This is a genomic window from Rhodococcus rhodochrous (assembly GCF_014854695.1).
Classification (GTDB): domain Bacteria; phylum Actinomycetota; class Actinomycetes; order Mycobacteriales; family Mycobacteriaceae; genus Rhodococcus.
Window position 1 is genome coordinate 1 of sequence record NZ_CP027558.1, and the last position, 423,264, is coordinate 423,264.

The window sequence follows — 423,264 nt, forward strand, 5'->3', positions numbered from 1 at the left end:
ACGCACAACAAGGAAGCGTTACCTCGGCATGCAGATAACCCTCAGCCGCAGACGGCAACCGCCTCACGACGCGGCGCCGACTGCCATACGTGCCCGCACCGCACATGCGTCGACTTCGGGTCACCACCCTCGCCTCGACACCTCGAGCGCCCGGCGCCCTCGACGGCACGCATACGACTCGTTGAAGCGGGCGTTTGCCGATATCCTTCGTTATGTTAACTAAACCACCCGGTATTGCATCAGATGACCGATCCGTCTGGCCCGTCTGCGGCCGAGCCGCCCGGGCGCGAATACTGTTCACCGCACGAGAGCGACTGCGGCGCAGAACTGCTCACCATCGATCGACGCCTGGCTCGAACGCGGAGCGGTGACCGATCCCCGACCCCACGGTCGCCGGACGCAAGAATGAAGACGGCTTCGCGCATCACCCTGACCTGCAGCGTTACGCATGACTCAGATTTCCCGTTGCCCGGCAGCCGCCCTCGTGGTGTCATTATCCGATCGATTCGGTCATCTGATGCATGATCCGGGGAGGATGTGTGGGGGTCGACAGCGACGGGCGAGCGCTCGGGTGGGGTCCGGTCCGGCACCTGCATCCGGACGAGGCGGTGTTCGAGGAGATGCTGACGGGATGGCGCAATCAACAGCTGGCCCGGAATCTGGCGTTTTCCACGATCGATGCCCGGGAGAAGCTGGTGCGCCGATTCGTCGCGTCGATCAACGAGTACCCGTGGAACTGGCTTGCGCAGCATGTCGACGAGTTCTTCGGTGACCTGCGCGCCGTGTCCGGGTTGAAGCAGAGTTCGCTGCGCCGGTACCAGGGTGCACTACGCGGGTTTCTGGGGTATCTCACCGATCCCGCCTACGGATGGGAGCGTGTGTGCGAGGAGCTGTTCGGCACGCATCCTTCCCAGGTGGTGCACGACTGGAACAGTGCTGTCCATGTGCAGGACGCTGAGAGGAGTCCTGGCAAGCGCGCGTTCTGCAAGCGCGAACTGCAGCAACTGTTCGATCGTGCCGACGAGGAGGTCGGGCGCATTCGTGCCCTGCGCCGGAAGGGCTGGTGGGCCGCTTACCGTGACGCGACGCTGTTCAAGACCGCCTACGCCTACGGGCTGCGCCTCAACGAGGTGCGCCGGTTGGAGACGGTCGACTTCGGGAGGAACCCGAAGGCCCGGCAGTTCGGCGGGTACGGGGTGCTGCGGGTCCGGCACGGTAAGGCGATGAGGGGCTCACCCCCGAAGCCCGGCAGTGTGCTCACCGTCTTCGATTGGGCTGTCGATGTCCTCGAGGAATGGGTCGACGAGATTCGACCGGTCTTCGACTACGACGGACTCGTGCTGTTTCCCTCGCCTCGCCGCACACCCTTGGCCCACAGCACCATCCAAGCGCGATTCCGGCGCTACTGTGATGATCTCGGTTTCGGGCCGGGTCTGGACTTTCACTCGTTGCGCCGGTCCTATGTGACACACCTGATCGAAGACGGGGTCGATCCCTTGTTCGTTCAGCAGCAGGTGCGTCACGAGCACGCGTCGACGACATCGCTCTACACGTGCGTGTCGAGCGACTACCGAACCAGGGTGCTCAGCCACGCCCTGACCACGATCTTCGACAATGCCGTCGAACCGGACCGGCGCCTGGTGCAACCGACGACACCAGGATCGAAGTAGAAGGAGAGGGCGATGAAACAGGTGGACTACCGGTGGCATGTCGCCGAGCTCATGGCGCGCCAGGGCATGCACAACACCACCGACCTGGCGCCGCGACTGCGCGAATACGGCGTCGAACTCTCCCCCTCGCAGGTGTATCGCCTGGTGACGCAGACACCGGACCGGGTCTCCCCCCGGGTGCTCGGTGCGTTGTGTGCGATCTTCGCGTGCGAACTCGAAGACCTGCTCACCTTCACCTACACACAGCAGACACCCCGGCGAGCAGCGACCGGTACCTCGGTGATCGACCTGAACACCGTGGGCCGGCCACGGCGCGCCCGGATCATCCGCGACGACGCCGACTGACACCGGCCGCCGTGACGCACACCGACGATCGCCGCGGACGACCGCGCAGCCAAGGAGCCCACCAGTGCGACCGCTGCCGGCGCTCCACCACCAAGATCGTGGCTCGCTGGCCCGAGGGCGCGATCTGCTATTCCTGTTATTCGTCGGCCACCCGCACCCACGGCACCTGCCCCGGCTGTGCGAGTCGCCGGATGCTGCCCGGACGCAATGCAGACGGCGACGCCGTCTGCGTGGACTGCGCAGGAATTCCCCTCGACCTGCACTGCCACCGCTGCGGACACGAAGAAGAACGCTACCGTGCCGGGCTCTGTGCCCGATGCGCTCTGCGGGACGACCTGCACACAGTTCTGTGCCCCAGCGACAACGCCGAGGACCCTCGCCGGCTGCTCCTCGAGGCCCTGGCCAGCGCGGCACGTCCCCAGAGCGTGCTCACCTGGATGCGGGGCACACAGGCGGCGGCGCTGCTCCACGTGATCGGTGCCGGCGAGGTGGAGCTCAGTCACAGCGACCTCGACCTGCTTCCAGCCGGACGAGCCGTCGAACATCTGCGGGCATTGGCCGTGCATCACGGCCTGCTACCCGAACGAGATCCGCACCTTGCCCGGTTCGAGCGGTGGCTCGGCACTGTCCTGGTCCGCCGCGGCGAGCAGCTCGGCCATCACCAACTGACCTCATTCGCCCGGTGGCATCATCTGCGGCGGGTCCGTCGACTTCCCGCTCATAGAACTGCCGCCGCAGTTCGCTCAGCGAAGCAGGAAATCACCGTTGCGGCAGCCTTTCTCGACTACCTGAGCAGTCAGAACGTCGATCTCGACAGCGTGAGCCAACGACACATCGACAGCTGGCTGGCTCCGGGCCCGACCACTCGTTACCACGCCCGCACCTTCGTCGTCTGGGCCGTGCGGAACCGGCATCTTCCCCGCGCGATCGAGTTCCCGCATCGCCGGGCACAAACGCAACCCACCATGGATGACCAGCGGCGTCTCGAGCTGATCCGTCGCTGTCTCCACGACGACCACATCGCCCTCAACACCCGCGTCGCGGGGATTCTTCTACTCGTCTACGCGCAACCCTTGGTCCGCATCGCCGCCCTACGATGCGACGACGTGGTCGTCGATCCCGACACCGGACTGACCCTCATCAGACTCGGTGAACCCGCCACGCCCGTACCCGAGCCGTTCGCGAGCGTGCTTCACCAGCAACGGAACAACAGGTTCAATCTCAACACCGGCACCACCGACAGTCCCTGGCTGTTTCCGAGCACCCGAGCCGGTCAGCACCTCCGCCCCGGCACCATCTTGGACAAGCTGCACGCCCTAGGAATCGACCGGAAGGCAGCACGCGTCGCCGCTCTCGAACATCTGGTCACCCGAACGCCACCAACCGTGGTGGCCACCATGCTCGGATACAGCTACCAGGTCACCGAACGATACGCCGCGAAAGCGGGCGAGAACTACGCCGGATATCCGACCCTGCTCGGCGAATAACCCATCGATCTACGAACGAAAACCGGACGTAGGAAAACTGGAGGGCACCAGTAGCAGGTTGGTTATTCGCGTGGACCGCGAATACGACCGTCTGTGTTCGCCGCGGATGAAGGCGTTCCGGCGGCCCGTCCGGTCGTGACCTGTCGGCACGAACCAGCGATCCACGGCCATTGGCCCCCGCCATTCCAGACGTGCGTTGATCGACGCGGATGCCCGGTATCTACCTCCACAGGTTCGACACCCCGCATCGATGACAAGGACCATCCCGCGTAGTGACATGCCGACAGAAAGACGCGACAACCGATCACACGCTCGTCATGGGCAACCCGGCGACGGTCGCCTCCGTGCCGTAGGCCCGCCTCCTCGACGTGGTATTGATGGATAATCGGGGTTATCCATGATTCATCGGGGCGACAGAACTGCGCGAGGATGGCAACTGCGGTGGTTGAATTCTGCACCCAGCAGAGGTGACCGTGGTGGGTCAGCGGCGATGCCGGGACCGATGTGTACGTCCCGTGGCGGCTGCCGACTCGGGCGGTGCTCTACAGTGATCGGTTCGTCGAGTCACCGCCACCGGCTTCAGTCCCGCCACCGAGGCCGAGCACACCCGGGCCGTGCAGATCCTGGCCGACCCGCCCCTGTAGCGCACCACCGCCGCAGCCTCGCCGCCAAGGACGTCACCGACTTGCGCACCCTTTTGTCGATCACCTACGAAGATCGAGATCGGTTCCCAATTGGAAGCTGCACACCGCCCGTACCGGTGCCGAAAGGACGCATCCCGGCCCCACACCGGCACCGGCACGCAGCAAGTCGCTCGTGGAACTGGCGGGCAGGAGGCCTTGCGATCCGCCCTGCGCGACGCGATGACCAGGCGCCCACCAGGCATGCGCAGCGGCGATAATACTGCGACCTCCGCCCAGCGGGCACCACTCGACCTGGGGCCGCGACGACACGTTCATCATCCGCAAGGGATCCCCGGTCTCGCGCTGTCCGCGACACCCTGTGCATGCGTGGCTCGCTATGCGTGCACGCACCGCACGTACTGCACGCACTTGTGTCGACGCGGACTCATGAAGTACTGGAGCCAGCCGCTGGTGCAGCTCATGCGGCCATACCCGGCCACACCCACTAGCCTCGGGCTTTCGTGCTGATCGAGCGGACACCCGTGTCGAATACGAAGAATGGTGCCCTGAACTGGGATAATTCGACTTGCTGAGGGTCGAGTTTCAACCAGTTCGAGGAGCACCATTCAGGTGAGCAAGTCTACGTCCCCCTACCCACGCGTGTCCGCATCGGCCACCGGGACCGGCGTCGTGTCGCAGGCCGGAACGGTCCTGCTGCTGCGCACCGCGGAGAAGACCGGCCTCGCTGCGGCGTTGACGACCGAGCTCGCACCGTATCGAAAACCGCTGGCCCGACACGATCCCGGCAAGATCGTGCTCGATCTCGCGACAGCATTGGCGATCGGTGGGGACTGCCTCGCCGACATCGCACAACTGCGGGCTCACCCGGAGTCTTCGGCGCAGTGGCCTCCGACCCGACCGTCTCCCGCCTGATCAGCGTGTTGGCCACCGACGCCGACACCGCGCTCGCCGCGATCGGACGCGCCCGCGCCACCGCCCGCTCCCACGCCTGGGCCGCCGCCGGCACGTCGGCACCGGACCACGCCATCGACGAAGCGCATCCGCTGGTCCTCGACATCGATGCGACGCTGGTCACCGCGCACTCCGAGAAGGAACAGGCCGCCCCGACGTTCAAGCGAGGCTTCGGTTTCCACCCGCTGTGCGCGTTCGTCGACCACGGCACAGGCGGCACCGGTGAACCCGTCGCGATGCTGCTGCGGCCGGGTAACTCGGGGTCGAATACCGCCGCCGATCCTCCCCAAGCACTACGTGCAGGGCGGTACCCCCATCACCGTGGTGCAGGACGCCCTCGCACAGTTGCCGGTCGACCCGGCATATCGGGTCGGGAAGAAGGTGCTGGTGCGTATCGACGGGGCCGGCGGCACCCACGGGTTGATCGAGTATCTGACCAAACGGCGGCTGTCGTATTCGGTGGGGTTCGGATTGACCGAGACGATGGTCGCCGCACTCGAACTCGTCCCGGACCAGGCATGGACCCCGGCCTACGACTCGGACGGACAGGTCCGCGACGGCGCCTGGGTGACGGAGTTGACCGGCCTGCTCGATCTGTCGTCGTGGCCGAAAGGCATGCGGGTAATCGTCAGGAAGGAGCGCCCGCATCCGGGTGCGCAGTTACGGTTCACCGACCGTGACGGCCTACGCCTGACCGCGTTCGTGACCAATACCCGCCGAGGGCAACTCCCGGATCTGGAGCTGCGACATCGGCGTCGGGCTCGGTGCGAGGACCGGATTCGGACAGCCAAAGTCACCGGGCTGCAGAATCTTCCGCTGCACGGTTTCGATCAGAAGCGGATCTGGTTGGCGCTCGTGCAACTCGCATGTGAACTGATCGCGTGGATGCAGATGCTCGCGTTGACCGATGTCGCGGCCCGGCGGTGGGAGCCGAAGCGGCTGCGGCTGCGATTGTTGTCGATCGCCGGTCGCGTCGCCCGGCATGCCCGCCGTGTTCGGCTGCGGCTGGCCGCGACAGCTCCCGATATCGATGTCCTCGTGGCCGGCCTGAACCGGCTGGAGGCACTTCCTGCGCCTGCGTGACCTGCACGTATCTGTCCGATCAAGACGAAAGGAAACCATTTTCGAGGCCGTGGACCTCGGCGTCACCCGACCGTGTCGGGCAGTCGACCGTGGATGCACACCGGATCCACGGTCTCCGTATCCAATCCGAATCCGCTCAGGCCGGCACGTGATCCGCGCGAAAGATTGAGGCTAACTGCGAAGAGCCGAAAATTGTCGATGTGATCGGCCATGGCCGCAGTCAGTTCCAGCGTGGTCGACCACTTCTTCGTGTTCAGCAATTCCGTCTGCAACCGGCCCCAGAATGCCTCCATGACCGCGTTATCGAAGCAATCACCGACGGTCCCGAAAGACTCGAGCAGTCCCCACCTCCGGAGATTCTCACCGAACCCCCACGACGTGAACGGCGGACCATGATCGGCATGCAAGATCGTTGCCTCCCAACGGGTCCGTTCCTGCGCGGCCATGTTCACCGCATTATTGACCAGTGCCGTATCGGCAGTCGTGGAAAAAGAACGACCCACGATCACCTTACTGAAACAGTCCAAAATCGCACAGCAGTAAACCTTTCCGTCCCTGGCGGGATGTTCCGTGATATCGGTGAACCACAATTCGTTCGGACGGCTTGCCGTGAAGCCGCGATTGACCCGGTCAGAGAGGGTTTCGACGCCCAGCAGGTTCGGTTTCCGCTTACCCGGACGAGGTAACCCGGCGATACCGAGTTCGGTCATGATCGCCGACACCAGCTTGTGATTGACGTTCATTTCGTATGTATCGAGGAGTTCGGCTCGGATGCGGCGCTTCCCATAGGTTCCACGCGACCGCTGGTGGATTTTTTCGATCGTGTCGGCCACGATGATGCGCCGTACTCGCTGATTGGAGACCGGTCGGCGCCGGTGTGCATAAAAGGTTGATCTACCCAAACCCGTTATGCGACATGCTGATCTGCTGGAATGCCCTCGTGTGATCAGTCCTTCGACGATCGCGATCTTCCTTTTGGGGGCATCACCGACTGTTCGTCGAACAAGGCGCACGCATCGCGGGTCAATGCGAGTTCGGCTTCGAGTGCGGCGATGCGGCTCCGGGCCGATGCGAGCTCGTCGGACTCGACGCTCGGTACACCGCCGCGCACTCCCGCATCGATCAGGGCTTGGTCTTTCCACCGGAACAATGTCGCCGGCGATATACCGGTTTCCGAAGCGATATCGGCGACTGCGTCACCGGCGCGAAGACAGTGCGAGATCTGTCGCCGGACTGAGTGTGGATACGACTTGGGCACTGTGACCTCCTGTGGATCACTCTGCCTCATCTCTCATATAGATGGTTCACTTTGAGGGGCACGGATCACCTGGACCGATCTACGGGGTCCAGCCACGCGAGCTATCGCCTACGCGACCTCACGTACCCGATCACCTCGGGACTGAGGAGCAAGCCGCTCTCCATCGCTCTGCTGGCCGCGGCCGCACGCGTGGGCACGTTGAGCTTGGCCAAAACATGCTCCACATGTGCCCTCACTGTGCGAGGGGAGATCCACAACCGGTTGGCGATGTCGTCGTTCGAGCTTCCGTCAACCAAGAGCGTGAGAATCTCCAGTTCCCGCTGAGTGAGCTCATGCGTCACAGCTCGGGGCGCGAGTACGACGATGTAGTCGCGACATCGGTAGGCCCGACAGGCGTACCACCCGCCGTCGGTCGCGGGCCACAGGAAGGCGGTGGACGACAGCTTGTCTCCTAGGTGCCGCGTCACGGCTGGGTATAGGTCGCTGCGCGGTTCGAGCATCCCGTCCTTCAGGTCGCCCTGCAGCGGAATGACCTCCCCGTCGCTGCCTAGGGCCACAGCTAGGCAGTCAGTGGTAAGTGAGGAAACCAACCTTCTAGCCGACTGCAGAGGGTCGACGACGTGGGCCAGGATCGGCACCAGGTGCTCGATGACCGTGATGGCCTCGTCGGAGGGATGAGCCTGGTCGCCGGTCGACACGTCGATGAACCCGACGTAGCGGTTGTCGGAGGTGATCAGAGCACTGAGAGCCCCTTCGAGCAATCCTGCGGGTTGCCAGTGCTCGGTGACGCAGCGCAGGCTCATCGGGTCGACCGGCAGGTCCCGCAGCCGCACCGGGGCACCGAGTCGTGGCAAGCTGTATGGCGCGATCATCTCTTGATGGAAGTCTTCGCTGTTCAAGTACTCTTCGGTCGCATGTGAATAGCCAGCGGTGATGAGCGTCGACCTCCGGTTCGCAACCGGGTCGACCACCGAGACCATGGAACCGGCAATCGGAATCACCCTCCCGAGCTGATCGAGGATCTCGGCCATCCGGTCGGGCGCGCTGGCTGCGGACGAGGCCACGGCACCGATGCGCGCGATGACACCCAAACTGACCTGCAAGTACGCGTGCGACATGGCGACCTCCTTGAATAACCCTATGCACCCGCTCTCTGTGCAGGTCAATTGGCTGATCCGCCAGTCCGCATCCAATGGGGAATCACCTCCCCCGCAAAGTCGGCGTATCGGCCAGTAGCCACCACTTGGATCCATCGTGCTGAATGGCGCTGTCGGCAAATGCAAACCAAACAAGGAGACCGTGAATGTCACTGCACCAGGTCACTATTGAATCCGGCGGTCACGCCGACTGGTCCACGCCTGTTCGAATCAACGACGAACAGCTCCAGGCTTCCTACCAAGGAGTCTTCGTGTGCCGATTCTCCTTTGAGAATGCCGGCCGACACTACCTGAAGATGCGGATCGTCGGAGTAGACGAAATGGACAACGCGGGCGAGGTCCCGTCTGGATTCGGGGCGCTGGAATTCCAGGATGCTGATGGCGACCTACTGCGCGGCCGGACGGACTGGTTCCGCAGCGACGAAGTCGACCAAGGGACCTGGACCTTCAACTCGGGCACCGGCAAGTGGGAGGGCGCCTCCGGGAAGGTGAGCATGCTGCTCAACTACATGTCCGACATCCTCGGCACAACCCTGCCTCCCTCCGGGCCGATCCGCTTCGTCGGATTCATCGAGGGGTCGGGCGAGATCGACCTTCCGCGACTCTCGTCCTGACGCCGTGGAGCAGGTCACTCAGATCGCGGGCTCGCTGTGCGTGCTGGTCCCGTTCGTTCTTGCTCAGTTCAGGCGCATGGACTCGCAATCCATCGCCTACGCGGGCCTGAACCTGATCGGGTCGACGGTCCTGAGCGTGCAAGCCGCCCAGGGCCACCAATGGGGGTTCCTACTCCTTGAGGGCGTATGGGCATGCGTCTCGCTCCTCGCTCTGCTGCGTGCGGTCACGAGACCAGTAGCCGAGGGGGCCACGATTCTCGATCGGAGATCGACATGAGAGCACCGAAGACGCAGGCACCCCCCATTCATCACATGACAATCCAAAGGAGCAAGCGATGAAGGCCGTTCGTGTCCACGCCTATGGCAAGGCGCCCAGTCTTGACGAGGTGGACGAGCCGAGGGTGACGGGACCGTTCGACGTTCTCGTCGAGATTGGTGCCGCTGGCCTATGCCGCACTGATCTGCACGTGATCGAGGGCCAGTGGGCCGACATCCAGAATCCACAACTCCCCTACGTCTTGGGACACGAGAATGCCGGCTGGGTGCGGGAGGTCGGCAGCGCGGTTCACAGTGTGGCCCCGGGCGACGCCGTCATCGTGCACCCCCTCGTGACCTGCGGACTCTGCATCCCCTGTCGCGTCGGCGACGACTCGCATTGCGAGGACGCGGTGTTTCCCGGTCTGAACGTTGATGGGGGGATGGCCGATTTCCTGCTGACGAACGCCCGGGCGATCGTGAAGCTCGAGGCCAATCTGCAGCCGGTCCAGGTCGCCGCTCTCGCCGACGCCGGGCTGACCGCCTACCACGCGGTGCGGAAGGCTCAGCCGCTCCTGACTCCCGGCACCCATGTCGTCGTCATCGGCTCCGGTGGTCTGGGGCACATCGCGATCCAGGTGCTTGCGGCCACCACGCCCGCGACGATCACGGTGGTGGACCGTTCCGAATCGGCGCTGGAACTGGCTGGCTCGATTGGGTCGCATCACACGGTCAACGCCGCCAAGGGGGCCGGGGAGCTGCTGCACGAGGTCCAGGATGTCACCGAAGGTGGAGCCCACGTTGTCTTGGACTTCGTCGGTGAGCACTCGACGCCTGAGCAGGGCATCGCCATGCTGCGCAACCGGGGTAGCTACTCCTGCGTCGGGTACGGCAGCGAGCTGCGCATCCCGACTATCGAGCTCGTGTCGCGCGAGCTCGAAGTGGTTGGAAACCTCGTCGGAACCTACAAGGACCTCGTCGAGCTGATGACCTTGACGGCACAGGGAAAGGTCACCTTGGAGACCAGCGTCTACCCGTTATCTGCGGTCAACGACGCCATCCATGATCTCGAGTCCGGGAGCCTGGTCGGTCGAGGAATTTTGGTCCCCGGCAGTTGACGCATCGCGTCTGACGGGGAAGCACCCCGTCAGGACAACACCCACACATTTATGTCCAAAACCAGAAGGAGGACCTATGGTTACCCAGCAGAACGAGATCAAGTCCAAGGCATCGCCGATGACCACGAACGTGCAGGAATTGCTTGACCTCATCGTCGAGCACGCGTCGCGACCGCTAGAAGAGGCGCAGCTTCTGCCCTCCGAGTACTACACCAGTCATGACCTCTACGACCTCGAGGTCGAGCGCATCTTCAAGAAGGACTGGCTCTATCTGTGTCGCACCGACGAGGTCGCGAACCCTGGAGACTGGTTCGCGGCGGAGATCGCGGGGGAGCCGGTCGTGCTCGTGCGCGGCAAGGACATGCAGATCCGGGCCTTCTCCCGCGTGTGTCCTCACCGTTTCATGGACCTGCTCTTCGAAGAGAGAAGCAAGGGCGCAGAAGCTGGCAACACCGAATCCTTCGTCTGCCCCTACCACTCGTGGGCCTTCGACACCGAAGGACAGCTCACCGGTGCACCATTGATGGCCGAAAGCACCCTGTTCGAGCGTGAGCGCGCTTGCGGATCTTACAACCTCGCGACCTACGCCACCGAGGTGTGGAACGGCTTCGTGTTCATGAGCTTCGACCCCAACGCCGAGCCTCTCGCTCCCCGATTCTCCGAAATGGACGAGCTGCTGGCGCCCTACCGGCTGGCCGAGTGGAAAGTGCTCGACCGACTGGACTGGCCCGAGGTCCCGACCACCTGGAAGCTGGCTATGGACAACGGGCGAGAGGCCTACCACCACCAAGGTGCCCACAAGGAGTCAATTGAGCCGCTCTGGCCGGCCCACCTCGTCGACGCGGACACTACCGAGTCAGAGTACTTCTACTACCAGCGGATGTTCGTCAGCCAGGAGGGCGCGACTGGAGAAGAGGATGGGCACTACCTCCAGCCTCTGGTGCTTCCGTCGATCGACGGGCTGTCAGCCTTCCAGCGCTCACACTCCTTGCTGGTGGGGATCTACCCCACCATGTGGTTCTCCCCGGGCCCCGACGTGCTTCTGGTTGCAAAGTGGTGGCCGACCGGGCCGGACACACACAAGTTCGACCTCGCTGTCTGCGTGCACGAGTCGAAGATGGGTCACCCCGACCTCGAGAAAATTCGGGGTGAGATGAAGGACTGGCTGCGCCAGATCCAGGAGGAGGACTCCGCGATGGTCACTGGAATCCAGGGCATGCTGAGGTCGGACCACGCCCGCAAGGGCGGTGCTCTCTCACCACTTGAGCGTCCAATCTGGACATTCCAGAAGTACATGGCGAAGCGGTTGGCAGGAATCGACGTCTGATCATGTGTGATCGGGTTGACCGTGGTTCGGAGGCACTTGCCCTTCGGGCCACGGCTAACCTGTCGCATGGCAAAAAGGAGAAGTGAACTATGCCGCTTCTAAGCCACAATCGCGAGCAGGTCGCAGCCTTCCAGGCGCAGCGGCGGGGCCGTCCCTCGTTGCACACGCTCCGCGTGAGTGATCTGGAAGTACAGGCCGACGACGCCGTCGTCGTCACGTTTGCCGTACCGGACCATCTGCGCGAAGCCTACCGGTTCAAGCATGGCCAACATGTCGCCATCGTGCATGACGACGGAGGTGAAGAGATACGACGCTCCTACTCGATATGCTCGCCGGCCGGCAGTGACGTTCTCCGGATCGCCATCCGTCGCGTAGCAGGCGGCCGATTCTCGACCTACGCCACCAGCCAGCTCCGCGTCGATGACGAACTTCGGGTGATGACGCCAACCGGTCGCTTCACAACCGCTCTAGATCCTCTCGCTGAGAAGCACTACCTAGCGGTGGCTGGTGGGAGTGGGATCACTCCGATCATCTCGATGGCGGCGACCATTCTGGGTGAAGAACCAAGGAGCCGGTTCACCCTCTTATACGCGAATCGGAGTCGGCGGTCGACTATGTTCATGGGCGAGCTTGACTCCCTGTGCGCGCGGTTCGGCCCTCGCCTTTCCGTCATCCACTATTGGGATGATGCCGTAGCAACCGCAGCCGGACCCTTGCAGCGACTGGACCGCGGGACCTTGGAGGGATGGTTGGCGGCCGACCCTCCGGGCGGACCGGTGGACCAGTGGATCATGTGCGGCCCCGCCGGCCTGATTGACTTTGTCACGGAGACACTGGTCGACTGCGGCCTCGCAGAGGAGAAAATTCTGCGCGAATACTTCATAGCCACGGAGGCCGAGGACAGCGATGCTGCCCAAGGTCGACCTTTAGTGCTTAGCAACGTGCGGGTACGTATCGACGGTGAGGAACTCAACTTCGAGTTGTCATCCCATGGAGCCACGATCCTCGCGGCAGCGTTGCCATTGCGACCTGACTTGCCGTACTCCTGCTCTGATGGCGTTTGTGCTACTTGTCGGGTAAAGGTCCTGGAGGGGTCAGTAGAAATGGACCGTTGCTCGGCTCTCGACAGGAAGGAACTCAGCTCGGGGTATGTCCTGGCGTGCCAAGCGCACCCAACGACCGACAGTGTCGTCGTCGACTTCGACGGGTGATAACTCACGTGGATCGTGAGCCCGGTCCCAGCCTCGGAATGACGTCGACCAAGGCATCCTCGTGCCACATCCAAGCTAAAGCATCCCAACACCAGGATCATGGCGTGCCAAAACCTTTCCGCCCAAGGAGTGCTCCACGATGAGTTGCAATCGCTATGCCGCCCCGCCCCCGGTGCCCAGTTTTGAGCTGGGTAGCGATGAAGCAAGGCGTGGCAGCGCCCTTAGCTCGGTGGTGCCACTTTCGAGGCAGTCGGGCAAGACGTCGTCACCCCGGGCGTTCCGCGGGTTCAACCTGTTCAGCCACACGGTTGCACGCGCGACCCTCGCACCGGCCTACGAATGCTGACGGGGAAAGTGGAGCCACAGGAAACTGCGACACGGCATGAGAGGGCCCACGACATCGCATCGCTTCGCGAAATCGAGCAGAGATTGCTCTGGCTCTCGACCGCCATCGTGCATCACGCCAATCACGTGCGTCCGAACCCCAGTGGCTTGAAGGTCGGTGGACACCAGGCGTCGTGTGCTTCGATGGTGTCGATCATGACCGCGCTGTGGTTCGAACAGCTTCAGGCAGGCGACCGCGTGTCCGTGAAGCCGCACGCGTCCCCCGTGCTGCACGCGATTAACTTCTTGCTCGGCGAACTCGATGAGCGGTACCTATCGATGCTACGCGCGTTCGGCGGCTTGCAGCCCTATCCGAGCCGGTCGAAGGACCCCGATCCGGTGGACTACTCCACCGGATCGGTGGGTATCGGAGCCACCGCACCTATCTGGGGGGCTATAGCCCGCCGCTATGTGCACACCACGACGGGGGGTGCTGGCGCCGGCCGGCAGTACTCGCTGGTCGGGGACGCCGAGCTCGATGAGGGTGCAGTGTGGGAGGCCATCCTTGATCCTGGTGTCGCCGAGCTCGGTGAGGTGGGGAGTTCCCCGTCTCGATCACACCGAGTGCTTGCGCTGGGAGTAACCCCCCCTCGACAAACCACGCCACGGTGTCCATACGGTCGCCGTACGTACCCGACCACTGGGTGAACACCTGATTTCGTTGTGCCCGTTTTTAACCTCGGGCTTTCGTGCTGATCGAGCGGACACCCGTGTCGAATACGAAGAATGGTGCCCTGAACTGGGATAATTCGACTTGCTGAGGGTCGAGTTTCAACCAGTTCGAGGAGCACCATTCAGGTGAGCAAGTCTACGTCCCCCTACCCACGCGTGTCCGCATCGGCCACCGGGACCGGCGTCGTGTCGCAGGCCGGAACGGTCCTGCTGCTGCGCACCGCGGAGAAGACCGGCCTCGCTGCGGCGTTGACGACCGAGCTCGCACCGTATCGAAAACCGCTGGCCCGACACGATCCCGGCAAGATCGTGCTCGATCTCGCGACAGCATTGGCGATCGGTGGGGACTGCCTCGCCGACATCGCACAACTGCGGGCTCACCCGGAGTCTTCGGCGCAGTGGCCTCCGACCCGACCGTCTCCCGCCTGATCAGCGTGTTGGCCACCGACGCCGACACCGCGCTCGCCGCGATCGGACGCGCCCGCGCCACCGCCCGCTCCCACGCCTGGGCCGCCGCCGGCACGTCGGCACCGGACCACGCCATCGACGAAGCGCATCCGCTGGTCCTCGACATCGATGCGACGCTGGTCACCGCGCACTCCGAGAAGGAACAGGCCGCCCCGACGTTCAAGCGAGGCTTCGGTTTCCACCCGCTGTGCGCGTTCGTCGACCACGGCACAGGCGGCACCGGTGAACCCGTCGCGATGCTGCTGCGGCCGGGTAACTCGGGGTCGAATACCGCCGCCGATCCTCCCCCAAGCACTACGTGCAGGGCGGTACCCCCATCACCGTGGTGCAGGACGCCCTCGCACAGTTGCCGGTCGACCCGGCATATCGGGTCGGGAAGAAGGTGCTGGTGCGTATCGACGGGGCCGGCGGCACCCACGGGTTGATCGAGTATCTGACCAAACGGCGGCTGTCGTATTCGGTGGGGTTCGGATTGACCGAGACGATGGTCGCCGCACTCGAACTCGTCCCGGACCAGGCATGGACCCCGGCCTACGACTCGGACGGACAGGTCCGCGACGGCGCCTGGGTGACGGAGTTGACCGGCCTGCTCGATCTGTCGTCGTGGCCGAAAGGCATGCGGGTAATCGTCAGGAAGGAGCGCCCGCATCCGGGTGCGCAGTTACGGTTCACCGACCGTGACGGCCTACGCCTGACCGCGTTCGTGACCAATACCCGCCGAGGGCAACTCCCGGATCTGGAGCTGCGACATCGGCGTCGGGCTCGGTGCGAGGACCGGATTCGGACAGCCAAAGTCACCGGGCTGCAGAATCTTCCGCTGCACGGTTTCGATCAGAAGCGGATCTGGTTGGCGCTCGTGCAACTCGCATGTGAACTGATCGCGTGGATGCAGATGCTCGCGTTGACCGATGTCGCGGCCCGGCGGTGGGAGCCGAAGCGGCTGCGGCTGCGATTGTTGTCGATCGCCGGTCGCGTCGCCCGGCATGCCCGCCGTGTTCGGCTGCGGCTGGCCGCGACAGCTCCCGATATCGATGTCCTCGTGGCCGGCCTGAACCGGCTGGAGGCACTTCCTGCGCCTGCGTGACCTGCACGTATCTGTCCGATCAAGACGAAAGGAAACCATTTTCGAGGCCGTGGACCTCGGCGTCACCCGACCGTGTCGGGCAGTCGACCGTGGATGCACACCGGATCCACGGTCTCCGTATCCAATCCGAATCCGCTCAGGCCGGCACGTGATCCGCGCGAAAGATTGAGGTTAATACGAGAAAAGTGCGTGCCCGGGATTCCACCGTCACTCGTTCAGTACGTTCAGCAGCGGACGGACCCGAAAGTCCACCATATCCCGCATCACCAAGGCGGTCGTGGTGCGTTTGACGCCCTTGATGTCAAGGATGTCCCCGGCAATGCGATACAGGTCGTCTGCGTCCTTGGCAGCAACATGCACCAGCAGATCCGCCACCCCGCTGAGACCATGCACCTCCAACACTTCCGGTATCAGGTCGAGCGCAGCGCCGACCCGGTCGAGTTTGCGTTGCCTGACGTTGGTGAGGATGTAGGCCTGCAACGGGTATCCGAGAATCGCCGGGTCGATTCGACGCTCGAACGAGCGCAGTGCGCCGGCCTCGTCGAGCTTGCCCAGTCGGGCTTGAACGGTATTGCGGGACAGACCTGTTCGTTCGGCGATAGCCATCACCGTGGCACGCGGATCATCGGCCAGTGCGGTCAGGATTCGAGCGTCGATCCGGTCGGCCCGGTGTGTGCTTGGCACAGTGCCAACCTCGCTTCCCTCCGCACCCCGGATCGAAGTGCATATTGCTCATTTTCAAAGTCTAGTATTGCGCAAACAGTCACCCCCTGGTGGACTGGATGCACACCCCGCAGATCGGGAAAGCCTCCGCAGACACAATCCGATTGGCATTCCTGTTCCTTTGGCCGCTCGGCCTCGGCGCATCCGTCGCCGGCCGAGCCGGCTCCCCAGCATCCGACGCAGTCGACCTGCCCGGTTCCGCGTGGTTGTCTTCGAAAGAGAGTTCCCCGATGTCCCAGCCTGTCTCCCTCGACTCCGCCATCTCCCACCCCGCCGGCTTCCCGGCGGTCTCGGAGGATCTCGCCGCACTCGAGTCGATCCGCCAGCGGGTGCTGTGGCTGTCGACGTCGATGATTCACCACGCCAACCGCATCCGGCCCAACCCCACCGGTCTGAAGGTCGGGGGCCATCAGGCCTCGTGCGCCTCGATGGTCTCGATCATGACGTCGCTGTGGTTCGAGCACCTGCGCCCCGGGGATCGAGTGTCGGTCAAACCCCACGCCTCCCCGGTGCTGCACTCGATCAACTACCTGCTCGGCGAACTGGATGAGAAGTATCTGACGACCCTGCGTGAATTCGGCGGCCTGCAGTCGTACCCGAGCCGCTCGAAGGACCCCGACACCGTCGACTACTCCACCGGCTCGGTCGGCATCGGCGCCACCGCCCCGATCTGGGGCGCGATGGCCCGCCGCTACGTCGACACCCACCTCGCCGACACCGGCCGCGGCCGCCAGTACTCCCTCGTCGGCGACGCCGAACTCGACGAAGGCGCCGTCTGGGAAGCCATCCTCGACCCCGGCATCGCCGACCTCGGCGAGGTGGTGTGGATCGTCGACCTCAACCGTCAGTCCCTGGACCGGGTCATCCCGAACATCGCCGCCCGGCGCCTGGAGAAGATGTTCGACGCGGCCGGCTGGCAGGTCATCACCGTCAAGTTCGGCAAGCTCCTCGAAGAACTGTTCGCCCGCCCCGGCGGTGACGCGCTGCGCACCCGCATCCTCGACATGCCCAACCCGGAATATCAGCGGCTGCTGCGCTGCACCGCCACCGAGATTCGTGACCGACTGCCCGGCACCGGTCCCGACAGCACCCGGATCACCGAACTCGTCGCCACCCTGGACGACGCGACGCTCACCGCAGCGGTCCGCAATCTCGGTGGTCACGACCTGCAAGCGCTGTCGCAGGCGTACCGGCAGATCGACGATACCCGGCCCACCGTGATCATCGCCTACACCATCAAGGGCTACGGGCTGCCCACCGAAGGTCATCCGCAGAACCACTCGGCTCTGCTGACGGTGGACGAATACTCCCAGCTCGCCGCGACCCTCGACATGGACGCCCAGAATCCGTGGGGTCGTTTCACCGCCGATACCGGCGCGGGTCGGCTGTGCCAAGCGACCGCCGACCGACTTCACCGAGAGCCGGTGCCGGCGCTGCCCGACGTGACCATTCCCACCGATATCGGCCGAACCCCGAAGGGCACCGCCACCACCCAGGCCGCACTCGGCCGGGTGCTGCTGGACCTGACCCGTGAATCCCCCGACGCCGCTCAGCGGGTGGTCACTGTCAGCCCCGACGTCAGCTCCACCACCAACCTCGGCGGTTGGGTGAACAAGGTCGGGGTGTGGTCGGCAGCCGAGCGGCACAACTGGTTCGCCGACGATCCCGAGACGATCATGCACTGGAACGAACGCCCCACCGGTCAGCACATGGAGCTGGGCATTGCCGAAACCAACCTGGTCGGGCTGATCGGGGAACTCGGCGCCACCTGGAGCCGCTGGGGCCAGCCCCTGCTGCCCATCGGCGTGCTCTACGACCCCTTCGTCGAACGGGCGCTCGAGCCGTGGTCCTACGGCATCTACGCCGGCGGCCAGTCCATCCTCGTCGGCACCCCCTCCGGGGTCACCCTCGCCGCCGAGGGCGGAGCCCATCAGTCCATCAAGACCCCCTCGATCGGACTCGAGCAGCCCGGCTGCGTCAGCTACGAACCGGCCTTCGCGATCGATGTCGAATGGACCCTGCTGGCCTCCCTCGCGAAGTTGGGCCGCCCCGACGGCACCTCGGCCTATCTGCGGCTGTCTACCCGCCCGGTCGATCAGACCCTCGCCGCGGTGCCGACCGATCCGGCCGCCCGTGAACGGCGTCGGCGCCAGGTCGTCGCCGGGGGCTATCCGATCCGGCGCCGTGACGACGCGCAGGTGACCATCGTGGCGATGGGCGCGATGATCACCGAAGCCCTCGCCGCCGCCGACCGACTCGAAGTCTCCGGGACGCGTGCCGACGTGCTGTGCATCACCAGCCCCGGCCTGCTGTTCGACGCCTGGCAGGCCCGCCAGGGCCGCACCACGGCAGACAGCTGGATCCTCGATCAGCTCTTCCCCACCGACCGCGCCACCCCCATGGTCACCGTCCTCGACGGCCACCCGCACACCCTGGCCTTCCTCGCCGGCATCAACCGGGTGCGCAGCACCCACCTCGGAGTCTCGCGCTTCGGGCAGGTCGGATCCCTTAACGACGTCTACCGCTACCACGGCATCGACACCGACAGCATCGTCACCGCCGCCCTCGACATCCTCCCCTGACCGGCCCTCCAGGAACAAGACAACCACCATGAGCACCGAACCACTCACCGGCACCATCGTGCACATGCCGGCCCTCGGCGAGAGCATCGACGAAGGCACCGTCACCCGCTGGCTCAAACAACCCGGCAATCCCGTCACCGCCGAAGAACCCCTGCTCGAGGTGGCCACCGACAAGGTTGACACCGAAATCCCCTCCCCGGTCACCGGTATCCTGCACCGCATCCTGACCGAGGAGAACGACGTCGTCGCCGTCGGCGCCGAGCTGGCCGTCATCACCGAAGCCGACACCGGTGCCGGATCGGTGAACGCGGCCCCTGTTCCAGTCCCGGTCTCGACGTGGATCTCGCAGCGCCCGCGCTCGGACGGGGTCCCGTTCGCGGCCACCGCAGGAGCCGCTCAGCACTGCCTGCCGGTCGAAGTCGGTCGAATGTGATCCCATCGCGGCCGGGCAAGGAGGCGATATCAGTCCCGGGATGCGGACTGTGCCTGGGGCCACACCCGCTTCTTCATCGCGTCGGGGACTGTCTCTAGCTCCTCTGTCAAGCGGCAAGGTCCATAAGTGATGATTGGTCCGCGACCATCGCTCGGAAGACGACATCCGACAACCGGCGTTTGAGGACGCGGAGTGCTTCCATCCCGCCATCCCCGCCTGCCTTCCGGCGAGCCAAGAGAGCGCGTGCGTCCTCATGGCAACGCGCCTGAGTGAGCGCGATCCGGTGTATCGCGGCGTTGAGTTGTCGGTTTCCCGTGCGTGAGAGTCGATGTCGAGCATGATTCGACGACCACACCGGTAGCGGTGCAGTTCCGTTGTGCCGGGCGAAGGAGTCCTTGGAACGGAACCGGTCGATACCGGCGGTCTCACCGATGATCTTCGCTGCGGTCAACGCGGCGCAACCGGGGATCGCCAATAACGACGGCGCCAGCATCGTCGTTCGGGAAGTGATCTCCGCGGCGAGCTCATCGATCTCGACGGTGAGACGACGCAGGTGTTCAACAAGACGCAGAGCCAAGTCCGCGACCAACCCGGAGAACGTCGCAACGTGCGCCCCTATCTTGTCGAAAGCGCTGGTCCGATCCAGTTTCGTGGGCGGTCGCCAGGCCGGGTCGAGTTCGTGGAGGTGCCACCGCAGTCGGGAGATGATGCGGGTGCGTTCGGCGACGAGGTCCTCCCGGTGGTCGACCAGCAATCGAATCTCGCGGTCGGCGCCGTCGAGGCGGGCTACGGGTAGATCCGGCTCGCGCAGTGCTGCGCGGGCGACTGCGAGAGCATCGATGGGATCGGATTTGCCGTAGGTGCGGGCAGCATCACGCGCATTCGCCATCAGTTTCGGCGGTACCCGGACCACTCGTTCACCGGCAGCGAGCAGATCTCGTTCGAGTCGGCGGCTCAGGTGCCGGCAGTCCTCGATCGCCCAGAGGCGGTCGTCGCCGTGTTCGGTCGCCCACTGCAGCAGGGCCAGGTGGTCTTTGCTGGTGGTGCCAACGGTTTTCGTCGATAGGTGCCGCCCCGCCTGATCGGCGGCGACGGCGGTGTGGGTGCGCTTGTGTGCGTCGATTCCGATGACCATCATGGTGGTATGTCTCCTGCCCAGGTAGCGGGTGGGTGGCAGGGGCCGGTCGATCGGCATATCCCAGTGGGGGCGACGCCACGCTCCTCTCAAGCCAGATCGGCCGGTCCGCTTTGTGTCGACCGGCCGCACTACGGACACAAGCCACGAAGGCGTAGATAACGGTGGAGCGAACCGGTCGACACCATCAAGCGTGACACTGGGAATAACGGTGGATCCGGGTTGGCCTGACACGCCGAGCAGCGAGCTTGGCGGGAAGGATCGACCATGACGGAAACACTGGAGCCCATGGCGGACGAGGTGAACCAGCTGGAGTTGGCGCAGCAGCTGCTGGCCCAGGCCAAAGAGCAGGGCATAGAGCTGATGGGCCCGAACGGACTGCTCGGGCAGTTGACGAAGAACGTGCTCGAAACCGCACTGGATGCGGAGATGACCGAGCACCTCGGCTACGAGAAGAACGACCCGGCCGGACGCGGCAGCGGCAACTCCCGCAACGGCACCAGATCGAAGACGGTGCTCACCGAGATCGGCCCGGTCGAGCTCGACGTCCCGCGGGACACCGACTCGAGCTTCGAACCGAAGATCGTGCGCAAACGCCAACGGCGGCTGACCGGCATCGACGAGATCGTGCTTTCCCTCAGCGCGAAAGGGCTGACCACCGGCGAGATCTCGGCGCACTTTCAGGATATCTACGGAGCGTCGGTGTCGAAGGACACCATCTCCCGGATCACCGACAAGGTGCTCGAGGAGATGACCGAATGGCAGAACCGGCCCCTCGATCGGGTATATCCGGTGGTGTTCATCGACGCCATCCACGTCAAGATCCGCGACGGTCAGGTCACCAACCGACCGATCTACGTCGCGATCGGGGTGAGCGTCAATGGCGAACGCGACATCTTGGGGTTGTGGGCCGGCGACGGCGGGGAGGGTGCGAAGTTCTGGCTGGCGGTGCTCACCGAGATCAAGAACCGCGGAGTCGCTGATGTGTGCATCGTCGTCTGCGACGGGCTCAAGGGTCTGCCGGATGCGATCAATACGGTGTGGGAACTGGCGGTGGTGCAGACCTGCATCATTCACCTGATCCGCAACACTTTTCGGTTCGCACCACGTCAGCATTGGGACGAGATGTCCCGCGATCTCAAGCCGATCTATACCGCGCCGTCGGAGCAGGCCGCGCTGGACCGGTTCGCCGAGTTCAGCGACAAATGGGAGAAACGCTATCCCGCGATCATCCGGCTCTGGACCAACACCTGGGCCGAGTTCGTGCCGTTCCTGCAGTTCGACAACGCCATCAGACAGGTCATCTACACGACGGATGTAATCGTCACGGATGTAATCGTCAAGGGTTCTGCAGGTTTCGGTGGGTTTCGCCTTGTTGAGGACGGTGGTGCGGGCATGTGCTCATCGAGGGTGATCGTGCCCCGAAGTCAGGGCTGGCCGGCAGGCCACCGCGGAGCGGATCGCCTTGACGCAGGGCGCGATCACCCTAGGCTCGGCGGGGCCGAACACCGAAGTCGGCGGTGCCGGTGTGCGCGGGCCGGCGGGGCTGCCACCCGGCGATGAGGGTCTCGTAGGCGCGTTCGGCGACCTCGATGACTTCCCGTTCGTGCCGACGCAACTGTTTGTTGTTGTAGTCGTATCCGGGACCACGGTGGGCGTGTGCGCGAGGTGCGCCCGCGGTCAACGCGAGCTTGCGCTGCTTGAACGCCACCAGACTGGGACGGGCAAAGGCGTAATCCTGACCGTCAACCGTCAGATGCCAGCACAACACGGCAAGCTTGCGAGCGGTGGCGACCACCGCGACCTGGAATCCCCGTCGCGCCTTGACCCGCTTGTAGAACGCCCGCAGCGGCCCTGGAGCACGAGCGGCAACCCACGCCGCCTCCACCAGCATGCCCCGAGTTTGTGCCCGCCCGGCCTTGGTGATGCGCCCGTGGCTGGCCGGCTGGTTGCCCGACTGTCGCACCCTCGGATGCAGCCCGAGATAGGCCACCAGCTTGTCGGATGAGGAGAACCTGCCGAAATCCCCGACAGCAGCGACCACCGACAGTGCCACTACGGCATCGACTCCGGGGATGGTCATCAACCGCCGCACCACCGGATCCGCTAGCGCCTCGGCCGCCAGTTCCCGGTCCGCGAGTGCGAGTTCCTCACCGAGAAAATCCAGCTGCCGCATCAGTGCCTCGATCGTATGGTGTTCATCGTTCGGGAGGTCCTGGCGTGCCAGCCAACGCCGGCCCGCGGCGCCGAACAGGTCGGCGACCGGCGGACGCGGCAGTAGGTTGCGATGCAAGATCGCGTGCACCTGATTCTTGAGCCGAGTGCGTTGACGGACCAAATGCGCCCGCCGCATCGTCTGTCGCCGCAGCCGGCGTGTCCGCTCGTCCGGCAACCACACCGCCGGCAAAAAATCCGCCGCCAGCAGTTGCGCGAGGATCCGCGCATCGACCTTGTCGGTCTTGATGTTCGCTTCGGCGATCGCCCGGGTCTTGAGCGGATTCGACACCACTACCCGTGCCACGTGCGAGGTGAGCAGCGTGGCAATGGCGTCACTGTTGCCGGTGGCCTCGAGCGCCACCTCGTCGTCGGACCGCAACCCGGTCATCCACTCGCGCAACGCGGCCGGTCGGCAGTCGACACGACCTGCATCGAACACGATTCCGTCCTCGACGATGGCGACCTGAGCGAAGTCGCGGTGCACATCGAGACCGATATACCGTCCCATCACACTCACCTCCTGCATGAGCTGAGGATTCGAGGATCGGTGGGCAATCGACACCTACGGATTCGCGCTCACGGCGCAGCCGGACAAGTCGCAAGGGCGGCCATCTACTAACACGGGCTCGCAGCCCATCGAACAAGAACGGCCTGCCCATACCGATTCCTCACAGATGCCCCTGTTCCGGACGGTCTCACCGTACGGCGGGCCACCCGGCCCGGCCAGCCGGACGAACATTGCGGGACACCCACCAAATTTCATATCAGGTACCAACGCCATCGAGAGTGTCAACGCCCGAATCCGCAGGGCCGTCAAGGCCCGCGGTCATTTCCCGACCGAGGCTGCGGCCCTGAAATGCGTGTACCTGGCCATCATGAGCCTCGATCCCAAAGGCACCGCCCGCCAACGCTGGTCCAACCGCTGGAAGGCAGCACTGAACGCCTTCGAGATCACCTTCGACGGACGCCTGTCCGCTGGACGAAAGTAGCTACAGTTCAACCAGTTATACCGTTAACTTGACAGACCCCTGCAAGGATAAAATAGCCGGCCTGCAGAGAAGCGTTGAGCCGTGCGCTGGCATCACGGAGTGCCTCGTTCGAGGCGTAGAGCTGAGCGACTTCCGGTTTGAATGGCAGCAGTGCGCTCATGTATTCGTGGAAACGAGTGTCAATGGCCAGGATTGCGACCGCAGGAGCCGACGCGGTCTTGGCCTTGTTCCCCTCGTACATGTGAGCAGTGAGTCGGGCGCGTCCGGCATCTGTTCGCACGAACACCACTCGCAGCGGTTGCGTATTCGCCCCGGTCGGTGCCCATCGCGCCAGTTCCCAGATGTCGGCGAGTTGCTGGTCGGACACCGGAATAGGAGCGAAGGTGTTCGCTGTGCGCGCAGAGAAGAACAGTGCCTCGAGCGCTTGCTCGTCGACCGCGTCCAGATGAGGACACGCGGCGTTTTCAACATCGTTGGTCACGATCGTCCTTGTTGTCGTGGTGTGGTCGGAACGTTGCGATGCCGAGGTTCGAGGTGCTGGCAGACCTCGGTCCGTGGTGACGACGTGGCCTGGATCAGCTGCGATGGTGAACGCTCACATCAAGATTGGTCGAAGACGAGTTCTGCGGGTACATCGCCGGGCGCTCGAGGACGATGTACCCGCAGAGCCATGCGGACGTGATTACCTGCCGGGGGCGAGATGCCGGTGTGAGATCTTGACTGGGAGACTGTGACGGGAGATATCCACATCCGGCAGATCGGGTGCAGATCGGCGTGGTCCGGATCAGGGAACTGCGTAACCGCCGTCGGCGATGAACTCCGATCCGGTGCTGAAGCTCGACTCGTCGGAAGCGAGGAAACGGACCAGCGCTGCAATCTCCTCGGGCTTGCCGAGGCGCGGGAACGGTTCTCATGGCCGGCCTGAACCGGCTCGCAGCGCTTCCTGCGCCTGCGTGAACAGTTCTTATCTGTCCGATCGAGACGAAAGGAAACCGGTCTCGGGGCCGTGGACCTCGGCGTCACCCGACCGTGTCGGGCGACCGAGCGTAGATGCACACCGGATCCACGGTCTCCACACCCAATCCGAAGCCGCTCAGGCCGGCACGCGGGACTCGCGAAAGATTGAGGCTAGAACTCCTTGCGTAAAGCGGATGAAAGCAGCGTCGAGTGGATAGACGGATGAATGTGACGCACCTAACTTTCATGTAATGAGTGTGGCGATGCAAAGACAGGAAAGGGGATGTGCTTCGTGACTATTGACGGCCGCCTTCTGCGGAACTCTCTCGGACACTTTGCAACCGGTGTCACCGTGGTGACTTACGAAATCGACGGTGAACAGTTGGGGCTGACTTTGAACGCCTTCACTGCCGTGTCCCTCGACCCACCGCTGATACTGGTCTCCCTAGACCGGCGCAGCAACGCCAGCAAGAACCTGGAAGGCCGGCCCTTCGTGGTCAACATCCTTTCCGGCGCTCAGCTGCAGCACGCGATGAACTTCGCGGGAAAACCCCAGCAGGACTGCATTATCGATTGGCACGACTGCACCCCCGGCCAACCGCCGAGATTGGCTGGCTGTGCCGGCTATTTCGAATGCGCACCGTGGCATTCGTACGACGGCGGCGATCACATCTTGTATCTCGGCGAGGTCAAGGACTTCGGGGTCGCCCCAGACGTTGAGCCCCTGCTGTTTTATGGCGGCAAGTTCCGCACGGTGGGGGGATACGCCGACGACGTACTTCAAGCCACCTGAATACAACACGCCTCTCCAGATCCGCCTCTACAGCAAGGAGTTTGAAGATCATGACGACGGAACAGACGGCACCGCCAACCGCCGCCAGTGCCACTACTCGACCACTCAACGGCGAGGAATACCTGGAGAGCATCCGCGACGGGCGCGAGGTGTGGATCTATGGTGAACGTGTCAAGGACGTCACGACCCATCCGGCGTTCCGCAACAGTACGCGCATGGTCGCCCGCCAATACGACGCCCTTCACGACAAGGAAAACTATCCAAGCCTTCAGGTTCCGACCGACACCGGTAGCGGCGGATACACCCACCCGTTCTTCAAGGCCCCTTATACGAGCAATGACCTGCGTGAATCCGCCGATGCCATCGCGAGTTTCGCTCGCCTGAATTACGGCTGGATGGGCCGCAGCCCCGACTATAAGGCCAGTTTCCTGGCGACACTGGGCTCGAACACTGACTTCTATGCACCGTTTGATGGCAATGCGCGTCGTTGGTACAAGGAGGCGCAGGAGAACTGCCTTTACGTTAACCACGCCATCGTGAACCCGCCGATCGACCGCAATCGTGTGGGCGAGGATGTCGAGAACCTCAATGTACATGTTGTCCGAGAGACCGACGCCGGTCTGATCGTCAGCGGCGCGAAGGTCGTGGCCACGGGGTCGGCGTTCACCCACTACAACTTCATCGGCAGCTATGGGCCGGTCAACTCCAAAAGCTACAGCGCAATCTTCATGGTCCCGATGGCAGCGAAGGGTGTGAAACTGTTCTGCCGCCCGTCATATGAGTACACTGCTGCGACGGTGGGCAGTCCGTTCGACTACCCATTGAGCTCACGCCTTGATGAGAACGATGCGATTTTCATCCTCGACGAGGTGCTCGTGCCCTGGGAGAATGTGTTTGCCTACGAGCCGGAGAAGGCCAAGAACTTCTTCGCCGGTTCCGGATTCCTTCCGCGAGCCATGATGCACGGCTGCGTCCGGCTGGCAGTGAAGTTCGACTTCCTGTGCGGCCTGCTGCTCAAGGGCCTCGATATGACCGGTACAGGAGATTTTCGTGGGGTCCAGACCCGCGTCGGGGAGCTGCTCAACTACCGTAACCTCTTCTGGACGTGCGTCGACTCGATGGTCAACAATCCCACGACCTGGAGCGACGGCACTGCGGTCCCGAACGTCGACGCATGCAATACCTATCGGATGATGTCGACCATTGCTTACCCCCGCGCGAAGGAAATTTTCCAGCAGGACCTTGGTAGCGCATTGATTTACCAGAACTCCAACGCCGTGGACTGGAAGAACGCGGAGATGCGGCCGTTCCTGGACCAGTACGTCCGCGGATCGGGTGACCGCTCGGGTGTGGACCGCATCAAGATCATGAAGTTGATCTGGGACGCAATCGGCACCGAGTTCGGTGGCCGTCATGAGCTCTATGAGCGCAACTATTCCGGGAATCACGAGGCAGTCCGCCTGGAGACCCTGTGGGGTCAGAACGCCAGCGGGCAGACGGACAAGTACCGCTCGTTTGTCGACGAGTGCCTCTCGGAATACGACCTCGACGGCTGGACCGCCCCTGACCTCATCAGCTCGGACGACGTCAACGTGATCAAGAAGCGCCTCGGACAGAACTAAGAAGCGTCGGTGCTGCACAACATAGCCGACCTGACGAAAGGACTACGATGCACTTCCTGGCCCAGATGGAAGTCACCATCCCCCACGACATTGACACGGAGAAGCTTGAAAGGCTACTGACCGCCGAGCGCGAACGCGCCCAGGAACTGCAGCGACAGGGAAAGTGGCCCCAGCTCTGGCGTGTCGCCGGCCGCTATGCCAACGTCAGCGTGCTCGACGTCGAGAGCATCGACGAACTTCATGAGCTCCTGTCATCGCTGCCGATGTTTCCGTTTCTCGACATCAAGGTGACGCCGATGACCCGGCATCCGTCGAAGGTCGACTAAAGAGCACCTGCGCTTAGCGCGTTCTCCACCAAGTCTTTGCCCGTTCCATCCACCAACTCGAAGGAAACAATCATGACTGCTACAGCCGGACAAGGGACCTTGCGCGATAACCGCGCCGCCACCGTGGTTGCCGACGTAATGCAGCGCATTCGCGACGTCATCCTGGAACATAAGCTGACATACGAGGAATACTCCGCTGCGAAGCAGTTCGTGATCGAACTTGGTGTTGCCGGCGAATGGCCGCTCTTCGCCGATGTGTTCTTCGAGCAGACAGTCGAACAGGTCGACTCGGAGTCCCGCGAGGGCAGCCCCGGCGCCATCGAGGGGCCCTACTTCATCGAAGGCGCTCCCCATCTCGAACTGCCGTACGTCATGCCGATGCGGGACGATGAACCGGGCGACGTCCTGTACTTTTCCGGCAGAGTCACCAGCCCGGACGGTGAGCCGATCGCGAACGCCCAGGTCGACCTGTGGCATAGCGATAACTTGGGAACGTATTCGAACATCCCGTACAACGACGATCGGGAGTTGCCGCCCGCGTTCAACCTCCGCGGCCGCTTCTCGACCGATGAGGAAGGACGCTACGAAGTTCGAACGATCATTCCCGTCCCCTACGAGATCCCGACCTCGGGCCCGACCGGCGCGCTCCTCACCACCGTCGGCTGGCATGCGTTCCGGCCTGCGCACCTGCACTTCATCACATCGGCTCCAGGCTATACTCCACTGACCAGCCAGCTGTACTTCGACGAGGATCCGTACATCGACTCCGATGTCGCTGGAGCTGTGAAGCCTGGTCTGATCCTGAAGCTGGACAAGCACGACTCCCCCGAGGAGCTGCAGTCGAAGAACCTCGACACCCCGTACTTCACCACTTCTTACGAGTTCGTCCTTCCGCGAAGCTGACCCACTATGCAGGCTGCCGCAACGCCGACGTTACGGCAGCCTGCCCCTGAAAGGACTCTCAATGATCCTGTCAAGCCGCCACCGCGGTGACCGGCACATTCGGTTGCCAGGTGCGGTTGTCGCGGAGCAGAGCGTAGAGAACGTCCACGCGCCGCCGAGCCAGGTAGATCGTGGCCTGGACGGGTCGCTTACCTTCGGCACGTTTGCGCTGATAGTAGGCGCGAGAGGCGGGGTCGCAGCGGACCGCGGTCAACGCCGACATGTACATCACCCGGCGCAGGCGCCTGCTGTAGCGCTGAGGGGTGTGCAGACGCCCGGTGCGTTTACCCGAATCCCTGGGTCTCGGCGCCAACCCGGTCCAGGCAGCGAGTTGGTCGGCCGAGCCGATCAGGGCGGGGTCACCTACTGCGGCAAGGAATTCGGCTCCGAGCCGGAATCCCATACCCGGCAAGCTCAGGATCACCTCGGCCAGAGGGTGCCGACGAAATCGGGCCTCGATCTCCGCGTCCACGGCGTTGATACGTGTGTCGAGATCGATCACCGCCTGCGCCAATTCGGCGACCAGTTCGGCAGCGACATCTTCCCCCGGCAACCGCACGGTCTGCGCCTTCGCAGCGGTGACCGCGGCCCGGGCGATCGATTCGGCGTGGCGCACCCCGGCCCCGGTGAGCATCGTGGCCAGCTGGGCCGCACCGACGCGGCGGATCGCTTTCGGTCGCTGGTAGCGGGCCAGCAGCACCACCCATCCCCGGTCCGAGGAGATCTGCGCGACGCGTTCGAGCCCGGGGCAGATCGCGACGAGTTGCTGACGCAGCCGGTTGATGGTCCGGGTACGGTCGGCGACCAGATCGGTGCGGTGGCCGGTGAGCATCTGCAGCTCACGGATCAACTCGTCGTCGGGACGCAGAATGGGCAGGTCCGACCGCATCCGGGACTGATCGGCGATCACCCGGGCGTCGCGGGCGTCGGTCTTGGCTTCGCCGCCGCGGTAGACCGACGATGCCTGCCACACCGAACGTCCGGACAGGTAGCGCACCGGTTTCCCGGCGTCGGCCAGCACAGTCAGCAACAAGGTGACGTAGGCGGTGGTCAGATCCACCGTCCACGACACCGTCTCGGCGAGGGCGTCGATCTCGGTGATCACCGCACGGATCGTTGCTTCGTCGTTGTCGCATCGCCGCGACAGCACCACCGCTCCGGAGGTGTCGAGTACGCATATCCAGTGGTGTTCTTTGCCGACGTCGACTCCTGCCCACAGTCGCGAACCGGTCATCGGATCTCCTCGTTTTCGCTTGTGTTCCGGCCTGGCCCCGATGGACGCCTCCGCCGGCATTTCCTTAAACAAGCGATCATGCGCAGATCTCAATCAGCGGTCCGAGGTGTCCAGACAGGTCGGGTGGCCAGTCCTTTCAAGCCCCACTCGAGAGTGGGCAAACCTTATGCAGCCTCGCCCGGCCCGCCCGGGTTACAGCTCAACGTAACTCTCACGAAGTAACTGCACCTACGAACTTAAGGACCCTTGTGAAGATCGCTTCCATAGAGGCAATACCGTTCAATATTCCGCTGGAACGACCGACTGCATTCGCCCACGCCAGTATTTCGAGTGCAGAACACGTTCTCATCCGAGTGACGACCGACGACGGCGTGGTCGGGCACGCCGAGGCCCCAGCCCGTCCCTTCACCTACGGCGAGTCTCAGGAGTCGATCGTCAAGGCGATCGACTCCTGGTTCAGTCCGGCGATGGTCGGGACCGATCCTTTCGACCGCGAAGTCGCACGTAATGACCTGAGCTGGTTGCGCCACAACCACACGGCCCGTGGCGGCGTCGACATGGCAGTCTGGGACGTGATTGGAAAATCACTGGGGCAGTCGTGTCACAAGCTTCTTGGTGGCTACACAGATTCGATGGAAGTGGTCCACATTCTGTTTGCGGCCACACCCGAGGGCATGGTGGAGGAAGCCCGCGATATGCGGGAGCGCTTCGGCTTCAACACGTTCAAGATCAAGACCGGCAAAAACGTTAAGGAGGATGCCCGGGCAATGCGCATGCTCCGGGCAGAGCTGGGCGAAGGGCCCGAGATGTATGTCGATGCAAACAAGGGATGGACAGCGGACGAGACAATCCGCCTGCTGCCGGTGATGGAAGAAGTCGGCATCACCATGCTCGAGGAGCCGACACCGGCATTTCGTCCGCTGGCCCGCCGCCGGGTTGCGAAAAAGAGCTCGATCCCCATTATGGGCGACGAGAGCGTGACGCGGCTCGGCGAGGTCGGCAGGGAAATCCTCGACAACCATTCGCAGATCATCAGCATCAAGGTGGCCCGTACCGGATTCACCGAGTCGGACCGAATCGTCGGGCTGTGTGAAGGGCTTGGCATCGGGTTGGCCTTGGGCAGCCAGATGGACGGAACGGTCGGGACTCTGAGTTCGCTGGCCTTCGCGGCGGCTTACAAGAGCACATCTGACCGGGCAGGGGAGCTGGACTACTTCATGCAGCTGACCGACGACATTGTCGCCGAGACCCCTGTCATCGAGAACGGACGCATGCATGTCTCCGGGAAACCCGGGATCGGCATCGAGATCGACGAAGACAAGCTCAACCACTACCGCATCGATAAGGACTAGGCGAACCAGATGGGAATTCAAGAGAAAACGGCCCGGCTCAACTACCGCCTCGACGGCCCCGCCGGGGCGCCGGTCATTGTGTTCGGACCCTCACTCGGCACCGATCTGGAATTGTTCGAGCCTCAGGCGACGGCACTTTCCGGCGACTTCCAGATCCTGCGGCACGATCTGCGCGGGCACGGTGAATCGGAAGTACCCGACGGCCCCTACACCATCGGCGAAATGGCCCAAGACGTCATTGGACTATTGGATGAGCTCGGGATCGATCGCTTCAGTTACGTCGGCGTCTCCATCGGCGGCGCCATCGCCCAGTGGCTCGGCATTCATCACGGCCATAGGCTCGACGCACTGGTCATCTGCGCATCCGCCGCACAGTTCTACGACCCGCCGAGCTGGCCCCAGCGTGCCGCAAAAGTGCGCAGCGAGGGGACCGAATTCCTTATCGAGTCGCGCTACGGCGCCTGGTTCACTCCTGAATGGGCAGAACGCTCTCCGGAGGGCGCAACGCGGCTCCTCAACATGCTCCGAACCACGCCGCGAGAGGGTTACGCAGGCTGCTGCGAGGCAATCGCGGCGTACGACCTGCGCGACCGCCTCGGTGAGATTGCGACTCCCACCTTGGTCATTGCCGGGGAAGAGGACCCGGCCACTCCGGTCGCCACCGTGTCCGCTGTCGCCGAGGGCATTCCCGGAGCGGAACTGCTGGTGGTCCCTGGTTCCTCGCACCTGGTCAATTTCGAGAAGCCCCATGTCGTCAGCGCAGCGATCGCCAAGCACATCGGCGCCGTCACGATCAATCGATGAGGTTGCGACGGTGACGGATCGAACCATTCCAGCGTTGCTGGACGACGCCGCGGCCCGATACGGCGACCGGACATGGCTGCGCACCGACCACACAGAGATCACCTTCCGTGGCGCTCGGGAGCAGATCCGCTCCGTGGCACAGGCGCTGACGGCCGCCGGTGTCCGGCGAGGTGATTTGGTGGTGCTGACGGCGCGCAATGAGCCGCGCTACCTACTCACCATCCTCGCCGCCACGACACTCGGCGCCACTGCTGTCCCGACCAACCCCCGAGGAACCGAAGCGGAACTGGCAGGCCTTTTGACACAGGTGCGCGGTCATGCACGCGTCATCGTGACCGATGATGGGCTGATCAGCATGGTGCGCCGTGCAAAGGCTTCTGCCGGCGCCGGCGCGGAGATTATTGACGTCGACGCCATCGTTAGCGACAGACCGAGTTTGGAGGCACAGCCGCCCAGCATCCCCGGTGGCAGTCCTGTCCGTGAGACGGACGTGGCCATCATGATTCCGACCTCGGGCACCACCGGGCGGTCCAAGCTGGTCATGCAAACGCACCGCGCATACACGATGGCGGGCGAAGGGTTTCCGTACTGGATGCAGCTCTCTACCGTCGATCGGCTGATGACCTCGCTGCCGTTGTTCCACACGAATGCACTCGCCTACTCCACGATGGGATCGTTGACCTGTGGTGCGGGCCTGATACTGCTGCCGCGCTTTTCGGCATCAGGCTTTCTGGATTCCGCGCGACGGCACGGGGCGACGTCATTCAACGCGATCGGTGCGATGTTCGAGTTCCTCATGGACCAGGCCCCTAGGCCCGACGACTCGGACTCGCCCCTGGAGAATTGCTACTGTGCCCCCGCGCCGCCGAAGCATCGCCACCTTGAAATAGAGCGACGCTTCGGTATCTCAATAGTGTGCGGCTATGGCATGTCGGAAAGCCTGTACGGCATGTCGTGGAGGCCCGGTACACGCCCGTTCGGAACGCTGGGTGAGCCACGGCAGCATCCGACGCTCGGAGAAGTGAATTCAGCCCGCGTCGTCGACTCTGCCGGCCACGCTGTGGCGAAGGGCCAAATCGGCGAATTGTTGCTGAGTAACCCCACCGTAACGCCAGGTTACTACGGGCTGCCCGACGAAACTGCCGCAGCTGTACGCGACGGCTGGCTGCACACCGGTGATCTGGTCACGGAGAACACCGACGGCACATACACGTTTGTTGCCCGCCAGAAAGAAGTGATTCGGCGGCGAGGTGAAAACCTGTCCCCCGCCGAGGTCGAGGAAGCCTTGCTCGCGCACCCGGATGTCGACGAATGCGCCGTCGTTGGAGTGAACGCCGGTCAGTCCGAAGAGGAGATCAAGGCGTACGTCCGACTCGTGGACGGTAGCGACGAATTACCGCAGGAGCTTGCCACCTGGGTTTCGCAGCGACTGGCCGCGTTCAAGGTGCCCCGCTATTGGCAGTTCGTCACCGAACTGCCCTATACCCCAACGGGCCGGGTCGCGAAGCATCAACTGCCCGTCGACGGCTACCAGTACGACCTCGCCCCAATGCGCGGAACAGGAACTTTGACATGACCGAGACATATCGGACCAGCCTGGGTACATCAAGCCTCGACAGCATCCAGCTGCTCGGAAAGGAAATGGCTACTGAACTGATGGGCGAGGTGTCCTTCGGTGACCTCGCCTTCTGGTTGGTAGCTCTTCGCCGGCCAACCAAGGGCGAAAGCCGGCTGTTCAACGCAATCCTCGTGGCCCTGGCCGATCACGGATTCACCCCCACGGTGCTCGCGGCGCGGCTCACCTTGACGAGCGCGCCCGAATCCATTCAGGGTGCCATGGCAGCAGGAATCCTCGGCGGCGGATCACGCTTTCTGGGAGTGACCGAAGACGCGGCAAAGTTCCTGGCGCAAAGCCTGTCGGACGCCGGTGAACTAGGAAGCGACTCGTCATACGAAGATCTGGCGAAGCAAATCCTGCATGACTGCCAGTCCCGCGGCCTGCTTGTGCCCGGACTCGGCCACCCAGTCCACAAGAACGGTGACCCCCGTACCCCCGTCATCTACAAGCTGGCGGCGGAAGCCGGAGTGTTCGGGCCGCACCTATCGTTACTGGCAGCCATCGAACGAGTGCAGGCCGACGTGTTCGACAAACACCTACCGGTAAACGGCGCCGGAGCGTGCGGTGCAGCACTCGCGGATTTGGGATTTCCTCCGGGAATCATCCGTGGATTCGCTCTTGTAGCCAGGTCGGCCGGCCTGCTCGGGCAGATCGCCGAGGAGATGCGCGACCCGATCGGCCTCCAGCTCTATGCAGCCGTGGACCGCAACGCACAGTATGTGGACCCGTCAGAAGTTCTGTATTCCCGCTCAACCCTTAAGGATGAATCGTGACTGCTACAGACCCGACAGACAGAATGACCGCCCAATCCCCGACCGCGGTCCCGTTCACCGGCGACGAATACCTCGAAAGCCTGAAGGACGGCCGGGAGGTGTACATCTACGGCCAGCGCGTGGAGGATGTCACCACCCACCCCGCGTTCCGCAACGGCGCGCGTTCCATAGCTCACCTGTACGACGCACTGCACGATGACCCGGACGGCATTATCACCGGCCCCACGGATACCGGTAACGGCGGCTTCACCCACAAGTTCTTCAAAGTGCCGCGCTCGGCCGAGGACCTGGTCGAGTCCCGCGACGCGATCGCTGCCTGGGCGCGTCTGTCGTACGGTTGGATGGGACGTTCACCCGACTACAAAGCATCGTTCCTCGGAACGCTCGGAGGAAACACCGAGTTCTTTGATCCCTACCAAGATAATGCGCGGCGATGGTACAAGGATTCGCAGGAACAGGTGCTGTTCCTCAACCACGCACTCGCCAACCCTCCCGTGGATCGTCATCGGCCTGCCTCCGAAGTCGAGGACATGTTCGTGCACGTGGTCAGTGAGAACGATAACGGGCTGGTGGTGTCCGGGGCTAAGTGCGTGGCAACAGGGTCCGCGCTGACCCACTACAACTTTATTGGTCACTACGGGATGCCGGTGGACAAGAAAGAGTTCGCCGTCATCTTCATGCTCCCGACCAACGCGAAGGGGGTTAAGCTGATTTCCCGGCCCTCATATGAGTACCAGGCGACAGTGACGGGCAGCCCGTTTGACTACCCGCTGTCGAGTCGGTTCGACGAGAACGACGCGATCATGGTCATGGATCGCGTGCAAATTCCCTGGGAAAATGTCTTCGCTTACGGTGATCCACAGAAGGTCAACGATTTCACGCCCATGTCAGGATGGCTGCCTCGGCTGACGTTTCACGGTCTCACCCGTTTGTGCGTCAAGCTGGACTTCATTGCCGGATGTGTGCTGAAAGCAGTGGAGATAACCGGGACCAACCAGTATCGCGGCGTCCAGGCGCATGTTGGTGAAATTCTCGCATGGCGCAATCTGTTCTGGGGTCTGACCGAGGCCATGACCCGCAATCCGGAGCCGTGGGTGGGCGACGCAGTGCTGCCGAACAATGACCAAGGCGCCGCGTATCGGGTCCTTGCGCCGCTGGCGTACCCACGCATCAAGAGCATCATCGAAAACCATGTCGCCAGCGGGCTGATCTACGTCAATTCCCATGCCGAGGACTGGAAAAGCGCCGAAATCCGGCCGCTACTTGACCGCTACCTTCGTGGCTCCAACGGCGTAGAGGCCATGGACCGAGTGAAGCTGATGAAACTCCTGTGGGATGCCATGGGAACCGAGTTTGGCGGGCGGCACGAACTCTACGAGCGGAACTATGCGGGCAACCAGGAAGACACCCGAATCCACCTGCTGAAGGGCGCGCAGGCCAAGGGAAAAACCGAGCAGTTAATGAGCTTTGTGGACGGATGCCTCGGAGAGTATGACATCAACGGATGGACCAGCGAGCACCTGATCAATCCCGGCAGCATGAGCAGTATCCCAAACCTGCTGTAGTCCTCTGCCGAACTGCACGGATCCGATAGCCCGGCCCGCGAGCGTGCCTCGGACATCGAAGCGAAAGCGGACTTGTCCGAGGCCACTCGGGGGTCTAGATGTACTCGGCCAGGACGTTGGTTGCACGGAGTAAAGGCGAAGAGCACTTGGGTTGGTGGTTACCACACAGCCAACGACTAAGAGCATGTCTCTTATGGCCTAGATCGTTTGTGCGGCATAATGCACTGCCGTGGTCGATGCGTTGTCTTACCGGCTGGTACCGGATGCGTTGTGGGAGATCGTCGAACCGTTGCTGCCCGGATTCCGGGCGCGGCCGCAGGGCGGCGGCCGGGCGGCGCTCGATGATCGGGCGGTGTTCACCGCTATCGTCTACGTGCTCACCAGCGGCTGTGCCTGGCGGCACCTGCCACCGTCATTCGGGGTCAGCGTTCCGACCGCACACCGCCGCTTCACCACCTGGGTTCGGGCCGGGGTGTTCGACGAACTCCACCGCAGGGTCCTCGATCGGCTCGGCGCCGGTGGGGACCTGGACTGGTCCGCCGCGATCCTGGACGCAGCGCACGTCCGGGCGAAAAGGGGGGATCTCTGACCGGTCCCAGCCCGGTCGATCGAGGCAAGAACGGCTCGAAGATCCATATCCTCTCCGACGCCGACGGCATTCCCCTCGTCACGGCGGTGACCTCGGCGAACACCCACGACAGTGTCATGTTGCAGCCGATGGTCACTGCGATTTCGGCGGTGCGCTCGCGTCGTGGTCCGCGCCGCCGTCGGCCCGGCCGGTTGCGGGCGGACAAGGGTTACGACTATCCCGTACACCGCCGGTGGCTGCGGGCACGGGGCATCGTTCCGCGCATCGCCCGTCGCGGTGTCGACAGCAGCGAACGCTTGGGACGGTACCGGTGGAAGATCGAACGCACCCTGGCGTGGCTGAGCGGCTATCGCCGGCTGACGATGCGTTACGAGCGTCACGGTGAGAACTTCGCTTCCTTTCTCCAACTCGCCGCTGCGCTGACCTGCTTCAAGGAACTGGCCAAATGAGACATGCCCTAAGAGGTCTTCATGGTCCACCGTAATGCCCGTCTGACCCCCGCCGGTAGGCGGATCCTTGTCCAACGCGTCTGTGAGGGCCAGCCGGTGGCGCATGTGGCCAAAGACATGGGTGTGTCACGCACCTGCGCGCAGCGCTATGCGGAGCATGCCCGCTCGATGCCCGCGGTCGCTGGACGGATGTGGACTCCCCGCCGGCAAGCTCTGCGCCCTCATCCCGTCGGCCGCGACCCGCACCTCGACCTTCCGCATGGACCCGGTTCCACGCCATGGGGAACACACTGCAAAAATCCTGACCGAACTGGAGGAGTCAGCATGACTGAAATCAGCTTCGCCCGCCAACTGGCCCGGCACGTCACCGCCGATCACAAGCTCACCGCGGAGATCACCGACTGGATGAAACTCTTGCTGTTCGACTACTACGCCGTCACGACCGGTGGCGCGGAACGCGACTCCGCCGTCGCTATCCGGTCCGCGGTCAGTACCGCGGCATCCCAGGACCGGTTCTTCAGCGCCTCCATTCACGGGACAACTCTCTGGGCCACCCTCGAGGATGCGGCCCTGGTCAACGGCGTGACGGCCCACGGCTTGGAACTCGATGACACGTTCGAGGAATCCTCGCTGCACCCCGCTGTCGTCGTCTTCCCGGCGGTTCTGGCACTGGCCGACGAACGCGGCTATAGCGCCGCGGATGTGCTTCGCGCCGCCGCGGTTGGCTACGACGTGATGTGCTCCGCCGGCGTCCTGCTCGGGGCTGCCGAGAGCTATGGTCGCGGCTTTCATCCCACCGGCGTGGCCGGGGTCCTTGGAGCAGCGGCAGCTGTGTCCTCCCTGTTTAGGCTCGACGAGGACCAGACCACTCACGCACTGAGCCTGGCGGCCAATCTGGCCGCCGGAAGCCTGGAATTCCTCTCCGACGGTTCCTGGACGAAACGTCTGAACGCCGGGCATGCCGCTTCGGGAGGCCTCCGTGCCGGCAAGCTCGCAGCCGCAGATTTCACCGCCCCGGAAACGTCCATCGAGGGCCGGGACGGCTTCCTGAACCAGTACGGCCAAGGGCTGATCGAAGGCCGCAGACTGAACCTGGTGTTCGGCAAGAGCGCCTTGGATACCAGCATCAAGTTCTACCCCTGCTGCCGATACATGCACGGCAACATCGATCTGCTGTGCGACATCCACAGCGAATACCCGAATCTGGACATCGATGAGATCGAGTCCATCGAGGTCGGCGTCATCAAAGCCGGTGCCACATTGGTTGCCGAACCGCCGGCGCGCAAACTCATTGTCAACACGCCCGTGGACGCGCAGTTCAACATGCCGTTCGGTGCCGCCGTGGCACTGGCGACCGGCCAGGCGACTGTCGGGCAGTTCGACGATGCCCCGGCCGTCGCCGCGGAACTAAAGCCCTGGCTGGAAAAGGTCCGCTGCTATACCAGTGAGCGTCTCGAGGCCACCTTTCCGGCCAGCTGGCAGGCGGAGGTCAGCGTCCGGTTCAAGGACGGCCGCGTCATCGAAAGGAACGAAGCTGCCTTCCGTGGCGCGCCGCAGGACCGTGCCACCCGGGAGCAACTGGTCGACAAGGCCGCCGTCCTGCTGACGCCGTCCGCAGCGCAGGCCCTGGACGAAACGGTCCAGGCGATTGAGCTGGATGCCCCACTGACCGGCCAGGTCGTCGTGCCGCAGAAAGACTCCATCTGACATGACTCAGCCCAGCTCCGCGGACGGTGGATGGCACCAGTTTAGCGATGAAGCGGCATCATATGCCCTCATCCAGATTCTGTGACTGGTGGGACTGTTGTTTCCTGTGAGGTTCCTGAGTGCCGATGGTTTAGGTTGCAGGGAGCGAGCGGGCGGCCCGCCGTTGACCGAAGTCCTTTCGAGAGACAGGCGTCAGATGGCCAGAATAGGTAAGTACCTGTATTTGCCGGGTTTGCAACGTGATTCACCGCTGAAGTCGGTGATCGTGGCACTGTCACGTTGTTGAACGCTGCAAACTGGGAGCTGGGAGAATGTGGCGTGACCACCCCGATGCCGTCGTACAAAGGCCACCGCTACCCGGTCGAGATCATCAACCACTGCGTGTGGTTGTACTTCCGCTTCCCGCTCAGCTTCCGTGAGGTCGAGGAGATGATGCTCGAACGCGGTGTCCTGGTCAGCTACGAGACCATCCGGCGGTGGTGCGCCAAGTTCGGGCAGGCCTACGCCAACCAGCTGCGCCGACGGCGGGCGCGGACCGGTGACAAATGGCATCTCGACGAGGTTTTCATCCGCATCAACGGCACCCAGCACTACCTGTGGCGCGCGGTCGACCAGGACGGCAACGTCCTCGACGTGCTGGTCCAGTCCCGCCGAAACACCCAGGCAGCCAAGAAATTCTTCCGCAAGCTGCTCAAGGGCCTGCGATACGTGCCGCGGGTGCTGGTCACCGACAAGCTCGCCAGCTACCAGGTGGCGCACCGCGAGATGCTGGCCTCGGTCGAGCATCGCCGATCGAAGTATGTGAACAATCGAGCCGAGAACTCGCATCAACCCACCAGGCAGCGGGAACATGCGATGAAGCGCTTCACATCGCCCGGGCACGCGCAACGATTCCTGTCCGCTTTCTCGGGCATCTCACCGCATTTCCGGCCCAACCGGCACAGACTCTCGGCGCCCGAATGGCGTACCGAGATGGCCGACCGCTTCGCGGTCTGGCAGGAAGTCACCGCGACCGATGCCGCCGCCTGAAAGTGAACGGCCCGGCGGTGCCCTGTAGCAGCCTTTCTTAAATAGGCGGCGCTGCTGGACTTTTCGAATAACGTGACAGTGCCGCCGTGATGCCTAGGTCGGTGCAGGTGTGCTTCCACAGGGCGGATCGGTAGCAGCCGCCGTTGTCGGACAGGACCCGTTCGACGGTGACGCCGCGGGCTGCGAACCAGCCCACGGCACGCTGGAGTACGCCGGCTGCGGTGACAGCGGTTTTGTCGTCGTGTATCTCGGCGTAGGCGACGCGGGAATGGTCGTCGATGACGGTGTGCACGAAGGCGTGTCCGAGTAGTTCGTTGTGGTGCTTGCTGCGGCGGGTTACCGGTGTGGCCTGGCGGTTCCTGCGGCCCTGGATGCGGCCGACGAATCGCCAGCCGCCGCCGATGGGGATGTTGCCGAGTTTCTTGACGTCGACGTGGATCATCGACCCCGGATGGGGGTGTTCGTAGCGGCGGATGGTCTCGCCGGTGCGGATGTCGATGTGCGAGAGACGGTTGAGCCGGCATCGGACCAACACCGCATGCACGGTCGACGCCGGCATATTCAGACGAGAGCCGATCGCCTGGGGTGAGAGTCGTTTGCGCCACCGCAGGTCGACGATCTTGCGTTTGGTCGGCTCCGGTGTGCGGTTCGGGATGTGGTGGGGTCGACTCGAGCGGTCGTGCATCCCGTCCGGTCCCATCTCGACATAGCGAGTGGCCCAGCGTTTCGCGGTCGGCCAGGCAACGTTGAAGTGCTCGGCGGCCCTGGCGATGGACCATCCCTCGTCGATGATGCGTCGGGCCAGCAGCAGCCGGCCCCTCGGAGTCAGAGGTGCGTTAGCGTGAACCACGAAGGTCTCCCGGTCGTTGAAGTGTGTGTCGTAGCAGCTCCACTTCACGACGGGAGACCTTCGCTGTTCAACGACCCACTACCGCATGTCGTCGCAATCGTTCAACCAACCTGCCTGGGCAGTACAACTAGCCGCTGTCAAACTGGACTTGAAAAAAGGCAGCGCATCACAGCAAAGCGAAGCCCGGCCACGAACGCGGTGCGTTCGTGGCCGGGCTGTCGTGGGTCAGATGCCTTCAGCCGCCGTTGAGGGTACGGGACGGTGTCTCGCCGTAGCGTCTGCGGTACTCCGCAGCGAATCTGCCTAGGTGCCCGAAGCCCCAGCGATGTGCCACGTCGGCCACTGTGGGCTTGTCGGCGTCATTTCGGCTCAGCTCCTCGTGGACGCGCTCGAGTCGGACGCTCCGGAGATAGGTCATCGGTGGAACTCCGAGGTGCTGTCGGAAACCGTCCTGCAGGCTGCGCACACTTGCGCCGGCCACTTCGGCCAGGTCATTGACCGTGAACGGTTTTTCAGGACTGGCATGTATCGCGTCGACGGCGCGTTTGACGATGCGAGGACGGACGGGACGACGAAGTTCCTGCAGTGATTCTTGATGGTCGTGGCCCGAGGCAAGGAGAAAGCCGGTCGTCACCGCTTGCGCGAGCGAACTCGACATCAGCGGGTCATAAAGCACTCCCGCCTCGCGGTCGAGATCGGCGGCAAGCGTGAGGATCAGCGAGAGCCAGCTTTCCGCTGGTCCTCGGGTCAGGTCCACCAGCGGATCGAACTTTACGGGAGTACGAACGGGGTGCCCGACCAAAGTCGTCAGTTCAGCTTCGAGATATTCGCGGTCGATTTTTACGCCGTACTGTGCGCAATCGGCGCTCCACCGGGAAATCTTCGTCGGTCCCACCGGGAGATAAACAGAAGCCAGCCCGGGCATGGAAACACTAACCTGTCGGCCAGCTACGGCCTCCACGCGCCCGGACAGCGGGATGCTGATATGGTAGGCATTGCTCAGCTCACCGAAGTCAAGGCTCACTTCGGCGCCGTAGGCGAGACGGCCTAAGGTGACGCCTCCGAGCTGAACAGTCTTTAGCGACATATTCAGACCCGAGTCGGTAGCCAAGGCCTCCAAATGATGGGGATAAAAATTCTCGGCCACAGCCACGCGCGCCTCGTCCAGATGCGACGCACTGTGCTGAATCACTCCACACGGGACAACTTTGCCCACGGTCTTCAAGAGTGTGTCTTGCATCACAACCATTTTCTTGATGTAGAAGCCCAAACGAGCCTACCGGGGAATCCGGGCGCGACGAGCGCCGCGCGCCTCCGGTGGGGCGAGTGATCGGGCATGGGTCACCTTGTCGGGTCGGGGAACTCGGGGGAAGTGGGAACGGGCGCCGCGAAGGGTCCGTCAGACCGTGGCGGCGGTGCGCAGTGCGGTGATCGCGTCGGGCGAATAGCCGAGTTCGGTCAGGACGGCGTCCGTGTGGGCGCCGTGCGCCGGGACGGGGTCGAAGCGCGGTTCGATCCCGCTCAGGGTGGCGGGCGGCAGCAGTGCGCGGACGACGCCGCCGGGGGTGTCGACCTGCCGCCAGCGGTCCCGGCCCGCGAGCGAGGGGTGGTCGAGGAAGTCGGACACCGAGCCGAGGCGGCCGTTGGCGATCGCCGCGGCGTCGAGCTGCGCGAGGAGTTCGGCGGTGCTCAGCAGGCGGGTCCGCTGGGCGATCACCTCGTTGCACTCCGCGCGGCGCTCGACGCGCGTCGAATTGCTGTGGAAGCGTTCATCGGTGGCCAGGTCCGGGTCGCCGAGCACCTTCGTGCAGAGTGAGACCCACTCCCGGTCGTTCTGGACCGCGAGCAGAACCTCGCCGTCGGCAGTCGGGAAGGGACCGTAGGGGACGATCGTGGCATGCGCGGCGCCGACGCGCTCGGGTTGGTTTTCGCCGTACTCCGTGTAGTAGGCGGGTGATCCCATCCACTCGCCGAGTGCCTCGAACAGGGCGACCTCGACCGCGCGGACGGTGCCGGTGGTCGCACGGGTGTACAGGGCGGACAGGATGCCGCTGTAGGCGTACATGCCCGCGGCGATGTCCGCTATCGAGACGCCGGTCTTCGACGGGCAGTCGGCCGGGCCGGTCAGCGAGATCAGGCCGGTTTCGCCCTGCACCAGCATGTCGTAGGCCTTGCGGTCCGACCAGGGGCCGGTGTTGCCGTATCCGGAGATGTCGCAGGGGATCAGCGCCGGGTGGCGTTGCCGGAGCGAGTCGGCGTCGAGATGCATGCGAGCTGCGGCGCCCGGCGCGAGGTTCTGCACGAACACGTCCGCGGTGGCCAGCAGGCGCTCGAGGATGTCGCGTCCCTCGGCGGATTTCAGGTCGAGCGTGACGGATTCCTTGGAGCGGTTGAGCCAGACGAAGTAGCTGGACTGGCCGTGGACGGTCTCGTCGTAGCGGCGGGCGAAGTCGCCGCCGTCGGGTCGTTCGATCTTGATGACGCGGGCGCCGAGGTCGGCGAGTTGCCGGGTGGCGAACGGGGCGGCCACGGCCTGCTCGATGCTCACGACGGTGATGCCCGCGAGGGGAAGGGTGTTCGAGGGAGTGGCGGCTGCGCCGGCATCAGAATGTACGGCCATATTGCGGAATTGTACGTTGCTTGTATCGACTTTCCAACAGCCCAACGCGAGTTCGGTCACCCCGGACCGTCGGACGGCGGCACGTGGCCGCGCGGCGTCACCGACGCCTGTGGCCCTGCGCGTCACCGACGCCGGAGGGTGACCCGGTAGGTGTAGTGCTCCGGCAGGAAGTAGCTGATCGCGAGTTCCGTCGGCTCCTCGCGCTCGTTCGAGTACAACCGATCGACCCGCAGCATCGGATGCCCCGGCTCGCACCCCACCGCGGCGGCGGCCGCTGCGGGCGCCGCCGCGACGGTGATGGACTGATCGGCCTGCACGATCGGGAGGTCGAGATGCGGTTCGACGAGGCCGATCATCGTGTACGTACTGGAGGCCCCCGCCGCGACCTCGGGTGCCTCCAGCACCGCCCGGCCCACGGACTCGGGCAGGTAGACCGTGGTGAACACGAACGGCACCACGTCGTACAGGCGACGGAACGACACCGTGTAGAGCAGGTCGGTGTCGAGCCGTAACCTGCTGGCCGCCTCGATGTCGACCTGACGCCGCAGCGGCGTGACGATCTCCATCATCGTGTCCGTCGACAGGTTCATCAGGTCTTCGATCGAACCGAGCTGGCGCAAATACCGTCCGGTGGACTCACGGGCGAAGGTGCCACGTCCGGGTACCCGGTACACGATGCCGTCGGCCACCAGGTCCTGGAACGCCCGTCGCACCGTCTGCCTGCTGACGCCGTGCTGTTCGGTGAGCTCGGCCTCCGTCGGCAGTCGGATACCCTCGCGGTACACACCCGCTTCGATGTCCTCCCTCAGGCGGCGCGACAACCGCGCATAGGACGGTTCCGTCACCGCTGCTCCCTTCGACGTCGTCGGACGGCGGGCGGTCCGTCCATGGCACGACCAGCCTAGCCTCGCGCTTTCGTACTGATTGAGCGGGTGGCCGTGTCGAACACGAAGAATGGTGCCCTGAACTGGGATAATTCGACTTGCGAAGGTTGAATCAGTCCGAGTCCGAAAGGCACCATTCCGGTGAGCAAGTCTACGTCCCCCTACCCACACGTGTCCGCATCGGCCACCGGAACCAGCCTCGTGTCGTATGCCGGCGCGATCCTGCTGCTGCGCACCGCGGAGAAAACCGGCCTCACCACGGCATTGACGACCGAACTCGGCCCGTTCCGCAAACCGTTGGCTCGCCACGATCCCGGCAAGATCCTCCTCGACCTCGCGGTCTCCCTCGCACTCGGCGGAGACTGCCTCGCCGACATCAACCAACTACGTGCCCAGCCCGAACTGTTCGGTGCGGTGGCGTCCGATCCGACCGTCTCCCGCCTGATCGGTGTGTTGGCCTCCGACGCCGATACCGCTCTCGCTGCCATCGGACGGGCCCGCGCCACCGCCCGCGCCCACGCCTGGACCGCCGCCGGCTCCGCAGCACCGGATCACACCATCGACGAACAAAAACCACTGGTCATCGACATCGATGCCACCCTCGTCACCGCCCACTCCGACAAAGAACACGCTGCCCCGAACTTCAAACGCGGCTACGGGTTTCATCCATTGTGCGCGTTCATCGACCACGGTGAGTACGGCACCGGTGAACCGGTGGCGGTGCTGCTGCGCCCCGGTAACGCCGGGTCGAATACCGCCACCGATCACATCACCGTCGTACAGGACGCCCTGGCGCAGTTACCGTTCGATCCGGGATATCGGGTCGGGAAGAAGGTACTGGTCCGGATCGACGGTGCCGGCGGCACCCACTCCTTGATCGAGTACCTGACCAAACGCAGGCTCTCGTATTCGGTCGGATTCGGGTTGACCGACACGATGACCGCCGCCCTCGATCTGGTCCCCGAACAGGCATGGACTCCGGCCTACGACCCGGACGGGCAGGTTCGTGACGGCGCCTGGGTCACCGAGATCACCGGACTGCTCGACCTGTCCACGTGGCCGAACGGCATGCGCGTGATCGTCAGGAAGGAACGCCCGCATCCGGGTGCGCAGTTGCGGTTCACCGACCGGGACGGCCTGCGCCTGACCGCGTTCGCAACCAACACCCGCCGTGGGCAACTCCCCGATCTGGAGCTGCGGCACCGGCGTCGGGCTCGGTGCGAGGACCGGATCCGGGCAGCGAAAGTCACCGGTCTGCAGAATCTTCCGCTGCACGGCTACGACCAGAACCGGATCTGGCTGGCGCTGGTGCAACTCGCATGCGAGCTGACCGCGTGGATGCAAATGCTCGCGTTCACCGACGTGATGACTGCACGCAGGTAGGAACCGAAACGGCTACGGCTGCGGGTGCTGTCGATCGCCGGGAAGATCGCCCGGCATGCCCGCCGTGTTCGACTGCGGCTGGCCGCGACGGCTCCGGGTGTCGATGTTCTCGTGGCCGGCTTGAACAGGCTCACCGCGCTACCTGCGCCTGCGTGACCTGCACGTATCTTCATTTATCGAGACGAAAGGGCACTCAGCTCGGGGCCGTGGACCCCGGCGTCACCCGACCGTGTCGGGTAGTCGATCGTGGCCGCACACCGGATCCGCAGGCTTCCACACCCAATCTGAACTGCTCAGGCCGGCGCGTCACCCGCACGAAAGATCGAGGCTAGTGGTGGACGAGGTCAGAGACCGCCGCGGGCCACCAGCTGGGATGCGATGACGTTGCGCTGGATCTCGTTGGTGCCCTCGCCGACGATCATCAGGGGCGCGTCCCGGAAGTACCGTTCCACGTCGTACTCCGTGGAGTAGCCGTAGCCGCCGTGGATGCGGACGGCATTGAGCGCGATGTCCATGGCGACCTCGGAGGCGTACAGCTTCGCCATCCCTGCCTCCATGTCACACCGGTCACCGGCGTCGTACTTCTCGGCCGCGAACCGGGTCAGCTGCCGCGCCGCCGTCAGCTTCGTGGCCATGTCCGCCAGGTAGTTCCCGATCGACTGGTGCTTCCAGATCGGCTGTCCGAAGCTCTCACGCTGCTGCGCGTACGCGAGGGAGTCCTCCAGCGCCGCCGCCGCGACACCGAGCGCACGGGAAGCCACCTGGATCCGGCCGGTCTCCAACCCCTTCATCATCTGCCCGAATCCTCGGCCAGCTTCGCCGCCGAGGATCGCGGTCGCGGGAATGCGGTAGTTGTCGAACGACAACTCGCAGCTCTCCACGCCCTTGTAGCCGAGCTTGGGGAGGTCTCGTGAGACGGTGAGTCCCGGTCCGTGCTCCACCAGCACCACCGAGATGCCCTTGTGTCGTGGCGTCGCCGACGGGTCCGTCTTGCACAGCAGCGCGATCAGGCCCGCCCGCCGGGCGTTGGTGATCCACGTTTTCGCTCCGTTGATCACCAGATCGTCGCCGTCGGTCTTCGCGGTGGTGGTCATGGCCTGCAGGTCGGAACCCCCGCCCGGTTCCGTGAGCGCCATCGTCGCCCGGATCTCCCCGGTTGCGAGCTTCGGCAGGTACCGCTGCTTCTGTTCCTCGGTGCCGAACAGTCCGACCAGTTTGGCGACGACGGTGTGCCCGCCCATTGCGCCGGACAGCGACATCCATCCGCGGGCGAGTTCCTCGGTCACCTGGACGTAGCAGGGCATCGAGACCGGTGTTCCACCGTATTCCTCCGGCACCGCCAGTCCGTAGATCCCGATCTGCTTCATCTGTTCGATCCACTTCTCGGGATAGTCGTTGGCGTGCTCGACTTCCTGCACCGATGGTTTGACCTCCCGATCGATGAACTCGCGCACTGTCTTGACCAGGAAGGCCTCTTCGTCGTTCAGGTGGTAACTCACGTGGGTGTCCTCACTGCAGCGGAGCTCGACGAGCCGAAAGAGAGCATTTGTACGGCCATTATCTTGATTTGTTATTTGTGCGTCAACCGACGAGAGTCGGCACTGTCACGTTGTTGAACGCTGCAAACTGGGAGCTGGGAGAATGTGGCGTGACCACCCCGATGCCGTCGTACAAAGGCCACCGCTACCCGGTCGAGATCATCAACCACTGCGTGTGGTTGTACTTCCGCTTCCCGCTCAGCTTCCGTGAGGTCGAGGAGATGATGCTCGAACGCGGTGTCCTGGTCAGCTACGAGACCATCCGGCGGTGGTGCGCCAAGTTCGGGCAGGCCTACGCCAACCAGCTGCGCCGACGGCGGGCGCGGACCGGTGACAAATGGCATCTCGACGAGGTTTTCATCCGCATCAACGGCACCCAGCACTACCTGTGGCGCGCGGTCGACCAGGACGGCAACGTCTTCGACGTGCTGGTCCAGTCCCGCCGAAACACCCAGGCAGCCAAGAAATTCTTCCGCAAGCTGCTCAAGGGCCTGCGATACGTGCCGCGGGTGCTGGTCACCGACAAGCTCGCCAGCTACCAGGTGGCGCACCGCGAGATGCTGGCCTCGGTCGAGCATCGCCGATCGAAGTATGTGAACAATCGAGCCGAGAACTCGCATCAACCCACCAGGCAGCGGGAACATGCGATGAAGCGCTTCACATCGCCCGGGCACGCGCAACGATTCCTGTCCGCTTTCTCGGGCATCTCACCGCATTTCCGGCCCAACCGGCACAGACTCTCGGCGCCCGAATGGCGTACCGAGATGGCCGACCGCTTCGCGGTCTGGCAGGAAGTCACCGCGACCGATGCCGCCGCCTGAAAGTGAACGGCCCGGCGGTGCCCTGTAGCAGCCTTTCTTAAATAGGCGGCGCTGCTGGACTTTTCGAATAACGTGACAGTGCCGCAGGAAGTGGACAAGCGCCCGACCGGGATGGGTCAGAGCGTGTAGCCGAGGAGGTGGGTGAGGGCGATGAGGACGGCGAACCAGATAAGGGTTCCGCCCAGCGCGGCGAAGTCTGTGTACATGAGTGACCCCGACCCTACACTAATTGAACAATCAACTATATTCTTGCTGCTCACGCTCCTGTCGCGAACAACAACGAAGGTGCGCCACACGATGTCAGGATCGACAACCACCCGGGCACCGATCACCCGAGAACAGTGCGGATGCGGCACTCCACCGGCCCCGGCCGACCCAGCAGGGACGACTCGGCAAACGCAATGGCCGCCGCGCGCCCATGAGCTCGCACAGCCCCGGCGGAGACATCACATGCCGCGATCACTCGGTTCGGCCGGTAGCCAGCCCCCAGACCCAGGGGTGGCAACGACAATCGTCCCCCGCTGCCTGCACGAGTGGGGACGATCCGTGCCGTGACACCGGGGCGACATCACGGCACCCGCAGACTATCGCGCGTCGCGATCGGCACCACCGCACAGGCCGGAGGCTACCCAGTGCACAACCCCATCGACGATGATGGGTGCCGTGCGCACATTGGTGACACTGCTCGCGCTGACAGCCCTGGGAACGGCGGGCCTGCTCAGCGGCACCGCGCTGGTCTCCGACCCCACCGGCACCACCCTCGGCCTCGATGTCGACATGCTCCCGAGCTGGCACAGCTGGGACTACCGACTGCCCGGGGCATTCGTCCTGCTCGCCTTGGGGATCGCTCCGCTGCTGTGTACGGCCGCGCTGCTGTTGAACGCTCCCGGCGCAGGGTTCGGCGCTCGGATGATCGGAGTCGTCACGATCGCCTGGGTGCTGTTCCAGATCGTCGTCCTCGACATCGACGCTCCCCGCGTCCAGACCGCGCTCGGCCTGGTGGGCATCGTCCTGATCCTCGGCACGACCACTGCGACACCACGTCGCCCACAGTGCTGATCACTGAAACCTGCTGGGGCGCAAACGAATCAGCATCCCCGGTTCCGCATCATCTTCTGAGTGGGATGCCGGCAGGTCACGCCAACGCCCGATCCAACCGTTGGTTGTAGCGATTCGAGTGGAGGTGGCCGGCCCCCTCATTCCGCTGGCGAGGCCACTCGACAGCCTCCACGAGAACGAAGGTGTCTACTGCTCGACGAGACCGCCGCCGACGACGTCGATTGCGAAGGAACTGTCCGCAGCTGGGCCGGTCTCCTACTGTCGAACTGCCGCGTTCGCCGGCAGCAGGAAAAGCATGATGAGCGAGCATCCCTTCATCGGATGGAAAGCTATCTACGCCGGGAGAAGCTCGACGCCGACGTCGGCGCCCTCGAGCGGCTCGAAGAAGCGATTGGGAAGGCAAGAGCGTGTTGGTCAGCCTCGACGAGACCACCCGCATCCTGGTCGAACCGTCCATCCCCATCATCATCCGCGCTGTCCGCACGACCACCATGGACCCGCTCGGGTGACACGCGTACGTCACGCGCCCAGAAGGGGACCCGAACACCCAGCGCTGCATTGCTCAGCACGATCGCGTCACGGCGTCACCGTTCAGCTACGGGCACGTCGACCGTGCGCCATATCGCCGCGGAGCTACAGCTCGACCCCGGATGGGTGGCGGCCGCACGTGGCAGGGGATGCGTATGCGGCCGCCGGTAACGCTTACCCCTATTCACCGGTGGTGACATTTCCCTTTTCGATGCCGTATCGCCAGCGAGGCACTCAATGCTTGCAGTAGTTGCGATGCATGCACTGCGTGCACGCACATCTCAGGGAGGACTCCAAGGAGGCCGGCCACGCGGTCAAGCCGGCCGGCTACCCCGCCGCCGACGGCCGTGCCTACGCCGTCCGCACCCGTATGTGGAGGTCGAGCGAGACGCAGAGTCCGCCACCTCGCACCGATGATCGTCAGCTCGCCGGTTCGACCGAACGCGGGCGTGCCCACCATGCCGCACCGCAGGTGGGCACGGCGCGAGGTTGCCCAAGGCCACGGAGAAGGTGGCCGCTGAATCCGCGTTGATGCTGCCGGCTGCGAGCACTGTGGTCATCGGAGTCCGAGGGACGCCCTGTCACAATGGATCCGACATCCCCGCCGTACCCCGTGCGGCGGGGATGCCTGCATGGAGGCGATCACCCTTAGGTGAGGCACCCCAGCGAGGATCCCCTGCCCACCCGCGAAACGGCAGTGCACGCCATGCTTGCAATGCACTCAATGCACGCAATGCGTGGGATGCATGCCAAGCGTGCATCTCCCCTCCCCTGCCGATAGGCGCTCTATCGGGTGGCTTGGGACGTGACAGCCGACCGCGGCACTCGTCGTTGCCAGCTCGGCGACGACCACCTCCGAACCGTAGACGGCCTTCTCAGCATGATCTTGATGGGTAATCGGGGTATCCATGATCCATCGCAGCGATTTCTCAAGTGTTGTGTCAGACCCCTGACTTATGTTCGTTATGACCGAATGCGGAAATGAGGGATGATGGCCGTATTGACCAGCAACTTCGACACAGCGCTGCGGCGTATCCAGCCCTCGGAGGCGGACCGCAACAATGCCCCGAAAGCACACGAGGACGTGCGAGGCGTTCTCACCAGTGCCGAGTCGCTCAAGGAGTGGGGCCTGTCACCCATTCTCATTGGATCCTACAAGCGACGGGTTGCGATCCAGCGCGTCTATGACGTCGATGTGTTCTGCAGGATGGACGACATTTCCGTAGATGTCGAGCCTTCTGAGGTCCTCGATCGCTTCTTCACTGTGCTCGATGATCGCTACGGGACCGACGGTGCCGGGAAGCGGCGGGTCAGACGGCAAGCCCGTTCCCTGCAGGTGGCTTTCCCGGAGTTCGACGGCCTCTACGTCGATGCAGTCCCCGCACGGAAGCGGGGGGATGGCACCTGGGAGATACCGGAGCGGAACGAGCAGGACTGGCAGCAAACCAACCCCGATGAACTCACCAGCCTCACCAACGCCATGAACGAGCAGCTCACCGAACTCTACGTCCCTACCGTGAAGTTGCTGCGGCAAACCCGTCGGACGATCTTGAAAAGCCGTCCCGGCGGATTATTCGTGGAGATGGCGTTCTACGATGCGTGCCTGCGGGGCGTCGTGGACTCGACCAACCAGACACTCTGTTACGTCACGGGATTGGAAGCCCTCGCCCAGTATCTCTCCGACAAGGTGAGCTGGGGCGCTGCTCTACCCGATCCGACTTTGCCCGGCCAGACTCTCACGTTTCGCGCTACGGATCTGCAGTGGGAGGAGGCGAGCGAGAAGTTCGCCGCAGCAGCGGAGAAGGCTCGGGCAGCTTACGACGGTGAGGATCGTTGTGAGGCCGCGGTGAAGTTCCGGTCGTTGCTAGGCGGTAACGATGACTACGACTACGTCTTCCCACTGCCGGCGGACTGCAATGACGACGGCTCGAAGAAGGCGACCGCATCTCTCATCGCTCCCGGCGAACGGCGCATCCCTGCGGGAGACCGTCGGTTCGGATGAGCGACTGGGATCTGGTGCGCATGAGCGTCTGCGCTGACTTCATCGATCGATTGGAGCAACGTGGGTTCAGCGGAACCTCCAAAGGTCAGGGGGCAGTCTTGCATGGTTCTGTCTCTGTGATGGACGTCCTGCACCCGGTGCGCATTGAGGTTGGTCGAAGTTTTCCCTTCTACCCTCCCCGGGTCGTTCCCGAGGGCTCGGTCCCCCGTTCCTGGCATCGTGAACGTGACGGGTCGATGTGCCTGTATGCAGAAGGGGACCGTGATGGACTGCCCTGGCTCGATGTGGATGATTTCCTGAATCTGGTGAATCGCTGGTTCGAACAGACCCTGACCGGATGGACGGAGGACAGCCCCGACCTGGACCTAGAGCGATATTTCGACTCCGTCGACGATCACCGACTCGTCGTTTACAGTGACCTTAGTCCGCTCGTAGGCAGCTACATCCGGCTGAGGGTCAGACCGCACATCGTCGAAGTGCTTGGACCAGGCAGCGTCCCATACAGGCAAAAACACAGGAACCGCCTTTTTGGGTTCGTGTTGGATCTCGGTGAACCGGCGAAGCCGCCTTCGACGTGGGAACACATCACCGAGCTCGTTGCCGAAGACGTGATCCGCGGCGTCGAACGGGCCATACGAGAGCGGCGTATTAGCATGTTGCTGCTTCGATACGCCCGGAACGGCACGCCAGCGGTGTTGGCCGTGCAAACCACCATGACGCGGACAGGGATACTGCTGCGTTCCTATCCCAGTGCCTCCACGGCCCAGGGCGCACTCCGACTTCGTGCCGGTCGCACTGCTGAAGTACTTACAGGGAAGAGTGCCTGTGTCATCGGAGCCGGAGCACTCGGTTCCTTCATCTGCGACCTGCTGGTCCGAGCAGGTGTCGGCCACCTCACCATCCGCGATGCGGATATCGTCCGACCGGGCAATCTCATTCGCCACCTCGTCGGAGGTGAGCATATCGGCCTCAACAAGGCGACTGCCGTCCGAGGAACTCTTCAGCAGCGTCCCTATTGTGGAACCACCATCTCCGCCATCCCGGAACCTTTTACCGAGCCCGATGACGTACCAGGACTGTTCGCACAGTTCGACCTCGTCATCGATGCCACCGCCGACGCGAGCGTGACCGAGATGCTTACCGCCGGTGCACGGGCGCTCACATCTCGCTTTCTATCTGCATGCCTGCAAGATGACGGCCTAGTAGTGCGGGTGGACGTAATCCCGCCCCTGCGCGGGAAAGCCTTACCCGACGTGTCCGAGCAGAGGCAGTCGGCTGCCACAGAATCTGTCTACGAGGGCGGGTGTGGCAGCCCTGTGTCCCAAACCCCAACGTTCGCCGTTACTCAGGCAGCAGCTCTCACAGTTCGTCACGCAATCGGGTTGCTGACCGGAAGCCCCGTGCATCCGGCTGGCGAAGCCCACAGCTATCACGGACATCCCGGTGACTAGTCGCCATCGGACCGTAAAACGTGCGCAGCAGGTCACCATCACACAGGCTGCGCTGGCATCAGCCGAGAAAGCTGCATGGGCCTCGCTTCCCTTCGAAACCGGCGGCATCCTTATAGGCTGGCGACACGACGCCACCGTCCATATCGTCGACATAGTCGAGGTAGCGGACGGCCGAGCCGAGTCCCACACCTACCAACGCATCCACAGCGCCGCGCAGAAACATCTCGACGCCTACCTGGCCGAGCACGATGATCCGCATCTCGGCTATATCGGCGAGTGGCACACCCATCCGCGGCCCCAACCACCGAGCTTGCTCGACCTCGCAAGCCTACGCAGCGTGGCCCAACAACTCACCTCTCCGATCGCACTGTTGGTCGTCGCCGTTGACCCCGATAGATTGGGCACCACTGCACACGTTCGTATCGGCGGACGCGCCAGATTTAGTCGGATCACAATCACCGCCGCGTCCCTCGACGTTTTGCCGTAGAACCGTACCGCTGATCATCGTGACAAGGACTGTTATGACCAACAGGTTCGACCTTCAGAAGGCTTATCTTCGCAAGCAGGAAGAGCTCCTTGCGAAACTGAATCTTCCCTCAGGATTCTTCGACCATCCGACCGCCAAAGGGGATGCCGTCGAGGCGAACTGGTGCGCAATGCTCCAGGAATTCCTACCTCGACGCTATGGTGTCGGCCCCATATTTGCTGTGGACTGCCACGGTCAGCAAAGCGAGCAGATCGACCTTGCTGTTTACGACTGTCAATATGCGCCCCTTTTTTTCTCTTCACCCACCGGCGTTCTGGTAGTGCCAGCGGAGAGCATTTATGCAGTTTTTGAGGTCAAGCCCCGAATCGACAAAGACTACGTCTACTACGCCGGAAAGAAAGCGGCGAGCGTACGTGCCCTGCACCGTACTTCTGCCGAGATCCGGCATGCCGGCGGTACCTATGCACCCCAGGACCCCGACTCGAAACCGATCCTCGGCGGGATTCTTGCTGCGACGTCGTCTTGGGTCGATCTCGAAGGCAAGGCGGCGACGAAGGCCCTCAGCAATGCCCCGGACGGGCGTCACCTCGACATCGGTATCGCTCTTGACGCTTTGGCCTTTGACCGCGATGTCACCAGCGGCGATCTCTCTTACAGTCCGGCGGACACTCAGCTGATCTGGTTCGCTCTGCATTTGTTCAAGAAGCTGCAAAGCCTCGGGACGGCACTTGCCATTGCTCTTGACGATTACGAGCGAGCTCTCTACTGACCCGGTATTCCTTCCGTCCTCCCTGGCTCACTGATCAGCACCGGATACGGGCTGCTCGACATCGGCGCCAGCGGTTCGTGGGCGGCGACGGTGAACCCCGAGGCCTTGTCGTCGGCAGTGGTCCGCATCCCGCTGTCAGGGCTGGCAGACCGTGGCCATCCGATCGAACCGCCGGGTGTCCTGCGAGCCACGATCCATACGCACGAATGGCTCATACCCGCTTCCAACTTCTCAGTTAATAGTCGGGATACCCCACTGCTAAGAAGTGCGGAGAGACTGAGCAGCGAGTAGCCACAACCTGTGTCTTGTCTGGCCTGGAAATTAGTAGATGGGGCACCGTGGAGTTCGAATCCAGCCATGCTGCAAGGTTTGAGTCAAGCATCCGGCCTAACCGGAGACATGCTTCGTACCCCTGTTGCGCACTGAGGCGACGCTGCTGGCCGCTTAACGGAAATCCGTTGATTAACGGTTCGTGATGAGCGGCCCGATTCCTCAAGTCGTTAACGGTCTTGACTACGCTATGCATCCATTCTCGGCGGTACTTTACTCCCGCAGCTTTCGCCTCGGCTCGAGCTCCTTTGAATCCGCCGCGCAAGACCATCCACAATGCGTCGTAATCAGCCTTCTCATCCCGTGGCCCGCGTCCGACTGGTCCCCCTTCATCCAGAAGATTGGTCCAGAACCCGAACATACAGTTGGCAACGAGCCGACCAGGGAGCGAGGCATCGCTCTTATCTTTTCGTTTCCCCTTAGGAATGCGGTCCCATGCTGTTGCCAGCTGTCCCATCGTCCTCTGGTCGAACGTGGGACCGCTCTCGTACCATCGAGGACCCCACTTCTTGACAAGTTGAGCATCCATTGCGTTGCGCATAGATACTTCAAGTATGGCAATGTCAGAGAGGATCGCCATGGATAGATCCCGGTTCCAAACGTAGAGCTTCCGAGCCATATGTGGATCGCCCGCTGCTGCATTCAGGTACGTCTGCATACGCCCAGGTGAGAGCGCCGAATCCAGTATCGGGTCTAATGGCAGCGTGTTCCCCACGCAGCAATACGCGCTGTGCATCGCTCTACCCTAAGGTCTTTAGCGTTGAAGATTGGACAACAGCATCCCTAGTCCCGTACTCTTGCAGATGCACTCCCCGGCACTGCGCCCCTCTTGGTCTAAACCATGATGCCGCCGGGGTTTTTTTCTGTGTTTATTGCCGGATTCTGTAGCCCCTTCAGCACCCTCATCAAGTCGTCAAGCAGCGCATCGGCGCGTTGTTCGATCTCGTCGAAGGCGTCGTCAAGGCCGCTGAGGCTCTCGTGGTTGCGTAGGCGGGCCGCGGTACCACGTTCGTAATAAGACGGGTCAAGCTCAAGTTCCGGCTCAACGCAGGCTTCGGTCTCTTCCCCCTGCGTGATGGGTAGTGTCTTCCGTATCGGGGCACGGCCGGACAGGTGCACTCGCACCAGCATCGACACCGACTGTGAGGTCATCGATTGCGCGTGCGGGAGGTGCCCCCAGCGGTCGATCGGACACAGCAACGGTTGCCGGGTGTCGACCGTCGCGTAATTCCCCAGGGGTTTCCGTCATGGAATTCCCCATGTCCGGGTGTGCTGAGTCGAGGGTAGCCGGGCCGGTGCCCGGGTTGGTTCAGTTCGCGGCCGCGGTGCGGTTTCCGGGGCGTTTGCGTGGCCGGTAGGACGGGCCGTCCATCAGGATCTGGTGGCTGGTGTTGATCAACCGATCGAGCAGGGACTCGGCCACGACCGGATTCGGGAACAGCGGATACCAGTCCTTCGGGGCCCTGTTGCTCGTCAGAACCAACGGCTTGCCGGCGATCGCCCGATCGGACACCAGATCGTAGAGATCATCGGACTGGGTGGTGGTGTGCTCGCGCATCCCGAAGTCGTCGATGATCAACACCAGCGGCCGGGTGTACTCGCGCATCCGTTGACCGATGGTGCGGTCGGCGTGTCCACCGGCCAGATCGGCGAGCATCCGGGAACACTTGACGAACCGAACGTCCCCACCGCGTCGGGCCACATGATGCCCTAGTGCTTGTGCCACATGTGTTTTGCCGACGCCGACGGGTCCGTAGAGGATCACCGACTCGCCCGCGTCGAGCCACCGCAGGGCCGCGAGGTCCCGCAGCATCGCGGCCGGGAGCTTCGGGTTGGCGGTGAAGTCGAAGTCCTCGAAGGTCGCTTGCTGCTCGAACTTGGCCCGGCGCACCCGCCGGGCCAAGGCAGCGGTTTCGCGGCGGGCGATCTCGTCCTCGCAGAGCACCTGCAGGAACTCGAGGTGCCCGAGTTGCCCGTCGCGGGTTTGCGCCAGGCGCGCGTCGAGGGTGTCGAGCATGCCGGTCAGCTTCAAGGTTTTCAACGCAGCCCGCAGGCTGGGATCATGGATGGTCATGGCAGGTGTCCTCACAGCATCTAGTGAAAGTATTTGCAGTTCAATCTTTCTGGCGAGGTGAACGGATCAGGCGGATCGTTCGGTGTCGAATGCGGCTGGCCCGCGCAACAACGCTGGTGCAGTGATCCCGGCGTCGGCCTCGGCGCGGTCGTCGTGTTCGGTGCCGGCGACGAGGATGCCCTTGACGGTGCGATAACGCGGATCACCGATCTCGAGAGCGCGGGCGCAGGCCGCATCGATGCGGGCGTCGTCATAGCCCGACCGCAGCCGGATGATGCCCTGGATCGACCGCAGTCGATGGATCGCGTTGACCTGGGACAACTCGTCGACGATCGCGACCGCGCCGGGCCCGATCTGCTCGGCCTGGACCCGGCACCACACCACCGTCTGCAACGTGAACGCGGTCTTCTCCGGCGGATAATGCTCGGGATTGGTCGCTCTCCCGGACAGGCGGCGCACATGGGTGGCCACGACCTGCTCGTCGTGGAAGATCTGCACCACATCCCCCGCGGTGCGCACCAGCAATCGTCGGCCGATCAGCTGCCACGGCGCCGAATACAACGCCTTGCCGGCCTTGACGTGACAGTCCGGGGCCAGCTTGCCGGTGGAATAGACCACCGGCTCGAACCTCCTGGGCGGCAACGGCGTCAGGGTGTGCTTTTCGACGGCATCGAACACCACCGCCGGGTGCGCACCACCGAGACCGCGATGCTGGTGCCGGCCGTAGACGTCGGTGCACCATGCCAGTGCGGCGTCCTGCATCTGCGTCAGCGAGGTGAACTCGCGGCCTCGGAAGAACGAGTCCCGGATATAGGGCATCGGGCGTTCGATGCGTGGTTTGTCCTTGGGTTTGCCGGCCCTGGCCGGATCGATGAGCACCTGATAGAAGTCGGCGAGTTCGGCATAGGCCCGGTTGATCTGCGGATCGTAGAGATCGGGACGGTCCACCCCGGTTTTGAGGTTGTCGCACACCATCCGCGCCGGGACGCCACCGAAGAACTCGAACGCGGCCACATGCGAGGCGCACCATGAGGTTTGATCCATCCGCAGCAACGGTTGGACGAACAGCATCCGTGAACACGCCAGAATCACCGCGAACGCCCATACCGCCACCCGCCGATCCGTCGCCGGATCGCGCCACATCCCCAGCTTGCCGTAGTCGACCTGACCCTCGTCGCCCGGCGGGACCGGGCCGCGAGGAAACGTGGCCTTCGACGCCGCGACACGATCGGCGAATCGTGTTGCGATATACCGCCGCACGGTCGATTCCGAAACGGGAACACCGCGATCGTCGCGCAGGCGTTGAGCGATCGTCGCCACGGTCACCGACTCGTCGAGTTGGCCCTCGATCCAGGTGTGGTGGGCGGCGATCGCCGGCCAGGTCACCGCCCGCGCCGTCGGGTCCACCACTTCCGGGAACCAGGACGTGATCAACTCGCGCCACAGGTTCTCGTCGAACTTCCCGCCGTCGCCCGGGCTCAACCCCGCCGCCAGCGCCGGCGCCAAGTACTTGCGGATGGTTTTGCGGTCGAGTCCCAGGGCTGTCGAGATCTGCACCTGGGAGCGGCCGGCATGCCAATGCCGGAACAACTCCATCAGATCGGTCATGGTCCACGTTCTCCTTGCCACCGTCGGGCCCCTTCCCAGGCCCTCGGTGGACCTTGGGAAGAAGCGAACCTGCAGCAGCACCCACACCCCGGCCGACACGCCCCAAAGGTGGGGAATTACGTGACGGCCGGGTGAGGAATTACGTGACGGGTCGACCCCTCAACCTGGGGAATTACATGACCGCTGACAGCCGGGCCTGTTCCGCGTCGAGTGGACCCGTGATGATCTCGGTGGGGTCGGTGAGGTGATGGCGCAGCAAGTGCGTGCCGGGGAACTGGTCGAGGAACGCCTGGATCTCCGCCCACCGCTGATAGATCGTGGCGGCCGGGTTGTCCCCGCTCTCGGGATCCGGTGCAAGGCGGAAGCGTTCGCCGGCCCGGGTCGTGATCACCAAAGTGTCGCCGTTGAGGCGGATATCGCGGCGGCGCAGCCGGGTGATGTCGCTGAAGTTCATGCCGGTGCCGGCGAGAACCAGCACCAGGGCGTCGCGGCGGCCGAACAGTCCGCTCGGCCACCCGGTGGTGGGTAGCTCGCCCGCCCGCCGCAGCAGAAGCCGAGACAGCCGATCGAAGCGTTCGGCGCGGGCGGTGTCGAGGTGCCGCCGCACCGTCTCGGTCCGCCCCGGCGGCGGGTAGCCGTGGCGGGTGTGGACGGCGTTGATCGCCGACAGGCGGCGCCGCTGCGTCGCGACCGCGGCGGGGTGCTCGTGCAGGAACAGCGCGAGGGTCTCCGGGGTGGCAGGGATGGGCCGGTGGTCGGCGGCGGCGCACCAGTCGGCGAACAGCGCCCAGTCGTGCCGGTAGCGGGCCGGGATGCGCAGGCCGAGGTCGGCATCGTGAACCTCGTTGCGGCGGATGCCTTCTCGTGCGGTGCTGGTCATCGCGGTCACAACCCGAGATTCGTGACAGCGTTCCCGATGAGCGGGGCGTGTTCGCGGGCGTAGGCCTCCAGCATGGCGGGGGTGCTGTGCCCGGTCTGGCGCATGATCGTGTGCGCGGACGCGCCGTTGCGGAAGGCCTGGGTGACGAACCCGGCCCGCAGCGAATGCCCACCGAGCTGTGCGACGATCTCCGGGTCGTAGCCGGCCCGGGTGGCGCGGCGACGGATGGCCTTGTGCACCGCCACCCCCGACAGGGCGGTGTCCGAGAGATTGCCGTTCTTCCGGATCGATCGCAGCCACGGTGATGACGGGACCATGCGCGGCCGCACACCGCGGCACACATGCGCTTCGAACGGCTCGGCGGTGCGGAGCAGGCGGATGACGGCGGGGCGGCCTCCAGCGTCGGAGGCGGAGACGATCTGCGCCCACCGCATCCACGCACACGGCGGGCAACTGGTGTGGTTGTGTATGAACGGCAGCACCCGCACCGTGCCTCGTCCTTCCTGATCGGTCTTCGATTTCCGGAGGCGGATGTGCAAACCGTCGAGCCGGTGCAGGGACACGTCGTTGCAGGTGAGCGCGACGAGTTCGCTGCGGCGGAACGCTCCCGCGAAGCCGAGCAGCAGGATCGCACTGTCGCGGCGTTCGAGGACCTCGTCGGCCCAGCCGGTGCTGTCCGCTCGCATCTTGTCGACGATGGTGAGGATGTCGGCGGTGAACAGCGGCGCTCGCGGACTGCGGGGCCGCTCCCCTGCCGCGGAGTAGTCGCGGCGGATCCCGGACAGGGTCGTGGTGACCAGCTCATCCGTCCCGGGGGCGGGATGGCCGGCGCGGCGATGGTGGAAGCCGATCCCGGCGACCCAGCGGGCCAGCGTGGCCGGGGAGTAGGCCCGCTCCCCGCCTCCGTCACCGTCGCGGCGGCATCGAGGAGGTAGGCGGCGACGGTGAGCGGATGCGCCGGCAACGCCGCATGCCCTTCCTGCCGGCGCCAAGCGGTGAAGCGGGCCCAATCGGCGGCGTAGTTGCGCCGCGTCGACTCGGACCGTGACCGCGAGACGGTCCCTGCCACCTTCGTGAGGGCCTCGGCTGACAGGGCCGGGACGGACGGCACGGCAGGGTCCCCGGAAGTCGGTACAGGCGGCGAAGAGTCGTCCGGGCGAAAGCCGACACGGGTCCGTGCTCGACGGCAATGAGCGGCGTATGTGTCGGCTCGAACGGCGCCCGCCCTGACGCCTCTGGTGAATCCTCAGGGTGGGCTTTTCTCGCCGTAACTCATCGGCCCATCGGTGAGTAACGCCATGACAGGAAGATCTCAGAGGCACCGGTGTTCGGGGTGGTGACGTGGACCGAGCCGCCGAAAGCCCGCGTAGTCTTCCGTTCGTAAGTCGCCGGCATCCTGCGCGAACAACCAGAAGTGAGCTTGGGATCTGTGTTCGCCCGTCCGATTCAGTGCGGTTCGGTGAAGAATTTGTCGCCGCGGTCGTCGTCGGTCCCGCGGAGGTCGGGAGGAGGTAGCAAGGTATCGGCGAAGCGGTACGAACAGCCGATGTCGTCGACCGATGCGATGCCCCAGTTGTCGCGGAACCACGCCACGCAGGTCGTGGCGATCAGGTCCAGATCGCGGCTGAAGAAATAGCCGTCGGTGCAGTCGTCGAAGTGGTTGTCGAAATACCAGCGATCGAGCACGACGCCGGCGGTCGAGTAGTCGGCGAGCAACAGGTGTCCGAGCTCGACGGTCGAGCGGCGCAACAACATCACGTCGTTGTCGAGTACCTGGATCTGCGCGCACACCACCTGCTCGTCCTCACCCCCGTCGCTGTAGTCGCGTGGTCCGAGGTCGAGAACGAAACCCACCGGCTTGTCCGTCATTGACTCGACCAGCCAGCCGGCCATTTCGGACCAGTGCTCCTCGAGGTGCTGCGGTTCCGGCCCGACGGACCAGGTGTGGCCACAGTGCCGGCACCGGTAATCCGGCAGCGCACCGTCGTCGCCAGGGGTGCATCCGGCTGCGATCGTGCCCGGAGGCGGCGGCGTGGGCGGCATCCCCCACATCAACCGAAGCGCCTGATGACGGCTGCATTCCGGACACGGTGGGCGCTGGACGAACAGGATGTCCATCACGGTCGGCCCGTACGGCTCGTGCAGCTGCGCATGGCACCGAGCGCAGACCCGCACCGCCAGACCCGGCCGCGGGAACATTCCCATATCTGCGGCATCCTCGTCGTTGCAGAGGTGCACCTCGAGAACACTCGGTGACTCGTGCCCTGAGACTGCGGCAGAAGGGCCGGTATCGCAGCACAGGCACTGCGCGGCTCCGACGATGTCCACACCCGTGTCATCGTGCTGGAGGCGGGTAGCGGCGCAGCCGGTGGTGTCACGAAGCTGCCACGGCGTCGGTTCGCTGCGTTCGGCATCGTAAGCAGCCATCCACCGTTGTGCATAGTCCGGATCGAGGGTGGCCGGTGCGGTCGGCATCGGCTCGCCCATGCGCTGTTCGATGGCGGGCACCGAGATGCCGTCCGTCTCGGCACCGGCGCTGTCTTCGGTGTCGCATCCGCGGTCGGCCGAACTCGACGTCAGAGTCTCGATGTTGAGGATCATCGGCTCGCGAGCGGGCACAACGATGATGACCGTGTCGCCGGACTCGTACTGCGCCGGCATCTCCCAGAGCGGATGGGCAGCGTCAGCGATGTGGTCGAGTGCGAAGTACGAATCGAGAGCATCTCGGCGAGGCGACAACCGGCACAGGTGGACCCGGGGTGCTCGTGTGTGTGCGTCCATACCGACGAGCATGTCACCAGTGGGCGACAGCATCACCCGAGCGAGAGAAGCGTACGAGCATGCCGGAGTGGACAATCTGGACCCTTATCGGTCTCCAAGCACTCGGGAATGCAACGGCGCGAGAACTCCATGCGCTGATCGAATACCCAGGGGTACGGATGCAGGCCTGCCCGCCCCGGTGCTCCTACATCATGCGTAAGTGCGGATACTCTCGCTGCGCTGCGCCGATGTGGGCTGCTGCCGGTCAACGCTGGGCACTGCCGAGTGCGGATGGTTGGAACGAGAAGTGACCGGCAAGATAGGGCATCTACTGGAGGGAGATGAGAGTGCAGTAGCCGCGCCCCTGTCCTACACCTCGGGGAAGGACGGGCCGTAGGTCAGCACAACGCGTAGCGACCGGGCCAGGCTTTCCCAGTGGTCGTAGTTCTTTGGGCGCTTTTCGAGAATCAGGACCGGTTTCACCTTGGCTGTGCTGGCCAGTCGATGGGTATAGTCCAGGACTTGCCCCAACCCGAGACGAATCTGCTGGTCCTGCTTGACGCCGCCCAGGCTCTTGACTTCTCCCACGTAGAGCGTCTTTTCCTTGGTCCAGCCGATGTCGAAGGCCGGTGCGCCTGGAGCCGGACGCAGGGCGAGAATGCCGTGGCTCGTCAGATGCTCTTGGAGCTTTTTCACCGTGTCTTGGTGGGCGACGGTACCGGCGTCGAGTTTGTCGAGGTCCTCCTTCAAGATCGTCGCAGGGTGGGTGGACCCGCGATGAACCACCAGCGGACCACCGAACACGCCGTTACCGGGTGCAGGCAGGACGACAGTGGTCCCCTTCGATGAGCCGAGACGTCGGCAGGGTGCCGGCTTCCTCTTGAGCAGGTTGGCGAATCCGGCGGAGTCGACCACATGCACGTGCGGGTGACGCAGAGCCCGGGCTTCTTGGACTGCGAGCAGCTTTCGGCTGTAGACCTGATCTGGGTCGGCCACGACATTCGCGTTCAGCTCGCCGTATACGAGCAGAGTCAGCGAGTGGGAGAAGTCCTGCACGACGGCGTCCGCACCGCGGCCGAGTGCCAAAGTTCTGCACTCTTTTTTGGTGTGGTGGATCCCGTTGATCCTCACCCTTCCGGTGAAGGTCACATGGTGCCCCCGCAGGGATCTGACCCAGCCGTCACAGTCATGTATCGACATCGTTCTCCTCATGGTCACATGTCCACTCCACGATGCACGATACGGCCGTTCCAGACCGACACAGAAGCGAATCAGGCTGCAGAACAGCGTGTTTCAGCGACTTGTGGTGGTCTTCCATCTCGATCTGATGCCGGTGTCGTCGACCGATCCGTTGACCACCGCAGGGATGTGCTTCCAACGCCGCCGACCATGCGCCCTCTACTTCGGACCCGACCGATGCCAGCGACTACGCGGAGTCCCTTCCCGACAGAACCACACCGGCGCATTCGACACCACCATCAACGGCCATGGGGCCCGATGGCTCCATCTGCCAGGGGCCAGCCGGATGGGACCCGGCGACTGCCTTACGGGAACGGTTGATTGCTCTCGCCCAGGACTCACCCAACCAATTCCGCGAAGGCGCACCAATCCCTAGGGGTTCAACACACCGGATCATCGGTGTCGTTGCTGCGGGTAGCGTTCAGCGACGCGAGTTGCACGGTGCCGGTATACGGTGCCGACGATCCCAGATCCGATTCACCCTCGGAATACAGGTGAACGTTGATGTAGCCGGGATCGTTCGTCCGTCGTGATACCGCATCCCGGGCATGGTCTGCGAGACGTTCCGAGTGGTAGTCGATGCTCAGGCAACTGTGGGGTCCGGTCGCGTTCGTGCCCACCACTCGGCTGTCCTCGACCGCATCCTCGGGCAGCAGTTGCCGGGCGGCATCCAGGGCCACATCCTCAGTCACCGCTGTAGCGAACACCAGATCAGCGCTCCACAACTCGTGCCCGGCCCGGCCACCCCCATCGGAATAGTCCTCGAGGCACAGCACGGTATCGGCGTCAAACTGGAAGGCGTATCCCTGACCGAAGGTGAACTCCCCCAGCCGAGAGGTGCATTTGGACAGCGGCACCGGTTCGAAGCGTCCCTGGTACCAAGACAGGGTCGAGGCGATACCGCGCATCCCGTTCTCGTCGACCGGCCCTGAGGACAGGGCTCGTTCGACAGGTGCGGGCTCTGCGGAGGCGCTCACCTGGGGGCAGAAGGCGGTGCGCAGATAGCTATACAGTCTCGACGCCGACGTTGGCGGCGCTCCCTGGTCGACGTCGTCGTCGATCACCTGTTCCCAGCTGCGGTATCCGCTGGCCACCTCCGCGCAGGTCTGTGCCATTACCACCGCGAAATCCTGCCGCTGGGCGAATGTGGTGGCTCGGCCGTCGAGTCCGTAGCCGGCGCCGTCGGCGCGGGCACCGAGTTCACACACCAGCGCATCGCTCACCCCCGCTGCCGCCAGTCGGGTCTCGACACTGCCGTCCGACGCCTCGACGGGCAGCCCCTCGTCATCGCCACACGGCTGTTTCTTCTGCGGCGTGGTTTCCGAGGTCATCGTCGCGCCGGCCGAGGCGGAGGTCTCAGGCAGCGACTGGGAACCGGTCTCGTCACTCGGGCCACAGGCCACGAGCACCGTCGTCAGTACGCCGCACGCGGCCAGTGAAGCCGAATTCTTCGTAATCACGGGTGTCCTCCGAGTTGTTGCGCTATCGAAAATTTCACCGGGTGAATCCTCCGGAAGACGTGACAATGACGTGTCCGGTCGCGTAGACAACACACGACGCCTTTGTGCATACGTATTTACACGTATTCATCGTGGTCTTGGGCGGACGAAAGCCGATATTTTACGAGGTGGTCACCGTTTTCCTGATGGCCGGGCGGTGACGACGGGCGGCCACTGATGTAAGAAGATCTGCCACGGGGTCGGTTGTGTCACCGTGGCAGATCTTCTCAGGGGCAGTGGAGTTTTCGGGAAGAACCCTCCGATCTTCCCGGTGGACTCCGGTCAGACCACGGTGTCGATCAGGTCTGCGCTGCCGGTCGACAGGGTCTGCAGGACGACGTTGAAGTTCTCGATGAAAGCACTCAGGATCTCGGTCATCGTTTTCTCCTCGTGTCGATTCGGACCCGGCCCGATCCGGTCCGGGTCGCCCTGGCGTTTCCTGGGCTGTTTATCTATTACCCGCCGCAACAGATGCATAACCTTCCCCCCATAGAAAATGGGTGATCTGTTTCACATCAGTTTCGTAGAGAGCCAGAATTGACCGAGTCAGCATGCCTTTCTTTCTCAACCGGCGACGAAGAGCAGGACGCAACCTTCTGCATCTCCAAGGACGCCTACTCCTGCCAGGATCGCTGCGGTTGTCCGAAGCTTTCGACAGCACGACCCCGGGTAGGGACTGCTCATGGCTTCGGCAGGTGTGTTGGAGTCTGAGCCGAGGACGGTACCGGCCTAGGTTCGGATCATGCGGAGAGGACACCGAGTGCAGCATCGACAATACGGGCACGGACCGGCAGGAGATGAACACCTGCCTCGCTGGTGGCCGGCCGGGGCGATGGTCGTTGCCGCGCTGGCCTTTCTCGCCCACGATCGGTTGCTCGGCTGGCACGATCACTACGGGTTGTTCGGCAATGCTGTCGATGCGGTGGTTTATCGCCATGGCGGGATGACGGTGCGGACCTCCGAGCCGCTGTACAACTTCGTGTTGTTCGATCTGCTGCCCTTCACCTACCCACCCTTCGCGGCACTGGTGTTCGTGCCGCTGTCGATGCTTACGGTTGCGGGCACGATGATCGCGGTGCACCTGACGAATTTCGTGCTGCTGTATCTGACGGTGTGGTTGAGCTGGCGTGCTCTCGGCTATCAGGACACCACGCGTCTGCGCATCGTCAGCGGCGCGCTGGCGGTGGCGTGTACCTGGCTCGAACCGGTCCGGATGAGCATCTGGCTCGGGCAGATCAACCTGCTGCTACTGGTACTGGTGCTGTGGGATCTGTCCCGGCCCGAGGCCAGCCGGTTGCGGGGCATCGGGGTGGGTGTCGCCGCCGGACTGAAACTGACCCCGGCCTTGTTCATCGTCTACCTGGCGGTGGTGCGGCAGTGGCGCGCTGCGGTCGTCGCGGCCGGTACCTTCGCCGCCACCATCGTGGTCGGCTTCGTGGTGATCTTCACCGATGCCTGGACCTACTTCACCGACGCGATCATCCGGTCGGACCGGATCGGGTTGATCTCGTCCCCGGCGAATCAGTCGATCCGCGGGATCCTCGCGCGCACCCTGCACACCGACGAGCCGTCGATGTGGCTGTGGCTGATATGCGCTGCGGTGGTTGCGGCCGCCGGACTGAGTGCAGCGGCCCTGGCGCAGCGCCACGGTGAACAGTTGCTGGCGCTGACCCTGTGTGGTCTGACCGCGCCGATGGTCTCCCCGTTCTCGTGGGGACATCATTGGGTGTGGACGGTGCCGCTGCTGGTGCTGTGCCTGGACCGAGCGCGGCGCCGACGCCGCTGGTGGGGTTATCTTCTCCCCATAGCTGCGGCGTTGCCGCTGGTGGCGTGGTACCGCTCCTATCCGGACGGAGTGGTGGCCATCGGCATCTTCATGACCCCCGCCGAACCGGTGCTGCGCACCGTCGCGCAGTGCGCCTATCCCCTCATCTTCGCTGTCGCGGTGACAGCCGTGCTTCTCGCCTACGGTCGGCGCACCCCACCGGCCGGCGCGGCGGTCTGCGACGCCGGCAGTACCGACAGGCCCGCCGCGCCGCGCAGCACACCCCCGATCCTCCCGTCATCCCCCGCACGCAGCAGTGGGCACCAGGACACCGACACCACCACGTCAGAAACCCGCCGCGACCGCGGGCACGACCCCGCCCCGCCCGTATCGTGACCGGCATGTCCGTCCTGCCTCGTCTGCTCGGCGCGATCGAACCTCGCACCGCCCGCTCGCTGCCTCAGGCGGCCACCTACGCGCTGTGGCCGCTGGCGGTGCTGATCGTGCTGCAACGACTCTGGTGGGCGCTGTCGGAGCCGTTCCCCTCCGGCCGGTTCCTGACCGTGTACGACGCCTCGTTCGCCTTTATCAACCCTCACCTCGCCGAGCACAGCGATCCGGCCGCACTCAGTCCCGGTGCCGCAATGCTCACCGCGCCCCTGGCGGTGATGACACCCGAGACGGCCTGGTGGTGGTGGCAGGGCTGTTCCGTCGCAGCACTGCTCACAGCCTGGTGCCTGGTGCTGCGGGTGCTGCACCTTCCGATGCGCTCGCCGGCGACGCCGGTGCTGCTGGGTGGAATGTTCCTGTGCGGTCCGGTGACTTCCACCCTGCTCACCGCCGATCTCGGCGCGTTCGTCCTGCTCGCCCTCACCCTCTGGCTGCTTCTGGCGGTGCGCCACCGCGAGGTGGTCGCGGCGATCACGCTCGGGGCTGTCGTGGCGTTGATGCCGGTCTTCGCGGCGTTGCTGATCGTGCCGCTGCTGCGGCGCCGCTGGGTCCAACCCCTCCTCGCCGCCGCGGTCGCCACCGCGATCGCCGTGCCGGTGTGGATTCGTACCGGCGAGTTCGGGTTCTCCGCCCTCGATTCCACCCCCGGCTCATCCCGGTCGGTGTTCGCCGTGGCCGACTATCTGCATCTGCCCACCGTGGTGGCGATCCTGCTCGCCGCGACGATCGTCGCCGGCGCGGTCGCGGCCCTGGTGCTGCTGTATCTGCGGCGCGAGGAGCAACCGTTGACGGTGTTGACGGCAAGTGGGATCGTCTTGCTCGCCAGTTGCCTGCTCACGCCGATCGCCACCGCGGCTTATTCCCTTACGTTGGTGCCGCTGGTCGCCAGCGTGGTACTGGCCGGTTCGGTGCTGCGTAGTTGGCCGGCTTGGCTGGCCGTCTATGCCTTCGGCACCGACGAGAACTGGTCCTCGGCCCACTTCTTCGCATTCGGCACCCACCTCGAGATGCTGCGCCCCACCCTCGGCTGGATGCTGCTGCTGGCCACCAGTCTCACCATGCTGGCCACCGGGCATCGCACTCCTGTCGGCCCGATCCCTGACCGGACGATGAAGACTTCCCCACTCGAGTGGGACTCCTCGGGAGGCGAACACGACTCCCCGACGACCGGATCCTCGTCGGCTCCGGAACCCGGCGCATATTGATCACCGTCGCAGCACCCGAGCCGAGATCGTTCAGCGCCCAACGATCCCCGCACGGGACTACGCTCCCTGGCCGTCATGGGCTACGTACAAGATCGTCTCGTTTGCGGAGCAGAGGGTGATCTGTCTACGTTCGGGGGCACTGCCGAGCAACGATCTTGGAGGCATGATGCGCAGACGGTGGCGAACGATGGCACGCGGCAAGCTGCAGCGAGCGCTGGCCGAAGTCGTCGATGCCTCTGCCCAACGCTCCTGTGAACTCCAGGACAGACACCACGACCGGGTGCTCGCCGAATTGACCACCACGACCGCCCAACTCGCGGCAGTCCTCGAGGAGCTCAAACACACACGATCCGAGGTGAGCGATCTCAAGGACCGTCTCGCCGACTTCGAACAACGCCAACGCCGCGATCTGACCTACGCCATGGACCGCACCGCCACCGACACCGCCGCCGCGTTCGCCGTCGCGAACATGCCGACCGCCACCATCTGCGATCACCCCCATCAGACGCTGCGTTTCGCTCTCGAACAGGTGCGTATACCCGGCCTGGCCCTTGAGTTCGGAGTCGCGTCGGGCACCACCTTGTCAATCATCGCCGAGGCGCTGGGAGACGACCATCCGATCTTCGGATTCGACGTGTTCACCGGACTTCCGGAGACCTGGCGCAGCGGCTTTCCCGCCGGCGAGTTCGCCCAACAGCACCTACCCGAGGTGCCCGGCACCGAACTGGTATCCGGACTGTTCGGCGACACCCTGCCCGAATTCCTCGAGACGCATCCCGGCGACGTCGCCTTCGCGCACCTCGATGCCGACCTGTACTCGTCGACGACGACGGTATTCGATCTGCTCGGCGCTCGACTCGTGCCGGGCACCGTGCTTGTGTTCGACGAGTTCTTCAACTACCCGGGATGGCCCGAACACGAATTCCGGGCGTGGACGGAATATGTCGAACGCACCGGCATCAACTTCGAGTACCTGGCCTACACGCGCAACAACGAGCAGGTCGTGGTGCGGCTGCGATAGAGCGCCCCCGCTCGTGGCGCTACTGCTCGTACAGGCGTGCCCAGTTCTGCCGGTCGGACAGCTGCGGCAAGGCGTCGCGGTATCTGCTCTGTACTTGAGCACCTTCTGCGCGCAGACGCCGCAGCACCGAGGTCATGCGCCGGGTCAGCTGCCGCGCGGCGTACATATCGCGCGTACGCACTCGCACCCCCGACTGGGAGGCATCGGTGACCACGGCATGGTCGAACAACGACACATGCCACCAATGCGCCTCACCCGCAGGGATGCTCACCACGCCGTGCTGAGTGCGGCCTAGCCACTGGTAGGCAGCCCGCTTGGCCCGCACCAGATCCAGGCGCTTCTTGTCGGGCCGAGGCCCCGCCTTGCGCACGACCACATCTGCCCGGCGAACCCCCGGAACAGCATGCGCCGGATGCTTGATCGTCTCGGGAAACCGCATCCGCTCCTCGCGGATCGACTTCAACGCCATTTGACCACCATCGGCAAGCACATCGGGTCCGGCCAAGAAGTCCTCGATACCCCGCAAGGTGGTGTGCGCCAAACCGTACTGCATGGACACGATGTACTCGGTGATCTCCCGGGTGAGCACCTTGCCCAACTCCGCAGTGTCGAAGTCGCTGTGCAGCGCCGCGACGATCAGCGAGTTACGGACGCTGAAATACTTCGCCCAGTCGTCGCGGTCCTTCCAATGAAAATCGGCATGCCATACCCCGGCATTGGGCAAGGTCACCGTGACGAACCCGGCAGCGCGCGCCCGGATCCCGTATTCGATGTCGTCCCACTGGAAGAACATCGGCAGCGGCAGTCCGATCCGGGTGATCACCTCGGCCGGAATCAGGCACGACCACCACGCGTTGTAGCCGGCGTCAACCCTTCTGTCCTGCTGCTTTTTGACCATGTCGGCGTCGTGCAGCGAATTCTGCGCCCACCGCCCGGCCTTGAGTTTGGTCAGATCCGCTTCCTCCGCACTGACATGCAGATTCCGCGGATTCATCAGATACAACATCTGAGCGCCCACGAGTGTCGGTTCCGAGGTGACATTGGCGAACGCGTTCATGCGCAGCACCGACTCGGGTTCGCAGAGGATATCGTCGTCCATCAAGATCACGTTTGCGTGTTCATTGATCGCCGACGCCTCGTACATACCCCGGGTGAAACCGCCGGCACCACCCAGATTCGGTTGCCGGATGTAGATCAGCTTTTCACCGAGCCGCTCGGCGACCTCGACGAACAATCTCTGCTCGGACACATGGTCGGTGCCTTGATCGACGACATAGACCGCATCGATACCAGCGACCATCACCGGGTCGGCTGCAATGGCGGCGAGGGTCTGCGCGCAGTCCGCAGCCCGATTGAACGTGCAGATCGTGATGGCCGCGGGCCGGATCGTCGACGGCGAATCGACCGTCCATTCAAGGTCTCGGATCGTCAGCGGACCGTCGACAGCAACGAACTCCACCCACAACGCCCCGCCGTCGAGGAAGCAGTCCAATGCCGCTGACAGCGACGTCACCGACGAACCTTCGATCTGCACACTGCTCACCGTGCGGGCATGACCCTCGGCATCGGAGGCTCGCAGCAGGACCGTTGCCTGCCCCACAGCCTCGAAACAGAAGCCGACGCGAACCTCCCGTACGGTGGTCCACTTCTGGTAATAGCTGGCAGCGAACCGACCGAAGTAGGTGTTGGTGTCGACCCGCGCACCCTTCTCCAGGTTCAACACGAACCGCTCACGGTGTGCCTTGCCACCGCGAATGCGGGCATACAGGTCGTCGTCGACCCGAGGAGTCGGCGCGGCGAATACTCCGCGTGCCACCACCAGGCGTGCCGACGCCTCGTGTTCTACGAGCACGGCCCGTTCCGGCTCCGCATTCCCGATCGGCGGTTTCCCCGCTGCGGACATGGTCATGACGCTCCTAGCCGTTCGACGATCACCCGCAAGCCCCTCCATGGGTGCGTGTCGTCAGGGAGAGTATCAACTGTGGACTCCGCGACGCCCGGTACAGCAAGTCCGCTCTACGCAGAATCTCCGGAAGCCGCAGTTCACACAGGGCTGATATACATCGGCACCAACACAGATCCAGTGCGCACTGCGCACGACGAAGGCATCCCTATAGCGCGGTGTCAGAAAGCCTACTTCCGCTAAACGTCAGCGCCGTGGCGGGTCAGCCACCGCAGCACCATGCGTTCGGGGTTTGACGGTGTCCTCGTGGCCGACGAGCATCCACAGATAGCCGCGGCGCACCCCGAAGCCGCCGTCACCGGGAACGGTCCGCAACGCAGTCTCCACCATGTCGAGTCCCTGCGGGTCGTCGAGCAGGACGCGAGCATCGTCGAGTGTCCGGATCCCCTGCTCGTGGAGGATCGTCGCGTACTGCAGTACGGCTTCGGCCTTGAGGATGTCCCTGCGCGGTGAGGTGCGCTGCCGGTTGTTCGTCACCGCCAGCAAGGTTTCGACGGTGTCATCCTCCACGAAGGCGACCGTGGACGATGGTTCCTCAAGGGGTATAGGCGGCGCGCACATTACTCTTTCCTGCCTACTCGGGACCTACGAGCGAGACCCTCGTACCCTCCACGCCGACACAGGTGGAAGCCGCCAGCCGATGGTCAAGTCCCGGCAGGTGGTGTGCGACCTTGTCGCGTGATTCCTCATCGTTGGTTCAGGCGGTCAACGCCGGTGTCACCTCCTCGGCAGGCTCGGTGACGGTCTCAGCAGACTGGCTGTTGCTGCGGGAACGGGCAAGGACGTCGAGCCCTAGTAGGACTTTGTTAGGTTCACCACTTCTTGTTGCGAGGCCTCGAGATTCGGTGAGGTTTCCGAGACGATGGCCGGGTGGATGCCGCAGCCCTGGCCGATATTGGTGAGCGCCTCGATGCGTTCGTCGAGCAGGTGTTCTCCTCGCTCAAACGCAAGGATCAGCGGGCGACGGCCGGGATATATACGCGGGGGTTGATGCTCGACGGGCGCCGCAAGTCGATGCAGCCGATGGCCGACCGCCTCGGAGTCGATCACCAACGCCTGCAGCAGTTCGTCACCACCTCCCCATGGGATCCGGTACCGGTCCGGAAAACACTGTCCCGCAAAGCGTGTGATCTGATCTCGCCGGATGCGTGGGTGATCGACGACACCGGATTCGCCAAGGACGGCAATGCCTCACCGTGTGTGGCCCGGCAGTATTCGGGCACCTTGGGCAAGGTCGGCAACTGCCAGGTCGCCGTCAGTGTGCACGCCGCCACCGATACCGCGTCCGCACCCTTGGATTGGCGGCTGTATCTGCCCGAGAGCTGGGACGATCAGCGGTGTGACGATCCGGAGACGGCCTCGGCGATCATCGCTCGCCGGCGACGCAACGCGATTCCCGACGAGGAGCGCTATCGCACCAAGGCAGTCATGGCCCTCGAGATGCTCGACGAGCTGATCTCGTGGGGCCGGACCCCACCGGTGATCGTCGCCGACGCCGGCTACGGCGACTCGGCCACCTTCCGGCAGGGCCTGACCGACCGCGACCTGACCTACGTCGTCGCGGTCAAGGGCGCCACCCTCGCCCACCCGGGCGATGCGGTGCCGGCCACCGCCCCGTATTCCGGCCGCGGCCGGCCACCGACCCGGCGCTACCCGGCGGCGGTGACCTGCAAAGATCTTGTCCTGGCGGCCGGCGTCGAAGCACTGACCGAGATCCCCTGGCGCCGCGGCACCAAGACCGGCCCGGCCAATCCGGCCGCGGCGATGCGCTCACGCTTCGTGGCACTGCGGATCCGCCCGGCCAACCGCACCATTCCCCGCGACGAGGGCGGCGTCCTGCCCCAGGCGTGGCTGCTCGCCGAATGGCCGGCCGGAGCGGCCGCCCCCACCGACTTCTGGTTGGCCACCCTGCCCGAGGACACCCCGCTGTCGGAGTTGGTGCGTCTGGCCAAGATCCGTTGGCGCATCGAACACGACTACCGGGAACTGAAAACCGGTCTCGGCCTCGATCATTTCGAAGGGCGTTCCTGGCTCGGCTGGCACCATCACGTCACGCTCGTCACCGCCGCGCACCTGTTCCTGACGTCCCTGCGGCTGACCGACCCAAAAGCGGTCGGGCGGGACTGACCCTCTACGGCATCGTGCGCGAACTCCAACGCGCACTGGCCTATTGGATCGGCACCTGCCCGACCTGCCACCACACCTTCCCAACCTAACAAAGTACTACTAGATAGCGACGCCCTTCGATCCACTCGTCGTGCTGCTCTGCAAGAACCGCACCGACCAGCCGGATCAATGCCGTCCGATCGGGGAAGATCCCGACCACATCGGTGCGACGCCGGATCTCCTTGTTCAGTCGTTCCTGCGGATTGTTGGACCAGATCTGCCGCCAGATCTGCTTCGGAAACGCGGTGAACGCCAGCAGGTCCGCTCGCGCTGTGTCGAGATGCTGCGCGACCTTGGGTAGTTTCGACTCAAGTGCGTCGATCACCCGGTCGTACTGCGCGTGAACCGAATCGGCGTCGGGTTGGTCGTAGACCGAATGCAGCAGGGTTTTCACCCAGGGCCACGAGGCCTTCGGTGTCACCGTCATCAAGTTGATTGCATAGTGTGGCTGTAAGGAATTAATGTGTCGATTCGGGTGTGTCGCCGTCTTGCGGTGGTATCGCGGCGAGGAGGGCGGCGGCGGTGCGGTAGCGGAGGGGTGCCGGCACCGGGGTATAACCATCCTGTTCCAGCAGTGGCCGCACGTCGAGCAGGGCATTGCCGATGGTGCGGGGGCTGACCTGGAACAGTTCGGCCAGGACGGCGCGGGTGCACAGGCGCCGCAGATGCAACACGGTGACCAGGACACGTTCGGCATCGGTGATCTTCTGAAGGAAGATTCCACCGCGACCCCCGGGCATCCGTTCCCCGCCGCGTTGAGCGAAGCGGCGGCGCTCGACCATGGCGGCTTGCCGAACGGCGAGGCGTTCGACGAGTTCACCCAGTTGCCGGCGACTCATGCCGGTCAGATAAGGGTGTGACAATGCTTCAGACAGTGCCCGATTCGACGCGGGGACGGAGGTCGGGCCGTCACGGAGAAATCCCGCGAGGTCGGCGGCGGTACTCAAGCGCAGCCCGATCATCGGGGTGACGTGATGGCCGTGTTCGTCGAGCAGCATCCGAGTTTCGGCGATGATTTCGCCGATGGAGTTCGGATTGACCCCGAGCAGTTCCGAAAGCACCCGCTGGGAACAGACCTGCCGTAGATACACGACGGTGATCAGCAGCGCTGCGGCGTCCGTCAGCAACCGTCGCTTGCCGGCGCCCGGGGCCCGGCGGCGCCGACCGCCGCGTTGGTGCCAGCGGCGTTGCTCGGCGCGGGCAGCCTGAGTCGGCGCCAGCCGTGTGGTGAATTCGTCCAGCTCCTCGCGAGTCATACCGGTCAGGCGGGGGTCGGCGAGCATCGCGATGGCCGCGGCACGCTCACCTTCTCGGTCGCGGCCGGGAGTCGCAGTGGTGTTGGCGTGGGTGGGTTCGATGGTGTAGTTCCACGTTCCGCACTGGGCATGTGGGTGGATGGGTAACGCGCGCAACTCGTCTCGACCCACCGAGATTCCGATCGGGTAGTCGCCGGTGTCCAGCTCGGCGTCCACCCGCAGGCCGGTGCGGGTGCGAGTGGACGCGATGGTCTTGACCACGATCTCGTGGCTGGTCAGCGGCCGTCCCCGCCAGTTCATGGTGATCTGGGAGAACAGCCGGTGCTCGATCTTGTTCCACTTCGAGGTGCCGGGCGGGAAATGGCAGACGGTGATCGCCAACCCGGTCTCGGCTGCCAGTACAGCCAGTTCTGCTTTCCACAACCGGTATCGGTAGCTGTTGGAGCCACCGGCGTCGGCGGTGATCAGCAACCGACTCGCACGGGGGTAGTCGGCGGCACCACGCGCCTGCCACCAGCGGCGGATCGAGGCGACCGCGAACGCGGCGGTGTCGTGGTCGACGCCGACGTTGACCCAGCCGGCGTCGGTGGTCAGGTCGTAAACCCCGTACGGGATGGCCTGTTCGACATTCGGTCCGGTGAAGAAGCTGTGATCGACCACCTGCACCGGGTCGCCGCGTGGCCGCCACTCACGGCCAGGGGCGGGCAGCTGGCCGAGTTGTTCCTTCTTCTTCGAATCGACGCTGATCACCGGCTCGCCCGCGTCTTGGTGCGCCTTGACCTGCTCGTTGATGTAGCGGAATTGCGCATCCCGGTCCGGGTGCTGCTCACCTTCCAAAGTCTTGGCGTTGGCCTGCAAACTGAATCCGTTGTCCCGCAACAATCGTCCCACCGTCGGCGCGGACACCGGATGACCCTGCCGCGTCAGCTCCTCGGCCAGATGTCGCAGGGACTTGGTCGTCCACCGCAATGGACACTCCGGATCCCCACGCTCGTCCGGTTCGACTAGTGCCAACAACGCAGGTACCAGCCGCGAATCGATCGCGTCCGCGCTCTTGCGGCCACCACCCGGACGGCGGACTCGACCCGTCGGTGCCGGTTGCTGACCAGCCTCGAGCTCGAATACGCCCTTGCGGACCGTGGTCTCGCTGACGCCGGCCGCCCGGGCCACCGCCCGCACACCGCCATGTCCCAGCGATCGGGCCTCGGTCGCCAACGCCAAACGTCGCTGCCGCTCGTTCAGATGCGGCAGCAATACCTCGAACCGCTCCCGCAACCGCGCCTCGTCCTCGCTCACGAACGCCCTACCGCACCGGCCAGATCCGGATCGCAAAACAACACTTTATTACCTTACAGCCACAGTGCGTCCTGCATCGCTGCCACGAGGCGCCCGGCAGGGTCGCGCCGATCGCGGACACCAGGCCGGTATGCGCGTCGGAGGTCACCAAGCGCACCCCGGACAGGCCTCGGGCGACCAGTCCGCGGAAAAAGGCCAGCCAGCCGGCGCCGTCCTCGGCGGAGGTGACATCGACACCGAGTACCTCGCGGTAGCCCTCGGCGTTGACCCCGACTGCGACCAGGGTGTGGACGTTGACCACCCGCCCGTTCTCCCGGACTTTGAGTACCAGCGCATCGGCCGCGACGAACGTGTAGGGACCGGCATCGAGGGGCCGGTTCCGGAACGCCTCGACCTGCTCGTCCAACTCTTTCGCCATGACGCTGACCTGCGACTTCGACAACGAGGTGATGCCGAGAGTGTCGACGAGTTTCTCCATCCGGCGGGTGGAGACCCCGAGTAGATAGCAGGTGGCCACCACGGTGGTCAGCGCCCGTTCGGCGCGTTTGCGCCGCTGCAGCAGCCAGTCCGGAAAGTACGAACCCTGCCGCAACTTGGGGATCGCGACGTCGAGGGTGCCGACCCGGGTATCGAAGTCTCGATGCCGGTAGCCGTTACGGACGTTGACGCGTTCGTCGGAACGCTGGCCGTAGTCGGCACCGCACAACACGTCGGCTTCGGCGCTCATCAGGGCGTCGATGAACATCGACAACAACTCGCGCAGCAGGTCGGGGCTGGCGCCGGTGAGTCGGTCTTCGACAAGGCGGCGCAGGTCGATATCGTGGGCAGTGGTCATCGCGTGGTCCTGTCTCGAGTGACTTTGGTCGGTCTCTTCGAGAATCACGCGATGACCGTCTTTCGTTCGGTTACGACACGCCCACAGACTCATTCAGCTGCGGCTCGTACACCATCTTCATGGACGCACCCCAGCCGATAGCGGCTCTTATGTCAGGTGGCAAGCGAGGGTCATGCGGTCCGAGGAGCGACCCACGCGACCAACTGGAATGTCAGGAGTGGTCGTCGGAGCGTAGGTCCGCCACATGAGCCGCAGCCTCCTGATACGACGTGTATCCCTTGGAACGGTCCACCAAGCGGAGATCCATCTCGCCTTGGGTGTACCGATCGGTGAAATAGACACCTCGGACCGACTGAGGGACCAATCTAGCGGTGTCGAACGAGCACGTTCCCAGGTGGCGGGGACTACGCGCCCGATGCTCGGGACGGGGATCGTTCTGATAGAGAAAGTTGAGCCGTTCCACATCATCTCCAGGCACTCGGTCCCAGAAGAACGACTTACTGTCGCTTCCGCTTTCGACGGTCATCTGGCGAACGTGGAGGGACCAATAGGATTGGTTGATCACGATGTATGCAGGAATCGGACCTCGATTGCCCCCTTCCGGGATGTGACTCTCTTCCGTCGGAGTCAAGGTCGCTTCCCACAGACCATCGATTCGCGGCCGGCGGGTCAGGCGGTTCAGCGGCGGAAGGCGCCACGCCCACAGGTCCCATACGAGCAGTGCCAACGAGGCCGCGGCAGGGAACCAACCGACAATGGGGACTGCTGCACGGATAGGTGACAGATCGGGTCACGCAGCCTGTGCGGCTGGCGTGGTCATAATGGCCTCGAACTCGACAGGCGTCAATCGGCCCAGCCGGACCTGGCGTCGACGCCGATGGTAGGTCCGCTCCATCCAGGTCACGATCGCGATGCGCAACTGCTCGCGTGTGGCCCAGCGTTGCCGGTCGAGGACATTCTTCTGCAGAAGCGCGAAGAACGATTCCATGGCGGCGTTGTCGCCGGCCGCGCCAACACGCCCCATCGAGCCAACCAGGTCGTGGCGGTCGAGGGAACGGACGAATTTCCGGCTACGAAATTGCGATCCGCGATCGGAATGCACCACACATCCCGCGACCGAGCCACGTCGGGAAACTGCCGACTCGAGCGCGGCGACAGCGAGTCGCGACTTCATCCGGTCACCGATCGAATAGCCCACGATCCGATTCGAGTAGACGTCCTTGACGGCACACATATACAGCTTCCCTTCATCGGTGCGGTGTTCGGTAATATCGGTAAGCCACAACCGATTCGGATCTTCAGCAGTGAAAACGCGGCCGACGAGGTCGTCGTGGACCGGCGGCCCGGGTTTACCGTTCTTACCCCGCTGTCGTTTGCCGAACGCACTCCACCAACCGTTATCCGAACAGATCCGCCACGCCGTCCGATCGACCATCGATTCTCCGGCGCTGCGGGCTTCGTCGGCGAGAAACCGGTACCCGAACTCCGGGTCCTCGCGGTGCGCATCGAACAACGCGTTGGCCCGGTATGCCTCGTCGAGATCGGCATCGGTGACCGGGCGGGAGAGCCACCGGTAGTACGGCTGGCGAGCGATGTTCAATACCCGGCACGTCACCGCGACGGGGATCCCGTCCGCGGCCAGCTCGCTCACGAGCGGGTAGAGCTGTAATGGCATTGGCGGGCCTGCGGCCGGCTGACAGGCTGGGCTCCAGCTCGGTCGTGTGACTCCGGGTAGAACCGACCCGCCCCGGCGGTGGTGTCTTCAAAAGGACATGTCCACGACCGAGCTGCGGCTCGGTCTGCCCGCGCAGATGACTTGATCAGAAGCGTGTCCGCCCACCGCGGCGTGACTCATTACAGATATGTCTCTACGCGACTCCCCAACCGGGCCACCGAAGTACCGCCCACGAAGGAGACCCGCCATGACCACAGTCGCCGAACGGTTCGACCACGTCGTCGGCATCGACACCCATGCCCGCAGCCACACCTACTGCCTCGTCGACACACGCACCGGCGCCGTCGTCGATACCGCGACGTTCCCGACAACGACCGCCGGAATCACGCGCGCGACGAGCTGGATCACTCGACACTCGAACCGAACGAGCCTGCTTGCCGCAGTCGAGGGCACCTCCTCCTACGGCGCCGGAATCACCGCCGCCCTGGCCGCAACCGGAATCGGCGTTGCCGAAATCCGGCCGCTGTCGAGACCCTCGCGCGCTCGTACCGGCAAATCCGACCCCATCGATGCCGAAGGCGCAGCACGAGCCGTGATCGGTGAACACCTCGATCGCCTCGCCCAGCCCCGACGCACCGGAGACCGGGCGGCACTGCGCGTCCTGCTCGCTGCACGATCTCTGATGGACCAGCAGCGCACCGCCAACAGAAATGCCCTCACCGCGCTGCTCCGCAGCACCGATCTGTCCGTCGACGCACGACGACCACTGACCGATGCTCAGATCGCGGTCATCGCCGGGTGGAGAACCGGCCGCGATGACGCACCCGTGCGTGTCTTCCGTGAGGAAGCGCGCCGGCTCGCCAGGACCGTCCTCGACCAAACCGAGCTCCTACGGATCAACCACCGTCAGCTCGCGCAGCTCACCGAAGCTCTCGCGCCCGGACTGCAGAGCATTCCCGGAGTCGGCGCGGTCACCGGCGCGATACTCGTCACCGCGTACTCCCACCACGGGCGTGTCCGCTCGGAGGCCGCATTCGCCTCCCTCGGTGGTATCGCCCCGCTGCCGGCATCCTCCGGCAACACCACCCGCTACCGTCTTTCGAGATCCGGTGACCGGCAACTCAACCGCGCGATCGATGTCGTCGTTCGCACTCGCCTGAGCTGCGATCCCGCCACCCGCGTCTATGCGGCGCGTCGCCGATCCGAAGGTCTGTCCGGACGCGAAATCCGACGTTGCCTCAAACGCTACGTCTGTCGCGCTCTCTATCGCGAACTACGCACCCGAATGGCTTGACACACAGGCATAGAAGCGTCCTTTTCCCGGAAGATTCGCCTGCGACAGGTACGCCGCGGCCCGGCGCAGCACTTCGTTCTCCTGCTCGAGCAGCCGGATGCGTTTGCGCGCTTCGCGCAGGTCGGCGTTCTCACTGGCGGTGGCCCCTGGCTTGATGCCGTCCTCGACATCGGCCTGCTTGAGCCAGTTGGTCAGGCAGGATTCGCTGATGCCGAAGTCGGCGGCGATCTGCCGCAGGTGTTGGCCGGGTTCGCGGTTTCGGGCCACGCGGACGACGTCGTCGCGGAACTCTTTGGGGTAGGGCTTGGGCACGGTGTACATCCTTCCAGCAGCGCCTCATGGCACCACAGTTCAGATGTCACCTATCCGTGCAGCAGTCCCTTTCGGGGATTTTCACTCTTCGTCGTCGGCCGCTGCGGGCCAGTCGGGCCGCGGCGTGGAGCAAGCGGTAGCGCAGCGCCTTGGGCTCGCACAACGCCAGGACTGCGGCGTCGCCGGTGCAGGCCAGCATCCGAGTCCAGGCCACGAGGTCAGCGGCGAGCATCACCGCCACCAGCCACGCCTGGTTGAGGGCGAACTCCCGGGAGGGAAGCCGGCCGAGCCCGGTGTCTTTGGCGTGTCGGATCCGGTCCTCCACTCGGGCGTGAGCCCGGTGCCTGGCCTCGAGGAATTGGAGCTGGCCGGTGGCGGTGTTGGTGACAAACGCCTGGTAGCGCCACCCGTCGATCTCCTCGAACATCGATAGCTGGGCGCCCGGGTGGGGCCGCTCGCGGCGGACGATCACCCGCATCCCCGCCGGCCACTTGGCGAGCAGCCCGGGGGCGAGGAATCCGGTCAGTTCGGCAACCTCGGCCCCCTCCCGAATGTCTCCGTCAGGGTTCAGTGCCGGCCCCCACGCTTCCTCGGGGCAGGTCGCGATGGCCCGTCGCAACGGGCCGGTGATGGAGAATCCGACCGAGTACTCCACCCGTCGACCACGGACGCGGTTCTGCTCGGTGACCCAGTTCAGCAGGTCATGGGAGGCGCCGGCGCCGTCGGAGCGGATCAGCAGCTCACGTCGATGGTTGGCGGGGACCTGGGCGATCGCCTGGCCCAGGACGTCGATGTGGTCGGCGGCGGTGTTCGACCCGGCGTTGCCCGGCCGCAGGCTCGCCGCGAGGAACTCGGTCGTGTTGTCGCACCACACGCCGATCGGGTGGTAGCCGAACGTGCGCTTGTATGTCGGCGCCGCGTGTTCCTTCTCGCTGTGGGTGACCACGATGGTGGCGTCCACATCAAGCACGATTGTGGCTCCCAGGTCCCGGCCCGCACACTTGGATGCGGGTACTCCGCCGGGCAGGTGGGACCACACATGCCGCCGCGTGCGGGCTCGCGCCACCTGGATCTTCTTGCGCTTGCCGGCGGTGACCTCGTTCAGAGTGCGCCACACCGTCGGTGCCGACGCCACCGGGCCCAGAGCGTCAGATTGGTGGCGCAGGACGCCGATGTCGGAGATGGACTCGCCGCCATCGGTGAGCATCACCGCCAGGTCGATCAAGACCCGGCCACGGTCATGGACTGGGATGAACCGTCTGCGAGTCATGGCCTTCGACAGTTCGGCGGTCAGCCCCACTCGATCCGCCAGAAGGCGTGGCGCGATGGCTCCGGCGTGGGAGATCACCCCGACACCATCAGCAGTAACGGACAGACCAGACGACCACGACGTACGCTTCACCTACCGAGTGCTTTCTGCGTGGGGACATGGAACCTTCGACAAGTCCCAGTTTCCCCTGTTCAGGAAGCACTTCGGTCTATTTTCGCCCGGCAATCCTCAGATCCCCGTGAACTACCGGGGCTAGCTAGCCGGGGCCGGGTGACGCACAGCGATCGGTCAGAGGGGCGTGGCGCCAATGCAAAGCGCATCGGCGAGCTAGAGACCGGCGGGAGTCGCCCGAGCTTCCGCCAACTCACTCTCATCACGGTCTGGGACCGGGCAGTTAGGTGGGTCTACATTCTGCTCTCCCCCCTTGGGCTGGTGTTATCGATCGGTACGTCTATCCGGTCTCTGGCGACGACGATTCCGTCCTTGATGACATAGCATTCGACTACGTGCGCTCCTTTAAAATATGGAGTGCTCCACCCGCTTCTTTGCCCTGGTCGAGCCGACAATCTGTCCACGAACCATATTTCGCCGCTCGGCCTCCGAACCTTGGTTCAGTACCTTCCACCGCACCTCGTACGGCTTGGCGACTGTGCATGAGACGACTTGGAACGTCAGGCTTCTGTCTGCCTTGAGGGGAACGCCGGTGCGGATCATCTCCCGTAGACGCGTTGGTCTCCAACCGTTTTGTGTGACCTCGCAGTCGATCGAGACAGACTCGGTGATGTCGTCGTGGTACTCCTTGTCCCTAACGGCCGCGCTGCTCCACGGGCCCTCTTGGCTTCCTCCCTAGAGTTGGTTGCCGCATCAGCCGAGAACCACCACAGCGGGAGCCACAGCGAGCCAACCCACTGCGCGTCTTGTTCGTCATGGTGAGCGGTGTACAGGGAAGAGGACGACGATGCCGCCTTACAGCCAAGGGAGTTCATCAGGTGAGCGTCCCGAAAGGCTTGCCGTTGCCCGTACAAGATCCGACACCTTCTGACGGGTGGTCCCGAGGTGTTCCCTGACAATGTCGGCAGCCAGCTCGGGTGCGCCCTCCCGGATCGCCTGTACCAGTGAGCTGTGCTGAATTCTGGAGTTATCACGGAACTCCTGGTCAACGTTGACCGCAAGGCGAACATAGGGCTCGGACTGCGCGCGAAGAGAGCGGATCATAGCTGTCAGGCGTGGCATCTGACTACCCTCATACAGCTTCATGTGGAACACCTCGTGATCGGCATACCAATCGGTGTCTGACCGGCGCTCGCGGATCTTGGCGTAGGCACTCTCCAGGTCTTCTACCAGTCGAGCGTCGGCCAACTCCGCGCATCGGGATGCCGCCAGTTGCTCAAGCGGCAGACGGATGTCGTAGATCTCGAACAATTCCTTCAATGAAGGGCGAAAGACGTACGCCGTGCGACCTTGCCGAATCAACAGGCCGCGGGCGACAAGCTCCTGGATCGCTTCGCGGACCGGGGTCCGACTGATCCCCAGTTTGGTGGCCCACTCTTCCTCGTAGACCGGGGAGCTGCCGGGAAGCTCCCCAGTCAGGATGGCCCTATAGAGACGCTCAGCGGCAAGTTCCGCGGCCGTGGCGCGGGATACGGTGCGGCGGGCCACAGCCTGCTCTCTCCTCGGTGGACGGGGGTCGTTCATGGACGGTCGGTGTTCATGTACCGCTCCTCCATGATAGTCGCAAAGTGGGCATGCATACGAACTGGCACACGTGTGCGTACATAGTTAACAGGGATGTATCCAAAAAACCCTGGAAATGTATGCACAGCTGTCGTAGTCTGTGTCCATTCGACATCCGACTCGAGCCCGAAGGAGCGCTGAGCATGCGCCGGACCGAATGGCTACTGGTTGAGAACGGGAACGTTCTCGATGCAACCGGATCTCCCGTCCAGCCTGAGACATCCGTGCTCGTCCAGGGCGACCGCATCGTCGCCGTGGGTCGTGACCTCGACGGCCGTGTTCCGCGAGACGCCTCCGTCACGCGGATCGACGCGACTGGGAAGACGGTCATGCCTGGAATGATCGACGCGCACTGCCACATGACCTACGGGGAGAGTCGGAGCGAGGAGGAGATCGACCTCTACACCAGCCCGGAGTCGCGAACCCTTAAAGCCGCCTTTCATGCCCAGAAGGTGCTCCGGGCGGGCGTCACGAGCATTTCCCAGCCCGGTGGTAGCTATTACATTGGCGTCGGCCTTCGTGATGCCATAAAGGATGGCATGATCCAAGGTCCCCGCATGACTGCCGCCGGGCGATACATCACCACCAGCAACGGCCTCACCGACTGGTATCCGGACTCCGTCGGGGTCCCGGAGGGATCGATCGGCATCCTGGCGAATACTCCGATGGAGATGATCTCCGAGATCCGCCATCAGGTGAAGAACGGCGTGGACCTGATCAAGCTCGCCGATAGCCCCTTCGGCGACTACCAGTCCTTCACCAACGACGAGATGAAAATAGTCACTGATTTGGCTCATCAACTCGGAAAGAAGGTCACCATCCACGCGCGTGGCTCGGCCGAGGTCGGTGCCGCAGTCGACGCCGGCATTGACTGGATCATGCATGGTAACCAGATGACCGACGATGTCATCGAGCGTCTGGCGGAGTCGCGCACGCCACTTGTCCCGACTCTTCTGCTCCTGGCCAACGTCGCCGACTGGGGGAGGCGAGCGGGAGCTCCGATCCCCCTCGTGGACGCAATGGCACGCGCTTTGGACAAGACCGCCCCGACCCTGCACCGAGCTCACGAAGCTGGGGTCGTCTTCGTCACTGGCACCGATAGCGGCTTTTCGGTCACCCCGTACGGCGAGTGGCACGCGAGGGAACTCGAGCTACTCATGGACTATGCCGGCCTCTCTGCAATGGAGGCAGTTCAGGCTGCGACTACCAATGCGGCGGTAACCCTTAACCTGGACGGTCAGCTCGGCACGCTCGAAGGCGGGATGATCGCCGACATCATCGTCGTGGACGGTGATCCGCTCCAGAACATTCGGGTCCTACAAGACAAGCGAAACATCCTGGCAGTCATCCAGGACGGAGCGCCGGTCTCCTTCGACGAACAGATGTTGGCACGCCGTTGGCCGCACGATCGAGGGCAGACCTATTCGACGTCCGACATCACCTACGACCTGATCTACGGCGACGGAGCCGAGGAATTGGCCGAGGCCGCGCCAGGTATGGGATGGGACCGCGACGAACAGGCCGACGTGGTCTCCACCGTCAGACGCCGCGAAGCGAACGCCGTAATGCCGGATTGACCACGAACGAGTGTCAGCCCGCCACCTCTCGAACATCCTTTCCCCCAGTCGAACATCCGTTGACCCCAGCACTTTGTCCCCACCTAGGAGGAGTCCCCATGGCCGAGCACGTGACACTCGCGGAGCAGACCACCCGACCGCAGACCGGCGACGAGTACCTTGCCAGCCTGAAGGATGGGCGCGAGGTGTGGTTCCGCGGCGAGCGCGTCGATGACGTCACGACACATCCCGCTTTCCGTAACAGCACCCGCATGATCGCCCGCCTGTACGACGGCCTGCACGACGAGAGTCGAAAGAGCAAGTTGCTCTTGCCCACCGACACCGGAAACAGCGGGACGACACACGCGTTCTTCCGGGCTCCCTACACGATCGAAGACCTTCAAGCTGGCGCTGACGCCTGCGCCGAGTGGGCTCGAATGACCTACGGTTGGATGGGCCGGACTCCCGACTACAAGGCGGGATTTATTTCCACCCTTGGATCGAACACCGAGTACTACGCTCCGTTCGAGGAGAACGCTCGGCGGTGGTACAAGGAAGGGCAAGAGAAGGCCCTCTTCTTCAATCACGCGATCGTGAACCCGCCTGTGGACCGCAACAAGGCGATGGAGCAAGTCAAGGACGTGTACATGCACGTCGAGAAGGAGACCGACGCCGGCATCGTCGTGTCGGGAGCCAAAGTCGTGGCGACAGGTTCCGTGCTATGCCAGTACAACTTCATCGGGAACTACGCCCCCACTCCAATCAAGACAAAGGAATTTTCGGCGATGTTCGCGGTTCCGATGAACACGCCGGGCGTGAAATTGATCTGTCGCCCGTCCTACGAATACAGCGCAGGAAAGACTGGCAGCCCCTTCGACAACCCGTTGTCGAGCCGTCTGGACGAGAACGACTCGATATTCATCTTTGACAACGTCTTTGTCCCGTGGGAGAACGTCTTCTGCTACGACCCCGAGAAGGCGACGGATTTCTACATGGGCTCGGGCTTCATCTGGCGAGGGATCCTCCAAGGATGCGTCCGGTTCGCGGTCAAACTCGACTTCCTCTGCGGAGTCCTGATCAAGAGCCTCGAGATGACCGGGACCAAGGACTTCCGGGGTGTGCAGACCCGTATCGGTGAGCTGATCACCTACCGCCACCTCTTCTGGTCTCTGGTCAGCGCTATGGTCAACGACGCCGAGCGCTGGTCGGACGGCACGTATGTGCCGAACGTCGAGGCGTGCACGGTCTACCGGGTCCTCGGAGCGCGGATCTATCCTAAGATCCGCGACATCTTCGAGAAGGACGTCGCCAGCGCCCTCATCTACACGAACTCCAACAGCGTCGACTGGGCCTCCGAGGATATCCGCCCCTACCTCGACAAGTACGTCCGCGGCAGCGGAGGCCGATCGGCAGAGGAGCGAGTGAAGGTGCTCAAGCTCGCCTGGGACGCGATCGGCTCGGACTTCGGCAGCCGTCACGAACTATACGAGCGCAACTACGCCGGCAACCACGAACAGGTCGCGGTCGACGCGTTCCTGGGGGCAACGTCATCGGGACGCGTCGATGAGTTGGTCGGCCTCGTGGACCAGTGCATGTCGGAATACGACACCCACGGTTGGACGGTGCCCGATCTCATAGACCCGCGGGAAGGCCAGTGATCGCCTATCCGCTGGCCGTGCCGTCCTCCACCACGCGCGTGGTGGAGGACGGCGACGGGGACCAGGCCATCGTTCTCCTCCACGGCGTCGGAGCCCGCGCCGACCGATGGCGCACCACCGTGTCCACGCTGGCACAACGGGGCTTTCACGCGTACGCGATCGACTTTCCGGGCCACGGGTTTGCGGAGAAGGGCGAGGGCCCCAACTATTCCGTTTCCGGTTACTCTCGATTCGTCATCGAGGTGATGGACGCGCTAAACCTCTCCCACGCCGGGATTGTCGGGACGTCGCTCGGTGCCCATGTTGCGGCACGGACGGCGTGTGATGCCAGCGATCGGGTCGATGCACTCGCTCTGGTGGGCCCTACCGGCCTTGCACCAACAGGCTCCGCAAACCGGGAGGCACTCGCCCACGCCATCACCGACACCGACCGCGACGGTGCCGCTCGGAAGTTGAGAGCTCTCGTCCATGACCCCGCGATCGTCACTGAGGCGTGGATCACTGAGGAGTGGCGCATCAACACCTCTCCCGGCGCCGATACCGCGCTGACGCGTCTCGCCGACTACTTCCGTCGCCACCTGGACGCCGACGCCGTAGGAGACGCGCTCAAGCAGCTGCCACAGCCCCCGCCCACCATCCTGATCTGGGGGACCGAGGACAAGCTCGTCCCGTTCGATCTGGCACCACAGTCAGTCGCACTGCTTCCCGACGGCACCGAACTATCGCCCATCGCGGACGCAGGCCACGCTCCATACCTGGAGCGACCGGACGAATTCGGGGAGCTCCTGCTCGCGTTCCTCGAACGTCATCGAACGGGCACACATTGAGCCATAGAAAAGAAAGCACCGCGACAGACCATCATGGAGGAGAAAAACACCATGACAGAGCATGACCGGCGCGAGATCCGCGTCGACAACCTAGCCGAGCCGCTCAGCCACTACACCGATGTGGTGGTGTACAACGGTTTGGCCTTCATTTCAGGTTTTCTAGGAGTTGATCGCGACGGATCACTGGTCGACGATAACGACGTTGTCGCCCAGGCCCGCCAGAGTCTTCAGAATCTCGCCCATGCATTGGATGCTGTCGATTCATCCTTCGCCGACGTGTTGAAGGTCACGGTGTACCTCACCGACGTCAACGACCTTGCGGCGATCAACCCCGTACGGCAAGAGTTCTTCGGCGATGCCCGACCCGCGAGCACCCTGGTCGAGGTCGCCGCGCTCGCCCTGCCCTATGCCCGAGTCGAGATCGAGGCCGTGGCGGCCGTGCGGACGGTCTGACATGCGGCTACTGAACGTTCGCGGTCGTCTCAGCATCGCGACATCGACAGGATTAGTAGATGTGTCCGACCACAGTTCGGGTCGATTCAGTTCCGACCCTCAAGCGATCTATGAACGGTGGCAGGAGTTCCGTGACTGGGCTTCTAGCTCGCAACTCGACAAGCGACTGGACGGTGGCGTGCTACCGGTGGAAGATCTCGCCGACCTCGAGGCGCCAGTACCGCGCCCCCGTCAAGTCTTCGCCATCGGCCTTAACTATTTCGACCATGCAGCTGAATCCGGCTTCACTGCTCCCTCAGAACCGGTGGTCTTTACCAAGTTCGTCAGCTCTTTCACTGGGGCGAACCGGACTGTGAGCCTTCCACCTGGAAAGGTTGACTGGGAAGTTGAGGTCATCGCGGTGATCGGGAGCGGTGGCAGGAACATCCCGGAAGCCCGAGCTTGGTCTCACATCGCTGGCCTCACTGTCGGTCAGGACCTCTCTGAACGCGTGACTCAAATGCAGGGCCCAGCCCCGCAATTCAGCCTCGCCAAGTCATTTCCGGGCTTCGCCCCAATGGGACCAGCGCTGGTGACCGTCGATGAGATCTCCGAGATTGATGACCTCCAAGTGACCTGTGAACTCAACGGCGAGACGGTGCAAAGCGCGCGCACCTCGGAGATGATCTTCTCGATTCCGACCTTGGTCGCACTACTTTCCCGGATCGTGACGCTACTGCCAGGTGATGTCATCTTCACAGGGACACCTCCAGGCGTCGGAATGGGTCGCAGTCCCGAACGTTATCTTTCCGACGGAGACGTCCTCGTCAGCCGCGTGGAAGGGATCGGCGAGATGCAGAACAGCCTCACGGCAAGCGGACCTAAAGAGAACCACGTTCCTCACTTGGAGTCGCAGGCGACTGCATACTGACCCCGCGGAAACTGACCTGCCTCGAATACATGCCCGGTTCAGTGTTGTGGTTCTCTACCGCTTATGTGCGACGGCGGGCTCGCCGATAGCCAGACTATCGGCGAGCCCGCCGTCGACTCATACGCCAAGGTAGCGGCACGGCACCACAGAGACGGCAGGTCACACCCTGACCTAATGGGAGCTACCGACCACGTCCCGACTGTGGAAAGGTCGGTGAAGGTAGCGGCCGACGGGACAACACTCCTCTGACCCGACACGGACTCCCATCGAGGGAACCCCGATGTCTGAAGTCAGACCGTGTACCCGCCGGTCGTGAGGGAAGTGGTGATCGCTGATGGGATGACGTACCCCGCCGCTGTGCGTGTCGGTGAGTACTCGAGCCATTAGGTCGCCGACTGCTTTCCTCCGCTGCCGACCGAAAAATATTAAATAGCAGCCTGTTCGGAGGTTCGCGCCATGTTGTTCATCGGCGATGACTGGGCAGAAGGACATCACGACATCGAGGTCGAAGACGACACCGGTCGCCGCCTGGCACGGATGCGGCTACCGGAAGGCGTCGAGGGGTTGGCCCGACTGCACGAGGTGATAGCCGAACATCTCGATACCGACCCCGACGGTATCGGGACCGATGTCCCCACCGATGGTGCGGTCGTCGTCGGGATCGAAACCGATCGTGGAGTATGGGTGTCGGCACTGCTGGCCTGCGGATACCAGGTGTATGTGATCAATCCGATGTCGGCAGCACGGTACCGAGAGCGGCACGGCACCTCGGGAGCCAAGTCCGACGCCGGCGATGCCCATGTCCTCGCCGAGATCATCCGGGTGGACCGGGACCATCACCGCCAAATCGCCGGGGACTCCACACAGGTCGAAGCCCTGAAACTGCTCACCCGCGCCCACCAAGGCCTGATCTGGGATCGGACCCGACACCTGCAGCGGATGCGGTCGGCGCTACGCGAGTACTTCCCGGCCGCATTGACCGCATTCGACAACCTCGCTGCCCCGGACACCCTGGCATTGCTGCAGAAAGCCCCCGATCCGGATCGCGCAGCACGACTGACCACCGGGCAGATCACCGCGGAACTCGCCCGGGCACACCGGCGCGGGGACCGCACCGCCAAGGCCACCCGCATCCGCGATGCGCTGCGGGCACCGGCGCTGCGGCAACCCGCTGAGATCGAAAATGCCTACGCGATCGTCGTCGTCGGACAAGCCCGCATGCTCGAGCACCTGAACGTGCAGATCGACGAGCTCGAGCAGGAGGTGAAGCACAGTTTTCGTCGGCACCCGGCCGCTGACATCGTCCGCAGCTGTCCCGGACTCGGGGACGTGCTGGGCGCCCGGGTGCTCGCAGAATTCGGCGACGATCCGCACCGATACCGTAATGCCAAGGCCCGCAAGAACTACGCCGGGACATCCCCGATAACCCGAGCATCGGGAAAGAGGAAGACGGTGTCAGCGCGTTACGCCCGCAACAAGCACCTGGCCGATGCGTGTCACCAGTGGGCGTTCTGCTCGATGAACACCTCACCGGGCGCTCGTGCCTATTACGACGCGCTGCGAGCCCGGGAGGTCGGCCATCATGCCGCGCTGCGTCAGCTCGGTAACCGGCTCGTCGGGATTCTCCACGGATGTGTGAAGACCGGCACGGTCTACGACGAGAACACCGCGTGGCCCCAAGTCACGACGCAAACCGCGGCTTGACACAGATACGCCATGGGATGTCTGAGTTCCACAAGTTGACAGCGCCACCGGTCCGCCGTCGAGCATCAGCCCTGATCACAAAGCAGAAGACGTGACGGATGGGGCACTAATTGGCCCGCAGCCGTGGAGCAATAAGACTGGCAATGCCTACCGATACGACAGTCTCCCAGCCCACTACTGTGCCGATGTTCCAGGCAGTTCGCGATTGGCTGGGGATCGCAGGTGCCCCGAGGCGGTATCCGGTGGCCCCTCGCCGCCCGGATTTCCGTTGTCACGTCCGCTGGTGCGCGCGCAGGCGCCCGGCGGTCTCGCGCTTGTGGTCGAGGTCGCCAAGCGTTGCTTCCGTGCTGACCAGCGCGAACTTGGACTGGCCCCTCAGGAATTGGTTCGCGGGGGGCCGTCGTTGAAAGCACCCGCGTACTCATCCACGCCGCCAAAGAGGGCACTAAAAGTTATGGAACTCAGGCTGAGCTATCGGCGACGATCGCCCCATCATGGGGGGCAGGCGGTAATCCCACCGGGGACATTGAAGGACGATCAATACTGAGCCATACGTGGCCACACAGAGATTATGGATCAGAGTTTAGCCTGAATCCACCGAACGATCAGCCGCGTAGCAGCGTGTCGAACTGAAGAAAGTGCCCCCTGAACTGGGAAGATTGGAGTTCTCACACAACAAATCCACCAGGTCACGAAAGGCACTTCCGGTGAAAGTGTCCCACAAGTTCATCGACGGCTCCGCCGTGTTCGACGAGGACAACCTCGTCTCGTGCGCCGGACTGGTCCCGGTCATGACACTGGCCGAACACACCCACCTGCCGGACCTGCTCACCGAGAAGGTCTCGATCACCACCACGAAGGTCACCTCCGGGGCCGCGAACCCGGCACCGAAACTGCTCACCCTGATCGCCGGGATGTGCGCCGGCGCCGACAGCATCGACGATATCGACCTGCTGCGCTCGGGCGGCATGCCACACCTGTTCGCAGGCGTCTACGCGCCCTCGACTGTGGGAACGCTGCTGCGCGAGTTCAGCTTCGGTCATGCACGTCAGCTCGAATCCGTGCTCCGCGAACACCTGATCGCACTCGCCGCCCGGGTCGAGATCCTGCCCGGTCTGGCCGAGCAGGCGTTCATCGACATCGACTCGCTGCTGCGCCCGGTCTACGGCCACGCCAAACAAGGCGCGAGCTACGGACACACGAAAATCGCCGGCAAACAGATCCTGCGCAAAGGCCTGTCCCCGCTGGCCACGACCATCAGCACCGCCGACTCCGCGCCGATCATCACCGGCATGCGACTGCGGGCCGGGAAGGCCGGCTCCGGTAACGGTGCAGGTCGGATGGTTACTCAGGCCATCGTCACCGCCCGCCAGGCCGGCGCGACCGGGACCATCGTGGTCCGTGGGGACTCTGCGTACGGCACCCGCGCGGTCATCTCCGCGTGTCTGCGCGCGAAAGTGTGTTTCTCGCTCGTCCTGGCCAAGAACACCGCCGTCCAACGCGCGATCGACTCGATTCCCGACGAGGCGTGGACCGCGGTGAAATATCCCGGTGCCGTGCGTGACCCGGACACCGGTGCCTGGATCTCCGATGCCGAGGTCGCCGAAACCACTTACACCGCTTTCGCTTCCACCAGGACTCCGGTCACCGCCCGGTTGATCGTGCGCCGCGTCAAAGACGCCCGCTTCCCCGACGCGTTGTTTCCGGTGTGGCGATATCACCCGTTTTTCACCAACACCAGCGCCCACACCGTCGATGCTGATGTCACCCATCGCCGGCACGCGATCATCGAAACCGTCTTCGCCGACCTCATCGACGGGCCCCTGGCGCACATGCCGTCGGGGAGGTTCGGGGCGAATTCGGCATGGGTGCTCTGCGCGGCGATCGCCCACAATCTGCTGCGCGCGACCGGTGTTCTTGCAGGTGGTGGGCATTCGCGCGCCCGTGGGGCGACGCTACGCCGCAAGATCGTCAACCTTCCCGCCCGATTGTGTCGACCGCAACGAAGACCGATCTTGCGACTACCCACGCACTGGCCCTGGTCGGCTGCCTGGCTTCGACTGTGGGCCAACACCATCGGCCACAGTCCGCCCTCGACCACCTGAACACTGACCGACCCGCCGAGACGGCACGACCGGAGCCGCACCGTGGAAAAGCTGGGCAGACCAGCGGTTACTTCACGCCCTGAGCCCGCACTCGTCTGGAATCCAGATCCGGATCGACCTTCAAGGACTCATCGGTGGATTCAGGTTTAGGAGCCAGCTGGCATCCGACGCAGATTCGAACGCCGGATCGGCCCGTTAGCTCTATGACATTAAGTCGGGTACGGTCGATCCAGCCTCTTCCCATGGCGGCTGCTGCATCGATCTTTCGGCGTCACCACATCGAGTATGCCAAGGCGTGTAGATCCGTCTCAGTGCCGGCCAATTGAAGCGCTGGCACGGTCCTGTGGAACTCGCGTGCACCGTACAAAAGCGTAGGTGCTGAACTCGGGAAAGAAACTCCTCGGACCTCTCCGATGAAAAGCACGTGATCAGCAACAGGGATTGTTCGTGTCACGAGACAGTCCAGATGTGCGATTGCTCCCCGAACGCATGGCGTCGCGGCCACTGGCGCAGCCAAATGAGGCTCATCAAGAAACTTCGGGCGTCCGGGCGCGGCGGCGAACTCTGCCGTAGCGACACCACCCGTGCCCATGAGGCAGAGTCCGTATTCCCCTTGCTCAGCGACTGCGTGCGTGGTCGCGCTGGCCTCTCCGAGCGAGATTAAAACGGTAGGTGGTGCTGTCGAGACTGAACAGCAGGCAGTGATGGTCATGCCCCATGGGCGGTCTTCGACCTTGGTTGTCACGACCGCAACACTGGCAGTCAGGAGACTCATGGAGCGTCGGAAGGCGTCTGCAATGGACATATCGTCGGACATATCGTCAGCGGGAGTATTCATGCGGTCTCCTAGGGAAGCCAGACTAGACCTGAGAACTGCATGCAAGTCTACGATGTTCTGCATGCTATTGCGACCCCGAATGTCTACATTCGCGTACCGGCGGCCAGGGAGGCGGTCTCGGCGATGGTGCAGTCGGTGTGGGCCGCGGCGTGGAAGCGAGCGGCCGAGCAGGCGGACGAGGCGACCGCAGTGGCGCTCGATGCCGCTCGCGCCGGCGAAGCCGACGCCCTGACGGCTGCCGAGTGTGCCATCGCCGAGAAGGACGACGCGGTCGCGGACGCTCCTCCACACACAAATGGCTCATCTTTCATTGTCGGGGAAGTCGTGCGATCGGCCGTTAATAAGGTGCTTTGTCTGCTTTTCAAAGTAGGAGTAATAGGTGTTTGAAAAGGTTTTGGTCGCTAATCGCGGGGAGATAGCGATCCGAGCGTTCCGCGCGGCGTACGAATTGGGCGCTGGCACGGTCGCGGTGTTCCCCTACGAGGACCGCAACTCGGTGCATCGATTGAAGGCGGACGAGTCGTATCAGATCGGTGGGCCCGGTCATCCGGTGCGCGCCTACTTGTCGGTGGAGGAGATCGTCGACACTGCCCGGCGGGCGGGCGCAACCGCACTCTCGTTCGGATGTGATCAGGCCGCAGCCGCGGTCCGGATCACGCTTCCGGGTCGAGCACGAAGTTGTAGGTCACCTCGGCGATGCCGTCGGCGTTGGGCTGCGGATCCAGAATGAGCTCGGGCTTGACGGCCGTGGCGACGTCGTCCTCGACCCACTCGCCGCCCTGGAAGTACAGCTGGGTGGTGATGGCGCGCTTGCCGGGAGCCTTCACCATGAGGTGCAGGTGGGCGGGACGCCAGGGGTGTCCGCCGTAGGAGCTGATGAACCAGCCGGTCGGTCCGTCGGCCGGGATCTTGTAGGGAGCCGGCTTGAGCGTGGTGATCTCGAAGTTGCCGTTCTCGTCGACCTCGACGGTGCCGCGCAGGTTCCACTCGGGGATGCCGGGGGCGAATTGCGAGTAGAAGCCCTCTTCGTCGGCGTGCCACAGCTCGACGGTGGCGCCGTGCAGGCCGTTGCCCTCGAGGTCGGTGACCTGGCCCTTGAAGACCAGCGGCGGCGCGACCTTGTCCTTCTCGCGCATCGGCATCGTGCACTTGGCCGGGAGCTTGGGGCTGTTCGGGACGTAGTAGGGGCCTTCGATGGAGCCCTTGGTGCCGGTGAAGCCCTTGCGGTTGTAGTGCACCTTCTCGATCTCGTGCTCGACGAAGACGTCCAGCCACAGCGGCCACTCGCCGTACTCACCCACGTCGATGAGCCACTGCTTGAGCACCCGGTACTCGTCGTAGGTCACCTGGTGCTTGTCGACGATGCCGGCGAGAGCGTCCAGCAGGTCCTTGTAGATCGCCGACGCGCGCTCGACCGAGGTATCGGACGTGACCCGCTCGGACTTGAACTTGTCGGTCGCAGCATTGCCGGACCCGTGGGCGGTGGGGTTCTCCATGGTGGTCATGGCTCTCCTCGTGAAGGACTGAACTGTACGAAATGAATCCATCCGAGACATGGAGGCGTAGTGCCACTATCCTGCGTTCGAACGGAGAGTGAACTACCCGTCTCTTGCCCGGGGTGAAGAGGTATCGTCCAAACCTGCTGCAGTACATCAGCATTAGTGAGTCCAGGAACACTCGACACCGATGCATAGCTGGGCTTGGCCCGAACCGTTGCGCTGCGCCGTGCAGGACCATGCATCGCTTTCGCTAGCTAAAGGGTATGGGCGTCATACCAAAAATCGTCTTCAATGACGGCGGGCAGCGGATGCCGAACGGACGGGTTGTTCAGTCCGGTGTGCCGCTGCCGTGCAATTGGGAAGTTTGTCCGCGGTAGTACACCAGGGGCCGGTTGTCGCTGAAGTCGACGTGGGTGACGCGGCCGATCATGCCGAGATGGTCGCCGGCTTCGAAAACATGGTCCTGTTCGCACAGGATCGTGGTCACTGCGTCCTTGATGGTGGGGATGCCGTGGTGGTATTCCCATTCGCCGACTTCGAATTTCGCTCCGTCGATCCGGGCAAATCCGTGGCAGATCTCGGCTTGGTCCTCGGCAAGGACGTTGATGCAGAAGCATTCGCTGCGGCGCAGTTGGGCGAATGTCGATGAGCCGGAAAAGGCGAAGAATGCCACCAGAGGCGGGTCGAGGGAAACCGAGGTCAAAGAGCCGATGGTCATCCCGACCGGTTCCCCGTCACAGAGAGCAGTCACCACTGCGACCGAGGTCGGTACACGGCCCATGGCCCGGCGAATCGTTGCCGCATCCACGTCTTGGTCCTTGTCCTGTGGAAGAGCGCGCATTGAATGTTGCACTGCGGTGGTCATAGTTGGTCTCCTGGTCTCTCGGGGACCCGGCAGGGATGACATCGGCATCTGCTCGGGTCAGAGGAGGAACTTGTCGACGGCCTCGAGGGTTTCGTCGAGCTTTTCCACCTGAGGAATGTGCCCACAGTCCTCGATGATGGTCACGGTGCTGTCGGCGATGAGTTTGTGGAACTGTTCGGCGTAGATCGCGGAGACGAGTCGGTCCTCGCGGCCCCACACGATCAAAGTTGGTGCGACGACGCGGTGCAGTCGGTGACGCAGACCCCGGTCGGGGATGGGCCAGGCAAACTTGCCGGTGCATCCGAAGGCCCACACCATGGCGGCCGCGGCAGCCTGCTGTTGTTCGATGTCATCAGATGGTGCAAGCATCGCCTGGGCTGCCGGGCTGGTGGGGTCGTGGAACAGCAAGGCCGGTAGCTGCTCGGGCGGGGTGGCGATCCAGTTCGCCGTCGGGGCAGCCTCGCTCCACAGTCCGATCGGATCGAGCAGAATCAGTTTCTCCGGCAACGCCGGGAACGCGGCAGCGAGTTCGGCCGCGAGCATGCCGCCGAAGGACTGCCCGACCACCACGGGGCGATCGAGTCCGAGCGCGCGGATCAGTTCCTCGTAAGCGAGCACCATGTCGCTGAGGGTGTCGATGGTATGGATGGCATATGGATTGCCGTCGCTGGTGCCGGGGAACTCCGGAGCGTAGACGGTGTACCGCGAGGCCAAATGGGACAGGAATGGATCCCATGCCAGGCCCGCAGCCGGGTGCAGATACAGCAACGGCGTTCCGGCGCCGGCGATCTTGACGGTGATGGTCAGTCGGCCGCCCCAGACGTCGACGGTCTGTTCGGTAATGGTCGGAGTGCTCATCGGGCGTTCGCTCCTGCCTGCGTCGCGGTGGTGTAGGAGATGGGCGTGCCGCCGAGCCGGCGCGGCCACCACTGATGCTGATGGTCGGTATCGGTCCACAAGGGACGCAGACGGGGCAGCACTTCTTCTGCGAACAGTTGGATGTTCTTCATCACCAGGTGGCGAGGGAGGGAGCCGAAGCCCAGCATGGCGTGGAGGTTGCCGATGCCGTATTCGCGGCAGAAGTCGAGCAGTTGCTCGGCGACAGTGTCGGGGCTGCCGACTACGACTACCCCCGCGTCGACCAGATCGCGGAAGGTGGCGGTGCGCATGCGGTGGTACAGACCGAAGTCGCCGGGATCCTTGATCAGAGCTTTGACGCCGTTGATGTCGATAGCTCCGGGCAGACCGAGCTTCTCGATCGGAATCGAACCCAAACCTTTCCGGAACGCGTATTCGGCGTGCGGGCCGTACTCGAGCTCGGCACGCTCGTCCGTTTCGGAGACGGCAATGGTCTGCAAGAACCCGATACGGTACGGATTACGGGCCACCCCCGCCTCGTCGGCTTGTTCCCACATCCGGTCGAAGATGCGCTTACCGGTCAGTTTGGCACCGAACCAGCTCAGATAATTGAACCCGAAGCCACGATCGAAACACATCCGCATGGTGCGGGGGTTGCCGATCCCGGTGATCCACACCGGGACGCTCTCCTGCAGCGGCCGTGGCCACATGTTCACCATCGGATACTGCGAATAGCGACCGTTCCAGGCGAACGGATCCTGCTCGCGCCAGGCCCGCAGCACCAATTCGAGGTTCTCGTCGAATCGGGGGCGGACCTCGATCGGCGGGACACCGTTGTTGATGTTGGCGTCGTAGCTCAACCCCACGGTCAGCCCGGCCACCAGGCGACCGCCGCTCATCACGTCGATCATGGCGTACTCTTCCGCGGCGCGGAGCGGCTCGCGGGCCTTGCCCAACGACCGGCCCATCGGGTACACCGCCACCTCGAGCCCTTCAGCCTCGGTCATGTAGGCCAGTGCACTCGAGATCAGATCCGGATTCGGGATCATGTCATAGCTGCTTTGACCATGCTCGGTGACCGCCACACCATCGAAACCACTACGCGCACCGTGCATCAGCTCGTCCATGAAGTCCCGAATCGACGAGTACATCCCATCCCGGGTGACAAGCGAGTACGGAATGCTGCACACCGACTCGTACTTGCTCTCGAAATCATCCGGAAGGTACCGGTACGGCGCCTGCAGGAACAGGTTGACTTTCACGTTTTCTCCTCCGCCAGAGGGACGGGCCGATAGTTGTCCGGAACCGAGAGCGTTTCCTTGCTTGTCCGCTCTGTGATCCACCTCTCACGTCGAAGGCTATGGACAGGCCATCTAGATGTCCAACACTTGTTTTATGAGCTATTGAGATCTTCTGTGTCTGAATAAAGAATTAGGTATGGAGTTGCGCCACATGAGGTACTTCAGCGCGGTCGTCGAGGAGGGTAACTTCACTCGGGCCGCCGAACGGTTGTCCATGGCTCAGTCGCCGCTGTCCCAGCAGATCCGTGCACTCGAACGCGAACTCGGCGTGCAGTTGCTCGAACGCACCACCCGCTCGATCACGATCACCGCAGCGGGCCGGGTGTTCTACGACCGGTGCGTTGCGCTGCTCGACGACGCCGAAGACGCCATGGAATCCGCACGAAAAGCCGATCGCGGGGAAGTGGGCGCACTGTCATTGGGATTCACCGGATCGGCCACCTACGATCTGATGCCCAATCTGGTGCGGGCCTACCGTGAGCGCAATCCCCTCGTCGAACTCACCCTGCGCAGCGAAATGCTCACTCCAGCTCAGGTCGATGCGCTGCTCGACGGCACCTTGTCCGTCGGCCTGCTGCGCCCTCCGGTGAAAAGTCCCGGCATCATCGTCGAGCTGCTCCGCCATGAACCACTCTTGGTCGCCTTACCGGTACAACATCCTCGTGCCATCGCCACTGCGGTCGATCTGCGCGACCTCACCGCGGAGGCCTTCATCGGCTACTGCGACCCCTCCACCATGCACGATGCCCTGATCGCCGCGTGCGAACAGGTAGGCTTCGTCCCTTCCGTTCGCCAACAGGTAGCCGAGACCTCCACCCTGGTTGCCCTCGTCGCTGCAGGCCTCGGCGTCGCACTCGTACCGGAATCGGTACGCCATCTACGCATGAACGGAGTTACCTACCGTCCATTGAGGACCCCGACGATGACCGTGCCCCTGGCGTTGGCCTACCGCGAAGACACCATCGGCCCCCTCATCCGCCGCTACCTCGACACCGCTCGCACAGTCCTGCGCAGTAAGAAGCTCCTCGATCCAATCCCTCACGTCGACACCTTCGGCCAGTACATCGACACGCTCTGAAATCGACTCGACGCTCCGGTGGTGCCTTTACGGCATTGCGACGCCCGCTCCCCCGGCCGATAGGCGCTCTTACGTCAACCGTCACCGTACGGTCGATGCAGGTGGGGTACATGATGAGTGACCTGCACGGATATCTCGCGCCGGGGCACGGCATATCCCGCAGCCGGTGACATGCCGGGATGGGTGAGGGCACCCGACGGGCAGACGGTATGTGCGCTGTCCTCACACGGGTCGAGGGCGAGCAGCCCCTGACATTTCTGAGCCGACTACCCCGAATCGGAGGTGGGCCCGACCTTCTGCCAGGGGGCGGTTGCGTCCGTTCTAGGCTCGGTACCCGTGCAGGCCTTCATCGACGAGAACACCGTCCGCGGCATCATGGTCGTCGCTGCGGTCGCGGACCCGTCGGCCCTCGAGCACGCCCGCCGCACCCTGGCGGGGTTACGGATGAAAGGCCAGGAGCGGATCCACTTCAAGTCCGAACGAGATTCTCGGCGGCGTGCGATCTGCTCGGCATTGGTCACCTTGGATGTGCAGGTACGCGTCTATCACGCTGCTGGTCTTACACCCAAGCTCGGACGTCCGCGCTGCCTCGAGACATTGGTGGGGGACCTCGCCGAGCTGCCGGTGTCTCGACTGGTCCTCGAGCAGGACGATTCGACCGTCAAGTCCGACCGGCGGGTCCTGTTCGAGGCGGCCGGCAAGCACGGGATCCGCGAGCAGCTGACCTATCACCATCTGCGGGCCAAGCAGGAACCGATGCTGTGGATTCCCGATGCGGTCGCGTGGTGCCTGGCCAAAGGCGGAGAGTGGCCCGATCGGGTCCGCCCGTTGATTACCAAGACCGTGACGGTGCAGTAGAAACGCGAAACCCGGCTCACCAACCGTCCGGAAGGCTGCCGGGTTCACTTCACCAGAGCTACTGCCCTGGGCTTCATCTACGATGCCAGAGCCCACGAACAGGCGCAACCCGGTGCGTGATGCGCAATCGCGTGTGTACCTTCCGTAACCGTGTTTGAGCGGGTAAGCACTCTGTTCGAACTCGTCCGGTACCTGGACGATCCGCAACCCTCGCGCCAGAGCGGGTCTGAGGCCGGCCGACCGGGTGGCGTCTTATAGGCCCTCCAGCACTCCCATCAGATCCTGGAGTAGTGCATCGGCGCGGGCTTCGATGTCGTCGAAGACATCGGTGAGGTCTTCGAGTGCCTCGTGATCGCGGTTGCGGGCGGCTGTGCCGCGCTCGTAGTAGTTGGGGTCGAGGGCGATGTCCGGCTCGACCCAGGCGTCGACATCCTCCTGCGGAGGAACAGGTAGCACTCTGTGTGCCGGGGCCCGTCCGGACAGGTGTGCCCGTACCAGCCTCGACACCGACTGCGCAGTCATGGGTTGGCCGTGTGGGAGGTGTCCCCAGCGGTCGATCGGACACAGCAACGGCTGGCGGGCCCGTTCGGTATCGAGCGGATCGGTGACGATCTCGACGGGGTCGGTGAGGTGGTGGCGCAGCAGGTGCGTGCCGGGATGCTGGTCGAGGAACGTCTGGATCTGCGCCCATCGCCGGTAGATCGCGACAGCGGGGTTGTCTCCGGTCTCGGGATCCGGTGGGAGGCGGAATCGTTCGCCGGTCGGGGTCGTGGCCACGAGGGTGTCGCCGTCGAGGCGGATGTCGCGGCGGCGCAGCCTGGTGATGCCGGTGAAGGTCATGCCGGTGGCGGCCAGGACCAGCAGCAGGGTGTCGCGACGGCCGAACAGTCCGCTCGGCCACCCTAAAGTGGGCAGCTCGGTGGCGCGCTGCAGCAGTAGCCGTCCGAGCCGGTCGAGGCGCGAGGCGCGAGTGGTGTCGAGGTGCCGGCGCACCGTCTCGGTGCGCCCCGGCGGCGGGTAGCCGTGCCCGGTGTGGACGGCGTTGATCGCCGACAGCCGACGTCGCTGCGTCGCGACCGCGGCCGGGTGCTCGTACAGGAACAACGCCAGCGTGTCGGGCGCGGCGGGGATGGGCTGGTGGTCGGCTGCGGTGCACCAGTCCGTGAACAGGGCCCAGTCGTGCCGGTAGCGACTCGGGATGTGTAGGCCGAGGTCGGCATCGTGAACATCGTTGCGGCGGATGGACTCTCGTTCGGTGCTGGTCATTGATCGCGCCTCACAGTCCGAGGTTGGTGACGGCGTTGCCGATGAGCGGGGCGTGTTCGCGGGCGTAGGTTTCGAGCATGGCGGGGGTGCTGTGCCCGGTCTGGCGCATGATCGCGTGCGCGGACGCGCCGTTGCGGAAGGCCTGGGTGACGAACCCGGCCCGCAGCGAATGTCCACCGAGCTGCTGGACGATCTCGGGGTCGTAGCCGGCCTGGGCGGCGCGGCGACGGATCACCTGGTGCACCGCCGCCCCCGACAGGGCGGTGTCGGAGAGGTTGCCGTTCTTCCGGATCGCCCGCAACCACGGCGACGTCGGGACCATGCGGGGACGCGACCCGCGGCACACGTGCGCTGCGAACGGTTCGGCGGTGCGCAGCAGGCGGATGACGGCGGGCCGGCCCCCGGCGTCGAAGGCGGCGACGACCTGCGCCCACCGCAGCCACGCACACGGCGGACAACTCGCATGACTGTGCGTGAACGGCAGCGCCCGGACACTCCCCCGCCCCTCCTGATCCGTCTTGGACTTGCGCAGGCGGATATGCAGGCCGTCGAGCCGGTGCAGCGAGACGTCGCTGCAAGTGAGCCCGACGAGTTCGCTGCGCCGGAACGCCCCGGCAAAGCCGAGCAGCAGAATCGCAGAGTCGCGGCGTTCGAGGACCTCCGCGGCCCAGCCGGCACAGTCCGCCCTCGCCTTCTCGACGATGGTGACGATGTCGGCGGTGAGCAGCGGCGCCCGCGGAGTGCGGGGCCGCTCCCCCGCCGCGGCGTAGTCCCGGCGGATCCCGGACAAGGTCGCGGTGACCAGCTCGTCGGCCCCGGGGGCGGGATGGCCGGCGCGGCGGTGGTGGTAGCCGATGCCGGCGACCCAGCGGGCCAACGTCGAGGGTGAGTAGGCCCGCTCTCCCGCCTCCGTGACCGTAGATGCCGCGTCGTGGAGGTAGGCGGCAACCGTCAAGGGATGCGCCGGCAACGCCACATGGCCTTCCCGCTGGCACCAGGCAGTGAACCGGGCCCAGTCGGCGGCGTAGTTACGCCGGGTCGACTCGGACCGCGACCGCGCCGCCGTCCCGGCCACCTGCGTGAGGGTCTCGACCGGCAACATCGGCACGGACGGCGTGGCGGGCTCCGCGGCGGTCGACACGGAGGCGTCGGAGGGGTCCGGATGGCGCATGAGCAGGTCGTCGGGCACGAACCGGGAGCCTACCGCCCTGTTCGGACAGGTTGCCACCGGAAAAAGCGCTCAACAGGGGTTTCGCCGTCGATGGTGCGCTAATGGCAATTAGTGGCATCAACTCCGCAAGAACTATGAGTGACCGGCAACGGAGCCCTCCGTCATGCAAGTCTGCAGCTTCTTCTTGTCGAGATGCAGCCAAGATCGACACACCGACCCCCTGCATTGGAAACGCCCTTCACGACGAACGCTCTGCCCTGCATTCGCCGAGGAAGGCCGCCTAACGCCGCTGGTCCGCGTACTGGCCGCGTTCGAGCACCCTCGAAACGAGGTAACCGATCAGGATGCCCCAGAACGCGGCGTGAATATTGAACAGGTTCAAGTCTGCGATCGTCACCACGAAGGTGACCAGCGAGCCGAAGGTGAAGGTGGTGGCGAAGGCCGTCACGAAGGCCTGTTGAAGCGCTTTGAGCATCGCGATGCCGCCCAGCGCCAGGACGAACGCCTCCGGGGTTGCCAGCATGAGTCGAACCAGGGTCGGGGCAACAAGCGCGCATACCAGCGAGAGCACGCCGTAAACGAGGGCACCGGTGTACTGCCGGTGCTTTTCACCCGAGGACGTCAGCAGCGCATTGGTCGGGCCCGTCACGCATGCCGATACTGCGCCGAACCCCGCATTGAGCACCGAGAAGATTCCGGAACTCATAGCGAAGACGTTGACCGGTGGGCGGTGGCCTGCCGCGTTGAGCACGGCGATGCCCTGACCGTTCTGAACGATCAACACGGTGATCGCTAGCGGCACTACCAGTTCCAGTTGGGCTGCCCAGGTGAATTCGGGGACCGTGAATGTCGGTGTGGCGAAGAACGACCCGCCACCGGGCTCGAGCGTGAACTGGCCGCTGGCCACGACAGCGACCACGCCGACGCCGAGGGCACCCAGGACCGGCGGGAGAAACCTGCCCAGTAACGGGACGGCAGATAGGACGAGGAAGGCGAGCACCATCGGAACGGCCACGATTGTGTTGTCCCGGGTGGCGGTGACGATGTCGGTGCCGAAACGCAGGAACACTGCGGCGACCATCGCCATCACGATCGGCATCGGGATCGCGGCCATCGCTCGGCGCACCACCCCGCTCATCCCCAATCCCAAGATCACGAGTCCTGCGGTGAAGAACGCGCCGACCACTTCGGGAAAGGACAGATGCTGCAGTGACGGTCCCAGCAGCACGGTGCCGGGAATCGACCACGCGAAACCGAGCGGCTGGCGGTACACCAGCGACATCACCACGGTCGCAAGACCGGCGGAGAGGAAAATTGCGAACACCCACGAAGCGAGCTGGGCGTCGGTCAGGCCTGCGGCTGCACCGACGGCCAACGTCACGGCAATCGGCCCGGACGCGGAGAAGACCAACCCGACCACTCCGTTGGCGGCGTACTGTGCGCCCACGTCGCGTAGGACATCGCGCACCCCTGCAGGACGGATGCCAGGACGCTCGAATAGGAAGTTGCGCGCACGGATGGTGGTCGGTGACGGATCGGTGGTGACAGACATGCTCGCTCCGGATCTGCGGATGGGTCCATCCAGTTCACCAGCGTTTCACCCGTGTGCGAGCCGCGGGCGGTGCCCAGTTGATCCTGGGTATGGCATACCCAGGATCAACTGGGCACCGTTGACGACTCTTCTTGAGCCGACATGTTGCTCAGATGGACGCATGACGCATTCCACGAACCTCGTTCCCTCGTCCGATCGCCGACGCGCTGTGGTCACCGGTGCGAGTAGCGGTATCGGTGCGGACACCGCACGGCATCTGGTCCGCTGCGGCTGGTCCGTGCTGGCGGTGGCCCGGCGCCAGGACCGCCTCGACGCTCTGGCCGCGGAGATCGGGTGCGATGTGCTGGCCGCGGACATCACCTCCGATCACGATGTGGCGCGGATCGTGGCCGCTGCCGGTCCGGTTCATGCCCTGGTCAACAATGCCGGCGGGGCGCGGGGCACGGAGTCGATCGATACTGCCGATCTGGACAAGTGGGCATGGATGTACGAGGTGAACGTGCTCGGTACGGTGCGCCTGACCAAGGCGTTGATCCCGGCGCTGCGGGAGTCCGGTCGCGGCACCATCGTCGTCGTGTCCTCCCTGGCCGCCGAGACTGCCTATGCCGGTGGCGGTGGTTACTGTGCAGCCAAGAGCGCCGAGCGGGTGGTCGCCGAGACCTTGCGGTTGGAGTTGAACGGGGAGCCGATCCGGGTCGTCGAGATCTCACCTGGCCTTGTGCATACCGAGGAGTTCTCGCTGCGTCGGCTCGGTGGTGACCAGGCCGCCGCGGACGCGGTCTATGCGGGGGTGCCTGATCCGCTGACCGGTGACGATGTCGCCGAGTGCATCGCGTGGACGCTTGAGCGGCCGCACCATGTGAACATCGACCGGCTCGTGGTCAAGCCGCTTGCGCAGGCCGCGATCCACAAATTGCACCGCACCACATGAGGTCGGGGCCGTTCGGTGCGCGCATCATGGGGGTGTGGTGAACGGAAGGGTCGCGCGATTGAATGCTGGTCTCGAACTCGGTGAATTTCTCAAGGTCAGACGTGCTCTGGTGGCGCCGCCTGAGAGTGGGACGCGTCGACGTGTCCCGGGGTTGCGGCGAGAAGAGGTCGCGGCCCTGGCCGGAGTCAGCTGTGACTACTACACCCGCCTCGAGCAGGGTCGGCACAAACGTCCCTCCGAGACGGTGTTGTACGCCCTGGCCGAAGCACTGCAATTGGACGATTTGGCCACTAGGCATCTGCTCGACCTCGCTCGTGCTATTGCGGCACCACAGCGGCGGCTCCCGACGGCCTCGGTGCAGCGGGTGCGGCCGTCGCTGCACCGGCTGCTCGATACCTTCACCGAGCATCCGGCGTTCATCCGTGGGCGGCGTACGGATGTGCTGGCGATGAACAAATTGGCCGCGCTCCTGCTCACGGATTTTCCCGCGAAACCGGCGCGTGATCGCAACTTGCTTCGGTGGGCGCTTCTCGACGAGGAAGCGCGGCAGCGTTACGTCGATTGGGAGAAGGTCGTGTCGTCGATGGTCGGGACGCTGCGTCTCGATGCCGGCCGTCACCCTGACGACCCACTGCTCGCGCAACTCGTGGGTGATCTGTCTGTGCGCAGTGAACAGTTCCGCCGGTGGTGGGCCGATCATCGGGTGGTGGAGCGGCGCGATGGCATCAAGCGGCTGGACCATCCCTTGGTCGGTCGTATCGACGTGTTCTACGAGGCACTCGAAGTGACCGGGGAAGCGGATCAGACCTTGTTCGTCTACAGCACCGATCCCGGGTCGGAATCGGAGTCCAAACTTCGGGTGCTCGCTGATCGGATCCGCTCCGCGCCAGCGGAATCGGCGTCCGGGCACTGACGGATCGTTTGACCGAAGCATGGGGAGGGCGCGATGCGAGCGCTACGCCCCCTTGTGATGACTGAAGGACGAGTCGGGCGGACGCGGCGGTAGTCGGCCGCATGTGTGCACGGACCTGTGGCTTGTTGTTCGGCCGCCGGGGCCGGAAGCGGTCGAGTAATTCGGCGACGTCGAGCAGTTCCGGTGGACTCGAGTGCTGGTGCGGCGGGACGTGCATGCTCGTCGCGGTGGCCGACACGGTGCCGGCTCCGTCGATGGTGACGCCTGGGTCGGGACTGCGGGTCGGGGTGCTCGAGATAGGCTCCCGGGTGGCTGGGTGGAGTCCGGTGAACATCCGGTTTCAGGTGCTACGCCTGCGTTCACCCGTCATCGGCGTGAGTCGGTGTCAGTGCCAGGTGACGTCGATCTTGTCGATGGCGTCGAAGTGGAAGCCGAACTGGTCGTTGTAGACGTCGAATCCCTTGTTCTCGGGGTAGTCGATGGTGGCGTGGCGTTCGAGGATGGCGACGACTCGTGCTTGGTCGTCATTGGCCAGTGCTGCCGCCAACGCTTGGGATTCTGCGGCGCTGAAGGGAATATCGGAGTTGCCGAAGTCCAGTGTGCGGGTCCGGTAGTCGTAACCTGCCTCGTCGCCGTTGCGTACGTGCACGCGGCCGGTAACGCGGATGGTGGCGATCTTCGGGGTGCCGTCGGGGTTGAGAACACCGGCCTTGTCCATGACGTCCTTGGCCTTGACGTCCTTGAGCTTCGACCGCGCGTCGTTGCGGAGCTCATTGGTCTTACCGGAGATGTATTTGCGCACCGAGGAGGGGCTGCGGCCGATCTTCCTCGCTACCTCGTTCACTCCCCCGAGGCGTGCAACGGCGGCGCGACGCTGAGCCAGCTCGGCGACCTCGCCATGAGGAATGCGTCCTTGCTGCGCCCAACGGCGCAGCGTGCGGTCCGATGGTGGGGTACGGCCGGCGTCGATGGCGGCCTGTCTGAGCCCGTCGTTGCCGATCTCGGTGCGGATCTGTTTGACCGAGACTCGCGAGGTCAACCCGGCCAGGCCCCGGCTGGTTTCTTGCGCCTTGGCGACACCTGCAGCCGCCGCAGCCGCGACAGTAACCTTCATGCCGTCGAGGCCGACAGTTTTCTGCGGCACGGCTTTCGATCGAGGTTTCGGTAGATGCAATGCCATCTACTGCTCCTCATCGTGATCGGCGCCGTGGGCAGCGGCAATCGCCAAACGCACCTCATGGGTGGTCTCGGCCTCTGCGAACGCCAACAGCATTTCGTCGGTGAGCTCGACATGCTTCTCGAGGACCATCTTGCCCAACGCATCGCTGTCGTCGGCGAGGGTCTGCCCCTCCCCCACCAGGTACACCCAGGAATCGGTCATGGTGCGGATCGGCCAGCGTCCGGTCTCGCGGGCGATGCGCATCGCGACGCGGCGGCCACGCCAGCGGCAGTGCGCCATGATCGCCGCTCGCCACAGCGGCTGATGGTGGTGTTGCATGCGGGTAGCGGTCCACATGTCGGGGTTGACCATCCGGCCGACGTAGCCCTTGTAACAGGCTCCGAGGAAGCGCTTCATCGCCGCGTCACCGCTCTCTGCTGCGACGGCGCGCGCCTCGCGCAGCACTTTGGCCCACTTGTCGAGGGCGCGGCCTTGTTCTTCGTAGACCCAGGCTTCGGTGATGTCGAGGTCATCGACGTCGAGGCCCATTCCCCCGTCGGCGATGGGAGCGCACAATCCGTCGAGGCTGATGGTGGTGATCCAGGTCTGTACGGGTTGCTCGTCGAGCATCGCCGGGTGCGGCAGCGGTAGTTTCTCCGGCAGCGCGTACTGCCCAGCGGCAGGGAGGGTCACGCGCCAGATCCCGAAGGGTGGCTTGTCGCTGGTCGCGGCGGCCGCGGCATCGACACCGAGCAGGTTGCGGACCCGGCCGTAGCCGAACGACAGCATGCCCGCCGAGGCCAGATACGCGGCGCGCTGGTCGATGGTGACCAGGGCGGTGGCGCCCTCGAGATCGTCGGCATCGGGGATGCGGGACCAACCGGCGGCCGGCTCGAAGTCCCCGCGTGGGGCGCCGTCGATCGGGGGAATCGGTCCGCCGGCGGTCACGACGATGCCTTTGCCTGTGCGGAGGCGTTCGCGGCGGATCTTGTCCAGGACCGCAGCGCCGGTGCGGGCAGGGGTCGGGCCGGGCAGGGTGTCGAGGTGTTTGATGGACCAGGCCAGGCGGCGGCCGAGTTCGCGGGCGGCGGGAAGGTCGTCGTCAGGGAGGTAGGTGCCGGCGGCGGGATTGCCGAGGATGCCCATGTCTCCGACACGGTTTCCCCAACCGAAGTCCTTGTTCCAATACGTCCACACGTAGGGCTCGAGGACGAGGTCGACCATCTGGGTGGCTTTGCCGACCTTGCGGATCAGGTGGATGACGTAGCCAGGGTCGCCGCGCAGTTCCCAGCCTGCAGCGATCAGAGGTGGCAAGGTTGCCGTGATGGTCTGGGTCAGTTCGGTCGCCGCTCGTTGACGAAGCTGTTCGAGGTCGTCGACGTCGTCTTCGCTGCCGGGGTCGATGCTCCAACCGAGCTGGGAGCAGGAATCGATCCCGACGAACCACACCTGTGCGGTGAGTCCGTGTGGAGTCAGTGCTGCCCAGTGCAGCAGCTTGTCCAGCTTCTCGATCGAGTCGACCGGGCCGGTCAGCCGAACGCCCGAGGGTGTGTACGTCGCTGCGGCGGTGACAATGATCGCGTGACCGTCCGCGTCCTCGGTGACAGGCAGGGATTCCCACGGGCGGACCTCGGTCCCCGGCTTCTCCGCCTCATCGATGTCGGCAACGTCAACGGGGTCGGGTGGGGCGGTGTCTGTATCGGCCGACTGCAGGTCGTCCTCTGCTGGTGGCGGTGGTGCCTCGGTCGCTGTGTCTTCGGCTGCGACCGAACCGTTCAGCGGCTTTTCAGGTTCAGGGTCGAGGTCGAAAAGGGCGATTTGGTCGTCGATTCCGCTCATCGGCTCACCACTGCAGTCCTTCTGCGATCCACCGAACCTGTCTCCGAGTCGCGGTTACCGGAGCTCGAGTGCATCGATGAGCTTGCGACGCTCGTCGTCGGTGAAGTGCTTCCGCACCGCCGCGGCCAGCACATCCGGATCCGCTCCCAGACGCTTGAGTGCCTGAGCCACCTTGTCCACCGGCTCGAGCTTGCTCGCAGGCTCTTTCGGCTGCGGCGCCTCAGGCTCGGCAGTCTCTGCGTCGGCTTCGGGTTCCGGATCAGGGTTCTGGGCTGCTTCCCACGCCGCGACCTGTTCCTCGAGCGGAACCCGCGCCAACGAGCGAGCCTGGCGCACAGCGAGATCACCTGCCCGCAGGGCTGCTTGCAGCTCGGGGGCAAGTTTGAGCAGGGCGCGACGCTGGGACACCCAGCCCTTGGAGCGACCGAGTTTCTTCGCTGCTGCGTCTGCGCTACCGAACTCCGAGACCATCAACTCCACAGCCTTGGCTTCTTCGAGCACGTCGAAGTCACGGCGGTCGATGTTCTCACTCGTTGCCGCCCACAGGATTTCACCCTTGTCGACGGCGATGTTGTCGCGCAGCACCACATCGAGACCGGGACGGCCGTACTTCTGGGCCGCAGCGAGCCGGCGGTTGCCGTTGACGACGATGTACCGCGCTGCACCGAGATCGTCTTCATCCTCGGGCCACAGTTTCAACCACGCTGTGCGGCTGACGACGGTGCCGGGTTGCAGCTGCCGGTCGGCGATCGTCGCCAGATCCGACAAATCCCCGAGTTCGTCACGCGGGTTGCGGGGGTTGGCGATGAGCTGATCGACCGGAACATCGGCGAGCAGTTGACCTTCGAGCGGCTCGATCGTCGTCTTCGTCTTCGTGGGTGCGGGGGTGCGCTTACGGTCGACCGGAGAGTTGTCGCCGACTGCTCCGACGAGGGAGGCGAAGTTCGCGCGCCCACCCTTGGGCGGCATCAGCGACCACCATCCGCGAGCTCGAGGCTGAGCTTGTAGAAATCCTCCCGTGCCTGCAACGAGACGCGGTTGGCTTCGTACTCGGTAACGACGCGACCTTCGGCAGCGGCGCGGGTGTGGACCTTGTAGTGCCGCACCACCGTTCGCGCCAGCGGCCAGCCGTTGGCCTGGACGAACTCGCGGGTCTGCTCGAGGTCCACCTTGCCGTCGCGGGGATCCCAATTGTTCACCACGACAATGAATTTCTTGCCGAGAGGTTCGATGACCTGCTTGATGGTGCGCGCGGTGGGATCGAAGCACAGCGGTTCGGGTTCGATCGGAACGATGACCAGATCAGCGACCTCGAGCACGGCGCGCAGGGCGTCGGCGGAACTGCCGGTGCCGAGCACATCGGTGCCGTCGTCGGCACCGGACAGGTCGATCCAGCCCGGGGTGTCGACGTAGACGTGCTTGATGCCGGGCAGCTTGTCGAGATTACGTAGCACGTCGAGGTTGTCGTGGACCTGATCGATCAGAAACGGCAGTTCCTCGACGCGTGAGGCCCACCAGACTGCGGAGCCCTGCGGGTCGACCGAGATCGCGGCGACCGGGGACTGAACATCGTCGTCGTCACCTGCGGTGAGGACATCCGCTTTGACGGCGGCGAGGTTCATGGTGAGCGTCGATTTTCCGACGCCACCTTTTTGGTTGAGCATGACATGAACAGCCACAGGTTACCTCCGTATGCTTCACCCCAGGGTGGGGCTACTTCGGACTCGCGTCGTCATCGCTTGGCGGAGATGACGATTGCGCCTGCACCACTGTAACGGTTTCGATGCAGTTTCATGAGGCGCGCAACTCGTACAATAGACCCTTACGGGTCTACCGAACAAGCTTTCGCCGTATCATCTCAGATGTGCTTCGCTACCTGACTTTGCACGAAGTTGCCGACCGTGTCGGCATTACATACAACACCGCCAAAGGCTATCTTCGGAAAGGCGTTCTGCCACAAGCAGATGCGTCGATCGGGCCCCGGTTCGGTTGGCTCCCTGAGACTGTCGACGCGTGGATGGAAACGAGGCCGGGTCGAGGTCGAAGGGTACACAAGGGCACTCCCCCGACTCGAGTCCGCCTCGGTTCGGGGCCGAAAAGACTTTGATCGCTTCGGCGTGTCACCGGCACCGTTGCGAAGGCGTCGTGCATGACGCGGAACGCGGTGCTGGTTCTACCGTTTGAGGGGTATCTCTACCCTGATTCCATTTCGTCACAGTGACGATCATTTATCACGCCGGTCGTCATGCGCGACAAAGCGTGCACGATGCTTTTCGACGCTACACGCAACACTGCCCTGGTGAAACTTGCTGAAGGCGGATAGTATCCCGGCTCTCCTTGCGCCGTCGCCGATCGGCGTATTCCGCTTCAATGGTTGCCCGATACCGTCTGCCGAATCGGCAGTTTACCGCGGTAAACTGTCGTATGTCTTGACCTCGGCGCTCCGTCCATCGACGGATGCTGTCAGGAAGAGCCTCATTCTCATGGTGCCGTTGTCTTGAGCACCCAACCGATGTGTCACCTGCGCTGCTCATTCATGCACGGGTCGACTCAGGGCTCGAACGCCGATCGCGCGGTCTCCCCTGGACTCCTCGCGATAAAGGCATAGCAGAACCTTGGGCGATGCCCTGTGGCACGGACCTAACTGCAGTGGCGTTGGTTTCTCAATCTCCCCGACCCCAAGTCCTAGCAACCCATTCCTACAAAATCGGACTGCGCGACTGCATCAGCAGAGTGTCGTTGTATGTCGTGTCTCGGTGCGACCGCCTCGTTTACCGCAGTAAACGAGGCGGTCGCAAAGGCCGCTTCTAGCTTGCGTTGCGAGCTCGTCGCGGCCCACATCAGATGCACTTCACCTCTGGACAGACGACATCCGCGAGGGGTTTACCGCGGTAAACCAGCCCAGCCTATGTCCTCCATTGACGAATGCGTGCCCGCTCGATCCGCCTTGCCAATATCCGTCCGCGAGATCATGAGGGCGTGGGTCGATCTATGCTGGTTTACCGCGGTAAACAAGTCCCTGCCCCACTCCCCCATCCGGACGGTTTCGGCGCAACCTGTTACAGCAGAATCACAGTCGACGGGAGGTGGGACAGAACGCACCGGGCGTACGTCTCGTGTTCGATTCGCATTCTCCCACCGCGCACTGATGTTGTTTACCGCGGTAAACAACGCGGACCTGTGGTCGGTCCTCCGTGTGGATCACCCCTACAGCCGAGGCTCCGATTCGTGCCGGCGAGAGTGGATCTCACTATAGATACCGAGACGCTCTATGTCAGAACCCCTATAGCCAGTGCGGTTTACCGCGGTAAACCGCACTGGCCCCGGACTATCTGATCGTGTCCTTCTCCAGCTCTAGTGCGCTAGCAGAATCCAACTCGCCTTGGCGGTTTACCGCGGTAAACCGTCAAGGCGAGTTATTTTGGCACCGGCGATCACTCGTCCCGACGGAACATCCCTCGGCACCAGTGGCCTGTACGAGATGCGATGTCTCTTAACGGTCTGGGTGCAACCGGCAAGGAAGGGGCAATGCGCTGAACAAGCCGAGATGCGAACGGTGGAGCAGTACTGTCTTCCGCGGGTCATTGGTTTACCGCGGTAAACCAGTACCGCGACAACGTTGATCAAGCTCGCATCCTGGCGCTCCCGCTCAGGAGATTCCGTTCCTGGTTTACCGCGGTAAACCAGGAACGGTTCAAGGGCGGACGTCGACTAGACACGGACTTGCTATTTACCGCGGTAAACAGCAAGCCGCAGCAGGGAAGATCGTTGACGCGAAGCGCAACCGATCGAAGGGCGCAGACGGTCGAGCAAGTGCCATGGTCGGTGAATAGCCCGCGAGAGGACTAGCTTCGTGCCCTTGGTTTACCGCGGTAAACCAAGAAAGCGGAGGCAGGGTATCCCGCCGTCGAGCAACTCAGAGGTAAGTCGGTGGTCGTCGAGCCTGTCGTTTACCGCGGTAAACCGAAGACACACCTAAGATGGTTGGGGCTCATCCGAGACGCGCCATTGAGCCACCTTGCCGCTTGACCGCGATAGCACAGCATAGGAGCCCATGGTGGGCTCGGAAGTGATAGCCATCACCGCCACGGAGAACAGGACGAGATCACCGGAGATCAGATGAGGGGGTGGAGAGGTCTGGTTTACCGCGGTAAACCACGGAGTCAACTCCTACGCGAAGACGCACCTTTGTGATAGCCCACCCTGCAGCACAGGGGGAATCTCATGGTTTACCGCGGTAAACCACGGGTGCGCACTCATCGCTGGGCCGACGCACCGCTCAAGGATGAGGTCTGGTTTCGTCCAACGTACCTGCTGAGTGGCAACACTCGAGCCTGCCGTCAGTCACCACTTTTCGGGCGTCCTAAGCGCGTTTCTCTTGCAACACGCTGCGGATCCGCGCCATCGCGGTACGCCGAACGCTTTCCGATGCAGTCTTCTGCGCTCGTTCCACCATCGCGAGTGCAGCTGCATGACGTTCGGCATCGCGACGTCGTTTCGCGGCCTCGGCACGCTCGGTGGGGGAGGGGAGTGACCAGTCGATCGCGGAGAGTCTCCATCGAAGGTATCGGACAGGATGCTTCAGCGAACCTCGCGCAGGCCACATCCAACCACGTCGCCGAGTGTCTTCAGTGAGCGCAATGGCGATATCGCGACCACTCCAACGCTCCGGATCGACGTAATGGTCCCTGAGAGCCTCGCAGACGGACCCGATGTGCTCACCGGTGTCCAGACATGGAGCATGCGCAATTAATCCCGCAGCGGCCTTCTGAAGGCTGATTGAGCGCGGCTCTCTGGGTTGTTTTTGAGGGTCATCCTGCCCGCGCGCGCTCGCGCGCGTTGTCTTGTACTTCTTAACAGAAGTACAAGTACTAAAAGATAGAGCAACAGATTGGGGGCCATGGTCCCGGCTCTGGGGATAACGCGGCCGCCGCGGTTCGTTGGTTGCCGCGGGCGTCCTGGTCCAGCGCTGCGCGGGAGGCGTCGCCTGGGGCAGGCGGTCGCGTGTGGTCCGAAGGACGACTGACCTGGGGGAGAGCAGAGCCCAGACACTGGTGGCCTTGACCTGTTTACGTCCGTGATGCGCTTCAGCTGCCCACTGTTCGAGTGTACGTAGGAAACGTCCTCGGACCATTTCGCGGGCCAGTCCGAGTTCGGCCAGGACTCGCCGAGCGCGCTTGAGGACAGTGACGGAGACCCCTGCCCGTTCTGCGAGTACCTCGCGGGACGCTGTAACGCGCCGGCCTGTCCGCAGGTCCGCGAACGATGCCATGCTCACCGCGACCGCAAAGACCCGTTCGGGGTCGGTGTGATGGTTCCGGCACAGGTTTCTGCCCTCTTCTCGGTTGAGAATTTCGCGGACCTGTCGTTGCCATTGTGCGCGTCCGGACCAAATGGGGGTTTTGGACTGCATTTGGGGCGAGACGGGAATTGACCATGTGCGGCCGCGCTGGTCGCTTTCCTCATTCATTTTCTCGACGCGTTCGATATTTGCTTTCGCTCGGAATACGGCGTCGGAATATTGGATATTGCCGAAATTGGAGAGGGAAGAAGCAACGTTTTCTGCCTCCGGGCGTGTGATCTGCTCATCGGAGGTCGTCGAAAAGGTTGTTTGCTGTTCAGGGCATGGGGTACCCTGAGACGTACCAGGCACGGTAAGTCCCTTCGGGGAATCGGGGATCTCGGCAAGGAAATCCCTGGTGAAAGCACAAAATGGAGTCGAAGCGGCAACTTCGGCCCCAAAAGGACACCTGACGGTGAGGGTGAAAACTAACGCCGTTAGGTGTTCGGAGTTCCGGTCGATCTCGGCAAAGTTCGACCGAATGACGAGCCCCCGCAAGGGGGCTTTGTCATGTGCTGTCCAAGCGTCATGTAGTTGTGTGCGATGGGTGCGGTTCGATCTCCTCCGGTCGGTTTATATTCCTGGCAGTAATTTCATCACATGATCCCTCTCATGTCGCGCACCGGCTCGAATTTTATTTTCACGGGTCGATGGTGCGCGAGAGTCGGGCAGACGCATTGACGAACCGTAATTACGAATCGTGCCCTCACGCCCCCGATTTCGCGGAGACCGGTGAAATCAGGGGAGGAGGGAGTGAAAGGTCAGTGTCTACCCGCCCCGGCGTGCCGTGAGCCATCTTGCAGCGACATCCGGCGCGGTGCGCACTCGAAGGCGGGTGCCGCGCAGGTCGTAGGCGCCGCCGGGGCGCACGTTACTGGCTGGCAGTGAGACGGTCGAATCACGCGATCGGACCGCTCTTGACATCCTCGAATCGCACAGGGGGCGGCGTGGATGAACCAGGGCGGAGCGTGTACAGGTGTGGCCGTAGACGAAGTCGGCGGCGAGCACGTAGTGAAGAGAACACGTCCCTCCGCGCGGTGGATGCCGGCAGAGACGGGCTCCTTGGGACTCTCCGAGGGAGTAGGTCTCTGCACGCCGTGCTCGGGTGAAACTGCGTCGAGGAGTCCGGGGGTAGTGCGTTGGCTTCGATGAGTCGCTGGGCGGTGGCGGATGGAGCGTGCCTGATCCGTTCGGAGTAGGGGACAGGGTCCGGTGTGACGCCTGCGCTGCGCGCACGATCGCAATGGGTGATCTCGAGTCGCCGGTGTCGCGTGGGAGAGCTGATACGGATCTCGGGGCGATTCAGGGTGCCTGGGAGTCGGGTGTACTGGTGGGTCGTGCGTCGCCGAGAGGGTCGCCCGGAGGTGCCTGATGCGTGCAGGAGAGTTGATGTTCGTCGTGCGGGAGCTTGAACTCAGGGAACCTGGCTGGATGAGCACGCGACTGGGGCGGAGTCAGCTTCGAGTGGGTCGGTGTCGACTCGAGTGGGAGAGTGGCCTGGTGCACGCAGCTGCGGATGGGTGCAGTCCGCGGTCCGCGATTGGGTCTTCGCGGTGCGGGACCCGTGCCAAGGTTGGTCTTGTTGGAATGACGAGCAGTAGAGAGTTCTTGTCGCGTAGTGATGAGGAAGGGTTCGACCAACCCGTCGCTATTGTCGGGGGCAAGGGTGCGGGTTCTATTGGGCCTTCGCTGCGGTGTCTGCGGTCCTTTGCGGAGTGTGGCGTCAGTAGTCGTGCGCGATCGTGATGCGAGATGGCTGGCTTTCGTAGGGCGCACCTACTGTTGACAGTTTCTTCACTGTGTTGGTCCAGGCATCAGGTCGCGGCCGGTGCTGAGCTAGTGCCGCACCCGTGAACCTTTGCCCGTTCTGGCCGACACGCCGACCGGTTGCGGCGTGTCGGCCACGGGATCGGTCAGCCTGGTCGAGTGGCAGAACGAGTACGCGTGCGAGAGATCGATGACGACGAAGGCAGACGGCTGGTACGGATCATCCGCCGCGGCACCGGATCGGTGGTGACCTGGCGGCGCGCCCAGATGGTCCTGCTCTCGGCCCAGGGCATGCCGGTACCGAAGATCGCCGAGGTCAGCTTCACCAGCGCCGACCGGGTCCGTGATGTCATCCACAACTTTGGGCGCCGACGGATTGGACTCGCTGTACCCGAAGTACGCCGGCGGCCGGCCGAAAAAGTTCACCCTGCCGGAGCGCCGAGAGATCAAGAAGATCGCCAAGTCCGCCCCCGCCGAGCACGATCTGCCGTTCTCGACCTGGAGTCTGACCAAACTCGCCGAGTTCCTGGTCGCCGAGGGGGTGGTCGACGACATCAGCCACGAGGGTCTGCGCGTGCTGCTCCGCGAGGAGGGTGTCTCCTTTCAAAAAGTGAAGACCTGGAAGAGATCTCGGGACCCCGATTACGCGGTGAAGAAGGCTCGGGTCGAACACCTGTATGCCATCGCCGATGGCGATGTCGTGTCCGATCCCGATGAGCCACAGGCGATCTTCTGTCTCGACGAGTTCGGTCCCTTGAATCTGCAGCCGCATCCGGGCCGGCAGTGGGCGCAGCGTGGCGGCAGGCACAAGGACCCGGACCGGGAGCCGCGGCGCCGGCGGCGGGCGACCTACACCCGTCCGAACGGGGTGCGGCATCTGTTCGCCGCGTACGACCCGGGCAAGGACAAGCTGTACGGGCACGTCAAGACGACGAAGAACCGCTCCACGTTCCTCGAGTTCTGCCTTTACCTGCGCACTCTTTACCCGGCGGAGGTTCGTATCGCGATCGTGTGCGACAACTTCTCGCCGCACCTGACCACGAGGAAGTGCCAACGGGTCGGTCTGTGGGCAGAGGCGAACAACGTCGAGATCGCGTACACCCCGACGAACAGTTCGTGGCTCAACCGGATCGAGGCGCAGTTCACCGCGCTGCGGTACTTCGCGCTCGATGGCACCGACCACGGCAGTCACCGGGAGCAAGCGTCGATGATCCGTCGCTACATCATCTGGCGCAACAAGCACGCCGAGGATCAACAGCTACGGGAGATCGTCGACAGGGCAAACGTTGCGTGATGCGGCACTAGTTGACGGGGAGTCCGGCTCGAACCGTGATCGGCTCATGAGGTCGTATTTCCGGCGATCGGGTCAAGTGAGAACGTTTGTGTTCAGAATCCCTATGCTTCGGTCGTTGAAATCCTGTCGTGGGGACGTGAAACGACGTCGAAGCTTGTTGGTTGCTACGGATTGCTCCCTCTGGCGGTGGTACGAAGGACACCGATGGGCCGCTGCGCGAACCGAATTGCGGATTCGTTTCCGTCGGCCGCGATGGTTACTGCGGTGGTGCCGCGTCGAACGGCTTCGTGGCCGATGCGATACCAGAGGGCTTACGAGACGTACCATTGTTTCGAAGTCTGGTGTCGTGCTTGCTGACTCATGGGGTTCCCCGAGCGGCGAACGTGGCTGTAGGAATTGTGAGTCGATGCGATCGCCCATATGGCATCTCGGGCGCAGGGTATGGACCTGATGGGCGCGAGTACGCGATTGGTGCGATCCGGACCGCTGCCGCTGTTTTGTGTGGTCACGGGTCTACTCAACTATTTCGCGGATCACGGTGCTCTCACGGGTCGAGGTGGCGTGTGACGGGCTGCATGAACGGATAGGCCTCGGTCGTCTGATGTCGCATGCGGTGACGAACCGCGATAGGCATGGGATTACGGACCTCTATGTGGCTTGTCGGCCATGAGTTCTGAGGCGCTGGATCGTCGCAGTCGTGCGATAATTTCTGAGTAGAGTTGTTCATGTCAATGATATGGGTTGGGACTGATGTAGGAGCAGGTGACATCTGAACTGTGGTGCCGTCAGGCACTGCTGGAAGGATGGACCCGTGCCCAAGCCCTATCCGAAAGAGTTCCGCGACGACGTCGTCCGGGTGGCCCGAAACCGCGAACCAGGCCAGCACCTGCGGCAGATCGCCGCGGACTTCGGCATCAGCGAATCCTGTCTGACCAACTGGATGCGAAAGTCCGACGTCGAAGACGGCATCACACCCGGCACCACCGCCAGCGAGAACGCCGAACTGCGCGAAGCGCGCAAACGCATCCGGCTGCTCGAGCAAGAGAACGAAGTGCTGCGCCGGGCTGCCGCGTATCTGTCGCAGGCGAATCTTCCGGGAAAAGGACGCTTCTATGCCTGTGTGTCAAGCCATTCGGGTGCGTAGTTCGCGATAGAGAGCGCGACAGACGTAGCGTTTGAGGCAACGTCGGATTTCGCGTCGGGACAGACCTTCGGCTCGGCGACGCGCCGCATAGACGCGGGTGGCGGGATCGCAGCTCAGGCGAGTGCGAACGACGACATCGATCGCGCGGTTGAGTTGCCGGTCACCGGATCTCGAAAGACGGTGGCGGGTGGTGTTGCCGGAGGATGCCGGCAGCGGGGCGATACCACCGAGGGAGGCGAATGCGGCCTCCGAGCGGACACGCCCGTGGTGGGAGTACGCGGTGACGAGTATCGCGCCGGTGACCGCGCCGACTCCGGGAATGCTCTGCAGTCCGGGCGCGAGAGCTTCGGTGAGCTGCGCGAGCTGACGGTGGTTGATCCGTAGGAGCTCGGTTTGGTCGAGGACGGTCCTGGCGAGCCGGCGCGCTTCCTCACGGAAGACACGCACGGGTGCGTCATCGCGGCCGGTTCTCCACCCGGCGATGACCGCGATCTGAGCATCGGTCAGTGGTCGTCGTGCGTCGACGGACAGATCGGTGCTGCGGAGCAGCGCGGTGAGGGCATTTCTGTTGGCGGTGCGCTGCTGGTCCATCAGAGATCGTGCAGCGAGCAGGACGCGCAGTGCCGCCCGGTCTCCGGTGCGTCGGGGCTGGGCGAGGCGATCGAGGTGTTCACCGATCACGGCTCGTGCTGCGCCTTCGGCATCGATGGGGTCGGATTTGCCGGTACGAGCGCGCGAGGGTCTCGACAGCGGCCGGATTTCGGCAACGCCGATTCCGGTTGCGGCCAGGGCGGCGGTGATTCCGGCGCCGTAGGAGGAGGTGCCCTCGACTGCGGCAAGCAGGCTCGTTCGGTTCGAGTGTCGAGTGATCCAGCTCGTCGCGCGCGTGATTCCGGCGGTCGTTGTCGGGAACGTCGCGGTATCGACGACGGCGCCGGTGCGTGTGTCGACGAGGCAGTAGGTGTGGCTGCGGGCATGGGTGTCGATGCCGACGACGTGGTCGAACCGTTCGGCGACTGTGGTCATGGCAGGTCTCCTTCGTGGGCGGTACTTCGGTGGCCCGGTTGGGGAGTCGCGTAGAGACATATCTGTAATGAGTCACGCCGCGGTGGGCGGACACGCTTCTGATCAAGTCATCTGCGCGGGCAGACCGAGCCGCAGCTCGGTCGTGGACATGTCCTTTTGAAGACACCACCGCCGGGGCGGGTCGGTTCTACCCGGAGTCACACGACCGAGCTGGAGCCCAGCCTGTCAGCCGGCCGCAGGCCCGCCAATGCCATTACAGCTCTACCCGCTCGTGAAGCAGCTCGCCGCGGACTTCGATTCCCGTCGCGGCGAAAGTGCCGGGTCCTTGAGCTTGCCCGTCAGCCCTACTACCGGTGGCTCGAGCGCCCGGTTACCGATGCCGAGCTCGAGGAGGCGCACCGGGCGAACGCACTGTTCGACGCTCACCGCGAAGACCCCGAGTTCGGCTATCGGTTCCTCGCCGACGAAGCCCGCGATGCGGGCGAGTCGATGTCGGACCGCACAGCGTGGCGGATCTGCTCGACCAACAAATGGTGGAGCGTCTTCGGGAAGAAACGCGGCTCGAAGAAAGGCCGTTCCGGGCCGCCGGTGCACGACGATCTTGTCGGCCGTATCTTCACCGCGGACGAGCCGAACCGATTGTGGCTCAGCGACATTCCCCCTAGCACTCCGTGCAGGGAGGTGCCCCCACCGAGCACCGCACCGATGAAGGCAAGCTGTATCTGTGTGCGGTCAAGGATGTCTACTCGAACCGGATCGTGGGCTACTCCATCAGTGATCGGATGAAGTCTCGCCTCGCCGTGGCCGCTCTCGAATCCGCAGTGGCCCGGCGAGGTTCGGTCGCCGGGTGTGTGGTCCACTCCGATCGTGGGTCGCAATTTCGTAGCCGGAAATTCGTCCGCGCCCTCGGTCGCCACGGCCTGGTCGGGTCGATGGGTCGGGTCGGGGCGGCCGGCGACAACGCCGCGATGGAATCGTTCTTTGTGCTGCTCCAACGCAACGTCCTCGACCGGCAGCGTTGGGGCACTCGCGAGCAGTTACGCATCGCGATCGTCACCTGGATCGAGCGGACCTACCATCGCCGGCGACGTCAGCTCAGACTCGGCCGATTGACGCCGGTTGAGTTCGAGACAATCATGACCACACCAGCCGCACAGGCTGCGTGACCGTATCTGTCACCGGATCGTGCAGCAGTCCCGTTTCGGAGTTGGTTTGGCTTTGGTGACAAGAGGCTATGGCGTGTCCCCTGTGAGTAGGTCCGGGTTGTTCTAGAGTCCTGATTGCCCTGGTAAGGGCGAAGAAGGGACGATAGGGATCATGGCGGGACGCAAACGTCACTCGGCCGAGGACATCGTGCGCAAGCTGCGCCGGGCCGACGAGTTGGCCGCGGAAGGCAAGAACGGCGAGGAGATCGCCGCCGCGCTCGAGGTGTCGGCGGCGACGCTGTACAACTGGCGTCGTCAATACGGCGGCATGGATGCCGATGCGGCGAAGGAGCTCAAGGAACTGCGGGAGCAGAACAGCCGGCTCAAGCGATTGCTCGCAGATGCCGAGTTGGAGAAGGACGCGTTGCGGGAGATCGCGAAGGGAAAATTCTAAGCCCGACCGCCAAACGCGCCGCGATCACCATGCTCACCGACACCCTACAGATGTCGGAGCGGTTCGCGTGCAAGGTCGTTGGGCTCTCCCGATCGGTTTACCGGCGGTTGCCGTTGGCGCAGACACCAGGCGACCCGGACGCCGATCTGCGCGCAGAGTTGCGCAGGTATTCCCGCAAGCATCCGCGGCACGGGTTTCGTCGGGCGTGGGCATGGCTGCGCTACGACCAGGGCATCGAGGTGAACAAGAAGAAGGTGCACCGCCTGTGGAAAGAAGAAGGATTGCAGGTCCGGCGTGCTCCACGCCGCAAACGTGCCGGCCTGTCCTCGGTTCCGGTCGTCGACGCTGATGCTCCGAATGTGGTGTGGGCATTGGACTTCCAGCTCGATTCGACCGTCGACGGCAAGACGGTGAAGATCGCGTCGATGGTCGATGAACATACCCGGATGTCGTTGTTGAACATCGTGGACCGCTCGATCACCGCCGGCCGGTTGATCGAGGGCTTGGAGAAGGCGTTCGCGATGTGGGGTGGGCCGCCGCTGGTGTTGCGCATGGACAATGGGCCTGAGTTCATCTCGGAAGCGCTGCGGGACTTCTGTGCTGGGTCGGTGGGGGTGTCCTACATTCCGCCGGGCACGCCGTGGAACAACGGGTTCATCGAGTCGTTCAACAACCGGTTGCGCGATGAGTGTCTGAACCGCAACTACTGGCCCACTCTGCTCGAGGCCCGGGTGGTGATCGAGGACTTCAAGGACGACCATAATCACCGACACCGTCATTCGGCATTGGGGTACAAGACCCCCGCCGAGTACGCTGCCGGATGCACCCACCGGCACCAACCGGTGGCGTGCGAGATCGACTGATCGACTGCACAGAGCAACCGGCTCTAGAAACGACCGGACCGACTATCGGGGACCTGCCAGCTACTTAGACTCCGGCCGGATGCATTCGAAGAGGAGATCAACCTGTGGCGCGTAGAACAATCGTTGAGACTTTCGACGACATCGATGGAACTGCGTTGGACGATGACGGAGAAACCATCAGTTTCGCTGTCGATGGGGTGGAGTACACCATCGACCTGAACAAGAAGAACGCTCGCGACTTCCGGAAGAAGATCGACTACTACGTCGAGCGTGCGACCCGCGTCGGAGGCCGCAAGAAGCGAGCCGGAACGGCTCGGTCATCCGATCCGAATTCTCCGAGCTCCAAGGAGATTCGAGAGTGGGCGGTTGAAGAAGGTTTCGAGGTTCCCGCGCGAGGACGTCTGCCTCAATCCCTCGTCGACGAATACGTCGCTGCTCACTGATAACTAGCTCTCTGCAGACGCACCGACTCACGGCTTCGCCCCGTCTTCGTCCGCCGTGGCCGGCGCACTTGCGATGGGCCAAATCTAGGGGAGGTCGAGTCAGTGCGATCGAAAATGAGGAAATAGGGCAGAATGCGTGGCCGTCTTCGGATGGCGATAAACCGGACGACCCTGCTCGAGTGCCCTGCCGTATGCGATCGGCAGGGCACTTTTGTTTCTTTGTCGCGGACAGAATGTTAGGGATAAGAAGGGCGCTATGAGGTGCTCGCGTCGAAAGTATCGACGTCCGTCGATGCTGACCTATGTCGTCGCTATCCATTCAACTGTTTCGGTAGCTACTGTCCCGGCGTCTTGGGGCACATGGCAGAGCGCAGGCCCTCTGGTGATGTGCGATACGCAACCACACCGTCGTCTCTCGCCGGGTGCGTTCTATCTCGAATACCGCTCTGATACGGGCGGTGCAGCGCTACATCGAGCCCAACCGGTGCGCTGTCGTCGAACAGGGTTTCGGTACTGACGACGTCTTCCATCACTGTCGATGGGCTCCGGTAGCGATTCGCTCACGTTGTCAAGGCCGTGTCGAAGGACGCGAATCAGACTTGCACGCCATCGATTTCGACGGACCAGCGCCGCCTCCTGCGTGCATGGACAGTAGGTACCACGAGATGGTGCTCGCAAGCGCCGGCGACCGTGAGCAGCGCGGCAGCAAGGAAGTCCCAAATGCGTACGTCGGCGGAGTTGATGAGTAGGTAGGGGAGTGGCTGGAGCACAAGGCTCGTTACTGGCGCGACGGTGAACTACCTGGGATGTGCACGCCGTCCTGTTGCTTCTTGTAGTAGCCCCCGGGGTGTCGCGAGTGAGGACCACGGACGGCGGAGAGATGGTTTGTCATCGCCACGCGCTGACGACGTCGTCTGGGGGGTCGTACGAGGGGAGTCAATTGCTCGGCGGCGGCAATCGGTCGAGAGCGGGTGTGGTGCTGCATTGACGGGTTGGTAGTGCCGCGGTCGATGATCTTGCTGAGAGGGGCGTCGATGTGGATGGCAGGCGCGTCTCTCACTGGTGCAGAGGACGAATAGCTCGAGCTCGGGGAGTTCGGAGATCTGAACCGCCCGAGGGGAGATAGGGGTACCAACGCGGCGGCAGTACGACTCCGGGGTTCTCCCCGTCATGACGGGTGGGGTGAAGACCTGAGGTGAACCCCTCGGGTTTGTACAGTGACCTCGGCCGCAACGTCCCACACGCATGTTGCGGTCTGGCTGTGGCTCCTTCGACCGAGCTGCGGTGACGAATGTTCAACTCCATCTCGGGAGTGGTCGAGTCCTGGCAGGCCGCTCACCCCTCGGAGCTGCCCGCCCTGTGCCCCGGAGTCCCTGATTCCGGGGCACGGCGACTCGGGAAGCGAACGTTGTGCATCCCAACGGACTGCTCGACCGTTTTCTCGGGCCGGCGAAAGGGATCGTTGCGGAGACAACCATCCTGGTCGGCAGCTCTATCGGGAGGGTCAATCTTCGCTGTTTCGATGACGAGAAGGTGTTGGCGGCGTCACCCCCGGTCCTGGACGTCGTGGCCGTTGGAAGGGGGCGCGCGGTGGCCGTGGCGCGTTGTTCTGGGGTTTTGTGGCTGCTGGCGTCGGTGTTACACCGACGGGAGTCGTCAGGGTGGGCGCGCTTGACCGAGTTCGCTATCATGTATTTGCGAGCGTAAATCATCGCAAATCAGGAGGTCGTGGTGAGTGAAGCAACGACGGAGAGCCGCTATTTGCGAGGCGACCTCAATTTCGAAGATGCCTTGCGTGAAGTGACCGGAGTCGACATCGGCCGTGATCAACTCGTGCAGATCCTCAAGAGCCTCCATACGGCGAATCCCGCCGGGCCCGCACTGTCCGAGCACGACGCACGCGTGCTTACCGATGCCGGATTCACCGCGAGTCCCGCCGCTGCCACGGCAGCGCGAGTTGATCGCGATGTTCGGATGGCCAACCTCGTCGCGACCTCGTTGTCCATTGCAGACGCTGCAGTCAGCCTCGGCGTCACGCCGGCTCGCATCAGGCAACGAATCGCCGACGGTACCCTGTGGGCATTCGACTCCGGTCGCAACCGCTTGTTGCCTCCGGCGCAATTCACCGACAACGGGGCCGTGCCTCACCTCGACAAAGTCATGCCCCACATTCCGAAGGACCTGCACCCGCTGACGGTTCAGACATTGCTCACGCAGCCGCAGTCGTCATTGGTCGTCGATGGCCGGCCGGTCTCGATCGTCGCGTGGTTGACCGGCAGCGCAGGCACACCCGAAGAGGTCGAGATTGTGGTCGACGTGCTTGCCGCCGCCGAGTGGGAATCAGCGTAGATGGGGGCAATGCTTCCGCCACCGCCCTCCATCGCGAAGCTTCGTGCGGCAGGTCTGCTGCCGAAGGAAATACTCGAGTGGCAGCCGAGCGCGATCGTGTGGCGCGTGCACCGTACGACGGGCTCGCACGTTCTCCCGTGGAATGCGTTGCGTGAGTTCGGGCCGATTTTGCGGTTCGATCAGCATCCGCTTCCGCGTGGGGATCATCCCGGCTACGGCGTGTGGTACGGCGCTTCGAGCCCCCGAGGTGCATTGGCGGAAGCGTTTCAATCGGCGAGGGTGATCGATCGCCATCGCGGTGAGCCTTATCTGACCGGTGTGCGCTTCACCCGCGTTCTGCGGTTGCTCGACGTGTCCGGTATCGGTGGAGGTGCATGGGCCACTCGGGTGGGGGGCAATCGCGCTCTTGATTCCGTGCCGCACCGCCTCTCGCAGCATTGGGCCCGCACTATCCATCGCGCTCACACCGATCTCGACGGGGTCATCTATCGCGGTCGGTTTGCCGGCAGCACGTCCGTTGCTGTCGTCGAACGTGCTGCTGATGCGTTTCCGCAGCGTCCTGTGCTGTCGCTTCCCTTGTCGCATCCTGGTCTGGCTGATGCCGTTGATACCGCGGCGTACGAACTCGGCTATGTCGTTGTTTGATCCGGTTGCGGGGCATGGCCATCGCTCACACACGTACTGAACGTGGGGAGGTTGACAATGGTGGGGGAGGCGTCGGCGAGGGTGGCGAACAGAGCCGCTGGTCGTTTCGAGTAGGACGGTCCGGTCGGCAGTGCTGTGCTGGCAGGCTGAGTCGATCCGGAGTGCCTGTGGGCCCAGTGGTGTCGGGGCATTCGAAAGGGTGGAACACGGGTAAGGGCAAGGGATCGGCCCGTGTGCCGTGTGACGTCGGCAGATCTGATGTCGAGTTGTATGCCGGGCGGGCTGGTCTCGGCGTCCGAAGTTGAGCGGTACGTCGCCGATCTCCGCCTTCGTGTGGAACCAGTGAGGCGTGTCCTCGAGCGTCTCTGTTGGGCTCAGGACATGACGCCTTCGACGGCGCGATTTGCTATAGGAGGTCGGTGGTGGCGGGTCGTTGATGACGTGGCGTTCGGTGCGAGCCCCCGAGGTCTGCCTACTGGTAACGGGTGGGGTTGAGGTTGCGACCTATGGTTTGTGAATCTTCACCAGGCGCCGGCCGCCGTTGCTTTGTCAGCCCTTGCGTGTGCAGTGGTTGCCGTTCTGTTCCGGGAGTCCAGTGTTGCTGTCGTGTTCGTTTGTGCGGCAGCCGTCCTGATCGTTGTCAGCGCCGCGTTCGGGATGGCCCGGTTTCCTGCTGACCGTGTGCGTCGGTGCGAGGTGTGTCGGCAGCGTCTCGCTGGTGACGAGTATGAGGGGTTGTGCTCGGTCGCCTGTGCGGCGGAATATCGCGAGGTGCTGGACCGGCAGGAGGAAGAAGACCACTGGTGGCGCGCTATCGCATAGATGGTTGGTTGTCGCTGGTGTTGGCGTGCGTCTTGTTGCGCTCGCTGGACGGGGTCTGTCGGCCCTGACGTTGTCGGGGCACCCGGTAAGAGAGTTCGCGAGATCCGGGGGGCGGTCATCGACCTGGCAAGTGGTGGTTCGAGCGGTGATGGCCGCGGTTGACGGTCGGTTCGTGTGATGATCGTTCGCGTCAGATCGCTGCTGAGCGTGATGGCCGGTTCATCACTAGACGCGTGAGGCAGTTCCGTGCTGGCTCGGGCGTGGTCGCGTTTTCGGAGGTGGCAGCCTGGGGATGGACGATCGAGGCACCGGTGCTGCTTTGTGGGTTCGAAAGAGCAGCTGTCTGCGTTGTCGATCGATGACAGTGTCTGTACGTCATGCACGCCGCGCACGTATCTGAAGATCGGCTGATTGTGCCGATCACGGGGCGAAAGTGGGCGTCGGACAGGTTTCACCGCGTTGGGGAAATCGGCCGTGTGGGTGAACGTAGGCGCACACATGTCCTTCCGGCCATCAGAGGTACTCATGCCTGCGCGACATTCGAGGTCCCGCCGCACCGCTGCGTTGATCGTCACCACGATCATCGTTGGAGGTTGCACGCTGTCCACCGTTCCCGCGGTCGCCCACGCGGAGCCAGCGGACTGCGTGTCGACGTTCAACCTGCTGATCCCTGGAACCTGGGAGACCGACGAGAACGCCGACCCTGCTGTGCCGGTGGGCATGCTCGCAGCTGTTGCGCACGCCCTGAACAATGCCCATGGCGACGCGGTCGAGGTGTACACGCTGCCCTATATGGCGCGTGCGTTCGACAACGGCCACACCTACGCGGATAGCAAGGCGGACGCGGTGTCGAGGGCCACGCGGGTGCTCGAGGATGTCGCACAGTCTTGTCCTCGTACGAAGTTCACGCTGACGGGGTATTCGCAGGGCGCCGATGCGGCAGGTGATCTCGCCTCGGATATCGGCAACGGCAGGGGACCGGTCGATGCAAGTCGTGTGCTTGCTGTCGGGTTGCTGGCCGATCCGGGAGCCGGGACACCAGGGGCCGCGACGGTGGGGCCGCGGACGTCCGGACACGGCATCGCCGATCCACGACCTCGAGGAATGGGGGCTCTGTCTGGTCGGGTGGCATCGATCTGCGATCCCGGTGATCTGTACTGCTCGATCGAGAAAGGGACGAACCCGCTGATCGGCTCGCTCGGCTCGATCCTGAGCAAGACCCCCAGCGCCGCCGGTGCCACCGCGTCCGGCGGCAATACACAGCTTGCCGGCGCACTGACCGCGGACTTCTCCGATGCGGATCTGCCGGCACTAGGCGCCGACGTCACGATCCTCGGTCAGCAGCTCACCGCACCAAATATCGATCTCGGGCAAGTCGCCGCGACTGCGCAGTCGATCGCGTCGACTCTTGCTCCGCTAGCCGACCTGCTTTCCTCAGGGGCAGTGAACCCTGCGGCGACCGATCAACTCGGTGCCGCACCGGCGGGGACCGCCGAACATCATGCCTACGACGTGCTCACCAGGGCCGGTGACTCCGATCTTGCAGGTGCCGTCGACGCTGCGGTCGAGATCGCCGACACGGCACGCATGCTCGCCGGGAACGAGTCACCATCCTTGCCGACGTCAACTCCCGAGATGCGTGCTTTTACGGAGAATGCCGACGTATTGACTGGGCAGATCGGCCCGTTGGCGTCCGCCCCTATTGATGTGCTTGCGTCGGCGAGCAGCGTGTTATCGGTGCTCAAACCGACGGTAGTGATCGATCAGGTTCTGAACGTCGTGGCCGGCGTGAGCTCGCTGGATATGCCCGGCATCTTGCACAACTTGACCGTGCTGCCGCAGAAGGTTGCCGCGCTCGACGCCCGCGGTGCCCACCAGGTGGCCGGGGAGTTGAACAATCAGTTCTCACCACTGGTGGAGATGGCGGCAGCCGTGGACTTGCGGTGGGTAGCGCAGGTGCTGGCCGTGATCCCGGATCCGTCCGGCGCGACGCAGATCGCGGCGTTGGTCGCGTCGATCCTGTCGAATGTCGACGTCATCAGGCTGGCTACGATCGTCGGTCAGATCCAGGAGATCGCATGGTCGGCGGTGGAAAAGGTGCTTCCCCCTCCCGGCATTGCGCCCGACCCGGTGGGGGCCGCTGCGGCGATGACCGGTTTGCTGCCCGTCGGATTGGACCTGGCATCGGTAGCGACCGACATGCTCTCGGGCAAACCGACCAAGACCGCTCCCGACTTGCTGGGCAGGACCACACACGCTGCGTCGCCGACGATCACGAACCAGGAGGCGAACCTGGACATGTGGCAGCTGTCGGATTCACTGGTCGAGCTCTCACAGTCCCAGAGTGTCGATGATCTGGCCTCATTGGTCAGCGAAGGACTCAGTGCAGCAAGCTTCTTCACCTCTAACGCTCACACCAACTACAACACTCTCGTGGTCGACAACGCCGGCCGCAGTGCCATCCAATGGCTGTCGGATTGGCTCAATCTCCAGATCGGACGTGCCGTATGAATCCCCGCGCCCATAATCCATCCACCCGTTGGATCTGGTGCGGTCGCTGTCGACACCGGGGTTATCTGACCCGAGGGGATGCGAAGACGGTCCGCAAACGTCACCGAGGGGAGAAGGGCATGGCGGTGTTCGCCTGCCCGCACCTCGAGGGGTTGTTCCACATCGGGCACCGTCCGGACGCCCTGAATAGTGGGGAGATCGACCGGGAGCGTCTTCGTTCGCAAGCCATGTGAGCAATGGGAAGCTGACGGCGGGACGCATCCATCTCGGTTGCTTGCAAGGGGTGCGCAGGTCATTGCCACGTCGGTGAGCCAGGTCAAACCAATGACCATCACCAAAAGTCGCACGATCGACCAGTCGTCGAACCATCGGATCGGAAACGTCCCTGCGCGGTAAATGCCGCATGATCATGGCGGTCCCTGACGAACTGGATGTCGATCGGTCCAGGCTGTCGGGTGGGCTCAACGCTTTGAAACCGTCCCTGCGCCCAGGTCCAGGTCGATTGCGTGAGGACTGCGACCAGGTCGGTGCTGACAGCACCGGGTGTGCCGGAGTTGATGGACCAGGTCGCCTTTCACCCGCTGCCTGTTGGGTGGGAGGCGACTCTTCGCGTCCTCGGTCAGGGTGATGGCCAGTGATCCCCGAGAATGACTCAGCGCATAATGTATAGCGGTGGTCTCCTGGTGTGCCAGTCCGTGGTGCGCTGAAACTCTTCACCGATGCCGAACAGTAGTGATTCGTGATGGGCCGCGGCCGTGAGTTGAGCACCGATCGGCATACCCGTATGAGGGTGAGATCCGACCGGGAGCGCGAGCGTGGGTCCGTCGTGGAGGGACCAGGGATAACTGAACTGGCCGAGTCGGCGCGAGCGTGCAATGACGTCGTCATCACCGGCGATGGGCGGTACGTCGACCGGCATCGTCGGGGTCAATACGGCGTCGACGTCTGTGAACAGCGCGCTGAGTCCGCGACGGAACTCCGCCCTGGCGGCCAGGGCTGCTGTTCTCTCGGAGTCCGAAATGGACAGACCCAGGGACACACGCGCGAGGGTATCGGGATGGAACAGATCGGGCGACGAGTGCACTCGGTCATGGTGGAGCGCAGCAAGGTCCGAGTACAGCAGGATGTATACGATGTCCTGCGCGTGAGCAGCGCCGGGAACATCGACCGGTACCACCTCGTATCCCACGCTCTGCAATTGCCGTGCCGCTGCGTCGATTGCGTCGCTGATGGCAGCGTCGACGTCGTCGGTGATGAACACCGACGGCAGCCCTATCCGTCGAGCGGGGCTAGGCGCCGGAGCCTGGTCGGTGCGCAGTACGTCGAAGAGGCGGGCAACCTCGGTTACCGATCGTGCCATCGGACCGACGGTGTCGAAGGCGTCGCTGACCGGGAAGACTCCGGTATTGCTGATTGCGCCCCAGGTTGGTCGCAGTCCTGTGATGCCGCATGCTGCTGCGGGTAGGCGGACTGATCCGCCGGTGTCAGTACCGAGGGCTGCGTCCACCAGACCTGCAGCGACTGCGGCGCCGGAGCCTCCACTCGACCCGCCCGGGACCCGGCTGGGGTCCCAGGGGTTGCGGACGGGGCCCACGGCGGAGTTCTGGGAGGTGACTCCGACCGCGAACTCGGCCATGTTCAGCTTGGCGGTGATCTGCGCGCCCGCAGCGATCAGTCTGCGGACGACCTCCGCGTGTGCAGATGCGATGCGGTCGGAGAAGAACCGGGACGCACAGGTCGTGGGTACACCGGTGACGTCGATGTTGTCCTTGACGCCGATACGCATTCCGGTCAGAGGACCATCGATGGTGGCGTCCGGAGTGTCGATCCAGGTGATGACGCTGCCCAACGTCTCGTCGAGAACGTGAGCGGTCGGGCCGCCGCTGATTGCGGCGGCCCGACGTGTGGTGCCGCTCAGGATGCGCTCCCTGCGCGCAGTGCCGCGGTGGCTTCCTCGTCTACGGTCCACGTGTCGGTGTCGACGGCGACCCCGTAGTCGCGTCGAGCGTCCTCCGCCGTGAGGTACTCGTCCCAGACGTCGCTGAGGACCTGGAAAGGATCGCGGAGGAACGGATTTCCGAAACCGCCGCCGGAGGGCAGCTTGATCTCCAAGGTTTCGCCGGCGCGGATGGTTTCCTGGGTGACCTTGGAGAAGAGCACCTCCTCGCGGTCTGTTCCGGCGTTGCGGGTGAACGCCCCTGCGACGCCGTCGTGACCGCCCAGCGCACCGGCGGGCGGGTCGGAGCGGTTGTCGGCTTCGGATCCGAGGAAGGTGTCGGTCTCCATGAGCCATTTGCGGACGCTGCCGATGCCGCCTCGCCACTGGCCCGGTGCGGGAGCTTCGTCGCGGAGTTCGTATCGGAGGGCACGCATGGCGTGGTTGAGTTCGAGTTCTTCGATGGGGTTGTTGCGGGTATTGGCCATGAGCGAGTCGACGGCGTCCATGCCGTCCTTGCCGTTGCGTCCGCCGTACGAACCTTCGTTGATTTCGATGTACACCCAATATGATTCGCCGTCTTCAGCGACGCCGGAGTAGGCGATGGCGCATAGTGCTGCCGACGATCCCGCGATCGCGTGGTCGGGGAGTACGGGTGCCAGGGCGAGGTTGATGGAGTCGAAGATTCGGTTCACCTGGGAGAACCGGGCGAAGCACGATGCCGGGAAGTCCGGGTTGAAGATCGTTCCCTCGGGTGCGTATGCCCTTACTGGGCGGAAGCAGCCGTCGTTCTGGGGGACGAATTCCTCGGTCAGGTCTTCGTCGAGCAGGATGGTGCGGATCGCGGCGACTGCGACGGGGAGGACGGATCCTTCGAAGGGCACGTTAAAGGCGGTGGGGACCTGGTCGTTGGAGCCGGTGAGGTCGATGAGGATGTCTTCTCCCTCGACTTGCACGCGCACGGCGACCTTGAGGGGAACACCGCGGTTCTTACCGTCGTCGTCCAGATAGCCGATGGGTGCTTCGTAGCTGCCGTCCGGTATTTCGCGGATTCGGCTGCGAAGCATGTTCTCCGAGTAGTCCATCCACCGTTCGCTGGCGCTCATGACGGTGTCGAGACCGTACTTCTCGAGCAGTTCGATGAATCGCTTCTCACCGATGCGTGCGCAGGCAATGAGTGCTTCGAGATCGCCTCGGTTCTGTTCGGGTGTGCGAACGTTGTCGAGGATGTGCTGGATGAGGTAGTCGTTGCGGACACCGGCGTCATAGATCTTCATCGAATCCATGAGTTTGCCTTCGGCCCAAACATCGACGACATCCATGCACAGGCCGGGGAAGTTGCCACCGACGTCGGATACGTGTCCGGTGCATCCGGCGAATCCGATGTGCTCACCTTCCCAGAAGATCGGGATGATCACGCCGTAGTCGGGGGAGTGGGCTGCACCGTGGTACGGGTGGTTGTGCAGGACGACGTCGCCCGGTCGATACGTACCTGCGAGTCTGCGGTTGACGCCACGGATGTATGCGGGGATTGAACCGCAGTGCATCGGTGTCGAATCTGATTCGCACAGTTCACGGCCGTTGATGTCGAAGATGCCGGCGCCGAGGTCTTCGGATTCGCGGATTAGGCTCGAGTAGGCCATGCGGTAGAGGACCTGCGCCATTTCCTTGGCCATCGACTGCAGTGCACCGCCGATGACACGCAGTGTGATCGGGTCGACCTCGACGTCGTTCCACGTACGGTGGGACTCGCCCGCGAGCGATACGCCGGTTTTGGGCATCAGGGTCTTGCTCATGCGGGCTTCCTCTCGATGATGATGTGGCCGACTGCGTCGACGGTGGCGTGCTGGTTCATGCCGATGATGGTCGTGGAGTCGAACTGCTCGACGATGGCGGGTCCTTCGATGGTATTGCCGGCCAGAAGAAGCGATCGATCGTAGACCGGGGTGTCGATCCACTGGGGCGCGGCCGTTTCGTCGCGCCAGAATAATGCGCGGGTCATGGTCTTGATCGCCGCGGAGCAGTCGGCGGTGCCCTTGTCGATCTCGGTGATACGGACGTGCGGTACGGCGCCGACACCCGTGACGCGGATGTTGATCAGCTGCACCGGCTTGTCGTCGAAACGCTGGGAGTAGGTTCGTCCGTGTGCCTCGTGGAAGGCCTCGGCGACGGTCTTGACCCAGACATCGTCGATGTCGCCGTCGGGAGCGGGGACGCGTAGTTCGTAGCCCTGTCCGACATAGCGGCAATCCACGCTTCGTTCGAGCGAGATGTTCTCGGTGGGAACGCCGTCGGCTTCCAGTTGGGCGATGGCTTCGCGGGCGAGTCGGTCCATCTGTGTCTGTAGCAGGTTCAGGTCTGCGTCCGCGGAGGAGGTCCAGACGGTGGTGGGAATTTCGTACCGGATGTCGGTGGTCAGCAATCCGACTGCGGAGGTGATGCCGGGGTGTCCGGGCACGATGACACGGGGAATGCCGAGTTGGTCTGCGATCTGCCATGCGAAGAGGGGGCCGGCACCGCCCTCGGCGATGAGCGAGAAGTCGCGCGGGTCGTAACCTTTGCGTACCGAGTGGAGGCTGATCGCTTCGGTCATGGAATGGGCGAGGATCTTGAAGATCCCCATCGCGGCCTCGTCCAGGGTGGTTCCGAGCTTGTCGGCGATGTGGGTCTGGATCGCGGTACGGGCCAACTCGGGTTCGACCTTCATGGTTCCGGACAGGAAGCTGTCCTCACGCAGCCAGCCCATCATGACCATAGCGTCGGTCGAGGTCGGTTCGGTGCCGCCACGGGCGTAGCAGGCGGGTCCGGGGAATGCCCCGGCGCTTCGAGGTCCGACCCGGAACATGCCGCCTTCGTCGACCATGGCGATGGAACCGCCACCGGCGCCGATCGTGTCGACCTCCGCCATCGGCACCATGGCGTGGTAGTCGCCGATGCGGGTGTCGAGGAGATGCTTCATTCGGAGGGTGCCGTTCGGCGCCACACCGATGTCGGCGGAGGTTCCGCCCACGTCAAGTGTGATGACGCTCGGGAAGCCGGAGGCCTTACCGATAGCGCATCCTCCCAGCAATCCGGCGACCACACCGCTGGTCAGCAGCGAGACCGGCTGTTCGCTGGCGCTGCGCGAGGTGACCAGACCGCCAGCGGAGGTCATAAGATGCACGTCGTCGCCGACCTGCGCCTCTGCGGCCTTCTTTGCGAGGTTGGCGATGTAGCTCGAGGTCTTCGGTCCGATGAAGGCGTTGAGTGCCGCAGTGGAGAATCGTTCGTACTCGCGGTACTGGGGAGCAACCTCACTGGAGAGCGAGATGAACACCTCGGGGTACTCCTCGAGAATGATGTCCTTGACCCGTTTTTCGTGCGTGGGGTTGCGGTACGAGTGCAAGAAGGCAACGGCGATAGCGTCGACTCCGCGTTCACGGAGCAGGCGAACCTCTTGGCGCACTGCATCTTCGTCGAGCGGTACGAGGACGTTGCCGGAAGCATCGATCCGTTCGGGCACGACCCGGCGGTTGCGACGCGGCACCAACTGCCATTTCTGCCAGGGCAGGTCCTGGTAGTTCGAGTAGTTTAGGGGACGCTTCTTGCGGGCGATGTGTAGAAGGTCGCGGAATCCCTCGGTCGTGATCATGCCGACGTTGCACCCGTTGTGTTCGAGCACGATGTTGGTGGCAACGGTGGTGCCATGGAAGAACATGTCGATGTCGGATGGGTCGATGCCGGCGCGTTCGGCGAGGACCTCGATGCCGTCCATGGTTCCGATGGAGGGGTCGTGGTTCGTCGACGGGGTCTTGTGGACCACTACGGTGCCGTCGTCGTCCCACAGCACGAGGTCGGTGAACGTGCCGCCGACGTCGACTCCAATTCTCTTCATCAATACTTCCAATCTTTCGGTGCCCGCGAGGAGCGGAGGGGACGACCGAGCCGTGCGGCGGTCCGAAGTCTGGGGTGGTGGGTCACTGGGAGGGTGATGTAGGTCATCGTGCTTGAGGGCGACCAAGAAATCAATACCTCAGATGTTTTCGGGAGAAATCTGCCCAAAATCGCGGTCCGATCGGTTCAATCCTTGGAAAAATCACCTAAAGGGCGGATGATTAGGGGGTATGGGACAGGTGCGCGGCGCCCTAACTCGGCCGCAGCGTCGGGTTAGGCTCAGGCCGTTCACCGCAGCTTTCGAGAGAGAAGAGTCGACGCTCGTGACCGAACCGACGACCGGGGACGCACCCGTCAAGAACGGACCTGCCTATGCGGTCCTCGCGGAGCACCTGCGCAACCGAATCCTGTCCGGTGAGTTGCAACCCGGTGTCCGGTTGCCCGGAGAGGCAGAGTTGACCGCTGAATTCGGTGTCGGTCGCAGCACCATCCGTGAGGCCTTGCGTTCGCTGGCGAGCCAGAACTTGATCACCACGACTCGGGGAGTCACCGGCGGTAGTTTCGTCGCCGCGCCGAGTGTCGGGCATATCAGTGCGCATCTCGAGACGGGTGTGGCATTGATGGCGGCGGCTGAGACGGTCACCGTCGCGCAGCTGATGGAAGTGCGTAACCTCATGGAGGTGCCGGCGGCCGGCATGGCGGCATTCCGTCGGACCGATGAGCACCTCGAGCAACTCGAAGCGTCGATCTTCGACCCACACAGCTTGCAGGGACCCGAGACGTTCGCGAAGAATCAGGAGTTCCATTTGGTTCTTCTTCGGGCGACGGACAATCCGTTGCTGGAGTTGATCACTGCGCCGGTGTTTCGAGTGCTGTCCAGCAGGTTCGGGCGCGAGCATGCCCCGCAGGGGTTCTGGCAGTGTGTCGATCACGATCACCGTGCGATCCTCGATGTCGTCGCTGCCGGAGACTCCATGGCTGCGATGGATCTGATGCGCAGGCATCTGGACAACTTGGGCGACTCGTATCGCCGGATGGATCGCCGCGGACAGGCTTGACTCAAAACATCTGCTTTTTAGGCGAGTAGGTATCGAAGATCCCCGGATGATTGCCTTGCTCTGCACTATTGACCCTTGAAATGTCTGATGTATTGTTCGAAGGAACGTACTCGCCGAACTGATGTGAGGAGACACGGTGGCAGTGCATCAGGCTGTTCTCGGCCGATTTTTCGAGGACTACGTTGTAGGGGACATCTACCAGCACCCCATCGGGCGCACGATCTCCGAAGCCGACAACACGTGGATCACGTTGCTGTCGATGAACACCAACCAAAACCACTTCAACGCTCATCTCGCAGCGCAGAATCCCATCACCGACGGCAAGGTCATCGTCAACTCTGGACTGACTGTTGCTGTGGTACTCGGTATTTCGGTTCTCGACATGAGTCAGAACGCCATCTCGAACCTGGCATTCACCGACATCAAGATGTCGCACCCGGTATACGTGGGCGACACCATCTACGCAGAAAGCATCTGCATAGGACTGCGCCGGTCCGAATCCCGGCCCTATGCCGGAATCGTCTCCATGATCACCCGGGGGCTGAATCAAGATGGAACCGAAGTCATCTCGTGGAAGCGGTCGGTCATGGTCGCTACCCGCGAGAGCGGGATCGGCCAGAACTACTTCCCCGAAGCCAAGGGCGGACCGCTGCAACTGCCGACACCCGCCGACCCGGAAGGGGCGCTCTCATGAAACCACTCGAAGACGTCCGCATTATCTCGCTCGAGCAGTACGGCGCAGGCCCGTTCGGCAGCGTCCACCTCGCCGACCTCGGTGCCGACGTGATCAAGATCGAAGATCCGAACGTGGGGGGCGACGTCGGACGTTACGTCCCGCCCTACAACGACGCCGAGGACTCGTTGTTCTTCGAAACCTTCAACCGCAACAAGCGCAGCCTCTCACTCGACCTGTCGTCCCCCGCCGGGCGCGCAGTGTTCGAGGACCTCGTCCGCACCAGCGACGCGGTCTACTCCAATCTCCGCGGAGATGTGCCCGCGAAAATCGGCATTACTTACGACGACCTCAAGCACCTCAATCCGGCTATCGTCTGCTGCAGCCTCACGGGCTTCGGTATGACCGGACCGCGTGCGAAAGAGCCCGGCTACGACTATATCCTGCAAGGCCTCGCAGGATGGATGAGCGTCACCGGCGACCCAGACGGACCTCCTACCAAGTCCGGGCTCTCGCTCGTGGACTATTCGGGCGGATTCGTCGCTGCGATCAGTTTGCTGTCCGGGCTACACGCCGCCAAACGGGACGGCATCGGCGGGGACTGCGACGTCTCGCTCTACGACACCGCGATGTCGCTGCTCACCTACCCGGCCACCTGGCATCTGAACGCTGGCTTCGAACCGGTACGTACCAAGAACTCGGCGCACCCCTCCCTCGTACCGTTCCAGGCCTTCGAGGCCAGCGACGGTTGGTTCGTCGTCGGTTGCGCCAAGGAGAAGTTCTGGGAACGCCTCGTCGTTGCGATCGACAGGCCCGATCTGGGCGCCGATCCACGTTTCGCGAACTTCGCACTGCGCGGTGAGCACCAGGACGAACTGCTCCCCATCCTCGAGCAGACCTTCGTCAGCCAGCCCGTGGACTACTGGCTCTCGCGCCTGGGGCCTGCCGGTGTGCCGGCGGGTCCGATCAACGACGTCGCCCAGGCCCTCACCGAACCGCACACCCTTGCACGAGGTCTCCTCGTCGAGACCGACCACCCCACCTTCGGAACGGTGCGCCAAGTTGCCTCACCGGTCCGGTTCGGCTCCGAGACGACGCAGTACCGGCGCGCGCCGCTACGCAACGAGCATTTCGACGAGATCATCCGCGACCTCGGCTACAGCGCCGAGCGTGTTGCGGAACTGGTCGGGCAAGGTGCCTTCGGCAAGCAGGCAAGCGGGGCTCGGGCGTGACGTCGTCGGTACTTGCCCAATGGGCCCACGGTCTGACTCTTGCGGACCTGTCCGACGATGTCCGGCATGCGGTCGCCCGGCATCTTCTCGACGGGGTCGGCAATGCCGTCGCCGCGCAACGGCTCGGATACGGGCGCGCGGCGTGGACGGTCGCCGATGCACTCGGCGGTCCGGCCGAAGCCAGACCGCTAACCGGGACGCGGGCGATCTCCGCTCCGGCTGCAGCTATGGCGACCGCGGTGCTGGTGCACGCCTTGGACTTCGACGACACTCATGCCGGCGCCCTGGTTCACGCCACCGCAGTCTCTCTGCCTGCGGCTTTCGCCGCCGGACAGCAGGTTCGAGCCACTGGCGCAGAAGTTCTTACCGCCGCTGCGATCGGACTGGAGACGGCGTGCCGCCTCGGGGCTGTCAGCCCGCATGGTTTTCACGGACGTGGCCTTCATGCGACAGCCGTGGTCGGCCCGTTCGCTGCAGCCCTCGTCGCCGGCAAGTTGACCGGATTGCCGGTGCCGGTCTTAGTGCACGCTCTTGGTGTCGCCGGATCATCGAGTGGAGGGTTGCTCGAGTTCCTCGACACCGATGCCGACACCAAGGCGCTCCACCCTGGTTCGGCCACGCTGGGCGGGATTCTCGCAGCCCGGCTGGCTGCTGCGGGCGCCAGCGGTCCGGAATCGGTGTTCGAGGGGCGTCGGGGTGTGTATGCGTCGATGTCGGAGCGGACCGCGGACCTCACGGTGCTGACGGACGGGTTGGGCACAGACTGGGAAGCGACCCGTATCGGCATCAAGCCCTATCCGAGTTGCCAGCTCATGCATGTCACTCTCGACGCGGTTGCAGCGGCTCTGACCGACACGGCCGTCGAGCCTGCCCAAGTGGTCGACATCGAGGTGCACGTTCATCCGGATTCGGTGCCGATCGTGTGTGGTCCGAACGCAGGTGTGGCCGCACCGCGCAGCACTTATGACGGGAAGTTCGACCTGCCGTGGAGCGTTGCTGCACTCGTGCACGACGGACATATCGACGTCGCGACCTACACCGACACTTCGATCGTCCGCGATTCGGTGCTCGCGACCGCTCGAACGGTCCGTGTCGTCGAAGCCCCGACCGAGGGGCCGGCAGCATCGGCACCCGGACATGCGATCATCACCCTCGACGACGGGCGTGTACTCGAGGGACGCGTCGAAGGTAGCCGCGGCACCGCCGCATTCCCCCTCGACGATCAGCAGTTGCTCGCCAAGTTCACCGCCAACTGCGGCGATCATCCCCGTGCCTCAGAGCTCGCCGACCGCATCTTCGGGTTGGCTGACGAGCCGAATCTGACCGCCGTACTCGATCTCGCGGCCCTCATTGCACCCGCACCCCTGCACTGAACATCCTAGGAGCCATCATGGATTTCACATTCGACGAGCAGCAACTGGCGTTCCGAAAGGCATTGCGTCACTTCGTGGACAAGGAAATCGTGCCCGTTGCCAATGAATGGGAGAAGTCGGGGCGGTATCCCACGGAGATCGTCGAACACATGAAGGCCATGGGATTGTTCGGCATCACCACCCCTGAAGAGTACGGCGGCATCGACCTCGACAAGGTGTCGTTCACACTCGTGTACGAGGAACTGGCTCGCGGCTGGATGGGCATCGCCGGAATTCTCGGCAGTCACAACCTGTCCTGCTGGATGATCAACCGTCACGGCACCGAGGAACAGAAGCAGACCCTGCTACCGAAACTGGCCACCGGAGAATGGCGGACCGGGATCGGGCTCACCGAGCCCGGCGCAGGCACAGACCTGCAGGGCATTCGAACGACTGCGCGCCGCGACGGGGACCATTACGTCGTCAACGGCGCGAAGACGTGGATCACCAACGCCCGGCACGCCAATGTCCTCCCAGTCCTGGTGAAGACCGACCCGTCTGCAGAGCCTGCGCACAAGGGCATGAGCATCCTGCTGATTGACACCACGCTTCCCGGGTTCGAGGTGCAACGTGATCTCGGCAAACTGGGGTACAAGGGCACCGAGTCCTGCGAAATCCTGCTCGACAACATTCGGGTACCTGCGGACGCATTGCTTGGCGGAACGGAGGGGCGCGGTTTGCAGCAGGCCTTGTCCGGCCTGGAAATCGGCAGGCTCAACATTGCAGGCCGTAGCGTCGGTATCGCTCAAGCAGCCTACGATGCAGCACTGTCCTACGCGCGAGAGCGCACGGCGTTCGGGCAGCCGATCGCGGACTTCCAGGCGATCCAGCTCAAGCTGGCGGACATCGCCACCCATTTGCAGGCCGCCCGGTTGATGACGTATTGGGCTGCTTCGCAGGCAGATTCGGGTAAGCGCGTGGACATGGAGGCTGGAATGGCGAAGTACTTCGCGTCCGAGACGGCCATCACCGCGAGCCTCGAAGCGATGCGTATCCACGGCGGCTACGGATACTCGACGGAATTCGTCGTCGAACGGTTGTACCGCGACGCGCCTCTCATGTCGATCGGAGAGGGCACCAACGACATCATGCGGACCGTCATCGCCAAGGCGCTGGTCTCCGGCTCCGGGGTCATCGGGTGAGCGTGGCGCTGACTTACCTGTATGTCCCGGGTGACCGCCCGGAGCGTTTCGACAAAGCACTCGCTTCGGGTGCCGATGCGGTAGTGCTGGACCTCGAGGACGCGGTCGCCGTTGATCGGAAGGAACTTGCGCGCGAAACTGTTGCGCGGTGGATCGCTGCACTCACACCCGGTTCCGTGGAGGTGTGGGTGCGGGTGAACCCGGGTGACCTGCAGGAAGCGGACATCCAGTCTGTCGCCCACCCGCGACTGACGGGAGTGTGGTTGCCGAAAGTAGGATCCGCACGCGAGGTCGAACAGGTCGACGGCCTCCTAACTGACCTCTGTCCCGGGGCGGCGGTATCCGCGCTGATCGAGACCGCTGCTGGCGTACTCGACGCCCTGGCCATCGCGCGTGCGCCCCGGATGCGGTTCCTGCAACTCGGGGAAGTCGATCTGGCCGCCGATCTCGGTGTCGAAGTCGACGGCGATGACACAGCGCTGCTGTTCGCACGTAGCCAAGTCGTCGCGGCGAGTGTGGCGGCAGGGATAAACCCGCCCCCGGCCGCTGTGTCGCGCAATTTCCGCGACAGTGACGCTCTGGAGGCGGGTACCCGTGCTCTTGCACGGCTCGGGTTCGTCGGTCAGGCGTGTATTCACCCTGCCCAGCTCGAACCGGTCCGACGAGTGTTCACACCTTCGCAGGACAAGGTACGTGCGGCACGCGCCGTGCTGGCCCGCCTAGAGGTAGCGGAGTCCGGTGTTGCCGTGGACGCGGCTGGCTTTTTGATCGATGAAGCAGTCGCTCGGCAAGCGCGTCGGGTGCTCGCGCATGTAGACCAATAGCTGGAGCCCCAATTCTCCGCGTTGGTCCACTTCACGGAAAACCCGATCGCTTCTCACAAAATGGCACTGTTGAGACGGGGGACAGAGAGGGTTTCCTGGCGTCATGAGGATCGACGAAGGTGAACTTGTTACCGGACACGTTCGTGCAGGCGCACCGGGCGGAGCGCTGTCGGTTGATGGGTTCCGGGCGGCCGCTGATCACATTGTTGCGCTAGCGGCTGCTGTTGCGTCGGAGCAGTGGAACAACTCGGCGTTGGGGGAATGGACGGTGCGGTCGCTGGTGGGACATATCGGTCGCGCGCTGACCACGGTCGTCGACTATCTTTCACGGCCCGCCATCGAGCAGACTGTGCCGTCCACCGCCGACTACTACCTCTTGGCAGCTGAACTCGTCGACTCGGACGCAGTCCGCCGACGCGGTGAGCAGGCCGGCGCCGAACTCGGCGAGGATCCCGCGGCCACGCTGGCGCAGATGCGAGACCGGGCGCTGCACGCTCTCGCCCACACCGACGATCGGATCGTGACGACGGTGGTGGGTGGCATGTTGCTGTCGCACTACCTCCCGACTCGCACGTTCGAGTTGGCAGTGCACGGTCTGGACCTGGCCCGAGCGACCGGACAGCCGGAATCGGTCCCGGTCGAGGCGCTGCGGGAGACGGTGTCGTTGGCGACCGAGCTGGCGGTGCGCCGTGGTCACGGTGAGACCGTCCTGCTCGCGTTGACCGGACGCGGAATCATTCCGAGCGACTTCAGTGTGGTGTGAACTCCGATGAGTGAGCATTTCGTGGTGACGGGTGGTAGCCGTGGGATCGGTGCCGCGATCGTTCGGGCTGCAGCTCGTGCGGGCCACGAGGTCAGTTTCACCTACCACCGGGACACCAATGCCGCAACCGGACTGGTCACCGAATGCGGCCCCCGAGTCCAGGCCATCCAATCCGACGTCGCCGACACCGACGCGGCAGGAACCGTCCTCGACACGGTGACGCGGACAAGGGGAGAGGTGACGGTTCTGGTGAACAACGCCGGGATCACCGGCCCGCTCGGCGACTTTCTCTCCGTCAGTCAAACGACGGTGCGGGAAGTCTTCGACGTCAACGTTTTCGGACTGTGGGCAATGACGGCCGCCGTGGTCCGGTACTGGCGCGCACATTCCCTGCCGGGTGTGGTGGTCAACCTCAGCAGCATCGCCGCGACTACCGGGGCGCCCGGTGAGTATGTGGGCTACGCCGCGTCCAAGGCTGCGGTCGAGGCGATCACCCGAGGCCTGGGACGCGAATTGGCGCCGGACATCCGTGTCGTCGGCATCGCGCCCGGCACCACCGACACGGACATCCACGCCGCTGCGGGCGATCCGGACCGAGCACAGAGGGTCGTCGAACGGATACCTCTCGGCCGCATCGCCACGGCGGACGAGATCGCCGCCGCGGTGCTGTTCGCGGCCGGAGAGAACGCCTCGTATCTGACCGCCACGACCATCACCGTGGCCGGTGGCCTGTGACCGGAACATGCTGATGAAGGGGAGAATAGGTCATGACCGCCGCTTTCGTCATTGCGGTCGCCTTCATGGTGATGACCCCTGGTCCGGACAGCCTGGCGATCGCTGATGCGGCCGTGCGCTCTCGGACCGACGGTGTCATGATCGCACTCGGTGCTGTTACCGGCATGCTCGTCTTCACCGTCGCCGCCTGCACCGGACTCGGTGCACTGCTCGTCGCCGCACCCGCCGCTCTCGACGCCCTACGGATCGTGGGTGGACTCTATCTGGTCTTCGTCGGACTCACGTCCCTGCGCAGCGCTGTCCGTGCTCCCGCCGATACCGAGGAAACAGCTCCGGGAAGCCCTGCGTCGCAGCGGATATTGGCACCTGCACGTCGGTTCGGACGAGACCTTCTCGTGGATATGACCAATCCGAAGACCTTGGTCGTGTTCGTCACGGTCGTACCGGCGTTCGCAGGTCCGGACGCCGATTACCCAACCCTGGTCGGACACTGCCTGTTTCTGGTGGTCTTCGCAGCAGCATGGTTCCTGACGGTGGCACTGCTCGCCGCCCGGATCGGCACGCTCGGCCCACGGTCGGAGCGTTGGACTGCCATCGTCACCGGTGGCGTCATGTGCGGTTTCGGCATCGCGATCCTGGTCCTTGATCCCTTCGTTCGCGGTTGAACCGAAGCGGCAACAATGTCGGACATGGAGGAAGAGAGCACAGTGGCGCGAGTGGAGCTGTACGAAGCGTTCGCCGTCGATGCCGGGGGAGGCAATCCGGCCGGCGTAGTCCTCGATGCACAGGGCATGTCGGAGCGCGAGATGCTCACGGTGGCCCGCGATGTCGGAGCATCGGAAACCGCTTTCGTCACCGACGGGGATGCGCCGCACACCTATCGCCTGCGTTATTTCTCCCCTGAGGTCGAAGTGCCCTTCTGCGGACACGCCACCATCGCCACCGCCATCGCCCTGGCCGAACACCGCGACGAGGACGACATCGTCATGCTGACCCGCGCAGGCCGTGTGCCGGTGCAGATCGAACGCCGTCCCGACGGTCTGCACGCGGCCTTCACATCGGTCCCACCCACGATCACCACCGTGCCGGACGACATCGTCGCGGCAGCCTTGACAGCGCTGCGATGGGCACCGGATGACCTCGATTCTCGCTTCCCCGCCGCGGTATGTGATGCGGGCTCTCGACACTTAATCCTCGGCGTCGGCACCCGCGAACGCTTGGCTCGCCTCGATTACGACTTCGACGCGCTGCGGACCGTGCTCACCGAACTCGACGCGATGACCGCCCAGCTGTTCTGGTTCGGCTCCGGGCGGGACCTTCACAGTCGCAACCCCTTTCCCGTCGGCGGGATCGTGGAGGACCCTGCGACCGGATCGGCCGCGGCCGCTCTCGGCGGATACCTCCGCCACTTGGGCGTGGCGAAGCCGGGAGACCGGTTCGTCGTGCACCAAGGAGTTGACATGGGACGGCCGAGCAAGATCGGAGTGCGGATCGGCGAGAGTGGGCAGGGCATCACCGTGTCCGGACGGGCGGTGCGCGCCGAACCTGCGCGACGGCTCGATGACGCTGGGCAGGTCCAGCCCACCTCCACTGCTCGCTATGTCGAACACCTGCGGCGCCCCGATCTGAGCGTCGGCACCTACTCGATTCCGAACGGTGGTGTAGACGGACAACAACCGCACACCGAAGACGAGATCTACATCGTCACCGCGGGGGCTGCGACCTTGTGGACGCCGCCCGGGACCGTGCCGGCACCGACTGGGGCGGTGCTGTTCGTCCCAGCAGGTCTGCCCCATCGTTTCGTCGACGTCGACGAGGACTTCGCGACACTGGTGGTCTTCGGCCCAGCGGAGGGCACCCGCGCCCGCGCATGAACCGGCAGCTCACACACTGGCCGCCAATCGCCGCGTATATGTCGCCCACGCCTCGACGAGCCGATCCACCGCAGACTCGAGCACGGCGGGGTCCGCGGCCGCCGAGATGCGGATGTACTCGCGCAGGCTCCCGTCGGTGACACACTCGCGCCCGACACACACCCTGACTCCGCCGCGCACGGCGACGTGCGCGAAGGTCGACGCATCCACGACCGGCAGGCGGATCCACAGCCCGTCCCCGGTCGTCGACGCCACGGTCCAACTCGGCATCAGCCCCGCCAGCATGCTGCGCAGAAGGACCACCCGTTCGGCGAGCGTGTCGTAGCGGGCGGTGTACCACTGCGGACTGGTTGCGTCGAGCAACCGTGCGGCGTGGACCTGTGCACTGACCGCCGGGGCCGGAATACGGGGCAATGCGCTGAGCAGGGATGCGTCCGGCGCGGGAAGCCGGATCCACCCGATGCCGCACCCGGCCCAGAACACGCGATTGAGTTCCCCGATCGCGGTGACCCGTTCGGACAGCGCCGCCAGCGGTCGCAGCCGGGGGTCGCGCGACCTGGCGAGCGGAAGAAATGACAGCTCCTCGACCACGACGGCGGTGTGATCCTCGATCGCCGCGGCGAGGCGCGGTAACCGCGACGAGGCCGTCGTCTGTCCGCTGGGTCCGGACTCGACCACATCGACGAAGGCAGTCGCAGCACGGGTGCGGCGCAGCGCGCGCCGCATCGCCGCCGGATCGATGCCCCCGGCGTCGGGATACAGGCACAGCGAGGTCGCAGTGTGTTCGGTGAAGGCTGCACGCAGCGTCGGCCATAACGGTGCGCCGAGCACGGTCGGACGTTTCGCGGCGGAGTTCGCTCGCAACACGATATCGAGTGATTCTGCTGCTGCGGTGGTCACGACGATTTGTTCCGCTTCGGTCGGCAGGCCCAGGCGTGTGAGGTGCGATGCCAGGGCGTGCCGGAGGACCGGAAGTCCCCGGGTGGGAACGCCCGCCCTGTGAGCGGCTGGGTCGAAGCTCCAGTCGATTGCAGGAAGGTGCGACGGATCCACCGGGGCTGGCCTGGACAGGTCGATGACGTCGCCGATGTCCTCGGTCGACGAATCGATATGGCGCACTACCGCGTGAGAGGAGGTCCGGCGGGGACGAACGAAGGTGCCCGAACCGTGGATGCGTTCGACGACCCCGCGTTCGACGAGTTCTTCGAAGGCGCGCACCACCGTTCCGCGACTGACGCACAGTGCGGCGGCGAGGGTGCGTTCGGCAGGGAGGCGCTGACCGTAGGTCACGGTGCGGGAATCGATGGCTCGTTCGACCGCCGTGACGATTCGTAGGTAGCGAGGAAGGTCGGTGCGTTCGTCCGTCGCGAAGACGACAGTTGTCCACCACGCAGTGTCCTGGTCCACTCGACAAAAATGGCACTGTCCGGGCTGGTGGTGCAAGCACGATGCTGGACCTGCACGACCACCGAGCGGAGGAATGGCGATGGCAGAACCGGCAGCGACACTGGCCCGACGCCTGTGGGAGGCAATCGAACCGCTGCACGCGGCACCGTACTTCTCCCCGCACCACCGCCGGATCTCCCTCGATCTCGGCATGAGCGGCTACTGGATGGGTTACTTCGCCGGCCGCGCCGCACCGCTGGGGGCGATGACCGCAGCACCGGTCGAATCGATGTTCTTCAGCTTCCCCGACCGCCGCGTCGCACGCGCCCTGCCCGAAGCCTGGGCGTGCGCGGATCCTGGCACGGTACTCGAGGCACGAATCACCACCACGCGCCTCGTCCTAACCGACTACCTCCGCGACGTACCCCGACGCGACCTCGACACACTCGCTTCGTACCTTGAAATGGCAGCGGATGGATGTCATTTCGCCGGGCGACCGCTGGCAGCCGGATGGTCGCGCGTTCCCCGTCCCGACGATATCGCCGCTCAGCTGTGGCTCGCCGCGACAGTCCTGCGTGAACATCGTGGAGACGGTCATGTCATTGCCTGTGTGCACGCGGGATTGCGGGGCATCGATGCGGTCGTCGCGCACGCCGCGACCGGCACAGTCACCCGCGAGATGATGCAACCCAACCGCGGCTGGAGCGATGAGGAATGGGAAGCCTCCGAGCGTCGCCTGCGTGCCCGCGGCCTGATCGATATCGGCGGCCGGCTCACCAAGAGCGGGGGAGCGCTGCGACGCAGCATCGAGGACCGCACCGATTTCCTCGCAGCGGATCCGGTGACCGCCCTCGGTCAGACCGGCGTCGAAACGATCATCGCGATCGCTGCGCCTATCAGTCGCCGCCTGTTCGACACCGGCGTCATCCCGCTACCCAATCCCATCGGGGTTCCCCGCCCCTGACCTGGCCATGGAGGCAGCATGAATAGTTCCCTCATCGACGTGGACACCACCGAGCTCGACGAATATGGCGTCGCCGTCGTGACCCTGAACCGTCCCGATAAGAAGAATGCCTTGTCGCACGCGATGCGACTTGACCTCGCCCACACCTTCGAGGCCCTGACCGACGCCCGCGTGGTGATCCTGACCGGCCGCGGAGACGTCTTCAGTGCAGGATTCGACCTCACCGAATTCGACCGGATCGACGAGGCCGGACTGTGGGAATCCTCCGACCGAATGAATGCCGCCATCGCCACGCACCCCGTGCCGGTGATCGCCGCACTGGACGGACCCGCCATGGCCGGGGGAACGGACCTCGCGGTACTCACCGACATCCGCCTCGGCACCGCGTGCACGAGTTTCTCCCACCCCGAACACCGCCGATTCCCCGTCGTCTACGGCCCCCTTGCCGAACGCGTCGGCCCCACCCGCGCACGCGAACTCGTCCTCACCGGTCGAACCGTCGAGGCCGACGAAGCTCTTACGATCGGGTTGCTGACCGAGATCGTCCGTGACCGCCCCGTTCTCGACCGCGCCCGCGAACTCGTCTACGACATCGCACGCACGCCCTCGCATCTCCTGCACGGCATGCGAGACAAATTCCAGCAGACCCAACGTTACGACCCGGCCTGCCACACCCTGTCCCTGTAACCACCACGCCGCCAGTGCCTCGCGACATTCGATCGAAGGAACCGTATGAGCATCCACGTGCGCCACGCAGAATCGACCGCAGTGATCACCATCGACCGCCCTCACAAACTCAACGCGCTCGACTACACCACGATCGACGAGTTGTCGGCGTGGCTGGACGATGCCACCGCTGATGATGCGATCCGCTCGATCATCCTCACCGGATCCGGTGACCGGGCTTTCAGTGCCGGCGCGGACATCTCCTGCCTGGCGCAGAGCATCGAGGCCGGCACCACCCACGCCCTGCAGGAGATCGTGACCCGCGGACAAGGGCTGACCAAACGCATCGAACAATTCCCGAAACCGATCATCGCCGCCGTCAACGGCCTCGCCTACGGCGGCGGATGCGAAATCGTCGAAGCAGCACATCTCGCCGTCGCTGCCGACCATGCCCTCTTCGCCAAACCGGAAATCACACTGGGATTCCCACCACCGTTCGGGGGATCACAACGACTGCCACGCCATATCGGCCGCAAACGGGCCCTCGAGATGATCCTCACCGGCGACGCCGTCGATGCCCACCGTGCCTACGAGATGGGTTTGATCAACCACGTCGTCCCGGCCACCGAACTGCTGTCCACCGCGTTGGAGTTGGCGGTACGCATCGAACGCCACGCACCGACCGCAGTGCATGCCTGTCTCGCCGCCGTCACCCGCGGCCTCAACGTGCCCATCGACGAAGGACTCGCTGTCGAGGCCGCATGGTTCGCAACTACCGTTCCTACCGCGGGCGTGAGGAGAGGGCTCGACGGATTCCTCGGCCGACGGACAGTAGCCCCGAAGTAAGTACGTGTTTGGGGTAGGAGACGTCGAACACTCGCACACGGGCGCATTCCGTGCGTAACGCGGGGGACTGTCGGGATAACGGTTGAACTGGCTTTGGCCGACACGCCGAGCTTGCTTGGCGAGAAGGCGCGATCATGACCGAAACACTCGATCCTATGGATCAGCCGAAGATCGATCCCCAGCAGCTGGCGCAGCAGTTGCTCGCCCAAGCCAAAGCCGACGGCGTCGAGTTGGTCGGCCCGAACGGACTACTCAACCAACTCACCGCCACGGTGCTCGAAACTGCCCTCGAAGCGGAAATGGACGAGCACCTCGGCTACGAAAAACACCAGGTAGAAGGAAGGAACACCGGCAACTCGCGTAACGGCCGGCGCAGCAAGACCGTGCTGACCGAGATCGGCCCCGTGCAGATCCAAGTCCCGCGAGACACCGATGCCTCCTTCGATCCGCAGATCGTCAAGAAACGCCAACGGCGCCTGACCGGAGTCGACGAGATCATCTTGTCGCTGTCGGCGAAAGGACTGACCACCGGTGAGATCGCTGCCCACTTCGACGACGTCTACGGCGCCACAGTGTCGAAGGAAACGATCAGCAAGATCACCGACAAGGTGCTCGCCGAGATGGCCGAATGGTCGGTCCGGCCGCTCGACTCGGTGTATCCGGTGTTGTTCATCGATGCGATCCACGTCAAGATCCGTGACGGTCAGGTCGCCAACCGACCCGTCTACGTCGCCGTGGGGGTCACCACCTCCGGTGAACGCGACATCCTCGGCTTGTGGTCCGACGACGGCGGTGAGGGCGCGAAGTTCTGGTTGGCGGTGCTTACCGAGATCAAGAACCGCGGTGTCGAGGACGTGTGCATCGCCGTCTGCGACGGACTCAAAGGCCTACCCGAGGCGATCACCACCGTGTGGCCCCAAACGGTGGTGCAGACCTGCCTGATCCATCTGCTGCGCAACACCTTCCGGTATGCGGCCCGACAATACTGGGAGGAGATGTCCCGGGATCTGCGGCCGATCTACACCGCTCCGACCGAGGCAGCGGCGAAGGAACGGTTCGGCGAGTTCGCCGGCAAGTGGGGACCGCGCTATCCGGCGATCGTCCGGATGTGGGAAAACAACTGGTCGGAGTTCGTGCCCTTCCTCGACTACGACATCGAGATTCGCCGGGTGATCTGCTCGACGAACGCGATCGAATCGCTCAACGCCCGGTACCGGAGGGCGATCCGGGCCCGTGGGCATTTCCCCAACGAACAAGCCGCGCTCAAGTGTCTGTATCTGGCCACTCGTGCGCTGGACCCGACCGGCAAGGGGCGCGCACGATGGACATCACGGTGGAAAGGAGCTTTGAACGCTTTCGCGATCACCTTCGAAGGACGCATCACCCCGAACGCCAACTAATCCCATGTGTCAGAACCGGATCCACCGATTACCTGACAGTCCCTAACGCGGCGGGCCACCTTCCCCGTGATCGGGAAGGTGGCTCCAACCGGGTGCGGGGCTTCTCCAGTCCTGATCCGTTGAGAGTTCGATGTCCTGCGTGGATCGATCATCACGAACCGAGCTGGTGAAGTGGAAGGTTCGGTATTCAGAGGCACTGATGGAGCATCGCTGCCAACTCGCGTGTTGCGGCCGCTTCGGTCTCCGCGCCCCACGCGCTCAGAGCATCGGCTGAGACCATCAGAGATGCGGACGAATCAGCGGGGATGCCGTCGCCGAGCGGTAGTCCGATTTCCTGGCGGAGTTCATGCATAAGGACAGTGCGCTTCATGAGACTTTCTTTGTTCGGTCGGTTGGAGCGGGGACGCAGTAGGTGTTCACGGCGTCGTTGTCTCGATCCACTCTTCGTAGAACGGCGGCATGGCTGAGGCCTTGTCATGGAACTCGGGTGGGCGTTTGTCGCGGAATGCCTGCACTCCCTCGGCGCCGTCGCCGATGCTGGTGTAGAACATGGCCAGCGAATCGACGCGGTGGGCATCTGCGGGGTGAGCAGCGGCCGCGTTTCGCAGCAGCATCTGGCGCATCAGGGCCACCGAGACCGATGAGCGGTCGCGGGTCCAGGCATTCGCCAACGCGCGCGCTTCGCTGAGCAACATCTCGGGTTCATGGACCGCCTGCGCCAACCCGTCGATGTATGCGACCTCGGCGTTGAGGATCTCTGCCCTATAGACCAGATCCAGCGCAGTGGGCATGCCGACCAGCCGGGGAAGGAACCATGTCGAGCACGCTTCGGGCACTATTCCGAGTTTGCCGAACACCAGGCCGAACCGCGCTCGGGTCGACATCAGCCGCGCGTCCATCGCCAGCGTCATGGTTGCACCGATTCCGACGGCCGCACCGTTGATTGCGGCGATCACCGGTTTACGACAGGCATGGATTGCGAGGGTGACACGACCGCCCGTGTCGCGGATCCGGCGCAATTCGGGGTCGTCGAGATTCTTCATGTCGGCAAGAGTGGGGCGTTTCGACTCGTCGAGTCCGAACACATTCCCTTCACTCGACAGGTCCATGCCGGCGCAGAAAGCGCGCCCTGCTCCGGTGACGATCACGGCCCGGACCGTGTCGTCGTCGTTCACCGACACGAAGGTGTGCTCGAGTTCGTCGGCCATCTCGACGGTGAACGCATTGAGACGGTCGGGACGGTTGAGGACCACGGTGAGGATGCCGTCCTCGACTTCGTGGCGAAGGGTGGTGTATTCCATGACTTCTCCCGTCTGCCTGTCAGGCAAGGTCGGCGGCAATCCTGCGGATGGCGGCTTCGGCATCGCTCACGATGTCCGAAATGATCGTCTTGCAGGGAAGCACGGCATCGATGAGACCTTGGGACTGGCCGGCCCACCACATGCCGCCTTCCATGTTCCCCTTCTCCAGCACTTCCGTTCGGCCGCGTACCCCGGAGGCGAGGTGTGCGACGTCGGAGAACGTGGCGTCAGGGCGGGCGGAGAGGGCTGCGATCGTCTCGGAGACGGAGTTGCGGGCCACACGTGCGGTATTACGGAACTCTCGGAACACGAGGATGGTCTGGCGTTCGTCGTTGGCAACGATCTGGGCCTTGACGTTCGGATGCACAGGAGCTTCGTCGCTGGCCACGAACCTGGTGCCCATGTTGATTGCGCATGCGCCGAGGGCCAGTGCTGCGGCCAATCCGTCGCCGGTGGCGAATCCGCCACTGGCGATGATCGGGATGTCGAGCACGCGCGCTGCGGCGGGGATGAGGATCAGGCCGGGGATGTCCTCGTTGCCGGGATGGCCGGCGCACTCGAACCCGTCGATACTGACGGCGTCGACACCCATGGACTGTGCTTTGATCGCATGCCGGACCGCTACCGCTTTGTGGATGACCTTGATCCCGGCGGCTTTGAACGCCGCTACATGTTCCTGGGGGTTGCTGCCGGCGGTTTCCACGATGGTGATGCCGCTGTCGATGATCGCGGCCCGGTAGTCGTCGTACGGCACGGGAGTGACGGTGGGCAGCAGGGTGAGATTGACACCGAACGGCTTATCGGTCATCTCCCGGCACCGGGCGATCTCAGCGACGAGAGCTTCGGGGGTGGGTTGCGTCAGCGCGGTGAGAAACCCCAAACCCCCGGCATTGGCCACCGCGGAGATCAGCTCCGCGGTGCCGACCCCGGTCATGCCACCGCACACCACCGGGTGCTCGATCCCGAAAGTGTCGGTGAAACGTGTGCGCAGCACGATCACGGCCTCCCTGCGTGCGGAACGTCGACTCTCGTCGAGAGGACCTTGGCTTCACGCGCAGCGCTGCGCTTGGCTTCGTCGAAATCCGGTGCGACCGAGAGGAATAGTGTGCGACCGTCATCGCCACCGAGCGCAACCGCGAACACTCCCAGCGGAGCCGTACTCACCTCGTCCAGGATGGTTCCGCCTTCGGCCAGGCGGACGGCACGTTGGTTGACGCAGTCGGCGATCCAGATGGCACCTTCAGCGTCGAGGGCCTGACCATCAGGTGCAATCGTGCACGCCGCAAGCCTCTTCTCCACGCTCGGCTCGTCGCCGAGATCGCCGAACGAGGCGAAGTCCTGACGGGGGCCGAGTGTGCCGTCCGGTTCGATATCGAATCGGGAGACGCGGTTGCCGAACAGTTCGTTGACGTACAGCGTTCTTCCGTCCGGGGAGATGCACATACCGTTCGGGAAGGACAGTCCTTCGGCAGCTACTCGGGAAGTGCCGTCGGTGTCGACGAGGACCACAACGCCGTGCTCGTGATCGGCACCTCCCATGAGGTCGAATCCGAACTCGCCGACGTATGCCTGACCGTTCGCGGCGACGACCATGTCGTTGGCGTGACCGTGGCAGTGTTCGGAGATGTCGGCGTGCTCGACGAGCGAGCCGTCGGGTTCGCGGCGCAGGACTTTGCGATCCTTCATCGAGACGACGAGCATGCGCCCGTCGGGAAGCCATCCGAGTCCGGACGGCTGGTGTTCGACGGTGCAGACCTGTTCGATGGATCCGTCGGCGTTCACGGCATTGACCGAGTGGGTGTAGAAATCCACGAACCACAGTCGGCCCTCATGCCACCGAGGTCCCTCGGTGTAGGTGAATCCTGTTGCGACTTCCGTCATTGGACGACTTGTCATGGGAGTACCTTTCTTCCGGCGCTCGTTGCCCGCTGGGCTCGGCCGGTGTCGGCCGGGCGCCTATGCGGGTGAGGTGGCTCCAGTCTCGGGATCCTCACGGCGGTCGAGGTGTCCCACAACGCAACAGTGCGGACGAGTTCATCGGGCGCTGTCGCAAATTCGGACGGTTCGGTGCCAGGGTTGGTGTGCAGGCTGGTCGTACCCTCGCTCACCTGATCCGGAGGAATGCGCCATGCTCACCACGATGATGGATCGTCCACTGCTGATCAGCTCGCTGCTGTGGCGTGCTGAGAACGTCTTCGCCGACCGGGTCGGAGTCTCGTGCGACGCAACCCGCGGAGACCGAGAGTTCACCTACCGCGATCTCGGCGCGACCGCACGCCGGTTTGCTGGTTCCTTCGAGAACTTGGGCATCGGGTTCGGAACCAGGGTTGCGACGTTGGCCTGGAACACCTTCGAGCATCTTGTCGCCTACTACGCAGTTCCTGCGTGCGGGGCAGTGCTGCACACGGTCAACCATCGGATGTCACCCGAGCACATCGCCTACACAATGGACAAGGCCGAGGACGAGGTTGTGCTGATCGACGCTGATCTGTTGCCCGTACTCCTCGAGATTCTCCCGCGCCTCCCGCGGATCCGGCATGTGGTGGTCATCGGTGATCTCGAGCAGGCCGAGTATTCGATATCTGCAGAGGTGACCTGGTGGTCGTTCGACGGATTGCTGCTCGATGCCGTGCCGATCGGGGAATTCCCGGAGTTCGACGAGACGACCGCATCGTCGATTTGTTTCACCTCGGGTACCACCGGGCTGCCCAAGGGGGTCGTGTACAGCCATCGAAGTACGGTGCTGCACGCGATGGCGATCAGTGCTTCCGGGGGCGTCGCGATCGACGGTCGGCACTCGTACCTGCTTGCCACGCAGATGTCCCACGTACACAGTTGGGGTGTTCCGTACGCGGGGGTGCTGCAGGGCGCACGTCTCGTCCTCCCCGGGCCGCACCCCTCGCCCGCGGAGCTGCTGCGCATCATCACGGATCAGACACCCGATGTCTTCGTCGGCGCCCCGGCCGTGGCGGCGCTCATGCGTGCACAGTTCGATGCCGATCCCGAGCGTTACGACCTCGGAAGTTTGCAGACCATGTGGTTGGGCGGGCAGGTGCTGCCACCAGTGCTGGTGAGGTGGTGGGCGGAGCGGGGAGTGGCGACCGTCAACGGGTGGGGGATGACCGAAACCTCCCCTATGGGAACTTTCAGCAACTCGGCCGATTGCCAAGGCAGACCCTTGCCGTTGTTCCAGGTGCGTGTCGTCGACGAAGAGGGTCGGAAGCTGCCGTGGAATGGCTTCACCACCGGCGAGCTGGAGGTTCGTTCGCCGTGGGTGACCGGGACGTACCTCGACGACGACCGCGCCGCCGAGGCGTTCGACGCCGGCTGGCTGCGCAGCGGCGACGTCGCGGTGATCCACCCGGACGGCCGGCTGGAGATCCGCGACCGGGTCAAAGACCTCATCAAGAGCGGAGGAGAATGGATCTCTTCCGTCGAGGTCGAGAACCAGCTGCTCCTGCATCCGGCGGTGGTGGAAGCCGCTGTCATCGCGGTACCGCACGAAACCTGGCAGGAGCGCCCCTTGGCGTGGGTTCGGACAACGGAGGAGGTCTCCGATGATCAGCTTCGGGCCCACTTGGCGGTCACCCTGCCGAAGTTCTGGCTCCCCGACACGTTCGTGCGGGTAGACGAGGTCCCCAAGACGTCAGTGGGCAAATTGGACAAGGTGCGCATGCGCCGGATGTGGGCCCAGAAGTCCGTGGTGTAGCGTTCTGGGACACCCATGGTCCATGTGACCTCTATTACATAATGTTCGTACTGACCGTGAGGTGTTCGAGGTGGTGATGACGTGACCGAGCGGCTTGGCATGCACGTAGACGATCGCAATTCCGATAGGTATGACTCCGACAGGTATGACAATGCTTCGCCACGAGTGCGGCCGGAGATCGAGCAGTCCTGGCGCCGCTGCCGTGCCATCGGGGCGGCTTCGGACGGTTCTCGTCTGCGCTACATCGATACCCCCACAGACTCGAAGCTTGTGCGTGCGGCGCGGCCGGTCCTGGATCGGTTGGCCGATCAACTCGCCGATGCACCGGTGACGATCCTGCTCGCCTCGCAGGATGCGACCATCGTCGACCGGCGGGCCGGGCAGCGGTCGCTGCTCGGTCGTCTCGACCGGGCCCAGGTCGCCCCGGGGTTCATCTTCGCCGAGGAATGCGCCGGAACCAACGGGATCGGCACCGCCCTCGAAGAACGCAAAGCGTTCCGGGTCCGCGGGGAAGAGCACCTGCTCGAGTCGCTGCACCCGCTGGCCTGTGTCGGCTCCCCGATCGTCGACCCGGTCTCACGCGCGGTGACCGGCATCGTCGACATCACCTGCCAGGTCGACGATGTCAACGAGCTGATGGCACCGCTGGTGCTCTCGGCGGTACGCGACATCGAAGAACGACTGTTCGCCCTGTCCGCCCGCAGCGAGCAGAACCTGCTGCGCGAATACATGCGCAGCAAACGCCGCGGCCACGCCGCGGTGGTGGCGATGAGCCGGGACACGGTGATCGCGACCCCGACGGTGTCACGGTTGATGGACTCGACCGATCAGATGATGATCTGGGACTGGATCAGCACCCATCTGGCCGCCAAGGACGAATGGGAAGGACCGCTGCGTTTCGCCGAGGGGATCGACGTGCGGGTCCATGCCCGCCGGGTCGGTGAGTCCACCGATCCGCTCAGCGCGATCATCGAACTGCGCCCGCTGGCCTCCCCGGCTCCGCCGCGTCCGCGCGCCCGCCTGGCCCCCGCCGCGCCCGCCGGTGCGGCGCCGGCGACGCGTATCGCCGGCCGCAGCCTGGCCGCGCACCGACTCCAGGACCGGGTCGACGAGATCGCCGCGACCGTCGCGCCGGTGCTGATCATCGGCGAGTCCGGTGTCGGCAAAACCCATCTGGCCCGGCAGATCCAGCACCGCTGGGGACCGAACGCCCCGGTCCCGAGCGTCGACGCGTCGACGTTGACCCCCTCGGCGGTGGCCGAGTTGCGGGCGCGTCTGTCCGGCAGTTTCGCGTGCATCCTCGAGCACCTCGACGAGGTCCCCGACGACGCTGTCGCTCCTACCCGGCGGTTGCTCGACGCCGCCGTCGAGCTCGGTGCACCGGTGATCGCCACCGCCACCTCGAGCACCCCCGACGATCTGCGCCATCAGGTGCAGACCCATGTGCGGCGCAGTGTGTGCATCCCACCGCTGCGCCAGCGCATCGAAGATCTCACCGATCTCGCGCGGGAGTTGCTCGCCGCCGAATTCCCCGACCGTCCGACCCCGCAACTGCAACCGGCCGCGCATCGGGCGTTGATCGACCATCACTGGCCCGGCAACCTGCGCGAACTCGCCTCGGTGCTCAGTACCGCGGCGGCACGGTCGATGGGATTCGACATCAAACTCGAACATCTGCCCGCCGACTACCGCACCCTCGGTGCCGGCCGCCGGTTGACCTCGCTCGAACGCACCGAACGCGAAGCGATCGTCCGCGCCCTCGACGAGTCCGACGGCAACAAATCCCTCGCCGCCCACCGACTCGGTGTGGCCCGCTCGACCCTCTACCGCAAGATCCGCGCACTGGGCCTGGAAAACGAAACGTTCGGTTCCTGACCCCTGAAACACTCTGTCGCATAACGGGACATCTCCAACGGCACGGTGAACGAGACGATGATATGGGGTAGGCAATCACTCCTTGCCTCCTCACATCGTCCGTCTGGACGGTGACGTCCACCCGATCCGAAGGATGACCCATCATGAAGCGAACGGTGTACGGCGATGATCACGAGGCTTACCGACACTCTGTCCGCGAGTTTCTCGCTCGATGGTTCGAGCCCCTGGCCGCCGACGTTCGTGCCAACAGGGCATTGCCGCGAGAGTTCTGGCTTGCCGCGGGTAAGCACGACCTGTTGGGACTCGAAGTACCCGAACGATATTCAGGTGTCGAGGCAGGGGATTATCGCTTCAATGCGGTTCTCATCGAGGAATTGGCCAGGATGAACGCCGCGTTGGCGTCGAGCGTGAGTATTCACTGTGACGTCGTGGCGCCGTATCTGGTGCACCTGACCACCGACGAACAGAAGGCCAGGTGGCTCCCAGGACTGTGTTCCGGGGACGTGCTCACTGCCATCGGAATGACCGAACCCGGTGGGGGATCGGATCTGGCCGCACTGAAGACCACCGCAGTGCGGGACGGCAACGGGTGGTTGCTCTCGGGTGCCAAGACATTCATCACCAACGGTTACTCTGCAGACCTGGTGATCATTCCTGCACGTACCTCTCCATCGAAGAAGGCCAAGGGAATTACCCTCTTCGGCGTGGACACGTCCTTGCCCGGATTCGAGCGTGGCCGCAAACTCGACAAGGTCGGACAGGACGAAGCAGACACCGCTGAACTCTTCCTCGACCGGGTGCGCGTCACCGATGACGACGTGATCGGCGAGCTCGATCGAGGATTCATCCACATGATGTCCTTCCTGCCCCAGGAACGACTCGGATGCGCCATTGCCAATCTCGCGCACGCTGCGCAGATTCTGCTCGAGACGATCGACTACTGCCGAGAACGGAAGGCATTCGGGCAGTCCATCGGAACGTTCCAACACAACAAGTTCTTGCTTGCCGAACTGGTGACACAGCTCGACGTGACACAGGCCTACGTCGACCGCTGCATCGAAGCCCACTCGGAGGGGATGTTGACACCGATCGATGCGGCCAAGGCGAAGTGGTGGACTGCGGAGATCCAGAACCGGATCCTCGATCATTGTGTGCAACTGCACGGGGGATACGGCTACATGAACGAGTACCGAGTGGCACGAGCCTGGCGGGATGCCCGGGTCACGAAGATCTGGGCGGGATCGAACGAAATCATGAAAGAACTGATCGGTCGCGATCTGGGCTTCTGATCTCGGCGTCGAGTACCGATCGTTCTGTCGTGAGTGCAGCGGGTTCGAATGTCGCACGGTAAGCGAATTAGTTTGTGCTGCTTACTAATACGTGTGTCGTATCGGATTGTCTTGACTCGATTTCGGACACTTCACATCACATGTTCGCTTCTACCGTCGTAGATGTCCGGGCGGAAACACCCGTCCCGGGAAATCTCCAGGAGGACCACATGACCGAATCCCAGGTCGCCACAGCGACCCGCAGCGGCTCGCACTCGAACAATGACGTACTCGATGTTCTGATCATCGGGGGAGGATTCTCCGGCCTGTACGCATTGGACCGACTGCGCGATCTCGGTTTCACCGTCAAAGTCTGGGACGCCGCGGGTGGATTGGGCGGAATCTGGTGGTGGAACTGCTATCCCGGAGCCCGTACCGACAGCACCGGACAGATCTACCAGTTCTCGTACAAGGACCTGTGGAAGAAGTACGACTTCACCGAACTGTATCCGGGTCACCAGGGGGTTCGTGAGTACTTCAACTATGTCGACGCACAGCTCGACCTCACCCGCGACGTCGTGTTCGACACTTTCGCCGAAGCATGCACGTGGGACGAGGAAAGCCGCCAGTGGACCGTACGGTCCGCCGACGGCAAGATCCAGAAGGCACGGCAGGTCATTGTTGCCACAGGATTCGGCGCCAAGCCGCTGTATCCGAATCTCGAAGGGCTCGATTCCTTCGCCGGTGAGTGCTACCACACTGCGCGCTGGCCTCAAGAGGGCGTGGATATGAGTGGCCGCAAAGTTGTCGTCATCGGTACCGGCGCCAGTGGTGTACAGGTCGTCCAGGAGGCAGGTCATGTCGCCGAACACGTCACCGTGTTCCAACGCACCCCGAATCTGGCACTTCCGATGCAGCAACGCAAACTCACCCCTGACGACAACGAGCACTTCCGGAAGGGACTGCCCGAGCGGTTTGCTACGCGCTACAAGGCGTTTGCCGGCTTCGACTTCGATTTCATTCCGCAGAACGCCACCGACCTGAGTAAGGAAGAGCGCGACGCGATCTACGAGAAGATGTGGGCAGAAGGTGGTTTCGAGCTGTGGCTCGGAAACTTCCAGGACATCCTTGTAGATGAGGAGGCCAACCGTACGTTCTACGACTTCTGGCGTGGCAAGGTCCTCGAGCGGGTCACCGACCCCAAGAAAGCGGCAATCGTCGCACCGGAGACGCCTCCGCACCCCTACGGCGTCAAGCGTCCCTCCCTCGAACAGGACTACTTCGATGTCATCAATCAGGACAACGTCGATGTCATCGACTCCAACGTCACGCCGATTCGACGGGTGCTGCCCCATGGTGTCGAAACCGACGACGGTGTCATCGAATGCGACCTCCTCGTACTGGCAACAGGGTTCGACAACAACCGTGGTGGGATCATGGCCATCGATATCACCGGCGTCGACGGCCTGACGATTCAGGACAAGTGGAAGTCCGGTGTCGACACGTGTCTGGGCCTGTCAACCCGCGGATTCCCGAACATGATGTTCCTGTACGGACCTCAGAGCCCGTCCGGGTTCTGCAACGGCCCGACATCTGCCGAGTACCAAGGCGAAATCGTCGTCGAATTCCTCGAGCACCTGCGCGAGAAGGGTGCGACACGGTTCGAGAACACCGAAGAGTCCGAGAAGCAGTGGCGCGCACACGTCGACGAGCTTTTCGTGAACTCGATGTTCACGAAGGCACGTTCCTGGTACTGGGGTGCAAACGTGCCCGGTAAGCCGGCACAGATGCTCAACTACTCAGGGGGAGTCCCTCAGTACTTTGCTCGTTGGGAAGAAATCAAGTCCAACGGTTACGACACCTACGAGACCGACTGACGAGACGGACACGCTTGGGCTACTGGGTCCCCCAGTAGCCCAAGCGCATCCGCTCGACGGGGTTCGCTGCTCTGATCCCGATGGGCATCGACTGCGTCGATGGGGCAGTGATGGAACTGAGAGAGCATTGTCTTCGAGCAGGTTTCGCCAGAGGCGAGGCGGGCGCGAGCATCGGTGATGCGGTCGCGATGTACGCGAGACGAATCAAACGACAGCACACGAACACGACGTGGATCGCCCAAGCGAGATCTGCGACTGTCCAGAGTTCTGGTTCGAACCGAACCGATGACGGACCTGGAAGGGTGTAGCCACGACCCTGACGTGCAAGAAGGCGCTGTGACGGAACGACGGGACCGGCCTGATGTGGAGGCAGAAATGAGCCTTCATCTGCTGTCAGAGCATCGTGGGGCACGCGTCCTCACACACACACCCGCTACGGAGCCGCTGCCCTCTTCTCGTGCCGGTGCACCGGATGATGGGCGCAGCCTTGCGGTGTTCGGCACGCACTCCGGCGAGGTCGTCAACTTCCTCCGCCGCGAAGCGGGCACCGTCGTCGCGGTATTTCCGGCCGATCCGGTCGATCGTGTCGGCCATCAAACATGGTCGCGGCAACGACCGATGCCACCGGGACTTGCGATTTCCCAGGGCCGAAGACAACCGGCCCACCCGTCGGCGGTGCCCGGCCGGCGCCGGGACATCGAGTGGGCAGTCGTATACATGATCTGCTGCTCGCCGGGTCGGTAACACCGTCAGGGCGGCGGACAGAGCAGAGCCCGCATCATCGGCTTCTATGGCAAATCGCAGCGAGGATGTCCCGTCGATATCGCGGGAAGATCGAAACACCCGTAGCCCTGGCTCACGGGATCCCGGCGCCCGACGATCCGCCACGAACACCACCGCACCCGGTCCTCCGAGCCCCGAGCCGCGAGCCGCGCTGACGTGTCGGGGGATCGAGCGAAGGTCACCGACAAGGCGGCATCGACAAATGGACGGAAGGCCCCGCTTCGACTATCGGTCGATCGCCGAAGCGGGACCCCGGCAGCCCGAACGCAGGGGGGATATCGGGATCTGCCCGTGCCCGGAGATGGAGGCACGCCGCCTCGCCGCCACTGCATGCACACCGCGGGGCGACCATGTTGCCCGTGGTGGATGCTCGTGGGACGAACCGCCGACAAGTGGGCCGCGCCAGCTGGCAACCACAATACTGTCGACGCGAAAATTATACTCAATTCCGTTATACAACACCAGTATTCGTTTATACTCTGCTGAGCTGCATCACCTCCCCTTGGGTGAGCGGCCAATCGTCGCCGATGGGAGTCCTGTCAGCGGCGGCTGACAGGACTCAGCACCGACACACCCGAGGAAAAGCGCGCACGATGCAGATCAGGACTGCCGCAGCGCGTGCCCTCACCATGCGACTCCGGATCGTCGTCCACAAGCGACCCTTACATCACGATGGCAGCCCCATGGGATCCCACCGAGCCGGGGCCGAAACCCCAACAAAGGCCGATCCCTCCGAAGCAGCGCTGGCCGATGACAGGTCGGCGGCGATCAATCCGGACGTTCAGCCAGCAGTTCGCACCCATGCCTCGAGCATGCGCCGTGCGATCGAGACCTTCCCCGGCAGCAACACGGGCGCATCGACCGAACTAGCCCAGTCGCCGGCGGCGAGGGCCTCCTTCACCTCCGCGCGGGAACACCACACAGCCTCGCAGATCTCACCATCACTGAAGATGAGCGGTTCTCGAGGATCGGCGACGGCATGGAAGCCGAGCATGAGGGAACGCGGAAACGGCCATGGTTGACTTCCGACGTAGGCCACGTCGGAGACAACGAGACCGACCTCTTCCGCAATCTCCCGCGCCACACAGCTTTCGAGCGACTCACCGGCCTCGACGAATCCCGCCAGCGTCGAGAAGTTCCGCGCCGGCCACGCCGCGTGTCGCGCCAACAGCACGCGGTCCGCCCCGTCATGTACCAGGCAAATGATCGCAGGATCGGTCCGCGGGTACTCCTCCCGACCGCACGCAGTGCACACGCGCGTCCAACCACCCGAGGTGATCGTCATCGGTGCCCCGTCCTTGGCGCAGAAGTGGGACTCGTCCTGCCACATCAGCAGGGCCTGCGCGGTGAGATACCGTTCGGCATCAACAGCATCGAGAAGTGCTCCGTGTGACCGCAGGTCACCGAACTCGATGCCCGCGCTCTCCATGGGGGCCTCCGTGAGAAACTCGTCCCGTACAGCCCACTGATGCACTGTACCAACAACTCCCAACAAGACCGCGTGTGTCGGAGGTTGGGAACAATAGTCGGCAGCCGACTCTAGGAGCAGTTGTCCATCGATGATGCGAACCTGACCGGCACCGTTCACGCGAAGCAGCCGCGCATCCGGCCATGCCCTCGCCTGCGCGGTCGCATCGTCACGTAGCGCCACAGGGCGACTCAAGACATCGCCAGGAAGGGCACCCCCGACACCGTCAGCGTTCACCACTGATCACAACCTTCCGTAACGAGCGACCATGTCGACCGGCACTTCGTTCGTGAGCGTGCGGCCGGCACTGCCGTCAGGCAAACTCGAACTGGATCGACGAGTACGATTCGGACATCACCGAAATGAATTCCTCAACGAGGCGCACATGATCGGGATGGGCCAGATATGCGCGGAAGGCGGGGACGTCTTCGAAAATCGCAGATATTGCATAGTCGCCGATCCCGGGCTTGAGGGCGAGGTCCCTTCCGTAACGAAACTCGACGACCTGGGGAATGCTCGCCGATATCGCGTCAAGAGCCTTGTGGAACGATTCGACCTGCTCGTCGGTGATGTCCTTCTTCCATATGAATGTTACGACGTGATGCAACATGATAATCCCTCTCTGGAAGCATAATTCGAGCTCGACACCCGAAGTGGGCGGCGCGTTTTTCAGAGCCGTTGATGTGTCCTCACCCTGACGTGCGGCGACCGAACAGCTCTCCCCACAGTGCGTGAGCGTACAGGGGAACCCACTTCTCGAGAGCACCTCGAGGGTGAACCCGTTCTCTGGTGGGTCCCTCGCGGTGCCGGACCCATCATCGAACGGTGATGGGGAGATTCTGGCCGTCTGTGGGTCACGTGGGTGACGGTAGAACAGTGATGGACCTTCGGTGTGTCCGATTGTGCAACACACATCTCCGAGAACCGGGACAGACAGACAGGTGTGTTGTTTTCGGACACTCGTCCGCTCGGGCCTCCTCGTAGTGTGACTCCACCGACTCGGCGATTGACCAGTCCGCCTATCACATCAAGGAGATCACCATGGCACTCGATCCTGTAGTCGAGCAGTTGATAGACACGTTGAACGAGCAGGGACTGAAGTCGTTCGAGCAGATGAGTGTCGCTGAAGTCCGTGAGGTCATCGAATCCTTCAGCGGACTGCAGGCGCCGAAGGCGGATCTTGCTCGTGTCGTCGACACGGTCTACCCCGGACCGGATGGCGACCAGGCCGTGCGTCTGTACATTCCGGAGTCCGATGCGCCCCTGCCGGTTGTGGTGTACATCCACGGCGGCGGGTGGGTTGCGGGCAGCCTCGACGTTACCGAGCAGCCTTGTCGCGCGCTGGCCGCGGACGCCCGAGTCATCGTGGCCGCCGTGAGTTACCGGCTCGCTCCCGAACACAAGTTCCCTGCCGCACCCGAAGACGCGTTCGCTGCTTTGAACTGGGTAGTCGACAACGTCGCCGACTTCGGTGGTGATGCGACGCGTGTCGCCATCATGGGCGACAGTGCCGGTGGCAATCTCGCCGCCGTCACCGCACTTCGGGCACGTGATACCGGCTCACCGGCCCTATGTGCTCAGGTGTTGGTCTATCCGGTTATCGACGGCACGGCACGCTTCCCGTCATGGGAGGAGAATGCCGAGGGATACCTGATCACCGCGGCAGCAATCGGCTGGTTCTGGGAGCAGTACCTGGCCACACTGGAAGACGCCGAGAACCCGTACGCCTCGCCGGCCAAGGCGAAGAGTTTGGCGGGGCTTCCTCCCACGCTGATGTTGGTCAACGAGTACGAGGTCACCCGCGACGAATGCCTGAACTACGGGCGGATGCTGACGGAACAGGGTGTCCCGGTCCAGGTCGAACTGTATAGCGGTCTTGTCCATGGCGTGTACTGGATGACCGGTGCAGTTCCGCGCAGCGCTGAATTGCACAGCGCGGTTGTCGAATTCCTCGGCAAACAGTTCGCTCGCTGAGTACGAGTAACCGGTGGCTGTGCCGCAGTCATGTGCTGCGAGTGCAGCCACCCGTTGCTCGCTCAGCGCGTGCCCGCCGGCGTGTTGCACTCAGGTCCTCACGGAGCACATGCCTGGTCCAGCCGCTGGCTCCTCGAAGTGGCGGGCCCGCCGTCACACAATTCTCGAGCGCTGGATGTGCACGAGACACGCACACGGTCGTCCGGTTCCTCTTCGGGCAACTCAGGGAGGTCGAGACGTCCGAACTCGGGCGGGTGAACAACATGTTCCTCGTCCTGCCCCTGGCACTGAGGTAACAGTCAGTAGACCAGTGCTCGATCGAAGAGGACTCGTCGAACTTCACGACATCGTTCCTGTTGATGCGGTTGCCTTGCCGACCGTCCACGTGTCCGCACCGCTGATCGAGGAGCTTGCTACGTGAGGCATCGTCACTCGCCGGTGAATGCGGCAGTTCGCTTCTCCATGAGGGCGTCGACTGCTCTCGTGTGATCGGTGGTCTGCTGAACCAGCGCCTGCAGAGCAGCGGACAGTTCGAGGAGACTGTCGAGGCTCTGGTGCTGCCCTTCGCGCAGGAGTTTCTTGGCCATCCGTACCGAGTGCGGAGGATTGGCGGCCACTCTGTTGGCGAGTGCGCGAGCTTCGTCGAGCAGCTGATCGGGAGGAACGACGTTCGAGACCAATCCCCACTCGAGAGCCTGTGTTGCGTCGACACGGTCGCCCGTGAGAATCATCTCGGCCGCCCGCGCCATACCGACCGCCTTCGGCAACAGCCACGCACCCCCGTCACCCGGGATGATGCCCAGCTTGACGAAGCTCTCAGCAAAGAACGCTTTCTCGCTGGCAATTCGGAGGTCGCACATGAGGGCAAGATCGCACCCGGCACCGATTGCAGGACCGTTCACCGCTGCAATCAAAGGTACGTCGCAGTTGTACATCGCTCGTGGGATCCGTTGTATCCCGGCGCGATAGCCATCGCGTTGTTCGTGAGGTTTCCCGCCGAACAGTCCCTGGCGATTCGCCATGTCCTTGACGTTGCCGCCGGCGGAGAAGGTCGATCCCGCGCCAGTGACAATGACAGCGCGTACCCCGTAATCGGCGTTGACGGCATCCACGCATGCGACCAATGCGTCGACGACATCCATCCCTGAGACTGGGTTGCGTTCAGCCGGCCGATTGATCGTCCACGTTTCGATGAATCCGTCGCGTTCTACGAGAACTGGATTTTCCATGTATGTGTCTTCCCGATCTTCACTGCAATCGATGGTTCGGATAGTGCACTGCTGACTGGCATGCGAACGGACTCGGCGGCGGTCTGGTCGAAGCAGACCGCCGCCGAGACACGTCCTCTTTCGTCGGCGCGCTGTGCTTTCAGTTGCACGCCCTACATGCGGTGTTCAGGCGAGCCCCAACTTCGGCCGTAGCCACTGGGCGATCCGGTTCAGTGCCTGATCCGCCTCGGGTGCTCGTCCCGCGTTGAAGTGGAAGACATGCTGCTGTTCGTCGACCACGTCGAGCACGGCTTCGCTCCCTGCTTTTTCGATCAACTCGACGACCCGGCGCGAGTCGTCGAGCAGAGTCTCATAGCCGCCGACCGATACATAGACGGGAGGGAAGTCTGTGTAGTCCCTGAGCAGGGGGTTAGCCCGCGGGTCCGTCGCTTCCGAGAGATCGGTCAGGAAATTCTCCCGCATCATCTCGAGGACTGCCCTCTTGGCCAGGACGTCGACTGCGTCGTTCGATTCGATCGTCAACCCCTTGATCTCCATATCGAGCCACGGCGAAAGAGCGACAACGGCGGCCGGAATGGGAAGTCCCATGCCCGCAAGTTCGAACACTGTCGAGATGGCGAGATGTGCGCCTGCCGAGTCGCCGACCGTCGCCGTATGTTCTGCCTTGTAGCCCTGCGTACGGAGCCACTTGTGCACGGCAATGCAGTCTTCGAGCTGTGCTGGATGCTTTGCCTCCGGCGCGAGCCGGTAGTCCACCACGAGTGCGTGAACTCCTGCCAGTTTGGCGAGGTGTGCTGCAAGCTTGCGATGGGAAAAGCGTGAACCTGTCACGAATCCGCCGCCGTGCGTGAAGACGATCACTCGGTCTTCGGCGGCGCCCAGCGGCTTGGCCCATGTTGCCGGCACACCGTTGGCTGTTACTTCTTCATACGTGACATCGGTGGGTTCGATGGTGGGAAGATGCCATTCTTCGAACATGTCTCGCTGACCTGCGAGATCCATACCTTCGGACCGTCGAAGCCAGGACGAGTACAGGTCGTTGAGGAACAGCGATTCTTTGCTCACGGACATGTGTTGCTCACTTTCATCACCGGTCGAGAAGGAGATTGACTGATCAGGAAGGCGTGAAGCTCGTGTATCGCGTACGCACGGTGTCATCCCACCCAGTCGGCTGATCAGAAAAGGCCGCTTGGGAAGGTCAACGATTGCCTCGGTTTGTCGAAATGTCGGTACTCATCGATCGCCACATCGGTTCGGCGTCGAGGCTTGCGCCGTCGAGGCGGTGATGTGATGGTTCCGCGATGTCGCTGATCGAACTCTTCGCATCCGTCGCTCACTATGCGAACGTACAGATGCAAGTTGTGCGGGTTGTTTGTGCCGACGCTACTGGAAGAGTGCTGATTGCAACTCAATGAAGAGATGCTGCAACTTCTTTCCATCGAGGTGGAGCAGCCGGGTCGTCCTCAGATCCCTACGAGGGGTCCGATGACGGGCTTCCACTGGTAGATGCTCTGGTCGACGACAACACCCTGCGTGACATAGGGGTCCTTGGCGAGCAGGGCCTGCAGGTCGTCTTCGCTGTCCGCCTTGAACACGAGCAGCGCGCCGGCTCCGTCGGTCCAGGCGCCCGCTTCCTGCAGCACGCCTTTGGCGGCCGCGTCCTTGACGAAGATCAGGTGGTCGGCATGAGCAGCCTCTTTGACGGATGCGTCAGTGGTGTACGACCAGATAACAGCGAACAGGGCCATGGTCACTCCTTGAGTGGGATACGGGATGTGAAACGGTGCGGATATTCAGGAGAATGCGCACTTTAGAACGCTAGAAGCAGGGATGAGGTCACCAGTGTCCTATTTTGCAACACCTGTTGGTGAACGACGGCGAATATAGAACGGAGAGAACGCGATCGGCGTTGAACGGCCGGACGACGGTGTGGCTTGCATACGGTCGGTGACCTTGCCGGCAGCTGTGTGTGGAACCAGCTCTGCTGGTAGGCATGGCCAAGATCCGCCGTGCAGGTGAGCTGTTACTCGGGCAGTGCCCCGGCGGCGCGCAGCTGCTCGATATCGTCTTCGAGAAGTCCGAGTTCTGTTAGCACAGTATCGGTATCGGCGCCACGGTCGCGCGGCCCGAACCGCACAGCACCGGGGGACCCAGCGAGTTTGACGGGTACGCCGAGACCCCGGTAGCCGTCACACTCGACCACCATCTCGCGGTGACGGACCTGCGGTAGCGAAAGGGCCTCTCCGACATTGTTCACCGACCCCGACGGTACGCCGGCTCGCCGTAGCAGGGCCGCCAAAGCTTCGCGCTGCCAAGTTTTGACGAGGCCGCCGAGGATGTCGCGCAGTTGAGCTGCGTTTGCCATCCGGTCGGAGTTGGTGACGAATCTCGGGTCGTCGGCCAGGTCTGAAGCGTCGAGCGCCACGACCAGAGCGCGGAATTGCCGGTCGTTGCCGGCACCGATGAAGAAGGGGCCATCGGCGCAGGTGAACGTTTCATAGGGACAGATCGTCGGGTGTGCCACGCCCGTCCGCTCCGGCGCGACGCCGGTGGCAAACCACTTGCCGGCGTGTGGGTGCAGGATCGACACAGCGTTGTCGAGTAGTGCCAGATCCACGAGTTGCCCGCGTCCGGTCTTTTGCCGCACGTGAAGTGCCATGAGGATGCCGTTCACAGCGTTGAGACCCGTGATGATGTCGACCAGAGGGATCCCGATCCGCATGGCATCACCGTGGGGCTCACCGTTGATGCTCATCAGCCCCGACAAGGCTTGGAGAATTGCGTCGTAGCCGGGAGCACCACCGAGCGGCCCGTCGACTCCGTACCCGGTGATTCGACAGTGCACGAGTCGCGGGAATTCGGCGGCGAGCACGTCGTCGTCGAGTCCCCACTTCGCAAGGGTGCCCGCCTTGAAGTTTTCGATGACGACATCGGCTTCGGCAAGCATCGTGCGCAGCAGTTGTTGGCCGGCCTCGGTACGCAAATCCACACTGATGTTCCGCTTGTTGCGGTTCAAGCCATCGAAGTAGGCGCTGTGGTCGTCCTTGACGAAAGGCGGGCCCCAGCTGCGTGTGTCGTCACCAGTAGGTGGCTCCACCTTGATCACGTCGGCACCGTGGTCGGCGAGCACTTGCGCGCACAGTGGGCCGGCCAGCACCCGCGAAAGATCGACGACCCGGATGTCGGTGAGTGCGCCGGTCCGTGGACGCAGAGTCTCGGATGCGGATTCTCGAGTCTCGGCCGGGAGGATGGCAGATGAGGATTCAGGCATGATTGCTCATTCTGTGCGGTTGGAAGTCGCTGGCCTCCGGAGGGAGGGACAAAGCATGAACGGAGTATTCTCAGCCATCGCTGACCTGCATCGACCGCGGGTAGTTGCCCATAGTCAGCGACGCTGAAGACGACGGGCATGCTCCGTGTAGCTACTCGGTCCTTCCATCGGGATGAAGTCTCCGGCTGGGCGCACTATCGAGTGCGATATGGAGGGTCTGCGGGCGTTGCGAATCCTAGATGTATATCGACTTGTACTCGAGGTAGAAGTCCAGGGACTCGGGTCCGAATTCGCGGCCGACTCCGCTGTTTTTCACGCCGCCGAACGGGGAGCCGGTATCGAGGGAGTAGTAGTTGACTCCCACGGTTCCGGATCGAATGCGTGACGCGATGTTCAGGCCGTGTTCGGTGTCTTCGGTGAAGACGACTCCTCCCAAACCGAATGGTGTGTCGTTCGCCATGCTGATGGCGTCCTCTTCGGTCTCATAAGGGATGACGGAGATGACAGGTCCGAAAATTTCGTCCTGTGCCAGCGGACTGCGATTATCGACACCCTCGAAGATGGTGGGAGACACGAACCAGCCGCGGGGACATTGCTGAGGGAAGTCGGTTCCGCCGCGGATCGTTCGGAATCCCTCGGACTGCCCGAGGCGGATGTAACTCCTCACCCGCTCCCGATGCTGCTCGCTTACCATGGGGCCCATGGTTACCGACTCGTCGAGTGGGTCTCCCATGACCAAGCCGTCTACGTAGGACGCAAGGACGTCGATGATCTCGCTGGACCTACCGTGGGGAACCAAGATGCGGGAGTTCGTGGTGCATGTCTGTCCCCCGTTCTTGAGCACGGCGTCTTTGAGGCTTCTGGCAAAGACGCCGAGGTCGGCATCGGGGAGCACAATGGCTGCGGATTTTCCTCCGAGCTCCAGGGAGACTCTCTTGAAACTGCGGCCGGCGACCTCGCCGATCGCTTGTCCTGCTGCAGTGGAACCGGTGAAGGCGATCTTGTCGACATCGGGATGGGCTACAAGGGCTTTGCCTGCATGAACGCCGCCGGCAACGATGTTGAGGACGCCAGGTGGTAGACCGGCTTCCTCGGCTGCCTCTGCGAGTACATAGGCATCGAGCGACGTCTCCGGTGCCGGCTTGAGAACTACAGTGCATCCTGCTGCCAGTGCGGGCCCGATCTTGGCCATGGCCAAGAGCTGTGGATAGTTCCAGGCAGTAATTGCGCCGACGACTCCTACGGGTTCTTCTCGCACGATGGTGGAGCCCATGCTGCTGGGTCGGCGGGTCTCGAATGTTCGTGTCTCGATGAGATCTGCCATGGACCGCAGGATCGCTACCGGAGCCGTTGCGCTTGTGCTCACCGACAAGGAGGAGATCATTCCGGTCTGCCGGCTGACGAGCTCTGCAGTCGATCTTCCTCGACGCTCGAGGCTGTCGGCGAAGCGCCGCATCACTGTAGCTCGCTCGTGGGGGGTGCTGCGCCCCCAGGGTCCTTTCTGGAGTGCGGCCCGTGCGGCGTGCACAGCCGCATCGATCTCCTCGGGCCCGCCCATCGCAGCAACACCCAGAGGGCGCTCGGTTGCTGCCTCGAACACCGGTGCCAGATCGGAGGTGCTCGCTTTGCGCCATTGGCCGTCGATGAAGAAACGTTCACGTTCAATGCTGTTGATGACAGGCATTATTCACTTCTTCCGAGGTTGAATCCGATTGAGCGAAACCTCACGATACCCGCAGTCCGTCGGTGTATCCTGCCGCCTTTTCCTTGTGCCAGAAATCCAGGTACATGGGCAGACCGTTCAGATACTGAAGCATCTGGGGCTTCTTGCCGGGGATGTTGCTGCCGTTGTACCAGGACTTTGCATGCTTGAACAGCGCCATGTCATCGGTACCGTTGATGTGATCGGTCCAGGTCTGGTCGGCTTCGGGAGTCGATTCGAACCGGGTAAGGCCCTCCGAACGAAGAAATTCGAGGAACTCGACCATGACCTCACCTTGAAGCTCCGCGTTCGTGGACCCGTTCGCAAAGGCGGCGGGGCTCTGCGGACCGTACACGAACATGGCGTTGGGAAAGCCGGCGGTGAATGCGCCGAGGTATGCGTCGACGCCCTGGCGCCACTTCTCGCCGAGGGTAACGCCAGCGGAGTTGCGGACCTCCATCGAAGTGAGCGCACCGGTATTATTGTTGAATCCGGTTGCAAGTACGATGATGTCGAACTCTCCGTGCTCGATACCATCGGATGTGCGAATTCCGGTTGCCGTGAACCCGGTGATCGGTGACTCCTGGATGGAGACGAGTTCGACGTTCTCCTGGTTCATCACCTCGTAGTAGTTCTGGTGCAGGGCCGGCCGCTTGGCTCCGAACGGATGAGGCGCTACGTCAGGCACCAGCAGGTCGGCCTTGACAGGGTCGAGGATCTGCGGCTTGATCTTGCTCTTCCAGAACTCGTAGACCATCGAGTTGGTTTCTTCGCTGAAGAGGTAATCGGAGAAGTTCCCGAGCCAGAATGCGAATCCGCCCTGATTCCACAGACGTTCGAACAGTGCGAGACGCTCTTCCTCGGACGTGTCGACGCCATTTCGGGGATCGAACTCGTAGTCGATCGCAGCGAACGTTTCGCGACACTTGACCGCCACATCCGGCATGGTCTCCTTCAGGACCGCCTGCCTCTCCTCGGTGAGGTATTCCTGATGCATGGGCAACGAGAGGTTCGGCGTGCGCTGGAAGACGGTGAGTTTCTCGACGACAGGGCCGGCTTCCTGAACTACTTGGACTGCGCTGGCGCCGGTGCCGATGATGGCAACTCGTTTGCCGGTCATGTCGATGTCGTCTCGCCACCGCGCGGTGTGGACGAGTTCACCTCGATAGGCGTCCATTTCAGGGATGTTCGGGATGTAGGGTTCGGTAGTCGATCCCGTTGCGAACACGACGAAGCGTGCGCGGAAGCTCTCGTCGTTCTGTGAGACGAGGGTCCACATCCGCTCGTCCTCGTCGAACGTCGCGCTGACGACCTTGGTGTTGAAGCGCGAGTCCTTGCTCAGGTCCAGTTTGGAGTCGACGTAGTTGAAGTAACTGCGCATCTCTTCGTGGTCCGGGAACATCTGTGAGAAGTTCCAGTCCTTCCAAAGGTATTCATCGGTGAACTGGTAGACGGGTGCGTGGCTGTCGACGCGTGCGCCTGGGTAGCGGTTGAGGCTCCAGGCCCCACCGAAGCCTCCACTGGCTTCGAGCAGGATTACGGAGAACCCTTTGTCCCGAAGGTGGCGCAGCTGATAGATCCCGCCGAAACCGCCGCCGACCACGATGACGTCGTAATCCTGCGTTTCCGTCGTGGCGTGCTCAGGGAGATGGGTTGATGTCATGGGCCTAGACCTTTCCGAGGCTGACGTGCGGGCAGAGTTCCGGGGCGTTGTGTCTGGCTTTGCTTTCCGAAAGTCAAACGGCCTGTCGGAGTTGCGACCTCGTTGCGTATGGGGTGTGGCATGGGTCACGGAGATGGAATGAATCGACAATAGCGACCCACCAAAAAATCCGCAACTAGAAATAAAAATACGTAAATAAGTAGATAGGCGCTCTGCGGCAAGGTTTGCGCGTCTTCTGAAGGCGAGGGGGGACCATGTCAGGACAAGGGGTGTTTGTTGTCGGCGGGGGAGTTTGACACTCGGGCGCGTGCAGGCCGAGTCGCTTGGTGTCGACGGCACATCGACGAGTGCGGGACCCTCGGTTCCGCCCGATGTCGCGGACGGGTGCTACGGCGACGACGTGGGCGAAGCGAACTCGCTGTTGTGGAGTGCTTGCGCGACGCTCCCCTGCGGCCGGCCGGAGATCAGAAGCAGATCAACGATGTGAATGGTGGCTACAGGGTGCGAGACATGTTCGGGCGCACGTTCCTCCGCTGTGATCGACGGCGTCTGCCGGACCCTGCCGACCGTTACGGTCTGCGGCGTTCGATCCGGAAGTCGCGCCGCGTGGAGGCGCACCCTCCGATATATCCGGTGGTCGAGCGGTGCACCGGGAATCGATCATCTGTTAGGTGAAGGTCGAGAGATCGAGCAGGCGGGTCCGATCGCGATGTGAGGGTCACGCTCGCTCGAGAGGCGGCGGCCTGGCCGTCGCGTGTTGCTCACGGATGCGGTCGCTTACCGCGAGTGACCGCATCAACCCTGGTCCGTTTCTGTGTCAGGCGGGGTGTGGCGTCGGTCGACACGGTCGTCGAGCCGGGTCGAGCGACTCATCGAGGAACCAGTGTCCGTGTTGCAGGCTAGCGAAAGCCCCACTTGGTGGCGTATCGCAGGCAGATCTCGACGAGTTCGTCCTGCCGTTCGACGATGGTCTCCCGTATCCCGACCACGCCGAGGGTGGCGATGGTCCGGCCGCGTTCTCGGAGGGCGACCGATACCCCGTCTGCATGTTCAACGGCCACACCGGGTGCCACGCATACGCCGGTGTTCTCGAGCTCATCGAGTGAGTGCAGGAAGCGCTCTACGAAGTCGGCATCGGAGGATGGTCGAGAGTTGAGGTACGCCCAGATGTCACGTTGATCGCGATCGGCCAGCAAGAGCCATCCTGCAGAGGTACGCAGGAGAGATCGGCGCACCCGGTTTTCTGCCAGGTATGCGTAATGCGGGTCGGAAGAGACGTGATCGACGTAGAACAGGTCGTCGCCGACAGATGTGGACAGTGTGATGGTCAACCCGGTCTCGGCATGGACCTGCTCGAGCTGATCATGGCTGATCGAGGTGACCGGAGGTCGGCCTGCGATGACGTTGAGAAGATAGGGCGCGGTGCCGAGGGTGTAGATCCGGTCGCGCTCGTCGAGGTAGCCGACGGCGACGAGACCGTTGATCAAGCCCTGGACCGAACTGACGGGCGCGGAGAGTGCCCGTGCGATAGCGGTGAGGGTGAGGCCGTTTTCGGACCGGGCTACGAGTTCGAGGATCGACGCCACCCGATCGACCATGCGGTGCCGGGGACGGCCGGGAACCTTCTCGACCGGCACGGCTCCGGGGGACCCAGGAGTGTCAGCCATTTCGTGAGCCTATCAACAGGGAGAACTCCTCCAACCGATACATAATTACGTAAGATAATGCGTTATTGCGTAGATGTCGAGGACTGGATAGTGTCCATCCGAGATGGGGCCGGCGTTCGCCCCCCGATCCGACCGGCCGCCGCTTACTCGGCGGCGAAATTCACGCGAGCATGTCGGGCCTCGCCCCAGCCGGAACTTCCTATGGAGGCACTATGAACCCCTCCGTCGCGCCGCCGACGACGGTGACCACTGATGAAATGGATGCTCTACGCGCCGAGGTACGCACCTTTCTCGAGAAGGAGACCGCGGCAGGGACACTGACACCGGGCATCGACACCTGGCTCACCCGGTGGGACGAGGACTTCACCCGCCGCCTCGCCGAGCACGGTTGGGTAGGAATGACCATCCCGACCGAGTACGGCGGGCACGGCCGGACCCATCTCGAGCGTTTCGTTGTCACCGAGGAACTGCTCGCGGTAGGCGCTCCGGTTGCAGCGCAGTGGGTGGCAGACCGCCAGATTGCACCATCGCTGCTGAGATACGGCACCGAAGAGCAGAAGCACAAGTACCTTCCCCGAATTGCTGCGGGTGAGTGCTTCTTCGGCATAGGAATGAGTGAGCCCGACTCAGGATCGGACCTGGCCAGTGTCCGGACCCGCGGCACCCGAGTGGAGGGCGGTTGGACCGTCACCGGCACCAAAGTGTGGACCTCGGGCGCCCACCACGCTGAGGCGTTCATCGTGCTGGCCCGCACGGAACCACTCGACACGGCACACCGCCACGCGGGCCTGAGCCAGTTCATCGTCGACCTCCGTTCCCGAGGCGTGACGATCCGGCCGATCATTTCCCTCTCCGGCGACCACCACTTCAACGAGGTCGTTCTGGACGAGGTATTCGTTCCCGACGCCAGGGTCTTCGGCACGTTGGGCAACGGATGGGAACAGGTCAACTCGGAGCTTTCCTTCGAACGCAGTGGACCCGAGCGTTTCCTTTCGACCTTCCGGCTCCTGGCTGCCGAGATCGGCGCGGTCCGAAAGGGACTGCTGCCCGAGCGCACCGACCTGGGACGTTCTGTGGCCCGGATGGTCGGACTGCACGCACTGAGCCAGAACATCGCCGGAGCCCTTCAACGGGGCGAGAAGGCCGACACCGCCGCCGCCCTGGTCAAACTCCTCGGTACCAGCATGGAAGGCGACCTCGTCGAGTACGTCTCTGATCGGCTGGGTGACGAGACCATGGACGGGCAAGCGGAAATCGAGGCTCTGTGCAGGGCCGGACTACACCAGCGTCCGGGGTTCACACTTCGCGGCGGTACCAACGAAATCCTGCGCGGCGTGATCGCGCGGGGGCTGGGGATGCGCTGATGACCACGACCGCGAGCACAATCGATCTTGCCGTAGACGGGGATCTCCAGGACCTCATGGACGATCTTGTCGCTGGGCACTCGGGGCCGGACATCGAGCCGGATCCGGCCGCTGTGTGGGCCACCTTGGGTGCGGTCGGACTGGCCAGGCTGACCGCACCCGAGGAGACCGGGGGCAGCGGCGCGGGTTGGGTCGAGGCCGCTGCTCTGTTACGCACGACCGCCGCTGGCGGCGTGGCCGTGCCCTTCGCCGAGACCGATCTGTTGGCAGGTCCCTTGAGGCGCGCGGCCGGCCTCGACGACTCGTCGTCGGACACAGCGACCGTCGCCGTCCTGAGGGCGGACGGCCTCGCGCAACGTGTGCCGTGGGCTGGCGCCACCGGGTCCGTTGTCTGCGTGCGTCGGGTCGATGCGGGCTACGAGATCGCGGACGTGCCCACCGATCGGCTGACCGTCGAGGCGGTCGAGGGGATCTCCGAGGTGCCCCTCGGGTCGGTCCGGGTCGACGGTGACGTCACCTGGACACCGGTGGACACCCGTGCCGTCGAGGATTACGTCCTGCGCGGCGCTCTCATCCGTGCGATCCAGTGCGTCGGCGCTATGGAGGGCATGCTGGCTTCGGCGGTTGCACACACCACCGACCGCGCTCAGTTCGGGCGCCCTCTGGCGCGGTTCCAGTCCGTGCAGAATCTCGTGGTCGACACTGCAGCCGAGTCCGTCCTTGCCCGTGCCGCCGTCGACACCGCTCTCGCAGACGCTGTTACCGACGACCTTGCCGGCGACTTCTCGGCCTTTCGTGTCGCGGTGGCCCGCAGTGTGGTCTCACCAGCGCTGGCCGTGGCGGTGCGCAACACTCACCAAGTGCACGGCGCAATCGGCACCACCCATGAGCACACCCTCCACCGGCTCACCCTGCCTGCGTTGCAGTGGCGTTCGGAATTCGGGTCCGCTGCGTTCTGGGAGCGTCAGCTCAGCCGTGCCGCCGTCGACGCCGGTATGGACGGGACCTGGCCGATGATCGTCGAGTGTACGCGGATCACGGGTACAGCTTCTGCCTATCTCGATGCTGTATCCGGACGTTCACGTCCTGACTGAGTGCATGAGTTCATGACGACGGTGACATCGTTGCGGAGCGAGCTCCCCGGCGATGGGGGCGGCTGAGCGGCAGGACCGAAAGGGTCCTGCCGCTCGAGCTCTCACCCTGACTCGTCGGACAGCGCGGGGCGCGGATCGCATCCACGCTAGTCGTAGACCTCGACGTACAGTTCGGCGATTTCGTCGACAGTGGGCACAACCGGGTTGTTGCCCGGCGAACCCGAATCGAGCGCCTGTTGCGCCATCAGTGGGATCAGATCGTTCCAGCGAGCTCGGTCGATACCGTGGTCGCGGGGAGTGGGAACAGCCAGGTCATGACATAGTTCGGCCAGGGAGTCGACGAGGGACTGCGCGGCGATACCGTCACCGGTGGCTTCGGTGGCCACACCGAGGACCCTGGCGCAGTCTGCGTATCGTGACTCGGCGCCTTTGACGGAGAATGCGGTGATCGCCGGGAGCAGCATGGCGTTGGACAGCCCGTGCGCGACATGGAAGTGCGCGCCGATGGGTCGGCTCATTCCGTGAACGAGGGCCACGCTCGCGTTCGAGAACGCCATGCCGGCCTGGGTAGCGGCGAGCATCATGGCTTCTCGTGCCTGCTTGTTCTCGCCGTCTTCATACGCGGCGCGCAGATTCTGGCCGATGGTGCGCATGGCTGCGAGTGCGAGGCCGTCGGAGACAGGGTTGGCTTTTCGGCTCACATACGCCTCGATCGCATGGGTAAGTGCATCGACTCCGGTATCGGCAGTCAGGCGAGGGGGCATGGACATTGTCAGTTCGAAGTCCACGATTGCTGCGATGGGCAGGAAGGACAGGCCTGGACAGAGCATCTTCTCGTCCGTGACGCTGTCGCTGATGATGGTGAACTGCGTAGCCTCCGAGCCGCTGCCGGCGGTGGTCGGGATCGCGACGACGGGAAGCGCTGGTCCGGTGTAGACGTGCGGGACCTTGTAGTCCCGCATCCGGCCCCCGCGGACCCCGAGGACGGCCAGCGCCTTCGCAGTATCCATCGGGCTGCCACCACCGAAGCCGATCACCGAGTCGGCGTTGTGATCGGCGAGCAGGGCGAGCCCTGTTTCGAGGGAGTCGGTGGTGGGGTCGGGAACGGTGTCGTCGAACAGGGCTGGTGTGATGCGTGCTTCGCGCAGGAGAGTCAAGATCCGTTCGGACGTGCCTGTCGAGGTGAGGAACTTGTCGGTCACCACTACCGGGCGCTGCAATCCGAGTTGACGGATCACGTCCCCGATGTCGTCGACGGTGCCCCCGCCGATTCGCAGGAACCGTGGGAAGGCGATCTGGATACTCATGGTGCCGTCCTTAGTCGTTCTGAGGGAAGCCGAGGTTGATGCCGCCGTGGTTGGGGTCGAGCCAGCGGGTGGTGACGACCTTGCCGCGGGTGAAGAAGTGCACACCTTCGGTGCCGTGGGCGTGTGTGTCACCGAAGAGGGAGTTCTTCCAGCCGCCGAAGCTGTAGTACGCGGTGGGGACGGGGATGGGGACGTTGACGCCGACCATACCGACCTCGACTTCGTTCTGGAAGCGGCGGGCTGCGCCGCCGTCGTTGGTGAAGATGGCGGTGCCGTTGCCGTAGGGGTTCGAGTTGATCAATTCGAGGGCTTCGTCATAGGTCTCGACCCGTACGACGGACAGGACGGGGCCGAAGATCTCGTCGGTGTAGACGCTCATATCGGTGGTGACGTGATCCAGAAGGGTCGGTCCGAGCCAGAATCCGTCGCTTCCGCCATCGGCCTGCACGGCCCGGCCGTCGACTACGACGGTGGCGCCGGCAGCTTCGCCGGCGTCGATATAGGAAGACACTTTGTCACGATGTGCTTTGCTCACCAATGGACCCATATCCGAGTCCTTTGTGCCGTCGCCGGTTTTCAGGCTCAGGGTGCGATCCTTGATCTTTGCAACCAGCTCATCGGCGATGTCCCCGACCGCGACCAGTGCGGAGATCGCCATGCAGCGCTCACCGGCGGAGCCGAAGCCCGCGTTCACCATCGCGTCGGCGGCCAGATCGAGGTCGGCGTCCGGCAGAACAACGGCGTGGTTCTTCGCGCCGCCGAGTGCCTGGACGCGCTTGCTGTGGGCGGTTGCGGTTTCGTAGACGTACTTCGCGATGGGGGTCGACCCGACGAAGGAGATGGCCTTGATCGCCGGATTGGTGAGTAGTTCGTCGACGGCTGTCTTGTCACCCTGCAGGACGTTGAACACGCCGGCAGGCAGACCCGCCTCGGACCACAGTTCGGCGATCCACAGCGCTGCCGTGGGAACCTTTTCCGACGGCTTGAGGACCACGGTGTTCCCGGCGGCAATCGCGATGGGGAAGAACCACATCGGAACCATGGCGGGAAAGTTGAACGGGGAGATGATGCCGACCGGCCCGATGGGCTGGCGGATCGACGCCATGTCGACCTTGGTCGACGCGTTCTCGGTCATCCCACCCTTGAGAAGGTGGGCGATGCCGCAGGCAAATTCGACGACCTCCTGGCCGCGGGAGACCTCACCGAGCGCGTCGGAGAGCACCTTGCCGTGCTCGGAGGTGATGATCGCAGCCAATTCCTGCTTGCGGGCGTTGAGCAGTTCACGGAATGCGAACAGAATCTGTGTGCGCTTGGCGATCGAGGTATCTCGCCATGCGGGGAACGCCGCCGCGGCTGCCTCGATCACCGTGCGGGCGTCGTCTGTGCTCGCAAGTGCAACTTCTGCAGTCACTGCGCCGGTGGCGGGGTTGGTGACCGGGGCCGATGTGCCGTTGGTGCCGGTGAAGGGCTTGTTGTCCAACCAGTGTGGGATGACGGTCATGGTTATGTGCTCCTGTGACTCTGTGGTTTTCTCGAGTCTGTCGGTGCATATGTGCCGCGGTCAACGAGTATCTTCGCAGTGAGAACTGCAATTTTGCAGCAGCGAGGGAGTGGGATGTTCACCGCCGATAACATGCGTTTTCTGCTGGAGTTGTCACGGACCGGGCGGATCGTGGACGCGGCCAAACGTCTGGACGTCGATCAGACCACGGTGTCGCGCAGGATCACCAGACTCGAGAAAGACATGGGAGCGCGACTGTTCGACCGGGGATCGTCGGGATGGCAACTGACCGAGGCCGGCCGGCGTCTGGTGCCGTACGCAGAAGCGGTCGAATCGACTCTGTTGGCTGCACTCGACGCGACATCGTCCGCTGGATCCGGCAGTCTTCACGGCACTGTCCGGATTCTCACCCCGGACGGTTTCGGCGCCTATGTGTTGGTTCCGGGACTGGGCATGGTGCGCGACAGACACCCTGACCTGTTCACCGAGTTGCGTACGTCGACCACACACGATCTGGTGACCGGTCGCGACTTCGACCTCGCAGTCACTCTCGAACGGCCGTCACCACGATCGGTGTCTGTCAGCAAGCTGGCCAACTACGACCTGCGTCTTTATGCATCACGTCGCTACCTCGACTCGCACAGTGCCATCGAGGCCCTCGACGACCTCGAGGACCACACGTTGGTGTGGTACGTGAACGCCATCTTGGACGTCGAGCCGTTACGTCGACTCGAGCGTCTCCTGCCCAAAGATCGCGCGCATGTCCAGACGAACAACATCACCGGCCACTATCAGGCTGTCAGGTACGGGGTGGGTATCGCGCCGCTCCCGACCTACATCGGTAATGCCGATCCCGATCTCGTGCCCGTACTCCCGGACAAGTTCGTGGCCGAGAGAACCTATTGGTTGGTTGTTCCGCGAGAACTGGCTCGCCTGGCACGGGTGCAGGCCGTCATCGAGGTTCTTCTCGACATCGTCAGCGAGAATCCGGATCTGAGGGCGCCGGGTCAGGGCGGTGATTCACGCTGATTCGCGTGTCGCTCGGATGGCTGTGGCGGTGGAAGGACGCCTCCGGCATCTTGTCTGTCTCGGGAACGGACAGACCATGACGGTGTGGGAATGCCGAGCAGCTCTTCACTTTTCAGCCTTCGGTCTTCGGACGTCCATTCGGCCGATCCTATCGACCGATAGGATAGTAAGTCAATGGTCCATAACTGTCAGTGGTCGTCACCAGATGGTGGTTTGACCTCTCATCTGAGATAAACAACCTGCATGATATGTGCTTGCGGGTGGTTCATGTCGGGTCGCAGGCGCAAATTAGGTAACCTGAGGTAACAACTTGTCGTGGTCGGTGTGTGGCTGCGAAGTGTCTCCGGAAGATTGGAGGAGGTCTGTGCTCGTTCAACCGGAGCGACGTAGCAGTCTCGCACGACCCGACGGGGGAGCGCCCTGGCTGGGGCGTAGTTGGACCGACATGCTCAACAGCGACGCGACGTGTCTACCGGAGGCGAGGTCCGGAGCTGAGCCCGTCATGAACGGAGAGACCCATGGGGGCTGAAGCCCGAGTTGCACCGACGTCACGTCGGCCGAAGGACCGCAATGTGCAGATTGCGAACAATGCACGTGAGCTGTTCGCACTCAGGGGCTTTCACGCCGTTCGCGTAGACCATATCGCCGAGGCGAGTGGAGTCACCGCGCGTGCGGTGTATCGGCACTACAAGAACAAGCAGGAACTCCTCGCCCGCATCATCGATGAGGATCAACAGCGTTGGATCGACGCTCTGGATTCGATCTCAGAGGTCGAGTCGGATGAGGAGCTGGCCCGGCATCTCGACTACCTGGCGCGTGTCGGTATCGAAAGTCGCCGGCTGTCGGTGCTGTGGCAGCGTGAAGCACGCCATCTCGACGAGGATGATTTCCGAACCGTACGAAGCAGGGCAGTGTGGATCTCGGACAACGTTGCCGGTCGACTGATCCGTCCGTGCCACCCCGGCCTCGGCGCGTTCGCAACCGATGTTCGCAGTTGGGCGGTTGTCAGCGTCTTGACCAGCCCGGCGTTCTACGACAGCGCGCTTTCGCGGTCTCGTCTCGCTACCGTGATGGCAACGGCATGCGAACGGATCATCGCTGCGCCGACAGTCGAGCCTGTGCGTCGCCGGCAGACGCCGACTGTCGAGAACGTGCCGATGGCGCGGCGCGAGCAGTTGCTTGCGGCCGCGGCGGCAGCCTTTCGTCGCAGTGGATATGCCGGCGTCAGCATCGACGATATCGGAGCGGATGTCGGGTTCGCCGGTCCGGCGATCTACCGGTATTTCAAGACCAAGTCGAGCATCCTCGTCGCATTGATGGAGCGATTCGCCGAGTGGCGAGCATTGGAGGTCGTTCGAGCGCTGCGCACCTCCATTGATCCGGCCGAAGTGTTGTCCGCGTTGATTTCCGGGTACGTGCGTCTCGGAATCGAGGCCGTGGATCTCCTCGCCGTGGCACTGACCGAAGGGCATTACCTTCCAGACGAGGATCGTGAGCGCTTCGAGCGGATCAATGACGATTTTGTCTCCGAGCTGCGCCGGTGGTACTCCTCGGTCCGGCCGGATGTCGACCCGGCGGCCGCGCAGTCGCTCGTGAGCATCGCGGTCACCGTGGTGCACGACTTGGTTCGGATTCCCCATTTCCTCCGCTCCCCGGACTTCGAATCCGAGCTCGATCGGGTAGTGCATGCCCTGTTTGCAGACTGATGTCGACCGGCGTGCTGGGACGCGTGGGTCAGGCACGCCTCTGCCTTCCGATCTGTAGGTCGGTTTTCGAACCGGACCCTTCTCCCGCTCTCGACCGGTCGGAGCACCGGAGTTGGAGACGACCGCCTGGTGGGCCGTACGTGACAGATCGGCGTCGACGTCGTCCATATTGGTGCGTTCGGACCTGAGGGCGTAGTCGACGTCGGGCGGATGCCGGCCAGGTCCCGACCGTGTCGTTCGGATCGAAGGACCTGCCGAGGTTCCGAAAACTGCTCGAGCGCAGTGTTCATCGCCGTGAGCGAGTATTCGGTGACCTCGGGCTCGAACGTCGAGCTCACACAGTGGAGCGGCGCATCCATCTACTTCAACAGTGACGGCACGGGTGCTGGGGTTGTCCGACCCCAGCACCCGTGCCGTCACATCACTGTGTTCAGGTGCGGACGAAGCCGGCGTAATCGTTTTCTGCCGACTCCTGGTTCTTCTTCAGGTACTGGGCCAGACCACCGGGGTAGGCCAGCAGTTCACGCTTCTTCCCGGGCACATTGGCATTCATGTACCAGGAGTCCGCGAGCGGGAAGATCGTGGCGGCGGTGACTTCCTCGAAGTGCTGCTGCCACTCCTTCTCGCCCTCCGGCGTCGCTTCGATCCGGGTCAGGCCCCGCTCACGCATACTGACCAGGCAGTCGATCACCCAGTCTCCTTCGAGCTCTGCACAGGTCGGTCCGTTGCAGAAGGCCGACGGGCTCTGCGGTCCGTAGACGAAGAGGATGTTCGGAAAACCCGAGGTGGCACGACCGAGGAGGGTGTGAACACCGTTCGCGTAGGTCTCGCCGAAGGTCTCACCGTTCGTGCCTACGATGTCGATGTCGCAGAGGCCACCGGTGAACGAGTCGAATCCGGTCGCCAGGACGATGACGTCGAATTCGCGCTCGACACCATCAGCGGTGACGATGCCGTTCTCGTAGATGTGATCGATGCGGTTGTCGTTGACGTCCACGAGTTCGACGTTGTCTTGGTTGAAGGCTTCGTAGTAGGTGTATTCCAGCGGGCATCGCTTGGAGCCGAAGGGATACGGAGGCTCGGTCGGAACCAACTTCTCGGCGAGGACGGGATCCTTGATCCGGCCGCGGGTCTTGTCGCGCCAGAAACGGTAGATTCGGTTACTGACCTCGACGTCGAAGAACAGATCGGCGTAACCGCCCAGCCAGATCTGTAGGCCTCCTTCGGCGTACAGCTTCTCGAGTCCTTCGGTGAACTCCTCGTCGGTCATCTCGGCTGTCGGTTTGTAGACCAGGTCGTAGGCGAGACCACCGAACGTCTGGTTGCGGAACTCGAAGAACTTCGGGTAGCTCTTGCGTAGCTCCTCGTTCGCGGCATGATCGAGCTTGGCCGAATACATCGGTAGCGTCATCGACGGCGTGCGTTGGAAGACCGTCATCGACTCCACCTGAGGGGCGATCGATTGGATGACCTGTACACCGCTGGCGCCGGTGCCGATCACCGCGACGCGCTTGCCGCGCATATCGTAGCCCGTGGGCCACTCGGCGGTGTGGAAGATGTCGCCCTCGAAGGTGTCGCGCCCCGCGATGTTCGGGATGAGCTTCTTGGAACCCGTACCGAGCATCGGAAGGAAGAACCGTGCCCGGGTCAGAAAGGTCTCACCGGTATTCTCGTTGCGGGACTCGACAACCCACTGATCGCGACTGGTGTCGAATCGGGCTGCGAGCACGCGAGTGCTGTAGTGGATCTCCGGACCGAGTTCGAGCTTGTCGACCACGAAGCGGAAGTACTCCTGCAGTTCCTCCTGACCGGGGAACATCTCCGACCAGTCCCACTCCTTCCAGATGCGCTCGTCGGAAAACTGGTACGCCGTGGCCTCGGTATCGACCCGGGCGCCGGGGTACTGATTCCAGTGCCAGACACCGCCGGCCTCGGAGCCTGCTTCGTACAGCTTCACCGTGAACCCCAACGCGCGCAGGCGTTCGAGCGCGTAGACGCCGGCGAACCCGCCGCCGACTACCAGCACGTCGAGCTCCTCGGTTACGGGACGAGTGTCCTCGAGTAGGGAGACCATTGTGTATTCCTTTCGCACCTTGGATCTGAAGCCTCGGGCTGTTCGATTCATCTGATCGATCGCAGCTCTGGACAAAGTCGATGTCGGACGCCGCAGCGGGCACCCTTCGATGTCCCGAGTTCACGAATGTCATCGAGCGCTAACGCGCACTCTCCGAATGGGACGATGGTGCCCCCGTCGTCAAAATATGTCAAGAATCACTAATTCGTGTTCGCGATGATCTGGTACCCGCGCCTTCCCGACGCGTCCATGCGACTGTAGTGAATGTAGGTGTTCTGCACGGTCGTTGGTCACGGTGGTCGGGGAGCCGCCGGCCTCGGACTCGAAGTATGGACGGTGCAGCGTTTCGCTAATGGTAACCATCGCTAACTTAATTGAGCTCATAGGCGGCTCGGGGATCTCGAGGTGGCGACCGGTGTCCACCGGGATGGCCCGAGACCCGCATACGGTGTGCCGAGTCGACCCGTAATGGTGCCGGGTGGAATGCGTCGACCGGCCCCGAACTTCTTCGCACCCGCCGCGTATCGCGGATGCGTCAAGGGTTGGTCTCCCACCGACCGGCCTCATCGAGACCTTACATAGCCTCCCAATATCGTTCGGAGCGCATGGAAGCTGATCGGTTCGCAGCGTCCGACAAGTGATTCTTGGTTCACGACGAGGCGCCCGAAATCTCGACGGGTCGAGGACGACGGTCTCGTGGGCGTGCGGAGAACCGGATCGTCCAGGCTGCCGCGTAAAGACCGCCAGCGTCGATCTCAGGACACGCCTCTCCCCGATGCTGACCGTGTGCCGTTGCGTGAGCGGTGAGCGGCCTACTTCTCGGGATCGAGGAGAGGGGTTCGAGTCGGTTTAGGAGATCTTCTTAGCATTTGATGACTTGTTGTCACCGGTGGGGGGAGTTTCTTCGCGAATCATCGTTGCTAGGGGAGAAGTCCTCGACGATTGTTGGGCGCCGCTGGGGCTTTACCGGCCGCTCGGGATGTCTGCGTCGACGTATGTGGATCCATTGCGTGGTACTAGGACAGGGGCCTGAAGTTAGTATCCCTTGACATCGTGCTGTGACGTGCATGACGCTGTGTGGGGAAGTTGTGGTGGTGAAGCGGGTCGGTCGAGCAAGGAGCGGCCGACCCGGCCGGGGGCTGCATGTATTGCCGCGCTGCCTACTGTGCCGCACTGCGGCTTCGTAGTGCGTATTGCGACTTGTCGACGAAAGGTGGTGCACGAGCGGGCATTCCGATCCGGAGCGAGATGCGCGGCTACGCAGACTGCATCTGTGCTCCGCGCGGGGTGAAAAATTAGTAGCCGTTGACAAAATGCGGATAAGGTCCCTAATGTGCTCTCATCTCACGAGACAAGCATCCGACTAGAGATTAGCAGTCATAGACTTAATGTCGGACGCTGCAGGCTTGCTCACGGTGTTCAGAACAGGATGGACCAGCATGGAAACGTTCGAGTTTATCGAGTTCGAGGAGTCCGGAGCGACTGCGACGGTCTGGCTCAACCGCCCGCCGGCCAACGCAGTCAGCCAGGACATGTACGTCGAACTGAAGCAGTTCTTCGACAATGTCGACAAGTACCTTCCCGACGCGCGTGTCGTCGTCGTCGCAGGCCGCGGCAAGCATTTCTGCGGTGGCAACGACCTGGAAGAATTCAAGACCCTGTCGCCGGAGAACTCGCCCGCACGCATGAAACAGGTACGCGAGGCCTTTTTCTCGATCCGGGACAGTGCGAAGCCGACGGTGGCAGCGGTGCAGGGTGCGGCTGTCGGTACGGGCCTGTGCATTGCAGCCTCGTGTGACCTGGTCGTAGCTGCGGAGAACGCGCGATTTTCATTGCCTGAAGTGAACGTGGGGGTTATGGGTGGCGCCAAGCATCTCTCGCGTCTCGTCCCACAAGGCATGGTCCGCTTGATGCATCTGAGCGGTGACATGGTGCCGGCCGCAGACATTTACAAGTTCGGTGGGATCGTCGAGGTCGTCTCGAACGACGAGCTGATGACTCGTGCCCAGGCTCTCGCCGATTCACTTGCCCGGCACAGCCCGGCCGCACTGCGCTTCGCGAAGCTGAGTATGAACACCATCGAGTACATGGACCTCAAGTCCGGCTACGAGTACGAGCAGTCGCTCACCGGTGAACTGTCCGGTTACGAGGACTCCAAGGAAGCAGTCAACGCCTTCCTCGAACGTCGTACTCCCCACTACACGGGCAGGTGACCTAGATGACGACGGATCTGGCCGAGTATCGGTCCGGGGTCCGCGCGTGGCTGGCCGACGCGGACATTCCCACCGTTCCCCTCGATCTCGACGAGCGATTCGATGTTCTGCGCGACTGGCAGCAAGTGCTGTTCGAAGCCGGAGGGTTGGGCATCAGCTGGAGCAAGGAGGCCGGTGGCCAAGGGCTGTCCCATCTGCACCAACTGGCGTTCGCTGAAGAATTGGCCTATGCCCGGGCGCCGATGCCTATCGGTCTGATCGGCCTCGACGTCGTCGGACCATCGATCGACGAGTTCGGCCAGCAGTGGCAGAGAGAAGAACTCCTACCGAAGCTGCTCTCCGGTGAGCACATCTGGTGCCAGGGCTTCTCCGAACCCGGGGCCGGATCGGACCTTGCCTCGCTGCGCACCCGGGCCGTGCTCGACGGTGACGAGTTCGTCATCTCCGGCCAGAAGGTATGGACCAGCTGGGCGCACAAGGCACAATGGTGTGCGCTGCTCGTTCGTACCGACCCTGCGGCACACAAGCACGCCGGAATCAGCTACCTGCTGGTGGATATGTCCACGCCGGGAATCACGCCGAAGCCACTGGAGCAGATGACGGGCGACCGCGAATTCTGTGAGGTCTTCTTCGACGAAGTGCGCGTTCCGCGGCGGAATCTTGTCGGAGAGCTCAACGGCGGTTGGGCTGTTGCGACGCACACTCTCGGCATCGAGCGCGCCGCCTACACGTTGCGCCGGCGAGTCGATTACGAGGTCGCGTTCGAAGACGCCGTCGCTGCGCTTCGAGATCATGGGCTTCCCGCGCCGGAAACCGGGCTCGGACGCCGTGTACGCATAGCGATCGGCAAGGCACACGTTGCATTGAAAGTCCTGGGCGCGCAAACGCAGAAAACGGTCGCGCGACTCGCTGCGGGAGAGGTCCCGACTCCGGAGGATTCCGTCGACAAGCTTCTGCTCAACGAGGTCGAGCAGATAATTTTCGGGGAGATCGCCGAGCTTCTCGGTCCATACCGGGCCGTCGAGGAAAGTCGGCCGTTGGGGCTGGCATCAGATCGGTGGGCACATGACCACCTCTATTCGCGGGCGACCTCCATCTATGGCGGCACCTCTCAGATTCAGCGAAATATCATCTCGGAACGACTGCTAGGACTCCCTCGTGGCTGACGACACCACTACTGCAGAACTGGCCAACAGCCTGGAAGACTTCCTCGCTCGCAGTTACGATTCCGCCACCCGACGCGCAGTGCTCTCGGAGAGGAGGGTCACCGAGCTCGGTGGTGTTCTCGGCGAGATGGGAGTGTTCGCTACCTCTGTACCCGAGGTGTTCGGCGGGCTGGGGCTTCCGATGGCGTCGCTCGGACCGTTGTTCACCCTGTACGGCAGGTATCTGGTACCGGGGCCATTGCTGGAGAACTCGCTACTTCCTGCTGTTCTGGCCGCTGATGCACCGGAGACCGCCCGCGCAGTGTTCAAGGCAGCGATGAGCGGTGACGGACAGTTGGCCCTCGTCGATCCGCACGCCACCGGAGACTGGGACGGCGGATCGATCACCGTCCGCAACGGCAGACTCTTCGGACGCTGTCACCTCGTTCGGTTCGGTGGTGATGCTACGCAGCTGGTCGTCGTTTCGGATGATCAGCAGTTATGGCTCGTCGATCCCCATGCGGGAGGCCTCGAGATGATCCAGACCGATGCCAACGCAGATCCGCTCTCGTCTTTCGCCTCGGTTGGTCTGGACGGCGTCGCAGGCACGCCGCTCGCTGATGCGTCTGCAGCGCCGAGGCTGATCGAAGAGATCCGTTCGTGGGTCAGAACGCTCGTCGCATGTGAGTTGAGTGGAATCGCCGCCCATTGCGTACGCACCACGATCGATTACGCGAAGGAGCGTGAGCAATTCGGTCGGCCGATCGGATCTTACCAGGCGATCAAGCACATCATCGCCGATATGCATGTACATGCCGCCTCGGTTCGGAATCTCTGCGATTCCGTACTCGCGGACACGGTGAACAGCGGAGCGCCGACAGCGGTCGACGCAGCTGTGCTGAAGGCGCACGCTTCCAAGGTGGCCGTCGAGGTCTGCCAGGACGCGATCCAGGTGCACGGCGGAATCGGATTCACCGCCGAGGTCGATCTGCACTGGTTCTACAAACGAGCGCTCGCCCTACGACCCTGGTACGGCGATACCCGGACATTGGAAGAGATGGTCGGTGCGGCAGCATTGGCGCAGACCACAGAACACGCAAGCACGGCGAAGGCGGTCTGATGATCCCACGAGGTGGAAATGTCGCTCCCACTCGCGACTACGTGGCGTCCGGGGATTGGGACGGCGCCTTCATCGACGACTATCTGGCGACCGCAGCCGCCGCGGTACCGGACCGGATGGCACTGGCCGAGCCGACCCGATCGTTGACCTTCGCCGAGTTCGACGCAGCAGTGAACGCGTTGGCAAGCGCCATGCAAGCGCATGGCATTGCGCCTGGCGATATCGTCTCGTGGCAGTTACCGAACTGGATCGAAGCGTGCGTGGTCCATCTGGCTGCCATACGTATCGGTGCTGTGAGCAACCCGATCATCCCGATCTACCGGCAGACCGAGACCGCGTTCATTCTGCGACAGTCTGCTTCGAAAATCGTCTTTGTCCCGTCGGTCTTCCGGAACTTCGACTATGCGGCGATGGCCTGCGAGATCGCTCGTGAACTGGACGAACCACCCACCGTCGTAGTAGTCGGTGAGGGGAGCCCAGCCAGCGGCATCCGGTACGACGCCTTCGTCGAAGGCGCGGAAAAGCCGAACCGTGTCGACCGCTCACCGGACGATGTGGTGCTACTGCTGTACACCTCGGGAACCACATCCGATCCCAAGGGCGCGATGCACAGCCACAACACTCTCAACTACGAGAACCGCAGCATCGCCGACCTTCTCGAACTGAGCGAATCCGATGTAATCTTCATGCCATCGCCGGTCGGACACATCACCGGAATCCTGTACGGGATCCAGCTACCACCGATGCTGCGCAGCGGCGTGGCACTGCTCGATGTCTGGAGTCCGCAGGCGGGCATGCGTCTGATCGACGAGCACCGCTGCACCACGACGGTCGCTGCGACTCCGTTCCTGCACGGGATCGTCCACGACCCGTCCGGCTCGTCACATGACCTCTCCTCGATGAGGAACTTCCTTTGTGGTGGCGCCGATGTTCCCCCTGACCTGGTCATCGAGGCCACCGACACCCTTGATGCTCTGGTTGCGCGTGTCTACGGATCGACGGAGTTTCCGACGGCATCGGCCGGCAAGCGCAACGATCCCTTGACCAAACGAGCAACGACAGATGGCCGAGCAATCAAGTCTGCGGAGATCCGAATCGTCGACGACGACATGCAGGACGTGACCCCAGGGGTTCCCGGTGAGATTCTGCTGCGCGGGCCGGAGATGTTCCTCGGATATCTCGACAACCGACTCAACGACAGTGCGTTCACCGCGGACGGTTGGTTCCGCAGCGGTGACCTCGGACGTCTCGACACCGAGGGCTACCTCGAGATCGTCGGCCGCAAGAAGGACATCATCATCCGCGGCGGCGAGAATCTCAGTGCCAAAGAGGTAGAGGACCACCTGTTCGCCCATCCGATGATTGCCGACGTCGCGGTCGTCGGATCGCCGGATCCCGTCCTCGGAGAACGAGTCTGCGCGATCGTTGTACCGGAGCCCGAAGTCGAGATCGAGCTCGAGCATCTCACCGGCTGGTTGATCGAACGCAACATCGCACGGCAGAAGCTCCCGGAAAGCCTGATCGTCGTCGACGAGTTGCCGCGGACGGCAAGCGGGAAGATCCAGAAGTTCAAATTGCGGGAGCTCGCGGCGGACCGCGTCAAAGGCACAGTCCACCGTTGAGTGGACCCGACACACCGGACACAAGCACCCTTCATTCCTCGAGCAATGACCATCGCCGCGAATCCCTCGCGGCGGGATGGAGAACATCATGAGAGAGCACCGCTCGGCCGTTTTCTCGACCGGTCACCAGTTCCTCGAAGGTCTTCGTTGGCACCATGGCAAGCTCTGGGCCAGTGATTTCTTCAGCAAGACGGTGAAGACGTTCAACGCCGACGGTTCGTACACCGACGTCGCCGAGGTCGAAGGCTCGCCATCGGGACTGGGCTTCCTGGATGACGGTTCGGTCCTCGTCGTGTCACAGATGGATCGAACCGTCGTGCGGATCGGACCCGACGGTACACAGTCGGTGCACGCTGACTTCAGCCAGTACGCCGGTGGCATCGGCAACGACATGATCGTCACAGGCAAAGGTGATGCGTACGTCGGAAACTTCGGTTTCGCTCTCGGGGAGGAAGACCCGAAGACAACACGCTTGGTCCATGTGTCCGCAGACGGCTCCATCAACCCCGTCGGTGGTGAAGTTCTGTTCCCGAACGGCATGGCGATCACCCCGGACAGAGTTCTTCTCACCGCCCAGACATGGCGGCACTGCATCACGGCGTTCGACATCCAGGAAGACGGAAGCCTGGCCAACGAGCGAATCTGGGCCCAGCTCGACGATTCCGTTCACCCGGATGGCATCGCACTCGACGCTGACGGCGGTGTGTGGTTCGGCAACGCGTTGACCCTCAAGTCGGACAGTGGCTTCTACCGAGTTGTCGAGGGAGGAGAGATCACCGACAGGGTTGCGATCGATGGGGCCTGGTCGGTCACCTGTGCATTCGGCGGTGACGATCTCCGCACCCTGTACATGGCGTGCAATGTGACCACGCTCGAGGAGTTTCACGACGGCAAGTCGACTTCGGTAGTCGCGACTGCGAACGTCGGTTACAAGGGCAGCCCGGCAATGTGAGTAGGACTGCCGCAGAAGTATCGGGTCCAAGGGCTGATCTCGGCCGAGTCGACCCCGGTGCTTATGCGGGATTCGGGCGCACTGCAGGTGGGATACGCGCGAGGAGGGAAACCAAGTCGGTCTGACAGGCGTACCCGAAATAGGTGTTCAGTATCGTGGAGAACCCGAGTGCATCAGGCACGTCATAGGCTGGAAGTTCGGCCTCGATCGTGGCGACACAGCGATCGTAGGTTTTCCTGATCGCCGGCGAAGAAGTGGCAACCTGAATGTGTTCACGCGCCGGTGATGTCAACAAGTCCCCATTGAAAAGGTCGATACAGATCGGCTCGGTGACTTCGGCATCAGGGTTCATAGGCACACACGTGTATATCCGACCACCCCGGGACCTCACCTCGTGCCACGCTCGGGCTTCGGCACTGTCGACCCGATCGAGCCACTCGAGGTGACGTTCGGCGAACTCGACAAACCCTGCAGCATCGAACTCCGACTCTTGCCGAATATCCGAATTCGACTCAGCTTCTCCTGGATTGATGTTCGATACAACTGTGCGCGGGTCCGCGGCGTCCGTCCTGCTCCGCTGGGACGCCGCCGTATGGACAGGTGCGGTGTCGGAACCGGACTCAGGTTGAGAACGACAAACCGAAGGCATTACCCCGAGGTGCGGACCGGACAAGGTCATCGTGCATCTACTCCTTCACTACGACCCCTGTCATATGATCGTGTGGACGACCTCCTGTCGTTACTGACTCAGCGCCATCTCCGGTGGCAGGTCCCCGATAGTCGGTCCGGTCGTTTCTAGAGCCGGTTCCTCTGTGCAGTCGATCAGTCGATCTCGCACGCCACCGGTTGGTGCCGGTGGGTGCATCCGGCAGCGTACTCGGCGGGGGTCTTGTACCCCAATGCCGAATGACGGTGTCGGTGATTATGGTCGTCCTTGAAGTCCTCGATCACCACCCGGGCCTCGAGCAGAGTGGGCCAGTAGTTGCGGTTCAGACACTCATCGCGCAACCGGTTGTTGAACGACTCGATGAACCCGTTGTTCCACGGCGTGCCCGGCGGAATGTAGGACACCCCCACCGACCCAGCACAGAAGTCCCGCAGCGCTTCCGAGATGAACTCAGGCCCATTGTCCATGCGCAACACCAGCGGCGGCCCACCCCACATCGCGAACGCCTTCTCCAAGCCCTCGATCAACCGGCCGGCGGTGATCGAGCGGTCCACGATGTTCAACAACGACATCCGGGTATGTTCATCGACCATCGACGCGATCTTCACCGTCTTGCCGTCGACGGTCGAATCGAGCTGGAAGTCCAATGCCCACACCACATTCGGAGCATCAGTGGCAGGTCCCCGATAGTCGGTCCGGTCGTTTCTAGAGCCGGTTCCTCTGTGCAGTCGATCAGTCGATCTCGCACGCCACCGGTTGGTGCCGGTGGGTGCATCCGGCAGCGTACTCGGCGGGGGTCTTGTACCCCAATGCCGAATGACGGTGTCGGTGATTATGGTCGTCCTTGAAGTCCTCGATCACCACCCGGGCCTCGAGCAGAGTGGGCCAGTAGTTGCGGTTCAGACACTCATCGCGCAACCGGTTGTTGAACGACTCGATGAACCCGTTGTTCCACGGCGTGCCCGGCGGAATGTAGGACACCCCCACCGACCCAGCACAGAAGTCCCGCAGCGCTTCCGAGATGAACTCAGGCCCATTGTCCATGCGCAACACCAGCGGCGGCCCACCCCACATCGCGAACGCCTTCTCCAAGCCCTCGATCAACCGGCCGGCGGTGATCGAGCGGTCCACGATGTTCAACAACGACATCCGGGTATGTTCATCGACCATCGACGCGATCTTCACCGTCTTGCCGTCGACGGTCGAATCGAGCTGGAAGTCCAATGCCCACACCACATTCGGAGCATCAGCGTCGACGACCGGAACCGAGGACAGGCCGGCACGTTTGCGGCGTGGAGCACGCCGGACCTGCAATCCTTCTTCTTTCCACAGGCGGTGCACCTTCTTCTTGTTCACCTCGATGCCCTGGTCGTAGCGCAGCCATGCCCACGCCCGACGAAACCCGTGCCGCGGATGCTTGCGGGAATACCTGCGCAACTCTGCGCGCAGATCGGCGTCCGGGTCGCCTGGTGTCTGCGCCAACGGCAACCGCCGGTAAACCGATCGGGAGAGCCCAACGACCTTGCACGCGAACCGCTCCGACATCTGTAGGGTGTCGGTGAGCATGGTGATCGCGGCGCGTTTGGCGGTCGGGCTTAGAATTTTCCCTTCGCGATCTCCCGCAACGCGTCCTTCTCCAACTCGGCATCTGCGAGCAATCGCTTGAGCCGGCTGTTCTGCTCCCGCAGTTCCTTGAGCTCCTTCGCCGCATCGGCATCCATGCCGCCGTATTGACGACGCCAGTTGTACAGCGTCGCCGCCGACACCTCGAGCGCGGCGGCGATCTCCTCGCCGTTCTTGCCTTCCGCGGCCAACTCGTCGGCCCGGCGCAGCTTGCGCACGATGTCCTCGGCCGAGTGACGTTTGCGTCCCGCCATGATCCCTATCGTCCCTTCTTCGCCCTTACCAGGGCAATCAGGACTCTAGAACAGCCCGGACCTACTCACAGGGGACACGCCACCGGCGACGGGCCAGCGAGCTCGGATCACTCTGTGTTCGGTCTGCTTGGAATCGGCGCGAATACGTTCTCTCACTGGAGATATGAAGCCGGATCCGGGTAAGCACATCGATACGGAGCCGACGACAGCAACGTACACCTCGATGGGTATCGGTAGGACGACTCTGACCCGCGTCAGCGATTCAGGTCGTGGATGGGCCAGTACGAACACCACAGCGCGCACTGCGGCGATCCGTCGCTACGTCGACATGCTGCGAACAGCTCGCCGGCGAAGGGGGTGTTCTATCGAGGACGGAGAACCCTGCTTCGATCATCGCCTTTGATCACCGAAGCAGGGTCCCGGCAGCCCGAGCGCAGGCAGCAGGTGGGATCTGCCCGTGCCCAGTGGCGGAGGCACGCCGCCTCGCCCATGCCGCATACGCACCATCGGCCGACACGTGGCTCTCGGTGGATGCTCATGAGACGAACCGTCAACAGGTAGTTCGCTGTTTCTGGACCGCATGACTGTCGACGGAAGATACCTGCTCAATCAATATATGTAACAGTATTGTTCACTACTGCGTGACTTTGCCACCCCATCGTTTCTGGATGCTCGTTCAGTGGCCTCGGAGCGTGGAGCACAGTTCTTACCCGAGTCTCGACCATGTGCTCGGTGGCCAAGGCTTCGCCGTGCACCATCCGCGCACATCTACTGAACACGTCCAGTTTCCGTTGGCCAGAGCCTCCCAGATCTCCCGCCCAGGTATCCCGAAGGCTTCGAGGACCCGGCGATCGCTGGGCGCGACATTCTGAAGGGCGGTGGGGGCATAGAAACCGAGTGTGAGGGCGCGGGAACAGCCGTGGCTGACTTCCGGCGTAGCGCCCACGTCAAGGATAGAGAGATCTGTTCCAAGATTGCCGTGTCACACCGGTTTCCGTTGACACGTCGGTTGTGTGAATCTACAGCCGCACCCTGCGCTGATTGTCTCTCGAACCCGTGGATCTGGTTGGACCCGATCAGGCGAGCACTCGATCGGCCGGCTGCATCTCCGTCCGCGCGTTCACTCCACCATGTATCGACGGGCGCCTCAGGACGTCACGTGACGCAATTCCTGGCCCCACATACGATCCGCGCCTTCGTCGAATGCACACACTGTGCGTCCCATCGTCTGGTCAACTGCAAAAATGCTGCATGCTGTGACCAACAGAAGCTAGGCATGCCGCTTCGTCGTCAGATTCCCACGAGGGGTCCGAGGACGGGCTTCCACTGGTAGATGGTCTGGTCGACGACAACACCCTGCGTGACATAGGGGTCCTTGGCGAGCAGGGCCTGCAGGTCGTCTTCGCTGTCCGCCTTGAACACGAGCAGCGCGCCGGCTCCGTCGGCCCAGGCGCCCGCTTCCTGTAGCACGCCTTTGGCGGCCGCGTCCTTGACGAAGACCAGGTGGTCGGCATGGGCGGCCTCTTTGACGGATGCGTCAGTGGTGTACGACCAGATAACAGCGAACAGGGCCATGGTCACTCCTCGGGGGATACGGTCATGAAACGACGCGCGTACTCCTCATGGAATACGTACTCGAGAACGGTAGGGCGTCGGATGCCGCAGCGAGTGTCCTATTTTGCAACACCGTCCGTGCACGACGACGAGGTACAAACGGCATCATTGCTGTCCCGAACAGAGATGGGGAGACGTCCGCTCGGCGTGAGGAAGAGGGTGTCCCCGCAGACTCAGCGGCGAGGATATCCCGTTATACGACAGAGTGTTTCAGGGGTCAGGAACCGAACGTTTCGTTTTCCAGGCCCAGTGCGCGGATCTTGCGGTAGAGGGTCGAGCGGGCCACACCGAGTCGGTGGGCGGCGAGGGATTTGTTGCCGTCGGACTCGTCGAGGGCGCGGACGATCGCTTCGCGTTCGGTGCGTTCGAGCGAGGTCAACCGGCGGCCGGCACCGAGGGTGCGGTAGTCGGCGGGCAGATGTTCGAGTTTGATGTCGAATCCCATCGACCGTGCCGCCGCGGTACTGAGCACCGAGGCGAGTTCGCGCAGGTTGCCGGGCCAGTGATGGTCGATCAACGCCCGATGCGCGGCCGGTTGCAGTTGCGGGGTCGGACGGTCGGGGAATTCGGCGGCGAGCAACTCCCGCGCGAGATCGGTGAGATCTTCGATGCGCTGGCGCAGCGGTGGGATGCACACACTGCGCCGCACATGGGTCTGCACCTGATGGCGCAGATCGTCGGGGGTGCTCGAGGTGGCGGTGGCGATCACCGGTGCACCGAGCTCGACGGCGGCGTCGAGCAACCGCCGGGTAGGAGCGACAGCGTCGTCGGGGACCTCGTCGAGGTGCTCGAGGATGCACGCGAAACTGCCGGACAGACGCGCCCGCAACTCGGCCACCGCCGAGGGGGTCAACGTCGACGCGTCGACGCTCGGGACCGGGGCGTTCGGTCCCCAGCGGTGCTGGATCTGCCGGGCCAGATGGGTTTTGCCGACACCGGACTCGCCGATGATCAGCACCGGCGCGACGGTCGCGGCGATCTCGTCGACCCGGTCCTGGAGTCGGTGCGCGGCCAGGCTGCGGCCGGCGATACGCGTCGCCGGCGCCGCACCGGCGGGCGCGGCGGGGGCCAGGCGGGCGCGCGGACGCGGCGGAGCCGGGGAGGCCAGCGGGCGCAGTTCGATGATCGCGCTGAGCGGATCGGTGGACTCACCGACCCGGCGGGCATGGACCCGCACGTCGATCCCCTCGGCGAAACGCAGCGGTCCTTCCCATTCGTCCTTGGCGGCCAGATGGGTGCTGATCCAGTCCCAGATCATCATCTGATCGGTCGAGTCCATCAACCGTGACACCGTCGGGGTCGCGATCACCGTGTCCCGGCTCATCGCCACCACCGCGGCGTGGCCGCGGCGTTTGCTGCGCATGTATTCGCGCAGCAGGTTCTGCTCGCTGCGGGCGGACAGGGCGAACAGTCGTTCTTCGATGTCGCGTACCGCCGAGAGCACCAGCGGTGCCATCAGCTCGTTGACATCGTCGACCTGGCAGGTGATGTCGACGATGCCGGTCACCGCGCGTGAGACCGGGTCGACGATCGGGGAGCCGACACAGGCCAGCGGGTGCAGCGACTCGAGCAGGTGCTCTTCCCCGCGGACCCGGAACGCTTTGCGTTCTTCGAGGGCGGTGCCGATCCCGTTGGTTCCGGCGCATTCCTCGGCGAAGATGAACCCCGGGGCGACCTGGGCCCGGTCGAGACGACCGAGCAGCGACCGCTGCCCGGCCCGCCGGTCGACGATGGTCGCATCCTGCGAGGCGAGCAGGATCGTCACCGGTGCATCGGCGAGTTGATCGGCCAACCGATCCAGGACCGGCCGCGCCGCACGCACAAGCTTCGGATCGGTGGGTGCGTCGTCGATATAGCGCAGTGGAGAACTGTCGGGTGTCACTCCCATTGCGAGGCAGCGGCGCCAGGACTGTTCGATCTCCGGCCGCATTTTCGGTATGAGATTCTCACAGCTATCGGAACCGTGTTCTTCTGCTTGCTCACGGAACCGGTCGGTTACCACACATCCACCTCCGAAGACCTCACGGCGAGAACGGACTCTATGCAAACGAGGTGACACCGGTTCGGAGTGTCCCAGAACGCTACACCGGGAACTTCTGGACATGTCTTCGGTGCGTGCGAACCTTGTCCAGTGTGTTCACCGGCGTCTTGAGGGCCTGTCGATCCGCACGGTGGCGGAACACGATGCTATTCATCGTGCAGCGTTCCATCTCCTCTGCAGGACCAGGGCCGTTTCGGCCGATGCCATTCCAGTCGATCGGTCCGGCGGAGTCGGCGGAAGTGAACAGTGGGGAGGTGTGCGTTGGCATTGTCGGCGAGGCCGTGCGTCTGCGCGCGTCCGTTCGCGCCGTGTTCCCCTGGAACGACGCTGGTGCGTCACGAAAGCTGTTGGTTGGCAGTGTGACCCCTACTGTCGACCATCAATGCTCCGTGAACTGTATGTGTATATCACAGGGTTCCTGCGCGTGACCACGAGTTGCGTAGCTACCAGTGGGTTTCGTGGCCGGGCAGGGTTCGGGGACAGTGGGGTCGGCTGTGTGGCATTGATCCGGGCGTTCGGAACTCGTCCGTATCTGTCCGACCGGAACCCACGGTTGTGGGAGTGTGCTCGGCGCCGGACTCAGGGGGGTGGAGTCGTTCGTCGGCGGTGTTGGCAAGAAGATCCGGTCTGTCGGGAGATGGGAAGGGGACAGGATGTCACCGGTGCTCGTGGGCGGGTGCTCCGGTGTTGCGGTATCGGAACGGATGAAAAGCCATGTAATTTGCTGTTACGGCGAGTTTTTCGCTAGTCTTTTGGTGTTGGAGCGAGTCGCCCTATCGGGGAGGACGGGGCCTTGTTTCAACATTCTGTTCTCCGTGCTTGGAACCTCGCCCCTGCTGTTCCGAGTTGCTACGCGACTATGTCCGAGTCGCTGCGCAGTACCGAGAACGAGAACCCCGTTTCGTCGCTCTGCGACGAACCGTCGCCGCCCCCTGTCGGCGACAGGTGCGGGAGCCGTCGGTGTCCGCCTCGACAATGCCAAGCGGGCACCGACGGTGCCTCCCGATACGACCTAATCGACTTCCATCAGAAGTACTAGTGCACAAACAATTTCGGAATCGCGTTCGATTCGTGGAATAAGGGAAGACGACTTCACGCGGTGGGGCGTCGAGCCCGGACACAGAATACCGGTATCCGCGGCCGCCAGGTACTCGTCACCTTCACCATGGTGAGTGGGGCGGAAGCCGGCCCGAGCAGTCGGTTCCGTGGCCTCCGGGACGACCGTCACCCCGACGCGCTGGCCCAGGGCGTGGCCCTATCTCATCTGGGGCAAGCCGTGGATGGGGTCGAAGGGTCCGATGTCGTACGTGCATTCCTGTGGTCGAGGATCCGGTACGAAGGCCCACAACAGCGCCCCGGCAGCGCCCATCGTGTGATACCTGTCGATCTGGGCACCGATGCGGGTTGCGCGTTCGGTCAGGGGCATGCAGTTTCCAGCGCGGATCCCGAACTCGGTTACAAGCACAGGTTTTTCGGTTTGTTCGAGTCGCAGTGGGAGGAATGCCGCATCGTCGTAGTCGTGGTACTGAACCACGTCCAGATGGGGCGAGGCAGCGACCAGCGTATAACCGCCGTCGGCGAGACCGCACTGCTCGCCCCCGAGAAGACCGAGCGTGAGCAGGTGTCGCCGATCGTGCGCACGAGCCACCGCCCCGGCCGCATCGACCCAGTCGCGCAGCACCTGCGGCGAGTCTTCCGGGCACCGACGTTGGTGCAGGTCGCAGTCGGGGGTGGTACAGACGCCGACCTCGGGTTCACCGAGTAGTTCCCACGCCGCGACCGAAGGCGATCCGGCCCAGCGATCGACGGCGGCGGCAACCCACTCGCTGTAGCTCAGCGGCATGTCGGTGGGCTCCTGCCATCCGCCGAGATACCACTCGCGCGTCTTGTATTGCTCGTCCTCGCAGGCGCCGTCCTGGGCGGCGAGCACCGGGATGAGTAACTGTCGGTGCTGTTCGGCGGCCGCGAACACCGCATCGATCGGTTCGAAGTTCAGCTTGCCGTTGCGCTTGTCCACGGCCAGATTCTGAAAGGCATTGAATCGGGTCACTGTCCCCGGTTGGCGAGACGAGAAGTAGGAGTCCAGATCCACCATCGCTCCGCAACCGGCGTTGACCGTCCAGTCCGTAGCCAGTTGATAGGCATTGAAGCCGGTCGGCCACCAGGGTCGGCCGTCGAGGTGCAAAGTACCGCCGGTGGTGGTCACCCGCAGCGGATGAGCATACGGGACCCACGGGGTGGAGGTCGGCGCACCTGTGTCCTCACCTGGCGATGCCGCACCGGGCCCAGGGATGGAGCACGCGGTCACGAGGGCAATGACCAGAAGCATCGCCGACATGCAGACGATTCGCATCCAGGTCATATCGGTGCCTCGCCCAGGTTTCCAGGTTTCCCGACTCGACGGGTGAGCATCGGGATATCGACAGGTGCACAGGCAGAACGCGCACGCTCGATGAGCTGCGTCGATGCGGGTGCACCGGTGACAGTTGTCGACGTGAACTGCCCAGAGGCGTCTTTCGAGAACATGGGTTTCACTTTGGGTTCCATGATTTGGATGGAGTGCAGAGGTGGCTGTGGGCCGGCAGCTCTGCAGCGGTGGGCTTCTGTGCCTGTTCGAGCGTGGCGGATCACCGGATGCGTTCCATAGCAGCCTCGACCGACGGCGACAGTGTGATCACCGACTGCAGGCGGGTCCGTTCGATCATCGCCTTCACCCGGGCGCTGGGTGCGGCGAATGTCAGGGAACGACAGTGCGTCCGTGCCGTCTTGGTGGCATGGATCATCACACCGAGGCCGGTGGAATCTACAGCGGTCACGCTCCCGAGATCGACGACAACATCGGTATTCTCGGCCAGGGCTCGGTCCAGACGCTGCCGCAGCCGAGCCGACGATGCGCCGCGCAGCACGCCGATCGGGCGCAGCATCAGGATGCTGTTCTCTACGCGTTCTTCGCAAGATTGCATGCGGAGTCCTTCGTTCGGCAATGGCGCCCTTTCTCGGGAAAGTCCGTCCAGAGCAAGGGCGTACGGTGACCTGGGTGTCCTCACTCCCCGAATGCGCGTCCGGGTCGAGGAGGGAGGTGTCCGACAGTTACCGGTTCCGCCCGACCGTACGAGTTCGCAGCGTGTGGTCTCGTACGGTCGGGCGAATGGGTTATGTCAGGGTGCCGGCGGCAGCCGGCGGGACAGGATAGTTGCCCACTGCATGTTCGTAGAGCTGGGCGACGCGCAGCACTGTCGCGTCGTCGAAATGCTTGCCGATGATCATCATTCCGGTGGGAAGCCCGTGGACCAGGTCAGCGGGGACACTGCAGGCGGGGTGACCGGTGACGTCGAATGGTGCGGTGTTGATGATCATCGACAGTGCGGTGTCCAGATAGTCGGCCAACGGAATGTCCGTGGTCGGGATCTTGGTGGCGGTGTAGGGGAGGGTGGGCATCACCAGCACGTCGTACCGCGCCAAGGCGGCGTCGTAGGCGGCGCGGACTTCGGGGACGAGTTGGCGGGCCATGGCGTAGTACTTGCCGCCGCCTACTTCCAGTGTGTAGCGCCCGGACATCCCGACGAGTTTGACTGTCTTCGACAGTTGGTGACCGTGCTCGAGTCGTTGACGAGAGAAGTGGGCGATCAGTTCGGGATCGTAGAAGCCATCAGTGTTCATGCCGTAGGCATTGCCGTCGAGCATCTGGTAGGCCGCTCCCTCGGTGGCGATCACGTTCCAGACGGCCATTGCATCGAGGTGCCAGGGGATCGAGACTTCTTCGACGGTAAGTCCGGACGAGCGCAGTACGTCGATGGCGGTGCGGACGGCATCGTCGACGGCAGCGTCGGAGACAGGGGTGTCGAAGCCTTCGGTGACCACACCCACGCGCAGACCCGATGCGGGTTCGGCCAGCGCCGCGAGGTAGTCCACCGGTTCGATCCGGTGGGTCTGTCGGGGATCTAGGCCGTCGGTGCCGGCGAGGACGGTGAGCATTGCGGCGGCGTCGCTGACCGTGCGCGTCATCGGACCGAGGTGGTCGATGGTTCGCTCGATGGGAAATGCTCCCGTATAGGGGACCAGTCCGTGGGTGGGTTTGTGTCCGACGATGCCGCAGAACGCGGCGGGGATGCGGATCGAACCGCCCTGGTCGCCGCCGACTGCCATATCCACCTGGCCGCTGGCGACCAGGGCGCCGCTGCCGCTGGACGAGCCGCCGGTGATGCGGCTTTCGTCCCAGGGGTTGCGGACCGGCTGGGGGTGGGAAGTGAAGCTGGCGCCGGAGAAGCAGAGATCTTCGCACACCGCTTTGCCGGTGATGGTTGCGCCGGCGTCGAGCAGGCGGCGTACGACGGTGGCGTCGTAGCGTGGGGTGAAGCCCTCGACGGTTCGGGAGCCGTTCATCATCGGCACGCCGGCGACTGCGACGTTGTCCTTCACGGCGACCGTTCGCCCGGCGAGGGGGCCATCGTCGGTTTCGTTAATCGAGGTGGTGACGTACCAGGCGCTCAGCGGGTTCTCGTCCGCCGAGGGTGAGGTCCATGACCGCTGAGGCGGCTCGGGCGCGGTGCGCTCGTAGAGGCGTTCGACGGTTTCTGAGGACGCGAGCGTCGCTTCGAGCGCCGGTGCGAACTCTTCGAGTTCCGGCGTCGTCAGTCCGAATCGGAAGTGGTTGTTCAGGGCCGACATTTGGTTGGAGTTGGGGGGAGTCATCGAAGACATGAGGTTCCCTTCGAATATGTGAACAGCATCATCGAGTGGGGGAGGGAGGGATCGCTCGGTGCGCTGTGTCGTAAGTGTCCGTCAGCGTTATGGGTATCTCGGTGGCTGATGTGATCGTGGGCGCCTTCAGTTCCGTTGAGGTTTCAGGTGATTGAACAGCAACGCGCCTGTCCAGGTGAGGATGAAGGCGGCTGCGACGGCGTAGCCGAGGAATTCGAAGTTTTCGGAGATGTCACCGATCGGGGACAGCGCAGCGAACATGGGCAGGTGTGCCAGTAGTGCACATACGTAGATGCCGGCTACGAAGAGGCCGATGATCACGGTGGCGCCGGTCGTCGCAATGTTGAAGTTCAGTCGACGCTGGGGGTCCTGGTACGACCACGAGTATGCGCGGGTCATGAACAAGGAGTCCGCTGTGTCGAACGTGCTCATCCCCGCGGCGAAGAGTAACGGGAGGCTGAGCACAGCGGCTATCGACAATGTGCCCCCGGTGGCTGCCGAAGCGGTGAGGGTGAGCAGGGTGACCTCGGAGGCGGTCTCGAGCCCCAGTCCCATCAACAGGCCGACGGGGTACATGTGCCAGGACGATCGAACCAGTCCGCGCCAGCGGTTGCCCCGTAGGCGGGTGAATAGCCCGCGCTCACTGAGTCTGCTCTCGAGGTCGCCGGTGATGTCCGATCCGGCGCGTACCTGTCGGGACAGGCAAAGCAGATTGCGCAGGACCACACTGTTGAGTCCTGCAACGATCAACAGGAAGGTGACGGCGACGACGGTGGCGACCAACCCGCCGATTTCCTGTACTCCTTCGAGTTCGGTCGTGGTCAGGGCGCTCGCGCCCAGTGCCACGACGAGGGCAAGGACAACGACGACGGTCGAGTGTCCCATCGCGAAGAAGAATCCGACTCCGACGGGACGGCGTCCCCGTAGCAGCATCAGGCGTGTCGTGTCGTCGATTGCCGCGATGTGGTCGGCGTCGAATGCGTGACGAACGCCGAGCACGTAGGCGAGCACACCGGATCCGGCGAGGCCCCCGGCCGCTGCCGGGTTGCCCGAGTATCCCAAGTACAGCGCCACGCCCAAGACGTGCAGGATCACGATGGCACCGACAACGGACGCCAACCGTCGGCGCTCGGTTCGAGTCCAGGCACCACCTATGTGGTGCGGTGTAATGGTGGTGCTGGTCAAACGCTTGTCCTTCAGATGATTCGCAGCGTTTTTCGGATACGCCTGAGACTGAAATGTTCGGGGTGCCGCGGGTGCGGTGCGGGGATGATCCGGCCCGATTCGAGCCGCGGTACCGGTGACGCTCCGTAGGTCGGCGGTGGAGCCGGGTCTGAAGACCGGGAAGATACTGATGTCGCGGCGTTCGGGGTTCGCACCAACAGTCGTCGTTACACGGGGCGCGCTTCCGGGAGCGACTCGACGTTGGTGAACCCGCTGGGTTCGCGGCGACGAGGTTCCGGCTACCCGTCGGAGTCAGTGGTGGGTGTGCCGATGGCGTGCACGGCGATGGGATCACGCACGGCGTGCTGGTGATGGGCGCCGGCGGGCGTTGCCAGCACCTGCTCGGTACGGTGCGCGAGTTCCTCGCCTGCGACAAATCCCTTGTCGTGCAGCAGCTCTTCGAGTGCGAGCATCCAACGCTCGTAGTAACTCCACTGCTCGGTGGTGGCGTGTTCGGCTTCCCACTGTTTGATCGACTCGATCAGGCGGGACTGGAATTCGTCCCATTCGAATCGGCCCTGGCCATGCAATGCGGTGGCAATGCTGAAGGCGCGGATCTCCCAGGCCTGATCGAAGGCGACCTCGCCGGAGCGGCGGGGGATTCGTTCGTTGAACGGCAGATTCTGTACCAGGTCGCCGAGGTTGGCTTCGAGACCCGGGTGGGGTTGTTCGTTGAGTCGGGGCATGTCAGGCCTTGCTGGGTGTGGTGGGGACGGATACGCCGATGAGCGAGTCGCGGGTGACGAGGTCGGCGAGTTGTTCTTCGGTGAAGTTCTCGGTGCCGGCTGGGCGTTGCGGCAGGACCCAGTAGCGAAGTTCGGCACTCGAGTCCCATATCCGGATCTCGACGTCAGGGTCGGGGGTATATCCGAATTCGGCCAGCACACCTCGGGGGTCGCGGACAGCGCGGGCGCGGTAGGCGGGGTACTTGTACCAGTTGGGTGGCAGGCCGAGAACCGGCCACGGATAGCACGAGCACAAGGTACATACGACCATGTTGTGGACCGTGCCGGTGTTTTCCAGCACGACCATTTCTTCGCCCTGCATGCCGCCGACGCCCATTTCACGGCAGGCGCTGGTGGCGTCGGTGAGCAGGCGCTGCTTGAACTCGGGATCGACCCAGGCGCGGGCGACGATCTTGGCGCCGAGTTGAGGACCGACCTCGTTCTCGTAGACCGAGGACATGTGGTCGATGGCGTCGGTGGAGATCAGGCCCTTGTCGACGAGGATGGCCTCCATGGCCTTCACGCGTGCGGCGATCTCCTCGTTCGATCGTGGCAACGTGCCCTGGACGGGATTGTGGGCGGTCATCGGGGTGGGCTCGTTTCTGTCTGTGGTGAAGGGACGTCTCGCTGGGTGGACCGGATGACCTGGTCAGGCCGGTAGCAGATACGGTTCGAACACGTCGATGTGATTGACGACGTTCGGGGCGGCAGGTTCACCCCACAACTCGGTCGCCGAGAACCGCACGGTGTACAGGTGTTCGGGGCTTTCGCCGGCGCCGAGTGCGTTGGTGTCCGGAAAGACATACGCGCCGTGGGTCGCCACGACTTCGCCGACACGACCGCGGACGTATCCGGCGCGGCGGGTGTGGGTGTTCGGTGAGGCGTCCGACCGCACGATGACTTTGTCGCCTACGGCGAATGCGGCCTCGGTGTCGGTCGGGCGTCGGTAATCGGCTCCGTGGGTGATCAGTTGCGAGATCGTCTCCACCAGTTGCGGATCCTGCCGCGTGGGGGTCGTGTCGTCCGGATGGTCCATGTAGTACTGGGTGCGGCGGTCGAGTTCGTCGGAATCGAAGATGCCCGCCTCGATGCCGTGGTGGATCATCGCGTGCATCCAGTGCTCGTAGTATTGCGAGGTCAGGTAGTCGTGCGGGGGGATCTGCTCCATCGCGCCCCGGAACTGGTCGAGATTGAACGCGCCGGCCAGCGCCATCGCCGGGAACATCGTCAAAACCGACCGCTCCCAATCGGAATGGAAAACAGGTTCATCGGATTCGGGCTTGATCGGACCCAGGCCGGCGCGGCCACCGAGGTCGTGGATTCCATCCATGAAATGCTCTCCTTGTGCCGTGAGTCACCAACCCTATGTGCCCTCGTCTAATGCGTCAACACGTCATGACCGGATGACATGTTACTGTTCTGTTACCGACGAACAGGGGTGATCCGCACCGTGGGCTGTCCGAACGTGGATGCGTCGGCGCGAGTGGCTCCAGGGAGCTCCAGAGAGAAAGTGAACATCCCCACCATCCGTCTGGAGGTACGATCGTGGAGACCTATCCGGTGTGTGGGTTGCCTGCAATAGAGCGCCGCACTCGCCTGTGTCGGCACGAGCGTACTGGTAGTCATTCTTTATTGCCACGTGTATCGCGCTCACGCGCTGTGGACAGTGGGGCAATGGCCCGATAATCTGAGTTCGATTGCCGCGCATTCACTCTGTGGCTCAACCGCGCTGACGGCCACAAATTCGACCACACTGCTGTTTGTTTCGGAGACTGGAAGACGTTCGTCGAGCCCCCGGAACGAATCGTGAACCGTCTGCATTCGGAGCTATCTCAAAAGATGCTGACTGTGGCCGGAAGTGTCGCAGAGAGACGTTCACAAAGGAAGGCGAAGAATGAAGTCAGAACGACCCCCGAGAGGGAAGCAGATCTCGCAGAAAGCCTCGACCTCCGCGACCGGTCCCGATCCCACAGAGGAGGATCTGGCAGCTGTCATTGTCGCCTTGACCGGGATCGACATCGCGTCGAATGGCGGTAACGCGGGACCCGAGCGTAGCCGGAAGCAATCCTGGCGACGCTGATGCACAGACGACCCCGAGTTGCGCTCGGTGGTTGCGCATCCGTCCGGCCGGGAACGAAACTGCAGACGGAGCGAGCACGCCGATATGACCAGGCATATGCCCTGGTCTTCGGTATCAGCAAGCGAGGTCTCAACTCATCCGAGGGCAGGATACAGTTCTGTGCCGGTCGCTTTCGTCAAATGGAGCTGCTGCCTGAGTCGGTCCTCGCTCAAGGTGACGGTGCCCCGCGGTAGCTGAAACTCGCCGTGACGCATTGCCGCGGCGATCCGCTCGCTATCCTCGGCTTTCCGGGCCGCTTGCCACCATATGTGAACTGCCTCGAACACAGACTCGCTCAACGTCGACAGCGGCGGTGCCCAAGGACCGAATTGCGCCCGGTACCTCTTCAGAAGCGAGGCGTTACCTTCCGTTTGTAATCCTTGGAAGTACCCCGAGACGGAGTAGAGGCCACGGGCCGCTTCGTCGCCGATGTACGTCAGCGTGGACTCCTCCAAGGCGGGCGCCAGAGTGATGCACTGATCCCGCAATCCCATTGCATAGCATTGCCGCTCGAACGCAACAGCATCAGCTCCGACGAAGGTCGACAGTACGATGTCGGCACCCGATTTCTGGATCGATTCGATGATCGGGGCGAAGTCACGAGTTCCCAGAGACGCGAACTTTTCCCCGACGACTCCGGCGCCGTACCGAGGCAACAGTTGGCGTGCCAGGCCGTGTGTCGTACGGGGCCAACAATAATCGTCGCCGGCCAGAAACCATCGTCGCACCCCCTCCATCCGCATGAGTGGTTTCACGGCTGCTGCCAACTGGTCGTCCGGCCGCTCACCGAGCTGGAGGCGGAGACGATCGCCGCGCCCTCCTTCGTTCATGACCGGCTGTACCAGCAGCACGGGTGCATCACTGAGCGCCTCGGCAACGGCGGTGTAGGTAGCCGATGTGGCGGCGACCAGAATGGTCCGGCAGCCTGCCTGGACGAGTCGTCGCGCTTCCATGACGCCGGTCTGCGGGTCTGTGGCGTCATCACCCACGATCAACTCGACTGGACTGCCGTGGATACCGCCCTCGGCATTGATTTCCTCCAGTGCCAGCATGGCGGCGTTGTCAATCGAGGTGGCGAAGAGGCTGCCGGGTCCGGATTTCGACGTCAACAATCCCAGACGGGGATGGGAAGAGGCGTTTCGAGAGGTAGGGAACCCTCGACGCCGCATCAACCATTCCAATCCGGGCTGGTCGAGTTCGGCGATGAGCCGAACCCTCGTACCACCGTTTGCGGCTTCGAAACGGAGTTTGATACGCCCTCGCCAGGGCTGGTCGTGCACGATATCGAGGTACGCATGCGGACGTGCGGCAGCAATACGGCCGAGGATTTCGACCGGTTCTGCGCCGGAACCGCTGAGGTGGACCGCCATACGCACGGCAGCGCCGGGTTCGACCCGATCGCATACCGCGCCGAAGAGCCATCCCGCCTCGTCGCCTGCTCCGAAAAGGCTGTAGGCCACCGAGGGTGGGGATGCGGTCCACTCTTCGGCGTGCAGTACGAGCTGGGTCACCGTGTTTCCTGGAAGCTATGCACGTCGCAAGGTTGTGTCGGTGGCAGCGGTGCGGTCTGCGGCCTCGACGGCATCTGACAGGGCTCCTCGGAACAATTCCTGCAACATTGCAATGACATCGCGTGCGGGACCGGCCGGGTCGATCGAGTAGAAACGGAAGCGTCCGGCCTTACGTTCGGTGACCAGGCCCGCGTGCCGCAGGATCCGGAGGTGGTTCGAGACGCCGGTGCGTCCCACGCTGTCGATCTGGTCGACCAGTTCGTTGACGCTGCACTCGTCACGCTCTGCCAGCACAGTGAGAATGGCTCGCCGTACAGGGTCGGCGAGGGCATCGAAGGCCAGCTGTGCGGACAAGATCCCGATCTCCTCGAGTCAACAGTCAATGACATATAGAAGAGTACCTCCTCGTAGCTCGTACAGGACGGGCCGACTTCGCACCGCTCCGACGACCGGACCAGCTACATCTGCAGCGGGAGAAGCCGGGTGTTAGGGTCTGTGCCGTCCCCACGGGAGCCCTATTGCAGGGGCTGAGATCGGGCTGAGGCAGCCTGCGACCGTCGAACCTGCCCGGGTAATGCCGGCGAAGGAAGTAGGAACGATTCCGATGAGTGCACCCAATTCGCATGCCCTGAGCTATGTCCACGACGAGGAACACGACCTGCGTGTACCTGTCACAGAGATCCGCTTGAACGACTCTCCCGGCGGGGTGCCGAACCCGCCGCTGCAGGTCTACCGCACTGCAGGTCCCGATAGCGATCCGCTGGTCGGGCTCCCGCCGACGCGCGCCGACTGGATCGCTGCTCGCGGCGACGTCGAGCACTACCCGGGGCGAGAACGGGATCTGCTCGACGATGGCCGCTCGGCGGTGCGGCGTGGAGAGGCGTCCCGGGAGTGGAAGGGGCCCCGACCTGTCCCGGTGCGAGCGAAGACAGGCCGGACGGTCACGCAGATGCACTATGCCCGGGCGGGGATCATCACCCAGGAAATGCGGTTCGTGGCGCTGCGGGAGAACTGCGACGTGGAACTGGTGCGCTCGGAGGTGGCGGCGGGTCGGGCGATCATCCCCGCCAACGTCAACCACCCCGAGTCCGAGCCGATGATCATCGGCAAGTCCTTCCTGGTGAAGATCAATGCCAACATCGGCAACTCAGCGGTGACCAGCTCCATCGTCGACGAAGTCGACAAGATGCGCTGGGCCACCCGTTGGGGCGCGGACACTGTGATGGACCTGTCCACCGGCGAAGATATCCACACCACCCGAGAGTGGATCATTCGCAACTCCCCGGTGCCGATCGGCACGGTGCCGATCTACCAGGCTCTGGAGAAGGTCGCCGGCCAGGCCGATGCGCTGACGTGGGAGATCTTCCGCGACACCGTGATCGAGCAGTGTGAGCAGGGTGTGGACTACATGACCATCCACGCCGGAGTGCTGCTGCGCTACGTACCGCTCACGGCCGAGCGGCTCACCGGCATCGTCTCCCGAGGTGGGTCCATCATGGCCGGTTGGTGCCTCGCCCATCACGAGGAAAATTTTCTCTACACCCACTTCGACGAACTGTGTGAGATCTTCGCCCGCTACGACGTGGCATTTTCCCTCGGGGACGGGCTGCGACCGGGGTCGATCGCCGACGCCAACGACGCCGCGCAGTACGCTGAACTGGACACCCTTGCCGAACTGACCACCCGTGCCTGGGCTCACGACGTTCAGGTGATGGTCGAAGGCCCTGGCCACATCCCGATCCATCGGGTACGGGAAAATGTGGAGCGTCAGCAGAAGTTATGTCATGGAGCGCCTTTCTACACCCTGGGGCCGCTGGTGACCGACATTACTCCGGGCTACGACCACATCACCTCCGCGATCGGGGCCACCGAGATCGCCCGCCATGGCACCGCGATGCTGTGTTACGTCACCCCGAAGGAGCATCTGGGACTGCCGAATCGGGACGACGTGAAGACCGGGGTCATCACGTACAAGATCGCCGCTCATGCTGCCGACATCGCCAAGGGCCATCCCGGTGCCGTCGAGCGTGACGACGCGTTGTCGAAGGCGCGTTTCGAGTTTCGGTGGCGGGATCAGTTCGCTCTGTCGCTGGATCCGGATACGGCCGAGCAGTTCCATGACGAGACGCTTCCGGCTGAACCGGCCAAGACGGCGCACTTCTGCTCGATGTGTGGGCCGAAGTTCTGCTCGATGCGTATCTCCCAAGACATCCGGACCAGGTTCGGTGACGCCGCCGACCAGGCCGCCGTCGCCGGGATGCAACATATGTCCGACCAGTTCAGGGCCGCCGGCAGCACGGTGTATTTGGATGCCCCTACTGTCCTGTCCTCCGAAAGTAAGCGTGTGACACAGGACAACTGAGGTCGCAGGGGCGTTGAGTCCAGGTGACGGGAGGACACGGACGCAACGCCCTCAGCGGCGTGACGCACGCCCGCACTTGCTCTGCCGGGTGGCGTTGTGTCGCGATGACGAAGGTGGTCGAGGACGGAGGCGGCATCGATGTGCGGTTTCGCGGTGCCGGCGACCGTCCGGGTTCGAGCACGAGGGGAATGAGATTCAGCGGCGGTATCCACTCGTGCTCAACGAAAGTGCCCATGTGTGAGCGGGGTCCGCTGTAGCAGTGATCGGGTGCCGGCGGGCGAGGCGGTGACGACATCGCCCACCTCGCTGCCGAATCGGGGGGTGACCTGCACTTGTGACTCGCTCAGCTTCGAGGCACCGAGGAGTAGTTGCCGGGCAGGCGGCCGTCTCGGAAGAGCGGTCGTGATCGTCGCCCCGGTCGATTCTGCTTCCGGGATCGGCGGTCGCTGCACACGCGCTGGAACGCGTCCGGACCATCCCGCATTCGCTCGGCGTCGACCTCGCGCGGCGGCGTTGTCCACCATCTCCGCGCGGAGCGGGTAGTAGTCGAGCAGCCAGGTGTATTCAGTCTTCTCGATGATGCCTTGCGGGTTCTTGACCCGGGCAGGTACACCGCACCCGAGACCCTTGCAGCGTTGACGGTGCCGATCAGAGCAGCGTGAACGCGCCGACTACTGGGCAAGAGAGGCGGATTTGGTCGCCTCCAAGCGGCCGAAGTACCGAGATCTGGAAAGCACGGCAGTGGCTGAGATGAAGCGCGGCCGATCGGCTCCCGTCTCGATGTTCTCCCCGCAGGGGCCGAGTTCGGCGATAGTGGCATGCGCTTGTGAGACTGAATCGGCCGACGGGGAGAATCTCTCGTTGATCGTGTCGACGTGACGCGCCCGAACCGACAATTTTCCGGTCATGCCGAACTTTTTGGCTGTGTCGATGTCGGCTGCGACGGTATCCCGATCATCCGCAGCGGTCGGGCCGTCGATAGGCGCTGCGATTTCCGCCGTCTTGCTGGCGATGACGAGGGTCGAGCGTGCATACGCCAGGCCTTCTGGTGTCCCATCGATGTCGAGGTCGCTGCAGAAGTCTCTGATGCCGAAGGCCAAGCGCACGACCGGTGAGCATTCAGCGATACGGTCGGCCTGACGAAGCGAGGAAGCAGTTTCGACCATAGCGACGATCGGGACATGGGGGAGTGCGGCAGACACGATGTCGATGTCTTGCGGACTCTCGGTTTTTGCAAGAACAATTCCGGTAAGGCCCGGGGAATCGCGGAGTATTTCCAGGTCGAGTGCAAGTTCACGGGTCGAAGCGTCGTTGACTCGGACCCAGCCGACTCTGTCGCGAAGCCACAGCGCCGCAACTGTCCGTGCAGATGTTTTCTTCCTGTAGGGCACTCCATCCTCGAGATCGAGGACAAGGCAGTCCGGACTGGTAGCGACCGCGGTATGCAACCGAGCGAGATCGGTAGGGGGGACGAGTAGCCATGATCGGGCAAGGCGTGCCAGCTCGGTTCGCGCTTCCCGGGCTGCATCGGGTTCCTCGAAGTCGAATGACATCGTTGTTGTCGATCTCCAGTATTTATTCGAATCAGTGGATATTGTGGATTATCGATGCTGTGCGGACGAGTCCTGGAATCTCCGATTTCTGCAGGACAGTTGCTATGAACAACTGTCAGGGGGTCAGAGCGATGTACTTGGTGTTGAGGTACTCTTCGATTCCTTCGCTGCCGCCCTCGCTGCCCAACCCGGACTGCTTGATGCCGCCGAAGGGAGCCGCTGGATCGGAAATAATGCCCCGGTTCACGCCGACCATCCCGAATTCGAGGGCGCGAGCGACTCGGGACGCTCGATCGAGGTTCTGTGTGTAGAAGTAGGCAGCCAATCCGTAGTCGGTGTCGTTTGCGCTCGCGATTACTTCGGCCTCGGTGTCGAAGCCTGTGATGACCGCAACCGGGCCGAAGATCTCTTCACTGAGGATGCGTGCACCGGCAGGTACGTTGTCGATGACGGTCGGTTGGTAGAAGTAGCCGGGACCGTCGATGGGTGTCCCGCCCGTGCGCACGCGTGCTCCGGCAGTAACGGCTTCATCGACCAGTGTTGCAACCGCGTTGCGTTGCTTGGCATTGATCAACGGACCAAGCGTGACGTTGTCTTCGTAACCGGGACCCACTGTTGTCGCGGCGATCCGATCGCAGAGAGCACGAGTGAACTCTTCCCGGATCGAATTGTGTACGAGCAGTCGATTGGCGGCAGTACAGGCTTCACCACCGTTACGCATCTTGGCGGTCATCGCACCGTCGACTGCGGCGTCGATGTCGGCGTCATCGAAGACGATGAATGGGGCATTGCCGCCAAGTTCCATGGAGCTCTTCAGTATCTGATCTGCGGATTGTTCGATGATCTTCTTCCCGACGGCGGTGGATCCGGTGAAGGAGACCTTTCGCAGTCGACGGTCCTTCATCAGAGTGTCGACGACGTCTGGGGCATCGAGAGTCGGTAGTACAGACAGAACACCACGAGGAAGACCGGCTTCAGCAAAGACGTGTGCGAGTAGCAGCATGGTGAGGGGAGTGTCCTCGGCCGGTTTGACGATGATGGTGCATCCAGCCGCGAGCGCCGGGCCGATCTTGCGTGTCCCCATCGCGAGCGGAAAGTTCCAGGGCGTGATGGCCAGGGCTGGACCCGCAGGTTCCTTGATCACCGCGATGTGGCCGTTTCCAGACGGTGCGGTCGCGGTGCGACCGCCGATTCGAACAGCTTCCTCTGCGAACCACCGGAGAAACTCTGCTCCGTACACCACCTCGCCGCGACTCTCCGCCAACGGTTTGCCCATTTCGAGTGTGATCAGCCGGGCGAACTCTTCGGACCGCTCCATGACGAGTTCCCAGGCTCTGCGAAGGATCTCCGACCGTTCGCGAGGGGCGGTCGCAGCCCATGCCGGCTGAACCTCGGCAGCCGATGCGAGCGCGTGTCTTGCGTCGGCGACGCTGCCGTTGGCTACGGTCGTCAAGACGGTGCCCGTCGCAGGATTCACAATGTCGAAACGTCTACCGGAACAGGACTCGCGAGTAGTGCCGTCGATCCAGAGGCCGGTCGGGACGGCAGCCAGTAGGGAGCTGAAGCCGGTCATCGAGGTTCCTTTCGGATGGTGCCAACCGTGGCAATAGCGGGTGCGAGCCTGACTCGTGAAAAGTGAAGCTCTGCGAAGAGTCGGATCATCGACTTCCGCTCAGAGGGAACGAGTGACGATGGTCGCGGTTTTGGGCAAGGAACAGCAATGAGAAGGCCATCCGGACCAGTTCTCGTCGAGCTCCACGGAGCGGCCGTTGACGCGTCCCAATCCGGTCAGTTTCACGATGCCCGGTAGATAGGGGAGCAAGATCTCGTGTGTTACTACCCGGACGTCATCGTCCTCGGTAGGGATGAGTTGAATGTCGTGACACCCATTGATCTGGACTATCATGGCGCTTCTTCGATCGATGATCCGTCGATGACCCGACGGCGCATTGTCCGAATCAGTGGTCCGTCTGATTCGGCAGCAGCGAACGCTTGCTGCCATTCAGGATCCGCGAGCATCTGGGACCACTTGTTTTCGAGCTCGGCCAGGTTTGCGAATCGAACGGTGTACACCAATTCGCCGAAGGAGTGTTCTCCGATCAGTGTGTGGCCGGCGCTGATCAGCTCCATGTCGTATCGCTTGAACATGCGGGCCGTGTGGTTGGTGAAGAGGTCGATTATCGCCGACAGTTTGCCCGGTACCGCGACGTACTCCCTGATCTCGTAGATCACAGCTGTCCTTTCTGTCAGTTATCCGGAATGCCGTTGGGCAATTCGTGAAACTTGCTGGCGTAAAATACGAGTGGGTCCTGCTCGGCTTCGAAGTCGTGTCCGATGATGCGGAGAAGCACGAATCGATGATCGCCCGTCGTGGTTTCCGATTCGATTTCGCAGTCGAACCAGGCTGCTGCACCGTGCAGGAAGACTGATCCGTCGGGCCCGCTCTCCCAGCTCACGTTGGCGAACCGGTCGACCTGGCGGGCGGCGAGTTGCCGGCACGGTGTCTGCTGTCCTGCTCCCAGGACCGACAGTCCGATCCGTGGTCGTTCTCGTAGCTTGGGCCAGGTGGTCGAGGACGTCTGAACGAACACGCCCACCAACGGAGGCTCCAATGACACGTTGACGAACGCACTGACGGCCATACCGATCGGCTCACCGGTCACGTCGGTCGCGCACAGCGCGGTGACCCCGCTCGGGAAGCGGCCGAACGTTGCGCGCAACGCCGCTGTGTCGACCGTACCGATGTCGTCGTGGACACCTCTGAGGTTTATAGCCGTCATGATCTGGCCTTCGGCGTGTAGGGCTTTGTCAGAACACATGGTTCTTCCCCCCGAATACCTCGCTGACGGAGTCGTCGGTGAAGATGCACCGGATCGAGTCGGCGAGCATCGGTGCGCACGATACGACGTCGACGGTCGACGGGGCTCCGGGCCCGAGGGGGATGGTGTCTGTCACGACGATGCGCTCGAACGGAGAGTTGGCGAGGTTCTCGTGCGCAGAGCCGCTGAACACTGCGTGGGTAGCGGCGGCGAAGACTCGCGAGCATCCGGCGCGGACGACCGCCTCGCCTGCTGCGCGTAGGGTTCCCGCGGTGTCGATCATGTCGTCGACGATGATCGCGGTTTTACCTCGTACATCTCCAATGACGGTGGTGATCTCCGCGACCTGCTGCTGAGGACGTTCCTTGTCCAGGATGGCCAGGCCGGCACCGATGCGAGTGGCGAATTGCTTATTGAGCTTTACGCGACCGGCGTCCGGCGCGACGACCACCAGGTCGTCGTCCAGCGCGGCGAAGTGGTCCGCGAGTGCCATCAGCGCGGTCATGTGGTCGACCGGAACGCTGAAGAAGCCCTGAAGCTGTCCCGCGTGTAGGTCCATCGTGAGTACCCGGTCGACACCGGCTGCCTCGAGGATTCGTGCCACCATACGAGCCGAGATGGGTTCGCGGGGTGAGGATTTCTTGTCCTGACGGGAGTAGCCGAACCAGGGGGTGACCGCGACTACTCGGCGTGCACTGGCGCCGATGGCTGCATCGATCATCACGAGCAGTTCGACCAGTGCGTCGTTGGCGCTGAGGCCTTCGATGGGGTTTGCGCACATCGGTTGGATCAGGAAGACGTCTGCGCCTCGAATGGATTCGTCGAATCTACAGTACACCTCTCCGTTGGAGAATGTCTTCAGAGCGACCCGACCCAGATCGACCTGCAGGTTGGAGGCGATCGACGAGGCGAGCGCCGGATTGGCGCGGCCCGAGAACAACATCAATTGTTTCTGGGATCCGAACGGAATGGAGGTCGTCATTGGTGGCCTTCCAGGTAGATGCCGGGGAATCGGGCATGTGCGGGGAGTGTGGCGCGAAAGGACGAGAGCATCGTGGGGATGTAGCGGTGGGTTCGAAGGTGGAGATTCCCGTATCGGCGATAGAAACGTTTCTATGGAGGGTGGGCGGATACGGCGCCCAGCATGATCACACGGTGATCGGTTATACGTGTGCGGCGTTGACCTCGTCGGCGATCGGCATCCCTGTGCGGGCACCGACATGTCTGACCGACAGTGACGCTGCCGTTACTGCAAGCGCACTTGCGGCTCCGAGCGGCATCCCGGAGGAAAGCGACGCTGCGAGCACACCGTTGAACGTGTCGCCCGCACCGGTTGTGTCACGCACGTCCGATACCTGCAGGGCCGGGACGGGTTCGATGGTTCCGTCGGGATAGGCCACGATCGCCCCCTTGTCCCCTCTGGTCACGACGAGGCACGCTCCCGTGGCCCGAGCGACGTTCGCCGAGGCGTCACCGACGTCGGTGAACGGGATGGACAGTGCAGCGCACAGGTCACGAAGCTCTGAACTATTGGGTGTCAGAACCGACGCTGCGTGGGCGCTGGCGATGAACTCGTTGCGCACAGGGGCCGGATTCAGCACACAGCGCAGTCCCATGTCGGAGGCTGTCGACACGGCAGCTTCGACCGCTGCCGGGAGGATTTCGGTGCTGACGAGTACACATCCGGCCCACCCCGATGCACGCTCGACGGCCCGGCGAACGAGTGCCGGCGTAAGGGCAGCGTTGGCCCCGGCGGCAACGGCGATCTGGTTTTCCCCCACCGCGTCGACCACGATCAGGGCAGTGCCGGTGGCGGTGTCGTCGAGGACGGCGACGTCGGTGACGTCGACACCGGAGGCGCGGAGCTCGACCAATGCCTCGCGTCCGAGTTCATCATCGCCGATCGCTCCGCAATAGCGCACCGGCACGTTCATGCGGGCGGCTGCGATAGCCGCGTTCGCGCCCTTGCCGCCGCCGAACTTGTCCAGGTGTGGACCGACGACGGTCTCACCCGGACCGGGTAACCGATCGACGGCCACGACCAGATCGACGTTGAGGGCGCCGACCACTAGAACCCCGTTACTCATTGACGCTCCCGCTGATAGTGCACACCGATGACCGATCCTGGAGTGTCGTCGGTAACGGATCCATGGGTTCCGGTGTGCGGTTCTCAATCAAATCGAAAAGGACTGTCGCTGCGCGGTAGCCCATGTCTCGCGCCGGCTGGCGCACGGTGGTGAGCCGCGGCGTGAGAAGCGACGACAGAGGAAGGTCGTCGAAGCCCACGATGCTGACGTCCTCGGGCATACGGAGCCCTTGTGCGCGGCAATACTCCATCGCGCCCACAGCCATGAGGTCGTTGGCGCAGATCAGGGCAGTGGGCCGAGTCTGCGCCGCCAACGCGCGTTGGGCCAGGTCCCGGCCGGACGATTGCTGGTAGTCGCCGTAGTACACCGGGACCGTGTCCGGGTCGATGCCTGCCCCGGCAAGTGCCTCGCGGTAGCCGGCCAGTCGTTGTTGAGCCGTCCACAGACCCTCCGGACCGCCGATGACCGCAACGTCCCGGTGGCCCTTGTCGAGGACGTGTTGCGCGACCTGGCGAGCTCCCCTGCGGGAGTCGCAGACCACGGCGGGCAGGTCGATGCCCGGGATCTGCTCGTCGACGAGCACCACCGGACCAGAGCGAGCCAGTTCGTAGCAAGCTTCGGGCATGGACCCGGTGCTGGTCAGGTAGATGACTCCGTCCACGCGTTGGCTGCGCAGCAATCTGGTCTGGGCTTCCTCGGATTGTTCCGAGCTGCCCGGGACCACCAGGACCACCAGGACATCACGTGCCGATGCGGCTTGATGGACCCCTTCGGTGATCATGGCGAAGAACTGATTGGTCAGGTCGGGTACGACCATGCCAATACGGGAAGCGCTGCGGCGTTTGAGATTACGCGCAGACTCGTTCGGCGAGTATTCCAGAACTCGCACGGCGTCGAGCACACGGGTACGGCGGTCGGGCGCAACCGGGCCGGAGTCGTTGAGTACGTAGCTCACCGTGCTCATGGAGACTCCAGCGTGTTCCGCGACGTCCTTGATGGTCGTGCGCTTGCGCGTGCGTCTGTGCTCAGATGACGCCACAGCAATCCCTCTCTGCGGAATTAGGATCGTCCACTAGCCCACGACAGTATCGAAGACCACAGCAGCGCGTAGTTCGACCACTCGACGAACTCCGGCGGGGCCCAGTGGGGAGCGAGATCCGAGGTGAACGCGACCACTCGGCCGTCGCCATGATGTCCTGTGACCAGGATGGGGTCGTCTCCGGTGCGGGCGACGACCTCGGCGTCGTCGCGGGCCACCACTCGGTTGTAGCCGAGCAGGGGAGGCCAGTCGCTGGAGGTGTCACCCAGGACGGGATGTTCCGGTCGGCATACCTCGACCTTGCAGCCCTCCGGGACCTCGATGCGGTCATCGTAGGGGAGCATGGTCACAGGCAACACGTCGGCGAGGGGGGTCATGCCGAAGCGGGCCTTGCCGTCGATTCCGGTGAACGACATATAGCCACCGACCTTGACCAATCCGCCGCCCCGGCGGACGTATTCAGCGACTACTCCCAGACGGTTGGGCGATGCTTCCGAACGTAGGAACGTCTCGTCGGGGAGCTGGAAGGAATTCGATCCGATATCGGAGATGACAACTACGTCGTACTCGTCGATTTCCTGTGCCGTCTTGGGGAAACGTGAAGAAATCTCGTGGCCGCGCACGTAGTTGACGTCGTGCCCTTCGCGGGTGAGATTTTCGAGGAATACGCTTGCGCCTTCCTCGTACTCAGTGGTGTGGAACTGATCGAAGCCTTTCATGTGAATAACGTGCTTGATCCAGGATTCGCCGGTGAAGAGGATCTTGAGCGGTTCCATAAGGTCTCCTGTGGTGCCTGGGAATGGGAGGTGGGTGTCGGTAGCGAAGTGTTCGTCGGTGGCCCGGCGCGTGTTCAGGACGGGGTGCTCGCGCTGAGTAACTTCCGTCCCAATGCGTACGCCTGGCGAAGGTCGTTACCTTGGTACTGGACTGCGGCAAGCTCGGACACCAACGGGCTGGCGTTGACAGCGACGGTGTTCGGTAGCCATCCGAACAGATCCACATCGGAGGACGAGTCACCGTAGGCGACGCAGTCGGCTGGTTCGATGTGGTAGCGCTCCAGTGCATCTCGCGTGATGTGGACCTTGGCTTGCGGTGACAGTGTTGCCTCTTCGGAGAGCGTCTGTCCGATCACCACATCGGATCCGTAGGCCTCGTGAGCGCCCCAGTTTCTAAGTCTCTGAACGAAGAACGCCGGCGATTGCGAGATCACGATGGCAATCTCACCGCGCCTGCGGATATCGTCGAAGGTATCGGTGATGCCATCGAGCCAGGCCGCTTGTTCGAACGCGGCGTCGAGGTCGTCCTCCGTCGCGTGCGCACAGACCTCGAGCAGGGTTGACCAGAAGTCGAAGTCGGTGATTTGTCCAGCGTGCCAGAGCTGTTCGATTTCGAGTCCAACGTCGCGGCGGCCGAAGAATGTCGACAGTTCCAGGGCGGCTGCTCCGTTGAGCAGCGTGCCGTCCATATCGAATACGTGCAGTCGGGTGGGCATGTGTTGCTTTCTGTGGAAGTCGTCGGGCCGGGTCTCAGGAGAACTCCGGGAGCACTTCCTTGGCCATGAACTGCATGTTCTTGATGATCGCCTCGATCGGCTGTCCCACGGCGATCAGGCACGCCATGTGATCGACGCCCAATGCCTCGTAGGACTTGAATCGTTCGATCATCTTGTCGGGGGTGGTGAGGATGGGATCGGCGTACTTTTCGAGGAGCCCTTCCTTGGAGAACGACTCCTGGGCGGGCCTCATCGCTCCGCCCTGGACCACCGAGTCGTCCTTCTTTCCCTCGGCGCGTGCTGCCAGACGCTCCTCTTGGGACTGTTGGCCGGAGCTGGAGGCATGCACCAGGGTGAGATAGTAGTTGTACTCACTGAGCACGTCGTCGAAGTACTCGGTCGCCTCTTCTTCGGTGTTGCCGAGCCAGGTGTGGCGAAGGGCCATCACCTGCTTTCGAGGCATCCCGCTCGTCTCGATCTCGTCGTTGTACGCGGCGAGCAACGCTTCGAGATCGCCGTAGGGCTCGAAGTTGCCGTAGTTCGGAGCAGTGATCAGGTTGTTTCCCTGTCGTGCCACGCGGCGTACGCCGTCGATGCTCTGCGAGGCCGCCCATACCTCCGGGTGCGGCTTGGATGCCGGCTTGGGCACAAGAGTCGTCGGCGGGAACGAAAAGTACTTGCCGTCGAACGACACATCGTCCTCGACCCACACCCGCTTGATGATCTCGAGGGATTCTTCGTAGATGTCGCGTGCTTCTTTGGGGTTGATGCCGAGTCGGTCGAGCGGGTAGCGACTGCCACCCCGCGCCACGCCGATGCCGATGCGCCCCGGTGCCATCTGGTCGAGGAAACTCATCTCCGACGCGATGAGCAACGGGTTGTAGTACGGAAGGACCACGATGCCGGGCATGATTCGCAAGCGCTCGGTGCGCGCTGCGGCCAAAGCGCTGAACATCAGCGATGAAGGATTGCTGACGTAGTTCTGAAAGTGATTTTCGTTGACTGTGACGCCCTCGAAGCCGAGGTCCTCTGCGGCATCGACGATGCTGAGCATGTCGTTGAGGAGTTCGGACCACGGACGGCTCATGTCGCGGTAGAAGAATGGAGTGGTGACCCAGATCTTCATGGAAGCTGTCTTTCTACGAGGTTGGGCAGTTCCTGTATTGCTGGAGGCGTGCCGAGTTCCGGCTGCAGAGCGGACGCTGCTCGTGCAGTTCCGGGCCAGACCCGGTGCGTGGGTCCCTGCCGAACTCGGACTGTGGGGCGATGTAGAAACGGTTCTATCGCGTACATCCGGAGCATACAACGGTCCGGCGCCCTGTGCATAGTGCCGAACTCGTTTTCTTTCGAGAAACTCGATAAACGTTGTTCACGCTGGTGAGAGACGTAAGGCCGGGTGTTCCGGTGTTTGGATCAACCTCCAAGATCCGCGAATCACGAAGGCAATGAGCGACGCCGATGTAGAAGCGATTCAACCCGGGTGCTTGGCGGGATTCGTCCGGCAGTCGGTAGAGGCGTGGTCGGCCGCGGTCGGGTGGTGGTGCACAGGGGAGACGTGCCGGCGGGTGTCGGTTGCTGCGTGATTGTGCAGACGGTTCTGTCATCCCTGCTCCGGGAAGTGTTCCTACAACACACTTTCTGTTCGCAACACAGCTCCGAGGGCGCAGAGCACTATCGATCGTTCGGTGACGGGCTGCATCCCGGTTGTGGCGGTCTGTAGACAGACCTGGGTGCTGCCGGAGGTATCGACTGTGTTGCGCGAATATTGCCGGAAGATTTTACGCGTCAACGCTTGACCTGAGGTGTGGGCTCGACCATGATCTCTAGCAACCGCCGACACGGCCGCACGAATTCAAATGCTGCGACTCGCGGTATGTCCCCAGGCTTTCTGGCCCAGTTTTCGTGCAGCAGTAGAAACGTTTCAACAACTGTCTTCGCATCACACGAACGAAGGGAAACGTCCATGCCCACTATCTCGGGATTCGACAATCTGATCCTCAACACCGATACCTACAAGCATTGCCACCACACTCTCTATCCTCAGGGAACCGAGTACGTCTCCAGCTACGTCGAATCGCGTGGTGGCATCTTCCCGGCGACGATGTTCGTCGGACTGCAGGCCTACATCCAGGAGCGCTTGCTCCGGCCGATCACCCTCGCCGACATCGATGAGGCCGAAGCGGTGACCAGGGCGCAGGGGATGCCCTTCTGCAGGGAGAACTGGATGGGCATCCTCAACGACCACGGCGGATTCCTTCCTGTAGAGATCGAGGCAGTCCCCGAGGGGACTGTGCTGCCCACCCGCAATGTCCTTGTGCAGGTTATCAACACCGATCCGAAGTACCACTGGGTGACCAGCTTCTTCGAGACCGCGTTGCTGCGAGCGGTGTGGTACCCGACCACGATCGGAACGGTCAGTTGGATGTGCAAGCAGATCATCAAGGAAGCGTTCGCTCGCACCTCGGACAATCCGGATCTGCTGCGCTTCCAGCTGCACGATTACGGCGCTCGCGGCGTGAGCTCCCAGGAATCTGCTGCATTGGGTGGTCTGGCACACCTGGTCAACTTCAACCAGAGTGACACGGTGCCGGGCATCCTGGCTGCGATGAAATACTACAACGCGGTGTGTCCGGCGAACTCGGGCCCGAACAGCGAGCATGCAGGTTTCACGGCATGGGGTCGGGATCAGGAAGTCGACGCTCTTCGCAACATGATGAACACCTACCGCGATGCCGGTGTGGTGCTGTTGCTGACCGACTCGTACGACCATGAGAACGCTGTGAAGAACATCCTCGGCAAAGAACTGAAGGCCGAGATCGAGAACTTCCCGGGCGTGGTCTGTGCTCGTCCGGACTCGGGCGACCCTGTGCAGGTGACCGCGGATACCGCTGAGTGGCTCATGGATGCCTTCGGCTACGAGGTCAACTCCAAGGGATTCAAGGTTCTGCCCCGGTATCTGCGGGTCGTCCAGGGCGACGGCATCACGCTCGATACCCTGTCGGAGATCTACATGGAACTCGAACGCCGGGGCATGGCGGCAGAGAACGCGATTTTCGGTATGGGCGGCGGTCTGCTCCAGCACTTCAACCGAGACACGTTGAACTTCGGGCAGAAGTGCAACGCTGTGCGAGTAAACGGTGAATGGCGCGATGTGGCCAAGCAGCCGACCGGGGCGAGCTTCAAGGTGTCCAAGGCCGGCCGTCTCGCCCTCGTCAAGCGGGATGGTGAGTACCGCACGGTGCGACGCGACTCGGTTTCTCCCGAGGAGAACCTCCTTCAGCCGGTGTACCGCAACGGCAAGCTCCTGAAGAAGTGGGATTTCTCCGAGCTGATCGAGCGGAGCGAGGCGGAGGTCCCCGAGGAGTACTACTACCCCGTCATCGAACAGATGCGTGCGCAGGACAGCGCCGCGGTGCCTGCCTGACCACAACAACTGTTGAACAGATAACTAGGGATCCATCATGACAAAGTTGCCGAGTGTGCCACTTGCCAATACAGATTGCTTGTACATCGACGGGAAGTGGGTTCCACCGCACTCGTCTGCTCTGATCGATGTAGTCGACTCGACAAGCGAATTGGTCTACTACTCGGTGCCGGACGCCGATGTCGACGATATCGATCGCGCGATTACAGCGGCCCGGCAGGCATTCGACGAGGGACCCTGGCCGCGGTTGTCGCACGCCGAGCGGGCTCAGGTGCTGCTTGATATCGCTGACGCCGTCGAAGCGCGGATCGATGACATCGTGGAGATCTGGCCGCGAGAGACCGGAATTCTGGCATCGTCGGTCCCCGGTGTCATGCGCGAGGTAATCGACGCGTACCGGTACTACGCAGGTCTGGCGAAGAGTTTCCCGTTCCAGGAAGAAGTCACACCCACCAACGGCGCGCGCTTCGGCATGATCGTGAAAGAGCCTGTGGGCGTCGTGGGAGCGATCATTCCATGGAACGCGCCGATGGGACTGATCGCGTTCAAGGTGGCGCCGGCACTGCTGGCGGGATGCACCGTCGTCATCAAGTCGTCCCCGGAAGCTCCGGGGGCTGGATACATCATGGCGGAAATCGCTGATCAGCTCGGCATTCCGGCGGGTGTCCTGAACGTGGTGACCGCTGATCGTGCTGCCTCCGAGCGGTTGGTCTCCGACCCTCGGGTCGACAAGATCTCGTTCACCGGATCAACGGAAGTCGGCAAACGAATCGGGAGCATCCTCGGTGGTCGAATTGCACGGTCTTCGCTGGAGCTCGGCGGCAAGTCTCCTGCCATTGTCCTGGACGACTTCGACATTGCCGAGGCGGCACACACCATCGCTTCTGCGGAGTGCTTCCTCTCGGGTCAGATCTGCGCATCGCTCACCAGGATCATCGTTTCGGAGGAACGTCATGATGAGATGGTCAAGGCGTTGGCAGACGAATTCGACCGGGTGGTAATCGGCGACCCGTACGATCCTCAGGTCACGCTGGGACCTTTGGCCAGCGATCGGCAGCGGGACCGTGTCGAGAACTATATCGAGATCGGGATCAGGGAAGGGGCGACACTGGCTTACGGCGGCGGACGCCCGTCCCACCTCGATCGCGGCTGGTTCGTCGAGCCCACCGTCTTCGGAAATGTGTCGGAGACGTCGCGGATCGCTCAGGAAGAGATATTCGGTCCGGTGCTGGCCGTGACCCCGGCCCGGGATCTCACGGACGCCGTTCGGATTGCGAACGCAACAGAGTTCGGCCTGAATGCTGCAGTGTTCACCCATGACTCGAAGAAGGTTTTCGACATTGCCCGTAGGCTTCACTCCGGCACCGTGGGGCAGAACGGCAATCGTGTGGACTTCGGTATCGGGTTCGGAGGATTCAAGAGATCTGGTATCGGACGCGAAGGCGGGGTAGCAGGACTGCAGGCGTACCTGGAGAACAAGACTGTTGTCCTGGACGCACCTCCCGAGTAGACCCGTGCCCGGAGCGGTGCAGAGACCACAGCCGGGTCAGACGACCGAAGCCGACCGTAAGAGGATCATGTGACTGAGATTGCCATAGAACACGGATTGGTGTGGGTAGGCCCGGACGAATCCTATTCGGAGGGACTGCTCTACATCGAAGACGGCAGGGTCAGCTATGCGGGCGAATACAAGGCAGAGGTGGTCCGGCCCGGCGTCGCGCGGCTCGATGCATCGGGATGTGTCGTTCTGCCGGGTCTGGTGGATTGTCATGTGCACCTGACAACGAACTCGGATCACGAGCGGATCCTTCCCAGCGATGTGTTCCGGGGTCAAAAAAGCGGTCCGGAAAAGCTGCTTCATGGCTATCGCAACTCGCTCCGTGCCCTACGATCAGGGTTCACCACGCTCCGATGCATGGGGCATCGGGGAGTGGGCGAAGTCGAACTGCGTGACATGGTCGCCGACGACCTGATCGTCGCTCCGAACCTTCTGGTCGCGCCGTGGTGGATAACCATGACGAACGGCCACGGTGACCTGTTCTACCCTCCTTACACGCCACGCCGCGAATGGGATACCGCAGACGGTGTCGATGCCTGCCGGCAAATGGTCCGGTTGCAGGCCCGAAGCGGTGCGGACTTCATCAAGGTCATGGCCAGCGGTGGTATGTCGAAAGGAGAGAAACCGCACTGGCCCAATTACAGTGTCGAGGAACTCACGGCGATCGTCGAAGAGGCGCACGACATGGATCTGCGCGTCGCCGCGCATGCCCTGTCGTTGGAAGGGATTCGACGCAGTATCGAAGCCGGCGTGGACAGCATCGAGCACGGCTCGTTCCTCGACGAAGAATGCGCTTCGGAAATGGCGCAAAAGGGAATATTCTTGGTCCCGACCCTCGCGTTCAACGACTGGTGCCAACGCGAAGGGACGGCCCGAGGCCTGACCGAAGCCGGAGTCGAAAGCCTGCGCGAGGCGCACGATCGGGCTCTGGAATCGTTCGATATCGCCCGTTCGGCTGGAGTCAAGATCGCGATGGGAACGGACTCATCCGGGTCCCTGTGCCCGTTCGGTTCCCATTACCGAGAACTCGAACTGTATGTCGAACACGGGATGTCGGTGAATGAAGCGTTGGCGTCAGCCACCGTCGTGGCTTCGGAACTTCTCGACCGCCCGGACATCGGCTCGCTGCGACCCGGCTCGATCGGAGATGCGCTGGTGGTCGATGGGACCATCCTTTCGGACATAACTCGCCTGCGACAGGGAATCAAAGCGGTCGTCCGATCGGGCCGTGACGTCACCAGCTATCTGGAGGAATCGGCCGCGTTGCTCTCGCTCTGAGAGTCGTCTCCGTCGGGAAGCAGATATCGGTACCGGAAATCTGAAAACCGGGGCCGAACATCAACGACTCCGGCCTCGGCCGATAGTAGTTGCACGAATTGAATTGACGAGAAAGCGAGAAGGAAATGCCGTACATCGAAGCAAGCTTCTTCGAAGAAAGGTTCTCCGAGACGAAGTTCTCCGGCGAGATGGTGGCAGCGCTGACCGAAGCGGTGTCCTCGATCCTGGGAGAAGAGATCGGATCGGAAACAACGGTCGTGCTGCATGGTGTACCGCGTGAGCGGTGGGGACATGGAGGCCGGACCATGGAAAAGAGCAGCTGAGCAGACCCCGCCGGCAAAGGTGCGCATTCGGCAACTCACCGGTACCACCGTGGTTCGGCGAACCACCTCTGCCGCTCCGATACATGCTGGCGGCGCGCAGCTTTCGGCTGCGCGCCGCCAGCATATATTACTGGATGATCAGTAATCCGGATTCTGTACATCACCTCCGAATCGTGGAGACGCCGCCACGCTCGATAGGTTCGGATGCAGTCAGGAAACAACCAACGGAACCTCCGAGAGGGCACGGTTATCAACTGCCGCGACAGGGGGTCTCGTCTTCTCGGCGTCGAAACCGACTTTCTCTCGGTGGGGTGTGCTCGCCGACCGATCGATGGGTACGACACAGCGTATGACCGATATCAGCGATCCGCTCGTTCACGACGAGAACGACATCGAAGTCAGCGAGCGCAAATCCTATGCCGCCGGGGTACCGGCGGTGTTGGTCTCGCTGCGGCACGGATTCGAGCAGATGGGTCCGGTGCGCACCGCCCGCACCTTGACGAAGCTGAACCAACAGCATGGCTTCGACTGCCCGGGCTGCGCGTGGCCGGAAACACCAGGTCACCGGAAACGTGCCGAATTCTGCGAGAACGGCGCCAAGGCTGTCGCCGAGGAAGCCACCACTCGCACCGTCGACCCCGGTTTCTTCGCCCGCCATTCTGTACCGGAACTGCTCGCACGCACCGACTACTGGCTCGGTCGCCAGGGCCGGCTGACGCACCCGATGATCATCCGGCCTGGCAGCCTCCACTACGAGCCGATCGACTGGGACGATGCCTACGCGGTGATCGCCGAGCATCTGCGGGCGCTGCCGGACCCGAATGAGGCGATCTTCTACACCTCGGGGCGGACCTCCAACGAGGCCGCGTTCTTGTACCAGTTGATGATTCGGTCGTTCGGCACCAACAACATGCCGGACTGCTCGAACATGTGCCACGAGTCTTCCGGTACGGCCCTGTCGGAGACCATCGGCATCGGCAAGGGTTCGGTGTCGGTGACCGACCTCGAACACGCCGACCTGATCCTCATCGCAGGCCAGAACCCCGGGACCAACCATCCCCGCATGCTGTCGGTACTCGAGAAAGCCAAGGCCCGCGGCGCGAAAGTCATCGCGATCAACCCGCTGCCCGAAGCCGGGTTGTTGCGTTTCAAAGATCCTCAGAAGGCGCGTGGCGTGCTCGGCGAGGGAGTGGCGATCGCCGACGAGTTCTTGCAGATCCGCCTCGGCGGTGACCAGGCCCTGTTCCAAGGTCTGGCGAAACTGCTGCTCGCCGCCGAGGACCGTGCTCCCGGCACGGTCCTCGACCGCGACTTCCTCGACCGGCATTGTGCCGGTTTCGAGCAGTGGGCCACCCATATCCGCGCCGTGGATCTGGACACCGTGTCGACTGCGACGGGTCTGAGCCGATCTCAGCTCGAGGACACTGCAGCAGCGTTGGTCGCCTCGAGAGCGACGATCATCTGCTGGGCGATGGGGTTGACCCAGCATCCCCACGCCGTGGCCACCATCGAAGACGCGGTAGCGCTGCTGCTGATGCGCGGGATGATCGGCACGCGTGGGGCGGGGGTGTGCCCGGTGCGGGGACACTCCAACGTTCAAGGTGATCGCACCATGGGCATATGGGAGAAAGCCCCCGAGTCGTTCCTGCAGGCCCTCGATACCGAGTTCGGGATTCGCTGTCCCCGCCAGCACGGTTACGACGCGGTCGACGCGATCCGCGCCATGCGCGACGGCAAGGCGTCGGTGTTCATGGCCATGGGCGGTAACTTCCTGTCTGCCACCCCCGACACCGAGGTGACCGCCGCCGCGCTGCGCAGTTGCGCGCTGACGGTGCAGGTCTCCACCAAACTCAATCGCAGTCATCTCGCGCACGGAGCGACCGGGATCATCCTGCCCACCCTGGGGCGGACCGACAAGGACATCCGCGGCGGACGCAAACAGATGGTGTCGGTGGAGGATTCGATGTCGGTGGTGCACCTGTCGCGTGGAGGGCTCACACCCGCCAGTTCGCATCTGCGTAGTGAGGTCGCCATCGTGTGCGAGCTCGCCCAGCACCTGTTCGGTTCCGGCCATCGGGTGCCGTGGGCGCGGTTCGCCGACGACTACGACTGCATTCGCGATGCGATTTCGCGGGTGATCCCCGGATTCGAGGACTTCAACACCCGGGTACGGCGGCCGGACGGGTTCGTCCTGCCCCACCCGCCGCGGGACGAACGCCGCTTCACCACCGACACCGGCAAGGCGACCTTCGTCGTCAACGACCTGCACTGGCTTCCTGTCCCCGAGGGTCGGCTGATCCTGCAGACGTTGCGCAGCCACGATCAGTACAACACCACCGTCTACGGCCTCGACGACCGTTATCGCGGCATCAAGGCGGGCCGGCGGGTCCTGTTCATCCATCCCGACGACATCGAAGCGTCCGGATACGCTCCCGGCGACCGGGTGGATCTGGTGTCGGAGTGGACCCGTCCCGACGGCACCGTCGAGGAGCGCCGGGCCGAGGACTTCAGGCTCGTGCCCTATTCGACCCCGATGGGCAATGTTGCGGCCTACTATCCCGAAACGAACCCGCTCGTGCCTCTCGACCATGTGGCACTCAAGTCCAACACTCCTGCTTCGAAGGCGGTCACCGTCCGCCTTGTGCCTCGTCGGGCGCCTGGGAAGCGGCCGGACGGGCCGGGTATCGAGCTCGATCCGAAGTCTGCGTAGGAGAATCTCGATGCCTGTTCTGTTCGCTCATGTGTTCATTGCTGTCGTCCAGCTGCTGCTGCGTTGTGTAGGCATGTCCTCGGCGTTATCTGCGCCCCGGTCGGAACAGCGTGTGCTCGCCGGCCGGTGCGACAGTTTCGACGATGGGTTCGAATCATGGGGCGAGTGACCACCCGTGCCCGCATCACCCGACTGCAGGGAACGCAGCGGGTGGTGCGTCCGGACACGGTCGTTGTCGAAGAACCACTCGAACTGCGCGTCGATGGCACTGCACTGGCGGTGACGATGCGCACTCCCGGTTCCGACATCGAACTTGCCCAGGGGTTCTTGCTCACTGAAGGGATCGTCACCGGCCGCGACGATATTGCTGCAATCCGTTACTGCAACAGCACGGGCGACGACGGGCGCAACACCTACAACGTCCTCGATATCGATCTCGCACCCGGAGTGGCTCTGCCCGAGACCGGCATCGAACGCAACTTCTACACCACCTCCTCGTGCGGGGTGTGCGGGAAGGCCTCCCTCGATGCGATCCGCCAACGCTCCCGCCACTCACCGGCTCACGACCCGGTCGTGGTCGATCCGGAAGTGCTGGCGGTGATGCCCTCCGCGCTGCGACAGGCGCAGGAGACCTTCGACCGCACCGGCGGATTGCATGCTGCCGGATTGTTCACCGCTGCAGGGGAACTCCTCGCACTGCGCGAGGATGTCGGACGCCACAATGCCGTCGACAAGATCATCGGCTGGGCGGTCGAGCACCGACGATTACCGCTGCGCCATACCGTGCTGCTGGTGAGCGGACGTGCCTCCTTCGAGCTGACCCAGAAAGCGGTCATGGCCGGCATTCCTGTTCTGGCGGCCGTTTCCGCGCCGTCGTCGCTGGCCATCGACCTTGCTCATGACGCCGGTTTGACTCTTGTCGGGTTCCTGCGCGGGGACACCATGAACGTCTATACCCGCGCCGAACGGGTTGGTACGGGGAACGCAGGTCTCGACTCTGCGAGCACTTCTACCGGAGCTTTTGATGGATAGGACAGTGGCTATCGAGGTGCGCTACTTCGCCGCAGCGGCAGAGACCGCAGGGACGGAGAAGGAAACGGTGGCATTGCCGCCTACCACCGACCTCGGGACGTTGAAGACGGTGCTGATCGACCGACACGGCCCCGATATGGCTCGTGTGCTGTCGGTGGCGATGTTCTTGGTCGGGGATGAGCTCACCCGTGACCCCGCTCGTGCTGTGGGTCCTGTAGTCGACGTGCTACCACCGTTCGCCGGCGGCTGAAGTGAGACCTCGATGTCGATACGTGTGATTGCTACAACGACGACGGACGAGCAGTCCGACACGTAGGTGAGCACATCGAATTCTTCGAGTTCGGCGAGGGTTGATAAGGCCGTGCCCGCGCCGGCCTGCAGCGTCGCCATCGGAGAGGACTCCTCGGATGAATATTCATCGCTTCGTTGAGGTCTTTTCCGGATACGCGCGGTGAGCGAGAGGTGGGCATGTTTGTGTGGTCAGGTGCGGGCAATGGTGCGGTGCGGTGAGGGTGAACTGCTCGAAGGCGTCGTCGAGTTCGAGGTGGATTGCGTTGTTCGCGATTACGACGCGGTGGGCGTCGAGACCGAGCAGTCGGGCGACGACGAAGGTTGCGCTCAAGGTTGCGACGTTTCTGGTGATCCCGAGTGGGAGGAGGGATCCGGTGTCGGTGAGGGCTTCGTGTTCGCCGGCTCTGAGGACGAGTCTGGCGTCGGGGTGCACTCCGTGGGCTGCCACGGACACGGCGATGTTGTCACGGTCGTCGGAGCCCACGGCGGCAAGGCATCGGGCCCGGTCGAGGCGGGCGCGTTCGAGGAGGGTTCTGTCGGTACCGTGCCCGACGATGGTGGGAATGTTCAGCGCTCGGGCCAGGCGCAGATTGCGGGCTCGATCGTCGCGTTCGATGGCGACGACGGGGATGCCGAGTTTGCGGAGTTCGAGGCACAACCGGAGACCGACCTGTCCCAATCCGACGACGATGACGTGGTTGCGGCGGGGGAGAACCCGTTGACCGATCAAGCCGATGAGGCTGGTTCCGAGCAGACGTTCGATTATCCCGGCGGTGAACATGGCGGTGAACACGATCGCCGCCAACATCGCCAGAGCCGCGAACACGTCATAGGTGTGGTCGCCGTGTGAGGCCGGTGCGGGACCGACGGTGGCGACGACCTGGACTGCTTCTTTGAGGGACTCGACCCAGTGGTGGCCTTTGCCGACAGTGAGCCATATCCAATCGATCAGGAGGATGGCGAGCAGTCCGATAAGGCCGGTGAGCAGCATGCGGGTGCCGGCGTCGTGGGATCGCAGTGTGCCTACGGAGTGGACGAATCGGCGGCGAATTCTGCTGGTGCGGCTGTGGGGTAGCGGCTGCCAGGTCGGTTGGTCATCGTGGGCGGGTTGTCGGAGGACGCGCGTGGTGCCATCGGGCGCGGTGTGCGCGGCGTCGATCGTGGCAGCGATGCACGGGCCGGCCAGGGACGGTGTCGCGAGGTCTGCGGGGGAGGTGACCTGGCAGTGGGGAATCAATCGGGTGAGCTGGTTGGCGATAGTGCGGTCGAAGACGGTCACGACCATCGGTACGTGGGGACTGATGTGGGCTATGGCGAGGGCATAACGGACGGCGACCGCGTCGTCGTGGGTGACGACGGCGACCCCGGCCGGGTCGTGCTGGGTGATCTGCAGAAGTTCCGGGTCGTCGGGTGCATCGAGGTGGACAACATCGAAGTGGCGTTGGGTGAGCGAGGCGCACACGAGCCGGGCAACATTCGACGCGCCGATGACAACGAATGGGGACATCGGGCCGCCGGTCACCGCACAGGTGCAGGGAACGAGGTGTAGGCAGTGAAGATGCCACCGGAGCCGATATCGGATGCTGGGTCGATCAGCTCCGGCAGCACCGCTTCGAGGGGTATCGGGGCAGCAGCGGCGACACCCGTCTCCGGAGTCGGGGTGGGTACCAGACGAATATTGTTGATCCGTAGGAGGTTACTGCCGAGTTCACGTCCGGCGGCAAGAGCGAAGGATTCGATTGCGCCGTCCATGGCGTCTCGCGCCGGTCCTCGATCGGTGATTCTGCGGAGCGTGTCCAGGCCGGTGACGGTGACGATCGATCCGATGCCGCCGGTGCGGTGGAGGGATGCTGCAGCACGTCTGGTTGTGTGGAACAACAAGGCCATGTGGTCGTAGGTGAACCGGCCCCAGTCGGCGGGGCGGATCTTGCGCAGCGAGTGGCATGCGGTTTCCGGGCCGGGTAGCCATGCGGTGTGCACGAGCGCGTCGATGCCGTCGTGTCGTCGTTCGAGGTGAGTGAACATGTTGTCGACGTCGGATTCGAGGGTCAGATCGGCTGCGACCGGGTGAGCGATCCCGTCGTCATCGGTGATTCGGCCGGCGAGGTGTTCGGCAGCATCGAGGGTGAAGCTGTGCGTGAACACGTGGTGTCCGACTGCCGCCAACGTTCGGGCCACGTGGGCACCTTCGTTCTGTTCGACGCCGGTGACCAGGACACGCAGTGAGGTGGTCGGCAGAGCTGGCGGGTGCAGCGACGGTTCGGCGATGCTCATCTGAACTCGTTTCGAGGGTGCCGGGGGCGCGGGGGGAGGCGTTCCGCGCCCCCGGGATTCGGGGTGGGATGGATGTCTGTCGAGGTACACGGTTGTGGGATCAGGCGCGGACGAATCGGCGGCCGGCCGAAGGGGGCGGGGCGTCGTCGACCGGGGACCGGTGCGTGAGCGTGCTCAGTGAGAGGTCGGTGACAGCTGTTCCTGTCCGGAGGTTTCGTCGTTGTCGGACAGGTCCTGTCGGTAGGTCTCGCGCATGGCGATCACGCAGACGACGGAGACTGCGCACATTGCGACCATGAACAGCGCCACGGCGACGTACGAGCCGGTGCGATCGAGCAGGTACGTGGCGACGATCGGTGCGGGAGCGCTCGAGGCGAGGGTTCCGATCGTGTAGCCGAAGGAGATTCCGGTGTAGCGGATGCGGGTGTCGAAGGCTTCGGCGAAGAAGGCTGCGAGGGGACCGTAGGAGGTGGCGAAGGCGAGGCAGAACACCACGAACCCGATCATCGCCAGTGCGAAGGATCCGGAGTTGACCAGCCAGAACCAGGGGAAGGTGAACAGCAGCATGGCAAGAACCCCGGCGAGGAAGACCGGCTTTCGGCCGTAGGCGTCCGACAGCTTGCCGAACAACGGTAGTGCGACGAACGTGACCGCCATGGCGACGAGGACGAGTGTCAGCATCTGGTTTCGGGTGTAGCCGACCTGCGTGACGCCGTAGCTGAGGCCGAATACCGTAGTGCCGTAGAAGGTGACGCCGATGGCGAAGTAGGCGCCGCAGGTCAGGAGGACCTGCTTGGGGTAGTGGCGAAGGACCACCCCGATGGGCAGCTTTTCCAGCTGCGCGTTCTTCTTGACGCGGTCGAAATTCGGGCTTTCGCCGACATGCAGTCGGACGAACAGGCCGATCGCGACGAATGCGCCGCCGATCAGGAAGGGAATTCGCCATCCCCAGGATTCGAACGCTTCGGGAGACAGTCCGGCCATCAACAGGAAGACCGTATTGCCGAGCATCAGTCCTGCCGGCACGCCCATTTGCACCCAGCTGCCGTAGTAGCCGCGTTTGTCGGCGGGAGCGTGTTCGACGGCCATGAGAATCGCGCCGCCGATCTCACCACCGAGTGCGAGACCCTGCACGAAACGCAGGGTGACGAGGATGATCGGTGCCGCGACACCGATGGTTTCGTAGCTCGGGAGTAGCCCGACTCCGAGTGTGGTCACGCCCATGATGGTCAAGGTGATGACGAGCATGGACTTGCGTCCGATCCGGTCACCGAAGTGACCGAACACGACTCCGCCGAGCGGGCGCGCCACGAAGGCGGCGGAGAATGTGGCAAAGGCGAGCAGAGTGCCGATCAGAGAGTCGAACTCGGGGAAGAAGATCTTGTTGAAGACGAGTCCGGCTGCGGTGCCGTAGATGAAGAAGTCGTACCATTCGACTGTTGTGCCGACACCGCTGGCAAAGCCTACTTTCGATGTTTGGGACATTTTGGGCATGTGGGGGCCTCCGTTGCCGCGAGCGCGAGATGATTTCTGCGGCTCGAATATATGGGTGACCCAGAACACACAACATCTCCATGTGGAGAGGTGGAGTGCGCTTTGGGTAAAGTGAATTCGGTTCAGAGCAAGCGAAGTTCGTGTGCGCGTGCGATGGCTTCGACGCGATTGCGCGCGTTCAGCTTCTGCATGGCGCTCTGCAGATAGGTCTTCACGGTGTTCCGGGTGAGAGACAGTTCCTGAGCGATTTCGGGATTGCTGTGACCCATGGCCGCGAAACGCAGCACTTCGTACTCTCGCCGGGTCAGGCCGGCCCGGTACAACGCCTCGGATGTCACGACTTTTCGTGGCCCCGTCAACCTCGGGTCGACCACCCGGATTCCGCTGGACACACGGTGAATGGCCGTCGCGAAGTCCTGTCCGCTGATGTCCTTGACGAGGCAGCCGTCTGCACCCGCTTCCATCAGCAGATCGATGGCACCGTGATCGGCGAACGCGGTGAACAGCAATATCCGCGCGCGCGGTGCGGCTCGCCGAAGACGCGGAATGAGTTCCGGTGCAGGGATATCGGGGAGCCGGAGATCGAGGAGGATGACGTCGACGGGCAGGGTGCGGGCCAATTCGACCGCGGCAGCGCCGGTCAGTGCACCTCCCACGACTTCGAGGTCGGTGTCCTCGCGGGCGAGAAGTTCCACACCGCCACGCACGATCGGGTGATCGTCGACGACGAGGATGCGGATGGTCTTCGGCGGTGCGGTCATGTGCTCGGCCCCTCCAGAGCGTCTACCCAGCCGCGCACGGTGGTGCCGCTTTCGTCGTCGCTTGCGACCGACATGCCGCCCCCGAGCCGCTCGAGGCGCCCTGCAGCCAATCCGAGCCCCAGTTGGCTTCCTCGCGTCGGGTCGTCGCTGCCGTCGACGCCCCGGCCGTCGTCGCTGACGACGACCGTCACCCTGCCCGACCGGGTCGACAAGCTGACCACCACCGTGGACGCGTCGGCATGCTTTTCCACGTTGACGAGTGCCTCACGGACGAGGCGCTGGAGGGCCTCGACGCGGCTGGCATCGAGTTCGGGAGATTCGGTCAGGGGCACGAAACGGGCCGGGATGCCGGTCCGGAGCGTGAATGCCTGGCAGTCCTCTTCGATGCCGACCGGAAGGTTCCGTTCGGGAGGCCGCGCGGTGAGGTCGGTCAGCGATCTGCGGATGGAGGCATTGACGGCGTGGACCTGTTCGGTGATGTCCTGCAGGCGATCGTGGATCGCCTGCGCGTCAGCGAGGGCGCGCAGGCTCTGCAGTTCGGCGCCGATCCGGAAGAGGACCGGGCTCACGGAATCGTGCAGGGATTCGGCGAGCCGTTTCCGTTCGGCTTCGAGGGCGAGTTCTGTCTGGGTTGCGGTCCTTTGGGCGCTGAGGAGGGTGACGGCAGCCGTTTCGGCGATCGATTGGATCTCTGCGATGACTCGATCACCGAAGGACGAATATTCGCGGGTGCCGACGTACATGGCGCCGAGTACATGACCTTCGTAGGCCATGGGAACGGCGAGCATTCCTCGCAGTGACTCCTGTGCCACGAGCGCGTCGAAGTCGTGGGTGATTCCGGGGTCGGACAGGTAGTCCCGTACCCAGACGGGTTGTTGGAGCATGATGCTCTTGCCGCCGAGCCCGATCCCTTCCGGCACCACCAGTCGGTGCAGAGCGTTGCTCTTCGTGCCCTGCCAACTGCGGTGAACCATCACCCCATCGACCTCGACGCGCCCGATGAGCGACATGTCGAAGTCGCCGACCTCCCGGATCCGCTGGCCTGCCGTGGTCATCGCCGACGCTTCGTCGGTCAGAACCAGCAGCTCGGCGCGCGAAAGTGCGAGATTATCGAGGATCGACGGTTTGAGGTCCGAGTGGGTGAACTCGTGAGCTGCAGTAGGTGTATTTTCCGACACCGGCTTTCCTCGATCTTCTTCCCGGGGTCTCGGGTGACCCATTCATGTCGGTCCGGTCACAGCTTCAGCGTATCGGACCGGTTGTTCAGGTTGATCAGGCACTCGAGCAGGAAGTAATCACCCCAGATCAGTTCGTTTCGGGTCGCGAAGTCGCGGCGTTTGTCGAAGCAACCGTCCATCAGGATCCCTGCCGGTCTGCTGTCGTGCGGTCCGGTGGGGGTGAGGTGATCGAGGAGTGCCTCGACGTGGGCGACGGCCCGGTCCCGGAAGTCGGTCCGCTCAGGGACGAGCCGATCGAGCTTGAGCAGCGCGGCAGCGGCGATGGCCGTGGCGGAGGTGTCGATCGGAACATCCGGACCGGTGCCGGCGTCGAAGTCCCAGGACACGACGGCGCCGTTCGGTGTGCGGTCGAGCCACCATTCGGCCAGTCGGACGGCGGTTGGCAGGAAGGACGGCGATGCCCACTGTGCGGCCTGGGCGTATGCCACCATCGCCCACGCCTGTGCCCGGCCCCAGGTGCTGTCGGCGTTCATGCCCTTGTGGGTATAGCGGTCCAGCAGTGCACCATTGGATGTGTCGAATCGTGCCGACTGACAGACCGAGCCATCGGTGCGGATGCACAGTTCGATGTGCCGCTGCGCGTGGCGGATCGCGGCGTCGTGGAAGCGTGGGTCTCCGGTATGTGCCGAGGCCCACGAGAGCAGCGCGACGGTGCCCGGGACGGCGTCGATGTTCGCGGCGCCTTCTCCGACCGCTTCTGCTTCTTCTGCTTCTGCTCCGAGTGGGATGATGCCGGCGCGATCGTTGAAGCTGGTGAGCAGGCCGTGGGCACCTGCCAGAGCGGTCTGCGCCGCGTCGTCGCTTCCGGTGACGAGGTGGTTGACTGCGGCCCCGTACCAGAAGAGGAAGCCGCGGAAGGCGGTGTCGGAATTCTGCCGGGGCAGGATCTGCGCGGTGATGTCGTCGGCGAGGTGTGCCAGGCGCTTGTCACCCGAGGCGGCGAAGCCGAGTGCGGCCAGGCCACCCCAGAATCCTCCGGTCCAGTTTCCGTCGGTGGTGGTGGTCCATTCGCCGGATTCGATGTCGCCGTAGTGCGGGAAGGTGCCGTCGGTCTGCTTGGCGGTCGAGTCGATCCGCTCGAGCATCGCCTCGATCGCCGCGGTGTACCGGGCGTTGGTCACGACCGGCCTCCGGTGGTGAGGACCGACTTGAGCGTGCGCCCGTCCCGCATATCGGCCATGGCGTCGTCCGCCTCGGTGAGCGGGTATTCGGTGACCATCGACGCGAGATCGAAGTGGGCGGTCAGCCGGGGGAGGGATTCGACGTATTCGAGGTGGTTCTGCGGCGAGAACGCCCAGCTTCCCAGCACCTGCAGCTGCTTTTTGGTGATGTAGTGGGGGTTGATCGGGGTGGTGCCGTGGTCGGTGTACTGCCCGACGACGAGGTACTTGCCGCCGCGGCGTGCGAGGTCGATGCCTTCGGCTACAGCGGTCGGGACGCCGGTGGCCTCGATGACGACGTCGGCGCCGCGCCCGTCCGGTGTGTGCGCGAGGATCCGTTCCAGGCGGGCCTCTTGATCGGTCTCGGTGAAGATGTCGATGTGGATGTCGCCGATGCCGGCGGCCTGCGCGACCTCGAGACGGTTGGCCGGCCCGCCGACGATGATCACTTTCGCCGCGCCGGCGAGTGTGGCGTACATGGCGCAGGCCAGACCGACCGGTCCGCTGCCTTGGACCACGACGACATCGCCTGTCTGCGGCTTGGCGATATCGTTCACGGCGTGCACGGCTGTCGGGCCGGCGCAGCCGAGTGCGATCACCTGTTGCGGGGTCACCGAGGACGGGATGCGGATGATCGTCGAGCCGGGCTGGAGGTAGATCTGTTCGGACCACCCACCCGACAGATGGGGCCAGTCGGCCGATGACTGGTTGATGCCGTACACCTTGCGGGTCTCGCACAGCGACGGTTCGTGCTGGTCCTGGCAGTAGTAGCAGTGCCCGCACGGGATGTTGGACGCCCATGAGATCGCGTCCCCGACGTGCAGTTGCTCGCCCCGGGCATCGGTGGTGACTCCATCGCCGAGGGCGTGTACGCGACCGACCGCCTCGTGTCCGAGGATGAGCGGTACCGGAATGGGCAGGCGACCTTGCTGCAGGTGGATGTCGGTTCCACAGATTCCCGCGTGCGTGACGTCGACGACGACCGCGCCGGCGTCGGGGGTCACGCGCGGAAACGTCGTCGCGGTCATGGTCTGTCCGAAGCCTTCGAGCACCATCGCCGTGGCGGTGCCGGTGGTCGGGCTCGTCGGGTCCGTCTGCATCGTATTACTCATCGGATCACTCCCTTACTGCGCAAGGTCTGGACATCGGACTCGGAGATACCGAGCTCATGGAGGATTTCGTCGGCATGTTCACTGACCGCTGGCACCCCACGGCGCACCTGGGCGGGGGTGCGGGACAACGTGACAGGGTTGCCCATCAACCGGGTGGTGCGCACACCCTCGATCTCGACGTCGACGAGTGTGCCGTTGTGCCGCGTCTGGGGATGATCGAGCGCTTCTTGCAGGGTGAGCAGCGGTGCGCACAGCAGATCGACCCCGTCGAACAACTCTGCCGCCTCGGCGGTGCTCAACTGTGCGACCAGCGGACGCAGAACCGCGTTGGCGGCTTCTTTGTTCTCTGCCTGGAGTTGTGGTGTGGCGAACGTCGGCTGGACGGACAGATCGTCGATGCCGAGAGCTTTGCATGCCAGACCCAGAGCGTTCTCGCGGAACAGGCCGAGTACCAGGAGCAGACCGTCGGTCGTTTCGAAGATGCCGCTGTACCAGTCGCTGACCCAGTTGGTCTCACGCTGGTACGCCAGCAGTGTGGAGCTTTCGAGAGTCTGCAGGGCCAGTGCTGTATCGAAGAGGTTGACGCTGACCTTCTGGCCGCGGCCGGAGCGTTCGCGTTCGAACAGTGCTGCCAAGATTCCCTGGGCGAGGGCCATACCCGAGGCGTAGTCCACGGTCGGTACCGGATGTACGTATGCCGAGATCGACGGGTCGCCGCACGCGCGTGCCATTCCGCTCAGTGCCTGCGCGAGCATGTCCTGGCCTGCTTTGTGGGCGTACGGTCCGGTCTCGCCGAATCCGGTCGCAGTGCCGTAGACGAGCCGAGGATAGCGCTCGTGCAGATCGTCGTAGGTCAAGCCCAGTCGTTCGACTGCCGCGGTCCGGTAGCTGTGGATGAGAACATCCGCCTCCGCGAGGAGCTGATGGAGAATGTCCTGCCCCTCAGGGGTTTTCAGGTTCAGTGCGATGCTGCGCTTGTTGCGGTTGACCGCGGCGAAGTAGGCACTGGGGCGACCTTCGTCGAGTGACTCGCGATCGAGGCCTCGCAGCATGTCTCCGTTGACACCGCGCTCGACCTTGATCACTTCGGCGCCGAGGTCGCCGAGAACCTGCGCGGCCACGGGTGCCTGCATGATCTCGCCGAGGTCGAGGACCCGGATGCCGCTCAGCGCGTGTTGTTGCTGGGGGTGGTGCACGGTGCGCCTACTTTCCGTATACCGACTTGGCGATGATGAGTCGCTGGATCTGGTTGGTGCCCTCGTAGATCTGGGTGATCTTGGCGTCGCGCATCATCCGCTCGACCGGATAGTCACGGACATAGCCGTATCCGCCGTGCAGTTGGAGCGCATCGGTGGTCACCGACATGGCGGTGTCGCTGCACAGCAGCTTCGCCATGGCCGCCTTCGTCCGTCCCGCCGGTTCCCCGTCGTCGATGAGACGGGCTGCGTCGTACAGCAGCGTGCGGGCCGACTCGATCTTGACGGCCATATCGGCGACCATGCCGCGCAGAAGCTGGAAGCGGGAGATGGACTGGCCGAACTGCTCGCGGTCGGTCGTGTACGACACGGCGGCATCGAATGCGCCCTGTGCGATGCCGAGGGCCTGCGCGGCGATGAGTGCCCGGCTGACGTTCAGTTCCTCCGAGATGTACGCGAACCCCTGGTAGGGGTCGTTGACGACGCGGACGGCGGGCAGTCGGCACTCGTCGAAGTTCACGTCGGTCGTGGGGCTGCCGCGCATACCCATCTTCTTTTCGGGAGCGCCGAAACTGACGCCGGCGTCGTCCTTGTGCACCATGAAGATGCCGAGTGACTTCTCGCCGGTCTTCGCCAGCACGGCGTACCAGTCGGCCCACGGCGCATTGCTGATGAACCGCTTCTGACCGTTGAGGATCCAGTCGGACCCATCCTGGGTTGCGGTCGTTGCGATCGCCGACAGGTCCGAGCCCACGCGCGGCTCGGTCATGCACCATGCGGCGCCGGCGGCGCCCGATGCGACGTTCGGTACCACCAGTTGCTTGAGTTCGTCGGAGCCTTGGCGGAGCACGGTGGAGGTGCCGGCCCAGTTGACCAGCATGACCAGTGCCGTGCTTGCACAGGACGCTGCGACTTCTTCTACAGCGATGACCTGGGCGAGCAGGTCGGCTCCACTGCCGCCGAGGCTCTCGGGGTAGGCGAGTCCGGGCAGGTCGTTGCTGCGCAGGGCTGCCCAGGATTCCGCGGGGAATCGTTCCTTGTCGTCCACATCGGCGGCGTGCGGTGCGATCTTGGTCTGCGCGAGTTTGCGGACGCTCTCGCGGAATTCGCGATATTCGATACTCATGAATTACTCCTGGTCTGTGTGGGGAAGGTGATGATTCGGAAGTTCGACGGTCACAGTGGGGGCCAGCTCAGACCCGTCACGGACGAGGGGATACCGGCTGCGGCCGCCCGTTGGGCGAGGTCTTCGGCGACACCGGCACGGCGCAGCACGTCCTCGGTCTTGACGTGGGTGTCGGTGGCGCGCCGTGTCGGGCCGTCGGAGAACACCGGGACCACGGGGACCGAATGAAGTGTGAAGTCCGGGTCCCGGGCCACGATCTGATCGAAGCTGGCCAGTTCGTGCGGTTCGAGTACCGGTGTCACGCAGGCATCCACGTCGGCGAACACTGTGGTCCACTCCGCCATCGTCTTCGTCTCGAATGCTGTGGTCAGTGACTTTTCGATGTGGTCCCAGGTGGACTCGTCGAAATGGTTCGGAACGGCACCGAGGTCGAGGGTGGTCCACAACCGTTCGAAGAAGGCGGTCTCGAGGGCCCCGACTGCGACGTAGCGATCGTCGGAGCAGCGATAGCACCGATAGAACGGCATCGATCCGGTCAGTACGCCGTGTCCACGTCCGGGCAGCGTCGGCGTCTGCCAATCGACGAAGTTCATTCCCATCATCGACAGCACGCCGTCGACCATGGCGGCATCGATGTACCGGCCTTTACCGGTACGCGTGCGGTCGTAGAGGGCGGACATGATGCCGAATGCCGACAGCAATCCGCCGCCTGCGAAGTCGGCGACCAGGTTCAGCGGCAGTGTCGGCGGGTGATCCGAGGGGCCGAAGGTCCCGAGGGCACCGGCGATGGCCAGGTAGTTGATGTCGTGCCCGGCGCGCTGCGCCATGGGCCCGTTCTGGCCGTAGCCCGTCACGCTGCAGTAGACGAGTCCGGGATTGAGGGCCGACAGTTCCGCGTAGCCGGCGCCCAGCTTGTCTGCCACCCCGGGGCGGAATCCTTCCATGAAGACGTCGGCTTCCGAAACGAGGGTGTGCAGGGCGTCGAGGCCGTCGGCGGTCTTGAGATCGAGCGAGATGAATTCCTTGCCTCGCGACAGCGCGGGCACCGGGAGCCCGGAACGACCACCACCGATTGCGATCACTTCTGCGCCGAGGTCCGCGAGCAGCATGCTCGCGTACGGTCCGGGCGCCAGACGTGTCATATCCAGTACCCGAACCCCCGCGAGTGGTCCTGTCGTTGCGGTCATCGTCGTCCTCCAAAGTCATCCGGTATCTCGTGTGATGCCCATCCTGGAGGCGGTGACTGCACTCACACCATCTCCATGTGGAGATGTCGCATCACAACGGGTCTCCCGCACACTGAGATCCACACACTCAGCACGGGACGCTCCGAATTCGACAGGACAGCAATGGAAACCACTGCGACAGACACTCTCCCCGACACCACCGCGCAGGACTACGAGCGGATTCTCGACGCCGCCGCGGCCGCCGCGACGTCTCTTGCTCGTACGGACCTGCACGAGCGAGCGCACCTTCTGCGGTCGGTGGCCGATGCGCTCGACGCCACAGCGTCGGAACTGGTGCCGCTCGCGGCCGCCGACAGCTCACTGCCCGAGCCGCGCCTGCGCGGCGAAGTCACGCGGACGACGACGCAGCTGCGGATGTTCGCCGAGGTCGTCGAGGAGGGCTCCTGGCTGGAAGCGATCATCGACACGGCCGATCCGGATGCGCACCCTGCTCCGCGTCCCGATCTGCGTCGGATGCTCGTGCCCACCGGACCTGTCGCAGTGTTCGGTGCGAGCAACTTTCCGTTCGCATTCGGACTCGGCGGCGGAGACACCGCTTCGGCATTGGCTGCCGGCTGCCCCGTCGTGGCCAAAGCCCACCCCGCTCAGCCGCGATTGACCGCCGCTTATGCGCGGGCGATCTCCGAGGGACTGCGGGCGGGCGGCGCCCCGGACGGCACCTTCGGGGTTGTGCAGGGCGCCGAGATCGGACGTCAGCTCGTCCAGGATCGGCGTATCACCGCCGTCGGGTTCACCGGCTCGACATCGGGTGGCCGTGCGCTGGCCGATCTGGCAGCCGGCCGACCGAATCCCATCCCGTTCTACGGTGAGCTCGGCAGCACCAATCCGGTGTTCGTGACACCTGCGGCCGCCGAGGACCGGTCGGGCAAGATCGCCGGCGAGTTCCTCGAATCGTTGCTGCTCGGCGCGGGGCAGTTCTGCACCAAGCCGGGGCTGCTGTTCGTTCCCGAGCAGAGTTCGATCGAGTGGCTCGTTCGAACCGCGGTCGCCGAGGATTCGTTCCGTCTGCTGCACGCAGGGATCCGGCAGTCGTTTCTCGAGGTGTCCCAGCAGATCCTCGACCATCCCGAGGTCCGGCCGGTGGCAGTGCCCGAGCAGAGCGGTCTGGACGATCTGTCGGTGCGCCCGGTCATCGGCGTGACCGACGCTCGGGCACTGCGTCGAAACCCTCAGGACCTGCTCGAAGAATGCTTCGGTCCGTTCGGGCTGATCGTGACCTACACATCGATCGAGGAGCTGTACGCGGCGATGGCTGTCCTGCCGGGCACGTTGACAGCGACCGTCCACGGAACCGAGGACGATCCCGATGCTGCGGGACTGCTCGGTGCGCTTGCGCGCCGTGCGGGGCGCGTCATCTGGAATGGATGGCCTACCGGTGTGGCCGTCGGTTGGGCTCAGCACCACGGTGGTCCCTACCCGGCCACCAACTCGGTACACACCTCCGTCGGAGCGACCGCGATTCGGCGGTTCCTGCGTCCGGTCGCCTACCAGTCGGTGCCCGAAGCGAACCTGCCGTCCGCTCTCGTCGATGCGAACCCGTGGGGTATTCCCCGCCGGGTGAACGGCCGGCTGTCGTAGGGCCACCGGTGCTCGCGATGTCGCCTCGATCCGGACAGGGTTCGCAGAGGACTACGTCTGTTGCGTGGCTCCGGACCGGGTTTGTATGTGGCGTTGTGTCACACGACCTTCCGGATCAGCGCGGGTAGTCGCGCCCAGGTGTGCTGCACAACCAACGACACGGCGGTCTCCGGAGGGAGGCCGCCGTGTCGTTAGTTGTGGGTCTCAGGAGGTGGTGGTGTCGGGAGTGACCGGTTCTGTGTCGGCGACGGTGGTCTTTCCGCCGTTCTCGTCGACGAAGTACAGGATCACTGCGCCGATCATCGGTCCGACGGCGAGGGCTGCGAACGCTGCCAGGAACGAGCCGGTGGCGGAGAAGACCGCGCCGATGGCGAGGGGGACGAGGGTGCTGGCGATCTGCCAGAAGGCGTTGGATGCGCCGGCGGCTGTGCCGGTGACCTCGCTCGAGACCAGGCGGGGGATCATCGCGACGATCAGGGGCAGGTATCCGTAACCGACCAGACCGAGGATGGGTGCTGCGATGAGGAGCGCTGGGACGTTGTCCAGCGTTCCGAAGAAGATCAGGATGACGGAGAACAGCGCGAGAATGACGATCGCGGGCTTTCGGGCGCTGCCTATCCGGTCGCCGAGTATTCCGGTGAGGGGTTTACTGACGACCGCCACGCCCGCGAAGATCGCCACGATGAACCCGGCGGTGGTGCCGGAAACGCCGTGTCCCTTGATGAGCAGGGCGTTGGACCAGGTGACGAATCCGTATGTGCCCCAGAACCCGCCGAATCCGGCGAGGGAGAGCAGCATGAGATCGCGGTTGGTGGTCAGGGTCTTCCAGGCGGAGGGGCGCTTGCCGTCGCCTGCGGTAGCGATCGTGTTGGTGACCGGTCCCGGCCGGATGATCACGTAACAGATGACCGCCGTGACGATCGAGATGGCACCGAAAAGGTGGTAGGAGGCGTGCCAGCTGTAGTGGTTGATCATCCACGGGACGGCGGTGTTGGCAATGACGGTGCCGAGCGAGGTCGCGGAGGTGAACAGTCCCATGACCTTGCCGAGTTCCTTGGGCTGGAACCAGCTTGCCAGGAGCTTGACGCCTGCGGCGTAATCCGCGCCGGCGAAGAAGCCGACGACTGCTTGCACGCCGATGCCGATGACCGCGGAGGTGGTCGATCCGAAGATCATCATGAACACGCCTGCGCCGGCGAGTGAGACGGTGACCACCTCGCGGCCACCGAACCGGTCGGAGAGCACCCCGGTGAGGGCGTTGGAACAGACGTAGCCGATGTAGTACGCGGTGGCGAACACGCCGAGGCTGGCCAGTGGTACGCCGAGGTCCTCGCCGACGAACACCGATGCCGGGCCCCAGGTGGAGCGATCGACGGAGGTCATGGTGAAGGCGAGCCAGCAGAGCACGAGCACGACCCACCGATATCGGTTGCGTGCCTGTTGATCAGGTGAGGTGGAAATCGTCTGCACGAGGGGTTTCCTGTCTGGTCTCGGCGCGATAAGGGGTCTCGGGTTGTGTTGCTGCTACCCGGGTTCTCGGGGGAGAGGATCGCTGCCGTCAGTCGAATAGCGTTGGTGCAGTCGAGGTGTGGAAGGGACTGTGAACGTCACGAGGGGGTATGTCGCGGAAAGTTCAGGGTGGGTCACCTTCGACCGGTCGAGCGCTGCACCTGTTTTATCAAGGTGATCGCGTTCACACAATGTTTGCGTCCGTTTGTGGAGCAATTGCGCGCTATTCGGACGCATTTCGCCCCTCGTCCCGGTCCGGGAGGTCATCGGCCGGATCATGTGGTCGCCGCTCGATCCGTCGATCACGCGGCGCGCAGGGCGCTGTCCCGACGACGACCGCGATCACCGGACAGGGCCTCACATCGCTGCGAGCTCCTCGCGGATCTGCTCGGCCGCAGTGCGCAGAGCGGTGAGGATCGATCCCCGCATGTGATCGAGTGATACCCGCGAGGACTGGGCGGAGACGTTGAGAGCGGCGACTGCGTAGCCTTCGGCGTCGCGCACGGGCACGGCGATCGACCGCACTCCCTCGGTGAGTTCCTCATCCGCCAGCGACCATCCCTCGTTGCGTGCGGCGAGGATCTTCTCTCGCAGTTCGTCGGTGTCGATCGTGGTGGCCGCGGTGTAACTGCGGGTGTCCACGCTCGCCAGATAGGCATCGAGTTCGGCATCGGTGCGGTCGGCCAGGAGTACACGACCGGTGGCGACGGCGTAGGCCGGCAGACTCGTCCCGACCACGATTTCGACCGTGAGGACCCGGTCGGCCTGGACCCGGTCGACATAGAAGATCCTGTCGTGATGCAGCACGGTGAGCGAGGCCGTCTCCTGCGTCTGCTCGGCCAGGCGTTCGAGGTGGGGCCGGACGATCTCGGGAAGTCCGCTGCTCAGGACGTAGGCGTCGCCGATCTCGAGTATCGCGGGGCGGGCGGTGTAGGCGGTGCCGTCGTAGGACAGATAGCCCATGTACTCGAGTGTCAGCACGAAGCGCCGGGCCGCAGTGCGGGTGATACCGGCGAGGCTCGCGACTTCGGTGACCGACAGAGGGCGACGTTCTCGCCCGAACAGTTTGAGTACCTCGAGCCCCCGGCCGAGAGCTTGAACGTGATCGCGGTTCTGCTCCGGGGTCGTCGTGGTTGCTTCGTTCTCGCTCACAGGCTCAACCTATCTACTTCGTGTGATGCTGCCGATCGAGTGGGGGCGTGAGAAGTGCGGATCCCCCAGAGGCCGAGCGCGCCGCACACTGCGTACAGCACTGCCGCCGCAGACCAGCCGGTCGCGAATCCGCCGGTGTGATCGGTCAGCAGGCCCATCAGAGCGGGCCCGCCGGCGAATCCGAGATACATCCCGACTGCGATGGCGCTCGAGGCACGGCCTACGGTGCTGGTCCGAACCACGCGGAGCGCACCGGCCATCAACACCACATTGGCTGCGAGGGCGGTCGCACCGTGCACGCCGACGCCGATCCACAGGAGGGCAAGCCATCCCCAGAGTTCGGCACCGAGCAGGGCGAGTGCGCCGAGCAGGGAGCCCGATGCGAGGACCAGTAGCAGAGGGAAGGGGCCGGTTCTTCCGGAAAGCGCGCGGCCCCAGCCGATTCGCGCCGTGACACCGATCAGGCCGGCGATCGCGGCGGTCAGCCCGGCCACGGTCAGGTTCAATCCCATTTCGTCGTGCGCGAACAACGGGAGATAGACGTTGGTGGCCTGAAGGGCGGCGCCGGAGAACAAGGCGTAGGCGGCGAACAGCCAGACGGCCGGGGGCAGGGTGCGGCGCTCGGTGCGGTCGGAGGAGGGTGCGGCACGCTCGGGTGCGCTTGCCGGCCGTTGGGAACGGTTCCGGGACGGTGCGCAACGCCAGGCCCAGAGGGCCGAGATGCCCGCGATGGCCGCGCCGACCCATAGTGGGCCTCGCCATCCCCAGGCAAGTGCCAGGGTGGGGCATCCGACTCCGGCGGCGAGTTGGCTGACCTGCACCCCGGACTGCTTCACTCCGATCCAGGGAGAGCGTTTGGCCGGCGGGGCATTATCGCTGATCACGCGGTTGGTGACGGGATTCGACAGGGCCTGTGCAGCCCCGGACAAGGCCATGGCTGCCAGTAGCCACAGGTAATTCGTCGACAGCGCCGCGATGACGAACGAGAGTGCGGCGCCCGCGAAGATCGTGACGAGCAGTGCGCGAGCGGGGAAGCGGTCGCTGAATCGCCCGAAGGTCAGGGACAGGGCAGCCGCCGCCAGGAAGCTGAGCGTGGCGAGCATTCCGAACTGCGCCGCGGTGATGCCGAGCGAGTCGATGACCAGCGCGCTCGTCGCGCTCAGGCCGTAGGTCAGCAGGGGGCCGATCGCCATGGCTGCCGTCAGCAACGGCAGTAGTGCTCGAGAATTGCGGTTGTTCACTACAGGCACTCCATCGACAGTCCTATCGCTGCGCGACGGTGCGCACGATCTCAGCGCAAAGCGTCCGCATAGCGTTCAAGAAACCTATCTTCGGACGCAAGTGTCGCACGTCCTAGGGTGTGGCACCTACCTCGCCGCGTCCCCGACTCTCGTGGGCCATCGAAGCGTGGCGACACGTGACGGGAGGCCGCGGAGCACGCCGTGGGTGTTCGGCGACGGGTGGACGTGCGCGTCCTCGCGGCATGGGATGCGCTCAGACGTCGATTCCGGCGCGCAGTTCCAGGGAGATTCGACCGGCGGTTTCGAGGAGTGGGGGAAGGTACCGCGGAACCAGGGTGCGCGCGGATTCGTGCGTTTGGTACATCGACACGGTGAGTGCGCCGACGACGCGGCCGGTTCGGGAGCGCAGCGGCACGGCCAACGCTTGCACTCCGACATCGAGAACCTGGTCGGCGAAGGCCCAACCCTGGCGGCGGATGATGTCCAATTCGCGCTCGAGTCGACTGCGCTCGTCGTGGGCGGGCGCCGGGTGCGCGTCCTGGGGAGCCGAGAAGTCGAGATGTCGGTTCAGTTCGGCTTCGGGAAGTGCCGCCAGCAGCACCCGTCCGGTCGCTGTCCGATGGGCGGGCAATCGGCTGCCTGCCTTCAAGGACACCGACATGCCGGACGCAACCTCCACTCTGCTGACGTACCGGATGTCCGGACCGTCGAGCACTGTGACGGACGCGGAGAGACCCAGGTTTCGCGCAAGTGCCTCGAGGTGTGGCTGGCACACGTCGGCGAGGGTGAACCTCGCCAGGTTGGCATAGCCCAGCTCGAGTACCTGCGGTGTCAGGGTGAACTTGCGGCCGGAGACCTCGACGAATCCGAGTTCGACGAGGGTGTGCAGGAATCGGCGCGCCGCCGAGCGGGGAAGTCGGCACCGCTCTGCCACCTCGGTCAGTGTGAGGTGGCGATGCTCGCGGTCGAAGGTGGTCAGCACTGCGATGGCGCGTTCGAGTGATTGGACCGCGTCCTTCGGGCGGGCCGGCCGCACGGGGGTCGACGTCGGCATGGCGTCCACCGCGCTTTTGGCTCGCGTCATCTGTTCCTCTCCGGTGCCCTCACTGAGTGGGCTTCTTCGATCCCACGACCGCGAGTGTAGTGGAGTCCGATCTGCGCGCATATGCGCGTTCCTTTCGGACCTTCCACGGCGGAGTGCGGACCTTCGCCGGTGGTGATCCATCGCGTGTCTCGGCGACAGAAACAGCGAGTACCAGGGGCCTTAGGGCGAAAAGTAAGGCCGCCCATGGTTGACGGTGCGAAGCGACGTGTGCCACAGTGCTCCCACCGATCAATCTCCGCGCACGTGCGCGCTATTCGGACGCAATCAGTCGTTGAAGGTCGAAAGGACTGCCATGCTGACGCAAGACCAGAACACTCTGCTGGTTCAGACGGGCCCCGATACGCCCATGGGCCGGCTTTTCCGCCGGTACTGGATCCCGGCGTTGCTGGCGGAGGAGTTGCCGGAGCCGGACTGCGCCCCGGTCCGCGTCAAGCTGCTCGGCGAGCAACTGATCGCATTCCGCGACACCCAGGGCAGGCTCGGGCTGCTCGACGAGTTCTGCAGTCACCGCACCGCCTCGCTGTACTTCGGCCGCAATGAGGACTGCGGCCTGCGCTGCGCATACCACGGCTGGAAGTACGACGTCGAGGGCAACTGCGTGGACATGCCGTCCGAACCGGAGGACTCGAAGTTCAAGTCCCGGATCAAGCAGAAGGCATACCCGTGTGTCGAGCGCGGCGGCGTGATCTGGACCTACATGGGTCCGCCCGAGCTCAAGCCCGAACTCCCCGAACTCGAATGGGCCATGCTCGGCGACGGCCACCGATTCGTCTCGAAGCGACTGCAGGAGACGAACTACCTGCAGGCAATGGAGGGCGGCATCGACTCGAGCCACGTCTCGTTCGCCCACCGATTCAACCTCGACGACGACCCGATGCACTCGGGGACCGAGGGCAACAAGTACCTCAAGGCCGACACCCGCCCCAAGTTCGAGGTCGCCGAGAGCGACGGCGGTCTGGTCATCGGTGCTCGCCGCAACGCCAACGACGACGAGTACTACTGGCGGATCACCCAGTGGATCATGCCCTGGTACACCATCATTCCCCCGTTCGGCACCCACAATCCGCTCGGCGGGCACGCCTGGGTGCCCATCGACGACGAGACGTGCTGGGCGTGGAGCATCAACTACCACCCCACCCGGGAGCTGCGCGAGGACGAACTCGCGTCGATGCGCAACGGAGACGGAATCCACGCCAAGTACATCCCCGGGACCTACCGGACGCTGGCGAACAAGGACAACGACTATCTGATGGACCGCGAGGCCCAGAAGCAGAAGAAGACGTTCTCCGGCATCGAGGGCATCGCCGCCCAGGACTTCTCCCTGCAGGAATCGATGGGAGCAATCTGCGATCGCACCAAGGAACGCCTCGGAACCTCCGACGCCGGCATCATTTTGGCCCGCCGCCGACTGCTCGCCGCCCTCGAGGAACTCGAAGCGGAAACCCTGCCCGGTCTGCAGCCCGAACACCAGCGTGTGCGGTCGACCTCGGTCCTGCTGCCGAAGGCAACGCCCTTCCAGGAGGGTGCAGAGGACGCACTCCGCATGGTCGAAGGCGAAGACTTCGTCTCCATCTGACCACTCCGGCAACAAGAAACAAGGAATCCGTCGTGACCAATAGAGCCGACATCGACACCGCATCGACACCCTCGTTTGCCGGCCCGCCGACGATGGTCCGCGCCGCGGTATCGATGCCCGACACAACGACGACCATCCGCCACCTCGACACCAGCGCAGCCGTCGGTGCCGTGGGCTGGCTCGAAGTCGAATCCTCCGCGGTGTGCGGAACCGATGTCGGTCTCTATCGGGCCGGACTGGACTCGCCCACAGTGCTCGGCCATCACGTCGTCGGGACCGTCGTCTCGGTGGATCGGACCCAGTCCGCCGCATGGGACGTGCGGCCCGGCGACAGGGTCGCGCTGGAGGAGTACCTGCCGTGTATGCAGCAGGACTGCCCGGCGTGCCGCATCGGTGATCACCGCATGTGCCCCCAGACCGATCTGTTCGTAGGAAAGCGGCGAGTAGGTCTGGTCCCGGCGAACGACGGGTCCGGTCTGCACGGCGGCAACGCCGAATACATGCAGCTCAGCGCAAACAGCCTCGTGTACCGCCTACCGGCGGATCTCGATGCGGACCTCGCGGCGTGGACACAGCCTTTCGCCAACGCGCTGGATTGGACGGTCGATGCCGGCGGCGCCGAGGAGGGGTCGACGGTCGTGATCATCGGCCCCGGCTACCACGGTATCTCCGCAGTAGCCGCAGCCCGGGCTGTCGGTGCCGCCCGCATCGTCGTGATCGGGGTACCGGAGTCGGCCGGGCGCCTCGAGATCGCCGAATCTCTCGGTGCGGTGCCGGTGATCAACGACAACGACGACCTTGCCGAACTGATCCTGCGAGCCACCGGCGGTGAGGGAGCCGATGTACTCCTCGACACCGTCGGACTCGGGGGACAGGCCGTGGCCGCCGCCCGTGTGCTGCGCAAGCGGGGCCGGCTGGTTATCGGCGGACTGGGGTCGACCCCGGTCTGCGAACTCGATCTCAAATCTCTGGTGCGCGGCGCCAACACCATCGTCGGTGTCCGAGGCCGCTCTCCTGATGCAGTCACACGCAGCATCGAACTTCTCGCCGGCGGCCGATCCGGATTGGAGATCGTGCCCTCCGTCGACGTCGGCCTCGACGAGGTCGACGACATGTTGGGGCGGATGGCCACCGGACAGGGGCCGGTGAGCCCCCACGTCGTGATCCGTCCACAGTTGCGCCGCCCGAACACTCAGAAACGAGGAACGCTGTCATGAGCGAGACGACACCCCGCCGGCTGTCCTACGTAGCTCGAATACTGCTGGTGCCCCTGGGGAAGTCCGGTGACGACCTGATCGAGCAGATGGCTCGGGCGGGGTTGACCGATGTCGACGTCGTCACCGCGCACTCGCCCGCCGAGGCGGCCGTACGCGACATCAACGCCGAGGCCACGGTGGTGCGTCGTATCGACGAATTGGTCACCGAATCGGACATGGTCATTCTCATCGGTTCGGTACTGCCCCAGGTCCCCATCGGCTTCGCCACCGCCATGGCCGAAGCAGCCCGCGAATCGGGCAACCTGCTCGCCGGTGTCCTGATCGACCAACAGGACTGGGACAGCCCGCAAGGCGCCGAAGCGATGGCAGTACTGCGGATGGAACTCGACATGCTGGTGTCCCTCACCCAGGTCTCTCTCGCCACCGCCTTCGTCGACGTTCTCAAAGGGGGATACCGCACCCCGGGTGCTTACGCGCCAGTTCTCTCGACCTCAAGGATCTGACAATGACACAAGAGACCAGCCGCCTCGTGGTCCGGCAACAACGACTCGAATCCGACGGCGTGTTGTCGCTGACCCTCGAGCACCCGGAGGGGGCCGCCCTCGACGAATGGGAGCCCGGAGCACATATCGACCTCGTGCTGCCCTCCGGGACCGTTCGGCAGTACAGCCTGTGTGGTGACCCCGAGGACAAGACTGCCTACCGGATCGCCGTTCTCAAAGAAGAGCAAGGACGCGGTGGGTCGAAGGAAATCCACGACAGTGTCCGGGTGGGGGACCTCCTCGCGGTGCGGGGACCCCGCAACCACTTCGCCCTCGAGCCTGCACCCCACTACCTCCTGATCGCCGGAGGAATCGGAATCACTCCCATTCTTTCGATGGCACGGAAACTGTCACGGGAGAACGCCAGCTGGTCCGCACTCTACGGCGGCCGCAGCCGCGCCACGATGGCATTCGTGGAAGAGATTTGCGGACTCGGCGAAGTAGACGTCTGTCCTGCAGACGAATTCGGAAACCTCGACCTGGCAGGCGCCGTGGCCGACGTTCCGGCCGGCACCGCCGTGTACTGCTGTGGCCCCGAAGGTCTACTGCAAGCGGTCAAATCGGTGTGTGGTCCGGCGCTCGGTGACGAAGCAATTCATTTCGAGCGGTTCGGTGCCCCTGTCGTGGAGGTCGATTCCTCCGAGGCTGCCGACGCATCGGAGGGGCAGTCGCCCACCGAATTCGAGGTCGAACTGCGCCGGACCGGGTGCACGTTGAAGGTGCCTGCAGACCGCACCCTGCTCGAAGTCGTTCTCGAAGCGAACCCGAACATCCTGTACTCCTGCGAGGACGGATTCTGCGGGTCCTGCGAAACCCGCGTGCTCGACGGAGTTCCCGAACATCACGATTCGATCCTCTCTCAGGCAGACCGAGACAAGGGCCAGACGATGATGATCTGCGTCGGACGTTCTCGCACACCCACACTGGTCCTCGACGCTTGACGTAGCAGGATGCTGCGAGGAGGCGGGTGTCCGCTTTCTCGCAGTCAATGGTCGTGATTCCCGGAGCACGGCTAGGGATATCTCTGATGTCGACCGACGAGGTAACGTGAGCGTTCGCTGCTTTGATCACAGCGGCCTTCGAGAACATGCGTAGCATGGGATCGGAATGACCACTATCGTCGAAACCGAGTTGGTCTATCGCCATTCGCATACCGCGTCGAAAACAATCGATCGGGTCATCGGGTGCCGTTACTGAACTTGGTGTGCAAGACATCCCTTGGAGCACGATTGAGTGGGGCGCAGCGCACCGACCGACGCCCTTTACGGTAATCCCGCATTCGTGCAGGAAAGAGCCGATACGGTGCGCAGTGCGGATGAGCCTTGCCAGCCGCCGTACTGCACAGGATGTGCAGTAGTGTGAAGTCCCTTTGCTGTACTCAGGACGATCCTGTGTCAGATGGCATCCACCTGACACAGGATCGGTCGTCTATGTGCCGTCACTCGGGGGAGACACGTACTGGGCGTTGCGGTCGACCTCCATATAGATGCGGTTGGCGATGGGCGCCCGCATTTCTTCGGAAATCTGACCGAGGAGGCCCGCTGACCGCGCGAGCAGCGCGAATCCGCGTAAGATATCGGGCGGGAAACCGAGATCGGCGAGCGCGGCACCGCATACGCCGGCTCCATTGAGCGGGAGTTTCTTTCCAAGTCCGCGTTCGCTGACCCTACCGAGGGCGGCGAACAGTGCTAAGTGAGGACCGGTAATCCCCTCATCGGCAGCGATGTCGAAGATGATGGGGGTGCGCGGGTCGCCGCCCTTATGATTGGGGTGCCCGAGTCCAGGAACGATCCGCCCGGCGGCACGCTCGGTACGGACCAAGCTGAGCGCGAAGTCGTCCCAGTCGGTTTCGGAGATGGGAAGACCCTCCCGGGACGCGAGTGCGGTGGAAAGGAAGCGCCCGGTGTCCTCGGTGACGCCGAGGAAGCGGGACCCGCCCCCGAGCAGGCCTGCAGCCATGGCTCCCTGGAGGGATTCGGGCGCGCTCAGGTAGGTGAGCCGAGCTGCTAGGGCGGTAGGAGTGAACCCATGATCGGCCAGCGCAACTAACACTGCCTCGAACAAGCGCAGTTCCCCAGGCTGCGGGCGTCGCAATGCAACGAGCCAGAACGCCAGTTCGCCGAAGCTGACCTTGCCCATCAGCTCGTTGGCCAGGTCGTGGCCAAGCAGCCGGATTTCGGTTGCCGAGGAGGTCCCCAGCGAGGTGGAGTACGGCGCGATCGAGTCAGCGTTGAACGAGGGGTGCGGCATCAGGCGCCTTCCTTGTTTCGGGTGGGAGTGGAGTTTTCAGGCAGCTGTGCCGTGACATCTGGATTCGACAGCCATCTCTTGATCTCGTCGGTGTGCTCGCCAAGTGCGGGGGGTGCGAAATCGTAGCGTGGTGTTGCCGCCGAGAACGAGATCGGATTGCGGATACTGGGCACTTTGGCGGCGCCCACTTCGACAACGGGTTCGAGACCGAGTTCCTCGGCATACTCGACGCCTTGGGCGATGGTGTTGATGGGACCCGAGGGGACGCCAGCGGCGTTGAGTTTGGTGAACCAATAGCGGGCCGTGTCGGTGCGCAGTCGCTCCACCAGGATTGGGCGAAGTTCCTCGCGGTTGGTGGTGCGGTCGCTATTGGTGCTGAAACGTGGGTCGTCGGCGATCTCGCTTATGCCGAGCACTTGCACGAGTCGCCGGAACTGGGCATCGTTACCGGCCGCGACGATCAGATCGTTGTCTGCGGTCGGCAGCGGCTCGTACGGGAACAAGCTGGGGTGGGCGTTACCCATGCGAGTGGGTACCGTTCCGCCCGCAACAAAGGCGCCAGTTTGGTTGACGAGTCCGCTCAGGGCCGACGCCATCAAACTGGTCTCGATATGTTGGCCGGCGCCCGTCCCGCAGATGTCGCGATGCCGCAAAGCAGCAAGAATTCCGATCGCAGAGTGCAATCCGGTGATCACGTCGAAAACGCTGATGCCTGCGCGATATTCAGGTCCGTCTGGATCGCCGGTGAGGCTCATCAAACCTGACATCGCCTGGACGATCAGATCGTAACCTGCAAGGTTTGCTCCTTCGGTGGTGCCGAACCCGCTGATCGAGCAGTACACGATTGCGGGGTTGATCCGTTGCACGTGCTCGTAACCCAGTCCCAGCTTGGCTAAACTGCCAGGCTTGAAGTTCTCGATCAGCACGTCGGCGCGGCGGGCGAGTTCCCGAGCGGCAGCAGCGTCGTCGGGATCCCGCAGGTTCAGCACGATGGATCGCTTGTTGCGGTTGATCGAAGAATAATAGGTCGATACCCCGTCAGGTCGTACCGGCGGCATCCAGGAGCGCGTGTCGTCCCCACCCGGGCTCTCTACCTTGATGACCTCAGCGCCCATGTCCGCCAACAACATTGTGGCGTACGGGCCCGCGAGGATCCGGGAAAAGTCGGCTACCAGGATGCCTTGTAAGGGCCGTAGGTGAGTGTCGGCAGCGGACGGAGCGGGTTCGGGTGGGTGAATTGTCGACGTCATCTGGTGCCTCCCGTGTAGCCCGCGAACGTAATGCGGACAACTGTCCGTTGCTTCTTGGTTGATTGCAGGTGCCTGTCCCCGTAGCTGGGTCGGCGAAGCGAGTATGGCTTGTGGGGTGCGGTCTACGCCAGCCTGAATGGCCTTTTTCCAGCTGTTTCCTGCGCTATTCGTATTCTCTGCGCGATCTGGATAGATCTTATCGGGATCCGTGGGCAGCATGACCTGCGTTACATCCGTCACTGCGCGATGAAACTCTCGCATTCCGATCTGGGCTGTTATGTCCGTATAACGGACAACTGCCGGGCGGGTGTTCGGGTGGTTGGTCGTGAGAAGAACAAGGGAGAAAACCATGAGCACGCGAACCGAAGACCAGGCTGTCGAGGATCGGGGAGTGGGGGGTCCGCCGATGCGTCTGCATCACAACGCGTACGTCACCAACGATCAGGCAGCCACCCGCGAGTTCTACGAGGACATTATCGGGATGCCATTGGTGGCGACATGGAAGGAGTCTGACGTGCTCTTCGGTAAGGAACGCGTCTATTGCCACACCTTCTATGGGATGGCCGACGGGAGTGCTCTGGCGTTCTTCCAGTTCGCGAGCCCGGAGGACCAAGCCGAGTTCGGACCGGAGATGCCGCATTCGCCGTTCCAGCACATTGCGACCAAAGTCGACGTCACGACCCAGGCGGTGCTCGAGAAGAAGCTGCAAGACGCCAACTGGAAGCCGGAGGAGACTTACGTGCTCGAACACGGCTACTGCCGCTCGCTCTACACTGTCGACCCGAACGGGCTTCTACTCGAATTCACAGTCGATGCACCAGGTGTCGAAGAAGCCGACGCAGAGCGCCGCGCGACCGCCCGCGCTGATCTCGAATCCTGGCTCGCTGGTGACTACACCAGCAACAACAACTACCGGTGAGGAAAACCATGCGCGCCAATGACAATCCTGAAGTCCTCATCGTCGGTGCCGGCCCGACCGGTCTGATCCTTGCTCACGAACTTCTGCGCCGCGGTGTGCGGATTCGGCTCGTGGAGAAGCGTCAAGGACCATCACACACCACTCGCGCAATGACCGTGCATGCGCGGTCGATGGAGATGTTCGACCATATCGGTGCTGCACACCGGCTCGAGGAGGTGTGCGCTGAATGCCCAGGCAACATCTACCATTTCCCCGGACGTGAGGAGGACGATCAGCCTCGTACCGATTACCGATCGTTGCCGACCCGGTACCCGTTCTACTACAAGATCAACCAGAACGACTTCGAGCAGGTTCTGCGTGAGCATCTGCTGGCGGTGTACTCGCTCGTCCCCGAGTACCGCACCGAGGTTATCCGTATCGACAGGACTGGTGGGGACGGTGACGTGACTGCCGTGCTCCGCCATGCCGACGGCACAGAGGAAATCGTGACGGCGCCGTGGGTGGTCGGCTGTGACGGGAAGCGCAGCTTCGTGCGGGAGGCCGCGGGTATCGGATTCCGGGGTGAGGAAGTCGCATCCATGTCAATGATGGATGTCGAGCTCACCAATGTGACGTTCGACGACCGGTGGATGAACTATTTCTTCGACAAAGACCTCTTCATGAACTGCACCAAGCTTCCGGGGAGGAACTGGCGCATCTACATGAGTGACGCGACCGGTGAGTACGTCCATGCCGAGGACCAACGCGCCGCTTTCCAAGAGGTTGCCGACAGGATCGGCGTCGGTATCAAGATAGGGGAGCCCGAATGGGTCACCCGGTGGCCGATCCTCAACAATATTGCGGACCGGTACCGGAACGACAGGCTGCTCATCTGCGGCGACGCCTCACACATCCATTCCCCATCCGGCGGGCAAGGCATGAATGGGTGTATGCAGGACGCGTTCAATCTCGGCTGGAAGCTGGCCGCGGTTGTGCAGGGAAAATCCGATCCGGTCATCCTTGACACCTACGAGCAGGAACGGCGCCCAATTGGTGAGCAGGTCACCGCCGGAGCAATGGCCACTCACGAAATCGTGATGGGCTTCGGCATCGAGCCCGAGGAGCGGTACCCCCTGACCCAGGTCCCCGGGTGGGAGGAAGAGACCATCCGACTCGTATCGGGGCTGGCACACACCTATCGCGATGTGGTAGCGGTGCCCGAAGGTCTGCGCACACTGGACGGCCCGCAGCCGGGCGAACGTGCGCCCGACGCAACGCTGGTCGTCGAGCCGCACAAGCGCCTGTACGACGTATTCAGACATCCCGGTTTCACTCTTGTCGCAGTCACGGGTGAGGGTGCTGACGAGTCCGAAACGGTAGATGTCGCGCTGCGTGTGCAAGGTCTGATCGACGCCCGGCATCCAGGACAGGTACGGACGCACCTCGTCACCGAGACCTCTGACGATTCGACGTTCGACTTCGACCACCGCAGTGCAGACGAACTCGGTGAACTGCACGAGCGCTATTCGGTTGGTGCCGTCAGCCGGCTGATCCTCGTGCGGCCGGACCTCTACGTCGGAATGACCTGTGCTCTCGAGGATGCGGACAAGATCATCGACTACCTCGACACCTGGTTCATTCCGGACCCGGTCGTCCCGCGCGTCGAGGGATTGACGGCTGTCGGCGCGCGCTGACGGTCACAGACATGAGGACGCCGGATCGTGCCACCAACTCGCTGCGGTTGGGGCACGGTCCGGCCGTTTGGACAAGGATTTTCATGACAAGCACGCCAATCACGGCCAGAGATCGCGTCGAGGAACTTCTTGCGCTGCAGGGCGCAGGTAAGGCAGCAGACGCTGCCGATCTCTTTGCTGCAGAGGTTGATTTTCACATCCCCAATAGTCGTCATCTACCGTGGGTGCCCCAAGAGCCAGGCAGCCGCGCCTCGATGAGGAAGCTGTTCGAGTCGCTGGGAAGCCTGACCGAATCGCGACGGTTCGAAGTCTTCATTATCGTCGGTGACGCCGATAACGCCGTGGTACTGGGAGAATTCACCTCGGTAGTGTTGGTCACCGGTCGCACGGTTACGTCGAAATTTGCCTTATGGGTGACATTGCACGACGGCATGATCACGCGCTATCACTTGTACGAAGACAGTTTCGCTATGGCGCAGGCCGCGCGATGACGGCGGAACCTCAATTTCAATCCGGCGAACCGTCGGTTGTCCTGGTGCACGGCGCTAACCACGATGGATGGTGCTGGACGATCGTTGTCGGGTTGCTCGAGAATGTCGGGATCCGTTCGCACGTAGTGGATCTACCATTGAGCAGTCTCGAGTCGGATTGCCGCGCGGTCGCTGTTGCTGTCGACCGCGCCGCTTCCGAGGGCCCAGTCCTTGTGGTTACGCACAGTTACGGAGGGCTCCCGGTGTCGATCGCGGCGGAGCGTGCGGACGCGCTGATCTACGTCGCTGCCCGGATGCCACTGCGGGGACAGAGTCCGGCGGAACGGACGTCCTCGTGGAATACTCCAGAATTCACAAACTGTGTGCGGCGCGAGGACGGCGTCATGACCCTCGCTTCGCACGCGGACGGCATCCTCTATAACACGACCCCACGGAGTCTGCGTGATCTCGCACGCGCCCGGTGGCGGCCGATGAGGAGCGGTGTACCTGTTCAGCCTGTAGCCAACCCGGTCTGGGAGCACGTGCCGACGGTGTACGTGGTGTGTACTGCCGATCGTGCGGTTGACGTTGCGGCCCAACGCGAGGCGGCCACTCACGCTGATGAGATGATCGAGCTCGATTGCGACCACTCACCGTTCTTCTCTGCCCCCTCACAGCTCGCCGCCGTGGTGGAGTTCGAGGTTGCCGCTATGCGTTCACGGACCGGACTTTCGGGCGGGTAATCCCTGGTCGTGTTCGACGCAGATGCTATGTGGCAGAGGAGTCGGCCGAGGCCGGGGTCAGATCTGCGATCGGCACGCGCTTTCCCAGCTCGATGTCAGCGGAAATCTCACTCGCTGTATGTAGCAGCGGCGATAGATATCGGCTCACCAGCTCGTCCATCGACGTTTCCGCCGCGTGCGCATTGACGTTCACCGCCGCGATGGTGGCACCGTGACCATCACGAATCGGCGCGGCGATGGACCGGATGCCCGGTGCCAGTTGTTGGTCGGTCGTTGCCCAGCCGCGTGCGCGAACCTCACGTAGGACAGGCCTCGCCTCGTCCACGCTGGGTTGCCACACCGGCAGGATCCTGGAGCGACTGGGTTGAGATAGAACGAAGTCGAGTTCGTCGTCGGGGAGGCCTGCGAGCAGTACTTTTCCGAGCGAAGTCTGTAAAGCTGGAAATCGTGTACCGATCGTCACGCTTAATGTGACCAGCTTAGGTACTGCGACGCGGCCCACGTACACGATGTCGGATCCGTCTAGTTGAGCGATGGAGCAAGACTCTCGCGTCTGTTCGGCGAGGTTGCGCAGGTGTTCGCGGCTGAGGTCCCAGATGTCGCAATTCGCAATGTATGCGAGCCCGAGTTCTAGTACTCGCGGTGTGAGGATGAATGTGTTGGCGTGTGAGCGTACGTAGCCAAGTTGCTCGAGGGTGATGAGCATGCGCCGTGCTGTGGGTCGGGCCAAGCCGGTTGCCGCCGCAATGTCGGCGAGAGAGGCTTCGGCAGGTAGGTGCTCAAAGGCCTTGATCACATCCAACCCCCTGGCGAGCGCTTCAATGAAGTCCGGCCCTTCTCCACGTCTCATGCTGTCATCGTACGCCAAGCGGACATATGGCCGGGAAAATGCTCTCGAAAATAGCATAGGAAGCTCCGATGTTGGTACCTTCGTGCAGTTCTCAAGAGATAAATGCTTAATCTTGACCGGGATGCGTACACTTGACCGAAAGTGATCGGAGGCTATAGGTATGGGTGCGACGCAACCACTCCATCGTCATCTCGTCGTATCGTCCTCCGACGTCGACAGGGTGGTTTCAGCAGGTTCTACTTTGTTCTCGCCGCACCGCCTGCGTTGCCGGGCAGTAGATGCATCCCTGGCGGCGATGGAGCTCGACACTGTCACCTTGATTTCGATGCAGTACGGTGGAGATTCGATCGTCGAACCCTCTCACCCCCTCGACTATTACGCCGTCCACGTTCCCTTGAACGGACACGGCATCGTGCGTTTCTCTGGCGAGCAGATCGAGACGGGCCCTAATACCGCAGTGGTCTTCAGTCCTCGCGACGAGCCCAAAATGCGTTGGGCGCCGGATCTCCTCCAGATTGCATTCACCGTCCCCGCGGATGCGATGCGAACTCATCTCACCAAGCTGACGGCCCGTTCCAGCGGGCGTCCGCTGGTCTTCTCACACTCGGCGCCGTCGAAACGCAGCGTGGCTACCGACGGCTGGATAAACACCGTGCGGATGGTTTTTCGCACGGCAGACGCCTATCGACAACGCCCTCTTCCTATTGGTCTGCGCCGGTCACTGGAGGACATGCTGCTCACCAGTCTTCTGATGACCCAGCCCAACAACTGGACCGATACCCTGTATTCGGGGGTTCCCAGTGCCGCCCCGCATGCGGTCGCCCTCGCGATCGAGAGGATCGAGGCGGAACCTGAGGACAATTGGAGCCTGGCGCGATTGGCAGCCGAGACGGGCGTCAGCGCACGATCCTTGCAGGAAGGGTTTCGCCGCGCCAAAGGAATGCCCCCTATGACGTACGTCAAGAACGCTCGTCTTGATCTGGTACGACGTCGCTTGGAAGATCCACTTCGGACCGACGAATCGATCTCCGATATTGCATTCGACGCCGGATTCACCCACCTGGGCCGGTTCTCATCGGCGTTCCGTGAGCGCTTCGGGATCAAACCGTCCGAGTTGCGTCGCACCACGTCGCACCGAACGTGATCAAGGTCGTTCGTCGGGGGGACATCACCACCACAAGCGGCGCCGTACCACACGTCGCTATCAGCGCGGTCACGCGACGATCGGCTGGAAGTACAGTTCACCGTCCCTCCACGAATCCGGCAGGATCCCCGACCGTGTCGCCCGGCGACCGGTTGCTGTGCCGTGCGGATGTCGTGATCGCCGGGACCTTACTGAGGTTGCGCGACGTCACTGTCGGACACGGTTATCCCGCGATATAACCTCGGTGCAGGAGGCGCGCTCGTCGCGCATTGGGAGACTACCTGGCCGCTGTGGAAACGCTTCCATATCTCTTGGCAAGTCTCGTTCGCAGTCGCCTCGTCTGCGTTTTCGTAAGGCCCCCGAATCCGTTTGGGAGCGCAACTTCCCTGATCGGTCATTGCGGTCTCAGCTGGGTGTCAATGATCGTCTCGCGCTCGGCCCACCGCGTGCGCGTAACGCACGGAGCGCGGGGCGCGGCCCGGGTGACACCTCAAAGAAGCCGGCCGAGCCTTTCGGCGTACTCGTTCAGTACGGGCACGGCCGCTTCCTGGAGGTCGTGGAGGGTGGTTCTGGCGGTGGATGCACTGACGCTCATGGCCGCCACGGTTTCACCGCGGGCGTTTCGGACCGGTACGGCTATCGACAGCATGCCGAGTTCGATTTCTTCGTCGGTATACGCCATGCCGCTCTCCCTCGCTGCCAGAATCCGTTCCCTGACGGCATCGATATCGGTCAGTGTCTGGGGTGTGCGTGTCTGGAGGTTGCACCGTCGGAGGTAGTCGTCCAGTTGCGTATCGGTCAGTCCTGCCAGCAGTACTCGACCGGTTGCCGAGTTGTGGGCGGGGAGTTTGGCGCCGACCCGGACTCCGGTCGAGACGATCCGGGTGGCCTCGGCGCGGGCGACGAACAGGGCCCACCCGTCTTCGAGGACGGCGAGTGATACCGATTCGTCCAGCGCATCGCGTGCCTCGGTCAGTTGCGGTTGGGCGAGTTGCGGGAGCGGCGCGGTGTCCAGATAGGCGCCGCTGAGACGGAGCATTCTCGGTGTCGGGCGGAAGTTTCCGTTGTCGTGGGTCAGGTAGCCGAGCTCGACGAGGGTGAGCAGGCAGCGCCGTGCTGCGGCGCGAGAGGTGTCGGTCCGCTGTGCGGCATCGGTGACGGTCAGTTGTGGGTGGCGGATGTCGAAGGCTTCGATGACCGCCAGACCCTTCGCCAATCCGGCCATTCCTTCGGGGGCGCGGGAAGAACTCTTGACACTTTCTTGGGCGTCCTGCTTAATTGTTCGAGAATTGCTCATCTGTTCGTTATACGAACAAGCGCGGGGCGTGTCAAGCCCAAGCGAGCGAGTTCTCTGATGTCCCGACTGGTTGTCCAGACTGAGGAGAAATAATGGAAAGCAGCGTTGTCGACACAGGCCGCGATACCCCGGTGGAGTGGACCGACGACCTCACCCGAGTGCCGTATCGGGTGTTCCAGGACCAGGATGTCTACGCCGCCGAGCAGACCAAGCTGTTCCAGGGGCCGTATTGGAGCTACCTGTGCCTCGAGGCAGAGGTGGCCGGCCCGGGAGACTACTGCTCGACCTTCGTCGGCGAGACGCCGGTGATCGTGGCACGTGATCGCGACGGGGAGCTCTACGGATTCGAGAACCGCTGTGCCCACCGAGGTGCCCTACTGGCACTGGACGACCGCGGGAACACGAAGGATTTCACCTGCGTCTACCACGCCTGGAGCTACAACCTGCAGGGCGATCTGACCGGCGTCGCCTTCAAAGACGGAATCAAAGGCAAAGGGGGAATGCCTGATTCGTTCTGCATGGAGGATCACGGCCCGCGCAAGATGCGCATCGCCGTCCTCCACGGCCTGGTCTTCGGAAGCTTTTCCGATGACGTGCCGGACATCGAAGAGTATCTCGGCGAAGAGATCACGAGCCGGATCGCCCGGGTCCTCAGTGGCCGTACGCCCGAGATCATCGGACGCTTCACGCAGGTGCTTCCCAACAACTGGAAGCTGTACGTAGAGAACGTCAAGGACTCCTACCACGCCAGCATCCTGCACCTGTTCTTCACCACCTTCGAACTCAACCGCCTGTCGCAGCGCGGCGGGATCATCGTCGACGAGAGCGGCGGTCACCACGTCAGTTACTCAGCGATCGACCGAGACGCCGAGAAGGACGTCGCCTACGCCGACCAGAACATCCGATCCGAAAGCGCCTACAAACTGGCCGATCCGTCGCTGCTCGAGGGGTTCAGCGAGGTCGGCGACGATACGACGCTGCAGATCCTCTCCGTCTTCCCGGGTTTCGTGCTGCAACAGATCCAGAACTCCGTGGCCGTGCGCCAGATCCTCCCGACCGGAGTCGAGCAAACCCGCTTGAACTGGACATATCTCGGATTCGAAGAAGACACGCCCGAGCAGCGGGAGATCCGTCTCAAGCAGTCCAACTTGGTGGGCCCCGCAGGTTACATCTCGATGGAGGACGGCTGCGTCGGAGGTTTCGTGCAACGCGGAATCGCAGGTGCAGCAAGCGAGTCTGCAGTGCTCGAAATGGGAGGAAGTCTGGCCGAATCCAGCGAGAGCCGTGTCACCGAAGCATCGGTACGCGGCTTCTGGAAGGCATACCGGACCGCGATGAACCGACAGGAAGAGGCATGAGCATGAACGACTTCCAGCGAATCGGCCGTGTGCAGGCCGACTACTCCCGTTGCATCGACGAGGGCCCGCTCGAGCGTTGGCCGGACTTTTTCGTCGAGGACTGCATGTACCGGATCACCACCGCGCAGAACTACAGCGAGGGCCTGCCCGCAGGACTGGTATGGGCCAACACTCGCCGCATGCTCGTCGACCGCGTATCGGCACTGCGCGAAGCCAACATCTACGAGCGACACACCTACCGTCATATCCTGGGCCAGCCCCTGGTGCTGGAGGAGAACGGCGACGGTATCCATGCCGAAACCAGCTTCCTGGTGGTGCGGGTGATGCGTGACGGCCAATCCGACATCTTCACCAGCGGGCGATATGTCGACCGGTACGTGGAGGTCGACGGTCAGTTGAAGATTGCCGAACGGGTCGTGGTGTGCGACAGCACCAACATCGATACCTTGCTGGCGCTCCCACTATGAACGGGTCCCCGCCCCGGGTCCTGCTCACGATCGGCGACCCGAACGGAATCGGCCCCGAAATCGCGGTGAAAGCCGTCGTGGCAGCACAGGAACATCCCGCATTCAATCCGGTCCTGGTGGGCGATCGACATGTCATCGAATCGCTCGCCCACCAGGCCGGCATGACGGTCCGCGAGACGGTCGACGGCCACCGCGCACCCCTCGCCAGTGTGGTTGACGTCCTCCCCGTCGACTCGTTGCCCCCCGGAGCGTTCGCCCCGGGCCGGGTGAGCGCAGAAGCCGGGACGGCGACCGTGGCGTACCTCGAACGCGCGGCGCGCTGCCTGCAGGGCGGTGGAGCCCGCGGCATCGTCGCGTGCCCGCACTCGGAAACCGCGATCAACGCCGCCGGTATCTCTTTCAACGGATATCCAGGCATGCTGGCCGAACTCGTCGGCGCGCGACGGGACAAGGTTTTCCTGATGCTCGTCGGTGCCGGTCTGCGCATCGTGCACGCCACCTTGCACGAATCATTGAAAGATGCGCTCGGGCGCCTCACACCGGAGCTGGTGTACAGGGCAGCGCACGCTGTGGTGCAGACCCTTCAGGACCAGGGCATCGCGTCCCCGCGTATCGGCGTGTTCGGTATCAATCCGCATGCCGGAGAAGGCGGCCTGTTCGGCGACGACGATCTGCGGGTGACAGCGCCTGCGGTCGAGCGGCTGTGCGCCGCAGGGATCGACGCCTACGGACCGGTCGGAGCCGACCTCATGCTCGGCGATACCAGCTTCGACGCGTTCGTCGCCATGTACCACGACCAGGGCCATATTCCCGTCAAACTCCTCGCCGGACGCACCGCAGCCGCGATGACGATCGGCGCCGGCGTGCGGTTCTCCAGTGTCGGGCACGGCGCCGGGTTCGACATCGCCGGCCAGGGAACAGCCGATGCGGACGCCGTTGTCGCGGCGGTGCGGCTGGTCGGCGCCTCATCACACGTAACCGCAGGAGTCACGTCATGACCTACCAGGTAACCGTCACGGGATCGGACATCAATTTTCCGTGCGAGCCCGACGAGAGTGTGCTCGACGCGGCGGAACGCGCGGGATACGCGATCCCGTACTCGTGCCGCAAAGGCGTGTGTTCGAGTTGTGAAGGTGCGCTCGATGCCGGCAGCCTCGCGGTGCGCGGCCGGGGAACGGCGCAAGGCCCCGAAAACGGAGTGCTGTTCTGTCAGGCGCAGCCCACCACGGACGTCGACATCACACCGAAGCGGATCACCGAACGAGACAAGGTGGTACGTAAGCAACTCACCGCGAAGGTCCACCGAATCACTCGCCCGACACCCGATGTTGCGGTCGTGCAGCTGCGTCTGCCCACCGGAGTGCGTGCGAAGTTCGCCGCGGGTCAGTACCTCAAGGTTTTTCTCGACGACGGGGACAGCCGGAACTATTCGATGGCGAATCCGCCACACGAGAACGTCGGAGTGCAACTGCACATTCGTCACGTGCAGGGGGGACGATTCTCCGAGGAGGTGCTTCGCACGCTCGAGAAGGGAAGCAAACTGAGAATCGAGCTGCCCTACGGCGAGTTCTCGTTGAACCCCGACTCGGACAGGCCCGTCATCTTCGTCGCCAGCGGCACCGGCTTCGCCCCGGTGAAGTCGATCGTCGAGGACCACCTCAAACGCGGGGGAGAGCGGTCGTTGCATCTCTACTGGGGTGCACGACGGCAAGAGGACATCTACCTGCCCGAGTTGCCCGAGAAGTGGGCCTCGGTTTCGGATCGGGTTTGCTTCACTCCGGTCCTGTCGCATCCCGCCGAGGACTGGACCGGTCGCACGGGTCTCGTTCATCGAGCCGTGCTCGAGGATTATGCAGACCTCAGCGGCCACGAGGTCTATGCATGCGGAAGTCCCGCAATGACCTCGGCGGCACGCGAGGATTTCGTCCACGAGGCCGGTTTGGCACCGGACAACTTCTACTGCGACGCCTTCGTACCGTCGGGCGATCTTGTTGTCACCGCGTGATCCGCTACCACCACCACATCCGGGAATCCCGGTACCAGACACTGTGAGGCACTCATGTCCATCGCACCATCGCGCGTGACACTGCCGGATTTCATCGATTCGCGGCCGGTGAGTCGATACCAGTACATCGTGATCGGCCTGTGTGGGTTGGTCATGTTCATCGACGGCTTCGACACCCAGAGCATCAGCTACATGGCGCCCCACATCGCCGAGGAGTGGGGTCTGTCGAAACAAGTGCTCGGGCCCATCTTCTCTGCCGCTCTCGCCGGTCTGATGGTCGGCTATCTGGCGCTCTCGCCGCTGTCCGAGCGGTTCGGTCACCGCCGGATGATTATTGCGAGCACAGTCCTCTTCGCGCTCGGCACGTTGGCCGCGGCCTGGTCGCAGAACGTCACCGAGCTGATGGCGTTGCGTTTCATCACCGGAATGGGACTCGGTGCTGCTGCGCCCAGTGCCATCGCGCTGACGGGCGAATACAGCCCCAAGCGTCTTCGAGCGACCTTCGTCCTGGCGATCTACTGTGGTTTCTCCCTCGGTTTCGTCGCGGCAGGGTTGGTCTCCGGTTGGCTGATCCCGATCTTCGGCTGGCGGTCGGTGCTGGTCGTCGGCGCAGTAGCACCGCTTCTGCTGCTCCCGGCATTGCTGCGCTTTCTGCCGGACTCGCTCACCTTGATGATCAACAAAGGTGCCGAACCCAAGCGGGTCAGGTCGATCCTGCGCAGGATCGATCCCGGTCTCGCCGCCGGCTCCGACTTCACCTACGAGGCAGAGAAGCAGCCTGACGAACAGCGCACTGCACTGAGGAACCTGTTCACCCGTGACCGGGTGTTGGGCACGCTGCTGTTGTGGTTGGTCTTCGTCATCAATCTCGGTGAGTTCTACGCACTGCAGAGCTGGCTACCGTCGATCATGACGAGCCTGGACTACGACATGGGTACGGTGGTCACCGCTACGACCCTGACGACTGTCGGCGGCATCGCTGCGGCGTTTGTCACCGGGCCGTGTATGGACCGACTCGGTGCGTATCTCACCCTCGGAACGGTGTACATCGTCGGATTCGCGTTCGTCGCATTGACCGGTCTTGCTTTGAGTGCGCCGTTGTGGGTCCTGCTGACTGCCAACTTCTTTGCGGGTGTGTGTATCAGCGGCGGACAGAAGAGCTTGATCGCCTTGTCTGCGGTGTTCTATCCGACATCGATGCGTTCGACCGGTGTCGGTTGGGCATTGGGTGTGGGCCGCATCGGTGGAATTGTCGGGCCGATCGTGGTCGGAGCGGCTCTCGGGATGGGGTGGTCCGCCAGTGCAGTGTTCTATGCGATGTCGATTCCCATGCTCGTGGCCGGCGTGGCGGTACTGCTCCTGGGTCGATGGGTCCGGAGCGACAAACACCCCGACCGTGCGGTGGCGGAAAGTCAGTCGCTGGCGCACAAGTAGTACGAGTCGGCGACATGCCGAGGAGTCGGAGCCGGGGCTGCTCCGCGAACGGATGTCCGCGTACCCGCTTGCGGGTCGGTCCGGGTAGAGCCGTCTCTGTCGGTGTTCGGTGAGTGCTGCCGTTATGCGTCTCCACGGCATGGGCCGTCCTTCGGTTCGCTTTTCGTCAGGTCGACGAACCGAAGGGCGGCCCGTGCCCAGGGTTGTTGATGGAGATCGCGAATCGCGGAAGCTCGCGAGTTCGTCGGGTGACAGCCGACGTCGCGCTGCACGGCAATGTGCGTGCGACTGCATGGAGTTTGCGGGGGTACCGAGCGGGTACGCGAAGACGGTGTCGGCGAACGAGCATCTGCAAGGATCGCGTTCCGGTGCCGGCGGTGAGCAGGTCTCGGTGTTGTTGATCGCGGATCCGGGCGAGCCGGCGGCACTGGCCGAACGCATTGCGGAGTACCTGCCGGAACGCCTGCGCAGCTCTGCTCGCGTCGAGCGCCGGTGGACGGTGTGTGTGCGCAACGAACCGTATCTTCCCGACGAGCAAGCGGAGTTCGCGGAGGTCATCGACACGGTCGATCCGTCTTCGGAACACGAAGACATCGTCGTCTACCTCACCGATCTGCCGCGCCGCGATGACACCCTGCCTGTGGTGGCCGACGTCAGCGCCGACCACAAATTCGCGCTCGTCTCGGTCGCGGGAGTGGGTGGTTTCGGCATCGAGCGTCGCGTTCGCACGGTCACCGAACTTGCGATCACCCACATACTCGGTGAGCCGGAACTCACGCCCGGGGCCGCGCGGCAGTTTCCGTCTACGCAGATCGAGGACGGCATCCGGTATTTTGCGCCTTCGGGACTGCGGCGACTGCGGTTGTTGTCGGGGATGGTGCGTGCCAACCGGCCGTGGCGGCTGGTGACCGGACTGTCGAAGGTTCTCGTCGGCGCGTTCGCCACGGGGGCGATCGCCTTGGCCACCAATACGATCTGGTTGTTCGCCGACACGATGGGACCGTGGCGTATGAGTGCGGTGACGGTCCTGTCGATCATGGCGATGATTCTCTGGCTGATCCTCGACCATGAACTGTGAGAGCGTCCGAAATCACCGGAGGAGCGTGACCGTTCGGTGCTGTACAATACCGCGACCGTGGTGACCTTGACCGTCGGTGTCGTCGTGCTGCACGTGGCTCTGTTTTGTCTGCTGTTGGCTACTGCGAGTTTGACTCTTCCCCCGGAACTGTTGTCCCGTGTTCTCGGGCACGGGGTGAGCTTCTCCGATTATCTGACGCTCACCTGGTTGCTGACGTCCATTGCGACCATCGGTGGGGCGCTTGGGTCGGGGCTCGAGGACGACGCCGCCGTCCGAGAGGCGGCATACGGGGTCCGGCAACGGCAACGCATGGAGAAGATGAGCGAGGCGTCGAACGAGACGGGGTAGGTGTCCTCGGGGCATCCGGTGGCGGGAACATCAAAGACGGATCAATCGAGATGGTTGTGGTCAGGTTTCGCACCTTGACCGGGGTTCGGTGAGACGGGGCCATCGTGACAAGAACGCAGTCTCGACCTCGTAGGTGAGATCCGGCCTGTGGTGGGGTGATCGGTGACCGAGTTGTCGTGATTCGTCTGAACCAGCCAATGCTTTCGTCGGTTTTCGGGTGGTGTCCGTGCAATGGGGGCCTTATCGGTGACCTGGTCGGCGCTCATTGTGGGCAACTGGGCAAAGAGATGATCTGTGCGTCAGGCTCCCGAAGTGTCTGGGCATTCGGGAGCAGGGCGCTCATGAGAAGGGGGCCGAAATCGGCAGTCGCGGACAAGGCGATGCGGTGCCGCGATGCCGACGTGTCCGGTGATGCGTCCTCGTCGAAGGTCACGAGCGTGCGGCCACGATGCTCTCCGTCGGTTTCTACCGAAATCGTGCACGAGGGGGACTCGTTCAAGCTGACCGAACCGAGGGCAATTGCTGCGGCAAGGGGGTCGTGCAACAGGCATTTGGAGTGGTCGAACTCCGGGTGTCGGTCGAGATAGTAGGCGAGCATCGTTGCAGCGAGTTGGACTGCCGGATCGGTGGATGCGGTCTGCAGCAGGTCCACGTCGGCTCGGGAAAGACTGTGATTGTTCGTGATGTCGAGTGGTACCAGCGTGAGATTCCGCCAGGGGGCAGAGAACACTTGCGATGCGGCGACGGGGTCGGCGAAGATGTTGGCCTCGGCGTGGGGGGAGACATTGCCGGGAACGAGGTGAGCGCCGCCCATGATGGTGATGGCACCGACAGTTTCTGGGAGAGTTTCGTCGATCGCCAGTGCGACCGCGATGTTCGTCAGTGGGCCGAGAGCGATGATGTGAAGCCGGGACCCGATCTCGTGAGCCGTTGCGACCAGCCGTTCTGCGGCGGCCATATGGTCCGTGGGCGTTTGGGACGGAGGTAAGTCCAGGCCGGCGAACCCGTTGGGTCCGTGGATCCATTGAGCACCTCCCCAAAATTCCCCGGTCATCGGTTCCTGTCTTCCTACTGCGACCGGGATATCGGGGCGGCCGGTCAGCGCGAGCCAGCGACGCGCGTTCTCTGCGGCCTGGTCCACAGCGACATTGCCGGCAACTGCTCCGATGCCACGCAGATCGGCGTGGCATTTGATGAGGTATATCAACGCCAGTGCATCATCGATTCCCGGATCACAATCGACGTAGAAGACGGGGTCCCCACTGATTGAGTTTTCTCCCATAGAAACGATTCTATCTTGAAAGCTGTTGTCGTTCTCTGTGACACGGTGACCCTCGGGCCGGGTCGGGTCGTCGAGGACGATGCCGTCCCAGAGGCGGTACGGGGTCCCGGGGCGGCAACGCATGAAAGAACGAGACGAGCCAGGTGTCGAAGGACGCGGGCTCGTTGCCCTCGGCGCCTCCGGCGCAGGAGCATCGAAGGGGAAGACCGGTGAGATAGCGGGGTCAGGTCTCGCACGCTGAGCAATGGGTTCGGTAAGAAGGCACCAGTGATCGGAATGCCGATTCGAGGGGCCAGGAGAAGTCAGCCTGTCGTGCGGTGGGCACTTTCGGTGATCGAGTTGTGAGGCCGGGTGGACCATGCTCCGGGCACGGTGTGGAGCGAGGCCACAGCGCGTGCTGTGTCGATGAAATTCTGTACGGGTTTGGATGCGACATCCGTGCGCCAGGCGATGGACAGCGCCGTGGGCGGGATGTCGGTCACCGGCACGAATGCCAGGCTCGGTCTGCTGTAGAAGCGCTGCGTCGAGGCTTGTGAGAATGCCACGCCGCGCTCGGCGAGGATCGCTTCGAAGCATTCGTCGACGGTGGCGACGTCTGCGCCGACCCGCACCGGTTCGCCTTGGCGCGATTCTGTGGCCAGCCAGTAGTTTCGCCAGTTCTCGGGGGCTTTGCGTGCGACGAAGAACTCGTTGGTGACCTGCTCGACGCTCACCTCGGGCAACTGGGCGAGCGGATGATTCGCAGACACGACCATCACCCTGGGTTCGACGAACAGGGTTTCCATGCCCAGCCAGTCCTGCATCAACAGCGGGGGCCGGACGAAGGCGACATCGGAGGATCCGTCGGCCAACCCGACATACGGGTCGGAGAAGTCGTAGGAGTGCATCTGGACCTGGATGCCCGGATGCAGCGACTGGAACGTGCTGAGAATGTGCGGTGTGAGCTCTGCAGCTGCGTTGCCTTGGAAGCCGATGACCAACTTGCGGGTACTGACGCCGTGGGCGGCTTCGCGGGTGAGGTTGACTGCTCGTTCGGCGTTCGCCAGCAACCGGCGGCTTTCGTCGAGCAGGATCTGGCCGGCAGGGGTCAGTTCGACATGCCTGCTGCTGCGCAGCAGCAGCACTGCGCCGAGGTTCTGCTCGAGTTTGCGGATCTGCACGCTCAGTGAGGGCTGAGCGATGTGCAGACGGGCGGCTGCGCGCCCGAAGTGCAGCTCTTCGGCAACTGCCACGAAATAGGACAGAAGTCGCAGGTCGAGCTGGGGTTGCATGTTTCCGAAGATAGACAACACCACCCCGGGAGACCAGTAGTCATTGCCTATCGATCCGGGCCGGATAGGTATTGGACGCACCCGGCGGACACGAGGTGTGATGGCTGTCATGGCCGGCACGGCATCCGGGAGGCCAGCACTTTCCGGATTCGGGTCGGCATACCGGAGCGAGTGCTCGCACTCGGCCTCGCTGTCTCCCTCATCGAAGGAATCCCACATGACCGTCACTACGCGTGCCCTCGACACGGCCGACTGGGCTGCCTCGTTCACCGAGGCGAACAACACCGACCCCGAGATCCAGGCACACGGCAAGTACTTCACCTGCTCGTACCTGCTCGACATGACCGACCACACGTTCGTCATCCAGATGAGCCGCGGCAACGTGGTGGACATCGCGATCGACCCCGGTCCGCTGGATGTGCCGTACCAGTTCGCGCTGCGTGCCAGCGCGGACACCTGGCGTAACTTCGGCGTCCCGGTGCCCGCCCCGATGTACCACGGCATCTGGGCCGCGAGCTTCCAGCGCGACATGAAGCTCGAAGGCGACATCCTGGTGCTGATGCAGAACCTGCGGTGCATCACCCGCCAGATCGAACTCCTGCGCACCGTCGGCGTCCCGGTCTGATCCTCCCACCCCCTTTGAGCCGTAAGGAACACTGATGAGCAAGATTTCCCCGGTCACCGGCCACTACGTCGACGTCGACGTCGACGGACTGCTGTACAAGGTCTTCTACCTCGAGAACGGCACCGGCCAGCCGCTGGTGTGCCAGCACACCGCCGGCTGCCACAACCACCAGTGGCGCGGTCTGCTCGAAGACGAGGAGATCACCGCCAACTACCGTGTCATCGCCTACGACCTGCCGCGGCACGGCAAGTCGGATCCGCCGGAGAACACCGAATGGTGGACCGAGGAATACCAGCTTTCCGCGGACCACTTCGCCAATTTCATCGTGGCGCTGTGCGACGCGCTCGAACTCGAGAACCCGATCTTCATGGGCTCCTCGTTCGGCGGGAACATCGCCCTGCAGCTTGCGCTTCGGCACCCTGACCGCTTCGCCGGCGTCATCCCTGTCGAGGGTGCGGACTACTCGCCCGGCTTCTACCTCGACTGGTGGCAGCACCCCCACGCCAACGCGGCACAGGTCTGCGCGAGCGGCGTGTGGGACCTCATGGCCCCGCAGTCGCCCGAGGCGGACCGCTGGAAGACCTGGTTCTACTACAGCCAGGGTTCCGAGTCCTTCCGCGGTGACCTGCACTTCTACTCGGTCGATCACGACCTGCGCGGAAAGCTCGCGGACATCGACGGTGACCGGTGCCCGGTTGTGATGCTGACCGGTGACTACGACTACCTCACCACCCCCGAGGACAGCGCCCGCACTGCGGGGCAGATCCCGAACGCCGAGTTCATCGAAATGAAGGAGATCGGCCACTTCCCGATGAGCGAAAACCACACGGTCTTCCGTGGATACCTCATCCGGGCACTCGAAATCCTCCAGGACAAGGCACGCAAGTCCGTCACCACCAGCTAGTACCCACTCGCCCGCTCGGGTGTGGCCACCGAACGCGGGTGGCCACACCCGAGCGACCTGCATCGGCCTCGGCACCCCCTTCGGATGCCGACTGGCCGGGCGTGGCGATGAACCTTCACACACTCGGCAGGAGCTATGACCCACACTCTCCCCGCGGGCGTCCCCACCCAACTCTGGATCGGTGGAAAACTCGTCGATTCGTCTACCGGCACCACTTTCCCCGTAGAGGACCCCGCGACCGGTGCCGTGATTGCGCATGTTGCCGACGCCGCGCCCGAGGACGGACGCCGAGCTCTCGAACACGCCACTACCGTGCAAGGGGACTGGGCGCGGACCCCCTCGCGTCGACGTGGCGAAATACTGCGCACCGCATTCGAACTCATCCATCAACGGGCAGACGACCTCGCGCGCACCATCACTCTCGAGATGGGTAAACCGCTCCACGAGGCGTATGCGGAGATCGAATACGGCGCATCATTCCTGCACTGGTTTGCCGAGGAAGCGAACCGAATCAGCGGGCGAATCTCGCCGTCCCCGTCGGGAACCGGCACCATCGTCGTCACCAGAGAACCGGTCGGGCCGGTACTGGCCATCACCCCCTGGAACTTTCCGCTGGCCATGGCCACGCGCAAGATCGGTCCAGCACTGGCGGCCGGATGTTCGATCATCGTCAAACCAGCGGCCGAAACGCCTTTGACGATGCTGCTGGTCGGTCAGATTTTCGCCGATGCGGGTCTGCCCGAGGGTGTGCTGTCGATTCTGCCGACCTCCGATGCTGCAGCGCTGACCGCACCACTGATCGACAGTGCTGATCTGCGTAAGATCACGTTTACCGGATCCACCGGTGTCGGCAAGCTGCTGGTTCGTCAATCAGCGGATCGGCTCCTGCGGATGTCGATGGAACTCGGAGGCAATGCCCCCTTCCTCGTGTTCGATGACGCTGATGTCGATGCAGCGGTCGACGGCGCGATGGCTGCAAAATTCCGCAACGGCGGCCAAGCATGTACAGCAGCCAACCGATTCCACGTCGCATGTAGCGTCGCAGAAGAGTTCAGCGAGAAGTTCACCGCACGCATCAGTGCCTTGCGCACCGGACACGGTCTCGAAGCAGGAACCGATATCGGACCGCTGATCACCGCGAAGCAGTGCGCCACCGTCGATGCTCTGGTCGAAGACGCCGTCGCGAAGGGTGCACGTATCCGCATCGGCGGTGGCCGTCCTGACGGGCCGGGAACGTTCTATTCCCCGACCGTTCTCGACGGTGTGAGTCCCGACGCGCGTCTGCTGCGTGAGGAGATTTTCGGCCCGGTAGCCGCGATCACCACCTTCGATACGGAGGACGAAGCGATCGCGGCGGCGAACAACACCGAATACGGCCTCGCTGCGTACTTCTACACCCAGAATCTCGACCGAGCGTCCCGAGTCGCCAACGCACTCGAGACCGGCATGGTCGGAATCAACCGAGGCATCATCGCCGACGCGGCCGCACCCTTCGGAGGGGTGAAGGAGTCCGGCTTCGGCCGCGAAGGATCGGTCGAAGGTATCGACGAGTATCTCGCCACCAAGTACATCGCACACTGATCACCGGTGGCAGCATCCAGACCGGCGAATGCCCCTGCCCTCAACAAACACTCGTGCGCCGGGGGCTGGTGAAGGACCCGCCGAACGGTGGGTCCTTCACCAGAGAGGTGGTTACCGCACTCGTTTGTGTGGCACTACCTGCACATCACCCTTGCGAAGGGGATCGGCAGGTCGACGCGGAACGTCCCGACGAGTGTCGAGTTCAGCTGTGGCCTCCTGCCCCCGGTCACCGGGGTAGGGGACAGCATCATTGATCTCCGCGCTCCACGTGGCGATCGCTTCGTCGACCTCGGTGTCGGCACTCTGGCGAGCGAGCACCAATGCGACGAGCGGCGTGGCCAGTATGATCGTGCCGAAAATGTATGCCGGAAGCATCAAATCGAGGAGCGTCGCGCCCTCCGGCATGGTGGCCGTCGGGTCCAAGGACGCGTGAACTCCAGCCATGCCGGTGTAGTGCAATGCCGCCACTGCACAACCCATCACCAGCGCGCCGAGCAGACGGGTGGCTCGGATGAATGCCGTTCGTACCAACCACAACGCGGCGATGGATGCCCCGATCCCGATAGCCACCGAGGCGGCGACGAGTACCGGGTCGTGGGACAGTTCGCCGCGAATGCGGATAGCGGCCATGCCGCAGTAGTGCATCAGGCTCACCGCGACGCCCATCACGGCGCCGCCGATCAGTAACGCCGACCTGTCCAGGATCGGACGCCCGGCCAAGGCCCGTAGATCGACCAGCCACAGCCCGAACAGGGTCGCGCTGATAGCGATGACCGCCGAGAGGATCGTCAGCATCGGGTCGTAGCGGATGATGGTGCCGGGCACCGCGAAGCCCATCATGGCGATGAAGTGGGTCATCCAGATCCCGACACCGCCGATGGACAGGGCTGCCATCACCAACCAGCGCCAGCGCGTCGGACCGAGTGGGGTGGTAGCGGCTCGGCGAGCGCAGGACAGGCCGACGAAGGACCCGGCGATCGAGGTGCCGTAGGCGAGAAAGAGCACCCACAGTCCCAGATCGAAATGGTGCATTTCGTGTGACATCAGTGTTCCTTACCAAGGCACGCTCAAGCACCTGCGCCGGCGGTCGCGTGCCGAACCGTCCGGGCAGGACTGCGATCTCGGCCCCCCGAGCAGCGACAGCAGCGTACCTAACGCGACTTATGTTTCAAACCAGACCAACGCAACGGGGCGACCCGGACAGCCTCGCCTCCTCGGTCGCGGCGGTTCCTTCGCTGAATGGTTGCCGACTCGACGTGGTGCACCGTGAAGGGCTGTATGCCCGATCTCCCTCAGGCAGTCAAAGGTCGAGTTCGTCGGCTGCACGATGTATGGACGAGTCTGCGTCCATGTACGGATTAAGGCTGAGGCCGTAGCAAAAACGATTGGCCTCTCCTTCGGCGGACGCCGGCCGTGGCGGTGGCGGACGCCACGCTGTCCGTCGGTGTCGGATTCCCGCTCGTTTCCTTCCGTCATCGCGTTGAGTTCGATCGCGACCGGTGGCGCGGCCGGTCGCCTGACCGCCGACGGGGCAGTCGACGACTCCGGCCCCCTGCGCCGGAAGTGTCGTGCCCCGTCGGCTCTCCTCGTCAGCAGAAGATCGCCGGCGAGAAGATCAGGCGGTGCTCGTGCAGATTATTCGTTTTCTGCAAGATCATGCGTATTTTGAACAGGCCCGGTCGGTCTGGTGTCCATGTTTCGTCGAATGTCCCCTTCGTTCGGGTCGTCGGGAGGCTGTGATTCGTCCCGTCTTCGTGGCGGATCCCGGCCGCAAGGGATCAGTCGATGTCAATTCGAATTGCAGCTACCGGAACACGGTTCGGATTCTGTGGCATCCAACGGTCGCGGTTGGAAGGCCGGAATGTGTCGGATCGCCGACTGTGTGCTCATATCGGTGCGGCAGCGACCCGAATCGAGATCGCGATCGCGGCGGTGTCGAGCATGTGGCAAGATGGGCCCGGAACTGGACTGGTCGTAGGAATCATTGCACGACAGCATATTTCGTATGTACTACAGGACTCTGTGCCGAAGGTTGTCCACCGCGTCGTCGAAAACATCCCCGAGTCGTAGATCGGTTCTGCTGGGGTGCTGGCGATGCGAGAGGCGCCGGACTCGGTGATATCCATGCCAGCGAAGCCGGGAAGTGTCCGAAGATGGGACAGCCATGTGAGGCGCACATCACGATGATGGCTTTCACGTGACCTGCACTACAGAAAGGCTAGGACATGTCGCCTCACTCTTCCTCTGCGGTCGGACTTGCTGATACCGAGGTGTCACTCGAGTTGGATGCGTTGATCATCGGTGCGGGAGTCGCCGGTTTGTATCAGCTGCATCAGCTTCGCGAGCTGGGGTTGCGGGTGCGCGCCTTCGATACCGCCTCCGACGTCGGCGGCACCTGGTACTGGAATCGTTATCCGGGTGCTCGATTCGATTCGGAGGCCTACATCTACCAGTACCTGTTTTCCGATGAGCTGTACAAGAACTGGAGCTGGAGTCAGCGCTTCCCCGGCCAACCCGAAATCGAGCAGTGGTTGCATTATGTGACCGACAGTCTCGACCTGCGCCGCGACATCCAATTCTCGACGACGATCACCAGCGCGCACTACGTCGAGGACTCGAAGCGATGGATCGTACGCACCGATCGCGGGGACACGATTGCCACCCAGTTCCTGATCACCTGCGCCGGCATGCTGTCGGCACCGATGTCGTCGGTGTTCGAGGGCCAGGAAAGCTTCGCCGGCCCGATCTTCCACACCTCTCGATGGCCGAAGGAAGGCGCCGATGTCGCGGGCAAGAGGGTCGCAGTGATCGGTGTCGGCGCCACCGGGATTCAGGTCATCCAGACCATCGCCGAGAAGGTCGAACATCTGAAGGTGTTCATCCGTACACCGCAGTACGCCCTGCCGATGAAGAATCCGTCCTACGACGACCGGGATGTTGCCGCGTACAAGGAGCGCTTCGAGGAACTTCGCGCGACGTTGCCGCATACGTTCAGTGGCTTCGAGTACGACTTCGAGCATGCATGGGTCGACCTGACTCCCGAGCAACGGCGGGAAAGGCTCGAAGAGATCTATGACAACGGTTCACTCAAGCTCTGGCTCGCTTCTTTCGCGGAGGTGTTCTCCGATGACGAGGTCAGTGAGCAGGTGTCCGAGTTCGTGCGAGAGAAGATGCGTGCGCGACTGAAGGATCCGAAGCTGTGTGAACTGTTGATTCCGACCGACTACGGCTTCGGTACACACCGGGTACCGCTGGAAACCAACTATCTCGAGGTCTACCACCGTTCGAATGTCGAAGCAGTGGGGGTGCGCAGCAATCCGATCAGCCGCATCGTCCCGGAAGGGATCCTGTTGGAGGACGGCACGCTGCACGAAGTCGACGTCATCATCCTGGCCACGGGATTCGATGCGGGATCCGGCGCGCTGACACGAATCGATATCCGTGGACGTGAGGATCGATCGCTCGCGAGCGACTGGGCGCGTGACATCCGCACGACGATGGGCCTGATGGTGCACGGCTATCCCAACATGCTGACCACCGGCGCCCCGCTCGCCCCCTCTGCAGCACTGTGCAACATGACCACCTGTCTGCAGCAACAGACGGAATGGATCACCGAGTGCATCCGGCACATGCGTGAGCACGGGTACACCGTCATCGAACCGACCGTCGAGGGTGAGGACGAATGGGTCGCCCACCACGACGAAACCGCGAATGCCACGCTGATCTCGAAGACCAATTCCTGGTACAACGGCGCGAACGTTCCCGGAAAACCTCGCCGCGTGCTGTCCTACACCGGTGGGGTCGGCACCTACCGAGAACTCACTCTTGCGGCCGCCGCGGCCGGCTACAAGGGATTCCAGCTGAGCTGACCTTCTCGGATATCCGACCCCTGCGGTCGACCACTGCTCGTCTCACGGCGGCGTAGGTGCATGTCCATTGGGTGAGCACGCGCTGCTACCGCTTTCTCATAGCTCAGGAGGACGATCTCGATGATCGACAACCCGTACTACACGCACGACTTCCACGGTGATTACGACCTGATCGGCATCGGAGCCCTCGACCTCGAGGAGGGTGGCTCGATCCCGGACTGCCGGCTCGCGGTGGCAACGTTCGGAACGCTGAACGAAGCCAAGGACAACGCAATCCTCATCCCCACCTGGTACTCGGGGACCCATCAGATCTGGCGTGACGCATACATCGGTCCTGACCATGCTCTCGACCCGAACAAGTATTTCATCGTCTGCGTGGATCAGATCGGCAACGGTCTGTCGACGTCTCCGCACAACGCCACCGGCGTCAACGCAGAGATCGCCATGTCGAAGTTCCCTCGTGTTCGGATCGGGGACAATGTCGTGGCCCAGGAGCGGCTGCTCCGGGAGCATTTCGGTATCGAACGCCTCGCGTTGGTGACGGGAGGCTCCATGGGAGCTCAGCAGACCTACGAATGGGCGGTGAGGTTCCCCGACAAGGTTCTGCGCGCCGCACCGATTGCCGGTACGGCACGCAACACTCCCGGTGATTTCCTGATCGCGGAGATCATGCGCGAAGCGATCCTGTCGGATCCGGGCTGGAACGGCGGCGAATACACCTCGCATACGCAGGTCGTCGACGGCCTCACCAGGCAGGCTCACATCTGGGGAGTGCTCGGATTCTCGACCGAGTTCTGGAAGCAAGAAGTATGGCGAGCAATGGAGTTCGATTCCCTGGACGCGTTCCTGACCGGATTCCTCGAGCCCTACTTCACGGCGATGGATCCCAACGCACTCCTCACTCAATCCTGGGCCTGGCAACGTGGTGACGTCTCCCGGCATACCGGGGGAGACCTGGCCGCTGCACTCGGACGGATCACCGCCAAGACCTTCGTGATTCCCATCGACGAAGACCAGTTGTTCCCGGTTCGCGACTGTGCTGCCGAGCAGGAACTGATCAAGGGCAGTGAACTGCGCGTGGTCGAAGATGTGCTCGGGCATCTGGGTCTGTTCGCTGTCGCTCCGACCTACATGCCGCAGATCGACCGCCACCTTGCGGATCTTCTCGCGATCGAGGTCTGAAGCGGTGCCGCCACGACAACGGTCCACGTGGGCGGGACGGTAGTGAGTGTGCCCGCCGGCGGTCGTGGCGGCAGAGAACACCGAGATTTTCGCGCGGTTGCCGGCGATGTCGACCTCTATGCGTAGGGCGGGGCAGGTGATGGAACGGGCTCGGCTTCCCCTGGGGGTGAAGCCGAGCCCGGTGATCCGGTCGCCGTCGACGACCTGACGTCAGTATCCTGATGGTGGTGTGCACCCCGGATCCCGGCAGTCGGTGGTCCGGGGAGTAGGCGCGGTGCGGACCGCGAGTGCCGACCTCCGGCCGGCGGGGTGGTCGTACCCGCCCCCGTTACTGCCGTTGGAGACGGCAGGTTGATGTCCTATTCTGGGACATCCATCGAATGTGATGTGCGGCACATTGAGGGGGATGACAGTACTGCGACCTGCAAGGAAATGTGATGGACAGTGACAACCGCCGACGCCGTGTGACCACCACCCGGCACCTCCATGACCTCGCCGGTTCCCCCTCCGAGGACGTCTCGCCCCTCATCGCACAGTCATGGCGACGCTCACGTCAGGCGGGTGTCATCCCGGACGGCTCGCACCTTCCACAGCTGCAGTACGTCGAAGACCTCGACCTTCGCCGACGACTGGTGCAATGCGCCCTGCCGATCCTCGATCGGCTCCATGACGACCTGTCCGACATGTCCCTCAGTGTCGCGTTGAGTGACGAGCATGCGCGTGTGCTGGTCCGGCGGGACAATGATCCCGTCCTCGCCGCGAAGCTGGACAAGGTGTACTTCGCTCCCGGGTTCACCTACGCCGAAGAGCTCGTCGGTACCAATGGAGTGGGCACAGCCCTCGAGACCGGGATGGCCGTCTACGTCGACGGCGCTCAGCACTATCACGAATCGATCCAGTACTTCACCTGTGCCGGCGCGCCCATTCACAACCCCACCACCGGTCGTGTCGAAGGACTGATCGACATCACAGGCTTGACCCACACATCGAACCCGTTGATGCGCCAGCTCGCCCTTGGAGCGGCTCGTGATATCGAGTCGGCTCTTCGCGCCACGGGATCGATCAAGCAACAGCTCGTGCTCGGCGAGTTCCTCGTAGCCTGTCGGCGCCGGCAGACGGCGGTGTACTCACTCAGTTGCGGTGTTTTCATGTCGAACGAGATCGGCTCGCGCCTTCTCGACCCGATCGACGAGGCTTTTCTCCGCGAGGAAGCACAGTCGATGCTCGATCCGTCACGAGTTGCCCAGTTCGACCTGCGCCTTCCGTCCGGAGGTAGCATCACCGTCAAGCGCACCCTCGTCGAACATGGCGGCGACATCGCCGGCATCGTCCTCGAAGTCGAGGCGACATCGTGTCCCACGAAGACCGTGCAACCCCGGCGCACGGTTCCCGTGTTTCCGGGGGTGGCGGGGTCTTCGCTCCAATGGAACCGGTGTCGAGGGGAGTTGACGTCCCTCGCCGCGACAGATGCCAACGTGATCCTCAAAGGTGAACCCGGAAGCGGCAAACTCACTCTCGTTCGGGGCATGCACCTGTACAAGAATCCGCAGGCCCCGATTGTCGTCGTGGATTGCTCTGCTGGAAAGTCCGCTCACGAGGAATTGCGCACTGCGCTCGACTCCGCAGCGACCACGATCGTCCTTCGTCGCATCGACCGACTCGACGCGAGCACCGATGAGCTCTTTGCCGACCTCATATCCGCCGACCAGCACCGATACCCCGCTCGGTGGATCGTCGCGACCACATCCACTGATGGGGACGCACTTCAGAATTCTGCTCTCGCCGAGCATTTCATCGCCACCGTCGAGGTCCCCGCATTGCGTCATCACCCCGATGACATCCCGGACATCATCCGAATGCACCTTGCACCTCACCGCGAAACCGCTTTCAGCGACGACACGATGCGAACCCTGAAGAAGTACCATTGGCCCGGCAACGTCCGTGAACTGGTCGACACTCTCAATCACGTACTTCGCGCCAAGCCCGCGGGAACGATCGCAGTAGCTGATCTGCCTTCAGCGCTCAGCTCCGCGCCTCGCCGGACGATGACGGCAATGGAAAGAGTCGAGCGCGATGCCATAGTGGCTGCGTTACGGGACAGCGGTGGCAATCGCGTCGCCGCCGCGAAGTTACTGGGGATCGCGAGGTCGTCTCTCTACCGCAAGATCGACACGTTCGGCATCCACGTGTGATCGCGCAGAATGCGGTGATCCGAGAGTCGTCCTATGGCCTTGCGTCCGGTAGCGGTGACTGTCGGAAGGTGCAGTTGATTTCATGCCGGAGAGCAGGTTTCCGGCGCACCAGGTCTGATCGCAGGTGCTCGGGTAGTTCAGTCTGCCCGGGGAGGTGTGACTGAATGTGTAGTCCTGACCATCGAATTCACGCACGATCGCGTGGTGGTCGATCATGCCGGAGGCCGACCGCGGTGCCGGGGCACAGTTGAACACACACGATGTCGTTGTTGTATCTGTTTGTGGTGTCGAGCTGCCTACGCCCTGGGCAAGCGTGGCGGTGGCGCGCGCTTCCAGGGCAGGTGGGCTGCTCTCTCGCAATCGGTATGCAGCACAGCCCGACCGGACTCATGGCCGAGTATCAGGGTGCAGGATGGTTCGTCTCCGGGCGACCTCGGGAAACCGATCGCCCTCGCGGCAAGCCCGTGGGAGATGGTGTTCGCGCTCGACCTGTTGCACCCAGACCTCGAACGGCGTGGCAACACCACACCGCTGCGGGTGTTTCGACACCCGCAGCGGTGTGGTTTCCGTGCGTCGGGTGGGGGATTTCACCCGATCTCGTTGATGTCGTCGTGTGGCTGTTCGGCGAGCGCGCCGGTTACGCGAGCGGTCAACGGATCGAGGTCGATGTCCGGTGCCGCGGCTTGGGATGGAACCGGGTCAGGAAAGGGCTCGATAGACGGCGGTCTCCATGTCGAGGTAACCACCGAGTGAGCCGGGGTCGGCGAACGGGAAGATCTGCGTCGCCCAGTAGCCTCCGATCTTGTTGTGCCGGTCGATCCAGTAGTAGAGGTTGGCCAGGCCTGCCCAGGCGAGAGAGCCTGCGGGACGGCCCGTGGGTGCTTCGGTTTCGTTGGTCATGAACGTGTAGCACCAGCCCTTGCGCTGGCCAGGGAAGAACTCGGCGTCGTTCGACAGCGACCCGATGACACCCGGAAGCATCTTCACGGTCAGGTCGCCGAGGTCGTTCCTGGTCGCCCACTCGACGGTGTCGGGGCGGAGGATGACGGTGCCGTCGTCTGCCTTGCCGTCGTTGAGCCACATCCGGATGAAGGCGAGATAGTCACCGACGGTGGAGAACAGTCCGTGCCCACCCATGTCGACCTCGGGCGGGGTGGGGATGACGAAATCGGTGGCCTGGAGCCCGTCGTCGGTGCGCTGGTGCATGGTCGCCAGACGCGCACGCATGTCGTCGGACGGAGTGAAGGACGTCGATGTCATGCCGAGTGGGTCGAGGACTCGTGTCTTCAGCGCCTCGCCGAGGCGGGTGCCGACGATGCCTTCGATCACCTGGCCTGCCCAGTCGATATTCGAGCCGTACTCCCACTGGGTGCCGGGATCGAACAGCAGCGGTGTCTTGAGCGCGTCCTTGGTGGCGGTGACGATGCTGGGCTGACCGTGGTTCTCGGCGAGGCGGTTGTACGTCTCGTTGAAGAAGTCGTATCCGAAGCCGGCGGTGTGCAGCAGTAGTTGGCGGGTCGTGATGTCGGTCTTCGGTGCTCGCAGCAGCGGCTCACCGTTCGAGTCGAAGCCCTCGATGACCTGGAGTTCGCCGATCGCGGGCGCGTACTCCTCGGCCGGGGAATCCAGGTCGAGATCACCGGATTCCACGAGTTGCAGCGCCACGGTGCCGGTGAGGGCTTTGGTGGTCGAGAAGATGCTGAAGACGGTGTCATCGGTCATCGGTTGATCGTTGTCGACAGACCGCACCCCGGCGGACTCGATGAACAGGGCTTCCTGGTCGTTCGTCATGCCCGCTACTACTCCGGGCACGGCACCGCTGTTCACCGTGGTGTGGATGACTTCGCGGGCTGAGTCGACGACGCGCTGGGTATCGGACATGGGAGGTTGTTCCTCTCGTTCGGTCGACAGTGACGCTGCTCCAAGTTTCATGAACGTGTGATGGGTGTCTCAACCGACGCGGCGGCGCAGTTTCGCTCTGTTTCCCCGCCGAATGGCGGGTCCCTCGGTCGAGCGGTCGCCGTATTCTCGATCCGAGTCTTCGAGGAGGTGACGTGACGATGGCCCGAGCCGTGCCCCATCCACCATTCGATGCCGAACTCAAGGCGGGATTGGCTGTGGTAGGCGGTATGTTCCCTCCGACCATCACTGCGGACCTGATCGAGTTCATGCGTACGTCCTATGCGTCCCCTCCGATGGACGAGGAATTCGACCGCCGGCGGATCGCGGTGAACGACGTGACCTTCCCCGGGGGTGATGGCGCTGCCGTCAACGCTGCGGTGCTTCGTTCCCGGGACTTCAGCGGGCCCCGTCCTGCGGTGCTGTACGCGCACTCCGGAGGATTGATGTTCGGAGACATGTTCAGCGGCCTGGACCTGGTGCTGGACTGGGTGACCGAACTGGGGGCGGTTCTTGTCACGGTCGATTATCGTTTGGCCCCTGAGTATCCCGACCCCTACCCGCGTGAGGACATGTATGCCGCCCTGGAGTGGTTGGCTGCGCATGTCACCGATCTGGACGTGCGGGCGGACCGGATCCTGGTCGCCGGTGCCAGCTCCGGTGGCGGACTGGCAGCCGGTCTCGCGCTGGCTGCGCGGGACCGCGGTGGTCCCCGGTTGTGTGGGCAGGTGCTCGACTATCCGATGCTCGACGACCGGTGCATGACCGCTTCGATCGAGCAGTTCGACGGTATCGGTGTGTGGGACCGGATCAGCAACGAAACCGGCTGGACCGCCCTGCTGGGTGAGCAGCGGGGCACCGACCTTGTCTCGCCGTATGCAGCCCCGGCCCGCGCGCAGAATCTGCGCGGATTGCCGCCGGCCTTCATCGACGTCGGTGCGGCCGAGATCTTCCGGGACGAGGCGATCGACTATGCCAACAGGATCTGGCAAGCCGGTGGCGATGCCGAGTTGCACGTATGGTCCGGCGCCTTTCACGCGTGCGACATTTTCGCCCCGCACACCAGCGTGGGCCGGTCCATGATCCGGACCCGCAACACCTGGGTCGAGAAAATCCTTGCGGACTGAGGGCAGGAACGAACATGCAAGAGCTACTCGGACGGATCGCCCGCCTCGATCCCAGCGCCAGTTTGGGTCTGCGTGTCATCGCGTGCTTCGACGAGTTGATCGTCGGCAACGTCAACACCCGTGCCCTGCTGGCAACCGCTGCCGCGCTGGCCGGTTGTACTGCAGGGTTCCGGCAGAGCGTCCCGCCGCGGACTCTACGAGTCACTCCGAAAGGAGAAGCAGTGCAGGGCGAATCGCCGACAGATCCTTCGAATCTGCACGTGGCGTCGGAGGACGGCATCGACGTCTGGCTCGAACGCGACGGTGCTGCTGGGCCGAACGACGCACTCATCCTCGAGCGCTTGGCACTGGCCGTGCGGATCCGGAACGGGCGTGGAGCCCGGGAGATCGACAATCGCCGCCACCTCGGCATACTCACCGGTCGCGAGAGCACTCCCGACGAGCGGTTGACCGCGGCGAGCGCGCTCGGCTTGTCGGCAACGGGCATGTATCGCCTCGTGGTGGCCCCGCTGTTCGCGGTGTGGCGCAATCATCCCGCCGGTCCGGAGGACGTGATTGCCACCCCGTTCGGTCCGGTCCACGCCATCGTTGTGCCGGAGCGGTACCCGCCGTTCGGCGCTTCGCCGTGCGGTATCGGAACAGCCACGCCGCCGGACTCGTTGGATCGGTCGTTCCGGACCGCGATGGTCGCTCTGCGCCTGTGCCGAGCCCCGAAGGAACCCCAGGTTGTTGCCGACTCCTACGGGGGTCTGATCGAACTGCTTGCCGACGCCGATGAGCACGCTCCGCACAGCGACGCCGACCGTGTCGAGGCCATCGCACACTACGCCTGGGGGATGGAGACGATCGATGCCGTCGTCGCTGCGCAGTCCGTTCGGGAAGCGGCGCGACTGCTCAACATCCACCACAGCACGCTTCAGAGCAGGATCGATACCATCACTGCGACACTCGGTTTCAACCCGTTCGAGGGATTCGGGCGCAGCCGGCTCGGGGCAGCGTTCCTGCTGCATCGCTTGCGTACGTCGACGGTCCTCGACCTGCCGGCGGCTGCGGCACCCGGCAATGTCGCCGTGCTCGGTCCTGCTCGTCACGCGACGGTATGAGGCCGTCAACGCTTCACGATGTGGTCTCGGTCATCTCTGTGCCGGTTCGGCGCGTTGGCGTGTCGGTGATCGCCGGAAGTGGCACATCGTTGTGCGGGTGATGTCCCTGCGACGTCAGCTCCGGGCGGCGGAGCCGTCTTCATCCCAGTCGGGTAGGGCCGGCACTCGGGTGGCGAGGGCGGTATCGGCGACGATCAGCACGACTGCGATTGCGCGAGCCAGAGGCTGGATTACGAGGCTGGAAATCATCAGAAAACGGTCTTCCTTGGTCGTGGGTCGTCCGGTGGAGCCGGGGCGTCCCGTCGGGAGAACGGGTCTGCCGATCGTGGTCGGACCTGCCATCTACGTGCCGGAGTTGATCGTCCGGGCGGATCGGCTCGGACGACAGCAGCGGTAGTCGATTGTTCAACCATAATTATGCTACTCGGTTCCGAAAATCAAGTCGATCATGCCACGGAACCGAACGAGCAGCCGACATCGATGGTGCACCCTCCGATCGGATGTCCGAATCTCTTCTGCATGAGCGGTACCGTCCATGTTCGCAGGTGAACGTAAAGAGGATTCCGATAAGGGGGCGGGATTGGACGGTGAGAGCGATCGGCATACCGACTGTCCCGCAGGTAAATACCGGCGAACGGCACCGGCGGGACATGGCGAGCTCATCGACCGAACGGATGGCACACAACCCCGCCCTGCGCCGCACGGTATGGAGGGCCCGGATGCCCTGCCCGTTGGAGGAGGGGGGACAGGCAGGGCATCCGGGACGGGGTCGGTTCACCGACCGGGATCCACGGTCCGCCGACAGGGGGTGACGGGTCGTGGTGGGTGTCGCAAGATCATGTTGTCGGTCGCTTCGCGCGTCGCCTATCTTTACGGTACCGGGTACCCAAAATCAAGTCTCGGGTCGGAAAAAGGGGGGAACGCGATGGCTACCGGCAGACGTGGACGTCCACAGGTGTCGTCTCGTGCGCAGGTCGAGGCCGCCGCGTTCGAGTTGTTTCTCGAACGGGGCTATGCGGAGACATCGATCATGGACATCGTTGCGGCCGCAGGGATCAGCAAGACCACCTTCTTCCGGTACTTCTCCAGCAAAGCGGCACTCGTGTGGTTTCCTTTCGAGGAAAGCACCCGCGATCTGCAGAGCGCCTTCGACACAGTCGGCGATGAGGTGCCGGTCATGGAAGCGATCCGGGCCGGGGTGATCGATACGGTAGCGGCCCGACTCGACGACGAGGGCGTCTGGACCGCCCAGATTCGGATCCTCGACGCCTCACCGGAACTCCAGGCCGAGGGTGCGCAACGGTGGTTGGTGTGGTCCGAGGTCGTCTCGACGTTCGTTGCGTCCCGTGTCGGTACGCGTCCGGCGGCGGTGGTGCCGGCTGCTGTCGGGGGTGCGGTGCAGTCCGTGGTGCTCGCCGTCCTGCGCGAGGGAGTGAGGTCTCCCGCATCCCCCAGTGAGGTGTTGACCATACTCGATAGGTCGTTGGCTTCGCTGGGGCACAGCCTGCAGAAGTGGATCGACGAACAACCTTGTAAGTAAGGCGCATCGGCCTCCTGCGCAGTGGCGGAACCTACGTGCGAGATGTGCCCGAGGGCCAGTGACGTGCGCACCGTCGATGTACCGGATCGATGCACCGCCGGTGGTGGTGGTTTGCCCGCGGACGGGACTCACCGTTTCCCGGCCCGTTGCCGTCCGGAATGCCGGCCGTCGATCGTGAGGCGCTGCATCGTGCCGAACCGCCGGCCCGGGCAGAGTTCGTCGCCGCTCGGCCCGATGGGGAACTGGTGAAGTATCTGGCCGGTGAAGCGCGTGGCGCCACTGGGTTCGGTATTCGCGACACTTCGAGCGATCGGAGTGGGTGCGCAGGTGCGAGTCGCACTTGTTCGGATGTCGAACTGCATCGCAGGCCGTGCCGGTGATGCACATCTCGAAAATTCCTCGCACACGATTTGTTCGTGCACGATCGATTCCAGTACGCTCGTCCTGTGACCACAGGTGACCTCGCTTCGATCGGGCTGGGGAACGACGACCTCTTGGCGTTGGACCGACAGGTCTGCTTCGCGCTTGCCGTTGCCAACCGGGCCGTCCTGGCTGTCTACCGGCCCATCCTCGAGCCGCTGGGGCTCACTCACCCGCAATACCTGGTGATGTTGGCGCTGTGGGGGAAAGCTCCGATGTCGGTCAAGGCGATCGGCGAAGCGTTGGCGCTGGACTCGCCCACGCTCTCACCTTTGTTGAAGCGCCTCGAAGCCTCGCAGCTGATCACTCGTTCGCGCAGTCGTGTAGACGAACGTCAACTGGTCGTCGATCTCACTGCCCGAGGTCGCGCCCTGCGGAACGAAGCCGAGAAAGTCCCGGTCGCCGTAGTCGAGAAGCTCGGTGTCTCGCCCGCGGAGCTCCAGGAGCTGCATCGGGCACTGACCCGTCTCAATGATGCTGCAGCACATGCAACAACCAGTTCGGATCGACGTCCGTCCCGAGATCCATCCGAGCCACCGGATACAACGAAGGGAACGCTGTGACGACCCCACTTCGCACACGACCTACCGTGATTCAGCGCCTGGCCTATGTGGTTGGCCGCCCCTTGCCTCCGCAGATGCAGGACTGGGTCCGTAACGACATCCTGGGGCCGGGTGGCGTGCGCCGATATCTTCTTCGGTGGAATGTGCCGGTCATCCCGCTGCTGCTGTTGTTCCTGCTGATCCCGGGACCGGTATGGATTCCCGTCTCGATGATGATGTTGCTGCTCTTGCCCTGGATGTACTTTTCTGTGGCGTTGATGAGCATCTGGCAACGTCATCGACTCCAGCAACACGGTCTCGATCCGGATCTGCTCAGTGCGAAGGCACAGGCGCGCGCCTCGCGTGAACGCGAGGATTACGAACGCCGGTTCGGTCGCGCAGCCTAGACAGTACGGGCAGCTCTGAACGCGGAGTCAGGGTTGCGGACCGGCGCCTATCTCACCCACGTTGGCGGATTGCCGGGCGGCAGGGCCCCTGCCCGGCTCTTGCGGCGGTGGTGGGATGCCCCGGCATCGAGGCACGACCGCACGGTCTACGGCCGATTTCGGTACCGCACACGGTGCACGAGGGGCGTCCTCGTGTAACCGGTGAGTGAGTGGTGCACATGGCGGCGACAGTCGTCGTTCGGCGTAGCGGTGCTGCGCAGACCGGGAAAGGAAGGTCAGCCCGCCGGCATCGCGGCAGGGCTATCAGGCAACGCGAGGGTCTGTCGCGGAGTTGCTCGGTGGCCGAGGAACACCGGCCGATTCGCGTGACCGAACAACAGGGGAAGCAGGTCGCGGGCAGCGACGGTTCCGTACCAGCCGCGGTGCGCGAACGATTCCCCGAATCGAGTGACTGCGTCGGGCCGCACGGTGGGTCCGACGACGAGGAGCGGGGTGGGGTCGGCGGTGTGCAGGACGCCGTCGGCCGAGGGAGTGGCGTGATCGCCGGTGATCGCGACAATGGCGCGCTCCGACAAGGACTCGAAGCGTTCGAACGCCGGGTCGAGCGCTTCGAGTACGTCCAGCTTGGCGCGTGGCTGTTTGGTGTGCCCGGCCTCGTCGGTGGCCTTGGTGTGGATGTGGACGAAGCGTGCACCCTCGTCGATCAAGTGCTCGGCCGCCTCGATACGTGTGGTCATATCCACACCGTGATCGGTGGCGGGAGGCAGGTGATGGTGCCGCATCCCGAGGAGCCCAGCGATGCCCCGATAGAGGCGGGTGCTGGTGACGGCAGCTCCTGCCACGCCGGCGTGGGTGAGGAAATCCGGCACGGGTCGCCGGCTGCCCGACCATTTGGTGGTCATGACGTCGAGAGCGGGGCGTCCGTCGGCGGCGCGTACTGCGTTGACCGGACTCGTGAGGAGATGACGCCGGGCGGTCAGCAGCAGTTCGTTGAGGCGTTCGGCCAGATCTGTCGCCTCCGGACCGGCCGATGTGACCTGCAACCAAGGGTGGAAGTCTTCGAAGAAGGGGTCCGAGTCGGTGACGTCGCCGCGGGTGTGGTGCGGGAGGACGAGCACCGCTTCCCCTCGACCGACCGGATGAAGCTGCGCGTCGGCCTTGTCGAACAGCGGTGCCAGTTCCTCGAATAATCGATCGGCGTCGGCAGCGTCGTCCTTACCTACGCGCCCGGTGATCCATACCTGTCCGTTCTGGACGCAGGACGTGCGTAGTGCGGCAAAAGTGGTCGCGGCGTCGAGCGGTAGGTCGATGCCCGCGCCGACTCCTTCGAGGACGGCACGTCCGGGAAACGGTATGTCGGAGTATCCGAACATGGCCCAATGGGCCAGTTCGGAGGCGGGGGCGCGTCCCCATCCGAACGGTATGTGCCACCCGCTGCTCCCGCGGGCGGTCAATCGGTCGAGGACGGGGGTGCGTGCCGCCTCAGCGGGGGTCCGGCCCGACAACTCCGGGACGGGTCGGTCCCCGAGCCCGTCGAGAGTGACCAGGATGACGGGCATCCGATCGTCGTCGAGGCGGGGCTGGGTTTCGCCGTAGCCGGGCATCCTCATGGCTGTTCCTCCAGCACGCTCGTGGCGATGAGCTCGCTGAGCAACGCCACGGTGGCTGCGGGCACGTGGTGTCGCCAGCTGTCGTCACCGGCCAGCATCGCCTGGCGGATGTCGGTCGCGTTCAGCTTGGTTACCGGGTCGCCGTCGACGACGGTTACCGCGTAGCCGGCCTGCGCGAGCCATCTGGCTTTGTCGTGTTCCCAGTCGCTGAAAACCCGCACGAAATGCCGTGCCGAGTGGGGTACATACTGCGGCCAGAGCTGCGGTTGGGTCAGGTCGAACGGCACGATGGTCACTCGTCCGGCCCGGACGTGGTCGGTCAGGGCAGCGTCGAGCAGGCGGGCCCGCTCGAAGTAGGTGAACGGATTGGCCGCCCGGGTGTGTCGGTGCGCCGAACTTGCTTCTTCGTGGTGTGCGCTCGGATCCGGGTTGGTGATCGCCACCACCAGGTGATCGCACTCGTTCAGGGCGATCTCGAACAGTTCCATGTGCTGATTGTGCACAGGCTGGAATCGGCCGGTGACACAACCGAATTCGGTCATCGTGTGCTCGTTTCAGCAGTGACGACGCCGGGACGGCCGTCGTCGACGAATTCACCGATCACGCAGGCATGGGCATCACCGCCGGCGCGCAGAGCGGCAACGACCGAGACGGCATCGTGGGGTGGAACGGCCAGAAGCAGCCCCCCGGAGGTTTGGGCGTCGGCCAATAGGAGCTGCTGCTCCTGCGGGAGCGAAGAAGGCTCGAACCACCCTTTCCGCAGTGCATTGACCAATGTCCTGCGGCTTCCGTCGGGAGCACAGCCGTCGGCGATCAGAGCCGTCACTCCGGGCAGAAGAGGAACTCGGTCGATGTCGATGCGAGCTCCGAGGCCGGCCGCGGCCGCCATCTCGTGCAGGTGGCCGATCAATCCGTAGCCGGTGATGTCGGTCGCTCCTTTCAGCCCGGCCTCACTGGCGATCCGGCTGGCCGAGTAGTTCAACCTGGTCATGCTCGCGACTGCAGCGGTACGTGAGTTCTGCGGGGCTTGACCACGTTTGATTGCGGTACTGATGATGCCGACCCCGATGGGTTTGGTCAGCACCAGTAGATCGCCGGGGCGAGCGCCACCTTTGGTGAGGATCTTGTCGCGCTCGACCTCACCGATCGCGACGAGGCCGTATTTGGGGATGGGGTCGGTGATGCTGTGGCCGCCGACGACCAGAGCGCCGGCGGCAGAGACAGCATCCGCGCCGCCGTGGAGAACCTTGTTCAACATGTCCGCGCCGAGGTCGGTGGGCCAGGCAAGGATGTTGAGGGCGATCAGGGGGCGGCCGCCCATCGCGTACACATCGGACAGGGCATTGGTGGCGGCGATCCGGCCCCAGTCGCGGGGGTCATCGACGAGGGGAGTGAGGAAGTCGGTGGTGACGATCCATGCCTTCGTGTCGTCGATGGCGTAGACGGCAGCGTCGTCAGGGGTGTCGAGTCCGATCAGCAATCCGGACTCGTCCGACTGGGGAACTCCGGCCTGTCGCATCATGGTGACTACGTCGTCGAGCATCGACTGTGGGAGTTTGCAGGCGCATCCTCCGCCATGGGAATACTCGGTCAGGCGGCGCATCGTGGTGGTCATGACACTGCTGCTTCGCGGAGTAGGCCACGGGCGATGGCGTTGAGCTGCACTTCGGAGGTGCCGGCGGGGATCCGCAGGTTGCGGGCCACTCGGAAGAGTTTTTCTTCCGGGGAGCCACGCAGCAAACCGTTGGCGCCGTGGACCTGGATTGCACTGTCGGCCAGGCGGTAGAACGCCTCGTCATTGATGATCTTGAGAAGGCTGATCAGGCGCGGCGCTTCCTTGTGCAGTGGGATCTCGAACGCGCCCCACTGGTCGAGTTCGGCTTGTGCGACCAGGGAGGTCGAGCGTGCTTGGTAGAACTCGAGAGCCATGCGGGCGATCAGGTGCTGGATCGATTGCAGATCACCGATGGGGCGGCCACCGGATTTGCGTTCCTGCGATCGGGAGATCGCTCGTGTGATGAGCCATTGGCCCCATCCGGAACACATGCCACCGCGGCACAATCGCCGCCAGTTGATCCAGGACATGGCCAGGGCGAAGCCGTCGCCCACCTCACGGACGATGTCCTCCGCAGGCACCCGCACATCACGGAATTCGAGTTCGCCGGTGAGTCCGTCGTCCATCATGGTCGGCAGGTCGGGGCCGCGCTCGAGACCGGGGGCGTCGGCATCGACGAGGAACATCGTCAGCGACCGGGTTCCGGCGCCGGGTTCGGTGACGGCGACGACCTGGTATACGTCGGCGAAATGGGAATTGGTGATCCATGCTTTGCGGCCGTTGATGATCCAGTCGCTGCCGTCTTGTTTCGCCCAGGTCTCCATACCCAGGACATCAGTGCCGACATTGGGTTCGGTGTTGGCGAACGCAGCAGTGATCTGACCTTTGATCAACGGCGTGAGATACCGCTCCCGCATCGCTTCCGACATGTGCTCGCTCGCGGGGTTCGGGCCCTCTGTCCATGCAAGGGCGGCCAAACCGAGCCCGAGACCGGAATGGCGGTAGACGAATTCCTCGACGTGGTGCATCTCCACGCGGTTGAATCCACCGCCTCCGAGTTCGGCACTGATGTGTGGGGCGTACAGGTTCAGGGCGCCGGCGCGCCGTTGCACCTCACGGCGAGCCTCCCACACGATCGGGTGCATTCGGCCTTCACTGTCGAGCTTCGGTTGTCCGGCAGTGCCGACGTTGTGCTTCGCGAGTTCCTCTTCGAGTGGACGGACGTCCTCGTCGAGGAACCGGCGAAAACGGTCGGTGTACTCCTGCACCCGAGCTGTAGGAGCGATCGACATGGAGTGTTCGGTCATCGTCTCTCGATTCTGTTTCAGGTCATAGCCTTTGGTGTGTAGCCACCATCTTCAGGTAGCTGTCGAGCATGGCTTCGGCGTCGTCGCGGACCGATTTCACGCGACCGGTTTTTGTCATCAGGAGCAATCCGAAGACCCAGGTGGCATGGACCACCGCGAGGTGGTGTGCAGTCTGCTCGGTTGCCAGTCCGTCGGTGATCAGACCATTCGCGATCAACGTCATCACTTGGTCGAACAGGGTGTTCAGTTCCTCGTCGAGCTTCTTGTTGAGGCCTGCAGGGCGGACTCCGCCGTACAGGTAGAAGCCGAGTTCGAAGTCGGCGGGATGGGTGTCGTAGAAGGACCACAAGCCGTGCAGTGCCGCGGCCGATGCCGGCCTGTCGGGTGAGGTTTCGACGGTGGTGGCCACTTCGGACTGCAGGGCGTGCAGGGAGTCTCGCAGCACTTCGGCGTAGAGCTCTTCCTTGGTGTCGAAGTAGGTGTAGATGGCTCCCGTTGTGTAGCCCGCGGCCTGGGCGATCTCGCGCATCGAGGCGGCGTCGATGCCGCGTTCGGCGAAGATGCGCTTCGCGGCATCGCGTATCAGTCCTTTCTTGAACTCCCGCACGGCACCGCGCCGTGACCCGGATTCGCGGACCGTGTTCTGAGCATTGATCGACATGTCATTTTCCATAACAGCGTTCAGTTTCCTTAACTGTAGTTCTCTTCTGTGAGGGGCGTCAACGGTTCCAGCTTGCCGGACCCACTGTCGGGGTTGTTCTGAGTGGTACCGGCATCAGGCCTGCGTCCCAGCCGTCGCCGATACCGAGCGACCGAGCGCGTGGATCCGGCGTCTGAACGAGACCCGGTGTACTCGGTCGGCCGAGGTGAGGACGGCCCCACAGTCGACAAGCTCGTGCACCGTCGACCACTCGCGCTCTGCGTCCACACGGATGCACCCACCATCGATGGTTCACATGATGCTCATGGCAACCTCAGCGATGCCCGACGGCATGCTGAACAGGCGATTTTCTCGCTGCCCGCCGCAGTAGCAGGACATGCTGCAGGCGCTGGTGACCGACGGCGTCATGGCACGGCCCGACGCTGCGGGCTGCACACTCCGATCCGGTCGTCGGAGATGCACCAGCGCCTGCTCGCGGCTTCCGGATCCGAGTCCACCTGCTCGGCGCCAAGCCCCGGTGTGTAGGCGGCTCGAACTTTCCCGTTGATGTGACCCTCAGCTGGGTGCACGGTGCGGTCCGGTCGGCAACGGGGTGGCTCGGCAGCCGTCTGTGCCGTCTCCTTCCGGGCGATCCTCGGTCGTTCTGTGTCGTCACTCTGTTCGACCTGAGGGAGGGAAGGGTGGTGTGGTCGAAGGGGTGGTCCGGTTCGGTCAGCTGGTGACCGAACCGGGTGATCGATTCCGGTAGGACTCCGACGTCGGTGACAGCCGGCACCACGTTCTGGCGGTGGACGAGATCGCCGTCGAGCCACCGACTACAGTGCGCTGCACTGCTGCTCGCAGCGCCTGTCCACCGAACGCCCGCAGCGACATCTGCGGATATATGCCGGCAGCTGTCAGCATCGGTACGCAGCGGAGACGACGCGAGGTCGGCTCCATAGCCGTTCGATACCACCGAGACCACGGTTGCGATCACAGCGGCGACGGTGGCCCCGGTCCCCGTGCTCGACGCACGTGCGATGTTCCCCCTCGGCTCGAGTACCGCGGCGACCGCGCGCTGACACCTGTCGGAACGGGTGCTACTCATCCGGTGGTCAGCACTTCACCGATCGGATCGGCTTCACCGATGGAGGGCCGGCTCGGCGAATCGCAAGGCTCTTGACCCAGCCGGGGGACTGGTTGCGTCCCGGCACGCGAACACTCGGTGTGGCTGATGTACGGACAGGACGATGGACACCTAGCGTGCTCGTCCGGCGATCCGGTCACCGGCCGGGAGTGTTGCGGCGGCACACCGGGTCCCGATTCTCGGTCGGCAGGCGCGAATTCGACCGACCGGTCCAGGGGTCACGCTGGCCGTCGTCGCCGGTGGGTCCTGCCGAGCACTGGCATCGCGGCCCGGATGCATCTGGGCAGGTGCATACCGCTCGCGGACACCAGGCCGGAATGGTCCTGGAGGTCACCAGCGGTGCCCCCGGACAATCCCCGAGCGATCGAATTGCGGAAGGAAGCCAACCTGCCGGCTTCGGCTTCATCGGAAGTGACGGACCGAACGGTGTGCAAGCGAACAAGGGCAGGCCGGATACCGGGCTCTTTCTACGAAGCCTCCGTCGGTGGTGCTGATGCAGAAGCCGCCCACTCTCGGGCAGTGATGCCGTAGGCGTCTTTGAACGCGCGTGAAAACGTTGAGGGATCGAGGAACCCCCATTTTCTCGCCAACGCGCTGATCGTATATCGCCGACTCGTTGGGTCTGCCAGCTCAGTCTTGATGCGCTCGAGTCGGAGGGTACGGATGTGTTCGGCCACGCCCTGTCCCGTGGCCGAGAACAGTCGGTGGAGGGTCCGCACAGAGACGTTGTGCTCCGCCGCGATCTGTGAGGCACACAGGTTCGGGTCGGCCAGGTTCTGTCGGATATACGCAAGCACGCACTCGAGTAGGCCGTCGGAGGCGGCGGCTTGATCGGCAAGCTCGGTCCGTATCGCCGCTGACAAAAGATCGACAGCACTGTTGTGGAGTGAAGCTACCTCCGCCAAGTCTCCTGCATCGGTCGCATCGTTGATGCTTGTCATGAAGGATGAAACCACTCGTCCGATACCGCGATCGCCCCCGACATTCACCGCGGTCATCCTGCCGATGAAATCTTCGGTGAAGCCGAAAGAGTATCGCGGGAACTGGAATACGCTCATTCTCCAGTCTGTCGGGAACAGGATGTCGTAGGGATGGCGAGTGTCCCAGAAAACCAGTCCACCGCGACCGACTCGTGCAGTTCTGCCGTGCTGCTGCACGAGTGCATGGCCGGCGGACTGCACCCCAACCATGAGGTACTCACGCTCGTCCTGGCTGATCAAGCGACGAGTGCGGGTGATCTGCTGGGGCAGTGACGAGGACGTCGCGATACGTACCGTGCCCAAGTTGCCCGTCGAGACCGTACCGATGAAGGGTTGCTCGCTCGTGAGGGTGATGTTGAGCGGGACATAGCTGCGGCAGATGACATCGTGCCAGAGCGCGACGCGATCGGGTGCCGAGACCTGGTCAGAGGAGAAGAAAGTGTTCATCGACCTACCTGGTGCTAACCCCGTTCATTGTTCTTTTCAGGGTAGCCGTAATCGTGATGCCGGGCTCGGTCTCGATGTCGGCTCTCTGCGGTGCGGCGAGAAGGTCATCGCGACATAGGGTGGTGGGCGCCTTCAGCTCAGGGACTCTGGATGTCGATACAGGCCACGACGACCTCGATTACCCCATGTCGAGAAGGCGTGACCGGGGATACGTGGGGTGGACCTATCGGGGGTTACGGGCGGGCTGACTCGCTGCGATCGACGATGCGTTGTACTCGGTGATCCTCCGATTCCCCTGTCTCGCCCCTTCACGCACCCGTGGCGCTTCGGAGGCGCCACGGGTGCGCCCGAGTCAGAGGGTGGCTGTCGCCCGGTCCGTCTCGTCGGAATGTGTGGAGGGCAATGCGCGCTGTTCGTCCGCTCCGTTGAGCTCACGGACGCCGTCGAGTGCCCCGAACTGCGGCACGAACGTGTGCGTGGCATGGATGGTGGAAAGTGGGGTGTTGACGGGCGTGGTGCGGCGCTGATTGAAGTTCAGCGACAGCACATCCGGCCGTGAGTAGTGGCCCACGGGGTCAGCGGCCTGCTTCGCCAAGGTGATCGCAGACAGATCGATGTCGGCGTAGAGGATCCCCTCCTCATCTTCGGCGAGAGGAGTTGCGAGATCGCGGCCGTCGGGCCCGATGATGCGCGCGAAACCTCCGCCTCGGCCGATCAACTTTCGCTGTTCCTCGTTCTCGCAGAAGAACTCGTGGGCCTCCGGTGTGACCACCTGGGTGGTGCAGACCACGAAGGTTTGTCCCTCGAGTGCGTACATACGCGTGGCCGTGAGCTGGGCATCGACACCGAAGGCGGGGACCTCCGGCTGGTACAGCGACATGCCAGGCCAGCTCGCGACGTGGACCTGCTCGTGCATCGAGTACATTGCGTACTTGGTGAGCGTCTGGAAATGCTCCCAGCAGTTGAGCGCGCCAAGCCGTGCGAAAGGCATGTCGTACACGGAGATATCCGAGCCGTTTCCTTCTCCGTATACCGAACGCTCGACGTGGGTGGGCTTGAGCTTGCGGCGTCGGGCGACCAGTTGCCCCTCGGCGTCGATGATGAGCTGGGTCATGTACAAGCTGCCGCCATCCCGCTCGCTGATTCCCACCACTACGGCGATGTCGTGGTCGCGGGCGGCATCGCGCAACCGCTGTACGTGCGGGCTGTCCATCGTCAGGGAATTCTCGTGGTAGCGCACGGCGAACTTCGCCATTCCGGCGAGCGGGCTGTCGACCCAGATGTGGTACGGGTACCCCGGGATGAATACCTCGGGAAACGCAACGAGCTCGCACCCGTTCCGGGCTGCTTCCGCGATGATGGACACGGTCTTGTCGACCGTTTTGGCCGCGTCGAACCACACAGGCTGTGCCTGCACCGCAGCAACTTTGAATGTGTTTGTGTATTCGACCATGTCCGTACCTCCGTTGCTTGTGTTTGGCAGGACAGTACGAGGTGAAAAGGCGCGTGAATTGACGTGGAATGACACGGGTCCTGGCATTCTGCGCCACCCGTGTAGGGGAGTTCATCGAGCGGTTCGGCCGGGGGGTCCGAGGCGGCTCTTCGCCGTTTCGATTCGTCGAAGGACTGGCCGGGCACGTTGAAGGATGTTGAAGCGGTGGTGGTCGGTGTCCTTCTGCGGAACGGCGGATAGGTCGAGGTCTACGTCGGCTGTGCGTCCCCGTTTCTGGTTCGATCGTCGAGTAGCGGGGGGATCGATGGGTTTGTGGTAGTCGTTCGGCAGGAATGTGTCCACGCCGCAATTGCGTGCTCTCTGTGAGAGTAAGGGCGTGATTGCACTCCGCGAAGTCGGTGGTAGCATGCTGTTGATGCACCACATTACTTGTTGGACAGCGACTTCCGAGACGGTCAGGTCATGTGGTCGACTGTAGGCGATGTAGGTGCTTTGCAAAAGTAATAATTCGATTCGGGGTGGAAGTTCGGGTTCCGCTGCTCCCGCGTGTCTGAGGGTGTGGATGAGCCTTCGGCGCTGGGGTTCTCGGCCAACGGGATCTCGGTATCTAGCGGTGCGGCCTTGGGTGCACCCGTGAATTCTGATCGTGGCAATGCGTCCCTGCCGACGGTTCGAGGTGATCTCTGGTTTACCGCGGTAAACCGCAGTGGGGTTCATGGCGGTCCTCAGTAGCGCGATGGGTTGCCAAGTCGTGTGACTTGGTCACCGGTTCGCTGTCACAGTGACGAAAGTGATGCGCGGTTCAAGGTAGCGCGATCAGCGCTCGACCGTCAGGGCTTGCCCGCATCATCTCGTCAATCTGCATTCTTGAACCCCGGCACGCCACCGATCGGGCCGAGTTCGGCGCGGTATAGGGAACCCGTAAGTTTGCGGAGCCGTGTGGGACCGTTTCCGCATCGACAGTGTCAGGGAGATAGCAGGATTGAGATAGTTACCATGTATTCACTTGGTGCAGAATGTCTTTGAAGAGAAGGTGTTCGGTGGCGCTGGAGGTGGCGTCGACTCGGTCGGCGCTCTCACGTGAGGGTGAGAACGCAAGGCATCTGAGATGATTCGGCGAAAGCTTGTTCGGTAGACCTGTAAGGGTCTATCGTACGTGTTGCGCGTCTCGCGGAGATTACCGTGGTGCAGGCGCAATCATCATCTCCGTCAAGAGATGACGACGCGAGTCCGAAGTAGCCCCACCCTGGGGTGAAGCATACGGAGGTAACCTGTGGCTGTTCATGTCATGCTCAACCAAAAAGGTGGTGTCGGAAAATCGACGCTCACTATGAACCTTGCCGCTGTCAAAGCGGATGTCCTCACCGCCGTGACCGCCGGCGCCGATGACGATGTTCAGTCCCCGGTCGCCGCGATCTCGGTCGACCCGCAGGGCTCCGCAGTCTGGTGGGCTTCGCGGGTCGAGGAGTTGCCGTTTCTGATCGATCAGGTCCACGACAACCTCGACGTGCTCCGTAATCTCGACAAGTTGCCCGGCATCAAGCACGTTTATGTCGACACCCCGGGCTGGATCGACCTGTCCGGTGCCGACGACGGCACCGATGTGCTCGGCACCGGCAGTTCCGCCGACGCCCTGCGCGCCGTGCTCGAGGTCGCTGATCTGGTCATCGTTCCGATCGAACCCGAACCGCTGTGTTTCGATCCCACCGCGCGCACCATCAAGCAGGTCATCGAACCTCTCGGCAAGAAATTCATTGTTGTGGTGAACAATTGGGATCCCCGCGACGGCAAGGTCGACCTCGAGCAGACGCGCGAGTTCGTCCAGGCCAACGGCTGGCCGCTGGCGCGAACGGTGGTGCGGCACTACAAGGTCCACACCCGCGCCGCCGCCGAAGGCCGTGTCGTTACCGAGTACGAAGCCAACCGCGTCTCGTTGCAGGCACGGGAGGATTTCTACAAGCTCAGCCTCGAGCTCGCGGATGGTGGTCGCTGATGCCGCCCAAGGGTGGGCGCGCGAACTTCGCCTCCCTCGTCGGAGCAGTCGGCGACAATTCTCCGGTCGACCGCAAGCGCACCCCCGCACCCACGAAGACGAAGACGACGATCGAGCCGCTCGAAGGTCAACTGCTCGCCGATGTTCCGGTCGATCAGCTCATCGCCAACCCGCGCAACCCGCGTGACGAGCTCGGGGATCTGTCGGATCTGGCGACCATTACCGACCGGCAGCTGCAACCGGGCACCGTGGTCAGCCGCACGGCGTGGTTGAAACTGTGGCCCGAGGATGAAGACGATCTCGGTGCAGCGCAGTACATCGTCGTCAACGGCAACCGCCGGCTCGCTGCGGCCCAGAAGTACGGCCGCCCCGGCCTCGATGTGGTGCTGCGCGACAGCATCGCCGTCGACAAGGGCGAAATCCTGTGGGCGGCAACGAGTGAGAACATCGACCGCCGCGATTTCGACGTCCTCGAAGAAGCCAAGGCCGTGGAGTTGATGGTCTCCGAGTTCGGTAGTGCGGATGCGGCGGCGAAGAAGCTCGGCCGCTCCAAAGGCTGGGTGTCCCAGCGTCGTGCTCTGCTCAAACTCGCCCCCGAGTTGCAAGCAGCCCTGCGGGCAGGTGATCTCGCTGTGCGGCAAGCCCGTTCGCTGGCGCGGGTTCCGCTCGAGGACCAGGTCGCGGCGTGGGAAGCAGCCCAGAACCCTGAGCCGGCACCTGAAGCCGACGCAGAGACTGCCGAGCCTGAGGCGCCGCAGCCGAAAGAACCTGCGAGCAAGCTCGAGCCGGTGGACAAGGTGGCTCAGGCGCTCAAGCGTCTGGGGGCGGATCCGGATGTGCTGGCCGCGGCGGTGCGGAAGCACTTCACCGATGACGAGCGTCGCAAGCTCATCGATGCACTCGAGCTCCGGTAACGGCGATCCAAAGCCGATAGCGTTGCTTCACAGTGGTTTCCACTGCTCAGCCTTGCGTAGTGATGTACTTGGAATATGGGCCCGGCTTGGGAAGAGTGACTAGTGGGCCTGTAGTAGTGCATTGCTTGATAACCGCGGCGGTGCGGTTATGGTCGCGCTCAGTTGGACTTGTCGAAGACGACAGACCTTTTCTGGGGGTGCAGCTGCCGGTCACTTCATGTGGTTCGAGGATCGGGTGAAGGCTGTCGTGATTCCGAATCCTGCTATCCACTCAGGTATTTCGCGGTAGAAGCTTGAGGTGACCTGGTAGGGGCCGTTTGCGTGGAGCGCGGCGTAGGCGGCGATCCAGGTGCGCACCTCATGGGACGAGTGGCCGGCCTGCTCGACGAACCAGTCATTGGTCCACGTGTCTATTTGTTCAAGTTCGCCGGATGCCAGAATTTCGAGAAGATGCTGGTCCCAGTGGGGGTTCAACGGCTGAATGGTGGCGGTACCGGCAGCGAAATCTCGCCCGGCGGCGATGACGCGTCGTTCGCGGACTTCGCGTTCGGCGTCGCTCGGATTGCGGCCGTCGATCAACCGTTCGCGCACCTGCTCAGGCGAGGTGGTGAACTGCGGAATCGGTGGGTCGTGGGAGAGTCCTCCGGATCCGACGAACAGGACGCGTCTGCCCAGTTTGTTGGCTGCTCGTCCGACAGCTTCGCCGAGCAGCCGAACTCGGCTGATGGGGCCGAGGGGTTCGGCGACGGAGTTGATGAAGATCGGCACAGTCGGTACTGCGGTGATCGATCCGACGAGTAGTTGTAGTGCCTGGGCGAAACCGTGGTCGACGTGCATGCGTTCGGAGAACGCCGCGTCGATGCCGCTGTCGAGTACTTCGCGCGTAATAGTGTGAGCGGCGTCGCGGTCGACGTCGAGGGGGCCAGCTTCGGTGCCGTAGTCGCCGACGGACTGCGCAGCGGCTCCGATGCAGAACGGTGGCAACAGGTCGTAGAAGACCCCGTTGTAGTGGTCGGGGGCGAAGATGACGATCAGATCTGGGGCGAAATCGGCGATGAACCGGCGCGCGTGGTCGAAGGCGGCGTCGACGGCGTCGATGACTTCTTGATCGGGGTCGTTGCGTCCCATCAGGGGGGAGTGCGACATCGCGCACAGCGCCACAGGCATCGCGGAGTCTCCTTGCTGGTACTTCACGGCCTCTGCCCGGATGGTTCGAGCGAGAGCGGATGAGGTTCGTCGGATGGGTGGGTCCTGCCGGTGCCGCCAGGGGGTTCAGGGGAGGGCGGCACCGACTGCATCTGTCAACTGCGATCGAGGAGAAAATCCAGGTGCAGTTTGTTGAAGGTGTCGGGGTCTTCGTACTGGGGCCAGTGTCCGCAGTTCTCCATGACCGCTAGCTTGGCGCCGGGGATGTGGGAGGCGATGCGCTCTGCTTCGTCGACCGGACCGGAGGGATCTTTGGTGGTCCACAGAACCATCGTTGGCACGGTGATGCCGTGGAGGGTGGCATCGGTGATCATGTTCCGTTTGCGGGTTTCGAGGTCCTGCAAGGCCATGTTCATTTCGCATGCCTTGAGCCAGTCCGGTTGTTGGAAGATGGCCTGGCGGGTGCGGATGAGGTCGTCGGTGACCATGTTCGGGTCGGCCATGAGCCATTCGAGGCGTGCTTTGACGCGTTCCCAGCTCGGGTCTTTGGCGGCTTCCATCGACAGGGTGTAGAGCCGTTCCATTACCTGTGGGTTGGCCATGGTGCCGCCCATGGTGTTGAGCACGATCCTCTCGACTTTGTCCGGGTGGTCGTGAGCGAACTGGGCGGTGACCCATCCGCCCAGTGACTCGCCTGAGAAGGATGCCTTCTCGACGCCGATGGCATCCATGAGGTGCAGCACGTGGTCGATGTAGTGCTTGATCTCGAGCGGGTGATCGGGTTTGGCGGAGTAGCCATGGCCGATGAAGTCGATGGCCCAGACATTGAAATGCTCGGAGTGTGAACGCAGATTGCGGACATATGCTTCGGCGTGGCCGGTGATGCCGTGTAGGAAAATGAGTGTGGGCTTGGAGTCGTCCCCGGCGTGCAGATAGCGGGTGCGGTATGGGCCGGCCTGGATGAACCCCTGGCTGAACTCGACCTGGTTCAGATCGTCCCAGACGCTGGTGTACGGGCGGGTCATGCGTGTGCTCCCTCGATTGGTGTGATGCTGGCTGTGGAGGCTGGTGTTGCGTCGTCGGCGGTGACGTGCGGGACGACGATCGGTACGGCGTGGGTGCTGTACTGGGGCGTACCGCCGTTCCTGGCGCTTGGGGTCTCGTGCGGGGCGCGGTCGAGGACGATGGTGAGCGCGTTCTCGAGGTGGGTGAGTGCTTCGCTGTCGTCCCATACCGGAGCGCTGTACCGCCAGGCGACGTAGCCGTCGGGGCGCACGAGAAGAGCCCCGGCCTCATGGATTTCACGGATCTGCCGCCAGTACCCGTACGAGTCGTTGATGCCCGCTTCACCGATGACTATGGTGCGCAAGAACGGTAGGTCCAATGTGGCAGCGGCACGTTTCCATGCCTGGCCGCCGATGCCGGTGAGCAGGGTCATCTGTCCCTTGCCGGTGACGTCGAGGGTCGAGACCCGGGTACCGTCCGGGCCGACCAACCAGGCGTGTGGCAGCTTGGCGCCAGGACGAGTGGTGGCCTGCAGGTACAGTTCCCGGTCGCGTCCCCATACCTCCTCACCGGCTTCAAGGTCGGGGACCACCGCAGACGAGGCGTAACGCTGGTTGAGTTCGACGCCGTGGGCATTGAACTCGGTGTTCTTGACCTCGAGTGCCTCGTACAGGCGCTCGCGCAGGGCCGCGCCTTCGGGGGAGGGGGCTTTGAGCGTGATCAGGCCGGCGGTGACCGGGTCGTCGCTGGTGGGATCGAACCACTCGCGCAGACCGGCGTAGTCCTTGCGGGACTGGTTGGCGCGCGCGACGATCTGCCTGCCGACCGGGACCCGCTCGGGGGAGTAGGACTCGAGCAGTCCCGGTCCCGCGTATCCCTTGACGGCGTAGGCGATCTTCCAGGCAAGGTTGAATGCGTCCTGCATGGAGGTGTTCGAGCCCAGGCCGCTGCTCGGCGGATGCCGATGTACGGCGTCGCCGCCACAGAACACCCGGCCGGATTGATAATGCTCGGCCCACTGCTGATTGACGTACCAGAACGAGCGCGACACGATGTCGATGGTCAGCTCAGGGTCGCCGACAAGGGTACGGATCTGTTCGAGCACAACGTCATCGGATATGTCGGGTTCGCCCTGGGACATGTCGAAGCCCCATCCGGCGATCCACTGGCCCCAAGGTCTGATCGCCCGCAGCAGACCCATGCCGATCTCACCGAAACCGGCCTTGGAGTTGAAGATCCAATGCAGAATGCTTGGCCGGTGAGCGACGTACTTGCTCAGATCCGCGTTGAACAGGATGTAGGCGGTGCCGGCACGGGCGAGCTCGCCTTCGAAGGGCAGTCCGATCTGTTCGGCGATCTTCGAGCGGGCACCGTCGAAGCCGAGCAGGAAGCGCGCTCGCTGGGTGAACTCGGTGCCCGAGCGCACATCCCGGAATCTCACCGTGACACCGTCCTCGTCCTGGCTGTGATCGAGGTATTCGGTGTTGAAACTGATCAACGCACCGCGTTCGGCCGCGTTCTTGATCAGTACCGGTTCCATCAGGGGCTGAGGGATGTCGAGCATCGCGCACGGGCTGCCGGCGAGATAGTCGCCGTACCGGGCGCCGGTGCCCCATGTTTGCATCCGGACGATTTCTTCACCGGCCAGACTGGTGGTGAACAGGGTGTCGCCCATCTGGTCCCACGGGGTGGCGTATGTGCGGGCTTCGTCTTCGACGCCCAGGTCGCGGAGTACTTCGACGGCGCGTTGGTTGGTGATGTGCGCGCGGGGTGAGTTTGCGACCCAGGGGAACATCGAGACGGCGTGGACGCGTACACCGTAGGTGGCCAGGGCGAGAGCGGCTGTGCCGCCGGCGGGACCGAGTCCGACGATGATGACATCGGTGTCGTACGTGGAGTCGTGGTCGTTCATGGTGGTCACTTCACTTGTCCAAGGTCCGCAGGGACTGTGCGGCGTCGATGGTGGGCGGAGCCGAAAAGGATGCGGTGGCAGTTGCATTCGGTGTCGAGGTGCGCTGGTCGGCAACCAGTTGGCGTGTCGCGCCCTTGCGTCCCCAGCCGCCGGGCAGCAGGATCACCGAGACCACCGAGATGGCCGAGACGATCAGTAGGTAGAGCACGATCGAGTTGCTGGTGTTGGTGGAGGCGTACAGGGCGGTCGCAATGGTCGGGGCGAACGCCGAGCCCGCGACCTGGGAGATCGTGTAGCCGATCGAGACGCCGCTGTAGCGCACATCCGCATCGAAGATCATGGTGAACAGCGATCCGGTTACTCCGGCGGCGGGGGCCATGGAGATGCCGAAGACCAGTACCTGCGCGGTCATGAAAAGCCAGGGGTTTCCGGTGTCGATCAGTGCGAAGGCCGGGCCGATCGCCACCCCCATGGTGACGGCGCCGAGCAGGTACATGGTCTTGCGGCCGAAGGTGTCCGACAGGGCGCCGAAGACGGGATAGAGGAGGACGGCGACGAGGCCGGCGACGAACACGCCGGCCAGGGCGAAGGTGCGGCTGATTCCGGCGACGGTGGTGCCGTAGGAGACGAGATACGCCATGCAGATGTAGGCGAACACTCCCTGGGACAGGTAGGTGCCGGCAATGAGGAAGATTTCTTTCCAGTGCTTGCGGAATGCGACGGCGATCGGCATCCGCACTACAGCACTGTTGGCTTTGATCTCGGCGAAGTCGGGGCTTTCGGTCAGGGACAGGCGGATGAACAGGCCGATTACGATCAGGACCGCGCTGAACAGGAACGGTAGCCGCCAGCCCCAACTGAGGAACTGCTCGTCCGGGAGTTGAGAAGCGGCGAAGAACGCCAGGGTCGCAATGCTCGTCCCGGCGGGAGCACCCATCTGTGAGAAGGAGCCGAAGAATCCTTTCTTCGCGGTGGGGGCATGCTCGACGGCCATCAAGGTGGCGCCACCCCATTCACCGCCTACGGCGAAGCCTTGAACCAGGCGCAGCAAGGTGAGCAGGATCGGAGCGGCGATGCCGATCTGGGCGTAACCGGGTAGCAGTCCCATCAGTACTGTGGCGGCACCCATACCGACGAGAGAGATGACGAGCATCTGTTTGCGGCCGACCCGGTCACCGAAGTGGCCGAAGACGATGCCTCCGAGGGGTCGGGCGAGGAATCCGACGCCGAAAGTAGCGAAGGACAACAGGATTCCGATAGCAGGTGAAGCATCGGGGAAGAACAAGGTGGGGAAGACCAGTGCGGCCGCGGTGCCGTAGATGAAGAAGTCGTAGTACTCGACGGTGGTCCCTACGAAGCTGGCCAGGGCCACCCGCATCGGGGAGGTCTTCGTTGCGGAAGTCGGCGCGGTGGTCACGGTGTGGTTCCCCCGCTGCGAGGGGCGGGGCAGGCTGGCACTGCGAACAATGCTGGGTGCGAGGCGGTCATGGCCGCGCCTTTCGTCTGAGATTCGTCGGGATGTCGAAGAGGGCCGCCGCAGAAAGGGGCCGAGCAACTGGAATGCTAGACGTCTAGTTTCGAAGCTACTCCAGCGCGAATGGTGACGCAAGTCTCTGTCGGAGGAGGCTGGATCGCTCTGTGGCGATCAATGTGATGCGGCGCTGCCTGAAGATACAGCGCCGCAGGCGGGGCGGAAGCCTGTAGGCCTGTCTGGTCGCACAGAACCCGTTACAGGGAGCGGCTCACCATCAGCGCGATGGCTGAGCACTCGATTCGTCGCGAATGACCGCGATCGTGCCGACGATATGGCGCTCCATCGCCTCACGCGCCGCAGCGGCATCGCGATTTCGGATCGCCTCGGCGATCTCGTGATGGTCGTGCTGGCGGTCGGGTAACGCACTCGCGAGCGGGTTGGTGATGCCGGCGGTGTTGATCAGGAAATCCGACAGATCCCACATCCGCTGACTGGTCTCCTCCATGATCCGTGAATGCGCCATCGCATGGATGGCGGCATGGAATTCCCTGTTGTGAACTCGGTATCCGTGGGCGCGGACCTCGGGATCGTCGGAGGCGATCAAGGCATCGACGCGTGCAGAGATCAGATCCAGTTCCCGCACCTGCGCCTCGGTTCGCCGCGTGGCCGCCACCGCAGCAATGGCTCCTTCGAAACCACCGAACAGGGTGAAGAAGTCCTCGACCTCACGCGGGGTGTAGGAAACGACCTCGCATCCGACCTGAGGGACGATGTAGACCAGTTTGTCGCTCGAGAGGCGACGCAGGGCATCCATGACCGGCTGTTTGCTCACCCCGAATTCCTGCCGAATCGACTCGACGACGATCTTCTCGCCAGCTGTATAGCGGCCTTCGAGCAATCGGGTCTTCAAGATGTCGTAGAGCGCGGAGGACAGGCGTGCCCCGGAGGTGCGGACGTGCGCAAGGAGGGCGGCAGCCTCGGTGCTAGCCGTAGGGCCGGGATCGGTCGAGGTCATCGGCTCAGGCTTTCCGTCGGTTATCGGTGGTGCTGGGAGTTGAAGGCAGCGACTTGCATTCTAGTACTTGTGGTGTGAGTCACTGTGGGCTACCTTCATCTGGAACGCTAGCATTCCAGTTCGCGATCGGTAGGCAGCATCCCCAATCGCGGAATTCACTCCGGAGGCATGCACACCCGCAGTGAGGCCGTCGGACACATCCCCGCTACGACGGGTAGGACGAGCCAAGTGCACACCACCGGGCCCCGTGCAAGGAGAAAACTTATGGAATTCTGTATCGGCACCTGCGCCAAAATCGACCAGGTCGCGATGGTGAAGCAGGCCGAGGACCTCGGGGTCACTCACTTCGGTGTCGGCGAAGGCCCGTTGCTGTTCTCCGATCCGTACCAGTTCCTCGCACTGGCTTCGCAGCAGACCACCGGCATCCACCTGGGCACCATGGTCACCAACCCATTGACCCGCATCGCCCCGGTCACCGCGAACTCCATGGCCACTCTCAATGCCTTGGCGCCAGGCCGAACCTTCCTCGGTATCGGTACCGCCAACAACGCGCTGCGTTCCATGGGCAACCGCACCGCGAAGATCTCCGAACTGTCCCACGCCATCGAGGTCTCCCGTGAACTGATGGCAGGCCGCCGGGTCAACCACACCTGGCTCGGACAGTCCCGGGACGTGGAGTTTCTCGACAAGGAAAGTGGCTTCTACAACGTCACCGACCACATCCCGATCTGGGTTGCTGCCGGCGGGCCCCGCGGTCTTGCCGAAGCAGCCAAATACGCCGACGCCGTCGTCTACTGCCTCGGACCGAACATCGACATGATCCAGATGATTCGTAGGCTCCTGGACAAAGCCGTCGCCGATGCCGGACGAGCCCCAGGCTCTGTCAAGCTCGTCTCGTTGTCCTGGTTCTACCAACTCGGCAACGGAGAAACCTGGGAAGACGGCGTCACCAACGGCTTCGGATCCGGACCGATCAGCTCATGCATCACCAACGCCGGACTGATGGACCAACACCGCGACGAACTCGGCGACTCGATCGTCGACGCCTCACTCACCGCCGCCCAGCAATACCTCGGCGACCCGAAATCCGCGGACCAACCGCACTACCTCGACGTCTGGGCGAAGTACCTGCGCGGCCTCGACCCCCGGCACCGTCCGATCATCACCAAGGAACTCGTCGACTACTGGTGCCTGTATGGCTCTCCTGCCGAGCTACGAGAAAAAACAGCCCTGATGCGCGAGGCCGGCGTCGACATCCTTCAAGTCTTCCTGTCCAACCCACGCACAGCCGCCCGCGACATCGACAACATCGGGCATTCGATCCTCGCCCACGCCTGATCCTTCCCCGTTCTGCCCAGGAGATACTGATGGAACTCGACCCGCGTACCACTGCGCTCGTGGCTGTCCACTGTCAAGGCGACGTCGTCGAACCTACCGGCGCCTTCGCCGACTTCTTCTACCAGCAGGTGACCGAGCGCAAGGTCATCGACCGCATAGCCACGCTCATCACCGCCGCCCGTACCGCCCACACCACGATCGTCTACACCCGGGTCGCATGGAAGCCGGACTTGTCCGATCTCGACGCCAACTCGCCCCTACTCGGCATCGTCGCCCAATCCGGTTGCCTCAAGGAAGGCAGCGAACTCGCCGAGATCATCGAACCCCTCACGCCGCATGATGAGGACATCGTGCTCACTCACCAGCGCATCGGAGCCTTCGCCCGTACCGACCTCGACACCATCTTACGCAGCAAAGGCATCACCACCCTCCTCTTCGCCGGTGTGGCCACAAACGCCTCCGTCGAGGGAACAGCCAGGGTCGCAGGCGATCTCGGATACCGAGTGGTGATCGTCGAGGATGCATGCTCTGCGACCAATCTCGCAGCGCATCAAGCCAGCATCGACTCCCTCGCGCTACTGGCCGAGATCAGCACAGTTGACGAAGTCCGCGCTGCTTTGGCTACGACGATCACCGGCACCCCGGTCTGACCGCCGACACCCAGTTCTCGGGCACAGCGCGTCGATGCCTATCCGCCCTCACATTGCTGATCTCAGACCAAAAAACCGTCTACATCAGCAGTTCGTATGTGAAGGCCACCATTTGGGGTCTGTCAGGTAATCGGTGGATCCGGTTCTGGCGCATCGGTTTAGTTCTCACTCGGGGTGATCCGACCCTCGAACGTGATAGCGAACGCGTTCAACGCCGGCTTCCACCTCATCGCCCATCGTGCTCTTCCCTTCCCGGTCGGGTCCAGCGCCCGGGTCGCCAAATACAGACACTTCAACGCGGCTTGCTCGTTGGGGAAATGTCCGCGGGCCCGGGTCGCCCGGCGGTACCGCGCGTTGATGCTCTCGATCGCGTTGGTGCTGCAGATGACGCGTCTGATCTCGGGGTCGTAATCGAGGAACGGCACGAATTCGCTCCAGGCGCTGCGCCACAGCCGGATGATCGCCGGGTAGCGCGGGCCCCATTTGACGGCGAACTCGTCGAACCGCTCGCCGGCCGCGGCCTCGTTGGCTGCGGTATAGATCGGCCGCAGATCCCGGCTCATCTCATCCCAGTACCTACGTGACGCATAGCGGAAGGTGTTGCGCAGCAAATGGATCACACACGTCTGGACGATCGCGCGGTCCCACACCGTGGTGATGGCCTCGGGTAGGCCCTTGAGTCCGTCACACACCACGATGCACACGTCACCGGTCCCGCGATTCTTGATCTCGGTCAGGACGGCGAGCCAGAACTTTGCACCCTCGCCGCCGTCACCGGCCCACAACCCCAGGATGTCGCGATGCCCGTCTACGGTCACGCCGATCGCGACGTAGACGGGCCGATTGGTGACCTGCCCGTCGCGAATTTTGACGTGGATCGCGTCGATGAACAGCACCGGATATACCGGATCGAGCGGCCGGACGGACCACTCCGTCATTTCGGCGAGCACCTTGTCGGTGATCTTGCTGATCGTCTCCTTCGACACCGTGGCGCCGTAGACGTCGTCGAAGTGGGCGGCGATCTCACCGGTGGTCAGACCCTTCGCCGACAGCGACAAGATGATCTCGTCGACCCCGGTCAGGCGTCGCTGACGTTTCTTGACGATCTGCGGATCGAACGAGGCATCGGTGTCTCGCGGAACCTGGATCTGCACCGGGCCGATCTCGGTCAGGACGGTCTTGGTGCGCCGACCGTTGCGGGAATTCCCACTGTTACGTCCTTCTACCTGGTTTTTCTCGTAGCCGAGGTGCTCGTCCATCTCCGCTTCGAGGGCGGTTTCGAGCACGGTGGCGGTGAGTTGGTTGAGCAGTCCGTTCGGGCCGACCAGCTCGACGCCGTCGGCTTTGGACTGGGCGAGCAGTTGCTGCGCCAGCTGTTGGGGATCGATCTTCTGCTGATCCATGGGATCGAGTGTTTCGGTCATGATGGTGCCTTCTCGCCAAGCAAGCTCGGCGTGTCGGCCAAAACCAGATCAACCGTTATCCCGACAGTCCCACCATTTGCGACGCCCGCCTCGCCCGGCACATGCCCGAAGGAACTTCGACGGTATGTGCTTGTGCGGTCCCGGTGAGCGGCTCCGTGGGGTGTTCTGTGAGGTATGCACTCGCGCCAAATAGAGCTGACACCGCGATACCGTCGGGCTGGCAGGAGTGCGCCGATCACTTTCCGTGCCGCCGGCACATCACCGGAAAGCATCGACGTTCTCCTCGGCCATTGCGCGAAGGTCTTGGCAGCTGCACGCGAAACGGCGGCAGCAGGCGTCTGCACCGTCGCGGTCGCTGGTCGGAGATGCCGATAGCCCTACACGGAGATCGGTCGCCCGTTGAGCAGTGTCCGTCGTAGGGCGCCATGTGCAATGCCGTTGGTCTCAAGATCCCAGCTGTGGCATCTGCATGCGGTCCGGCGCGTTGGCCTGTCGGTGTTGTCTATGGATTGTCGGGGTCGAGTGTGAGGTGGTGGGTGATGATGTCGTGGGCGATGAGGGTGATCCTGCGGTGTTGGGTGTATGCCATTGCTTGTAATCGGGCGAGGGCGTCGCCGGCGGAGATCTGGAGTTGGACAGCGAGCATTCCTGCGGCGATATGGACGTTGCCGCGGGGGAACAGTGCGGGGTCCAGCATCGGAGAGGAGGTACGGGTGGGGTCGAGTTCATCGACGAGGGTGAGGCCGAGGGTGGCGGCGTAATCGGTGGCGATGCGGTAGTGCGGGGTCTCGAGGGGGCCGGGTCTGGTTCGGTAGAGCTCGAGGACGCCGATATTGGCGGCCTTGTCTACCGTGAGGGGGAAGGCGAAGAGGTCGCGGACGCCGAGGTCGAGTACTTCGGAGGTGAACATCGGCCAGCGGGTGGCGGTGGGGTCTGCGAGGTCGGGGTGTATCTCGGGGACGGATGTGCGGTATGCGGTCAGACATCCCTGGATCTCGGATGTCAAGCAGCGATGATGGGTTGACGATGTGACTAGGCGGTCGCCTGGTCATAGTGCGTGTGGGTCTTGAGGCAGCCGTGAAGGATGCCGACGAGCCGATTGCCGACCTGCCGCAGAGCGGCGTTGTGGCTGACGTTGCGGGCGCGGAGTTGGTCGTAGTAGACACGCACCTGCTCATCGTGCAGGATCGCGCAGGAAGCCTGCATGTGCAGGGCATCGACAAGCCGATCGTTGTGTACGTGCCTGGCGGAGACCACTCGCGTTTTGCCGGACTGCCTGGTGATCGGACTGGTCCCGGCGTAATTCTTGCGTGCCTTTGCGCTGGCGTATCGGCCCGGGGCGTCCCCGAACTCGGCAAGCACCCGGGCACCGAGAACGACGCCGAGACCGGGCTGGCTGAGCAGGATCCCAGCGTCCGGGTGCTCACCAAAATGCGTCGACACGTCTTTCTCGAGGTTCGCGATCTCGGTGTTCAACGTCGTCAGAATCGCAACGAGCGACCGCACCGTTGCCGCATATGCCGCGCTCACCGGACCGGGTTGACCGAGGTGCTCGGCGCGCAGCGCCTGCTGGAGTGCCGCCGCTTTGGTCTCGATGTCACGGCGGCCCTTCAACGCGGCGGTGATCTGCCGCAAGGTGAGCGCGGCGGCCGCGTCCGGGGCAGGAGCCTTGGTCAGCAGGGCCAACACCGTGGTGGAGGTAAGTCCGAGCGGTGTGTAGGCCTCGAGCGCGGCGGGGAAGTAGTCCCGCAACGCCACCCGCAGCCGCAGCAGGTGGCGGGTACGTTCCCAGATCAACGTCTGATGCGCGCGGGCGACGACCTTGACTGCCTCCGCGACCTCGGAGTCCGCGGCAACCTCACGAAGTTGATGCCGGCGGGTGCGGAGCATGTCGGCGAGGGCGTGCGCGTCTCCCTTGTCGCTCTTGGCTCCGGAGTTTCCGAGGATTTCCCGATGTCGCGCAGCCTGTTTCGGATCGACACTGAACACGGTGTAGCCGGCTGCCAGCAGTGCTTGTACCCAGGGTCCGCGGTCGGTTTCGATGCACACCAGCACGTCGGCACACTCGGTGTCGTCGTCGGCGAACCGTCCGGCGAGTTCCCCGAATCCGCGGATCCCCGCTATCCCTTCCGGCAATCGTTCGCGTCGCAGGACTCGGCCGTGTTCGTCCTGGACTTCCACGTCGTGGTGGTCTTCGGCCCAGTCGTCTCCGATGTACAACAACCTGCACCTCCTGGATCGTCGAGCGTCCGGCGGCAGCCTGCAGGAAGTTCGTTCGCGGACTAATGGTCGAGTGCTCACGGCCTCGGCCGGGCACGACATCCCACCAGCGATGCAGACCTCCTGGCACGCTGGTGGAGGCCCGGTCTGACCTCAGGACTCGGCCAATCGGTCCAGTCGGGGAGAGTGCTCATCCACCAGCGGCTACCAGGTGCCAAGTCTGCCTGACCGGCCAGCCTTGGTGCCTCCCATTAGTCAGGGGCCTTCACGCAGGGTGAATTGGAGTTCGTCGACCTGCTCAGCGATGGTATCGGTGGCGTAGACCAGGTCTCGGGTGGCGAATCGTGCATGTAGCCGGCCGCACTCGTTCCTGCAGGGGCAAGGAGTGGGAGCGCCGGGTGTGGCCCGGCAAGAGCGGGTCATCGGGTCACGGCTCGGGTCGGTCGCGAGATAGAGGGTTGCATGCGAGCGGGTGATTTCACGGGTGAATTGCCTACTCGTCGGTAACAAATGGGCCGCAGAGATCGGTGTCCGGTATGTGAACTGGGGTTTCTGGCTGATTGTCGCGTGGCTTGCCGTATCGGTGACCTTCGCTGCTGTCTTCGGTCGTGTCATCCGCGCCCGCGACCAACGTGAGATACCGCCACTTGACCAGGACAACGACGGCGAACGGTCGCGACGCACGCCAGCCGAGGCATGTAAGTGCAAGCGGAGGATGCCGTTATAAGGTGCCCCACCTCGGGCGCCGCCCACCGAAATCGCCGACCAGCGTTATGCCCATCTCGACGATCCCCATGTTCTGGCAACCGAGGACCATACCGCGCGCCGAGGCTGTGTGGCCGTCAGGCATGAGGAGATTCGATCCGCACGTAGCTAACAAGCACCAGGTCCGCCCTGGCGCACGCAGTGTCGTCTCCCTGCTGATGAACCCGCAGGTGCAGTGGCGAACCTGTCGACGGCGTTCGCCTCTACGACCACACCCAGTATCTCCCCCTGGGGGTGGCTACACGTAGTCTGCCGGGACGCTCGTCGGCGGTCGCTCACAAGGTCATCCAGACATCGACTAGTTCACCCAGGTCGAGACCGGTGTCCATGGTGGGGTGGATGTGGAGTTCGGTACCGCGCAGTGCTCTGCACGATGCCACGCTGTGGTGGGGTCATGGCGCACGAGACCCGCGCATTCGCTCTGGTCGCACAACCGTTTACGTGTTCAGTCGGGTTGGTGCAAGCGGTGCCGTCACGGTGGAAGCAGGTGAAGCGCTCTATGGGAAGGCGTACCCGGTTGCGGATCCGATCGGTGGCATCGGCCGTTCGGAAGGTCGCGGTGGGTCGGCCGTGCCAGAGCGGAGCCGACGTCCATCGTGGGGTGAGTCCGGGTCCCTTCGGAGGCCGCGGCGTACGGGTGGCGTCGTCGTTCCGCTTCTCGACGGCCTGCGGGACCAAAAATTTTCACTGTCAGAAAAAATAAGTGCTGAGAAACCATTGATCTCAACGGTCGATCGCTATAAATTCATCGGCAGTGAAGATCTGGTCGTCATCACAGCCGACGGTGTCCCAGACTTGACGCCCTGACTTCCCGCCGCTCGCATCGCCGAGGGGTGGAAAACATCCGACGGTCTTTCCGGCCGATCGATCAGCGCTATGTGAGGAGATATTGATGCATGCAGAAATCGCTGGGGCAGGTCTATCCGGCCTTGTCCTCGCCTCCGCTCTGGCACGAACCGGTTGGACGGTACGCGTCCACGAGAAAAGCAGTGAACTGCGTGAAATCGGTGCTGGTATCTATCTGTGGGAAAACGGATTACGTGCCCTCGAGGCGATCGGAGCTTACGAAGCCGTGACTGCCCGGGCCGAGCGCCTCGATGAGCCGACCCTGCGTGATCACAACGGCAGCACACTGCAGACCGAGTGGCTGCGCAGCAAGCGGCTGTATACGGTCGGTCGCCGGCATCTTCATCGGAGCCTGGTCGATACGGCGACCGACCTGGGAGTGGAGATTCGTACCGAGTCACCGATTGTCGGAGCTGAGACCGGCGGTGTTCTCATCGGATCGGACGGAAACCGATACCCGGCCGATCTCGTCGTCGGTGCCGATGGCGTCTACTCGCGTGTGCGCGAATCTCTCGGGCTGCGGACGAAGATGGTCGACCTCCATGACGGGGGTGGGCGCCACCTCATCCCGCGGACCAGCGAAGACCCGGTCCGGCGTGCAATCGAACAGTGGAACGGCGGTCGCCGCATCGGTGTAGTCCCTTGCTCTCCGGACGAAACCTATATCTTCTTGTGCTGTCCCGCAGACGATCTCGAAGGGCGGCAGCAGCAGCCGTTCGACCCGGAAACGTGGATCGAGAGTTTCCCCGACTTCCGATCACAGCTCGAGCGGATCCCTACCAACGGAGAAGGACGGTGGGCGCCGTTCTACGACGTGCACGTTTCGAGCTGGTTCTCCGGTCGCGCTGCGCTCCTTGGGGACGCTGCCCACGCCATGTCGCCGAATCTTGGACAAGCTGCCTGTGTCGCTATGACCAATGCTGTCGCTTTGGCTCTGGCGTTGCGCCAAAGCCATTCGATCGACCGCGCATTGCGCATCTGGGAAAGTGAGCAGCGTGAGATGAGCGATGGGGTGCAGAAGTACTCGCGCATCTACGGCCAGGTCGGAACGCAGTGGCCGAACCCGCTGCTCGGCGTGCGATCCTCGGTGGTTCGACGTTTCCTCCGTACGAAGTCGGCTCAAACCGCCATCAACTTCGCTTCGGAAATCTTCCCTGAGGGCGAACTCGTCAAAGCTCCCTGAACTGCCGCCTGCGACCAGCGACTCTACGGGTGTTTGTCGATCCTCGACCTGAGCATGCTGGCGTCAACACAAGGAAGTAGGTGCGCACATGCACGCCTCAGCGCCGCGATATGCAGGAGTTTCTGCTCTACTCTTCGCCTCTGCCCTCGTCTTGTCTGCCTGCGCCCACGACACGGGCGCGACAGACCGCATTCCCAGTGCCGACACATCGGGCCGGCCTTGGTCGGTCGACGCGCTTCTGACCGACTGCAGCGCAGCAGATGTGGAGTCGTCCGGGTGCATCGGCCCCAACACGGAAGGCACGTACACCTCTCTTTCGAGAGACGACGTCAGCCGGCCGTGGCGCCTGTGTTCGGTATTGCCGCACATGAAGGATTCGACCTGGATCGGCGTCAACTACGGCCAGGTGAGTCAGGCCAGGTCGCTGGGAGTGGCACTGTCGACCAGCGACGCGGGTGGGTACGGCAATTTGTCCCAACAGATCTCCCAAATCGAAGACTGCGTGTCATCCGGCGCGGACGCAATTCTGCTGAGCGCCGTGAGCTTCGATTCCCTCAACAATGCCGTCCATGATGCAACCCTGGCCGGAATCCCTGTGATCGACGTCGGCAACGGTGTCTCCAGCCCGGAAGTCGCCGGTCATGTGCTCCAGGACTATATCGACATGGGCCGGATGATCGGCGAGCATCTGGCCGACCTGGACAGGCCTTTACGCGTAGCGCTGCTGCCCGGCCCGGCAGGAGCCGGGTGGGCCGAACGATCGGTCACCGGTTTCACGAATGCGATCGAGGGGTCACAGGTCAACATCGCCGACGTCAAGTACGGAGATACGGGCAAGGAAGTCCAGCTGAGGCTGATAGAAGATGTACTGGCGTCCAATCCAGACCTCGATGCCCTGGTGGGCAATGCGGTCATGGCGGAGGCCGCGACACGAGTTGCCGCAGAGCGTGGTCTCATCGGCAAGCTCGGTATCTACAGCACGTATGTGACACCCGAACTCGTCGACCTCATCGGCGCCGGGCGCGCCAATTGCGGTCCTTCCGAACAGTCGACACTGATCGGGCAGATGGCGGTCGACTACGCAGTTCGGATTCTCGAAGACGTTCCCGCTGCCGGTGATGTCGAACGCTACGCTCCCGTCCCCATGGTGGCCTGCGGGCCGACCGAAGGGGACTTCGACAACATCGACAGCTTCGATCTGGCGGGCAGCTTCGCGCCGAGCGAATTCCGTCCCACTTTCTCTGTAGAGGGCACACAGTGACCACAGATTCCTACCCCGATCTGGTTCTGCACGGCCAGGTCCTGACCATGTCCAACCGCTCCGACGTGACTACTGTCGTGGTCCGAGACGGTCGGATCAGTGATCTCGGAGACGACAGTTTGCTCCATCATCATGTCGGTCTCGGTGCCGACATCACCGAGATAGAGGGCATACTCCTTCCGGGTTTTGTCGATCCTCATACGCACTTCTCCCAATACGCTGCGGCTCGGGCCACTGCCATCGACTGCCGTGTGCCGCTGGTCCGTACGATCTCCGACGTTCTCGATGCTCTGCGTGACGGACTCCGAGCGCAACGGTTCTGCGGGCCGTGGCTCGTGGGGTACGGGAACTTGTTCTTCGATCAGAAACTGGCGGAAAGGCGGCTTCCGACGCGTGAAGAGCTCGATCGGGTCTCCACTCGTCATCCCATCGTGGTTCATTGCGGTGGCCATGTTTCGGTGCTGAACACCGCAGCCCTGGAACGCGTGCGTGTCGAACGATTCATCGGCAGCACCGAAGGGCTGTGGGGACGGCCGGTCATCGATGTCGACAAATCGGGACGTCCAACCGGCCTCGTTGCCGAAATCGATCGCCATCTGGGAATTCCTGAACCCGATCACGATGAACTGGTCGAGGCCTTCGCCACTACCTACCGCACCGAGTTCCTGAAATACGGAGTGACAACGATCGGGGAAATGCTCGAGTCCGAGCACTATCTCGATGCCCTCAGCGCCGCATCAACGGATGGCAGCGTCCCCGCGCGGTTCGGGCTCTATGCGATGGCACCCTCCTTCGCCCCTCACGAGCGGGCGCTGTCCTGGGTACGCGAAGCCATCCTCCCGGCTCGTCTGACCGCTTGTGGCACCAAGGTATTCGCCGATGGCGGTTATTCAGCGCGCAATGCAGCCAGCAACGCTCCGTACTCGGCCGATCACGCACCGTACGCAGGTTATCGAGGCAAGCTGAACCTCGAGCGTCCTGCCCTAGTTGCGGCCGTCGAGGACACGCAAGCTGCGGGCGTGCAGCTGGCCATTCACACCAACGGCACACGTGCGCAGCAAGAAGCGCTCGATGCAGTGGCGATGGTCGGTGGCGTCCGTCGTGGTGGCGTACGTATCGAGCATCTCGGCAACGTGTTGGACGACCCCAGCACCATTCGTCGATGGCGCGACACCGGGGTCCTGCCGGTGATGCAGCCCGGGTTCCTGCGCAACTTCATTGCGGACTTCGTGCCGATGCTGTTCCCGGCGACCGGGACCCGGGGGCGCATGCCGCTGCGCACAATCCTCGATGAAGGTATCTGGCCCGCCTTCAGTTCCGATGTGGCCGTTGGAGGCGAGATCGGGGCAAGCAACCCCTTGTCCACCATCGCGGCTTCGGTCGACAGGCTCGGTTACTGGGACCGCCCGGTAGAACCCCACGAAGCGATCTCCGTCGGTGAGGCGCTGCGCTGCCACAGCCTGGCCGCTGCCGAAGCACTCGGGATGACAGGCGAGGTCGGCACCATCGATATCGGAGCACGGGCGGACATGGTCGTTCTCGACCGCGACCCGCGCACGGTGGACATCGAGACGATCCGTGACGTGGGTGTACGACAGGTCTGGATCGACGGTGTGCTCGAGTACGAGGCGGCGCCGGTATGAACTCTGTGATCACACTGCACTCGGTGGGCAAGAAATTCGGCCCCGTCACAGCGCTCGCCGATGTCTCGCTCGATATCCGAGCGGGCGAGGTTCATGCGCTGATGGGGGAGAACGGTGCCGGCAAGTCGACATTGATCAAGGTACTTGCCGGTATCCACCAGCACACGTCGGGCACTGTCCGGGTCGACGGTCGGGAGGTCCGTTTCACCAGTCCACAGGATGCTCGCGCCGCAGGTATCCGGACCGTCTTCCAAGAGCTCACCATCGTCCCGTCCCTGACTGTCGCGGAAAACGTCGTCCTCGGGGAAGCGCCCGGTTCACGGATGTTCGTCCGGCCGGCACAGATGCGCCGGGAAGCCTCTCGAGCGTTGGCGCAGTTGGGTGTCGATCTCGACGTCGATCGTCCGGCGAGGTCGTTGACGCGCTCCGAGCAGCAGCTCGTCGAGATCGCACGCTCGCTCCGACACGAGCCTCGTGTTCTGATCCTGGACGAGCCGACGGCATCGTTGGGACACGAGGAAAGCCGGCAGCTGCTCACAATCGTCGACGGACTTCGTGGACGCGGTGTGGCAGTGCTCTACGTCAGCCACCGAATGGCCGAGATCGTGGAGATCGCTGACCGAGTAACCGTGCTGCGTGACGGCAGATACGTCGACACCTCCTGCCGGCCGGTCGTAGAAAGCGATCTCGTCGAGCGTATGACCGGACGGTCCGCTCAGTCGCTCTACCAGCACACCTCCCGTACCCCGGGTGAGGAGGTCCTCCGGGTGGAGAAGCTCAACACCGCCTTGCTGCGGGAGGTGAGTGTGACGGTGCGCCGTGGAGAGGTCGTCGGCATCGCAGGTCTCATCGGGTGCGGGAAGTCGGACATCGGCAGGGCCCTGTTCGGCCTGGAACCGTCTACCGCTCAGGGCGTGACCCTGGCCGGTTCTCCCGTGCACCCGAAACGACCATCGCAGATGCTTCGTCACGGACTGGTCTACTATCCCGCGGACCGTCGACGTGAGGGCATCGTTCCGATGCGCGCCGCGCGCGAAACCATGACGATGGGAGCCCACAGAGCCGGAGGACTCACCGGATTCGGTGTGGTTCGCGGCAAGCAGGAACACGCGTTGTGCGAGAAGGTGGCGGCGAGTCTCGACATGCGCCCCCGCGATCTCGAACGGCCGATCCGCTCCTATTCCGGAGGCAACCAGCAGAAGGCAGTTCTGGCCCGCGGCATGCTGCACAACGCTGATGTCCATGTCTTCGACGAGCCCACGGTCGGAATCGACGTCGGCGCCAAGGCCGATGTCTATCGGCTCCTCGGCGACTACACCGACAGTGGCTGTGGAGTAATCGTGATCTCTTCCGACCTGACCGAATTGGTAGGGGTGAGCGACCGAATCTATGTCATCGCCGAGGGGCGTGTCACCGCCCACCTCAGCGGTCGAGAGATAACCGCCGACAGCGTCGGACGTGCGATGTTCGGCTTGCCGGCACACACCACACCGACGTGCGATTCCCATTCCCGGACAAAGGAAACGGTCTCATGACCACTGCAGCCGTAGGGCACGATGCCCGTACCGAACCGCAACTGATGCTGCGCCGACTCAACGATTACCTACTGCCCGCGATGTTGATCGTGATGGTGGTGGTCTTCGCGGCACTCGAACCCCAGTTCATGGACGGTTCCAATCTGGTGAATGTTGCTCGGCAGTCCGTGTTTTTGTTGTTCATCACTCTGGGGCAGATGATCGTGCTGATCCACGCGCAACTCGATCTGTCCGTCGGTGCAACCGTGGCGGCCACCAGCGTGCTGGTAGCAACTGCGACTCGTGAGGTCGTGCCCGCCGCCAGCGTCCCTGTCGGGCTCCTCGTCGGACTGGGAGCAGGAGTGGTGATCGGGCTCGTCAATGGTGCCATCGTTGCCTTCGGTAGGGTTCCGTCGTTCATGGCTACGCTCGGCACCACGTCGGTACTGACCGGACTCGCCTTGATCATCTCGAACGGCGCGCCGGTCACCGGGATTCCGCTCACTTTCTCCGACATCCTCGGCACCTCACGGATCCTGGGCATCCCCGTTTCCGTGCTCCTGGGTTTGGCGACGATAGCTGTGATCGGACTGCTGCTCGGACGCTCCAGAATCGGCCGCGATATGTATGCCATCGGTGGTAATGCCGAGGCGGCCCGTGCAGCAGGTATCGATGTGCGTCGCACGATGTTGATCGGATTCGTCTTGTGCTCGGTACTTGCAGCGTTGGCGGGGGTTCTTCTCACCGCGCGCGTCGGCTCCGGTGAAGCGTCCCTCGGAGGAAGCTATGTCATGTTGTCGATCGCTGCAGCTGTGCTGGGTGGAACCTCTCTGTTCGGAGGCGAAGGGAAGGTCTGGCGGGTTGTCGTAGGGGTGCTGTTTCTGGGGGTGCTCAGTAACGGCATGAACCTCCTTCACGTTTCCAGTTATGTCCAACAGCTTGTGATCGGTGCCGTGTTGATCTGCGCGGTGGGGCTCGAGCGATTGAGGGAGGCCACGTGAGGTACATGGCTCACCGCTTACAGCGCCGATGCATGGGTAAAGTGCGGGTGGACATGTCAACCGATCACCGACTTCTGAGGAACTAGTGAGCAAGCTCGACGGCCCCGAACAGATCGGCGCCGAGGTGCGAAGTGCGCGCAAGAAGCGCGGAATGACCCTTCAGCAGTTGTCCGAGCAGACCGGATTGTCGATCGGATATCTGTCCATGCTCGAACGAGGCCGATCGAACCCCTCCTTGGCATCGTTGCTCCGGATCGCCGGGGCCCTCAACCTCCCGATGTCGGCGCTGATGGCCGACTCGACAATCCCTGAAGCCGGCCCGTCGGATGAAAAGCCCGGTAACGGCCCTCATCGGCATGCTGTGCACCCCTCCGGAATGTACCGGGATCGCTTCATCACCCCTGCCGACGCGAAGACGATCCAGGTCCTCGAGGCGATCCTCGAGCCCGGAGACCAGTCCCGCGTCGCCCCGTACAAGCACGATGAGGAAGAAGAACTGATCCTCGTCCTCGACGGAGAGCTCGAGTTCAGGTCGGGGGAGATGACGCGCCTTCTGAAACAGGGCGAGTCATTGCTCGTCGATCCTCGCATCCCGCATTCTTATCGCAACCCAGGTTCGATTGCTGTTCGCTGGCTGTGGATTTCAGCCAAAGTCTGAACAAGCCGGCTCATTCTTCTCGTCGCCACTCTGTCACGATTGTTCTGCATGTTCCGAGGAGGAACCTGTGCCCGACCACACCTTCATCGTCGAGGATCCAGCCTCGCTGGAAACCCTCGCACAGATCCCGGACATGGGCCCGGACGATGCTCGACATGCTGTCGAGCGTGCCCATCTCGCGCTCGTCCCGTGGGCGCGCCGTGCGCCCCAGGAGCGCGCGGACATCCTGATGCGGACCTACGAGCTGATGCTCGAACAGTCCGAGACACTCGCCGAACTCATCACCCGTGAGAACGGCAAATCGCTCACCGACGCTGCCGCCGAGGTTCGCTACGCAGCCGAATTTTTCCGCTGGTATGCCGAAGAGGCTGTCCGGCCCGAAGGCAGCTACGGCACGGCTCCCGGTGGAACCAGTAGAACGATCGTCACCCACAGACCGGTAGGGGTAGCAGCCCTCGTGACGCCATGGAACTTTCCGGCTGCGATGGTGACGCGCAAGGTGGCACCTGCACTCGCTGCGGGCTGTTCGGCAGTTCTCAAGCCTGCCGCCGAAACCCCACTGACCGCTCTGGCTATCGCGGATCTGCTGTCGGATGCCGGCGCCCCGGACGACCTGCTGACGGTGGTCACGACGTCTGATCCGGGCCCGGTCGTCGATGCATGGCTCGGTGATGAGCGTGTCCGCAAACTGTCGTTCACCGGGTCTACCCGGGTCGGCCGCCTCCTGTTGCGGAGCGCCGCGGATCGTGTCGTGAACTGCTCGATGGAACTGGGCGGCAACGCGCCTGTCATTGTGGCGGCAGATGCCGACCTCGACCGAGCGGTCGCCGGCACGATGGTGGCCAAGTTCCGCAACGGGGGCCAAGCGTGCACCGCAGCGAACCGCATCCTGGTGCACGAAGACATCGTCGAGCGCTTCACGGAGAAGCTGAGCGAGCAGGTCTGTCGGCTCGAGGTCGCGGCCGCACATTCCGGTGCCGACATCGGCCCGATGATCAACGAACGCGAGCGTGACCGCTTGAACAAGCTCATCGCCTCGGCGGTGGCCGACGGTGCTCGTGTGACCTGCCAGGCGCAGCTGCCCGATCTTCCTGGCCACTTTGTCGCCCCGACCGTCCTGGTTGATGTCGACCCCGGCGCCGCTCTTCTCCAGGAGGAACTGTTCGGTCCGGTGGCGCCGATCGTGGTCTGGAGGAATGAGGAAGAAGTCGTCGAGCTGGCGAATGCTACCGAGCACGGGCTGGCCGCCTACGTCTTCGCCGGTGACCTGGCGTACTCGATCAGGCTCGCGGAACAGCTCGAGGCCGGGATGGTCGGGATCAACCGAGGTGTCGTGTCCGATCCATCGGCGCCGTTCGGTGGCGTCAAGCAGAGCGGGTTGGGACGCGAAGGGGCGCGCGACGGAATTCGAGCTTTCCAGGAGACCCAGTACCTCAGCGTCGACTGGCCACAGTGACAACGAGAGCTTCGGACGTCCGCTCATCACGCTGTCCTCGTCCTTCGGCCGTGCGGGTCATGTCCGCAATCTCGTGAACATGCTGATCGCCTAGGCCAGGTCGCCGTGCACCTTTGGTCTGCAAGTGCACGGTGACCTTGCCCTAGCCTTTGCCTCACGGGTATCAGTTGCAGGTGAGCTCGTTGCCACCTCTTCGAGCTCTCGGTGGCAGTGATGGGTGATCTGCTCACGGTCCATGCCGGCCGGTCCGCCTGGATTTCGTTTTCACCGTCAGAGTCGTTCATAGCCCGGGGATGCGGCCACCGCATGAAAGTGGAGGCGTTGTCGATGATGGCTCTGCGATGTGTTTCCGGCCTGATCGGTCCCGACTCGTCGTATCAGCCACGTCGAAGGTGGGCACAGATCGGCCCGTCTCGGTCGGCGCCCCAGACCCGGTCGGCGACGGGACCGATCGTCACCAGTAGGTGCTGCGCACACCCCTGCGCGAGACCGTGACAACCCCGGCCGACGTCCGTTTCGGCTCGTCGGGTCGTGGGAACTCGATCGGATCAACGTGCTGTCGTTCCGGTGGGGCGGCAGCCCTGTGAAGGAGGACCATGAAGGCTCTGACATGGCAGGGAAGACGCGCGGTGAGCGTGGAGAATGTCCCGGACCCGAAGATCCAGGAGCCTACGGACGCGATCGTGCGGATCACCTCCAGCGCCATTTGCGGCTCGGATCTGCACCTGTACGAAGTGCTCACTCCGTTCATGGACAAGGGTGACATCATCGGTCATGAGCCGATGGGCATCGTGGAGGAGGTGGGTTCGGCCGTCACCCACATCAAGGCCGGGGACCGAGTGGTGATCCCCTTCAACGTGTCCTGCGGCCACTGCTTGATGTGCACCCAGGGTCTGCAGTCCCAGTGCGAGATCACCCAGGTGCGCGAGTACAACAACAATGCCCAGTTCCTTGGTTACTCCCGCCTGTATGGCTCGGTGCCCGGCGGGCAGGCCGAGTATCTGCGTGTGCCGCATGCGGACTACGGACCGATCAAGGTGCCGCAGATCGGGGAGGACGAACGCTACCTCTACCTTTCGGATGTGCTGCCGACCGCCTGGCAGGCGGTGCAGTACGCCGCGCCGCCGCAGGGCGGATCGCTGGCGGTGCTGGGCCTGGGACCGGTCGGGCAGATGTCTGCCCGGATCGGCCGCCATCTGGGCTACGAGGTGTTCGCGGTGGACCCGGTTCCCGAGCGTCGGACCATGGCCGAACGCCATGGCATCCACACGTTGGACTCCACGGGCGAGGTGGCCGAGCGGTTGAAGGATCTCACCGGCGGCCGTGGCCCGAATGCTGTGGTCGATGCGGTCGGGATGGAAGCCCATAGTTCCCCCATCGCGTGGGCGACCCACCAGGTGGTGGGTGCGCTGCCGTCCCCGCTGGGGCGTAAGGCGATGGAGATGGCCGGGGTGGATCGGCTCGATGCGCTGTACACCGCGATCGATGCCGTGCGGCGCGGCGGGACGATTTCGATCAGCGGTGTCTACGGCGGCATGAAGGATCCGCTGCCGATGATGACGATGTTCGACAAGCAGCTGCAGCTGCGTATGGGTCAGTGCAATGTGCGGCGGTGGACCGAGGATTTGCTGCCGCTGGTTGACGATCCCTCGGATCCGCTGGGCGTGCTCGACCTCAAGACGCACACTGCGCCGCTGGATGAGGCGCCGGCAATGTACGAGAAGTTCCAGAAGAAGGAAGATGGCTGCATCAAGGTGGTCCTCAAGCCGTAACCCAGGCCGGGCGGCGCGGCTCGACCCTGTGGGATCGGACTCGGATGGTCATGCTTCGACCGTGGACCGGCGGTCATGGGCGCAGTGCGCCATCCAGTGGTGAGCTTGTGGTGAAATGCGGACCGAGCGGGCGGTACCGTCGGTTCGCGGAGCGCGACAGTGAATCCCGTGGCTCTGCGGTCGGTTGTCGGTGCCGCAGGCTAGCGTCGAGTCGGTATCCACCGGGCAGAGGAGCAGCGATGAGCGCGGTCACGGCGAATCAACCTCTCGGCACTCCCACCTGGATCGACCTGGGCATCCCGGATCTCGACCGGGCGATGGCCTTCTACGGGTCGGTCTTCGGTTGGGAGTTCGACGTCGGTCCCGAGGAGTACGGCAGATACACGATGTGTCTGCTCGGCGGCAAGAAGGTCGCTGCGCTGATGCCGAATCTCGACGAGAACGCGACCGAGTTCTGGTGGAACGTCTACCTGGCGACCGACGATGTCGATGCGACGGTCGCTCGGTCCGTCGCTGCGGGCGGCACGCTGCTGGTGGAGCCGATGGACATCGCCGACCAGGGTCGGGATGGCGATGGTGCGGGATCCGGCCGGTGCGCAGTTCGGCCTGTGGCAGGGACGGGCACACGTCGGTTGCGAGCTGGTGAACGAGCCGAACACGTTGTTACGCAACGACTTGGTGACCCCGGATCCCGTCCCGGCGCGGGAGTTCTACGCTGCGGTGTTCGACTTCACCCTGGACGGGAACGACGAGCTGCCCGGCGTGGACTTCACCTTTCTGCGCAGACCGGATGGGCACGAGATCGGCGGCATCATGGGTGACCCGTCCGCCTCGTCGTCCTCCTGGGGCACGCTCTTCCAGGTCGTCGATGCCGACGTGGTCGTCGCCGCTGCCCGCGCCGGCGGGGGTACCGCGGACGATCCGACGGACATGCCGTACGGGCGGACTGCGGAGGTCACCGATCCGTTCGGTGCGAAGTTCACGGTCGGTTCCCCGCTGCGGGGTGTACAGGGATAGACGCTCCCATCGGGCTATCTGCCCGCAGCTGGTGTGTGCTCGGTGCGCCGAGGGTGATCGCGGCCCGCCAGCCCGGGGTGCTTCAAAGAGGGCGGCAGCGCCGCTCCTTGCGAGCGTCGCTTCCTTCCGGTTTTGCGTTGAGCGGATCCGCCCTCGGGTTGTTCGTCAGCGTGGTGGCAGGGTGTGCGGGGAGTCGAGGGGTTACAGCCTCCACAACCTCAGCAGTGCCGCGCGCAGACTGGGCGAGATGACGCGGTGATCGCTATGCAGGCGCGGGTTCGGGTGGCCGTGCTCGATGAGACTGCGCGCGGCGGTGGCCACTGGGATGGGGTCGAGGTCGGTGCGGACGCGCAAGCGGTACGCCACGGCAGAGCGGGTGTGGGGGATGCGGTGCGGGCCGGTGTCGACGACGGCCGGCGGATGCAGCTCGGTGTTGTCGTCGCTGATGCGGAGGATGATGTCGCCGGGTTGCAGGCGGGTGCGGCGATCTGGGTCGGGAGTGTTCTGGCGGATCCATGTGGTGTGGTGGCGCGGGTCCGGCCCGATCCAGTCGGAAGTGGTTGTAGTCCAGCGTGTTTGGTCGTCCTTGGTGGGGATGTAGTCGCTGGCATGCCGCAGGAACATCCGGCGTATGGGGGTGGGGAGGAAATCGTGGCCGGTGCGGGTGCGGCTGCCGATCCCGACCAGGGGCACGACCCGGCCGATCTGCCAGATCGCGGTGGCACTGTCGAGGAACGCCTTGTCGACCACGACAGTGTCCTCGAGGTTGTCGAGGAAGGCATGTGCGGTGGCGATGACGTCGGGGTCGTCGGTGATCAGCGCGGTTTCGTCGGCCATGGTGGAGCTGATCGAGGCGCTGGCAGGTCCGACGATCACCTTCTCGCCGGTGATGATCAGTCCGGTGTGCAGGTTCGGGGTCGACAGCACGCGCACTCCGGCGTCGAGGAAGTGGGCGAGGGCGGTGGGGGAGGTGGCGTGTGCGCGTACCGCGGGCCGGGCTGCGTTGACGATGAGTTGGTCTCCGGCGCGCAGGGGTAGCAGGTCGGGGGCGGTGGGGTCGAGGTAGGCGATGGCGACGCGGTGGGGGCCTGGGCCGCGGAGGGTGGCGGTGATGTGCGGCCAGGGGTGGGGTGCGTGCAGGGTCGTGCCCATGGTCGGCACGGTAGCGAAGGATGATGCGGTGCACGGGGTAGATGACGAGCACCGCGGCCGCCTATCGTGTCGGGCTACCCACCGACGACGATTCTGAACGGACCGGGTTCTCCGAGACCCTCGACGACTTCGACATGCTGCTGCGCGAGATTGCGTAGTTCTGTGAGGTGATCTGCGCCGTCCAGGAGAGTGCCGAGGTGATGTAAGGCCACAAATCGGGACACTTCGGGGACTATATGGGATAATATGGGAAAATTTCCATATCCGTCTATACTCTTCCATATGGATCTGGAACTGAACCCGTTCAAGCCCGGATCAGGGTTGCGGCCTCCCGCGTTGGAAGGTCGGGACAAGCAGATCGAGGCGTTCGACTTGCTCGTCGCGCGAAGCAAACGACGCAACTACGACCGGGGTATGGTCCTGTCCGGCCTGCGTGGAGTCGGTAAGACGACCTTGTTGAACACTCTCGCTGAACACGCCGATCGGCAGGGTTGGCTGACTATCGGTATCGAAGCACGAGCCAACGTTGCCGGTACCGCCGCTGTGCGCGCCAAACTGGGTCAGGAACTGACTGTCGGCTTGCGCCGGTACAGCCGCAAGCACAAAATTCAGAAGCTCATCGACCCCCTGATCGAGTTGGCCCGCGGATTCTCCGTCGAAATCGGTCTCGGGCCGGCCACCGTCAACGTCGGCACCTCTCAACCCGCCGCCTCGAGCGGCGACATCGACCTCGACATCGAGGAACTCGTCGAAGCGATCACCTCCGCACTTAAACCGCGGGGCAGCGCCTTCGGTCTGTTCATCGACGAAATGCAAGACCTCGACACGGACCTGCTCTCGGCGCTGTTGACCGTCCAGCACCGGGCCAGCCAGCGCGAGTGGCCGTTTTTCCTCATCGGCGCCGGTCTTCCCAACCTGCCTGCCATCCTGGCCGAGAACCGTTCCTACGCCGAACGTCAGTTCCTTTACAGCACGGTCGGTCCCCTCGACAGAGGCGCGGCCGCCGATGCGCTGCGGATCCCGGTTCGTCAACACGGAGGTGACTTCACTGACGACGCGCTCGACGTGCTCGTCACCGCCAGCGGCGGCTACCCGTATTTCCTGCAGGAGTTTGGCAAGGCCATCTGGAATCTTGCACCGGAGGCACCGTTCCAAACAGAAGATGCAGAGCTTGCCGTCGAGGTCGGGCGGCGCCACCTCGATGAAGGTTTCTTTCCTTCCCGGTGGAATCGGGCGACGGACAGGGAACGCCGCTATCTGACGGCCCTCGCTGCCACCGGTGAAGATGCACCTCGGTCGGGCAAGGTGGCCGAGCTGATGGGGGTGAGCACCAGCGGTGTCAGCGACGTCCGTGAATCCGCGATCAAGAAGGGCCTGATTTGGGCGCCCGAGCACGGTCGGATCGCGTTCACCGTGCCCGGCATGGCGGATTTCATTCGGCGCCAACCTACTGTCTGACCTGTGCACCCGGTTGTAGACCTGGGACACCCACCGTTGTTCGTTGTGAAAGTTGTGTCTTCACACCAGCACAGCGAACGGTAGGAGCAGCCATGAAGTGCACGACCGTCGGCAAAGACGAACGACGTCTTCACGCGCGTGAGCCGCCGGGTTACCGCGTGGACGACCGAGAAGTCCATCGGATCGAGGGACGCGCTCACCGCCGGGAACGTCGAGCAGTGCATCCGCGGCTCGAAGATCGATTCGCGGTACGAGAGCACCACGGCCGTCCAGGCGCAGGACTTCTTCCGGAAGATCGCCTGCGACCGCGGTGGGGCACTCGCCCGCGTCGCCGGCGAGATCCCGAAGTTCGTCGACTCGGATTCGGCCGACGGGCGTCGCAAGTCCGAGCGCGCTCTGCTGCCATAGCGTTGGAGGACGCAAGGGTGAGGTCATCGCGTGCGCTGTGGGCCATGTCTATTCGCGAGTGGTGCCGTCGTGGTTGAGGGCTTGGGCGATGTCGATACCGATCCAGTGGCCAGCATCGATGAGGAGATCGCAGACCAAGCCGATATGTCCTTGCCCGTGGCCGGTGGCGTCGTCGATACCGACGGTCGTGCACAGTGCGGACGCGTTCGACGAATTGAGCGGCTGCTCGACCGTGGTTCGAAGCCACGATGGGATGTGTCGGGCGGGGGGCGTTTCGTGCGGCAGGGTCATTCGGGGTGGGCGGTATGCCAGGCGTCCCAGATGCGGGGGTGCAGTCGTCCTCGGGCGGGGACGTCGAGTCCGGTTGCGCGGGCCCAGGCCCGTACGTCGGCGCTCGATGGTCCGGTGCGGGTCGTGTCCGACACGGCGGTGGGTGCTTGGGTCGGCGGGGAGGGGGTGGGGTGGTGGTCGGTGTCGTCGATGTCGCACCAGTGTCGGGCCGCGGCGAGATAGCGGTAGGTCCATTCTTCGGCGAGTTTTCTGTTCTCGCAGAACACGATCGGCACGGTCGGATAGCGGATCTGCAGTTCGGCCAGTGCGTCGGCGACAACTGCCGGGCGGACCCGCTCGAGTTTGAACACCGCCGAATAACGGTCTTCGATCACCACTGCCGCGCGGGGGAGTGCGGCGAGTTCGGCGAGCGCGAACCGTAGTTTTCCGTTGGTCAGGCTGGATACCAGGTCGGGGAGCGATTTGCGTTCGACCGAGGCGAGGAGTCGGTCTCCGGCGCGCAGTGCGTAGTCGCCGCAGGGTAGGGCCGCGGAGACGGTGTGGACCTGTTGGCCGGTGAATCGGTAGGGGTAGCGTTCGTGGGTGTCGATCACGATGGTCAGATCGGTCAGGCCGGCGGCGCGGGCGGTGGGGGTGCGTACGTTCGGGCGGGCCTGTTTGCGGGTGCGGGGTGACTGCCAGAACACTGCGTCGCGGCCGCGGGCGGTGGTGAACACGATCTGGGATCGGTTTTCTCGTCCTCGGTCGAGGATCAGGTCGATTGCTGCGCCGCGTCGTGTGCATGAGCGTATCGGGGTTCGTTCGACGATGTCGGGGTGCTCGGGCCAGTGTTCGCTGGGGACGGGATAGCAGAACAGAGCTTTGGTGCGTGGCCATACATCCGAGGTGCGGAACACCAGTCCTTGGTCGATCGGGATCCGCAGGAGGTATTGCAGGCGGGATTGCGGGTCGGGATTGCGTGCGATGAGCATCTCGGCCCCTGCTGGTCCTGCGTGCGGTGTGTCGTTCACACCGGCAGTGTCCCGGACGCGGTGCTCGGATGCCATTGTTTACCGGCATCTGCGTGTGATCCTGATAGCCGGAGACATCGGTGTTCGGGATGGCTTCTACCTTCTGCCTGTTCTGCGCAGGGAAGTAGCCGACTCGACTATCTGCGCGCTGGGGATCGAGCAGCGTACCAGAGTGGTCGGGACCGCCAGGCGCGCATCGTTGGTGCGCGTCGCGTGCTGGCGTAGCACGGGACCGGGTTCTGGAACGGCCTTGGCTCGGAAGCGTTCGAGAGCCTCGGTGCGCAGGCCCTCGAGGCCGCCCTTTCCCCGAGCGCGTCGGAGGGTGGCAGGGGAAGTTCGTTCAGATTCTCGGGGACATCCAGGACGAAGACACTGCCGGACATGTTGACTCGTCGCACGGTGGTGATCTCTGGCGCGAGCCGGTGGGAATGATCCTCGTCGTCGAACTGAGCCTGGACGGAGTCCGCAGCACGCTCGTCGAGAGGGCCCGCAGACGACTCAGTTCCCCGAGGACGGACCTGACGGGCGCAGTATGGAACTGCTCGATCGTCTCGGTCTCGTCGAGGAGATCCGTGCGGTCGGTCCGCTCATGTGCTTGCCCCGGTGGTCGCAGCCGCGAGCACGGCTTCGAGCCGCGGCTGGATCGATTCGGCCATCATGGTGATCTCCTGCGTGTGGACGCCGTTGTTGCGCGCGGCGTCGCGCCAGGTGGACAGTGCTCCAGCGACGCGGCGCATCCTCGCCCGGGCTTGTGCGGCGTTCAGGCTGCAGTCCTCCGCGAGAGCCAGTAGGGCTTCGGCTTCTTCGGGCTGTGTGTCGGCCCCCATGATCGAGGTCGACCTTGCCCGCCACGGGTCCGGGGTCGGGTTCACGTCGAACGCGGGGCTGATGGTCCACGAGCCGCGGTCTGCGAGGAAGCCGTGGTTGCGCAGGTGGTCGTCGGTGTTGCCCAGTGCCACGCTGGCGACGGCGCGGTCGAAGAGTTCGTGGTGGTCCGCCCTGGGGGAGCGGGAGAGGTCCCGGATCGCCTCGGCGATGTCGGCGTAGTCGCGGTGTTCGCCGTCGGATGCGCCGAGGGCCGTCATCGCGCTGATGTATCCGATGCGGTGCCCCTCGTCCGTGCGATCGAACCTGCGCAGGATCAGGACGCTGCGTTCTCCAACGTGGGTGAGCGTCCTGCGGGGGGTGCGGATCCCGGCGCTGTCCATCAGATCGAGTGTCGTGGCCTCCCACGCCATCACGTCCCACTGGTCGCTGCCGTGCGGGAACTTCGCGATCGCCAGTGCTCCGTCCTCGAGTCGAACCGACGCCTTCGGGCGTGCGCCGCCGAGGCCTGTCGTGCCCGTGTCGAGGAGCTGTTTGATCGCCTGTGCAGGATCCTCATCGGAGGCGATCTTGTCGGCCGCGTGCAGCAACTCGGGCAGCGATACCAGTCGAGGGACGCTCGAGGGTTTTCCGAGGAATGCTCCTTCCCCGGGGAGCTTGAAGCGTAGTGCGCCCTGGCGGGTATCGTCGCTGACCCCGAGCAGGAAGTCGAGGTCGTCCAGGCGGCGCGGAGCTCTGCTCTCCTCGCGGGCGCGGGCGCGGGCTCGCTCGCCCTTTTCGATCAGGTCCCGCCCCCACCGGTCCGGAGCGCTGTCGGCGAAGGCTCGCACGAGGCCGCTCTGGTGTTGCGAGCCCGCCACGAGCGGAAGTGCCGGGTCGATACTCATGCCATCGCCCGAGAGGTATCGAGGGTCGTAGAGGAACGTCGTGGAGATCTGGCCACGGCTTCGGGTGAAGTGCGCCTGGCCGACCGGTCGGACGCAGCCCTTGTCATCGATGAAGACCTCGACGGTGGTCATCGGGCGCGTTTCTTCGTGAGGTTGCCTGCCCGCAGTCGCCCGATGTCGCTGTTGAGGGGGTCGATCGCGTCGACGGCCTGGTCGAGCACGCCGAGCGCCCGGAGCACTTGGACGACGCTGCGGAAGCTCACGCCCGGATCCCCGGTCTCGATCTTGCGCAGGGTGTCGCGGGTGATGTCGGCACGCTCGGCGACCTGCTGGGCGGTAAGGCCCAGCACCATGCGCCAGCCGCGCACGTGCTCGCCGAAGGCGACGACCTGTCGGTCGATCTTGTACCCGGCCACCACGCCTCCCTTTACCTATGACGAGAATCTTCGGCGCACATTAGCGTTATGACGATAATTGTAGTCATAGTGGAGAGGTTAAGGTCTCGCCATCGCTGCTTGACCGGCCAGCCCGCATGCGCAGGGCTCTGCTCGCCGCCCTCCGGATGTGCCACCATGCGGGCCGCAGAGCGCGCCGTTCCCGAGCAGGACGTACGGCACCCAGGTCCGGTCGGCGTGGATGAACGCGTCCCGAACGCGGGGTTTCTACACGCTCATGTACGGCAAAGTGAGGCCGGGCTACTTGCCAACCGCTCAAACCCGCACGAACGAGATGCTGCGCGGCTCGATCAGATCTTCGATGCCGGGGTGTTCGACCATTGCGCTCGGTGGTGACCGTGCGGCGTCTGCCGGGCACGATGCCGGTGATGCCGGCGATCGTCATCAGGCGGGCTATCCGATCGCGATCGATGTCATGACCAGTGCGTTTCATCGTGTATCAGAGGTTGCGGACACCGTAGACCCGCCGATCGGCCACATACACCGCGTGCACGGCGTCGGGGCGTAGGCGTCGGCCAGCTCGGCTGCGGAGACACGTCCGCGAGCCTTGGCCTTGTAGTAGGTGGACGGGGCGATGCTGATGCCGTGTTCGGTGGGCACGGCACAGATCGGATCGACCCCCGAAACGGGAACGGCGCGCGTCCATGTAGTCGACGATGACTGCAGTCGGCCGCCGACTTCCGCCGCCGCAAAGAACGCGGGCTTTGGCTTCAAAAACTCATCGGCCTGCGAAATTCAGCGGTCTCTTAACGCAGTCGACGCACCGCATCGAGGCCAACATCGCGGTCCGACGTCGAGACGGTCGGGGAATCCTGTCGCTCTGCGGCTTCGATCCAGTTCCGCAGTGTCACCGGCGCGATGTCGAGCACCTCGCCGACATGGCGCCGGACGGCAACCTTCGAGCCTTCGTGCTATTCGGACAGGTCATGACCGCGCGGGTGTTGGTCGGTCCCGTGGCGGTCATGGCGTTCTCCCCACTCGAGATCTTTCACTCTACGAAGGAAGAGCGGCCGGCGTGGGTGTACCGCGTGCCGATTGTGGGAGCCTTCGAGGTACGGGCTGTTCTTGTCACCAGTGCGACACCGGATGACCTGGCGTCGGTCCCACCCATCGTGACCGATCAGGAACTGTTTCCGAACATGCACGTGGTCGACATGTCGTACTGGATTACCGGCGTCGGTCCCCTCGGCGGCCTCGCGGTCCTCGATGACTTGGATGCAATCCTGACCGAGTCTGTTCCCGCCAACTGAACGCCGGCAGAATCAGCCCGGAGCGGTGTTTGGCCGGTGAGTAGTTGAAGGATCTCACCGGCGGCCGTGGCCCGAATGCTGTGATCGATGCGGTCGGGATGGAAGCCCACAGTTCCCCCATCGCGTGGGCGACCCACCAGGTGGTGGGTGCGCTGCCATCTCCGCTGGGGCGTAAGGCGATGGAGCTGGCCGGGGTGGATCGGCTCGATGCGCTGTATACCGCGATCGACGCCGTGCGGCGCGGCGGGACGATCTCGATCAGCGGGGTCTACGGCGGCATGAAGGATCCGCTGCCGATGATGACGATGTTCGACAAGCAGCTGCAGCTGCGTATGGGTCAGTGCAATGTGCGGCGGTGGACCGAGGATTTGCTGCCGCTGGTCGACGATCCCTCGGATCCGCTGGGCGTGCTCGATCTCAAGACGCACACTGCGCCGCTGGATGAGGCGCCGGCGATGTACGAGAAGTTCCAGAAGAAGGAAGACGGCTGCATCAAGGTGGTCCTCAAGCCGTAGCGAGCCGTAGCCCGGCCGGGCGGCACGGCTTCGATCCCGTGGGATCGGGCTCGGACGGTCAAGCCTCGACCGTGGTCCGGTGGTCATGGGCGCAGTGCGCCATCCAGTGGTGTGCTTGTGGTGACATGCGGACCGAACGGGAGGTGCCGACGGTTCGCGAAGCGCGACAGTGAATCCCTGGCTCTGCCGTCGAATGTCGGTGCCGCGGGCTAGCGTCGAGTGTATCCACCCGGCGGAGGAGCAGCGATGAGCGCGGTCACCACGAATCAACCTCTCGGCACCCCCACCTGGATCGACCTGGGCATCCCGGATCTCGACCGGGCGATGGCTTTCTACGGGTCGGCCTTGGGTTGGGAGTTCGTGTCCGACCCGTGGGAATGTACGAGATGGAGGCCGCGGAGATCAGGGACAGGATCGTTTCGTTATGCCGAGAGTCGATGGATACCGGCAAGCGTGTCGCCCAACTTGTCTGCTGCGATATCGAGTTCGTAGCGGTCCTGGATGTTGAGCCAGAACTGTGCGCTGTTGCCGAATGCCTTGGCCAGCCGCAGTGCGGTGTCTGCGGTGATCGAGCGTTTTCCGTGCACGATCTCGTTGATCCGTCGTGGGGGCACACCGATGGTGGTGGCAAGGCGGTTCTGGGTGATGCCGAGCGGTTCGAGGAAGTCCTCACGGAGGATCTCGCCGGGGTGAATGGGGCTCAGGTCTGCAGTCATGGTCAGGATTCCTTGTCGGTTCTGTGTGGCGGGTGCTGAGTGTCGGTTTTGTCGGATTGTCAGTGGTAGTCGGTGATTTCTACGTTGTATGCGGCTGTGGTGCGCCAGGTGAAGCAGATGCGGTACTGGTCGTTGATCCGAACGCTGTACTGGCCCGCGCGGTTCCCGGCGAGCTTCTCCAGGCGGTTGCCCGGAGGTGCCCGCAGATCGTTGATATCGGTAGCCGCGTCGACCAGCAGCAGTCGCCGGCGTGCGATCCGCTGAATGTCCTGTGGGAGTTTCTTGGAGAACTGCCGGTGAAAGACTCGCTCGGTCCCTTTGTCGGCGAACGATTCGATCACCCGGTCAGCATAACGCACCGCGTTAATAACGCATAGCGTTACATCCCCATTGGTGAGATCGGACGCGTTCTGACTGGCGATGTCAGCGGTGCGGGGTGTCAGCGGGGTCGGTTGACTCCGTGGAAGTCGAGCGTCAGCGCGATCGGGCGGGTCACCCCGTGCAGGGTGAACTCGCCTTCGAGTACCAGGTTCGCTCCTGCGGGACGCAGAGCGGTGGAGGTGAACTGTGCGGTCGGGTACTGCACGGCGTCGAAGAAATCCGGCGAGGCGATGTGCGCGTCCCAGTCGGCGTGACGGGTGTCGATCGAGGCTACGGCGATCGGGGCGTCGACCGAGGGCTCACCGGCGTCGGGCACGGTGATCATACCGGAAAAGTCGTTGAAGGTGCCGCGCACTTTGCTCACCATTAGGTGTCGAACGGAGAACTCGACGGTCGAGTGGACCGGGTCGATGGCCCAGGTGCCGGTGGTCAGGTCGGGAAGTGCGAGTGCGGTGGGCATGGAACTCCTCGGGACAAGTGGTTGACTGAGCAACGATTGGACCGTAACTCTGAAATTGTTGATGTGTCAGCTAAACGGGGTCACTGTGCGCACGCCACCACCCAGGATCGAATCACTTGCGTACCTGTGCGTTCCGGACATCCGGTTTCTGCACAGCTTCCTGCTCGACGCCCGGAGGCGCGGGCGCCTGTTGTTGCAGGGCCGATGCTCGCCTCCGGAGGCATGAGGTTCTCCGGTGCGTCCGATCTCCGAGCCGATGGACCCACGCCATATAGTTGCGTAGTCAATTACTTCTGTTAGGCTGAGCCGCATACGTTCTCCCCAGGAAGGGCACGAGATGAGCACCGACACTCCCGACCCCCGCCTCACGAACATCACCGTCGCCCATGCCCCCGAGCGGCACCGCTACGAACTCCGCGACGGCGACACCGTCATCGGCTTCACCCGATACCGCACCCGCACCGGCAGCGACTCCCGACGAGTGTTCGTCCACACCGAAGTCGATCCTGCCTACGGTGGCCTCGGTCTAGCCGCCCGGCTCGTGGAATTCGCGCTCGACGACGTCGCCGCCGGCGAACGCATCGTCCCGGTGTGCCCCTACGTCGCGAAATACCTGCGTACACACCACAACTACGACCACCTCATCGACTGGCCGGAGACCCAGCCATGACCACAGCCACACCCGCCCGCATTTCAATCGACAAGCAGACCCGCCCCGTCTACCGCGCACAGGTCGCCGTCGCGGTCGCCGTCCGCGACGCAGTCGCCCATGCGGGACTCGACCGCACACTCGTCGAACTGGTCAACATCCGCATCTCCCAGATCAACGGCTGCGCCTACTGCCTCGACGTGCACACCCGCGACGCCCTCGCCGGTGGGGAATCACCGCAGCGCCTCGCTGTCCTGCCCGCCTGGCGGGAGACCGAGCTGTTCACCGACCGCGAGCGCGCCGCGCTGACCCTCGCCGAAACGGTGACGACTCTGCCGACACCCGACCTCCAGGATCGCGACTACGCCGACGCCCGCGCCCACCTCACCGACGACCAGCTCTCGGCGATCGTGTGGGTGGCCATCGCGATGAACGCGTTCAACCGCATCTCGATCCTCAGCCGGCACCGTGTCCGTCCCTGCACCTCGGACTCCTAGCTGACGCCCCGAATTTCCATTCGATATCCATGCGCAGAAATATCCCGATACCGGCACGGCACCACCGGGTGCCACGGCAGTGGTGATCAGCAACGGCAGCGACCTCGCATTTCCGGTCGAGCAGGCCCGGCTGCGGGTGCCGCGCGGGATCATCAATCCGACGAAGATCTATTTCTCGGGCCGCAGTCAGTCCTCAATGAGTCCGTGCAGCTCGAGAATTCGTCGCCCCTCATCGGTGCGAATGCGTCCGCGCACACCGAAGACGGCGTCGAGTAGTTCGGGGGTCAGGACGTGCTCGGGTACGCCGGCATCGATCACCTGGCCGGCATCGAGTACCGCTATGCGGTCGCAGTATTCGGCCGCGAGGCGTAAATCGTGCAGAGTGACGAGCACCGCGAGGCCGTCGGCAGCAAGTGCGCGTAGAAGGTCGAGTACGCCGAGTTGATGACGTAGGTCGAGGTGGTTGGTCGGTTCATCGAGGAGCAGTACCTGCGGGTCCTGTGCGAGAGCACGGGCGATCGACACGCGCTGACGCTCACCGCCGGACAGCTCCGTGACATCACGGTCGGCATACGAGGACAGAGAGACCTGATCGAGTACACGCGCGACCACGTCCTCGTCGTCCTTGCGGAAGGGCTCGAGCCAGCCGCGCCGGGCGGAACGGCCGAGCCGCACGGACTCACGAACGGTGACACCACCGAAGGCCACGGGTTCCTGTGGACTGACCCCGATGGTGCGTGCCATCTGACGTCGGCGCAGGTCGCGGATGTTCTCGTCGTCGAGCAGGATCGCCCCGTCCGTCACTGACAGGGCGCGATAGCAGGTACGCAGCAGGGTGGTCTTACCGCTGCCGTTCGGTCCGACCAGCGCGAGGACTTCGCCGGGGACGACGTCGAGATCGGCGCCATGAAGAACGGTGCGCTCTCCGAGTCGGGCTTGCACTCCGCAAGCGCGGAGCCGGGTCATCGGCTGCCCTGACGGTAGCGTCGCCACAGCATGGCGATGAAGATCGGTCCTCCTATGAGTCCGGTGATGACACCGATCGGTAGTTCGGTGGTGTTGCTCAAAGATCGAGCGAGGATGTCGGCGAGTACGAGAGCGACCGCCCCGAGTAGAGCAGCGGTGGGGACGAGGCGCGCCGCGTTGCGGCCGACGAGAAAAGCGGCCAGATGGGGGACGAGCAGACCTACGAATCCGATCGTGCCCGATACTGCGACGGCTGCGGCGGCGAGTAGGGACACGGCGAGCAGGATCAGGACCCGGAATCGCGGAACGTTCATGCCGAGCGCGGTGGCTCCGTCGTCGCCGGTGAGTAGCAGATTGAGTTGGCGACTGCACAGTACGACAGCGGTTCCGACAACAAGGAGAACCAGGGTGGGCGCGATCAGGGACGTCCATCGGGCGTCGCCGAAGCCGCCTGCGAGCCATTGCATCACGGTGCCGAGCTGATGCACGTCGCCGAGGACGAGCAGGACGAAGGTGACGAGGGATGAGAACACCATCGACAATGCGACCCCGACGAGAACGATCGCGGTCACCGAATTCGCCCGCATACTCACCACGATGGTGACGGCGAGCGGTATGAGGGCTCCGAGGAAGGCAGCGACCGGCAGAGTGACGATTCCGACGGTGCCGGCACCGAATCCGAGGACGGTGACGGTGGCGACTCCGAAGCCGGCACCCGAGGACACTCCGAGAAGGTAGGGGTCGGCAAGGGGATTGCGGGTCACCGCCTGCGCGACAGCCCCCGCAACGGCCAACGCGGCGCCCACGATTGCGGCGGTCAGAGCGCGAGGTAGTCGGGACTCGAAGACGATCGCTTCCCGGGTGGCGCTCCACCACGGACGACCCCACACCGCCTCGAGGGAGACGGGGGAGATGCGGTGGGCGACGATGGCCCACACGTCGCCGGGCGGAATGGTGATCGTGCCCAGCGAGACCGCCACGACGACCACGAGAACGAGGGTTGTGGCGAGCAGCGTCAGTACCGCTCCCAGTGGCCGGTGGTGATTGCTCTTCTGCGCGTTGTCGGTCGAGGTCGGCGATACACGAAGAGACGCTTCGGCGACCGTGCTCATTCGACGAAGACTTCCGGATGGAATGCGTGCGCAATGGTTTCGACGGAGTTGACCATGCGGGAGCTTTCGAAGAAGTCGTCGAGTGGGACGACGACGAAGCGGTTGTCTCGGACGGCGGGGGTGGTCGCCATGACGGGATGATCCTGCAGGAACGCGATCTTGTCGGTGGCGCTGGTGGGTCCGTAGTCGAGTACCACGATTGCTTCGGGTCGGCGTTCGCCGACGACTTCCCAACTGGTCGCGAAGTAGGGCTTGGGTCCGTCGGCCGTGATGTTCTCGAGGCCCGCGTACTCACCGATGAGATTTCCGATGCCGACCCCGCCGACGGAGAGGGGTTCTGCTTCGCCGGAGTCGTAGAAGAAGGCTCGGATCGGTTGCACCCCGGCGGCTTCGAGGCGGGCTCGAATGTCTTCGAGGCCGGAGGTGATCCGCCCGGTCAGTTCCGCTGCCGCCTCCTCGACGCCGAGGATCGTTCCGAGCTGCGTGAAGTCGTTCTCGAGCAGAGCGATGCCCGGGAAACCCTGACCGCAGTACTCGGAGAACAGGAAGGTCGCGATTCCGGCAGCCTCGAGGGTGTCACGGTCGCGGCCCTGTTTTTCGTCGAATGCGCTTCGCATACCGCCGACGACGAGGTCGGGTTCGAGGTCGAGGATCTGTTCGGAGGTCGGATACTCCTGTGCGAGCGACGGGATGGCGCGGTACTGCTCTACGGTCTCGGGTAGAGGATCGAGTTGTTCGCCGTAACCCATACCTACGATGCGGTCACCGACGCCCATCTGGATCAGTGTTTCAGTGACGTGGTCGTTCATCGAGATGATGCGCTGCGGCGGGGCATCGAAGGTGGCAGTGCGCTCGCAGTTCGTGACGGTCACCGGTTCGGTGAACGCTTCGGCGGCTTCGACCTCCGTCATGCTCGTTCCACGGGAACAACCGACCAGCACCAGAGCTGCGGTCGCCATCGATGTGAACGCGATCATGTGGCGTCGGAACGGGCGGTGGTGGACGAACATGACACCTCGTGCTCTGCTCGGGGTGGTCTGCGAACCGGGACCCACTGGCAGGTCCCCGATAGTCGGTCCGGTCGTTTCTAGAGCCGGTTCCTCTGTGCAGTCGATCAGTCGATCTCGCACGCCACCGGTTGGTGCCGGTGGGTGCATCCGGCAGCGTACTCGGCGGGGGTCTTGTACCCCAATGCCGAATGACGGTGTCGGTGATTATGGTCGTCCTTGAAGTCCTCGATCACCACCCGGGCCTCGAGCAGAGTGGGCCAGTAGTTGCGGTTCAGACACTCATCGCGCAACCGGTTGTTGAACGACTCGATGAACCCGTTGTTCCACGGCGTGCCCGGCGGAATGTAGGACACCCCCACCGACCCAGCACAGAAGTCCCGCAGCGCTTCCGAGATGAACTCAGGCCCATTGTCCATGCGCAACACCAGCGGCGGCCCACCCCACATCGCGAACGCCTTCTCCAAGCCCTCGATCAACCGGCCGGCGGTGATCGAGCGGTCCACGATGTTCAACAACGACATCCGGGTATGTTCATCGACCATCGACGCGATCTTCACCGTCTTGCCGTCGACGGTCGAATCGAGCTGGAAGTCCAATGCCCACACCACATTCGGAGCATCAGCGTCGACGACCGGAACCGAGGACAGGCCGGCACGTTTGCGGCGTGGAGCACGCCGGACCTGCAATCCTTCTTCTTTCCACAGGCGGTGCACCTTCTTCTTGTTCACCTCGATGCCCTGGTCGTAGCGCAGCCATGCCCACGCCCGACGAAACCCGTGCCGCGGATGCTTGCGGGAATACCTGCGCAACTCTGCGCGCAGATCGGCGTCCGGGTCGCCTGGTGTCTGCGCCAACGGCAACCGCCGGTAAACCGATCGGGAGAGCCCAACGACCTTGCACGCGAACCGCTCCGACATCTGTAGGGTGTCGGTGAGCATGGTGATCGCGGCGCGTTTGGCGGTCGGGCTTAGAATTTTCCCTTCGCGATCTCCCGCAACGCGTCCTTCTCCAACTCGGCATCTGCGAGCAATCGCTTGAGCCGGCTGTTCTGCTCCCGCAGTTCCTTGAGCTCCTTCGCCGCATCGGCATCCATGCCGCCGTATTGACGACGCCAGTTGTACAGCGTCGCCGCCGACACCTCGAGCGCGGCGGCGATCTCCTCGCCGTTCTTGCCTTCCGCGGCCAACTCGTCGGCCCGGCGCAGCTTGCGCACGATGTCCTCGGCCGAGTGACGTTTGCGTCCCGCCATGATCCCTATCGTCCCTTCTTCGCCCTTACCAGGGCAATCAGGACTCTAGAACAACCCGGACCTACTCACAGGGGACACGCCACCACCACGACAGCAGGCACCGAAGGGTGCACGAACTGCCCTGCTGGACTCCGTCTCGCAGACCACGGCGATGTATCGGAGTCGCAGACCCCCCCAGGCAGGTATTCGGGCTCACCGCCGAGGTCGACGGTCTACCGTTGCGGGTCAGCGCCGGACTTCGACCGGACTTCCCCTGCGTTGGGTGTCAGCAACGTTCGCGTCATTATGCACATGGCCGGTTCGATAATGTGAGACCACCCTTGTTCGGGGTCGAAACAGACGCGGTGGCACGTGTCGCGGGCTGAGGTCGGTCTCCTCGATCGGCGAAACGCTGGGCGGGTAGCACCGGCCACTGGCCGATGCGCCGAGGCGGATCTGCAACAGATCCATCGATGGATGGTTATCGATGGATTTGTATCGTAGGGGGACGTTGCTGCTGTGGGGCGAGCAGGTGGGTCGGACATTCATGTGCACCGTAATGAGGTAGCGATGATGGACGGAAAGAGTACTGCACGGGGTTACCTGGTGCAGGAAGTTCGAGCATCACGCCGGGTCGGTAAACTCGGTCATCCCGGAAGTCGTCATTCAGGTGGGATTCGAAGTGGCCAGCTACGACCTCACGGTAACAATGGCCGTCGAGGGGGGACAACTTGAGCTGGAAGCATTTCAATGCATCATTGCGCGAGCCTCCCGTCGCACTCTTCTCAAGGATCCGGCAATCCGAGACCCGTACCTCCACCTATACCTTCCAGATTGCCGGATAGGCAGATTCGAGGGCGTCGGACATGTAGCAGCGGGCCCTTCACATCTACAGTTGCAGCCGCTCTGCAACTGCTGCAGCTGAATCGACCTGCTCCACACCTGCCTTCCGGTGGTCAGCATGGTCGCCGCGCCGTAAGACACACTGAATTGAGCATCTCCCGGAGTTCGTACTACGAGTTTGCTGGCAGGGGATTCACAATTAGCGCAGCTCCAGTTCGGCTGACATGAGGATCGATCGGTACGACGTCGTCGATGTCAAGCTCGAGGTCCGGCATGTCTCTTGTAAATCTATGCGAGGCAGATCGATGTTGCCGTGCATGTATCTACAGCAGACTTATGTGCTCGACGTTTCCGGCAGCGCGATGGCGCTAGTCAAGCTGGAGAGACCTGAGGATTCGAATGCTTGGACCGGTCCATCTCGCGCAAGGGCAGTACCGGGGCATTTTGTGAATCTTTCCCGTTCCGAGCGCCGCAGGATCGGTTCGTACGGGAGTGATTGAGCATCTGCACAATTGTTGTCTGAGGAGACTGTGGGGATGTCTCTTGTAGCCGCTTCTGTCCACGTATGTACTGGACACCACCAACAGGGCGATGTGGCTGAGGTCACTTTCTATCTTGATGAAGTTCGCTGCGTCGTCCGCCCACCTGATTCGACACCGGGAGAGGACAGAGATGACCTGGCGCGTGGGAATTGATATCGGAGGCACGTTCACCGACGTGGTGGCGATCGAAGAAGAGACCGGTCGCCGCGTATATGAGAAGGTGCCATCGACGCCATGGGACCCATCTGAAAGTTTCACCAACGGACTGCGCGGTTTGAAGGACCTGGGTGTCAGCCCTGACGGTGTCGTACTTGTCATGCACGGTACGACTGTGGCGACCAACGCGATTCTCGAGAGCAAGTACAGCGAGGCCGGACTGGTCGTCGCTAGAGGACATCGCGAGGTCCTGGAGACCGCCCGGCAGACCGTTCCGGGCGGCTTCGGCAACATCGCGGTCTGGGAGAAGCCACCGCGTGTGGTCCCTCTCGAACTGGTTCGCGAGGTCACCGGGCGCCTTGCCCACAATGGCGACGAACTCGTCCCGCTCGATGCCGATTCGGTCCGTGCGGTCGCTCAGCAGTTCAAGGACATGGGCATCGAGGCTGTTGCGGTTTCACTTCTCAACAGCTACCGGAACCCCGCGCACGAGCAGGCGGTGCGGGACATCTTCGCCGAGGTGCACCCGGGCTGCTTCATCACACTCTCGTCGGACCTGAGCCGCGAATACCGTGAGTACGAACGCACTCTGAGTACGTGCCTCAACACCGCACTCATGCCAGCGCTGTCCCGATATGTCAGCCAACTGGGAAACGCGATCAGCGACACCGGCAGCATGTCGCAACTCTTTGTAATGCAGTCAAACGGTGGCCTGGTGCACGATTCGGATATCGCCATCCAACCGATCAAGGCGGTTCTTTCCGGTCCGGCGGCCGGCGTGCTGGCGGCGTGCACATTCGGTGAGGCAGCCGGTGAGCCTGATCTCATTACCCTGGACATGGGAGGTACCAGTACCGACATCTGTTTGATCGAGGGCGGTAAGCCTCACATGCTCGCCGAAGGCAGGATCGAGCATTACAACATCAAGACTCCGATGGTGGACATCACCACGCTCGGCGCGGGTGGCGGTTCGATCGCCTCTATCGTCGGAGGTGAATCGCTTCGGGTCGGGCCGCAGAGTGCGGGCGCGAGCCCTGGTCCGGCGGCATACGGAAAAGGCGGTACGCAAGCAACAGTGACCGACGCGCACGTCGTACTCGGTCGTATTCCCGAAGCGAGCTTCGGCGACGGTTCGATCAAGGTCGACCGTGAGTCAGCGCGAAAGGCCATCACCGAAAATCTTGCTGACAAGCTCGGCATGAGCGCGGAAGAGGCGGCGCTGGGTGTGCTTCGGCTTGCCAGCGAGAACATGGCTCGCGGCATCAGTCTTGTAAGCGTTGCCCGCGGGCGTGACCCCCGCAATTTCACGCTGTTCCCGTTCGGCGGCGCTGGCGGACTGCATGCCGTTCGGTGCGCGGAGATCATGCAGAGCAACAAGGTGCTGGTGCCGGTGGCACCTGGGCTTGCGTGTGCAGAAGGTCTGCTGATGACCGACCTGCGTGCCGACGTCGTCTACACCTACGTCAAGCGCGAGGACGAGATCGATCTCGCCGACGTGCAGGCCGCGTACCGAAAGGTGGCTGCCGAGGCGCTCTCGGCGGCGAACCGCGAGGGATTCGATCCGGCCGATACCGGCGTGGAGACTTTCATGGACTTCCGGTACAGCAGCCAGGCCTACGAGATCCGAATTCAGCTCAACTCACACTTCGACGACGCCGAGTTGGAGATGTCCGAAAGTGACTGGGCCGCCGCGATCGAGGAGTTCCACGCCGCACATCAGCGCACGTACGGCTACTCCTACAAAGGTCAGGACCCGGTGGAACTGGTTGCACTTGCTGCTGCCGGCATCGGTCAGCTGAGTCGACCGCCCGTCACCGAGGCCGCTAGTAAGTTCGCGACCTGGGAGGAGGCCAACCTCGGAAACTCCGACGTCTACTTCGAGGCAAAGGCCGGTCACGAGGGGGGTTTCATCTCGACGCCGGTGTACGCACGCGCCGGACTTCCGGTCGGGGTGACTACCGCCGGTCCGGCGATTGTCGTTCAAGAGGACTCCACGTTCGTCCTCGAGCCCGGCTGGTTGATGAGCGTCGACAAGACCGGCCAGATCCACGCAACCCGCGGTTGAGCCCGAGTACCGAACGGAGAATCGACATGACACAGGAAATGACCTACTTTTCGATCGACATGACGCCGTACGAGGACCGCGAGAAGTACGAGCCCATGCGGATGAAGTCCTGGCCTCGCGATGATGAGGCGTGGGATCGCATCCAGAAGTTAAAGCCGACCCTCGATTCCCTCACCGTCGATGTCATCGGTGGTGCCCTACAGTGGGCGATCGACGAGGGGGAGGCCGTCGTCGAACGGATGTCCCGAAGTAGCATCATCCGTGAGCAGCACGACTACCGTGCCTCGATCAACACCCTCGACTGTGACAACGTTACGACGGTGTCGTGGTCTGCCACCGCGGACCCGATTCGCGACACGTACCCCATCGAAGAAATTCGTGAGGGCGACGTCTACATCTACAACGATGTGCACGGTTCGTGCGCGACGATCGGGCATCTGCCCGATTACTGCGTCGTCATACCAATTTTCGGTGAAGGTCGACTGTTGGGCTTTTCGCAGGTGTTCGGCCATGTCACCGATGTCGGCGGCGCAGTGCCGGGTAGCTGGCCGATCCAGTCCAAGAGTATCTACGAAGAGGGCACGATCTGCCCAGTCATCAAGCTCTACGACGCGGGCAAACTCAACGAGGACGCTCGCAGAATCATTTTGCGCAACAGTCGCTTCCCCGGTGAGCTCCAGGGTGACCTCGACGCCTTCATCGCATGTACTCGTTTGATGGAGCGGCGCGTCCTCGAACTCGTTGATCAGTACGGTGCGGATACGCTCGAGGCCGCTTTCTACGCGATCATGGACCGCTGCGCGGAAGATGCCAGGGACCACGCCTTGCCCAACATCCCGGACGGCACGTATGTCGGAGAGGATTTCATCGAGGAAGACGGCGTCTCCGAGCGACCGATCAAGATCAAATACACGATCCACAAAGACAAGGATCGGTTGGTCATCGATGCATCGGGTACCGGTGCGACGGCGGAGGGACCTGTCAACTGGGCCATGGACGGCCGCCATTACATCAAGTGGCTGGGCGCATTCCTCGCCGGCGAAGCCGGCCAGGACCTACTGGTCAACGAGGGGATGTCCCGGGTCATGCAGATGATGATCCCACCGGACACCGTCCTCTCCGCGCGGCATCCTGCTCCCGTCGTCGATCGCATGGAATGCATGCTTGTCATGATCGGCGCCTACAATGCCGCAATGGCCAAAGCCCACAAGGGCAAGGTAATCGCCAACTCTTTCAACATTCAGCTCTACGGCATCTGGGGTCACGACGAGGACGGCAACGAGTATCTCTACCGTGAGATCTTCGGTGCCGGATCGGGTGCCCGGCCATGGGCGGATGGCACCGACACCGTCGACCTGGTGCCGCACTCGAAGAATCTTCCCGCCGAGTTCATCGAGCAGCGCTATCCGGTGTTGGTCGAGCGCGTCGGTCTCTTGCCAGATTCTGGTGGTCCTGGTCAGTACCGCGGTGGTCTGGGGTATCTCAAGGACGTCCGCTGTCTGGCCGATGGGTACTTGTCGATCACCGCGTACCGCACGGTGTTCGGTCCTTACGGCGTAAATGGTGGCAAGGCAGGCACTCCGGGCGTGTGTTACATCAATCCCGGCACGCCCGAGGAAGAAAAGCTCGTGTACCGCAAGCAGATGATTCCGGTGAAGAAGGGTGACGTTGTCCGGATCACTACTCCCGGTGGCGGCGGCTGGGGTGACCCGCTCAAGCGCGATCCGGAGGCGGTGCGTCTGGACGTCAATCGTGGGTTGGTCTCTGTCGAGAGTGCGATGGCAGATTACGGTGTGGTGCTCGTTGAGACTGACGATCCTCGCTTCCCGTACACCCTCGACGCCGAAGCCACTGTGAGTCGACGCATGGAGATCCAGTCGAATCGTCCGCCGCTCAAGCTGATCGACCGTGGACCGGCCTTCAACAAGTTGGTCGAATCAGGTCAGATCACCGTCAGTGACTATCACGATCTTGCGTTCGACGAAAACGGCAACCAGGTCGGCTGACGCCGATCCACCGTTCACCGGGCGGGAGTCACTCGTCGAGAAATCGACTCCCGCCCGGTGAGTTCTGCGCCTATGCGACATCAATCCGAATCTAAAGGGGTACAACATGACCGCGCAGGTTGCTTCCACAGTGACTCGCCATGTTCAAGCGGTCCGAGGCTTGAACTCACCGGTCGAGATGATCATCGATCGGTGGGGGGTTCCGCACATCTATGCCGACTCCACGCACGATGTGTTCTTCGCGCAGGGATTCAATGCGGCCCGCGACCGGCTGTGGCAGATCGATCTGTGGAGAAGGCGCGGTCTCGGCCTACTGGCGGAAGTGTTCGGACCCGAGTACATGGCCCGCGACCGTGCAGCTCGCCTGTTTCTCTACCGCGGAGAAATGCGCAGCGAGTGGCTGGCCTACGGCTCGGACACCAAACGGGTCGCTACGTCTTTCGTTGCCGGAATCAACGCCTACGTGGACTTCGTCCGCAACTCGCCCGACCAGCTCCCGCCGGAGTTCACAGGGTTCGGGTATCTGCCCTCCTACTGGGAACCGTCGGATGTCGCCCGAATACGAAGCCACGGCCTGTTCCACAACCTACGGGAGGAGGTCGCGCGAGCGCTGACCCTCCGCGACTTCGGTCCGGAGGTGGAGGAGTTGCGCAAGATTCGAGAACCTTACGTGCCGTTGCACGTTCCCGACGGGCTCGACCTGGCGGCTATTCCTGACGACGTTCTCGACGTGTACGAGTTGGCCACCACCTACCCGAACTTTGATGATCCATCGCAGGTTCCATCCTCCGCTGCCACACTCATGGAAGGAAGCAACAATTGGGTTCTGGGTAGATCCCGGACAGTGAACGGTCGCCCTGTCCTGGCCAACGACCCACACCGTGCTCTGTCCCTGCCGTCGCTGCGCTATCTGGTCCACCTCACGGCACCGAACTTCGACGTGATCGGAGGTGGAGAGCCGGCAATGCCCGGAATATCGATTGGACACAACGGAACCCTGGCGTTCGGAATGACCCTGTTCAGCATCGACCAGGAAGATCTGTACGTCTACGAACTCAACCCCGACAATCCTCGCCAGTACCGTTACGGGAACGACTGGGAGGACATGACACGCGAATGCCAGTCAGTTCCGGTCCGAGACGGCGACGACGTGGAGGTGGAACTACTCTTTACCCGGCACGGTCCGGTCATCTGTTCCACCGAGACCCACGCTTTCGCCGTCCGCGCGGCATGGCTCGAACCAGGAATGGCGCCTTACCTCGGCAGCATGGACTACATGCGAGCCCAGAACGTCGACTCGTTCACCGCAGCAATGAACAGGTGGGGCGCACCGCCGGAGAACCAGATTTGGGCCGATACCGACGGCAACATCGGGTGGAAGGCTGCGGGACTGACGCCACGTAGGCCGAACTGGGACGGCACGCTCCCCGTGCCAGGCGACGGCAGGTACGAGTGGGACGGCTTCTACGACGCTGACGAACTGCCTGGCATCGAGAACCCGGAGCGAGATTGGTTTGCCTCGGCCAACGAGATGAACCTGCCGCCCGAACGGCCCCTCGACGAAACTGTCACCCATGACTGGTATGCACCGGATCGCAAGCGCCGTATCGACGAGGTTCTAGAGTCCGGGACGATTCGCTCCGTCGAGGATGCGGCGTGTCTGCAGGACGACGTGATGAGCATTCCCGCTCGGCGCATTCTGGCCGTTCTTGAGCGAGTGAAGCCGCATGGGCCGAGTGCTGCGTTGATCATGCTTCGGGACTGGGACGGCAACCTTGGCGCCGAATCTGCAGCGGCAGCGCTGTTCGAGGTATGGCACCGTAGGCACCTGCGGCCTGCGCTGTTGACCGAGGCTCTCATCCGACTTGTTCCCGCCGACCAGGTACCCTCCGCAGTCCGACGGGTTCTCCCCGAAGAAGCCCTACTCGCCGACTCGCGGGTGCTCCTCGGCCTCATCGAGCGACCGAACGGCCGACTGGGGCAAGAACCCGAGACAGTTCTGCGCACGGTGTTTGCCGATTCGCTCGCCTCCGCATACGCCGACTGTCGAAATTTGCTGGGGGAGGACGAGGCCACATGGCGGTGGGGTGATCTTCACACCTCCACGCTGCGCCATCCACTCGGACTCCAGGATCCCGAAACCGGTACATCGATAACTCTGGGCCCGGTGCCTCGTGGCGGCAGCGGCGACACTGTCTGTGACACCGCCTACGACCCTAACTTCGTGCAGACCGGTGGATCCACCTTCCGCGTTGTCATCGATGTCGGACAGTGGGATCAGTCGCGCGCGCTGAATTCGCCCGGTCAGTCGGGTGATCCGCGCTCACAGCACTTCGGAGACTTGATCGAACCGTGGTCGCGTGGGGAGTATTTCCCCCTCCTCTACTCGAGGAAGGCCGTCGAGAAGGCCGCTGAGTCCGTGTGGCTTTTCGAGCCCGACGGGGGCTGACCGACCTGCGACACGGATCGAAAATGCGTGATGTACTTCGTGCGGCGCCCCACCTGGACTGAGGGAGGTGGGGCGCCGCGGGACGTCCAGTCAAGGACCGGTCGGTTAGAGGGACGGCACTCGGTTGGCCCATTGGGTGGCTTCTTCGAGTGCTGCAGACAACTGGAAAACAGTAAGGTCGTCGTAGGCCTTGCCGACGATCTGCATGCCAGTAGGAACTCCCGTAGTCGGGGAGAACCCGGACGGAACCGAGGCGACAGGCAACGTGCTGAGGATATTGAACGGATACGTCATTGCCCATCCCAAGTACGCAGACGCGGGGCGGCCGTCGATGGTGAAGGACTCGTCGTCATTGGCGTGATCCGCTAGGACCGACGGCACCGCGAGTGTCGGCGTGATCATCACGTCATAGGAGTCGAAGACCTTCTTGTTGATCTCCTGGTACATCGATAGTCGAGTAGCGTTTACACCGTAGAACTCTTTGAGGGTGCGCTGGGAGCCGCTCTCGATGAGTTTCACGACGAATGGATCCAGTTCGTCTCGGTGATCGGTCAACTGATCGCCGGCCAGCGCCCAGAACAGACCTTCCCAGGTGGTGAGCCACGCGTCAAAGACTCTTTCATCCCAACCAAGGTGGATCTCTTCGACGATGCAACCCAAACTTTCCAGAGTGTCGGCGAGGGCCCGCGTATTAGCTTCAACCTCGGCCGACACGTCGAAGTAGCCCAGGTCCATCGACAGGGCCACTCTCATTCCCTTGATCGATTGGAATGAGCTGGGGATTGTGACTTTGTCCCGCAGCGAATGTGGATCGGCCGGATGCTGTCCGGAGATCACGTTCTGCATCAGTGCGGCGTCAGCGACGCTGCGCGTCAATGGGCCATAGTGCAGCACCGCCTCGCTCGGATGCTCTCGGTCAGTCGGATTGCGTCCGAACGGAGCCTTGTACCCGAAAATGCCCGATGCCGATGCCGGAATCCGGATCGAACCGCCTCCGTCGGTGCCGTCAGCAATAGTGGTGAGTCCAGCCGCGACCGCCGCGCCGGAGCCGCCTGAGGATCCCCCGGGACTGTAGTCCAGGTTCCAGGGATTGCGTGTCACTCCCCACAGCGGGCTGCGTGTAACGCCAGCATGGGCATGCTCGGGAGTTGTAGTGCGACAGTGCATGATCGCGCCAGATTCAAGCAGCCGTTCCACGGCGGGTGCGGTCTGGTCGGGTCTGAAGTCTTTGAAGAGTCGGGATCCGTAAGTGGTTATCTCCCCTTCTACTGAGTGCCAATCCTTGATTGCGCAGGGAACCCCTTCGAGCGGGCGTGCGCTGTCAGGATTGGTGGCATAGGTCTTCTCGGCTTCGCGAGCCTGTTGGAGGGCTCGTTCGAAATACTCGTGAGTCAGGCAGTTGAGTGTGCCGTTGGTGTCCTCGGCTCGCTGGATGACCGCCTCCATAAGTTCAACTGGAGACAGGCTTCGATTCCGAAACCGGCTGATCGCTTCGGTTGCGGTGATGTATGGCAGGGTTGAATCGGTCGTCACTAGCCTTCCCTTTCTCCTACTGAGGTTGCTGCGGTGTGCGCATGATTCTTGGCCGAACGGGCCGCCGGGCACATCGGTCAAATGACGTAGTGCACGTCGAGCGGGATTGACGGAAAGGCGGGGACCAGTCGACGCTGAGTGGTACAGATTGCTAACAGGCTGCGACGTTTGAATTGCGCAGCGTGGCGTGCAGGAGGACATGACCGTGGGATATGGTCAAGCCGCGGCGATCAGCCGCATCGCGATGGTTGCCACGGACGTGGTGCACGGCGAGCAAGGTATCTCTGACATTGCGGCGCCGTTGCGAGAACTGGCCGAGTTCGACGCCATGATGATATCGAGTAAGGATCCGTTCACTGGTGCCCACAAGCCAGTGTTGAACATAGGCTACAACCCCTCGTTGTTGGCCTTTCTGAACCAGGAGTATCTGCGCTGTCCCAGTTATCGGACAGCGGCGCAACACCGTCGGCCGATGCGTATGCGCGATTTCGGAGATGATTTCTTCCGAACCAGAGTCTACGAGGAGTACCTGAATCCGATCGGCTACCAGGAAGGCGTGACGCTAGTGCTCCGTGCGCCCGACAGTCGAATTACCGGCCTGCTCACGATGAGTTTCGCCAACCCACGGGACATCGACGAAGACGCGCGGGTTGGCGTTGAGCTTGTGTCTGCCGCGCTGGGTAGACTGTCGGATTTTCATGCCAGGCCCAGGCAGTTGGCCAGCGGAATCGACTCCGGGGCATCGTCCTATCTGGTCGATCGCAATGGATCGGTGATTTGTCTTCGCGCTGTCGACCAGAGCGGAGGAGACGGGCCTTTTCCTGAATGCATCGTCGCGGCTTGTGCTGTACTGGAGAGTTCGGCGGGGTTCGGTCATCAGGTTTGTGGTGTCGCGACCCTTGAGCAGACCAACCGGTGGCAACGTGCCCGCATTCTCGTCACCGATGTCGCGGGGCACCGGCATGCACTCATCCTGATCTGCGAGACGGAATCACCGCTGGGCCTGACACTCCGGGAAGTCGACGTCACCACGCTGGTCGCGGTCGGCTTGTCGAACAAGGAGATCGGTGAGCGTCTGCATGTGAGTCCGCGGACGGTGAGTACTCATGTGGAGCACATCCTTGGGAAGGTGGGGATCACCAACCGCACCGCGCTCGCCTCTCTTGCAGTGAGGGAGGGAATCTTGCGTCTGAGCCTTCTATACAACCATCCTAGAGGGTATGGGTAGCCCCGGCGTTGAGTCAGGGGTTGCGGACCTGGGCCCTCTCACCCATGTTCGTAGGCTACCGAGCGGGAATCCCCTTGCCTGGCCAATCAACAGTGGTCGGGGCCCTGGCGTTTACTGCGTGTACGAGCGTAGGACTGCACGTGCACGTGCACGTGCACGTACGTTCGGTCGCGGCAGCGGCCTTCGATAGCGTCACCGACGAAGTGTTCCAGAGCAAACTGACGCTGGCCTTCGAGCACATCCGATCCTGGATTGCAGATCTACCGGGCCCGACAGCAGTGACCTGTGAGGCCGGGCCGACCGGCTCCGGGTTTTATCGGCCCTTGACTGTCGACCGTCGCGTAATTCCCCAGGGGTTTCCGTCACGGAATTCCCCATGTCCGGGTGTGCTGAGTCGAGGGTAGCCGGGCCGGTGCTCGGGTTGGTTCAGTTCGCGGCCGCGGTGCGGTTTCCGGGGCGTTTGCGTGGCCGGTAGTGGCAGGTCCCCGATAGTCGGTCCGGTCGTTTCTAGAGCCGGTTCCTCTGTGCAGTCGATCAGTCGATCTCGCACGCCACCGGTTGGTGCCGGTGGGTGCATCCGGCAGCGTACTCGGCGGGGGTCTTGTACCCCAATGCCGAATGACGGTGTCGGTGATTATGGTCGTCCTTGAAGTCCTCGATCACCACCCGGGCCTCGAGCAGAGTGGGCCAGTAGTTGCGGTTCAGACACTCATCGCGCAACCGGTTGTTGAACGACTCGATGAACCCGTTGTTCCACGGCGTGCCCGGCGGAATGTAGGACACCCCCACCGACCCAGCACAGAAGTCCCGCAGCGCTTCCGAGATGAACTCAGGCCCATTGTCCATGCGCAACACCAGCGGCGGCCCACCCCACATCGCGAACGCCTTCTCCAAGCCCTCGATCAACCGGCCGGCGGTGATCGAGCGGTCCACGATGTTCAACAACGACATCCGGGTATGTTCATCGACCATCGACGCGATCTTCACCGTCTTGCCGTCGACGGTCGAATCGAGCTGGAAGTCCAATGCCCACACCACATTCGGAGCATCAGCGTCGACGACCGGAACCGAGGACAGGCCGGCACGTTTGCGGCGTGGAGCACGCCGGACCTGCAATCCTTCTTCTTTCCACAGGCGGTGCACCTTCTTCTTGTTCACCTCGATGCCCTGGTCGTAGCGCAGCCATGCCCACGCCCGACGAAACCCGTGCCGCGGATGCTTGCGGGAATACCTGCGCAACTCTGCGCGCAGATCGGCGTCCGGGTCGCCTGGTGTCTGCGCCAACGGCAACCGCCGGTAAACCGATCGGGAGAGCCCAACGACCTTGCACGCGAACCGCTCCGACATCTGTAGGGTGTCGGTGAGCATGGTGATCGCGGCGCGTTTGGCGGTCGGGCTTAGAATTTTCCCTTCGCGATCTCCCGCAACGCGTCCTTCTCCAACTCGGCATCTGCGAGCAATCGCTTGAGCCGGCTGTTCTGCTCCCGCAGTTCCTTGAGCTCCTTCGCCGCATCGGCATCCATGCCGCCGTATTGACGACGCCAGTTGTACAGCGTCGCCGCCGACACCTCGAGCGCGGCGGCGATCTCCTCGCCGTTCTTGCCTTCCGCGGCCAACTCGTCGGCCCGGCGCAGCTTGCGCACGATGTCCTCGGCCGAGTGACGTTTGCGTCCCGCCATGATCCCTATCGTCCCTTCTTCGCCCTTACCAGGGCAATCAGGACTCTAGAACAACCCGGACCTACTCACAGGGGACACGCCATCAGCGTCGACGACCGGAACCGAGGACAGGCCGGCACGTTTGCGGCGTGGAGCACGCCGGACCTGCAATCCTTCTTCTTTCCACAGGCGGTGCACCTTCTTCTTGTTCACCTCGATGCCCTGGTCGTAGCGCAGCCATGCCCACGCCCGACGAAACCCGTGCCGCGGATGCTTGCGGGAATACCTGCGCAACTCTGCGCGCAGATCGGCGTCCGGGTCGCCTGGTGTCTGCGCCAACGGCAACCGCCGGTAAACCGATCGGGAGAGCCCAACGACCTTGCACGCGAACCGCTCCGACATCTGTAGGGTGTCGGTGAGCATGGTGATCGCGGCGCGTTTGGCGGTCGGGCTTAGAATTTTCCCTTCGCGATCTCCCGCAACGCGTCCTTCTCCAACTCGGCATCTGCGAGCAATCGCTTGAGCCGGCTGTTCTGCTCCCGCAGTTCCTTGAGCTCCTTCGCCGCATCGGCATCCATGCCGCCGTATTGACGACGCCAGTTGTACAGCGTCGCCGCCGACACCTCGAGCGCGGCGGCGATCTCCTCGCCGTTCTTGCCTTCCGCGGCCAACTCGTCGGCCCGGCGCAGCTTGCGCACGATGTCCTCGGCCGAGTGACGTTTGCGTCCCGCCATGATCCCTATCGTCCCTTCTTCGCCCTTACCAGGGCAATCAGGACTCTAGAACAACCCGGACCTACTCACAGGGGACACGCCAGTAGGACGGTCCGTCCATCAGGATCTGGTGGCTGGTGTTGATCAACCGATCGAGAAGGGACTCTGTTGCGCCCCGGCTTCAGTAGAGGCTCTCGACGACCCGCTCGGTTGTTCCGGCGGGACTATGTGAATCGTAGTAGGACTGTTCGGCTTCGACGGGCGAGATCATCCCGATCTCACCGTGCAGGCGGCGGTGATTGAACCAATCGATGTACTCGGCCACCGCAATTTCGAGGTCATCGATAGAGCGCCACGGTCCCTTGTTACGGATCAGTTCGGCCTTGAACAGCGAGTTGAACGCCTCGGCGAGGGCGTTGTCGTACGAATCTCCGCGGCTGCCCACCGAAGCGACCGCGCCGGCCTCGGCAAGGCGCTGGGTGTAGCGGATAGCTCGATATTGAGCTCCGCGGTCGGAGTGATGTATCAACTGGGACAGGACCTGACCTGTATGTTCGCGGGTCCAGATGCCCATCTCCAATGCATCGAGTGCGAGATCGGTGCGCAGACTCGTCGACAACTGCCATCCCACGATGCGGCGTGAGAAGACGTCGATGACGAACGCGGCATACGTCCATCCGGCGAACGTGCGGACATAAGTGATATCGGCGACCCACAGTTGGTCCGGTGCTGAGGCGGTGAATCCGCGGTTGACCAGGTCGGCAGGCTTGTCGGTGTCCGCTGCGGCGATCGTGGTCCGGGGGTTCTTCGACCGGGCGATGCCGCGTAACCCTTCGGCGCGCATCAGGCGCTCGACGGTGCACCGGGCCACCCGGACACCCTGCCGCTGCAGCTCCGCATGGACCTTGCGGGCACCGTAGACGGCGTAGTTCTCGGCGTGGACCCGGTGGATTTCTTCGATCAGTTCCATGTCGCGGACCGCCCGCGCTGAGGGTGGGCGGGTTTTGGCGGCGTAGTACGTTGACGGGGCGATCTGCACACCGGTCCGAGTGAGGACTCTGCAGATCGGCTCGACCCCGTGATCGGCCTTGTGGGCGTCGATGTAGTCGACGATCACTTGAGTTTGTGACCCCGCTCCGCTGCTGCGAAAAACGCCGAGGCTGTTTTCAGGATCTCGTTGGCACGGCGCAGTTCTCGGTTCTCGCGTTCGAGTTCGGCGATGCGTTTCGCCTCGTCGGTGGTGGTACCCGGACGGACGCCACCGTCGATCTCTGCCTGGCGAACCCAGGTACGGAGGGCTTCGGGATGGATGCCCAACTGCTCGGCGATCCGCTTGATCGCTCCTGTTTTCGATCCTGGATCGCGGCGGGCCTCGACTGCCAGCCGCGTCGCTCGTTCCTTCAGCTCCTCCGGGTACTTTCGCGGTGCTCCCATGGATCTCATCCTTCCGTGTGATGAGACCCTCCAACAGACCCGGTACGCAACACATCATACCGAGCGCCTATACCAAAGAAAAACAAGCCCTCCGGCCGACAGCACGATTTGAGACTCGGCAGCCGGACATGCCACTGTCATCGGACCACTTCAACCGATCCGGCTCGATTGCCTGCCGCGGCGTCAAGGCCGGCCTGTCGACCAGTGCGACGGTAGTAACGCTTGGCGCAAATGTTCTGGTGGTGCCAGTATGCGCGTAACGCCAAGGGAAGCCTGGGCATCCAGAACGTTCCTTCGATGGTTTCTGTCGGTTGCTGCGCACCGATCATGATGTCAGCGAAGACGATGCCGGCGCCCTCGGCGGTATTGCGCGAGGCCAGGATGTTTCCTTCGGCATCGACAATTTGTGTTGCTCCGACGTAATTGGTGTCGTACGGAGCTGTCATCGATGTGCCAGGCAAAAGCATGAAGTCGGTGCGGAACTGCCCGCAATGGGATGCCTGCAGGACTGGAGCTCCGACTCGGCGGGCAAATTCGGTGGGAGCATTCTCCGAAAGGTACCTGTTGTATTGCGACAAAGGACCGAAAATGCGGTCGACGAGACCACCCCAATTGTTGGGGGTTGTCCACCAGTGTGTGCCGGTCATCACGACATCGGCTCGGCCAACGAGCCTGCGGGCGGTCTGATTGCGGATCAGCTCCCAACAGACGGCCGCACCCATGCGGCCAAGGCTGGTTTCAAATGCTCCATCGTCGTTGCCGGGGCCGTAGAAAGCGTTCTCCCACATCGTGGGCAGGTCTTTGTCGTGCAGATGGGTTGTGCCATCGGGCTCAAAAAGGTGGTAGCGATTGTAGATGTTGTCTCCCTCGGCGATCAGCATTGAGCCACCAATGTGACAGCCATACCGTTTTGCCGCTGCCTTGAACATGTCGACGGCCGCGTTTTGTGGCGGGAGAACGCTTCGATGCACTTCACTGCGAAACGGCAGCGGAGACGTAGCAAACTCCGGAACCCCAATGAGTTTGGCGCCCTTACCGGCCGCTTCGGCGATCATCACATTCAGTCGGCGCATGTTCTCCGCGACGTCGCCGGGCACCCCTTCGAACTGGATGGCCGCGGCTTTCGTGGGCTGCGCTGTGTCGCTCACCGAATCTCCTGAGGTCTGTGACGGGATTGTTGAGTTCCCGGGCAGGCGCATCGCTCCCCTTATCTTGCAGAAGCGAGTTTTACATTGCGATCATATGGTTGCTCGGCGTCGGCCTGTCAAGGGACCTTGGGATATGGAGCTATCGCGCTTGCCGTGATTCGGTTGGTGCACTTGTTCATACGCAGTGGATGATGCGCTTGCGGAGTAGGTCGGAGTGCGCACCGCTGCCATGATGAGCCCGCGAACTGCTGCGGAGCCGTCGAGAAGCAGCATGGCGGATTGCCTACGCTGCGTCTGCCTGAGACGGATCCAACCACATTCATCCGAGACGGATATTGCGACCTGTGTCGCCGCGGCATGCTCGGATCGGGGGGGAGGATCTATCTATGCGCGTGGCGCTTTGCTGGGCGATGCTTGGTCGCTCTCTTGACCAGCGTTTGGTCCGGCATTCAACGCGTACAGAAAAGCCGCCGCGTCACGTGGACGCCGGACATCAAAACCGGTAAGTTCGCGTAGTTTCTCCAGCCGGTTCAGAACGGTGTTTCGGTGGCAATAGAGCTGGTTCGCCACCCGTGACACTGTGCCGTCGCCGTTGCAGTATGCGAGCGCGGTTTCGATGAGGGTCGATGCGTCCGGGATACTTTGGAGGGCGCCGAACAACTTGGATGCCAAAGCGTTCACGACGAGCGGTGTCTGCGCTGCAGCCACCGCGAGCCACGCGTTTTCCAGGAGTCCTGGCGACGTTTGGTTGAATGGAAGTGCACTGAGAGTTGCTGCGGCTATCTTCGTGGCGTTCGGCACCTCGTCCAGTCCGTGCGCGGGTGGAGAGATCGAACACCGTATGCCCTGCAACGCGGTGGCGAATCTCCGATCGTGCTCCCGTGTGCACTGCACCAGGAGGAGGTCGCCGACTTCGATTTCTTGGTAGTGAATGGCCCACCCGAGGCCGACCAACGTGTCCCTTGCATCACGGAACTGAGGGGCGAAGGCTCGATCCGCCACCGACACGAGGAATCTACCGTCCACGTCGAAACCCAGTGCCGCTGCAGCTTCGTTCACGACGTCGGGTCGCTCACCTCCACTCTTTTGCAGGCGTCGGAACCACTCGCGCCGGTTGTCGTCGGACAAGCGGTCCATCTGGATGACGCGACGCTGGTAAGCCTGGGTGATCTGGCGTGTGTGATCGTCGACCACCGACCAAACGCGCGGAGCGTTGCGGAGCAGCGCGGCAGCCTCTTCCTCGTCGGCCTCTGCGAGAAGTGCCTCCCACACGACCTGGAAGTCCAGATTCGCGGCGGCCTGTACCTCCGTTAGCGACACGCATTGTTCGGCTCGCCTCTCGCCGACTCGATCCGAGATCCCGCGCAGCTCGTCGCTGACTGGGTGGTCTGCGAGCCGGCGAAGGATCAGCTCGAATGACTCATTGGCTTTGACATGCAGTTCCGATTCGTCCACCCAGGAGTCGCGATACCTACCGGAACTTCTGACCAATGCGATCCAAGTCGAGTACAATTCGCCTCGCCGTTCCAGGCATCTCGAAGCAACACGGGCCAACGCGGGGTCTACCGGTTCGCGGAATTGGTCGGGCCACACCTCGGCCGACTGGGTGCCAGGAGAACCTGGTGGGCTCTGAGGCACGGAATTGCTCCTCCGCCGCGCGAGCGAAGAATTGCCGAGCATGGACCCTCCGTTATCGCCGCACCGTCTGTGAAAGCTTTCGCTGAGTGTAGGTCCACGGTTGTGTGTTCGGCCAGAACTGCTGGATCGGCAACCGTCGGTAGCCTTGAGACACACTCGCACAACGGCACCCACGCCAAGGAGATGCGACTGTTTCTTACATGTGGTACCTGGCGTCGATGTGTTCGTTCACCACAGCATCCATTTGGATCGTTCACCCACAGATAGTGTCGGAATCTCTGAAACCCGTTCTAGGTACGTGTTTCGAGAGTTGTCGTGGACCCCCATTACCGACCGGGGTATCCGTCGCCGGTGCGGGTTCTCTGCGCCGCGCTGGGGTGTGCTTTCGAAATCGGCGATGTCGTATCGGGCGCTGCGGCGATCTCTTGGCCGATGTGTCCGCAGGTGATTTCGCAACCGCCGTCGCTGGTGGCGCTGCGCTGAGGTCCGGATTGGGGATGGCGGAGCTGCCCCGCGAGCGCACGGCGGACACCGTCTACGCCGCGCCCCGCTCGAGCGCACGAACTGCTCATGTACCCGAAACTTGCGTGCCCAGCGGCAGGACACCGCATCAGGCGGGTCTGTTCGAGAAGCAGCGTCGGGGCGAGCTGATCAACACCTCATCGGTGAAGCCGCCCGAAACCGCCGAAAACCCAGCTGCCGCAGGGGTGGGTATGCGAAGGCCGGCTCGGAATCGGCGAGCAAGTGCCATATTCCAGCGAGCATCGACAGTTCGCATTCGAGGCAATCCCGTGCCGCACCTAATGTCCATACGCCTTTTGTCTGAGTTCGCGGCGCAAGATCTTTCCGGTAGTGATCAGGGGCAGTTGATCGATGACGGTGATGGGGCGCGGGTCCTGGCAGAAGGCGAGCTTGTGCTTCACACAGGCCGTACCTCTTCGGACGCGGAGCGCAACTGGGGGCTGCTTTGAGTGGCGGTTTCCGTGTTCTTACTTGTGGATGGAGGGCGTGAACTCGATCATGTCTCGGCCGACCGCTGCTGCGGGGGCGTTCTCTGCAATGTGTCCGCGTAGTGTTCGTGCGAACTTGGCTGCGTTGCCTGCTCGGAGGTGTTCGACGAGTGTGGCATGTTCGGCGATGATGTCGGCGCAGCGCGTCAGCAAGTGCTCACCTGAGGCGAAGAGCACGAACCGGTGTCGGTCGGAAAGCTGGTCGTAGAGCTCGAGCAAGACACTGTTGCCTCCTGCCTCCACGAATCCGCGGTGGAACTCGAGAGCGAGGTCGATAAATCGACGAACGTCCTTGTCGACGAGGGCAGCACGTTGCTCGTCGATGGAGTGTTCGAGGCGTTCTGCCAGGAGCTGACGCCGTTCCTCGGAGGCTCGGTCCACCGCCGTCGTCTCGAGGACGAATCGGGCGTCGGCGAGTTCGGCGACGGTTCGTTCGCTCACTCCTTGCACCAGGGCACCACGTTTGGGGTAGATGACGATCCATCCCTCGTCCTGAAGGCGCGCAAGTGCGACACGCACAGGTGTACGGCTCACGTCGAGTTCGGACGCCAGTGTGTTCTCGCCGAGCATGGTGCCGGGGGCATGCGTGCCGTCGAGGATGTGATCGCGGATCACCCGGTAGGCACGCTCGGAGGCACTGGGGCTTTCATTCGGGCCGGCGGTCATCGTGGTCTCCTCGTCCTCGACTCGAATCGAGATGGATTCATCTGAGACTGTCGAGGGTAGTGATCGAAAGCATCCGCCGCGGCGGTGCATGTGTTGGGAACGGATGTCGCGGACGTCGCGCTCGGAGGGTCCCTGTAGGGGCGCAGATCATGTGGGCGGCGGTCTTCTGCTGCCGATTCCTCGCTCGGGCGGTGCGGTTGCCGATGTGGGGGAAAGCAGGTTCACCGTTGTGCCCGTTCGAAGTGGTCTTTGTCGGGGAAGGGTGGCGTTGCTCTACCCGGCCATGTCATCAGCGGCACCGCCTTTACGGCGAACGCCAGAGTGACGAGCAGAACTGCGGTAGCCATGAGGTTGATCCACAGGAAGCCACCTGCCGCCAACACTGTGCCGGCCGTAGCTGCCATGAGTGCCCCGCCCAGGTTCATCGCGGAGTCGGAGGCGCCCTGCAGGGTGACCTTCGCATGGTGTGGCACCGACGCCGTCAGCAACGCCGAGCCGCCGATGAGGAACATCGACCATCCCACTCCGAGGAGCAGTAGCGCGGTAGTCAGTAGCGGCATGGATGACACCGGCGCCAGGGCGTCGAGGACGCCGATCGTGATTGTCGCAATGAAGACGACGATCCCGGACGCGATCACGGTTCCCGGTCCCCAGCGGTCGGACATCCATCCGAAGATCGGTGAGAGCGCGTACATTCCGGCAATGTGGATACTCACCACGAGGCCGATGGCTCCGAGGTCGAATTGCTGGTGATGCATGTGCACCGGTGTCATCACCATTACGTTCGTCATCATCATCTGACCGGTGACGATGGTAACGATCGCAAACAGCGGAACCGGCTGCGCAGCAACGAAGCGCAGTGCGGCAGTCAGACCGAGCGGCGCCGGTGTGTGCGTGGTCGTGGCGGTGACTGCAGCATCATCACCGGCTCCGTGGTTGCCCTTGGCGGTCCGGTTGCGCTGGGTGGTGTTTGCGCGGGGGCCACTTGCCAGGGTCGATGCGACCAGAGCTGCAAGGGCGAAAGCGACCATCGAGATCAGGTAGGGGCCCACCAGGGGATGCATTCCGAGCGCTTCACCCAAGTGTGCGCCGGGGCCGGTGAAGTTCGGGCCCAGCACGGACCCGACGGTCGTTGCCCAGACCACCAGGGACATTGCCCGTCCGGTCGCTGTAGGGCCGGCGACGTCGACAGCGGCGTACCGGGCCTGCAGCCCGGCCGCAGTGGCCGATCCGCACATCATCATCCCCAGCATGAACAGTGGCAGGAACTCTATCGCCACGGCTACGAGGACCACTGCGGCACCGAGCATGCCGATCCCGAACCCCAGGGTCAGGGCTCTGCGTCGTCCGGTGCGTGCCGCGAGCGCCGCCAAGGGGTAGGCAACGAGTCCGGCGCCGAGGATCATGCTCATCTGCGCGAATCCGGCCATCGCAGTTTGCCCCGTGATCTGCTCGGCGAGCAACCCGCCGACGGCGTAGCCGGATGCAATTCCGGCTCCCGAGAACAACTGCGCTGAGATCAGCTTGGCTTGTGTCACCGCGCGCGAAGGCATCGGCACTGCACGGTCCTTTCGGGTCGGCCGGCTCGACGAGGCGGCATAGTTGCCGGAGCGACGTACTGGAGTACACGAACTTCCGAATGTCTCGGGGTGGTGTTCTCTCTTCGAGAGCAACTGTGCACGGAGAAAATCGAGCGCTCGCGGTTCCGTCGGGTTCGAGACGCTGCGCTCGTGCAGTGGGGAGGTGCGACATGCTTTGGGCTGCTCAGTCTTTGCGCTGTTCGGTGTGCCATGGAGTACCGCGTTCTTCGGCGAATCAAGAATACATCTTGGATACAAGAAGACAAGGCTGTCTCCGATTCTGGCAATTGCGACGAATTTCGATCGACGACGGCCGGGCTCGGTATGCCGGTAGGCGTTCTCGCCGCTCGGCGAACGCTTCGTCCCGAGGGCTTCGAGAGGGGTTCGCGGTGTCGCCGGATGAGAGGTTCGGGACGCTGGAATAGGCTCCTTGCTCGGCCGATTTCTTCGATTCTGGCTTCTGCCAGGTCGGGCCTGGTTGGTGTTTTCCTGGGAGTTGTCGGTCCGGGTGGAAGCATATTCGGCATTGAGCGTGGGATTTACCATGTGATTAGGAGGTGTATGTCATGAACCCGCACACTCACGCCCCGACCTCGCCGCCTACAACGACGCCGCTCGGATGACCCAATCTGAGCTGGTCGCAGCGCTGCGTGAGCTGCTCGGCGCCAAACTCGTCGCGTACCTGGGGAAGGTGAAGGAAACCCGCGCGGTGCGCCAGTGGGCTGAGGGCACCCGCACCATCAACAACGACACCGATGTCGAACGCCTCCGTATCGCCTACCGCGCCGCCCGGCTGATCGTAGAACGCGACACCCCCGCCGTGGCGCAGACCTGGTTCCAGGGCCTGAACCCCATCCTCGACGACCGCCCGCCGGCGCTGCTGTTGCGGGAAGGCGAGCTGTCCGATGTCGGCCCGAAGGTCCTCGCCGCTGCCCGGCAGTTCGCGGCGGCCGGATGAGCGCACCGGACCGAACGCTGATCTCCACCCCGCGCGGCGATGTGTGTTGCGTCCATGTCGACGGCGTGGCCGCCTACCGGGTCGGCTACCCGCCGACCTCGTGGGAGTGGACGCCGTGGGAGTTCGCCACCGACGGGCGCTTCACCGGCTGCTGGGACGATCCGGCGGGGGTGTGGCGAACCTTGTACGTCGGCGCGACCCGATTGTCCTGTTACCTCGAGGTCCTCGCTTACGCCCGCCTGAGTGAGGAACTCAGCGCCGCGCTCGACGAGATCGTTGACGACGAGGCAGACGAGTTCCCTACCATCGCGCCGGGTCGTGTCCCGCGGTCGTGGATGTCCTCCCGGGTCACCGGCAGCGGCGCGATCAGTGGATGGTTCGTCGTTCCCGGCGCCGCCGAGTCGGTGGCCACCTTGCGAGCCCTGTTTCGGCCGCATGCGATCCGGCTCGGTCTGCTCGATCTTGACACCGCGGCGATCCGCGACGCCCGCCCGCGCGCCCTCACGCAGGCGATCTCCCAGTGGGGCAATACCCTCTCCGATCCGGACGGTGAGCCGGTGGCCGGCATCGAGTTCGAGTCCCGGCACGGTGACGGGTTGGTGCTTTGGACACTGTACGAGGGGCCCGGTGACGGGGCGGTCAGCAAGAATGTCACGGTGTTGTACTACGGCCCGGTCGAGGAGCACGATGCCGATCTGATCGAAGCGATGCGCCTGCACAACCTGGTCTGGGAGGACGCCTGAATCGTCGGGTCGTACAGCGGCCGGCGACGAGAACGCCTGCCACCCGGGACATAGTGTCCTGACCGACATCGGATTGAGAGACAGCACCGATGGTGGAGGAGCGAGGACGAACGGACAGGGCTTCGCGACGCGGGTCGACACGGTGCTCCCTACCGTGCGAGCCCGCGTGGCCCGACGAACGGGTTCATCGTCAATGGTGCTCGGGGTGGAGGCGCGGGGGCTGACCAGCAGCATTCGCGTGGCGTGCTCGATCTCGAACAATCCGTCCGGACGTTGGACAACATCGACTGTATGTACGACATGTACGCCACCGTGTGGCGGGCGCTCATTCTCGAATTCGACAACCACACCGAACCAATGGAAGAAGTCCGTGTGCCCGAGGGGTGGAGGTCTGGGATCTGTCTGCTGATCTCGTGGGGGAATAGCGAAGAGCGGGTGCCTGTCTGTTCCGGTACGGGGTGTATGAGTAGATCGGTAGGTGCTCATGTGGCCTGGGTTCGAGATGACATCGATCGGCGCTGCGGTAGTTGGCGGGATTGTCTTCGGGTCTACATCGACCCATCAATGGCTTCAGCGCCACCGACGTGCTTGCACGTTTGCGGACACGCGTCTCGGTCGGGATCTCGCCGGTCGATACCGATGAGCAGAAGGACGGGGTGCACTCAATCGCCTCTCGCGAAGTATGCAGCTCGGCTGCAACTGAACGGAACTTCGTGAAGGCAAAGGGTTGAGCTCGGTCGAGACGAACCTCGGCTCTTGGGGCCTCGGCGCTTCGAATGGGTGTGTGCCGCTCGGGGTGAGCGGCCGCACCCGGCGCAGAGAGTGTGCACCGGGTGTGGCCGCGGTCGGTTCAGAGTTCGCGGGGATCGATGAGGCCGGCGTGTACCGCTTTGATCAGGCGGCGTGGAACTCGGTAGGTGGTGCCCGAGAGGGTGATCGGGACGAGGGTGGGGGAGTTGCTGTCCATTGTGCGCGCCGGGAGTGGGTGTTGGCGCGGGAGGTACGTCGTTTGGGTACTGCCATGACCGGAGTCCTTTCGAGGGGGTCAGGGGCGACGTCGGCCGTATTTGCGTTGGAATTTCTCTACGCGGCCGGCCGTGTCGAGTAGGCGGGCGGTGCCGGTCCAGTAAGGGTGCGAAGCGTTGGTGACGTCCGCGACGATCAGCGGGTAGGTGTTGCCGTCCGGCCAGTCGATGGTGCGGTCGGAGCGGGCGGTGGAGCGAGTCAGGAAGGTGGTTCCGGTGGTGGCGTCCTGGAATACCACGGGGTGATAGTCGGGGTGGATGCCGGGTTTCATCGTCGTTCTCCTTCGAGCAGTGAGGTTTCCTGTTCGGCCTGAGCGGTGGTTTCACAAGGGTCTTCGTGATGGTTGCCGAACGGGTCGGGCCAATTCGCCCACAGGTGCGGCTCGGAGAGTTCGGCGTCGGTCAGCAGCGCCCACTGCAGCGTCGCGCGGATCGCGTCGGGATCGGCGTCGTGGATGAGGATCACCATCGAGGTGTCGCGATCGCCGAAACGTTCGTCCCAGCGCAGCGCGGCGAGTGCTTGCCGTTCGGTGCTGGTGGCGGCGAGTTGTTCCGGTGTCATGGCCGCGAGCCACGGCCCGTCCGGGGTGACGCGCAGTCCGCCGCCTGCGGATTCGAGCAGCAGCGCATGGTCGGGTTGGGTGGCCACCCAGACTCGGCCGCGAGTGCGGATCACGCCGTCGAGCAGGACATCGATCGCTTCGTGGAGGCGACCGGGGTGGAAGGGGCGACGAGCGTCGAACTCGACTATCTCGATCCCGCAGTCATGCTCGAGGGGTGGCCGGCCCCGCAACAGCGGAGAGTAGGCGTCGAAGATCGCTCCGCGCCGGGCGGTCGGCGGGATACGGCGTAGCAATGCCTCGATGTCGCCGTGCTCGTCCCAGATCATCGGTGCCTCGGAGGCCAGGCGTGAGAGTACGGCGTGTAGTCGGGCCTGGTGCCATCCGTCGCTTCCTGGGCGGACGACGAGGGCGTCGGCGAACTCGACCTGGCCGACGACGACCTGTGCGGTGGTGCGGTCGTCGTCGAGTTCGTCGTCTCCGGTGGCGTTGTCGAGCCAGGTGTCGGCATCGATGCACGTGATGGTGGCCTGGACCTGTACGTCGTGGGCGGCTGGGGCGTCGACGCGGCCGACGATGCCGGCCACGACGAGATGTTCGATTGCCCAGCACAGTGCTTCGGGTTCGATCAGAGGGTCGAGTAGCAGCACGATGCGGTCGACGGTGCTGCGCTCGTGCAGACGGCGCAGTAGCGGGAGCAGGTCTTCGCGCAGGGTGCACGAGATGCAGCCGTGGGCGAGTTCGAGGATGGTTTCTCGCTCGTCGTCGGTGGTGGTCAAGGTGCGACGCACGACGCCCTCGTAAACGTCGGCGAGGTCGTGGCGCACGACGATGGTGCCGGGTCGTAGCAGGGCGTGGGCTGTCCGCTCGGTCGGTCCGCGCCAACCGGCGACGAGAATCAGCGGTGTCCGGCTCGTCACTGAATCACCTCTCGGTAATGATTGTCATTTTCTTATGGTGAGCGTACAGTCCCCGTCGACTCTTGTCGAAAATGATTGTCGCTAAGGTCGGCGGCGGAAAGGACACCGTGTCAGCGCACTGCCAGGTCACCGGACGCGCCCCCGGATTCGGGAAAGCCGTATCGCATTCGCATGTCCGCACCAACCGGCGCTGGAATCCGAACCTCCAGCGCAAGACCTACTACGCGCCCTCGCTCGGGCGCCGCATCACCGTGACCGTCTCGGCGAAAGGCATCAAGACCATCGACCGCGACGGCATCGACGCCGTCGTAGCCCGCCTACGTGCACAGGGAGTGAAACTGTAGATGTCCCGCAACGAAATCCGCCCGATCGTGAAACTGCGTTCGACAGCCGGTACCGGCTTCACCTACGCCACCCGCAAGAATCGCCGCAACGACCCCGATCGACTCGTACTACGCAAGTACGACCCCGTGGTGCGTCGGCACGTCGATTTCCGCGAGGAGAAGTAATCGTGGCAAAGAAGTCGACGATCGCCCGCAACGAACGACGCCGAATGCTCGTCGCCCGCCACCTCGACCGTCGCGCGGAACTGAAGGAGATCGTGCGGCGGCCGTCGAGCACCGACGAGGAACGCAGCGCCGCCCAGGCCGCCCTGCAGCGCCTGCCCCGCGATGCGAGCCCGGTCCGGATACGCAACCGAGATGCGGTCGACGGCCGTCCACGCGGTCACCTCCGCATGTTCGGTCTTTCTCGGGTTCGGATGCGCGAGCTGGCGCACCGGGGTGAGTTGCCCGGGGTCCGCAAGTCCAGTTGGTAGCCGAACAGTTTTCCGAAAGTTCAACGCAGACAGGAAAAAGAGTCTGCACCGGCGCCGCGCCGCGGATGGGCCGCGGCAGCGGTACCGGTCGGCCCGGGTGATCATCTACAGCGCGCTGACGAGGATGAGTGGTTATGCCGCAGAACTACAGGCGTCGGACCGGCATCTGACCGGTCGCAGCGCTGGCGGACCCCAGTGGTCGAGCACGCCCTAGAAGCCAGCAGACGGCAGACAGCAGTGTCGGGGAGCACGCCGTTGAGAAGCATCGGGAGGAGGAAAAGCAGGATGAAGGTTCGCTCATCGTTGAAGTCGCTGAAGAATCAGCCCGGTTCTCAGGTCGTACGCCGATGCGGCCGGGTGTATGTGATCAACAAGCAGAACCCTCGGTTCAAAGCCCGTCAGGGCTGACCGGATCGGCGGTACCGCCCACCGCGGGGAGACAGACCGTCTCTGCGACACGCCTGGTGTCGCAGAGACGGTCTTGTCGTGCATCCTGCCCGGCGTGATTGATGGTGAAATCTCTGATGGAACAACCTTTGACCTTGCTCGGTGCCACTTTCTGCTTGCGCCTACCCGGCATGCACCGCGCATACCGGGGAGCACCCGCAAGAATTTGTTCGTTCGGTCTTGGTCAGTTCGAGACCGAACGCAGGTATAGCAATCTGTCGTCGGCGGCGACAACACCGAGCGCTCGACCGGATTCTCGACTTTCCCGCTCGTACTGCCGAACACGCAATGATTCCGCGGGCCCGGGCGGACTACGTCCGCGTCGATGAACCGCTCACCCGGGTGCTGGCGAAGATTGAGCACCGGGCACACCCGCTATCCGGTCGTCGGCGACAGCGCCGACGACCTGCTCGGGGTGGTGCACCTGCACTATCTGCTCGACCGCGCCTGTGACACCGGATTCGTGGAGCAGTCGATGCGCCCGGCGCTGGCACTGGAGGCGCAGGTCCCGGTGTGCGAGGCGCTGCGCATCATGCGTGGGACCCGCAACCACTTGGCGACGGTCACCGACGACGGGTCGGTGGTCGGGCTGATCACGCTTAACGATGTGCTCACCCGACTTATGCCCGCTGCCGGCAGTGCAGCCTGACCGAGACCCCGTCCCCGGTGGCCTTGCGAATCCACTGCAGCGGACGGGGCCTCTTTCGGCGCAACGGACTCATGGTTCGAACACCGCCCGGCCATTCGGCGCCATGACAGCCGCCGCACCGATCACCGTTCTCGTCGTCGACGACGACCCCTTCGTCCGCCGCGGGGTGAGCGACATCTTCGCGGCCACCGACGACATCACCGTCGTCGCCGAAGCCGACGACGGCGACCGGGTACTCGAGGCGGTGCATCGGGTCGGCCCGCAGGTGGTGCTCATGGACCTGAAAATGCGCCGGGTCGGTGGACTCGACGCCACCCGCCAACTGATGGCCCTGCCGCATCCGCCGAAGGTGATCGCCATGACTGCGATGGACGTCGACGATCTCGTCGTCCACGCCGTCGCCGCCGGTGCGCACAGCTTCTTGAGCAAGGACGAACCCCCGCACACCTTCCACCAGTCGGTGCGCGCCGTCGCCGCCGGCAACACCTTGTTCAGTCAGGAATCGCTGCGCCGCATCGCCGCCCACCACCCGAACCCCACCGCGGTGGCGGCGACGACCGACCTAGCGGCACTGTCGGAACGCGAACGCACCGTGCTGCAGGAGCTGGCCACCGGCGCATCCAACGCGGATATCGCCGGCCGGTTGTTCCTGAGCGAAACCACCGTCAAAACCCACATCTCGGCGGTGTTCACCAAACTCGGCACCCGCAACCGCGTCGAGGCCGCCCTCGCGGCCTTCCGCGCCGGCCTCGTCACCTGAACGGCCCATGAGGTCGTGGTGTGGTCCCGAAGCGCTCGTCGGGGTTCGTTCACACGAACGGGATGAACGAGTCCGCCAGCGCCCGGGAGAACACTCGGATGGCGGTCCGCACGCGAATCTGCTGGCCGAGAACCCAGGACGGATGTTCTGGTGCCTCGATGCGGTCCGTCCCGGCCGGACGTATCGCCTGGGGTGCTCGGAACGCTCTTCGACGGTCCGCAGTGCCCGGTTGTCGCGGTTATCTGATATTCCTTGTCGGAACGTCAGCAACCGGTGAGGGGTGATCAGTGTTCGACGAGCGGCAGGCCGAGACGGCCCACGACGTACGCGAGGGGTCTGTCGGGGCGGACTCGGCCCCCGAGTCGTCGAAATCGGTGGCGCTGCTGGACAAAGCGTTGGTCGCCGCCGGGGAGTTGGTCGAATCGCGGGTGACGCGGTTGCGTGAGCGCCATCCCGACGCCACCGAGGAGCAGCTGCTCAAGAAGCTCGAGACGACGTTCTGGTCGAGTGTGACGGCCACCGGCGCAGCGACCGGTGCGGCCGCGGCCGTGCCGGGGGTGGGAACCACAGCGGCGCTGGCGATGACCGCCGGGGACACCTCGTGGTTTCTGACCGCAGCAGCCGGGCACGTGTTGTCGGTGTTGAAGGTGCTCGGCATGGACTTCACCGATCTCGAGCATCAGAAGGCGATCGTGCTCACGGTGCTCGGCGGGGGCGGTGGATCGTCGTTCGTCGGCAAGGCCGCCGGCCGCAGCGGGGCGCATCTGGGCAAATTGCTGACCAACTCCGTTCCCACCACGACGATCCGGTCCATCAACCGGGTGCTCGGCTACAACTTCATCACCAAGTACGGCACCCGCCAAGGTGTGCTCGTGTTCGGCCGCGCCGCTCCCTTCGGAATCGGCATGGCCATCGGCGCCGGCGGCAACCTGGTCATGGCACAGACGGTGATCAAGGCGACCCGCAAGGCGGCCGACACCGCTCGACAGGTGCGCTGACCGCGGCCCTACCGGATCGTGCCTGCCTACGCGCGCCATCTCATACGGCAGTGACAACCGCGTCGTCTTGGCGTCTCTGTCCTCGACCGGAGACTGCGAGACACCTCATAACGCCGGACTCTGATGCCAGCTGCGCGCGATGCACTCTCGATCCGAGAAGGTCGACCCGACCGTTCTCCCTCGGAAAGGACTTGTCGATACACCGGGGAGCACGACTACCCCGTACTCTCCGCGGGTTTCGGTGCATCACAGGCTATGTTCTCGTTACTGCCTGCGTCGCCGTTGGTGCGCAGGCACAGCATGAGGGCGTGTTCGGCGCGGACCAGTTCCTCGAGCTGCGCGGAAGAAAGTTCGTCCTCGGGTGCAGGCAGGTAGTCGACCAGCAGCAGGACATCGGTGGGAGCATCGCGTACCCGATCGAGCCACGGATCGCTCCACACCCGCTGCACTACGTCGAGACCGGCATGTGAAATCGGATCGACGGCCCTCGGTACGGCGGGGACCGTGACCGAAACTACCTCGGCTTCCTGGACCCAGATCGCGCCTCCGATAATGGTGTCGACAATCTCGACGACCGGCTCGAACGCCTGCGACCACCGCGCTCCGGGAAGATGGAGTGTCACAGACAGGCCGGTGTCATCACTGCTGCGTGCGACTTCGAGCGGAACGCCGGCGCCATCCGCGACGGTCTGTGCCTGCCGCTGGATGTAGTCGAGCGCAGCGGTTGCCGGATCGCTGTGGCGCAGCAGGGTCAGCAGGTCTTCGAGCAGCGCCAACCGGGCGGCGTTGGGGCCGGCACGCCAGGCATCGATATGTTCTCCGACCTGTTGGGGTGGTACCTCCGCGCCGTGGAAAGGGGTGTTCTGGATACTCCACTGGCGTACCGCTGCCCGACGATGCTCGGTCAGCACGGTCTCGTAGAAGGCGATCAGGCGGGCGGCGATCGCCGTGACCGAACCGGGGACCAACTGTGCTCGCGCCCGAGCCCAGCGCCGGTATCCGTCGTAGTCACCGGTTGCGAGCAGGTCGACACCGAGGGTGCCTGCGAGGATGCGCTTGCCGGTACGGATGTGCTGGTCGGGGCCGCGACGTTGGTATTCGAAGTCGTAGCCGACCTTCACCCGGGCGCAGTATTGCTGCAGCTGTGTCGACGAATCGGTTGGCGGTTCGAACGAGCGGAGCCAATCGGCCACCGTCTGGGGTTGGCGCTCCATGAGCAGGTCACCGTTGGCGCGCCACGCCGCGGCCGCGACGGCTTGGGCGACTTCTTGGCGTCGGGACTCAACTGTGCCAGGCCCTTGCTGCGGAGTACCCCTGCTTCCAGCGGTATCGCGGCGAACAAGGGGAGCACGACCACGCGTGACCAGACTGCCCTCGCCAGGTCGTCGACCAGTTGCCATACGATCCTGCGATGGGATCGTATGGCCCGGCATGGGTGGTTGGTCAGCGAGGTGCTCACCTATTTTCAGGTGAGCACCTCGGTGACTCGCAGAAGCGAGCCGACGTGCATCGGTGATAGCTGCAGCACAGGGACGCCGTTACGGTCTATCGGACCGTCGCATATCCCGAGGACCGTCGTGCGGCAACACTGATGACTCTGGCCGCACGGCTACCTGCCGAAAACCCGCTCTGCTGAGCCTGTCCCCGGTAATTCCGCAGAGCTCCCGGTTCCTGGGAACCCGTCCGCGCTCCCGGTTCCAGGACTCTCGACTTCCGGATCCGGGACGATAGCCTCGACAGTAGCGACTGCGGTCGAGTGCCTCCCGGTTGCGTCGGTGATCCTGAGAGTGACGACATGGGTCCCCGGTTGCTGGAATGTATAGGACACCAGGGTTTCACAGTCCAGGACCCGACCTTCTACGTCGATGTTCATCTGTAGCGGCTGGGTACCACCGCCGCTTCCTCCACATCCGATCGCAGTCGCATACCCGACGGGAACGATGGTTTCGATATCGAGATAGGCACGGGGAGCCGACTCGATGGAGTCGATGGCTGATCCGAGTGCGTCCCCGAAATCGATTCCCGAGTCGATATCGAACGTGCTGCCTCCGGATCCGACCACGATCGGCTCCAAGGAGTTCACAAGATCTGCTGTCCCGATCCCGTACAGAGTGACCGGGAGTCCGGTTCCGGGTTCGGCCGACGCGTCGAGCGGAAGCGACGCAGCGTCGTCGGACGTCAATGTGTAGCTGGGGTGCGCGGTCGCCGGTCGCGGACCGGTTTGACCAGCATTACGATCGGCGTCCGGCGACACCTGCCTACCGAGACGCGCCGACGGAGTGGTGACGTCCAACGACGCTCTGCCGTTCAGAGCATCGACCAGGTTGGCGCTGGTGAATCCGGTCACCGGCTCGGGATCATGTGCAGGTGCGTCGCCGATAACGATGATCGAACGCACAGAATCTGTTGAGAAAGGCAAGGACAGGGCCTGAGCCACACCTGAGTACACCGCTTCCGGCCAATCCCCACCGCCGTCGGCAACCAACTCGTCCAAGCCTGCCCGAATTCGATCTCTGTCGTTGGTGAAGTCGACGACTGTACGGCTGACGAACGCGTCGCCATGGTCGCGGAATTCTACGAGTCCGATTCGGGAAGAAGGATTTGTGGCCAGAAGTCGCCGCGCAAGGTTGTCAGCTTGATCCCTCGCCTTGGCGATGAGTCCACTCATAGATCCTGTCGTATCGATGACGATTACGGTGTCGCTGGCCGCGTAGGAGGTTCGAGCCCTTTCCCTATATCGCGCACGTGCAATATCGACATTGGTCCGTAGAGCTTTCGCCATGAAGTCGATCTCGTCGACATCGCTTGGTCCTGCGCCGCTGCTGCTGTGGAATTTCACCCCACTTTCGAAATAGTTCTTGTGTTCGTCGAAGAAGGGGTTCGATGTGGCGTAGAAGTCGCATACCGGATCACGATCATGGCATATCGACGCACGTCTGAGGTTGGGGATCTGGTAGAAGCGGTCATGGCTCTCCTGCACGCGGCCATGCCCACGCCAGATCCCGGACCCGTTAGATCCGCTTCCGAAGACGCCATCTGCGTCCGGCTTCTGCATCGGGTCTCCGACTGTCATGACCGCTGTCACGACTCCGCGGGAGTCCATCGCCGAGGCGACCTTCCGCGCGACCGCAGCGCCCTGCGAGTATCCGAGCAAGATCATTTGCGGTGTGCATTCGGGGTGGATCGTCTTGCGAAACAGGTCGTAGGTAAGGATCGCGCCGTTGACGCCGGACGTGATCGAGCGTTCGAATGTGTTCGTTGCAGCTCCGGTCGGCACGTCAATCGCCTCGTACGAGGCATCGACACCGAGGACGGGGACATCCGCCATTTCCGGCGAATCGAAGTACGTCCAGCCCAGCAATCGGGATAGGGTAGCCCCTTCCCATCCGTCGGAGGAAACGTCGCCGTAGTACGTTTCTCCGATGGTTGTCTCGCCGCTGCCCCTCAATGCGACAATCACCACCTCGGGGCAGGGGTCACCGGGGGACGCCTGCGCTGTGGGTAAGAATTGGGAAGTGGTGATCGCGGCCGTCGTGCTCGCAACAGCGAGGCATAACGCTCGAAGTGATGTTCTCATGTGGTCCCTACTGTTCGGATGATGCGCCGATGATAGGTGTACGATCCTCGGATATACCTGGATATCCGCATTACATACCTGTGGAAGATGCACGTTCGGTGACCGCGAACATCGACCGAGCCTCTGGTGTAGTCACCGATCTGGTCGGCACATCGCTTCACGATGCGCGCATATCAACGCCCTTTATAGAATGATGCGAAGTTTCACACGAACATGTGATTTGTATCAGCACCGTATCGGTTCGCGTATTCCGGTTGTCGTACTCGACTCGAGCAGACCGTCACTCGAACCGCTCGAGGCTATTGCGACTTCCCGATCACTTGGATATCGGGGGTGGAGGTCAGCCTGGACGGGGCGTTGCGGAAGCCGCGACCACGGCATGGCCCAGGTCAGGCGTCAGCGAGGTCGGTGGTTACCACGACAACGTTTCGTTGTTGATGGAAGCGATGATCTCGTCGAGAGTGCAGTAGCCGTCCTCGAGGGCGCGAATGAACAATGCGAGTTTGCTGCTCGCGGGACGGCCGGCGTCCTGGTACTTGTCGCGGATGCGCATCAGGTGTGTCTGCACAGTGGAGACGGATATGAACAACCGCTGGGCCACCGCGTGTTTGGAGTCGCAGACCAGCCAGGTAGTCAGGACTTCCTGTTCGCGATCACTGAGCGACGGGGGTCGCGGGAATGCGGTGCGCGAGACAAGTGCATCGGATGCTGTCATCTGGTCAGGTCTCCTCGAAAACCGTGTGACCGCCGAGGTCGGTCGCGGTCACTGTTCCTGAGGAAGACGCTATGTCCGTTTCGTCGATACGGACAGTCACCTTTTCGGGTGGCACCTGGTTGGGGGACATCGTCGACTGTGGTCGAGAAAATCTCGCACGGACTCTGGAGGATCACCTGGTGCTCGCGCTGTGTGCAGGTGGTTCGGTGATGCGCCGACGCCGCCTCGACGGTGGCGTCAGATCACGTGGATGTTGCCGTCCTGGTCGATCTCCCGGAGGCAGGTTCCGTGATCGTCCCGGGTAAGGATCGATGCGACGGTGGTTCGGCCGGTGGGGAGTACTCGGACACAGACTTGTCCGCAGGTGGCGGTGTGCAGGGTTGTCGATGCGGTCGTGTAGAGGACGTCGGCGAGGCGCTGGTCGAGGCCGTTGGGACTGAGGTCATCGATGAAGACCACGTTGACTCCGCGGGTGCGAGCACGGTAGGCGGCGTCGTCGAGTTCCAGCGTGGTGAGGATGGGAGCACGCAACCGATCACGGAGATGCGCCTCCAACAGTGCGCATTCGCTGCGTTCGAGTTCGGTGAGTTCGGTGCCGTCGCCGATGCGTTCGAGGAGGGGCCGAACGAGGCTGTCGAGATGACGCAGTTGCCGGCTTCGTTCATCGGCCACAGCGGCGTCCGAAGACAGTTCGACAATGCGTGCCGTGGTTTGGTTGCGGAGCGAGAACACGGCCTTGGCAGTGGGGCGGAGAGTGAACGACAGCAGCGCTGCCATTGCCAAGGGCGCCGCATCGATCGCCACGACAGAGACTCCGTAGGCCGCGCCGTACTCGGTCTCTGCTGCCCAGGCAGCGAACACCGCCACCATGCCGACGAGCCCTATCCAGGGCGCCACGCGGCGTCCTCGGACGTTCATGAAGCAGTAGATTGCGGTACCTGCGCCATGAATCCACAGCTGTAATACGGACTGTAGGACGGGTGGTGTGACCGAGAGAAACAGAGCGCAGGCCGCAGGCCCTGCTGCAGTCAACGCGACCGTCGCCGACTGCGGCAACGGGTCACCGGGCACAGCGATCAGTGCGATCGTCGCAGCGATCATCACGGTGGACGCGAGAGCGGCAGGCCAGGGACTGGTGACGTAGGAGATGGTCGCTACGGTAACGGCGATCATCGCTGTGAGGTAGCACGCCAAAATCAGCCAGGCCTCGCGAGTGCGCATTCCCAGGAGATCGCGTACGTCTTCATGGGGGTGCATCAGATGTTCGACCATTCGAGCAGGACGCGTGTGCCGTTGCCGCGGCTGGAGTCGATCGTGGCGCTACCCCCGGGGAACTGGTGCATCGGGTTGCGGATGCTCACAGCGATACCCAACCGCTCAGTGGGTACTGCTCGCGGATCGAATCCCACTCCGTCGTCGACGATCTCCGCCCCGAGTCGGTCTGGGTGCGCGGCCACAGTCACGGCAGTGGTGGCCGTTGCACCGGCATGGCGGCAGCTGTTGCGGACCGCTTCGCCTGCAGCGCCGGCGAGGGCACGGACCACCTCCAGCGGATACTGCTGCCCTTCGCGTGGCGTCGTATCGACGGTGATGATATGCAGTCCCGGATCGATTGCGGTACAGGCGGCGCGGATCTGCGCGAGCGCCTCCTCGGTGGGCACACCGAGACCCGTGGGGGTGGTCGTCGCGCTGCCGAGGTTGTCGAGGTCGGCCAGTGTCACACGCGCTTGGTGCGCGAGTTGGTCCGACGCGCCTTGTCGGGCGGCGGCGAGCAGTGTGGACATGATCCCGTCGTGGGTGAGTTGGGCGAAGCGTTGCCGTTCGGCGAGGCGGGCATGCAGCGCGGACGCCTCGGCTGTGGCGGCGTACGCCTGGGCGCGGGTCGAGTCGAGGATCGCGGCGATACGCATGGCCATGACGGCGGCGGCGAAGTAGATGAGGGAGAACGCGAATGCCCACGCCATATCGGGCAGCAACGGCCCGTTGAGTGCCGGGGCGCGCACGATGTGATTGATCGTGACCGTGGCGGGCACGACGATGCACAGGACCGAGAAGGCGTATGCCGGCCGGAAGGCGACGGCGGCCGCGATCGCGGCGAGTCCGCAGAACAGGGAGAACCACATGCTGTCCCCGTCGAGAAACCGGCCGTTCCATCCGAACCACCATGATCCGATCGTGACCAGGTAGCCGACGACGGCGGCGGCTGCTGCGATTTTGATGCGGCGTGCCGTGGCTTTCCATGACAGGAGGCCGACCGCGATACCGGTCCCGAATGTCACCGGCAGAGCAAGGACGGTCCACCAGGTGTCCATCACCTCCAACGAGGTGGTGATTGCCGGGATGGTCAGGACGGCATAGGCGAGGTAACCGACGCCGACGAATACTGCGAACTGTCGCAGGATCCGCAGACCTGCGGTCTGATCACGCTCGTCGTCGACGACGTTCAGCGCCGGAAGCGGCGGGGAATGGGAAGCCATCCGTCCTCTATCGCGCGTTTGTACAGATCTGTCTTGGTCGGTGCCGGGCGACCGGCGACCATGTACTTGGTACGGATCCGGTCGACATATTCCTTGACGGTCTCGGTCGACAAGCTCATCGACTTGGCGACCGCGGTGGTGGACGCGCCGGCAGCGTACAACTCGAGTACCCGTCGATGCTGGGGTGAGAGATCGACGAAACCGGGATCCGAGTCGAGGGCCGCCGCCCAGTCGATGGTCGGCACTGCCGCCCCGGCAGCGGCGTGTCGCACCGCATCGACGAACTCGTCCTCGGTCACGTTCTTGCGCAGCACCCCCAGCACGCCGGCGCTGGCCGCCATCTGCACCAGATACGGCTCGTCTCCCGAGGTGTAGACGAGTGTCGGTATTTCGGCTTCACGCAGCAGCTCGACATTGGTTCGCGGGGAGGAACCGTCTTCCAGGCGCAGGTCGAGCACAGCCAGATCGATTCGGGTCGAGGTCGTCAACAATTCTGGGACGGTGCTTGCTGCCGCGACGAGCTCCATGTCAGGTTGCTCGTCGATGATGGCGCGTAGTCCCCGCACCAGGCTGTGATGGTCGTCGACCACGCCGATACCCCACTGCACACTGCGCCGCTCTGGTTGCACGGCAACAATAATGGCCCACCGCGCCCACTGCCGAGCTGTCGGGAGGCACATTGTCGTCACCGTGTCGCCTACACTGCCGATGAACCGGGGTGAAAAGCACCGTGATGAACCCCCCTCGACATATCTGTCCGTGTCGCAGCATGCGAGCGCCACGCAGACCCCAGTGGTGAACAACGAGCATGCCTCGACCGGCGCAACGTACTGGCCTGTCGGGATTGCGGCGGTGCCGCATCCAGAGCATGGAGCATGCGTGCACTCGAGCCGGGTGATCGGGCCGTCGACGATCGGCGCGGTGGCCGAATACGGTTGTCGCAGGATGCGTGACGTAGCACCGTGGAGGGTCCGGGCAGGGTCTCGCCCGTATCCTAGGTGCGCTCTCCGTGAGGGTGCACCCCACGACAGTTACTTGTGCGCCGCGCCTCGGCAGATGGGCAGTGGACCAGGTCTCGACATCACTGTGGCCGCGACTGCCTTGCGTAGTGGGGGTACGTGCCTTGGTCCAGATGGCTTCGCAATGGTCATGGTTGTTCCTCTGTCCGGTCGAAGGGGGGATGCGTCCATGTCCATCCTGCAAGGACGTTCCGCCTGCAGGTATCGGCCGAACGACGGAACGATCGGGACCGGTGGTCCATGCGTATGCGGTGCCGCAGGTGGTGGACACAGTCGTTCTCTCGCCGGATCCGGGGCGCAGTACCCGCGCCCGCCGGCCGGAGGGCAGGCCCCTACCGATCGTCGGTGTGGACAGCTGGTTTACCGGGGAGCGTTTTCCTGATGTCGACGAGTTTCCCTGTACCGCCCCGAAGCGGCGAAGCGACCCGGTGAACAGCAGCGTCGATCTTGTCCCAAGATAGCCTGCGCGTCTTCACCTCTGCGGCCAAGACTCAGGAAACGGTCGGGGCGACAGTAGGTTCGTGAGCTTGTCGGGAGTTCCTAGATCGAGCTCGTCAGTCGATCGGATGAATCTTCGACTTCCATTGGGCTCTAGTGATTTTGATATGCCAGTATCAGCGCAACACAGCTGACCGGCTCACCGAGACGAGGAATCGACAATGGCACGCGTAGCCGAACGACAGTTGCCCCGCGTCAGTCATTTCACCAAGTGGATCCATCTGGCCGGTGATCGGTATCTGTTGATGAATCATCCACGCAACGTGTTGATGTTCACCTCGAGTCCGGTGGTCGAGGCGCTGGATGCCGGTCGCCTCGATGACATCTCTGCCGATGTGCGCAACCGCTTGCTGGCGCAGGGCTATCTCACAGATCTTGCGCCCGCTGACGAAGACGCATGGATCACCGGACGTATAGACGACCTGGAGAACTACTACGCCGCGGCCGGAGAACCGAAGAACTACTGTTTCATCACGACCTACCGTTGCAACCTGAGTTGTTCCTATTGTTTCCAGAGCAACGCCGAACAGCGCATCGTTACCAACCGCATGCTTTCGCTCGCCGACGCCGAAGCCGGTCTGCAGGTGATGGAGAACGAGACCGCCACTGTCGATCCTGGCGCCCCTCGATCACGCGTACTGCTCTTCGGTGGGGAGCCTTTGCTGCCTCGCCAGCGCGAGGTCGTCGACACCATCGTGCGTGGATGTCAACGCCTCGGCTACTCACTCGAGGCCACCACCAATGGATACTTCCTGGAGAAGTTCGAAGACCTGCTGGGACCCTCTCTGATCGAACATCTGCAGATCTCACTGGACGGCCCACCGGAGATCCACAACACCCGGCGTATACCTGTCAATGGCGCGCCGACTTTCGACAAGATTTGGCGCAACATCCAGCGGGCATTGGACAAGGGCTGCACCATCAGCCTGCGCTGCAATCTCGACCGCCGCAATCTCGACGGCTTCGTGAAGCTGGCGGAATTCCTCGAGGCACAAGGAACACTCGATCACCCCCGTCTCGACTTGCGCTATTCGCGGATCGTCCCTGATTTCGAATCCCGCGATGCAGTCGCCGACGTGGCACTCGACTACGACGAACTCGAATCACATCTGCTCGACGCGATCGAGACCCATCCTGTTCTGAAAAAGGTGCCTGCGCCCTCGGACATCCAGGACCTCGCCACCTGGATGCAACGACGGTTCCCGACCAAGACGTCACGCCATTGCGGCGCCGTGCAGCGCAACGTCTACTTCGGGCCCGATCGCGAAGTCTATCCGTGTCACGAAACGGTCGGGAAAGTCGAGCTGTCGATCGGTGTCTACCGCGACGGTGAAATCCGCTACAACTCCTCGCGGTCGAAATGGACCGACCGCAGACCTGACCAGCTGACGATGTGCCGTCGATGCCCCTACATTCTTGTGTGCGCCGGTGGCTGCGCAGCCCATGTCGACCTCGACGGAGAGCCACTGCAGAGCAATTGTGAAGGCTTCGATGCCAAATACTCGCTGGCCGTGCAACGCGCCTACCTCGGTGACAACACCGGTCTGGCCGAAGCGCTGGTAGCGGAAGGCTGCTGACCCCACGACCCCCGAAGCACACGCACTCGGAAAGGAGGTGAACATGGACCACAACACACGCGACGACATCATCGATCTGATCGAGGAGATCGAGGTGCGCGAAGAAATGAAGGGGCTGCCCACAATGTGCAGCTGCTTCTCCTTCGGCGGCTGATCGACGAGGTGGGCGGTGTTCGGGCCCGAGACGACCTCCACCGCCCACCTGCGCGGTTCGCACGACGATGAAGGAATCCGATGTATACGCTCTCACCCGAGGTCGAGCTGGTCGCGCCCCCCTTGATCTATGTCGACGGCCGGGTCTATCGGCTCGGACCCACCGCACTGGCCGTCGTCAGTACGCTTGTCGATGCCACGGCCGAGCTCGCCACTGACGACCTCGACGAGGTCGTACTCGCCCGACTTCTCGACCTCGGCATCGTGATCCGCGACGGCGCCGTATCCGGCGATGCATCCAGCCGGATACGCCATCCGCTGGCCATCCATGTGCGGTCCTACTCGACGACGCTCCTACGCTTGCTCCGGCATGCGGGCGCTCTCTATCCGTTCAGGACCACCGTTCACGCCGGTCTTGCCATCGCGGCGGGGCTGATGGTCTTCGTCTGGGCACTACGCGATGTGCACATGACCGGCGGTGTCGCCGGCTTGCTCATGCGAATCTCGATCGCCGAGATCATTGCCGCGGTGCTTTTCTCGGTCCTCGCGATGATGCTTCACGAGGCAGCGCACGTTGCTGCGACTCGTCATGCCGGATACCCGGTCCTCCGCGCCGGCCTGGGTATCTATCTCACCCGGATCGTCTGCTTCGTCGATCTGTCGGCTCTCGACCAGGCGGCACCTGCACAGCGCCGCCACGCCGACCTCGCAGGAATGGCCGCCGATTCGGCGCTCGTGGTCGTGGTGTGGTTTCTCGGCGGGATGCGGATACTTCCCAGTGACTTCGCCGCACTGGTCGCGGTCGGTTACATCTCCTCCCTGCTGTTCTCCCTCAATCCGTGGGCCAAGAGCGACGCGTACTGGTTTCTGCGGGACTGTCATCCCCGCCCCACCTTCGACCCGTCGAACTGGCTGTTGCAGCCGCGCCTGTATCTCGCCCGCGCTTTCTGCCGCCACGGTGGTGACACCGCGCTCTTACGGCACCATCTCATCGCGGGGGTGATCTGGCTGATCGTCTCGATCGGATGGTCGGCAACCGTCGCCATGAGCTTCCTGAACCAGCCGTCCTATGACAGCGGCCAACTCGGAAGCTGGGTGATGACAGCCGTCACTGTCGCACTGTCCCTCGTTGGCCTCAGCGCGGTGGCACTTGCTCTCCTGAAAGGTTCACAATGGCGCAATTCGTAATACCGGCAAGCGAAAACGCGAACCAGGCAGCGATCGATCTCTACCTCTCGGTCTTCGATGCGGCATCGGTCGACCAACGCATCGCCCTTCTCGCCGAGGCAGGCGTCGCTGCCGTCCCCGCCAGCAAGGCGCGCATGCTCGGACGCCGATCCCTTACCTGGGCCACCGCCGCCGAGGTCGGGGTGCAAGCCCTTGCCACCGTCCGCGACCCCGACCTGCTGTCGACTGCAGACGCCATCGTGGCGGCACTGCGCGTGGCACGAGGATTGGCGGAGGACTGCCGCTCGACCAACGACGTCGTCATCGACGAACTCTTCGCCGCCGCCTACTCCCTGGCACGCTCGGCCGCACCGTCGTCGGCAGCACTGGTGACCGTGCTCGCCGACTGTCGGAAGTACCATGAGGCTTTGCGCGGCGGTAATGCTACGCCGCGCACTTATCTCGGGGCTCTTCACACCCACTCCAACGGGGTCTGTGGTGCAGTACTACGTGAACTCCGGCTCGTCGACACCGAGATCGCCTCGCAGGTCCACGCTTTCGCGGTATCCCTCGGAGTCCTGTATCAACTCACCACTGATCTGCATGCAGCCGCCCATACGGTTTCCCCGAATTCCCTCACCCACACCCTTGTAGCGCAGGCGTCGGTGGACGAACAAATCTGGATGTCGGTCCTCGACGTGATCGCCGCGCGCAGTCGGCTGCTCCTGGACTCGATGAAGCAGGTAGAGCGCTATTACTCGCACAATGCACTCCTGCACGAAATCCTCTTGCGAGCCAACATCGTCTTGCGCGACTGCGCGAGACTGCTCCGCACATCGTCCCGACGGTGACTGCCACTGCCACGGCCTGAGTCGTCACGGGAAATCCGACCGATCGGATGCTGGTGGTCGCGTGTCTCCACGAACTCGTCCCTTGTCGAGTACGGCTTCGTTGGACACGACCAGAATCGTGTGTTACCTTATGGGCGAGCAAGGAGCTGACCCTCCCGGTTTTTCCGCGACAGTCAGCCTGGCCCTCGGTGTAGCTACGGCAGCCGGGGGCTGCTCGCTTTTCCGGGGCAAACGTATGAGCTTCTGACGTGGGTGACACGGCCGTGAAGCTTGCTTCACCCCGTGAGTGGGTATCTGCAGTGTTGTGGCCCGCAACCGCCGACTAATCCACCGGCTGCACGAAATGCACTTGATCCTTCACGATCTCGAACAGGGTGCTGGTTCTGTCGTGGTGGGTGAGCGTGCGCCTAAATGCCATGGAGACCACATCGGGAAGCCACAGCAGACGCTCTAGGCTCGGAGAGACCTGAATCTGCCGGGTATGGCGGGGAATCTTCGCTTCTGCCACCAGTTCACTGTGGTTCTTCCGGTCCTTGTTGCGGAAGTTCTTCTGATTCCGCTGTTCGAGGACGAGTAACTCGACGGGGTCCCATTTCCCTTCCGCTCCGCGGGCCAGCTCCATGGCCATACCCCGGTAGCAGGCGCGACGCGCCTGTTCGGCATCGTGGTCGGTTGCGTCGACCGGAACACGGTGGGCGATGACGCATGCTTCGGAACCATCGGCCAGAAACCCCAGCATATCCTCAGTTTGTTGACGGCCTTTCGTCGCGCCCAGAGCATCACGTGTATGCCAGTATCTGCCTCCGGCAATGTCTTCGAGTCCCTTGCGGAGTTCGTCCATGTCTTCGTGATGCACCACCACGGCAGTGAAGATGTAGAAAGTGTTGGCGGTGGTGATCACCGGATCGGGCGCCTGATAGGACTCGTCCAAGTACGCGACAGGTCCACGGGTCCGCGTGTAGGCCTCCGCGAGCGTGTCGCGCATCGTTTTGTCGTATCGCACACGGGGATCGTAGAGCGTTAAGGATGCCGGATCTGCCACTGCCGTGTAGGCCTTGCTCCCGTTGCCGGCGCGGAGGCACCGATCACGCGTTGCGGATGTGTCCGGCTCCGTGCGCTGTTGCAGCGTCAGCGGGGATCGGCAGAGCCGCGATCCCCGAGGTCGTCGGATGTGGCACACGGGCGCCGCGCGACCGCCCAGCGCGTGGCGTGCACCGGATACGCCGAGGTCCCCGGTGGGTATGTACCGGGGACCTCGGACGAACTTCACAGTCGGTCGAGGGTGAAGGCCGGGCTGCCGTTGGAGCTCAGGACATCGAGGTGATCACTTCCGTCGGGCTCAAGGAGGTAGGTGGCGTAGTTCTCCCCCTGCTGGATCCGCAGCACGTACCCTCCGTCGGAAGACTCGCCGAGGCTGCAGTACATCGGCCCCCCGATGTCGACGCTCATCAGCCCCGAACAGGTGCCGTCCTCGAAGAAGGACACCATCGGCGACGGTCCCGTGGACTGCCACATGCCCGTCAATTCCGGCGATGTCGAGCAGCCGGCGGTCAGCACGGTCGCCGAGGCGGCGCCGGCGAGCACCAGACCACGCATTGTTCGTCGCATCACTTCTCTCCGTTCTCGATGATGTCGTGCAGGACGAGGGCGGACCACTCGGCCGCCGACATCGGCGTGGAAGCCTCGGCGAACTTCGCCGTGTACGCCTGATGCGTGGTCGGGCCCGCCGCGGCGGATTCGGCAGTGAGATCGCAGATCAGGTCCCCGTGGAGGCACACCGAGAGCACCGGAGCGTTTTCGTCGAACTCCGCGCGTTGACCGAGGCTGCCCTCCATCACAGCGGTTTTCTCCAGCGACAAGGCGGTGTAGGGCTCACCGTCGTCGAGGGGGGTTCGGTAATCGAGACCGAGGGTGTTGGGTGAGGCGCCGTTGAACGCCGGGTCTCCGAAGAGCAGCACACCGCCGAGGTTGTCCTGCCCGAACGGTTTCGACTCGTGGAGGATCGTCTGTGCCAGATCACCGGCGATGTGACCACCCTGGCTGTAGCCGATGAGCACGATCTTGGTGTCGCTGCCACACACCTCGACCCACTCCTTCACAGTCGAGTATCCGGCGGCGTAGCCCTGGTCTTTTGAGGGCTTGTACTTGGACTTGTCGTAGCGTGCCCACGCCATGAGCTCGTTCTCGTCGAGCGCCGCCGGATAGTACAGCGGAGTACTGTCCGCCGAGACACCCCGCTCGTTCAGTTCGGCGACCAGTGTGGAAACTGCCTGCCACACCTCGGGGCCGTACCGGTCCTCGGGCACGTCCGAATCCGGCGTGTTGGCCCCACCCTGGTGGCTGCCGGGAATGCCGAGAATCATGTACTCGGAACAGACAATCGAGTTGAGGTCCTCCGCGTTCGCCACCGACGCCCCACCGGTCAGAGACAGCGCCAGCGCCGCCACCGCGGCCGACGCCCCACCTCGAACGATCTTCATGCCTCGACGCCTCGGCTTTCGCGAAGTCGAGGTCTTGCACGCGGATGCCGGCAGTGGATCTCGTGACGCCCCTGCTTCGACATTCCACGATTCGGCCTGTTCGGACTGCAGGTCCATGGTCTCGCCCTTCAGGTCGGTGCCCGCCGCCCAGGTTGGCGGGCTGCGATACAACTAGTACCAGTAACACCGTCAAACATCAATACAGATATTCGCGTATACGAGAATACGTACGCTTTCGGTATGCTCGTTCATCTGTGATACTGAAGAGACCTATTGCCGTTCCAGACAGGGGAGCTCTGAGAGCCAGTGGCAGCCAAGACGCCCCACACCATCTGCTTCCGCGCTTCGGATGCCGACCGTGAGGTCATCCAAGCCGTGGCCGACTACACGGGGCTGAGCCTTTCCGGGTTCGTGCGCTCGTTGGTCCTCGACCAGTGCCGAGTAATCATCGAGAAGGAAGGGGCCGGCGCGGTGATGGCGGCTGCGCAGAAAGCCGCGGATGCTCGCGCGAAGGAAAAGCAGAGCCAGGACAAGGCGAACACTCTCCTCGAGAATCTGCGCGCGTTTTCGTAGGGTCGGTTCATCTCCCGAAGGTCGTGGTGGTGATCTATTGCCATCGAGTCCTGGATTGGGATAATCTTCCAAACCCCGGCGAGAAGGATGTGAACGCTTGAGCGTCAGCAGCTATCAGGGTAAGGGCCGCACACGACACAGCACTGTCGCCAAGATGCGGCACCTTACGGCGCTGGCCGCCCTCACTACCGCACCTTCTGCGGCAGTGGTCGTAGGTACCAGCCCTGACGGCACGGCACTCCTCGCCCCGAACCCGAATGGGAGGGCGACGGCGAACACTCGCCGTGCCGACGAAATTCTCGGTAAGGCCACAGCCTGGCAGATGCTCGCTCTGCGACGTCACCCCTCGGACATGCTCAGGTCCCAGATCTCGCAGAACCTGCCGGATGCAGCAGGATTCCAGGCGCAGCAGAGATCCGGGGGAGACCTATCCAGCACTTCCCACCTACCACGACGTGGAAGACTGACCAATTCGAAATCCGACAAGCACATATGGTGGGACCACTCTGCGCACAGCAATTATGTACTTCCTGTCGCAGAAAGAGAATTGATCAGCGTCGGATAAGCCCTGTCGAGTGGTGGCCGAATCTCCTTTCACGGAATTCGGCCACCACTTCGTGGACACGGTCGAGGCCGTAGCCCGGCTGTATTCCCTCAGCAGTCAGAAAGAACAACTCACTGTCGGTCCTCCTGACGTACAAGGATTGTCGGGGCCGAGGATGAGCTACTGCAATTCGACGACCAGGACTTCATACCCCTCGGGGTACGGCGCGAGTTCACGAGACTGCGTGATCAGGGCATCGATCAGGTCGTCGATATGGGTATGCAAGTTCGACACCACGGTATCGAGACCCTCACCGAAGTGAGGCTCCAACGCCTGGAGGTCGCGGGTCAACAAGCTGCACAGGGAGATCAGCGCATCGCTGGTGGTCACCGCCGGGGTGGTGGCCAGATGGAAGAGAAGCTGAAGACGCCGTAGGCAGAACGCTACGTTTGCTTCGACTCGGGAGAATTCCGCATCGCTGCCCACCTGAATGCTGCCCAGGTCGAAGGTGTAGCTCTCGACCGAAAACTGCTTCTTCAGTTCTTCGAACACCCGTTGACAGGGAGAACCCAGGACGCGGAGCTCCACGGGCTTTTGTGCGGTATGTGTCGGTTTCATGCGGGAAGGTTACATTGGCACGTACCAGAACGGGTTTGGCGCCGGATGACATTGCTTCGGCTCGGCGCGAGTGAAATTCACCGCTGCTCTCGAGCGACCCTGATGCCCCCGGGGTGGTGCCACCCGTCTCATCGCAGGTGAGTCGGGCGCCGCAGCGACCGCGGCGGGGGTGCGCACGACACCGGTCCGGCGGCCGGTTGCCGACACCGGCGCGTCGTGTTCGACGCCGGACTTCCCGGACGACTACTCGTCGTGTCCGGCCATACCGCACATGGTCTTGCCGAGGGGTGTGGCTCCCGTGTGTATCGCTGGCAGGGGCCACCTGTCCAGGCGGATGTGATCGACGGTGAGTCGGTGCGGCCCAGGACTCCAGGGCGTCGCATGCCCAGATTCCGGGACATGTCATGATGGCGCGGTGAGCGTCGGTAGCTATCTGGCTCTGATGGGTATTTGGTTGGCCGGGATCGTCTCACCGGGGCCGGATGCTGTTGTGGTGATGCGACAGTCGGTCATGGGATCGCGCCGTCATGGGATTGCCGCAGCCCTCGGAATCGCCGCGGGGATCGCGCTCTGGGTGAGCGTGGCGATGCTGGCTGTGGCGGTCGGGTCCCCGAAGGTGCTCGCCGCCGTCCAGCTGATCGGTGTGGTGCTGTTGGTGTATCTGGCTGCGGAGACGCTTCGGGCGCGACCCCTCGCCGAAACCGGCGGTACCCGGCCACCGTCCCCGTCGGCGTCGTTTGCGCTCGGTCTCGCGACCAACATCACCAACCCTAAAGCGGTGGTGTTCTTTGTGGCCGTATTCGCAACGCTGATACCGCCGCACGCCACCGGATGGGACAAATTCGCCGTGGCGATCGTGCTGATCGTTTCCGAAGCCGTGTGGTTCGGTGCAGTCGCATGGTTCGCATCCACCACGGTCGTCGATCGCTGGTTACGGGCCCACGCGCACGCGTTCGCCCTCGCCACCTCCGCGGCGCTGGTCGTTCTCGCTGGGATCGTTCTCTGGTCAGGCATAACAGAACTGCTCACCTGAGCCCGTCGGCGACCTCGAATCGGGTAGTTTCCGCGCAGCGGATCTGCAGGCATCGATCGGATCCCACCGATCTTGTCGATGACATCGAAGCGCGTGCTGAGGCACTGCTCGAAGATCTGATGGGCGTGCTGGACAAAAGGGTGAATCCCCTGGATCGGCAGGGCCGCGCCGCCGTGGCGGTGCCGGGTACCGGCGCCCGGCACGGCGATTGCCGGGTGTCTGTCGGGGCGCTCGGGTCGGGGGAAGAAGGTGTGCCCGGCGGTGGTTCATTGGTGATCGTGATGGCTTCGGATGATGCCCGTCGGCGGGCCGACGAGCTGATCGCCGCGTTGAGCGCCGAGCAGCAGCGGGCGGTGGTCGATGCGTTACGCGCCGATGGTGCCCGGGACTGGCTCGACGAGTTGCTGCGCACCCCGGACCCGGTCGTCGGGGCGATCCCGAACCGGGTCCGCGGTTTCCGGGTCCGGCTCGACTTGATCGGTGCCCGGCCGCCGGTGTGGCGGCGGTTCGAGCTGCCCGGGGATCTGACCCTCGACCGGCTGCACACGGTGCTCCAGGCTGCGATGGGCCGGCTCGACTGTCATCTGCATCGTTTCCGCACCGGCAGTGATCCCCGGCCCCGTACTTCGTGACCGCCTTCGACGTCGAGGAAGGCGACGACGGGATGCTCGAGGACACCGTGCGACTCGATCAGCTGCTCACCGAGCCCGGTGATCGCCTCTGGTACGACTACGACTTCGGTGACGGCTGGGCTCACGTGGTGCAGGTCGAAGCGGTCCTCGACGAACCCCCCACCGCGGTGCGGTGTATCACCGGCCGCAATGCCTGCCCACCGGAGGACTGCGGCGGCATCTGGGGCTATGCGGACCTGGCGGCCTGGGTGCGCGGCGGCTGCGATCCGGCGGCGGTCCCGGCGCCGTTCGACACCGCCGACGAGGCCCACGACTGGCTGCCACTCGACTGGCATCCCGACCGATTCGATCCGGCCGAGGCCACCGCCGCGATCGCCGCGGCGATGACCGGCCCGGTTGCGGTACCCGCCGAGCTCGCTGCCCTGCGCACCCGACTCGAACTCCACGGTGACCCGGCGCTGACCCACCTGCTGGAACAGGCGAGCACCCATCCGGTGGTCGAGGTCGGCGAGTCGGCAGCCGCGCGGCTGCTCGAGCCGTACCTGCTGCTGCTCGAAGCGATCGGCGACGGGGTGAAGTTGACCGCCGCCGGCTATCTGCCCCCGGCGCTGGTCGAGGATCTCGCCGCCCGGACCGGCGTGACCGAATGGTGGATCGGCGCGGCGAATCGTGAGGATCTGACCGTCCCGGTGGCCCGGTTGCGGGCCAGCGCGCGCACCCTCGGCCTGATCAGTGTGCGGAAAGGACATCTGGCCCCGACCGCGGTTGCCCGCCGATACCGTGACCGGCCGCTGGCCTTGTGGCGGCGCCTGATCCCCGGCTGCCGGTGGGCAGGACTGACTTCGACCGGCAGGCCGGCTGGGTCACCGCTGCGGTGATCGCCGGCGGGGCGCCTGCCGAGCACTGGAGCACCGAGATCGCCGCCCTGTTGCAGGCACTGGGCTGGCGCAGCCAGGGCAGGAGTTCTCTGACTCTCGCTGCGGTCGGCAATCCCACCCTCGAGGTGTTCGACATCCTCGCCGGTTCCACCCGCGGCGGCCGGCCCACCGGCCGGCACCCCGCCGTGGCCGCCACCGCCCACGCAGTCATCACCCCTGTGACCCCCGACCACGACACGCGGTCCGGTATCGGGTAGGCATAGCGGAAGACCGCATCCAGTTCCGTCTCGTCGGTGATGTCGACGGTTTCGAGAACCGGTCGGGTTCCGGCGATCTCCCCGACACGGTCGAGCGCGCGAGCGTGCCCGGTGGACAGGTCCACCGTTACCGGATAGCGACGTCGGTGGCATGATTTTTCTGTGTGCGACAGATGATCGCGGCTTGTTCGGTGTAGAGCGGCAAGCTCATGGTCAAGTTCCTCGGCGCGGAGGTCCCCGAGACACCTTCAACCCGGAGGATGCGGTGACTCGTCCACTACCTCAAACAGGACCAGGGTTCACTCATGAAGGTCCCGGTCTTCTTCGAAGGCGGGAATTTTTCCGCTTACGGTGCCCGGTTCGACAACCACCAATGGCGTGCAATCGGTAACTGCGTATCAGGTGTTCTTCGGCTACGGAGGAGGTCAACACCACCATGGGGATGGCGGACAGCTCCGGATTGGACTTGATCTCAGCGAGCACGTCGAGGCCGGGGCAGATTCAGATCGAGTGGGATCAAGCCAAGAGCATGCTCACGGAACGTTTCGCCGTGGACGCCGATCGTGCCTTCGCGATGATGACTCGGGCCGGTGTTCTAGTCGAGCTGCAGGTGCCGGGCGGCAGTGACGGCGTCCTTGCGATTGTGGACGCCGAGTTTGCGGTACAGAGAACGCAGTTGGGTTTTGACGGTGTTGACGCTGACGAACTGCGATGCGGCGATGGCAGTGACTGTTCGTCCGGAGAGCAGGGCGTCGAGCACGGCGCGCTCGCGTGCGGTCAGTGTCAGCAGCGGTCGGTAGACCGGGAAAGTGGGAAAGCGTGTGGCGGTGTGGCTCAGGTCGAGGGGTAGTTCGACGCTGAGGTCTGCCAGTGCGGTCTGCATTGCCGGCGGCAGCAGTACGAACGGGCGCAGCATCCCGGAGTGCCGTGACAAGGTGACGGCCCGTTCGAGGTGCCCGCGAGCGTCGTCGACGTCGTCGAGGGCAGCGGCTGTGGCGGCACCGAGCACGGCCAGTTCCATCGAGGTGCGGACGGGACCGGCCGAGGTGGCGAAGTACTGGTCGACGATCTGCTGGGCGCCGGCCGGATCCGCAGCGAGCAACCGCGCCCGCGCACGCACCGGCACTGTCGAGGGGTGGGTGGACGTTGCGATCAGGTCTTCGGCTCGATCGAAATCGCCGCACGCGAGGTGCAGATCCGCCAGCACTGCGTCGATCAGGGTTGCGGAAAAGCCGTCGGTGCGCAGTGTCGAGTAGCGCTGTAGGTGGGACTCGATGAACCGCAGGCCGTCGGTCGGCATACCGGTGAGCAGTGCATGGTGTCCGCGGGTGTAGAGGACGTGAGCCCAGAACTCTTCGTTGTCGGCAGGGGTGCCGAGTTCGGTGAGGATGTCGAGCGCGGTGTCGGGTTCGAGTTCGTCGAGTGCGACGAGCGCGGCGGCTACACAGCCGGCGGTGCGGACGAGCTTTTCGCTGTCGCCTGGTAGGGGTGGGTGGCGTAGTTCCTCGTCGATCCATGCGTGAGCATCGACCAAAGTGCCTTCCAGCGCGCAGGTGAGCGCGAGTTTTCCGGCGGCGTCGCGTTCGACGAACGTCCCTGCTCCGGCGACATGCGCTCGTCGGAACATCGCGGTCGCATCGTCGGTTCGGTCGACGAGCAGATAGGTGATGCCGACGTGAAGGTAGTAGAAGGCGTAGGCGTGGCGGATGTGCTCGTCGAGTTCGTCGAAGACCGCCAGCGGGTGGTCGGAAGCGGCATCGCAGACCTTGGCGGCCTCGAGGAACTGGCCGTCGATCCGCAGCATCATTGCTCGCATGACGACTTCGGCAGGTTCGGGTCCGATACCGACCGCGACGTCGGGTTCGGCGGTGACCACGGGGACATCGCGCGGTGCGGAGAATTGCCGGTGTAGTCGGCGGATGGCTTTGATCGTGGGGTGGGTGTCGGCGATCTCTGTGGGAATGCGTTCGACCAGTGCTGCGCCGAGTGTGTCGAGGAAACCGCCGGTGTACAGCGTTGTCCAATGTTCGTCGACGATGTCGAGAGCACGCTCCCAGTGGCTGCCGTCGATGGCGTGGGTCAGTGCGGTGTGCGGATCCCCTGCGCGGAGTAGGGCATCGATTGTTGCGGTCTCGGTGGCGTGCAGGTCGGTTGGATGGTGGTGCTCGGCGATGCGTCGCAGTGAGGTACGGACCGGTTCGGGATAGCACCATCTCCGCGGGCCGCTGTCCTGCCCTTTGTGCGGGCTGGGGTCGAGGAAGCCGGCGGCGATCATGGTGTGGGTGAAGGCGACAATGTCGGAGACATCTGGCAGTGAGAAGTCCGAGTGGTCGGTGCTCGACGGCTCTTCTGGGAGTGCGGTCAGGGCTGCGGATGCGAGGATCGATCGCCGCAGTGGTGTGACGTCGGGATCGTCGAGAGCGCGCAGCACCGCTCGATCGATCGCATGATCGATAAGTTCGTCGAGGTCGTCGATGACGATCCCGAGAGAGCCTGCAGTGTGCTGTTGCAAGCTCTCGCGCACGGCGTCGACCAGAGCGGGTAGTCCTGTAGTGCGACGAGTGATCCATTGCACCGTGCGCTGAGTCTGTGGCCCCGCTGCTGCGCCCAGAATCGCGATGGTTTCCTCGGCGGCGCATACAAGCTCGGTCGCCGAGAGGATTGTGCGGTGGGCGCCCGCGTCGACCACCTGCTGCCAATCTCCGGGTGTCCGTGTGGTGGCGATGATCCGAAGGTGGGGGCAGAGATCGAGCAGAGCGGTGACGTACGGTTCGATCCGGTGGACGCGGTCGACAGCGTCGAGGATCAACACGATCTGTTGCTGCAGTGCAGAGAGCACGGCGGACAGTGCATCGAACGAGGCGAGTCCGCTTTCCGCTCGTGTGGCGCCGGTTCGCGCGTATACCGCCGATAGGACGTCTGTCCAGTACGCGTCTGGGGTACTGGTGCCGGCGGGAGCAGTCACGGGTACGACGAGTGCGTCGGGATCTGCTTTGCTCAGCAGCCACGACCGCGCCAGGACCGTTTTTCCCGAGAACCGGTTGCCCTGTACGACGACCAGCCGCGTCGTGCCCGACAATATTGCGAACAACCGAGCACGAGGGGACATGTCGCTGTCGAACACTGTCGGGAACCTCAGCTTCCATTCGGTGGATGAACGCAGACCCCGACAACCCGCAGACCCATCCCGCTGATACAAAAAGCAATACACATTTTATCGTGGGGGTCGGAGCTCGGGTGGTGCAACAGTTGGAAAGTGGTGCAACTCTCGCGGAGTTCTCGGGTGGCTCCACGCGATCGAAGGGGCCCCGACGCTCGGCGGCACGCGCATGACGAGACGCGGTCTTAAGGCCGCGGTGTAGGTCGGCTCTGGCCACGATGACCTGTACCGGTCGGGGGCGGGGAGCGGATGCGCGCTGCAGGGTGGGCTCTCGTACGGTGCCAAGGATGGATTTCGCCGAGCTGACCGTTGCGACCTGGAACACGACGTGGGCGAGGGGGGTCGGGTACGCGTGCTGTGCGTGTGCGGCGTCGGCTGCGGGAGGTGCGGGCGGATGTGCTGGTGGTCATTGAAGGTTACCGCGACCTGCTCCCCGTGAGGGACACCTCGTCGATGCGGGCGAGGACTGGGTCTACGACACTACGCCGCATCCGCACCGGCGTAAGACTCTGTTGTGGTCAGGCCGTCCGCTCGTCGAGGTGAGCGCCCTGTCCACAGGCGCGGGCGCCGGCCGGGTTGTCGTGGCCCAAACATCGACGCCGATCGGACCGGTGAGAGTCCTGGCGGTGTGCATCCCATGGGCAAGTGCGCATGTGAGCACCGGGCGTTGCGATGCGACCCCGATGGTCCGAGCATCTGGACTGCTGCGATCAGCTCGAGATGCTGGCAGCGCGATTCGATCCGTGCATTCCGACTGTCGTGGCCGGGGATTTCAATCAGCGACTTCCTCGCCGGGGCCAACCGGAAATCGTGTACGAGCGACTGTGCCATGTGGTGTCGCGCTGGACGCTGCACACCACCGGTGACCTCGAGCATGGGCCATCGATCGACCGCAACGCCTCGAACCTGCGCTGCACCTCGGTGCGCACCTGGCCGGGCCGCGACGAGTGCGGGCTCTCGAGTGATCGCGCCGGCGTGGTGTGCACCCTGCGTCACGCGCCAGCGGGCTCGCCCGCCCGATGAGCAAGTCCTGCGTCGAGGCGTCAGGTCTGCTTGATCACGACAGTGGTCTCATTTCGCGCTGGTATGGCACAGCGAGACGTCAAAAGCGTTCTCAAGAATGTTAATTCAGGTAACAGGCACCGAGGGTAACGGAGTGGCTGGGGGGCGATCAGCACCCGGTGCCTCGATAGGATCGAAGTGATGAATCTTCTCCACCCTTCGTCGGCGACGCGAAGCGCGAAGAGTGTGAACACAATACGAGTCGATCGTCGGATCGATGCGATGTCTTCGCCGATGATGAAAGGGGATTGGTTCGGCAATCCCACTCGAACTTGCGAATGCTATTGCGTTTCTTTGCATTGCCAAGGTAGCTTCTTTGGAGTTCGGCGTGATTCCTTGCAGGGGAGGGCAAGTGTCACCCGGACGTGCGCCCCGCACGGTGTCGACCGGCCATCCCCCCGACCGACGTCGGCACCATCGTCGGGCGTAGCTGTGTCGATGTCCGCCCCCCGCGCATCGGCAGGCGTTCCGACGCTGTTCCCCTGTCGCGTCGGAACCCCCCGTCGGTGCGGCTGTGTCCGTCGCCGCGCCGACGGGGCCACCCTTCCGCAGTGCCCATGCCGTGACCGTTGCGGCCGTTTCGCACCTTCGGTGCGCTGTATCCGACAGGCCGGCGCGGCGACCGGTGAACCGGTGTGCACGGTGTCTGTTAGCGCGGCACCGGTTGCCGGGAATCCTGCGGGCGATAAACCGATTCGTAGCTTGTGCCTGGACGTGTCTGGCTGGAGATCGCCCCGGCCACGACCAGTCCGGCAGCTAGCAGTATCGCCACCGCCCCGGCGACGATCCACCAGTTGATCCTGCGGCGTCCGGCGACGATCTGCCTGCGGGGGCGACGCGGGATCGGATCGAACCCGGTCGGGCTGGTCGCTCTCTGCGGGGAACGGGCATGTCGCCGCGCACCGGTCTGCCGTCGAGGGATGGAGTGGTGATCGACCTGCGGAATCGGGCAGGCGTCATCGCCGGAGTAATCGTTTACCTGATGGGTCATCGAGACCTCGCCTGTCGAAACTGCGCAATACGGTCATTGCGCCCGTGTGAAGACAGTGTGCCACGGCGAGCGCCACCGGTCTCTCTGTGCCTGGAAGCCGCTGTTCGTTATCGCGTGATGCCTCACCCTGAAGTCGAGCGCGGATACGGCGCTTCACCACGCTTGTCGCCGTGGAGATTCTCCGAGAGCTCGGTGATGTTCTCGGTGGCTTTTCGCCGCTCGTGGTCGGCATGTGCGCTGGCGCCGACCGCGACGGCCATGAGCGCAACGGCGCGGTCACCACCGGCGCACCCCCGCGGCCGCCTCACCGGCAGCGAACGGACCACCGCCCAGGACGTCGGCTACGGGCTGCGTCAGCTCACCGATGTGGTGGTGCGGGCCCTGTCCCCGGGTATCAACGATCCGACCACTGCGGTGCACGGACTGGTTGCGTGCACCGCAGTGGTCGTCGAATTGCTGCCCGCCTGCCTGGGGGCCGTATACGGTATGCGACTCCGATGACCGGGCCCGCGTGGTGATCGCCCGTCCGACCTTCGCCGACCTACTGGATCTGGTGTGCACACAGCCGTGGATCTACGGCGCCGGAGACCCCGAGATACTCGAGACGCTGCTGTCGATGCTGCGTCTGGGTCGCATGGAAAGCGGTCACCGACGAGCAGTGCACCGCGATCGCCGATCAACTCGCACGGATACGCCAACACATCCACGATCACGACGCCGCGATCCGGCAAGATCTCGAGCATCGCGCCACCGAGGTGCAGGAGGCCCTCACGCATCGGTAAACCCCGCACCCACGGTTCTGTGCACCCGCGGTGACGGAAACCCTTCTCGGGTAGGTCGCGCATTCTGCACCGCCCATGAAAAGGGAACATCATGGCTACGTCGCCTTCCCTCCCCACCTGTCACTCGCTCACCGCCACGCCGGTCCAGACCGCAGCGCTGGTGATCGGAGTGATGTTCCTGCTCATCGGCATCGCCGGGATCGCCGCCGCCCGCATCCCCTCGGCCGCCGGGATCTATCTGCTCCTCGGGGGCCTGGTCTATCTGGCGCTGTGGGTGTTCGGACTGTTGGTCGACAAGGACGGCGCTGTCAACTTCATTCCACTCAACAGCGTCGACGATTGGCTGCACGTCACCCTCGGAGTGGGCATGATCGGGCTCGGAATCCTGCTCACCCGAGGGCGCCGGGTTGACAAGAATTCCGTGTCCTGGCCGGTGTCGCTGCCCGTAGTCGGGTCGGGCGCTCGTGATCGCCTCCGGCTCCGGCCGGGCCCGGCGGCGAACGTGGATGTAGGTCCTCGCTCCGCGCCGAGTTCCGGCGTTTCTGCGATTCGGCCGATGAGTCGACGCGCTGTTCGTCGTGACGTCGATGATCCCGTATGGCGCGCTGTGCCTGATCTGCGGCAGCTCCCTGACCTACGGCTGGCTCGAGGATGGGAACGGCGCAACCGACGGTCCAGCTCGAGTGCACATCCTGCCTGTGACGGTGGCGTCGAATCCCTGTCATGGGCGGCGGGTCAGGTGCAGGCGTGTAATGCGATGACCGTCGAGTTCGCCCACGGTGAGCCGGTGCCCGTCGCACTCGACGCTCTCACCGGCGCGCGGGAGTCGTTGCAGACGGTGCAGGACGTACCCGGCGACGGTGTCGTAAGGGCCGTCCGGTAACCGGATACCGGTCAGGCGGGAGAAATCGTCGATGTGCAGGCCTGCGTCAACCGAGTGGGCCACTGCCGAGGCGGTCCGGTACGGGCCGGTTCCGATGCTCGCCGGGTCGTCGCGAGGGTCGAATTCGTCGCCGATCTCACCGACGATCTCTTCGACGATGTCCTCGATCGTCACGATCCCGGCAGTACCGCCGTATTCGTCGACCACCACGGCGATTTGCGCATTGCCCCGTCGCATGACCGTCAGAGCCGCCAGGGCCAGTTTGGAACCGGGCAGGGCCAGGATCGGACGGCACAGAGCGGCGACTCGGTCGGGGCCGGTCTCGGGGTTGGCGAGGAGCAGATCGCGCAGGTGTACGAATCCGACCACATGGTCGACGGTGCCGGCCACGACCGGAAATCGACTGTGCGCCGTGTGCAGTGCGAGGGTGCGCGCCTGCGGGATGGGGGTGTCGGCGTCGAGGAAGTCCACTTCGGTGCGTGGCCGCATCACCTCGGTCAGGCACCGTGCTCCGGCGTCGAAGACTTCGGTGAGCACAGTGCGCTCGTCGGGGGGTAGTGCGTCGTGCTCGATCAACATGTCACGGAGTTCGTCGTGGGTGATCTCTTCGTTTGTGCGGGACGGATCGGCACCGAGCAGGCGTACCAGGGCGTCGGTGGAGACCGACAGTAGCCAGATCACCGGGCGCATGAGGGTGGCGAAGCGATCCAGGGTCGGGGCAGTGGCCAGTGCCGTCGCGGTAGCGCGTTGCAGGGCGATGCGTTTGGGTACCAGCTCGCCGAGCACCAGTGACAGATAGGCGATGACCAAGGTGGTGCCGATCAATGCTGTGGCGTTGGCGACGCTGTCGGACGCTCCCCACCGGCGCAGTGTCGGAGCGAGATCGGGGGCGAGGGTGGAGGCACCGTAGGCGGCAGAGAAGAATCCGGCGACGGTCACCCCGATCTGCACCGCGGACAGGAACCGGTTGGGGTCGCGCGCGAGGGCGGCGGTGCGGTGGCCACGTCCCCCGCGTCGATCGAGTTCGCGGATCTGGCTCTCGCGCAGGGAGACCAACGCGATTTCGGTGGCGGCGAACAGGCCGCCGACGAGTACGAAGACCAGTACCAACGCCAGGTTGACGACAGTATCGGCGGTCATGGCGACCTGCCGGCCTCAGCTCGGCGAAGTCTCCGACTGCCGGGACGGGGGTTCGAGCCGGGATCCATACTCCGTGCTCCTTGCGGGTGGTTCCCAGTCTAGGGAAACCCAGCGGGTGGTGAGTACCCCCGGCATCGTCGGACCGGTGGATGCCACGGGAGAAAACGTAGGATCGTCGATACATCCGGATCCATGACCGACACATGAACGGCTCGGTGCAGGAGCGACGATGGATGATCTACGCGTTCTCGCAACACGATGGTGGCGTGCCTCGCCGTGCAACCCCAATCCACTGATGCGCGGCCGTGACCGTGCCACGAACCTCGCGGCGTTCCTCGCGATCGTCTGTGCGGTGCTGATGGTCCCTGTCGCCGCGGCGATCGGCACCGCCGATTACGCCCATACCCGAGCCGAAGCCGATCGTGCCCGGATCGAGCTGCGGCAGGTAACTGCCGTCCTGTCGGCCGATCCTTATCCGGACGACACCGGAGTCGAGGTGGCACCTGCACGATGGCACGTCGACGACAGTGAACACCTCGCAGAGGTGCGTACCCCACCCGGCGCCCGCCTCGGCGACACACTCCCGGTATGGGTCGATACCGAGGGCAGACCCGTCGGCGCGCCGCCCTCCGGCACGATCGTCGCCCTCGACGCGATAGCCACCGTCGTGACGGTGTGGCTCGCAGCCGCGGGGATTCTCGGCCTCGCCGTGTACGTGCTCCGCCGAGTCGCAGCGCGGCATCGGATGCGGGCCTGGGACCGGGAATGGGAAAGCTTCGACCAGACCCTGGGTCGTCCCCCCACCTGAGGCGCATGCGCCGATTCCGCCGCACCAGGAAGTGGGCCGGTTCACCCGTGCGGTGCTCTGGAGCGACCCCGCACAGGGTGCGGGGTCGGTTCGGACGGCGTTTCGAGTCAGGTCCGAAGGGTCAGGTGGTGCGGTGTCCGTCGCTGTCGGAGATTTCCTCGGCGGAGACTCGCACTGCCACCGGCGCAGCGGAGGGGACGGACGGGCTCGCGGTGGTGCGTGTGGGGTCGACCACGAGGACGGGGACGGGGCAGTGGGCGATGAGATATTCGGCGACACTGCCGAGCATCCGGTTGGACATCCCGCGCCCACGCTTGCCGACCACCACGGTGTCGGCGTGCTGGTCCTGGGCGAACCAGCGCAGGCATGGTCCGGGCGGGCCGGCGAGCACGGCGTAACCGACCGGGAGGTCCCCTGCCCTGGTAGCGGCGTCGGCCAGGGTGCGTTTGGTTCGCTCGAGTGCGGCCGAATCGGGATCGGTGCCGTCGTCGTAGGAGATCACCGCGACGAGTTCGAACACGGCTGCGGCCGGGCCGAACAGTTGCAGCGCCGCGCGCAAGGCGTGCTCGGCTTCCGTCGAGCCGTCGTAGCCGACCATCACCCGAAGACCGCCGGGCTCGGCGTCACCGGCGCCCCACCGGGCAATCGGTGCTGTTTCCACCGAGCGGGGGGTGCGTTCGATGCGTTCGAGAGCAATCGGGACGAACAGCGGCCCGAGGATCACGGCGATGACGGTCCAGCGGGGGTCGTGGCCACGGCGGGCCATCCACAATCCGGTAACCAACCCGGACAGCACCCAGACGATCAGGAAGACGACAAAGACGGTCCAGTTCACGTTGTCTCCTCAAAGACGATGCGGCACAGAGGATGCGGGGCGGTGGTCGGTGTTCCTGCCGTCCTGCTCGGCGGGTGGACGGGGCGGCCGTATTCGACGGTCGAGCAGTACCGCGAAGATCACGACCAGCAGCAGTGACCATCCCCAGGTCGGGCGCATGTATTCGATGTAACGACCGGCTTCGATCCAGCGTCCGGAATACCACTGGTCGGCGCTGAGGAAGCCGTAGACGGCCAGCCAGGCCGGCCAGTTGCGCATCACCGATTGCGGTAGCACCACGCTCATCAGCAGGGGAAACAGCAGCATGGAGTAATACATCTGTCCGAGCGAGCCCAGCAGGAAGGATGCGGTCATCAACACACCGGCGCTGGTGACGACGAAGAATACTTCGTCGTGGCGGTGATAGCGGTAGAGCAGATAGATCGTCGTCGCGGTGAGCAGTGCGAAGCCGATCCGCAGGATCAGGATCAGTGGTTCGGGCAGCCCGTAGTAGGTGCCGTTGCCGGTAATCGAGCTGTTGAAATAGTCGCGGGACTGCAGCAGATACGGCACGGTGCGTTCGACGAACTGCCACGGATCGGCCGCCCACGGCCACGCCAGCGCGGTCAGCGCGATGGGGACTCCGGCTGCCGTAATGAACACTTTCAGTTGTCGGCGCAGGACAGGCAGAAGCAGCAGGGGCGCCAGGATCGGTTTGATCGCAAAGGTCAGCCCGATCGCCGCTCCCGCCCACAGGTCGCGTCGGGCGAGCAGCAGCGTCAAAAAGGCCACTTGTCCGAGCAGGATTACGCCGTTGATGTTGGTGAATACCAAGGTGTTGACCACCGATTCGGACACGAACGCCACCGTTACCGCGATCGGCAGCGCTGCCGACGCAGCGGTATGGCCGAACATCCGAACCACTAGATACACCGCGAGCAGCACCGCGAGGGCGTTGGCGCCGATGAACACCCATCGCGACAGTTCGTGCTCGAACACCGCGAACGGGGCGATCAGAAGTGAGCCCGAGGGTGGGTAGAGATAGTGCGGGTCGACGTGGTGATAGGCGGCGGTGTAGACCGGCTGGCGATTCCAGAACGCGACCGCGGCCCGATACACCCCGGTGAAGTCGTCGGTACGGTGCCCGTCGACCGCCAGGATCACGGTGCGGTGCACCACCAGCATCACTGCGACCGGCCAGAACACACACTGCAACAGGGCCTGGGGCGAGCGGGCGGTGGCCTGGGCCCACCACCGGGTACGGGGCGAACCGGAGACGGGAAGATCGGTCATCGCTGCTGGTAGACGTCGGGGATCCCGTCGCCGTCCTCATCTTCGAGTTCGGCCGCGCGGATTCTCCGGTAGGTGCGGTTGCGGGAGGTGAGCACGATCGAGGCGAGAACCGCGCTGAGCAGCGAGCCACACAGCACCGCGACCTTGACGTGGTCGGCCGCGACAGTGCCCGCCCCGTAGGCGAGATCCCCGATCAGCAGCGACACCGTGAATCCGATACCACCGAGCAGCGACACCCCGAGCACGTCCACCCACCGCAGCTCGTCGTCCAGACGAGCACGGGTGAACCGGGCCACCAGATAGCTGACCCCGAAGATCCCGGCGACCTTGCCGAGCACCAGACCGGCAATCACCCCGAGGGAGATGGGATCGGTGAGCGCATCGGACAATCCGCTGAGTCCCCCGACGGTGACGCCGGCGGCGAAGAACGCGAACACCGGCACCGCGAACCCCGCGGACAGAGGCCGGATGCGGTGTTCGATGTGCTCGGCGACCGCGACCGAGCTGTCTCCGACCCGGCGGGTGACGGGAACCGCGAACCCGAGCAGTACCCCGGCGATGGTGGCGTGCACACCGGATTCGTGCACCAGCCACCACGTCAGGCCGGCCAAGGGCACCAGCAACCACCACCTGCCGCCCCCGCGTCGCAGCGTGATACCGAAGGCCAGCAGGGGAACCAACGCAGCACCCAGATACAGCAGGTTCAGCTCGTCGGTGTAGAACACGGCGATCACAGTCACCGCGAGCAGATCGTCGACCACGGCGAGGGTGAGCAGAAAGGTACGTAAGGCCGACGGCAGATGACTGCCGATCACGGCGAGGATCGCCACCGCGAACGCGATATCGGTGGCGGTGGGCACCGCCCAGCCGTTCAACGCTTCGGCTCCGCCGCGGAGATTGACCGTCACGAAGATCAGTGCGGGCACGGCCATTCCGCCGAGGGCGGCGGTCACCGGCATCGCGGCGCGCCGCAGATCCCGCAGGCTGCCTTCGACGAATTCGCGTTTGAGTTCGACGCCGACGACGAAGAAGAACACCGCCAGCAGCCCGTCGGCCGCCCAGGCCCCGAGGGACAGATCCAGGTGCAACGCAGCCGGGCCGACGGTGGTCTCCCGCAACGTGTGGTAGGAATCCGACCACGTGGTGTTTGCCCAGATCAACGCTGCCAGCGCGCCGATCAGCAGCAGCACGCCCCCGACGGTTTCCTTGCGGAGGATCTCCGCCACCCGGCGGGATTCCTCCCAGGATCCGCGGGACAGAAACGGTCGACCGGAGAAGATATTCGACATCACATGTCCTCGACGTGGTTGCTGGTGCTCGATCGTCCGGGCCGCTGTATCGCGGGGGAGGGGGCGGTGGATATCGCAGAGTCGGCGAGTGCGGCGAGCTGTTCGGGGGCTTCGAGCGGGATCAGATGCCCGACGCCGTCGAGCAGGTGGATCGATGCCTGGGGTACCCGCCCGCCGAGCGCGCCGCGCACGGGCTCGGTCAGGAAAGGGTCGTCTCCACCGACTGCGATCGTGATCGGGACGTGCTCTGCCTTTTGTGTGATCGCGTCGTCGGGGACCAATGGCCGGATCCGGGGCGGAAGGTAGTGCGCACCGATAGTGCAGTACAACGCCACCAAGTCCGCATCGGGCTTGAAACCGGTACCGGTCACCACACGCAGGAACCGCTCTGCCGACTGCGGATCGGCGTCGGTGTGCCACCGCCACCGGTGCCATCGTGACGCCGCGGTCTGCCGGATCGGGGACAACCCGATCGGGGCGGCCAACACGAGATCGGTGACGTGCACGTGGCGTGGCGCCGATACGGCGATCGCGGCACCGAATCCGTACCCGATCACGGTCACCGGTGAGGACGTCAGCTGGGCCAACACCGTGTCGAACCACTGCCCGTAAACGGTCCAGAGATCTCGGACGGGATATCGCGGGTCGCTCAAACCCGGCATCCCCGGCGGGTCGACGATGAAAACCTGCCGGGACGGACCGAGGACATCGATCAGTGCCGTCATCGCCGCAGCCGGAACCTCCGTACCGGCCACCACTACGATTGCCGGCAACGCGGATCGGGTGCCGCTGGTGACCACACCGGTGGCACCCAGCGCACTGTCGACGTACCGAACCTCGTACCGCTGCTTCGTACCGGACAACAGGCGGCGACACGAGGACTGCACAAAGATGTGGTCACCGGGACTGCGATAGGGGTACTTGGTGTGCAGACCGGTCACTGGGCGAGTAGCACATCGTGATTGCCAGGACAGGTGAGGGTGAGGCAGATCGGCGCAAACACAACGGTCCTTCGGGTCGACTACGACAACATGTTCTCGCCGACCAGACTTCCCGGCACACCGCTTGCGACCCTATCGCATTGAGACCCCCGGACCGCAAGAAGGACACCATCGGCGCACGAAAGGTGAGTAGGCCGAGCACGAACTCCAAGTATCCGATGCCGGTCGGCGTGTCCCGCGAGAAGCCCCTGCCGCTAGGAGAGCGAGGTTGGTTCCGTACCGGTGCCGACCATAGGCGATGGGTGCCGACACATGGAGGCTACGTGCCCCAATGGTCAATCGGCGGTGGCCGGTTTCGGGAAGCAGAGCGAGCCAAGTCGACATATGGACGCCCGATCGGCCGAGGCACCGCCCGAAGTGCACGCAATGCAACGCGTGCGTTGCATGCACGCATCGCACTGCGTGCATCTTGATCTGCCGCTGATCCGGGCGGGTGGCCAAACTGACGCGAGCCATGTGCCATCTCCGCTGACTGGCGATAGCTTTACAGAAATAGCTGTTCGTCGCAGAGATCTCTCGTGGTCGGGGTGCCCGATCACCATGACGCGAACCGTCCCCTGCACCCTTCCAAGAGAGGGTTGAGGGCACGGAGTGGGTGTTTATCGCATCAACGTCTGCTGCAGCGCTTGTATCGCTGTGCGATAGACCCCACTCCATGTGCCCTCGCGAGCGAGTGCGGCCCGGCCAGGAACACCCGGTCGACGGGGGTGTCGGCCCGTCCCAGGCCGGGGGTGGGCTGGAAGATCAGCTGCTGATGCAGGGCGGAGGTGCCCTGGTTGATGGCTCCGCCGACGAGGACGGCATTGTGTTGTTCGAGCTCGATCGGGCTTTGGATGGCGCGACCGAGGATGCGGCCGGTGAACCCTGGTGCATGTCGTTCGACGACGGTCTGGATCCGGTCGGCGAAGCGTTCTCGCCGCGCGGCGGTCCATTCGAGGTCTCGGCGGGGGACGTGGGTGTACGCCCACACGGCTTCGGTGCCCGGTGGCGAACGCGACGGATCGGTGGTGCTCATCTGCCCCATCAAGACGAACGGTCGCTCCGGCAGTACGCCGGTGAGCCGACGGACCAGTGCTTCGGTGATACGTACCGCCCCGCCCTCGGGCACGGGAAAGCCGACCATTTGTCCCAGCATGGTCAGCAGCCACCCGAACAGAGCGCCGGCAGCGTCGTCGGGACCCAGATCGCTATGGACGGAGTTACCCGCCAACAGTATTCGCGCTCTGGCATCCCGCGGACGGGCCGAACGGAACGGACTTCGGCGCCCACGGCGAATTCGACGACCGTGCCCGGACCTCGAGCGTGCAGGCCTGGCTGTCCCGCCATCACGGACTGCTCGCGGCGTCGGTCACCGGCGCACTCACCGCCACCGGGATGGCTCTCGCGGCACGGCCCCGCATTACATGATCTCCCGGCCACGGCACCCGGTCACGGATGGATCGGCCACAACAACGTGAGCGCATCATCGGTGATCGGTTCGCCGGCGGCTACCGCAAAGGCGTCGAGGGCGACCGCGAGGTCGTCGCGCTGCGAAGCACTCAACCTTTTCAATACCGCGGAGATGGCATCACGCCGATGGTCTGTGACAGTCTGTACGAGATCGGCACCGGACGGCGTCAACGTCAAGGCGAGTCTGCGGCGATCCTCCGGGGCATCACGTCGATCCAGCAACCCCAGCTTGATCAGCTTGTCCACCGTTCGACTTGCGTTGGAAGGATCGACTCCGAGATCGTCTGCTACGACCGCGAGACTGAGCGGGCCGCGTGTGCCCACCAGCACGAGCACGCGCAACTGCGGAATGCTGACTCGGTCCTCCACTTCGGCAACCGACGCTGCCGCAATCCCCACCAGTGCGCGCGACGCCCACATCACCGCATCGACCTGCCGATCGAACTTCTTCTTCGAACGTCGTCGGGAAGAACGGGGCGGAGCGTCCATGGGCGTCATCCTCCGTCAGTCCCTGCAATACGGCAACCATTGCATCCACGCAAAGAATTCGCTCCCGTGCCACGTTTGCGTACCCCCGCCGGGGGTACCGCCGAGAACATGACGTCTACGGACCGGATCGGAAATCCGTGGGGCACTCGCACCCCGTACGGCCCCGGACAGGAGTGGCCGACCCGAGTCGATTCCTTCCTCGCCGACGGATTGACCGACAACGACGTAGACCGATGGGTGCAGTCGGCGACCATCCTGCATTCCAACGGCGACGGCCTCGACATCGCCGTCAAGGACGGCCGGATGGTGGGGGTGCGCGGCCGCGCCGCCGACCGGGTCAACCACGGCCGACTCGATCCGAAGGACCTGTTCGGCTGGCAGGCCAATCACTCACCGGATCGGCTCACGGCACCGTTGATCCGGCGCCGCGGCAAGCTGGTGGAAACCGATTGGGATACGGCGATGGAGGCGGTCGCCGGTCGCACGAAGCAGTTGCTCGACGAACGGGGCCCGAGTTCGATCGGTTTCTACACCACCGGGCAGTTGTTCCTCGAGGAGTACTACACCCTCGCGTTGATCGGCCATGGTGGCATCGGCACCAACCACATGGACGGCAATACCCGTCTGTGTACGGCGACGGCCGCCGCGGCGCTCAAGGAGTCGTTCGCCTGTGATGGGCAGCCCGGCTCCTACACCGATATCGACCACGCCGATGTCATCGCCCTGTACGGGCACAATATGGCCGAGACGCAGTCGGTGTTGTGGATGCGCATCCTCGATCGGCTCGCCGGCCCGAATCCACCGGCGCTGATCTGTGTGGATCCGAGACAGACCCCGGTGGCGCGGGCGGCGACGGTGCATCTGGCACCGCGTCCGGGCACGAACGTGATGCTCATGAATGCATTGCTGCACGAGATCGTGCGCAACGAGTGGATCGACCGGGACTATCTCGAGGCCCACACCGTCGGGTTCGCCGAACTACAGAGCCAACTCGAGCACTATCCGGTCGACAAAGCCGCCGAGGTGTGCGATGTGCCGGTCGAGGACCTGCGGGAAGCCGCTCGCCTGCTGGGTACCTCCGAGCGGTTGCTGTCGACGGTGCTGCAAGGTTTCTACCAATCGCATCAGGCGACCTCGGCTGCGGTGCAGGTCAACAACATTCATCTGGTGCGGGGCATGCTCGGCAAACCGGGCTGTGGGGTGCTGCAGATGAACGGGCAGCCCACCGCCCAGAACACCCGGGAATGCGGGGCCGACGGGGATCTGCCGGCCTTCCGGAACTGGGCCAACGACGCGCACATCGAAGAGCTGGCGCGGGTGTGGAACATCGATCCGATGCGGATCCCGCACTACACCGCCCCGACCCACCTGATGCAGATGATGCGCTACGTCGAAGACGGCTCGATCCGATTCCTCTACGTCAACGGCACCAATCCGGCAGTGTCGTTGCCCGAACTCGACCGCATCCGCAAGATCCTCACGCAGGATCGGCTGTTCCTGGTGGTCCAAGACATCTTCCTGTCGGAGACCGCGCAACTGGCCGATGTCGTGCTACCCGCTGCGACGTGGGGGGAGAAGACCGGGACGTTCACCAACGTCGATCGGACGGTACATCTGTCGGAGAAGGCGATCGAACCCCCAGGGCAGGCCCGACCCGATCTCGACATCTTCATCGACTACGCCCATCGGCTGGGCCTGAAGGACAAGGACGGGGCCCCACTGGTGAAATGGTCCACTCCCGAGGAGGCCTTCGAAGGCTGGAAGCAATGCACGGCCGGCCGGCCCTGTGACTACACCGGCATCACCTACGACAAGCTGCGCGGCGGCAGCGGCATCCAGTGGCCGTGCAACGACGACCATCCCGACGGCACCGAACGTCTCTATGAGGGCGGACAGTTCTGGTCCGCTCCGGACTACTGCGAGAGCTACGGCCGGGACATGGTCACCGGCGCGCCGCTCGAACCGACCGAATACAAGGCGATGAACCCGTACGGCAAAGCGATCATCAAGGCCGGCGAATACCTGCCGCCGCACGAGACGGTGACCGACGAGTATCCCTATTTCCTCACCACGGGTCGCACCCTGTACCACTTCCACACCCGCACCAAGACCGGACGGGCCCCGCAACTGCAGCAGGCCGCCCCCGAGGTTTGGGTGGAGATGTCCGAACACGATGCGCACCGGCACGACTGGTCGGAAGGGGACCTGCTGCGCATCACCACGCCCCGCGGCCGGGTGGAGGCGAAACTGCGGATCAGCGGTATCCGTCGAGGTGTGGTCTTCCTGCCGTTCCATTACGGCTACTGGGACACCCGCGCCGGGCACGAACCGGGCGGCAAGGACGGCAGGGCCGCGAACGAACTCACGCTCACCGACTGGGATCCGGCCTCGAAGCAACCGCTGTTCAAAGGTGGTGCCGCCCGCCTCGAACGCATCCGGGCCACGGACGGCACTGCGTCGGCGGCGCCGACGACGACCGCGTCGAAACCGGTCGAGTTAGCGGTGCCCGAGACCGTCGGGGGGGCCGGATGCGGCCGCCACCGAGCAGCTTCCCGATTCGCGTGGAGGTGCGTGATGAACAAGTTGGCCCTGGCGATCGAGGAGCTGCACCGCTCGGAGAACGATCTAGCCGGCGAGTTGCTGCAGGTCTCCGACCGGCACAAGGTCGACCACGAGATCTTCCACGTCGCGCGCGATATCGCCGGATGGTCGCAGCAGCATGTACACGAGCTCGCTCGGGTGGGACAGGATTACGGCCTCGATCTCGACGCCGAGCCCGACCACGACCCGACGGTGCTCGCAAAGGTGCGGCAAAAAGGTAGCGAACTGCTCGGCCGGCACCACGCACCGGCATTGCTGCTCCTGCGGGACCTGCGCGACATCCACCGCAAGGCGGCCGGGGTTTCGCTGGACTGGGAGATCCTGGCCCAGACCGCCCAAGCACTCGGTGACCGGGAACTGCTCGCCGCCACGAAACGCTGCCATCCTCAAACGCTGCGTCAATTGCGTTGGGCCAATGCGAAACTGAAGGAAATTGCAGCTCAAGCCCTGGTCACCGACTGAACCACCGACAGGTGCGGACGAGGACGTCACTGTCCGTCCAACCTGGACGCAGGGGCTCTCGACATAGTTCGTTCACGCGCCGCAGGTGCTCGCGGTGCCCGCGGTCAACCATCCGCGGGCTGCGACGATTCGATGCTGTGGTTTGTAGGAATGGCGAGCGTCCGGTGCCGTCATACATCTGCAGCCGGGCGGTTCCTATCCTGGCAGGATGAGCACCCGCCGGTTCACTCTGCGTCTTCCATGCCATCTGTCGTCCCAGGACGCGCTCGAGCGGGCAGCAGCAGCCCTGCACAATCGGCAGGTCACCGAGGTAGCGGAGCTGCGTGTGCACCCGGCGCTGACCACGAGTGAGCCCGGGATGTGCACGTTCACCTTCACCTACGAACCCCGCGGTCGGTGCTCCGGTTGAGAACTCCGCTCATCCGATGTCGGTGCGATCGCGCCGGTGGGTCGAGACAATTGTTGCTGCGGCGGTTTTCCTCGGCGCATTCCTGTATCAGTGGGCGACATCGATGACCACGCGGGCCGGGTCATCGAGGGAGTACACCGCGAAGGGAAGACCCGGGGCTGCGAGGCCGATGAAGGACTGGGTGGCGCCTTCGAAGATCGTCGTGCCGGTGACCTCGACGGCCGAGCCGCCTGCTCGCCCGCGGACCGGGAAAGGGCCGGTGTACGGCGTGATCTCGCTGGTGAACGGATAGGCGGAGCCACTGATCCGGACCTCGAGGACCGCGTCACCGGCGACAGGCACCGTCTCGCCGCTGCCGACCTCGATCGCGCGATCGACGTAGCCCACCCGCCAGCCGGGGGTGCCGAGGCCGCCGAGTTCGTAGACCACGCGGTCGAACCCCTCGTGTGTGCCGGTGCGGATGTCGGTGACGGTCAGCGCCGCGTCGGTGTCGGCCGGTGCGGTCTTGTCCGTCGTGTCGACCGGGACGGTGCCGGGTGTATGGGTGGCGGTGGCCGCGGCGACGGCGGGGGTCGGGACGGGAGCAACCTCATCGGAGATGGCCGAGCATCCGGTCAGTGCCATCGCTGTAGTAGCGGCGATCAACATGATGCGGATGTGAGTGGTGGGATTCATGCTTTGAGAGTGACCCCTGTGCAGTCAGGACAAACCGGACCGATTCAGATCCGCATATGCCGCCGACACGGACGAGAACCTCTGTCGCGCAGAATCGTCGCGAGGTCATGGGCTCGCCGGCAGAGGCGGGAGCGGTCGTTCGGTGGGCAGTGGTTCGTTCGGGGTCCAGGCGTCGAAGGGCACCTCGAAGGTGACCGTGCCGGCTCGTTCGAAGGTGAAGGTCACCGGGTGGGTCAGGCCGGGTCGGATCGCTTCGGCGGGGAATCGGCCGCGCACCGTCAGAGGTCGATCCGGTGCCGTGGTCGGTCGGAGTTGTTCGATGGGTTCTCCGGCGGCCAGGGAACTGCCGGGCAGCAGTTCGCGTGCCTGATCGGAGGCCTCGAGTGTCAACTCTCCGGCGGGAGAGTCGATCGAGACGAGCCGGTCGGGCGCGGAGGACTGGTTGACGACGGTGAAGGCCAGGGTGACCTGTCCGTATCGGGGGACGACAGGAGCAGCGGGTTCGGCCTCGAAGTACACATTGCGCAGCAGCAGGTCGCCGAGTTCGGCATTGGTGCCGTTGATGGCGGCCTGTTGGGTATCGGTTTGGGTGATCTGCCCTGCCCCGCATGCAACGAGCAGGGGCGCTGTCAACACGAGAACGAGGAGCGACCAGGCTCGACGACGCGCGGCCGAGATGCGGTGGGTGTGTAGGCGATGTCGTGCAGGGGGTTCCACAGGTCTCCTTTTGTCGTGATCGACCGGGCGCCGGTTCGGACGCTCGCCGGGTCACTGTGCTTTGCGGTAGGCGTGGCGCAGCTGCCAGATCCGGGCGCCGCCGATCACTGCGGCGATCAGCAGTCCCGCCAGAGCCGCGAACAATAGCGCCACGCCCAGCGGGAGGGTGAAATCCCAGCCGAGGAAGGCAATAGCGGTGCGTTCGGTGTGCTGCAGGATGAACACCAGCAGCACGACGGTGACCACCGCTCCTATGGCCAGTGCCACCAACATCCGGCCGGTGCGGGTCGGTTCGACCACGCCGGTGTGGTGTGCGGGATCGGCGGGAGAGGGGTCGACGTCACCGGAGCGTCTGCCCCGGTGTGAGGTGTGGGTACGCATGATCGGTTTCTCCCTTCATCGGTCCGGAGCAGGTACCAGGGCATTGCCGTGTGTGGTCAGAAAATGCCGAGGGTGCCCTGCCACACGGCCGTGAGGAGGTAGATAGCAATAGCGAGGGGATAGTAGGGATTCATCGATGTTCCTCAGCGTGCTTCAACATGCCTGGGCCAAACGGGCGATGTGACATCACTGCTGCGTGGGGCAGTGTGATGGGTCGAGATCTCGAGGGGTGCTCGACACGGGCGCCGCGCGCTGTCCGAGGCGAGTTCAGTGCGAATCGGTGGAGGGGTTCGGCCGTGTGTCGCCGAACGTGGTGTCGCGCTCGGACCGGTCTGCTGAGGTCGGCGCGTGCATGCGGTCCAGGTGCAGCTTGATCCATTCGGTGGTCACGGTCGGGTGGGCGGAGGAGTGCGGGTTCATGATCCTGCTCAACTGGTGGGTTGCGGATACTCGCAGTCCACGGTGGGGTTGATCCCCATGTAGTTCAGGGGTCCGGCCGCGATGGTCACCGCGATGGTGCCGACGCTGGCGCAGTTGGTCGAGGCGTCACCGTAGTATCCGCGTTGTCCTGCGGCGACGGCGCCGATGATCAACCAGATCAGTATCAGGAGGGTGAGCAGGCCGGACAGGCGGCTTCTGGTTCGCATCGTGCGCTCCAATCCACGAAAGCGGCCACATCGAGCGCGGTGCTCGCTCGGCCGTCCCGACCGGATGAGTGCGGGGCCGAGATATTCGATCCGGCCGACGACACCCCGGACGGGGCGCGCCCCTCGAAACGCTGCTCGTTGCGGAGGCGCAACCATTGCGATCGGTGGGGAAGATCCAAATCATCGATGGAGCTTGCACTTTCGTTCTATGACCCACCCTAGTAAGCCGGTGCAGACGTGCCAAGGCGCCGACGTGGTCGACCGACGATGGTTATGCGATTGCAATATCTCGGTTCGCTCGAAGTCAATTCGTGCCCAGTAAGAACCGAACGTCGCACGGTAGGACTGTGCAGGTGAAGAGCGGTGGTGCGGCACAGCAAAGCCCCGGGGACCGTACCGCGGCCTTCGATCCGCAAAGCACCCGCGGTGAAACCGGGTTTTTGGGTATCGCCTCGTGGGCCAGTAGGGTGCACGCCCATGGCATTATCCTCGTTCGACATCGATACCCCCATGGCCTATCACGTTGCCCAACAGAACATTCTGCATCGGCTCGATGCCGGCGCCGACGTCGACGACGTGCGCGCGCAGTGGCAGCAGACCATCGACCGGATCGTCGACACTCGGGTGGCCGGCGATGATGCGCTCGTGTTCGTCAGGGCGCCGGAGCTGGGCCCGGACCGCTAGAGACCGCGCCCGGTGCGAGCGTCGAGTCTGTCGCCCGCACCGGTCGGTGCCGGCGTCTCGGGATCAGGGCGTGCCGAGTGTGTGCTACCGGCCGGGTAGCCGCACCACATGCAGAAAGAAGTTGTCGATCTTGCGGATCACGTCGGCGAACTGATCGAAGTCGACGGGTTTGGTGATGTAGGCGTTGGCGTGCAGCCGGTAGCTGCGCAGCAGGTCTTCTTCGGCTGCGGAGGAGGTCAACACCACCACGGGGATGGCGGACAGCTCCGGATCGGCCTTGATCTCAGCGAGCACCTCACGGCCATCGCGGCCGGGTAGATTCAGATCGAGCAGGATCAGATCCGGACGGGGCACATCGGTGTAGGGGAAGTGGCGGTGCAGGAACTGCAGTGCCTGCTCGCCGTTGCGCACCACGTGCACCGTGTTGGTGATCTTGTGGTCGGCGAAGGCTTCCCGGGTCATCAACTCGTCTTCGGGATCGTCTTCGACGAGCAGAACGACGATAGGATCGGCAGGATCGGTCATCGTGTCTGCCTTCCGGGGGAGAGGACACGGCAGGGTGCACACACGCGGTCGACGGTACGCCACCGCCGGTGCACTTGTCCTGAATGCCCCCGTGAATACCCGAATGCCGGGAATCGCGCGCAAGCCCGACCGCGGGTCTGTGCCAGACTGCGGGCATGGCTGTCGATCCGCGTGGTACCGACCTGAAACGTTTTCTTGCCGAGGATCCCGGTGGGCCGGTGGTGATGCTGAATCTGCTGCGTTTCGCCGAAGGCGGACGAGAACTCTACGACCGGTACGCCGCGGCACTGCACGAGAGGTTTCTGCCACGCTACGGCGGCGAGGTCCTCTACGCCGGGGACGGCTCGACCGCGCTGGTCGCCGATTCGGGCCGGCAGTGGGATGCGGTGCTGCTGGTGCGCTATCCCTCCCGCAGCGCGTTCTCGCAGATGGTCGCCGACCCCGACTACCAGCAGGTGACCACCTGGCGCACCGAGGCGTTGACCGAAGCGGTGCTGCAGGCCAGCGTGCCGTGGCCCGAGCGCTCCTAAAGCAGCAGCGTCCCCACCGTCCGGCTCAACCGGCACCTGCGTGGTGCAGCTGCCGAACGGCGCCGATCCCTTCGGTGCACCGTGATGGGCGGGCAGTGGCGTGCGGCCATCGGTGCGCACCGCCGAACCGCACACCACCCCCGCACAGCCCATTGTTACCCGCTGCTCATAGCGGTGTCCGAGGAACGGCTCGACCTGACCTCCCGATTCTCCCGGGGCTGGTCCACCGCGGCGGCGGTACTGTCGGGCACCGAAAAATCGGTATGACATGTTGAGAGCGTGGTTCTTCGGGTACGCGACAGAAGAAGCGGAACTTGCTGTTCCGTGAGGATCCGTCACCCGAAGACAAGGAGCATCGTCATGGGCACTGCAACGAGCATGCTCGAGAGCTACCCGAAGAATGTGGGCGACATCGACACGGGCGTGTTGGCCGCCTGCATCGAGGCGTGTACCGACTGCGCGCAGACGTGCACCGCCTGCGCCGATGCGTGCCTGGCCGAGGACACCGTCGCCGACCTGACCACGTGTATCCGCACCGACCTCGACTGCGCCGATCTGTGCGGGGCAACAGCCCGAATCCTCTCGCGCCAGACCGGCAACAACGCGACGGTCACCAAGGCGATGCTCGAGGCCTGCGCCACTGCCTGTCAGGTGTGCGGTGACGAATGCGCCCGGCACAGCTCCCATCACGAGCACTGCCGTATCTGCGCCGAGGCGTGCCGACGCTGTGAGCAGGCCTGCCGAGATCTGCTCACAGCTCTCCACTGATGTGCTCACACGACATCGCCGCCGGCGCCGGGTTATCGCTGCGCGATCCGGTGCCGGTGGTCGGTGGCGTAGGCAGCACAGACCTGCTCCACCGATCCTCCGGTGTGCAGATAGCGGGCATCGAGATAGCCGGTGAGCGACCCGAGTTGCCGCTCGAGCCGCACTGCGGCGCGGCGCACCTCCATCGCCGCCGACGCTTCCCCCGCCTCGACCAACTCCGGCACCTGCGCAAGCATTACAGCCAGGGACCGGTCGGGTTCGGCGTCGCGGAAGAAATAGGTTTCACCGTACTGCCGCAGATCGAACTCCACGGTGGTCAACGCCTCGGTGACGCCGTCGAGCAGAGCGCACGCAATGCTCGCCTCCCCATGCCGGGCGACCTCGGCCGAATCGGTCGACGCCAGCAGGCTCACCGCGCGGGCGGCGGCGCGGCGGCGGATCAGCGCCGGGTAGATCTGCAAGATCCACGAGATCGCCGCGGTGAACAACACGAACCCGATCAGCGCCTGCACCGGGATCAGCAGCCGCAGCGCCGGATAGGCGGGGGTGATGTCGCCGTAGCCGAGGGTGGCCACGGTCACCAGCGACAGATACAGCGAAGCTACCGGATCGGATGACGACTGTGGTTGCAGCGCAGAGGCGAAGAAGAATCCGCCCGGCATGTGCGGAAGGTAGATCAGCGCCCACCCGGCCACGATCATCGCAGCCCACAGCAACACCGTGGCGATCATGCCCAGCGGGCCGGCAGAGCCCAGCGCCCGGCCGTGCCGGCGGATCCTCCCGGCGATCGACCAGACGATTCGGAACACCCAGCGGCTCAGCGTGCCCAGCCCGTGCGGATGCCACAATGTTGCGTAGATGTCCCGCAACGCCACCGCGATGAGTGCTGCGCCGAGCACGCTGAAGATCCACGTCATCGGTGCCGACCTTCGGGTGTTGTCCTACGCCGATCGAGAAGGTCGAGGGAGCGGGATCCACGATTCGACCGCTCGGGTGGATCCGGGCACGTCGTAGTCGACATCTGCATGGGCGGCGCGTACCCGCCTCGCCGTACACCCAATCGCCCGCCTCCGGCGGCCGCTCGTAAACCGACGTTCTCAATGGACGTCGGGTGCGCGCGAACGGCTTTCACTGCTGCGAGTCCGGATGTAGAGGTTGCGCCCGGCCGCGGCAGTGAGACCGAACGCCACTGTGCTCGCGGCCAGCACGAGCGTGCCGGCACCGAGCACGGCGTCGTCGACACCGAGACCTTCGGCTTCCATCGTCAGATAGAACAATGCGGACACCCCCACCGGCCCGAACCAGCCGAGATACACCGCGTCGGGCAGCGGTAGATGCAGCGGCCGTCGCAACAACAGCACGATCGGGATCCGCCGCAGCAGCAGGACAGCGACCACCAGGGCGGGCGCCTTCCAGCCCAGCTGGGTCCACTGCTGCCACGGTAGGGCGGCGCCGAGCAGCACGAACAGCGGCAGGACTGCGAATCTGTTGACGGCCTCGTCGATCTCGACCTCGGAAGTCCGTTCGGCGCCGGTGCCGACGGCGTTGAAGGCCAGACCGCCGACGAATACGGCGAGCACCCCGTCGACGTGCAGCAGACCGGCCACGCCGAGGATGCCCAGGGCCAGTACGACGGTGAACAACAGGGCCGGGCCGTGTGCGGTGGCGCCGTGCTTGTCGCCCAGTCGCAGTGCTGCACCGCCGACGGCGCCGAGGAGTGCGCCGGTGACCAGGGCGCCGAGGACCTGCCACAGTGATTCGCTGACCGCCGCACCGGCGCTGAGTGGGCCGGCGACCGCGATCGCCGCGACCACCAGCGGCAGCGCCAGGCCGTCGTTCGCGCCGGATTCGAGCGAAAGCAGCTGTCGGTCCCGGGCGGGTAGGTCTCGTTCGGCGAGATCGCCGGTGACCACACTCGACGCCAGCACCGGATCGGTCGGGCAGATCGCGGTGCCGAACAGCAGCGCCGCGGCCAGCGGTAAACCGGCCACCGCCCATCCGAGTCCGGTCGAGATCGCCGCCATCGCGGGCATGACGACCAGCAGCAACACGGCCAGTGCGCGGGTGTGGCGACGCACTGCGGCGATGGGATAACGCAACGCGACCGCCATGACGGACACGGCCAGCAGGATCCGGGCGAGCTCATGGAACAGGCCGTGCTCGACCGTCACCGGCGCGATCGGCAACGCATTGAGCACGTGCGGCCCGAGCAGTACCCCGGCAAGCAGACCGAGTAGGGGTTCGGACAACGGCAGGCGCCGCATCGTCGAGGAAATCGCTGCCACCACCACGCCGAGCGCGCCGACCACGGCAAGAACGACATCGATGTGCATAACGGTCGCATTCCCGGATCGGCCCCTGGCAATCCTGCACTGTCCGGTCGGCGGTGTGTTCGGATCGAGGCGTGAGATCCGGACGGTCAGTAGTCGTAGTCACCGCCGGTGGCACCGGAGTGATGTCCCAACCGTCGCAGATGCGTGCGCCGGCTCAGGCGGATCACGGGCCGGGCGAGAAAATCGAGCGAACCGAGCAGAAACAGCCAGGTACCGGCGGTCTGGGTGGAGTCGAAGAAGAACAACACGCTACCGACGGTGAAGAACACCGCGATCAGGACGTCGTTGACGATCGAGGCTGTCTCGTACCGGTTGTCGATCACGACCTGCTCCCGGCCGACGGACAGTCGCAGCGACGGATCTGCGTGGGTGCGATCGGTGGCCATGGCCCGGCGAGTACCCACCCGCTGGTGCGGGTATGCCCGCCGAATGTGGTTCGGAAGTTGGTCCGATCTGATGCGTGTGGTGCTCGTCGGTGCGGCCGCCTATCTCTGGCTGGTGTTCGTGCTGCGGATCTCGGGAAAACGAACCCTGGCCAAACTCAACGCCTTCGACCTGGTCGTCACCGTCGCTCTCGGTTCGACGCTGGCGACGATCCTGCTCAGCTCCGATGTGTCGTGGTCCGAGGGCGCGGTGGCGCTGGTGCTGTTGGCTGGGCTGCAGTTTCTGGCCGCTGCCGTTTCCTCTCGTTGGCCTCGCAGTCGCGCCGTGCTCACTGCCGATCCGACTTTGCTCGTCGAGCACGGTGCAATGCTCGACCTGGCGCTGGCACAGCAACGGATCAGCCCCGGCGAGATACGCCAAGCGGTGCGCGCCTCCGGTTTCGGCGACCTGGGACAGGTCGCGGCCGTGGTGCTCGAAACCGACGGCAGCCTCAGCGTGATCGGCCACCAGCAGTACGGCAACGGTTCGGTGCTGGACGATGTCGCTCATTCGGCATCCGGTGGTCACCGCCGATCGTCCCGACCCGGTGGTGACCGTCGATGAGGAGCACGACGTTGCCATGACCGGTCCTCGAGGGCACGTCCAGGTGTTCGATGTCGTACGAGCGCGGCGCCGGGTGCTTGTCGAGGCGCTTCGGTCGCGCTTGTGGCCGTTGCCGGCAGCGGCGGTGCTGCTCGCGGTGCTGGCCGGGATCGGCGTGCCCGAACTCGACACCGCCGTCGACGATCACATGCCTGCGGAGGTGGCCGGGTATCTGTTTGGTGGGAGCGCTGACGCGGCCCGGGAGGTGCTCGGCGCGATCGCCGGCTCGCTCATCACTGTCACTTCGTTGACTTTTTCCCTCACATTGGTGACCTTGCAGCTGGCCAGCAGCCAGTATTCGCCGCGGCTGCTGCGCACCTTCGCCGCCGACCGCGTGGTGCAACGCACCCTGGCGTTGTTCCTGAGCACCTTCATCTACGCCTTGACCGTGCTGCGGACAGTCCGTAACGACACCGACGTCGGCACCAGCGAATTCGTGCCCCAATTGGCCGTGACTCTGGCGTATGCACTGACCGTCGCCAGTGTGGTGTCGCTGGTGCTGTTCCTCGGCCATCTGGTGCGGCAGATCCGCGTCGAAACCGTCCTCGACCAGGTACGCGCCGACACCTGCGCGACGGCAGCGGATATCCTTCCGCGGGTCACCACCGGCGGGGGACCGGAGCAATTACTGCCCGAACCGCCGCCGCACGCTCACCTCGTCGAAGCCGCCGATTCCGGGTTCGTGGTCGAGATCGACGAACGCGCCGTCCTCGACGCGGCGGTGCGCGCTGAGGCTCTCGTGTGGATCGATCGTGCGGTGGGCAGTCCGGTGGTGGCGGGAACCCCGATCGCGCGCTGCTGGTCTGTGCACCCGCAACACCCCCTGACCGGTGAGCCACTCGACCGGCTCGACGACCGGATCCGCAGCGCGGTGCGCACCGGCAGTGAACGCACCACCGCCCAGGACGTCGGCTACGGACTACGTCAACTCACCGATGTGGTGGTGCGTGCCCTGTCCCCGGGTATCAACGATCCGACGACCGCAGTGCACGGACTGCTCGCGTGCACCGCGGTGCTCGTCGAGTTGCTGACCGCCCGCCTGGGTCCGTATGCGGTGTGCGACTCCGACAACCGAGTCCGCGTGGTCATCGCGCGGCCGACCTTCACCGAACTGTTGGAGCTGGTGTGTACCCAGCCGCGGCTCTACGGCGCCGCCGACCCCGATGTCGCTGAGGCACTGCTGTCGATGCTGCACCTGTTGGCGCGGAAGGCGAGCACCGAGGAGCACCGTACTGCGATCCACGATCAACTCGTCCTGGTACGTGCTCGGATCAACGACCACGACGGTGCAACCCGCCGGCACCTCGAGCGCCGTGCCCGCGATGCCGAGGAGGCCGTCACACACCGTTGGTTATCCCGTGGCCCCGCACCGCGGCCGTCGGATCCGCCTTGATGGTCTTCGACCTGCGCCGTCCCGGGCGGTTTGGTGCTCACCGACGCCGGACAACCTACATGGGAGAAACGCATGCTGCATCGACCGCGCGAAAGGGGCACATGATGACTTCTCCATCTTCCCGCCCGGCTCGACGCTCACTCACCGCGACCCCGGTCCAGACCGCCGCGCTGGTTGTCGGCACCGTCTTCTTGCTCGTCGGCATTCTCGGGTTCATTCCAGGTGTCACCTCCGATCTCGACCATCTCGCCGGCGCCGGACACAGTTCCGGCGCAATGTTGTTCGGACTGTTCCAGGTGTCCGTGCTGCACAACCTCGTCCACGTGCTCTTCGGCATCGCCGGTATCACCGCGGCCCGCGTTCCCTCCGCTGCAGGGATCTACCTGCTGCTCGGGGGACTGATCTACCTCGGGTTGTGGGTGTTCGGACTGCTGATCGACAAGGGCGGTGCGATCAACTTCATCCCGCTCAACAGCGCCGACGACTGGCTGCACTTCACTCTCGGTGTCGGTATGGTCGGACTCGGCATCCTGCTTACCCGCGGACGCCGCACCGACGAGCGTGCACTGTCCTGAACGAACACCACTCGATCGGGTGAAAAGGTACTGGTCAATGAGCATCTAGCGTGGAACGGTTCAGCGCCGGCATGCCTTCCGCGACGTTTTCCGACCCGTGGGGTCCCAGAAGTGGTGGCAACTTGCATCCACCAATGAGCTCGGTCATCTCGAGCGGGGAGTGCTCCGGGCCGCAGGACGGCGCTGATTGCCGGCGCCAACCTCACACAGTTCTCCCGCAGCGATTGTGATGGATAACCCTGATTATCCATCAGTTCCGGTCGGGCTACGGTGGTGTTGGCGGTGGGCGCGTGTGGCTTCGGTGTCGAGATGCGTCCGGTGCGGTCGCCGCTCGAACTGCGGCGTCGCGCCCGTACCCACGATGCTTGGCGTCGCTGTGGCAGGGTTCGCCGGATGTCTGTGACCGGACGGGGCAAGAGTTGCGGCGCAGGGGACTTGGGCTTCGAGAGAGCGCTTTTGGATTCGAGCAGTGTGCCGCCTCGGGGGAGCGCTTGGGGCGATCACCGGAGCAGCGCTCAGGGGAGTAGATCGACGTACTGAGGGCGGGCTTTCATCGAGTGGATGAGAAGCTCGTTGCCACTGTCGAAGCGCAGAACAACCAATTCCAGGAGACAACCTTTCGGGTCGAATCCGAGCCGGAACTCTCGCGCGGGTTGTCGCCCTCGGGATCGGCTGCGTAGACGTGGTGCTGGGCCGCGTAGAGACTGTCGGCTTCGTCGGTTCCGTGCTCAAGGGCGGATGTGTGTGCTTTCACGCGACCCGGGTCCAGGCGCGGATCGCTTCCCGAATGGCTTCCGACCTGGATACGTGCTCTTGTTCTGCTCGAGTGTTCAGAGCCTTGAGTAGGGCTTTGTCCATGCGGACCGGGACCACGGTTGCGGGGCCTTCTCCGAGAGTGGGGCGCCCACGTTTACGCAGGGCAGCGACGTCGTAGCCTGCCTCGGCTTCGTCTGCCCATTGCTCGATCATCTCGTCGGTGACGGGGGTTCTGTCGATCGTTTCGTCAGCCATGCACATTAATGTAATACGAAAATGGTGCTGGTCAGGGCTTGAGTAAGGTTGGTGACGCGCCCGATGAGGTCGAACGCGAGGCCGACGAGCTCGCCACCTGGATCGCTGCGGTCCTGAATAGCGAGCACCCAGTGCTGAATGGCTCCGCGGCCGGCGACGTCTGAGCCGAACTTGTGCGGCTCGGTACGTCGCCTGGTCGACGGCGGTTATCGGTACGGGGTGGGGGAGACGGTCAGGTTCTGCGCGGCCGTGGTGTAGCCGAACGCGTGCAGAGCTCCCTGGGCTGCCAGGTAGTTCTCGTGCTGATTCGGTCCCGGGCCGACCCGGACAGCGACGACGGCGTCAGCGGGCAGTGACCAGGTGACGTACGGGATGAGCTTCGCTCCGCGGTTGCGGTAGGTCGGTCCCTCGCTCATGCCGAGGTGAATGACTCGCCATTCACCTTCCTCGCGGAAGCCGTTGTGCTTGAACTGCGTTGCATAGCGGGACAACTCCCGGATGCAGTGGTCGAGCATTCCGGAACTGGCCTCGGGGGCTTCTGCGCGGTGGAGACGCCAGTCCACCCACTTGTGCACGTAGTCGGTCACTGTCGTCCACGACTTGGGGTCGTCGTCGTACAGCACCTTCTTGGCCTTCGCCTCCTGGTGGTCGGGGAGCGCATCCCTGCGGATGCCGATGGCGAATCCGTCGAGTCCACCGCAGTAGGCGCGCCACTGGCTGAGCACATCGTTGTGCGCGGAGAACGATGTGACGTAGCAGTGGATGTGATTGCTGTAGGTGCGCTGCTCCACCCTGTCGATCGTCTCGCAGAGCTTGCGCAGGAAGTCGGCCTTTTCCTTCGGGTTGGCGACCAGATGAGGCTCATCCGGCTGGTAGTCGATCGTCTCCAGTTCCTCGGCACGGGGAATAAGCACCTGCTCCTTGATGATTCCCAGGCCGTGGATCAATTCCCGACTGTCGTTGAGGTACTCGACCGCTGTTGCGCGAAACGACGGCTTGCACTTCTGCGGACCCACGACGCCGGGTTCTCGCGGCTCCGGGTTGCTACCGAGGATGCCGAGCAGACCACCTGCGTCGGTGTAGTGCCACAACGTGTCAGGTTCGGTCAAAGTGTTTCTCCTGGAATCGGTGGGCAGTGCATACGCACAACGACGATGCGGCCAGCGCGGTTCCCGACGCGGATGGCTGCGGTGATTTCCGCGGACGGGCGGTTGTTCTCAGGTGTCGGAGTGTTCGGTGGCCGATTCGTAGCTGAGGATGCCGTCGCAGCGGGTGGCGACTCGTTGGATCAGTTCGCCGCTGGTGTAGTCGTCGACGAGCAGTTCGACCGAGTGGATCTCGGCGGTGAGGGGGTGGTCGAAGGCGGCACGGGCGTTGGCGGCGCAGATCGTGCCGGTGCCGTCGCCTGGATACAGCGCGGCGATGACCGCGGCGGGAGTGAACCGGCCTCCGAGACCGTCCTCGGAGTGTTGACGGCCGTCCCACCAGCGTTGCAGGGCTTGCTGTTGGGCGCGTTCGCGGGGGACTTCGACGTCCATGATGGTGAAGCGTTCGTAGCCGGCGGCGCCGAGTTGCCGCAGCAGGCGTTCGCTGAGGCCGGGCCAGCTGAAGGTGCCTTCGATGACGATGTTCTCCCCGCGCTGCATGCACACCTCTTGCAGGGCGTCGAGGACCTTTGTCGATTCGCTGTGCACGAGGGTGGACAGCTCGCGGGGCATGATGGTCCCGCCGTCGGGCAGTTCGATCTCGAGAATGCTCCGGTAGATACCGGTGTCGAGAGCGTCGCGGATGAGGTGGTCCTTGACGCGGTCGGCGTCGAGAACGCGCCAGCCTTGCCCGGCGAGGCCGTGGCGTCTGATGCTGGTGGATTTCCCGGCGCCGGGTACCCCGGCGGTGGCGATGGCGCAGAACTGGCCTTCGAGGATGACGTTGTGCTGTTCGGCGAGGTAGCGTTCGATGATCCGGTCGACGGTGCGACGCCGATGCGGGTCGGTGGCGTAGAGCCGGTGTGAGGCGGTGGCACCGTTGCGGTCGAGGGTGCCACCGGTCGCGCACATGCGCTCGAGGACTGCAGCTGTGGCGGCGCGCAGGTCCGCCACTACGCGTGTCCTGCGGCGTTGCGTCGGGCGGCGGTGATCTTCAGTAGGTGCTGGTAGTCCTCGTCGGACAACAGATCTCCGGCGCGTTCGATCTGATCCCAGGTGCCGGGGAGGTAGGTCTCTCCGGTGGGGTCGGTGGTGCCGAAGGTGTAGTTCCAGTTTTCGAGTTCGCTCATCATCGCCGCGTGGTCGATTATTCCGGCGGCGTGTTCGAGCATCACCTCACGCGGGCTGCGCTCGCAGACGTGCGGGGTGAGCCGTGCCGTTTTGGCCAGGCGGCTGACCTCGGGTTGTTCGACGCCGATCTCGTCGGCGATGCGTCGCTGGGTCCAGCCGGCCTGCACGGCGTCGTGGACGGCGCGGAGTTTGAGGATCTTGGCCAGTTCGTTGCGGGCGGGTACTGCTCGTAGCCGGCGTTCGATCTCCGGTTCGTATGCGATCGACACGGGAACCATCTCCTCAACTGGTGTTATACGAAATTGTATCAGCTCGCGGGTCGAGTACGCCCGCATCCTGCTTGCCGACGGCACTCTTGTCGCTATACCGGGGGCAGCCCGGACCCGGATCTGATTCCCTCGCTGCTCGCCGCTTCAGATGTGCTCGGTACCGGATGGTTCGCTGCGGTCGACGCCGAGCGGGTGCAGGAAAGACCGTCAATGAGGCCGGGGTGGCACGGATCGAGGAACTCCCCGACGAGTTCGCAGCGGGTACCACCAAGGTTCGGGGTGCTCCGAGGACCTCGAAGCGTGTGCCGGTGTTGTCGATGAGCTCACACCGCGAACCGGGACGCACCCACGATCGGATGGTTCACTGATGATCGTGGCGACCTCAGACGATGCACGGCGGCACGCCGAACAGGTGATTGCCTCGCTGACCCCGCGACAGCAACAGGACCTGCTGCAGGCGCTCCTAGCCGATGGTGCCCAGGCATGGCTCGACGACGCCCTGCACATTGCTGATCCTGTCGTCGGGGATGTGCCGGCGCGTACTCGCGGTTTTCGGGTCCGGCTGGATCTGATCGGTGCCAAGCCCCCGGTGTGGCGTCGGCTCGAGTTTCCCGGTGATCTGACCCTGGATCGGGTGCATGTGGCGATCCAGGCTGCCATGGGCTGGTCCGATAGTCACCTGCACCGTTTCCGCACGGGCGGTGATCCCCGGTCGCCCTATTTCGTCACGCCGTTCGACATCGAGGAGGGCGAGGACGGTGTGCTCGAGGACACCGTCCGGCTCGATCAGCTGCTGAGCGGCCCGGGTGATCGCCTCTGGTACGACTACGACTTCGGGGACGGCTGGCACCACGTCCTGCAGGTCGAATCGGTTCTCGACGAACCACCTGCTGAGGTGCGCTGCACCGCCGGCCGGATGGCCTGTCCGCCGGAGGACTGCGGCGGGATGTGGGGCTATACCGAACTGGCGGCGTGGGTGCGGGCAGGGTGCGACCCGACATCGGTTCCGTCGCCGTTCGACGACGTCGAGGATGTCCGCGACTGGCTGCCGCTCGAGTGGCATCCCGACCGCTTCGATGTCGCCGAGACCACGGCCGCAATCGCATCGGCGATGGCCGCGCCGGTGCCCGTACCCGACGAGCTCGCCGCGCTGCGCACCCGACTCGAGCACCGCGGTGACCGGGCGCTGACCCACCTGCTGGAACGGGCGGCTACTCCTCCGGTGGTCGAGATCGACGAGCCGGAGGCCGCGCAGTTGCTCGAGCCGTATCTCGAGCTGCTCGACGCGATCGGCGACGGAGTGCACCTCACTGCTGCCGGTTACCTGCCACCGGCGGTGGTTGAGCAGCTCGCCGCCCGGACCGGTATCACCGGGTGGTGGATCGGCTCGGCGAATCGTGAGGATCTGACCCGGCCGCTGGCGCGGTTGCGTGCCAGCGCACGGGCACTCGGTTTGATCGGTGTGCGGAAAGGGCGAGTGACACCGACCGCGCTCGCTCGCCGATCCCGCCACGAGCCGGTGGCGTTGTGGCGGCACATCGTGTCCCGATTACCGATAGGCAGGATCGATTTCGAGCGACAGGCCGGTTGGGCGGCTCTGGCTGTCGTTGCGAGCGGCGCCCCGGCCGAGGAGTGGAACCGCGAGATCCGCGCCGTGCTCCTCGGACTCGGATGGCGTGTGGCAGACCGTCCGTCGTTCGCTGCCATCGCTGTCGACAGCCCCACACTCGAGGTGTTGGAGTTTCTTGCCGGGCGGGCCCGCAGTGGGCGGCTGACCGGTCTGCATCCAGCCGTTGCGGCGACCGCTCGTGCCGCGATCAGTCTCTGAACCCAGGAGTCGTTCGCGTGTCCGCTGGACAGTGGACATGCCCTCGGCGAGCGCACCGCTGGTCCCCATTCGATCCTGCTGTTGCCGGTGACCGGCCGGGGACGTTGTTCTGTCAGCCGGTCGGTTCGATCGTGAGACCGGACCGACGGCGGTCCAGGCCGGCGCCGGCCTGGACCCATACGTCGACTGGGATGCGGATGGGCGACTCGATGACCAAGCACTCGAGTCCGTAGCTATTCACATGGGACTGTCGGACCCGGTGAAGACAGGCGAGCTGAAAAGTGTGTAGCAGCAAAGCGGCTGATGAACACGACTGTCATTCCCTGGCGGTCGTGGTCGGTGCCTCGCTGTCGTCACCCGTTCGCGTATCCTCGAGCGCAAGCGCCTCGGCAAGCTTGTGCCTTCCGCGGCCATCTACACCGACCGGATCCGCGGCCGGCATCGGAGGTCGCAGGCGCGGATTCGATTGTTCCCTGCTGAGGCGGTGGCCGGAATCGACCTCCAAGATGGCAGGTATCGGAGTGTCCGACGGTATTCACCCGGACCGTGCGGACTCGAGCCCTGTCTCGTGTGCCGAATGTTCCTCGGTCGGGTCACGGATGGCGCAGTGTGGGTTGACATAGGGACCGTGATATCGGCAAACGCCCGCGTCAACGAGTCGTATGCGTGCCGTCGAGGGCGCCGGGCGCTCGAGGTGTCGAGGCGAGGGTGGTGACCCGAAGTCGACGCACGTGCGGTGCGGGCACGTATGGCAGTCGGTTACGCGTCGTGAGGCGGTTGCCGTCTGCGGCTGAGGGGTATCTGCATGCCGAGGTAACGCTTCCTTGTTGTGCATGAATGGGCAGGCGCGTTCACCGAGCACAGCGTGCAGCAGCGGTCCTCTTCGCTGCGAGGTCCGTCGCGAGCTGTTCGCGCACTGCTTGTCGATGTTCGCCGGTTGCCGGTCGAGCCTGGGGGATCGAGGTGGCGACGAGGGCACGGTGGCGGGTCTTGATGATCCGGTGTGCTGCATCTGTCGGGGTTTCGTCCTTGTGCGTTCGGCCGTGGATCTTTAGTTCGGTGGGGGAGGGGCCGGACCAATCGAGGCGGGAGAGTCGAAATGCCACCATCCGTAGCGGCGAGGTCATCGCGTGTGCGGTGGGCCATGTCCACCCGCGAGTGGTGCCGTCGTGGTTGAGGGCGTGAGCGATGTCGATGCCTGTCCAGCGGTCGGTGTCGATGCCGGCATCGGTCAGGAGGTCGCAGACCGATCCGATGTGCCCTCGGCGTCTGCCGGTTGCCTCGTCGATCCCGACGATCGTGCGTAGCGCGGGGACGCGGTCGATCAGTTGGGCGGCTGCTCGTTGGAGGGCCAGCGGTCGGGACGTGGTCGGTGTCGAGGTCTTCTCGCCTGCGCGTGTGCGCGCTTGGTGATCTTTCCTGACGGAAAGACACAAGGATAAAGAACCACTAGGGGATTGGGGTGCGGAAGCCAGTGAGCTGCGTTGGGTTGGCGAAATAGACCGGGTGGCAGAGGTTCCGCTCTTGGGAGCGGAGCGTGTCGTTCGTTGCCGCGGCCGTCGCCGTGGCTGCTGGCGTGGTGTCGGCGGTGCGGGCATGGTCTCGACGGCCCATGCGGGTGCGGAGAGTGCCCATACGCTGGCAGCGCCGATCTGCGGTCGAGCAGGGAGTTGGCCGTGGACTTGTGAGTGGAGGCGGGCGGCGGCTTGACGTTCGGTGGCGTTGAGTTTTTTGCCGCGGGCCAGTTCGACGCCGAGGTCGAGTGTTTTCAGTGCGCGTCGGCCGCGTTTGAGTTGGTCGACCGACAGGCTGTCGTTGGTGGCGAGGGTGGCCAGGGCTGCGCAGACGTGGCGGCCGGTGGCCGATTCGGCGTAGTGGGCGTGGGCGGCGCAGACCCTCAGGAACGTCTGGGCGGCGATGCCGTGGCGTGTGAGGGCGGCCCGGCCGCGTTCGGTGTGAGTGACGATCCATTCGCACAAGGTCAGCCAGTAGCGGCGGCTGTGCCAGGTCGGGATACGGGCGTATGCGCCCGCGGGGATAGGTAGGGAGAGTGCGGCGCCGGTTCCGGGAGGTTGGGCGTCGAGCAGGTCGTCGACAGCGTCCTCGTCGGGATGGTCCTGCGTATAAACGCGCCTACCCATTC

Annotated in this window: 340 protein-coding genes, 31 pseudogenes, 2 riboswitches and 1 other annotated feature; of the genes and pseudogenes, 182 read left to right on the forward strand and 189 right to left on the reverse strand. The window is 63.7% G+C overall.

All coding sequences use genetic code 11. The features are described 5' to 3' along the window. Nucleotides 1-539 precede the first annotated feature (539 nt). From C6Y44_RS25000 to C6Y44_RS25015, 4 genes and pseudogenes are all read left to right on the forward strand, one after another. Nucleotides 540-1,670, forward strand: a complete 1,131-nt coding sequence (locus C6Y44_RS25000) for a tyrosine-type recombinase/integrase (RefSeq protein WP_094979810.1) — start codon at nt 540-542, stop codon at nt 1,668-1,670. 12 nt (nt 1,671-1,682) lie between these two features. After that, complete coding sequence (locus tag C6Y44_RS25005; RefSeq protein WP_094979809.1) at nt 1,683-2,015, forward strand: helix-turn-helix domain-containing protein; 333 nt, start codon at nt 1,683-1,685, stop codon at nt 2,013-2,015. An 11-nt stretch (nt 2,016-2,026) separates the two neighbouring features. Then, nucleotides 2,027-3,502, forward strand: coding sequence for a hypothetical protein (locus tag C6Y44_RS25010; RefSeq protein ID WP_094979808.1), 1,476 nt, complete (start codon nt 2,027-2,029; stop codon nt 3,500-3,502). A 1,253-nt stretch (nt 3,503-4,755) separates the two neighbouring features. Continuing rightward, nucleotides 4,756-6,180: pseudogene (locus tag C6Y44_RS25015) on the forward strand (IS1380 family transposase). 62 nt (nt 6,181-6,242) lie between these two features. Here the strand turns inward: C6Y44_RS25015 and C6Y44_RS25020 are convergent. The 3 genes from C6Y44_RS25020 to C6Y44_RS25030 form a co-directional block, all read right to left on the reverse strand. Then, nucleotides 6,243-7,193 (reverse strand): IS3 family transposase, encoded by a 951-nt coding sequence (locus C6Y44_RS25020; RefSeq protein WP_192378979.1) that lies wholly within the window; start codon nt 7,191-7,193, stop codon nt 6,243-6,245. Further along, nucleotides 7,127-7,438: a transposase gene (locus C6Y44_RS25025; protein WP_192379119.1), complete on the reverse strand. Its 312-nt coding sequence runs from the start codon at nt 7,436-7,438 to the stop codon at nt 7,127-7,129. The genes C6Y44_RS25020 and C6Y44_RS25025 overlap by 67 nt, the downstream gene beginning before the upstream one ends. A 101-nt stretch (nt 7,439-7,539) precedes the next feature. Beyond that, nucleotides 7,540-8,556, reverse strand: a complete 1,017-nt coding sequence (locus C6Y44_RS25030; protein ID WP_192378980.1) for a helix-turn-helix transcriptional regulator — start codon at nt 8,554-8,556, stop codon at nt 7,540-7,542. Between the two features lie 185 nt (nt 8,557-8,741). On the opposite strand from C6Y44_RS25030, the gene C6Y44_RS25035 reads away from it, so the two are divergent. From C6Y44_RS25035 to C6Y44_RS25055, 7 genes and pseudogenes are all read left to right on the forward strand, one after another. Next, entirely contained in the window at nt 8,742-9,209 is a 468-nt protein-coding gene (locus tag C6Y44_RS25035; protein WP_192378981.1) for a hypothetical protein, read from the forward strand. Nucleotides 9,210-9,213: 4 nt separating this feature from the next. After that, on the forward strand, nt 9,214-9,486 hold the full coding sequence (locus C6Y44_RS28525; protein WP_225623876.1) for a CBU_0592 family membrane protein: 273 nt from the start codon (nt 9,214-9,216) through the stop codon (nt 9,484-9,486). 58 nt (nt 9,487-9,544) lie between these two features. Next, nucleotides 9,545-10,582, forward strand: coding sequence for an NAD(P)-dependent alcohol dehydrogenase (locus tag C6Y44_RS25040; RefSeq protein ID WP_192378982.1), 1,038 nt, complete (start codon nt 9,545-9,547; stop codon nt 10,580-10,582). Nucleotides 10,583-10,658: 76 nt separating this feature from the next. Beyond that, nucleotides 10,659-11,909, forward strand: a complete 1,251-nt coding sequence (locus C6Y44_RS25045) for an aromatic ring-hydroxylating oxygenase subunit alpha (protein WP_192378983.1) — start codon at nt 10,659-10,661, stop codon at nt 11,907-11,909. A gap of 173 nt (nt 11,910-12,082) precedes the next feature. After that, nucleotides 12,083-13,120 carry a 2Fe-2S iron-sulfur cluster-binding protein gene (locus C6Y44_RS25050; RefSeq protein ID WP_192378984.1) on the forward strand — a complete coding sequence of 346 codons (1,038 nt, stop codon included), beginning with the start codon at nt 12,083-12,085 and terminating at the stop codon, nt 13,118-13,120. A 339-nt stretch (nt 13,121-13,459) separates the two neighbouring features. After that, nucleotides 13,460-14,041: pseudogene (locus C6Y44_RS28195) on the forward strand (pyruvate dehydrogenase); the annotation flags it as partial. A 261-nt stretch (nt 14,042-14,302) separates the two neighbouring features. After that, nucleotides 14,303-15,728 (forward strand): annotated as a pseudogene (locus C6Y44_RS25055) (IS1380 family transposase). Between the two features lie 207 nt (nt 15,729-15,935). Here C6Y44_RS25055 and C6Y44_RS25060 read toward each other — a convergent pair. Then, a complete protein-coding gene (locus tag C6Y44_RS25060; protein ID WP_192378985.1) occupies nt 15,936-16,412 on the reverse strand; it encodes an Lrp/AsnC family transcriptional regulator in 477 nt (158 codons plus the stop codon). A 269-nt stretch (nt 16,413-16,681) separates the two neighbouring features. Here C6Y44_RS25060 and C6Y44_RS25065 point away from each other — a divergent pair, with 269 nt between their 5' ends. Both C6Y44_RS25065 and C6Y44_RS28490 read left to right on the forward strand, forming a co-directional pair. Further along, nucleotides 16,682-19,033, forward strand: a complete 2,352-nt coding sequence (locus tag C6Y44_RS25065; RefSeq protein ID WP_192378986.1) for a transketolase-like TK C-terminal-containing protein — start codon at nt 16,682-16,684, stop codon at nt 19,031-19,033. Between the two features lie 28 nt (nt 19,034-19,061). After that, the gene (locus C6Y44_RS28490) at nt 19,062-19,466 is read left to right on the forward strand and encodes a lipoyl domain-containing protein (protein ID WP_404817812.1); all 405 of its coding nucleotides are present in this window, start codon (nt 19,062-19,064) and stop codon (nt 19,464-19,466) included. 106 nt (nt 19,467-19,572) lie between these two features. Here the strand turns inward: C6Y44_RS28490 and C6Y44_RS25075 are convergent, their stop codons facing one another. Beyond that, the gene (locus C6Y44_RS25075) at nt 19,573-20,604 is read right to left on the reverse strand and encodes an IS110 family RNA-guided transposase (protein ID WP_159418869.1); all 1,032 of its coding nucleotides are present in this window, start codon (nt 20,602-20,604) and stop codon (nt 19,573-19,575) included. Between the two features lie 264 nt (nt 20,605-20,868). On the opposite strand from C6Y44_RS25075, the pseudogene C6Y44_RS25080 reads away from it, so the two are divergent. Next, nucleotides 20,869-21,924: pseudogene (locus tag C6Y44_RS25080) on the forward strand (IS256 family transposase); the annotation flags it as partial. 163 nt (nt 21,925-22,087) lie between these two features. Here C6Y44_RS25080 and C6Y44_RS25085 read toward each other — a convergent pair. Beyond that, the gene (locus C6Y44_RS25085; RefSeq protein WP_192378987.1) at nt 22,088-23,326 is read right to left on the reverse strand and encodes an IS110 family RNA-guided transposase; all 1,239 of its coding nucleotides are present in this window, start codon (nt 23,324-23,326) and stop codon (nt 22,088-22,090) included. A 253-nt stretch (nt 23,327-23,579) separates the two neighbouring features. Here C6Y44_RS25085 and C6Y44_RS25090 point away from each other — a divergent pair. After that, nucleotides 23,580-23,807 (forward strand): annotated as a pseudogene (locus C6Y44_RS25090) (transposase); the annotation flags it as partial. Nucleotides 23,808-23,814: 7 nt separating this feature from the next. Here C6Y44_RS25090 and C6Y44_RS25095 read toward each other — a convergent pair. Together C6Y44_RS25095 and C6Y44_RS25100 are read right to left on the reverse strand one after the other, a co-directional pair. Then, the gene (locus tag C6Y44_RS25095; protein WP_192378988.1) at nt 23,815-24,288 is read right to left on the reverse strand and encodes a malonic semialdehyde reductase; all 474 of its coding nucleotides are present in this window, start codon (nt 24,286-24,288) and stop codon (nt 23,815-23,817) included. 303 nt (nt 24,289-24,591) lie between these two features. After that, nucleotides 24,592-24,714: pseudogene (locus C6Y44_RS25100) on the reverse strand (SDR family oxidoreductase); the annotation flags it as partial. Between the two features lie 342 nt (nt 24,715-25,056). Between C6Y44_RS25100 and C6Y44_RS25105 the strand changes: the two are divergent. The 4 genes from C6Y44_RS25105 (at nt 25,057) to C6Y44_RS25120 (ending at nt 28,408) form a co-directional block, all read left to right on the forward strand. Beyond that, on the forward strand, nt 25,057-25,557 hold the full coding sequence (locus C6Y44_RS25105; protein WP_225623877.1) for a flavin reductase family protein: 501 nt from the start codon (nt 25,057-25,059) through the stop codon (nt 25,555-25,557). 50 nt (nt 25,558-25,607) lie between these two features. After that, nucleotides 25,608-27,179 carry a 4-hydroxyphenylacetate 3-hydroxylase N-terminal domain-containing protein gene (locus C6Y44_RS25110; RefSeq protein ID WP_192378989.1) on the forward strand — a complete coding sequence of 524 codons (1,572 nt, stop codon included), beginning with the start codon at nt 25,608-25,610 and terminating at the stop codon, nt 27,177-27,179. Between the two features lie 47 nt (nt 27,180-27,226). Further along, complete coding sequence (gene catC, locus C6Y44_RS25115; RefSeq protein WP_192378990.1) at nt 27,227-27,505, forward strand: muconolactone Delta-isomerase; 279 nt, start codon at nt 27,227-27,229, stop codon at nt 27,503-27,505. A 72-nt stretch (nt 27,506-27,577) separates the two neighbouring features. Next, on the forward strand, nt 27,578-28,408 hold the full coding sequence (locus C6Y44_RS25120) for a dioxygenase family protein (RefSeq protein WP_192378991.1): 831 nt from the start codon (nt 27,578-27,580) through the stop codon (nt 28,406-28,408). 70 nt (nt 28,409-28,478) lie between these two features. On the opposite strand, the gene C6Y44_RS25125 is transcribed toward C6Y44_RS25120, so the two are convergent. Further along, nucleotides 28,479-29,681 (reverse strand): IS110 family RNA-guided transposase, encoded by a 1,203-nt coding sequence (locus C6Y44_RS25125; RefSeq protein ID WP_225623878.1) that lies wholly within the window; start codon nt 29,679-29,681, stop codon nt 28,479-28,481. 248 nt (nt 29,682-29,929) lie between these two features. Here C6Y44_RS25125 and C6Y44_RS25130 point away from each other — a divergent pair, with 248 nt between their 5' ends. The 9 genes and pseudogenes from C6Y44_RS25130 to C6Y44_RS25165 all read left to right on the forward strand — a co-directional run bounded on the left by C6Y44_RS25130 (nt 29,930) and on the right by C6Y44_RS25165 (nt 39,567). Then, nucleotides 29,930-31,033 carry a mandelate racemase/muconate lactonizing enzyme family protein gene (locus C6Y44_RS25130; protein ID WP_192378992.1) on the forward strand — a complete coding sequence of 368 codons (1,104 nt, stop codon included), beginning with the start codon at nt 29,930-29,932 and terminating at the stop codon, nt 31,031-31,033. A 9-nt stretch (nt 31,034-31,042) separates the two neighbouring features. Further along, complete coding sequence (pcaD, locus tag C6Y44_RS25135) at nt 31,043-31,837, forward strand: 3-oxoadipate enol-lactonase (RefSeq protein ID WP_192378993.1); 795 nt, start codon at nt 31,043-31,045, stop codon at nt 31,835-31,837. A 10-nt stretch (nt 31,838-31,847) separates the two neighbouring features. Beyond that, on the forward strand, nt 31,848-33,413 hold the full coding sequence (locus tag C6Y44_RS25140) for an AMP-binding protein (RefSeq protein ID WP_192378994.1): 1,566 nt from the start codon (nt 31,848-31,850) through the stop codon (nt 33,411-33,413). Continuing rightward, entirely contained in the window at nt 33,410-34,228 is an 819-nt protein-coding gene (locus C6Y44_RS25145; protein ID WP_192378995.1) for a citryl-CoA lyase, read from the forward strand. The genes C6Y44_RS25140 and C6Y44_RS25145 overlap by 4 nt, the downstream gene beginning before the upstream one ends. A 23-nt stretch (nt 34,229-34,251) precedes the next feature. After that, the gene (locus C6Y44_RS25150) at nt 34,252-35,793 is read left to right on the forward strand and encodes a 4-hydroxyphenylacetate 3-hydroxylase N-terminal domain-containing protein (RefSeq protein WP_192378996.1); all 1,542 of its coding nucleotides are present in this window, start codon (nt 34,252-34,254) and stop codon (nt 35,791-35,793) included. A gap of 229 nt (nt 35,794-36,022) precedes the next feature. After that, nucleotides 36,023-36,831, forward strand: a protein-coding gene (locus tag C6Y44_RS25155) for an IS5 family transposase (RefSeq protein ID WP_404817813.1) whose coding sequence is annotated in 2 segments (ribosomal slippage) — nt 36,023-36,365 and nt 36,365-36,831 — 810 coding nt in all. Because the reading frame shifts where the segments join, the coding sequence is not laid out codon by codon here. Between the two features lie 21 nt (nt 36,832-36,852). Continuing rightward, nucleotides 36,853-36,979: pseudogene (locus tag C6Y44_RS28200) on the forward strand (IS481 family transposase); the annotation flags it as partial. Between the two features lie 176 nt (nt 36,980-37,155). Then, complete coding sequence (locus C6Y44_RS25160; protein ID WP_225623893.1) at nt 37,156-38,538, forward strand: MmgE/PrpD family protein; 1,383 nt, start codon at nt 37,156-37,158, stop codon at nt 38,536-38,538. Nucleotides 38,539-38,868: 330 nt separating this feature from the next. Beyond that, nucleotides 38,869-39,567 carry an IS6 family transposase gene (locus C6Y44_RS25165; protein ID WP_192379075.1) on the forward strand — a complete coding sequence of 233 codons (699 nt, stop codon included), beginning with the start codon at nt 38,869-38,871 and terminating at the stop codon, nt 39,565-39,567. Between the two features lie 70 nt (nt 39,568-39,637). Here the strand turns inward: C6Y44_RS25165 and C6Y44_RS25170 are convergent. The 4 genes and pseudogenes from C6Y44_RS25170 to C6Y44_RS25185 form a co-directional block, all read right to left on the reverse strand. Then, a pseudogene (locus tag C6Y44_RS25170) lies at nt 39,638-40,417 on the reverse strand (leucine zipper domain-containing protein); the annotation flags it as partial. 235 nt (nt 40,418-40,652) lie between these two features. Next, nucleotides 40,653-41,687: an AraC family transcriptional regulator gene (locus tag C6Y44_RS25175; protein ID WP_192378999.1), complete on the reverse strand. Its 1,035-nt coding sequence runs from the start codon at nt 41,685-41,687 to the stop codon at nt 40,653-40,655. Nucleotides 41,688-41,816: 129 nt separating this feature from the next. After that, the gene (locus tag C6Y44_RS25180; RefSeq protein ID WP_192379000.1) at nt 41,817-43,037 is read right to left on the reverse strand and encodes a CaiB/BaiF CoA transferase family protein; all 1,221 of its coding nucleotides are present in this window, start codon (nt 43,035-43,037) and stop codon (nt 41,817-41,819) included. 122 nt (nt 43,038-43,159) lie between these two features. Continuing rightward, nucleotides 43,160-43,882 (reverse strand): GntR family transcriptional regulator, encoded by a 723-nt coding sequence (locus tag C6Y44_RS25185; protein ID WP_192379001.1) that lies wholly within the window; start codon nt 43,880-43,882, stop codon nt 43,160-43,162. A gap of 180 nt (nt 43,883-44,062) precedes the next feature. Here C6Y44_RS25185 and C6Y44_RS25190 point away from each other — a divergent pair. Continuing rightward, nucleotides 44,063-45,460 (forward strand): annotated as a pseudogene (locus tag C6Y44_RS25190) (IS1380 family transposase). 188 nt (nt 45,461-45,648) lie between these two features. Here C6Y44_RS25190 and C6Y44_RS25195 read toward each other — a convergent pair. Beyond that, complete coding sequence (locus tag C6Y44_RS25195; RefSeq protein ID WP_192379002.1) at nt 45,649-46,803, reverse strand: acyl-CoA dehydrogenase family protein; 1,155 nt, start codon at nt 46,801-46,803, stop codon at nt 45,649-45,651. Between the two features lie 161 nt (nt 46,804-46,964). Here C6Y44_RS25195 and C6Y44_RS25200 point away from each other — a divergent pair, with 161 nt between their 5' ends. From C6Y44_RS25200 to C6Y44_RS25225, 6 genes are all read left to right on the forward strand, one after another. Beyond that, the gene (locus C6Y44_RS25200; protein WP_192379077.1) at nt 46,965-47,663 is read left to right on the forward strand and encodes an IS6 family transposase; all 699 of its coding nucleotides are present in this window, start codon (nt 46,965-46,967) and stop codon (nt 47,661-47,663) included. A 663-nt stretch (nt 47,664-48,326) separates the two neighbouring features. Continuing rightward, nucleotides 48,327-48,722 carry a hypothetical protein gene (locus tag C6Y44_RS25205; protein ID WP_404817814.1) on the forward strand — a complete coding sequence of 132 codons (396 nt, stop codon included), beginning with the start codon at nt 48,327-48,329 and terminating at the stop codon, nt 48,720-48,722. Nucleotides 48,723-50,241: 1,519 nt separating this feature from the next. Next, nucleotides 50,242-51,252, forward strand: coding sequence for an SMODS domain-containing nucleotidyltransferase (locus tag C6Y44_RS25210; RefSeq protein ID WP_192379079.1), 1,011 nt, complete (start codon nt 50,242-50,244; stop codon nt 51,250-51,252). Then, nucleotides 51,249-52,703 carry a HesA/MoeB/ThiF family protein gene (locus tag C6Y44_RS25215; RefSeq protein WP_192379004.1) on the forward strand — a complete coding sequence of 485 codons (1,455 nt, stop codon included), beginning with the start codon at nt 51,249-51,251 and terminating at the stop codon, nt 52,701-52,703. The genes C6Y44_RS25210 and C6Y44_RS25215 overlap by 4 nt, the downstream gene beginning before the upstream one ends. Next, nucleotides 52,696-53,190, forward strand: coding sequence for a Mov34/MPN/PAD-1 family protein (locus C6Y44_RS25220; RefSeq protein WP_192379005.1), 495 nt, complete (start codon nt 52,696-52,698; stop codon nt 53,188-53,190). Before C6Y44_RS25215 ends, C6Y44_RS25220 begins: the two co-directional genes overlap by 8 nt. A 34-nt stretch (nt 53,191-53,224) precedes the next feature. Continuing rightward, nucleotides 53,225-53,959 carry a DUF6602 domain-containing protein gene (locus C6Y44_RS25225; RefSeq protein WP_192379006.1) on the forward strand — a complete coding sequence of 245 codons (735 nt, stop codon included), beginning with the start codon at nt 53,225-53,227 and terminating at the stop codon, nt 53,957-53,959. Between the two features lie 1,164 nt (nt 53,960-55,123). On the opposite strand, the gene C6Y44_RS25230 is transcribed toward C6Y44_RS25225, so the two are convergent. The 8 genes and pseudogenes from C6Y44_RS25230 to C6Y44_RS25265 all read right to left on the reverse strand — a co-directional run bounded on the left by C6Y44_RS25230 (nt 55,124) and on the right by C6Y44_RS25265 (nt 64,310). Next, complete coding sequence (locus tag C6Y44_RS25230; protein ID WP_192379007.1) at nt 55,124-55,441, reverse strand: hypothetical protein; 318 nt, start codon at nt 55,439-55,441, stop codon at nt 55,124-55,126. A gap of 157 nt (nt 55,442-55,598) precedes the next feature. Beyond that, nucleotides 55,599-56,363 (reverse strand): IS21-like element helper ATPase IstB, encoded by a 765-nt coding sequence (istB, locus tag C6Y44_RS25235; protein WP_192379008.1) that lies wholly within the window; start codon nt 56,361-56,363, stop codon nt 55,599-55,601. A 66-nt stretch (nt 56,364-56,429) separates the two neighbouring features. Further along, nucleotides 56,430-57,971 (reverse strand): IS21 family transposase, encoded by a 1,542-nt coding sequence (gene istA, locus C6Y44_RS25240; RefSeq protein WP_192379009.1) that lies wholly within the window; start codon nt 57,969-57,971, stop codon nt 56,430-56,432. A 190-nt stretch (nt 57,972-58,161) separates the two neighbouring features. After that, nucleotides 58,162-58,851 (reverse strand): annotated as a pseudogene (locus tag C6Y44_RS25245) (hypothetical protein); the annotation flags it as partial. Nucleotides 58,852-58,856: 5 nt separating this feature from the next. After that, nucleotides 58,857-59,944 (reverse strand): annotated as a pseudogene (locus C6Y44_RS25250) (site-specific integrase). A 353-nt stretch (nt 59,945-60,297) separates the two neighbouring features. Beyond that, a complete protein-coding gene (locus C6Y44_RS28425; protein WP_318653687.1) occupies nt 60,298-61,632 on the reverse strand; it encodes a hypothetical protein in 1,335 nt (444 codons plus the stop codon). A 348-nt stretch (nt 61,633-61,980) separates the two neighbouring features. Beyond that, complete coding sequence (locus C6Y44_RS25260; RefSeq protein ID WP_157127016.1) at nt 61,981-62,760, reverse strand: hypothetical protein; 780 nt, start codon at nt 62,758-62,760, stop codon at nt 61,981-61,983. 470 nt (nt 62,761-63,230) lie between these two features. Further along, nucleotides 63,231-64,310 carry a hypothetical protein gene (locus C6Y44_RS25265; RefSeq protein WP_033098610.1) on the reverse strand — a complete coding sequence of 360 codons (1,080 nt, stop codon included), beginning with the start codon at nt 64,308-64,310 and terminating at the stop codon, nt 63,231-63,233. 799 nt (nt 64,311-65,109) lie between these two features. On the opposite strand from C6Y44_RS25265, the gene C6Y44_RS25270 reads away from it, so the two are divergent. The 3 genes from C6Y44_RS25270 to C6Y44_RS25280 all read left to right on the forward strand — a co-directional run bounded on the left by C6Y44_RS25270 (nt 65,110) and on the right by C6Y44_RS25280 (nt 68,790). Continuing rightward, nucleotides 65,110-66,510, forward strand: a complete 1,401-nt coding sequence (locus tag C6Y44_RS25270) for a glycosyltransferase 87 family protein (RefSeq protein ID WP_225623879.1) — start codon at nt 65,110-65,112, stop codon at nt 66,508-66,510. Between the two features lie 5 nt (nt 66,511-66,515). After that, nucleotides 66,516-67,769 (forward strand): glycosyltransferase family 87 protein, encoded by a 1,254-nt coding sequence (locus C6Y44_RS25275; RefSeq protein WP_192379010.1) that lies wholly within the window; start codon nt 66,516-66,518, stop codon nt 67,767-67,769. Between the two features lie 166 nt (nt 67,770-67,935). After that, nucleotides 67,936-68,790, forward strand: a complete 855-nt coding sequence (locus tag C6Y44_RS25280) for a class I SAM-dependent methyltransferase (RefSeq protein ID WP_033098618.1) — start codon at nt 67,936-67,938, stop codon at nt 68,788-68,790. 19 nt (nt 68,791-68,809) lie between these two features. On the opposite strand, the gene C6Y44_RS25285 is transcribed toward C6Y44_RS25280, so the two are convergent. Then, nucleotides 68,810-70,699 (reverse strand): glycosyltransferase, encoded by a 1,890-nt coding sequence (locus tag C6Y44_RS25285; protein ID WP_033098608.1) that lies wholly within the window; start codon nt 70,697-70,699, stop codon nt 68,810-68,812. A gap of 240 nt (nt 70,700-70,939) precedes the next feature. Then, on the reverse strand, nt 70,940-71,263 hold the full coding sequence (locus C6Y44_RS25290; RefSeq protein ID WP_225623880.1) for a hypothetical protein: 324 nt from the start codon (nt 71,261-71,263) through the stop codon (nt 70,940-70,942). A gap of 360 nt (nt 71,264-71,623) precedes the next feature. Here C6Y44_RS25290 and C6Y44_RS25295 point away from each other — a divergent pair, with 360 nt between their 5' ends. Further along, on the forward strand, nt 71,624-72,880 hold the full coding sequence (locus C6Y44_RS25295) for an IS701 family transposase (protein WP_106199178.1): 1,257 nt from the start codon (nt 71,624-71,626) through the stop codon (nt 72,878-72,880). A 100-nt stretch (nt 72,881-72,980) separates the two neighbouring features. On the opposite strand, the pseudogene C6Y44_RS25300 reads toward C6Y44_RS25295, so the two are convergent. The 5 genes and pseudogenes from C6Y44_RS25300 to C6Y44_RS25320 all read right to left on the reverse strand — a co-directional run. Then, a pseudogene (locus C6Y44_RS25300) lies at nt 72,981-73,367 on the reverse strand (transposase); the annotation flags it as partial. 10 nt (nt 73,368-73,377) lie between these two features. Continuing rightward, nucleotides 73,378-75,471 carry an ISAzo13 family transposase gene (locus tag C6Y44_RS25305; RefSeq protein WP_192379011.1) on the reverse strand — a complete coding sequence of 698 codons (2,094 nt, stop codon included), beginning with the start codon at nt 75,469-75,471 and terminating at the stop codon, nt 73,378-73,380. A gap of 16 nt (nt 75,472-75,487) precedes the next feature. Further along, nucleotides 75,488-76,306 (reverse strand): annotated as a pseudogene (locus tag C6Y44_RS25310) (IS256 family transposase); the annotation flags it as partial. Nucleotides 76,307-76,517: 211 nt separating this feature from the next. Next, nucleotides 76,518-77,033 carry a Cap15 family cyclic dinucleotide receptor domain-containing protein gene (locus C6Y44_RS28495; RefSeq protein ID WP_192379012.1) on the reverse strand — a complete coding sequence of 172 codons (516 nt, stop codon included), beginning with the start codon at nt 77,031-77,033 and terminating at the stop codon, nt 76,518-76,520. Nucleotides 77,034-77,096: 63 nt separating this feature from the next. Next, nucleotides 77,097-77,978 (reverse strand): annotated as a pseudogene (locus C6Y44_RS25320) (IS3 family transposase); the annotation flags it as partial. Between the two features lie 250 nt (nt 77,979-78,228). Here C6Y44_RS25320 and C6Y44_RS25325 point away from each other — a divergent pair. After that, nucleotides 78,229-79,275, forward strand: a complete 1,047-nt coding sequence (locus tag C6Y44_RS25325) for an IS110 family RNA-guided transposase (RefSeq protein ID WP_192379014.1) — start codon at nt 78,229-78,231, stop codon at nt 79,273-79,275. Nucleotides 79,276-79,314: 39 nt separating this feature from the next. On the opposite strand, the pseudogene C6Y44_RS28205 reads toward C6Y44_RS25325, so the two are convergent. The 5 genes and pseudogenes from C6Y44_RS28205 to C6Y44_RS25345 form a co-directional block, all read right to left on the reverse strand. Continuing rightward, a pseudogene (locus C6Y44_RS28205) lies at nt 79,315-79,587 on the reverse strand (transposase); the annotation flags it as partial. A 46-nt stretch (nt 79,588-79,633) separates the two neighbouring features. Then, entirely contained in the window at nt 79,634-80,989 is a 1,356-nt protein-coding gene (locus C6Y44_RS25335; protein WP_192379015.1) for an IS1380 family transposase, read from the reverse strand. Between the two features lie 272 nt (nt 80,990-81,261). Next, nucleotides 81,262-81,432 carry a nucleotide-binding domain-containing protein gene (locus tag C6Y44_RS28500; RefSeq protein WP_404817815.1) on the reverse strand — a complete coding sequence of 57 codons (171 nt, stop codon included), beginning with the start codon at nt 81,430-81,432 and terminating at the stop codon, nt 81,262-81,264. Further along, nucleotides 81,374-81,640, reverse strand: a complete 267-nt coding sequence (locus C6Y44_RS25340) for a nucleotide-binding domain-containing protein (protein ID WP_318653688.1) — start codon at nt 81,638-81,640, stop codon at nt 81,374-81,376. Before C6Y44_RS25340 ends, C6Y44_RS28500 begins: the two co-directional genes overlap by 59 nt. Before the next feature lie 183 nt (nt 81,641-81,823). Then, complete coding sequence (locus C6Y44_RS25345; protein ID WP_192379016.1) at nt 81,824-82,516, reverse strand: GntR family transcriptional regulator; 693 nt, start codon at nt 82,514-82,516, stop codon at nt 81,824-81,826. Nucleotides 82,517-82,734: 218 nt separating this feature from the next. Between C6Y44_RS25345 and C6Y44_RS25350 the strand changes: the two genes are divergently transcribed. The 7 genes from C6Y44_RS25350 (at nt 82,735) to C6Y44_RS25380 (ending at nt 91,804) form a co-directional block, all read left to right on the forward strand. Beyond that, a complete protein-coding gene (locus tag C6Y44_RS25350) occupies nt 82,735-84,168 on the forward strand; it encodes an amidohydrolase family protein (RefSeq protein WP_192379017.1) in 1,434 nt (477 codons plus the stop codon). Between the two features lie 98 nt (nt 84,169-84,266). Continuing rightward, a complete protein-coding gene (locus tag C6Y44_RS25355; RefSeq protein ID WP_192379018.1) occupies nt 84,267-85,805 on the forward strand; it encodes a 4-hydroxyphenylacetate 3-hydroxylase N-terminal domain-containing protein in 1,539 nt (512 codons plus the stop codon). 17 nt (nt 85,806-85,822) lie between these two features. Next, nucleotides 85,823-86,632, forward strand: coding sequence for an alpha/beta fold hydrolase (locus tag C6Y44_RS25360; protein ID WP_192379020.1), 810 nt, complete (start codon nt 85,823-85,825; stop codon nt 86,630-86,632). A gap of 51 nt (nt 86,633-86,683) precedes the next feature. Continuing rightward, nucleotides 86,684-87,085 carry a RidA family protein gene (locus C6Y44_RS25365; RefSeq protein ID WP_192379022.1) on the forward strand — a complete coding sequence of 134 codons (402 nt, stop codon included), beginning with the start codon at nt 86,684-86,686 and terminating at the stop codon, nt 87,083-87,085. Between the two features lies 1 nt (nt 87,086). Further along, the gene (locus tag C6Y44_RS25370; RefSeq protein ID WP_192379024.1) at nt 87,087-87,995 is read left to right on the forward strand and encodes a fumarylacetoacetate hydrolase family protein; all 909 of its coding nucleotides are present in this window, start codon (nt 87,087-87,089) and stop codon (nt 87,993-87,995) included. 456 nt (nt 87,996-88,451) lie between these two features. Continuing rightward, nucleotides 88,452-89,699: an IS110 family RNA-guided transposase gene (locus C6Y44_RS25375; RefSeq protein WP_192378528.1), complete on the forward strand. Its 1,248-nt coding sequence runs from the start codon at nt 88,452-88,454 to the stop codon at nt 89,697-89,699. Nucleotides 89,700-90,406: 707 nt separating this feature from the next. After that, complete coding sequence (locus C6Y44_RS25380) at nt 90,407-91,804, forward strand: IS1380 family transposase (RefSeq protein ID WP_192379025.1); 1,398 nt, start codon at nt 90,407-90,409, stop codon at nt 91,802-91,804. 271 nt (nt 91,805-92,075) lie between these two features. On the opposite strand, the gene C6Y44_RS28505 is transcribed toward C6Y44_RS25380, so the two are convergent. After that, the gene (locus C6Y44_RS28505; RefSeq protein WP_404817816.1) at nt 92,076-92,705 is read right to left on the reverse strand and encodes a flavin reductase family protein; all 630 of its coding nucleotides are present in this window, start codon (nt 92,703-92,705) and stop codon (nt 92,076-92,078) included. Between C6Y44_RS28505 and C6Y44_RS25390 the strand changes: the two genes are divergently transcribed. Continuing rightward, complete coding sequence (locus C6Y44_RS25390; protein WP_192379121.1) at nt 92,682-93,029, forward strand: hypothetical protein; 348 nt, start codon at nt 92,682-92,684, stop codon at nt 93,027-93,029. The genes C6Y44_RS28505 and C6Y44_RS25390 overlap by 24 nt on opposite strands. Next, nucleotides 93,022-93,258, forward strand: a pseudogene (locus tag C6Y44_RS25395) (biotin carboxylase N-terminal domain-containing protein); the annotation flags it as partial. The gene C6Y44_RS25390 and the pseudogene C6Y44_RS25395, both read left to right, overlap by 8 nt. Before the next feature lie 37 nt (nt 93,259-93,295). On the opposite strand, the gene catA reads toward C6Y44_RS25395, so the two are convergent. The 4 genes from catA to C6Y44_RS25415 all read right to left on the reverse strand — a co-directional run bounded on the left by catA (nt 93,296) and on the right by C6Y44_RS25415 (nt 97,126). Next, nucleotides 93,296-94,147, reverse strand: coding sequence for a catechol 1,2-dioxygenase (catA, locus tag C6Y44_RS25400; protein WP_192379029.1), 852 nt, complete (start codon nt 94,145-94,147; stop codon nt 93,296-93,298). Between the two features lie 322 nt (nt 94,148-94,469). Further along, nucleotides 94,470-95,006 (reverse strand): flavin reductase family protein, encoded by a 537-nt coding sequence (locus tag C6Y44_RS25405; protein WP_169833858.1) that lies wholly within the window; start codon nt 95,004-95,006, stop codon nt 94,470-94,472. A gap of 57 nt (nt 95,007-95,063) precedes the next feature. Next, nucleotides 95,064-95,864 carry an alpha/beta fold hydrolase gene (locus C6Y44_RS25410; protein ID WP_192379031.1) on the reverse strand — a complete coding sequence of 267 codons (801 nt, stop codon included), beginning with the start codon at nt 95,862-95,864 and terminating at the stop codon, nt 95,064-95,066. Continuing rightward, entirely contained in the window at nt 95,861-97,126 is a 1,266-nt protein-coding gene (locus tag C6Y44_RS25415; protein ID WP_192379033.1) for an LLM class flavin-dependent oxidoreductase, read from the reverse strand. Before C6Y44_RS25415 ends, C6Y44_RS25410 begins: the two co-directional genes overlap by 4 nt. Nucleotides 97,127-97,301: 175 nt before the next feature. Here C6Y44_RS25415 and C6Y44_RS25420 point away from each other — a divergent pair, with 175 nt between their 5' ends. Both C6Y44_RS25420 and C6Y44_RS25425 read left to right on the forward strand, forming a co-directional pair. Continuing rightward, nucleotides 97,302-98,243, forward strand: a complete 942-nt coding sequence (locus C6Y44_RS25420; protein WP_192379034.1) for a LysR family transcriptional regulator — start codon at nt 97,302-97,304, stop codon at nt 98,241-98,243. Nucleotides 98,244-98,579: 336 nt separating this feature from the next. Beyond that, on the forward strand, nt 98,580-99,101 hold the full coding sequence (locus C6Y44_RS25425) for a hypothetical protein (RefSeq protein ID WP_192379036.1): 522 nt from the start codon (nt 98,580-98,582) through the stop codon (nt 99,099-99,101). A gap of 252 nt (nt 99,102-99,353) precedes the next feature. Here C6Y44_RS25425 and C6Y44_RS25430 read toward each other — a convergent pair whose 3' ends face one another. The 3 genes from C6Y44_RS25430 to C6Y44_RS25440 all read right to left on the reverse strand — a co-directional run bounded on the left by C6Y44_RS25430 (nt 99,354) and on the right by C6Y44_RS25440 (nt 103,090). Beyond that, the gene (locus C6Y44_RS25430; protein WP_192379038.1) at nt 99,354-100,367 is read right to left on the reverse strand and encodes a hypothetical protein; all 1,014 of its coding nucleotides are present in this window, start codon (nt 100,365-100,367) and stop codon (nt 99,354-99,356) included. Nucleotides 100,368-100,377: 10 nt separating this feature from the next. Continuing rightward, nucleotides 100,378-101,538, reverse strand: a complete 1,161-nt coding sequence (locus C6Y44_RS25435; RefSeq protein ID WP_192379083.1) for a tyrosine-type recombinase/integrase — start codon at nt 101,536-101,538, stop codon at nt 100,378-100,380. Between the two features lie 280 nt (nt 101,539-101,818). Next, nucleotides 101,819-103,090, reverse strand: coding sequence for a benzoate/H(+) symporter BenE family transporter (locus C6Y44_RS25440; RefSeq protein WP_192379039.1), 1,272 nt, complete (start codon nt 103,088-103,090; stop codon nt 101,819-101,821). A 160-nt stretch (nt 103,091-103,250) separates the two neighbouring features. Here C6Y44_RS25440 and C6Y44_RS25445 point away from each other — a divergent pair, with 160 nt between their 5' ends. Both C6Y44_RS25445 and C6Y44_RS25450 read left to right on the forward strand, forming a co-directional pair. Continuing rightward, a complete protein-coding gene (locus C6Y44_RS25445; protein WP_085470923.1) occupies nt 103,251-104,021 on the forward strand; it encodes an SDR family oxidoreductase in 771 nt (256 codons plus the stop codon). A 37-nt stretch (nt 104,022-104,058) separates the two neighbouring features. After that, on the forward strand, nt 104,059-104,934 hold the full coding sequence (locus tag C6Y44_RS25450) for a helix-turn-helix transcriptional regulator (protein WP_216359323.1): 876 nt from the start codon (nt 104,059-104,061) through the stop codon (nt 104,932-104,934). A gap of 385 nt (nt 104,935-105,319) precedes the next feature. Here the strand turns inward: C6Y44_RS25450 and C6Y44_RS25455 are convergent, their stop codons facing one another. Genes C6Y44_RS25455 through C6Y44_RS25470 form a run of 4 tightly spaced genes read right to left on the reverse strand, consistent with a single transcriptional unit; the run spans nt 105,320 to nt 109,596 of the window. Beyond that, entirely contained in the window at nt 105,320-106,114 is a 795-nt protein-coding gene (locus C6Y44_RS25455) for a hypothetical protein (RefSeq protein WP_085470921.1), read from the reverse strand. After that, complete coding sequence (locus C6Y44_RS25460) at nt 106,115-107,932, reverse strand: hypothetical protein (protein WP_192379041.1); 1,818 nt, start codon at nt 107,930-107,932, stop codon at nt 106,115-106,117. Nucleotides 107,933-107,986: 54 nt separating this feature from the next. After that, nucleotides 107,987-108,901, reverse strand: a complete 915-nt coding sequence (locus C6Y44_RS25465) for a ParB/RepB/Spo0J family partition protein (RefSeq protein ID WP_192379043.1) — start codon at nt 108,899-108,901, stop codon at nt 107,987-107,989. After that, entirely contained in the window at nt 108,901-109,596 is a 696-nt protein-coding gene (locus C6Y44_RS25470; protein ID WP_080597800.1) for a ParA family protein, read from the reverse strand. The genes C6Y44_RS25465 and C6Y44_RS25470 overlap by 1 nt, the downstream gene beginning before the upstream one ends. 5,603 nt (nt 109,597-115,199) lie before the next feature. On the opposite strand from C6Y44_RS25470, the pseudogene C6Y44_RS25475 reads away from it, so the two are divergent. Further along, nucleotides 115,200-116,334, forward strand: a pseudogene (locus C6Y44_RS25475) (IS630 family transposase). 811 nt (nt 116,335-117,145) lie between these two features. After that, entirely contained in the window at nt 117,146-117,478 is a 333-nt protein-coding gene (locus C6Y44_RS28215; RefSeq protein ID WP_225623882.1) for a transposase, read from the forward strand. Here C6Y44_RS28215 and C6Y44_RS25485 read toward each other — a convergent pair. Further along, the gene (locus C6Y44_RS25485; RefSeq protein WP_192379044.1) at nt 117,458-118,504 is read right to left on the reverse strand and encodes an IS110 family RNA-guided transposase; all 1,047 of its coding nucleotides are present in this window, start codon (nt 118,502-118,504) and stop codon (nt 117,458-117,460) included. The genes C6Y44_RS28215 and C6Y44_RS25485 overlap by 21 nt on opposite strands. 250 nt (nt 118,505-118,754) lie before the next feature. On the opposite strand from C6Y44_RS25485, the pseudogene C6Y44_RS28220 reads away from it, so the two are divergent. The 6 genes and pseudogenes from C6Y44_RS28220 to C6Y44_RS25515 all read left to right on the forward strand — a co-directional run. Then, nucleotides 118,755-119,670 (forward strand): annotated as a pseudogene (locus C6Y44_RS28220) (IS3 family transposase); the annotation flags it as partial. Nucleotides 119,671-119,821: 151 nt separating this feature from the next. Next, nucleotides 119,822-120,966 (forward strand): IS3 family transposase gene (locus C6Y44_RS25495; protein WP_225623883.1). Its coding sequence is split into 2 segments (ribosomal slippage): nt 119,822-120,086 and nt 120,086-120,966, totalling 1,146 coding nucleotides; the frame shifts between segments, so codons are not numbered across the junction. A gap of 104 nt (nt 120,967-121,070) precedes the next feature. Then, complete coding sequence (locus tag C6Y44_RS25500; RefSeq protein ID WP_192379047.1) at nt 121,071-121,409, forward strand: histone-like nucleoid-structuring protein Lsr2; 339 nt, start codon at nt 121,071-121,073, stop codon at nt 121,407-121,409. Nucleotides 121,410-123,140: 1,731 nt separating this feature from the next. Continuing rightward, entirely contained in the window at nt 123,141-123,758 is a 618-nt protein-coding gene (locus tag C6Y44_RS25505; protein WP_041804393.1) for a hypothetical protein, read from the forward strand. Between the two features lie 9 nt (nt 123,759-123,767). Beyond that, a complete protein-coding gene (locus C6Y44_RS25510) occupies nt 123,768-124,403 on the forward strand; it encodes an RES family NAD+ phosphorylase (protein WP_192379085.1) in 636 nt (211 codons plus the stop codon). A 1,347-nt stretch (nt 124,404-125,750) separates the two neighbouring features. Then, nucleotides 125,751-127,736: a cutinase family protein gene (locus C6Y44_RS25515; protein ID WP_192379049.1), complete on the forward strand. Its 1,986-nt coding sequence runs from the start codon at nt 125,751-125,753 to the stop codon at nt 127,734-127,736. 652 nt (nt 127,737-128,388) lie between these two features. On the opposite strand, the gene C6Y44_RS25520 is transcribed toward C6Y44_RS25515, so the two are convergent. Genes C6Y44_RS25520 through C6Y44_RS25530 form a run of 3 tightly spaced genes read right to left on the reverse strand, consistent with a single transcriptional unit; the run spans nt 128,389 to nt 133,546 of the window. Next, nucleotides 128,389-129,705 carry an amidase gene (locus tag C6Y44_RS25520; RefSeq protein WP_225623884.1) on the reverse strand — a complete coding sequence of 439 codons (1,317 nt, stop codon included), beginning with the start codon at nt 129,703-129,705 and terminating at the stop codon, nt 128,389-128,391. Then, on the reverse strand, nt 129,651-131,468 hold the full coding sequence (locus tag C6Y44_RS25525; RefSeq protein WP_024100318.1) for a hydantoinase B/oxoprolinase family protein: 1,818 nt from the start codon (nt 131,466-131,468) through the stop codon (nt 129,651-129,653). Before C6Y44_RS25525 ends, C6Y44_RS25520 begins: the two co-directional genes overlap by 55 nt. Further along, nucleotides 131,465-133,546: a hydantoinase/oxoprolinase family protein gene (locus C6Y44_RS25530; RefSeq protein ID WP_088899539.1), complete on the reverse strand. Its 2,082-nt coding sequence runs from the start codon at nt 133,544-133,546 to the stop codon at nt 131,465-131,467. Before C6Y44_RS25530 ends, C6Y44_RS25525 begins: the two co-directional genes overlap by 4 nt. Before the next feature lie 322 nt (nt 133,547-133,868). Here C6Y44_RS25530 and C6Y44_RS25535 point away from each other — a divergent pair, with 322 nt between their 5' ends. From C6Y44_RS25535 to C6Y44_RS25580, 10 genes are all read left to right on the forward strand, one after another. Beyond that, the gene (locus tag C6Y44_RS25535; protein ID WP_024100316.1) at nt 133,869-134,603 is read left to right on the forward strand and encodes a FadR/GntR family transcriptional regulator; all 735 of its coding nucleotides are present in this window, start codon (nt 133,869-133,871) and stop codon (nt 134,601-134,603) included. Nucleotides 134,604-134,739: 136 nt separating this feature from the next. Then, nucleotides 134,740-135,297 carry a MaoC family dehydratase gene (locus C6Y44_RS25540; protein ID WP_024100315.1) on the forward strand — a complete coding sequence of 186 codons (558 nt, stop codon included), beginning with the start codon at nt 134,740-134,742 and terminating at the stop codon, nt 135,295-135,297. After that, nucleotides 135,294-136,508, forward strand: a complete 1,215-nt coding sequence (locus C6Y44_RS25545) for a CaiB/BaiF CoA transferase family protein (protein ID WP_024100314.1) — start codon at nt 135,294-135,296, stop codon at nt 136,506-136,508. Before C6Y44_RS25540 ends, C6Y44_RS25545 begins: the two co-directional genes overlap by 4 nt. Continuing rightward, on the forward strand, nt 136,505-137,881 hold the full coding sequence (locus C6Y44_RS25550) for an MmgE/PrpD family protein (RefSeq protein WP_088899537.1): 1,377 nt from the start codon (nt 136,505-136,507) through the stop codon (nt 137,879-137,881). The genes C6Y44_RS25545 and C6Y44_RS25550 overlap by 4 nt, the downstream gene beginning before the upstream one ends. 17 nt (nt 137,882-137,898) lie before the next feature. Beyond that, complete coding sequence (locus tag C6Y44_RS25555) at nt 137,899-139,062, forward strand: acyl-CoA dehydrogenase family protein (protein WP_088899536.1); 1,164 nt, start codon at nt 137,899-137,901, stop codon at nt 139,060-139,062. Continuing rightward, nucleotides 139,059-139,886, forward strand: coding sequence for an HpcH/HpaI aldolase/citrate lyase family protein (locus C6Y44_RS25560; RefSeq protein ID WP_088899535.1), 828 nt, complete (start codon nt 139,059-139,061; stop codon nt 139,884-139,886). The genes C6Y44_RS25555 and C6Y44_RS25560 overlap by 4 nt, the downstream gene beginning before the upstream one ends. A 166-nt stretch (nt 139,887-140,052) precedes the next feature. Continuing rightward, on the forward strand, nt 140,053-140,649 hold the full coding sequence (locus tag C6Y44_RS25565) for a maleylpyruvate isomerase family mycothiol-dependent enzyme (protein ID WP_404817819.1): 597 nt from the start codon (nt 140,053-140,055) through the stop codon (nt 140,647-140,649). 6 nt (nt 140,650-140,655) lie between these two features. Next, nucleotides 140,656-141,384, forward strand: coding sequence for an SDR family NAD(P)-dependent oxidoreductase (locus C6Y44_RS25570; RefSeq protein WP_088899533.1), 729 nt, complete (start codon nt 140,656-140,658; stop codon nt 141,382-141,384). Between the two features lie 32 nt (nt 141,385-141,416). Beyond that, nucleotides 141,417-142,049, forward strand: coding sequence for a LysE family translocator (locus C6Y44_RS25575; protein ID WP_192379050.1), 633 nt, complete (start codon nt 141,417-141,419; stop codon nt 142,047-142,049). Nucleotides 142,050-142,073: 24 nt separating this feature from the next. After that, nucleotides 142,074-143,258: a PhzF family phenazine biosynthesis isomerase gene (locus C6Y44_RS25580; protein ID WP_192379052.1), complete on the forward strand. Its 1,185-nt coding sequence runs from the start codon at nt 142,074-142,076 to the stop codon at nt 143,256-143,258. Between the two features lie 9 nt (nt 143,259-143,267). Here C6Y44_RS25580 and C6Y44_RS25585 read toward each other — a convergent pair whose 3' ends face one another. After that, nucleotides 143,268-144,665, reverse strand: coding sequence for a GntR family transcriptional regulator (locus C6Y44_RS25585; RefSeq protein WP_225623885.1), 1,398 nt, complete (start codon nt 144,663-144,665; stop codon nt 143,268-143,270). Between the two features lie 79 nt (nt 144,666-144,744). Between C6Y44_RS25585 and C6Y44_RS25590 the strand changes: the two genes are divergently transcribed. The 4 genes from C6Y44_RS25590 (at nt 144,745) to C6Y44_RS25605 (ending at nt 148,520) form a co-directional block, all read left to right on the forward strand. Next, a complete protein-coding gene (locus tag C6Y44_RS25590) occupies nt 144,745-145,608 on the forward strand; it encodes an SCO6745 family protein (protein ID WP_192379054.1) in 864 nt (287 codons plus the stop codon). A gap of 18 nt (nt 145,609-145,626) precedes the next feature. Next, nucleotides 145,627-146,295, forward strand: a complete 669-nt coding sequence (locus C6Y44_RS25595) for an enoyl-CoA hydratase/isomerase family protein (RefSeq protein WP_088899531.1) — start codon at nt 145,627-145,629, stop codon at nt 146,293-146,295. A gap of 45 nt (nt 146,296-146,340) precedes the next feature. After that, on the forward strand, nt 146,341-147,120 hold the full coding sequence (locus C6Y44_RS25600; RefSeq protein WP_088899530.1) for an enoyl-CoA hydratase-related protein: 780 nt from the start codon (nt 146,341-146,343) through the stop codon (nt 147,118-147,120). A 134-nt stretch (nt 147,121-147,254) separates the two neighbouring features. Then, complete coding sequence (locus C6Y44_RS25605) at nt 147,255-148,520, forward strand: IS256 family transposase (RefSeq protein ID WP_404817817.1); 1,266 nt, start codon at nt 147,255-147,257, stop codon at nt 148,518-148,520. Between the two features lie 416 nt (nt 148,521-148,936). Here the strand turns inward: C6Y44_RS25605 and C6Y44_RS25610 are convergent, their stop codons facing one another. Genes C6Y44_RS25610 through C6Y44_RS25620 form a run of 3 tightly spaced genes read right to left on the reverse strand, consistent with a single transcriptional unit; the run spans nt 148,937 to nt 151,717 of the window. After that, on the reverse strand, nt 148,937-149,821 hold the full coding sequence (locus C6Y44_RS25610; protein WP_088899528.1) for a crotonase/enoyl-CoA hydratase family protein: 885 nt from the start codon (nt 149,819-149,821) through the stop codon (nt 148,937-148,939). Between the two features lie 19 nt (nt 149,822-149,840). Then, nucleotides 149,841-150,815, reverse strand: a complete 975-nt coding sequence (locus tag C6Y44_RS25615; RefSeq protein WP_172415071.1) for an NAD(P)H-dependent flavin oxidoreductase — start codon at nt 150,813-150,815, stop codon at nt 149,841-149,843. A 2-nt stretch (nt 150,816-150,817) separates the two neighbouring features. After that, nucleotides 150,818-151,717 (reverse strand): SMP-30/gluconolactonase/LRE family protein, encoded by a 900-nt coding sequence (locus tag C6Y44_RS25620; protein WP_039583700.1) that lies wholly within the window; start codon nt 151,715-151,717, stop codon nt 150,818-150,820. A 232-nt stretch (nt 151,718-151,949) separates the two neighbouring features. Between C6Y44_RS25620 and C6Y44_RS25625 the strand changes: the two genes are divergently transcribed. The 4 genes from C6Y44_RS25625 to C6Y44_RS25640 all read left to right on the forward strand — a co-directional run bounded on the left by C6Y44_RS25625 (nt 151,950) and on the right by C6Y44_RS25640 (nt 158,550). Beyond that, nucleotides 151,950-153,530: a long-chain fatty acid--CoA ligase gene (locus tag C6Y44_RS25625; protein ID WP_088899526.1), complete on the forward strand. Its 1,581-nt coding sequence runs from the start codon at nt 151,950-151,952 to the stop codon at nt 153,528-153,530. A 270-nt stretch (nt 153,531-153,800) separates the two neighbouring features. After that, nucleotides 153,801-155,405: a sigma-54-dependent Fis family transcriptional regulator gene (locus C6Y44_RS25630; protein ID WP_088899796.1), complete on the forward strand. Its 1,605-nt coding sequence runs from the start codon at nt 153,801-153,803 to the stop codon at nt 155,403-155,405. A 143-nt stretch (nt 155,406-155,548) separates the two neighbouring features. Then, entirely contained in the window at nt 155,549-156,694 is a 1,146-nt protein-coding gene (locus tag C6Y44_RS25635; RefSeq protein WP_088899468.1) for an acyl-CoA dehydrogenase family protein, read from the forward strand. A gap of 209 nt (nt 156,695-156,903) precedes the next feature. Continuing rightward, nucleotides 156,904-158,550 (forward strand): flavin-containing monooxygenase, encoded by a 1,647-nt coding sequence (locus C6Y44_RS25640; protein ID WP_088899469.1) that lies wholly within the window; start codon nt 156,904-156,906, stop codon nt 158,548-158,550. 393 nt (nt 158,551-158,943) lie between these two features. Here C6Y44_RS25640 and C6Y44_RS25645 read toward each other — a convergent pair whose 3' ends face one another. From C6Y44_RS25645 to C6Y44_RS25655, 3 genes are all read right to left on the reverse strand, one after another. After that, on the reverse strand, nt 158,944-159,144 hold the full coding sequence (locus tag C6Y44_RS25645) for a hypothetical protein (protein WP_192379056.1): 201 nt from the start codon (nt 159,142-159,144) through the stop codon (nt 158,944-158,946). Nucleotides 159,145-160,114: 970 nt separating this feature from the next. Then, nucleotides 160,115-161,041: an NAD(+) diphosphatase gene (gene nudC, locus C6Y44_RS25650; RefSeq protein ID WP_060655080.1), complete on the reverse strand. Its 927-nt coding sequence runs from the start codon at nt 161,039-161,041 to the stop codon at nt 160,115-160,117. A gap of 73 nt (nt 161,042-161,114) precedes the next feature. After that, complete coding sequence (locus C6Y44_RS25655; RefSeq protein ID WP_060655082.1) at nt 161,115-161,411, reverse strand: Dabb family protein; 297 nt, start codon at nt 161,409-161,411, stop codon at nt 161,115-161,117. 431 nt (nt 161,412-161,842) lie between these two features. Here C6Y44_RS25655 and C6Y44_RS25660 point away from each other — a divergent pair, with 431 nt between their 5' ends. Continuing rightward, nucleotides 161,843-162,775, forward strand: a complete 933-nt coding sequence (locus tag C6Y44_RS25660) for an alpha/beta hydrolase (protein WP_060655084.1) — start codon at nt 161,843-161,845, stop codon at nt 162,773-162,775. A 428-nt stretch (nt 162,776-163,203) separates the two neighbouring features. On the opposite strand, the gene C6Y44_RS25665 is transcribed toward C6Y44_RS25660, so the two are convergent. From C6Y44_RS25665 to C6Y44_RS25695, 7 genes are all read right to left on the reverse strand, one after another. Then, a complete protein-coding gene (locus tag C6Y44_RS25665) occupies nt 163,204-164,004 on the reverse strand; it encodes a crotonase/enoyl-CoA hydratase family protein (RefSeq protein WP_060655086.1) in 801 nt (266 codons plus the stop codon). A 165-nt stretch (nt 164,005-164,169) separates the two neighbouring features. Further along, nucleotides 164,170-165,075: an alpha/beta hydrolase gene (locus C6Y44_RS25670; RefSeq protein ID WP_060655088.1), complete on the reverse strand. Its 906-nt coding sequence runs from the start codon at nt 165,073-165,075 to the stop codon at nt 164,170-164,172. Between the two features lie 392 nt (nt 165,076-165,467). Further along, entirely contained in the window at nt 165,468-165,752 is a 285-nt protein-coding gene (locus tag C6Y44_RS25675) for a YciI family protein (protein ID WP_060655090.1), read from the reverse strand. Nucleotides 165,753-166,027: 275 nt separating this feature from the next. After that, the gene (locus tag C6Y44_RS25680; RefSeq protein ID WP_039584513.1) at nt 166,028-167,275 is read right to left on the reverse strand and encodes a CaiB/BaiF CoA transferase family protein; all 1,248 of its coding nucleotides are present in this window, start codon (nt 167,273-167,275) and stop codon (nt 166,028-166,030) included. Nucleotides 167,276-167,510: 235 nt separating this feature from the next. Continuing rightward, a complete protein-coding gene (locus tag C6Y44_RS25685) occupies nt 167,511-168,959 on the reverse strand; it encodes an aldehyde dehydrogenase (RefSeq protein ID WP_060655094.1) in 1,449 nt (482 codons plus the stop codon). A gap of 40 nt (nt 168,960-168,999) precedes the next feature. Further along, entirely contained in the window at nt 169,000-170,640 is a 1,641-nt protein-coding gene (locus C6Y44_RS25690; RefSeq protein ID WP_060655096.1) for a flavin-containing monooxygenase, read from the reverse strand. Between the two features lie 899 nt (nt 170,641-171,539). After that, nucleotides 171,540-172,238, reverse strand: a complete 699-nt coding sequence (locus tag C6Y44_RS25695) for an IclR family transcriptional regulator (RefSeq protein ID WP_153008491.1) — start codon at nt 172,236-172,238, stop codon at nt 171,540-171,542. Nucleotides 172,239-172,519: 281 nt separating this feature from the next. On the opposite strand from C6Y44_RS25695, the gene C6Y44_RS25700 reads away from it, so the two are divergent. Both C6Y44_RS25700 and C6Y44_RS25705 read left to right on the forward strand, forming a co-directional pair. Continuing rightward, nucleotides 172,520-173,671 (forward strand): acyl-CoA dehydrogenase family protein, encoded by a 1,152-nt coding sequence (locus tag C6Y44_RS25700; RefSeq protein WP_064061482.1) that lies wholly within the window; start codon nt 172,520-172,522, stop codon nt 173,669-173,671. After that, nucleotides 173,671-174,765: an acyl-CoA dehydrogenase family protein gene (locus tag C6Y44_RS25705; RefSeq protein ID WP_192379057.1), complete on the forward strand. Its 1,095-nt coding sequence runs from the start codon at nt 173,671-173,673 to the stop codon at nt 174,763-174,765. Before C6Y44_RS25700 ends, C6Y44_RS25705 begins: the two co-directional genes overlap by 1 nt. A gap of 146 nt (nt 174,766-174,911) precedes the next feature. On the opposite strand, the gene C6Y44_RS25710 is transcribed toward C6Y44_RS25705, so the two are convergent. Both C6Y44_RS25710 and C6Y44_RS25715 read right to left on the reverse strand, forming a co-directional pair. Continuing rightward, entirely contained in the window at nt 174,912-176,072 is a 1,161-nt protein-coding gene (locus tag C6Y44_RS25710) for an iron-containing alcohol dehydrogenase (protein WP_088899475.1), read from the reverse strand. A gap of 10 nt (nt 176,073-176,082) precedes the next feature. Next, nucleotides 176,083-177,573: a CoA-acylating methylmalonate-semialdehyde dehydrogenase gene (locus C6Y44_RS25715; RefSeq protein ID WP_088899476.1), complete on the reverse strand. Its 1,491-nt coding sequence runs from the start codon at nt 177,571-177,573 to the stop codon at nt 176,083-176,085. Between the two features lie 114 nt (nt 177,574-177,687). On the opposite strand from C6Y44_RS25715, the gene C6Y44_RS25720 reads away from it, so the two are divergent. Continuing rightward, nucleotides 177,688-178,602 carry a LysR family transcriptional regulator gene (locus tag C6Y44_RS25720; RefSeq protein ID WP_088899477.1) on the forward strand — a complete coding sequence of 305 codons (915 nt, stop codon included), beginning with the start codon at nt 177,688-177,690 and terminating at the stop codon, nt 178,600-178,602. Nucleotides 178,603-179,120: 518 nt separating this feature from the next. Continuing rightward, nucleotides 179,121-180,308, forward strand: coding sequence for a TetR/AcrR family transcriptional regulator (locus C6Y44_RS25725; protein WP_081263483.1), 1,188 nt, complete (start codon nt 179,121-179,123; stop codon nt 180,306-180,308). A 430-nt stretch (nt 180,309-180,738) separates the two neighbouring features. On the opposite strand, the gene C6Y44_RS25730 is transcribed toward C6Y44_RS25725, so the two are convergent. Next, nucleotides 180,739-182,382 (reverse strand): flavin-containing monooxygenase, encoded by a 1,644-nt coding sequence (locus C6Y44_RS25730; protein WP_039585267.1) that lies wholly within the window; start codon nt 182,380-182,382, stop codon nt 180,739-180,741. A 1,439-nt stretch (nt 182,383-183,821) separates the two neighbouring features. Between C6Y44_RS25730 and C6Y44_RS25735 the strand changes: the two genes are divergently transcribed. From C6Y44_RS25735 to C6Y44_RS25755, 5 genes are all read left to right on the forward strand, one after another. Further along, the gene (locus C6Y44_RS25735; RefSeq protein WP_088899478.1) at nt 183,822-184,595 is read left to right on the forward strand and encodes an enoyl-CoA hydratase-related protein; all 774 of its coding nucleotides are present in this window, start codon (nt 183,822-183,824) and stop codon (nt 184,593-184,595) included. A 5-nt stretch (nt 184,596-184,600) separates the two neighbouring features. Next, nucleotides 184,601-185,761: an acyl-CoA dehydrogenase family protein gene (locus C6Y44_RS25740; protein WP_088899479.1), complete on the forward strand. Its 1,161-nt coding sequence runs from the start codon at nt 184,601-184,603 to the stop codon at nt 185,759-185,761. Then, entirely contained in the window at nt 185,754-186,860 is a 1,107-nt protein-coding gene (locus C6Y44_RS25745) for an acyl-CoA dehydrogenase family protein (protein ID WP_088899480.1), read from the forward strand. Before C6Y44_RS25740 ends, C6Y44_RS25745 begins: the two co-directional genes overlap by 8 nt. Next, on the forward strand, nt 186,860-188,482 hold the full coding sequence (locus C6Y44_RS25750) for an AMP-binding protein (RefSeq protein WP_088899481.1): 1,623 nt from the start codon (nt 186,860-186,862) through the stop codon (nt 188,480-188,482). The genes C6Y44_RS25745 and C6Y44_RS25750 overlap by 1 nt, the downstream gene beginning before the upstream one ends. An 88-nt stretch (nt 188,483-188,570) precedes the next feature. After that, a complete protein-coding gene (locus C6Y44_RS25755; RefSeq protein WP_192379059.1) occupies nt 188,571-189,434 on the forward strand; it encodes an SMP-30/gluconolactonase/LRE family protein in 864 nt (287 codons plus the stop codon). A gap of 61 nt (nt 189,435-189,495) precedes the next feature. On the opposite strand, the gene C6Y44_RS25760 is transcribed toward C6Y44_RS25755, so the two are convergent. The 14 genes from C6Y44_RS25760 to C6Y44_RS25825 form a co-directional block, all read right to left on the reverse strand. Further along, nucleotides 189,496-189,786, reverse strand: coding sequence for a hypothetical protein (locus C6Y44_RS25760; RefSeq protein ID WP_159419448.1), 291 nt, complete (start codon nt 189,784-189,786; stop codon nt 189,496-189,498). A gap of 470 nt (nt 189,787-190,256) precedes the next feature. After that, entirely contained in the window at nt 190,257-190,760 is a 504-nt protein-coding gene (locus C6Y44_RS25765) for an integrase core domain-containing protein (RefSeq protein WP_192379061.1), read from the reverse strand. Between the two features lie 73 nt (nt 190,761-190,833). Continuing rightward, nucleotides 190,834-191,978 (reverse strand): IS3 family transposase gene (locus tag C6Y44_RS25770; RefSeq protein WP_225623883.1). Its coding sequence is split into 2 segments (ribosomal slippage): nt 190,834-191,714 and nt 191,714-191,978, totalling 1,146 coding nucleotides; the frame shifts between segments, so codons are not numbered across the junction. A 1,290-nt stretch (nt 191,979-193,268) separates the two neighbouring features. Beyond that, nucleotides 193,269-193,553 carry a YciI family protein gene (locus C6Y44_RS25775; RefSeq protein ID WP_088899482.1) on the reverse strand — a complete coding sequence of 95 codons (285 nt, stop codon included), beginning with the start codon at nt 193,551-193,553 and terminating at the stop codon, nt 193,269-193,271. A gap of 256 nt (nt 193,554-193,809) precedes the next feature. Further along, entirely contained in the window at nt 193,810-195,522 is a 1,713-nt protein-coding gene (locus tag C6Y44_RS25780; RefSeq protein ID WP_192379063.1) for a sigma-54-dependent Fis family transcriptional regulator, read from the reverse strand. Between the two features lie 1,366 nt (nt 195,523-196,888). Beyond that, nucleotides 196,889-197,986, reverse strand: a complete 1,098-nt coding sequence (locus C6Y44_RS25785; protein ID WP_192379091.1) for a glycoside hydrolase 5 family protein — start codon at nt 197,984-197,986, stop codon at nt 196,889-196,891. A gap of 274 nt (nt 197,987-198,260) precedes the next feature. After that, complete coding sequence (locus tag C6Y44_RS25790) at nt 198,261-198,596, reverse strand: STAS domain-containing protein (protein WP_225623888.1); 336 nt, start codon at nt 198,594-198,596, stop codon at nt 198,261-198,263. Between the two features lie 190 nt (nt 198,597-198,786). Beyond that, nucleotides 198,787-200,334, reverse strand: a complete 1,548-nt coding sequence (locus tag C6Y44_RS25795) for an amidase (RefSeq protein ID WP_192379067.1) — start codon at nt 200,332-200,334, stop codon at nt 198,787-198,789. 126 nt (nt 200,335-200,460) lie between these two features. Then, nucleotides 200,461-201,429 (reverse strand): HoxN/HupN/NixA family nickel/cobalt transporter, encoded by a 969-nt coding sequence (locus C6Y44_RS25800; RefSeq protein WP_225623889.1) that lies wholly within the window; start codon nt 201,427-201,429, stop codon nt 200,461-200,463. A gap of 368 nt (nt 201,430-201,797) precedes the next feature. After that, a complete protein-coding gene (locus C6Y44_RS25805) occupies nt 201,798-202,244 on the reverse strand; it encodes a nitrile hydratase accessory protein (RefSeq protein ID WP_088899667.1) in 447 nt (148 codons plus the stop codon). Between the two features lies 1 nt (nt 202,245). After that, a complete protein-coding gene (nthA, locus tag C6Y44_RS25810; RefSeq protein WP_088899668.1) occupies nt 202,246-202,869 on the reverse strand; it encodes a nitrile hydratase subunit alpha in 624 nt (207 codons plus the stop codon). A gap of 63 nt (nt 202,870-202,932) precedes the next feature. Continuing rightward, nucleotides 202,933-203,613 (reverse strand): nitrile hydratase subunit beta, encoded by a 681-nt coding sequence (nthB, locus tag C6Y44_RS25815; RefSeq protein ID WP_088899669.1) that lies wholly within the window; start codon nt 203,611-203,613, stop codon nt 202,933-202,935. An 884-nt stretch (nt 203,614-204,497) separates the two neighbouring features. Beyond that, nucleotides 204,498-205,913, reverse strand: a complete 1,416-nt coding sequence (locus C6Y44_RS25820) for a substrate-binding protein (RefSeq protein ID WP_088899670.1) — start codon at nt 205,911-205,913, stop codon at nt 204,498-204,500. Between the two features lie 15 nt (nt 205,914-205,928). After that, a complete protein-coding gene (locus C6Y44_RS25825; RefSeq protein WP_120284965.1) occupies nt 205,929-206,267 on the reverse strand; it encodes an ArsR/SmtB family transcription factor in 339 nt (112 codons plus the stop codon). A 142-nt stretch (nt 206,268-206,409) separates the two neighbouring features. Beyond that, nucleotides 206,410-206,519: riboswitch (TPP riboswitch) on the forward strand. Between C6Y44_RS25825 and thiC the strand changes: the two genes are divergently transcribed. Further along, nucleotides 206,518-208,275 (forward strand): phosphomethylpyrimidine synthase ThiC, encoded by a 1,758-nt coding sequence (thiC, locus tag C6Y44_RS25830; RefSeq protein WP_088899676.1) that lies wholly within the window; start codon nt 206,518-206,520, stop codon nt 208,273-208,275. (Overlaps the previous riboswitch by 2 nt.) 671 nt (nt 208,276-208,946) lie before the next feature. Here the strand turns inward: thiC and C6Y44_RS25835 are convergent. The 10 genes from C6Y44_RS25835 to C6Y44_RS25880 all read right to left on the reverse strand — a co-directional run bounded on the left by C6Y44_RS25835 (nt 208,947) and on the right by C6Y44_RS25880 (nt 218,391). Continuing rightward, nucleotides 208,947-209,828, reverse strand: a complete 882-nt coding sequence (locus C6Y44_RS25835) for an HpcH/HpaI aldolase/citrate lyase family protein (RefSeq protein WP_192379069.1) — start codon at nt 209,826-209,828, stop codon at nt 208,947-208,949. A gap of 115 nt (nt 209,829-209,943) precedes the next feature. Continuing rightward, the gene (locus C6Y44_RS25840; protein WP_192379070.1) at nt 209,944-211,401 is read right to left on the reverse strand and encodes an NAD-dependent succinate-semialdehyde dehydrogenase; all 1,458 of its coding nucleotides are present in this window, start codon (nt 211,399-211,401) and stop codon (nt 209,944-209,946) included. Nucleotides 211,402-211,730: 329 nt separating this feature from the next. Further along, nucleotides 211,731-212,060: an NIPSNAP family protein gene (locus tag C6Y44_RS25845; protein ID WP_039583675.1), complete on the reverse strand. Its 330-nt coding sequence runs from the start codon at nt 212,058-212,060 to the stop codon at nt 211,731-211,733. A gap of 14 nt (nt 212,061-212,074) precedes the next feature. Continuing rightward, nucleotides 212,075-212,647: a flavin reductase family protein gene (locus tag C6Y44_RS25850; protein WP_253250136.1), complete on the reverse strand. Its 573-nt coding sequence runs from the start codon at nt 212,645-212,647 to the stop codon at nt 212,075-212,077. Further along, complete coding sequence (locus tag C6Y44_RS25855) at nt 212,637-213,629, reverse strand: ribose-phosphate diphosphokinase (protein ID WP_052227156.1); 993 nt, start codon at nt 213,627-213,629, stop codon at nt 212,637-212,639. Before C6Y44_RS25855 ends, C6Y44_RS25850 begins: the two co-directional genes overlap by 11 nt. A gap of 181 nt (nt 213,630-213,810) precedes the next feature. Continuing rightward, nucleotides 213,811-214,734: a PfkB family carbohydrate kinase gene (locus tag C6Y44_RS25860; protein WP_039583674.1), complete on the reverse strand. Its 924-nt coding sequence runs from the start codon at nt 214,732-214,734 to the stop codon at nt 213,811-213,813. Beyond that, a complete protein-coding gene (locus C6Y44_RS25865) occupies nt 214,727-215,773 on the reverse strand; it encodes a LacI family DNA-binding transcriptional regulator (RefSeq protein ID WP_084222256.1) in 1,047 nt (348 codons plus the stop codon). The genes C6Y44_RS25860 and C6Y44_RS25865 overlap by 8 nt, the downstream gene beginning before the upstream one ends. A 20-nt stretch (nt 215,774-215,793) precedes the next feature. Further along, on the reverse strand, nt 215,794-216,549 hold the full coding sequence (locus C6Y44_RS25870) for a glutamine amidotransferase (RefSeq protein ID WP_039583672.1): 756 nt from the start codon (nt 216,547-216,549) through the stop codon (nt 215,794-215,796). Between the two features lie 74 nt (nt 216,550-216,623). Then, entirely contained in the window at nt 216,624-217,265 is a 642-nt protein-coding gene (locus C6Y44_RS25875; protein WP_039583670.1) for an HAD family hydrolase, read from the reverse strand. A gap of 34 nt (nt 217,266-217,299) precedes the next feature. Further along, nucleotides 217,300-218,391, reverse strand: a complete 1,092-nt coding sequence (locus tag C6Y44_RS25880) for an LLM class flavin-dependent oxidoreductase (RefSeq protein ID WP_039583668.1) — start codon at nt 218,389-218,391, stop codon at nt 217,300-217,302. Between the two features lie 837 nt (nt 218,392-219,228). Between C6Y44_RS25880 and C6Y44_RS25885 the strand changes: the two genes are divergently transcribed. The 7 genes from C6Y44_RS25885 to C6Y44_RS25915 all read left to right on the forward strand — a co-directional run bounded on the left by C6Y44_RS25885 (nt 219,229) and on the right by C6Y44_RS25915 (nt 227,840). Then, nucleotides 219,229-220,689, forward strand: coding sequence for a nicotinate phosphoribosyltransferase (locus C6Y44_RS25885; protein ID WP_039583666.1), 1,461 nt, complete (start codon nt 219,229-219,231; stop codon nt 220,687-220,689). 37 nt (nt 220,690-220,726) lie between these two features. After that, nucleotides 220,727-222,199 (forward strand): aldehyde dehydrogenase, encoded by a 1,473-nt coding sequence (locus C6Y44_RS25890; RefSeq protein WP_192378899.1) that lies wholly within the window; start codon nt 220,727-220,729, stop codon nt 222,197-222,199. Between the two features lie 69 nt (nt 222,200-222,268). Further along, nucleotides 222,269-223,525, forward strand: coding sequence for a metal-dependent hydrolase family protein (locus tag C6Y44_RS25895; protein WP_192378900.1), 1,257 nt, complete (start codon nt 222,269-222,271; stop codon nt 223,523-223,525). Nucleotides 223,526-223,650: 125 nt separating this feature from the next. Continuing rightward, nucleotides 223,651-223,848 (forward strand): tautomerase family protein, encoded by a 198-nt coding sequence (locus C6Y44_RS25900; RefSeq protein WP_006552221.1) that lies wholly within the window; start codon nt 223,651-223,653, stop codon nt 223,846-223,848. A gap of 349 nt (nt 223,849-224,197) precedes the next feature. Next, nucleotides 224,198-226,558, forward strand: coding sequence for an FdhF/YdeP family oxidoreductase (locus C6Y44_RS25905; RefSeq protein WP_072740542.1), 2,361 nt, complete (start codon nt 224,198-224,200; stop codon nt 226,556-226,558). A 156-nt stretch (nt 226,559-226,714) separates the two neighbouring features. Continuing rightward, the gene (gene fdhD / locus C6Y44_RS25910) at nt 226,715-227,590 is read left to right on the forward strand and encodes a formate dehydrogenase accessory sulfurtransferase FdhD (protein ID WP_064060766.1); all 876 of its coding nucleotides are present in this window, start codon (nt 226,715-226,717) and stop codon (nt 227,588-227,590) included. Then, nucleotides 227,583-227,840 (forward strand): MoaD/ThiS family protein, encoded by a 258-nt coding sequence (locus tag C6Y44_RS25915; RefSeq protein ID WP_064060767.1) that lies wholly within the window; start codon nt 227,583-227,585, stop codon nt 227,838-227,840. The genes fdhD and C6Y44_RS25915 overlap by 8 nt, the downstream gene beginning before the upstream one ends. A gap of 165 nt (nt 227,841-228,005) precedes the next feature. Here C6Y44_RS25915 and C6Y44_RS25920 read toward each other — a convergent pair whose 3' ends face one another. The 10 genes from C6Y44_RS25920 to C6Y44_RS25965 all read right to left on the reverse strand — a co-directional run bounded on the left by C6Y44_RS25920 (nt 228,006) and on the right by C6Y44_RS25965 (nt 239,429). Next, nucleotides 228,006-229,388 (reverse strand): potassium channel family protein, encoded by a 1,383-nt coding sequence (locus tag C6Y44_RS25920; RefSeq protein ID WP_192378901.1) that lies wholly within the window; start codon nt 229,386-229,388, stop codon nt 228,006-228,008. A gap of 11 nt (nt 229,389-229,399) precedes the next feature. Further along, a complete protein-coding gene (locus C6Y44_RS25925) occupies nt 229,400-230,155 on the reverse strand; it encodes an SDR family oxidoreductase (protein WP_192378902.1) in 756 nt (251 codons plus the stop codon). Nucleotides 230,156-230,329: 174 nt separating this feature from the next. Beyond that, nucleotides 230,330-231,640 (reverse strand): MFS transporter, encoded by a 1,311-nt coding sequence (locus C6Y44_RS25930; RefSeq protein ID WP_404817818.1) that lies wholly within the window; start codon nt 231,638-231,640, stop codon nt 230,330-230,332. Between the two features lie 131 nt (nt 231,641-231,771). Next, nucleotides 231,772-232,410, reverse strand: coding sequence for a response regulator (locus C6Y44_RS25935; RefSeq protein ID WP_192378903.1), 639 nt, complete (start codon nt 232,408-232,410; stop codon nt 231,772-231,774). Beyond that, nucleotides 232,407-233,630: a GAF domain-containing sensor histidine kinase gene (locus C6Y44_RS25940; protein WP_225623856.1), complete on the reverse strand. Its 1,224-nt coding sequence runs from the start codon at nt 233,628-233,630 to the stop codon at nt 232,407-232,409. Before C6Y44_RS25940 ends, C6Y44_RS25935 begins: the two co-directional genes overlap by 4 nt. 14 nt (nt 233,631-233,644) lie before the next feature. Then, nucleotides 233,645-234,769 carry a glycoside hydrolase family 88 protein gene (locus C6Y44_RS25945; RefSeq protein WP_159419431.1) on the reverse strand — a complete coding sequence of 375 codons (1,125 nt, stop codon included), beginning with the start codon at nt 234,767-234,769 and terminating at the stop codon, nt 233,645-233,647. Then, nucleotides 234,766-235,920, reverse strand: coding sequence for a zinc-binding dehydrogenase (locus tag C6Y44_RS25950; RefSeq protein ID WP_159419430.1), 1,155 nt, complete (start codon nt 235,918-235,920; stop codon nt 234,766-234,768). Before C6Y44_RS25950 ends, C6Y44_RS25945 begins: the two co-directional genes overlap by 4 nt. Then, nucleotides 235,917-237,116 carry a CaiB/BaiF CoA transferase family protein gene (locus tag C6Y44_RS25955; protein ID WP_192378904.1) on the reverse strand — a complete coding sequence of 400 codons (1,200 nt, stop codon included), beginning with the start codon at nt 237,114-237,116 and terminating at the stop codon, nt 235,917-235,919. Before C6Y44_RS25955 ends, C6Y44_RS25950 begins: the two co-directional genes overlap by 4 nt. 7 nt (nt 237,117-237,123) lie before the next feature. Further along, nucleotides 237,124-238,242 (reverse strand): acyl-CoA dehydrogenase family protein, encoded by a 1,119-nt coding sequence (locus C6Y44_RS25960; RefSeq protein ID WP_088898945.1) that lies wholly within the window; start codon nt 238,240-238,242, stop codon nt 237,124-237,126. 50 nt (nt 238,243-238,292) lie between these two features. Next, on the reverse strand, nt 238,293-239,429 hold the full coding sequence (locus tag C6Y44_RS25965; RefSeq protein ID WP_192378905.1) for a CaiB/BaiF CoA transferase family protein: 1,137 nt from the start codon (nt 239,427-239,429) through the stop codon (nt 238,293-238,295). Nucleotides 239,430-239,591: 162 nt separating this feature from the next. Between C6Y44_RS25965 and C6Y44_RS25970 the strand changes: the two genes are divergently transcribed. Beyond that, entirely contained in the window at nt 239,592-241,067 is a 1,476-nt protein-coding gene (locus C6Y44_RS25970; RefSeq protein WP_192378906.1) for an aldehyde dehydrogenase (NADP(+)), read from the forward strand. A 204-nt stretch (nt 241,068-241,271) separates the two neighbouring features. On the opposite strand, the gene C6Y44_RS25975 is transcribed toward C6Y44_RS25970, so the two are convergent. The 4 genes from C6Y44_RS25975 to C6Y44_RS25990 form a co-directional block, all read right to left on the reverse strand. Then, nucleotides 241,272-242,537: an MFS transporter gene (locus C6Y44_RS25975; protein ID WP_225623857.1), complete on the reverse strand. Its 1,266-nt coding sequence runs from the start codon at nt 242,535-242,537 to the stop codon at nt 241,272-241,274. A 396-nt stretch (nt 242,538-242,933) separates the two neighbouring features. Beyond that, on the reverse strand, nt 242,934-243,728 hold the full coding sequence (locus tag C6Y44_RS25980; RefSeq protein WP_159419427.1) for an IclR family transcriptional regulator domain-containing protein: 795 nt from the start codon (nt 243,726-243,728) through the stop codon (nt 242,934-242,936). Further along, nucleotides 243,725-244,969 carry an MFS transporter gene (locus C6Y44_RS25985; RefSeq protein ID WP_159419426.1) on the reverse strand — a complete coding sequence of 415 codons (1,245 nt, stop codon included), beginning with the start codon at nt 244,967-244,969 and terminating at the stop codon, nt 243,725-243,727. The genes C6Y44_RS25980 and C6Y44_RS25985 overlap by 4 nt, the downstream gene beginning before the upstream one ends. Nucleotides 244,970-245,222: 253 nt before the next feature. Then, nucleotides 245,223-246,053, reverse strand: a complete 831-nt coding sequence (locus tag C6Y44_RS25990) for an IclR family transcriptional regulator domain-containing protein (RefSeq protein ID WP_225623858.1) — start codon at nt 246,051-246,053, stop codon at nt 245,223-245,225. A gap of 313 nt (nt 246,054-246,366) precedes the next feature. Here C6Y44_RS25990 and C6Y44_RS25995 point away from each other — a divergent pair, with 313 nt between their 5' ends. The 4 genes from C6Y44_RS25995 to C6Y44_RS26010 are packed head-to-tail and all read left to right on the forward strand — an operon-like array spanning nt 246,367 to nt 250,350. Continuing rightward, nucleotides 246,367-247,650 (forward strand): aromatic ring-hydroxylating dioxygenase subunit alpha, encoded by a 1,284-nt coding sequence (locus C6Y44_RS25995; RefSeq protein ID WP_006552202.1) that lies wholly within the window; start codon nt 246,367-246,369, stop codon nt 247,648-247,650. A 32-nt stretch (nt 247,651-247,682) separates the two neighbouring features. Continuing rightward, nucleotides 247,683-248,867, forward strand: a complete 1,185-nt coding sequence (locus tag C6Y44_RS26000) for a zinc-dependent alcohol dehydrogenase (RefSeq protein WP_192378907.1) — start codon at nt 247,683-247,685, stop codon at nt 248,865-248,867. Beyond that, nucleotides 248,864-249,370: a hypothetical protein gene (locus C6Y44_RS26005; protein ID WP_192378908.1), complete on the forward strand. Its 507-nt coding sequence runs from the start codon at nt 248,864-248,866 to the stop codon at nt 249,368-249,370. The genes C6Y44_RS26000 and C6Y44_RS26005 overlap by 4 nt, the downstream gene beginning before the upstream one ends. Nucleotides 249,371-249,372: 2 nt before the next feature. Continuing rightward, nucleotides 249,373-250,350, forward strand: coding sequence for a PDR/VanB family oxidoreductase (locus C6Y44_RS26010; RefSeq protein ID WP_039584285.1), 978 nt, complete (start codon nt 249,373-249,375; stop codon nt 250,348-250,350). Nucleotides 250,351-250,837: 487 nt separating this feature from the next. Here C6Y44_RS26010 and C6Y44_RS26015 read toward each other — a convergent pair whose 3' ends face one another. Both C6Y44_RS26015 and C6Y44_RS26020 read right to left on the reverse strand, forming a co-directional pair. Next, nucleotides 250,838-251,659: a citryl-CoA lyase gene (locus C6Y44_RS26015; protein ID WP_192378909.1), complete on the reverse strand. Its 822-nt coding sequence runs from the start codon at nt 251,657-251,659 to the stop codon at nt 250,838-250,840. After that, nucleotides 251,659-252,909, reverse strand: a complete 1,251-nt coding sequence (locus tag C6Y44_RS26020; protein ID WP_192378910.1) for a CaiB/BaiF CoA transferase family protein — start codon at nt 252,907-252,909, stop codon at nt 251,659-251,661. Before C6Y44_RS26020 ends, C6Y44_RS26015 begins: the two co-directional genes overlap by 1 nt. Nucleotides 252,910-253,258: 349 nt before the next feature. On the opposite strand from C6Y44_RS26020, the gene C6Y44_RS26025 reads away from it, so the two are divergent. The 4 genes from C6Y44_RS26025 (at nt 253,259) to C6Y44_RS26040 (ending at nt 256,714) form a co-directional block, all read left to right on the forward strand. Next, a complete protein-coding gene (locus C6Y44_RS26025) occupies nt 253,259-253,828 on the forward strand; it encodes a VOC family protein (protein ID WP_192378911.1) in 570 nt (189 codons plus the stop codon). 8 nt (nt 253,829-253,836) lie between these two features. Further along, the gene (locus C6Y44_RS26030) at nt 253,837-255,501 is read left to right on the forward strand and encodes an FAD-dependent oxidoreductase (RefSeq protein ID WP_192378912.1); all 1,665 of its coding nucleotides are present in this window, start codon (nt 253,837-253,839) and stop codon (nt 255,499-255,501) included. 83 nt (nt 255,502-255,584) lie between these two features. Continuing rightward, nucleotides 255,585-255,992, forward strand: coding sequence for a nuclear transport factor 2 family protein (locus tag C6Y44_RS26035; protein WP_160329013.1), 408 nt, complete (start codon nt 255,585-255,587; stop codon nt 255,990-255,992). Then, entirely contained in the window at nt 255,989-256,714 is a 726-nt protein-coding gene (locus C6Y44_RS26040; protein WP_192378913.1) for an alpha/beta fold hydrolase, read from the forward strand. Before C6Y44_RS26035 ends, C6Y44_RS26040 begins: the two co-directional genes overlap by 4 nt. A gap of 25 nt (nt 256,715-256,739) precedes the next feature. On the opposite strand, the gene C6Y44_RS26045 is transcribed toward C6Y44_RS26040, so the two are convergent. Then, a complete protein-coding gene (locus tag C6Y44_RS26045) occupies nt 256,740-257,564 on the reverse strand; it encodes an IclR family transcriptional regulator domain-containing protein (protein WP_060654679.1) in 825 nt (274 codons plus the stop codon). Nucleotides 257,565-257,724: 160 nt separating this feature from the next. Between C6Y44_RS26045 and C6Y44_RS26050 the strand changes: the two genes are divergently transcribed. Next, nucleotides 257,725-258,708: a helix-turn-helix transcriptional regulator gene (locus tag C6Y44_RS26050; RefSeq protein WP_192378914.1), complete on the forward strand. Its 984-nt coding sequence runs from the start codon at nt 257,725-257,727 to the stop codon at nt 258,706-258,708. 490 nt (nt 258,709-259,198) lie between these two features. Here the strand turns inward: C6Y44_RS26050 and C6Y44_RS26055 are convergent, their stop codons facing one another. After that, nucleotides 259,199-259,933 carry an IclR family transcriptional regulator domain-containing protein gene (locus C6Y44_RS26055; protein WP_225623890.1) on the reverse strand — a complete coding sequence of 245 codons (735 nt, stop codon included), beginning with the start codon at nt 259,931-259,933 and terminating at the stop codon, nt 259,199-259,201. Between the two features lie 164 nt (nt 259,934-260,097). On the opposite strand from C6Y44_RS26055, the gene C6Y44_RS26060 reads away from it, so the two are divergent. The 6 genes and pseudogenes from C6Y44_RS26060 (at nt 260,098) to C6Y44_RS26085 (ending at nt 266,695) form a co-directional block, all read left to right on the forward strand. Next, entirely contained in the window at nt 260,098-261,363 is a 1,266-nt protein-coding gene (locus tag C6Y44_RS26060; protein WP_192378916.1) for an aromatic ring-hydroxylating dioxygenase subunit alpha, read from the forward strand. Further along, nucleotides 261,360-261,830 (forward strand): aromatic-ring-hydroxylating dioxygenase subunit beta, encoded by a 471-nt coding sequence (locus C6Y44_RS26065; RefSeq protein WP_120285013.1) that lies wholly within the window; start codon nt 261,360-261,362, stop codon nt 261,828-261,830. Before C6Y44_RS26060 ends, C6Y44_RS26065 begins: the two co-directional genes overlap by 4 nt. Then, the gene (locus C6Y44_RS26070; RefSeq protein ID WP_192378917.1) at nt 261,827-262,828 is read left to right on the forward strand and encodes a PdxA family dehydrogenase; all 1,002 of its coding nucleotides are present in this window, start codon (nt 261,827-261,829) and stop codon (nt 262,826-262,828) included. Before C6Y44_RS26065 ends, C6Y44_RS26070 begins: the two co-directional genes overlap by 4 nt. Further along, nucleotides 262,825-263,835: a 2Fe-2S iron-sulfur cluster-binding protein gene (locus C6Y44_RS26075; RefSeq protein WP_192378918.1), complete on the forward strand. Its 1,011-nt coding sequence runs from the start codon at nt 262,825-262,827 to the stop codon at nt 263,833-263,835. Before C6Y44_RS26070 ends, C6Y44_RS26075 begins: the two co-directional genes overlap by 4 nt. 54 nt (nt 263,836-263,889) lie before the next feature. Next, nucleotides 263,890-265,269, forward strand: a complete 1,380-nt coding sequence (locus tag C6Y44_RS26080) for an MFS transporter (protein ID WP_039584280.1) — start codon at nt 263,890-263,892, stop codon at nt 265,267-265,269. A 331-nt stretch (nt 265,270-265,600) separates the two neighbouring features. Next, nucleotides 265,601-266,695, forward strand: a pseudogene (locus C6Y44_RS26085) (hypothetical protein). Between the two features lie 262 nt (nt 266,696-266,957). Here C6Y44_RS26085 and C6Y44_RS26090 read toward each other — a convergent pair. Beyond that, on the reverse strand, nt 266,958-267,977 hold the full coding sequence (locus C6Y44_RS26090) for a nucleoside hydrolase (RefSeq protein ID WP_183070853.1): 1,020 nt from the start codon (nt 267,975-267,977) through the stop codon (nt 266,958-266,960). Between the two features lie 302 nt (nt 267,978-268,279). Next, the gene (locus C6Y44_RS26095) at nt 268,280-269,248 is read right to left on the reverse strand and encodes a LysR family transcriptional regulator (RefSeq protein ID WP_138999840.1); all 969 of its coding nucleotides are present in this window, start codon (nt 269,246-269,248) and stop codon (nt 268,280-268,282) included. Between the two features lie 217 nt (nt 269,249-269,465). On the opposite strand from C6Y44_RS26095, the gene C6Y44_RS26100 reads away from it, so the two are divergent. The 3 genes from C6Y44_RS26100 (at nt 269,466) to C6Y44_RS26110 (ending at nt 272,358) form a co-directional block, all read left to right on the forward strand. Further along, nucleotides 269,466-269,873 carry a hypothetical protein gene (locus tag C6Y44_RS26100; RefSeq protein WP_088898932.1) on the forward strand — a complete coding sequence of 136 codons (408 nt, stop codon included), beginning with the start codon at nt 269,466-269,468 and terminating at the stop codon, nt 269,871-269,873. Nucleotides 269,874-269,907: 34 nt separating this feature from the next. Next, a complete protein-coding gene (locus C6Y44_RS26105) occupies nt 269,908-270,777 on the forward strand; it encodes an alpha/beta fold hydrolase (protein WP_088898931.1) in 870 nt (289 codons plus the stop codon). 135 nt (nt 270,778-270,912) lie between these two features. Continuing rightward, the gene (locus tag C6Y44_RS26110; RefSeq protein ID WP_159419417.1) at nt 270,913-272,358 is read left to right on the forward strand and encodes an NAD-dependent succinate-semialdehyde dehydrogenase; all 1,446 of its coding nucleotides are present in this window, start codon (nt 270,913-270,915) and stop codon (nt 272,356-272,358) included. 111 nt (nt 272,359-272,469) lie between these two features. Here C6Y44_RS26110 and C6Y44_RS26115 read toward each other — a convergent pair whose 3' ends face one another. Next, nucleotides 272,470-273,402 carry an MHYT domain-containing protein gene (locus C6Y44_RS26115; RefSeq protein WP_225623859.1) on the reverse strand — a complete coding sequence of 311 codons (933 nt, stop codon included), beginning with the start codon at nt 273,400-273,402 and terminating at the stop codon, nt 272,470-272,472. A 1,181-nt stretch (nt 273,403-274,583) separates the two neighbouring features. On the opposite strand from C6Y44_RS26115, the gene C6Y44_RS26120 reads away from it, so the two are divergent. The 3 genes from C6Y44_RS26120 to C6Y44_RS26130 all read left to right on the forward strand — a co-directional run bounded on the left by C6Y44_RS26120 (nt 274,584) and on the right by C6Y44_RS26130 (nt 279,601). After that, complete coding sequence (locus C6Y44_RS26120) at nt 274,584-276,227, forward strand: flavin-containing monooxygenase (protein ID WP_192378919.1); 1,644 nt, start codon at nt 274,584-274,586, stop codon at nt 276,225-276,227. A 120-nt stretch (nt 276,228-276,347) separates the two neighbouring features. Next, the gene (locus C6Y44_RS26125) at nt 276,348-277,409 is read left to right on the forward strand and encodes an alpha/beta fold hydrolase (RefSeq protein ID WP_088898927.1); all 1,062 of its coding nucleotides are present in this window, start codon (nt 276,348-276,350) and stop codon (nt 277,407-277,409) included. Between the two features lie 464 nt (nt 277,410-277,873). Continuing rightward, on the forward strand, nt 277,874-279,601 hold the full coding sequence (locus C6Y44_RS26130) for a sigma-54-dependent Fis family transcriptional regulator (RefSeq protein ID WP_225623860.1): 1,728 nt from the start codon (nt 277,874-277,876) through the stop codon (nt 279,599-279,601). A gap of 699 nt (nt 279,602-280,300) precedes the next feature. Here the strand turns inward: C6Y44_RS26130 and C6Y44_RS26135 are convergent. Next, nucleotides 280,301-281,482, reverse strand: a complete 1,182-nt coding sequence (locus tag C6Y44_RS26135; RefSeq protein WP_192378920.1) for a serine hydrolase domain-containing protein — start codon at nt 281,480-281,482, stop codon at nt 280,301-280,303. Between the two features lie 179 nt (nt 281,483-281,661). Between C6Y44_RS26135 and C6Y44_RS26140 the strand changes: the two genes are divergently transcribed. Beyond that, nucleotides 281,662-282,627 (forward strand): alpha/beta hydrolase, encoded by a 966-nt coding sequence (locus tag C6Y44_RS26140; protein ID WP_172415008.1) that lies wholly within the window; start codon nt 281,662-281,664, stop codon nt 282,625-282,627. 14 nt (nt 282,628-282,641) lie between these two features. Beyond that, complete coding sequence (locus C6Y44_RS26145) at nt 282,642-283,730, forward strand: helix-turn-helix domain-containing protein (protein WP_088898924.1); 1,089 nt, start codon at nt 282,642-282,644, stop codon at nt 283,728-283,730. Nucleotides 283,731-283,844: 114 nt separating this feature from the next. Here the strand turns inward: C6Y44_RS26145 and C6Y44_RS28350 are convergent, their stop codons facing one another. Then, on the reverse strand, nt 283,845-283,979 hold the full coding sequence (locus tag C6Y44_RS28350; RefSeq protein WP_263869923.1) for a hypothetical protein: 135 nt from the start codon (nt 283,977-283,979) through the stop codon (nt 283,845-283,847). Nucleotides 283,980-284,685: 706 nt separating this feature from the next. Here C6Y44_RS28350 and C6Y44_RS26150 point away from each other — a divergent pair. The 3 genes from C6Y44_RS26150 to C6Y44_RS26160 all read left to right on the forward strand — a co-directional run bounded on the left by C6Y44_RS26150 (nt 284,686) and on the right by C6Y44_RS26160 (nt 286,639). After that, nucleotides 284,686-285,270: an acyl-CoA-like ligand-binding transcription factor gene (locus C6Y44_RS26150; RefSeq protein ID WP_225623861.1), complete on the forward strand. Its 585-nt coding sequence runs from the start codon at nt 284,686-284,688 to the stop codon at nt 285,268-285,270. Nucleotides 285,271-285,716: 446 nt separating this feature from the next. Further along, nucleotides 285,717-286,253, forward strand: coding sequence for a MarR family winged helix-turn-helix transcriptional regulator (locus tag C6Y44_RS26155; protein ID WP_085470883.1), 537 nt, complete (start codon nt 285,717-285,719; stop codon nt 286,251-286,253). 26 nt (nt 286,254-286,279) lie between these two features. Then, complete coding sequence (locus C6Y44_RS26160; RefSeq protein ID WP_255312755.1) at nt 286,280-286,639, forward strand: DUF5313 family protein; 360 nt, start codon at nt 286,280-286,282, stop codon at nt 286,637-286,639. A 275-nt stretch (nt 286,640-286,914) separates the two neighbouring features. On the opposite strand, the gene C6Y44_RS26165 is transcribed toward C6Y44_RS26160, so the two are convergent. The 7 genes from C6Y44_RS26165 to C6Y44_RS26195 form a co-directional block, all read right to left on the reverse strand. Continuing rightward, nucleotides 286,915-288,249: an alkaline phosphatase family protein gene (locus C6Y44_RS26165; protein WP_225623862.1), complete on the reverse strand. Its 1,335-nt coding sequence runs from the start codon at nt 288,247-288,249 to the stop codon at nt 286,915-286,917. Next, the gene (locus C6Y44_RS26170; RefSeq protein WP_006553299.1) at nt 288,246-288,791 is read right to left on the reverse strand and encodes an adenylyltransferase/cytidyltransferase family protein; all 546 of its coding nucleotides are present in this window, start codon (nt 288,789-288,791) and stop codon (nt 288,246-288,248) included. The genes C6Y44_RS26165 and C6Y44_RS26170 overlap by 4 nt, the downstream gene beginning before the upstream one ends. Then, nucleotides 288,788-289,864, reverse strand: coding sequence for a selenide, water dikinase SelD (gene selD / locus C6Y44_RS26175; protein ID WP_088898919.1), 1,077 nt, complete (start codon nt 289,862-289,864; stop codon nt 288,788-288,790). Before selD ends, C6Y44_RS26170 begins: the two co-directional genes overlap by 4 nt. Further along, nucleotides 289,861-291,111 carry an acyl-CoA dehydrogenase family protein gene (locus C6Y44_RS26180; RefSeq protein WP_192378921.1) on the reverse strand — a complete coding sequence of 417 codons (1,251 nt, stop codon included), beginning with the start codon at nt 291,109-291,111 and terminating at the stop codon, nt 289,861-289,863. The genes selD and C6Y44_RS26180 overlap by 4 nt, the downstream gene beginning before the upstream one ends. Nucleotides 291,112-291,133: 22 nt before the next feature. After that, entirely contained in the window at nt 291,134-291,772 is a 639-nt protein-coding gene (locus C6Y44_RS26185) for a TetR/AcrR family transcriptional regulator (protein ID WP_006553302.1), read from the reverse strand. 1,593 nt (nt 291,773-293,365) lie between these two features. Then, on the reverse strand, nt 293,366-294,325 hold the full coding sequence (locus C6Y44_RS26190; RefSeq protein ID WP_006553303.1) for an AraC-like ligand-binding domain-containing protein: 960 nt from the start codon (nt 294,323-294,325) through the stop codon (nt 293,366-293,368). Nucleotides 294,326-294,677: 352 nt separating this feature from the next. Next, the gene (locus tag C6Y44_RS26195) at nt 294,678-295,778 is read right to left on the reverse strand and encodes a carbon-nitrogen hydrolase family protein (protein WP_192379102.1); all 1,101 of its coding nucleotides are present in this window, start codon (nt 295,776-295,778) and stop codon (nt 294,678-294,680) included. A 1,288-nt stretch (nt 295,779-297,066) separates the two neighbouring features. Between C6Y44_RS26195 and C6Y44_RS26200 the strand changes: the two genes are divergently transcribed. Then, complete coding sequence (locus tag C6Y44_RS26200) at nt 297,067-297,771, forward strand: ParA family protein (protein WP_085471009.1); 705 nt, start codon at nt 297,067-297,069, stop codon at nt 297,769-297,771. Further along, entirely contained in the window at nt 297,771-298,685 is a 915-nt protein-coding gene (locus C6Y44_RS26205) for a ParB/RepB/Spo0J family partition protein (protein WP_192378922.1), read from the forward strand. Before C6Y44_RS26200 ends, C6Y44_RS26205 begins: the two co-directional genes overlap by 1 nt. Before the next feature lie 210 nt (nt 298,686-298,895). On the opposite strand, the gene C6Y44_RS26210 is transcribed toward C6Y44_RS26205, so the two are convergent. The 5 genes from C6Y44_RS26210 to C6Y44_RS26230 all read right to left on the reverse strand — a co-directional run bounded on the left by C6Y44_RS26210 (nt 298,896) and on the right by C6Y44_RS26230 (nt 305,237). Further along, complete coding sequence (locus C6Y44_RS26210; protein ID WP_192378923.1) at nt 298,896-299,852, reverse strand: 3-carboxyethylcatechol 2,3-dioxygenase; 957 nt, start codon at nt 299,850-299,852, stop codon at nt 298,896-298,898. Nucleotides 299,853-299,986: 134 nt separating this feature from the next. After that, nucleotides 299,987-300,856 carry an alpha/beta fold hydrolase gene (locus C6Y44_RS26215; protein WP_192378924.1) on the reverse strand — a complete coding sequence of 290 codons (870 nt, stop codon included), beginning with the start codon at nt 300,854-300,856 and terminating at the stop codon, nt 299,987-299,989. Continuing rightward, a complete protein-coding gene (locus tag C6Y44_RS26220) occupies nt 300,853-302,757 on the reverse strand; it encodes an FAD-dependent monooxygenase (RefSeq protein ID WP_192378925.1) in 1,905 nt (634 codons plus the stop codon). The genes C6Y44_RS26215 and C6Y44_RS26220 overlap by 4 nt, the downstream gene beginning before the upstream one ends. 1 nt (nt 302,758) lies before the next feature. Further along, complete coding sequence (locus C6Y44_RS26225; protein WP_192379104.1) at nt 302,759-304,126, reverse strand: MFS transporter; 1,368 nt, start codon at nt 304,124-304,126, stop codon at nt 302,759-302,761. A 370-nt stretch (nt 304,127-304,496) separates the two neighbouring features. Next, nucleotides 304,497-305,237 (reverse strand): GntR family transcriptional regulator, encoded by a 741-nt coding sequence (locus C6Y44_RS26230; protein WP_064060777.1) that lies wholly within the window; start codon nt 305,235-305,237, stop codon nt 304,497-304,499. A gap of 264 nt (nt 305,238-305,501) precedes the next feature. Here C6Y44_RS26230 and C6Y44_RS26235 point away from each other — a divergent pair, with 264 nt between their 5' ends. Then, nucleotides 305,502-306,575 carry an LLM class flavin-dependent oxidoreductase gene (locus C6Y44_RS26235; protein ID WP_145709439.1) on the forward strand — a complete coding sequence of 358 codons (1,074 nt, stop codon included), beginning with the start codon at nt 305,502-305,504 and terminating at the stop codon, nt 306,573-306,575. 29 nt (nt 306,576-306,604) lie between these two features. Continuing rightward, the gene (locus C6Y44_RS26240) at nt 306,605-307,225 is read left to right on the forward strand and encodes a cysteine hydrolase family protein (protein ID WP_120285070.1); all 621 of its coding nucleotides are present in this window, start codon (nt 306,605-306,607) and stop codon (nt 307,223-307,225) included. A 158-nt stretch (nt 307,226-307,383) separates the two neighbouring features. Here C6Y44_RS26240 and C6Y44_RS26245 read toward each other — a convergent pair whose 3' ends face one another. From C6Y44_RS26245 to C6Y44_RS26255, 3 genes are all read right to left on the reverse strand, one after another. After that, a complete protein-coding gene (locus C6Y44_RS26245) occupies nt 307,384-308,649 on the reverse strand; it encodes an IS256 family transposase (RefSeq protein WP_192378926.1) in 1,266 nt (421 codons plus the stop codon). Between the two features lie 502 nt (nt 308,650-309,151). Further along, complete coding sequence (locus tag C6Y44_RS26250) at nt 309,152-309,655, reverse strand: ANTAR domain-containing protein (protein ID WP_192378927.1); 504 nt, start codon at nt 309,653-309,655, stop codon at nt 309,152-309,154. Nucleotides 309,656-309,681: 26 nt separating this feature from the next. Next, complete coding sequence (locus tag C6Y44_RS26255; protein ID WP_192378928.1) at nt 309,682-310,872, reverse strand: IS110 family RNA-guided transposase; 1,191 nt, start codon at nt 310,870-310,872, stop codon at nt 309,682-309,684. Between the two features lie 1,654 nt (nt 310,873-312,526). Between C6Y44_RS26255 and C6Y44_RS26260 the strand changes: the two genes are divergently transcribed. The 9 genes and pseudogenes from C6Y44_RS26260 (at nt 312,527) to C6Y44_RS26300 (ending at nt 323,985) form a co-directional block, all read left to right on the forward strand. After that, nucleotides 312,527-313,663 (forward strand): FAD-dependent monooxygenase, encoded by a 1,137-nt coding sequence (locus C6Y44_RS26260; RefSeq protein WP_120285074.1) that lies wholly within the window; start codon nt 312,527-312,529, stop codon nt 313,661-313,663. 88 nt (nt 313,664-313,751) lie between these two features. Beyond that, the gene (torT, locus tag C6Y44_RS26265; RefSeq protein WP_225623863.1) at nt 313,752-314,924 is read left to right on the forward strand and encodes a TMAO reductase system periplasmic protein TorT; all 1,173 of its coding nucleotides are present in this window, start codon (nt 313,752-313,754) and stop codon (nt 314,922-314,924) included. After that, on the forward strand, nt 314,921-316,567 hold the full coding sequence (locus tag C6Y44_RS26270) for an amidohydrolase (RefSeq protein ID WP_145709060.1): 1,647 nt from the start codon (nt 314,921-314,923) through the stop codon (nt 316,565-316,567). Before torT ends, C6Y44_RS26270 begins: the two co-directional genes overlap by 4 nt. Beyond that, nucleotides 316,564-318,102: a sugar ABC transporter ATP-binding protein gene (locus C6Y44_RS26275; RefSeq protein WP_120285078.1), complete on the forward strand. Its 1,539-nt coding sequence runs from the start codon at nt 316,564-316,566 to the stop codon at nt 318,100-318,102. The genes C6Y44_RS26270 and C6Y44_RS26275 overlap by 4 nt, the downstream gene beginning before the upstream one ends. Continuing rightward, nucleotides 318,099-319,082 (forward strand): ABC transporter permease, encoded by a 984-nt coding sequence (locus C6Y44_RS26280; RefSeq protein WP_120285080.1) that lies wholly within the window; start codon nt 318,099-318,101, stop codon nt 319,080-319,082. The genes C6Y44_RS26275 and C6Y44_RS26280 overlap by 4 nt, the downstream gene beginning before the upstream one ends. A gap of 85 nt (nt 319,083-319,167) precedes the next feature. Continuing rightward, nucleotides 319,168-319,740, forward strand: coding sequence for a helix-turn-helix domain-containing protein (locus tag C6Y44_RS26285; protein ID WP_120285082.1), 573 nt, complete (start codon nt 319,168-319,170; stop codon nt 319,738-319,740). Between the two features lie 67 nt (nt 319,741-319,807). Further along, complete coding sequence (locus C6Y44_RS26290) at nt 319,808-321,196, forward strand: NAD-dependent succinate-semialdehyde dehydrogenase (RefSeq protein WP_159419409.1); 1,389 nt, start codon at nt 319,808-319,810, stop codon at nt 321,194-321,196. Nucleotides 321,197-321,792: 596 nt separating this feature from the next. Continuing rightward, nucleotides 321,793-322,968 (forward strand): zinc-dependent alcohol dehydrogenase, encoded by a 1,176-nt coding sequence (locus C6Y44_RS26295; RefSeq protein WP_192378929.1) that lies wholly within the window; start codon nt 321,793-321,795, stop codon nt 322,966-322,968. Nucleotides 322,969-323,207: 239 nt separating this feature from the next. Continuing rightward, nucleotides 323,208-323,985, forward strand: a pseudogene (locus C6Y44_RS26300) (VOC family protein). A 201-nt stretch (nt 323,986-324,186) separates the two neighbouring features. Here C6Y44_RS26300 and C6Y44_RS26305 read toward each other — a convergent pair. Beyond that, entirely contained in the window at nt 324,187-325,137 is a 951-nt protein-coding gene (locus C6Y44_RS26305) for a phosphatidylserine/phosphatidylglycerophosphate/cardiolipin synthase family protein (RefSeq protein ID WP_192378930.1), read from the reverse strand. Between the two features lie 282 nt (nt 325,138-325,419). On the opposite strand from C6Y44_RS26305, the gene C6Y44_RS26310 reads away from it, so the two are divergent. After that, on the forward strand, nt 325,420-326,595 hold the full coding sequence (locus tag C6Y44_RS26310; RefSeq protein WP_192378931.1) for an ATP-binding protein: 1,176 nt from the start codon (nt 325,420-325,422) through the stop codon (nt 326,593-326,595). Nucleotides 326,596-326,808: 213 nt separating this feature from the next. Continuing rightward, nucleotides 326,809-326,997: pseudogene (locus tag C6Y44_RS26315) on the forward strand (acyl-CoA dehydrogenase); the annotation flags it as partial. Nucleotides 326,998-327,051: 54 nt separating this feature from the next. Here the strand turns inward: C6Y44_RS26315 and C6Y44_RS26320 are convergent. From C6Y44_RS26320 to C6Y44_RS26335, 5 genes and pseudogenes are all read right to left on the reverse strand, one after another. Then, complete coding sequence (locus C6Y44_RS26320; protein WP_192378932.1) at nt 327,052-327,294, reverse strand: hypothetical protein; 243 nt, start codon at nt 327,292-327,294, stop codon at nt 327,052-327,054. Beyond that, complete coding sequence (locus C6Y44_RS26325) at nt 327,291-328,265, reverse strand: ERCC4 domain-containing protein (protein ID WP_192379106.1); 975 nt, start codon at nt 328,263-328,265, stop codon at nt 327,291-327,293. The genes C6Y44_RS26320 and C6Y44_RS26325 overlap by 4 nt, the downstream gene beginning before the upstream one ends. A gap of 165 nt (nt 328,266-328,430) precedes the next feature. Then, nucleotides 328,431-328,681 (reverse strand): annotated as a pseudogene (locus C6Y44_RS28230) (alpha/beta fold hydrolase); the annotation flags it as partial. A 210-nt stretch (nt 328,682-328,891) separates the two neighbouring features. Continuing rightward, the gene (locus tag C6Y44_RS26330) at nt 328,892-330,148 is read right to left on the reverse strand and encodes a type II toxin-antitoxin system HipA family toxin (protein WP_192378933.1); all 1,257 of its coding nucleotides are present in this window, start codon (nt 330,146-330,148) and stop codon (nt 328,892-328,894) included. Further along, nucleotides 330,145-330,432, reverse strand: coding sequence for a helix-turn-helix domain-containing protein (locus C6Y44_RS26335; RefSeq protein ID WP_016691920.1), 288 nt, complete (start codon nt 330,430-330,432; stop codon nt 330,145-330,147). The genes C6Y44_RS26330 and C6Y44_RS26335 overlap by 4 nt, the downstream gene beginning before the upstream one ends. Before the next feature lie 220 nt (nt 330,433-330,652). On the opposite strand from C6Y44_RS26335, the gene C6Y44_RS28235 reads away from it, so the two are divergent. The 4 genes and pseudogenes from C6Y44_RS28235 to C6Y44_RS28240 all read left to right on the forward strand — a co-directional run. Next, complete coding sequence (locus C6Y44_RS28235; protein ID WP_225623864.1) at nt 330,653-330,979, forward strand: hypothetical protein; 327 nt, start codon at nt 330,653-330,655, stop codon at nt 330,977-330,979. A 148-nt stretch (nt 330,980-331,127) separates the two neighbouring features. Beyond that, a complete protein-coding gene (locus C6Y44_RS26345) occupies nt 331,128-331,721 on the forward strand; it encodes a hypothetical protein (RefSeq protein ID WP_192378934.1) in 594 nt (197 codons plus the stop codon). Between the two features lie 44 nt (nt 331,722-331,765). Beyond that, a pseudogene (locus tag C6Y44_RS26350) lies at nt 331,766-332,236 on the forward strand (glutathione-dependent formaldehyde dehydrogenase); the annotation flags it as partial. Nucleotides 332,237-332,482: 246 nt separating this feature from the next. Beyond that, nucleotides 332,483-332,626, forward strand: a pseudogene (locus tag C6Y44_RS28240) (VOC family protein); the annotation flags it as partial. 32 nt (nt 332,627-332,658) lie between these two features. Here the strand turns inward: C6Y44_RS28240 and C6Y44_RS26355 are convergent. The 3 genes and pseudogenes from C6Y44_RS26355 to C6Y44_RS26365 form a co-directional block, all read right to left on the reverse strand. Beyond that, on the reverse strand, nt 332,659-332,952 hold the full coding sequence (locus C6Y44_RS26355) for a HigA family addiction module antitoxin (RefSeq protein WP_192378935.1): 294 nt from the start codon (nt 332,950-332,952) through the stop codon (nt 332,659-332,661). Nucleotides 332,953-333,011: 59 nt separating this feature from the next. After that, nucleotides 333,012-333,293, reverse strand: coding sequence for a type II toxin-antitoxin system RelE/ParE family toxin (locus C6Y44_RS26360; protein ID WP_192378936.1), 282 nt, complete (start codon nt 333,291-333,293; stop codon nt 333,012-333,014). 110 nt (nt 333,294-333,403) lie between these two features. After that, a pseudogene (locus C6Y44_RS26365) lies at nt 333,404-333,793 on the reverse strand (YceI family protein); the annotation flags it as partial. Nucleotides 333,794-334,130: 337 nt separating this feature from the next. Between C6Y44_RS26365 and C6Y44_RS26370 the strand changes: the two are divergent. Both C6Y44_RS26370 and C6Y44_RS26375 read left to right on the forward strand, forming a co-directional pair. After that, nucleotides 334,131-334,463 (forward strand): GNAT family N-acetyltransferase, encoded by a 333-nt coding sequence (locus tag C6Y44_RS26370; protein WP_192378938.1) that lies wholly within the window; start codon nt 334,131-334,133, stop codon nt 334,461-334,463. Further along, the gene (locus C6Y44_RS26375) at nt 334,460-334,939 is read left to right on the forward strand and encodes a carboxymuconolactone decarboxylase family protein (RefSeq protein WP_192378939.1); all 480 of its coding nucleotides are present in this window, start codon (nt 334,460-334,462) and stop codon (nt 334,937-334,939) included. The genes C6Y44_RS26370 and C6Y44_RS26375 overlap by 4 nt, the downstream gene beginning before the upstream one ends. 186 nt (nt 334,940-335,125) lie before the next feature. Here the strand turns inward: C6Y44_RS26375 and C6Y44_RS26380 are convergent, their stop codons facing one another. The 4 genes from C6Y44_RS26380 to C6Y44_RS26395 all read right to left on the reverse strand — a co-directional run bounded on the left by C6Y44_RS26380 (nt 335,126) and on the right by C6Y44_RS26395 (nt 339,276). Further along, on the reverse strand, nt 335,126-335,905 hold the full coding sequence (locus C6Y44_RS26380) for an ABC transporter ATP-binding protein (protein WP_192378940.1): 780 nt from the start codon (nt 335,903-335,905) through the stop codon (nt 335,126-335,128). Then, nucleotides 335,902-337,017, reverse strand: coding sequence for a FecCD family ABC transporter permease (locus C6Y44_RS26385; RefSeq protein ID WP_192378941.1), 1,116 nt, complete (start codon nt 337,015-337,017; stop codon nt 335,902-335,904). The genes C6Y44_RS26380 and C6Y44_RS26385 overlap by 4 nt, the downstream gene beginning before the upstream one ends. Further along, entirely contained in the window at nt 337,014-337,994 is a 981-nt protein-coding gene (locus C6Y44_RS26390; protein WP_192379108.1) for an ABC transporter substrate-binding protein, read from the reverse strand. The genes C6Y44_RS26385 and C6Y44_RS26390 overlap by 4 nt, the downstream gene beginning before the upstream one ends. 137 nt (nt 337,995-338,131) lie before the next feature. Continuing rightward, nucleotides 338,132-339,276, reverse strand: a protein-coding gene (locus tag C6Y44_RS26395) for an IS3 family transposase (protein ID WP_225623883.1) whose coding sequence is annotated in 2 segments (ribosomal slippage) — nt 338,132-339,012 and nt 339,012-339,276 — 1,146 coding nt in all. Because the reading frame shifts where the segments join, the coding sequence is not laid out codon by codon here. A gap of 160 nt (nt 339,277-339,436) precedes the next feature. Continuing rightward, a riboswitch (cobalamin riboswitch) is annotated at nt 339,437-339,586 on the reverse strand. Nucleotides 339,587-340,770: 1,184 nt separating this feature from the next. On the opposite strand from C6Y44_RS26395, the gene C6Y44_RS26400 reads away from it, so the two are divergent. The 3 genes from C6Y44_RS26400 (at nt 340,771) to C6Y44_RS26410 (ending at nt 347,316) form a co-directional block, all read left to right on the forward strand. Continuing rightward, complete coding sequence (locus C6Y44_RS26400; RefSeq protein WP_192378943.1) at nt 340,771-342,861, forward strand: hydantoinase/oxoprolinase family protein; 2,091 nt, start codon at nt 340,771-340,773, stop codon at nt 342,859-342,861. Between the two features lie 26 nt (nt 342,862-342,887). Then, a complete protein-coding gene (locus C6Y44_RS26405; protein WP_192378944.1) occupies nt 342,888-344,867 on the forward strand; it encodes a hydantoinase B/oxoprolinase family protein in 1,980 nt (659 codons plus the stop codon). A 106-nt stretch (nt 344,868-344,973) separates the two neighbouring features. After that, complete coding sequence (locus tag C6Y44_RS26410; RefSeq protein ID WP_192378945.1) at nt 344,974-347,316, forward strand: penicillin acylase family protein; 2,343 nt, start codon at nt 344,974-344,976, stop codon at nt 347,314-347,316. Nucleotides 347,317-347,421: 105 nt separating this feature from the next. Here C6Y44_RS26410 and C6Y44_RS26415 read toward each other — a convergent pair whose 3' ends face one another. After that, complete coding sequence (locus C6Y44_RS26415) at nt 347,422-348,849, reverse strand: amidase (protein WP_192378946.1); 1,428 nt, start codon at nt 348,847-348,849, stop codon at nt 347,422-347,424. A gap of 199 nt (nt 348,850-349,048) precedes the next feature. Between C6Y44_RS26415 and C6Y44_RS26420 the strand changes: the two genes are divergently transcribed. Further along, complete coding sequence (locus C6Y44_RS26420) at nt 349,049-350,077, forward strand: helix-turn-helix transcriptional regulator (protein ID WP_192378947.1); 1,029 nt, start codon at nt 349,049-349,051, stop codon at nt 350,075-350,077. A 534-nt stretch (nt 350,078-350,611) separates the two neighbouring features. Here C6Y44_RS26420 and C6Y44_RS26425 read toward each other — a convergent pair. From C6Y44_RS26425 to C6Y44_RS26460, 9 genes and pseudogenes are all read right to left on the reverse strand, one after another. After that, nucleotides 350,612-351,756, reverse strand: a protein-coding gene (locus tag C6Y44_RS26425; RefSeq protein WP_225623883.1) for an IS3 family transposase whose coding sequence is annotated in 2 segments (ribosomal slippage) — nt 350,612-351,492 and nt 351,492-351,756 — 1,146 coding nt in all. Because the reading frame shifts where the segments join, the coding sequence is not laid out codon by codon here. Nucleotides 351,757-351,801: 45 nt separating this feature from the next. Continuing rightward, complete coding sequence (locus C6Y44_RS26430) at nt 351,802-352,074, reverse strand: IS3 family transposase (RefSeq protein WP_192378948.1); 273 nt, start codon at nt 352,072-352,074, stop codon at nt 351,802-351,804. A gap of 113 nt (nt 352,075-352,187) precedes the next feature. Beyond that, nucleotides 352,188-352,469, reverse strand: coding sequence for a transposase (locus C6Y44_RS26435; protein WP_054807785.1), 282 nt, complete (start codon nt 352,467-352,469; stop codon nt 352,188-352,190). Nucleotides 352,470-352,530: 61 nt separating this feature from the next. Beyond that, nucleotides 352,531-352,614, reverse strand: a pseudogene (locus C6Y44_RS28510) (hypothetical protein); the annotation flags it as partial. Nucleotides 352,615-352,629: 15 nt separating this feature from the next. Continuing rightward, nucleotides 352,630-353,882, reverse strand: a protein-coding gene (locus tag C6Y44_RS26440; RefSeq protein ID WP_404817810.1) for an IS3 family transposase whose coding sequence is annotated in 2 segments (ribosomal slippage) — nt 352,630-353,594 and nt 353,594-353,882 — 1,254 coding nt in all. Because the reading frame shifts where the segments join, the coding sequence is not laid out codon by codon here. Beyond that, nucleotides 353,473-353,604 (reverse strand) — a sequence feature (AL1L pseudoknot). Its footprint overlaps the gene before it by 132 nt. 137 nt (nt 353,883-354,019) lie before the next feature. Further along, nucleotides 354,020-355,030, reverse strand: a complete 1,011-nt coding sequence (locus C6Y44_RS26445; RefSeq protein ID WP_225623866.1) for a carbon-nitrogen hydrolase family protein — start codon at nt 355,028-355,030, stop codon at nt 354,020-354,022. 384 nt (nt 355,031-355,414) lie between these two features. Continuing rightward, a complete protein-coding gene (locus C6Y44_RS26450; protein WP_225623867.1) occupies nt 355,415-356,710 on the reverse strand; it encodes a PucR family transcriptional regulator in 1,296 nt (431 codons plus the stop codon). 947 nt (nt 356,711-357,657) lie between these two features. Further along, a complete protein-coding gene (locus C6Y44_RS26455; protein WP_192378952.1) occupies nt 357,658-358,344 on the reverse strand; it encodes a GntR family transcriptional regulator in 687 nt (228 codons plus the stop codon). Nucleotides 358,345-358,565: 221 nt separating this feature from the next. Beyond that, nucleotides 358,566-359,897 carry an MFS transporter gene (locus C6Y44_RS26460; RefSeq protein WP_192379110.1) on the reverse strand — a complete coding sequence of 444 codons (1,332 nt, stop codon included), beginning with the start codon at nt 359,895-359,897 and terminating at the stop codon, nt 358,566-358,568. A 646-nt stretch (nt 359,898-360,543) separates the two neighbouring features. On the opposite strand from C6Y44_RS26460, the gene C6Y44_RS26465 reads away from it, so the two are divergent. Both C6Y44_RS26465 and C6Y44_RS26470 read left to right on the forward strand, forming a co-directional pair. Then, nucleotides 360,544-360,882, forward strand: a complete 339-nt coding sequence (locus tag C6Y44_RS26465) for a hypothetical protein (protein ID WP_192378953.1) — start codon at nt 360,544-360,546, stop codon at nt 360,880-360,882. Continuing rightward, nucleotides 360,879-361,625 (forward strand): RES domain-containing protein, encoded by a 747-nt coding sequence (locus tag C6Y44_RS26470; RefSeq protein WP_192378954.1) that lies wholly within the window; start codon nt 360,879-360,881, stop codon nt 361,623-361,625. Before C6Y44_RS26465 ends, C6Y44_RS26470 begins: the two co-directional genes overlap by 4 nt. Before the next feature lie 850 nt (nt 361,626-362,475). Here the strand turns inward: C6Y44_RS26470 and rpmF are convergent. From rpmF to mrf, 3 genes and pseudogenes are all read right to left on the reverse strand, one after another. After that, nucleotides 362,476-362,648: pseudogene (gene rpmF, locus C6Y44_RS26475) on the reverse strand (50S ribosomal protein L32). 22 nt (nt 362,649-362,670) lie between these two features. Next, a complete protein-coding gene (locus tag C6Y44_RS26480) occupies nt 362,671-362,922 on the reverse strand; it encodes a type B 50S ribosomal protein L31 (RefSeq protein WP_192378955.1) in 252 nt (83 codons plus the stop codon). Continuing rightward, nucleotides 362,919-364,130 (reverse strand): ribosome hibernation factor-recruiting GTPase MRF, encoded by a 1,212-nt coding sequence (gene mrf / locus C6Y44_RS26485; protein WP_192378956.1) that lies wholly within the window; start codon nt 364,128-364,130, stop codon nt 362,919-362,921. Before mrf ends, C6Y44_RS26480 begins: the two co-directional genes overlap by 4 nt. A gap of 107 nt (nt 364,131-364,237) precedes the next feature. On the opposite strand from mrf, the gene rpmB reads away from it, so the two are divergent. The 7 genes from rpmB to C6Y44_RS26520 all read left to right on the forward strand — a co-directional run bounded on the left by rpmB (nt 364,238) and on the right by C6Y44_RS26520 (nt 367,801). Next, the gene (rpmB, locus tag C6Y44_RS26490; RefSeq protein WP_120285440.1) at nt 364,238-364,474 is read left to right on the forward strand and encodes a 50S ribosomal protein L28; all 237 of its coding nucleotides are present in this window, start codon (nt 364,238-364,240) and stop codon (nt 364,472-364,474) included. Next, nucleotides 364,475-364,639, forward strand: coding sequence for a 50S ribosomal protein L33 (gene rpmG / locus C6Y44_RS26495; protein WP_120285214.1), 165 nt, complete (start codon nt 364,475-364,477; stop codon nt 364,637-364,639). Nucleotides 364,640-364,641: 2 nt separating this feature from the next. After that, the gene (gene rpsN, locus C6Y44_RS26500) at nt 364,642-364,947 is read left to right on the forward strand and encodes a 30S ribosomal protein S14 (protein WP_192378957.1); all 306 of its coding nucleotides are present in this window, start codon (nt 364,642-364,644) and stop codon (nt 364,945-364,947) included. A gap of 285 nt (nt 364,948-365,232) precedes the next feature. After that, on the forward strand, nt 365,233-365,355 hold the full coding sequence (gene ykgO, locus C6Y44_RS26505; protein WP_192378958.1) for a type B 50S ribosomal protein L36: 123 nt from the start codon (nt 365,233-365,235) through the stop codon (nt 365,353-365,355). A gap of 394 nt (nt 365,356-365,749) precedes the next feature. Continuing rightward, complete coding sequence (locus C6Y44_RS28430; protein ID WP_318653686.1) at nt 365,750-366,043, forward strand: CBS domain-containing protein; 294 nt, start codon at nt 365,750-365,752, stop codon at nt 366,041-366,043. A gap of 103 nt (nt 366,044-366,146) precedes the next feature. Continuing rightward, nucleotides 366,147-366,803, forward strand: a complete 657-nt coding sequence (locus C6Y44_RS26515; RefSeq protein ID WP_192378960.1) for a response regulator — start codon at nt 366,147-366,149, stop codon at nt 366,801-366,803. A gap of 287 nt (nt 366,804-367,090) precedes the next feature. Next, nucleotides 367,091-367,801 carry a hypothetical protein gene (locus C6Y44_RS26520; protein WP_225623868.1) on the forward strand — a complete coding sequence of 237 codons (711 nt, stop codon included), beginning with the start codon at nt 367,091-367,093 and terminating at the stop codon, nt 367,799-367,801. 215 nt (nt 367,802-368,016) lie between these two features. Here C6Y44_RS26520 and C6Y44_RS26525 read toward each other — a convergent pair whose 3' ends face one another. From C6Y44_RS26525 to C6Y44_RS26550, 6 genes are all read right to left on the reverse strand, one after another. Beyond that, nucleotides 368,017-369,015 carry a hypothetical protein gene (locus C6Y44_RS26525; protein ID WP_192378961.1) on the reverse strand — a complete coding sequence of 333 codons (999 nt, stop codon included), beginning with the start codon at nt 369,013-369,015 and terminating at the stop codon, nt 368,017-368,019. A gap of 395 nt (nt 369,016-369,410) precedes the next feature. After that, nucleotides 369,411-371,162, reverse strand: a complete 1,752-nt coding sequence (locus tag C6Y44_RS26530; protein ID WP_192378962.1) for a cutinase family protein — start codon at nt 371,160-371,162, stop codon at nt 369,411-369,413. A gap of 628 nt (nt 371,163-371,790) precedes the next feature. Continuing rightward, nucleotides 371,791-372,093 carry a response regulator transcription factor gene (locus C6Y44_RS26535; RefSeq protein WP_192378963.1) on the reverse strand — a complete coding sequence of 101 codons (303 nt, stop codon included), beginning with the start codon at nt 372,091-372,093 and terminating at the stop codon, nt 371,791-371,793. A gap of 237 nt (nt 372,094-372,330) precedes the next feature. Next, the gene (locus C6Y44_RS26540) at nt 372,331-373,365 is read right to left on the reverse strand and encodes a hypothetical protein (protein ID WP_192378964.1); all 1,035 of its coding nucleotides are present in this window, start codon (nt 373,363-373,365) and stop codon (nt 372,331-372,333) included. Further along, nucleotides 373,350-374,570 (reverse strand): sensor histidine kinase, encoded by a 1,221-nt coding sequence (locus tag C6Y44_RS26545; RefSeq protein WP_192378965.1) that lies wholly within the window; start codon nt 374,568-374,570, stop codon nt 373,350-373,352. Before C6Y44_RS26545 ends, C6Y44_RS26540 begins: the two co-directional genes overlap by 16 nt. Further along, entirely contained in the window at nt 374,537-375,199 is a 663-nt protein-coding gene (locus tag C6Y44_RS26550) for a response regulator transcription factor (RefSeq protein ID WP_225623869.1), read from the reverse strand. Before C6Y44_RS26550 ends, C6Y44_RS26545 begins: the two co-directional genes overlap by 34 nt. Nucleotides 375,200-376,248: 1,049 nt before the next feature. Here C6Y44_RS26550 and C6Y44_RS26555 point away from each other — a divergent pair. The 3 genes from C6Y44_RS26555 to C6Y44_RS26565 all read left to right on the forward strand — a co-directional run bounded on the left by C6Y44_RS26555 (nt 376,249) and on the right by C6Y44_RS26565 (nt 379,835). Continuing rightward, on the forward strand, nt 376,249-377,664 hold the full coding sequence (locus tag C6Y44_RS26555; protein ID WP_192378967.1) for a radical SAM/SPASM domain-containing protein: 1,416 nt from the start codon (nt 376,249-376,251) through the stop codon (nt 377,662-377,664). A gap of 234 nt (nt 377,665-377,898) precedes the next feature. Further along, nucleotides 377,899-379,005, forward strand: a complete 1,107-nt coding sequence (locus C6Y44_RS26560; RefSeq protein ID WP_192378968.1) for a hypothetical protein — start codon at nt 377,899-377,901, stop codon at nt 379,003-379,005. Beyond that, a complete protein-coding gene (locus C6Y44_RS26565; RefSeq protein ID WP_192378969.1) occupies nt 378,990-379,835 on the forward strand; it encodes a hypothetical protein in 846 nt (281 codons plus the stop codon). Before C6Y44_RS26560 ends, C6Y44_RS26565 begins: the two co-directional genes overlap by 16 nt. A gap of 322 nt (nt 379,836-380,157) precedes the next feature. Here the strand turns inward: C6Y44_RS26565 and C6Y44_RS26570 are convergent, their stop codons facing one another. From C6Y44_RS26570 to C6Y44_RS26580, 3 genes are all read right to left on the reverse strand, one after another. Then, on the reverse strand, nt 380,158-380,838 hold the full coding sequence (locus C6Y44_RS26570; protein WP_225623870.1) for a hypothetical protein: 681 nt from the start codon (nt 380,836-380,838) through the stop codon (nt 380,158-380,160). Nucleotides 380,839-381,101: 263 nt separating this feature from the next. Then, nucleotides 381,102-381,443 (reverse strand): hypothetical protein, encoded by a 342-nt coding sequence (locus C6Y44_RS26575; RefSeq protein ID WP_192378970.1) that lies wholly within the window; start codon nt 381,441-381,443, stop codon nt 381,102-381,104. After that, nucleotides 381,443-382,315 carry a cutinase family protein gene (locus C6Y44_RS26580; RefSeq protein WP_192378971.1) on the reverse strand — a complete coding sequence of 291 codons (873 nt, stop codon included), beginning with the start codon at nt 382,313-382,315 and terminating at the stop codon, nt 381,443-381,445. The genes C6Y44_RS26575 and C6Y44_RS26580 overlap by 1 nt, the downstream gene beginning before the upstream one ends. Before the next feature lie 306 nt (nt 382,316-382,621). Between C6Y44_RS26580 and C6Y44_RS26585 the strand changes: the two genes are divergently transcribed. Then, nucleotides 382,622-382,888, forward strand: a complete 267-nt coding sequence (locus tag C6Y44_RS26585; RefSeq protein WP_192378972.1) for a plasmid mobilization protein — start codon at nt 382,622-382,624, stop codon at nt 382,886-382,888. Between the two features lie 724 nt (nt 382,889-383,612). Here C6Y44_RS26585 and C6Y44_RS26590 read toward each other — a convergent pair. After that, nucleotides 383,613-384,050 carry a hypothetical protein gene (locus C6Y44_RS26590; protein ID WP_192378973.1) on the reverse strand — a complete coding sequence of 146 codons (438 nt, stop codon included), beginning with the start codon at nt 384,048-384,050 and terminating at the stop codon, nt 383,613-383,615. Nucleotides 384,051-384,465: 415 nt separating this feature from the next. Between C6Y44_RS26590 and C6Y44_RS26595 the strand changes: the two genes are divergently transcribed. The 4 genes from C6Y44_RS26595 to C6Y44_RS28260 all read left to right on the forward strand — a co-directional run bounded on the left by C6Y44_RS26595 (nt 384,466) and on the right by C6Y44_RS28260 (nt 386,850). Continuing rightward, entirely contained in the window at nt 384,466-385,083 is a 618-nt protein-coding gene (locus C6Y44_RS26595; protein ID WP_192378974.1) for a LysE family translocator, read from the forward strand. A 140-nt stretch (nt 385,084-385,223) separates the two neighbouring features. After that, nucleotides 385,224-385,715, forward strand: coding sequence for a plasmid pRiA4b ORF-3 family protein (locus C6Y44_RS28355; RefSeq protein WP_263869924.1), 492 nt, complete (start codon nt 385,224-385,226; stop codon nt 385,713-385,715). Further along, complete coding sequence (locus C6Y44_RS26600) at nt 385,712-386,593, forward strand: plasmid pRiA4b ORF-3 family protein (RefSeq protein WP_263869925.1); 882 nt, start codon at nt 385,712-385,714, stop codon at nt 386,591-386,593. The genes C6Y44_RS28355 and C6Y44_RS26600 overlap by 4 nt, the downstream gene beginning before the upstream one ends. Further along, nucleotides 386,542-386,850: a hypothetical protein gene (locus C6Y44_RS28260; protein ID WP_225623871.1), complete on the forward strand. Its 309-nt coding sequence runs from the start codon at nt 386,542-386,544 to the stop codon at nt 386,848-386,850. Before C6Y44_RS26600 ends, C6Y44_RS28260 begins: the two co-directional genes overlap by 52 nt. Before the next feature lie 595 nt (nt 386,851-387,445). Here the strand turns inward: C6Y44_RS28260 and C6Y44_RS26605 are convergent. Beyond that, nucleotides 387,446-389,959, reverse strand: coding sequence for a helix-turn-helix transcriptional regulator (locus C6Y44_RS26605; protein WP_192378975.1), 2,514 nt, complete (start codon nt 389,957-389,959; stop codon nt 387,446-387,448). Between the two features lie 771 nt (nt 389,960-390,730). Here C6Y44_RS26605 and C6Y44_RS28270 point away from each other — a divergent pair. Then, nucleotides 390,731-391,033 carry a hypothetical protein gene (locus C6Y44_RS28270; protein WP_225623872.1) on the forward strand — a complete coding sequence of 101 codons (303 nt, stop codon included), beginning with the start codon at nt 390,731-390,733 and terminating at the stop codon, nt 391,031-391,033. Nucleotides 391,034-391,721: 688 nt separating this feature from the next. Here the strand turns inward: C6Y44_RS28270 and C6Y44_RS26615 are convergent. Both C6Y44_RS26615 and C6Y44_RS28275 read right to left on the reverse strand, forming a co-directional pair. Then, nucleotides 391,722-392,063: a hypothetical protein gene (locus tag C6Y44_RS26615; protein ID WP_192379117.1), complete on the reverse strand. Its 342-nt coding sequence runs from the start codon at nt 392,061-392,063 to the stop codon at nt 391,722-391,724. 122 nt (nt 392,064-392,185) lie between these two features. Further along, a complete protein-coding gene (locus tag C6Y44_RS28275; RefSeq protein ID WP_225623896.1) occupies nt 392,186-392,323 on the reverse strand; it encodes a hypothetical protein in 138 nt (45 codons plus the stop codon). Between C6Y44_RS28275 and C6Y44_RS28360 the strand changes: the two genes are divergently transcribed. The 3 genes and pseudogenes from C6Y44_RS28360 to C6Y44_RS26625 form a co-directional block, all read left to right on the forward strand. Then, a complete protein-coding gene (locus C6Y44_RS28360; RefSeq protein ID WP_254072962.1) occupies nt 392,322-392,564 on the forward strand; it encodes a DUF2254 family protein in 243 nt (80 codons plus the stop codon). The two genes, C6Y44_RS28275 and C6Y44_RS28360, sit on opposite strands and share 2 nt — an antisense overlap. A gap of 13 nt (nt 392,565-392,577) precedes the next feature. Next, on the forward strand, nt 392,578-393,009 hold the full coding sequence (locus tag C6Y44_RS28365) for a DUF2254 domain-containing protein (protein ID WP_263869927.1): 432 nt from the start codon (nt 392,578-392,580) through the stop codon (nt 393,007-393,009). An 8-nt stretch (nt 393,010-393,017) separates the two neighbouring features. Then, nucleotides 393,018-393,218: pseudogene (locus tag C6Y44_RS26625) on the forward strand (DUF4383 domain-containing protein); the annotation flags it as partial. 348 nt (nt 393,219-393,566) lie between these two features. Here the strand turns inward: C6Y44_RS26625 and C6Y44_RS26630 are convergent. Beyond that, nucleotides 393,567-394,868, reverse strand: coding sequence for a hemolysin family protein (locus C6Y44_RS26630; RefSeq protein ID WP_159419380.1), 1,302 nt, complete (start codon nt 394,866-394,868; stop codon nt 393,567-393,569). 229 nt (nt 394,869-395,097) lie between these two features. Between C6Y44_RS26630 and C6Y44_RS26635 the strand changes: the two genes are divergently transcribed. Next, on the forward strand, nt 395,098-395,676 hold the full coding sequence (locus C6Y44_RS26635; protein ID WP_159419379.1) for an Rv1733c family protein: 579 nt from the start codon (nt 395,098-395,100) through the stop codon (nt 395,674-395,676). A 121-nt stretch (nt 395,677-395,797) separates the two neighbouring features. On the opposite strand, the gene C6Y44_RS26640 is transcribed toward C6Y44_RS26635, so the two are convergent. The 6 genes from C6Y44_RS26640 to C6Y44_RS26670 all read right to left on the reverse strand — a co-directional run bounded on the left by C6Y44_RS26640 (nt 395,798) and on the right by C6Y44_RS26670 (nt 402,011). Further along, nucleotides 395,798-396,511, reverse strand: coding sequence for a universal stress protein (locus C6Y44_RS26640; protein WP_159419378.1), 714 nt, complete (start codon nt 396,509-396,511; stop codon nt 395,798-395,800). A gap of 9 nt (nt 396,512-396,520) precedes the next feature. Next, nucleotides 396,521-397,783, reverse strand: coding sequence for a glycosyltransferase family 87 protein (locus C6Y44_RS26645; RefSeq protein ID WP_159419377.1), 1,263 nt, complete (start codon nt 397,781-397,783; stop codon nt 396,521-396,523). Continuing rightward, nucleotides 397,780-399,009 (reverse strand): Na+/H+ antiporter NhaA, encoded by a 1,230-nt coding sequence (gene nhaA / locus C6Y44_RS26650; protein WP_216850679.1) that lies wholly within the window; start codon nt 399,007-399,009, stop codon nt 397,780-397,782. Before nhaA ends, C6Y44_RS26645 begins: the two co-directional genes overlap by 4 nt. A 62-nt stretch (nt 399,010-399,071) precedes the next feature. Then, nucleotides 399,072-400,013 (reverse strand): alpha/beta fold hydrolase, encoded by a 942-nt coding sequence (locus C6Y44_RS26655; RefSeq protein WP_192378976.1) that lies wholly within the window; start codon nt 400,011-400,013, stop codon nt 399,072-399,074. Nucleotides 400,014-400,680: 667 nt separating this feature from the next. After that, complete coding sequence (locus tag C6Y44_RS26660; protein WP_404817811.1) at nt 400,681-401,196, reverse strand: phytoene desaturase family protein; 516 nt, start codon at nt 401,194-401,196, stop codon at nt 400,681-400,683. A gap of 305 nt (nt 401,197-401,501) precedes the next feature. Further along, nucleotides 401,502-402,011, reverse strand: a complete 510-nt coding sequence (locus C6Y44_RS26670; protein WP_159419375.1) for a MarR family winged helix-turn-helix transcriptional regulator — start codon at nt 402,009-402,011, stop codon at nt 401,502-401,504. Nucleotides 402,012-402,119: 108 nt separating this feature from the next. On the opposite strand from C6Y44_RS26670, the pseudogene C6Y44_RS26675 reads away from it, so the two are divergent. The 3 genes and pseudogenes from C6Y44_RS26675 (at nt 402,120) to C6Y44_RS26680 (ending at nt 405,483) form a co-directional block, all read left to right on the forward strand. Further along, nucleotides 402,120-404,586: pseudogene (locus C6Y44_RS26675) on the forward strand (molybdopterin oxidoreductase family protein). Further along, nucleotides 404,586-405,074, forward strand: coding sequence for a hypothetical protein (locus C6Y44_RS28285; protein ID WP_159419373.1), 489 nt, complete (start codon nt 404,586-404,588; stop codon nt 405,072-405,074). Before C6Y44_RS26675 ends, C6Y44_RS28285 begins: the two are co-directional and overlap by 1 nt. Before the next feature lie 208 nt (nt 405,075-405,282). Further along, nucleotides 405,283-405,483, forward strand: coding sequence for a hypothetical protein (locus C6Y44_RS26680; RefSeq protein ID WP_159419372.1), 201 nt, complete (start codon nt 405,283-405,285; stop codon nt 405,481-405,483). 87 nt (nt 405,484-405,570) lie between these two features. Here C6Y44_RS26680 and C6Y44_RS26685 read toward each other — a convergent pair whose 3' ends face one another. From C6Y44_RS26685 to C6Y44_RS26700, 4 genes are all read right to left on the reverse strand, one after another. Next, nucleotides 405,571-406,158, reverse strand: coding sequence for an AMIN-like domain-containing (lipo)protein (locus C6Y44_RS26685; RefSeq protein ID WP_159419371.1), 588 nt, complete (start codon nt 406,156-406,158; stop codon nt 405,571-405,573). 105 nt (nt 406,159-406,263) lie between these two features. Beyond that, entirely contained in the window at nt 406,264-406,875 is a 612-nt protein-coding gene (locus C6Y44_RS26690) for a copper chaperone PCu(A)C (protein ID WP_225623873.1), read from the reverse strand. A 51-nt stretch (nt 406,876-406,926) separates the two neighbouring features. Further along, nucleotides 406,927-407,256: a lipopolysaccharide assembly protein LapA domain-containing protein gene (locus tag C6Y44_RS26695; protein ID WP_225623874.1), complete on the reverse strand. Its 330-nt coding sequence runs from the start codon at nt 407,254-407,256 to the stop codon at nt 406,927-406,929. 428 nt (nt 407,257-407,684) lie between these two features. Next, nucleotides 407,685-407,903, reverse strand: a complete 219-nt coding sequence (locus C6Y44_RS26700) for a hypothetical protein (RefSeq protein ID WP_159419370.1) — start codon at nt 407,901-407,903, stop codon at nt 407,685-407,687. 477 nt (nt 407,904-408,380) lie between these two features. Here C6Y44_RS26700 and C6Y44_RS26705 point away from each other — a divergent pair, with 477 nt between their 5' ends. Then, the gene (locus C6Y44_RS26705) at nt 408,381-408,587 is read left to right on the forward strand and encodes a hypothetical protein (protein WP_159419369.1); all 207 of its coding nucleotides are present in this window, start codon (nt 408,381-408,383) and stop codon (nt 408,585-408,587) included. Nucleotides 408,588-408,671: 84 nt separating this feature from the next. Here the strand turns inward: C6Y44_RS26705 and C6Y44_RS26710 are convergent, their stop codons facing one another. After that, the gene (locus tag C6Y44_RS26710) at nt 408,672-409,112 is read right to left on the reverse strand and encodes a response regulator (RefSeq protein ID WP_159419368.1); all 441 of its coding nucleotides are present in this window, start codon (nt 409,110-409,112) and stop codon (nt 408,672-408,674) included. 155 nt (nt 409,113-409,267) lie between these two features. Between C6Y44_RS26710 and C6Y44_RS26715 the strand changes: the two genes are divergently transcribed. After that, nucleotides 409,268-409,642: a DUF1330 domain-containing protein gene (locus tag C6Y44_RS26715; RefSeq protein WP_159419367.1), complete on the forward strand. Its 375-nt coding sequence runs from the start codon at nt 409,268-409,270 to the stop codon at nt 409,640-409,642. Nucleotides 409,643-410,002: 360 nt separating this feature from the next. Further along, nucleotides 410,003-410,410 carry a four-helix bundle copper-binding protein gene (locus C6Y44_RS26720; protein ID WP_159419366.1) on the forward strand — a complete coding sequence of 136 codons (408 nt, stop codon included), beginning with the start codon at nt 410,003-410,005 and terminating at the stop codon, nt 410,408-410,410. A 32-nt stretch (nt 410,411-410,442) separates the two neighbouring features. On the opposite strand, the gene C6Y44_RS26725 is transcribed toward C6Y44_RS26720, so the two are convergent. The 3 genes from C6Y44_RS26725 to C6Y44_RS26735 form a co-directional block, all read right to left on the reverse strand. Beyond that, on the reverse strand, nt 410,443-411,327 hold the full coding sequence (locus tag C6Y44_RS26725; protein ID WP_159419365.1) for a potassium channel family protein: 885 nt from the start codon (nt 411,325-411,327) through the stop codon (nt 410,443-410,445). Between the two features lie 180 nt (nt 411,328-411,507). Continuing rightward, complete coding sequence (locus tag C6Y44_RS26730; protein ID WP_159419364.1) at nt 411,508-412,743, reverse strand: cation:proton antiporter domain-containing protein; 1,236 nt, start codon at nt 412,741-412,743, stop codon at nt 411,508-411,510. Nucleotides 412,744-412,829: 86 nt separating this feature from the next. Next, nucleotides 412,830-413,129 carry a YrhK family protein gene (locus tag C6Y44_RS26735; protein ID WP_019290542.1) on the reverse strand — a complete coding sequence of 100 codons (300 nt, stop codon included), beginning with the start codon at nt 413,127-413,129 and terminating at the stop codon, nt 412,830-412,832. A 43-nt stretch (nt 413,130-413,172) separates the two neighbouring features. On the opposite strand from C6Y44_RS26735, the gene C6Y44_RS26740 reads away from it, so the two are divergent. The 3 genes from C6Y44_RS26740 (at nt 413,173) to C6Y44_RS26750 (ending at nt 415,737) form a co-directional block, all read left to right on the forward strand. Then, nucleotides 413,173-413,730, forward strand: coding sequence for a DUF421 domain-containing protein (locus tag C6Y44_RS26740; protein ID WP_159419363.1), 558 nt, complete (start codon nt 413,173-413,175; stop codon nt 413,728-413,730). 16 nt (nt 413,731-413,746) lie between these two features. Beyond that, entirely contained in the window at nt 413,747-415,162 is a 1,416-nt protein-coding gene (locus tag C6Y44_RS26745; RefSeq protein WP_192379115.1) for a DUF2254 domain-containing protein, read from the forward strand. Between the two features lie 104 nt (nt 415,163-415,266). After that, on the forward strand, nt 415,267-415,737 hold the full coding sequence (locus C6Y44_RS26750; RefSeq protein WP_159419362.1) for a DUF4383 domain-containing protein: 471 nt from the start codon (nt 415,267-415,269) through the stop codon (nt 415,735-415,737). A 515-nt stretch (nt 415,738-416,252) separates the two neighbouring features. Here the strand turns inward: C6Y44_RS26750 and C6Y44_RS28290 are convergent. The 5 genes and pseudogenes from C6Y44_RS28290 to C6Y44_RS26770 form a co-directional block, all read right to left on the reverse strand. Then, nucleotides 416,253-416,491, reverse strand: a pseudogene (locus C6Y44_RS28290) (toxin). After that, entirely contained in the window at nt 416,488-416,748 is a 261-nt protein-coding gene (locus C6Y44_RS26755; RefSeq protein ID WP_085471015.1) for a ribbon-helix-helix domain-containing protein, read from the reverse strand. Before C6Y44_RS26755 ends, C6Y44_RS28290 begins: the two are co-directional and overlap by 4 nt. 206 nt (nt 416,749-416,954) lie before the next feature. Further along, nucleotides 416,955-417,857 (reverse strand): DUF2971 domain-containing protein, encoded by a 903-nt coding sequence (locus C6Y44_RS26760; protein ID WP_159419361.1) that lies wholly within the window; start codon nt 417,855-417,857, stop codon nt 416,955-416,957. A gap of 108 nt (nt 417,858-417,965) precedes the next feature. Continuing rightward, nucleotides 417,966-418,847 carry a zeta toxin family protein gene (locus C6Y44_RS26765; RefSeq protein ID WP_225623875.1) on the reverse strand — a complete coding sequence of 294 codons (882 nt, stop codon included), beginning with the start codon at nt 418,845-418,847 and terminating at the stop codon, nt 417,966-417,968. Further along, on the reverse strand, nt 418,847-419,293 hold the full coding sequence (locus C6Y44_RS26770; protein WP_308257016.1) for a hypothetical protein: 447 nt from the start codon (nt 419,291-419,293) through the stop codon (nt 418,847-418,849). The genes C6Y44_RS26765 and C6Y44_RS26770 overlap by 1 nt, the downstream gene beginning before the upstream one ends. A gap of 46 nt (nt 419,294-419,339) precedes the next feature. On the opposite strand from C6Y44_RS26770, the pseudogene C6Y44_RS28295 reads away from it, so the two are divergent. Both C6Y44_RS28295 and C6Y44_RS26775 read left to right on the forward strand, forming a co-directional pair. Then, nucleotides 419,340-419,514 (forward strand): annotated as a pseudogene (locus C6Y44_RS28295) (IMP dehydrogenase); the annotation flags it as partial. A gap of 146 nt (nt 419,515-419,660) precedes the next feature. Then, a complete protein-coding gene (locus tag C6Y44_RS26775) occupies nt 419,661-421,121 on the forward strand; it encodes a plasmid pRiA4b ORF-3 family protein (RefSeq protein WP_159419359.1) in 1,461 nt (486 codons plus the stop codon). An 851-nt stretch (nt 421,122-421,972) separates the two neighbouring features. On the opposite strand, the gene C6Y44_RS26780 is transcribed toward C6Y44_RS26775, so the two are convergent. Next, complete coding sequence (locus C6Y44_RS26780) at nt 421,973-423,262, reverse strand: Rep protein (protein ID WP_192378978.1); 1,290 nt, start codon at nt 423,260-423,262, stop codon at nt 421,973-421,975. Between the last annotated feature and the right edge of the window lie 2 nt (nt 423,263-423,264).

What these genes read in the sequence shown, in the direction of transcription:
- C6Y44_RS25005 (WP_094979809.1), top strand. Translation starts at nt 1,683, where the DNA reads ATGAAACAGGTGGACTACCGGTGGCATGTCGCCGAGCTCATGGCGCGC.
- C6Y44_RS25030 (WP_192378980.1), bottom strand. Translation starts at nt 8,556, where the DNA reads ATGTCGCACGCGTACTTGCAGGTCAGTTTGGGTGTCATCGCGCGCATC.
- C6Y44_RS25035 (WP_192378981.1), top strand. Translation starts at nt 8,742, where the DNA reads ATGTCACTGCACCAGGTCACTATTGAATCCGGCGGTCACGCCGACTGG.
- C6Y44_RS25040 (WP_192378982.1), top strand. Translation starts at nt 9,545, where the DNA reads ATGAAGGCCGTTCGTGTCCACGCCTATGGCAAGGCGCCCAGTCTTGAC.
- C6Y44_RS25045 (WP_192378983.1), top strand. Translation starts at nt 10,659, where the DNA reads ATGGTTACCCAGCAGAACGAGATCAAGTCCAAGGCATCGCCGATGACC.
- C6Y44_RS25065 (WP_192378986.1), top strand. Translation starts at nt 16,682, where the DNA reads ATGTCCCAGCCTGTCTCCCTCGACTCCGCCATCTCCCACCCCGCCGGC.
- C6Y44_RS28490 (WP_404817812.1), top strand. Translation starts at nt 19,062, where the DNA reads ATGAGCACCGAACCACTCACCGGCACCATCGTGCACATGCCGGCCCTC.
- C6Y44_RS25075 (WP_159418869.1), bottom strand. Translation starts at nt 20,604, where the DNA reads ATGATGGTCATCGGAATCGACGCACACAAGCGCACCCACACCGCCGTC.
- C6Y44_RS25085 (WP_192378987.1), bottom strand. Translation starts at nt 23,326, where the DNA reads ATGGGACGGTATATCGGTCTCGATGTGCACCGCGACTTCGCTCAGGTC.
- C6Y44_RS25110 (WP_192378989.1), top strand. Translation starts at nt 25,608, where the DNA reads ATGACGACGGAACAGACGGCACCGCCAACCGCCGCCAGTGCCACTACT.
- catC (WP_192378990.1), top strand. Translation starts at nt 27,227, where the DNA reads ATGCACTTCCTGGCCCAGATGGAAGTCACCATCCCCCACGACATTGAC.
- C6Y44_RS25120 (WP_192378991.1), top strand. Translation starts at nt 27,578, where the DNA reads ATGACTGCTACAGCCGGACAAGGGACCTTGCGCGATAACCGCGCCGCC.
- C6Y44_RS25125 (WP_225623878.1), bottom strand. Translation starts at nt 29,681, where the DNA reads ATGACCGGTTCGCGACTGTGGGCAGGAGTCGACGTCGGCAAAGAACAC.
- pcaD (WP_192378993.1), top strand. Translation starts at nt 31,043, where the DNA reads ATGGGAATTCAAGAGAAAACGGCCCGGCTCAACTACCGCCTCGACGGC.
- C6Y44_RS25145 (WP_192378995.1), top strand. Translation starts at nt 33,410, where the DNA reads ATGACCGAGACATATCGGACCAGCCTGGGTACATCAAGCCTCGACAGC.
- C6Y44_RS25150 (WP_192378996.1), top strand. Translation starts at nt 34,252, where the DNA reads ATGACCGCCCAATCCCCGACCGCGGTCCCGTTCACCGGCGACGAATAC.
- C6Y44_RS25160 (WP_225623893.1), top strand. Translation starts at nt 37,156, where the DNA reads ATGACTGAAATCAGCTTCGCCCGCCAACTGGCCCGGCACGTCACCGCC.
- C6Y44_RS25165 (WP_192379075.1), top strand. Translation starts at nt 38,869, where the DNA reads ATGCCGTCGTACAAAGGCCACCGCTACCCGGTCGAGATCATCAACCAC.
- C6Y44_RS25180 (WP_192379000.1), bottom strand. Translation starts at nt 43,037, where the DNA reads ATGGCCGTACATTCTGATGCCGGCGCAGCCGCCACTCCCTCGAACACC.
- C6Y44_RS25200 (WP_192379077.1), top strand. Translation starts at nt 46,965, where the DNA reads ATGCCGTCGTACAAAGGCCACCGCTACCCGGTCGAGATCATCAACCAC.
- C6Y44_RS25210 (WP_192379079.1), top strand. Translation starts at nt 50,242, where the DNA reads ATGGCCGTATTGACCAGCAACTTCGACACAGCGCTGCGGCGTATCCAG.
- C6Y44_RS25215 (WP_192379004.1), top strand. Translation starts at nt 51,249, where the DNA reads ATGAGCGACTGGGATCTGGTGCGCATGAGCGTCTGCGCTGACTTCATC.
- C6Y44_RS25225 (WP_192379006.1), top strand. Translation starts at nt 53,225, where the DNA reads ATGACCAACAGGTTCGACCTTCAGAAGGCTTATCTTCGCAAGCAGGAA.
- C6Y44_RS25230 (WP_192379007.1), bottom strand. Translation starts at nt 55,441, where the DNA reads ATGACCTCACAGTCGGTGTCGATGCTGGTGCGAGTGCACCTGTCCGGC.
- istB (WP_192379008.1), bottom strand. Translation starts at nt 56,363, where the DNA reads ATGACCATCCATGATCCCAGCCTGCGGGCTGCGTTGAAAACCTTGAAG.
- istA (WP_192379009.1), bottom strand. Translation starts at nt 57,971, where the DNA reads ATGACCGATCTGATGGAGTTGTTCCGGCATTGGCATGCCGGCCGCTCC.
- C6Y44_RS28425 (WP_318653687.1), bottom strand. Translation starts at nt 61,632, where the DNA reads ATGGACGCACACACACGAGCACCCCGGGTCCACCTGTGCCGGTTGTCG.
- C6Y44_RS25275 (WP_192379010.1), top strand. Translation starts at nt 66,516, where the DNA reads ATGTCCGTCCTGCCTCGTCTGCTCGGCGCGATCGAACCTCGCACCGCC.
- C6Y44_RS25280 (WP_033098618.1), top strand. Translation starts at nt 67,936, where the DNA reads ATGCGCAGACGGTGGCGAACGATGGCACGCGGCAAGCTGCAGCGAGCG.
- C6Y44_RS25285 (WP_033098608.1), bottom strand. Translation starts at nt 70,699, where the DNA reads ATGACCATGTCCGCAGCGGGGAAACCGCCGATCGGGAATGCGGAGCCG.
- C6Y44_RS25325 (WP_192379014.1), top strand. Translation starts at nt 78,229, where the DNA reads ATGACCACAGTCGCCGAACGGTTCGACCACGTCGTCGGCATCGACACC.
- C6Y44_RS25350 (WP_192379017.1), top strand. Translation starts at nt 82,735, where the DNA reads ATGCGCCGGACCGAATGGCTACTGGTTGAGAACGGGAACGTTCTCGAT.
- C6Y44_RS25355 (WP_192379018.1), top strand. Translation starts at nt 84,267, where the DNA reads ATGGCCGAGCACGTGACACTCGCGGAGCAGACCACCCGACCGCAGACC.
- C6Y44_RS25365 (WP_192379022.1), top strand. Translation starts at nt 86,684, where the DNA reads ATGACAGAGCATGACCGGCGCGAGATCCGCGTCGACAACCTAGCCGAG.
- C6Y44_RS25370 (WP_192379024.1), top strand. Translation starts at nt 87,087, where the DNA reads ATGCGGCTACTGAACGTTCGCGGTCGTCTCAGCATCGCGACATCGACA.
- C6Y44_RS25375 (WP_192378528.1), top strand. Translation starts at nt 88,452, where the DNA reads ATGTTGTTCATCGGCGATGACTGGGCAGAAGGACATCACGACATCGAG.
- C6Y44_RS25390 (WP_192379121.1), top strand. Translation starts at nt 92,682, where the DNA reads ATGCAAGTCTACGATGTTCTGCATGCTATTGCGACCCCGAATGTCTAC.
- C6Y44_RS28505 (WP_404817816.1), bottom strand. Translation starts at nt 92,705, where the DNA reads ATGCAGAACATCGTAGACTTGCATGCAGTTCTCAGGTCTAGTCTGGCT.
- catA (WP_192379029.1), bottom strand. Translation starts at nt 94,147, where the DNA reads ATGACCACCATGGAGAACCCCACCGCCCACGGGTCCGGCAATGCTGCG.
- C6Y44_RS25405 (WP_169833858.1), bottom strand. Translation starts at nt 95,006, where the DNA reads ATGACCACCGCAGTGCAACATTCAATGCGCGCTCTTCCACAGGACAAG.
- C6Y44_RS25410 (WP_192379031.1), bottom strand. Translation starts at nt 95,864, where the DNA reads ATGAGCACTCCGACCATTACCGAACAGACCGTCGACGTCTGGGGCGGC.
- C6Y44_RS25420 (WP_192379034.1), top strand. Translation starts at nt 97,302, where the DNA reads ATGGAGTTGCGCCACATGAGGTACTTCAGCGCGGTCGTCGAGGAGGGT.
- C6Y44_RS25430 (WP_192379038.1), bottom strand. Translation starts at nt 100,367, where the DNA reads ATGACCAGCACCGAACGAGAGTCCATCCGCCGCAACGATGTTCACGAT.
- C6Y44_RS25435 (WP_192379083.1), bottom strand. Translation starts at nt 101,538, where the DNA reads ATGCGCCATCCGGACCCCTCCGACGCCTCCGTGTCGACCGCCGCGGAG.
- C6Y44_RS25440 (WP_192379039.1), bottom strand. Translation starts at nt 103,090, where the DNA reads ATGTCTGTCACCACCGATCCGTCACCGACCACCATCCGTGCGCGCAAC.
- C6Y44_RS25445 (WP_085470923.1), top strand. Translation starts at nt 103,251, where the DNA reads ATGACGCATTCCACGAACCTCGTTCCCTCGTCCGATCGCCGACGCGCT.
- C6Y44_RS25455 (WP_085470921.1), bottom strand. Translation starts at nt 106,114, where the DNA reads ATGGCATTGCATCTACCGAAACCTCGATCGAAAGCCGTGCCGCAGAAA.
- C6Y44_RS25460 (WP_192379041.1), bottom strand. Translation starts at nt 107,932, where the DNA reads ATGAGCGGAATCGACGACCAAATCGCCCTTTTCGACCTCGACCCTGAA.
- C6Y44_RS25465 (WP_192379043.1), bottom strand. Translation starts at nt 108,901, where the DNA reads ATGCCGCCCAAGGGTGGGCGCGCGAACTTCGCCTCCCTCGTCGGAGCA.
- C6Y44_RS25470 (WP_080597800.1), bottom strand. Translation starts at nt 109,596, where the DNA reads ATGCTCAACCAAAAAGGTGGCGTCGGAAAATCGACGCTCACCATGAAC.
- C6Y44_RS25485 (WP_192379044.1), bottom strand. Translation starts at nt 118,504, where the DNA reads ATGACCACAGTCGCCGAACGGTTCGACCACGTCGTCGGCATCGACACC.
- C6Y44_RS25510 (WP_192379085.1), top strand. Translation starts at nt 123,768, where the DNA reads ATGCTTCCGCCACCGCCCTCCATCGCGAAGCTTCGTGCGGCAGGTCTG.
- C6Y44_RS25515 (WP_192379049.1), top strand. Translation starts at nt 125,751, where the DNA reads ATGCCTGCGCGACATTCGAGGTCCCGCCGCACCGCTGCGTTGATCGTC.
- C6Y44_RS25525 (WP_024100318.1), bottom strand. Translation starts at nt 131,468, where the DNA reads ATGAGCAAGACCCTGATGCCCAAAACCGGCGTATCGCTCGCGGGCGAG.
- C6Y44_RS25530 (WP_088899539.1), bottom strand. Translation starts at nt 133,546, where the DNA reads ATGAAGAGAATTGGAGTCGACGTCGGCGGCACGTTCACCGACCTCGTG.
- C6Y44_RS25545 (WP_024100314.1), top strand. Translation starts at nt 135,294, where the DNA reads ATGAAACCACTCGAAGACGTCCGCATTATCTCGCTCGAGCAGTACGGC.
- C6Y44_RS25555 (WP_088899536.1), top strand. Translation starts at nt 137,899, where the DNA reads ATGGATTTCACATTCGACGAGCAGCAACTGGCGTTCCGAAAGGCATTG.
- C6Y44_RS25570 (WP_088899533.1), top strand. Translation starts at nt 140,656, where the DNA reads ATGAGTGAGCATTTCGTGGTGACGGGTGGTAGCCGTGGGATCGGTGCC.
- C6Y44_RS25575 (WP_192379050.1), top strand. Translation starts at nt 141,417, where the DNA reads ATGACCGCCGCTTTCGTCATTGCGGTCGCCTTCATGGTGATGACCCCT.
- C6Y44_RS25580 (WP_192379052.1), top strand. Translation starts at nt 142,074, where the DNA reads ATGGAGGAAGAGAGCACAGTGGCGCGAGTGGAGCTGTACGAAGCGTTC.
- C6Y44_RS25590 (WP_192379054.1), top strand. Translation starts at nt 144,745, where the DNA reads ATGGCAGAACCGGCAGCGACACTGGCCCGACGCCTGTGGGAGGCAATC.
- C6Y44_RS25595 (WP_088899531.1), top strand. Translation starts at nt 145,627, where the DNA reads ATGAATAGTTCCCTCATCGACGTGGACACCACCGAGCTCGACGAATAT.
- C6Y44_RS25600 (WP_088899530.1), top strand. Translation starts at nt 146,341, where the DNA reads ATGAGCATCCACGTGCGCCACGCAGAATCGACCGCAGTGATCACCATC.
- C6Y44_RS25605 (WP_404817817.1), top strand. Translation starts at nt 147,255, where the DNA reads ATGACCGAAACACTCGATCCTATGGATCAGCCGAAGATCGATCCCCAG.
- C6Y44_RS25610 (WP_088899528.1), bottom strand. Translation starts at nt 149,821, where the DNA reads ATGGAATACACCACCCTTCGCCACGAAGTCGAGGACGGCATCCTCACC.
- C6Y44_RS25620 (WP_039583700.1), bottom strand. Translation starts at nt 151,717, where the DNA reads ATGACAAGTCGTCCAATGACGGAAGTCGCAACAGGATTCACCTACACC.
- C6Y44_RS25625 (WP_088899526.1), top strand. Translation starts at nt 151,950, where the DNA reads ATGCTCACCACGATGATGGATCGTCCACTGCTGATCAGCTCGCTGCTG.
- C6Y44_RS25635 (WP_088899468.1), top strand. Translation starts at nt 155,549, where the DNA reads ATGAAGCGAACGGTGTACGGCGATGATCACGAGGCTTACCGACACTCT.
- C6Y44_RS25640 (WP_088899469.1), top strand. Translation starts at nt 156,904, where the DNA reads ATGACCGAATCCCAGGTCGCCACAGCGACCCGCAGCGGCTCGCACTCG.
- C6Y44_RS25645 (WP_192379056.1), bottom strand. Translation starts at nt 159,144, where the DNA reads ATGGCCGACACGATCGACCGGATCGGCCGGAAATACCGCGACGACGGT.
- C6Y44_RS25655 (WP_060655082.1), bottom strand. Translation starts at nt 161,411, where the DNA reads ATGTTGCATCACGTCGTAACATTCATATGGAAGAAGGACATCACCGAC.
- C6Y44_RS25660 (WP_060655084.1), top strand. Translation starts at nt 161,843, where the DNA reads ATGGCACTCGATCCTGTAGTCGAGCAGTTGATAGACACGTTGAACGAG.
- C6Y44_RS25665 (WP_060655086.1), bottom strand. Translation starts at nt 164,004, where the DNA reads ATGGAAAATCCAGTTCTCGTAGAACGCGACGGATTCATCGAAACGTGG.
- C6Y44_RS25670 (WP_060655088.1), bottom strand. Translation starts at nt 165,075, where the DNA reads ATGTCCGTGAGCAAAGAATCGCTGTTCCTCAACGACCTGTACTCGTCC.
- C6Y44_RS25675 (WP_060655090.1), bottom strand. Translation starts at nt 165,752, where the DNA reads ATGGCCCTGTTCGCTGTTATCTGGTCGTACACCACTGACGCATCCGTC.
- C6Y44_RS25680 (WP_039584513.1), bottom strand. Translation starts at nt 167,275, where the DNA reads ATGCCTGAATCCTCATCTGCCATCCTCCCGGCCGAGACTCGAGAATCC.
- C6Y44_RS25685 (WP_060655094.1), bottom strand. Translation starts at nt 168,959, where the DNA reads ATGCCTGTCATCAACAGCATTGAACGTGAACGTTTCTTCATCGACGGC.
- C6Y44_RS25690 (WP_060655096.1), bottom strand. Translation starts at nt 170,640, where the DNA reads ATGACATCAACCCATCTCCCTGAGCACGCCACGACGGAAACGCAGGAT.
- C6Y44_RS25695 (WP_153008491.1), bottom strand. Translation starts at nt 172,238, where the DNA reads ATGGTCGATCGGGTGGCGTCGATCCTCGAACTCGTAGCCCGGTCCGAA.
- C6Y44_RS25700 (WP_064061482.1), top strand. Translation starts at nt 172,520, where the DNA reads ATGAACCCCTCCGTCGCGCCGCCGACGACGGTGACCACTGATGAAATG.
- C6Y44_RS25705 (WP_192379057.1), top strand. Translation starts at nt 173,671, where the DNA reads ATGACCACGACCGCGAGCACAATCGATCTTGCCGTAGACGGGGATCTC.
- C6Y44_RS25710 (WP_088899475.1), bottom strand. Translation starts at nt 176,072, where the DNA reads ATGAGTATCCAGATCGCCTTCCCACGGTTCCTGCGAATCGGCGGGGGC.
- C6Y44_RS25715 (WP_088899476.1), bottom strand. Translation starts at nt 177,573, where the DNA reads ATGACCGTCATCCCACACTGGTTGGACAACAAGCCCTTCACCGGCACC.
- C6Y44_RS25720 (WP_088899477.1), top strand. Translation starts at nt 177,688, where the DNA reads ATGTTCACCGCCGATAACATGCGTTTTCTGCTGGAGTTGTCACGGACC.
- C6Y44_RS25725 (WP_081263483.1), top strand. Translation starts at nt 179,121, where the DNA reads ATGGGGGCTGAAGCCCGAGTTGCACCGACGTCACGTCGGCCGAAGGAC.
- C6Y44_RS25730 (WP_039585267.1), bottom strand. Translation starts at nt 182,382, where the DNA reads ATGGTCTCCCTACTCGAGGACACTCGTCCCGTAACCGAGGAGCTCGAC.
- C6Y44_RS25735 (WP_088899478.1), top strand. Translation starts at nt 183,822, where the DNA reads ATGGAAACGTTCGAGTTTATCGAGTTCGAGGAGTCCGGAGCGACTGCG.
- C6Y44_RS25740 (WP_088899479.1), top strand. Translation starts at nt 184,601, where the DNA reads ATGACGACGGATCTGGCCGAGTATCGGTCCGGGGTCCGCGCGTGGCTG.
- C6Y44_RS25750 (WP_088899481.1), top strand. Translation starts at nt 186,860, where the DNA reads ATGATCCCACGAGGTGGAAATGTCGCTCCCACTCGCGACTACGTGGCG.
- C6Y44_RS25755 (WP_192379059.1), top strand. Translation starts at nt 188,571, where the DNA reads ATGAGAGAGCACCGCTCGGCCGTTTTCTCGACCGGTCACCAGTTCCTC.
- C6Y44_RS25760 (WP_159419448.1), bottom strand. Translation starts at nt 189,786, where the DNA reads ATGAACCCTGATGCCGAAGTCACCGAGCCGATCTGTATCGACCTTTTC.
- C6Y44_RS25775 (WP_088899482.1), bottom strand. Translation starts at nt 193,553, where the DNA reads ATGGCCCTGTTCGCTGTTATCTGGTCGTACACCACTGACGCATCCGTC.
- C6Y44_RS25780 (WP_192379063.1), bottom strand. Translation starts at nt 195,522, where the DNA reads ATGCGGCCGGAGATCGAACAGTCCTGGCGCCGCTGCCTCGCAATGGGA.
- C6Y44_RS25785 (WP_192379091.1), bottom strand. Translation starts at nt 197,986, where the DNA reads ATGCGAATCGTCTGCATGTCGGCGATGCTTCTGGTCATTGCCCTCGTG.
- C6Y44_RS25790 (WP_225623888.1), bottom strand. Translation starts at nt 198,596, where the DNA reads ATGCAATCTTGCGAAGAACGCGTAGAGAACAGCATCCTGATGCTGCGC.
- C6Y44_RS25795 (WP_192379067.1), bottom strand. Translation starts at nt 200,334, where the DNA reads ATGTCTTCGATGACTCCCCCCAACTCCAACCAAATGTCGGCCCTGAAC.
- C6Y44_RS25805 (WP_088899667.1), bottom strand. Translation starts at nt 202,244, where the DNA reads ATGCCCCGACTCAACGAACAACCCCACCCGGGTCTCGAAGCCAACCTC.
- nthA (WP_088899668.1), bottom strand. Translation starts at nt 202,869, where the DNA reads ATGACCGCCCACAATCCCGTCCAGGGCACGTTGCCACGATCGAACGAG.
- nthB (WP_088899669.1), bottom strand. Translation starts at nt 203,613, where the DNA reads ATGGATGGAATCCACGACCTCGGTGGCCGCGCCGGCCTGGGTCCGATC.
- thiC (WP_088899676.1), top strand. Translation starts at nt 206,518, where the DNA reads ATGAGTGCACCCAATTCGCATGCCCTGAGCTATGTCCACGACGAGGAA.
- C6Y44_RS25835 (WP_192379069.1), bottom strand. Translation starts at nt 209,828, where the DNA reads ATGTCATTCGACTTCGAGGAACCCGATGCAGCCCGGGAAGCGCGAACC.
- C6Y44_RS25840 (WP_192379070.1), bottom strand. Translation starts at nt 211,401, where the DNA reads ATGACCGGCTTCAGCTCCCTACTGGCTGCCGTCCCGACCGGCCTCTGG.
- C6Y44_RS25850 (WP_253250136.1), bottom strand. Translation starts at nt 212,647, where the DNA reads ATGTGTTCTGACAAAGCCCTACACGCCGAAGGCCAGATCATGACGGCT.
- C6Y44_RS25855 (WP_052227156.1), bottom strand. Translation starts at nt 213,629, where the DNA reads ATGACGACCTCCATTCCGTTCGGATCCCAGAAACAATTGATGTTGTTC.
- C6Y44_RS25860 (WP_039583674.1), bottom strand. Translation starts at nt 214,734, where the DNA reads ATGAGTAACGGGGTTCTAGTGGTCGGCGCCCTCAACGTCGATCTGGTC.
- C6Y44_RS25870 (WP_039583672.1), bottom strand. Translation starts at nt 216,549, where the DNA reads ATGGAACCGCTCAAGATCCTCTTCACCGGCGAATCCTGGATCAAGCAC.
- C6Y44_RS25875 (WP_039583670.1), bottom strand. Translation starts at nt 217,265, where the DNA reads ATGCCCACCCGACTGCACGTATTCGATATGGACGGCACGCTGCTCAAC.
- C6Y44_RS25880 (WP_039583668.1), bottom strand. Translation starts at nt 218,391, where the DNA reads ATGAAGATCTGGGTCACCACTCCATTCTTCTACCGCGACATGAGCCGT.
- C6Y44_RS25885 (WP_039583666.1), top strand. Translation starts at nt 219,229, where the DNA reads ATGCCCACTATCTCGGGATTCGACAATCTGATCCTCAACACCGATACC.
- C6Y44_RS25890 (WP_192378899.1), top strand. Translation starts at nt 220,727, where the DNA reads ATGACAAAGTTGCCGAGTGTGCCACTTGCCAATACAGATTGCTTGTAC.
- C6Y44_RS25900 (WP_006552221.1), top strand. Translation starts at nt 223,651, where the DNA reads ATGCCGTACATCGAAGCAAGCTTCTTCGAAGAAAGGTTCTCCGAGACG.
- C6Y44_RS25905 (WP_072740542.1), top strand. Translation starts at nt 224,198, where the DNA reads ATGACCGATATCAGCGATCCGCTCGTTCACGACGAGAACGACATCGAA.
- fdhD (WP_064060766.1), top strand. Translation starts at nt 226,715, where the DNA reads ATGGGGCGAGTGACCACCCGTGCCCGCATCACCCGACTGCAGGGAACG.
- C6Y44_RS25915 (WP_064060767.1), top strand. Translation starts at nt 227,583, where the DNA reads ATGGATAGGACAGTGGCTATCGAGGTGCGCTACTTCGCCGCAGCGGCA.
- C6Y44_RS25920 (WP_192378901.1), bottom strand. Translation starts at nt 229,388, where the DNA reads ATGTCCCCATTCGTTGTCATCGGCGCGTCGAATGTTGCCCGGCTCGTG.
- C6Y44_RS25925 (WP_192378902.1), bottom strand. Translation starts at nt 230,155, where the DNA reads ATGAGCATCGCCGAACCGTCGCTGCACCCGCCAGCTCTGCCGACCACC.
- C6Y44_RS25930 (WP_404817818.1), bottom strand. Translation starts at nt 231,640, where the DNA reads ATGTCCCAAACATCGAAAGTAGGCTTTGCCAGCGGTGTCGGCACAACA.
- C6Y44_RS25935 (WP_192378903.1), bottom strand. Translation starts at nt 232,410, where the DNA reads ATGACCGCACCGCCGAAGACCATCCGCATCCTCGTCGTCGACGATCAC.
- C6Y44_RS25940 (WP_225623856.1), bottom strand. Translation starts at nt 233,630, where the DNA reads ATGGGTCACCCGAGACCCCGGGAAGAAGATCGAGGAAAGCCGGTGTCG.
- C6Y44_RS25950 (WP_159419430.1), bottom strand. Translation starts at nt 235,920, where the DNA reads ATGAGTAATACGATGCAGACGGACCCGACGAGCCCGACCACCGGCACC.
- C6Y44_RS25960 (WP_088898945.1), bottom strand. Translation starts at nt 238,242, where the DNA reads ATGAGTATCGAATATCGCGAATTCCGCGAGAGCGTCCGCAAACTCGCG.
- C6Y44_RS25965 (WP_192378905.1), bottom strand. Translation starts at nt 239,429, where the DNA reads ATGACCGCAACGACAGGACCACTCGCGGGGGTTCGGGTACTGGATATG.
- C6Y44_RS25970 (WP_192378906.1), top strand. Translation starts at nt 239,592, where the DNA reads ATGGAAACCACTGCGACAGACACTCTCCCCGACACCACCGCGCAGGAC.
- C6Y44_RS25990 (WP_225623858.1), bottom strand. Translation starts at nt 246,053, where the DNA reads ATGACGCGAGCCAAAAGCGCGGTGGACGCCATGCCGACGTCGACCCCC.
- C6Y44_RS25995 (WP_006552202.1), top strand. Translation starts at nt 246,367, where the DNA reads ATGCTGACGCAAGACCAGAACACTCTGCTGGTTCAGACGGGCCCCGAT.
- C6Y44_RS26005 (WP_192378908.1), top strand. Translation starts at nt 248,864, where the DNA reads ATGAGCGAGACGACACCCCGCCGGCTGTCCTACGTAGCTCGAATACTG.
- C6Y44_RS26010 (WP_039584285.1), top strand. Translation starts at nt 249,373, where the DNA reads ATGACACAAGAGACCAGCCGCCTCGTGGTCCGGCAACAACGACTCGAA.
- C6Y44_RS26015 (WP_192378909.1), bottom strand. Translation starts at nt 251,659, where the DNA reads ATGCCGCACCCCTCGTTCAACGCTGACTCGATCGCGCCGTACTCCACC.
- C6Y44_RS26020 (WP_192378910.1), bottom strand. Translation starts at nt 252,909, where the DNA reads ATGACGTCGACAATTCACCCACCCGAACCCGCTCCGTCCGCTGCCGAC.
- C6Y44_RS26025 (WP_192378911.1), top strand. Translation starts at nt 253,259, where the DNA reads ATGAGCACGCGAACCGAAGACCAGGCTGTCGAGGATCGGGGAGTGGGG.
- C6Y44_RS26030 (WP_192378912.1), top strand. Translation starts at nt 253,837, where the DNA reads ATGCGCGCCAATGACAATCCTGAAGTCCTCATCGTCGGTGCCGGCCCG.
- C6Y44_RS26035 (WP_160329013.1), top strand. Translation starts at nt 255,585, where the DNA reads ATGACAAGCACGCCAATCACGGCCAGAGATCGCGTCGAGGAACTTCTT.
- C6Y44_RS26040 (WP_192378913.1), top strand. Translation starts at nt 255,989, where the DNA reads ATGACGGCGGAACCTCAATTTCAATCCGGCGAACCGTCGGTTGTCCTG.
- C6Y44_RS26045 (WP_060654679.1), bottom strand. Translation starts at nt 257,564, where the DNA reads ATGAGACGTGGAGAAGGGCCGGACTTCATTGAAGCGCTCGCCAGGGGG.
- C6Y44_RS26050 (WP_192378914.1), top strand. Translation starts at nt 257,725, where the DNA reads ATGGGTGCGACGCAACCACTCCATCGTCATCTCGTCGTATCGTCCTCC.
- C6Y44_RS26055 (WP_225623890.1), bottom strand. Translation starts at nt 259,933, where the DNA reads ATGGCCGGATTGGCGAAGGGTCTGGCGGTCATCGAAGCCTTCGACATC.
- C6Y44_RS26060 (WP_192378916.1), top strand. Translation starts at nt 260,098, where the DNA reads ATGGAAAGCAGCGTTGTCGACACAGGCCGCGATACCCCGGTGGAGTGG.
- C6Y44_RS26065 (WP_120285013.1), top strand. Translation starts at nt 261,360, where the DNA reads ATGAGCATGAACGACTTCCAGCGAATCGGCCGTGTGCAGGCCGACTAC.
- C6Y44_RS26070 (WP_192378917.1), top strand. Translation starts at nt 261,827, where the DNA reads ATGAACGGGTCCCCGCCCCGGGTCCTGCTCACGATCGGCGACCCGAAC.
- C6Y44_RS26075 (WP_192378918.1), top strand. Translation starts at nt 262,825, where the DNA reads ATGACCTACCAGGTAACCGTCACGGGATCGGACATCAATTTTCCGTGC.
- C6Y44_RS26080 (WP_039584280.1), top strand. Translation starts at nt 263,890, where the DNA reads ATGTCCATCGCACCATCGCGCGTGACACTGCCGGATTTCATCGATTCG.
- C6Y44_RS26090 (WP_183070853.1), bottom strand. Translation starts at nt 267,977, where the DNA reads ATGGGAGAAAACTCAATCAGTGGGGACCCCGTCTTCTACGTCGATTGT.
- C6Y44_RS26095 (WP_138999840.1), bottom strand. Translation starts at nt 269,248, where the DNA reads ATGCAACCCCAGCTCGACCTGCGACTTCTGTCCTATTTCGTGGCAGTT.
- C6Y44_RS26100 (WP_088898932.1), top strand. Translation starts at nt 269,466, where the DNA reads ATGACCGTCACTACGCGTGCCCTCGACACGGCCGACTGGGCTGCCTCG.
- C6Y44_RS26105 (WP_088898931.1), top strand. Translation starts at nt 269,908, where the DNA reads ATGAGCAAGATTTCCCCGGTCACCGGCCACTACGTCGACGTCGACGTC.
- C6Y44_RS26110 (WP_159419417.1), top strand. Translation starts at nt 270,913, where the DNA reads ATGACCCACACTCTCCCCGCGGGCGTCCCCACCCAACTCTGGATCGGT.
- C6Y44_RS26115 (WP_225623859.1), bottom strand. Translation starts at nt 273,402, where the DNA reads ATGTCACACGAAATGCACCATTTCGATCTGGGACTGTGGGTGCTCTTT.
- C6Y44_RS26120 (WP_192378919.1), top strand. Translation starts at nt 274,584, where the DNA reads ATGTCGCCTCACTCTTCCTCTGCGGTCGGACTTGCTGATACCGAGGTG.
- C6Y44_RS26125 (WP_088898927.1), top strand. Translation starts at nt 276,348, where the DNA reads ATGATCGACAACCCGTACTACACGCACGACTTCCACGGTGATTACGAC.
- C6Y44_RS26135 (WP_192378920.1), bottom strand. Translation starts at nt 281,482, where the DNA reads ATGTCCGATACCCAGCGCGTCGTCGACTCAGCCCGCGAAGTCATCCAC.
- C6Y44_RS26140 (WP_172415008.1), top strand. Translation starts at nt 281,662, where the DNA reads ATGGCCCGAGCCGTGCCCCATCCACCATTCGATGCCGAACTCAAGGCG.
- C6Y44_RS26145 (WP_088898924.1), top strand. Translation starts at nt 282,642, where the DNA reads ATGCAAGAGCTACTCGGACGGATCGCCCGCCTCGATCCCAGCGCCAGT.
- C6Y44_RS28350 (WP_263869923.1), bottom strand. Translation starts at nt 283,979, where the DNA reads ATGATTTCCAGCCTCGTAATCCAGCCTCTGGCTCGCGCAATCGCAGTC.
- C6Y44_RS26165 (WP_225623862.1), bottom strand. Translation starts at nt 288,249, where the DNA reads ATGAGGATGCCCGGCTACGGCGAAACCCAGCCCCGCCTCGACGACGAT.
- C6Y44_RS26170 (WP_006553299.1), bottom strand. Translation starts at nt 288,791, where the DNA reads ATGACCGAATTCGGTTGTGTCACCGGCCGATTCCAGCCTGTGCACAAT.
- selD (WP_088898919.1), bottom strand. Translation starts at nt 289,864, where the DNA reads ATGACCACCACGATGCGCCGCCTGACCGAGTATTCCCATGGCGGAGGA.
- C6Y44_RS26180 (WP_192378921.1), bottom strand. Translation starts at nt 291,111, where the DNA reads ATGACCGAACACTCCATGTCGATCGCTCCTACAGCTCGGGTGCAGGAG.
- C6Y44_RS26185 (WP_006553302.1), bottom strand. Translation starts at nt 291,772, where the DNA reads ATGTCGATCAATGCTCAGAACACGGTCCGCGAATCCGGGTCACGGCGC.
- C6Y44_RS26190 (WP_006553303.1), bottom strand. Translation starts at nt 294,325, where the DNA reads ATGAACACTTTCTTCTCCTCTGACCAGGTCTCGGCACCCGATCGCGTC.
- C6Y44_RS26195 (WP_192379102.1), bottom strand. Translation starts at nt 295,778, where the DNA reads ATGGTCGAATACACAAACACATTCAAAGTTGCTGCGGTGCAGGCACAG.
- C6Y44_RS26200 (WP_085471009.1), top strand. Translation starts at nt 297,067, where the DNA reads ATGCTCAACCAAAAAGGTGGTGTCGGAAAATCGACGCTCACTATGAAC.
- C6Y44_RS26205 (WP_192378922.1), top strand. Translation starts at nt 297,771, where the DNA reads ATGCCGCCCAAGGGTGGGCGCGCGAACTTCGCCTCCCTCGTCGGAGCA.
- C6Y44_RS26210 (WP_192378923.1), bottom strand. Translation starts at nt 299,852, where the DNA reads ATGCCTGTGGCGCTGTGCGCGATGTCGCACTCCCCCCTGATGGGACGC.
- C6Y44_RS26215 (WP_192378924.1), bottom strand. Translation starts at nt 300,856, where the DNA reads ATGACCCGCCCGTACACCAGCGTCTGGGACGATCTGAACCAGGTCGAG.
- C6Y44_RS26225 (WP_192379104.1), bottom strand. Translation starts at nt 304,126, where the DNA reads ATGCGGGTGGCCCTGGCCAGCTTCGTAGGGACCACCGTCGAGTACTAC.
- C6Y44_RS26230 (WP_064060777.1), bottom strand. Translation starts at nt 305,237, where the DNA reads ATGACCTCGACCGATCCCGGCCCTACGGCTAGCACCGAGGCTGCCGCC.
- C6Y44_RS26235 (WP_145709439.1), top strand. Translation starts at nt 305,502, where the DNA reads ATGGAATTCTGTATCGGCACCTGCGCCAAAATCGACCAGGTCGCGATG.
- C6Y44_RS26240 (WP_120285070.1), top strand. Translation starts at nt 306,605, where the DNA reads ATGGAACTCGACCCGCGTACCACTGCGCTCGTGGCTGTCCACTGTCAA.
- C6Y44_RS26245 (WP_192378926.1), bottom strand. Translation starts at nt 308,649, where the DNA reads ATGACCGAAACACTCGATCCCATGGATCAGCAGAAGATCGATCCCCAA.
- C6Y44_RS26260 (WP_120285074.1), top strand. Translation starts at nt 312,527, where the DNA reads ATGCATGCAGAAATCGCTGGGGCAGGTCTATCCGGCCTTGTCCTCGCC.
- torT (WP_225623863.1), top strand. Translation starts at nt 313,752, where the DNA reads ATGCACGCCTCAGCGCCGCGATATGCAGGAGTTTCTGCTCTACTCTTC.
- C6Y44_RS26275 (WP_120285078.1), top strand. Translation starts at nt 316,564, where the DNA reads ATGAACTCTGTGATCACACTGCACTCGGTGGGCAAGAAATTCGGCCCC.
- C6Y44_RS26280 (WP_120285080.1), top strand. Translation starts at nt 318,099, where the DNA reads ATGACCACTGCAGCCGTAGGGCACGATGCCCGTACCGAACCGCAACTG.
- C6Y44_RS26295 (WP_192378929.1), top strand. Translation starts at nt 321,793, where the DNA reads ATGAAGGCTCTGACATGGCAGGGAAGACGCGCGGTGAGCGTGGAGAAT.
- C6Y44_RS26305 (WP_192378930.1), bottom strand. Translation starts at nt 325,137, where the DNA reads ATGGGCACGACCCTGCACGCACCCCACCCCTGGCCGCACATCACCGCC.
- C6Y44_RS26310 (WP_192378931.1), top strand. Translation starts at nt 325,420, where the DNA reads ATGGATCTGGAACTGAACCCGTTCAAGCCCGGATCAGGGTTGCGGCCT.
- C6Y44_RS26320 (WP_192378932.1), bottom strand. Translation starts at nt 327,294, where the DNA reads ATGACCCTGCCGCACGAAACGCCCCCCGCCCGACACATCCCATCGTGG.
- C6Y44_RS26325 (WP_192379106.1), bottom strand. Translation starts at nt 328,265, where the DNA reads ATGCTCATCGCACGCAATCCCGACCCGCAATCCCGCCTGCAATACCTC.
- C6Y44_RS26330 (WP_192378933.1), bottom strand. Translation starts at nt 330,148, where the DNA reads ATGACCACCGTCGAGGTCTTCATCGATGACAAGGGCTGCGTCCGACCG.
- C6Y44_RS28235 (WP_225623864.1), top strand. Translation starts at nt 330,653, where the DNA reads ATGAACGCGTCCCGAACGCGGGGTTTCTACACGCTCATGTACGGCAAA.
- C6Y44_RS26345 (WP_192378934.1), top strand. Translation starts at nt 331,128, where the DNA reads ATGACTGCAGTCGGCCGCCGACTTCCGCCGCCGCAAAGAACGCGGGCT.
- C6Y44_RS26355 (WP_192378935.1), bottom strand. Translation starts at nt 332,952, where the DNA reads ATGACTGCAGACCTGAGCCCCATTCACCCCGGCGAGATCCTCCGTGAG.
- C6Y44_RS26370 (WP_192378938.1), top strand. Translation starts at nt 334,131, where the DNA reads ATGAGCACCGACACTCCCGACCCCCGCCTCACGAACATCACCGTCGCC.
- C6Y44_RS26375 (WP_192378939.1), top strand. Translation starts at nt 334,460, where the DNA reads ATGACCACAGCCACACCCGCCCGCATTTCAATCGACAAGCAGACCCGC.
- C6Y44_RS26380 (WP_192378940.1), bottom strand. Translation starts at nt 335,905, where the DNA reads ATGACCCGGCTCCGCGCTTGCGGAGTGCAAGCCCGACTCGGAGAGCGC.
- C6Y44_RS26385 (WP_192378941.1), bottom strand. Translation starts at nt 337,017, where the DNA reads ATGAGCACGGTCGCCGAAGCGTCTCTTCGTGTATCGCCGACCTCGACC.
- C6Y44_RS26390 (WP_192379108.1), bottom strand. Translation starts at nt 337,994, where the DNA reads ATGATCGCGTTCACATCGATGGCGACCGCAGCTCTGGTGCTGGTCGGT.
- C6Y44_RS26400 (WP_192378943.1), top strand. Translation starts at nt 340,771, where the DNA reads ATGACCTGGCGCGTGGGAATTGATATCGGAGGCACGTTCACCGACGTG.
- C6Y44_RS26405 (WP_192378944.1), top strand. Translation starts at nt 342,888, where the DNA reads ATGACACAGGAAATGACCTACTTTTCGATCGACATGACGCCGTACGAG.
- C6Y44_RS26410 (WP_192378945.1), top strand. Translation starts at nt 344,974, where the DNA reads ATGACCGCGCAGGTTGCTTCCACAGTGACTCGCCATGTTCAAGCGGTC.
- C6Y44_RS26420 (WP_192378947.1), top strand. Translation starts at nt 349,049, where the DNA reads ATGACCGTGGGATATGGTCAAGCCGCGGCGATCAGCCGCATCGCGATG.
- C6Y44_RS26435 (WP_054807785.1), bottom strand. Translation starts at nt 352,469, where the DNA reads ATGGCGGGACGCAAACGTCACTCGGCCGAGGACATCGTGCGCAAGCTG.
- C6Y44_RS26450 (WP_225623867.1), bottom strand. Translation starts at nt 356,710, where the DNA reads ATGCTCGGCAATTCTTCGCTCGCGCGGCGGAGGAGCAATTCCGTGCCT.
- C6Y44_RS26455 (WP_192378952.1), bottom strand. Translation starts at nt 358,344, where the DNA reads ATGACCGCCGGCCCGAATGAAAGCCCCAGTGCCTCCGAGCGTGCCTAC.
- C6Y44_RS26460 (WP_192379110.1), bottom strand. Translation starts at nt 359,897, where the DNA reads ATGCCTTCGCGCGCGGTGACACAAGCCAAGCTGATCTCAGCGCAGTTG.
- C6Y44_RS26465 (WP_192378953.1), top strand. Translation starts at nt 360,544, where the DNA reads ATGACCCAATCTGAGCTGGTCGCAGCGCTGCGTGAGCTGCTCGGCGCC.
- C6Y44_RS26470 (WP_192378954.1), top strand. Translation starts at nt 360,879, where the DNA reads ATGAGCGCACCGGACCGAACGCTGATCTCCACCCCGCGCGGCGATGTG.
- C6Y44_RS26480 (WP_192378955.1), bottom strand. Translation starts at nt 362,922, where the DNA reads ATGAAACCCGGCATCCACCCCGACTATCACCCCGTGGTATTCCAGGAC.
- rpmG (WP_120285214.1), top strand. Translation starts at nt 364,475, where the DNA reads ATGTCCCGCAACGAAATCCGCCCGATCGTGAAACTGCGTTCGACAGCC.
- ykgO (WP_192378958.1), top strand. Translation starts at nt 365,233, where the DNA reads ATGAAGGTTCGCTCATCGTTGAAGTCGCTGAAGAATCAGCCCGGTTCT.
- C6Y44_RS26515 (WP_192378960.1), top strand. Translation starts at nt 366,147, where the DNA reads ATGACAGCCGCCGCACCGATCACCGTTCTCGTCGTCGACGACGACCCC.
- C6Y44_RS26525 (WP_192378961.1), bottom strand. Translation starts at nt 369,015, where the DNA reads ATGGAGCGCCAACCCCAGACGGTGGCCGATTGGCTCCGCTCGTTCGAA.
- C6Y44_RS26535 (WP_192378963.1), bottom strand. Translation starts at nt 372,093, where the DNA reads ATGACAGCATCCGATGCACTTGTCTCGCGCACCGCATTCCCGCGACCC.
- C6Y44_RS26540 (WP_192378964.1), bottom strand. Translation starts at nt 373,365, where the DNA reads ATGGTCGAACATCTGATGCACCCCCATGAAGACGTACGCGATCTCCTG.
- C6Y44_RS26545 (WP_192378965.1), bottom strand. Translation starts at nt 374,570, where the DNA reads ATGGCTTCCCATTCCCCGCCGCTTCCGGCGCTGAACGTCGTCGACGAC.
- C6Y44_RS26555 (WP_192378967.1), top strand. Translation starts at nt 376,249, where the DNA reads ATGGCACGCGTAGCCGAACGACAGTTGCCCCGCGTCAGTCATTTCACC.
- C6Y44_RS26560 (WP_192378968.1), top strand. Translation starts at nt 377,899, where the DNA reads ATGTATACGCTCTCACCCGAGGTCGAGCTGGTCGCGCCCCCCTTGATC.
- C6Y44_RS26565 (WP_192378969.1), top strand. Translation starts at nt 378,990, where the DNA reads ATGGCGCAATTCGTAATACCGGCAAGCGAAAACGCGAACCAGGCAGCG.
- C6Y44_RS26575 (WP_192378970.1), bottom strand. Translation starts at nt 381,443, where the DNA reads ATGCGACGAACAATGCGTGGTCTGGTGCTCGCCGGCGCCGCCTCGGCG.
- C6Y44_RS26580 (WP_192378971.1), bottom strand. Translation starts at nt 382,315, where the DNA reads ATGAAGATCGTTCGAGGTGGGGCGTCGGCCGCGGTGGCGGCGCTGGCG.
- C6Y44_RS26590 (WP_192378973.1), bottom strand. Translation starts at nt 384,050, where the DNA reads ATGAAACCGACACATACCGCACAAAAGCCCGTGGAGCTCCGCGTCCTG.
- C6Y44_RS26605 (WP_192378975.1), bottom strand. Translation starts at nt 389,959, where the DNA reads ATGTCCCCTCGTGCTCGGTTGTTCGCAATATTGTCGGGCACGACGCGG.
- C6Y44_RS28270 (WP_225623872.1), top strand. Translation starts at nt 390,731, where the DNA reads ATGCTGGCAGCGCGATTCGATCCGTGCATTCCGACTGTCGTGGCCGGG.
- C6Y44_RS26615 (WP_192379117.1), bottom strand. Translation starts at nt 392,063, where the DNA reads ATGACCCATCAGGTAAACGATTACTCCGGCGATGACGCCTGCCCGATT.
- C6Y44_RS28360 (WP_254072962.1), top strand. Translation starts at nt 392,322, where the DNA reads ATGAGCGCAACGGCGCGGTCACCACCGGCGCACCCCCGCGGCCGCCTC.
- C6Y44_RS28275 (WP_225623896.1), bottom strand. Translation starts at nt 392,323, where the DNA reads ATGGCCGTCGCGGTCGGCGCCAGCGCACATGCCGACCACGAGCGGCGA.
- C6Y44_RS26630 (WP_159419380.1), bottom strand. Translation starts at nt 394,868, where the DNA reads ATGACCGCCGATACTGTCGTCAACCTGGCGTTGGTACTGGTCTTCGTA.
- C6Y44_RS26635 (WP_159419379.1), top strand. Translation starts at nt 395,098, where the DNA reads ATGGATGATCTACGCGTTCTCGCAACACGATGGTGGCGTGCCTCGCCG.
- C6Y44_RS26645 (WP_159419377.1), bottom strand. Translation starts at nt 397,783, where the DNA reads ATGACCGATCTTCCCGTCTCCGGTTCGCCCCGTACCCGGTGGTGGGCC.
- C6Y44_RS26660 (WP_404817811.1), bottom strand. Translation starts at nt 401,196, where the DNA reads ATGGTCGGCTTTCCCGTGCCCGAGGGCGGGGCGGTACGTATCACCGAA.
- C6Y44_RS26670 (WP_159419375.1), bottom strand. Translation starts at nt 402,011, where the DNA reads ATGGACGCTCCGCCCCGTTCTTCCCGACGACGTTCGAAGAAGAAGTTC.
- C6Y44_RS28285 (WP_159419373.1), top strand. Translation starts at nt 404,586, where the DNA reads ATGAACAAGTTGGCCCTGGCGATCGAGGAGCTGCACCGCTCGGAGAAC.
- C6Y44_RS26680 (WP_159419372.1), top strand. Translation starts at nt 405,283, where the DNA reads ATGAGCACCCGCCGGTTCACTCTGCGTCTTCCATGCCATCTGTCGTCC.
- C6Y44_RS26685 (WP_159419371.1), bottom strand. Translation starts at nt 406,158, where the DNA reads ATGAATCCCACCACTCACATCCGCATCATGTTGATCGCCGCTACTACA.
- C6Y44_RS26695 (WP_225623874.1), bottom strand. Translation starts at nt 407,256, where the DNA reads ATGCGTACCCACACCTCACACCGGGGCAGACGCTCCGGTGACGTCGAC.
- C6Y44_RS26700 (WP_159419370.1), bottom strand. Translation starts at nt 407,903, where the DNA reads ATGCGAACCAGAAGCCGCCTGTCCGGCCTGCTCACCCTCCTGATACTG.
- C6Y44_RS26705 (WP_159419369.1), top strand. Translation starts at nt 408,381, where the DNA reads ATGGCATTATCCTCGTTCGACATCGATACCCCCATGGCCTATCACGTT.
- C6Y44_RS26710 (WP_159419368.1), bottom strand. Translation starts at nt 409,112, where the DNA reads ATGACCGATCCTGCCGATCCTATCGTCGTTCTGCTCGTCGAAGACGAT.
- C6Y44_RS26715 (WP_159419367.1), top strand. Translation starts at nt 409,268, where the DNA reads ATGGCTGTCGATCCGCGTGGTACCGACCTGAAACGTTTTCTTGCCGAG.
- C6Y44_RS26720 (WP_159419366.1), top strand. Translation starts at nt 410,003, where the DNA reads ATGGGCACTGCAACGAGCATGCTCGAGAGCTACCCGAAGAATGTGGGC.
- C6Y44_RS26725 (WP_159419365.1), bottom strand. Translation starts at nt 411,327, where the DNA reads ATGACGTGGATCTTCAGCGTGCTCGGCGCAGCACTCATCGCGGTGGCG.
- C6Y44_RS26730 (WP_159419364.1), bottom strand. Translation starts at nt 412,743, where the DNA reads ATGCACATCGATGTCGTTCTTGCCGTGGTCGGCGCGCTCGGCGTGGTG.
- C6Y44_RS26735 (WP_019290542.1), bottom strand. Translation starts at nt 413,129, where the DNA reads ATGGCCACCGATCGCACCCACGCAGATCCGTCGCTGCGACTGTCCGTC.
- C6Y44_RS26740 (WP_159419363.1), top strand. Translation starts at nt 413,173, where the DNA reads ATGTGGTTCGGAAGTTGGTCCGATCTGATGCGTGTGGTGCTCGTCGGT.
- C6Y44_RS26745 (WP_192379115.1), top strand. Translation starts at nt 413,747, where the DNA reads ATGACCGGTCCTCGAGGGCACGTCCAGGTGTTCGATGTCGTACGAGCG.
- C6Y44_RS26750 (WP_159419362.1), top strand. Translation starts at nt 415,267, where the DNA reads ATGACTTCTCCATCTTCCCGCCCGGCTCGACGCTCACTCACCGCGACC.
- C6Y44_RS26755 (WP_085471015.1), bottom strand. Translation starts at nt 416,748, where the DNA reads ATGGCTGACGAAACGATCGACAGAACCCCCGTCACCGACGAGATGATC.
- C6Y44_RS26775 (WP_159419359.1), top strand. Translation starts at nt 419,661, where the DNA reads ATGATCGTGGCGACCTCAGACGATGCACGGCGGCACGCCGAACAGGTG.
- C6Y44_RS26780 (WP_192378978.1), bottom strand. Translation starts at nt 423,262, where the DNA reads ATGGGTAGGCGCGTTTATACGCAGGACCATCCCGACGAGGACGCTGTC.